Here is a 459051-nt window from a genome sequence, read left to right as displayed (position 1 = left end):
CATGCCCGTACCGGCAGCGCCCCGGAACATCCCTGCCCGGGAACGCCCCACCACCATCCGGGTGGCCTGGACCGAGCGTGCATAGTCGAGCAGGCCGGTGGCAACGTCATCGCCCTGCAGGGTCCGGAAGGTGCCGCCGGCTGCCACGACGGCGCGGCGCTGCGCCTCGAGTGCCTGCGGTGATCCGCTCCGGCTCCCCTTGGGGGTCCGGACGTGGACGCCCAGGAGTTCACTGCCCCCGCCGGGCGGCAGAAGGCGCGCGGCGCGCTCCGTGAGCACGCCACCGTCGTCGTCCCCCTTGAGGCCGATCACTATACGTTCCGCTGGCATGGGGCACATTCTGCCACCTCCGGAGCGGCACCTTTGACCGCCGGTGTGCCCTTCCCCACACCGGCGTTAAGGATGCGTCAAGATCCCCGGATTTCGGGGTTCGGGGCCTTGTCCCGGTGCTACGTTCGGCTGTGCCGCGGCGCTGTGCCGTGGCCTGGACACTGACGCAGAGGGAACCCGATGACCACCATGAGCAGACCGCCGGCTGATCCGTCAGCCCTTCCTCCCGGCCGCAGGGCTGCGGTACGGGACTGGCTGCTTTTTGGCCTGCAGGACGCCAAAGGCACGCACCAGGGCCCGGGCGGGCAATCATCCGGGCAGGACCACAAACACCCCTGGTGGCAGGTGATGTGCCTGACGGGCGTGGACTACTTCTCCACCCTTGGCTACCAGCCCGCCATCGCGGCGCTGGCGGCGGGGGCCATCTCACCGCTGGCCACGCTGGTGCTGGTGGCCGTGACCCTCCTGGGGGCCCTGCCGGTCTACCGCCGCGTGGCCGGCGAAAGCCCCCGCGGCGAGGGTTCCATCGCCATGCTGGAACGGCTTCTGCCGCGCTGGGGCGGGAAACTCCTGGTCCTGGGCCTGCTGGGGTTCGCCGCCACGGATTTTATGATCACCATGACCCTCTCCGCCGCCGACGCCACGGCGCACCTGATCGAGAACCCGTATGCGCCCGGCTGGCTGCACGGCCAGGAGGTGGCCATCACCCTGGTCCTCCTGGCGCTGCTGGCCGCCGTTTTCCTGCGGGGCTTCAAGGAAGCCATCGGTGTGGCGGTTGTCCTTGTGGTGGTGTACCTGTCACTTAACGTGGTGGTCATTGGCCGTTCCCTGGTGGAAGCGGCCAACCATCCGGTGGCGGTGGACAACTGGTGGCAGACGCTGACCACCTCCCACGGGAACCCGCTGATGGCCGTGGCCATTGCCTTGCTGGTGTTTCCCAAACTCGCGCTGGGCCTCTCCGGTTTTGAGACCGGCGTGGCAGTGATGCCCCAGATCAAGGGCAGCCCCTCGGACACCGACGCGAACCCAGCCGGAAGGATCCAGGGCACCCGGCGGATGCTCACCACAGCGGCCCTGATCATGAGCACGTTCCTGGTGACCAGCAGCTTCGCCACTGTAGTACTTATCCCCGCGGCGCAATTTGAGCCGGGCGGGGAAGCCAATGGCCGTGCGCTGGCCTTCCTGGCGCACTCCTACCTGGGGCCGGGGTTCGGCACGGTGTACGACCTCAGCACCATCGCCATCCTGTGGTTCGCCGGTGCCTCCGCCATGGCGGGGCTGCTGAACCTGGTGCCGCGGTACCTGCCCAGGTACGGCATGGCCCCGGCCTGGGCCAAAGCGGTGCGGCCGCTGGTGCTCGTGTTCACCATCCTGGGGTTCGTGGTCACCTGGCTTTTTGAGGCCGACGTCGACGCCCAGGGCGGCGCTTACGCCACGGGCGTGCTGGTGCTGATGACGTCCGCGGCAGTGGCCGTCACGCTTTCGGCCCGGCGCCAGCAGCAACGCAAACGCACCGTGGGCTTCGGCATCATCGCCGTCCTCTTTACCTACACCACGGTGACCAACATCTTCGAACGGCCCGAAGGCATCCGGATTGCCGCGTTCTTCATCCTGGGCATCATTGCCGTCTCCCTGCTGTCCAGGTTGATGCGCTCCTTCGAACTGCACGCCACCCACGTGCGGCTGGACACCGCAGCCCTGGAGTTCATGGCCCCCGCACTGGCCGGGCCCATCGGCATCATTGCCCACGAACCGGTCCGCGTGGCCGCTGCCGACTACCGGCAAAAACTGGCGTCCGCCACCGAGGCAAGCCACTTCCCGCGAAACGCCCGGCCGCTGTTCCTGGAAGTCATTGTGGACGACTCCTCCGACTTCGAAACCGCCCTGGAGGTGCGCGGCGTACTCCGGCATGGGTACCAGGTCCTGGAAGTCCACGGGCCGGGCGTCCCCAACACCATCGCCTCCGTGCTCCTGCACATCCGTGACGTGACAGGGCTGATGCCGCACATCTACTTCCGCTGGACGGAAGGCAACCCGGTCCGCAACCTCCTCCGGTTCCTGTTCCTCGGCGAAGGCGAAATTGCGCCGGTGACCCGGGAGATCCTCCGTGAAGCCGAGCCGGACATCCGGCAGCGGCCCTGGGTGCACGTGGGCTGACCGGCCGGGCGCCGCCGTCGTGCTTTCCCCGCCCCGACCGGGAAGGTGGTGCGGTGGCGGTCCCGGGAACGTAGGCTCTCCCACATGGCCAGATACTTTGACGTTCATCCACAGGACCCCCAGCCCCGCGCCATCTCGCAGGCAATCAGCATGGTGCGCGACGGCGGCCTGATCGCCTACCCCACGGATTCCTGCTACGCGCTGGGCGCACAGCTGGGCAACAAGGACGCCCTGGACCGGATCCGGAGCATCCGCAAACTGGACAGCAAGCACCACTTCACCCTGGTGTGCCGGGACTTTGCGCAACTGGGCCAGTTTGTGAACATCGGCAATGACGTGTTCCGCAGCATCAAGTCCGTCACCCCTGGCGCGTACACGTTTATCCTGCCCGCCACCAAGGAAGTCCCGCGGCGCCTGCTGCACCCCAAGAAGAAGACCGTGGGGGTGCGGATCCCGGACAGCCGGGTGGTGCAGGCCCTGCTGGCGGAACTGGGCGAACCGCTTCTCTCCAGCACCCTGCTGCTGCCGGACGAGGAGGATCCGTTGACTCAGGGCTGGGACATCAAGGAACGCCTGGACCACCAGGTGGACGCCGTGGTGGACGCCGGCGACTGCGGCTCCGAGCCCACCACGGTGGTGGACTTCTCCAGCGGGGTGGCCGAGGTGGTCCGGCGCGGAGCCGGCGACCCGTCCCGCTTCGAATAAAAACGGCTACTCCGGCTTCTTTGCCCGGCTGGGCTGGACGCGCGGCGGCTCGCCCGGCATCTTTGGATAGTCGGGTGGGAATGCCAGCTCGCCCAGCCCGGCCTCGAGGTCACGTTCCCACCACTGCATCAACGTGTCGATGGTGCCGGGCTTCGCGCCGAAATCCGCCCACGGGTCGCCGATGGTGCGGAGCCGCTCCGGGACCGTCAGGATGGTGAAGTTCCGCGGGTCAGCGGTGTCCAGTTCGTCCCAGGTGATGGGGCAGGAGACCGGAGCGTGCGCCAGGGCCCGCGGGCTGTAGGCGCCGGCAATGGTCCGATCCCGGTTGGCCTGGTTGTAGTCGAGGAAGATGCGCTGGCCCCGTTCCTCTTTCCACCATGCCGTGGTGACCTGGTCCGGCATCCGCCGCTCCACCTCGCGGGCTGCGGCGATCACGGCATGCCGGACGTCCAGGAACTCCCGCGTGGCCTCGATGGGGGCATAAACGTGCAGCCCCCGGTTGCCAGACGTTTTGATGAACGCGTCCAGTCCGGCCTCGGCCAGGACGTCCCTCAGCACCCGCGCTGCGGGGACGGCGTCCTTGAAGTCCGTGCCGGGCTGCGGGTCCAGGTCGATCCGCAACTGGTCCGGGTTGTCCGTGTTATCCGCCCTGGACGGCCACGGATGGAACACCACGGTGTTCATCTGCGCGGCCCAGACGGCCGCGGCCGGTTCATCCAGCACCAGCTGGGGGTGGGACCGGGCGCTGGGGTAGACCACCTTGACGGAGCGGACGAAGTCCGGGGTGCCGCGGGGCGGGTTCTTGGAAAAGAACTGCTCGCCGTCAATGTTGTCGGAGAACCTTTGCAGCGAAACGGGACGGTCGCCGTTGGCGGCGATGAAGGCGTCCCCCACATCGGCGAGATAGTTGGCCAGGTCCAGCTTGGTGAGGCCAAGCTCCGGCCAGAGCACCCTTGAGGGACTGGAAATGCGCATTTCGCGTTCGCCGTGGGGGCCCTGGACTGTGATGGTGGTCTGTTCGCTCGCCATGGGGACAACGTACACCCTGCCCGCGTCGCAGGGCCGTTGCTTCCGGCATGATGGATCCATGCCCATCGCAGAACAACCCCGCACCATCACCGTGGCGGACGGGGCGGTTTCGGCCGCCTATACCCGCCCCGACCACCCCGCCGCGACCCTGGTGGTGGCGCACGGGGCAGGCGCGGGCATGGACCATCCGTTCCTGGCCGGATTCTCCGCCGGACTGTCCGACACCGGCGTTGCCAGCCTGCGCTTCAATTTCCCGTACCGGGAGGCCGGCCGGAAATTCCCGGACCGGCCACCCGTAGCCATTGCCGCCTGGCGTTCCGCCATGGACCATGCCGCTGCACTGGCCGGGGACCACGGGGACAACGGCAACCTCTGGGCCGGCGGCAAGTCCTTCGGCGGGCGGATGGCGTCCATGGCCGTGGCCGAAGGAATGCCCGCCGCCGGGCTGGTGTACCTGGGCTACCCGCTGCACCCGCCCGGAAAGCCCGAAAAACTCCGGGACGAACACCTGTACGGGCTGACGCTGCCCATGCTTTTCCTGCAGGGCAGCCGGGACACGTTTGCCACCCCGGACCTCCTGACGCGCGTGGTGTCCGGGATAGGGACCAATGCGGTCCTGGAATGGGTGGCCGGCGGGGACCACTCCTTCACCGTCGCGGGCAAAAAGCGGGCCGCGTTCGACGTCGGTGCCGCCGCTGCCATCCCCGTCGCGGCCTTCATCCTGTCCCGGGTGGTTCCGCAGCCGTAGTGTGTCGGGCTCAGGCCTGCTCTTCGTGCCACCAGCCTTCCCAGGCGGCTGAGGTGAGCCGGCCTGCCGGGAAACTGCTGTTGGCACTGCTGCCGAAGGCGTGCCCATCGTCGTTGCCGCGTCCGTCAAGCAGAAGACTGAGGCTGTTCAAAAGAAACATTCGGTGCATCCTTCCAGGTCCATTCGGGCTTCCTTGCCCCTGTGGATCCGAGACTAACGGGACCATGTTTCAACGGGTCGACGCGGCGTTTCCGCTGTGTATCGGACATCTCACCCTGCGCTTGCGGCAGGCCTGCTCGCCCGCCGGAAGACCGCCTTACCGGGGTTTCGTCCGTGCGGTGGCCGGCGCCGACCAGGGGTCTTCCGGCCAGGGGTGCCGTGGATAGCGGCCCCGCATCTCCGCCCGGACCTGCGCATAGGGCCCCGACCAGAATGACGCCAGGTCATCGGTAACCGCCAGCGGACGCCGGGCCGGTGAGAGCAGATGGAACAGGACCGGAACCCGGCCGTCCGCCAGCCGGGGTGTGGTGGCCAGCCCGAAACACTCCTGTAGCTTGACCGCCACCACCGGCCGGCCTGTACCGTCAGCGTCGGCCGGGTATTCAATCCGGATCCGGGAACCGCTGGGAACTTCAAGCCGTTCCGGTGCCAGGCTGTCCAGCCGCCCTGCTTCGGGCCAGGGCAGGAGCCGGCGCACGGCCGGGGAAAGATCCAGGTTGCCCGCGGCGGCGCCGCCGGCCAGTGCCGCCAGCTCAGGCCCCAGCCAGTCATCCAGCCGCTGCAGGAGGGCCGTATCCGACATGTCCGGCCAGGGCGCCCCCATCTCGCGGTGCAGGAAGGCGAGCCGGCGGCGGATGTCCAGTGCCGCCGTCGGCCAGGCCAACACATCAAGCCCCTCAGCCATTAGCGCCGCCGCCACGGCGGTCCGGCCCTCCGCCGGGGACGGCCGGACCGGGGTGCTCGCCAGGACGATGGCGCCGAGCCTGCGGACCCGCCGGGCGCTGACCCGTCCCTGCACAAACTGTGCCACCACGGAGTCGCTGAGCAGGTGGGCTGCCGCGGATTCCGCCAAGGCAGCCGTCAGCGGCGCGGCGGCGCGGATCACGGCTCCCGTGCCGGCAGCGTCCCTGCCTTCCGCACGGGACACTTCCGCCACGGCCAGCCACTCGTGGCCGGCCAGGGAACTCCCGGCCGGCAGCCCGGCCCGGGTGCCGGAGGCCAGCAGGTAGCATTCGGGCCCGTCGCCGGCGACGCGTTGCGCCACCCTGCCAGGGAAAGCCAGTGCCACCACGGCGCCCACCGCCTCTGCGCCGCTGCCGGCTTCAGGGCGGGAAGAACCGGGCGCCTTCGCCTTTCCGCTGTTCCCGGCCCGGGCGGCGAGGTCCTGCAGCCGCCGGGACTCCTCAGCCCACCTCCGGCCTTCCGGGCCCCTCTCGGCACGGAGCTGCGACAGGAGGCCGGGGAGGTCGGCGCCGCGCGCGCGGTGGTCCCCGGCCACGGCTGCCACCACCTGTGCTGCCAGGACGGGACCCGCGGCGGTGCCGCCGGCCAGCAGGGCCCTGGCCAGGCGGGGGTCCGCCGGAATGCCGGCCAGCGTGCGGCCGGTGGCGGTGGGGTGCCCGTCCGCACCCACCGCACCGAGTTCGAGCAGCACCGCCGTGGCGTCCGCCAGTGCCTGCTGCGGCAGCTGGTCCGGGAAGGCAAGGCCCGCGCCGCCCGGAGAGCCCCAGCAGGCAAGGGTAAGGGCGGCGCCGGTGAGGTCCGCGACCGCAATTTCCGGGGTCACGTGGGCGGGGGCCGCTCCGAACGCCTGCTGGCTGTAGCACCGCACCACTGTTCCCGGCCCCTGCCGGGCGGCCCGGCCTGCCCGCTGCTCCGCCGACGCCCGCGAGCAGGACACGGTGACCAGCCCCGTCATGCCGCGGCCCGCGTCGCGCCGGGGTTCGCGGGACAGGCCGGAATCGATCACCAGCCGCACCCCCGGCACCGTCAGCGACGATTCGGCCAGGTCCGTGGAGACGATGATCCGTGGTTTCCCGCCTTGCCGCCGGCCGGACACGGCGCTGTCCTGGTCGGCCGCGGGGGCTTGGCCGTGCAGCTCCAGGACGTCAACGCCGCTGCCCAGCCGGCCCCGCAGCGCAGCCGCAACCTGGGCCACCTCCCGGGCACCCGGGACAAACACCAAAGTGTCAGCGCCGGGCTCGGCGGCAAGGGCGCGGGCATGGAACTGCGCGGCCGTCGCGGCCACGTGGTCCAGGAAATCCCGTGCCACACCCCGGCCATCCACTCGCGGCCCTGCGGCCGGCTGCCAGTCCACTGTCAACGGATGCAGCGCCGACGGGCAGTCGATCACGGGAGCCGGCCGGCCGCCGTCGGAATCCACCAGCAGCGCGGCGAACCGGGGCGCGTCAAGCGTGGCGGACATGGCCACCAGGGTCAGGTCGCCGCGCAGCTCGCGGACTTCGGCGAGCATCCCCACCAGCAGGTCCGTCTCCAGGCCACGCTCGTGGACTTCATCGAGGACGACGGCGGCCACCCCCGCCAGGCCGGGATCGGCCAGCAGGCGGCGCAACAGGATTCCCGGGGTGACAAATTCGACGACGGTGGACCGGCTGGTCTTGTTTTCGCCGCGGACGGTGTAGCCCACCGGTCCACCCAGTGGGGTGCCGGCCAGGGCCGATAGCCGCCGCGCAGCAGCACGGGCAGCCACCCGGCGGGGCTGCGTAACAACGATCTTCAGGTTGCCGGTACCTGGTTTTCCTGCGCCCAGCAGGTTTGCCAGCAGCGGCGGGACAAGGGTGGTTTTGCCGGTTCCGGGTGGTGCCTGCACCACAGCGGCCATCCCGGCGCCCAGCGCCTCCCGGAGAGCTGGCAGGGATGCGGCGAACGCGAGGCCGGCGCCGATGGCGGCCAGGTCGAAGGCGGGGCCAGGACGCGTCGGGGCGGGTCCCTCAGGAGAAGTCACCCGTCCATTCTGCCCGGTTTTGTACGGGCACCGGTTCCCGGCCAGGCAAGCCGCGCGTCCGTCAGGTCAGGCCGGGGGCAGGCCAGCGCGGCGGCCCGGCACGTCAGGCGGCGTGCCGGGCCGCCCCCGAAGCGGTGCGGCGGACCGGCAGGGGCAGGACGCTCGCAAGCCGGACGGGAGCCTGTACGGGTTCCTGGCTGGTGTCCACCCGCGGCGGGGCAGCCTTCCGCACCAGCTGCAGGGCCAGCGCCTTCAGGCCCAACGTCAGCAACTGCCCGAGTCCGAGGCCCAGGAACACGTGGCCAACCAGCTGTAGGCCATTGAGGCCCTGCGCCCCGTTACCGCTGGCTGCCAGGCCCACCAGGGTGCCGCTCGCGGCAAGGCCCAGCCAGCAAACGGCGCTGACGATTACGCCCATGGTTCCTGCTCCCGTCCTCCGGTTCATCAGTACGCTTACTGATATTGTTCAGCAAGCTTACTACCGGGCGGATGGTGCTTGCGGCACTGGGCCGGCGACGGCCCGGGATCAACTTGTCCTTTCCTGGCGGGACACCGTACAGACCGGTCTGTCTGGGTAGTGTAATGTCTGCCCTGATGGAACATTCACGTAGCTCTTCAGCTGGCCCGCTTGCCGCTCCCGTCCCTTCCGGGAGCTCGCCTTCCGGCGCGCGGGAGCGCATCATGGCGGCCGCTTATGAATTATTTACGCAGCGTGGCATCCGGGATGTCGGCATCGCTGAACTTATTTCCCGTGCCGGGGTTGCCAAGGCCACGTTCTATGGGCACTTCCCCGCCAAGGATGAGTTGGTCCTCGCCTTCCTGGAACGCTGTCATCAGGACCTGACCGTTGAACAGATCATTGCTGAATGCAGAAAGCGGTCCGAGGACCCGACAGCCCAGTTGCTGACTATTTTCGACGTCCTGGATGGATGGTTCCGCCGGGACGACTTCCAGGCCTGTGCGCTGATAAGCACCATGCTGGAGATGGGTCCCACCCACCCCCTGGGGGAAGCATCGATGAGCTACCTGGCGCAGGTCAGAGCCTTTATGCGGAACCTTGCCGAGGAGGCCGGACTGGACCATCCGGATGTTTTCGCGCGGTCATGCCACATCCTCACCAAGGGCTCAATCATCTCGGCGGTTGAAGGCGACAGGGATGCAGCCGTCCTGGCCAAGAGCATGGCCGTGGCCCTCATCGCCAGCCATGGGGGCACCACCGGCGCCGACCATTGGGCGGTCCAGGACAACATGGCGGATCTCTCCTGAGTCTGGACCCGGCTGCTCCACTGCCGGGACGATTCCAGGCAGCCACACCCCAAAGACGGCCCACCGCATCTCCTCCAAGGACCCACCATGGCGTACTCACAGTTTGACCGGTTCCTTCAGGAAGCCACCCACCGGGACCAGGAGTCAGACTCGACTCTTGCCCCGGACTCCCTCTACGGCCTGTACACCAGCTGGTGCACCCTATCGCAGCACCCCCAACAGGCCGAGCACATCTTCTGGGCTGCAATGAGGGACCGCATCGGCCCTGGACAGGGCCTGCGCATGAAGGGACCGGCGGGCGCGGACTACATTCTTGCCAGCTATCCGGCATTGGTTTAAGACGGCCATGACAACATCGTTAAGCAGCTATGTTCCACGGGACAAGGACCAGCCCCGGGGAAAACGCCCCTGGTGCCCCACGTGTGACACCGACCTGCACCTGCAGATTGCATCGCCCAGCGTTTCCGGGCGGCAGGAGGGCACCCTCGCGGTGGCCGTCTGCTGTTCCAAGTGCCACGGGTCCCGCGTGCTGGACACAACGGCAGTCCACTTGGAAACCCTGTCGGGGCAGTTGATGGGCGCTTGTCCGTTGCCGGTGAAGGCCTTATGAACGGCCCCGTCGAGCAGGGCGCCTGTCCCGCCACCGACCAGGCCGGCGACAGTCTTGCCGGGTTGCTGCTGCGTACAGCCGAAGGTGACCACCACGCGTTCAGCGAGTTCTACCGGCAGACATCCACCCGGGTCACCGGGCTGGTCCAGCGCGTTGTTGTTGACCGGGCGCTCAGCGAAGAAGTCGTGCAGGAAGTATTCATCACTGCCTGGCAGGACGCCGGGAAATACCGGCCGGCCCTGGGCACTCCGATGGCCTGGCTGATGACCATCGCCCACCGAAGGGCCGTGGACAAAGTCAGGTCAACCCAAAGCAGCCGCACCCGCGATCATCGATGGGCAGGGTCCGCGCCGGCAGCCTGCGACGGTTTCGTCGACGACCTGGCCGACAAAATGGACGCCCAAATCATCATTGCCTCGTTGGCATGCCTGTCAGCCCTGCAGCGCGAATCAATTCTCCTTGCCTACTTCGGCTCGTTGACCTACCAGGACATCGCCGCGAAGCTCTCCGTGCCGCTGCCCACGGTCAAGTCCAGGATCAGGGACGGCCTCCAACGGCTCCGCTCCCACGTCACCATGGAACATCCGGGCGTTTCGGAGATCGGGTAACAGCCGCAGATCAGCTGGCAACCTCAAGCAGCCGGTCAGCAGCGGAAATCCCGGCGTAGCGGCCCTTGAAGAACAGCAGCGGCTCGGCATCCTGGCGTGCGCTCAGGTGCCGGACGGCTGCCACCACGATGGTGTGATCGCCGCCGTCATACTCCGCGTGGAGTTCGCAGTCGATCCAGGCCAGCGCATCATCCAGGACCGGGTTGCCCAGCGGCGAGGCAGCGTGGCTGACGCCGGCAAATTTATCCGCCCCGGAACGGGCAAACTGGCCTGCCAGGTGCTGGTGTTCTGCCGGCAGGATGTTGACGGTGAACGAGCCTGCCTCGCGGAGCAGCGGCCAGGTGCTGGACGTCCGGGCCGGGCTGAAGGTGACCAGCGCCGGCTCCAGGGAGAGCGAGGCAAACGACTGGCAGGTGAACCCGGCCGGGCCATTGTCCGTTGCGCTGGTGATGACCGTCAGGCCGGTGGCGAAGGTTCCAAAGATGTCCCGAAGCCTGCGGGGCGCAAGATCTGATGTAGCTGTCATGTGAAGGGCCTCTCGTTCGGATCGTTACCTCACCAAACCATCCCCAAATCGTTCAGTTCAAGCGCCGCCGCAATGCCCGGACGCGGGCCGCAACGAAAATTCACAGCACTACTTCTGCCGTCACGGGACAGTTCGCTGCGACGTAAAAAGACGCTGTTTGACGTGCCGCGAACCACCGTGAACTGCGGTTGCGAACTGTTGATGCGCGTGTCGGGAGAACTGGCGGCCCCCGCGGCGCCGGGGCTAACTTCGCAGTGGCTGCCGGGCTGAAACCCCGCCGGCCGGCCCCCGAACCCCCGGCCCGGTCCTCCCCTGCGTTGCACTGGCCCCGACGAGAGATCCCGGCATGACAACAGTTGAAACCGAAGCGTCCCCCCGCGTCCTCGACGCTTTCGCCAGCGCACTCGGCGAGCGCCACCCCGCCATTGAGCTCCTGGCACCCGCCGACGGGACGGACCGGTACCGCTACGACGCCGCGACCGCCAGGGCAGGCGCGGCGGGCGCCGGACAGCCAGGGCCCGCCGTGGTTTTTCCCCGGACGGCAGCCCAGGTGCAGGACGTGGTGCGACTCGCCGTCGAACTGGGCCTGAGTGTTGTGCCGCGCGGAGCGGGGACCGGCCTGTCCGGCGGCGCCACCGCGACTGGGGAGCAGGTGGTGGTGTCCACCGAACGGATGGCGGCGATTGTGGAGATTTCGCCGCTGGATGAGGTGGCAGTGGTGGAGCCGGGGCTCATCAATGCCGACCTGAACGCCGCGCTGGCTCCATACGGGCTGTTCTACGCACCGGACCCCGCCAGCTACGACATCTCCTCGATCGGCGGCAACATCGCCACCAATGCCGGCGGGCTGCGCTGCGCCAAATACGGGGTGACCCGGGAATCCGTCCTGGCCCTCGACGTCGTCCTGGCTGACGGCAGCCTGGTCACGGTGGGGCACCGATCCATCAAAGGCGTCACGGGCCTGGATCTGACCTCCCTGTTTGTGGGCTCCGAGGGAATCCTGGGCATCGTGGTCCGGGCCACGGTCCGCCTGCGGCCCATCCCCGTGGCCCGCAACACCGTCACCGCGTTTTTCGACAGCACGGCCCTGGGCGCCGCAGCGCTCGGCGCCATCACGCTCTCCCCCGTCCGGCCCGCAGCCATCGAGTTCTTCGACACCCCCACCCTGGACTCCATCGACAGCCACTCCGGCTCGGACCTGCGGGCCCGCGGGGCAGCGCTGATCCTCATTGAAATCGATGGTTACGGCATCGCCGGGCAGGCGTCGGACCTGACCGACGCCCTGACCGCCAAGGGCGGCCGGGTCACCGTGGAGCCTGCTGCGGATGCCGTCCAACTCTGGGAGCTGCGCCGCAGCGGGCGCGGGCTGCCGGCCGGCCACTGGTACATCGGCGAGGACATCGCTGTGCCTAAATCCCGGCTGCCGGAGGTCTATGCGGCGTTTCCCGCGCTGGAGGCACGCTTCGGCGTGAAGATCTCCGCCGTGTCCCACGCCGGAGACGGGAACCTGCACCCGCTCATCACCCTGCCGATCGGCCCGGGTGAGGACCAGCCCCCGGCAGCCCTCCAGGATGCTGCCACGGAACTGGTCAGGGTGGCCCTCGCCCTGGGCGGCACCGTCACCGGCGAACACGGGATCGGCAGCCTCAAACAGGACTGGGCCGCGCTGGAACTCTCTGAACGCGTCCGGGAATCCCAGCACGCCATCAAGGCCGCCCTGGACCCCTTCCACCGGCTCAACCCCGGCAAAGCCATCTAGCCCACTTCACATCCCCACACTTTTCCAGGAGACCACCCCCATGCATGCAACAGAATTCAAACGCCGCGCGTTCCTTGCCGGCTTCAGCGCCATCAGCGCCACCGCCCTCCTCACCGCCTGCGGCGGTCCCGCGGCCACCGGCACCCCGGCCGACGGCGGCACTCCCGTGGACGGCGGAAACATCACCTTCCTGATCCAGGGCTATGACACCGGCTGGGTGTCCAGCAAAACCTCCATCTCCAGCTACGAGGGAAACCTCTGGGGCCAGCTCACGGACAAGCTGGTCTACGTTGACGCGAACGGTGCGCTCAGCCCCTGGGTTGCCGAAAGCTGGGAGGAGCTGAACGGGGCGAAGGACTTCGTCATCCACCTCAAGGACGGCGTCACCTTCTCCGACGGCACCCCGCTGGACGCGGCCGCCGTGGTGGCAAACCTCCAGGCCTGGGCCAAGGGGGACCCCGAGCGGGGCATCAGCAAGGTGGGCCTTTTCCCTGCCAGCAACTACGTGGGCGCCGAAGCTGCGGACGCGAAGACCGTCAAAGTCTTCTTCTCCTCCCCCGCCCTGGGCTTCATCGCCACCCTGGCCTACCACGGCTGCATCCTGCTCAGCCCGGAAACCCTTGCCCTCCCTGCCGAGGCGCAGGCAGACCTCAGCCAGGAAATCGGCAGCGGCCCGTTTGTGCTGAAGTCCTGGAAGCAGGGCGACAGCTATGTGCTGGCGAAGCGGCCGGACTACAACTGGGGCCCGGCAGCGCTGGGCCACACCGGCCCGGCCCGGCTGGACACCATCACCTATAAAGTCATCAAGGACACCTCCGTGCGGACCTCCACGGTGGCCTCCGGCCAGGCGGATGTTGCCTTCAACGTGGAACCGCAGGAAATCGAAGCACTCAAGGCCGCCGGTTTCACCGTGGGAACCCCCAAGTACCTGGGCTTTGTGGATGGGTTCCAGGTCAACACGCAGGCCTTCCCCACCAACGACGTCAGCGTCCGGCAGGCCATCCAGCACGGCATTGACCGCGAGGAAATCCGCAGCACCGTCTACACTCCCGACTGGGACGCGGCCACCACCTTCATCCAGGGCAACGTCCCGGAAGCAGGCGACTACAGCAGTTCCTTCGCCTTCGACCCGGACAAGGCCGGCAAGCTGCTGGACGACGCCGGCTGGAAAACCGGCTCCGACGGTTACCGCACCAAGGACGGTAAGACCCTCGAGTTCCCGCTGACGCCGAACCCCTACGTCCCGTCCACCAAGGCCGAGGACGAACTCATCGCCCAGCAGCTCAAGCGGATCGGCATCAAGGTCACCCTCAAGGTGGTGGACGTCGCCGGATACGCCGCGATCCAGGCCAGCCGTCCGCCGCTGTTCCAGACGTCCCGCAGCTTTGTGGACGTGGGTACCGTGGCAGGCGTCCTGACCAGCCAGAACAAAGGCGAGGACTGGTTCAACGTGGGCACCTCGGACACCCGGCTCAACGAGTTGTCCGCCGCCGTAGCCAGCGCGTCCGACAGGGCATCCCGTGAAAAGGTCACCGGCGAACTGCAGCAGTACGTCCTGGAACAGGGCTACTTCATCCCGTTGAACCAGCTGGTCCAGCGCCTGTACCTGATCTCCCCGAAGGTCCGGGACGTCCAGTACAACGGCCTGGCCTACGCAAACTTCTATACCGCCTGGATCGCCAAATGACCGGCCCGGCCACATCGTCCCGGCCCCCGGCAACAGTTGGGTGGTGGCGGAGATGACCAACACCTATGGCCGCTTTGCCCTGGTTCGGACCGGCCAGGCCGTGGTGGTGGTCCTGCTGGCGTACATCCTCACGTTCCTGGTGATCAGCGTCCTTCCGGGCGATGCCATCACCAACAGCCTCCGGGACCCGCAGCACGGGCTCAGCGAGGCAGACATCCAGCGGATCGTTGCCTACTACGGACTGGACCGGCCGGTCCTGGTGCAGCTGATCCTGTCCCTGGGCCGGTTCCTCACCGGGCAGCTGGGTTTCTCGCTGCAGTCCAACCTGCCGGTGGCCCAGCTGGTTGGCGACGCGCTCCCCTCCACCCTGACCCTGGCGTGCACGGCTTTTGTCATCGCCCTGGTCTTCGCCGTGGCCATCGCCTACGGCGCCCACTACGCGCCCGGGCGGTGGGCGGGGGTGCTGCGCTCCATCCCGTCATTTTTCCTGTCCGTCCCCAACTTCGTGATCGGGCTGGTCCTGATTGAACTGTTCGCGTTCCGCCTGCATTCGTTCACCACCACCGATCCCAACAGTGCCGCGGCCACACTGTTCGCCGCCATCACCCTGGCGATTCCCGTCTCGGCGCCGCTGGCAGAGGTCCTTCTCGCCAGCCTGGACCACGAAAGCCGCCAGGACTACGCCCAGGTGGCGCGGTCCCGGGGACTTACCGAGGCCGCGCTGTTCGCCCGGCACCTGGTCAAACCTTCCGCACTGCCCTCGGTTGCCATGATCGCCCTGATCGTCGGCGAACTCCTGGGCGGCTCGGTCATCACCGAAACCATCTTCGGCCGCGACGGCATCGGCACCGTGGTGCAGAAAGCCGTCACCGGCGAGGACCAACCGGTCCTGCAGGCGGTGGTGGCCATCTCGGCAGTGGTGTTTGTGGCCGTCAACCTCGCCGCCGACCTCCTCACGCCGCTGCTGGATCCGCGGGTCAAGATCAACGAAACGGTGGACGCATGAGTGCCGACCTGACCTTCGCGCGGCTCCGCAGCGCCGGCGCCGCGTCCCTCCGCACCAGGACCGCCCTGCCGCCAACGGTGGCGCTCTCCTTCCTGGTCCTCCTCATTGTGGTGCTCTGGTCCCTGGTCCCCGGGGTCTTCACCTCCTTCAGCCCGGTCACTGGCGAAACCGCCGCGAAGCTCGCTGCCCCCAGCGCCCAGCACTGGTTCGGCACGGACTACCTGGGCCGGGACCAATATGCCCGGGTGGTCCACGGGACCGCTTCCTCGGTGACCAGCGCCCTGGTGGCAGTGATCATCGGGCTGGTGGTGGGAAGCGCCATCGGACTTGCCAGCGGATTCCGCGGCGGCTGGGTGGACACCACCCTGGGCCGGTTCGTGGACGTGCTGCTGGCCATCCCCGGCTTCCTTCTGGCCGTGGTGATTGTCAGCTCGCTGGGCTTCCAGACCATCAACGCCGCCATCGCCACCGGCGTTTCGGCCGTGGCCGTGTTTGCCCGGTTGATGCGGGCGGAAGTGATCCGGGTCCGCCGGGCCGCTTTTGTGGAAGCGTCCTACCTGCAGGGCGGAAACCGGCTGCAGGCGCTGCTGGGCCATGTGCTGCCCAACGCCTACCGCCCGGTGCTGGTGCTGGCGGTGCTGCAGTTCGGCACGTCCATCCTGGTCATCGCGTCGCTGGCGTTCCTGGGCTACGGCGATCCGCCCCCGGCTTCCGACTGGGGCCTGCTGGTGGCATCCGGAAAGACCTACCCCACGGCACCGTGGCTGGTCTACGCGCCCGCCCTGGTGATCGTGGCCACCGTCCTGGCCGTCAACAGGATCAGCCGCTGGCTGCGGAGCACCCGGTGAACGCCGTCCGTCCCCTCGAAACCGTCCACCCCGCAGGAAAGGAAAATCCAGTGCCGACACCCCGGAACGAAGCGTTGCTGACTGTGGCAGGGCTCAATGTCGCCTACGGGCGCAACAACGTGGTCCACAACGTGGGCTTCAGCCTGGACCGCGGTGGCAGCCTGGCCCTGATCGGCGAGTCCGGATCCGGAAAGTCCACCATCGCCAAAGCCATCCTCCGGCTGCTGCCTTCGGGGTCGTCCGCCGGCGGCAGTGTCCGGTTCGACGGCACGGAGGTCCTGGCCGTTCCGGAGCGGCAGTTCCGTCCCCTCCGCGGCCGGAAGCTGGGCTTCATCCCCCAGGACCCGGGCTCCGCCCTGAACCCGGTCCGGACCATCGGCGCCCAGGCCCAGGAAGCCGCGGCGCTGCTGGGACCGGCAGGCGCCGACGAACGCCGGGAGGCCGTCCTGCGCGTGTTCGGGCAGTTGGGCCTGCCGGACCCGCGGCGGGTTTATGACTCCTACCCGCACCAGCTCTCCGGCGGCATGCTGCAGCGTGTCCTGATCGCCCTCACCGTGCTGCCGCGGCCCGCCCTGGTTGTGGCGGATGAACCGACGTCGGCCCTGGATGTCACCGTCCAGAAACTCATCCTGGACATGCTGGCGGACCTTCGCCAGGAGCTGGACATCAGCCTCCTCCTGATCACCCATGACCTGGCCATCGCGGCGGAGCGCACGGACTCACTGGTGGTGCTCAAGGACGGCGCCGTGCAGGAATCGGGCTCCTCGCGGGAGGTGTTTGCCGCCCCGGCCACGGAGTATTCACGCAGCCTGCAGGCCGACGTCCCGGCCCTGAATCCGGACCGGTACCGCAGCCAGCGGACTGCCTCATCCGCCCTCACTGAGCCGGCGGCGCCCCAGATCGAGGTGGCCGGGGTGACCAAGCGGTTCCGGACCGGCAAAAAAGACTTCCTGGCCCTGGATAAGGTGTCGTTCACGGTGGAGCGCGGCCGGACGCACGCCCTGGTGGGCGAGTCCGGCTCCGGCAAGACCACGGCCGTCCGGCTCCTGCTGGGTCTCGACCAACCCGACGACGGCGGCATCCTGGTGGGCGGCCAACCCACCGCCGGGCTGTCCCGGGCTGCCCTGCGGGACGTCCGCCGCCACCTCCAGCTGGTCTACCAGAACCCGTTCACGTCCCTGGATCCCAGCTGGCGGGTGGGCAGGATCATCCGCGAACCGCTGGACCGGTTCCAGGTGGGCCACAAGGCCGGCCGGGCCGCGCTGGTGGTCGAGGCGCTGGAAGCCGTGGGCCTGCCCGCGGAGACCCTGCGCCGCCGGCCCGCGGAACTGTCCGGCGGCCAACGCCAGCGGGTGGCCATAGCCCGCGCGCTGGTGGTGCGCCCCGATGTTGTGGTCCTGGACGAACCCACCTCCGCCCTGGACGTCAGCGTGCAGGCCGGAATCCTCGAACTGCTGGCCCGGCTGCAGCGGGGGCTCGGCCTGACGTACCTCTTCGTCTCGCACGACCTGGCACTGGTGCGCCAGGTGGCGGACACCGTGTCCGTCCTGCGCCGGGGACAGGTGGTGGAGCAAGGCACCGTCGATCAGGTCTTCTCCCGGCCGGAACATCCCTATACCCAGGCGCTCCTGGCGGCCATTCCCGGCGCCGGCCCCGTCCAACAACCCGTAAAGGCTGCATCATGACTTCCACCCCCACCCGGCCCGCACCGGCGCGCAAAACAGCACTGATCGCAGGGTTCACCGCCCCGAAAGGCTTCGGCGACGCCACCCTCCGTGACCGGCGGGAGGATGCCATCGAACTGCTCGGCGGTATCCCGGACCCCGGAGTCCTCCCTGCCGCGGAGCTGGCTGCGGCCACCACCCGGGTCCTGTCCCGCCCGGGGCTGCCGTCACTCCAGTACTCCCGCACCGAAGGCATTTCGCCGCTCCGGGACTGGATTGCCGCCAGGGAAGGCGTCCCGGTGGAGCGGATCATTATCACCAACGGCGGTTTCCACGGCCTGTCGCTGGGCATCCAGGCGGTGGTGGAACGCGGCGACACGGTGGCCGTGGACAACCCCATCTTCCCGCTCTTCCTCCGCGGCCTCCAGCTCTCCGGTGCAAACACCCTGCCCATCCGGGTGGGCGCGCACGGACTGGACGTGGACGAACTCGCGGACCGGCTCCGCGCGGGTGGCCGCCCGTCAGCGCTGTACACGGTCCCCGACTTCCATAACCCCTCGCAGGGCACACTTCCGGCCGGGGCCCGGACCGAGCTGGTCCGGCTGGCGGAGCATTACGGCTTTGTGGTCCTGGCCGACAACCCGTACCGGGAACTCTGGTACAGCGGCGGACCGGAAAGCGTTGACGCCTTCAACACCTCCGACCACGTCATCCACATCAACACCTTCACCAAGACGCTGGGCCCCGGGCTGCGCTTGGGCTGGCTGGTGGCACCCGAACACCTCGCCGCGGACCTCGTGGCTCTGCGCAGCCGGCAGGATTCGCACAGCTCCACGCTGGTCCAGGCCATTGTGGGCGAACTTTTGACGTCCCAGCCGGACCTGTTTGACGCCACCCTGGCGCGGGCCCGGGAGCTGTACCTGACCAGAGCAAGGACGCTGGTGGCCGCCTTGGAACGCGAAGCCCCCGGAGCGTTCCAGACCACCCTTCCCGGCGGCGGCCTTTTCCTGTGGCCCCGCCTTCAGGACGCCGGAATCGACGCGGACGCACTGGCGGCAGCCGCCAGCACCGAAGGCGTGGAGTACCAGCGGGGTTCCTTCTTCGCCTCCGGGCCCGGCACGGACGCTGACCGGCACATCCGGCTGGCCTTCGGGGACGTCCCCGCACAGCGGCTGGAAGAAGCAGCCGTGCGCCTGGGCCGTGCCGTGCGGCAGCAGTAACCGGCTGCGGGTGGCCACCAGGAAAATCGCCTGACGGCGGGCGCCGCGGCGTCGGGAGCAGTAGATTCAGGAGAGGCGGACCACCCGCCGCGGAGTTGTTAACGGAGGATCACATGGCTGAAAAAACCACAGGGCTGTCCAAGGACGAGCGGGATGCTGTCAAACAGCGCGCCGCGGAACTCCGGACCGAGGAAAAAGCCGGTAAAACCCGGGCCGCAGGGGAACAGGCAGTCCGCGACGCGATCGCGGCAATGCCTGACGACGACCGTGTCCTCGCGGAGGGGATCGACCGGATTGTCACCGAGGTTGCCCCGCAGCTGGTGCCCAAGACCTGGTACGGCTTTCCGGCGTACACGGACGCGGACGGCAAGGTGGTGGTGTTTTTCAAGGCAGCGGCCAAGTTCACCTCCCGCTACGCCACAGTCGGGTTCGAGGAGTCAGCGAACCTTGACGACGGCGACCTCTGGGTCACGTCCTTCGCGCTGCTCGCCCTCACCCCGGAGACCGAGAAGCGGATCGCTGACCACATCAGGAAAGCTGCCGGCTGACCTGCCTCGAACCTTCAGGCGCGCTGGTCCAGGGCTGCCAGGAGCCGCTGGACCGAGCCGCCCAAATTCCATTCGGTGGCCAGGCGCTCCAGTTCCTTCCGCGGACCGCCGGTCACCGGACGAAGGTGCGCGCCTGCCTCCTCGAGGGTGGGCAGGTCCAGGTCCCGCACCAGGTTGACGACGGCGGGGGCTGCTTCAAGGTAGTCCCCGGCCGCCGCCAGTTTGGACCGCACGGCCGGGGAGATCTTGCTGGCGGGGTTGGCGGCTGCTTCGAGGAGTCCTGCCAGGGTCCCGTAGTCGAGGAGCAGCGTAGCTGCGGTCTTTTCGCCGATCCCCGCAACACCGGGGAGACCGTCCGAGGCGTCGCCGCGGAGGGTGGCGTAGTCGGCGTACTGCTGCGGGAGCACCCGGTATTTGGCAACCACGGTTTCCTCGGTCATCACGTCCAGGTTCTTCATGCCCCGGGCGGTGTAGATCACCCGGACCTGGCGGCGGTCATCGCAGACCTGGAACAGGTCCCGGTCGCCGGTGACAACATCCACGGGGAAGGCCGCATGGCTGGCGTAGGTGCCGATAACGTCGTCGGCTTCGTGGTTGGCGGCGCCCACCACGGCGATGCCGGCAAGATCCAGCACCTCGCGGATCATGGGCAGTTGCGCCTCCAGCGCGTCCGGGACCACCTCGACGTCGGTGGCGTCCGGAAACGCCTGGGCCACCCGGTGGGCTTTGTAGGTGGGAATCAGGTCCACCCGCCACTGCGGCCGCCAGTCGTTGTCCCAGCACGCCACAAGGTGCGTGGCGCGGTAGTCGGTGGTGAGCCGGGAGATCATGTCCAGCAGCCCGCGGACCGCGTTCACGGGGGTCCCGTCCGCCCGCCGGATGGAATCCGGCAACCCGTAGAAGGCACGGAAGTACAGCGACGCGGTGTCCAGCAACATCAGGCGGTGGGGCATACCTGATCCTTCCACGGCGCCTGCCGATCCGGCTACCGCCGGACGCCGGTACCGGCCCGCTGGCCAGCCACGATACCGGCGGCCGGGTGATACTGAAGGGAAGACAGCCCGAACCCTCGCAGTGATTGGAGTACTCCGTGCGCCACCTCGTCTACTTCGTCGCCACCTCGATCGACGGCTTCATCGCCGATCCGGCAGGCGATTTCTCCCGCTTCCCCGCGCAGCCTGAAACCCTGGCCAGCCTGTTCGCCCGGTACCCGGAGACATGCCCGGCGCACTTGCGTGCAGCGCTGGGAGTCACCGGTGCGCCCCGCCGCTTCGACACCGTCCTGCTGGGCCGGCGCACGCACGAGCCGGCGGTCGCGGCGGGCCTGTCAGACGGCGCCTATCCACACCTGCGGCAGATCGTTGCCACCCATCAGCTGCTGCCGGCGTCGCCCCACGTGGAGATCATGGCAGGCGACATCGCCGCGCGGGTTGCGAAGCTCAAGGACGGGCCCGGCCGGGACATCTGGCTGTGCGGGGGCGGGCAGCTCGCCGGCCAGCTGGTGGACCTCATCGACGAGATCCAGTTGAAGATCAATCCCATCCTCCTGGGCAGCGGAATCCCGCTCTTCAGCAACGGAACGGAACCCCGTGACCTGCAGGCCATTGCGGCGGAAGCGCTGCCGGGTGGGATCACGCTGGCGACGTACCGGACCGGAAACGGCCAGCGGCACTGACCAGCAGGTCGCGGCCGGCCCGCTCCAGGATGGGGTCCAGGCTCAAGGTGGGGTGGTTGACCAGGACGCCGATGTCGCGCTGGATCCGCTGCAGGGGATGTGCCAGCCGGTGCACGCCGGCTCCGGAACCGGCCATAACCAGGCGCACCGCGTCCTGGGCGGCATCGGCGCTGAGGCCCAGCAGCAGCCGGACCTCGGCTCGCCCGGCTTCGGTGGGGTCCGGGCCCTTCCCGGGTCCCGCCGTCGTGATGGCGCCAAGGGCGTCCGTCCACAGCAGGCGGGCCGAGGCGAGCTGTCCGAAGGCCCGGGCAAAGCGTGCCTGCGCCAGCGGCGAGTCTGCCTGCCGGCCCACGGGGTTTTTGCCGCCGCCGGTCTGCAGCCGGTCCCGGAACAGGTCCACGGCGCTTTCTGCAGCGCCGAGGGCCACCGAGGGCGCCACCAGGTTCAGCAGCGTCCCCATGGGTGCGTGGATCAGGGGTTCCGGGTGGATCCTGCTGCCTGGGTTGTCCGGCGCCGCCAACTTCTCCCACGCCAGGGTGCGGTAGCCCGGAACGAACAGGTCCGTGGCCAGCAGGTCATTGCTGCCTGTTCCGCGCAGGCCGTCGGTGTGCCAGGCATCCTGCAGTTCCAGCTCCGGCACCGGGACCAGGCACTGCAGGCGAACGCCGTCGAGGTCCACGGCCAGCAGGGCCCACTCCGAGTGCAGGATGCCGGAGGCAAAGCGCCAGTGCCCGGTGATGGCCAGCCCGCCGGGCACGGTGCGGGCCGTTCCCGCCGGTGCGCTGGTCGCAGCGGCCAGGGGCATGGTTCCGTGGCTGAAGACCTCGTCCTGGACCTGACGCGGCCAGCGCGCCAGCATCCAGGCGTGTTCCATCAGGTGCCCTGCCGTCCAGGCCGTCGAGGCGCAGCCCCTGGCCAGCAGCCGGATGACCTCTGCATAGGTGTCCGCGCCCATGCCTAAGCCGCCCAGGGCCTTCGGGACCAGGACCCGGAAGACTCCGGCACCATGCAGGTCTGCCACGGTGTCCGCCGGCAGGCGCCGCTGCGCCTCGGTGTCGGCAGCGCGGGCCTGCAGGGCCGGGACCAGGGCCTCCACCCGGGCCAGGAGGTCTGCGGGATCGGGGATGCCGGCAGGCGCCGGCACAGCGGAAGCATTTCCTGCAGAACGCTCGACGGCGGAGGGCTCGACGGCGGCCGGCAGGACCAGCGTATGGGCGGTCCGGTCGCGCTTGGCGGCGAGGTACCGGCCGTTGGCCGCCGAAAGGTGCACGCCCGTGGCGACGGACTCGGTGATGCCGATGCCGAACCCCGCCAGCTGGGCGGCCTTGTCCGGGTTGTTGCTCAGCAGCCGCACGGAGGTGGCGCCCAGGGCGTGCAGCATCTGGGCCGCGGCGGTGTAGTCCCGTTCGTCAGCCGCGTGGCCCAGCGCCAGGTTGGCATCGTAAGTGTCCAGCCCCGTGTCCTGCAGGGCATAGGCGTCCAGCTTTGAATACAGTCCGATGCCCCGTCCTTCCTGCCGCAGGTACAGCAGGAAGCCGCCCGTGCCGGCAATCTGCTCCACGGCTTCGCGGAGTTGGGGTCCGCAGTCGCAGCGCTCGCTGCCGAAGACGTCCCCTGTCATGCACTCGCTGTGCATCCGGACCAGCGGGGCGGCTCCGGCCGGGGATCCGGTCGCGGGGTCGGCACCGAGGAGGGCCTGCTCCCACGGTCCGAGGGCCAGCAGCAGGTGTTCCTTGCCGTCGGCCAGGCCGTGGAAGGTCAGGACGTCAGCGGTGGTGCTGTATCCGTCGGAAAAACGCAGGGGAACGGTGACCTGGGTGCGCACGGTGGCCGCGGGCGGGACCGGGAAGTGGCGGGAGGTGTGGGCAACAGCGGTCATGGCGGTCCTCTGCGGTCGAGTTACTTGAAGCTTAAAGTTTATCTTAGATGTGTTTACTCAAAGCTTCAAGTGTTTCGCCGTGGGAGCTGCCGCCCGCGCCTCCCGGTTAGAGCGCCGTCGGCGCGTCCCCGAAGTCGGGGATGGGCAGCCGTGCGCCGTTCTGGAGGGCGGATTCGTGCGCAATGATGCCGGGAAGCGTAAAGCGAGCGGCGGTCCAGGCGTTGACCGGGGGCAGCGTTCCGGAGTTGACCGCCGTCACAAAGTCGTCCACCAGGAAATGGTGACTGCCCTCGTGGCCATTGGGCGCGCCCTGGAATTCGGCGGGCAGCCGGGAACTGTCGTGGACAGGGGCCAGCCCGGACACAAAGGCGTCACGGAGTTCCGGCGCCACGTTCTCCAGCGACGGATCGTCCAGGGACATGCTGGCCTGCGTCGCCATGAGGTGCGAGATGTCCTCCACGGCCGCCTTGTTCTGCCACACCGTCACGTTGGCCAGCTGCTCGAAGCTGGCCTCCGTGCCGAAGAACCGGAACCGCGATTCACGGATGTGGGAGGGGTAGCCCACCCGGCGCATCTCATTGGTACGCATGGCCCCGCCGTCGCTCATTTCAAACAGGGCGGTGGCGTTGGAGAAATCGTTGCCGAACATGCTGATCTCACGGTCGAAGACGCCATCGCCGCGGTCATCCCTGACCCCGACGCAGCTGACGCTGACGGCATGGGAGGCCGTGGCGCCCAGCACGCCGCCGATGGCGTGGGTGGGGTAGAGCATGGGCGGGTAGCTTGCCGTTTCCTTCCACTGCTCGCCGCCACTGTAGGCGTAGGCATCGTAGAAGCCCAGGTCCATGTCGTGGACGTAGTCGCCTTCGGTGTAGAACAGCCGGCCGAAGTCGCCCGCGGCCTGCCGGTTCCGGGCATAGACGGTGGCGGGGTTGTAATAGCTGGTCTCCCCCATCATGTACACCTTCCCGGTCTCCCGTACCGCCTCGATGATCCGCGCGATCTCGGCTTCGGTGATGGCCATGGGCACCGCCGAGTAGACATGCTTGCCGGCCCGTAGCGCACGCTCCACCAACGGCCCGTGGGTCCAGCGCTGGGTGAAGATGGCCACAGCGTCCACGTCGGAGGCAAGCAGGTCATCGAAGGACGCCATGGTGCCGGTCAGGTGGTGTTGCCGGACAGCCTCTTCGGCACGCTCCGGGCGCTCGTCCACGGCGTAGACGGCACTGACGCCGGGGTGCAGCATAAACAGGTGGGCAAACTGGCCGCCGAACTGGCCGGCGCCGACCACGCCGAGAGAAAACGTCATTGTTATGGGTCCTTTTGTTGAGTACGGATGCGGTCCCACTATTCTTGGCCGTATTTCTACTCGAGTCAACTGTTTTTCAAGTAGCCGTTCTCAACCTTTAGCAGCATGCTTTCTGATTTGGCATTGATTTATCTACTCGTGTAGATGGAAGATTCGGGTTAAGCGGGCAACCCGGCCTGACCGGACCGGTGGCGGCCACCGCGCCGCCGGTGTGCAATTCTGGGGGAATGGACCTGGAGGTGCTACCCACGCTTGTTATCCCGGCGGCCGAGCTGGGCTGGCGGTTTTCGCGCGCCTCAGGTCCCGGCGGGCAGCACGTCAACACCACCGACAGCCGGGCGGAGCTGTCCTGGAATCCAGGCGCTTCTGCTGTTCTTTCGGAAGGCCAGCGCGGAATGCTGCTGGCCCGGCTGGGCCCCCGGCTCGTTGCCGGCGTGATCACCGTGACGGCGTCCGAGCAGCGCTCTCAGCTTCGGAACCGCGAACTGGCGCTGGCGAAACTGGCGGCGCTGGTTGCTGATGCCTTGGCGCCGGGTCCGGCCGTTCGCCGGGCCACCAAGCCCACCCGCGGGTCGCACCGCCGCCGCCTCGCCGCCAAGGTGCAGCGGTCCGCCACCAAGCAGCAACGACGGCGGCCACCGGCGGAGTAGCGGCTTTTAGGGGCGCGTTCAGGCGCCGCTGTTCAGGCCCGGTTGTTCAGGCGCGGTTGTTCAGGCCCGGTTGTTCAGGGCCAGCCGGGCGAAGAAATCCTCAACCACCAGCCGGGAATCCAGCTGCTTATAGAGCCGGCGGGACGGCGCGGTGCCGGTTGTTTCATAGCTGCTGGTGACATCGTCGAGGCCGGTGACCAGCAGCGGCGCGCTGTCCCCCAGGCACCAGGTGGGGCCGAACTTTACGACGTCCGGAACCTGCAGGGTGTCAAAGCGCTCCCAAAGCCAGGCGCCGGCGTCGCCCGCTTGTTTCAGGCGGTGCTCAAGCTCCGCCAGGGAAACCACCAACTGACGGTAGGTCTCGAGCGGAAACTGCCACACCGCCAGGTCCGGGTTGCGGAGGACGAAGCCGGCTGCTTCGGGGTCGGTGAAGTAGTTGTATTCATCGGCGTCCGCCGCCGCGCCGCCTACCCAGGCCAGGGTGAGCCGGCCAGCGATGCCGGGATCCGCCAGCAGGGCGTCCGCTACGTTGGTCAGCGGCCCTGCGCAGACCAGGACCGCGGGAAGGTCGCCGTCGGCGTTGGCCGCCGCCACGATGGCGCGGGCAGCGGCGGAATCCCGCGGCCTTCCCGTGAAAGGACTGTCCGGACCGGCGTGGACCGGGGCCGGGACAGCCAGGACCTGCAGGAGTTCCGCCGCAAGGGCTGACCCCGCCAGGGCCTGGCCGGCCGGCGGGCCGAACATGGGATTGGTCAGCGACCCCGTCACGGCGATGATCCGGTTGGCCGGAGACAACGCATGGTGGGCCAGTCCGATCAGTCCATCCGGATCGCCCGCCCAGTCGTTGTCGATAATGACGCGGCATCGTGGTTCAACCCGGATCATGCTGTCCCCTTCCACCGCCGGGCGCTTGCCGCGGTGACGTGCGGCCCCTTGGTCCTGCCGGGATGGCAGCCGGTAACCGTCAGCCAACCATGAACCGGCAGGGCCTGCCGGTGCCGGCGGATTTCATTCAATGGAAGGGTTTCACTCCTGCGTAGGGGCAGGCGCGGTGGTGAGCAGGGCCCGGAGTGCCTGGCCCAGCGGTTCAGTGAAGTCGGCGGAGGTGGCAGAGGTGACCGGCTGGACACCGGTGGAGGTCCGCAGCATCACCAGGCCCAGCATGGTGGCGATCGCTATCTGCGCCCGCAGGAGGAGCGGCTCCGTGGTGGGGTCCTCCGCACGCCAGCCGGCAACCCCGGCAAGCCGTTCCGTGAAGGACTCCAGCGTCCTGCGGCGGATGGCATCCGCCCGCTCATCGCCGGAGGACCGGAGCAGAAGCAGCAGCTGGAGCGGATCATCCGGGTTGGGCAGTTCGATGATGTGCCCGATCAGCCTGTCCACCAGTTCGTCCACCGTGCCGGGGCGGGTAATCCGCCGCGGATCCAGTTCGTCAACGGTCCGGCTCATGCAGGCTTCAAACAGGCCCTCCTTCGACCCGAAGTAGCGGCTGATCAGGGCTACATTGACGCCCACGTCCGCGGCGATATGCCGGACCGTGGTAGCCCGGAAGCCTTCGGTGGCAAACCTGCGGCGGGCAGCCTGGACCAGGCGGCGGCGCGTGCCAGCTGCGTCCCTGCCCGTCGTCGTCTGTTGGTTGTCCATGTCCTGCCTTTCCTTCCCCAACCCTATCCGGAATACCGGCATGTAAACGCATGTTGACTTAACTTGTTCCGTGATCAATCATGAGTCATCAACTGTTTACATCTTGGAGGAGCATCATGTCCGTCACTACGCAGCAACCGGCCGGGAGTCCCGCGCCCGGAGCGGACGTCCAGCGGCCACGGGGCACCGCAATCATCATGTACCTGGCCTTGGCCGGGCTGTCCTTTGCCGTCCTGCAGTCACTCGTGGCTCCCGCGCTGGGCACCATCGGCAAGGACCTGGGCGTCGCCACCAGCGATGCAAGCTGGGTCCTCACCGCCTACCTGCTGGCCGCCGCCGTCCTGACGCCCGTGCTGGGCCGCCTGGGAGACATGGTGGGCAAGCGCAAAGTCCTCATTGTGGTGCTCGCGCTGCTCCTGGCCGGTACCGTCCTGGCAGCCCTGGCCACCAACCTCACCGTGCTGATCATTGCCCGGGTACTCCAGGGCGCGGCCGGTGCCGTGATGCCGCTGTCCATCGGCATTGTCCGCGATGAGCTGCCCAAGGAGCGCGTCAGCGTCACCATCGGCCTGCTGTCCGCGATTTTCGGAATCGGCGCCGGCATTGGCATCGTAGCTGCCGGGCCCATCGTTGAGGCCCTGTCCTGGCACTGGCTGTTCTGGCTGCCCGCCGCGCTGGTGCTCATCGCCCTCCTGGGTGCCATCTTCGGGATGCCCGAGTCCCCCGTCCGCAAACCCGGCCGCCTGGACATGCTGGGAACCGGCGTCCTCACCGTGGCCCTGGTGGCCATCCTGCTGGCCGTCACGGAAGGACAGGCCTGGGGCTGGGGCGATGCCAAAACTGTTGGCCTCCTGATCGGCGGCGCCGCCGCACTGGCAGCCTTTGTCATCATTGAACTGCGCGTTGCCGAGCCCCTGGTGGATGTCCGGCTGTTCAAAAACCGTGGCGTGTGGACCGCCCACATCGTTGCCCTGGCCTTCGGGTTCGCCATGTTCGGCACGTTCATCCTGATCCCCACGCTGCTGCAGTTGCCGTCCGTGCTGGGCTACGGCTTCGGCAAGTCCGTCAGCGAGGCGGGCCTGTACCTGCTGCCCACCATCGTGGCCATGGTCATCTCCGGTGTGGTGGCCGGTGCCCTCATCCGCCGGATCGGACCAAAGGTTCCCATGATTGTGGGTGCCGTGTCGGTCATCGCCGCATTTATCCTGCCCGCCCTGGGCCATGCGGAGGCGTGGCAGATCCTGGTCTCCGGCGTCCTCACCGGCATTGGCATCGGTATGGCACTGGCTGCCACGTCCAATGCCATTGTCGAAAGCGTTCCCGCCACCCAGACCGGCGAAGCCATCAGCGCCAACACCGTGCTGCGGACCATTGGCAGCAGCGTGGGCACCGCAGTCATCGCGGCGCTCATCTCTTCCAACGTCACCCCGCAGGGGGCGCCGTCCGACGACGCCTTCACCCTGGGCTTCTGGGCCTCGGCTGCCGTGGGCGTGCTCGCCCTCCTGGCTGCACTCCTGGCCCCGTCGCACCGGCAGCGGAAGCAGGACGCGGCAGCCGCCGGAATCGACGACTTTCCTGAAGCAGGCAGCTAGGTCCGGACCGCGGGGCAACGCCGGCGCCGGCCTCAGCGGAGCCTGCGGTCCAGCCGCTGCTCCATGCGGTCCAGTGCCTGGGCAGCGGCGGCGGCTTCACGCAGGCTGCCGAATTCCCCTGCCAGCAGTGGGCCGGCGGCGTCCGCCTCGCAGGTGTCGCCGATGGCTTTGGCCGCGGCTATCCGGACCCGCTCCGTTCCGTCGGCCATCAGTTTGACCAGTTCGTCCGCCGCCTCCGGCAGGTCCCGGAGGCGGCAGACTTTTGCGCACATCTCCCGCACCCGCCAGTGGTCATCGGAAAGTCCGGACACCACGGCCGGCGCGGCCGTGGTGTCCCAGACGTAAAGCAAGGCCCGGGCGCCCCAGACCCGGAACCAGTACGCGTCCCAGCCAGGGGAGCCGCCCAGCAGTCGGATATCCCTCACCCCGTCCTTGCCGGCCCCGTCCAGACCAGCCCCGTCCAAACCAGCGTCGTCCGGACCAGCGTCGTCCGGGTCGGCGCCGGCCAGCAGGCCCGCCGCCCAGTCCACCACCTCATCCGCGCCGTAGCGCCGGACTGCCGATTCGATCAGGGCCTGCGGACGTTCCCTCATGCCCCGATCCTAGGGACCGGGGCCGGGAACGCAACTACTTTCCGTGCGGAACGATCACGGCCCGGGCGCTCAACTGCCCGTCCGCCAGCCTGCGGTAGGCGGCCAGCCCGTCCTCGAGGCTGAACGTCTCGATGTCCGGCACAATCTGGCCTGCCCGGTACATGTCCACCACCTCGTGAAGTTCCTCGATGGTGCCCCAGTAGGTGTTGGTGATGGTGGACTCGTACGGCGTGTTGAAGAAGGTCCACTCGTGGACTCCCCCGGCAATGCCCACCACGGTCAAGCGGCCGCCCTGCGCCATGGATCCGGTGGCAGTGGCGATGGTGGGCGTAACGCCAACAAAGTCGAAGGCCGCGTCAACGCCGCGCCCTCCGGTAATGGCGCGGATCCGCTCCACCTGTCCGGGACCGCCCGGGACGGTGATGGCGCCGGCAGCTTCCGCCTTGGCCATGGCCTCGGGTTTCATGTCCGTGGCGATCACCGTGGCGCCGGTCAGTGCCTTGAGGATCTGGACGGCGATCTGGCCCAGGCCGCCAAGTCCGACGACGAGCGCGAACCGGCCGCCACCCGCCAGGTTGGGCATGGCCTGCTTGATGGCGTGGTAGGGCGTCAGTGCGGCATCGGACAACGGGGCTGCAGCCACGGGATCCGCGTCGCCCAACGGAATCAGGTTCCGGACCGGCACGGTGACGTACTCCGCCATGCCGCCGTCGCGGCCCAGTCCGATGGCGAGGTAGGGGTTGGTGGCGGCGTTGGCACAATAGGTGTCCTGCCCCCGGGAGCAGGCCTTGCAGTGGCCGCAGCCAACGGGCCCGTACACCAGGTATGCGTCGCCGATCCCGATGCCGGAGACGCCGGGACCCACTTCCTCGACCCAGCCGGAGCTTTCGTGGCCCAGGACAAAGCCCTTTTTGATGTTGCCGGGGACCTCTGCGGTGAAGTCCTGGAAAATGCTGACGTCCGAGTGGCAGGCACCGGCGCCGGCCACCTTCAGCAGGACCTCGCCCGGGCCGGGCGTTGGCTTGGCCACGTCCGCCAGCACGGGAAACTGCTGCCATTCCTCAAAAACGATTGCGCGCATGTCGATGGTCTTTCTGTGTGGTTCAGGTCAGGGGGCGGTGCGGACTGCCCGGCTGCCGGAGCGTGCCGGGCCATCCGCAGGGGCTTTGGCGATCAGCGGGCGGTATAGCCGCCGTCGACCACAAGTTCGGAGCCGGTCATAAACGCAGCGTCGTCGCTGGCGGCGAACAGGATGACCGCTGCGACGTCCTCGGGCCGGCCCAGCCGCGCCATCGGGGTGGTTTCCGTGAGCAACTGGCGGTCGGTGTCCCCCAGGATGGGCGTGTCAATGAATCCGGGGTGCACCGAGTTCACGCGGACGCCTTCCGTGGCCCAGCCGAGCGCCGTGTTTTTGGTCAGGGTGCGCACGGCGCCCTTGGCTGCGGCGTAGGCCGGGGACGTTCCGAAGCCGCCCACAATCCCGAACATGGAGGAGACGTTCACCACCGCGCCGTTGCCGGACTCCTTCAGGGCGGCCGATGCGGCCTTGACACCGAGGAACACGCTGGTCTGGGTCACGGCAACCACTTTGTTGTAGGTTTCCAGGCTGGTGACTTCAATGGCCTGGTTGTCGCCGATGCCGGCGTTATTAACCAGGACGTCCAGCCGGCCGAATTCCCGCAGGGTGAAGGCCACGGCGTCGGCCCAGCCGGCCTCGCTGGTGACGTCCAGGTGGATGGCCCGGGCATTGCCGCCGGCGGCCTCGATCCCGGCGACAACCTGCGCTGCGGGACCGTCCTGGACATCGGCGATGACCACCGAGCCACCTTCCGCCGCGAAACGTACCGCGGAAGCCCGGCCAATGCCGCTGGCCCCTCCGGTGATGATGCCGACGCGACCGTCAAAACGGGCCATGGTGCTTCCTTCCAGCCGATGGGCCGGACAACCGCCGGCCTCAGATATCTATCCAACACTTGTTGGATACTTGACACGCTACGCTCGGACTGGCGGTAAATCCACCGCTGGAGTCCGACATCACCCGGGAGTGTGACCTGCATGACATCGCCGCAGAAGGAGGGCGCCGCCTTGGCACCCGCGCTGGACCCCCGGGCTCAGCGCAGCAGGGAGCGCCTCGCCGCGGCCATCCTGGACCTTGCGGCGGACCACGACGCCGGATCGCTCACCGCTTCCCAGGTGGCCGCTGCTGCCGGGGTGAACAGGTCAACGTTCTACCAGCACGCCGCCTCACCGGTGGCGCTCCTCCATCAGGTGCTCTCGACGGAGCTGGACGCCCTGCGCTCCGGGAACCTTACAGCGACGGATAACGAACTGGGCGATGCGATCCGCGCAGTCACCGCAGGAGTGGTCCAGCACGTGGACCAGCACCGCAGGATCTACCGGCGCGGCCTGAACACCGACGCCGGTCCTGCCGGGCTGCACGCCATGCTGGGCGGGCACTTCGAGGCATCCGTGCGGCTGGTCCTCGAAAGCAGGGGCATCACCGTCAGCGCCCGGGACGGCCGCCGGGTTCCGGCGGCGATGGTGGCCCGCTTCATCGCTTACGGCGTGGTGGGTGCGTTCGAGTCGCGGTTGCTGGAGGATACGCCCCGGGCCGCCGGGGATTTCCTGGCGGACCTCAGCGAACTGCTGCCCGCGTGGTGGCCGATCGGCTGACAGGCCGGTGCCACCGCAGGCAGGGCGCTAAGCCAGCCGGGCCGCCAGGTAGGGTGCGGTCCGGGATGCTGCCGAACGGGCCACGTGGGCGGGGGTTCCGGCCGCAACAACCTGGCCGCCCGCGTCACCGCCGGCAGGTCCCATGTCGATCACCCAGTCGGCGGCGGCCGCCACGTCCATGTCGTGTTCCACCACAACAACGGTGTTCCCGGCATCCACCAGCTTGTGCAGCTGGGCCATCAGCAGCTGCACGTCAGCCGGGTGCAGCCCGGTGGTGGGCTCATCCAGGAGGTACAGGGTATTGCCCCGCTGGGCCCGCTGCAGTTCGGTGGCCAGCTTGATGCGCTGCGCCTCGCCGCCGGACAGCTCCGTGGCGGGCTGGCCCAGGCGAAGGTAGCCCAGCCCCACATCGCGCAGTGCCTGCAGGCTCCGCGCCGCAGCAGGGATGTCGGTGAGGAAACCGGCAGCGGCGTCCACCGTCATGCCCAGGACACCGGCCACCGTCTCGCCGCGGTACGTCACCTCAAGCGTCCCGGGGTTGAACCGCGTGCCGTGGCATTCCGGGCAAGGCCCATAGCTGCCGGGCAGGAACAAAAGCTCGACGGCCACAAAACCCTCACCCTCGCAGGTTTCGCACCGGCCACCGGCCACGTTGAAGGAAAACCGGCCGGCACCGTAACCGCGGGCACGGGCATCCTCCGTGGCGGCGAATTCACGGCGGACCGCGTCAAAGAGCCCCGTGTACGTGGCCAGGTTGGAGCGCGGGGTCCGCCCGATGGGCTTCTGGTCCACCGACACCAGACGGTCAATGCGGTCCAGTCCGGCCGCTGACAGCAGACCCTCGGCGGGCCCGTCATCAGCGTGCAGCCGGTGGCCCACAACGTCGGCCAGGACCTGGCTGACCAGCGTGGACTTGCCGGAGCCGGACAGGCCGGTGACGGCGGTCAGCACACCCAGCGGCACCTCGACGTCCAGCCCGCGGAGGTTGTTGCGGGTGACGCCGCGCAACTCAAGCCATTCCGAGGCATCCCGGCCGGCACCCGCGGCGCGCTGCTCCGCGGCGGTACCCGTTCCGGCGTCGGCCGTTGCTCCTGCTTCCGCCGGAAACAGGAAAGGCCGCGTCACGGATGACGCTACGCCGGCCAGGCCGGCCACCGGCCCGCTGTACAGCACCTCGCCGCCGCCTTCCCCGGCCCGGGGTCCCACGTCCACCAGCCAGTCGGCCCTGCGGACCACATCCATGTTGTGCTCCACCACAAACACGGAATTGCCGGCCGCCTTGAGCTGCTCCAGGACCGCCTGAAGCGCTTCGGCGTCCGCCGGGTGCAGCCCTGCCGACGGTTCGTCCAGCACGTAGATCACGCCGAACAGGCCGGACCGGAGCTGGGTGGCGATCCGCAGCCGCTGCACCTCCCCCGGCGACAACGTGGGGGTTGCCCGGCCCAGGCCCAGGTAGCCGAGGCCCAGGTCCAGCAGGACCGTGACCCGCTGGAGCAGGTCACGGGTGATGGTCACCGCCACCTCGTTGGTTTCGCCTGTGCCCTGCCGGCGCGAGGCGGTCCCGGCGTCGTTCACGCGTGTGGTGGGGCGGATGATGTCCGCCAGTTCGGTCAGCGGCGCCGCGTTCAGTTCGGCGATGGTCCGGCCGGCGAAGGTGACGGCCATGGCTTCCGGGGTGAGGCCGCTGGCGCCGCAGACAGCGCACGGACCGGTCTGCATAAACCGCAGCGCCCGCTCACGCATGGTGTTGCTCTTTGAATCCGCCAGTGTATGCAGGACGTAGCTTTTGGCGCTCCAGAACCGGCCCTTGTACGGCTTGGCCACCCGGTCCCGCTGCGGCGTGATCTCCACAACGGGCTGCTCGGCGGTGAAGAGAATCCAGTCCCGGTCTTTTTTGGCCAGCTGCCGCCACGGGGTATCCACGTCGTAGCCCAAATGGATCAGGATGTCGCGGAGGTTTTTGCCCTGCCAGGCACCAGGCCAGGCAGCGATGGCGCCGTCGCGGATGCTCAGGGACCGGTCCGGGACCAGCGAGTCCTCGGTGACCGTGTGTGTGGTGCCCAGGCCATGGCATTCGGGGCACGCCCCGGCCGCGGTATTCGGGGAGAAGGCGTCCGAATCCAGCGGACGGGCGCCGGCGGGGTACGTGCCTGCACGGGAAAAAAGCATGCGCAGCGAGTTGGACAACGTGGTGACGGTACCCACCGTGGACCGGGCCGTGGCCGTCCCGCGGCGCTGCTGGAGCGCGACGGCGGGCGGCAGGCCCGTGATCATTTCCACCTTGGGATTGTGGCCCTGCTGGATCAGGCGCCGCGCGTAGGGCGCAACAGATTCAAAGTAGCGGCGCTGCGCCTCGGCGTAGATGGTACCGAAAGCCAACGAGGACTTGCCGGAACCCGAAACACCTGTGAAGGCAACAATCGCGTCCCGCGGAACGCCGACATCCACGTTGCGGAGGTTGTTTTCCCGGGCTCCCCGGACAGTGACGAAGCCGGCAGTGGCCTGGTTGTCAGCCGGCAACTGTCCGGCGTCGCGGGAAAGGTCAGCTGCTTGAACGGTCTGCATCTATGCGGGTTCCTCCGGCATCCGCCGGCGGTGCGGCGGCTGCTGTTGATTGGTCCTGGCTGTCCACTGTATCGCCGGTCAGGAGCCCCCAGCGACGCAAGTCCCCCTGACGGCCCGCCCCATTGCATGCCGGCTGTCCAACCACGTGAGGGATACCTTGCCGGTACACGTTCCAGCAGGGCCTCCCACACATTCCCGGAGGGGTGTTGACTGGGGAGCAGGCTAGCCGGCCTGCAACGTTCGACGAAGGAGAGACGATGCACACAAGGACACTGGGCCAGGGCCTCGAGGTTTCTGCACTGGGGCTGGGCTGCATGGGCATGTCGCAAAGCTACGGCCCCAACCCCGGGGACCGCGCCGGGATGATCGCAGTACTGCGCGGCGCCGTGGACCTTGGGGTCACTTTTTTCGACACCGCCGAGGTCTACGGGCCTTTTGTCAACGAGGAACTGGTGGGTGAGGCGCTGGAACCGGTCCGGGACCAGGTTGTCATTGCCACAAAGTTCGGCTGGCGGATCGAAGCCGGCAGATCCGTGGGGCTGGACAGCACGCCTGGGCGAATCAGGCAGGTGGCGGAGGAGTCCCTGCGCCGGCTGAGGGTGGACTGCCTCGATCTGTTCTACCAGCACCGGGTGGACCCCGATGTACCCATCGAGGACGTTGCCGGTACCGTGGCCGAACTCGTCCAGGCGGGCAAAGTCCGTCATTTTGGCCTTTCCGAAGCCTCGGCTGCCACCATCCGCGCCGCCCACGCAGTCTTCCCCGTCACCGCAGTGCAAAGCGAGTATTCGCTGTGGACCCGCGACCCGGAGCCGGAAGTCCTGCCCACGCTGGCGGAACTGGGCATCGGGTTTGTTCCCTTCAGCCCCCTGGGCAAGGGATTCCTCACGGGTACCGTTGACGCCGCCACCGAGTTTTCCACCGATGACGTCCGGAACACCATCCCACGGTTCACCAGCGGCAACCGGACCGCCAACCACACACTGGTGGACCACGTAACTGCGCTCGCCGCCGTCAGGGGCGCCACCCCCGGGCAGGTTGCGTTGGCCTGGCTGCTGGCGCAGCAGCCGTGGATCGTGCCCATCCCGGGAACCCGCCGTCGTGGGCGCCTGGTGGAAAATGCTGCCGCCACCGCCCTGGCGCTGTCCGCTGATGAGGTGGCAGACCTTAACGGCGTGGCCCGCCGGATCGGGGTGCAGGGCAACCGGTACAACGACACCCACCTGGGCCTGGTGGGCCGCTAGCCACTCCCCGGACCTGCCTCAAGCCGCTGAGCAGGGGCGATCTTGATCAAAGACTTGGTAAAACGCTGGCTGATTCCTGATGGTTGTGCGGCACCATCGAGGCAACGAGACCGCCAGGAGGGCTGCCATGCCAAGCGACCAGCACCCGCCGGGAGCCGGCCACACCGGCGACCGGAATCCTGCAACACCGCTGCCCGGCACCCTGGTGATCAGCACGTGGCAGGAGCCGCAGGGATTCCGCGCACGGCTGACATTCAGCACGGATCCCGGCGGGGAAACCAAAACCCTCTACAGCGCCGACGCCGCTGAGGTGCTGCGTACGGTGGGACAGTGGCTTGCGGGCCAGGCCACGGCCCGCGGGGATACCTGAGCTGCACGGCCGGCAGGCAGCACTTATGAGATGTCGGCAATAAGGCGCCCCAGGGCAGCCGATGGCGCCAGGCCCAGATCGGCCTTTAACTTTGCCCGGTACACCCTGAATGCCTGCAGGGCGGCGGCGTTGTTGCCCTGCAGCTTCTCCGCGCGGATGAGCAAACCCACGGCGCTCTCGTACAGGGGTTCCAGTTCGAGGGCGGCCTCGGAGGCTTCCAGCGCCGACTCGAAATCCCCGTGGGCCAGCGTCTCGCGGGCGATGATCTGGAAGGCGTGCAGCCGGTCGTGCCGCAGCCTGCTTTGTTCAAAAAGCACCCAGTCGTCGTACCAGCCGGGGAGCAGGTCCGCCCCGCGCAGCTGGTGCAGACTGGCGGCTGCGTTGCCGTTGACTCCCGAACGGCCCAGCTCCAGAATCTGCGCACGCACCCGGTGCAGGTCGACGTCGACCCCTTTGCTCAGCGACAGCACCCGGCCGCCGTTGACCAGCAGGCCTGGCGCCTGCCGCGAAACCAGGTGCACACTCACCCGGAGGCTCTCCAGGGCCCGCGACTCGCGGCATTCCGGCCAGAGCAGGCCCACCAGATACGGGCGGGGACGCGGCCCGCAGATGGCCAGGGCGGTAACGAGCCGCTGCTGGCGGACTGCGAGGTGCACCTCCGTGGTGTCGCAGCGCAGCTGCCAGGCCTGCAGAAGGTCCAGACAATAGCCAGGGATGTCGTCGCCGTTGCCCATGGGTACCCCCAAACAATCCGGCGTGGTTGGAAGGGCCGGATCCGTTGTAGCAACGACTTTTCTCCGCCGGGGGGCGCCCTGTCAATGGTCTCTATTAACTCTCCGCGTGTCGCGGTAAGGCCCGCCCTTGGCTACCAATACATTACGGCCGTGGTGCCGCTGCCGCCGGACCAGTAAAGGCGGACCCGCACCACATATTTCCGGTTCTGGAACAGCTTGACTGACACCTGGGCATTGCGTTCTTCGCCGCTGTCGTCGTCTCCGGCCAGGAAACGGAGTTGCCCATCCACCTCCTCAAAAAGAACCAGTACGGCATCGGCGTTGCCGAAAGTGCCGATTGTGTACGTCCTGGACTCGGACGGCTCGATGCGGAAATTTGCCTGGTCGCCCGGGCCAAGCGTCAGCGGGACGGACGCGAATGGTTCGAGGCGGGCGAAGCCGTTCTCAATGGTGGGATAGAACTTCAGGATCCACTCCTTGTCCGCCGGGGACAGCCCGCCCGGCGGCCGCAGCCCCTCGTGGTACTTCGCCGGCTGGACAATCAGGCCGGCCGGAAACCAGTATTCCATGACGGAGTCAGGGTCCCAGTTGGAGCCTTCAACCTCTGCGGCGTCGATTTTCCGCAGCACGTTGTTGAAGGTCTGGTCCCTGGACCAGAAGTTGGGGCTGCCGCCGAAGTACTGGTAAACCTTCGGTTCGTCCCAAACGATGCCGGTGAAGGGGTTCTGGTGCTCGTGGGGCATGCCCAGGGTGTGGCCGATCTCGTGCAACGCCGTGGTGCGGCCATAGTCGGTGGTCAAATCCCAGCCAAAGTTCATGGTGGCCTGTGCCATCCCGATCGACAGGACGTCGGTACCCACGTAGGACCACGACCCGTCGTTTTGGGCGAACCCGATCCTGACCTCCGACTCGCTCCGGTCCTGCACCTCCCGGAACTCGAGGCCGATCCCGAGGTTCTTCCACTCGGTGAACGCCTTGCGGACTGCCTCCTGCTGCGCTTCGGGTCCGCCCTGGAAGCAGTAGTGCAGGATGGTCCCGTTGACCCATTTGGTGGCGAATGTCCGGATGAGCTCCATCCGGTCCCCGGGCAAGCCGGGCGGCATCGGCCGGGGAATCCGTGCTTTGACGCTGCAAACCGGGGGCACATCCTGTTTAGCCATGGTCTTCTCCTTGAATCCTGGGTGGCGCGGGACCCCGCCACCCGCTTCCGAGCGGGCTCAGAAGCAGCTGCTGAAGATCGGGCGGTGGACCGGCAACCCCGCGGCCGCCGGTCCACCGCCCGTTACGGAACAGGCCATCAGCGCCGGAGCCGGCCGCTCATCACGTGACGTAAACCCACGGCACGCCCAGGTAGTTGGCGTTCCCGTCGCTGAAGTTCAGCTGGGCGTGGGAGCCGCCGCCGCGTGCATAAACGTACAGGGACGCGCTGGCACGCAGGTAGGCCTGGTCCGCGCCGAGCAGGTCCGAGTAGTACATGGTCCGCCAGCCGTCGAACCGGTCGTTGACGTTGATGTTGTCATCGGAGATATCCAGCACGTTGGTGGAGCCGGTAGCCTTGTAGTTGTATTGGTAGCCGACGGCGGACAGGTCGATCCTGACTTTTGCCTCCTTGGAGTCCCAGAAGCCGTCGTCAGAGCGGACAATGTGGAAGCCGTTGAACGGGATGTAGATGGTGTGGGCGTAGTTGCGGTTTTCCGGTGCACGGAACGTGAACCACCAGTCAATGTAGACAGTGAACGATCCCGCCCCCGTTCCAAACAGGCCGGAACCGGACCCACTGGCCGACAGCCAGGTGTCGAGCTGCCCCGGGTTGTAGCCCTGCCAGTACACGGTTCCGTCTGATCCGTGGAGGGTGGCGTAGTACGGCGTCAGCCATCCCACGGCCGCAGCCCCTGCACCCAGGCTCCCCTGCCCGGCGCCCGGATGCAGTCCCGTGCCGGTGGCCAGCGGTTCGGCCTCCGCCATCTCCCGGCGCATGTCGCCGGCCAGCTTTTCCGTCTGGGCCGTTTGGTCCTCGTTGTAAGTGTCCTGGTTCTGCAGGACGGCCGCGATGTCCTTGGGCAGGCTTTCGCGCAGATCCGACAGCCGCTGCTGCCCGGTCCGCTCAATCTGCTGCAGCCGGTCGGCCTGGGTCTTCTGCAGGCCCACAACCTCCTCGCGCCGCGCAGCGACAAGCTGCTCCAGGACCCTGTCGGTCTCGGTTGTTATCTTTTCCATGGTGCATCCTTCGTTGATTGCCATGGGGAGCAGTCCGCAAGCAGCGCCCCCCGGACCAGAGACCGGTGCCGCCACCATATGAAGGCGGGTGTTACTGCGCCGTTATCAGGGATCGCGCCGGCGGCGGCCTGAAACCCGGTAACGCTGCGATAACGCCGCCCCACTACCGTGCGAAGTGCATCGTGCATCGTGCGGCGGAAAGCCTGCAGTTTGGCGCACGGCGCGATGCTCAACCGCGCTGGGACGGTCAGGGTAAACCGGGTCGAAGGATCCGGCCGTCCATAGCGGAGTTGTTGAGAGAGGTTTGGACATGCCAAGTCCATTTGTGGGTGAAGTCTTCACTTTCGGGAATCCTGATGGCTCGGAAGTGACCCTGCGGGGGTGGGGAAACCAGTTTGAGGCCGTCTTCGAGACACTCGACGGCTACACCGTGGTCCAGGCCGCTGACGGCTACTTTGAATATGCAACACCGGAAGGTGGCGGCGAATCCCTGGTTGCCGGTGGCAGCCGGGTGGGAACCGTGGATCCGGAAACCCTCGCCATCCCCAAACACCTGCGGGTCACCCGCGTGGCAAGCCGCATCCGGGCCGGCCAGGCCCGCAGCGCCATGGGGCCCGTCCCCCGGTGGATGCAGCGGCGGCAGGAAGAACAGGCACGCCGCAACGCGCAGCAGCCGCCGGGACTGCAGCAGGAAGCCGGGCCGGACGGGCCCGGCGCTGCGCCGCCGTCGGGCAGCACCACAGGCGACTACCTGGGCCTGGTCCTGCTCATTGATTTCTCCGACTTCCCCCAGTCCATCAGCCGGCAGGAAGTGGATGACTTCTGCAACAAGGCCGGCTACTCCGGCTTCGGGAACAACGGGTCGGCCTTTGACTACTTCCGGGACGTATCTGATGGAAAGCTCCGGTACCGGAACCACGTGGCCGCCTACTACCGGGCAGCCCACGCACGCACCTACTACACGGATCCTGCCGTCGCCTACGGCACCCGCGCGCAGGAACTGATCCGGGAAGCCCTGGACAGCCTGGTGGCCAGCGGTTTCGACTTCTCGCACCTCACCGTTGACTCCGGAAACTTCATCCAGGCGCTGAGCGTCTTCTACGCCGGGAGCAGGTCCAACGCCTGGTCGCAGGGCCTGTGGCCCCACTCATGGGCGCTCGCCAGCACGTACTCCGTGGGCGGCGGCCGCCGGTTCTCCGACTACCAGATCACCGATCTCGGCAGCCAGCTGACCCTGCGGACCTTCTGCCACGAGAACGGGCACATGGTGTGCGATTTCCCGGATCTCTACGATTACGACGCCGTTAATGTGGGAAACGGCATCGGGCACTACTCGCTGATGTGCTTCGGTGGCCAGGACAAAAACCCCACCCAGGTGGAGGCCTACCTCAAGCACGCCGCCGGATGGTCCTCCAACGTCACCACCCTTGCCGCCGGTACCACTACCACCGTCGAGGCCGGCAGGAACGACTTCCTGATCCACGCCAGGAACGCCGCCGAGTACTTCATTATCGAAAACCGGCAGCAGTCCGGCCGGGACGCGGCGCTTCCCGACGCCGGCCTGGCCATCTGGCATGTCGACGTGAACGGCAACAACAGCAACGAACAAATGACGGCGGCCAAGCACTACGAGTGTTCGCTGGAACAGGCCGACAACCGGTTCGACCTTGAGCGCAGGGTCAACGGCGGCGACGTTGAGGACCTGTACGGCGGGGCGGCGGCCACGTTCGGCCCTGCAACAACCCCGGCCAGCAACTGGTGGGACGGCACCGCCTCCGGCCTGGACATCGAGCAGGTCTCCGCCGTGGGCGCCGCCATGACCGTCAAAACCAGGGCTACGGGGGCGCAGTGGTACTCCGCCCTGGCGGTTGACAGCGTGTTCACCACCCACCATGGCCAGAACGGCTGGGCAAGCCTCTCCGGCCTCGGCTGGCGCAAGATCCAGACCGGAGCCCCGGACGGCGTCACCAACATGCTGGCCGTCTTCACCGTGGCACGCAGCAAAAACCTGAGAGTCACTGTCAACGCCGACACCACCACCGTCTTCCAGACCTATCTCTGACCCGCCCACCTACGCAGAGGAACCAACCGACCATGTGGACCCTGATCAACCAGATTTTCACCACCCACCATGCCCAGAACGCCTGGGCCCTTCTCGCCGTGGACGGCGCCTGGCACAAGATCCTGCCCAACGCCGCCGACGGCGTGACCAACGTGCATCTGCTGCTCATCACTGCGAGGGCAAACGGCAAGCAGGCCTACGTTGTGCTGGACGCAGCCAAAAACATCACCCAGGTTTACTTGTAGCCGACGGGGGAACTCCGATGCCCAACGACATCACGATCAATATCTCCCTGGACCCGGCGGCCAGCGTCAAGGGCGCCGGCGACGCGGGGGCCGCACCGGCACCCGCCTCGATCGGGGGCCCAGGCACCTCCGGCGCGGCGGCGGCCGACGCGCAGGATCCGGGCGGGGCACCCGCTCCGCTCCCCCTGGACCAGCTGCCTGCCGGCTCGTCCGGCTCGTCCGGCGACGCGGAGGCGCCCGCGCCGGCACCGCCAGGGTCCTTCGGACCGGCAGCCGACGAAGCGCCGGGGCCGTCGCCGCTTGTGGACCTGCCACCGGAAAGCGGCAGCCGCAGCCGGGCAAAGGCCAAGTAGCTCACGCCTGTCATTGCGAGGAGGGAACGTCCGTGCCCCTGCCACCCCGGCCTGGCCTGGTTTCGGTTTCAGGCCACACATTCCTTACCGATGTGGTGCCTGATGTCTTCGATCAGCGCGACCTCGAGTACCGCCCGCGACTGCAACCGCTGCCCCATGCAATGGACGCCCGGCCCGGGCAGCACTTTGTCCTGACCCAAGTGGGAAGCTCCTGCACGGGACACGCGGTTGCTGCCATGATCAACACGGTCCTCGCCGCAGGACCGGACCCCATCCGGGTCAGCCCCTACATGATCTACAGCCTGGCACGCCGCTACGACGAGTTTGCCGGCGACGGCGACGAGGGCTCCTCCCTGCGCGGCGCGCTCAAAGGCTGGTTTTACCACGGGGTGCTCCCGGAACAGGACTGGCCATCCCTGGCCGCGGATCCACAGATCGACCTGCACCCGGACCTGGCCGCAAAGGCCCTGCAACATCCGCTGGGTGCGTTTTACCGGGTCAACGCCTTCCGGCTGGACGACATGCAGTCGGCCATCACGGAGCTCAACGCGGTGGCGGCGTCCGCCAGGGTCCACTCCGGCTGGCTTAACCCAACGCTGGAACACCGCGACGACGGAACCAGCTATTACCGCATCAGCCGGCCCGACAAAGTGGACCAGCTGGGCGGCCACGCCTTCTCGATCGTCGGATACAACGACGTTGGCTTCCTGGTGCAGAACAGCTGGGGAAAGAACTGGGGCGGCCACGGCTTTGCCACCCTGCCCTATGAGGACTGGCTCACCTCCGCTTACGACGCCTGGGTTGCCCGGCCGGGCGTTCCGTCGGTGCTCAACCTGCATGGCGTAACCAAGGTGGTCACAGCGACCACAGGCGGCCTCGCGCAGGGGCCCGGACCTGACCTGGAACGGCTCAAGGACCATGTGGTTAACCTGAGCAACGAAGGGCGGCTCTCCACCAGCGGGCGTTTCATCAGCACCGGCGGGCAGATTGACCGGATCTTCCAGGCAATGGCCGCCAGCCATTCAGCCTGGCAGCAGGCCGCTGCCGGCGGCGCCGACGCGGTGCCACGGCGGATCGTTTTCTACGCGCACGGCGGACTCGTGGACGAGGAAGGCGGACTGCGGGTGGCGCAGGCCCAGCTCAACTGGTGGCTGAACAACAGGGTCTACCCAGTGAGCTTCGCCTGGCAAAGCGGCCCGATCGAAACCCTCACTAACCACCTCCGGGACGTCACCGGCGGCCTGATTCCCTTCGGCGGGCTTGGCTTCGACCTGGTGGAACAGGTGGACCGGCTGGTCGAAAAAATCGCGCACTCCCGGCTCGCCTGGATGTGGGCCGAAATGAAGGAAAACGCCACCAGGTCATCCGGGAACCTGCCTGGTCCCGTCTCCTGGAATCCGGTGGACAGTGCCGCCATGGAGAACCTGCCGGGGGCTTCGCTGGTGGTCAGCAGGCTCCGGGCCTACCTTGACGAAGTGGCCCCGGTGCCCGTGGAGGTGCATCTGGTGGCCCACAGTGCCGGCGCCATCTTCACGGCCCATATGCTGGCCCGGCTCCAGGCGGAGCAGATACCGGTGGCATCCCTGTGCTGGCTGGGACCTGCCATCCGGATCGATGACTTCGAAAGGCTGGTGATGCCGGCGCTGCAGACCCATCAGGTGGAAAAGTTCACCTCTTTTGGGCTGAGCGAGGCTTCCGAACTGGACGATGTGGTGGGCGCCGGTCCCCTGAACATCTACCAGAAGTCCCTGCTTTACCTGGTTTCCCGAGGACTGGAAAGCGGCGGTGAAACGCCGTTGGTGGGGCTGCAGCGCCACGTCAGCGAATCGGCATCCCTCACCGCACTGGCCAGGGACCGCCTTGCGAAGTTCTTCTGGTCACCCAGCCAGAACCCGGTGAGCGGACGGACCAGCGCCACCACCCACGGCGGACTGGACGAGGACATGTTCACCATGACCTCGGTGCTGCTGCAGATCCTGGGAACATCTGCCGTCACCACCAGGACAACGTTCCGGCCCTTTACAGCACTCGACAGTCCCGGCGCTTCGGGAGCAGCCGCCTCCGACGTCCAAACCGTTAATGTCCAGCAGGCGGGTGCCGTCCCCGTCACCCGAACGGGCCACCAGCAAACTGCGGATGACCCGCCCGAATAAACGGCGAGGTTCTCTCCGCCTAAGGAAAAGCATTCGGGAAAGCGAGTAGCGCACCCGAAAATTGCCGCCAATTCGAACAAAGCGTCCACATCGCGTTATTCAACAGCCGGGCGTTGCGCCTCACCATGGGGTTTTCCACTGACATTATTCAGGACGCTGTGCGCCTGCCGGTCAACAATTCCTGTGACCAACTGCTGGCCGGCACCAAAAATCACAGCCCACGCAAGGATCTGCGGTGAATTGTCCAGGGCCGTCAGGCCGGGAACAAAACCACCCCGCATCAGCATCAGCCCCAGGACAGCGGTCAAGGCACCCGTGGGCAGTTTGATCAGCGCCAGCCACAGCGGCAGGTGGTAAGGGGTCGAGGTGCCGGAAACCTTCCGCAGCGAGGCTGAGCCCGAGACGGCAGCGGCCAGGAGGCCCACAAACTCCACCAGGAAGATATCGCCTGCACCGGCCTGGGCACTGACCACCTCGTCCACGTCCGTGCCCGGCGGGACCGGATTGGCCGCTTCGAACCGGGTTTCGTTGGTGGGGCAGACGATTTTCTGGTCCGGGCTGAAACACAGCGCAAGGTCCGTGGGAGACCTGACACCCCAGAGCCCCAGCAGCAGCGCCAACAGCGTCAAGGCTGCAGCAGAGGCCAGGATCAGGGACTGGAAGCTCCTGGCCTGGGCGTAGACCTGCCGTGAGTGGGAATGAGCGGCAGCCACGGCCACGATCACCAGTTCACGGTGCTCTTCCGTCAGGGGCGGATCCCCGGACGCCCGGAACCGGACCAGGGTTTCCACCCGGATCCGGCGCGGATCGTGCTCGTCAAGGTACTTGCATACGTCCGAGTGGATGTCCGGCAGGCGGCCTTTGACGTAGTCGATCGGGGCCCTCCGGAGGAGCAGTTCATCGGCAGCCTGCAGGTTTGCCAGCGCGGACTCCACCTGCGCTGCCCGCCGCGCACCACCTCGCCGGCCGGCCTGGGCAATGCGCCTGGCTGCGTTCAGGTGCCGGCTGATGCCTTCGTCCAGGGCAGCTGCGCCGGGTGGCGCCGGTGCCTCCTGCCCGGCAACACCGCCGGCGGACTTCACCCATTCCGCCAGGGCGGCCATGGACGTGATCCTGGTGAGAATCTGGCTTTGCCAGCCATTGGCAACACGTATTTGCTTTTCCTGGGCTTCAGACATTCCAGCCGCCCTTCCGGGGCATTTGGCCGAACTTTATCCAGCCAGCGTTACTGGGCCGTTACCGGAACTCCGAAACCAGAATCGATGAAACTGCCGCAATAACGCCGCGCTCCCGTGGGCTGCAAATTCATTGACAGCAAAGTGGCCCCCGGATAATATTTATTGCATTTACATTGATATACCTGCGCAGCCCCATGTCCGGGAATTATCCCGCTCCTTGCTCCGGCCATTATCGCCGGCCCCTGCATTTACGGCCCCACTCAACGGGCGCCATTTGGCCGCTGCCGGAAGCCGCGGCAAAAGGAGATTACGATGCCAGAATCACTGTCCCGGAAAATCATTATCCTGCGGGCGCCCGCCCTGCGTGCCACCCGCGACCCTTTCGACGGACCAGGGGCGCGGGGGCTGGAATCCGCGGCCCAGAACGTGGCCGAACGGGCCGCCGGCATGAGCGTGGAAACGGCCGGGTATCCTTCCGGCGCCACCATCAGTGCGCTGCAAAAGGACCCTACCGTCCTGGGGTTTGCTCCGGCGATGCCCATGAAGCTCATCGAACCTCTCGCCGCCGATGCTGCAACGGCCGCCGCCGCGACGTGGGGCGTCAAGGCCGTCGGCGCAGACACCTCGCCCTTCACCGGAGCCGGCGTGGTGGTCTCCGTCATTGATACAGGCATCGATGCCGACCATCCCGCGTTTACGGGAGTGGACCTGGTCACCAAGGACTTCACCGGCGCCGGCAGCGCGGAAGACGACAACGGCCACGGCACGCACTGCGCCGGAACCATCTTCGGCCGTGACCTCGGCGGCCAGCGGATCGGAGTGGCCCCTGGCGTCCAGAAGGCATTGATCGGCAAGGTCCTGGGCGGCCCCAACGGTGGCACCAGCGACATCCTGGCCTCAGCCATGCTGTGGGCTGCGGACAACGGCGCCAATGTGATCTCCATGTCGCTGGGCATGGACTTCCCCGGATGGGTGGACGAACTCGTCAACAACAACGGCCTCTCAATCCCGGCAGCCACCTCGATCGCCCTCGAAGGCTACCGCGCCAACGTGCGGCTCTTTGAACAGATCGCCAACCTCCTCAACGCCCGCGCGTCGGTGGCACAAACCACCATCGTGGTGGCAGCGGCCGGCAACGAAAGTGAACGGCTGGGCCAGCCGGCTTATGAAATCAACGTTGCCCCGCCCGCAGCGGCCTACGGGATCACGTCCGTGGCAGCCCTGGCGGACGGCGCCGGCGGGCTCACCGTCGCACCGTTCTCCAACACCATGGCAACGGTTGCCGGCCCCGGCGTGGGGGTCTTCAGTTCCTGGCTGAACGGGGGAACCAACACCATCAGCGGCACCAGCATGGCCACCCCGCATGTGGCCGGCGTGGCGGCGCTTTGGGCCGAACGGCTCCTCGCCCAGGGACCGCTGAGCCCGGTCCTGCTGCAGGCCAAACTCATTGCCTCGGGAACGTTCAAGCCACTCAAGGCCGGCACGGATCCGGTGGACGTGGGCTCGGGCCTGGTGCAGGCCCCCACGGCCGCCAGCTAGCAGTACCGGGCTAGCCCCGGCCCGCCAACTCCTGCCGGGCCGGCCGAAGGGGCGCAAAGAAGGCGGCAAGCCGGGCCGTCGCCTCGAGTGGCAGGACATCCGCCACGTACTGGTCGGGCCGGACCACCACCACGGCGCCACTGCGGCTGATGCCGCGCAGGTCGAAAATATCAGCCTGGGGGTCCACAGCGAAGACCTTCTCCAGGTAGGTCAGCCGGAATGGCCCCACCGTGGGTTTGAACACGGCGGGGACCGCGGAGATGTTGATGTCAGGGTGCGCCAGTTGGTAGATCACCTTCACGTCGAACCAGGCGTCGGCGTCAGCGCCCGACGGCGTCGCGGCCAGCGGCGAGTCGGTTGCGGATTCCAGCCACGCGGCAAAGTCCGCCAACGGTGAGTCGGCACCCGGCGTCGCGGCATCCGCGAAGACATAGATCCGCCAGCGGCCGTCCGCCCTGGCGTGATGCCCGAGGTGCAGGGGGTTGGTGTCGCAGACGCGGACCACGGGCGCGGACTTGAAGCGCTTGCCGATGGGGAAACCGGTGGCGAGGTCCTGGTGTTCCGGCGCGGCCACCAGCATGGACGGTGCGTACTGGGTCATGAACCCTGCCGGAAACTCCGCGGTGCTGACGTAGAAATCTTCCAGTTCCGTCGGGTCCTCGAAGTCTTCGGGCTTTTTGGCCATCAGGGTGGACCATTTCCTGTCGAAGTCGATGAGGTCCCTGGCCACCACCTGGCGTTCGGCCGAATAGGTGGACAGGAGGCTTTCCGGGCTGCGACCCTCCAGGACGTGGCCCAGTTTCCAGGCGATGTTAAAACCGTCCTGCATGGACACGTTCATGCCCTGGCCGGCCTTGGCACTGTGGGTATGGCACGCGTCCCCGGTGATAAATACGCGGGGGGTGCGGCTGCCGAGGTCTTCAGGCCGGACGTCGTCGAACCTGTCCGTGAGCCGGTGCCCCACCTCGTAGACGCTGTGCCACGCAACGTTGCGGACGTCGAGAGTATACGGGTGGAGGATCCCGTTGGCCTTGGCAATGATCTGCTCGATGGTGGTGCTCCGGACGCTGCCGTGCGTGGCCGGGTCCACCTCGCCCAGGTCAACGTACATCCGGAACAGGTGGCCACCCTCGCGTGGGATCAACAGGATGCTGCCGCCTGAGCCGGACTGGATGGCGCACTTGGTGCGGATATCGGGGAAATCGGTGACGGCCAGGACGTCCATCACGCCCCAGGCATGGTTCGCCTGGTCGCCGGCCAGGCTGCAGCCGATCGCTTCACGGACCTTGCTCCTTGCACCGTCCGCGCCCACCACGTATTTGGCGTGGACCGTGCGCTCCTTCCCCTCCTCCGGGCCGGCCGTACAGAGCAGGGTCACGCTCACCGGGTACTCGCCGTCGTCCGCCACGTCCAGCGAACGGAATTCGTAGCCGTAGTCGGGGCTCATCCGGGCCGGCGAAAAGGCCATGACCTCGGCGAAGTAGTCCAGCACCCTGGCCTGGTTGACGATCAGGTGCGGGAATTCGCTGATGCCCATCCCGTCGTCCACCGCCCTGGCGGCGCGGACAATCCGGGAGTGGTCCGCAGGGTCCGGCTTCCAGAACGCCATCTCCGTGATCCGGTAGGCCTCGGCGATGATGCGCTCCGCGAAGCCGAACGCCTGGAAGGTTTCCACGCTCCGCGCCTGGATGCCGTCCGCCTGGCCGATTGCCAGTCGGCCGGTCCTGCGCTCAACGATGCGGGTGGTGATGCCCGGGAACTGCGAAAGTTGTGCGGCGGCGAGCATTCCCGCCGGGCCGGTGCCGACAATCAGGACATCCACGTGGTCAGGAAGCCCCGCAGGCCGGTCGAGGCCCACGCCCGCCGCTGGTTGGATCCGCGGGTCACCGGAAACGTAGCCGTGGTGGTGGAACTGCATGTACTTTCCTCACTCCGTTGTGTGGCCGGCGGTTAACCGGGGCTGTTCGATAATCGAACAAGAAATTCCATAATCGAAAATCCTATGTTGCTCCAGAACTGTACGCCACGCGCCGAGGCCGTTTCAAGCACTGCAAAATAGGCCTTGACGGCGACCCCTCCCGGCGCAATACTCTTTCGTATACGATTTCGTACTCGATGAGGAGCAGCTTTTGGAACAGGTCACGGACCACACGCTGGCCGGCGCCCGCAAGGTCATCGCGGTGCACATCAACTACCCCAGCCGCGCGGCCCAGCGGGGCCGGACCCCCGCCCAGCCCTCATATTTCCTCAAACCAGCCAGCTCGCTGGCGCTGTCCGGCAGCAGCGTGGAACGACCCGCCGGCTGCGAACTCCTCGGCTTCGAAGGCGAAATCGCGCTTATCATCGGCACGCCCGCACGCCGCGTCGGCCTCGAGGACGCCTGGAGCCACGTCAAATGGGTCACGGCAGGCAACGACCTCGGTGTCTACGACCTCCGGTACGCCGACAAAGGCTCGAACCTCCGTTCCAAAGGCGGGGACGGCTTCACCCCCGTGGGCCCGGCACTGCTCCCAGCGGCCGCCGTCGACCCCGCCGGACTCCGCGTCCGCACCTGGCATAACGGCAACCCCGTCCAGGACGACACCACGGAGGATCTGCTCTTCCCTTTCGCCCGGCTTGTGGCGGACCTGTCCCAGCTGCTGACCCTTGAGGCGGGCGACATCATCCTCACCGGCACGCCTGCCGGCGCCTCCGTCGCCGTACCGGGGGACGTCCTCGAGGTTGAGGTCAGTACGACGGCGGCGGGTGCTGCCGGCGTCGCCCTCACCACCGGCCGGCTGGCCACCCGCGTTGTGGAAGGCACTGAGCCGTTCGCCGACTTTGGTGCGGGGCCAAAAACCGACGACCGGCAGCGCGAGGAAGCGTATGGTTCCCGCGAAGCGGCCGGAATCCCGGCTCCGGCAACCGTATTGACCCCGGGATTGAAGGCGAAGCTGGAACAGGTGGCCACCGCCACCCTGTCCTCGCAGCTGCGCAAACGCGGGCTCAACAACGTGAGCATTGACGGGCTCCAGGCCACCCGCCCGGACCGCAAGGTGGTGGGCCTGGCCCGGACCCTCCGTTTTGTGCCCAACCGCGAGGACCTCTTCAAGGCCCACGGCGGCGGGTTCAACGCCCAGAAGCAGGCCATCGACTCCGTGAACGAAGGCGAGATCCTCGTGATGGAAGCCCGCGGCGAAAAGGGCACCGGCACCGTCGGCGATATCCTGGCCCTCCGCGCCCAGGTGCGGGGCGCGGCCGCGATCATTACCGACGGCGGCGTCCGCGACTTTACAGCCGTGGCCGGCCTGGAGATGCCCACCTACTTCGCCAACCCGCACCCGGCAGTCCTGGGCAGGCGGCACGTCCCCTGGGATACGGACATCACGATCGCCTGCGGCGGCGCCACCGTCCAGCCCGGCGACATCATTGTGGCGGACGCGGACGGCATCCTGGTGATCCCGCCTGCCATCGCCGCGGAGCTCGCGGACGACTGCATCCGGCAGGAACGGGAGGAAGCCTTTATTTTCGAGATGGTGGGGCAGGGACACAGCGTTGACGGGCTCTACCCGATGAACGCCGCCTGGCAGTCCCGCTTCGAGGAACGGGAAGCGGGCGCGCCCCATGCCTGACGGCGTGGCCACGGCCAGCAAATCCGAACAGGCCTACCAGGCCGTCAAAGCCCGGATCGTGGACGGCACCTATTCCCCCGGCTACCGCCTGGTGCTGGCCAAGATCGCCGAAGACCTGGGCGTCAGTGTGGTTCCTGTCCGCGAGGCCATCCGCAGGCTTGAAGCAGAGGGCCTGGTGACATTTGTTCGGAACGTCGGGGCAACGGTTGCCGGCATCGACCCCACCGAATACCTCTACACCATGCAGACGCTGAGCATCGTTGAAGGCGCGGCCACGGCGCTGTCAGCCCCGCTGATCGGACCGGCCGCCATTGACCGGGCCCGGGCCGTCAACGCGGAGATGCGCGACTGCCTGGACCATTTTGATCCCCTACGGTTCACCGCCCTCAACCAGACGTTCCACAGCATCCTGTTCGAATCCTGCCCCAACCCGCACCTGTTGGACCTGGTGCACCGCGGCTGGAACCGGCTGGCCTCCCTCCGGTCCTCCACGTTCCGCTTCGTCCCCGGCCGCGCCCACGACTCCGTGGCTGAACACGAGGCCCTCCTGCAGCTGATTGCATCCGGCGCCGGTGCTGACACCATCGAGAGGGCCGCGCGCCTGCACCGCTCCACCACCCTTGATGCCTACCTGGCCCAAACAAACCACTGACCAACGGACAAGGACCTCAACGATGACGACTCCTGCACAAACCACAGCCACGCATTACGTCCCCCAGGACCTGCCCGGCCACATCCAGCACTACATCAATGGCCGGTTTGTTGATTCCGTAGGTGGGGCATCCTTCGATGTCCTGGACCCGGTGTCCAACACCAACTACGCCACCGCAGCGGCCGGGCAGAAGGAAGACATCGACCTGGCCGTGGCCGCCGCCCGTGACGCCTTTGTGAACGGCCCGTGGCCCAGGATGAAGCCACGCGAACGCGCCCGCATCCTCAACAGGATCGCCGACGCCGTCGAGGCCCAGGAGTCCCGCCTGGCGGAACTTGAGACGTTTGACACCGGCCTGCCCATCACCCAGGCAAAAGGCCAGGCCCTGCGCGCGGCGGAGAACTTCCGGTTCTTCGCTGACCTGATTGTGGCCCAGTTCGATGACGCCATGAAGGTCCCGGGTGCCCAGATCAACTATGTGAACCGCAAGCCCATTGGTGTGGCCGGCCTGATCACGCCGTGGAACACCCCTTTTATGCTGGAGTCCTGGAAGCTCGCGCCCGCCCTGGCCACCGGCAACACCGTGGTCCTTAAACCGGCTGAGTTCACCCCGCTCTCGGCGTCGCTGTGGGCGCAGATCTTCAAGGATGCTGGACTCCCGGACGGCGTCTTCAACCTGGTCAACGGCCTCGGCGAGGAAGCAGGCGACGCGCTGGTGAAACATCCGGACGTCCCGCTGATCTCCTTCACCGGTGAAACCACCACCGGCCAGACCATTTTCCGCAACGCCGCCACCCACCTCAAGGGCCTGTCCATGGAGCTCGGCGGCAAGTCACCCTGCGTGGTGTTCGCCGACGCGGACCTGGACGCCGCGATCGACTCCGCCCTGTTCGGGGTGTTTTCCCTCAACGGCGAGCGCTGTACCGCCGGTTCCCGCATCCTCGTGGAACGACCCATCTACGACGAATTCTGCGAAAAGTACGCCGCCCGGGCCAGGAACATCGTGGTGGGCGATCCCCACGATCCCCGGACCCAGGTGGGCGCACTGGTCCACCCGGAGCATTACGCAAAAGTGGCTTCCTACGTGGAGATCGGCAAATCCGAGGGCCGGCTCCTGGCCGGCGGCGGCCGCCCCGACCACCTCCCCGAAGGCAACTACATCGCACCCACGGTGTTTGCCGACGTCGGGCCCGGCGCCCGGATCTTCCAGGAGGAAATCTTCGGCCCCGTTGTTGCCATTACGCCGTTTGAGGACGACTACGAAGCACTCGCCCTGGCCAACAACACCAAGTACGGGTTGGCCGCGTACATCTGGACCCAGAACCTGACCCGGGCGCACACGTTCTCCCAGAACGTTGAAGCCGGCATGGTGTGGCTCAACAGCCACAACGTCCGGGACCTCCGCACCCCGTTCGGTGGCGTCAAGTCCTCCGGGCTGGGCCATGAAGGCGGCTACCGCTCCATCGACTTCTACACCGACCAGCAGGCGGTCCACATCAGCCTCGGCGCGGTACACACCCCCAAGTTCGGCGCATAAGCACCACCCCGCCCAACTGACTCGCAGTTGTTGTCGTTATGGGCCCCCAAAACGACAACAACTGCGACCTAGTTGGGCCTCGAGACCCTTTCAACGAAGAGAGCGCACCATGACGAATTTTGTTCCCACCCCCACCGCCCCGGCTCCGGACATTGTCCGCTGCGCCTACATGGAAATTGTGGTCACCGACCTCGCCAAGTCCCGCGAGTTCTATGTGGATGTCCTGGGCCTGCACGTCACCGAGGAAGACGGCAGCACCATCTATCTGCGGTCCCTGGAGGAGTTCATCCACCACAATCTGGTGCTCCGCCAGGGCCCCGTCGCCGCGGTGGCCGCCTTCGCCTACCGGGTCAAGTCCGCCGCCGAAGTGGACGCCGCCGAAGCCTACTACCGCGAACTGGGCTGCCGGGTTGAGCGCCGCAAGGAAGGCTTCACCAAAGGCGTTGGGGACTCCGTCCGCGTAGAGGACCCGCTGGGCTTCCCCTACGAGTTCTTCTACGACGTGGAACACGTCGAACGCCTCACCCAGCGCTATGACCTCTACTCCGCCGGCGAACTGGTCCGGCTGGACCACTTCAACCAGGTCACCCCGGACGTTCCCCGCGGCCGCGCCTACCTCGAAGACCTCGGCTTCCGCGTCTCCGAAGACATCAAGGATTCCGACGGCGTCACGTACGCCGCGTGGATGCACCGCAAGCAAACAGTCCACGACACCGCCCTGACCGGCGGCAACGGGCCCCGGATGCACCACGTCGCGTTCGCCACCCACGAAAAGCACAACATCATCCAGATCTGCGACAAGATGGGCGCCCTGCGCATCAGCGACAGGATCGAACGCGGCCCCGGCCGGCACGGCGTCTCCAACGCCTTCTACCTCTACATCCTGGACCCGGACAACCACCGGATCGAGATCTACACCCAGGATTACTACACCGGCGACCCCGACAACCCCACCATCACCTGGGACGTGCACGACAACCAGCGCCGCGACTGGTGGGGCAACCCGGTGGTCCCCTCCTGGTACACGGAAGCTTCCTTGGTCCTGGACCTGGACGGGAACCCGCAACCGGTGATCGTCCGGGAGGAAAAAAGCGAAATGGCTGTCACCGTCGGGGCTGACGGCTTCTCCTACACCCGGCCCACCGGCGACGGCGCCGCCGAAGGGTTCAAGCTCGGGGCCCAGCTGTGACCCTGGACCAATCCACAATTGAGGCCATCGCGGATGAGTTGGTGGCGGCCGGCCGCTCCCGGACGCCGGTCCCCCGGCTCACTGCCCGCTACCCGGGCATGACGGTGGCCGATTCCTACGCCGTGCAGCAGCTGTGGCGGCGGCGGAACGAGGAAGCCGGCCGCACCCTGGTGGGCCGGAAGATCGGCCTCACGTCCAGGGCCATGCAGGCCGCCACGGGCATCACCGAGCCGGATTACGGCGCCATCTTCGATGACATGGTCCTCGACACCGGCTGCTCCGTGGCCTGGGACAAGTACACGCACCCGCGGGTGGAGGTGGAGCTCGCGTTTGTGTTGAAGTCAGCGCTCAAGGGCCCGAACTGCACCATTTTCGATGTCCTGAACGCTACCGACTACGTGGTTCCGGCCCTGGAGATCCTGGACTCCCGGATCGAAATGGAGGGCCGGACCATCGTGGACACCATCGCGGACAACGCCGCGATGGGAGCCATGGTGGTGGGCGGGCGCCCGGTGAAACCGGACGCCGTGGACCTCCGCTGGGTCTCCGCCATCGTCTACAAAAACCAGACCGTCGAAGAAACGGGAGTCGCGGCAGGAGTCCTGGACCACCCGGCCAACGGAGTGCACTGGCTCGCCAACAAAATCGCCGCCCACGGGGACACGCTCAAAGCCGGCGACATCATCCTGGCAGGCTCCTTCACCCGTCCCCTCTGGGTAGCCAAAGGCGATACGGTGCACGCAGACTACGGACCCCTCGGGAGTGTCACATGCCGGTTCGACTAGAAGACACCTTCCGGGACACCCTGCGCCATCAAAAAGAAAACGCCGGCAGGCCATTGGCCGGGATGTGGGTGTGCTCCGGCAGCCCGCTCATCGCGGAGCTCTGCGCCGGCTCCGGCCTGGACTGGCTGCTGGTGGACGCCGAGCACAGCCCCAACGGACTCGAATCCATCCTCGCCCAGCTCCAGGCCATCCACGGCTACCCCGTCCACACGCTGGTCCGGCCGCCGGTCAACGACACCGTACTCATCAAGCAGTACCTCGACCTCGGCGTGCAGAACCTGCTGATCCCCATGGTCCATTCGGTCCAGGACGCCGAAGCGGCGGTCGCGGCCACCCGCTACCCGCCCCACGGCGTCCGGGGCGTCGGATCCGCCCTGGCCCGGGCCGCCCGCTGGAACCGCGTCCCGGACTACCTGTCCCGGGCCAACGACACCATCAGCCTCACCGTGCAGATCGAATCAGCCGCCGCAGTCGACGCCGTCGCGGAAATCCTCGCGGTGGACGGCGTGGACGCCATCTTCCTTGGCCCCTCCGACCTCGCCGCGTCCATGGGACTTCTCGGACAGCAGGAACACCCCACGGTGATGGCCGCCGTCGAACACTGTCTCGCCGCCGCGAAGGCTGCCGGCAAACCCGCCGGCGTCAACGCCTTCAACCCCGCCACCGCCCGGCACTACCTCGACGTTGGGGCCGCCTTCATCCTGGTGGGCGCCGACGTCGCCCTCCTGGCCCGGGGCAGCGAGACGCTGGCGGCGGAATTTGCCCGGACTGACGACGGCGGGACCCCCGGCAGCTACTGACCCCCGGTCCGGGAGGCTTCGGCGTCGTCGCCGAACGACGCCTGCAGGGTCCGCTTCAGGATTTTCCCGCTGGGGCCCAGGGGCAGCTCGGTCCGCAGCTCGATGAGGCGGGGGTACTTGTGGGCCGCTAGCCGGGCCTGCGCAAATTCCGCCAGTTCCCCCGCCGTCACGGTGCTGCCGGGCACGGCGATCACAGCCGCGGCGATCTCCTGGCCATGGACCTCATGCGGTACCCCGAAAACCGCCACCGAGGCCACGTCCGGATGCTGGCTGAGGACCTCCTCGACCTCCCGCGGGTAGACGTTGTAGCCGTTCCGGATGATCATGTCGCCCTTGCGGTCCATGATGCGCAGGTAGCCGTCCCCGTCCTTGGTACCGAGGTCCCCCGTCCGGAACCAGCCGTCCACCAGGGCTTCGGCGGTGGCATCGGGCCGGTTCAGGTACCCCTTGAACAGGTTGTGGCCCCGGACCACCAGTTCGCCCAGCTCACCTGCCGGAAGCAGTTCGATGGCATCGGCCACCTCCGGCCGGGCAATGGCCACCTCCACTCCCCAGATTGCAGTACCGATGGTTCCGGGACGCGGTGTGGTGCCCACATGGTTGAAACTCGCCACCGGGGACGTCTCCGTCAGCCCGTAGCCCTCGTAGATCTCCACGCCGAAAAGTTCGCGGAAGCGATCGATCACGGCCACGGGAAGGGAGGAGCCACCCGAGATGCCATACCTCAGTCCCTCGGGGCGGCCCGGACTGGCCCTGATCGCTTCCAGGAGGGCCATGTACATCGTGGGGACGCCGAAGAAGATGTCAATGTTGTGGCGGCGCACCAGGTCCAACGCTGCCGCGCCGGTGAACCTCGGCAGCATCACCACGGTGGCCCCGGCGCGCAGGCCGGCGTTGAGCACACACGTCTGGCCGAACGTGTGGAACAGCGGAAGCCCGCCGAATATTTTGTCTCCGGCGCGGAGGTCGAATGTACTGGTGAGCAGCACGTTCACCTGCTCCACAAGCGCAAAATGCGTTCCCAGCGCCCCCTTTGGCTTCCCGGTGGTGCCCGAGGTGTACAGGATGGTTGCCGTGTCCTCCGGCCGGCGCGGCACGTACGTCCGGATAGGTTCGGTATCCGCCGCCGCGTCTTCGAGGCGTGGCAGTCCGTCCGTTGCCTCGGCCGCCAGGACGGTCAGGACCGGGGTTCCCGCGGCCCGGGCGCCCGGTTCGCCTTCCGGCAGCAGCGGCGCCGCGCAGACCAGCAGCTCCGCGCCGCTGTCCCGGATCACGTACTCGATTTCCCGTGCCTTCAGCAGCGCATGGACAGGCACCACGATGCCGCCCAGGGCCAGGACCGCGAAGTAAACGCGGGCAAAGTCGGCCACGTTGGGGACCAGGATGGCCACGGGCACGCCCGGGCCCACGCCGCGGTCCCGCAGTGCCCCGGCGTAGGCCTTGGCCTGGTCCCAGAGAGCGGCATAGGTAACACTTTCGTCACCCACGATCAATGCGACTGCGTCGGCCCTGCGGGCAGCTGACTCGGCAAGGATGGCGGCGACGGAGATGGTACCGAAGCCGTCGTTGGCTTGTTCTGTTCCCATGGCAACTTCCTTCGTGCAGCTGGTGCTGGAGTTCGGGTGTCCGTGCAGGCCGGACCCGGGGAGCCGGTCAGGACGCTGTTGTGCACAGCATAGTGCCCGCGCCAGCCCTGGGCACGGCATCCCCCACCGCGGCCGCCGGATGGGAGAGAATCGGACGGGCGCCCCACAAAGCGCCCACCGCCGGCGCCAGGTCCCACCAAAGACCGGACCGGCGCAACCCAACGACAGCCAGGAACCCCAATGACTACTCCGGACACCCGCCCAACGGACACGCCCACCCGGACAGCACTGGTGGTGGGGGCCAGCGGAATCGCCGGCTCGGCCATCATTGAGCAGTTGGAGCGGGAGGGCGGCTGGACGGTCCTGGCACTCTCACGGACCCCGGTCGCCGGCTCAACCGCGAGGCACATCGCCGCGGACCTGATGTCACCGGCCAGCCTTGCCGGGGCACTGGCCGGGGCCGAACCCACGCACGTCTTCTTTACGGCATGGGCCAGGCAGGATTCGGAAGAGGAGAACATCCGCGTCAACGCCGCGATGCTCCGCAACCTGCTCCGGGCCCTGGCCCATGCCCCGGTGGAGCACGTAGCCCTGATGACCGGGCTGAAGCACTACCTTGGGCCTTTCGAGTCCTACGGTGCGGGACCGGTTCCGGATACACCGTTCCGCGAGGAGGAACCCCGGCTGCCGGTTCCGAATTTCTACTACGCCCAGGAAGATGAGTTGTGGGCGGCAGCAGCGCGGCAGGGGTTCCGCTGGTCCGTGCACCGTTCGCACACGGTGATCGGCCACGCCGTGGGTAACGCCATGAACATGGGCCTCACGTTGGCGGCGCAGGCAACCCTGTGCAAGGAACTGGGCCAACCGTTCATCTTCCCCGGCTCGGAAACCCAGTGGAACAGCCTCACCGACATGACCGACGGGGACCTGCTGGCGGAACATATGGTCTGGGCAGCCACGACGGAGCAGGCAGGCAACGAGGCCTACAACGTGGTGAACGGGGACGTGTTCCGGTGGCGCTGGATGTGGCCAAAGCTGGCGGCCTGCTTCGGCGTCACAGCCGAAGGCTTCAAGGACGCCCCACGGCCGCTCGAAGAGCAGATGCGGGGCATGGAAAAAGAGTGGTCGAGGATCGCAGCCAACCACGGACTGGTCGAATCCGACCTGGGCAGGGTCGCTTCGTGGTGGCATACGGACGCTGACCTGGGACGCACCATGGAAGTCCTCGCGGACATGGGCAAGAGCCGGCAGGCAGGCTTCAAGGGCTACCGCCGGACTGATGATTCCTTCCGGAGGCTGTTTGACCGATACCGCGGCGACGGCATCATTCCCTGATCCGGCGTCCACACCAGTAGCGCCGCCGGACCAGGCGGCGGTAGCTTTGGACTACTTTCTTCCGCTGGGCAGCCAAGGTGCCGGAGGTGCCGCTGATGCAGGGCCTTTCCACGTCATTGGTGCTGATCGCCTTGCTGGCCATCCTGGCACCCCTGGCCGCCCGGTTCCTTGAGCGGGTAGTCAAGGTGCCCATTGTGGTCTTCGAAATTGTCCTCGGCATCCTGCTGGGTCCCAGCCTGCTGGGGTGGATCCAATCCACGGCGTTCACCGACACGCTGGCGGACTTCGGGTTGGCCATGCTCTTCTTTGTTGCGGGCAACGAGATCGATTTCGCGCTGATCCGCGGCAGGCCGGCCAACCGCGCGGCCACCGGGTGGATCATCTCGCTGGCCCTTGGAATCGCCGCCGGTTTCATCCTTGTCCCGGCAGCGGGCGCGGCAGTGATCATCGGCGTGGCGTTGTCCTCCACGGCCCTGGGCGCCCTGCTGCCCATCCTCCGCGACGAGGGCCGGTCCCGGTCGCCACTCGGCGTAGCAGTGACCGCACTCGGCGCGGCGGGTGAGTTCGGCCCGCTGATCGCCATCTCCGTGTTCTTCAGCGGCCGGCAGCTGGGCCCGGCAACCGCCGTGCTGCTGGGCTTTGTCCTCCTGACGGGCCTGGCCATTGTCCTGGCGTCCCGGTCCAGGCACACGCTGCTCCATTCCCAGGTCACCAGGACCCTTCACACCAGCGGCCAGTTCGCCGTCCGCGCCATCATGTTCATCCTCACCGTCCTGGTGGTGCTGAGCATGGTGCTGGGCCTGGACATGCTGCTGGGAGCCTTCGCGGCCGGTGTCCTGTGGAAGGTTGCCATGGCGCGGGCGCCGGAAAAGGACAGGACAGTCATCGAGGCCAAAACCGACGCGATTGCGTTCGGCTTCCTGGTGCCGGTATTTTTCATCGATACGGGCATCGATTTTGACCTGGGTGCACTCACCGGGAGCCCCGCTGCCCTGGCACTGGTCCCCCTGTTTCTGCTCCTGCTGCTGGTGATCCGCGGGTTTCCGGCGCTGCTGGCCGCTCCCGCCCATTCCACTTTCGCGGACAAGCGGGCCATCATGCTGTTCGGCGCAACGGGACTGCCGATCATTGTCGCCGTCACCGCGATCGGGAAAGACCAGGGCCTGATAACCAGTGGAATGGCTTCGGCGCTGGTTGGTGCCGGCATGCTCTCGATCCTTGCATTCCCGCTGCTGGCCCTCCGCCAGCAGCAACGGGCGACCCCGGAACGCCGGTCCCGCAAAAGTAATTAGGGGCCTGAGCATTGACACGCCGCGCTGTCAGCACGTTAGAGTCATCCACCAAGGGGGACTCCGCGACGCCGCAAGACGAAGGGCCAGGTCCGCTGGACAATGAGCACCGAAGCGCAGGAACCCTTACATCACCGGCATCTTGGCGAGCGGCACCGGGCCCGTGCGCACATCAGGCGGATCCCGCCCCGCACGTGGCTCATCCTCGCAGCGGCCGCGTTGCTCATCCTGGTCCTGGCCGCCTGGATCCGGGTGGCAGACCTGGCGTCGTCCATCGAAACCGATCTGAAGGCCGTCGCGCGGCTGATGCCTGAAATGCGGCAACAGGTGGCCGGAACGGACATTGCGGGCGCCCGGGGAACGGCGGAAAGCATCCGGCTGCATACTGCAGCGGCCAGCAGGGCCGCCCATGACCCGCTCTGGGAGGCCGCGTCCGGCCTCCCCTGGGCTGGACCGAACTTCAGCACCGTCACGGAAGTGGCGCGGTCCGCCGACGAAATCACCAGGCTGGGGCTCCTGCCCCTGATTAACGTCCTGGCGTCCCTGGATTGGGACACCCTGGTCCCGCGTGAATCCGGCACCGACCTGGAACCCATGAAAGCCGCTGCACCCAGTGTGGCTGCGGCCGCCGACGCCGTGCGGGCTTCCTCGGACCGGCTCGCAGCCATTGATGACCGAAGGGTATGGCCGCAGGTGGCCGATCAGCTGAACCTGGCGCGCGGGCAACTCCGGGAGGTCACCGGAGCCCTCAGTGCAGCCGCCGACGCAGCCAGGGTGGCCCCGGCGATGCTGGGCGCGGACGCACCGCGCAACTATCTCCTGATGATCCAAAACAACGCTGAATCCCGCGCATCAGGCGGAATCCCCGGCGCTTTGGCCGTCATTACCCTGGACCGGGGAAAACTGACCCTGTCCGCCCAACGGAGCGCCGCGGACCTCGGCACCATGACCCCGGCCCTCGGGAGCGACCCGGAGCAGCTGGCCCTGTACACGGCCCGGCTGGGCACCGCCATGCAGGATGTAAACCTGACGCCTGATTTCCCCTCCGCCGCCGCAACGGCCAGGGCCATGTGGGAACGGAAAACCGGGCAGGGGGTGGACGGTGTCATCTCCATCGATCCCGTGGCCCTGAGCTACATCCTCGCAGCGACCGGCCCGGTCAAATTCACGGGCCTGGAACTGGTGGCGGCGGCCGCCGTTGGCCTGCCAACCGAGCTGACCGAACAAAACGTGGTCCCCACCCTGCTCTCGGACGTTTACGCCAAAATAGCGCAGCCCAAAAGCCAGGACGAGTACTTCGCGGGAGCCGCCCGGCAGATCTTCGGCGCGCTGTCCAGCGGCAAGCCGGAAGCCGCCGGGCTCATGACCGCGCTGACCCAGGGTACAGCCGAAGGCCGGGTCCGGGTGTGGTCCGCGGCAACGGGCGAACAGGATGTCCTGGGCAGGTACGACCTCGGCGGATCGATCTCCGGCCCCAGCCTTGCGCCCGCGCAGTTCGGCATCTACCTCAACGATGACACCGGCGCCAAAATGGACTACTACGTGCGGCGCACCGTCCAGCTGGTCAAAGCCTGTCCCAGGGGGGGCTTCGAACAAACCACCGTGCGGGTCAAAAGCACCAACACCGCTCCCGTGGACGCAGCAACCTCACTGCCTGCCTACGTCACCGGAGGCGGGCGCACTGTGGAACCGGGTTCAGTCCGGACGAATGTTGTGGCCTACGGTCCGCTGCAGGCGAACGTGGAGGCGGTCACCGAGGACGGCCGGGCGGTGGACCTGTCGCCACACCTGCACCAGGGCCGTCCCGTGGCGGTCCATACGATCGTCCTCAAGCCAGGGGAAAGCAAAACCATCGATTTCAGCTTCGGAAAAATTCTTCAGGACACCGAACCCGAACTCGCTGTTACCCCCACCATCCAGCGCGCCGATGACGTGCTGCTCCCCCCGCTCGATTCGCCGTGCGGCTGAGCTGACGCAGCCGGCGCGGCCTTGGGTGTCGCCCGGGAACCCTCAGCGGCCGGCCGGCCCGTAGTGCGCGGCCAGTTTCGCCAATCCGTCGTCCAGCGACACAGCGGGCGTCCAGTCGAGGAGTTCGCGGGTGCGCCGCTGGTCGAACCAGTGGGCGGTGGACAGCTGCTCGGCCAGGAACCGGGTCATGGGCGGCTCCTCGTTCCGGCCGGCCCAGGTCCAGAGCCGCTCCACCACTGCTCCGCCGGCCCGTGCCAGCACACCCGGCACCGCCCAGGAGGGCGCCTTGACGCCGCCGGCGGCGCAGATGCCCGCGAGCAGCTCGCCCACTGGCCTGGGCTCACCGTTGCTGACCACCAAAGCCTGGCCGCTGACGTGGTCCATGCGGTGCAGTGCTGCCACGATGGCCGCGGCGGCGTTGTCCACGTACGTGGTGTCGATCAAGGCGGCGCCGGCGTCGAGCAGGGGCAGCCGACCGTGCCTGGCGCGGGCCAGGACCCGTTCCACCAGCTGGGTGTCGCCGGGGCCCCAGACGATGTGGGGGCGCACCGCCGCCACCCGCAGCTCCGGGCTGTTCGCCGCCAGCGCCAGCAGTTCTGCTTCCGCCTTGGTGCGGGAGTAATCGCCGTGAGCCCGCACGGGATCGGCAGGCTCCGCGGCCAGGCCGGTGATGGCGGCGCCGGAATTGGCCACCGACGGTGAGGAAACAAACACCACGTCCCGTACGCCGGCCCCGCGGGCTGCGTCCAATACCCGGCGGGTGCCCGCAACGTTCACCTCGTCAAATTCCGCGGCACGGCCGGTGAAGGAAACCTTCGCCGCGAGGTGGATGATCCCTTCCGCGCCGCGGACCGCTGCGTCAAGTTCGCCCGCGTTGGTGACGGAACCGCGGAAGTCCGTGGCGCCGTCGACTCCTGAGGGGCGGCGCTGGAAGGTGGCGACCGTGTGGCCCTGGTGGACCAAAAGGCGCGCCACCGCTCCGCCGAGCAGTCCGCTGGCACCCGTTACCAGGACCCTCACGGCTTCCCCGGCCGGCCGCCGGCCAGCACGCGTTCTGCCCACCGCGCCAGCCTGGTCCTGTCGATCTTGGCGTTGTGCCTGATGTCGGTGGGCTGCGCAGGCACCGCGAGCACCGCCGCGACGTCAACCCCCGCATCCCGTGCAGCGCCGCGGACGCGGCCGGCCAGTTCAGGCGTGGCTGGACCCGCTTTGCGGACCGGTGGGAGGGTCTCGACGACGGCCACCACGGCCTGGGTGCCGGCCGGGCCGACGCCGGTGATGGCAGCCAACCTGATGCCGGGGAGCCGTTCGATGGCCTGTTCGGCGCCCACCGGCGTCACGGTGGCGTCGGGGGCCGTGACGATGTGGGCGAGGCGGCCTTCCACCCAGAGCCGGCCTGCGGCGTCGAAATGGCCCACGTCACCGGTGCGGTGCCAGCCCGGGACGGAGACGCTTCCGCGCTGGACCAACCACAGCCTGTCGTACGCCTCTTTGACGTGTGGAGCACTGACCAGGATTTCCCCGGTCACGCCAGGCGCGGTGCTGGGTCCGGAGCCGGGCGCGGAACCATCCGCGGCAAGCGGGATGACGGCTACGCGGGCGCCTTGGACGGGCCAGCCCACGCAGACGCCGTTGCCTGCTCCTGCCACGGTGCCGGCGGCTGCGTCAGCGGCGGCCTGCCGGATCTGCCCGAGGCTGATGTCCGTGACGGGCAACGCTTCGGTCATGCCGTAGGGCGTGTGCAGGGAAGCGAGGGGCAGCAGGCGCTGCACCTGTGCCAGCAACGGTTCGGGGACCGGTGCGCCGGCGGAGAGCAGCAAGCCGATCCGTGCCAGGGCCTCCCGGCCGGAGCCGCCCATGCCGGTCTCGGTGTCGATAACGTTCCGCAGGGCCGCCGGCGAGGCGAAGACCACCGTGGCGCCGATGGCCGCGGCGGCGTCCCCCAACGCGCGTGCTGTCAGGGTCCGGGGCGCAGTGACGTCCATGTCCGGGGTGACGGACACCGCACCGAGGGCTGGTCCCAGCAAGGCGAAGGGGGCGAATCCCGCCACCAGCCGTGCGCCGGGTCGGATCCCGAACGTGCCGGCCACAGTGTCGCGCATCGCTGCCAGCTGCCGGTGTGTGTAGAGGACGCCCTTCGCGGGCCCGGTTGACCCTGAAGTGAACAGCACCGCTGCGGGGGCATCCGGATCTGCTGCTCCGATCACGTGGGTCGCGCTGGCGGGGGCACCTGCCCGCGCCAGCGCCTGCAGCGACGTTTCCACCCCGAGGAGCCGCCGGCGTGCGGCCGGAAGGTCCTGGACGCTGATCCGCCGGCCAGGCCAGCCAAGGACCGAGGCGGCGGCCAGCGCCTTGTCGATGCCGATGAGGAAATCGGCGGTGGCTCCCTTGACGGCGCGGCTCATGCCCTTGGTTCCCAGTCCTGCGTCTGCCACTACCACCACGGCTCCCAGCCGGAGGCAGGCATACAGCGTGACGGTCAGGTCCACACCGGGCGGAACCATCAGGCTGACCCGGCTGCCGCGTTCCACGCCGGCGTCGTGCAGTCCCGCAGCGAGGTCCAGGATGTTGCGTTCCAGGTCCTGCCAGCTGAGCGAGCGGTCCACTGTGCCATCCGCGGCCATTTCGGCGACGGCGGTCCCCGTTGCGGCGGGCCCTGCGGCCAGTTTCCCGAGTTGGTCCCACAGCGGCGTGAAAGCTACCGGTTCCGGCGCGGCAGGTTCCGGCAGCGCCGGAGTCCCCTGGTCAGCGAGCCATTGGAACACCGGCGTGGCAATGTCGCGGTCTTCGGCCACCAGGTGGCCGGCGCCTTCGAAGCGGTGGATAGTGGCGTTCGGCAGCCGGCCGGCGAGGTCCTTGAGGTATTTGTCGGAGAAGATCGGATCCCGGGGGCCCCACAGCATCAGGGCCGGTACTTCCAACCCGCGCAGGCGTTCCGCGACGCCGGACAGCGCAGCAAAGCTGGGATGCCCGGCGTCCACGGGGATGTCCGCCACAAAATTTCCGACGCCGGCCCGCCGGTCCGCGCCGCGGTACGGGGCCATGTAGGCGGCCCGGATATCCGGGGAGAGCGGCGGGTGGGCCAGCGCATGGGTCACCCGCAGGAACGCATCAGAGGTTGTGGTGCCCCAGCCATGCACGGCCGGGTGGAGGGCAAGCCGCAGCGCCGCCGGGATGTCCGATTCCGGCGGCTGATGCACGGCCGTGTTGGTGAGCACCACCCCGGCAAGATCGTCCGGATGCGCCAGGGCCCAGCCCAGGCTGATCACACCGCCCCAGTCGTGGCCCACGGTGACCACAGGGCCGGACAGGCCCAGGGCATCAGTCAGGTCGCCCAGATCGTTGATCCGGTCGGCCAGCCGGCGGAACGTTCCCGTCCGTTCCGAGAAGCCCATGTCCAGCTGGTCCACGGCCACCACGCGCCAGGGATGGGCGGGATTGGACCCTGCTGCCAGCAGGGTCCGCCACAGGTAGGACCAAGTGGGGTTGCCGTGGACGCAGAGTAGGGTGCCGGCAGGTTCCAGGCCCAGGCGTTGCAGCTGGGCGCTGTTGTCCAGCAGGTGCCAGCGGCGGACCGTTCCCGGCCCATCGGCTGCGGAGGTGGATGGCACATCAACTTCCCGCGGCCACTCCGGGTGGACCCCGGGCCAGCCGGCGGCTACCAAACGAGTTCCAGCATTGCGGTGTTCAGGCCGGAGCCCACACCCATGCACAGCACCCGGTCCCCGGCTTCCAGGGACTGCGCTTCGGCGGCCAGGGTCATGGGCAGGGACGCCGGACCCACATTGCCCCAGTGCGGGAAGGTGATGGGGACCTTGTCAGGATCCAGGTCGATGGCGTCGATGATGGCCTGCGTATAGGCGTTGCTCACCTGGTGGGTGACGTACCTGTCCATGGAGCCCCAGTCCCACTCGGGGTGCGCCTCGTGCCAGGCGTCCACCACAAGCTGCAGGCCGCCGTCGAGCAGGCCTTTGGTGTCAGTGGACATGCCGTCAATGCCGCCCACACACAATTCGTGATGTTCGGTGCCGGCACGCATCACGCCGCCCACAATCCGATGGGCACCGGGGTGCCGGTCCGCGGGGCCAAGCACTGCTGCCGCTGCACCGGAGCCCAGCGTCAGGGTGGCGAACTCCCGGTTGAAGTCCTCCCGGGTGGTTTCCGGCCGTTGCAGCCGGGCCAGTGTGGCCTCCTGCGTACCCTGGGCATCCTCGGCGTTGACGATCATTGCGTAGTCGATCTGGCCCGAGTCGATCATGTTGGCCGCCAGGGTCATGCCGTTGACGAATCCCAGGCAGGCGTTGGCCAGGTCAAAGTTCATGGCCGACGACGGCAGGCCCAGGCCGTGATGGATCTTCACCGCAACGGATGGCTCAAGGTTGCGCCGGGTCACCGACGTGTTGATCAACAGCCCCACCTGCGAGGCATTGATGCCGGCCTCAGCCAGGGCCTTGGCGCCGGCCTCAATGGCTGCATCATCGAAGGAGGTCCCGGCCGCCCACCAGCGCCGGTGCGTGATGCCTGCCACGCGTTCCAGCAGCCGCGGCGGGAACTTCAGCCGCTGCAGCGTGGACGCCAGCCTGCGGTCGAACTCCGTGGAGCTGACGATCATGGGAGCCTCGACACTGCTTACCGAAAGCAGCGCCGAGTTGTGATGCCGGAAGGTTGCGTTACCTGCCAATTCAAGCCTCTGTTCGTTTCCGTCCTGCGTTCCTGCGGGGACTTTACCCAAAAAGCGCAAGTCCAGAAGCTTAACTATGCTGGTGCGCGCCCGAATCTGCACATTAACCACGCTGTTGGGCCGCCAAGATGGAGCAAGATCACTAAGTTTGCTTCGCACCAGGGCAGCTGGGGCGACGGGGCGGATCGGCTGCCCGACGGCGGCCGCCAAGTGCCGCCGTCGGCCGTCTGTTGGTGCTGCAGGCAAATACCGGTCCGGCTCTGGACTCTCCGGCAAGGCGCACCCACACTGGCTGCATGGGGTGGAATTTTTACCGAGGTGCCTGTTCCATACCCTTTGAAAGGACCTGGTCATGCCGGACCTGTCAGCATTCTTTCCCCTGATCGCCATCATTCTTGGAGTACTTGTTGCGGTCGGATTCATCTGGGGGGCCACCCGGCTGATGTGGAAGGTGGCCGAACCCAACGAGGCCCTCATCATTTCCGGGCTGACCCGGGGAACGCCGGAAACCCGGGCCGGGATGGACTTCAAAATTGTCACCGGTAAGGGTGCGCTGGTGCTTCCGGGGCTTCAGACAGTGCGGGCCTTATCGCTGACGTTGAACGAGACCGAACTGAAAGTCTCCTGCGTCACCTCCCAGGGCATCCAGGTCATCGTGGAGGGCGTGGTCATTTACAAGATCGGGGATGCGCCGCCCTTCATCGCCAACGCGGCCCGGCGGTTCCTGGGCCAACAGCCCAAAATGCAGAGCCAGGTCTACAACGTTTTCGAGGGCCACCTGCGCTCCATCATCGGCAGCATGACGGTGGAGGAGATCATCCGCGAACGGGACAAACTCGGCTCGCAGGTCCGCAGCGCCAGCGGCGTGGAAATGGAAAAGCTGGGTCTTGTGGTTGATTCCCTGCAGATCAAGGACCTGCAGGACCCCACGGGCTACATCCAGAACATCGCCAAGCCACACATCGCGCAGGTGAAAATGGAAGCCCGCATCGCGGAGGCCACCCGGAACCGTGAAGCAGCCGAAAAGGAAGCGGAGGCCGCCGCGCTGATCGCGGATGCGCAGAGCATTTCAGCCATCAGGCAGTCTGTGGCGCAGGCTAACGCCGAGCGGGCCAGGGCCAACGCCGCCCAGGCCGGACCCTTGGCCGACGCCACGGCGCGGCAGCAGGTGGTGGTCCAGGAAACCGAGGTGGCCAAACTGGAGGCGGACCGGGAGGAACAGAAGCTCCAAACCACAGTCCGGAAACCCGCCGATGCCAAGGCCTACGCCAAACGCACCGACGCCGAAGGCCAAAAGGCCGCGGACATCAGCGCGGCCGAGGCCCTGGCGCGGCGCACCGAACTCGAAGCCCAGGCCAATGCCCGCCGAACGGAACTTCAGGCGCAGGCAAATGCCACCGCCGCAGCTGCCGCTGCAGGCGCCACCAAGGTCACCGGCGAGGCAGAAGCCGCAGCCACGCGGGCCAGGGGTGATGCCGCGGCCTCGGCGATCAAGGCCAAGGCACTGGCTGAAGCGGATGGCATCAAAGCGCGGGCCGAAGCGTTGGGAACCAACCAGGACGCGGTGATCTCCCAGCAGCTCGCGGAGAACATGCCCGCCATCATCGCGGCAGCGGCCGAGCCGTTTTCGCACGTGGGCCATATGACGGTCCTGAACGGCGGCGAAGGTGTGAACAAGATGCTGGGCGGCATTCTCGCGCAGGCCGGCGACTACCTGCCGGTCCTTGCGTCGGCGCTGAAAAAGGGCCAGGCGGGCCAGCAGCCGCCGGCAGCTCCCGGCGCCTGAGGAACAGCTGATGCACAGGGAAGCCGACCGGAGCCTGACCGGCCGGATCGGAAGGGTTTCCGGGCGGATCGGGCCGGGCACCATCGGCGAGGTGATGCTTTCCTACCGGGGTGGCACTGCTGCCTTCCACGCCCACCCGTTCGACGGGGTGAGCGGCTTCGCCGTGGGTGATGAGGTGCTGGTGATCTACTTCGACCCGCCGCAAACGGTGTACGTGGATGAACTCCCTGACGTGTTGCGGCATACCGGTTGAGGCCGGCGCTTCACCAGCCGCCGCGCGTTGGTGTGTGTCCGGTCCGCGCGTCGTCCGGCATGGCCATTTCGGCGCGCAGGCCCAGCAGGCGGATAGGTTGCCCCTCCTCGATCGCGGCTGACAGCTCCACCGCCCTGGCCAGGATTTCGTCCCGGTCGAAGGTTTCCGGGATCTTCTTCGCGTGTGTTGTGGTGCGGAACGGGGCGTAACGGACCTTTAATGTCAGCCCCACCACGGGCCTGCCTTCGGCCGCCACATCCGTCAGGACCCGCGCCACCAGCTCCCTGACGGCGTCCGCCACCTGGGCAGGAACGGTGAGGTCCTGCTGGAAGGTGGTTTCGCGGCTGTGCCCGCGGGCCACCCAGGGGGTGTCGTCCACCTCGCTGGCACCGTCTCCGCGTCCCAGGCTGGCATACCAGGGACCCATCTTCGGGCCGAATTCCGGCACCAGGGCCGCAGGATCGCAGGCGGCGAGCCCGGCCACGGTGCGGACGCCAAGTTTCGCCAGCCGGGCCGATACCTTGGACCCCACCCCCCACAGGTCCTTGGTGGGCCGGTTCCCCATAACGTCCAGCCAGTTCGAGGCCGTGAGGCGGAAGACGCCGGCCGGTTTGCCGAACCCGGTGGCCACCTTGGCCCGGACCAGCGTGTCTCCGATGCCAACGCTGCACTGCAGCTGCGTCCGGGCCAGCACAGCCGCCTGCAACTGACGGGCGTACGACTCCGGGTCCGCCGTGGTGATGCCGACAAAGGCCTCGTCCCAGCCCAGGACCTGGACGACGGCGGCCGGCTGCGCCCGCAGCGTGGCCATAACCGCCTCGGACGCCTCAAGGTACGCTTCCTGGTCAACAGGCAGGATCACGGCGTCGGGGACTTTTCGGGCCGCGATCCGAAGTGGCATCCCGGATCCCACTCCGAAGGCCCTGGCCTCGTAGGAAGCCGTGGACACCACGGCCCGCTCCGTAGGGTCGCCCCGGCCGCCGACAATGACCGGCCGGCCCGCAAGCTCCGGCCGCCGCAGGACTTCGACGGCAGCTATGAACTGGTCCAGATCGACGTGCAGCACCCACGGAATTCCGCTCACGCCATCAGTCTGCACCATTTCACCGAGGCGCGCGTTCCCGGCTGCTGCCTGCCCAGTCTTGAACCAGCCTGCTGGCACGTCAGTCGAGCTTGACGCCCCGGAGCAGCACCAGCGTTCCGCCCACCACAACAGCGGAGACGAGGAACACCCCCGCGGCGCCAAGTCCTGCAGCGACGGTGCCGATCGCGGCGGGCAGCACCACCTGTCCCACCCGGTTGCCGGCAAGCCGCAAGGCCAGCGCCCGGCCCCGCTGTCCCGCCGGGGCACGGGATGACAGCCAGGACATGGTGAGCGGCTGGCCGATCCCCAGCCCCAGTCCCAGCGCACCCATCACAACAAACAGCAGCCAGGCCGGCATGGGGATCGCCGCAACAGCCAGCGCCACCGTGGACAGGACAAGGCTGACAACCAGCAGCGGCATGCGCCCCATGGCCCTGGCAGCCCGGCCCAACAGGATGCGGGAAAGCATTGAGAAAACGGCCCGGACGGTCAGCATGGCACCCACGGTGGCCGCCGTCAGCCCCCGTTCGGTTCCCAGTGCGGGAAGATAGACCATCGTCAGGTCCACCACAGCCAGGACGGTGGCACTGGTGGCCAGGGCCCGGGCAACGCCAGGGGTCTTGAGCAGTGCCAGGGAACCACCGCCACTCCCCGGCGCGGCGGTCCCCTTTATGCCGCTGCTGACGCTTCCTGACACCGCAAACGTTGTCAGGAAGAGCACCAGGGCCATGCACACGGCCAGCAGGAAAATGGCCTGCGTGTCCGGGCGGATAACGGCCCCGCCCACCAGTGCAATCGCAAGCGGCCCCAGGGCCTGGCCCAGCGATGCGGCGAAGGTCAGGTATCCGAACGCCGAGTCCAGCCTGGCTGCGACGGCGTTGTTGGCCACCACAGCCTGCTGTCCCACCACACACGCCAGTTGGCCCGCGCCCAGCACGGCAGTGCCGATCACCAGGGTGACAATGGACGAGCCAGCCACCAGAAGGAAGGCGGAACTGGCCAGCACAACGGCGGATCCGATGGCCATCAGCCGGCGCTCGCCCAGGCGGTCCACCAGTGCGCCCGTTGGCACGGCAAGCAGGAGCGGGAAGACGGCGTAGCTGGCGGCCAGGAGTCCGAGGGCGTAGCCGGGCACGTCCAGTTCGAGGGCACGGTAGGTCGCGGCCGGCCGGACCAGGAAGGTGACGGCCTGGATCAGCGCGGAGTGCACCAGCAGGGCCGTGGCCGAGCGGCGGCCGAGTTCACCGATCACGGGGTGACCGGGCCGTTGCGCGTGATGGCCCGCAGGGACGCGTCCCGGGCGGCGATCACATGCTCGAACGCGATGGCAGCGGCCTCGTCCGGATTCCCGGCCGCCACGGCCGCCACCAGGATCCGATGCTGGGCCAGGGCAGCATCGCGCCGGTCCTGGGTGCTGTTGGTGAAGTGCCGGTACCGCTCCATCTGGCTGGAAACCTGGCTATGGACGCGATGGGCCCACGAGTTTCCGGCAATGCCGGCGATTTGGGCGTGCAGGGCCATCCCCTGCTGCATTGCGTCATCGGCAAACTCCACCAGGGCAGCGTTACGCGCCAGGATCCGCTCCAAGGCTTCGATGTCTGCAGCCGTCGCTTTGAGGCAGGCGTTGCGCGCCATCAGGGATTCCAGGGCCGCGCGCACCTCGTACAGCTCCGAAATCACCACTTCGTCCAGGTCCGGCACCAGCACGCCGCCCGTTGGTTGCTGCTCCAGGAGGCTTTCGGAAATGAGCCGCCGGATCGCCTCCCGCAGGGGCGTCCGGCTGATCTGGAGTTCGGCGGCCATCGCCGGTTCGTAGATCCGCTCCCCCGGCTTCAGCTCGAGCGTCAGGATCCGGCGCTTCAGCTCTGCGTAAACGACGTGGGCACCGGTGTTCCGGGCAGTTTGTTCTGGCATTGGCCACCTCCGCATACAAGTCTACTTGTATACAAGAGGCAGGAAGACCCCGCGCTAGGCTCGGGTGATGGAAGTCGAGCACAGCCTTGCCGGCGGTAATGCCAGCGGCGCCGTGGTGCGCGTGGGAGGATCCGTCCTCACACGCCGCCGGCCGCAGCTGCCAGCGTCGCATCGATGACTGCCGGCGACAAAACATGCTGGGCCACCATTTGGCTGGCGCCCAGGATGGCGGCACTCGCGCCGGCCAGGGCCACACCGATGTGCAGCCGTGACGTGGCAAGGGGCAGCGACCGCTGGTAGACGACCTCCCGGATGCCCGCCACCAAGTGGTCGCCGGCTTCGCCCAGGCTGCCGCCGATCACAATGACGGACGGATTGAGCAGGTTCACAACCGTGGCCAGCACGTCACCCACGTCCCGTCCGGCCTGGCGGAGAGCCTGGACTGCACGGACCTCCCCCTCAGCGGCGAGCCGGAGCACATCCGCCCCCGTTGCAACGTCCAGTCCCTGACCTCGCAATTCCGCGGCCAGCGCGGGACCCGAAGCGAGCGCTTCGAGGCAGCCATGGTTGCCGCAACGGCACAGCACCCCGCTTCCCCGCGGCACCCGGACATGGCCAAGGTCTCCGGCGGTGCCATCCGCCCCGCGCTGGAGCGCACCGCTGCTGATGATGCCCGCGCCAATCCCGGTAGCCACCTTCACAAAAAAGAAGTTGTTGTGCCCGGCCCAGTGGGCCGCACGTTCCCCCAGCGCCATGATGTTGACGTCGTTATCCACCAGGACCGGGACGGGCAGTGACTTCCGGATGTACTGGACCACGTCAAAACCGTCCCATCCGGGCATGATGGGCGGCTTAACGGGAGTACCGGTGCTGTGCTCCACGGGTCCCGGCAGGCCCATGCCGACTCCGGCGAGTTCCTGCAGGCTGCGGCCGGCACCTGCCAGCACCTCCCTGCCCAACGTGACAACGCGGTCCAGCACCACTTTGGGGCCGTCGGCAATATCCAGGACGGCGCGGCGCTGGCCCAGGACCTTTCCGCCCAGGTCGGTCACAGCAACGATCACGTGCGTCGCGCCGACGTCGACCGCCAGCACCACCCGCGCGGCCGGGTTGAAGGCAAAGCGCGACGGCGGCCTGCCGCCGCTGGAGACCGCCTCCCCGGCCGGTCCCACCAGTCCGGACAGCATGAGCGCATCAACCCGTGCAGCGACCGTGGACCGGGCAAGTCCTGTGCTGAGGGCAAGTTCGGCCCGGGTCCTGGCCTTCCCGTCGCGCAACAGCTGGAACAGGTCCCCCGCACGGCTGTGGCTGCCCGCGGCTTCAGCGGGCGGGGGCAGCAGGTCTCCGGATGTGGGCATACGACATGGATAGCACGCCCACTTATATATGTCACGCCAGCAACTTTTGCTTGACCTTCGACAGAAGTGGCCTTAGGTTTGCAGGAGACCCGAAATGTACTGCACAACACATCCCCCATGCCAAGGAAGCCAGGAAAACATGCCGTATTCAATCCAGCTCTACACCCTGCGTGATGCCATGTCCGCGGACCTGCCCGGAACCATCCGCAAGGTAGCGGAAATCGGCTTTACCCAGGTGGAGCCGTACAACTTTGTGGCCACAGCCCAGGAGCTCGGTGCGGCGTTGAAGGAAAACGGCCTGACGGCCCCGTCCGGCCACGCTCCGCTGCTCAGCCAGGACCAGGACCAGATTTTCGCGGCAGCCAGGGAACTTGGCATCACCACGGTGATTGATCCGTTCATCGGCGCAGAGCACTGGCAGGAAGCCGCCGACATCGAGGCGACGGCAGCGAAGTTGAACGACGCCGCCAAAAAGGGTGCGGACTACGGCATCCGGGTGGGCTACCACAACCACCAGTGGGAGCTGGAGTCCACCATCGGGGACCAGACGGCGCTGGAATACTTTGCCGGCCTGCTGGATCCGGAGGTTGTCCTGGAAGTGGACACGTACTGGGTTGGGGTGGGCGGCCAGGATCCGGTGGCGGTGCTTGAAAGGCTTGGCGACCGGGTGAAGCTGATCCACATCAAGGACGGTCCGCTCACCACCGACACCAAAGCCCAGCAGCCGGCCGGCCAGGGCCTGGTCCCGGTCCTTGACGTCATTGCCGCCGTGAAGTCCCTGGAGGTAGGCGTGGTGGAATTCGACGACTATGACGGCGACATTTTTGCGGGCATCGCCGCTTCCCTGGCCTTCCTCACCGCCAACACCCCCGCAGGAGCCAGCGCATGAGCACCCCTTCAGCAACAACCCGCCGCGGACCCGTGGGCGTCGCCGTCATCGGCGCCGGCAACATCTCCAAGGCCTACCTGGACAACCTCACTACCTTCCCCGACCTGAAAGTCCTGGTCATCGCAGACCTCTTCGTTGAGGCAGCCGAGGCCCGCGCCAAGGAATACGGCGTCCCCGAATGGGGCGGCCCGGACGCCGCCCTGAACCATCCCGACGTCGAAATCATCGTTAACCTGACCATCCCCGCCGCCCACGTGGAGGTTGCCACCGCGGCGGTCAAAGCCGGAAAACATGTCTGGACCGAAAAGCCGTTCAGCCTGGATCGGGAATCGGGCCTGGGTCTGCTGAAGGTTGCGGACGCCGCCGGCATCCGGCTCGGTTGTGCTCCGGACACGTTCCTGGGCGCAGGCCTGCAGACCGCCCTGCGGCTGATCCAGCGCGGGGATATCGGCACGCCGCTGACCGCAATGACCACGTTCCAGACTCCTGGCCCGGAATCGTGGCACCCCAACCCGGCCTTCCTTTTCCAGTACGGCGCCGGTCCCCTGTTCGACATGGGGCCGTACTACCTCACCACACTGGTCCAGGCCTTCGGGTCCATCAACAAGGTGGCCGCCGTCGGCTCGAAGGCCAAGGAGGTGCGCGTGATCGGTTCCGGTCCCAAGGCAGGCGAGGAATTCACCGTCGAGGTCCCCACCCACGTCTCCGCGATGGCGCTCTTCGACTCCGGCGCATCCTCGCACAGCGTCTTCTCCTTCGAATCCCCCCGCGTCCGGATGGGCTTTGTGGAAATCACCGGCACCGAAGCAACCATTTCCCTCCCGGACCCCAATAATTTCGACGGCGACATCCGGCTCTGGCGCGCGGGAGACGACGAGTGGACCGTTATCCCCGCGACCGGTCCGGCCAACGGCCGCGGCATGGGGGTCCTGGACATGGCCAGGTCCCTCCGCGCCGGGGTCCAGCACCGCGCCACCGGCGAACTGGCCTACCACGTGCTGGACAGCATGGTCTCCATCGCGGAATCCGTGGAAACCGGCACGTTCGTGGACGTAGCCAGCACGGCCGGCACCGCACCCGCCCTCCCCGAGGACTGGGCGCCGGAAACCGCAACCCTCTAACCGAAGCGAAGCAGGCACACCTTTATGCGCACTCCCGAAACCCCTACCGCACAGCCACCCGCAGCAGCGGACCGGCCATTGGGCGTGGCCATGATCGGCTACGCCTTTATGGGCAAGGCCCATTCGAACGCGTGGCGGAATGTGGCCAGCTTCTTCGACGTACCCGCCATCGAGCAGAAGGTGCTGGTGGGCCGGGACGCTGGTGCGGTGGCCGAGGCCGCAGCCCGGTACGGGTGGGCGGAGTCAGCCACCGACTGGCGTGAGGTCATCGCGCGGGACGATATCGACATCGTGGACATCTGCGCGCCCGGGTGGATGCATGCCGAAATCGCCATCGCGGCGCTCGCAGCCAACAAGCATGTCCTGCTGGAGAAGCCCCTGGCCAACACCCTCGCCGAGGCGGAAACCATGACCACCGCCGCGGCGGCCGCCCGGGCACGGAACGTGCAGTCGATGGTGGGGTTCAACTACCGCCGGGTGCCTGCCCTGGCACTGGCCCGGGAGCTCATTGCGGAAGGAAGGGTAGGGAGCGTGCGGCAGGTCCGGGCAGCCTACCTGCAGGACTGGCTGGCTGATGTCCAGGCGCCCATGACCTGGCGGCTGCGCAAGGAAACCGCCGGATCAGGGGCACTGGGGGACATCGCCTCGCACGCCATCGACCAGGTGCTGTTCCTGCTGGGCGATTCGGTCACCGGGGTTTCGGGCCGCCTCCACACGTTCGTGGACCAGAGGCCCGGCCCGGACGGACTGGAACCCGTCACTGTCGACGACGCCGCGTGGGCCACCCTCACCCTCGCCTCCGGCGCCATCGCGTCGGTGGAGGTCTCCCGGGTTGCCACCGGAAGGAAGAACGCCCTGACGGTGGAAATCTATGGAGACAAGGGCGCGCTCCGCTTTGACCTTGAGAACCTGAACGAACTCGAATTCCTCGATGCCACAGCCCCTGCCCGGGAGCAGGGTTTCCGCCGGATCCTGGTCAACGAACCGGAACACCCCTACCTGGCCGCGTGGTGGCCGCAGGGCCACATCATCGGCTGGGAGCACACCTTCACCCACCAGATCCGCGATTTCCTCCTGGCGGTCCAGGGCGGGCACGCACCGTCCCCGTCGTTCCAGGACGGGCTCAACGTCCAGTACATCCTTGACGCAGTGGCGGAATCCGCCGCGGCAAACAGCACCAGCATCCACATCGACGGCCGCAGCACCAGCGTCGCCGATACCGTCCCCGAAGGAGCCTGACCATGCCCCGCCCCTATACCCTGTTCACCGGCCAGTGGGCCGACCTGCCCTTCGAGGAAGTGGCCCGCCTGGCATCAGGCTGGGGCTACGACGGCCTGGAAATCGCCGTCTCCGGAGACCACCTGGACGCCTGGCGCTGGGACGAACCGGGCTACGTCGAGTCAAAACTTGCCATCCTGGCGAAGTACAACCTGAAGGTCTGGGCCATCTCCAACCACCTCAAGGGCCAGGCCGTGTGTGATGACCCCATCGACTTCCGCCACGAGGCGATCGTTGGGTCAAAGGTCTGGGGCGACGGCGACCCCGAAGGCGTCCGCCAGCGCGCCGCCGAGGAAATGAAGCACACCGCCCGGCTCGCCAAGGCACTGGGCGTGGACACCGTCGTCGGCTTCACCGGATCCTCCATCTGGCAGTACGTCGCAATGTTCCCGCCCGTCCCGGAAAAGGTCATCGACGCCGGTTACCAGGACTTCGCCGACCGGTGGAACCCCATCCTGGACGTGTTTGATGAGTGCGGTGTCCGCTTCGCCCACGAAGTCCACCCGTCCGAGATCGCCTACGACTACTGGACCACCGTGCGCACCCTCGAGGCGATCGGACACCGTGAAGCCTTCGGCCTGAACTGGGACCCGTCCCACTTCATGTGGCAGGGCATCGACCCCGTCTCCTTCATCTGGGACTTCAAAGACCGGATCTACCACGTGGACTGCAAGGACACCAAGCTCCGCCCCACCGGCCGGAACACCGTCATGGGCTCCCACCTCCCCTGGGGCGACCCCCGCCGAGGCTGGGACTTCGTCTCCGCCGGACGCGGCGACGTGCCCTGGGAATCCTCCTTCCGCGCCCTCACCGCCATCGGCTACACCGGCCCCATCAGCGTTGAATGGGAAGACGCCGGCATGGACCGCCTCCACGGCGCCCCCGAAGCCCTCGCCGCGCTCAAGAAGTTCGACTTCCCCGCCTCACAGACCTCCTTCGACGCCGCGTTCAGCAGCGGCGACTAGAACGGACTAGCCCGGAACTGCCTGGACATACGGAAAGCCCACGCTCAGCGAGAGTGGGCTTTCCGTATGTCCCACCGGCGATGCTCTGCTGGTCCTGCCGCTGTTGCTCGTCGCCAGTGTTGAGGCGCCCGCCCGGATCCCGGAGCAGTCCGAAGGATCGTCCCCGTCGCCCGGGCTGTTTCTGCCACCGGCGGCGTCAGTCCTGGGGGAATGGGGGTGGCCCAAGAATTTCGATGCCGCCGTTCAGGCGCCCGGATTCGCGGATGCGGTCAAAGTCAACCACGCCAGACCCGCTCGCGGAGTCGAGAGGTTCGCTGGCACCGTCGTAGAACGCCTGGGCGCTGCCGGGGGTGTGGAGACACAAAACACGGGTCCCGTCCTGGAGGACTTTGAAGGCATGCGGGACGCCGCGGGGCGCGATTGTCACCCCACCGGCGGCAACCCGGTGTTCTGCCCCGTCCACGTTCATCAGAATCTCGCCGGCCAGGATGTACATGGTCTCGTCTGACTCCGGGTGCGTGTGCAGGGGCGTGGCCTTGCCTGCCGTCATTTCGTCTTCAAACAGGAGGAACGCTCCCGCTGTTTCTTCCGCCGTCGCCTTCCATATGTGCACCCCGCCACCGAAGAACCATCGCCGGGGCCCTTCTCCCGGCTGCCGGATGATCGCTGGTGCAGCTTTTGTCGTCTCCATGGTGGTCGCCTCGATACGTGGTTGGAAGACTTATGGGACTGATATCCCATAACAAGACTCGTGTACCATAAAGGCTATGTCAAGACCTTATGCCGAGGCCGGCAGGACGGGCCAGAAGCGCCGTACCAGGGAAGCCCTGGTCGCGGCCGCACGCGAACTGGTTGCGGCCGGCACATCGCCGACCGTCGACGATGCCGCGTCCGCTGCCGGGATCTCAAGGAGCACCGCCTATCGGTATTTCACCGGCCAGCGGGAGTTGCTTGCGGCAGCTCATCCGGAAACCGGACGGACAACGCTGTTGCCTGCGTCTCCACCCGAGTCCGTCGCAGAACGGCTGGACGCGGTGATAGCTGAGTTCACCAGGCTGATTGTTGAAACTGAATCCCAGCAACGCACCATGCTTCGGCTTTCGCTTGAGCCGGCGGATGCTGCACCACGTGACCTGCCGCTGAGGAAGGGCCGGGCGATTGCCTGGATCACCGAGGCGCTTGCACCGCTCCAAGGGACAATGCCGGACCAGGACATCCATCGACTGGTCATGGCAATTCGAAGCGCCACCGGCATCGAGTCACTGGTCTGGCTTACTGACGTCGCGGGTTTGAGCCGGGAACAGGCCATCGCCTCGATGCGGTGGACCGCCGCGGCGCTGTTGTCCCAGGCCGTGGCACACGGGCTTCCATCACCGGCCTGAACCGGCACTGCCGCCTCCGTTGCATCCGTACCGACGGAAATTTATCCCGTGACGGTTGGCCACACCAAACGTGCGGAGACTGACCATCCCTACTGCAACTGCCCCACCCAGGCCGTGGCGATGGCGGTGAACGCTGGAAGCGCAGCCAGGAGCGCCGGCTCATCGGAAAAAGTTACCACAAACCGGTTCCGGTCCGCGCGCCGGAGCAATCCTGATGGATCTTCGATCATGATCTCCGGATGCCCCGGTTTGGGCTTCGCGCCGGTATGGAAAATGACCTGGACAACGGCGGCCCGGCGGAGGTTCATCGTCGCAAAATCATCCTTGAGGGCGAAGTTCGGGGCCTTCCACTTCACGGATTCCTGAACTTCCGGCGACAGCGAGGCGAGGACCCGCCGCAGCTGCTGAGCCCCGGCCTTCATCGGATGGTCCAAGGCCTCGAACCACGCATCCACATCGGTTAAGGTCATGCTTTATCATCCCCCGAATCAAGCAGCCGCAGCCGGCGACACCTGCAGGTTTGTTCACCACATGGTCCTCCCTGCCGGCGGGAAAGGCCTTGCCGTAAGGTGGCGGACAACCCACTGCACAGCGGCACGGACCGCCGCGTACCCACCCAGCATCAGCCGTTAGGGAATCTTCTTATGCAACGCATCACTTGGGGCATTATTGGCCCGGGAAACATTGCAGCGCGGTTCGCGGAGCAACTGGCAGCCAGCGCCACGGGGACCCTGTCCGCCGTCGCAAGCCGTAGCCTTGAGCGCGCCCGGTCGTTTGCCGACCGGTTCAGCACCGGCCAGGCGCCGGTTCGGACGTTCGGCTCCTACACCGAACTTTTCGCGGACCCGGGCATTGACGCTGTCTACATCGCAGTCCCCCACACCGAGCACGTAAGGCTCGTTGTCGAGGCCGCTGAGGCGGGCAAGCACATCGTTTGCGAGAAGCCCCTGTCCGTCGACAAAGCCGGAGCCCTCACTGCCATCGACGCCGCACAACGCGGCGGCGTTTACCTGGCGGAGGCGTACATGTACCGGTTCCACCCGCAGACCGAGCGGCTGGTCGATCTTGTCCGCACTGGCGCAATCGGCCAGGTCCAGCACATCGAGGCTTCCTTCGCCTTTGCCGCCGACGCCCCGCCCGAACACCGGCTCATGAACCCCGATCTCGCCGGCGGCGGCATTCTGGACGTTGGCGGCTACACCGTCTCCATGGCCCGGCTCATCGCCGGCGCCGCCAACGGCGAGCCCTTCGCCGAGCCCACCCACATCACGGCAGCGGGAACCATCGGGCCCACCGGCGTCGACGAATGGGCCACCGCGTCGCTCACCTTCGCCTCCGGCATCACCGCTCACCTGACCGCCGGCATCCGAGTCCAGGACGACAACCGCGTGGTGGTCTCTGGTTCAGCCGGCCGGATCGTCCTGGCCCAGCCGTGGCTCCCCAATCCGGACGCCGACACCATCATCGAGGTGCACCGGACAGACTCCGCAACAAACCACATCGCCATTCCCGCTGCCAAGCAGTACGCCCTGCAGGCCGACGCCGTCGCTGCCTTCCACGGCACCGGCCAGGCACCCCAGATGAACTGGGCGGACTCCCTCGGAACAGTCGAGGCCATGGACTGCTGGCGCGCTGCGATTGGTCTCCGCTACCCTTTCGAGCAAGCAACGACGGCGGCCGCAGCAAACCAGGCCTGACAGGCCGTGCGGGCTCCGCCTGCTTTTCCACTTAGGCGATGCAGGCCTGCGTGGATTCTGCCGCCGCACGGTGATTTACTTCGACAATGGCTGAGATGGTGGAACAGCACCCCAACGAACCGCACGAGCAGACCTTTGCCGCCCGGCTGAACTGGCTCAGGGCAGGTGTCCTGGGCGCCAATGACGGCATCGTGTCCGTTGCGGCAACGGTGGTGGGCGTGGCCGGGGTGACCAACGAGGCAACCCCCATCCTTGTGGCCGGCGCGGCTGCCGTGGTGGGCGGCGCCGTTTCCATGGCACTCGGAGAGTACGTCTCCGTCAGCAGCCAGAGCGACAGCCAACGCTCACTTATTGAAAAAGAACGCAAGGAACTCCGCGACGACCCGCAAGGGGAACTGGCTGAGCTCGCCGCGATGTACAGGGCCAAAGGCCTGTCCGATGCCACCGCGCAGACCGTGGCGCGGGAACTGACCGACCATGACGCTTTGCGTGCCCACCTGGAGGTGGAGCTTCGGATTGAGGAAGGTGAGGTTGCCAGTGCCTGGAACGCGGCCCTCGCCTCTGCAGTCGCCTTTACGGCCGGGGCCATTCTTCCATTGTTGGCGATCCTCCTTACCCCGGCAGGGGTGCGCGTACCCCTGACGTTCTTCGCCGTCGTTGTCGCCCTGGCGATCACCGGATCCGTCAGCGCCCGGATCGGTGGCAGCTCAAAACGCCGCGCAACCCTGCGGCTTGTGGTGGGAGGCGCCGTCGCCATGGCCTTCACGTACTGCGTCGGGCTGTTGCTGGGCACCACCGGAATCGCCTGACTGATCCCGCGCACCATGCCGGGACCGCAGAGTGGACTACGCGCGGACTACTCCTGACCGGCACCCATCTCCTGCATTCGTGCCCGCAGGCGCCGCCGTTGGTACACCAACCAAACCGTAGTGACGATGGGCAAAACCGGAACCACCGGCCTGCCCATCAACACCAGGACGACGAAACCTGCCCAAAGAACAGCGGTGACGACGGCGGCCGAGATCAGTGATTTGGGTAGTTGGCAGCGTCCAAAGCGATTCCCAGCAGCGCGGACCTCCTGTCCCCGTAATCAGGGAACCCGGAGACGCGCCTTCAGGCTTTCTGAAAATTCCGCAACTCCGGCCACAATGTCGACTGTCCCGTTGGACAGCACCCACTGGATCTGCAGGCCGTCGCTGACAGCTATGCATTCGCGGGCAACCAATTCCAGGTCAACATCCGGCCGGATTTCCCCTTTGTCCACGGCCGCCTGCCAGCGGGCAACCAGCGACTCCACCACGCCGTTGTATTGCCCGGCAAGGCGCGCGTGTGCGGGGCTGCTCGCGTCCGCCGCCTCAGAGATGGACAGCACAAAAAGCTCGATCAGGCCCGGCTGGTCGGTGAAACGCCGCGTTGCCTCCACCATCTGGTCCAGCACGGCCAGTCCTGATTCCGAGCCCGGTTGCGCCTCCCACCAGGACGCCGTTTCGATGAGGCGCCGCTCAGCGACGGCCTGGAGCAGCACCTTCTTACTGGGAAAGTGGTGCGCCAGGCCGCCCTCGCTGATGCCCACGGCCTCGGCGACCGCTGACATCGGCGTGGCGTGATAGCCGCCCGCACCGAACAGCCGCATTGCGGTGTCGATGATCTTCTCGCGGCGCCGGAGTCCGGTTGGATAGCTGCCGCCACTGGCCTTCAGTCCCATGCTCTTTACGCTAACCCACGGGCCAAAGAGAAAAAACAGTGGTTCCACTTTTTTATGCCATAATGTCGGTACAACACCCGCTCATCACTCCCACAGGCCTTGTGTGCGAAGCATCCGGGCGGGCAGCACACAGACAAAGGAGTTCCTGTGACTAACCTGATGGGGGCGGAAGTGCCCTTCGCCGCGGTGCTGGAAGGCGCGGGGTGGATCCGCCCCAACGACCCCGCCGACCCCGGCCCGGGCGCCCGCCCCGCCTACGTCCTCCGGCTCGATGTTGAGCTGCCCGACGACGTGGACACGGCAACCCTCGCCGCAACGGCCCACGGCATCATCGAGGTTTTCCTGAACGGTCACAGGATTGGGGACGAAGAGCTGGTCCCTGGCTTCACGGCCTACCGCAAGCGGCTGCAGGTTTTTGAGTGGGACGTTGCCGGCTACCTTCACGGCGGAACCAACAGCATAGAGGTGCTCCTGAGCGACGGCTGGTTCCGTGGCCGGCACGGCTTTGAACGCCGCGCCAACGGATTTGGCGCCGAAACGGCCCTCCTGCTCGGACTGCATGGAATGTCCCGGACAGGAACGCCGATCCGAGTCGTCTCAGACGCCGCTTGGCGTTCGGCCCCGAGCCACATTGTTCGTGCCGACCTCATGGACGGCCAAAGCGTTGACTTCCGCCGGCTCGACGACGGGGGCTGCTTCGCCGGACCCTGGTCACCGGCGCTTCCGGCAACCGGCGGCCTCTACGACGACCGGTCGCGGTTAATTCCGGCGGCTGCGCAACCGGTACGCCGGATCGAGACGCTTGCCGCTGTGGCGGTTACCTCGCCGAAGCCGGGTACCGCCGTCGTCGACTTCGGCCAGAACCTCAACGGCTGGGTGCGGCTGTCCGCCCTTGGCCCCAAGGACACCCGCCTGGTTCTGACGCATGGGGAAGCCCTCGACGGCGAGGGCATGGTCAGCACCGAAAACCTCCGGGCCTTCAATTTCGCCACCGGCGACCTCCTGCCGGCAGGCCAGGTTGACGAGGTCATTTCCGCCGGCCGGCCCGGTGACGTCTTCGAGCCGCGGCACACCACCCACGGATTCCGCTACGTCCAGGTCGAAGGCCTGCCGGGCCTCCTCTCCCCCGGTGACATCTGCGCCGTTGTTGTCCATTCTGATCTGGCTCCCGCTGGCTCCTTCTCCTGCAGCGACAGGTCCCTTAACGCACTGCACACGGCCGGGGTGTGGAGCTTCAGGGGAAACGCCTGCGAAATACCCACTGACTGCCCACAACGGGAACGCTCCGGTTTCACCGGCGACTGGCAGGTATTCGTCAGCACTGCAGCCCTCCTCTACGACGTCCGGGCCTTCTCGGACAAATGGCTCGCAGACCTCGCCGCCGATCAGTGGGCGGACGGACGGGTTCCCACCATCACACCCAACCCGGCCGGCGACCAGCCTTCCGGCGTGGTCTTTGAGGATCTGTCAGCCGGGTCAGCCGGCTGGGGTGACGCCGCAGTCCTGGTCCCTTGGGAACTCTGGCGGGCCTACGGCGACAAGGGCATCCTGCGCCGCCAATTGCCATCGATGCAGGCCTGGGTGGACTACGCGTCCCGCGCCGCAGCGGCCTCCCGGCATCCCGCCCGGGCTGAGCTCCGGCCTACCCCTGAGTCCTGGGAGGCCTTCCTCTGGGACACCGGATTCCACTTCGGCGAATGGTTGGAACCTGGCATCCGCCCCGCGCCGGACCCCAGCGCGGACCACAGCATCGTCGCCACGGCCTTTCTGCACCGCTCTGCCTTCCTCCTTGCCGCCTCGGCAAAAGTACTGGGCGAACCGGAGATCGAAGCCAAATACGCGGCCATTGCAGCAGGGGCCCTGACGGCCTGGCGGCGCGAGTTCCTCACGGACATCGGCCTGCTCTCGCTGGAATCACAGGCAAACTATGCCCGGGGCCTGGCATTCGGGCTTTTTCCCGTTCCTCTCCGTGACAACGCTGCGGCGCGCCTCGGTGAGCTGGTCTCGCAGAACAACGGCCGCTTGGGCACCGGGTTCCTCAGCACCGGGCAACTGCTGCCCGCCCTTGCCGACCATGGCAGGGCGGAGCAGGCATACTCCCTCCTGCAGTCCACGGGATTCCCCTCCTGGCTGGGCATGCTGGAAAATGGCGCAACCACTGTGTGGGAGTGGTGGAACGGCGTCAGCGACGGCGACGTCCGTGGCTCCCTTAACCACTACAGCAAGGCCGCCGTCCTGTCCTTCCTCTACACCCATGTGGCCGGAATCCGGCTTGGGGAGCAGCCCACCGAGGCCGAGGCAGCGTACCGCCACGTCACCATCGCGCCGGTACCAGGCGGCGGGCTCGGCTGGGCCCGGGCCTCCCTGGCCACAACGCGTGGCCCGTTGTCATCTGCCTGGCGCATCGTTGACAGCACCTTCATCCTCGACATCGAGATACCTCCCGGCACCCGTGCGCGCATTGAACTGCCGGACGGCGCCGTCCTGGACATCGGAGCCGGCCAGCGCACCTTCAGCGTTCCGCTGCACCAGTCCGTCCCGGCGTAGGCGCGCGCAGGAACGGGTGTACCGGCCGGCACTGCACCGAGGCCGCGTATCCAGGCGCCAGCGGAGAAGTCACAATTGAATATGCGTCCCGCTGCGTTGCTTTGATCCGCAGATGAGGTACTACTGTGGCCTTGTGACCAGAATACGCATCGCTGAAGCAGCACGGTTCCTGGGTGTCAGCGACGACACCGTGCGGCGTTGGACGGACAACGGAACCCTTTCGCCCCACAAGGACGATTCCGGCCGCCTGGCCGTGGACGGACTCGAACTCGCCCAGCTGGCCCGGGAGCAGGCCCAGCTTCCGGATGACCCCACCAACATCGGCCGTTCCGCCCGCAACCGGTTCGTTGGGCTGGTCACCGGAATCACGGCCGACAAGGTCATGGCGCAGGTGGAACTGCAGTGCGGGCCCTTCCGGGTTGTATCCCTGATGAGCAGCGAAGCCGTCCGTGAACTCGGGCTGGAACTTGGTTCAGTGGCAACGGCCGTGGTCAAGGCCACCACAGTCATCGTCGAAACACCCCAAGGAAAGAGCATCATATGAGGATCACCCGCGGGACCATCCCGGCCCTCCTGGCTGCCGGGACCCTCACCGCCGGCCTGGCGGCCTGCGGTGGCGGCAACGCCCCACCGTCAACCACCAGCACTCCCGGCACCACCGAAACGGCCAAGCTTTCGGGCACCGTCACCGTGTTCGCAGCAGCGTCTCTGAAGGCAACCTTCACCAAAATCGCCGCCGGATTCGAAGCAGCGAACCCCGGCACCAAAGTCACCCTGAACTTCGCGGGCTCCTCCGACCTGGTCACCCAGATCACCCAGGGCGCCCCGGCTGACGTCTTCGCTTCGGCGGACACCAAAAACATGTCCAAGTTGTCCGACGCGAAGCTCATCGACGGCGCAGCGGCCAACTTCGCCACCAACGTCCTCGAAATTGCCGTCCCGCCATCAAACCCAGCCAACATCACCTCCTTCGCAGACCTGGCCAAGCCAGACATCAGGGTTGTTGTCTGCGCCCCGCAGGTACCCTGTGGCTCCGCCACCGAAACCATCGAAAAGGCGACCGGCACCAGCCTGGCCCCGGTCAGCGAGGAATCCTCCGTCACCGATGTCCTCGGGAAGGTCACTTCCCAGGAAGCCGACGCCGGACTGGTCTACGTCACGGACGTCAAAACCGCGGGCGACAAGGTCAAGGGCATCCCGTTCACAGAATCGGACAAGGCCGTCAACACCTACCCGATCGCCACCGTCGGGGAGAGCAAAAACAAGCAACTGGCCCAGGCGTTCATCGACGCAGTGATCGGCGCTGAAGGCAAAAAGGTCCTCACCGACGCCGGTTTCGGAACGCCGTAACCCAGCGGATGCCATCACGCAGCCGGAACGGCTACACAGGGGTCCCGCCGTGGATTTACGCCATCGCGGCAGCAGGGGCGCTCTTTGTCCTGCTGCCGCTGGCAGCCATGGTGGCAAAGGTCAACTGGAACCAGTTCATCCCACTCATTACGTCCGAGTCCTCGCTCACGGCCTTGGGCCTGAGCCTGCGCACCTCGGCAACCAGCACCGCGCTGTGCGTTGTCCTCGGCGTTCCACTCGCGCTTGTGCTGGCCCGCGGAAGCTTCCCCGGGCAACGCCTGCTGCGTGCTTTTGTGCTGCTGCCGCTGGTGCTGCCACCTGTGGTGGGCGGCATCGCCCTGCTCTACACCTTCGGCCGCCAAGGGCTCCTGGGGAAATCCCTCGAAGTGGCCGGCATCCAGATTGCCTTCTCCACCACGGCCGTTGTCCTGGCCCAGACCTTTGTGGCCCTCCCCTTCTTGGTGGTCAGCCTCGAAGGAGCCCTTCGTACTGCCGGGACCAAATACGAAGCGGTCGCCGCCACCCTCGGCGCCCGGCCCACCACGGTCCTGCGCCGGGTCAGTATCCCCCTCGTTCTGCCAGGACTCGCGTCAGGTGCCGTACTGTCCTTCGCCCGCTGCCTCGGCGAATTCGGCGCAACCCTGACCTTCGCGGGAAGCCTGCAGGGGGTCACCAGGACCCTCCCGCTCGAAATTTACCTGCAACGCGAAACCGACGCCGACGCCGCCGTTGCGCTCTCCCTTGTCCTGGTCGCCGTGGCGGTGGCCGTCGTCGGGCTTTCCTATCGGCGTTCCCGTCCGCTACCGGCCAAGGAGGCAACCAGCCCATGACCTTCGAGCTGAACGCGACGCTGCCTGCCCGCAATTTCGATGTCTCCCTCGCCCTTGGAGCGACTGAGACCGTCGCGATCCTTGGGCCCAACGGCGCCGGGAAGTCAACGCTCCTGGGGATCATCGCCGGGCTGCTCCGCCCCGACACGGGCAGATCCGCACTCGGCGACACAACACTGTTCGACACCGATGCCGGCGTGTTCACCCCTCCGCACCAGCGCGGCACCGCCCTCCTGGCCCAGGAGCCGCTGCTCTTCCCGCATCTGAGCGTCCTGGAGAATGTGGCCTTTGGCCCGCGGGCAACAGGCGCGTCCCGCAGGGAAGCCCACCACACCGCAGACCACTGGCTGGCCGAAGTCGACGCCACGGAGTTCGGTCAGCGGCGACCCGGGCAACTCTCCGGCGGCCAGGCACAGCGGATCGCCGTGGCCCGCGCCCTGGCCACCAACCCGGACCTGCTGCTCCTCGACGAGCCCATGTCCGCACTCGACATCCACGCCGCCCCGCTGCTGCGCCGACTCCTCAAACGCGTACTTGCCGGCCGGAAAGCCATCATCATCACCCACGATGTACTGGACGCCCTAATGCTCGCCGACCGCGTCATTGTCATCGAAAACGGCCACATCACCGAACAGGGGCCCACCCGGGACGTCCTGGCAAAACCCCGCAGCCGGTTCGCCGCGGGCCTGGCCGGCCTGAACCTCCTGACGGGGACCATCACCGATGACGGCCTCGCCAGCGACGACGGCCGCCACATCGCCGGGCACCTGGACGGCAACACCACCCCCGGCAGCCCGGGGGTTGCGGCTTTCCCGCCCGCTGCGGTCTCCATCTATCCGACGGCGGAACACGGCAGCCCCCGGAACGCCTTCCAAGTGACCATTACGGACCTCGAACCCCACGGCGACCTGATCCGGGCCCGGGCCGGGAACCTCTCCGCCGACGTCACCCCCGCTGCTTCGGCCGACCTTGGCCTCACGCCGGGAAGCACCGTCTACTTCGTCATCAAAGCCGCCGCCGTGACCGTCTACCCTGCCTGAGACAGCACGGCGCCAAAAATAGCGGTCTCCCGGAACGCCCTGCTGTGGTCCAATAGGAAGGTTAGACCGGCTGCCCGAGTCCGACCTTGGCCTCGGCCATATGGAAGGAAGCACATGACGGATCATCAGGACCAGCCCCAGGCCCCCACCCCGGAAAGCGCCCCGGGCATGGACCCCAAGGCCGAGGGTGGGTGCCCCGTTATCCATGGCAACGCAACGTCGTCCGGCAGCGAGAGCGAGAACCCTGCGATCGATGCGCCGCAGCCCAAAGCGCACCGGCCGCGGACGGTTGCAGACTGGTGGCCCAACCAGCTGGACCTCACAGTGCTCCACGCCCACTCCCCTGTCAGCAACCCGCTCGGCCCGTCTTTCAGCTACCGGGAGGAGTTCCAAAAACTCGACGTCGAAGCCCTCAAAACAGACATCATCCAGGTTCTGACCACTTCCCAGGAGTGGTGGCCTGCCGACTTCGGCCACTACGGTGGCCTGATGATCCGGCTGAGCTGGCACGCCGCGGGCACATACCGCATCCAGGACGGCCGCGGCGGCGCAGGCGATGGCAGTCAACGGTTCGCGCCCCTCAACAGCTGGCCTGACAACGCGAATCTCGACAAAGCCCGGCGGCTTCTGTGGCCGGTGAAGCAGAAGTACGGCCAAAAGATCTCGTGGGCCGACCTGCTGGTCCTGGCAGGCAACGTTGCCCTTGAGTCGATGGGCTTCAAGACGTTCGGTTTCGCGTTCGGGCGGCATGACGTCTGGGAACCGGAGGAGATTTTCTGGGGACCGGAAGACGCCTGGCTGGGCGACGAACGCTACATCGACGAAAGCCGGATGGCCGACGATGTGGGAGCCACGGAAATGGGCCTGATCTACGTCAACCCTGAAGGGCCCAAGGGTAACCCGGACCCGGCTGCGGCCGCGGCGTTTATCCGCGAGACATTCAAGCGGATGGCGATGAACGACGAGGAGACTGTCGCCTTGATCGCTGGCGGCCACACGTTCGGAAAGACCCATGGGGCCGGGGACGCGGACGCCAACGTTGGCGCCGAACCCGAGGCTGCCAACCTCGAAGCCCAGGGCCTGGGCTGGCTCAGCACCTACGGGTCAGGCAAGGGCTCCGACACGATCACCTCGGGCCTGGAAGTTACCTGGACGGACAAACCCACCCAGTGGAGCAACCGGTTTTTCGAGATCCTGTTCGGCCACGAGTGGGAACTCGTCAAGAGTCCCGCCGGAGCCAACCAATGGGTGGCCAAAGATGCGGAACAAATCATCCCGGATGCCCACGACCCGCAGAAGAAGCACCTGCCAACAATGCTCACCACCGACCTGTCCCTGCGCGTCGACCCGACCTACGAGAAGATCTCCCGCCGGTTCCTCGCGAACCCTGACGAGTTCGCACTCGCATTCGCCAAGGCCTGGTACAAGCTGCTGCACCGTGACATGGGGCCCGTCAGCCCGCGGCTGCTCGGGCCCTGGGTTCCGGAAGCGCAGCTCTGGCAGGACCCGGTGCCGGCGGTTGACCATGAGCTGATCGGCGAACCGGAGATCGGCGCCCTTAAGGCCCAGCTTCTGGACGCCGGGCTGTCCGTTGCGCAGCTCGCCGGCACGGCCTGGTCAGCGGCTGCCACCTTCCGCAAAACCGACAAACGCGGCGGCGCCAACGGCGCACGGATCCGGCTGGAACCCCAGCGCGGCTGGGAGGCTAACGAACCCGGCGAGCTGGCAGCGGCGCTGCAGGCCCTCGAAGCTGTAAAAGAAAAGTTCGACTCGGGGCAGACCGGGGGCAGGAAGGTCTCCCTCGCAGACCTGATCATCCTTGGCGGCTGTGCGGCCGTGGAGAAAGCTGCCCAGGATGCCGGCTTCCCTGTCACCGTGCCGTTCCGGCCGGGGCGCACCGACGCAGCCCAGGACCAGACCGACGTCGAGTCATTCCAGTACCTGCAGCCGCGGGCGGACGGGTTCCGCAACTATGTACGCCCCGGAGTGAAGCTCCAGCCAGAGACTCTCCTGCTGGACAAAGCGTACCTGCTGGGCCTCTCCGCACCGGAGATGACCGCACTGCTCGGAGGCATGCGTGCTTTAGGCACAAACGTGGGCGGCACGCCCCACGGCGTCCTCACTGACAGGCCGCAGGTGCTGACCAACGACTTCTTCGTTAACCTGCTCGCAGCGGGGACACGGTGGAAGGCTTCCGAGGCCGGGGAGAACATTTACGAGATCAGCGACGTCGCCACCGGCGAGGTGAAATGGACTGCCACGCCGGTGGATCTGGTCTTCGGCTCGAATTCACAGCTTCGGGCGCTGGCCGAGGTCTACGCGAGCGACGATGCCAAGGAGAAGTTCGTTCACGACTTCGTGGCAGCGTGGGTAAAGGTTATGGAGCTGGACCGGTTCGACCTGGACTGACCCGGCCCGGGACTCAAAAAACCGGGTACCGGCCCCCGTTTGGGGGCCAGTACCCGGATGTCCCTGCCTCCCCTAGCCGATTGGCGTGGGCGGCTCCGCGCCCTGGAGCACGGCGAGTGCGTTATTGGCGGCGAGTACGGCCATTGCGGTCCGTGTCTCAACAGTGGCGGAGCCGAGGTGCGGCACGAGTGCCACGTTTTCGAGCCCAAGCAACTCGGGATGGACCTTGGGCTCCTCTTCGAAGACGTCCAGGCCGGCACCGGCGATCTGCCCCTCGCGAAGCGCAAGTGCAAGTGCTGCCTCGTCGACGATCGGTCCGCGGGCGGTGTTGATCAGGAACGCGGAGCTCTTCATCGTGGCGAGTTGCCGGGGACCGATCAGATGATGCGTTGCAGGCCCATAGGGGCAGTGCACGGAAACGATATCTGAAACGGCCAGCAACTCCTCAAGGTCCATGCGGCGGGCGCCCAACTCGGCGGCGATCGTGGAATCGATTTCGCTGCGCGACTGGTAAACGATCTCCATGCCGAAGGCCTTGGCCCGGCGGGCTGTAGCTTGGCCGATGCCGCCCATACCAACAATGCCGAGGGTCTTGCCCTGCAGGCTGCTGCCGAGGAGGAAGAACATTCCCCATTTCCAGGGCTGGCCGGAACGGATGAGCCGTTCCCCTTCGCCGAGCCGGCGGGTCGCCATGAGGATCAGTCCAAACGCGATGTCGGCAGTGGCGTCAGTGAGCACGCCGGGGGTATTGGTGGCGACGATACCGCGCGCCGCGCAGGCCGGGACATCGATGTTGTCATAGCCAACGGCAACGTTGGCGACCACCTTGAGCTGCGGTCCGGCGGCGTCGAGCAGTTCGCCGTCGATGCGCTCGGTGAGCAGGCTGACGATGGCTTCGGCCCCTGCGACACGGCGGAGGAGCTCCTCGCGACCGATCGATTCCGGACCCGCCCAGGCGTCGACGTCGTGTTCGGCGCGCAGTTTCTCAAGCGCAGGTTCGGGGATACGCCCCGTGACGACGACCCGGCTCATGCTGTCTCGATCCACTGGTGCAGGCGGCCAAGGCCGTCTCGAATGTCTGCGACGTCAATGCCCGAGTAGGCAAGCCGGATGTACTGGCGCTCCTCGCCGGGCAGGCGCCGGCCGAAGTGTTCACGTGTACAGAAGGACACGCCGGTCTTGTACAGGGCGTCGGCGGCGAAGTCGCCCACAGCCGTGTACCCCATGCGCTGCATGGCCTCGGTGACGTCGGGGAACAGGTAGAACGTCGACTGCGGCACGGCAACGTGCATGCCGGGGATGGCGTTGACGATCCCGCACGCGGCGTCCCGCCGGTCCCGCAGGATGTCCAGCATTTCCTGGACCGAGTCCTGGGGGCCACGAAGGGCTTCGATGCCGGCCCACTGCACGTAATGCGTGGTGCACGATTCGTCGTTGGTGTTCAGGGTGCTCAATACCTTGGCGATCTCGAGCGGGGCGACGGCGCAACCCAGGCGTGAGCCGGTCATCGCGAACTTCTTGCTGAACGTGTAGAGGATGACCGTACGCTCCGCCATGCCGGGCAGCGATGCGATGGAGCCGGAGACGCCCTCGTAGCGCGTCTCGAAGTAGGCCTCATCGGAGAGGACCCACAGATCGTGCTCCTGGGCGATCTGCGCGATGGCCTCGCGTTCGGCTACGGTCGACTCGGCTGAGATGGGGTTCTGAAGGTCGTTGTAGATGATCGCGGCAGTGTTGGGCGTGATCGAAGCGCGGACCTGGTCGAGGTCAATCGCAAACCCGTCGCTGGTGGGCACATAGCGGTAGGGCACGGCCGTGCCACCGAGGTATTCGATCTGCGATTCGTAGATCGGGAAACCGGGGTTCGGGTACAGCACTTCCTGGCCGGGGTTCATGACCGCCTGCAGGAACTTGGTGATGACAGGCTTGCCGCCGGTCATCACCACCACATTTTCGGGGGAGAACTCCATCCCGCGCCGCGCTCCGAGGTCCTCGGCGAGGGCCTGGCGGAGCTGCGGGATGCCCGGACCGGGGCAGTATCCCGTGTACCCGTCGGCGATCGCCCGGTTCATGGCTTCGACAATGTTCGGGGCGGTCGGGATGTTGATGTCGCCGAGGTGGAAGGGGTACACCAGGTTTCCCTTCGCCTTCCAGGCGGCGGCCGCCTGCGCGACGCTGAAGGCGGTTTCGGTGCCAAGGCGTTCAAGCCGTTGGGCGAGTTTCTGCATGTGCTGTTTCACTCCTCTTCGAGCTGGACACGGGTCCACGTAAGATCCCGGACTAGTATATTACTGATGTATCAGTCTGTCGATAGAGAGTGTTGCAGCTATTGTCGCTGCCGGCACCAACACCCTCCCCCGGATCCCGGCTGCGTCCAAAGACATCAACCCCGGCATCCGCCAGTTGCACAGTTCGCAGTACCACCGCCCAACCCATCTGTCGGAAGGCGACGGCCTGGTCGTGGGTACCGGAACTTCGGGAGCTGAAATTGCCTTGGAGTTGGCGGCCACCCGCCGGACTTTCCTCGCCGGCCGGCCCACCCCGCATATGCCTGACCCCGTGTTGCGATACGCCGGAGACGCATACTGGCGGTTCATCCATTCGGCACTCACCACCGGGTCTCCCGCCGCCCGCAGGGTGGCCGCCAACTTCCACAAGCGCGGGGCACCCCTCATCCGGATTTCCGTTAAGGACCAGGACCAGGCTGGCGTAGTGCGGCTGCCGCGCCTCTCGGGCACCATGGACGGGCAGCCCACGTTCGCCTCGGGACTCATCGGCGGACTTAATCGCGATGCTGCCTTTGTCGTGGGGCACCTTGCCCGCGCGGCCGGGCTGCCGGGCAGCCGGGCTGCCGGGACAGAAGCTTCCGGTCGGATAGGAAGAGCGAGTTCCCTTACAAACTGTTGCGCCAGGCCGGTTATGTGCGCCTGTCCTGATGCTCAAACGTATGTTCGTCCTGGTTGTCGGAAGGAGAGCCGGCCAGCCGGCAGGTCCAGATGCGACGTGCTGCCCGAAATGTCAGCCGGATATCCGGTTCAACCTCAGACCAGCCAGCGCCACCAGCGCGACTGCTCCGGTTCCGGCGGCGTTTCCGGCTCTGGCACTTCGCCCAACGCCACCGCGGCGCCCACGATGTCGTCCGCGGTCAGCGTCATGACGGCCTCACGATCGAGCGCGTCGAGACTTCGTTCCTCGTCGAGCGAGAGCCGGAGCGCCTGGCGGTTAAGCGCCTGCTCGAACAGCGTGCGGGCAAACCGTGCGTTACCGGAGTCTTCGCCCGCGTGAAGCCCGGTGAGGATGCGGCGCAGCATCTGCTCGGCACCGGGCTCCAGCATGTACTCGTGCTGGGCCAGCATCTGGTGGAAGATCGTCTGGAGTGCTTCCACCGAGTAGTCGGGGAATGTGATCTCGCGGGCGAACCGGGAGCGTAGTCCGGGGTTCGAGAGCAGGAAAGACTCCATGAGCCGCGGGTACCCGGCCACGATGACCACCAGTCGGTGCCGGTGGTCCTCCATCCGCTTGAGCAGGACCTCGATCGCTTCGGGGCCGAAGTCCATCCTGCCGTCCTCCGGGGCCAGCGCATAGGCCTCGTCAATGAACAGCACCCCATCTAACGCACGCCGGATCACCCGATCGGTCTTCACAGCGGTTTCGCCAACGTATTGCCCCACCAGGCCCGAACGGTCGACTTCGACCAGGTGGCCTTTCTGCAGCAGACCGACCGCGCGGTACATCTCGGCAAGGAGCCGCGCCACGGTGGTTTTGCCCGTGCCCGGATTTCCCAGAAAAACCAGATGCTGTGATGTTGCCACCTCCGGGAGGCCATGTGCTTTGCGGCGGGCCTGGACCCGGAGCAGCGCGACGAGGGCGCGAACTTGTTCCTTGACGGTCTCCAGGCCCACGAGTAAATCGAGCTCGGCCTGCACCTCGGCCAGTGGCCGGGCCGGGCCAGGCCTCGAACCCATTAAGTCGCCGACCAGGTCGTCGACGCGCTCTGAACCGGACAGCCTGAGCTGATCGGCCAGGTGGCCGATGGTCCCACGCAGGTCTTCAAGCGGATTGCGGCTGGTAGCCATGCACTAACTGTAGTACTCCGACACCTCTGGGTAAGCGTGGCAATTGAAGGGGCCAAAAGAGCTACTTCACCCGGTCAGTCGCGGCGGTACCCGGCGGACCGTGCGGCGGCCAACTTATGCTCCAGATGCCTGTTCATGGCCTCGAGTTCAAGGACCAGCCGGATGCCGGCCAGGTTGAGCCCCTCTTCGAGTAGTACGCCGATCCGGCGCAGGGTCTCAAGGTCATTCTCGCTGTAACGGCGCGTACCACCGCCCGTGCGGCCCGGCTCCAGCAGGCCCTTGCGCTCATACAACCGAAGGTTCTGCTGCCCCGTTCCCACCAGCTCAGCCGCAACTGAGATCGCATAGACCGGGGCGCTTTTCGCTGGACCCACTGCCACCAAAAACCTCCAAAAAATCCCGAAATGACCTTGATCCAGTTTCTCACCCAGTGGTATAAAAAATCTATACCAGCCACGACAGATAGTTGGACTGGTAGCTGAGATCAATAAACGATTGCAAGGAGTGAGAAAACAATGCTGATGCGTACCGACCCGTTCCGCGAGCTCGACCGGCTTGCCCAGCAGGTTCTAGGTACCACTGCCCGGCCCACACCGATGCCGATGGACGCCTGGCAGGACGGGGAAGAATTCGTCGTCGCCTTCGACCTTCCTGGAGTAGCCGTCGATTCGGTGGACATCGACATCGAACGCAACGTCCTGACAGTCCGGGCGGAGCGGACAGACCCTGCCGATGCGAAAACCGAGCTGATCGCGGCCGAACGTCCCCGCGGCGTGTTCAGCCGCCAACTGATCCTTGGTGAGGCGCTGGACACGGATGCCGTAAAAGCAGCCTATGACGCCGGAGTGCTGACGTTGCGGATCCCCGTGGCCGAGAAAGCCAAGCCCCGCCGCATCGAAATCGCCTCCGAGTCCAATCAGCGCCAGGAAATCAGCGCTTAACCCCACCGTGAGGGGACCACGGAATGCGCTGCACGCGCGGTCCCGAGGCCAACTCCCCGTGATGATCCCCGGCGCCAAACGCCGGGGATCATCACTCCTCTTACTGAACCGGGTGGCGCGATGCTGGATTAATGCCGGCCTGGTCTGCAACAAGGCGAAAGGGCACCAATGAGCGCCTGGCATCCCTATAACGAGAACCTGCTCCCAGCCTTCTACGAACGCTTTGAACAACGCTGGGGTAAGGGAACAGCCCCGTTCCTGGACCCGGAAGTCCACGAAGAACCACTCCCCCGCGCCCAGTGGATTAACCCCGACACCGGCGCGGCAGTCGCGGTCGTCCCTGTCTGGACCGAGAACCCCCAGCACCGATCCTTCGGTGTCTTCTACCTGCCTCCCACCGGCGACATCTGGGTCTTGCGCCCCGGACACACTGCCTACACCGAGGCCGGCGCAACAAACTCCGAAGAACAGATCACTCTCCGCAACGACGCATTCCGCAAAGCAGTCGACCACGCAAAGAGATTCATCTACGGCACCCAAACGTGAATCTCCACAACTGATCCACAACCTCGCAGGACGTGCCGCCCCGCCGTGGAGACGGGATACCCGCAGTCCTGACACGAGCGTCCCCCTGCTTTAGGGAATCAGGTCCGGAAATACATCAGACGCAGGACGGCATGGGTGAGGGCCTACAGCGCGGCCACCCGCCCAGGAGATCAGCGAACGCGGATCAGGGCGGCCGGGTAGGTGCGGCAGGCAGCACATTCTGCGCTTCCAGCGCCGCCGCTCCGAACCTCTCCACCCCACGACGTCCCTAAAGAAAAGTCTTGCGGACTTGATAGCAAGTGTGCTTAGTATCTGATTAGTAATCATGCTTACTAAACGCGGTGGGCAGTGTGTTCTGCACCCGCTGCAACTTCCGAAAGAGAGCGATCATGACTGAGAACCAGTGGACCGATGTTGCGGCTCCCGCACCCATTGACCCGTCCGGCAGCCCAACACCCAACGAACGGGCAGGTGCTGCTTTCGCTGGCAGAAAGGATGCCGCGAAGGATGAGGCGACTGATGTGGCCCGGACCGCGGCGGATTCGGCGCAGAATGTCGCGCAGACGGCCAAGGAGGAAGTCGCCCATGTGGCGTCCGAGGCCAAGTCCAGTGCGATGGACCTGATGAACCAGGCAAAATCCGGGCTCACCAGCCAGGCCGGGACCCAGCAGCAGAAGGCTGCCGAGGGAATCCGGAACATCTCCAGCCAACTGCACAGCATGGCCGAGGCTCCCGGAGAGCAGGGCATGGCCACTGACCTCATCCGTGAAGCGGCGGAACGCACTTCCTCCATCGCCGGCTGGCTTGAGAACCGGGATCCGGGTTCGCTCCTTAGCGAGGTGCAGACCTTCGCCCGGAACAAGCCGGGCACCTTCCTGCTGCTGGCAGCGGGCGCCGGTATCCTTGCCGGCCGCCTTACCCGTGGACTCACCGCCGGACCCACAGAAAGCCACAGCGCAACCATCACGCCAGCGCAGCAGGTCGCCGGTCGAACACAGCAGCCTGCACTGCGGCACCAGGAAACTGTAGTTGCCGCGGGTAGCGACGCTGACCTTCACGCCGAGCCCGTAGTAGGCGCCGGGACCCCGGTGTCCACGGCCTCCCTCCCGGCCGGCACGTCGGCGGACACACCGTTGCGGTTCGAGGATGACCCGTACGATCCGGGCGAAGGACGTCAGCTGTGAGCAGCCAAATCCCCGAACCGGCCCCGAGTGAGGCCCATCGGAAAGCGGATACTACCTCGTTGGGTGAGCTTCTGGGTGATGTCACCAAGGACCTGTCCACCCTGATGCGCCAGGAAGTGGAACTCGCCAAAGCCGAACTGAAGCAGTCAGCCACCCGGGCCGGAAAGGGCTCCGGAATGCTGGCCGGGGCAGGGGTTGCAGGGCATTTCGTCCTGATCTTCCTCTCCCTGGGCCTGATGTTCGCCCTCGGCGCGCTGATGCCGCTGGGCTGGGCCGCCGTGATCGTGGCAGTCCTCTGGGGCATCATCGCCGCCGTCCTGGCCAGCATGGGCCGCAAGGAACTCAAACAGATCAAGGGCCTGCCGCAAACCACCGAAACACTCTCCGAAATTCCCCCAACCCTAAAGCCAGGTGAGGTAAACCGATGAGCGAAAACCCCGACGCTATCCGCGCCGACATAGAAGCCACCCGGGCCCGGCTGGGCACCAACGTGGACGCCGTGGCCGATAAGGTCACCCCGGCCAACATCGTCCACCGCCAAACCGACAAGGTCAAAGACGCCGTCTTCGGAATGAAGGAGAAAGTCATGGGCGCAGCAGACACAGCCACCACCCAGGTCCACAACAAGGCCGGCACCGGCGCAGGACACACCAGCGATGCCCTGCACCAGGCCGGCGACAACGTCGCCCACACCCTCAGCGACGCCGGCGCCGCCATCTCCGACGCCCCGCACCAGGTCAAGTCCAAAACCCGGGGCAACCCGCTCGCCGCGGGCCTGATCGCTTTCGGCGCCGGACTCCTGGTCTCGTCCCTGATCCCGGCCAGCGAGAAGGAACGCGAAGCCGCGGACCAACTCAAAACAGCCGCCGAACCCCTCACCAGCCAACTCACCGACGCCGCCAAGGACATGGCCGAGGACCTCAAGCAGCCCGCCCAGGACGCCATGGAAAGCCTCAAATCCACGGCCACCGACGCCGCCGAACACGTCAAAGACGAAGGCCAAGGCGCCGTCGCCGACGTCAAGGACCGCAGCACCGAAGCCAAAGACAACGTCCAGAACACCTGACCCACACCATGAAGCGCCGCGACAACGCGCCAGCCCCGACGCTGGCGTCGGTGCGCGCCAAAAACACCTCGACCGCCCCGGAAACGGACCTCCGATGGTCCGTTTTCTATCCGAAGTACAACAAGGAGAACAACATGATCAGCAGTGAGAACCTTGCTTCCCTCAGCTCCGCCGGAGGTAACGTCATCGGATCCGACGGCGGGAAAATCGGCTCCATCGGTCAGATCTACGCCGACGATGAAACCAACGAACCCACCTGGGTGACTGTTAAGACCGGTTTTTTGGAAGCAATGAATCCTTTGTCCCCCTCCAGTCCGCCTCCCAGGAGGGACACGACCTTGTTGTCCCGTACACCAAGGACAAGGTCAAGGAAGCCCCGAACGTTGCACCTGACGGGCATCTGACACCCCAGGAAGAAGACGAGCTCTACAGCTATTACGAGCTCCCCTCGGGCGCAGGGTACACCGGCACCAATACCGATGCCCGCACCAGCACCGGCACCGGCACCGACACCGACACCGACGCCGGTACCGCTGACCGCGGCACCGTGGGGCATGACACCTCCGGCCCTACCACCGACGATGCCATGACCCGCTCCGAAGAGCAGCTGCACGTTGGCACCCGCACGGAAGAAACCGGCCGGGCACGACTGCGCAAATATGTTGTCACGGAGAATGTGACCACTACAGTTCCCGTGCAGCGCGAAGAGGTTCGCCTCGAACGCGAGCCCATCACCGATGCCAACGTTGGAGATGCCAAGGCCGGCCCGGCCATCAGCGAGGAAGAACACGAAGTCATACTCCACGAAGAGCGCCCCGTCGTGGAAAAGGAAACCGTGCCCGTCGAACGCGTGCGGCTCGAAAAGGACACCGTGACCGAACAGCACAACGTCACCGAGGAAGTACGCAAAGAAGAAATCGAACTCGACGACGACAGCTCCACCGAACGGCGCAACGACCGCTAACTCTGCGCTCCTTGGCCAGCGCCGGTCAGCCCGGCACCACACCGGAGGTCCGTCTCCCCATGGGGAGGCGGACCTCCGTTCGTACTGAACGGCGCGAAAGCCGGGAGGCCGAGGGGGTGGGTGTTGCTATGGGGTGAGCCTGACGTCGTCACCCCGGAGAGTTGCGCGGAAGCCGTCGCTCTGGACAACAACGTCTTGGAGCCCGAGCCCATCCGGCAGGCCCTCGATGTTGTGTTCGATTGTGACGAGCCTTCGCACGACGGCAGCCGTAGCGGCGGAGAGAAAGTCCGGCCCGCCAACGTCGATGGAGCGTGGCTCAACAACGATCCTTCCGGCCTTCACCTCGACAGTGCCCGTTGCAACGACCCGCACTTCCCGGCCGAGGACCTCAACGTCGCGGACCACCGTGGCCTGCCCGTCGTCGGCGGCGCGAACCACTGTGCCATCCCCGAGTTCCCCGGCGACGACCTCGAACGGGACGGTCGCGTCGACATCGAGCCGGTCAGCAACCAGCCCATCCGGGCCGGTAACAACGCCCTGCCCCACGGCTTCGACATCCCTGAGCGTCGAACCGGCGGTCACTACGGTCCCCGCGTCAAGCGCAAGATCGGAGAACCACACGTCATCCTCCCGCAGGCCTGCGGGCGCCTCCCTGCCTGGCTGATGTGCCGAGCCCTTGGACGGCGACGTTTCGGGCCCGGACTGGCTCCCGCCGGCCGGGGAACTCACCACCCACCAGAGGATTACGGCTGCGACGCCGAGCATCAAAACCATACACACAGCACCGATGAACCAGTCTTTCGCGCGTTTCCACTCCATGGAAACATTCTGACGGCTGACCACCTCCACATGCGACGGCTTGTGAGGGCACTCGGCGCTGACTCCCCCGAACATGTACTAAGTTTGCTTAGTATGCGAGGTTTCGGCCTAGACTGGCACGATGGATTCGATATCGGCCATTGGCCTCGTGTTCCTTGCAGCCATCGTGTGGACGGGCATCACGGCAGTGCTCTTATGGGGCGGGGATCATCAAAAGCAACGCCTACAGGGGCTCACAGAAGGAGCCAAAGCCGGAATGCGTGCCACCCCGTGATCAGCGCTTAGCCGCCGTCCGCCGGCGTCGATCTGCTCAATCTCGTTGTTCGGTCCTTGCTGCGCCCACGCGAGTGCCGACGATCTGCGCCAGCAGGGATCGGCGATTGTGCGTGCGTGATTTCGCGAAAATGGTTTTGAGGTGGTCTTGCACGGTCAACTCTGAAAGCGTCATCGCCGCGGCAATCGTTTTCGTGTCGCTTCCCGCTACAAGCATTCCCAGGAGCTCCGCCTCGCGTGGGGTCATACCGTAGGCCAGGGCGTAGACCTCAAGCCGCTCGTCGGGAGCGGCAGCCTCCAGAGTCACAGCTATCTGCGAACCCATTCTTGCGGCGCGAACGGTGATCCACGTGCCCTCCATGAGATGCACACGCGCGCTGGCCTCGTGCGAGTCGACATCCTGTTCAACCGCAAGTAACTGCGCTGCAGCATTGTAGACACTCGCGGGCACCGGCGGCAGGGTGCCGGCAGTTGGCAGGAGTGTTCGAAGCCACTCTCCGGCCGCCCCGGTCTGGCTGACCACTTCGAGGTTCTCGCTGAGAATAAGGACTACGGGCCCTCTTCCGAGGCGCAGCGCCGGCGGAATCGTCGAAAATGTACCCGCCTGCCGCATCCGAAGCGCTCGTGTCAGCGACGGCGCGAGATCACTCAGAAACGCGAGTTCATGGCTGCCGAATGCCTTTGGACTCGTTCGCCATAGGTCAAGAAAACCCCAGCAACCATGGCTGTCTGCCATCACGATCGAGGCCACATCCTTGACCCGGTAATTTTGCAGCATTTCCGTCCAGAGAAGGCTTTCCGCTAGCTCTGCACCCGTCGCCTCGAGCAGCGACGCCGCCGCCACCCGGCGGGTGATCAAATCAGTCCATCGATTGACCTTGGTTAGGTACTTAAACTTGATAAGGGACGGCAGCTGACCGAATGCCGGGACATCCGCGTGCGGGTCAGAACCGACTGTGGTCACCGGATCCGTGAGCAGCCAAACGTGGGCATCGAAGTCGAGAGCACGATGCAATTCGCGAAGCGCGTCAGTTCGGAACGTTCTGGCATCTGAAGGCACTGCGCTGATGGACTCTATTCGCTCCCGAACGTTGGCCAGTGTCAGTTGCGTGACCATATCTCGACAGTACGCCCAAAAAGCCCCGTTCCTCCGCCTTGAGATTGCAGCTGCCCGCTGGAAGAAAGATCCCAGAAAGTTGGGATGGTTACCGAGAGCGACGAACCCTACGCTCAGGGCACACCCCAACGAGAAAGTACGGGACATGCCTATTCTCAGGATTGAACACCGCACTCACGACTTCGCGACATGGAAGGCCGCGTTCGACCGGGACCCGGCCGGGCGAGGCAAAGCAGGCGTGCAGAGGTACTCCATTTACCAGCCCGTCGATAACCCCCGGTATGTTCTGATCGACCTTGAGTTCCCGACGGTCTCCCAAGCCGAACGCCTCCTGGCGTCGATGAGACAGATCTGGAGTTCCGGGGCCGCAGGGCCCGCCTTCGGGGGCGAGCCACGGACGCAGATCCTCGACACCAAGGAAGTCGTTCAACTCGAAGCCTGACGGCGGGTATTTACGTGCGGCAATGCCCGGACAGTCATACAGCGGGCCAGCCGGGATTGGCGCTTACCCGCTGGCGGCCTAACCATCAGCTCAGAGATAATCACTGCCACGTTCACGGGCGATCTCCAGAAGGGTTGAATGGAAAGCTACCTCGGCGGGTGCGTATACCTTGTCTTGGCGTTGGGCCAGAAGAACCCGGCGCAGGGGGGCGTCAGCGCCGAGGCTTAGGACCCTGACATCGGGATGCTGCAAGGCCACTGCTGTTTTGGGGACCATCGCCACACCCATGCCCACGCTGACCATGGCTTGAGCCTCTTGGTAATCGTTGGCCAGGAACCCGATATTCGGCTCAAAGCCGGCGTCGTGGGCGGATCGTTGAAGTACCTCAACCACAGGGTGCGCCTCTGCACGGACTATCCACGACTCCTTTCGGAGGTCTTTCATGGACACTTCATCACGATCCGCCAAGGGGTGCCCCTTGGCCACAAGGACCACCGTGCTCTCCTGGAACACCTCCGTGATCCGAATGGATTCGTCGTTGAAGCGGTTCCAAGGGTAATCCCAGAGCAGGCACAGTCCAGTCACTCCGGACTCCAGGTCCGAAACCAGTTCATCGAAGCGGGCGCTGCGCACAGACAGGCCAATTGCCGGGTAGCGCTTCTTGAATGCGCGGATCACCAGCGGCAAAAATGAACCGGCCAACGTGGGAAACGTACCCACGGTCAACGAGCCCCGGCCCAACCCGGCAATCTGACCCAAGTCGGACCGGGCCGCACGCATCTGTCCTACGATCCTCCGTGCGTGTCCAGCCAGCACCTGACCGGCCTCCGTGGGAACCACCCCGCGGGATCGGCGATTGAGGAGGGGCTGCCCTACTTCCTGCTCCAACTTCCGCAACTGCTGGGAGACGGCAGACGGTGAGTACATCATGATGTCAGCCGCCGCCGTGATGGATCCTTGCTCAACCACCTCCACCAGGAGGGCGAGCCGCCGAATATCAAATAAATCCATGTTCTCATCGTTAAGCATTGCTTCAGCCTTCCCCGTATTTTGTTCATTCTACGCAGGACTGCGATTCCCGGTGCCTGCCGGAGGGTGATAATCCGGGACCAGGCAATTCTTCAGCTCCGCCTCGTCCTGCCGCAGCAATGAGTGAAGCATCCCTACACTCCCCTTCATATATCCAACATTGTCTTCATATGTGATTCGCATCATCCTCGTAACAGGCCGCAAAATTTGCAGGATGCCACGAGAGGCAGGGAAGCACAATGAAGATCGAAGCCGAATGGATGCGCGGAGGCACCAGCAAGTGCTGGGTCTTTGAAACCGAAGACCTGGACAGGGCCAACGCCAATCTGGACGATCTCCTGCCCCGACTCTTCGGAAGCCCGGATTCCCGGCAGATCGACGGCGTAGGCGGGGCCACTTCAACCACCAGCAAGGCAATGCTCCTAAGCCGCCCGGCGGACAAGGAAGTGGATGTCGAATTCACTTTCGCCCAGGTGGGCATCGAAGAAGCATCTGTTGACTGGGGCAGCAACTGCGGAAACTGCTCGGCGGTTGTGGGTCTTTATGCCATCGAGAAAGGGTGGGTAGTTCCTTCCGGCGACTCCACGCGGATCGTCACGCGGAACACCAACACGGGACAGATCATCATTCAGCGGGTTTCAACACCCGCCGGCGCCCTGCCGATCGTCCCGGACGCACAGATGCCCGGCGTTGTGTTTCCCGGCTACAGAGTGGGGCTCGGCTTCCAGAATCCGGCCGGCAAGACCACCGGACAACTGCTGCCCACGGGCTCGGCATCTGACACGATCGTTGCCGGCGGAACCCGCTGGACGGTTTCCATGGTGGACGCCGGCGCACCCGTAGTCATGGTGCGGGCTGAGGAACTTGGCCTGGATACTGCCCGCTACGACACATGGAAAGCCGAAGTTGAACTTCAACTCGACACACTGGACGTAATACGCCGCCAGGCTGCGGTCCGGATGGGAATGGCAGCAACTCCCGCCCAGGCCGCGCGGGCTGTTCCCAAACTTGCAATCGTCGGCCCGCCCGAAGGGCCTGACGCCGCAGGTGACGTAAACGTCATGATGCTCTCCATGGGGAAACCGCATCCCGCACTGGCGATCACCGGCAGCATCGCGTTGACGCTCGCTGCCCGTACGCCGGGCACCGTGCTGAACACCATCACCGGCAACACATCCATAGCAGTTCTGAAGCTCAGGACGCCCGCGGGCGTCATCGAAACCTGGAGCGAGGAACAAGACGGATCCCTGCTGGTCGGCGTCGACCGGACGGCGCGCACCATCGCCTCCAGCATCATCCACCTTCCGGAGACTCTCGGCAACGCCGTCGAAGCCTCACTAGCAACAGCCACTCGATGAGGAGAAAACACCATGGCTAAGACTATTTTCAAACCAGCTCCCGAGGCTGAGAGCGACATCCGGGAAGAACGTTCCCAGCAGCCCAACAACCGCCGCCGTATCCTGCTGGTAACGGTTGCCGCTTCTGCCATTCTGGGCCTGGTCGCCATCCTGTTCGGGGGTGCCCTCTTCAACCCGGCGGCCACCCCGGAATCGGAGCCGACCATGACCGCCACCCAGATCATCCCGCTGGTAATCCTCGTGGTGATGTTCGTTGTCGCCACCAAGTGGCCCTTGAACATCGGCGTCATGGGACTCGTGGCCTCCTTCGGCGTCGGCTACTTCATGCTCGGCATGACCGACAAGGAAATCCTTGCCGACTTCCCCGCCAATATCGTGATCACGATCATCGGAGTCACGTACTTCTTCAGCATGGCCCAGAGGAACGGGACCATCGACATCATCGTCCAGAACTGTGTGCGGCTGGTGCGGGGCAAGACAATGCTTCTGCCGTGGGTATTCTTCCTTCTGGCAGCATCGCTCACCGCGCTTGGAACCTTCTCCCCTGCCGCCGTCGCACTCCTGGCCCCCGCCGCCATCGGACTGGCCTACGAATCGCGCATCCACCCCGTGCTCATGGGCGCTTTCATCATCAACGGAGCTCACGCCGGCGGCTTCTCGCCGCTGTCCGTGGCAGGCGTCCTGGTCCATGACATCGCGGTGAAGAACGGCTTTCCGATCTCCCAAGGCGCGCTTTTCGGAGCGAGCTTTGCCCTGAATCTGATCCTGTCCGTGCTGACGGTAGTGGTGTTCGCCCTCCTGGGTAAGCTTCGCGACGGCGCTGCCGGCCAGCACGCCGACCTTGAGACCCGCACCACCCGGCCACGCTGCCAGCAAATCCTCACGTTGGGACTCATCGTGGCCATGCTCGTCTGCGCTTTGGGCTTCCACATGCCGATCGGCTTTGTCGCCCTCTCAGCAGGACTCCTGCTGGCACTGGTCAACATCAAGGAACACCAGACCTTCATCGGCGGAGTCTCCTGGTCAACTGTGCTGCTCGTCGCAGGGATGATCACCTACGTCTCCCTGCTCCAGCACGTCGGGGTCATCGATACCCTCGCCGAGCAGGCCCTGGCCCTTGGAGCACCGCTCCTCATCGCCCTCGTGCTCTGCTACGTCATCGGTGTCGGCTCAGCCTTCGCATCATCCACCGCACTGCTGACGGCCTTCATCCCCTTGGCTGGTCCCCTCCTGGCAACCAGCTCACTGAGCGCCTCGGGGACAGTGGCTGCCCTCGCCATCGCCGCGACTGTCGTGGATGTATCGCCCTTCTCCACCGACGGTGCCCTGGTGGTCGCCAACGCCCGCGAAGACGACCGCCAGCGCGTTTACAAGCAGCTGATGATGTACGCCGGCGGAGTAGTCCTGGTAGCACCCGCACTTGCCTGGGCCTTGCTGGTACCAACCGGCATCATGTAGGCCGCAAGGCCATGAAGACTGCCGGCATCAACGATCGGCCGGCGTGGGGATTGCGCCTTGCACACCATCGCAACAGGTAGCCCGAGAGACGGGCGCAAAAGCGCAAACCCCGTGCACCTGAGGCAGGGCCGCCACACCGGCGGGCCCTGCCTTAGGTTTTACAGTCCGGCCTTGTGCACTCCAGGCAGGAGCGGGCTACGGTGAGACCGCGATCTCACGGATGGTCAGGTCGCGGAACAAGGCCGCTCCTTCATGGGCGTACAGCCGGATACCGTCATCGCCTTCAAGGGGGAAGACCCGGTGCGAGTGCACCACGCGTCCATCTCCGACGAACATCTCCACGCTGGTGCGATCCACGAGGATACGAAGAGCGAGGCGGCCTGCGGAGGGGTCCACCGCGGTTTGGGTTTCGCCGGCAGTGGGGTTGATCGTGGGGCCACGGTTGACGTACGTGAACGGGCCACGCAGGTAGGCGCCTGCGGCGACATGCCGGCCGCCACCCGGGGCGCGGCACACCTCAAGACCGAGATTGGCCGGTGGTGCGGCTGGGTCCCACACCACCTCGCACGACAGGTCATATGCCAGCGACCGGACCTTCAGATCCTTTGTACCCGTAACCGCCAGATCGCCCAGACGATGCGTGCGCTTCACGTGGTTACCCAGCGCAGACGTGGGCGCGGAGGTGAGGTAATAGGCACCGGTCCCACGCTTGAGCCGGACATCGCGCACGATCATGTCATCGCCGTTGTAACCGTCAGTTGCCAGGGTTGGCGTGTTGTGAGGGTAGTCCCAGAAGTTCGCCCATCCGATGGCCCGTCGGAGGCCAGGGTCTACAGCTCCCGATGCATCGTGATGTGGGTAGGTCACCGCGCCGTAGAAGTCGAAGCCGTAATCGAGCCATTCCGGTTCGGGATGGTCGGGCGTGAAGGAACTGCCGTCAAAAACCCCCGTCCAGTAGGCATACGTCGCGGGCAGTCCGCGGCCTTTGCCGTTCGCACTGGTGCCCAGGACCCAATGCGGGGTGCCGTCGTCGGCGGTCATCAGAAAGAGGTCAGGGCATTCCAGAAGCCCCAGGTCGCTCCGGACAAATTCGCCAACACGCTGCCAGGACCGCAGGTCAGGTGAGGCGTAGAAACCCAGCTTCTGCCCCTCCGCGTTGGCCATGAACCACCGCTGCCGGTCCTCATCCCAGATCACCTTGGGATCGCGGAAATCGTGCAAACCAGGGTTGGGCAGCACCGGCTCCGTGCCGCCCGGCTGAAATGAGCGTCCCCGGTCCGTTGAGTACCAAAGATACTGGGCCTGGCGCCCTTCCGGCGCTTGGGTAACCAAGGCGATGACCGCACCCGCTCCGTATCCGGAGGTGTTTCGCTCATCCACCACCAGGCATCCGGACCAGCAGTCGCCGTTGTTGTTGCTGAATTTCGGTATCGAGACACCGCGGTCCCGGAAGGCAACGTGATCGGTGGTGGTGGCACGGCGCCATGACGTGCCGCCGCCGCCAGTGATGTAGTCGGCGTTGTACAAGTAGTAGTAGTGGTACTCGCCATCCAGGTAGATGGGCCGTTGGGGATCGTTCTTCCAGTTGTCGGCCACGCTGAAGTGATAGACGGGGCGCATTCTGGATGGTCCTTTCGACGGGCTGCCTGCCGCGGACGCAGGATTGGACAGCGCGATGGACCCACCCAACGCAACCGCACCGGCGCCCGTCAGAAGTCCGCGGCGAGAGACTGAAGAGTTTTCCATGGGTTTCACTTCCGTTCCGGCAGGAGCCTACGGGTCTCCGTAAACACCTCAGCCATGGTCCAGGCGTCCAGGGAAAGGAGCCGCACCGAGCCTTCACTGGCGGCCAGTCTCACGCGCTCGCCGCCCAGGGTGGGATAGACACGGGCCGTGAGCGGCTTGCCGTTGGCGAAAATTTCGACGGCGGACCGGTCCACCAGGACGCGCAGGCGGACCCGACCGTCGGTCATCGGAATGGCGCCGGACTTTTCCACCAGATCGACGGCGGGGTCGAGGCTGCTGCGGGTACGGTCGAGATGCAGCAGGCCGGTGGGGGTGCCGTCAGCGGACCGGCTAAGAACGATCACCGTCTCCTCAGCACCCTCCGCGGTTCCAAGCAGTCCGAGCCGCAGCTCTGCACCGGCAGCAAGCTGCACGTCCAGCTCAAGGTCCAGCTGGTTGCCCGACACACCGGTATCCATTGATGTCCCGGCCACCAGCACCTGGGCAGGCACACCGGCATGCTTCCGGCGCAGCTTCTCAATTTCGCGAACGGGTTCGAACTCGAGGGTTCCGTCGTTCGCCAACGTGGTGACCCGCGGCAGGCTCATGACCCCGGACCAGCCGGCTTCCACCATCGCTGCGTCACTGCGGCCTTCCTGCATCCAGCCAAACATGACACGCCGGCCGGACTCATCCTGGAAGGACTGCGGTGCATAGAAGAAGCGGCCTCCGTAGTCCAAACGGTGCAGCGAATCCGGTTCAAAGGCGTCGCCGGCATACCGTCCGGTCCAATACAGCGGGTGCCGGGTTTCGCCGTCATTCCACGCGGAGAAGACCAGCACATCTGGTGAGTCGTCGGCAGGTGCAGACCCCAGCGAGCCCTGCCCTGCACGGAACAGGTCAACGCATTCCCACATGGTTCCGGTCCAGTCAGAGTCCGCGGGATCTCCCTGGGAGGCATCCCCGATGAACAGGGGTCCGAGGTAGTCCCAGGACCGCAGGTCCGAAGATTCATACAGGAAGGCCGTGCCGCCGGCGTGCCGGATTCCTGAACCCACCAGCTGCCGCCATTTGCTTCCCTCTTGCCAGACGCAATGATCCCGAAACGCGGTGGTGTTTACGCCGGCGGGCGGGGCGCCAATGACCGGATTCCCGGGATCTTTGGTCCAGTCCAGCAGGTCAGGGGTTCCAACGGCGACGCAGGGCAACTCCTTGTCCGCGAACCGGCCGGAGTACACCAAGGTGGGAGTGCCGCCGTCGTTAACCAGCACCCCGGACCAACAGCCCTCGGCGTCCGGTCCTGCGGAAGGTTCCAAGGCGACGGGCTGGTCACTCCAGGTGACCAGGTCGGTGCTGGTGGCGTGACCCCATTGGATGCGGTGGTGGAAAGCGCCCTCGGGGTTGTACTGATAGAAGAGGTGGTAGGTGCCGTTCCATTGGCTGACCCCGTTGGGATCGTTGAGCCAACCGGCCGGTGAGACAAAGTGGAAGCGCGGCCGCAGCGGATCGGCTTCCGCGCGGGCCACCAACTCATCCTGCGGAGTGGTGGCGAGCGGGTGGGTCAGTTCAGTCATGCGGAGGCCTCTTCTTGAGCGTTCGACGCCGGGTGGCCGGGTTGGATCGGTTCACTCGCCAGGGCATGGCCGCCGGCAGCAGCCCACGGGCGATAGAGGTGGCAGCGCACCCAGTGGCGGTTTTCGGGGTTGCCCACCCGGTGGCGGACTGGTTCTTCGGCCGAGCAGGCCTGGTTCGGGTCACCGTCGAACGCGCAGTGCGTCGAGGCCATAACAGCCTGCCGCAGTTCAGCCCGGCGGACGGGATCGTACGAGCCTGCCCGGGAGGGATCCGGCACGGCCGAAACAAGGAGCTGCGTGTACGGGTGCGCCGGGGTGGCCAGGAGGTCCAAAGACTCGCCTTCCTCAACCAGTTCACCGGCAAACATCACCGCTGTACGGTCCGCCAGGTACCGTGCGGATGCGAGGTCGTGGGTGATGTAGAGCATGGAGATACCTTGCTCATCGCGGAGCTTGCGCATCAGGTTCAGCACGCCGATCCGAACGGAAACGTCCAGCATGGACGTCGGCTCATCGGCCAGGATGACCTGCGGTTCAACGGCTAGTGCCCGGGCAATCGCAATGCGTTGGCGCTGGCCGCCGGAGAGCTCGTGCGGGTACGAGTTCAGCATGTCGGCATCCAGGCCAACAGTGGTCATAAGCTTTTCGAGCCGCTGCCGAGTCTCCTTCTCCGTGCCGCCGGTCTTGCCGTGGATCGCCAAGGAACGCCGGAGGAAGTGCTCGACCCTGTGCGCCGGGTTCAATGAACCGAAGGGGTCCTGGAAAACCATCTGCAGCTGGGACCGGAAGGCCCGGGATGCTTGGAAACGATCCCGCCTAAGCACATCGACGCCGTCAATGAGGATCTCCCCGGAGCTCGGCTTTTCGAGTCTGGCGACACAGCGGGCCAGGGTGCTTTTGCCGGAACCGGACTCCCCCACGAGGGCTACGATTTCGCCCCGGCCAATGGACAGATCGACGCCGTGCAAGGCGCGGACAGAATCGCGGGAGAAGAGCCCCCCAACGGCGAACGACTTGCCCAGGCCCCGGATTTCCAAGGCCGGACCGCCGGAAGTGGTTCCCGGCTGCCGGGTCGTGACGGAGTGGCTCATGGCGTGGCTCCTTCCAGGTTTGCGGACTCAATAACCGGAGCATCGGCACCGAACGGTGCCACGAAGTGGCCGGGTGACACCTCGCTGAGGTCCGGGATGTTGCGGAATTTCACGCCGTCGGGCAGGCCCGTCAGCGGAACCCGGGGACCGGTGAGGGGCGGAAAAGCGCCCATCAGCGCCTGGGTGTAGGGGTGTCGGGGGGTGGCGTAAACGTCCTGGGCCTTCGCGGTTTCCACGATCCGCCCGCCGTACATCACTGCCATGCGGTGCGAGAGTTCCACCATGAGGGACATGTCGTGCGTGATGAAGAGGACGGAGAAGCCGAGCTCGCGCTGGAGCTCCTTGATTTGCGCCATGATCTCCTGCTGCACCACCACGTCCAGCGCGGTGGTGGGTTCATCCAGGATCAACAGTGAGGGCTTGAGTGCCACTGCCATGGCAATCACGGCACGTTGACGCATACCGCCCGAGAGTTGGTGCGGATACGACCTGAGGCGTGCGGGGTCGATCCTGACGAGTTCCAGCAGTTCACCGGCACGCCGCAGCGATTCCTTGCGGGAGTAGCCGGCGTGGGTGGTGAAGATGTCCACGATCTGCTCGCCGATGGTCAGCACCGGATTGAGCGAGTTCATGGCTGACTGGAAGACCATCGCCACGTCCTGCCAGCGGAAGCGCCGCAACTCCTCAGGGCTCATGGCCAGGACATCCTTGCCGCCGAAGGAAATGCTGCCGCCTGCGATCTTCGCTGGATCATTCAGGAGCCTCATGATCGAGTTGGCGATAGTGGACTTCCCACAGCCGGACTCTCCCGCGAGCCCGAACACCTCGCCGGTGCCGATGCTGAAGGAAACGCGGTCGACGGCGGTGGTGGAGCGGGTGTCGCCGATGTATTTGACGGTGAGGTCCTTGACGTCCAGGACGGGTTCGTGGGAGCCGAAGGAAACTTGGGAGATTGTCACTTGGCAGCGCTCCTTTCGGTGTCTTTCGGAATTTTGATCTTCCGGAGCCGCGGGTTGGTGACCTCGTCCACGGCGTAGTTGATGAGGGCAAGGGCGAAGGCAACCAGCGCGATGCACAGGCCTGAGGGGACGAAGACCCACCAACTGCCCGTCAGCAGTGCACCTTCGTTGCCGGCCCAGAACAGGTTGTTGCCCCAGGAGACGGTGCTGACATCGCCCAGGCCCAGGAACTCAAGGCCCGCTTGGGCGCCGATACCGTAAATCACGCAGGCCAGCAGGGTGCCCATGACGATTGAGGCCATGTTGGGCAGGATCTCGCGGAACATGATCCGGCCGGCCCGTTCGCCGGAGACCACGGCAGCGGCGACAAAGTCCTTGGAGCGGATGGACAAGGCTTGTGAGCGTAGGACGCGTGCTGAGCCGGCCCACCCTGTGACCACCAGGACCAGGATCACGGTGCCCAGGCCAGGCGGAAGGAAGGCAGCCAGGATGACCAGCAGCGGCAATCCGGGCAGTAGCAGGAACACGTTGGTGACCAGGGACAGCGCTTCGTCAATGAACTTGCCGAAGTAAGCCGAGGCAAGTCCCACCAGGATTCCGATGAAGGTGGACAGCAAGCCCACGGTCAGTCCCACGAACAACGAACTGCGTGAGCCGTGGACAGTCAGCGCGAGGACGTCCTGTCCTTTGGCCGTGGTGCCAAGCCAGTGCTCAGCCGATGGTTCCAGGGACGCCAATGCGGTGATCCTGGACGGGTCGCCCGGAAACAGCACCGGCGCCAGCAAGGCCAGGGCAACGAAGATGACCATCACGGCCATCCCCGTCAGCGCTTTTTTGTTGCTGGTGAGGCCGTGGATGAAGCTACGGTTTGGTTTGCGGGCAGCTGGTGTTGGCGTGGGCTGCTTCAGGAGTGCGGTTGTCATGATCGGTCCTCTAGTTGCTGCGCACGCGCGGGTCGAGGCGGACGTACAGGATGTCCACCAGGAAGTTGGCCAGCAGAACAGCGGCAGTGATGGTCAGGAACAGGCCCTGCATCAGTGGATAGTCGAGCCCTTGGACGGCGTTAAGGAGCTGGTAACCGACTCCGGGGTAGGCGAACACCACTTCAGTGAGCAGCGCACCACCCACAACGAATCCAAGGCCCATGCCGAAGCTCGTTACGGAGGGAAGCATGGCGTTGCGGGCGGCGTAGCGGAGCATGATGCGGCCCGGGCGGAGGCCCTTGGCTTCAGCCATGGTGATGTAATCCTCGGAGTTGGTGGCGATCATGGTGTTGCGCATACCGAGCATCCAGCCGCCGATCGAGACCAAGACAATCGTCAGCGCCGGCAGCACCAGGTGCGCACCGACGTCGCCGATGAATTCCCAGGTGAAGGCAGGCTCCAGACCGTCCGTGAATGCATGCCGGATCGGGAACCAGTCCAACACCACGCCGAACAGGTACAGCGCACCCATCGCAAGCCAGAAGTACGGAAATGAGCCAATAAAAACCAGCAGCGGCGGGAGCGCGGAGTCGATCGTTCCGCCGCGCCGCCAGGCGGCCAGAATTCCCAGCAGGTTACCCACGACGGCGGCAATCACCAGCGCGGTTCCCCCCAGCAGGAGTGTCCAGCCAATTTGGGATGAGATGACCTCGGTGACCGGGGTGGGGAAACGGGAGATGGAAACACCCATCTGCCCGGTGAAGACGTTGTGCAGGTAGTCGATGTATTGCTCCCAGATGGGCCGATCGTCAACACCCAGCAACTTGCGCAGGGCCTCGATCTGTTCGGGCTGCATCCGGTCCTGGGAACGGGCGAACATGCGGGACACGGGGTCCCCCGGCATGAACCGCGGGAGCATAAAATTCAAGGTGATGGATGCCATGAAGGCGATCAGGTAGAAACCCAGGCGGCGCAGGATGAAGCGCACGGTTTCCCTCCATTCGGGAATTGCGTAAAGGTGGGGCACGCCCGGCAGTATGGGCCAGGATCAACGGGTGTTCTGCCGGGCGTGCGGTAAGGGGGCGGCGGTGGTTGGGCCCACGCCGCCCGGGTTCCCTGGCCGAAGCGCAGCGAGGTTAGGGCGGCGGTGGTTGGGCCCACGCCGCCCGGGTTCCCTGGCCGAAGCGCAGCGAGGTTAGGGCGGCGGTGGGGACTACTTGCGCGGTTCCAGGGTGGTCAGGACGAGCACCGTTGTAGGTGACCGGACGGAGAGGGTGGCGTACGGGTTGTCCTCGGTGGGCCATCCGGTGAATCGGGTGTCGTTGAAGGCGCCCCATTCCGGGCCTGAGAACAGCGGCACGAGCGGTGCGGCGTCGTTGTACTCTTCCTGGAGCTTGTTGGCGATGTCCTTTTGTTTGGCTTCGTCAGCTTCAGCTGCGAAGTCGGCCAACAGCGCATCGGCTTTCGTGTCGCCGAAGCGGTGGTAGTTATCAAACGTTTTGGTGCCTACCGGCTTGACCGTGGCGCTGCCCATGGAGGTGTTGAAGTACTTGTAGGGGCTGGGATCGTTGGCGCTCCAGACGATGCCGGAGTCGAAGTCGCCGGTCTCGTACCCGGCCACCACTGCAGCCCAGTCAGGGGACTCCACCTTGGCAGTGACGCCCACCTCGGCCAGGTTCTGCGCGATCACGTTGGCCACGGACAGCCAATCAGAGGACGTCGCACCCACTGAGATCTTGAATTCGAAGGGTTTGCCGTCCTTGAGCGTGCGCTTCCCGTCGGCACCCTTGGGGTAGCCTGCCTTGTCCAGCAGGTCGTTGGCTTTTTGCACCTCGTGGTTGGTCCACGTGCAGTTGTCCTTGACCTGGCTGTTCTTCCAGGTTTCATAGTTGCCGGAGAGGCCGGTGCAGTCCGCCGGCTTGGCGTAGCCGCTCATGCCGATTTTGGTGACCTGGTCGCGGTCCACGGCCATGCTCAGTGCCTTGCGGACGTCAAGATCATTGAACGGCGCTTTGGTGGTATTGAGCTGCCAGTTGATCATGGCGCCGGTGGCAGGGAACCAGTACTGGCGGTGCTCCTTGTCCTTGGAAACAAACGTCTTCTCAATGTTGGGGATGTACTGCGGAGCCCAGTCAACGTCCCCGTTTGCTGCGGCAAGGTTGGCGCCGTCGTTCCCTGCGAAAGCGAGCATCTTGATGCCGGCAATCTTCTGCTTCCCAGGCTGCCAGTAGTTGGGGTTCTTCTTCAGGACGAAGGATTGGGCCTGGAACGTATCCACCTCGGTGTAGGGTCCGGTACCCACCGGCTTGGCGTTTGCGTCCTTTTCCGGGTCCGGCAAAGCAGACCAGATGTGCTTTGGCAGAATGATCAGTTGGCCCACGTCATGGAGAGCCGGCGACCAGGGCTTGTTGAAGTTGAACGTGACGTTATTCCCCTCGGCGGTCACGGTGTCCAGGTACTCAAAGCCGCCCTTGATCTTCTTCTGAAGTTCGAAAGTGAACGCAACGTCGTCAGCCACGAGAGGCTGCCCGTCGGACCACTTGACCCCGTCACGAAGCGTGAACGTTACTGATTTGCCGTCCTCTGCTGCCTTCCACTCGGTGGCCAGCCACGGCACTGTTTCTCCCTTTGCCGGGTTGAAGATCAGGAGCGATTCGTAGATGGACTGCTGAACCATCGGGTTGACCGTGGGGGCGAACGGGTTGAAGTTCTGCACGAACGTACCCATGTCCTCGCGTGGAATGGTGAGGAACGCGCTGGCGTTCGCTTCGGCGTCGGAGGTGCCTGTTTTGCCAACGTTGGCGGTGCAGCCGGTGAGAAGCATCGCGCCCATAGCAAGGCTTGCTGCCGTCATCCGGGCAGCCCGGAAGTATCGGGGTTGTGTCATGATGGTTGTCTCTTTCCTATCTTCATCAGCAAAGTGAAGGGGTGGGTAAGGGTTTGCTCTTCGACGTTGATTTCGCGGTCAGACCGAAGAGCGTTCTAGCAGCGGACAGCCGACCAATTGCTGGTTGGCAAGAATCGGCTGTCCGGCTGTAAGGGCAGCGAGCGTTTGGACGCCCAGGGCCCCCATTTTTTCGAAGGGCAACGCAACCGTGGTCAGTTTTGGCCGCAGGTAGGCCGCAATGAGTTCCTGGTTGTCGAAGCCGATCACGGCGATGTCGCCGGGGATGGTCAAGCCCCGTTCCTTGATGGCGTCGTAAGCACCCATCGCCATTCGGTCATTGAGACAGAACAGTGCGGTGGGCCGGTCAGCCGGTGGGTACCGGTCCAGGATCCGGCACGCGGCTTCGTAGCCACCATCGGCCGTTGCGTATCCGGACACCACCAGTTCCGGGTCCAACTCCAGTCCGGCAAGTGCGAGTGCTTCGCGGGCACCCTCCAATCGCCCCACTGCGGCGGGAATGTCCGGGTCGAGGTTGATCACTCCAATCCGGGTGTGGCCGGCCTGGAGCAGGCGTTCGACGGCGACGCGGCCACCGGCACGCTCGTCGGGGACGATCGACGGCAACTTTCCGTCCGCGTCAAAGCAATTGATCAGGACGGTGGGTACTTCCTTGGCGCTTTCCGGGACGTGGACACCCCGGTGAAAGGTGGCTGCGTAGAGAAGTCCCTCCACTCGTTGTTCCAGCAGCTTTTCAGTTGCAGCATCTTCCAGTCCGTCGTTGGGTCCTACGGCATCGGCCTGGTCGGAGGGCGCGATGAGCAGGAACCTGCGGTCAAGCCAGGCCTGGTCCTGGGCGCCTTTAATGATGTCGACGGCGAAGGGTGCCGTGACGATCTCCGTCACGATTCCGTACCAGTCGCTGCGCCGTGCTGCCAGCGCACGGGCGCCGGCATTAGGGCGGTAGCCCAGTTCCTGCACGGCGTCGCTAATGCGGGCGCGGGTTTCTTCGGAAATACTGGCGTTTTCGCGGTTACTCAGGACAAATGAGACTGCAGTCCGGGAAACGCCGGCGTGGTTGGCGACGTCCTTCATGGTGACTCCCCGCTGCCGCACAGGAACGGACTCGTCGGGGGTGGTTTTCGCCATTGAATACTCCGGGTGCTCTTGGTTGATGCAGGGATGTTGCCAGCGCCTCATTGTCTGGCAGCCCGGAGGCAACGCTGTTGGTAACGCGCGTTACCTGCCGGGCATGTGACTTAGGTTACCCGCGTTACTTCCCGTCTGTCAACAGCTCGGAACGGGCCGCCCGCCACCTTGCGGGGACGCGCGGCAGCGGGCTGCCTCGCCGGGCCCCGGGGGACGCAACGGTGCCAGGACTCCCCCGCCGTTGGAAGCCGGCGTTGTGGTTCGAATGACCGTGGACGGTATCGGGAGCATTTGAAATGCCCGGGTCCACGCCACGAGGCTGTAACCCGGGTCCCCGCCCGGAACAGGCCACGCAAGCATTCCGTCCCTAGGGAGATCCAGGCCTCGGGCTGATCCAGGAGCCTGCCGGTAGGTTCTGCAGGCAAACGCTTCCGGCCGGAGCCTGCCAGCACGTAGACTTCACCAATCGCGAGCGTCCCAATCTGTGGAGTGCTGCTGTAGAAAGGCCTGCCATGAAAGAAAACCTGCGGATCACTCCTGCCGACGTTTTTCCTGAGGACCTGGGAAAAATGAAAGACAAAAATTTGCAGGTTCTCGATAGCCAGGTTCAACGGCAACTGGACCATGAAATCGTCACTGATGGCGAAACAAACCCGGAAACCGACTCTCGCCACGAAGAGCTTGACCTGGAATTCGAACAGCGCGGCAACTAAGCCTGGCAGTGCCCAGGGCCTGCACTCACCGTGCAGGCCCTGGGCAGGCGGTTGAACTCCGCGGGCACTAGAGCAAAGGCCCCGCTCAGTCCTTAAACGCTCGGTAGGTGAAGTTCCGGAACCGCACTTCCCCTGTTCCGGCTGCAAACAGTGCCGGGCGCAGGCTGAGGAGTTCGTCAGCCGTATTTGTGTTGTAGCCCGCCACGTTGAAACGCAATCCATGCCTGGTCCAGTCGGTCCCGTTCAGGCTGTAGTACTGGGTGACTATGTGGTTGTCGTTGACAATGCGCAAATGCATTGTCCGGGCCGCAGGCGCAGCTTCACGCCAGTACGGGATGGCCCTGCCGGCGCGGTAGCTGGTCATGCGGTCACCGTCGTGGCCCATGCCGCAGAACAAGCGGTCGCTGTAGTACAGCAGCAGCCCGCCTTGGGCACCGTCGCGGACCTCCATCTCCACGGTGATCTCATATCGCCGGTCGCCAACGATGCACGTCAACGGTGAGCTGTCCGACGGGCCCGATCCCCGGGCCTGCAGGACCAGCCCGGCGTCAAAGGACGCCCGAAGATACTCGTTTCGGGACGGGGCGTGGAACGACCATTGGGTTCCAAAGCGCTCAGTTGAAAAATTGTCTGACAACGGCAAGCCATGGAACTGATTGGCTGCCTGGGACGCAGCGGGCAGGGGTGCCGGCAGCGGCGCCGAAAGGTCCTGCCCGACTGCCCTTGGCCAGCCGTCCCCGTCCCATTCGATGGGTTCCAGGAGCGTTTGCCGGCCCAGCGTGGCGAACCCGTTTTCGTAGCCGTGATAGATGCTCCACCATTGGCCGTTGGGGCCCTCAAACAAGGTGGCATGGCCCTTGCTCCACCATGGTTCGTCCGCGTTCCATGTCCTGATGATGGGATTGCGGGGACAGTCCTCCCACGGTCCGTCAATGGAGCGGGACCGGGCGACAACGACCATGTGCCCGGTGGGCGGACCGGAGGTGCCGCCAACCGCCGTCGTGAGATAAAACCATTCGCCGCGGCGGGTGAGCTTGGGCCCCTCCAGTGCGTAGGCCTCAACCACCCAGTCATCGGGGTAGCGCCAGCCGTCGTAGACGTGCTCCACTGGTCCGTCCGTAGCCAGTCCGTCGTCGGTGAGCCGGACGCGGCTGACTCCGCTGAGGAACAGATAGCGGCTGCCGTCCTCTCCCACCGCGTGCCCTGGATCGATATGCCCTTCGATGCCCAGATTGATGGGCTCACTCCAAGGTCCCGCCATGTTCTCGGCATGGATGACATAGGTCAGCACAGGCGCAGTTGGGTCCGGTGAGATGGCGGTGGGGATGATCGGTATGTAAATAAAGTACCGGCCGTCCACTTTGCACATGTCGACGGCAAACACGCAGCCGATGGGCGTGGAGAGGGCGGGCCCGAGCGGTTGCCAGTTCAAAAGATCCCGTGAGTGCCAGATGATGAGTCCGGGCGTGGACTCAAACGACGAGAAGGTCAAGTAGTAATCATCCCCGTCACGCAGGATGGCCGGGTCCGGGTGGTCCCCCGCAAACACCGGGTTCAGGTATGTTCCATCGCCGAGGTCGGACCGTCGCTGCCCCTCCTGGCTCACAGCGGCGGTCGTCGATTGGTGGTTCATACATCCAGTCCTTTCAATGGTGGAGTAGACGGGCGGCGGTGATGGACCAGGCTCAGTGGCCCCAACAATCCTGCCGGCAGGATTGCGGCTGCGTCGGTGAAGACGCCCGTCATGGGTGGGTAGAGCGTGCCGGTGGTGCTGCGGCCTTCACCAATCAGCCGGTTGCGCCACGGATTGGTGACACTGACTTCGATCCGGTTCCGTCCTGGCCTCAGTGCGCTGGTGGACACCCGGTATGGCGCAGTCCAGAGGATTCCCGCCTCCACACCGTTGACGCTGATCCTTGCGACATCAGCAATATCGGCGAATTGTATTGCGTGCGGCAGCTCGGGGCCGTCGAGCTGGATCTCAGCCACGTAGGTCGCCGTTCCGGAGAAGTGCTCGGCCCCGATTTCCGGGTCGGTCCAATGGGTGGCGTGGGTTAGCTGCAGCGGATCGGAGCCCGGGATGGTGAGTGTCCATTCACCGGCAACTTCGGTCAACCACTCCTTGTCGGGAAGTCGATCCGCCTCGCCCCTGAGAATAAAGAGCGAACCGTAAGGGGGAAGTCGCACGTCCAAGCCATCGCCACCCTCCGCGGGTACCAGGGCATGCCGTTGCAGTGTCACCGGGTCCCAGGCAACGAATCCGCCGTGCATGGTCGGCAGCGTCACGGTGGTGCGCAGCGTTTCGTTGACAGGGTTGGCGATAAAAAGCAGGGGCTGATCGCCGTCCACCCACCGGGCGATCCGCCGGACCCGTGAGTCCCCCACGATGATTCGTGGTGGGAAATGCCCCCGAAGCACGGCTGCCAGATCGGAGGTGGCGAAAACGGTGCCCGTTGGTCGATTGCCCCAGATCAAGTCGCAGAGACGTTGATGTTGCTGGTTGTCGTCAGCCTGTGAACGCCGTGCCGTTGGACGTTCGCCCACGACGGTTGCGCCCTGCTCCACCAATCGCAGAATGGCTTCGAGGGCTGCCGTGCTCATCCTCTGGCTGGCACCGCCCAGATAGAGCAGCCTGTATCGGGATGTGCCGGCCTGCAGCTCGCCCGCCTGAACGTTCAAGACGGTACCAAGCGCATCCGGGCCGATGTAGTCGTAGTCGTAGTCAGCGGGAACGTCGTCGTTGCATGCGTTGCCGAAAAGCGCGGTGACCGGCGCTTCCTCGCCGATGAAGTAGGCGATATCCACTGCTGGACGGCCAAGGGAAAGAAGATGAGAGCACCGGGCCAGATAGTCCACCCATGGCTTGGCAGTGGACGCCCAGGTCTCATTGCGGCTGAAGGATTGGCCGAGCGAGGGTGCCAGGGCCATTCCGGGCAGCGGAACCTGCGTGGGTTGGTGCGGGGAAGTATGGATGCAGAAACGCGTCACACCGAGTGCCAGCTGGAGGTCCGCGACGTGTTTCAGGGACTTCGGCGAATCAGACCAAGGGTTGCGCCCCGAAGTAAAGGCTTCAGAGCCGGTGTGGCTGCGCCCGTAGGCATGTGCCACGGACGAGGCACCTTTGAGGTCAGCGACGTAGGTGGGTGCGGGCCCCGCCCCAGGGCTGAACGTCCACATGGCCCCCATGGGGACGTCTGCATGCGAGCGCATGGCCAGATCGTCGCCAAGCTGCGGCCTGCGGTCCTCCAAGGCCTCCGCGTAGTAGGTCGCGCCGCGCTTACGTGCTTCTTCGGACAAGGTGCCGTAGTAGGACTCTGCGAAGACTTCGGCGAGTGTGCGCCGGAAATCGGCGAGGAAGAGGTCGCTGGTGGAAGCGTCCTCCACCAGGAAACCGGCTGTGGTGAGCATCCACGGGATCATGTCGTAACCCCGAAGACGGAAGAAGGCGTCGCTGAGGCGATCTGTGATGTTCTGCAGTCCGGCCTCAATGCTGTCGCTGAGCAGGCCGTCGATCGGTGCGTCACCGAACTGGGCCAGGTGGGTTGCAATGTAGCGGCGGACTCTTTCGCTGTCGAGTTTGTCCACCTCGAGTCCTGTTGCTTCGGGGAGGGCCGGGCCGTTGGTCTGCCCGGTAAGTGAGGCCCCAAAGCGAACGACTCGCCATTTGCCCTCAGGAAGCGGACTGATCAGCCTTCCTTTCGACAGCTGACTGCTGATGTCAAGGATGCTGGTCAGCGGCACAGCCGCGAATGCTGCGCATGGGTCTGTATCAAGCTGGTCGTAGTCGAGTGCGGTGGCGAAGCCGCTCTTGGCCTCCCTGTGCGCGGGCATACCGGCTTCATAGAGGGCGAATCCACTGACGGCATATTCGCTGAGCGGCCGAAATACCGGCGGGGGCACCACCCCTTTCTCGAACGCCGCCAGGATGGACGATATCCCGTCAGCCTCCAGCCGCAACCTGAAGTGCGTGCCGCTGACCGGGGCAAAAGACATGCTCCGCGAAGGGCATTGTGTCGCCGGCAGGGAGCAGACGGTGACGTAATCGCCGTCGTCGCCTTGGACCTGCAGCGTAGCCGCAGCTGGCGGCGCCGCGCCGAAACCATGCGGGCCGGGCAGCTCGATGACGCAGGAACGCACGGTCACAGGACTGGCAAAGGACTGTTCAATCCAGGCCACCGAGTGGTTGTCCGGGTCACGGGTCAACCGGAAGTGTTCGACGGCGGTCACACGGTTAACGGCCACCGCTTCAGTGGGCGAGTCGGAGGTGCGGACAAACGCCGGCTCCACAGCATCGTGGGTGTCGTGGAACGGGATGGCAAGGACGAAGAGGTCTTTGGCATCACCTGAACCTTCACGCGTCCCGGCTCCCCACGTGGGGATGTCCTGATACGGTCCCGCGACGTCGGGAAGCCTGTCGAGTCTTGCCAGTACACCGCCTTCGACCACAGTCTGCGACCACACCAACTTGCGCATGGCATCAGCCTTTTGCACCCACGGAGCTCCCGATGCGCTCCACCCCGCAGAAGTGGCAACAGTGAAGTCCAGGCCGAGGCCGTGGGCTGTCTCCACGGCAACGGCAATCGCTTCCCGCCACGGCTCGGTGCCGGGGATCACAGCCTCTTCCACAACAAGCGGATTACCCAGCGCACCGTCGAAGGCCTGAACGCCCCGGACGCCCACTGAATGGAGCCAGCGAAGGTCCGCGCGGATGCCTTCGAGGTCCACATTTCCGTCCATCCAGTGCCACCAGGCACGTGGCCGCGCCGAATCCGGAGGACTAACGAACTCGTTCCAGAGAACTTCGCTCGAATCCTTCATTCCGGCTGCTTCATTCACGTCGGCGCCTGGGGTGTCCATGTGGCTACTCACGTCAGGCTGAGCCCCGCACCATAGGGGTAGAGCGGATCTTCAGTGTTGTTGGGTACGTCTGGATGGGAGGCTTCGACGGCGGACATGGAGCGAGGGAGCTCGATTGGCAGCCGGCCCCGCGGAGGGATGGCACCAGTCAACGCATCGAACAGGGCAGCGTCAGATGCACCGAAATTCGCGGTGATGGCCGATGCGATGTCATCGAACGGGGTAAGGATTGCGGCCCGCTCAAGATAGATGTCCAGGATCACGGGAAGTTCTGCAGCGATTGCCTGCACCCGTTCGATCTCCTCGTCCGGGAAGTCGAGGCTTCCCTGGTGCGTCATGGCATCGAGGAAATACTCGTTGCGCGGCTCGTAAGGCGCCGTGATGCGGATAAGAGCCACGTCGGCGTCCTTTTTGTCATCGACGATGACCACCCTGTCGCCGACGACCGTTGCGTCGACTCCTTCCACGTAGACGCGGGTATCCGCTCGCAGAGGCAGCACTCCGTGGTTCTTAAGGACCGTAACGGATTCCGCCTGGGCGCGGTGTCCAGCCGTCCGGAAGGACTCAGAGCCCACAATGACCGCAACTTCGTTCTCGTCGACGTACGGATTATCGAACAGGCCAAGTTCGAATTTGACGTGCAACACTCTCAGGGCGGAGGCGTCCAGGCGCTCCTCGGATAGCCGTCCGCTGGTCAGCAGTTCGAGGACCAGGTCTGTGCAGGACTCGCCACCAAGCTGATCTGAACCGGCATCAAAGAGCTTCTCCACGCGCTCGATACGACTGAGATGCTCAACACCCCAAGCTTTTGCAGGAAACGGCAAGCCAAAGACTTCGAGGTCGGTGACCAGCTGCCAGTCCGTGAGTACCACACCATCGAAACCAAGCTCTTCGCGGAGAAGTGTCGTGATCAGGTACTTGTTGTACGCGAAACCCACCTCGTCCACCGCGACGCCGTCGATGACAAGGTCTTTCGCGAGCGAGTAGTAGGGCATGATGGCGCTTGTGCCGGCGGCGATGGCCGCGCGGAACGGCGCGAGGTGTTCATGAAAATTCCCCCCCGGGTAAATCTGGGCTTTCCCTTGAGGGAAGTGAGGGTCTTCCCCGTTTTCCTGGGCGCCGCCTCCGGGGAAGTGTTTCGCCGTACAGGCGACGCTTGTCGATGACAGCGTCTCGCCCTGCAGCCCGGATATGAGAAGTGAACCGTACAGCGACGTCACGTCGGGGTCGGAGCTGAAGCTCTGAAGCTGACGGGCCCAGCGTGGATCCGAGGCCAGATCGATCTGCGGGTGGATAGCTGCGCGGAGCCCCACAGCGACGTACTCGCTACGGGCCGTCTCGGCGAAGTCACTGACCACGGAAGTATCACCGATAGCCGCAAGACCCAGCGGTTCGGGCCACTGTGAGAACGAACCCGTCGAGAACACCATGCCATCGTTCTGCGCGAAACCGTGCCGTGGATCGGTAGCGAAAGTGATCGGGATCCCGTGGGGAGCTTGCTCGGCCAGTTCCTGCATAGCGTTCTGCCACCGGGCCATGTGTTCCGCCGAAGGAAAGCGCCCGATGTTGAAATGGTTGATGAATTGCCCAACCACGAAATCCCGGGGGGACTGCGGCCCAAACGGGCCGGCCGTATCGTGGTCACCGGGATCGCTTACATGCATCACAGTGTTGAAGAGCAGCCCGACCTTTTCCTCGATCGACAGGCGTCCGAGAAGGTCTTTGGCGCGCGTTTCAGCGTCTATACGCGGATCCTCGTACGGATCGAGTACTCCGTTTCCGTTGAGATCGCGGTACTGCACGCCATCTTCGGTCGTACTGATTGATCGTCGCATGACGCCTCCTTGTGTGATGAGTTTCATAGAGTTTATCCGATAGTCGGTAAAAGTACCTAGACTTCGGTGTGTGAAGTCTTTTTTGACAGATGATGGTTTGTGAAGACCCACCATCCACTGAGGTGGATTCATGCAGATCGTTGCTGTGGCATGGTCGCCGCAGAATGGCAGGGAGGAAATATCAATGGCCGCAGAGCGATACACGGGACTGGCATCGGTGCTGGAGACAATCCGCTGGCAGGATGGCATCACGCAGGCCGCCCTTACCGATCAGGTAGGACTGGGTCGAAGTGTCGTCGCGGAACGAGTAGCGGAACTCGAACAGATCGGGCTTGTCCACTCCCCAGGGCGCGCTCCCTCCACAGGGGGGCGGACGGCCCGGCTGCTTTCTCTCAATGCCGGGGCTGGCTTCGTTGTGGGCGTGGACATCGCCTCGAATGAACTGGTAGTTAGTGCTTCCGATCTCGCCGGCACCCTGCTCGGCACGAGGCACAGGGAGCTGTGTGACGTTGGCGAGGGGCCCGAGCGTGTACTCGCCCGCGCCAGCGCGATCATCGCGGAAGTCACCAAGGAGCAAGGCAACAACGCCATGCTGGGTATAGGAGTGGGCCTGCCCGCCCCTGTAAATTTCGACACCGGCGTGCCCGTCGGAGTACCGGTCCTGCCCGGGTGGGGTGACTATCCAGTACGGGAAGAGTTCACTGCGCGCTGGCCGGTCCCGGCCTGGGTGGACAACCGTATTAACCTACTGGCGCTGGCTGAAATTGTAGGGAATCCGCGGGCTGCACAAGCGAAACATCTTCTGTACTTCGGCGCGGGAGCAGGAGTTGGAGCGGCGCTCATTGCCGACGGCAGGCTCTACCGTGGCTCCCATGGCCTGGCCGGCTCAATCGGCCATGTAGCTGTACCCGAGGCCGGAGTGGTTGCCTGCAGGTGCGGGCGCACAGGCTGCCTTGAGGCAGTCACCAGCGGTTGGGCGATTGAGCGGGACGGCTTGATGCTGGCCGAAACGGGACGCAGCCCCTACCTCGCGCAAGTCCTCAAGGAGACCGGACGTGTTCGCGCCTATGACGTGACGCTGGCCGCTGAGCACGAAGATGCGGCCGCGAAGGAGCTACTCAGCCGAACAGCGGCACTCCTCGGAAGCAGCCTCGCAACACTGGTGAGTTTCTTCGCCCCTCACATGCTGGTTGTTGGCGGTGGCATTGCCCGGGCAAAAGACATCGTCCTGAAGCCCATCCAGCAGGCCGTCCTGGACCGGCTGCCATCCGCGGCCGCCCCTGACCTGATCGTCGAACTGTCGGCAATCGATGAGCAAGTGGGCGGAGTCGTTGGTGCCGCCCAGCTGGCGATAGGGGAGCTGCTTTCCAAACAGCATCTTTCTGTCCTCCTTTCGCGCCTCAACTCGCCTCGGATAGCGGCACAGGAAGTTAGGCCCGAATAAACCGGAAACCGGATTAAGTCTTGACTTCGTCCGGTGCCCGGATTATCGTTTTCCCAAGGGGTGTCGGCGCTCACACGCGGACACAGCCTCAACGACGAGGGGAGCACCAGATGAAAACACCCACAGCAGCGGTTATCCCCGTCCTTCTTCCGGGGCCGGTTACACTGCCGGCCCTGAAGCGAGGCGTACCCCGCACCCCGTCCGGCGTTCACCCCGCCACAACGCACCACTGATCCACCTCCGTTGCGTCGTCGCGCGGAGAATCATTCGAACGACTCAAAGCTGAGCGTTCGCCGCCATGTCTAGGAGAAACATGCGCAAAATAATCGGCACCGCCGCCGTTACGGCCGTATTGGCGCTCACCGCCTGTACCGGCGCTTCCCAAAATGATCCTGCCGCTACCGCCGAGCTGGACATCGCAGCCATCGGAACCCCCGAATCTTTTTCACCGGGAAACTTTGGTACCGGGCCAACGACAATGTTCCTCCAGCCGGTGTATGACACTTTGTTCCGCAACGACAATGAGGGCGAGCCCACCGAGAATATCGTGACGAAGTGGAGCTATGACGAAGCCCGGACGGCCTTGTCCCTGACCATTCGGGAGGGGGTCAAATTCACCGACGGCGCTTCCCTGGATGCAGAGGCTGTGAAGGCGAATCTGGACTCCGCTCGCAAGGGAACAGGCGAAGCTGGCGGGCAACTCCGCTTTATTCAAGATGTCGTGGTGAAGGACGCCACTAACCTCGTAGTTACCCTCTCAGCCCCGGATCCCTCGCTCGTACCCAATTTGGGCGGCACCGCAGGTGTACTTGCGAGCCCCAAGGCGCTGGGAACACCCGAGCTGGACAACACCCCTGTCGGTTCTGGTCCGTACGTCCTTGATGCCGCTAAGTCCCAGGCCGGCATCAAATACGCCTACACAAGAAACGCTGACTACTGGAACGCCGGAGATTTCCCCTTCGACACCATCGAAGTCACGGTCTTCAACGACAACAATGCAATCCTTAATGCGCTGCGTGCGGGCGAAACGGACTTCGCTGTGGTCACCGATAAAGACTCGGCCAGCCTCGAGTCTGCAGGCCTGAAGATCCAGTCAAACCCTGCCTACACCACCAGCGGACTTTACTTGTTTGACCGCGACGGAACGCTCGTCCCGGCGCTCAAAGAACCCAAGGTACGCCAGGCCATCAACATGGCACTGGATCGCGAGGCAATTTTTACCCAAGTTTTTGGGGGCAAGGGAAAAGCGACCAGCCAGGTATTCAGCGGTTCCAGCGACGCGTATGTACCTGACCTGGACAAGAAGTACCCCTTCGATGTCGCCGCCGCCAAGCGACTCCTCGCAGAGGCCGGCTACCCCAACGGGTTCGACCTCCCCATGCCTGATGTATCACCTGTCTACCCCGACCAGCAGGCGGCGGTGACCGAGGCATTGACAGCTATCGGAGTTAAGCCCCAGTATCAGCCTGTCAACGGCCAGTCGTTTATCTCGGACCTGCTGGCTGGCAAATACCCTGCAGCGATCTTCGGGCTCAACAGTCCCCGACCGTGGGACTTCGCCCAGCTCGCACTCACGCCCCAGTCACTGTGGAACCCGTTCCACGTTGCTGACCAGACCATTGTTGATCTTGTCAACAAGGCACAGGGCGAAACCGGCGAGGCGCAGGCAGCAACGTTCAAGGAACTCAATACCTACCTCGTCGACCAGGCATGGTTTGCGCCGTATATCCAGGCGGACAACGTCTTTGCAGGCAACGCCGATATCACTGTCACACCGCAGCGCTATGCGACGGTCCCCCCGATCTGGGGCTTCACACCGTCCAAGTGACCTGGTTGGGCTGGCCCATTTGCGGCCAGCCCAACTAGTCCTCGTTCCTTCATCACCGAAGCCAAAGGAGCTGCCGTGTTGATGTTTATCCTTCGCCGCCTGGCCGCAGGACTGGTGCTCATGTTTGTCATCTCGACAGCTACTTTCTTTCTCCTGAACCTCACCGGTCAGGATCCTGTTCGCCAGGTCCTTGGTCCGGTGGCTTCAGCCGAGCAGGTTGAGGCAAAGCGTCAGCAGCTCGGGCTGGATCAGCCGCTTTTCGCCCAGTACTTTGAGTGGCTTGGGTCTGCAGTCCAAGGAGACCTTGGCCGGTCCTGGTTCACTAACCAGCCAGTCGGAGAACTACTCGGCGCGGCGCTCCCCCCGACTCTCTCAATGGTGGTCGGTTCGCTGCTCCTGGCTTGTTTCTTTGGGACTGTCATCGGAATCATTGCGGCTGTGCGACGCGGCGCTCTTGACCGTGGCCTTCAAGCAATCTCGACCTTTGTCCAGGCTGTACCCGGGTTCCTGGTTGCACTCGTTCTGGCACTGGTCTTCGCAGTGCAGCTCCGCATGTTGCCCGCCACGGGGTTCACGTCGTTCAACGACTCCCCTGTCCGCTGGCTCGCCTCCATCACCCTCCCGGTTATCGCTCTGGCGGTAGGATCACTTGCCTCAATTGCGTTGCAGGTGCGCGGTTCGGTGATCGACGTGCTTCAGCAGGATTTTGTCCGCACACTCCGCAGTCGTGGTCTTCCTGACCAGAGCATCGTGGTCAAGCATGTTTTGCGGAACGCAGCGGGACCGACGCTGACAACCGTATCGCTGATGTTCATTGTGGCCATCTCAAGTTCAGTGATCGTTGAGAAAGTTTTTAATATCCCAGGGATCGGGACACAGGCAAACAACGCCGCCAGCCGAGGTGACCTGCCCGTTGTGCTCGGAATCGTCCTGGTCACCGTGGTGCTCGTCGTCGTCGTCAATCTTCTCGTCGATCTGGCACAAGGCTGGATCAATCCGAAAGTTCGTGTCTCATGACCGATAACCTTGTCACCGGCACCCGCAAGTCACTGGAGGTGGTCAGCTCCGCACCCCAGGGCGACAGGCTGATCAAGAAGTTCCTTCGTGAACCGGCCGCAGTGATGTCGCTCGTGTTCCTTGGCTTGCTCGTTGTGGTGGCGGTCCTCGCGCCCTTCATCTCCTCCTACGACCCCACTGCCACCCGCCTCGCTGATGTCCTGGCACCCCCCTTCACAGCTGAGCATCCGCTGGGCGCAGACGGAGTGGGCCGCGACGTGCTGGCAAACCTCGTATACGGCGCCCAAACCAGCCTTTCCAGCGCCGCGATCGTCATCGCAGTGAGCCTGCTTATTGGTGTTCCTACCGGGCTCCTGGCAGGTTACCGCCAGGGCTGGATCGACGGCGTCAGCATGTGGATCAGTGGCGCCCTGCTGTCGCTGCCGGCAATAGTTGTGCTCCTTGTAGTGCTGGCCCGGGTAGGACGCAGTACCTCCCTTGCGCTGGTGGTGTTCGGCATCCTGATCGCCCCGTCGGTTTTTCTTCTCATCCGCGGCTCGGTCCGGGCAGTGCGGGAGGAGCTGTACGTGGACGCAGCCCGGGTCTCCGGCTTGAACGATATCCGCATCATGGCTCGCCATATCCTTCCGGTGGTCATCACCCCCACCATCATCCAGGCGGCACTGCTGGCAGGTGCCGGCATCGGAATCGAAGCAGGCATCGCCTTCCTTGGTCTTGGCTCGTCCGACAAAGCCAGCTGGGGCCTGATGCTCAACGACGCATCGCAAAACATCTTCAACGCACCCGGACTGCTCATCTGGCCAAGCGCTGCACTGGTCTTGACGGTCATGGCCTGCACCTTGGTTGGTAACGGCGTCCGGGACGCGCTGGCGAACTACGGATCCTCTGCCGGCCCCGCCCGGAAAGTAAAAGCTGCAAAGCACGCCAGTACAACTCCTGAACCTGCACGGCCAATGCAGAAAGTGCTTGTGGATCCCAGCGACGCACTCCTGGTCATCGACGACCTCAGGGTTTCCTACCCCCGCCCCAACGGTGAGAAGTCCGACGTCGTCAAAGGCATTTCCCTGAAAGTGGAACGGGGCCAGATCCTTGGCCTGGTAGGGGAATCCGGTTCGGGCAAATCGCAAACCGCGTTCTCGGTGCTGGGCCTCCTGCCGGGGCAAGCCGAAATGACTGCCGGCACCCTCAGTTTCGCGGGCGTGGATCTGCTCGGCATGAGTCCAAAGGAGCGCAATCGACTGCGTGGCGCCCGGATCGGCTACATCCCCCAGGAGCCCATGAGCAACCTCGATCCCGCGTTCCGCATCGGGTCCCAGCTCACCGAACCCATGCGGCACCATCTGGGAATCCCGGCGAAGGCTGCAAGGGATGAAGCCCTCAAGCTCCTCGCCCGTGTGGGCATCCCTGATCCTGAGAGGGTGTTCAATTCCTACCCGCACCAGGTCTCAGGCGGCATGGCGCAGCGCGTGCTGATTGCCGGGGCAGTCTCCTGCAACCCGGAACTTCTTATCGCCGACGAACCCACCACCGCCCTGGACGTCACCGTTCAGGCCGACGTGCTGGACCTCATCCGCAGCCTCCAGGCCGAACGCGGCATGGGTGTCGTCCTGGTGACCCACAACTTCGGCGTCGTTGCGGATCTTTGCGACCAAGTGGCCGTGATGCGCGACGGAGAAATTGTGGAGGTAGCTGCCGTGAATGACCTGTTCACGAACCCCCGGGACGAATACACACGGCTCCTCCTGGACTCTGCGCTGGATTCAACCGCGAAAACACCGGCCAACCGCGTCGGCTCTGACATGGACACTGAGACAGAAGGTGCACAATGACTTCCGTCAACCAGACCCCCTCGCCCGAATCAGAGCCCCTCCTGCGGATCTCTGACCTGACGGTCGACTACAGGATTGGCGGCGGCTTGGGCCGAAAACGGTCGTTTCGGGCCTTGCAGGGTGTCAGCCTTGAGATCAAGGCTGGCGAAACCCTGGGACTCGTGGGCGAGTCCGGTTCTGGAAAATCAACCATCGGCCGTGCCGTGCTTGGTCTCGCCCCGGTGACCGGCGGCGATATCCGGTTCGATGGCAGGTCAATCACCAAGCTCAGCAAGAAGGAGCGAAGGGCGCTGAGCAGCGACCTTCAGGTGGTTTTTCAGGACCCTTACACCTCCCTGAATCCGTCCATGACCATCAGCGACATTCTGTCTGAGCCGATGCAGGTATCGGGCACATCCCGGTCTGATGCCCAACGCCGGGTCCGGGAGCTCCTCGATGTAGTCAACCTGCCCGCCAACGCCAGCACCCGCTACCCTCGCGAGTTCTCCGGAGGCCAGCGGCAACGCATCGCCATTGCCCGTTCCCTCTGCAGGAATCCCAAGCTCATTGTGTGTGACGAGCCGGTCAGTGCCTTGGACTTGTCCACCCAGGCGCGGGTCCTCCAACTGTTCTCCGACATACAGGAGCAAACCGGCGTTTCGCTCCTGTTCGTCACCCACGATCTGGATGTGGTGCGGCACATCAGCCAGCGCGTGGCAGTCATGCGACGCGGAGAAATCGTGGAAACAGGCATCACGGAACAGGTTATTGCCAAGCCGCACCATGCCTACACCAAGGCGCTTCTCCTGGCCTCCCCTATCGCCAACCCGGCGCTGCAGGCCGAACGGCGCCGGGAACGACGACTTTTTCTTGACGCTCAACCCGCACTGTCCACAGCCGCCAGCTGAGCAAACCACCAGGGCATTAGGCCCTCCCTTCCACAGACTCCCGGAGACCAGCATGACCACCACAGCAGTACCTTCAGCGCGCCCTTATCCGGCCGCCGTTGACGTCGCCATCATCGGCAGCGGCCCCGCCGGCGCCACCTATGCACGGATACTTTCCGAACTCAGCCCCCAGGCGAACATTGCCATCTTCGAGGCCGGACCGACCATCAGTGATCCGCCCGGTTCCCACGTGAAAAACATCGCTGGTGTGCAGGACCGCGAAGTTGCCCAGCGCCGTTCGGAGGGAAAAGTGAGCGCTCTGCCAACCGGCGGGAACCTCGCAGAGTACGCACGCGACGTCGCCCGCCCGGTCCGGCCCGGCACCTTCCTGCTCGATGACGGTTGGCAGCAGCCCGGCGAGGCTGGACTGCCGGGTCTTGCCTTCTCCAGCAATGTTGGCGGGATGGCGGCCCACTGGACCGGAGCCTGCCCGCGTCCAGGTGGCAGCGAGCGCATCGCGTTCCTTCCGGACATGGATGAGCTTCTGAGCGAGGCCGAACGCCTACTCTCCGTCAGCGCGGAGGCCCTGGCTGACGCTCCCCTGGCCGACCTGGTCCGCTCACGCCTGGCGACGGCGCTCGACGGCGGCCGGGCACCTGACCGCCGTGTCCAGCCCATGCCGCTGGCGGTCCGCCGCACTGGCGACGGCCGCTTCATTTGGTCCGGAGCTGACGTGGTGTTCGGTGACGAGACGCGGAACAACCCCCGGGCCCGCCTGTTCGACGAAAGCGTGGTGGTTCGGGTGCTGACCGACGGAGATCGGGTCAGCGGTGTGCGGGTGCGGGACGACAGGACGGGTGACGAGCACAAAATTGCGGCCCGGTACGTCGTCGTTGCCGCCGACGCCCTCCGCGGTCCGCAGCTGCTCTTCGCGTCCGGTATCCGCCCCGAAGCACTCGGCCGGTACCTGAACGACCAGCCTCAGATCGTCCACGCCGTCCGGTTGACCGGCGTCGCGGATGATGTTCCCGCTGCCTCGTCACACGACACCACCATCACCGCCCAAAGCGGTGTGAGCTGGGTGCCCTTCACCGACGAGCAGCCCTTTCATGGACAGGTCATGCAACTCGATGCGTCGCCGGTACCCATTTCAGGGGACGTCATCCCTGGTTCGATCGTGGGGCTGGGGTGGTTCTGCGCCAAGGACCTCCAAGCGTCGGACCGCGTTGTCTTCTCCGAAGACACCACGGATGCCTATGGGCTGCCGGCAATGAACATCCACTACACCTTCACCGAACGTGACGAGCAGACACTGTCCGCAGCGCGCCAATCAGTGGTTGCCGCTGCCCGGTCCTTGGGCGAGCCACTGGGCGATGAACCGCTCACCTTCCCTGCTGGCGCCTCACTGCACTACCAAGGCACCCTGCGGATGGGGACATCCAACGACGGCACCGCTGTGTGCGATCCCACCGGACAGGTGTGGGACGTCAGCGGGTTGTTCGTTGCCGGAAACGGTGTTATTCCCACCCCTACAGCCTGCAACCCCACGTTGACCGGGGTGGCCCTGGCCGTCGCCGGTGCACGCCACATCGCAGAATCAATCAACTCCACGTCCACAGAGAAGTGAGGAAAAAATGGTCCTCGAACGAGAACTGATCCAAAGCCGGGGCTTTCGCAACGTCCAGGAAGGAGCCGACACTGTCGGTTTCGAGATAGCCCTGCGCATGCCCAACTACCGAGGCGTCTGGGGAAGCCTCATCGATGGGGTGGCTGTCACCGTGGACGGTCAGGAATGGACCCGGGAAGTACCCCGCTGGACACTCCAGGGACGCACTTTCAGCATCCAGGAACTGCGCCAATCCACCAATGTCCGCTGGCAGCTCGATGAACTGGCCACCGTCATGGTGCCGCTTGCAGGTGGCCTGGCCGTAGGTGTCCATGATGTCCGCGTTGATATTGCGCTGCACGCACCCTACATTCCGGCTGAATTCCAACCGTCCATTTTCACGTCCCAGCGAAAGGTCACGGTCCTCGCATGAGCAACCTCAAGTACGGCGTCTCCCTCTACAGCTACACCGGTGATATCAACACCGTCCTCACCCTCGAAGACGCCATGGCACAAATAGCTGACATCGGCGCCACCGGGATTGAGATCCTGGGTGAAGGTCATGTGCCCAACTATCCGGAACCGTCCACGGCATGGATCGACCAATGGTACGGGCTGCTCGAAAAATACCAGCTGGAGCCCACCAACTACGGGTCGTGGATCGACTCGAGCATGTGGCGTGACCGCGACCTCACCGCCGATGAGGGCACCGGGATGCTGGCCCGTGACCTTCGCCTGGCCCATCGCCTTGGATTCACCTCAATCCGCCCCAAGATCGGTGTGGTGTCCATGGACCTGCGCCCCCACCCGATCTGGGAGGAAGTGATCGAGCGCAACCTCGATCTCGCAGCCGAGCTGGATCTCATCATTTGCCCGGAAATCCATGCGCCCACTCCCATCAAGCACCCGGTGGTGGACGAGTACATCGCTTTCATCGAGCGAACCGGATCAAAGAACTTCCGCCTGCTCATCGACACCGGTATCTTCCAAAAGGCAATCACCACCGCCAAGCACGACGGCCTCAGCGAAGAAGCCCAGGAAGAAGGCTGGCGTAAACCCCTCGCCGTTCCCATGTCGGACCTGGTGGATGTCCTCCCCTACGTGTCCTTCATTCAGGCCAAGTTCTTCGACATCGACGATGACCTTGTTGACGGCCAGATACCCTGGCGCGAGATCCTTCAAACCCTGAAGAAGAACGAATGGTCGGGTTACCTTTCCAGCGAATACGAGGGCGATCGACTGCCTTACCGATCCATCGAACAGGTGCGCCGGCAGCATGCTCTCCTGCATCGCCTGGAGGCCGAGATCGCCGGGACGCTGTGACCCAAGCCCTCCACAGCGGAACGGTCCCGGTTTCTCCCGCCCGCCTCCGGCTCCTCATGGCAGCACTCCTGGCGGTCTCGTTCCTTGGCGCCCTCGACCACACCATCGTTTCGACATCACTGGCAACTGTCGCCGGCGAACTGGGAGCCCTCCAGCACATGAGCTGGGTGGTGGTGGGTTACACACTCGCCAGTACCGTCCTGCTCCCGGTCCTCGGAGGGCTGGGCGACCGGGTCGGTCCGCGGATGGTCTTTCTTATTGCGCTCGTCGGATTTGTTGCAGCCTCGTTCGGGTGTGGCCTCGCGCAGGACATGACCCAGCTCGTTGTTGCGCGGGTCGTCCAGGGGATGAGCGCGGCGGGTCTGCAACTGATGTCGCAGACGATCGTTGCCGAGGTCACCACGCCGCGGCAGCGTCCGCAGTACCTGTCACTCATCGGGGCCGCCTTTCCGGTCGCGATTCTGATCGGGCCGCTCCTGGGGGGCCTGATCACAGACCACTGGGGGTGGCCCTGGGTCTTTTGGATCAACGTCCCGGTGGGGCTGGCCGCGCTTCTCCTGGCGGTCATCGCCGTTCCGCACATCGAACCAGCGGGCAGAAAACGGTTCGACGTCGTTGGAGCACTGCTGCTCACCGCTGTCCTTGTGGCGGTGGTGCTGGCAGTTGCGTGGTTCAGTTCAGCAAGCTCAACAGCGTGGATAGCCGTGGGAGCCGGCGCAGCGGCGCTGGGCGGACTTGTCGCCGTCGAGCGGGGGCAACAGAACCCCATCATCCCGGTTCAGCTGTTCCGCAACCGGACCTTCAGTGCAGGCGTGGGACTTTCAGCAGTCATGGGTGCAGGGCTCATCTCAGCTACGGCGTACCTGCCAACGTATTTCCAAATGGCATTTGGCGTCAGTGCCACCATCTCAGGACTGGTACCCATCGCAACCGTGCTGGGAATGTTGGTGGGCAACCTCGTGACGGGCTGGCTCGCTTCGCGGACAGGCCGCTACCGCGTGTTTCCGATCGTCGGCACGGTGATGGGAGCACTCGGGCTCGGAGCCATGTCTTTGCTCCCGGAGGGTGTGCCGCTGTGGCTCCCGGCGCTGATCATGGCGGTCGTCGGCCTCGGCACGGGAGCGTTCATGAGCCTCGCCATTGCCATCGTGCAAAGCGCTGCACCCCGCAGTGAACTCGGCACCGCCACCGCAACCGCCGGGCTGAGCGGCCAGGTCGGATCCACCATCGGCTCAGCCGTAGTGGGCGGCGTGGTGGGGTTCGGCGTCGCGTCCCTGTTGCCAGCCGGACTCGATTCCCGCACCCTCACACCTGCTGTGGTCCACGCCGCCGGCCCGGCCTTGCAGGCAGAAATCGCCGCGATCTACCACAACGTGTTTTCCCCCGTTTTCCTGGCACTGGCCGGGGTCTACCTTCTGGGATTCATTGCGGCGTTAATGCTGCCCGACGGACGCCTTTCGGATGAAGCCAGCGCCCCCGCAGAGGACACTGCCGATCCCGATACCCAGGCCAACCCTGCCAATCTTGTACTGCAAGCAGAGGATTAATTATGCCCAACGAAATTACCGCCGATTTCCTCCCAGCGTTCCTTCCACCGGAGGCACTGGTGGACCCGCCGCGCAACGCGGTCGCCCACAGAGGGCTGATCTATGCCTCTATCGACGGCTACCGGGCCCTGGAACTCGACCTCTACCTGCCAGCGGACGCCTCCGCCCCTGCGCCGCTGGTCGTCTGGATCCACGGCGGCGCATGGATTTTCGGTGCGCGGAGCCAACCCCCCGGCGACTGGGACCCCAACCTCGTCTTCCAATCGGCAATCGACGCTGGCATGGCCGTAGCAACCATCGACTACCGGCATTCGCGCGAAGCGCCCTTCCCAGCGCAACTGCACGACTCGAAAGCCGCCGTCCGCTACCTGCGGACGTTCGCACCCCAACTCGGCATCGATCCCGACCGCATCGCGGTCTGGGGCGAATCCTCCGGCGGGCACCTCGCGGCGCTCGTGGCCCTCGTCAACGACCCTGAACTTGAGGGGAATGTCGGAGCCACCGATGTGCCGAGCCATGTCAGCGCCGCTGTGTGCTTCTATCCCATAACGGATGCTGTCGCGATGCCGTCGTTCTCTGAGTCCCTGGCCGAAGGTGTCCGGCTTCCATCTCCGATCGAAATGATTCTCGAAGGATCACCCTGGCCGTATGAGGAAGGGCTCCGGCAGATGTCCCCGGTGTCCTATGTCCGTTCCGACGCACCCCCGATGCTCCTCATCCACGGGGAGGCGGACCGGCTGGTACCAGTCAGCCAAAGTCAGCAGCTGGCTCGGGCCCTCGAACAAGTGAACGCAGACGTACACCTGATTACTGTTCCTGGACTTCACCATGTCTTCTACGCGGGCGATCCTGAAGTCCACGTTGGCACGGCAATCGAGTTCCTGGCCCGGATACTCAAGGCGCCGTCTCCGGCTTTGGGGACGAAGTGACTGCACCAGCCGTCAGGTGGGGGCTTGCAGGCACGGGAACAATTGCCAGGGAATTCGTACGGGCAATAGGTGAAGTACCCGGTGCCTCGATCGCCGCTGCCGCGTCCCGTACCGTCGCAGCCTCGGGCAAGTTCTGTTCCGACTTCGACATACCCAAACAACTCCTGTCGTTCCAGGACCTTGCCAGTGACGACGGGATAGACGCCGTCTACCTTTCCACGCCGGCAGGACTGCATCACGAGCACGCAAAGCTCTTCCTGGAGGCGGGCAAACACGTCCTGGTCGAAAAACCCTTTACTTCCAACCACGCCGAGGCCCTCGACCTGGCTCGAACCGCCCAAAGCAAGGGCGCGGTCCTGATGGAGGCCATGTGGTCCAGGTTCCTTCCCGCCTACGTTGAGCTGAAGCGTCTGGTGGATGACGGTGCCATCGGCGAGGTGCGGAAAGTCGAAGCGTCCTTCGGTTTCCCGATACCGGAGTCAGGTCCGGGCGCACGGCCAGCACTCTATGACCCCGCGCTGGGCGGAGGAAGCGTCCTGGAGCTTGGCGTGTATCCCGTTCAGCTCTCGCACTGGCTCCTCGGCAGCGAGCCAACCGTCGCCGCGTTCGGCAGCATCAGTTCCAGCGGTGTGGACCTGGACACAACGGCGCTCCTGCTTTTCGGTGACGGGGGCACCGGAACCATCAGCTCCTCCATACGAACAGTTCTGCCCAACGACGCACGGATACTGGGAACGGAAGGCTACATCCAGTTGCAGGCCCCGCACCATTGTCCAAACGGGCTGGCCGTTTCACGCTACAACCCGTCGGGGCCCGGAACGATGGAGCCCCACATCATCCGGGCGCCCATAATCGGCGGCGGGCTCAAATACGAAATTCTCGAGTTTCACCGCCTTATTGAAACCGGCAGGTTGCAGAGCTCCGTGATGCCACTGAGCGACACCCTCGCCATCATGCGAACGCTTGACCTGATACGAGGCGAAGTCCGCGTCAACCAGGCCCGGACAGCAACCCTGGAAGGAACACTCAGTTGAAACCACTGTCAACTCCGGAGCAGATCCTGGCAGCCATGACCTATGCAGAGAAGCTGGCTCAGCTCCAGATCGTCTGGCGGCCGGACTCCACCGAAGCGGGCGCCCTTGCCCGTAACGGTGCCGGTGCCCTTTTCTGGCCTGCAACGGCGAAGGCCACCAATGCACTTCAGCGGACCGCAGTTGAGGAAAGCCCACACGGCATCCCCCTCCTGATCGGCCTCGACGTAGTCCACGGCCAATTCACCATCTTCCCCACTCCCCTGGCACAAGCCGCCAGCTTCGACACGGAGGTGGCGGCGGCCGATGCCCGCCTCTCAGCCAGGGAAGCCCGGTCCACCGGAGTCAACTGGACCTTCTCGCCCATGATCGATGTGTCCCGGGACCCGCGCTGGGGACGCGTGGTGGAAGGGTTCGGTGAGGACCCATACCTCAACGCCGTCTTCGGGGAGGCCAAGATCCGCGGCTACCAAGGCGATGACCTCTCCTCGCGCACGTCTATCGCCGCCTGCGCCAAGCACTTTGTTGGCTACAGTGCCGCTGAGGGAGGCCGCGATTACAACAGCACAGACATTTCCATCCAACGGCTTCGCAACATCTACCTGGAGCCCTTCAAGGTGGCGGTCACAGCAGGGGTCGCCAGCGTGATGGCAAGCTTCAACGCAGTCTCCGGCGTGCCCATGCACGCCAACCGGGAGATGCTCACCGATGTCCTCAAGAATGAGTGGGGACATAACGGCATCGTCGTCGCAGATGCCGGTGGGGTGGGAGAACTTGTGGAGCATGGCGTCGCCGCCAACGCGTCCGACGCCGGGCGGTTGGCTCTGTCAGCAGGGCTCGACGTCGAAATGGGCGGCTCTTTGCTCAGCGGAAATGAACCCATCATCCGTGAGGGCGTGCTGGACCCTGCACGCCTGGACGACGCCGTACTTCGTGTGCTCCGTCTTAAGCAGGCACTGGGCCTGTTCGAAAACCCTTATGTGGACGAGTCGGCAGCCGCTACCGGCCCTGATGAAGCCTCGCTGTCAGCGGCAAGGGCCACTGCCGCACGCTGCGCTGTCCTGCTGAAGAACGAGGCAGCCGTCCTGCCGCTGAAGCCACGGGGACAACGCGTTCTGGTGGTGGGTCCCTATGCTGAAAGCAAGGACCACCTCGGCGCCTGGGTACAGTATTTCGCCTCGCCCACCACCACCTCAATTGTCGAATCCCTCACCGCGGCCCTGCCTGGCTCTGTGGTGACGGCACTTCCCGGCGCCACCTTTTTTGACTCCGATCCTGGCCTCCAGGCTGAAGCCGCTGCCGCCGCGGCGGAAGCGGATCTTGTGATTGTGGCCGTAGGGGAACCCAGTACCCTCTCCGGGGAGGCAAGCTCACGAAGTTCATTGAACCTCCCCGGAGACCAGGAAGAACTGATCAGGGCCATTGCTGGTTCAGGCACCCCTTTTGCCGTAGTGCTCATGACAGGCCGGCCGCTGGTGGTCAGCGAATGGATTGATCAGTGTCCTGCCCTCCTGGTGGCATGGCACCTGGGCACTGAGGCGGGAAAAGCGATCTCTGACGTCCTCACCGGCATTGTCAACCCCGGCGGCAAGCTGCCCATGTCCTTTCCGCGTTCGGTGGGTCAGGTACCCATCTACTACAACCACGAGTCAACCGGGAGGCCCGCCCGCACAGGAGGATCCCTTGCCCACCAGCGGCCGGACGTTGGACTGACCGGCCCCAACAACACCGATGATTACTTCAAGTCGAAGTATCTGGACTTGGAGCTGGGGCCGCAGTTCGGTTTCGGCTACGGGCTCAGCTACACCTCCTTTGAGCTGGAATCATCGCAGGACCAGGCACTGTCGGTCGCCTTGGACGGGCTCAGAGCTGGAACAAGGCTTTCTTTCACCACGATCGTTCGCAACACCGGAACGAGGGACGGGGATGAAGTTGTCCAGTTGTATGTCTCTGACCTTCTGGCAAGTGTGACCCGGCCTGTCAGGCAGTTGCGGGGCTTCCACCGCGTGTTCGTGCCGGCTGGCGAAGAGCGGCGGGTAACACTGACCGTCGGCTTCGATGACCTGGGATTCTGGACCAACGATGCCCAGGCCGGTTACATCGTGGAGCCAGGCGAATTCCGGATCCGGGTCGGCGACGGTCTGTCCTTCCAGGAATTCAGGCTGAAGGTCACTCCCCCTTCCTCCTAAGACACCGAAACCACGCCCAACAAGCAATGAGGACCATTACCATGCCACACCAGAACTTCCCGCGGCTCGAGCGGACAGGCAACCACACCCGGCTCATCGTTGAAGACAGGCCATTCCTCTGCGTTGGAGGCGAGCTGCACAATTCGAGTGCTTCGAACCGGAATTACATGTCGCCCATCTGGGACAAGCTGGTAAAGGCGGGGATCAATACTGTCATCGCTCCTGTGTCATGGGAACAAGTGGAACCGGTCGAGGGGCACCTCGACTTTTCGATCGTGGACGGATTGTTGGAAGACGCCCGGTCCGCGGGAGTCCGCCTGGTGATGATCTGGTTTGGCGCATTCAAGAACGCTTCCTCCACCTATGCCCCCAGCTGGGTCCGCGCCGATCGCCAACGGTTTCCACGCGCGGACAGGGGCACCAAACCTCTGAAGACCCCCTTCTCCTATCCCGGATCAATGCCGCGGCCAAGCCTGTCCGTCTTCTCGGACAATCTTTTCGAAGCGGACCGGACTGCCTACGCTGCCTTGTTGAAGCACGTCGCCCTGATCGATCCAGACCATACGGTCATCATGGTCCAGGTTGAGAATGAAGTGGGACTGCTGGGCGCAGGAAGGGACCACAGCGCAGTGGCGGAAGCCGCTTGGAATGCACCCCTCCCACAGCAGTTGATTACTGCGGTTTCCGAGGAACCGGATTCCTTCGCCCTTGGGTTTGTGCAGGCTCTCGGCACGAATCCGGACCGCACCATGAGTTGGGGGGACCACTTCGGCGATGACAACCCCCTTGCTGAGGAAACTTTTATGGCGTGGGGGTTCGCATCCTTTGTGGGCGGTTTGGCGGCTGCGGGAAAAGAGGTACTGCCGCTCCCCGCTTACGCCAACGCCTGGATCGGGCCACAACGTGGGCAGGACCTCCCCGGCCAATACCCAAGTGGTGGGCCGACGGCCGGCATGATCCCGGTATGGAGGGCCGCGGCGCCGGCCATCGACTTCCTGGCGCCGGATATCTATGTTCCCAACACGGCAGAAGTCATGCGCCAGTACGCCTCGGATTCGAACCCCTTGTTCATTCCTGAAGCACGTTTCCGCGCCGGGGATGCGTTTTTGGCAATTGGCGGCTTTGGAGGTTTCGGCTACAGCGTCTTCGGGGTGGAGGAGGGCAGGGAAGGCAACCAATTCAGCACAGCGTGCAACATCATTAACTGCCTTACTCCCGAGATAGTGGACGCGCAGCGAGACGGTCGAATTTTTGGGTTCGCCCTTGAACAGGACGAGGAATCCTTCAGCAACGACCTGGTGGGTACGACAATTACTGTTCGGAATTCCAGGAAGCTCCTCGAGGGTATGCTCCTGGACGCAGGCGTGCGGGTTCCGCCGGCCCCGGAACTCGCGGAAGAAACGGTTGCCGCCACCCACGGCCCTACACCAGGAGACGTCCGTCCTTTCGGGATGGTGCTGGCGATCAACCCCGCGGAGTTCATCGTTGTGGGCCAGGGGGCGCAAGTGGACTTCCACAAGCCCGGCTGTGACGTTGAGCTGGATTCGGTGAGGGAGTTGGTGGTGACCGATGCGGGGTTGCGGGAGGGACGATTCATCAATGGGGACGAGCGACTTGAGATCCTTTCAGATAAGCACATCACTGCCGTGAGGGTCCGGCTCCTCATCACCGCCAGCTGAAGGCCGTTAACCTCGAAAGGAACCCAGTGCCGTTTCACCCCGACATCGCCGTCCGGCTGCCCTTGCTGGCGGGCATTCCGTCCCTGGAAGCAGGCCTTAGCGAGCCGCTCATGAGGGCACAGATGGAAGCATTTGATGCCTACCCGGACGCTCCTCCCCCGCCGGCTGCCGCCACCCGTATGGTGTCAGTGCCCGGCCCGCATGGCCCGGTACCGCTGCGCATTTACACCCCTGTAGAACCGAACAAGGAAGCCGATTCCCCGCACGCTTTGGTGTGGATGCACGGCGGAGCCTTCCAGTTCGGAGATCTGGACACGAAAGAGGCCGACTGGACTGCCCGGCAGTTGGTTCAGCGGGCGTCGGCAACAATCGTGAGTGTGGACTACCGGCTGGCCGTCAACGGTGTGCAGTACCCGGTACCCCTTGACGACGTCGTTGCCGCTATCCGGTGGGTGCAGGCAAACATGCTGGAGTTGGGCATCACATCGGTTTCTGCGGGTGGCGTCAGCGCTGGTGCAAATCTGGCCGCTGCCGCCGCGCTGCGGCTCCGGGACGAGGACGGATGGGTGCCGGACCAGCTGGTGCTGGTCTATCCGATGATGCACGCCGAACCTCCTCATCCTTCGGAGTCACTCCGGCGCGCATTGACGGAACTGCCGGATGCCATGAGGCTGACACCGCAGATGATCCGGTCGGCAACAGAGAACTACGTGGGATCTTCAAGCGGCGTTCCCATTTCGGGATACGCGATGCCCGCCAACGCAGAACTGGCCGGCCTCGGGCCAACACTGGTACTGAATGCCGAATACGACGAGTTGCGAGCCTCAGGCGAAGCATTCAGCGCCTTGCTCGCAGCCCGCGGTGTTGATGTCAAGCAGGTCACTGTTCAGGGAATGCTTCATGGTTTCCTGAACCTGCCCGCAACCTTGGCTCCCGTCAACGACGCACTGGAGCGCATCGCAGTGAGGCTACGGCCGAAGATTTCCTGACCACCAAAGGCTGCGCTAATGATGCCCGTCAGGGCCGGCACCTGGGGTACTTCTGCCAGCACCCCACACCAGTCTCCCCCGGCTGATAGTCTGTAATTAATAAGTAGCCTTCCTTCTTGGCGGGTGCTGCCGGAATTGAGATGATCCCCGAAGCAGGCGCCAGTACCAACTGCTGCCACCGCCTAAGGCCAGTCCTCAGGCTTCTCCGGGAACCCAGACCATCGAACGCGACAACGCCCGGGCCTGCGCACGCCGGCATTGTTATACGGAGATCCCTTGACAGGTGTGATGCCACCAACCGACAGCAGGCAGTTGCTGGGCGGCCGGTTCCGGTTGCGCGAGCTGGTGGGCCGGGGGGCTGCCGCCGCGGTGTACAGGGGCGTGGACGAGTCGCTGGGGCGGGAGGTGGCCCTGAAAGTCTTCACCCGCGACGGCGGGGATCCTGAACTGCTCGCCCGTCAGGACGCTGAGATACGGATCCTCGCTTCCCTGGCCCACCCAGGGCTGGTGACGTTGTTCGACGCCGGCAGCGACGCCGTCGCGAACCGCAGCTACGTGGTGATGGAGTATGTCTCCGGTCCCGACCTTCGCCGGCAGCTGCGCGAGGGCGCCTTGGAACCGGAGGATATTGCCCGCGTGGGAGCAGACCTGGCCTCGGCGTTGTCATATGTCCACCACCGCGGCGTGATCCATCGGGACATCAAACCCGGCAACATCCTGCTTTACCAGCCCGGCAATGGAGCGTTGGGCAAGTGCTGGCGGGCCAAGCTCGCGGATTTCGGCATTGCCCGCGTGATGGAGGAAAACCGGCTGACCGGCACCGGCCGGACCGTCGGGACCGCAGCGTATCTCAGCCCCGAGCAGGCCCTCGGCGGAGAACTGACGGGCGCTAGCGACGTCTACTCATTGGGCCTGGTCCTTCTTGAGTGCCTCACCGGCTATGTGGAGTTTCCCGGCACCCCGATCGAGTCCGGTGTTGCCCGCCTCAACCGCGACCCGGCCATCCCCACGGGCATCAGTCCGGATTGGGCGGCACTGCTGGCTGCGATGACCTCCCGGCATCCCCGGGACCGGCCGGACGCCGCCCAGGCCACCATTTCCCTGCGGCGCCTGGCTCTGGCGGGCGGAACCCCTACAGCTCCGCAAACCCCGCTACTGCCACCACGACCGGATCGTGCCCCCACGGGCTCACCGGAACCATTACCGGCACCGCGGACGAGGCGCCGCAGGGCCATCGCTGCCGTATGCCTGGCAGCAGTTCTTGTTGCCGGAGCCACCGCAGCCACGCCGCAGGGCGGCAGCGGTACCGAGCAACAAACCACATCAGCAACACCCGCAATGCAACCACAAAACAATCCCCTGGACTTCCATCTCGACCAACTCCAATCCGCCATCGAATCATCCGATAGGCTCCTGACAATCCTCGGGCACGTCCGGCAAGCGGTAGCCGCCAATGATCAGCAGGCGGCCCTGGCCTACGTGGAAGAACTCGAAAAGACCGCAGTTGACGAAGCACTTCGCAGCGGGATGACGCTTGAAAACTACCGGGCAATCACCGAAGCCATCCGGCTGGTCCGGACCGACCTGCAATCCCTGACACCCGCCGCGGCTGATTCAACGGCCGAAGCGCTCCCGGAAGGCAGCCCCGACCCGGCACCGTTGCCCGCCGTCGAACCTTTAACACCCGCGCCGGCTGCCGTTCCGCTCACCGTACCTGCAGCCGCGGAACTCGAGTCCAACGGCGCTGCACCGCAGCAACGGGACCGCATCCCGGCCACGTCGGGACGTGGCGCCGGAAATGATGCCGCCGGTAACAACGGCAAATCAGGTAGTGCGCCGGGGCATAACAAGCCCTGAAAGCACGACGGCGGCACTTGAGTCAGCCATGTCCCCGGGTGTTCACCGGCTTGGCATTCAGCGGCGGTTCGCCAACCTCTTCGATGGTGTGGCCGGTGCATGCGGTGGTGGTGACGCTGGCCCGCTCGATGCGCGAAACGGTGAACCACCGTATCGCGTCGCGAAGCCGGCACCACCCGACGAGGTACCACTGGCCGTTGGTGGAGGCGAACAATACCGGTTCCACGTCGCGGGTGGTTGTGCTGTGTTCCGCCGATGTGTAGCGGATGCGGATCACCCGCTGCTCGGCCATCCCTTGCTCCAGAGCCGACCTGGTTGCCCGCGAGGATGAGGGGACCGCGTTGACCCAGATGCGCCGGGCCAGCCTGTCCGCCCGCATCCGGGTGGCGGGATCAAGAACGTCCAGGATTTTTTGGTTACCTGCTGCTGCCAGGTCTGCGTACGGGGCATCGCGTGCGGCGGAAACGGCCGCCATGAGCGCCACGGCCTGGGACGGGGAAAGAGTGACGGGCGGCAGGGTGACGCCTGCCGCCAATCCGTAGCCACCGCCCGGACCGGGGCGCGCCCAAATCGGCACACCGCTGGTTTCCAGCGAGTCGAGGTCCCTTTTAATGGTGCGCACGGACACCTCGAGCTCCCTCGCCAGCCGTTCGCCCGAAATGCCGCGCTTGCCGCTGCGGCGCAGCATCTCGGACAAAGCAAGAAGGCGCTCCACACGCTTCACGGTTCAAACCTGGTCCAATTCATGACACAAATAGTGACATACCCTTGTCCGTACCGCCTGCGAGGGTTGTGCCATGACACCGACTGCAAACAGCACGAACATTGTTCTTATCGCCGGCCACTGGCTTGGTGCATGGGCGTGGGATGAAGTACTGAGGGAGCTCGAGGCTGACCAGTCCCGCGCGACGGCCGTGACACTGCCGGGCCTTGACGGCAACGATCCTGAACGCAAAACGAAGACCCTCGAGGATCAGGCGACGGCGATCCTGCAAGCCATCACCAATCTCGGCGCCACCGCGGCTCAACCGGTTACGCTCGTTGCGCACAGCGGAGCGAATGCCCCCGTCAGCATGGTCCTTGACCGGCGCCCGGAGGTAATCCACGCAGTGGTGTGGGTTGACTCCGGCCCCGTGGCGGCGGGAAGTGCCTTTGCCTCGGATTTCCCGGAGAGCGTGGAGGAGTTTCCGCTGCCGCCCTTCGATGTGCTCGCGCAGCAGGCGAGCCTCGAAGGTCTGAGCTCGGAAGTCCTGGCGCGATTCCGGTCACGGGCTGTCCCTGAACCCGGGCCAGTGCTCCGCCAGCCAGTCGAGCTCACGAACGAGGCCCGCCGCAAGGTCCACACCACCCTGGTGTGCTGCTCGATTCCGGGTGCGAAGGTGCTCGATCTGGCACGGACCGGCCACCCCATGTTTGCAGAAGTCAAGAACATCGAACACTTGGACGTCATCGACCTTCCAACGGGGCATTGGCCCATGTGGAGCCGCCCGAAAGAGCTTGCCCGCATTATCCGCTCAGTGGCTTCCCGAACCAGGGCGCCGGAATTCCCACCGGCGATTCCGCCACTCGGATCCCGGCAGGTGGATCCACCTGCCGATCAGGCAGCGCCTGCTGAATGACCCATTCTTTGCTTGGCTGTGTGCGTTCCCTTACCGATCGGGACCTGTGCGGTGGCTTTCGCCAGCCCGAAGAGCGGCATTCCGCTGTAGATCGTCTCAATCCCGCTCGCCGGGGCCTGGTACGTTTCGTGCCAGATTCCGATGTCCCCGCTTCCGGACAGTTCCTTCATAAAGTGCCGCCAGGGCTCCAGGTGCGGGGCGTCCCGGTCTGCGGCGAACTTCCGCAGGTGGTCGGGGCTCCGCCAATAGGTGACCATCATCGTGGTCCGCCCAAACCATTGTTCAACCCCGAGCATGCCGGCGTCAGGATTCCGGGCAAGGTGGCGCAGCATGCGTGGCATTGCCGCGGCAACGTGGGCAACCTTGCCGATTTTCCACCAGCGGTTGGCACGCATCCCAATCAGGAAAACCGTCACCGAGTCTTGCCCGGGGTCAGCCGTGTACCGGCCGGGATAGATGTGTTGCCCCATGATGCGCCTTCCAAAGTGACCATTTTTCGTTTTGTAACGTTGTTACGAAACAAGGTTATGGCAGAGTTGTGGGCATGGCAAGACCTGTGGTGCATACCAGTTCCCTTCGTAATGAGCTGCTGCTGGCCACTGCCGAGTTGGTGGACCGGAGTGGCCCGGCAAAAGTCACGTTGCGGGATGTGGCAGCGGCAGCAGGAACGTCAACGACGGCCGTCTACTCGCTGTTTGGCGGGAAATCCGAGTTGCTCACCGCGGTTGTGGACGAGGCGTTTCGCTCCTTCGGCAGTTCCCAGGCGGCGGCGCTTGAGGGCGGGCTGCGTGGGCTGGGTACCGCATACAGGCACTGGGCACTGAGTCATCCGGCAATGTACCGACTGATGTTCGGCGGCGCATTGGCCTCCTTCGCCGAGTGCCTGCCCAGCCCGGACACCACCACCGATGCCATGGGACCCCTCAAGGAAGCTGTGACTGCCGCACAACAGGCTGGCGGATGGCGCCAGGAACCTGCCGACATCGTTGCTGCGGCAATATGGGGCCAGGTTCATGGCCTGGTCAGCCTGGAACTTGCCCAGGTTGGACCGCCCGGCATGGACTGGGCCGCAGCCTACAACGCTGCCCTCGAAGCGATTGCCCGCAGTTGGGCCGTACCGGCGACGTCCGGGCCAGCGTCAAGCTGACCGGAAAGCTGGTGCAGGCGCGTGGACGCCATTAGGAACGTTCCCCACCGGCAAGCCCGCATTCGGCAGTCGTCCGCCCTGTCAGCTGGCCAGATGCCACCATGACGCCTTGAAACTATAATTGTCTCGCAAATGAGAAATAGTTCTTGACTCTGGATCAGCCCCGCCGTAGGCTCGAGGGGTGCGCTGAAGCACCGCAAGATCCGCAGTGAACGTCGAGAAGAGGCACTTCCATGGACCATCCGTCACCCTTTGACCTGACCGGGCGAACTGCCCTGATTACGGGATCAAGCCGGGGTATCGGAAAGGCCTTGGCGAGCGGCCTGGCCCTGGCAGGAGCGGCCGTGGTGCTCCACGGCCTGGACCCGGCCCGGCTGGAAGCCACCAGGAAAGAGCTGGCTGGAAACTTCGGTGCGGACAAGGTGGGTGCGGTCTCCTTCGACATCACCGACGAGGCTGCCGTGGCCGCGGGAGTAGCGGATGCCGAAGCCACCTACGGTCCGTTGGACATCCTGGTGAACAACGCCGGTGTCCAGCACCGCGTAGCCTTGCTGGAACTTGACGCCGCCGACTGGAACAGGGTGCTCGCCACCGACCTGACCAGCGCTTTCCTGGTGGGCCGCGAAGCCGCCCGCCGGATGCTGGAGCGCCGGAGCGGCAAGATCATCAACATCGGCTCCGTCCAGTCAGACCTCGCCCGGCCCACGATCGGCGCGTACACCGCGGCGAAGGGCGGACTGCGCAACCTCACCCGGGCCATGACCGCCGAGTGGGCGGGCCAGGGCCTGCAGATCAACGGCATCGCCCCCGGCTACATCCACACCGAAATGACCCAGCCACTCGTCGACGACCCCGCTTTCAACTCGTGGATCCTGGGCCGGACCCCGGCGGGCCGCTGGGGAACCGTGGATGACCTGTCCGGGCCGGTCACCTGGCTCGCCTCGGACGCATCCAACTACGTGAACGGGCAAACAATCTTCATCGACGGCGGAATGACAGTGGTGGTTTGACATGGCAACTACAACAACGAATCTGTTAACGGGCCCGGCCGTCGTCGTCCACGGCGTCGGGGACCTCCGGATCGAAGCCCTCGCGCATGCCGCACCCGAACCCCACGAGGCCGTAGTGGACATCGCCTATGGCGGCATCTGCGGCTCCGACCTGCACTACTGGCTCCACGGCGCGGCCGGCGAATCCATCCTGCGTGCTCCACTGGTGCTGGGCCACGAAGTGGTGGGCACTGTAGTCCAGGCGGCTGCCGGCGGCTCGGGCCCGGCAGCAGGCACCGACGTTGCCGTCCACCCCGCCACGCCGGGCGGAGCCGGCGTCCGCTATCCCGCCGACAGGCCCAACCTCTCCCCCGGCTGCACCTACCTGGGCAGCGCCGCCCGCGTCCCGCATACCCAGGGCGCCTTCAGCCGGTATGCCGTCCTGCCCGCCCGGATGCTCCGGCCGCTTCCTGCCGGGCTGCAGCTGCGCGCGGCCGCCCTCGCCGAACCCGCAAGCGTAGCCTGGCACGCTGTTTCCCAGGCAGGCGACCTCACCGGCAAGCGGGTCCTCGTCATCGGCAGCGGCCCGATCGGCAGCCTCATCGTGGCAGTGGCCAAGCGCGCCGGAGCAGCCGAAATCGTCGCCGTCGACGTGCACGAAGCTCCCCTCCAGATCGCCAAGGCGGTCGGCGCGACGGGAACCATTCTGGCCACTGATGCCGACGCGATCGAGGCGGTTCAGGCCGACGTCGTACTGGAATCCTCCGGCAACCACCGCGGCCTGGCCTCCGCCCTCCGCGGCGCCATGCGCGGCGGCAAAGTGGTCATGGTGGGGCTCCTGCCCAGCGGCGATCAGCCCGTCCCGATCTCGCTGGCCATCACCCGTGAACTGGAACTCCTCGGTTCGTTCCGCTTCAACAACGAGATCGACGACGTGCTTACTGCCCTCGCGGACGGCTCACTGTATGTGGACCCGGTGGTCACCCACGAATTCCCCTCTACGGAGGCGCTGGCGGCCTTCGACCTTGCCAAGGACCCCACCCGGTCCGGCAAGGTGCTCATCTCGTTCCGCGACCAATAACGACGCACCCCAGGCATCAGGAGCAAAGAAAATGATCCAGTCTGTCAAAGCACCCACCCTGCGCTGCCGGCCCCTCCGGGCTATGACGGCGGTCACCGGCACGCACTGCCCGGCCAGCGGCCGGTGGAGCCCCAATGGCGAAGCACAGAAAGGCCAGGTGTTCTTCGAGGGCAGCCTTATGCCTTCCTTTGGCGGCGCGGCGGTGGTTTGGGTGCTGGCCCCGGAAGCGGACACGCACTAGCGTGGCCGTCCAGCCGCTGCGGGCAGGCCGGCGCCGCCGGTTCGAACCCATCGACCAGGAGACGCTCCGCCACGAACTGGCACTGAACCGCCAGCAGGTGGCGCAGGCGGACAGCAGCGTACGCGGCGCCCTTAGGCTGCGGAACGACACCGTCGCCCAGGCCCTGGCCGACGGCGTATCGGTGGCCAAAATCGCCGACGCCGCGGGCGTCGGCAAAGTGGACGTTCGACGGCGGATCGGCGCCGGCTACACGGAGCTGCAACCGGCGGGCTGGCCGGCCGGGACTCACCTCGAAGCGATCCGCGGCTGTACGAAGGCCCTGGCTGCCGCCGTCGAGCGTAAGAGCGCGCTGGAAGTACGACGCCGGTCCCTTACCGTGATGGCGCTGAAGACAGGCCAGCTGGACCTCTTCGAAGTCGCATCCCTGGCCGCCGTTCCGCCCGAGAGGATCCGCCGCGAAATGCGCGGGATAACCCTCCGGAGCGTGCGGCTGGCGAACTAGGCCCAGGGTTCAGTTCAGTCCGTGGCCGCGGACTTGTTCCCGTCCCAGCCAACCAGGGCGCCCCGAAGCGCGGCCACCAGCCGCTCAGTGGCTTGCTTCTTATTCAAGCCAACGGTGTTGATCAGGTCGAGGATTTCGCGGGGATCAAACAGGATGTTCCAGAGGAACATTGCCTCGTCCCCCAGCGGGCTCAGTCCCAGCTCGGCGCAGGCTTCCTCCAGCGGGCGCTGCAGTGCCTCGGCCTGGACGGTGAGGTAGAAAGCCCCGGTCCGGAGCCGGGCGAGGTATCCCTCGCCCGAACGCGTGTAGAGCATGGCCCCGCCGTGTTTGACCACCAGGTCCACCCATTTGCGGCTGACCGCTTCGAGCAGCTCAAGGCCGCTGGTGGTCTGCTTCAAGCTGTAGTCCCGCAGCTTGTGGCCCACGTTGAAGCGGTACTCGGCCAGGACATCCTCAACGGACGCAAAATGCCGGTATGCCGTGGCCGTGGAGATCTCGGCGTGCTTGGCGATGTCCGTCATGTTGATGGTCCCCCGCCGGGCGGCAAACAGTGCACCGGCCGCGTTGACCAGTTCCCTGCGGTTACGTTGGGTATCGCTTCGCATTCCCGGGCCCCTTTCTGTTGCGTACCAAGCTTATTGCCTCGGCCCGCCGATCGGGCCGCACCAGCCCTTCAAGGCCCCCACCAGCGTGGCTGCCAGCCGCCGGGCGGTCTCCTCGGGGCCCAATCCCAGCGTCTCGATCAGGTCGAAGATTTCGCGCGGATCGAACAGAACGTTCCACAGGAACATGGCCTCATCGCCTGGGTCATCCACGCCGAGTTCAAGGCAGGTGTCCCGAAGCGCCGCGCCCAGGGCGTCAGCCTGGACGGTCAGGTGCGTGGCACCTGTACGCAGCCGCGCCAGGTAGCCTTCGCCGGACCGGGTGTGGACCATCGCGCGGCCGTGGGTCACCACCAGGGTGACCCACTTGGTGCTGACAAGGCGCAGCAGCTCCAGCCCCGTCGCCTGCTGCTGCTGGCTGAACTCCAGCAGTTCGCTGCCCACCTCGAACCGGAAGCGGGCCAGGACCTCATCGACGGAGGCAAAATGCCGGTACGCGGTGGCGGTCGAGACCTCGGCGGCCCGGGCAATGTCCGCCATGGTGGCCTGGTGGCCTTCGGCGAACAGTTTTCCGGCAGAACGGATGATGAGCTTCCGGTTGCGGAGCGTGTCGCTGCGCAGTCCGGGAACTGCGGCAGTGGTGGCCAAGTGCGCTACTTCAAGTCGGCGAGGCCGGCCGCAAGCCGTTCGACGCCGGCGTTGATGGCTTCGGCACTGGCGGCGTAGGAGAGCCGCAGGTGGAATTCGCCGTTGCGGCCGAACTCGCTGCCGGGACGGACTGCCACGCCGTGGTTGCGCAGGTGCGCCACCATTTCCGAGGCCGGCAGGTCGGCGTCGTACTTCGGGAAGAGGTAGAACGCGCCCTCCGGTGAGCTGACCGTGAGCCCCTGGATGTCCTTCAGGCCGTTGTACATCAGCTCGCGGCGGGCCGCGTAAGAGGCGTGCATCCGCTCGATGTCCGGCCCGCAGGTCTGCAGGGCGGTGAGCGCGGCCAGCTGGACCGCTGTGTTCATGGAGCCATTGAACGTGTTGTGGACCCTCGCTGCGGAGGCGATGACGTCCGCGGGACCCCACAGGTAGCCCACCCGCCAGCCGGTCATGGCGTAGCTCTTCGAGAAGGTCTGGCAGTAGATGGTGCGGCCCGCGAGGCCCTCGATTTCCAGGGCGGACGTGAACGGCTCAGGCGTGTAGACCAGGTCGCTGTAGGCCTCATCGGAGAGGATCAGGATGTCGGTGCCGGCGACCATCAGGGCCAGTGCCTCGAGCTCCGCGCGGGAGTGGACAATTCCGGTGGGGTTGGACGGGTTGCAGAAGACAAACATCTTCGCCCCGTCGAGGGCGCCCGCCAGCGCGTCCAGGTCCCAGTGCAGGTTCCCGGCGAGGGGCACCGGAACGATCGTGCCGCCGGCCATGCTGACCAGGTCTGCGTAGAGGGAGTAGGTGGGATCCGGGATGACTACCTTGTCGCCCGGGTTGACGGTGCCAAGGATCGCGGCGGCCAGCCCTGCCGTGCCGCCCTGGGTGATCAGCACATCGTTGGTGCTGACAGCGGATCCCAGCAGGGCGCCGATCCGCACGGCCAGTTCGTCGCGGAGGACCGGTTCGCCGAGCAGCGGCGAGTAGTGGGTGTAGCCGTCCTGCAGGGCCTTCGCCGCGGCGTCGCGGACCTGCTGCGGGGTATCAAAGTCGGGTTCGCCCATGGCCAGGGACACCAGGTCTCCGCTGGACTGCGGCTGCTGGACGCGCAGCGACGTCCGGAGCACGCGCTGGACGGCGTCGGAAGGAGGGAAGCTGAGGATACTGGGTGCTGCTGGTGTGGTCACGACGGTGTCCTTTCAGACAGGGAGGCAGAGAGTAGTCAGGGGCGGCGGAAGGGTCCCGGCCGCGTTTTGTTTAGGGATTGCGCTATTTACTGCCCTGTGGGAGATCGGTTGCGGGGGCGCCGGTCCAGCGGCTGATCTCGATGTCGCCAGAGGTGTCCCGCTGCACGGTGGGGGCGATGACCAGTTCCTGGACCACCGTGCGCTGCGGCAGTGTTGCCACCAGGTGGATGGCCCGGGCCACATCCTCCGGCTGGACCATGGCGTCCCGTTCCTCCTGGCGCGGCGGGCGGGCCCGGTTGTCCAGGATGGGCGTCGCGGTCTCACCCGGCAGGATGGTCACGGCACGCAGCCCCTCGTTGCGGAATGTGGTGTGCAGGTACGTCATGAAGTTCCGGACCGCCGCCTTGGCAGCGCCGTACGCTGCACCGCCCAACAGGTTCGGGGTCACAGCCGCCAGTGAGGAGACGGTGATGATGGAGCCGGTGTTGCGGCCGAGCATGTCCGGCAGCACCGCCTGGGTGAGCAGGAAGACGGCGTTCAGGTTCACGTCCAGGACCTGGTTCCATTCCTCTTCTGCGATCCACCGCACGTTCAGGACCTTGCTGGCGCTGCCGGCATTGTTGATGAGAATGTCCACCAGGCCGACGTTTTGGTGGATCCAGTCCACCAGGGCATCCACCTCGGCCTTGCTGGCGATGTCGGCGGTGCGGACGCAGGACTTGCCGCCGCTTGCTGAAATCTCGTTGGAGAGTTTGTCCAGCACGTCCTGCCGCCGCCCTACCAGCACCACGGTGGCACCTTCGGCGGCCAGCAGCTTGGCCGTTTCGCGGCCCATGCCGGTGCCGGCGCCGGTGATGATGGCAACCTTGCCATTCAGAAGCTCCATGATGCATCTCTTTCGTCCGGCACGCTGCGGGAGGCAGCGCGGCAGTGGCAACCGGGTAAACCGGATAAAACAAGAACCAAATTGGATATGAGAATAGTTTCTCATTTGAAACTGGGGGCGTCAACCCTTTTCAGGCGGCGCGGGTGCTGGACGGCGTGCCGGGATCCGCGGCCTCCGCGACGGGAAGCCCGACGGCGGCGAACAGGTTGTGCACCCGCTCCGCCAGCGCGCCGAGCAGCCGCTGCTGCTCCCGCCAGCGTTCGACGGCGGCCTCCTGGCTGACCCAGCGGAAGGTCATCTTCCGGCCCGGGCTGGCTTGGCCCAGGAGCGGCAGCGAAGCCTTCGTCGCCACCGCCACAATGGGGTAGCCCGCGGTCAGCGTACGTGAGCGGCCCAGGATGATCAGTTCGTCGCCGTGCGGGATCTCGAAAGCGCCGATCGGGACGCCGTGCGACACGATCTCACCCAGCCCTTCGGGATGGATGACCGGGCCGTCCAGGCGGAGGCCCACATGGTCGGATTTGCCGCCCACGGTGTAAATGCTGCTGCTCAGGAGCTCCCGGATGCCCGGGGTCCTGTCCGTTTCCGGCCCTTCCACCACCTCAACCGTCCAGACGTCGGGGCTGAAGTCGGGCACCGGTACCGGCAGCCTGAACAGCGGCTGGCCAAGGTAGGGCTGGCTGAAGCCCCGGTACCGGCTGGCAAGTGCTATCTGCTGGCCCGCGACGATCCGCTGCGCAAACCCCATCCGGGATTCCGGCGCAGCGCTGCCCATAAACCGCGGAGTGTCCAGGTCGCCGCTGAAGGCCAGGTAGTTGCGCATGCCTCCAGTGGCCTTGGAGATGACCACCTTGGTCCGGGCCGGCACGCAGACCGGCTGCCAAATGGGCACCGGAACCCCGCCGACGGTTACTTCTGCCGGCGTGCCGGTGATGGTGATGAAAATGTCATGCGACGGGGTGAACGCGAAGCGTCCGCCCATGATTTCCAGCAGCGCGGCGCCGCGCCGGTTGCCCACAAGGATGTTGGCTGCAGCCGCGGAATGCTGGTCGGCGGCGCCCCCGCAGGGCACGCCCATGAACTCGGAGTCCACGCGTCCCAGGTCCTGGAACGTGGACAGCCAGCCGGCCTCGCTGATCGAAAGGGTGACCGCCTGCTCAGGCTTCGCTGCCACGCCTGCCGCCTTCCTGCTGGTCTGCGGGCGCTACGGGCCGGAGGAACCGGCCTTCGAGCTCCGCCCAGCCGCTTTCCGGTATGACCTTGAAGGTGACCCTGTCCCCCGGCCGGTAGGACGTTGCCGGATCCTCGCGGATATCGCAGACGGTCAGGGGCGTGCGGCCGATCACCTTCCAGCCCGTGGGTCCCGGGAACGGCTGGATGATGGCGCTGGTGCCGGCCACCATCACCGAACCCGGAGCAACGTCCGTCCGGGGTTCGGCGCAGCGGCTTACCTGGCCCGGGAACTGAACCCCGGCCATCATGGGGGCCATCGCGGCCGCCAACAGGTTAATCGTGAGCACCGACGTGGTGAGCGCTTCAAGTGTGGCTTCCTGGCTGAGTCCCAGCTCCTCGGCCACCCCGGGAAGGTCGGGCGCAAACTCGTCGCTGACCACCATGGGGACCACAAAGTCCCTCGCGCCCAGGGCCGGCCCGGCGTCCTGCAGCCCCAGCCCGGCCACTGCGAGCCTGACCGTCTGGGCGAGCTGTCCGTGGCTGACCGCCAGGCAATCGAACTCCACCAGCAGCGATTCCGCGCCCGCCACCAGGTTCAGCACCCCGTACGGCCGGACCTCGAGCAGGACGTCCCGCAACCGCCTGGCACCGGTCCGCCTGACCTCGGGGTCGTCGTCGGCGATGCCCAGCATCAGGGCTGAGTCTCCAAACGGGTGCGCCTCAAGGCCGGGCGACCGGCTGGGGTTCGCGGCTGGCGGTGGTTGCGGGGTCATATGTCCTGCTCGGTGGTGTGACGGCGGTCTGGGGCGGGGGCAATGGAGGCCGCGGTCAGGCCGCGGCCGCCGCTTTGGCTTTCTCGGCAAGGACTTCCTGCAGCCCGGCCGCCTTGACCCCGGCCTTCTCCAGAGCCGCGCGGAGGGCGGTGCCGCTCTCAAGGACCTGCGGGTGGTCGCCGTGGAGGAGGACGACGTCGGCATCGTGGCCCAGGGGAACCACCTTGCCGGTGACGGCGCGGACCGTTCCCTCGGTCACCACCTGGACAACCCGGCGGCCGATCTCGTCGGGGTCGTGCAGCAGGGCGCCTTCGGTGTTGCGGGAGACGGGCATGCCGTCCTCGCCGTAGCCGCGGTCCGCCAGGAAAACGTAGCCCACTTCGAGGCCGCGCTTCCGGGATTCGTCGGCCAGCAGGCCGTTCTGGCAGATCACGATGTAAGACGGGTCGTAGGCCTTGATGGCGTCGGTGATGGCCCGGGCGTGCTTGGCGTCCGTCTGGGCAATGCTGCCCATCCGGCCGTGCGGGGCCACGTGGCTGATCTTGCCGCCGTGGATCCGGGCGAACGCGTCCAGGGCACCGATCTGGTAGAGGACGTCCGTGCGGATTTCCTCTTCGCTGGCCTCGATCAGGCGCCGGCCGAAGCCCACCAGGTCGGGGTAGCCGGGGTGGGCGCCGAGCTCGATGCCTCGCTCCACGCACGACTTCACCGTGGCGTCCATAACGCGCGGGTCCCCGGCGTGGAAGCCGCAGGCGATGTTCGACGCCGTGACCAGGCCCAGAAGGGCCTCATCGTCACCGATGCTGTAATTTCCGTAGCTCTCGCCGAGGTCTGCAACGACGGCGACTGAATTGATGCCCAAGGTGACTCCCAATGGTTCTGGTTGAGGTGGTTCCGGTCCGGCCACGGCGACCTGCCGGCAATGGCGGCAGGCCGCCGTCGTACGTGTTTTGTTAATGGGTGGCCAGCGGCTGGCCCTTCGTTTCCTTCAGGAAGTAGACCGACGTGAGCGTGATGACGGCGGTGCCCATCGCGGCGTAGGCCGGGACCATGCTGTTGCCGGTTGCCTTGATGATTTCGGTCATCACCAGCGGGGCGCTGCCGCCGAAGATGATGGTGCTGATGCTGAAGCCGATGCTGTAGGCGCTGTAGCGGACCGTGGTGGGGAACATTTCCGTCAGGACGGTGTGCACAACGGCGGCATGGCCGGAAAACGCGATCGCCATCACCACGGTGGCGATGCAGGCCAGGGCCATGTTGCCAGTGGTGATCATCGAGAACATCGGGTAGGACACCAGGGCCATCAGCACGGCGGAGGCGGCGAGGACGGGCTTGCGGCCAATCCGGTCGGAGAGCCGGGCCATCAGCGGGATGCTGATGATGATGGCCACGAGGCTGACGGCCGTCACCATCAGCGCCTGCACCATGGTGAAGTTGTTGCCGGTGCCCAGCTGGGTCTTCAGGTAGGTGGGCATGTAGGCGAACAGGAGATAGTAGCCGGGGCCGTTCAGTGCGGGCAGGAAGATGGTCAGCACAATGGCCTTCAGGTGCCGCTTGGAGGTGAAGACAGCCTTCAGCGGGTTGCGCTCTACTTCGTTGCGTTCACGCAGGGCGGCGAAATGCGGGGTGTCCTCCATCTTGGAGCGGATGTAGTAGCCCACATAGCCGAGCGGAAGGGCGAAGAGGAACGGGATGCGCCAGGCCCAGGATTCCATGGTGGCGTCGCCCAGGGTGGTGATAAGGGTGGCGGAGAGTGCACTGCCGAACAGGAGGGCGCAGAAGGAACCCACGGCGATGAAACTCATGGAGAAGTTGCGGTGCTTGTTGTGCGCGTACTCGCCCACGAACGCCATGGCGCCCGCCACTTCGCCGCCGGCGGAGAAGCCCTGCAGGATGCGGAACAGGATCAGCAGCGCCGGGGCTGCCCAGCCGATCACGGAGGAAGAGGGGATCAGGCCGATACAGGCGGTGGCGCCGGAGATCAGGAGCAGCAGGACGGCCAGGAGGTTCTTGCGGCCCAGCTTGTCGCCCAGGAAGCCGCAGATCACGCTGCCGAAGGGCCGGGCCAGGAAGCTGACCAGGAAGCCGACGTTGGTCAGGAGCAGGGATCCGAGATCCTTGGACCCCATGATGTTGATGGCCAGGTACGTGGTCAGCAGGCCGTAAATGCCATAGTCGTACCATTCCACGAAGGAGCCCATGGTGCCGGCGAGGGTCGCCTTGCGCACCATCTTGCCGTCAGCGGTGACAACCTTGATTTGTGCGGTATTCAGGTCCACTGAGTCCGTCGATGCAGTAGTCATTAGGTCTCTCTTAGTTTAGGGCTGGTCCTTGGCGCGGTGAAGCGCCGGGTCAGCTGTATTCGCGCGTGATTTCGGCCGTCATCTCGGCCTCGTGGGCGGCAACAGCGATAACGCGTTCCAGGATTTCGGCCGCACGGGCCGCAGGGATGATAACGACGCCGTCATCGTCTGCGGCGACGACGTCACCGGCGGCGCAAACGATCCCGCCGATCGCCACCGGTTCGCCGATGACGCCGGGGCCGTTCTTGAAGGGACCGGCGGGGGTGACGCCGCGGGCGAAGACGGGGAATTTGATCTCGCTGATGGTGTGGCGGTCGCGGATGTAGCCGTCGATCACGGCTCCGGTGGCGCCGGCAGCCTCGAAGCGCTGCGACAGCTGCTCACCGACCAGGGCACGGTGTTCGTGGCCGAACCCGTTAATGACCACCACGTCGCCGGGCTGTATGTAGCCGAGGGCCTCGATGACCGCCGCATTGTCGCCGGCCGCACCGAGTACCGGGAGGGCCGAGCCGACGCAGTGGGCGCCTTCCCAGACCGCGCTGATGCCGCCGTCGACTATTCCCAACCGCTCCATGGCGTCCCCGATGTTGGCCACGGGGAAGGCGGCGAAGGCTTCCACGAGTTCCTTGGGAAGCCGGGTCCAGGTGGCCTTGCGGACCGTGAGCTCGAGTGTTGTTGCCATTGTTGTCACCTTTGGTTGGTTCGGTTGGTTGCGCCCTCCCCGCCGGCAAGGGGCTAGTCAGATGAGGCGGCTGTCACATATGAGAAAAGTTTCGCGTTTCAAATCCGATTCGTCAAGAGGGTCCGATGGATTGGCCCAAATAAGTCGGGCGATTGTTGCCAGCAGGTAAATTGCGGCGGCGCCGGGTTACGGCCGTGTGTCAGCTCACAAAAAACCGTTGACTTGGCTGGGCGAATAAGAGAAACTCTTCTCATTCGCGAACTTTCTCGCAGATTCCCGTTGTATCGAGGAGACACACCATGCACGGAAGACTTACCACCCTGGCGGCAGCCGCGGCGGCAGCAGCGTTGCTCCTGACCGGCTGCACCACCGGCGGCGGCAGTACCGGCACAGGGACCGGCGGAAGCGCCGGCCCCGCCACGGACACCATCCGCACCGCCCTGAATTCGGATCCCACCACGTTCAACGCAGCCAAGGCCAACGCCAAGGACGACTACGAAGTAGCCCGTTTCCTCTTCGACACCGTGGTGCGCCGCGACGCTGACGGCAAGTTCATCGGCGGCCTGGCCACCGAGTGGACCGCCACAGCCACGGACGCCGCACTGACCATCCGCAAAGACGCAACCTGCGCCGACGGCACGGTCATTACCCCCACCATCGTGGCCAACTCCCTTACCTACTTCGCTGATCCCGCCACCAAAAACAACTTCGCCAGGCTGGTCTTCGGACCGGGCCAGCCCACCATCACGGCCGACGACGCTGCGGGCACCGTGGCGGTCAAGCTGGCCCAGCCCTGGTCCGAACTCATCGGCGGGCTGACCCTGGCCCAGACCGGAATCATCTGCCCCGCCGGCCTCGCGGACCTTGAAGGCCTTGCCAAGGGATCCGTGCAGGCAGCCTTCTCCGGGCCGTACACCCTGACGAAGGCGAGCCACGGCGTCAGCTACGACATGACTCTCCGCGAGGACTATGAGGCCTGGCCGAAGTGGTCCAAGCCGCTTGAGGGAACGCCGGCCAAGACCGTGCGCTTTTTCCCCGGCGTCAACAAGACCACCGTGGCCAACCAGCTCCTCACCGGTGAGATGGACGTCTCGGACATCGCTCCGGCGGACACTGCCCGCTTCGAAGGGAACAAGGACTACGCCGTCACCACGGTGCCCTTCGCCGGGATCTTCCTGCTCTTCAACCAGCGCGAAGGCAGCCCATTTACGGACCCCGCCCTGCGCAAGGCCGTGGCCCAGCTGATGAACCAGCAGGCGTTCAATGCCGCAGCCTACGCCAACAAGGGAATCCCCTACACCTCAATCGTCGCCCCCACCGTGGCCTGCGCCCTCGAGGACAACTCGCACTTCACGAAGGAAGACGCCGATGCTGCCAAGGCAGTGCTCGCCGGGAAGACCTTCAAGATGGTGGGCACCACCAGCATCGGCCCCAACGGTGCAGGCAGCACCTACGTCCAGGAAGCCCTCAGGGCAGCCGGCGCCACGGTCAACCTAAGCCTGGTGGACAACGGCACCTGGGCCACCATGACCCAGACCAAGCCGGAGACCTGGGACCTGACCATCCAGGGCGACGCGAACTTCGTAGGCACAGTGGCCGCGTCCCTGACCCGGATCGCCGGCGTCCCCACCGAGAAGGGCGGCCGCAACATCGGTGGCGGCGAGAACGCCGATATCCTGGCCGACATCGCCACCGCACAGTCCGCAACGGACCAGGACAAGCGGTGCGAAGCCTACGAGCGCGCGCAGATCAGCATTCTCGAGGACAACGACATTGTCCCCTTCGTGGGCGAACCCCAGATCGTTGCCCAGCGCGCAGGATTCTCCATCCAGGCGCCGTCCGGCATCGTCGACTACGCCACCATGCGCATCACTAAGTAAGGCCAGGGACCATGACCGAACCGACCATGCTGAACAGGGAAAGCGCCCTGTTCAGCAACCCCCCGGGGGCCACAAAGGGCCCCCGGGGCGGGCTCCGCAACCTCTCCCCCTGGGCTGGCTACGGCCTGCGCCGCACCGGCGGAGTGCTGCTGTCCGTAATCCTCCTCGTGGTGGTTACCTTCTTCATGGTCCCGCTCATCCCCGGCGACCCGGCGGTGGCAGTCGCCGGCGCCGACGCCACCACGGAACAGATCGAAGCCATCAGGGAAAGCCTGGGGCTGAACCAGCCCCTGCACCTGCAGTTCCTCCAGTACGTGGGGAACCTGTTCACGGGCAACCTCGGCGAATCATTCGCGTACAGCACATCTGTATCCTCGATCATCGCCACCAAGCTGCCCTTCACGGCAGAACTGGCCCTGCTGGGCATCATCGTGACCCTTTTGCTTTCGATCCCGGCCGGGATGGTGGTGGGCATCCTCACCCGCGGCGGGCGCCGCAAGTGGCTGGATGTCTCCTTCGGCATGCTCACCGGGTTCTTCCAGGCCGTGCCGCAGTATGTCATCGCCACGATGCTGGTCGTGGTTTTCGCCATCGTGCTCAAGGTCCTGCCGGCCGCCGGCGCGGCCACCCTCACGTCCCTGATCCTTCCCGTCGTTGGCCTCTCGATTGCGCCCATCTGCTCGATCGCCCGGGTGGTCCGCCGGGAAACCTCCACCGTCCTCGAGCAGGATTACCTGCGGACCGCTCGCGGCTGGCGCCTGCCGCCGCTGCGGCTCTACGCCCGCCATGCGTTGCCCAACCTGATGACCACCACCCTGACCCTCGCCGGGCTGATCCTCGCCGGCATGCTCGGCGGAGCGATCATCATCGAGAACGTCTTCAACTGGCCCGGACTCGGCAAGGAAATCGTCACGGCCATTGTCAACAAGGACTACCCGGTCATCCAGGGCATCATCCTGGTCCTCGGCTTCCTTGCCATCATCCTCAACCTGCTGGTCGACGTCATCCTCGGAATCATCGATCCGCGCACCCTCGGAGGAGGAAAGTCCCATGGCTGAAACGACCCGCACCAAGCGCCATTTCCGCTGGACTACCGGCCTGATAATTGGCATCGCCCTGATGAGCGTCATGATCCTGATCGGCCTCCTCGCACCCCTGTTCCTCAGCGAAGCGGCCGAAAAGCTCACCGCCAACGCCTCCCAGGGGCCCAGCTCCGCGCACTGGCTGGGAACTGACGACTTCGGCCGTGACGTGCTGGCCCGGTCGCTTGTGGCCACCAGGCTCACCCTGGTGATGACGGCAGCCACAACGGCAATCTCGGTGGTGGGCGGCGTTTTGATCGGCACTTTCATCTGGCTTGCCCCGCCGCGGATCCGCAACGCTGTCCTCCGCGTCATCGATGCCGCCGTCGCCTATCCCAGCCTGATTTTTGCGCTGCTCATCGCCGCAATCCTCGGCCAGGGAGCCTGGTCCGCCGTCCTCGCCATCGCCATCGCCAGCATTCCGGCGTTCGCCCGCCTTACCGCCAACATGGCTGCCTCGATCTCTCAGCGCAATTACGTGTCAACGGCACGCCTGCTCGGCGTTCCGGGCCCACGCATCATCACCCGGCACCTGCTGCCGAACATGGCAGAGCCGCTGCTGGTGCTGACCGCCACGGTGTTTGCAACCACCCTGATCGAGCTGTCCAGCCTGTCGTTCATCGGACTGGGCGTCCAGAACCCCGAGTACGACTTCGGGCGCCTGCTCAACGAGGCGCTCGTGAACATCTACTCCCAGCCGCTGCAGGCCGTGATGCCCTCGATCATGATCACCATCGCGGGGTTGAGCGCCATGCTCATTGGCGACGGCCTTGCTGCCGCCACGGACCCACGCGGCGGACGGAAGTTCGGCAGCGTCAAGGCCGCCTCTGAGCTGCCGGCCTCGATGCGGGCCGACCGGGAGGCGCTGGTGGAGGTGGACAACCTCACCGTCCTCACCCCCAACGGCGTGCCCCTGGTCAAGGGTGTGTCCCTGAGTATCCATGCCGGCGAAGTGGTGGGGCTCGTGGGGGAATCCGGATCAGGAAAGTCCCTGACGGCCATGTCCATCGCCGGCCTGCTGCCGGAGGAACTCACCGTCAGGGCGCACTCCATGCGCCTCGGCGAACTGGACCTGCTCAAGAAGAACGATCCGCGCACGCTGGCCACGTCCATCGGGCTGGTCTACCAGGACCCGGGAACCAGCTTCAACCCGGCCCTGCGGATCGGGTCCCAGCTGACTGAGGTCAGCAGGATCCACCTGAAGCAGTCGGGGAAGACCTCGTTCACCAGGATGGTCAAAGCACTGGCGGACATCCGGATCACTCAGCCGGAACTGCGGATGAAGCAGCACCCGCACGAGCTCTCCGGCGGCATGCTCCAGCGCGCCATGATTGCCTCAACCCTGGTCACGGACCCGCGGCTGATCATCGCCGACGAGCCCACCACGGCGTTGGACGTCACCGTCCAGGCGGACGTCCTGCGCCAGTTCCGCACCATCAACCGGGAAATGGGGACCGCCATGCTGTTCATCTCCCATGACATCGGTGTGGTCCAGGCCCTGTGCGACAAGGTGATCGTGATGAACGGCGGGAAAATCCTCGAACGGCTTACCGGTGCCCAGCTTGCTGCCGGCGACGTCAAGCACCCTTACACCAAAGCGCTGCTGGCAGCGACGCCGAGCATCGCCGAACGCAAGACGGAACTCGTCGCCGTCCGGGCCGAGGACTTCACCTTCGACGAAATCAACGACGACGCCCCCGGCCCCGTTCAGGCCGGGACGGTTCAGCCGGAAACAGAGAGGCTCCAGCCATGACAAGCACCGCAATGTCCGCCGCCCCGGTCCTGGAAGTCCGCGACCTGGAAGTCACGTTCGGTTCCGGACAGGCAGCAGCCAAGGTCCTCAAGGGCGTCTCGGCCACCATCGAACGCGGCAAGACCCTGGGGATCGTCGGGGAATCAGGCTCGGGCAAGTCAACCCTGGCCAAAGCCATCGTTGGCCTGAGCCCTGTCAGTTCCGGCAGTATCTGGGTCAACGGGGCGGACGTGTCCCGCATGACGTCGGGTCAGCGCCGTGCCATGCGCCGGGAAGTCCAGATGATTCCGCAGGACCCGTACTCGTCGCTGAATCCCCGCCGTACCATCGGGCAGACGCTGGCCGAGGCGATCGATCCGGTGAAGTCGAATCCGCGCGCACACCGGGAGAAGATCTCGTACTGGCTTTCCACCATCCGCCTGGACGCCGACGTGGCCGAGCGGTACCCGCATGAATTCTCGGGCGGGCAGCGTCAGCGCATTGCCATCGCGCGCGCACTGGCCGTGGGGCCCAAACTGATCATCGCGGACGAGATCACCTCGGCGCTGGACCTGTCCGTCCAGGCGGAGATCCTGAACCTCATCAGCAGGCTGCGCACCGAACTGGACCTGACCATGGCATTCATCTCCCACGACCTGGACGTGGTGCACCACGTCAGCGACGGGATCATGGTGCTTTTCCACGGCGAGGTGGTGGAGCTCGGTGACGTGGACAGCGTCTACGGCAACCCCAAGCATCCCTACACGCGGAAACTGATCGACTCCGTTCCAGGTGGTCCCGGCTTCGACATCGGAGAGCGCCGGGCGGCCGTCGCCTAACCAAACACCGAACCCAACTAGGTCGCAGTTGTTGTCGTTATGAGTCCTCATAACGACAACAACTGCGACCTAGTTGGGTTTAATGCGCGCGGGTGACAGGCCTCGACTAGTCTCCCGCCGCCGTCGTCCAATCCACCGCCAAACCATCCAGCGCCGCGGCGGCCCGGTCCGCCAGCTCGGATGGGGACTTGCGGACATCGAGCAGCACCTGGCGCTCATCCGCAGCCAGCGGTTCCAGAGCCTCCAGCTGTGAGGCCAGCAGCGTTGCAGGCATAAACTCATGGTTCCGTGCCGCCATCCGGGCGGCGAGGGTGTCCGATGAACCTTGGAGATGAAGGAACACAACCTCCGGGGCATGCTCCCTCAGGAGGTCGCGGTAGCGGCGCTTGAGGGCGGAGCAGGCGACGATGACGCCTTCTCCGGCCTGCTGGCGTAGCTGCAGCGTACGCCCGATCTCCATCAGCCACGGGCGGCGGTCCACGTCGTCCAGCGGAATCCCGGTTCGCATTTTCTCCTTGTTGGCCTCGGGATGCAGGTCATCGCCGTCAATGAACGGGACCCCCAGCCGGCGCCCCAGGAGGTCTCCCACTGTCGATTTTCCGGAACCTGACACGCCCATGATGATCATGGGCGGAAACCTTGTTTTCTTCACTCGAATTGCCTCCGCGGAACTCTTGCCTGACGCTTTCTGAAGTGCGATGATTGTCACACATGAGAAAAGTTTCTCAGATTGGTGTTGGGGCGTCAACGGTTTTCCCGGAGAGGTCTGCACCGCTGGGAGCCACTCCTACCGAACAGGGCCACCGATGCAGACAGTCTGGACAGTCACCTTCCCCGACCGGGACCTCCTCGCCAGGGTGCAGCCCCTGCCCGCCGGAATTGAGGCCTCGGTCTGGGACCTCCGCTCCGGGCCGGAGGGCATCGCACTGGATGCCATCGACGCCGTCATCCTGCCCTACATTGATGCGTCCGCCGTCCTCGGCTCGCTGTCGAAGACCCCGAACCTGAAGTTTGTGCAGACGCAGTCCACGGGGTTTGACGGAGTTCCGGAGGCGGCGGGCCCCGAGACCGCGGTGGCGAGCGCCTCGGGCGTCCACGCGGCAGCCACGGCCGAGCTGGCCATCGGCCTGATGATCGCTAAACTCCGCGGCATCGACCAGGCCGTCCGCGACCAGCAGACCGGCAACTGGCAGCCGCAGCGACGTTCCTCGCTGGCGGACCGGAAGGTTCTGCTGGTGGGCGTTGGCGGCATCGGAAACGAAATCGCGAAGCGCCTTGAGCCCTTCGAGGTGGAGATCACCCGCGTGGGCAGCAGCGCACGCGGGGACAGCACCGGACGGATCCACGCCTCCTACGAGCTCGCCGCCCTGGCCCAGAGCCATGACATCCTGGTTGCGGTGACCCCGTTGAACGAACACACCCACCGGCTGGTGGACGCCTCCGTCCTTGCTGCACTGCCGAACGGTGCGCTGGTGGTCAACGTCGGCCGGGGGCCAGTGGTGGATACCGCAGCCCTGACCGCTGAGGTCCTGTCCGGCCGGCTCCACTGCGCGCTCGACGTCGTCGATCCCGAACCCCTCCCGGCCAACCACCCCCTTTGGTCATCCCCCAACGCACTGATTACCCCGCACATCGGCGGCAACGCCTCGGCCTTCGAGCCGCGGATCGTCAAGCTCCTCGCCAGCCAGCTCAAGGCGCTGGCCAGCGGCGACCGGCCGGCGAACCTGGTCCAGTCCGGACCTTTCTGACACGGCCTTAAACCCACACGCACCGTCTCCTTTGCATCCACTCACCAGGAACCGCATATTCATGAAAAGCAGAGCACTCGTCCACAGCAACTATGAATCCCGTCTCCTCGCCACCCAGCCCCGGGGCGGTCAGCTGCCCTCGGCCGCAGCGGCTGCACGGACACCCGGCCGGCTTGCAGCGGAACAGTCATCCATAAAGCCGGCACCGACGGCGTACCAACCTCAGCTGGCTCGCTCGCCCAGAACGTGAGGGTGCGTCGAGGCGGGAAGTGTGCGCACTGCCCGCACTTTCCGCCTCGCCACGCGTTTTCCCAACCGCTACCACATGCAGCACGGCAAATTGCCGGGCCGGGCAGACGTCACCTACGAACCGGGGTGATATGAAACGGCCGTAGCCACCTGCGGGAGACACTTCAGCCTTGAGGGCGGGGCTGGAGAAGTGCGTGGGTCTCGTGGGTCGTCAAGGCAGCAACGGGAAGCTTTGAGGGCGCTGATGCCGATGCCCGCAGTCCGTCCAGTACGATCCAGAGGTAGCGGCGGTACAGTCGGTCGGCATCATCGCGACCCTCGGGAGCTGACCCGCTCTGGACCGTGCCTGAGATGTCGGTAAGGGCGATCTGGAGGAAAATCAGGTCCGTGCCGGTGACGTCCTCGCGGAGCGCTCCGGCCCCGCGCGCGCGGTCGGCCACCTGGTCAACCAAGGGTGCGAGCCGGTCTCGTTGCTGGTCGTAGTGGTCGGGCCACGTTCGCCCTGCAAGCATCTGCGCCATGCCTCGGTCTTTGGCTTGCGCGGCAAGGGACTTTTCAAGGTATTGCACCAAGCCCTCCCAGGGATCCGGAGCGGCCACTGCCTCGCGCAGGATCGCCTCCAGCTCGTCGACCTGCTGCTGCCAGATCGCCTCGATTAGTTCCTCCTTGTTGGCGAAGCGACGGTAGGCAGTGCCCACGCCAACCCCGGCGTGGTGGGCCACGTCGTTGAGCGTGGCAGCCAGTCCACGCCGGGCAAACAAGTCCCGGCCAGCAGAGATAAGAAGATCGCGATTACGGGCGGCGTCCTTGCGCAATGCCTGAGTATCCATCCTCCGAGTCTAGTACAAGTGGATGCACGGTATCCGAATAACTGCTACCGTGTTTCAAGCGGATATAGATGATCCGCTTCTTCGGGTTCGATGTTCGCCGGCGTCGCCCCACCCCTTTGGCCTTTACTTCCTGAAAGGACGCATCGTTATGTCCACCACACAGACCCTGTCCGAAACCGCCGCAGGAGCGGCCATCATCAGCCCGCCAGGCCGGCAGCGGCTTCCTCTGATCGTGTGGATGCTCGGCGTCGTGACGTTCGTTATGGGCACCACAGAAATGATCGTCGCCGGTCTTCTGCCCCAGGTCGCCTCCTCGCTTGAGGTGACCATCGCCCAGGCGGGACTCCTCATCACCGTGTTCGCACTGGGAATGGTGATCGGAACGCCTGTCATGGCCATCGCCACACTGCGCCTTCCCCGGAGGGCAACGCTCATCATGGCGCTGCTTTTGTTCGCAGTGGCACATGTCGCCGCCGCCTCCACTGACGTATTCGCTGTCGTGCTCGTTGCCCGGTTCGCGGCGGCCGTGGCCACCGGCACATTTTGGGCCATCGGCGCTGTTGTCGCGGCAGCGGCCGCAGGTCCCGGGGCCGGAGCGAAGGCGATGGGCATCATGGTAGGCGGGGTCACCCTCGCAACAGTCCTCGGTGTGCCGATCGGTACCGCGGCCGGCCAGTTCCTGGGTTGGCAGGGACCCTTCTGGGGACTGGCCTTCCTCGCTACTGCCTGCGCAGCCCTCCTGTGGAAGGTGCTCCCTGGAAACAAAACCTCGGAGGGGGAAACAAACCTTCGCGCCGAATTCAGTCGGCTGCGCAACGCCCGCCTGTGGTCCGTTTACGTGGCAACGGCGCTCATCCAGGCTGCCTTCCTTGGCGTCTACAGCTACATCGCTCCGCAGCTGACCGAACGCGCCGAACTGGCAGAAGCAGTGGTACCCCTCATCATGATCGCCTACGGCGTCGGTGCCCTGACTGGCACCACGATTGGTGGCCGATTCGGTGACCGCCGCCCCTACACGGTCATCGGTGCAGCCGTGGCAGGTCTGCTGATCACTATGACCGTGCTCCTGCTCTGGGGCGGCAACGCCCCCGTTGCGATCGTGTTTTTCACCCTTATGGGCATGTTTGGATTCGCTGCGAACCCGACACTTGTCTCCGAGGCACTGCGTGCAGCAGGACCGGACGGCGTACTCCCGATCGCGTTGAGCAATTCGTTCTTCAACATCGGTGTTGCCGTTGGCTCCGGGCTTGGTGGCGTCGCGATCGCGTCTTCCCTGGCCGAACAGGGCGTACCGGCCGTCGGCCTGGCCCTGACAATTGCCGCCGCCGTGCCATGCATCGGCCTCGGCCTCACCGCAAAGAAGACCCAGCGCCCGCGGCGCCACACCATGACGTAGACCACGCACCGACGATCGCGGAGACCTGAACAGACCAACACCCTTAACAACGGTGTGACCATGCCAGCCCTCACCCCAGGCGAACTTCAAAGCTCCCCCAAGGAGAACACAGGCGCCGTACCGGCAGCCACGCAGCCGGCCACCGCGTTATCCACACCGCGTCCGGTTATTTTGCACCTGCCGCAGCGTCATGTGGTCTGCTGGAAGCACGTCCCGTCCCACTCCGAGAGGTCCGCCATGCAACCGTTCCCGACCCCGCCACGGGAGATCCTCATCGGCGACGCCGCGGCATTCGTCGGCGTCACTCCCCGGACGATCCGCCACTACCACCAGGTTGACCTGTTGCCCGAGCGGGAGCGGGGCGGCGACGGCCGCCGGCGGTATGGCTACCCGGAAATCATCCGGCTGCTCTGGATCCGTCGAATGGCCGACGCCGGGATCGCCCTCGATGACATCCGCGACGCCTTCGACGGCGGCAAACCGAGCGGCGCCGACGACGAGGACGGGATCGCAGGCGTCCTCGCGCGGCTGGAGGACACCCTCGCCGCGCAGGAAGCCGAGCTCCAGCGGAAGCGCGCCTCGGTGCAGCGCATGCGGACCCTTGGCAGCAGGCTGGGACTGCTCGATGATCTCGTCTCCGACCGCCTTGAGGGCGCACCCGAGGGCTCGCTGCGCCAGGATGACCTGGACGTCCTGCTGGTCACTGAGCGGATCTTCGGTCCGCTCGGCGCGGCCGTCCAGGCCGGCCGCTTCCTCGCCCTGGCTGCCGATCCGTCGCTGCGTGCGGAGTCCGACCGCGTCGAGGCCGCCGAGGAGGCCCTGGACGATACGGTCGCCGTCGACGACCCCCGCGTTTCGGAGGTGGCGGCCGAGCGGCACGCCTTCGAGACCGCGCTGATGCGCGTTATCGAGGAGTCCGGTCAGCTGGCGGAGGATGACGCTCTCTTCGACGCTTGGGACGAGCTGCACCCGCTCGATGACGCTGATCCGGCGCCCGACCCCGACCCGGCAGAGGGCTCCCGCGTCAAGAGCGCGGCGGAGACTATCTGGAACATGCCCTACGACTTCTCCCCGGCCCGTCTGCGCTGCATGGAGCTGGCGGTGCAACTCGGCGCTTCGGCGACGCCTGCGCCCTAAGCGGGGCCTGCAGCATCGGCATGATCCGCGCGAGACGCATCGTTCTGCTGCATCGTGAACTCTACGCGCGCCTCCCCCACCAACTCGAGGTGTCCGCGGTTCAGTCGCGCCGCTGGCCGGCTCCGGCCGTCGCATCGCGTGGTGTGCCGCTTGGTAGGAGCAGGGCGGCTGTGTTCGCAGCGACGATGAGAGCTATTCCAACCCATTCGATAGTGCCGAGTTCTTCGTGGAGGAGTATCGCTCCGATGAAAGCGGCCAGGACAGGGTTGATGCTCATGAGGATCCCGAACAGGTGTGCGGGGATCTTCCGGAGCGCAATCAGGTCAGCGACGAATGGGACCGTCGAGGCCAGGACGCCGGCACCGACAGCACAGAGCAGAGCGAACATGTCCGGGCGGGTGGTGATGAGTATCCAGACGCCGATGGGTAGGAACAGGACGGCGGAGATTCCGGTTGCCGTGGCTGTGCCCTCCACTCCGGGGATGCGGGAGCCGATGGTCCTGTTGAGCAGAATGTAGGCAGCCCAACTGCAGGCGGCGATCAGGCCGAGCCCGACACCCAGGTAATCAGTGGTTGGTTGGGGCCGGGTGATCGCCATGACGCCGGCTGCTGCGATGGCCGCGCAGATCGCACCGTTCCTGGTCCGGGTACTTAGGAGAGCAACCGCCAGAGGCCCGCAAAACTCCAGTGTCACCGCCAAACCGAGACCGACGCGTTCGACGGCCAGGTACAGGGTGAGGTTCATGATCCCGAACACCAACGCCAGGAGCAGGACCGGCCACCATTGAGCCCTGGTCAGATCCCTGATCCGTGGCCTCACGACCGGTAGCAGGATCATGGCTGCGACGAGCTGGCGGACGGCGACGACACCGAGCGGGCCCATGCCAGGAAATGCCAAGGACCCACTGGCCGCCCCGAGCTGGTTCGAGAGCGCACCACCCAAAGCGGTCGCGATACCAGCGATTCGGCCACTTCCTGCCCGCTGCATGTTGATCATGCTGCAACTCTGCAAGCCGGTCACCCGCTGCTCATAATGCATGAATCTCCCCATTGATGCGTTATGCGCATGAGTACACTGCAGGAATGGAAGTCGAACTGCGTCACCTGCGATCCCTGGTCAGCGTCATCGACACGGGTACTTTCACTGACGCCGGCATCGAGCTCGGCATCTCCCAGACCGCTGTCTCACGAAATATCGCCGCACTGGAATCGGCCCTTGGGGTGAGGCTCCTGCATCGGACGACCCGTAGTGTATCCCCCACCCCAGCTGGTGAACGAGTACTCCGCCACGCCCGCCGTGCCCTCGCCGTGGTGGCCGATCTGCGCCAGGAAGCACTGGATGGGGCGGGTTCGATCCGGGTCGGCTACGCGTGGTCGGCCTTGGGCAAGCAAACCCTGGAATTCCAACGCCAATGGGCCGTAGCCCTTCCACACCATGAATTGCGCCTGACCCGAACAAATACACCCACCGCAGGACTGCTTGAGGGCACCAGTGACTTGGCGATACTGCGCCGCGTACCGGAAACGACACGCCTCGAAATGGTTCTGATCGGCGTCGAGAAACGTTACTGCGCGATATCAGTCGATGACTCCCTGGCCACGAAACGCACGGTGACCCTCGCCCAGGTCGCCACGGCCCCGCTAGCGATCGATGACCGAACCGGAAGCACCCGACTCGACCTGTGGCCCGATGGCAGCCACCCGCACCGCACCATTCCCACCAGCGACGTCGATGACTGGCTCACGCTTATCAGCAGCGGTAAGGCCCGCGGAGTAACTGCAGAATCAACAGCCCACCAGTACCGACGCCAAGGCCTCACCTACCGGGCCGTCCGCGACGCACCCCCCGTACCCGTTTACGCTGCCTGGACGAAAAAGGACCCGCCCGCAAGACTGCAGGACATCATCGCCCTCCTCGCAGGCCTCTACCGCTGACCCCGCCGAAACTCCGTGCGTTGGAGCATCCTTCACGGTGCGATTGGGGACGCGCTGTTAGCGCGGAGCGCGTGGCAGGTCACCGGTGATTCTGGCAATAACCCCCGAGGAGACGGCAAGCATCTTTGCATCAAGCACAGCTGTCGGCGCATAGGCCTCCGCGGCATCAGCCTCGAGATCTTCGGAAAGGGTCGTTCGGCGTTTGGCTGACCCCGAAAATCTGATCGCGGACTTCTCCCGGCCCGGCCAAAACTATTGGCGTGGTGACCGCAAGGACCTCGACGTCGGGAACACGCCTGAGCCGGCCACTACCCGGTTGAGGTCCTGGCGTGCAGGCTCGGGTTCGGCATCGGCCGGCATATTCGCCTGGTCCCGTACCCCGTCAAGCAAGCCGGCCGGGTCCTGATCCAGGTCTGCGAAGACAGGTTCCAGGGTTTCCTGCGCCGGCCCGCGTTCCGCGACGAGTTCGAGAGTCTTGTGGTTGGCCGCGTCGGAGGCGAGGCTGTCGACGAGCACCCGGGCGATTTGGTGGCGGGCGATGACACCGTCGGCAGGGCTGCCTGCATGGCGCGTATCGCCTTGAAGCATCGTGATTTCCAGTTGGCCGTCGTCGTTATAGTCGAACCAACCGGGTCGGACAATCGTGTAGTCGTTGCCGCTGGCGCGGATCAGCCGTTCGCTTCGCCGCTTCCAATCGTGCGTGCTGCCACGCCGGGTGACGCCAATCGCCGTCATAAGGCCGATACGTACACGTCTGCCACCCAACCGCTTGAAGCACGTTCTTGACCGCCCCGTAATCCACGGCCTCCGCTGCGGCGGCGTCGCCGTACGAGGACCCGTGAGTGAAGATAACCGCATCAATATCGGCGACGGCTTCTTTGAGTGTCGAAGCGTCGGTCAACTCCCCCGTTACCCGCCGTGCGGCGGGGTCCAGACCACTAGTCCGTGAAGATTCGCGGACCAGGGCGTGCGTGTCGTAGCCCTGACGGACGGCCTCGGCCACCACATGGCGACCAACACTGCCCGTTGCTCCTACGATCAACAGCGTTCGGGGTGTATTCGGGTTTTGCTCCATGATGCTCTTGATTTCCTATCTGTTGGCTTGTGCCTTGATGCGTTCCAGGGCGGCATTGAACCCTTGCGGTGTCCCGCTGGAGCCGGCGAGTCGGTCAACGTTGATCTCGTCGAGGTCGCGGCCGACGACAACACTAGGTACTGCGGCCGCGAAGCGTTTCTGCAGGTCAAGGGACGTCGGATCAGTTGCATGCGGTGTAACGCTCACATCGGTGACGATGTCCGCGGCGAGGGTTACGGTCACCCCGATTGAGGACGGAAGGCCGCCGTATTGGCCTTCCGCGCTGTACTGTCCGTCAACATAATCAGGTCCGCCCGGTGAGGCAGGGGTGTCCGTGGCTTGATCAGGGACTTCGTTGGCCGTCAGCTGTCCTGCTGGTGAGGCGCAGGATGAAAGAGCAGCACTGGCTGCCATTCCAACAGCAACCGCGGGCATGAGTTGAGGGGTCCGGAAAGACATGCCGACCTAACGATCGTTTAAAGAGTGTTACGGACTGCTGCTTGGGCGGTGTTCGGCTGGGTCGCTGCCCAGCTGGCGAGGACCTTCAGTGCGTCCTCGGAGGGGGACCCCGGCTCTGCCGTGTAGATGTTGATGCGGAGCCCCGGGTCCGCGGCCAGCTCGAGCGCTTCGAAGCTCAGGTCAAGGTCCCCCACAATCGAATGATGCAGGCGTTTGCGGCCGGTGCGGTGGTACTTCACGTCATGCCGGGCCCACCGGGTACGGAATTCCTCGCTCCGGGTTGAGAGTTCACCGATCAGGTCAGTGAGGTCCTTGTCATAAGGGTTTTTCCCAGCCGTGGAACGCAGCACCGCAACCATGTCATCTGCGGCGCGTTCCCAATCGGCGAAAAAATCCCGCGCCTTCGGATTCAGGAAGGTAAACCGCGCACTGTTCGGCGGCGTGGTTTGTTCGGCCATCAATTCCAGATACAGCGCGCGGCCAAGGTCGTTGGCGGCGAGGACGTCACCACGATCGTTGCGGACCCAAGCCGGTGCCCCAGTGATCGCATCGAGGACGCGTTGGACGCTCGGCCGTACCGTCTTGGGACTGCGCTTACGTCGCACGCGCGGAGCTGCAGTGGAGGCACGGGCCAGATCGAAAAGGTGGGCCAATTCGGCGTCGTCGAGCTTCAGCGCTCGTCCGAGCGCTTCGAGGACGCTGTCCGAGGCGCCGGAAAGGTTTCCGCGTTCAAGGCGGATGTAGTAGTCGATACTCATTCCGGCGAGCATCGCCACTTCCTCGCGGCGCAGGCCCTTGACTCGCCGGTTGCCCCCATAGGCGGGCAGTCCGGCTTCATCGGGGGTGATTCTGGCGCGGCGGGAGGTCAGGAACTTCCGCACGTCCTCGCTGTGTGTCATGGCCTCCACGCTACGCCGACGCCTCAGACCGAGGGAGGCACTGGCTTTACCCGGAACACCCGTGACTCCCCACAGAGAAGGGATCACGGTTGCATGGAAAGCATGAAACCTGCACCCCAGCGCGGCGCTCACCACCGGCAGCGTCCTGCTGCCCCTGGCCCTGATTGTCACCATCGTCCTGGTACTCCCCGCCGACCCCATCAATCCGGGCAAGGTCTTCGACCGCACCATCGGCCTGGACGACGTCCCCGCCGGATACCAGGCCATGGCAGACCGCGAAGCACTCAAAGTACTCGTCCGCCCATAACCACCATCAGGAGAACCATGAACATCACATTGAACAACGGAGTCACCATGCCCGCCCTCGGGCTCGGCGTCTTCCAAACCGCTCCTGAAGAGACGACGGCGGCTGTCGAGGCGGCATTGGCCGCTGGCTACCGGCATATCGACACCGCCGCGGCATACGGCAATGAGTGGGAAGTCGGGCACGGCATCCGCAATTCGGGCCTGAACCGTTCCGACGTTTTCATTGAGACCAAGGTATGGGTCAGTGACTACGGATACGACCAGACCCTGCACGCCTGGGACAAAGCAGCCGGCAAGCTCGGTGTGGAGTATCTGGACCTGTTCATCCTGCACCAGCCCGCTCCCGACCGGTTCGAAAAGACCCTCGAGGCGTACAAAGCACTTGAGGCATTGCTCGCCGACGGGCGGGTACGGGCGATCGGTGTCAGCAACTTCATGCCGCACCATCTGAAGCAACTCCTCGACTCCACGGAAATCATCCCGGCCGTGAACCAGGTGGAACTCCACCCGTACTTCACCCAGCAGGAGGTCCAGGTTGCCGACGCCGAGCACGGGATCGTCACGCAGGCATGGTCTCCGATCGGGGGAATCACCTTCTACCCCGGGTGGGGCGAGGAGCGCCGGAACGTCATGGAAGACCCAGCTATCGCCGCTATCGGTCAAGCCCACGGTAAGAGCCCTGCCCAGGTCATGCTTCGCTGGCACCTGCAGCAAGGCCGCTCTGCTATCCCAAAATCGACGAACCCGAGCCGCATCGCCGAGAACTTCAACGTATTCGACTTCGAACTTTCCGAAGCCGAACTAGCCGGCATCAACGCGCTCGACACCGGGGTGCGGAACGGACCCGACCCGGACGAGGCCCGCGAAGAGCGCTTCGCCATGGTCATTCCCGAAGCCTGAACAGAGGAGAAACCCCACGATGGAATACCGTTCGCTTGGCCGCACAGGTGTGCAGGTCAGCCCTTTGTGCCTGGGCGCCATGATGTTTGGCCCCTGGGGCAATAACGACGTCGCCGACTCAACCCGTATCATCCACCATGCACTGGACGCGGGCATCAACTTCATTGACACCGCAGATGTGTACTCGGGCGGAGCATCCGAAGAAATCGTCGGGCAGGCAATCGCCGGGCGCCGCGACGACGTCTTCCTCGCCACGAAATTCTTTATGCCCATGAACGAGGACGATCCCAACCAGCGCGGCGGATCGCGCCGCTGGATCATGCGGGCCGTCGAAGACTCCCTCCGCCGACTCAACACGGACCACATCGATCTTTACCAAGTCCATCGGCCCAGCCCCGACACCGATGTGGAAGAAACCCTCGGTGCCCTTACCGACCTCGTCCGCCAAGGCAAAGTCCGGTACATTGGCTCCTCCTCGTATTCCGGATCCCAAATCGTCGAAGCACAGTGGGCGTCCCGGGAACGGAATGTAGAACGGTTCGTCACCGAACAGCCGCCCTACTCGATCCTGGTCCGAGGCATCGAGGAAGACATCCTTCCCACGGTGCAGCGCCACGGCATGGGCACCCTGACCTACAGCCCACTCAGCGGCGGCTGGCTCTCGGGACGCTGGCGTAAGGACTCGGCCTCAGCACCTACCTCCGCGGCGCGACCGAACGCCCGGTTCGACATGACGAGCCCGGCGAACCAACGCAAACTCGACATCGTCGAAGGACTGGCCCAGCTCGCAGAGCAGACCGGGCTGACGCTCATCGAACTGGCCATCGCCTTCGTCATCAACCACCCGGGCGTCACGTCCGCCATCGTCGGACCCCGCACCATGGAACAGCTCGAGTCCTACCTGCCCGCCGCCGACATCACCTTGACCACCGACGTGCTGGACCGCATTGACCAGCTCGTCGCACCCGGGGTCACGCTGAATCCCCAGGACAACAGCTACGGAGCCCACGAACTCACGCCCCAGGCCCGGCGCCGGACACGACCATGACCTCAGTGAATCGCCGCATCCAAACCAGGCAACTAGGCGGCGGCCGGAAAATGTTCGGAGAGTTCGCACCGAAGCTCGCCGAAGTTACCGACGACGTGCTCTTCGAGGACGTCTGGAACCGCGTCGAACTGAGCGCCCGCGACCGCAGCCTCATCACGGTAGCGGTGTTGACGGCCGGCGGGAACACAGACCAGCTAAGGTTCCACCTCAGCCGCGCCATCGAAAATGGTGTTTCTCAGGAAGAGCTGATCGAAGCGATCACCCACGTCACGTTCTACGCTGGCTGGCCCCGGGGCATGTCCGCGATGGGCGTCGCCAAGGAACTTTTTACTGACAACAAATAGGGAGGCCCGTGAATATCAAACCTAGCGGGGCCATTGCGGTGCCTGGACGAGGAGCTGAGTACTAGATGGTGCCGCAACGAGCGGGCAGCTCGTCCATTTTGTTGCTTTCCCTGCGCATCGTTGCAGCCCATGTGGCGAGGAGGTTAAGTGCGTCGTGTCCGGGGCTGCCCGGTGCCGCGCTGTAGGCGATGAGGGTGAGGCCTTCATCGCCGGGGAGTTGCATGGCTTGGAAAGTGAGCTCAAAGTCGCCGACTACGGTGTGCTGGAAGGACTTGGTGCCGGACCCGTGGAGGCGGACGTTCTGGGCGGCCCACATGCTCCGGAAGTCCTCGCTTTGGGTGGAGAGTTCTCCGATGAGGTCGGTCAGGTCCCGGTTATGGGGGTCCCGTGCAGCCTCCTGCCTCAGGATGGCAACAATGTGCTGGGCCATGGGCTCCCAATCCGCCACCTGGCCGGGCGCCGCAGGATCAAGGAAGACGAAGCGGGCGAAGTTCTGTGGCTGCTCCGGCTCGTCCCCGTTGGGGTGGTAGGGCGCGCGGGCCAGGGATCCCAGGAAGCTGTCGGAAACGCCAGTGAGGTTCCCCCGTTCGAGCCGGTTGTAGTAGTCAACGCTCATTCCTGCGAGCATGGCGGGTTCCTCACGGCTGAGTCCCGGCACGCGGCGCAAACCCACCGTAGACCGTTAACCCCGCCTTATCAGGTGCAACAAACACTTCCAATCACCGAAAGGGTAAAGTCCCGCCCGCTCAAGTGCAGTCAGTCGAGTAGCGCAACGCCAAACTCGGCGACGACGGCCCGCAATTCCCTGAGGTAGCGCTGCGCCTGGTCGGTCAGCGGGATCGCTGCGTGGCCGATCCAGCCGATCTCTATGCGTTCGTCAACGTCGAGCGGGATGGCGACGATCTCCGGGTCGAGCTGCCCGCTGATGATGCCGGTCGAGATCGTGTAGCCGTGGAGCCCGATCATGAGGTTGAAGATCGTGGCCCGGTCAGAGACCCGGATCTCCTGCTTACTGGACATGGTGGAGAGAATCTCCTCGGCGAAGTAAAAGGAGTTGTTCGCACCCTGATCGAAGGTTAGCCGCGGCAAGCCGGCGAGATCGGCGAGAGTCGCACGCTCTTTTGAGGCGAGCGGATTGTTCCGCGAAATGAAGATGTGCGGATCGGCGAGGAAAAGCGGAGTGAACGCGAGCCCGGATTCCCGGAGCAGTTTGTCGATGATCTTCCGGTTGAAATCGTTCCGGTAGAGGATGCCTATTTCGCTGCGGAGCGTCCGGACATCCTCGATGATGTCCCAGGTGCGGGACTCACGGAGCGAGAACTCGTACTCTGCCACATCAGTGGCCTTGACCATCCGGACGAAGGCGTCCACAGCGAACGAGTAGTGCTGCGTCGACACGCCGAGCAGACGTCGCCGCGGTGGCCTGCCAAGGTAGCGCTGCTCGAGGAGAGCAAACTGCTCAACGACCTGCCTCGCGTAGCCGAGGAACTCCACCCCGTCGGCGTTAAGGGTGACTCCGCGGGCGGACCGAACCAGGAGCGCGCGGCCCACCCGGGCCTCAAGGTCCTTCATCGCTGCGGACATTGTGGGCTGCGCTACGTAGAGAAGATCGGCCGCCGCGGAGATCGACCCCTCCGCTGCAACCTCTATGAAATAGCGGAGCTGCTGCAGGGTCAATCCGCTCGAAATCTGGGCCATAGGAAAATTCTATATGAATGCATAGTAACCACTAGTTACTTGATACCCCCGGGAAAATTGCACTATGGATGCATCCCCTTCGGAAAGGCCGTCTCCGGCCCATCATCAACGGATTGGCAGCACATGGCAGACGACTTCACCTTCAGCATCACTACCACGCCCTTCAACGAGGAATACGCCCCGTCGGAAGGCTCCCGGATCACGACGAACTTCGCCAACCTGGCACGGGGCGAGCACCGCCAGGAGAACCTCCGCAACGCGTTGACCATGATTCGGCGACGCTTCAACGATCTCGCAAGCTGGGACAACCCGGACCGGGACCGTTACACTCTCGAGCTTGAGATCGTTTCCGTGCAGATAGAGTTCACGGCGGAGGGTACGGATCAGAAGTTCCCTCTGTTCGAGGTTCTCGACATCCAGATCGTCGACCATCTGAACGGGGTCCGCCACCAAGGGATCGTGGGCAACAATTTCTCCTCCTACGTCCGTGACTTCGACTTCAGCGTCGTACTGCCAGCGGCAGCAACGGAGTCCGGCAAGCCCACCGTCCCCGGGGACTTCGGCGATCTGCACGGCAAACTGTTCCAGCACTTCCTCGATTCCCCGGCATGCCAGGAACGCTTCCCGCAGCCGCCAGTGGTGTGCATCAGCGTATCCACGACCAAGACTTACCGGCGAACGGAGAACCGCCACCCGGTCCTGGGCGTCGAATACCAGCAGGACGAGTTCTCGCTGACGGACGCCTACTTCGCAAAGATGGGGCTTCAGGTCCGCTATTTCATGCCACGCGGCAGCGTTGCACCGCTCGCCTTCTATTTCCGCGGCGACCTGCTCAACGATTACTCCAACCTGCAGCTCATCGGCACGATCAGCACCATGGAGACGTTCCAGAAGATTTACCGCCCGGAGGTCTACAACGCGAACTCCGCCGCCGCCGTCGTCTACCAACCGAGCCTGGGAGAGCAGGATTACTCGCGCACCCAGATCGATTACGACCGCGTCGAGCGCAGTCAGCTCGCGGTAACCCAGGCAAAGTACACCGAGGAACACTTCATCACGCCCCACAAGGATCTATTGGACCAGTGGACCGCCAAACACCCCGCTCTCGTCAACTGACCCACGGAGAAACGTCAATCATGAACACACTTTTGCCCACCACCGTTGTTGGAAGCCTGCCGAAACCATCGTGGCTCGCACAGCCGGAAACTCTGTGGTCTCCGTGGAAGCTGGAGGGAGATGCGCTGCTCGAGGGTAAGCAGGATGCGCTGCGCATCGCCATCCATGAACAGAGCCGACGCGGCATCGACATCGTCAGCGACGGCGAGCAAACCCGCCAGCACTTCGTCACCACCTTCATCGAACATCTCAGCGGGGTCGACTTTGAACAGCGCAAGACTGTGCGCATCCGTGATCGCTACGACGCGAGCGTGCCGACCGTCGTCGGGCCGGTGCGCCGCGAGCGGCCGGTATTCGTTGAAGACGCGAAGTTCCTCCGCGCAACCACCGACCGGCCGATCAAATGGACTCTGCCCGGTCCCATGACCATGGTGGACACGCTCTACGATGACCACTACAAGAGCCGCGAGAAGCTGGCCTGGGAGTTCGCTGCGATCCTGAACCAGGAGGCGAAAGAACTGGAGGCGGCCGGCGTGGACATCATCCAGTTCGACGAGCCCGCGTTCAACGTCTTCCTCGATGAGGTCAAGGACTGGGGTGTGGCTGCGCTTGAGCGAGCGGCAGAGGGGCTGCGTGCGGAGACCGCCGTGCACATCTGCTACGGCTACGGGATCAAGGCGAACAATGACTGGAAGGCGACGCTCGGCTCGCAGTGGCGGCAGTACGAGGAAACGTTCCCGCTGCTTCAGAGCTCCAGCATCGACATCATCTCGCTGGAATCCCAGAACTCCCACGTGCCCATGGACCTCATCGAGCTCCTCCGCGGCAAGAAAGTCATGCTCGGGGCAATCGACGTCGCAAGCGAGACCATCGAGACCCCGGAGGATGTCGCCGACACCCTCCGCAAGGCCTTGCAGTTCGTCGATGCGGACAAGCTCATTGCCAGCTCCAACTGCGGCATGGCACCGTTCCCCCGGGGCATCGCACTGGCCAAGCTGAGTGCTCTCAGCGCAGGGACGAACATCATTCGCGAGGAACTCGAGCGCTCCGCACCCAAGGTGTCCTAACGATGTTCCACGCCTACCCCGCAGACACTTGGCTTGAGGCTCCGAAGCAACGCTTCCCGTCCACCCTCTCGGCCGACGAATTCAAGTCACTTTTCCGTGGCCACCCGGGAGGTGTCGCCGTCGTCACGGCGGATGCCGGCGAGGGACCGGTGGCGCTGACGGTATCGTCGGTCGTGTCAGTGAGTGCGGAACCTCCGTTGCTGATTTTCTCGGTCTCGGCACTGTCCTCGGCGTCCGAAGTGCTTTCGCGCGCCGAAACCGTCGTCGTGCACCTGCTGGACGCGCACGACGTCGACTTGGCGAAGTTTGGAGCGACGCCCGGCGTCGACCGCTTTGACCAGACGCACCGTTGGTCGGCCCTCGCAACCGGCGAAGCGGTGTATGACGATGTCCGTGCCTGGGTGCGTTGCGCCGTCATCAATCGCATGGAGGTGGGGAGCGCCACAATCATCGCTGTTCACGCTCTGGAGTCCCGTGTGATGCGTGACGTCCAGGCGGGCGAACCGGGCGACGCTCTGGTCCACCACAACCGTTCGTGGCACCGTCTGGGCGAGCATTCCAAGCTCGACGGCTAAGCGCCTCACCAACAACGCGGGGCGCCAAGGCGATCGGCGCGCGACGGCGGGAGGTAACTCCCGCCGTCGCCCTCCATAACATCGGGGCGTCCACCGAAGCAAACCGCGCGGCTCACTCCTGCGTGAGGTCTTGGACGGCTCCAACGTAGACATCGACGCGATGGCCACGTATCGACAAGGACCGGAGGCCCACACCCTGCAAATGAGGTCGGGCCTAAGACCTGCCGGACGCACCAAGAAGAACCCGCATGACACGAATCCAGAGCAAGCAGCCGGCCCACTAGCCAAGATCCTGAACCTGCTCCCCCACTACCAAACAGGCAACCCGCGGCGCCAGGCACACCCCGCGGTCAGTGTCAGATGGACGCCACCACAAGCCATGGCAACACGCTAAAGCCAAAACTCCTCCGACGAGGGGTCATGCTGTGCCCGAGGTGGGACTCGAACCGCATTCCAGTCCCTGAAAACACTGGGAACCGGCAAAAACATAAGAAAACCGAGGCAATACGAGGGCGGTACGACACGGACAGAGCGGCAATGTGTTGACATCGTCAACACCGCTTTCTACAGGATCTTGATTGACAAATTCGACTGCCTGGTGCGAACTCCGGGATGGATGATCTCCGGGCATAGCCGGAGCACAAAGGGATCAAACGCTCGCCAGTTCTCACGATGGTGGTCCCGCCATCGAGCAACGTGAGGACGTTCCAACTAGCCAGCGCGCTTGATTCCGCAGTCTGCAAGCGTCGTTGTCCCTGATCGATGCTCTTCAAACCGCTCTTCAGCTTTGGACCTGTAATTCCGACGACCAGCGCGCCGAGGTGTGCCAGAGGGGCTACTAGAAAGTCATAGGAGCTGCGCCGGTGCCTGTAACGGTCTTACAGCGCAGCTTCTGTGATTTCCGGGCAGAACGCGCATGCAGAGGACACCGCGCTGCTATCGATCCACTCCGTGTCTTATCGCTGGGAAGGAAGGTCTACATCCTCCACGTGGCTGCGGGCGTAACTAGAAGTGAATGGGTTGGGTTTTCCATTGTGCATCTGTGGCGGAATCTTGTAAGCGATGCGCTCTACTACAGCCATAGTCCAAACAGAACCGATATCTGAATCTTTGTCGGTTCGACCGCTATAAACCCCTTGCAAGACAGCCTTTTCTTCCACCAGGCCGGCGGGACCCGCTGAATTGATCGTTGATCCGGGCCTGTACGCAATTACTGGAGATCCAGATTGGCCAGGCCGTGTCCTACTGTCAATGAAGAAGCGGTCGTCAGGATCCATTCCAGGCTCGCTGGCTACAGATCCTTTCGTCCATATCGGTGTTGATGAAACGAAATTGCCAACCGACTTTGGGTAGCCCACGACGTATAGGGTGTCTGTGATGGACAAGGGCAGGCCCTCCGCCTGATCCCACTTGTAGACGAAGCGGTCCAAACACCTCGCCCGCTCACGCTCAACGGGAAACACAACAACATCCGTTTGCGGCGGCCTGAGTTCGCCGCGCTCGTGATTGCCATCTTGAAACCAAAGTGGCAAGAGGTCGCCCGGATCACCATCGTATAGCTGTATTTCCCACCTAGCGGGCTCATCCAATGAATCACCTTCTGGTTGTGTGAATTCGCTCGGAAGTTCTACCCGAATTGTTCGGGGTGTTCTCGATTTGAACGCGTCTCCGACATAGTCATTTTCTAGAGTGCGCCATGTGACGACGTGGTAATTCGTAACAAATACGACGTCACCGGAAGAGTTTATCTCTACGAGAAATCCGGTTGCCACCATGTCTTCAGGGCGCTTTTTCTCTTCCTCCTCTGTGCGTTCCCCCACTTCCGGGGGGTATGCATCAAAGACTTTTAGCCTTAGAGACTTGAGGGAGTACTTGGATACAAGTGGCAGCCGACTAGAACTGAACAACCCGCTCAGGCGAGGAGGCGGGGTTGGCGACGAGTCCTCAACTTGAGGAAAGATATTCATGACTGATTACTATCATGCTCGATGCACTGAGGCTATATCCTCCAACACTATGCAGGTCAACCTTGTCCGGGTCCCTACGATCCGGTCCAAAGGTTGTTTGTACCAAGGGCTGACGCGGCCCTTGTTTGGAAGGACCTGCCGTGAACTTGGGCAATTCTAGTACACGGCTGAGGTGACAAATGAAACGTCACTCGGACTTGCCCGCCTGATCTTTTCCCCGTCGCCGGGTCGACATCACGAATCGATTGCCGCAGACCCCTGGGAAGTCAGGTTCATCAACTTACGGTGGCTCTCGCCGGGAGCTTCGGCGTCCGATTCACCCCTAGCGACTCTTGCGGTGCGGACTGCACTCAAGTGCGGCGGCACTGGCTGGCAGGGGCACAAAACCAGCGAGTGTGCTTCGATAGCGTTGAGGAAGGCAACGCGGGTACGTGCACGCGAACTTTCAGCGGTCCGCCGTGACGTCGCCGACTGTAGTAACTGCTCCGCCGACGACCCCTTGACTCAACGGCACCTGGGACACGGCCATGTCCAGTAATTCTGGACATGAGGGTTTAGGCTTGGAAGATGGCGACTGCTACGGAAACCCTTAAAGCAACCCTCAGCGATACCGAGTACCGAACCCTTGTACTGCTGGCGGGAAGCATGAATCCGCGCTCCGGGCGCGAAATTGCATCGGAACTGAAGGTCGCTCCTACAACAGCGAACGGGGCACTGGCGAAGTTGTCGGACGCTGGATTCGCCGACTCGAAGAAGTCGGGGCGAGCAATTCTGTGGCAACTTGCAGTCTCTAACCCTCTGATCAGCGCATGGCTGGAAGAGGTAGCACCTGCCGAACATTCCCCTTCGCAAGCAAACGGGTCAAGTCCATACTCGACGGGAGGTGGAGGTGTTCGCCTGGAGCACTCTTACGCCGCCTGTCTGATCGCGAGCTTCCTCGGCGGCGGCTCCATTTCGGAGCTCGGCGACGCGGTATCGGTAAACTCAATTCGGCTACAGGCCAGCGACCTCAGCGAAGTCGATGATTTTCTACTTGAGGGCAGCGACGCTCACGGACGAACACACCGAGCGTCTATTGCGGTACGCAGAAATCCAGCACTGACCGACAGCGACACCGCATCGGTCCCATTGATCCGCGATTTCCTGACTGTGGTGACGGACCACTGGCCGGAGGCATCGTCGGGGCTGTGGCACCTCGTCCTCGCAGTATCGACTAGCGCCAACGCGATCACCCAACTCGCCGAACTCGCAGAGCTTGCCCGGTCCCTTCCAAATGGCGAAGAGCTGGCCCAGCGTTTGACGCAGTCCGGCAGAACTAATGCCGGAGTTCGTGGCCGGTACGCCCACATTCAGGGACTCGTAAGGCAAGCGGCAACCGGCCTTCCCACTGCTCGCGGGCTAAGTAGTGAAGAGCTGACTTGGCGGCTTCTCTCAACTCTCAGGACACGAAGCTTGCGCCTTGAGAGAACGGACCGAGAAGACCGGACTGCAGCGGTGAACGCGCTGCAGCGAATGCTCAGCGGCGGCACCCCAGCGATGGCGGACGCTCTATTTTCGCGCATAGAAGAACTTGTTGGGCAATGGGCGCCGCAAGCAGCAGTGCTCACGCAGTCAGAGATTCGCCGGAGCTTGAGCAACTATCCACTTCTGGGCTCTGCCCGTTATGCCAGCACCTGGGCAGCATTCGACAGGTTCGGCGTGCAGCTGCGTGAATCGATTCGCCCGGCACTGCGGTCTGGAACCCAAGAACTTGAGTTGAATCGTACCGAGGAACGAACTCGACTCCTAGACCAGATGCGGACGGCAGGGGCTTCCGCAGGGTCCCTCGTGGTTACAGGGGACCCTGATGTCGGGAAATCCGCATTGTCGTTGAGGGCAGCTGAAGCCATCCAGCGAGAAGGTGGGGCAGTCACCTCCCTCAGTCTGCGCGACCTCCCTCTGAGCGTGTCTGAGCTCGAAAGTCAGCTGGGTGGGCACTCGTTGGACGAGGTGATGGGAGCCGGACCGGTGCGACCGATAAGGCTTCTTCTCATCGATGGCGCAGAATCTGTTCTTGAAGGCAAGGCCCAGGTGTTCCGCACGGTCGCCGGATCAGCTTTGCGGGCGGGCGTCGGGGTGGTGGCGGTGACGCGCACGGACGGGTCACGCCAGGTTCGGGATGAGCTGGCTCGCGCTTGTGAGCTTGCGGGACTGCGAAGTGCCCCAGCGGAACATGTTGTGATGCCGTTGACCGCCTCGGAATGTGACGAACTTCCGGCCACTTTCTTGCCCTTGGCGCGACTGGCCAGCGATCCACGTGCGAAGTGGCTCCTTGGGCGCCCCGGCCTCGTCGACGCGCTGCTACGCACAGGTGTTGATCTCGATCCTGGCGAGCTACTCTGCGAGGCGGACGTGTTTTCGACCGTTTGGCGGAACCTCATCCGCCACAATGAGGTGCATGTCGTGGGCTCCGCATCACCCGATGACCGGGAACAGGCTGCTCTGCGCGTCGCCCGGCAAACGCTGGGCGTCCCGGCGGACTCGCCGCACGGTCTTGGCCCTGCTGAACTCCGCTCCGTTGGTGTGCTTCGCATGCCGAATAACCCTGCATTTGCACCGGGAGATGAGTTCACCACGGATCTGTTCCGTGATTTCGCTCTCTGTCGGCTCTTCATAACGAACGGCTGGGATCTGCTTGCTGCAGCGGGGGCGCCTCGCTGGTCAATCCGGTCGGCTCGCCTCGGATGCCAGACCGCGCTCCTAAACGGGAACCGGTTGGCAAGCTGGACTGCTCTTACAGCTCAGTTCCGCGACATTGGAGAAGAGCAAGGCAAACGTTGGCTGGAGATACCCTACGAAGCTCTCCTCACGCTCGGAGACGCGGAGGCTGCCGTGCGCGAACTGTGGGAGATACTCACCGGGGAAAGCTATGCTCCCCTGTTGACTCTTCTCCGTCTGGCCGAGGCCCGCTATGTGAGCGGCACCATTGGGGACCCATTTGCACTCGCTCCTCTCGTGAAGGTCGTTTTCGCTGAACGACCGCAGCTTGGACGTAGGCAAGGACTTGGGAATCGAGACCTACATGAGGTCATCCGTGAACTCGTCCTGGCCTGGCTACGCGGAATGGCAACTTCAAACCAAGGTCAGAATCGACTCCGCCAGGAGGTCCGAGATGTGATCCTGGCGGGCGATCCCCCGCTGTACGACGAGTTCACAATCGAGGCGCTGGCAACGCTGGGGCCGGATCTCGACGACCGGGCGGAGGCTTGGCTCCGCACGGTCGCAAAAGAACGGCCGGGGAGTCTGGACCCTGCTGTGGAGTCGATCGTTGTTGCCGTGAGCATGTCGCAGGCAAAGCCGAACCTGCTATTGGACTTGGCCGAAGCGTACTACATCGAACTACCCGATCCTGACGAACACTGGACTCATAGTCACCTTATGGATGACGGCATTCGAGATTACAGGCACGGGCTTGGCCCTGGTTTCGGATCACCACAGACGGCTTGGTATTACGGTCCCTTCTTCCGCTTGCTCAACGCCATTCCCGCAGAAGCCATTGGGCTTATCAACCGGATGCTGGACCACGCCGCGAAGTTCCGAGTCGGAGAACGACCCACGGATCAGATCGAGGGTAATCCCGAAGGCCTAGAGGGAGTGGAGTTCGATCTTCCGGCAACCGGGCGGCGACTCTTTGTTGGAGACAGCCATGTTTGGGCCTGGTATCGAGGAACCAGCGTCGGGCCCTACGCCTGCATGAGTGCGTTACTCGCGGTGGAACGCTTCGCCGACCACCTGCACGAGGTACTGAAACTGCCGGTCGAGACAATCCTTCGTCTGCTGCTTCGCGACTGCCACAACCTTGCCATTCCCGGACTAGTCGTTGGGTTCCTGACCCGGCACCCAGACGAAGCCAGAACGCTTCTTGACCCATTCCTAGCTTCCCCAGCGGTTTGGCATCTGGAGACTGCTCGCGTCACTAGTGACTACGGTTTCCGAGTCCGAGACGCAGATGCCGACAAGCTAACGGGGTCAGACCGACGAAGGTACACGTTTCACGAAACCGTAGGCTCGATGGTAGTCAACGCCCGACTCGCGGGTGACAACGAGCGACTCGATCAGTTGCGGGCCCTCGGCACCAAACTCCTCGAGAACGCAAGAGCTGAACAAAGCGACGCTTCCCGCGACGGGGACGACATCGCCGTGATCGAGAGCTGGGCGGAAGAGTTCCGTATCGAGAACTATAGCGCCAGCGAGAGCGGCGACCAGATCCTGATTCAGTTCGAACGGCCCGAACGGATCGAGCAGGTCCTTGCTCCCCGCACTGCTGAACTTCAGAAAACGAACACCCTCTACAGTCTCCAGAACCGGTATGCGCATCACAACGACGCCCCTGAGAACTGGCCCGTCGAAAACATCCAGGAGGACCTCAAGACTGCCCGAGAAATTGATGATGGCAGCGAGACGCTGGAGGGCATACTGTGGCCCGAGAACGCTCTTGTCGCTGTCGCCGCGGCGGCCGTGCGCGCCCATGCCTTGGGGCTCGAACCGCTGAAGCCATCTGATCTCGCGTGGGCGGCGGACGCCGTGATGTGGGCTGCGGAGAATCCACGGGTCGACGGTATGAGTTTCAGTGGAACGATGTTCTCGATGGGAGCGGATCGAGCAGCTGCCGCATCCGCTCCTCTTCTCCTGCTTGAACGGTTCGACGAGATGAGCCTTGACCAAGAGCGAGTCCAGAGGTGTCTGCGGTCGCTCGCGACGAGCATGTTCGATGAAGTACGTGCAATCTTCGTCAAGGGATGCGCCCCAGTGTGGGGCGCTCAATGTGATGTCGACCAATCCACGGGGCGATGTCGGCGCCATCAGCCGGTCTGGGAAGCAGCGGTCATGGGGTTAGCAGACTCGTTGCTGGGTCCATGGGACCAGCAGACTCAACGGCGGCGACCCGGTTCGCTCTCGACCCCCTTCCACGAGACATTGCCGGAGCTCCCTGATGAGAGTTTGCTCGTCAACCACCTTCGAATGCCACTTGCATGCATGGTGGACGCCCGAAACGTTGCGTGCATTCACAGCGCGGTCCAAGACCTCTGGGCCCCTCTCTGGGATGCCCATCGAAGAGGGCTCGCTCACTGGTGGAAGGAGGGTTACGACCACCATTCGCATATCACTCATGACCCGGTCGCTCGGCGAATGATCGAAGTCGTGCTGGGCGGCGACCGCGGACCAATCAGATCCCACATTGAGTCGTTCGCAGCTGACTCGAACGCGCTACATCTGCTCTTTGATGGATTCGCTACCGTGTTTACCTACAACGAATCTCTACGACAATCCATGCCACAATTCTGGCCGTGGGCGATGGAGATCGCGTTGGACGCCATCGGCGACGGTAGTCAACTTCGTTCACAACGTCACTGGTTCGATTACTTGACGGCGGCTTTGCTCCCCACCCCGAGCCCGAGGTCATGGGACTCAAACATCGACGGAACCCTGGCTCGTTGCCGGCAGAACTGGCTGCAGCCCGAGGCGCTCGGCCCCCTTGCAGACCGTTGGTTAGTTCTCGCGCGTCATGAGCCTAAAGCCGTGGACGCAATAATCAAATTTGCTAAGGGTGCGCCGCGTACATGGCAGATAACTATTGCCTTGACCTGGATCGAAAAAATAATCGACGGCCGCTTTGACCTCGTCGCAAACCACCTCTGGCTGTTCGAAGAATGGCTGGTTGAGCTTCGCCACGCTGGCCTTATTATCGGCGAGGTAAAAAGTCACTACCACCGGATCGTTGATGGACTGGCGGCCGCCGGCGATCGCGCTGCCGTCAGACTTCAGCAGCTGGACGAGTAGACGGATGAAGGTGCCGTCCGGCATTCTCTTGCCAGCGGGCCGAATCACGAACCGTGAAACGCCGATAGGTGGCGATGTGATTCTGGTCAGGAACGAGGACGTTTGGTGTGCGCAGATGCGGTGAGCGAGAGCGGTCACACAGGTCAAAGCAGAAGATGCCTATCCCGCCGACGCATCGATACCTGTCCCTGATCGGACGGGTGATGGAAAGCCAAGAACCGCTAGACATCCCGGCGTTCGGTCGCCGCCCTGTATCACCCCGCCCCCTGACCAGAGAGCGTTAGCGTGTATAGACCCGAGAGGCTGATGAGGTGACTCGCTCGGCGCAAGCTTCTTCTGGATTCACCGCGCCCAACTCGGGATCTTACGATTGAGGCGCGCGATAGCCCCCAGAACCGCGTGGAATGAAGGGAGCCTACGCGTATTCCTCTACAACAACCAGAGACGTAAGTATTCCTCAAGGGTCAGCACCGGAAATTTCTCGTTCACGAAACCGGCCGGAGCCACCCTACGGGTCACGAAAACCGTGGAGAGGCAATACGCAGATCCGTCCATCAACGGATCCAACCCAAGTTTGACAGCGACTTGGTCTATGAACGGCTTCAGTTCGGCTTCCTTCCGGGCCAGTTGAGTCGAGTAAGACGGCTTGGTTTTGCCTCGTGAGTTCGTGGAATCCCGGAAGAAGGTTCGCAACTGCCGGGCGGTTTCGGCCACGGCGTGTACAGAGGCAGGATCCTTCGCTTCAATGAGCCAGATGGTATTTTGCCCGGGCTTCGCGGCGACGAGGTCAATCTCAGTCGTGAGCATTGGGACTCCGAGCCGTCTGTGGTCGCCGGCTTTTACACGTGCAATGGTTCTGAAGCCGAGACTCTTCAATTCATTCTCGAGCGTTTTTTCAAAGTGTTTGTTGCGTAGGTCCCGGATACGTTCGAGGGCTTTTCCTACCTCCGGTGGGATTCGGTCTGTCCATGGCAAGACGCCTTGGGACAGGTGGTTGTTATAGACGCTGAGACTCGTCATCAAGTATTGCGGGGCTATTAGGAGATTGCCAGCCTCGGATCGAACGATGGGCTGAACCAAGAGTCGGTGGCGCCTAGTTCTGGTCTGCCACGGTTCCCAGTCAGATTTTTGGAGCTGTTCCGAGGTGCTGACTAAGAGCTTTAGCGCCCGACTGTATCGTTCCCATCGGGCACCGGTGGTGTCGTTGGCCTCTGTGCAGATCCAGTCAATAACCGCATTCTCGGAAACTGTTCCGACGCTACTGCCTTGTGAAAATGAATCCCATCGGACGAGGGCGCTTAGAACGTGGAAGATGTCCTCCACGCTTGCGCCTTCTGTTTGGAGCATGGCTTGATCGAGTTCGACCATTGATAGCGGTGATTCTGTTACCGGTGATTTCCGTAGATTGAGACTGGCGCCGGCGGAAGCCTTGTCCATGGCATCGACGTTAAGCACCCAGGAGCCGGGTGTCGGCTGTTCGTCCTGTACGAAGCTGATTTCGTACGCGTGGGTGATTTCGATGGTGAAAGGGGCGACCTTATGGTGAAGGCGCTCACTGATGGTGGTCATGGTCCGATATGCATTCGCTGCCGCAAGAAGTCCGCTCCATCTCCGGCTCGTTATCGGAAGGGGCGGGCCGTCAGCGACGGTGCTGCGCAGCGCTGCTTCGACGATGATTTCGTTGCACTGTCGGAGCATTAGCGTGTTGCCCATGGCTTCTGCCATTTGTTTTTGAGGATCCCATGTGACGTGTAGGTGGGCGGCTACCCTGTTGAGGTCCTCTCGCTGCCGGGTGCCGTCGTCCATGACCCGGTTGAGCTGCTCTAGTCCGGCCTCAAGTATCTCTTGTTTATCGTGGGCGCGAATGCGTTCCGTGAGCGAGGCCAGGGCAAGAGGTGCGAGGTGTTGCTGCACGAGTCTGTTGGCGTCGTGGCCCCGGTATGTCCCAGGTTCGACGTCACTGGCAGCTAATTTTCGGGCTGATGCTGCGATCGTAGCTGATTCGTCTGCGGAGTCGAGGCTCCATGCCGCGGGTAGATGGTGGAGAGTGGTCCTAGATCTAGCCGTTTCCAGGATCAAGAAGGGCTTGTTCGAAAGCCAATCCTCCCGGAGGCTGGCAATTAGGTCACTATGAAGGTTAAGTGACTCGAGCAAACCAACGAAGGCATCTGCTGTTAGTCGGTTTGCCGCTTGCGGATCACCGTCAGCCAATTCGACAAATTTTTCGATATCCATTGTCCATCGGAATATCCGTTCACCGGTTACATGTACCTCACTAACGGCGGCGGACTCCACGATTGGTTGATCAGGATGGATATCTGAATCAGACTTGAGTGGTTCAAGTACGAGTCGATAGCCGGTCGTTTCTGAGTGAGAATGCGCTTGTTCCCAGCTCTCGCGGATGGCGTCAAAAGCAAAGACTAGACCCCCGCAGAAGTCGAAGAGGAATTCATAGTGCTCCGCTGGGCTCCAAGATGGATTTGACCTGGTGATTGCTACTGGTGGATTCGTTAGCGCTAGCGACCAGCCCATCACGGAAGGCGCCTGGTGGAGGCCAGTGAGAGGATCGTAGCGTCCACCTTGCCGTTGGATTGCTATTGTTGCCACGCCCTGCGTAGTCATTTCGGCCACCTGTGTATTACGCAAAGGTGGAAGGCCGGTGGCATGCAGTGCTTCCTCAAGTGAGGAGAGCTCAGCAGCACGTTCCCATTCCGCGTCCCCGGCATGGGCTTCAAAGTAAAAGAAGGAGGGGGTGATGCCCCCGGCGAAGAAAGACTTACCGTTAGCCCGCCATGGTTCCCAGTAGTTGATGGCTTCCCACCCGAAATTCTCTGGAAAGCTTGGGTCGCTAAGGTCGCGTGCAAAGAGATACAGGTCATCTTCGTCTTTTGCAGTTTCAGCGATCCACGTCAGGTCTTCTAACGCCAGTGTCGCCGAGCCTTTTCTCTGGGGTACGGCGAGATGGCCGGCTGCAGCAAAGATAACGAGAGGGACTATTTCAGTGTCTGCCGGAAGCGTGAGCTCTCCCCCGCCGGCGAGGGCGACGACAACGGGCTCGCCACTGCGTGAAACTCTTTTCGCAAGCCTGTCGCTTGCAAATGATTGGCTCTGTGGCAAGAAATCTTCTATCTGCACCATGGAAACAGCAATGGCAGTATTCGTATTCACTGGCAGGATCCATTGGATCTCTTGTCCAGTCAGCGGAGCGGTACCTGCCAGTTTCGGCGCACCTTCGTACAACGATTTCGAGAACCTCCAAAGCGCCTTTCGCGTGGCATCTAGACTTGATATACGCAGAGCACGGCGTGCTTCGGGGTTTCGACCGACGGTAGCAACCAATTCGGACACTGCAGCACCCACAATCTCCGGAACGTAAGTGGGAGGCAACCATTGGTCGGGTAGTCCCGGTGTTCTGTACCTCAAGTACCGACCAAATGGGCTGTTCGGACTTGAAGAATCGAAGTTCGCGTTATCGGATGACGTGGTCATCCACTCAAGAGCTGCGGCATCTCCTTCCTTGAGCTCAGACGTCGTCAACGGTCCTTGAGAAATTAGGGCTTTGGCCGCTTCCACTTCCTCAACAGGAAGGACGATTTTGTCGCGCAACTGAAGGTTCGGAGCGCGTCTAAATGAGGACGAGAGTCCGTTGGTTGCAGTGTGCGCCCAGTTGTAGGCCACTCGGATGACATTCGCGAGACCAAACCCATGCTTGCTGATGAGAAAGGGGTCTAGGGCCTCTGCTAAACGCAGGGCACGAGACAGGTCAGCGATAGGGCGCTCCGTAGCGCCAGGTAGAAAATGCCGCAGATCATCGCCGACTCGGACGAATAGAGATTCAGACGGGTCCTTGGGAATGAAATCCTCTTGTGTACCATCGATTCTTGAAGTCTCTGCTGCCCGATCGACGATTTCTTGGACTGATGGAAGCGGGCTGGACACGGTGGTATGCGCGATAGCGCGGGCTCGGAGGGCGGCCGCGAGGGCGCTACCAACGGAAGCAGAGCGGTGGCGTGCCGATGGCGACGATGCAGTTGCGAATAAAAGCCACCACAATTCGTCTGCATTGCAACTACTCATTGATCGGGCCAAAGGATCTAGCCGATCCAAGTTACTCCGTCGCTGCTTCTTTGGCTTTCTAGCTTTATTTCGCCCCATAGAGAACATTCAAGCCGATAAAGAGCTCTATAGGTGGCCAACAGGTACTGGATGTCCGTGTGTTGCGGTAGATCCCGAGCTTAGACCGTGGGGCCGGAAGCAAAGTATTTGCCTAAAGTTCGCTACTTCGGCCGAGAATCTCCACGTCCTCTTCCTTGAACACATCCCGGCCCGACACATGCCGCCAGATCACGTGGTCCAGTCTTCTGGCTTCGGTGGGGTATAGTTCGGCGATCTGCTTGATCAGGTCTGCAGCCTCAGAAGTGCTTAGTTCCCGCTCCCCCAGCTCCGCATGCTCCTTGATGAACTTGATCACCATGCGATCAGGCTTCACTGATTGGAAGCCGGCCAGGATGAGCAGGTAGTTGTAGGTCACCCCGGACCGCTGACTGGGCAGTTGTATCCAGGCGTCCTTCAGCGCCTTCAGTTCCTTGTCTTCTGCGTATGCCCGGTGCAGGTGATCCCGCGTGGTGTAGCCCAGCTCCTTGAGCTTCTCAGCGGCCTGACGGATGACCTCGGCCTTTAGCGGGGCGTTCTTTCTAGTGTGTGCTGGCCTGCGGTTATTGACTACCTTGTCTGCCCAGACAGCCGCACTGTCTCCGACGTCCGCAAAGGTAGCTAGGAGCTCCGCTGTCCCGTCATAATCCGCGTTGCCGCCCTCGGCGCGTCGATAGGCCCGGTACTCGTTCACGACGTTGATGACGCTGTTGTAGTGAGAACCCGTGGAGAAGATGGAGTCGATGATGCAGAGCGCCAGGCTTTGGGGGTAGCCATCGGCTGCGATCCACTGGGTCTCATCGCCGAAGATTCCCCGGCATACCTCGGTCAGCTTTTCCGCTTCTGCGGTGAAGTCAGTCGTCACCCTCGGACTCCAGCAAGTCTAAGGCGAGATCCACGGGATGCAGGTAGCCGTACCAGCAAAAGTTTGTCTATGAGAGTCGGATTCAGCGAGAAGCCCGCCATGGCAGCGGAATTTGGGAAAATGTCAAGCTTTGTCAACGGTGCAAAGAGAAAAAGCCACTGACCTGCGGAAACACTGTGCCCGAGGTGGGACTCCAACCGTATTCCATGCCCTTGAAAACACTGGCAACTCCGAAAACATACGGAAACCGAGGGAATCCGCGGCTTTACTATCCAGTCCGCAGCCAAAAGTGTTGACATCGTCAACACCCACTTTTTGCCACATTCTTCCTCCATCTATCTCCCAAGTGTTTTCCGAGCCCAAGCCCATGACCGGTTCGGTGAGGAAGACTTTAGCCCGCCCCGCTCCGACTCGTTTGTTCCTTACCCCCACACGGAAACACCACTCTCGGACCTGGACTAGTTCGATGATGTAGACGTAGGCCACTCGATTCCCTGCGCTCACCCACTGCGTGGGTCTACCGGTGGCTAACGCCGTTCTCGACGCGTTCCCTTTTCTGATGATCGTGCTTCTACTCACAAGGCAGTTACTATCGGTAAGTTTGAGAATACGTCATGTAATTCTCGGGGAGGGAAATGCCTGAGATTCTGAGCACTCCGAGGAGCATATGCTGATGAACAGAACACAGGATCCGGGGTGCCCTCTTTACGTCTCCGATCTCGATGGCACCTTAGTTCACTGCGGCAGGCTGGACCCGGAGTCAGTAAGACTCCTCAATTCAGCGATCCACAGAGGCGTGCTCGTTACTTTCGCCACCGCTCGTTCTTGGACTAGTGCCCGACGGCTCCTTACCGGAGTCGAACTTAGCCTTCCGCTCGTCCTCCACAACGGCTCGGTCACGTTAGACCCCTTGATCGATCGGCCAGTCACTATCCGCACGATCGCCCAAGCGTTAGCACACAAGATTGTCCTTAAAGCCGCGCACGCTGGCCTATGCCCGATGGTGCATGTGGTTACCGACCGAGAGCTGACCGCATGGTGCAGCGAGACTGAAGACCGATATGTCCGTGCGTTCTGGGCAGGACGAAGCAGGGATCCTAGGCAGGCACCGGTAGAGAACATCGGCGCGCTGCCCATCGACGATGTAGTTGGCGTTGTAGCCCTCGGCGAGCGTCGCCAAGTCGAGCGGCTGCGAAATGACCTCGAGGAAGATCTCGGAGCTGCAGTATCCACCGCTCTGCGGCGCCCAAGCGCACCCGAAGAAGGCTGGTGGCTTGAGGTGACCGCAGCGGGGGTATCGAAAGGCACAGCGGTGCGCGAGCTTGCCGACCAGCTCGGCATCCACAGGGTGGTGTCGTTCGGTGACGAACTGAACGATCTCTCGCTGTTCGCCTCGTCAGATGAAAGTTATGCGGTCGGCAACGCCCCTCGGGAGGTTCGCCAGGCGGCTAGCGGACAGCTCGGTACCGATCCGATCGAGGTGGCGGCTTGGATCGCCAACCGAGGCGTTGCCAAGGTAAGGCGGTCACCACCGGCCGGCAACGGTGGCGAACCCCGCATCGGCGGCGTTGAGAATCAGCTTGACATCAGCGGCGTCGAGAGCTGACGAGATGAACCAGTTGTGGCTCGGATTCACATACAGCCCGGCGGCAGCCACGGCTGCGGCCCAGGACTTCGCCCTCGTAAACGCGGGATCATTATCAAACGCTAGATAAGGCATCGCCGGCGGACCTGTGAGCCGAACACCGACCCCGTGATGCCGCGCGCGCTCGACGATACCATCGGCGATCGTCTCGCCGAGCGCGGCCATCCGTGCTGCAGCGCCTTCAGACTCGAGGATGCGGAGCGTGGCGAGCGAGGCAGCCAGCGGCACGGCCGAAGTCCAGAATGTCCCACCGAGGAGGTGTGCGCTCGTGGCGGCTCGAAGTGACTCTCGGCCGAGGAGCGCGGACACCGGGTGGCCGTTCCCGATGGCTTTGCTCCAGCATGACAAATCGGGCTCCACGCCAAGGTGCGCCCAACTGCTGCCAAATGCGAGACGAAAACCAGTGCGAACCTCGTCGAGAACCAGCACGGCTCCCGTAACGTCGCAAAGCCGGCGCACCTCACGAGCGAACTCAGGGTCGATCAACTCCTGGTCAGCTGCAGCATCGTGGCGGTGCGGGGTTAGGAGGATCGCAGCGAGATCATCGCCGTGCTCGGCGACGGCAGTACGGAGACTCTCCGCATCGTTGTAGTCGTAGTACGCAATCGAGGCCCGCTCACCCGAGGTCACTCCGGGTCGATGAGAGTGGCACCAAGGTGCGGAACCGTGAAAAGCGCCCCGCGCGACCAGTGCGGTCGAACGCGCTGTCTCGATCCTTGCAACCACAAGTGCTGCGGTGGTGACATCGGTGCCGTTCTTCGCGAACACAGCCCAGTCGGCATGATCGACGACGTCAATTAGACGCTCGGCGAGCTCGACGAATACCGCAGCGGGACCATTCCCAAGGTCTAGGCTTCGGCGCTGGCGATCCGCTGCTGCTTCGACCTCGGGATGCGAATAGCCGAGCACGATCGGCCCCCAGCCGCACATGAGGTCAACGTACTCGTTGCCATCTGCGTCCCAGACACGCGATCCACGTGCCCGCGACCAAAACTGCGGTGCACCCGGCCACAAAAACTTTTCGACGTTATGTCCGTACATGCCGCCTGGGATCGCTTTTGCAGCGCGCCTTCGCAGCTCAACCTCCGAGGCGGGTTTTACCGTCATGCCAATGCTCGCTCTTGAGGTAGCACGCGCACCTCGCGTTCGTAGCGATCGATAAACTCGCGGACCCGCTGCGACGAGTCCTCGGCGAAGCTATAGGTTGCTACGCCGATACCGGCAAGCCCATCGAGGAAGAGGTCGCCGGGAGCGACCGTTCGCCGCGTCCGGTGTCCACGCAATTGCGTGTCGTCGATGCATCGGTCACCGGGCGACTGCGGGTACACCACGGTCCAGCCGCCGTGCTCGGCGACCGGCGGTATTCGACCGGCATCGGGAACCTGGCCGAGATCGAGACGGAGCTTGGCGTGCCGGAGATCAACGCCGCGAGTCAAGGCAAACACCTCGGGCACGCCTGCACCGCCCGGACGGCCGGCTACCTCACATAGCGTCAAACCGTCATTTTCGACAAACAGCTCGCAGTGGAACACGTCGTCTGCAATTCCCCAAGCGGAAAGGATCTCACGGGTGAACGTCTCTGCCTCGGCGCGGAGCTCGGCATCATCGACGGTCAGGGAGGAGAGTGGGACTATGCCACCTGTGGTGTGGCACGGCCGCAGGTAGCGGGAGACTTGCATTTCAACTCGGCCCTTGGCGGCAAAGCCGTCAACGTGCAGCACCTCACCCACGGCGAACCGCTCAATGAGCCATCGTTCTGGGTCGACAAGACTGTCGACTGCGGCAACAACCTCATGCCAAGACGCGAGCACCTGAACCCCGCGTGCCCCGGACTCGGCGCGCGGCTTTAGTACATAGCCCGGTCCTTGGGTAGGAAGGCGCTTGCCTGCCGCAACCTGCTGTGCGAGGAGTCCGTCCACATGTCGGAGCCCAGCCGCCCGCGCCTGCTGCTTCATTGCCCACTTGTCGCGTAACCGAGCCGTGTACTCGACGCCGTGGCCGGGGATATCCTGTTCCTCCCGCAGCTGGGCTACCGGCAGGAGCAGATATTCCGAGATTGTAGCTATGCGATCGACCGGGCCGTACTTCTGCTGTACGAGTGTCAACGCCTCGGTCACCGAGGCGGCCGTAAGGTCGTCGACTTCTACGACGCGCGCTCCCGCCGCCCTGCCGACTTGGTCTCGGCCAACAATCAGCGTGAGATCCCAACCATCCGCTACCGCACGTCGGCCCTCGCGGCCGAGGACAGTGCGACCTGTGCGGTCAACGACCACAGCTCGCCTCTTCATTGCTTCACTCCTCGCAGTACGCTGTAGCGCTCGACCACCGAGACCGAGCGGAGCGAAACCGGGCCACCGTCGCGGTAGTCCCAGGTTTGGTTCAGCACCAGCCCGGCCAGCCTCGTCGCTGCCGCCATTTCACGCGACCCCAGCACGTGCATGCGGAATTCGCCAGCTCCATGTCGTGCCGGACCGACAAGATCGCCGAATTCGTGCGCTTGCCTCCGGACGATAGCGAGCACCTGGCCGACCCGGTGGTAGCTGCGGCCCAGATGTCGGGTGACGATGACCTCGCCGCCAGGCTCGACCACCCGCGCCGCCTCTGCCAATGCCTGGCGACGGCGGGCGGCTGGAAGGATTGACTCGAGCATGTGGTATCCCAGGAGGGCTGCACCGAAGGTCCCATTCGCGAACGGCAGCGCGGCGGCATCCGCTTGCACGACCCGCACATCGGGGTGCCGTTGGGCGAGCAGCTGCAGGGGCGTCTGGGCATAGTCGACGCCTACCCACTTCGAGGGACTAGTTCCTTGTGCCTCGTACATTCGTCCAGCGCCGCAGCCCACTTCGATCACCGTCCCAGGCACCTCACGGAGGATTTCGCAGATCCGATCCTCGCCGAGCGTGACCGGATCGTTTAGATATCCCTGCGCACTTAGCGGCGAGTTGTAAAACTCGATGTTGTTCCGTGGACCGACGCCGATCAAAGCCCCTCCCGAATCTCGCTGACAAACTCGTCGACTAGGTCCTGCCGTCGCCGTCGAAGGCTCGACGGAGCCCCGGAAGGGGGATTATAGAACGGTCGGTCGGGTACCCGGTCGGTAATGAGGACGCGCACCGTGGGGACGGGACCACCTGCACGTGAAACCGAAGAAGCGAGATGTGCGGACTCCATGTCAACGACATCGGCCCCCGCCAGCTCAGCCGCTCCGGCGTCGTAGGCAGCGAGCAGGTGAGTTGTCGTCACGATTGTGGTGTTGCGAGTGCCACCCGTGAGGGGGTGCTGCATTCTGCTGCCAAGGAGGCGTGTAGCTGAGGGCTGCACGATGTCGCCGATCTGGATAGTCGGGCTTAGTGAACCGGCATACCCTAGCAGCTCAATTCTAGTTGTCGCTTCCGTACAGAGCCCGAGGTCGGCCACCCCGCCGCCCTGCGGTATGAGCACGACCTCGACCTCGCCTAACGTCGCCCGCCTCCACCAGGAGGTGCCGTTGTACTCCCGCCACCCAGCGAGCAGCAACGCCTCGAAAATCGCGGGAATGGGTGTCACAACGAGCAGCTGGCCAAACGGGTGAGAACCGACGAGTTGGGCCCGGACCCGTTCCGCACGATCGCTCATACGGCCGCCTCGAGTTGCGCGAGCGGAATAATGCAGCGCTCCGGGTCGGTGGCGCGGAGCCGGTCGAGAGCTTCGCAGTACCCATCAGCGATGGCCCGCAACGACCCGTCGGTGAGGTTTCCGAGCGTAAAGCGAGCCGGATCAATCTTGTATAGCCAGGAGCAAGGGCTCACGTTGCCAAGCGGGTCGATGTGCAGCAGCCGTTCGCGAGCGGGACAGCCTCGAAGGTTTCGCTCACCGTCGAAGCCAAAGCTGTAGTCGAATGCGATCTGGTCGCCGTAGGCCAAGTCGAGACGGCGCACCTCTTGCTCGAGGATTTGTGCTTGCGATGCCGCGAACAGCAGCTCCGGGTGGATGGTCGCGCGGCCGACACTCACTACTGAGTGGATAGAGAGGTCCGACACCCCGAGCCCGGCGAGATGTTCGACGAGTGTCTCAAGCGAGGAGATGTTTCCTGGGGTAACGGTTGCGCTGACTCCGACATGCAAGCCGGCCTCCACTGCGCGGCCGATCCCGCTCATGGTCCGCTCAAACGCGCCCTTTTTGCGCCGGATGAGGTCGTGATGCGCGGCAATTCCGCCGTCGACGCTTACGCTGAGCTTGGCCAGTCCGACACGGACCAGATGATCAAGGATCTGGTCAGTCAGCCGATACCCATTTGATGCCAAGTGCACTCGGACACGGGTGGTATCGATTGCGTCAAGCATGTCAAGGAACCCGTCGCGGAGCAGCGGCTCCCCCCCAGAGAACTGAACTTTCTCAACCCGGGCATCAGCGAGTTCGGCGGCTGCAGCAATTAGCACCTGAGTCGATGGCTCAGCGGATCGATCTACATCCGGCCCCGAGGTGGTGCAACAGTGATCACAGAAAAGGTTACAAAACCGGGTAATCTCCCACGTCACTTGTCGCCCGGTGGAAGGCGGACGGAACCGGCAGGTCGTTTCGGCGCTCATAGCTCCCCATTCCAGAACTTCGCGGCTTGTACGAGGGGCTCAGTGGCAAGGACCGGAACCTCTGGGCTGTGCTGCGCTCCCTCCGGATCCGCTGCCAGCACAGAGCTGAAGTACGCGGCGCAAGACACCCCCCAATATACGCAGCAGGCTGCGAGCTCGCGATCGGTGGGCCCCCGGTCTGCTCCGAGCATCGCGGACAGTTCGCGCATGAGTTCCAGTCGCTGTCCAGTGTCAATCTGAAGCGAGGGGTTAAACGCCATGCGGACGATGTCGAAGCCGGGAAGATCGTCACCGTACGACTCGAAGTCGATGGCGTGGAGGGCGCCGTCGTCGACCAGCACGTTTAAGGGGTGAAAGTCACCGTGTATCCGCCGAGGCTCCTGGGTCGAGAGCAACTCGAGCACCACGTCGGCACTAGGGAGCGCCTTAGCAATGGGATGTGCAGAGACAGCAGCGCGTGCGACGTGGAAGCTCTCGCGATCCTGTTTGAGCTCGGAACCAGCCGGGAGATCCAGTAGCTTTCCGAATAGCGGTGCTACCCCATTGAGGAGGGATGCCTGCGATCTAGAATCTAGATCGCCGAGGCGACCACCACCGCACTCTTCGGTGATGAGCACACGATTGTCGATCTCGACATGTCGGAGAAGCGGCGCACTTCCAGCCGGCGCTGCCCTATACACGTCGAGTTCGCACTCGAAATAGCGATCGTGGCCGGGCGCAAACGCTTTTACGAACCAACGCGAACCATCCATCCCATGCAGGGTCCCGAGCAGGTGATCAGCCTGACGCGGCGTCCTGCGGACCTCCAAGCTGGCACCGTCGCCAGCCCAGGCCAACGCCGCGGCCGACGCGTTCTCTTCCCAAACCGACCGATGCGCGCTGCCGGTGCTCATCAAGTTCTCCCTGGGGTACGCGAGGTAGATATATTCCGCAGCTGACGGGTTTCTTGATCCTATGCCACGTGGCGCTCCTAAATGCCTTTTTGTCCAAAAGGCACGATTTGTGAATCCGCCGATAATTAGCGGCGTGTTCGTAGCGCTAATCGTCACCCTAACTCCGGTAATCGATCGCTCACCGGTAGGACAGATTGCTAAATGCAGCCAACCTACTTGGGCTCTTGACCATTGCGTGAGGTCGCGATGGGCTAACTGGGTTAATGCGCGACGGCACAACTCGTTAAGTGCGAGCGGAACTAACCGGGTTCGGCGATACCTGGGACTGCCCCGGCTTTTGTTGACTCGGGGTCTTAGGCCGCTGTGAGCGCGGTCCGGTTGATTGTTTCATATTCGATGGGCGTGAGTTTGCCCAGCCGTCTTTGCCGTCGCCGGCGGTGGTAGGTTCTCTCGATCCAGGTTGTGATGGCCAGCCGGAGGTCCTGTCTGGTGAGCCATCGCTGACGGTCCAGGACGTTCTTCTGCAGCAGCGAGAAGAAGGACTCCATCGCGGCGTTGTCCGCGCACGCACCGACCCTGCCCATCGATCCGGTGAGCCCGTGGCGACGGAGCGATTCAACGAACCGGCGTGACCGGAACTGCGACCCACGGTCGGAGTGGACCACCGTTCTTTCCGGTCTTCGTGCCTGCACCGCGTTCTCCAGGGCAGCGACGGCAAGAGAGGACTTCATCCGCGAGTCCATCGAGTAGCCGACGATCCTGCCGGAATAGACGTCCTTCACCGCGCAGAGGTAGAGCTTCCCCTCGGCCGTGGGGTGTTCGGTGATGTCCGTCAGCCACAGCTCGTTCAGCGCCGCGGCGGTGAAATCCCGCTCGACCAGGTCGTCGTGAACCGGCGGCCCGGGTCTGCGGTTCAGCCCACGCTTCTTCGAGAACACCGACCAGATGCCGTGGTCCCTGCACAGGCGCTGGACCCTGTTCTCGCCCGCTGTGATGCCTTTCCCGGGTAACTCGTCGGCGATGAACCGGTACCCGAACGCCGGGTCGTCGGAGTGGATGTCAAGGGCGGCGTTGACGAGGTGCGCATCGATCCAGTCCCGTTCCGTGACCGGGTTGGCCTTCCAGCGGTAATAGCCTTGCTTGCTAAATCCCAACACCCTGCAGGTCACCGCCACGGGAACACCGTCGGCGGCAAGATCCGTGACCAGCGGGTAGATCATTTTGGGTTGATGTCCCTGGCCAGATAGGCAGCCGCCCGGCGCAGAATCTCGTTCTCCTGCTCCAGCAGGCGGTTCCGCTTCTTCAACTCCCGCACCTCAGCCGACTCCGCCGCCGCTGGGCTGGTCCCGGAGTCCTTACGCTCAGCGATAGCGATCCAGCGCTTCAACGTCGTGACCGAAAGCCCAAAATCCTTCGCAATCTGCGCCAGCGGCGCCTCGCCCTTGCGGGCCACATCAATAACATCCTGGCGGAACTCCGCCCCATAAGCCGTGGGCATGGTCAACATCCTTCCACGAGCACAAGCTCGCTAGGTCAAGGAGTCAACAAAACCGGGGGCAGTCCCTTCCTTGCGCTGATCGTCGCTGAGCTGCTGTGCGCCCTTCTGCCAGGCGTCGTTGAGAGCGACGATGTGGTCGATCTGGACGTCGGAGCTGGCGTCTTGGCCGCGGGTGAAGTTAATGGTGGTGCCGGTGTACTTATCGGCCAGGGTTCCTGTCATGACCACGCAGTTGTTGGTGCCTGGCTTGAACGTCTCGTTCGTCATGTCGCGGGCGAGGATGTCGTTGCGGGTGTCGCAGCCGTTGCGGTCAACGTCAACCCAGGCCGGTCCAAACTCATCGCGGGTGTAGCCGGTCTTCGGAGCGCGCCCCTTCACCGGAATGCTCTCCAGTTGTACAAGGGCGTTGGCGGCGTCACCGCCAGGGGACGGCGCATCGGCGGCGACGCCTGGAGCAGCCTCGATGATTTCGAAAGCGTTGGCTGCAGCGTCACAACCTCCTAATGACCCAGCCAGCATCATTGCGGTGACAGCGGTCAGGACTTTGGCGGGAGAACAGGTGGTCTTCATGGTCCTTCTGGTTACAGGGCGTTGTTCCACGCTAGCTTTGACCATCACCTGCCGCAGGCAACCGGGTCCGTGGTGCCTGCCACACGTCCGCGCCCTTAGTACTCCGCGGAAGTCCGCTACGGCTGCCACCAGTTGCCTAAACTGTTCGAACCATCGCCCTCACGGGAAACGTCACGCTTACTCAACGCGCAGTAGCCAGTCTGACTTTGGACCGAGTACCGATGAGCCTTTCCTTCGTCACGGGCCCACTGCCAGAGAGCGAGGAACCAGTGCTGCCAGGCAGGATCTCACTCAACTTTGCGATTTCCAAGATGTGTTCCGAGGTGAAAATGATCTTTCCCTTTCCCCAGCAAGCGTGAGGGAAGCGCCCACTAGTTGCGCCATCGCGCAACCAGGACTCTGTGCAGTGCATCAGCGCCGCAGCTTCTGCGGGCTCAAAGAATTCGATGTCCACGGCAACTCCCAAGGAATGGTGCAAGTTTCTCAGATTCATGCACTCCGGAGGATTTACCGACATGACCGAAGGCCTAATGGGGCAATCCCTCGCATTTTGCCTGTGCATCCAGGCCGACGCACTGTAGACGCAGTCAGCGGAGAAAAGCCCTTATCGACCGCTCAGTCGCGTCAGCACCTGCCTGCAGCGCCTCCGGCATCAAGTGCCCGTACACCTGCTCAGTAGTCCGCGTAGAAGCATGCCCCAGCCGGCGCGAGATGGTGAACAAGGGCACCCCGTCCTGGATCAGCCAGGACGCGTGGGTGTGGCGGAGGTCGTGGATGCGGGGGTTCTTGGTCAGGCCAATTGCCTGGGCGGTGCGAACGGCAGGCACCCAGTAGTGGTGCCAGTAGAGCTTGTGGATGATGCGCTCGCCCTTGGGCGTCGTGAACACAAGTTCCTTCCCGGGCTTGCTCGCCACCAACGGGATCAGCAATTCCACAAGCGCGGGGTTCAGCCCGATGGTCCGTTTACCGGCACCTGTCTTCGTCGCCCCAATGTAAAACTGGTTCTGGCCGTCCCGTTTCCAGGCTTTGTTGATCCGGGCCGTAGGCGGTTTCGAGAGCAGGTCGACGTCAGCGACAGTTAGGGCGGTGGCCTCCCCGAAACGGGTACCGGTCATGACCAGGAAGTTCGTGAAGGCCTTGTACCGCTCCCCCATCCCCTCCATGATGAGGCTGAACTCCGCATGGGTGAGGAACATCGCCTCGTCCTCGGCCTTCTCAACGCCCGGTAGCTGCACCCCACGGCAGGGGTTCCGCGTGATGTAGCCGAGCATCTCCGCCGTATTCATGGCTGCCGAGATCAGGCCATGCACGTTGTGGATAGTCTTCGGGGCCTTGCCCTTCGCCATCATCGACTTCACCCAGTGCGCGATCAGCCGGTAATCGAGTTTGTCCACGGGCACGTGGCCGATGACGTTCCGGATATGCAGGTCCAGCATCGACTGGTACGTCTTCGTGGTTCCGCTCGACGGGCGGATCAGCAGGTCGATGTGCTCCTGAATGACTTCAGCAACGGTGGGTGTGCGCTTCTCGTTGGAGAGAATGGCATGCTGCGCGATTTCGAACGACTGGCCGTTGGCGTCGAGAAGCCTCTTCAGGGTTTCAGCTTCGACGATCGTGGCAACTGTCAGGCCCTGCTGCTCGCGGCTCTTCGGGTCCCGCCACAAGACCATGTAGGACGACGAGCCGTCCTTTTTGGTGCGTTTCCGAATGCTTGCCACACCAAAAACGGTACGCCGCTGTCAACACTTTGGGCCCTTTTGTCAACACTCAAAGAGGAAACAGGCCCTTGACCTGCGAAAATACTGTGCCCGAGGTGGGACTCGAACCCACACACCTTTCGATACCGCATTTTGAGTGCGGCGCGTCTGCCAATTCCGCCACTCGGGCGCGGAATACACGGAGGGGAACGGAAACCCCACGAAGGAACTGTGAGCAACGCGATCACTCCATGTACGCGGAATTACTCTACATGCAGATAGGCTGAATCCCAGAATCGCGCCGCTGACGCCGCAATTGACCATGCAGGCCATGTACAGCAGCGGTGGCACCTAAGATAGTGATGTCCCGCCGTACCTTTCCAAGGAGATCCCGTGACTGAACAGACGGAGTCAAAATCCACGTCCCAGCCGGCGCGCCGCGTCATTGTGGCTGAAGACGAAACCCTTATCCGCCTCGACATCATCGAGATTCTGCGCGGCGAAGGTTATGACGTTGTGGGCGAGGCGGACAACGGCGAAAAGGCGGTCCAGCTCGCCGAGGAACTCAAGCCTGACCTGGTCCTGATGGACGTGAAGATGCCCGTCATGGACGGCATCTCCGCCGCCGAGAAGATCGTCAAGGCCCGCATCGCCCCCGTGGTGCTGCTGACGGCCTTCAGCCAGAAGGAACTGGTGGAACGGGCCCGCGACGCCGGCGCCATGGCCTACGTGGTGAAGCCCTTCACCCCGGCGGACCTCATCCCCGCCCTGGAGATCGCCCTGTCCCGCCACGAGGAGATCAAGGCCCTCGAAAGCGAGGTTTCCGACCTTCAGGAGCAGTTCGCCACCCGCAAGCTGGTTGAGCGCGCCAAGAGCCTGCTGACCACCAAGATGGGCCTGACGGAACCGGAAGCATTCCGCTGGATCCAGAAGACCTCCATGGACCGCCGCCTGAGCATGCGCGAAGTGGCCGAGACCATCATCAACCAGGTCAACTAAGGCCGCAAAGAACACCAGACATAAAAAGGGAAGGTCCCCGCCGCGGCGGGGACCTTCCCTTTTGTGTATCGGAAGCCTGCTAGGACTTCTTCTTCTTTTCCGGCCAGGGGCCGAGCTTTTCCTTGTTGCTGGTCGCTTCGCCCGTGTAGGTCGAGTCGGCGAGGTCGCCCACCTTGTGCACCTTCAGCGAGTTCGTGGAACCGGCCTTTCCGGGAGGGGAACCGGCAGCGATAACCACCAGGTCACCGTCTTCCACCAGTCCCATTTCCAGGAGGCTGCGGTCCACCTGGGCGGTCATCTCGTCCGTGTGGTCCACCATGGGCACCAGCACCGGCTGGATTCCCCAGGTCAGTGCCAACTGGTTCCAGACCTGCTCCACCGGGGTGAACGCGAAGACCGGCTTGATGGGGCGCAGGCGGGAAAGCCGGCGTGCCGAGTCACCGGACTGGGTGAACGCACAGATGTACTTGGCGTCCAGCTGGTCGGAGATCTCGACGGCGGCACGGGTGATGGCGCCGCCACGGGTCTTGGGCTTGGTCCCCAGCGGGGGGACGCGCTCCAGGCCGTGGACCTCGGTGGATTCGATGATCCGGGCCATGACCTTGACGGTTTCGATCGGGTACTTGCCCACGCTGGTCTCGCCCGAGAGCATAACGGCGTCAGCACCATCCAGGACGGCGTTGGCGCAGTCGGAGGCCTCCGCGCGGGTGGGGCGCGGGTTGTCGATCATGGATTCCAGTACCTGGGTTGCCACGATGACCGGCTTGGCCCAGCGGCGGGCCAGCTCGATGGCGCGCTTCTGCACGATCGGCACTTCCTCAAGGGGAAGCTCCACGCCCAGGTCGCCACGGGCCACCATGATCGCATCGAACGCGTCGATGATCTCGGAGAGCTGCTCCACGGCCTGCGGCTTTTCGATCTTGGCGATCACCGGCACGCGGCGGCCTTCTTCGTCCATGATCTCGTGCACGCGGACAATGTCCTGCGCGTCGCGGACGAAGGACAGGGCGATCAGGTCAACGCCGCGGCGCATCGCCCAACGCAGGTCGTCCTCGTCCTTTTCACTCAGTGCGGGAACGTTGACGGCAACGCCGGGCAGGTTGATGCCCTTGTTGTTGGACACCATGCCGCCGACGGTCACTTCGGTGACCACCTTGACGTTGTCCACGGCCGTGGCGCGCAGCGCCACCTTGCCGTCGTCGATCAGCAGCGCGTCGCCAACGTTGACGTCCTCGGTGAGGCTCTTCAGCGTGGTGGAGCAGATCTCCTTGGTGCCGGGGACGTCCTCGGTGGTGATCGTGAAGACATCACCGACGGCGAGGGCGTGCGGGCCATCAACAAAGCGGCCCAGGCGGATCTTGGGACCCTGCAGGTCGGCCATGATGGCAACCGGCTTGCCCAGGTCCGAGGCGGCCTTGCGGACGTTCTCGTAGGTGCTGTCGTGCACGGTGTAGTCACCGTGGCTCATGTTCATCCGGGCGACGTCAACGCCGGCTTCCAACACCGCCCGGGTGTTTTCGTAGCTGGCAATTGCCGGGCCGAACGTGGCCACAATTTTTGCGCGTCTCATATACCTACCCTATTGGTAACTTGCATTGGTTAAGTTGTCGTCGAGGTGAACCCTCGGTGCCTATCTACAGGACGGCGATGGCCCGGTCGGTGGGCGCCACGGGTGCCGGCAGGATGGTGCTGCCCATCAGGAACTTGTCCACGGCGGCTGCCGCGGCGCGGCCCTCGGCGATGGCCCACACAATCAGGGACTGTCCCCGGCCGGCGTCGCCGGCCACAAACACACCTTCGGTGCTGGTCATGTAGTAACCGTCGCGGGATACGTTGCCGCGGCCGTCGAACTCGGCATTCACCTGGTCGGTGATGCCTGCCTGCTCCGGGCCTGTGAAGCCGAGGGACAGGAACACCAGGTCAGCGGGGATGACCCTCTCGGTGCCGGCCTTGGGCAGGCGCTTGCCGTCCACAAATTCGGTCTCGGCAACCTTCACGCCGGTGAGTTTGCCGTCCTGCCCCACAAACGAAACGGTGGAAGCGAGGTACGTCCGCTCGCCGCCTTCCTCGTGGGCGCTGGCCACCTCGAAGAGGGTGGGGAACGTGGGCCAGGGCTGGTGCCCGGCGCGTTCCGCCGGCGGCTGCTTACCGATGGCCAGGGTGGTCACCGACGCGGCGCCGTGCCGGTGGGCGGTGCCCAGGCAGTCGGCACCGGTGTCGCCGCCGCCCAGGATGACCACGTGCTTGCCCTGCGCATGGATCTGGTTCTCGACGGACTCCCCCGCCACCACACGGTTCGCGGGCACCAGGTAATCCATGGCGTAGTGCACGCCGTCCAGGTCCCGGCCGGGAATGGGCAAGTCGCGGGGAACGGTGGCGCCGGTGCAAACCACGACGGCGTCGTAGCGCCTGCGCAGCTGCTCCCAGGTCACGTCGGTGCCCACCGCAACGCCGGTCCGGAAGCGGGTGCCTTCGGCCTTCATCTGCTCAACGCGGCGGTCAACCTGCTCTTTTTCCATCTTGAAGTCGGGGATGCCGTACCGCAGCAGGCCGCCGATCTTGTCGTCGCGTTCGTACACGGCGACGGTGTGGCCCACGCGGGTCAGCTGCTGGGCCACGGCCAGGCCGGCCGGGCCGGAGCCCACCACTGCCACGGTCTTGCCGGTCAGGCGTGTGGGCGGCAGCGGGGTGACCCAGCCGTTCTCAAACGCCTCGTCGATGATGGAAACCTCAACCTGCTTGATGGTCACGGCCGGCTGGTTGATGCCCAGGACGCAGGACGCCTCGCAGGGTGCCGGGCACAGCCGGCCCGTGAACTCGGGGAAGTTGTTGGTGGCGTGCAGCCGCTCAATCGCTTCCTCGCCCTTGTCCCGCCAGGTGAGGTCGTTCCATTCCGGAATGAGGTTGCCCAGCGGGCAGCCCTGGTGGCAGAACGGCACACCGCAGTCCATGCAGCGCCCGGCCTGGCTTTTCAGGACGCCCTTTTCCTGGGCCTCGTAAACTTCCTTCCAGTCCATGATGCGGACGGGAACGGGACGGCGTGGCTGGGTTTCACGCTGGCGTACTTTCAGAAATCCGCGTGGATCAGCCACCGGTCACCTCCAGGATTCGAGACCAAACTTCTTCGCCATCGGGGTCAAGGCCCTCTTCGATGGCGTCGAGACGGGTTTGCAGGACGGCCGCGTAGTCACGCGGCAGCACCTTGGTGATGCGGGCGGCGGTGTCATCGAAGTTCTCGAGGAGGCGCGCCGCCAGCAGGGAGTCAGTTTCTTCAACGTGCTTGACCAGCAGGCCATGCACAATGTCGCGGTCCTCGGCATCCAGCTCCTTGAGCTGGAGTTCCCCGGACTGCAGGGCTTCCTTGTTGACCCGGGCAGTGTCCAGGTCCAGGAGGTACGCGGTACCGCCGGACATGCCGGCGCCGAAGTTACGGCCGGTGCGGCCGATGATCAGCGTCTGGCCGCCGGTCATGTACTCGCAGCCGTGGTCGCCGATGCCTTCGACGACGGCCGTGGCACCGGAGTTGCGGACCAGGAAGCGTTCGCCCACCTGGCCGCGCAGGAACATCTCGCCGCTGGTGGCGCCGTAGCCGATCACGTTGCCGGCAATGACGTTGGTCTCGGCCTTGAACACGTTGGTGCGGTCCGGCCGGACAATGATGCGTCCGCCGGAAAGGCCCTTGCCCACGTAGTCGTTCGAGTCGCCGAACAGCCGCAGCGTGATGCCGGCGGGCAGGAACGCACCCAGCGACTGGCCGGCGGTTCCGTTCAGGGTCACGTCGATGGTGTCGGTGGCCAGGACGTCGGTACTGAACGTCTTGGTGACCACGTGCCCCAGCATGGTGCCCACGGACCGGTCGGTGTTGATGACGTCCACGTTGATCTTGACCGGGCTGCGGTCCGTCAGCGCCTCGGTGGCCATGGTGATCAGCCGCTGGTCGAAGTGCTTGTCCAGCTCATGGTTCTGGCCGGTCATGTTCCGCAGCGGGGCGTCGTCGTCAAACTCCAGCCCGTGCAGGATGGGGTCCAGGTCCAGGCCGTCGGCCTTCCAGTGGTCCACCGCTTCGCGGGCGTCGAGGACCTCGGCGTGGCCGATCGCGTCCTCAAGGCTCCGGAAGCCGAGTTCCGCGAGCAGTTCACGGACTTCCTCCGCCAGGAATTCGAAGAAGTTGACCACAAATTCGGGCTTGCCGGTGAAGCGCGCCCGCAGTTCCGGGTTCTGGGTGGCAACACCCACGGGGCAGGTGTCCAGGTGGCAGACGCGCATCATGATGCAGCCTTCCACCACCAGCGGAGCGGTGGCGAAACCAAATTCCTCGCCGCCCAGCAGCGCGGCGATAACCACGTCGCGGCCGGTCTTGAGCTGGCCGTCCACCTGCACCACCACACGGTCGCGCAGGCCGTTGAGCATCAGCGTCTGCTGCGTCTCTGCCAGGCCGAGTTCCCACGGAACACCGGCGTGCTTGAGCGAGTTCAGCGGCGAGGCGCCGGTTCCGCCGTCGTGCCCGGAAACCAGTACGACGTCGGCCTTCGCCTTGGTCACGCCGGACGCCACGGTGCCGATCCCCACTTCGGAGACAAGCTTCACGTGAACCCGCGCCGACGGGTTGGCACGCTTCGCATCGTAGATCAGCTGCGCGAGGTCCTCGATGGAGTAGATGTCGTGGTGCGGGGGCGGGGAGATGAGTCCGACGCCGGGCGTCGAGTGCCGCGTCCGGGCCACCCAGGGGTAGACCTTCTGCGCCATCAGCTGGCCGCCTTCGCCGGGCTTGGCACCCTGCGCCATCTTGATCTGGATGTCGTCGGCGTTGGTCAGGTAGAGGCTGGTCACGCCGAACCGGCCGGATGCGATCTGCTTGACGGCGGAGCGGCGCTTGGGATCAAGCAGCCGGTCCACGTCCTCGCCGCCTTCACCGGTGTTGGACTTGCCGCCCAGCTGGTTCATGGCAATGGCGAGGGTCTCGTGGGCTTCCTGGGAGATGGAGCCGTAGCTCATGGCGCCGGTGGAGAACCGCTTGACGATGCTGGAGACCGGCTCCACCTCGTCCAGCGGAACGGACGGCCGGTTGTCCTTGAACTTCAGCAGCCCGCGGAGCGTCATCAGGTTGGTGGACTGGTCATCCACACCCTTGGTGTACTGCTTGAAGATGTCGTAACGGCGCTCACGCGTGGCGTGCTGCAGCCGGAACACCGTCTCCGGATTGAACAGGTGCGGCTCGCCGTCGCGGCGCCACTGGTACTCGCCGCCGCCCAGGAGCGGGCGGTGGGGCTGCTCGATGCCGCCCTCGGGGTAGGCCATCTGGTGCCGGGCCGAAACCTCGGCGGCAATCACGTCGAGGCCCACGCCGCCCAGCTGGGAGTGCGTGCCGGCGAAGAATTCGTCCACCAGTTCCTGTCCCAGGCCCAACGCCTCGAACGTCTGGGCGCCGGTGTAGGACGCCACGGTGGAGATGCCCATCTTGGACATGATCTTCAGGACGCCCTTGCCGAGGCCCTTGATGAGGTTGTAGACGCCGTCCTGCGCCGTGACCCCGGTGACGTCGCCGGAGCTGATGAGCTGCTCCACGGATTCCATGGCGAGGTAGGGGTTCACGGCGGACGCGCCGTAGCCGATCAAAACGGCGACGTGGTGCGTTTCGCGGACGTCGCCCGCTTCGACCACCAGGGCGGTCTTGGTGCGGTTGGCGCTGCGCAGCAGGTGGTGGTGGACGGCGCTGACCAGCAGCAGGGACGGGATGGGTGCCCACTGTGCGTTGGAGTCCCGGTCGGAGAGCACAATGTACTGCACGCCGCGGTTGATGGCGCCGGAGACCTGCTCGCAGATTTCGGTGAGCCGGGCACGGAGCGCGTTCTCGCCGCCCTCGGGGCGGTACAGGCCACGGACCTTCATGGCCACGCGGTCGCCGTCGGGGCTTTCGATGTTGGCGATTTTGGCGAGCTGGTCGTTGTTGATCACCGGGAACGGAAGCTGGACCTGCGGCTGCCGGACCTGTTTGGTGTCCAGGAGGTTGCCGTTGGGGCCGATGGCGCACGTCAGGGACGTGACCAGTTCCTCGCGGATGGCGTCCAGCGGCGGGTTGGTGACCTGCGCGAACGACTGCACAAAGTAGTCAAAGAGCAGGCGGGGCCGCTTGGACAGCACAGCCACGGGGGTGTCTGAGCCCATGGCGCCCAGGGGCTCGGCGCCGGTGCGGGACATGGGGCCCAGCAGGATCTTCAGTTCCTCGGTGGTGTAGCCGAAGGTGCGCTGGCGGATGTTCACGGAGGCGGCCGTGTGGACCACGTGCTCGCGCTCGGGCAGGTCGTTGAGGTCGATCAGGTTGTCCTTGACCCATTCGGCCCACGGGTTGGCCGCGGCAACTTCTGCCTTGACCTCTTCGTCGTCGATGATCCGGCCGGCGTCCGTGTCCACCAGGAACATCTTGCCGGGCGAGACGCGGCCCTTTTTGACCACCTTGGAGGCTTCGACGTCGATCACGCCCACCTCAGAGGCGAAAATGATCAGCCCGTCTTCGGTGATCCAGAACCGGCCGGGGCGCAGCCCGTTGCGGTCCAGGGTGGCACCCACCAGGTTGCCGTCGGTGAAGGAAACGGCGGCGGGGCCGTCCCACGGTTCCATCAGCAGGGAGTGGTATTCGTAGAACGCGCGCCGGGCCGGGTCCATCGTGGCGTGGTTTTCCCAGGCCTCGGGGATCATCATCATGATCGAGTGCGTGATGGGGCGGCCGGACAGCCACAGGAGCTCGGCCACCTCGTCGAAGGACGCCGAGTCGGAGGCTCCGGGGGTGCAGATGGGGTACAGCTCTTCGGGGGAATCCCCCAGCAGCGGGTTGGCCAGCTGGGACTGCCGGGCGCGCATCCAGTTCCGGTTGCCCTTGACGGTGTTGATTTCACCGTTGTGGGCGATGGTGCGGAAGGGCTGGGCCAGCGGCCAGGACGGGAACGTGTTGGTGGAGAAGCGCGAGTGGACGATGGCCAGCTTGGTTTTGAACCGCTTGTCCGAGAGGTCCGGGTAGAACGGCTCGAGCTGCGCGGTGGTCAGCATGCCCTTGTAGACGATGGTGCGCGAGGACAGCGACGGGAAGTACACCCCGAACTTGTTCTGCGCACGCTTGCGGATCCGCCAGGCGCGGGAGTCCAGCTCGTTGCGGTCCAGTTCCTCGCCCGTGGCCGAGGCAAGGAACGGCTGCGAGAAGTAGGGCATGCAGGCGCGGGCCATGGCACCCACAAGGTCTGCCACGATTGGGACTTCGCGCCAGCCGAGGACGGTGAGGCCCTCATCTGCCGCGAGGCCTTCGATGCCGGCCTTGGCGGCGTCCGCTTCGCGCTGTTCAGCCGGCAGGAAAGCGGTGCCTGCCACGAACTGGCCGGGCGCAGGCAATTCGAATTCGGTGACCGCCCGGAAGAACTCGTCGGGGATCTGCATCAGCAGGCCGGCGCCGTCGCCGGTGCCTTCGTCGGCGCCAACGGCACCCCGGTGCTCAAGGTTGCGCAGGGCCGTGAGGGCGGCGTCAACAATGTCGTACCCGGGTTCGCCGCGGAGCGTGGCGATGATCGCCAGGCCGCAGGCGTCCTTCTCCTGCTCCGGGTTGTACAGCCCGCGTGCCTCCGGCAGGTTGGCGAAGCGCTTGAACGGCGAAACGGCAGCCTGGGACTGATCGGGTTCCGACCAGCTGGGCGTTGGTGTTGGGGTCATGGGAGACGTCCTTCCTCATGAAAGTGCGTATGGAAGGGACGCCATTGGCCCCACTCGTGTCCACGCCAAGTGACGGGCGCAACAAAGTGTTACTTACTGGAAATTGTAGGCCAGCACGGCCTGCTGAACTAACAGTTACGCAGGCCCCTGACCAAGGCCTGCCCCGGCAGCAGCTCTATGCTGTCCGGCTCGGCCCCATCCCACGACGCTGTGGATTCAGGGCGCTTCGAGCGGTGGCTCTGCTGCCCTGCCGGGCCGGACCGGTTACTTGCTGGTACCGGTGTCCGGCACGGATCCGGTGGCTGTGCTGCCGGAGCTTCCGGCAGCCGTGGCATTCGGTTCCGGCGTGGTGCCGGCCGGTGCCGCCTTGGCATCTTCCGTGGGGTCGGAAGCGTGCCTGGACCCGCTGTGGTTATCTGGGAGATTACCACGCGATTCACTATCTGAGACAGCAGAGTCCGGATTCCGGACCCCTGGGGATGCCGTCCCAACTGTTGTTCCGGCGTCGTCCGCTGCCGGTTCCTTGCCCGGCAGGAACACGCTGTCCGGCGTTGGCCTGCCCTTGAGGCCCAGCAGGATAAAGACCACCAGGGCCGCGACGAAGACAAAGATGCTGGTCCAGACGTTGAGTCGGGTGGTGATGCCGAAGAGGTTGATCTGCTCGGCGTCATCGATGCGCATGGCTTCGATCCAGACCCGGCCCAGGGTGTAGTACATGGCGTACAGCCAGAAGAGCCTGCTCCTTCGGAACCTGAACCTGCGGTCCAGGGCCAGCAGGATCACCACACCCACAAGGTTCCACAGTGATTCGTAGAGGAACGTGGGGTGGAACAGGGTGTCGGCGGCGTAACCCGACGGGAAGTTGGCGTTGTCGGCGTCCACCTGCAGTCCCCAGGGCAGCGTGGTGGGTCCACCGAAGAGCTCCTGGTTGAAGTAGTTGCCCCACCGGCCGATGGCCTGGGCCAGGAGGAGTCCAGGCGCCGCGGCATCCAGGAACGCCGTCAGCTTGACGCCGCTGCGCCGGCAGCCGATCCAGGCCCCCACAACACCGAGGACAACAGCACCCCAGATGCCCAGCCCGCCGCGTTGGATCTGCGGGATCAGGGAGAGGTCGCCGGTACCGTCGAAGCCAGGGCCGAAGTAGGCGTCCGGGGAGGAGACCACGTGGTAGAGCCGGCCGCCGATGATGCCGAAGGGGATGGCCCAGATGACGATGTCCCAGAGGCTCCCTTCCGGTGCACCGCGCCGGGCCCAGCGCAGCGAGGTCAGCCAGAGGCCCACCACAATGCCTGCGAGGATGCAGAGCGCGTAGGCGTGGATGCGCAGGGCGCCCCACGGGAGGGGAATGTCGAAGCCGGACCAGTCCGGGCTCGGAATGCTGGCGGGCACCAGGGTGGCCGCAGCCAGGAGGGTCTGCATGGTTTAGGCGTCTTCCCTGGTCAGGCCGGTGCTGAGTTCCTTGGTGAGGGTGGCGACGGCGTCCACGCCGCCGTCGCGGATGGCGGCCACCAGGGCGGTACCGACGATCACGCCTTCTGCGTATTCCGCGATCTCACGGACCTGCGCGGCGGTGGACACACCCAGGCCAACGCAGACGCGTTCGGCGCCCGCGGCGTGGGCTGCTGCCACAACGTCCTTGGCGGCGGTGCTGACGGTGGACCGGGCACCGGTGACGCCCATGATGGACACCGCGTAGACAAAGCCGCGGCTCGCGTCCACTGTCCGCTGCATCCGCTCGGGCGTGGAGGACGGGGCCACCAGGAACACCCTGTCCAGGCCGTACTTGTCCGAGGCTGCCAGCCATTCGGCGGCTTCGTCCGGGATCAGGTCCGGGGTGATGAGCCCGGCGCCGCCGGCCTCGGCCAGTCGGCGGGAGAACTCGTCCACGCCCATCCTGACCACGGGGTTCCAGTACGTCATGACCAGGACGGCGGCATCGGTTTTGCTGGTGATGCCGGCGACGACGTCAAAGACCTGGCGGACCGTGAAGCCCTTGGCCAGCGCTTCGGTGGTGGCAGCCTGGATGACTTGCCCGTCCATCACCGGATCGGAGTAGGGAATCCCGATTTCGATCAGGTCGGCGCCGTTTTCGGCCAGGGCAATGCCGGCCGCAATGGTTGCCTCAACGCTGGGGTACCCCGCGGGAAGGTAGCCGATCAAGGCGGCCCGGCCTTCGGCGCGTGCATTGTCAATGGCTGCCGCCGCTTTGCTGGTGGCTTGTGCGGTGCTCACAGCTGTTCCCCCTCTTTGCCGATTTCCGACTCGGCGGAATCCTTGTCCAACAGGTCAAACCATTCAGCGGCGGTGGCCACGTCCTTGTCGCCGCGGCCGGACAGGTTCACAATCACGATCCTGTCCTGGGCCGTGCCGCTGCCGGTCTCAGCGACTTCGGCGGCCAGCCGCTGGCCCACCTTGATGGCGCCGGCCAGGGCGTGCGCTGACTCGATGGCCGGGATGATGCCCTCGGTCCGGCACAGGATGCGGAACGCTTCCATGGCTTCGCTGTCAGTGATGGGTTCGTAGCTGACCCGGCCGATGTCGGAGAGGTAGGAGTGCTCCGGGCCAACACCCGGATAGTCCAGTCCGGCGGAGATGGAGTGCGATTCGATGGTCTGCCCGTCGTCGTCCTGCATCAGGTAGGACCGGGCGCCGTGCAGCACGCCGGGCTTGCCCAGTGTGATGGTGGCTGCGTGCCGGCCGGTCTCCACACCGTCGCCGCCGGCTTCGAAGCCGTAGATCTTGACGGAGGGGTCATCCAGGAAGCCGTGGAAGATGCCGATGGCGTTGGAGCCGCCACCGATGCAGGCGACGACGGCGTCCGGCAGCCGGCCCACCTGGTCGAGGATCTGCGCGCGGGCTTCCTCGCCGATTACCTCGTGGAAGTAGCGGACCATGGCGGGGAACGGGTGCGCCCCCGCGGCGGTCCCCAGCAGGTAGTGGGTGTTGTCCACGTTGGCCACCCAGTCGCGGAGGGCGTCGTTAATGGCGTCCTTGAGCGTCTGGGATCCGCTGGTGACGGGGATGACGGTGGCGCCCAGCAGTTCCATCCTGGCCACGTTCAGGGCCTGCCGGCGGCAGTCCTCGGCGCCCATGTAGACCACACATTCCAGGCCCATCAGTGCCGCGGCGGTGGCGCTGGCCACGCCGTGCTGGCCGGCGCCGGTTTCGGCGATCACGCGGGTCTTGCCCATGCGCTTGGCGAGCAGCGCCTGGCCCAGGACGTTGTTGATTTTGTGTGAGCCGGTGTGGTTCAGGTCTTCCCGCTTGAGGAACACCCGCACTCCCCCGGCGTGCTCGGCAAAGCGCTTGGCTTCGGTGAGCAGCGAGGGCCGGCCGGAGTAGTTTTTGTTCAGGTCCGCGATCTGGGCCCGGAAGTCAGGATCGTTTTTGGCCTTCTCGAACGTCTCCTCCAGTTCGTCCAGGGCGGCGATGAGGGATTCGGGCATCCAGCGTCCGCCGAAACTGCCGAAGTACGGCCCCGGGGCGTGGCGTAGGGAACCGCCCTGAAGGAAGGCTTCCGTGGCATTGTTATCAGCGTTGCCTGAGGGTGCGTGGGCCATCAGTCCCGTCCTGTTCAAATTGGTGGGTCAAGGGAAGTGTGGTGCGCCGGGCTGACCCGGCGGCGGGGTGCGGCACCCGGGGGCACGGCGGCCTGGGGTTCAGCGGCGCGAAGCAATCGCTGCGGCGCCGGCCGCGGTGAATTCCGCGATCCGTTCCTGGGGCGTGGCGTGGCTGACCAGCGCCTCACCCACCAGGATGGCGTTGGCACCGTTGGCGGCGTAGTGGGTGACGTCGGCGGCATCGCGGACACCGGATTCGGCCACCACCACTGCCCCGGCCGGGATGCGGCCGGCAAGCGACGCAAACACGGAACGATCGACGTCGAGCGTCTTCAGGTTGCGCACGTTCACGCCGATGATGCGTGCGTTTGCCGCGGCGGCCCGCTCGATCTCCGCTTCGGTATGCGTCTCCACGAGCACATTCATGCCCAGTTCGGCGCTGAGGGCGCTGAACTCGGCAAGCTGGGCATCGGACAGGGCTGCGACGATGAGCAGGACCAGGTCCGCGCCGTGGGCGCGGGCTTCCCAGATCTGGTACTCGTCCAGCGTGAAGTCCTTGCGGAGCAGCGGCACGTCCACGGCGGCACGGACAGCATCGAGGTCCGCAAGGGACCCGTTGAAGCGGCGCTGTTCGGTCAGGACGCTGATGACGGCGGCGCCGCCGTCGGCGTACTGCCGGGCCAGCGAGGCGGGATCTGCGATGCTGGCGAGGTCACCCTTTGAGGGGCTGCGGCGTTTGATTTCCGCAATGACCTTGAGCTGTTCCCGGGACGTCGAGGTGCCGCCGAGGGCCTGCCAGGCGTCCCGGACGGGCGGCGCCTGACAGGCCCGGTCCTGCAGTTCGGACAGGGACACCAGGCGTTTGCGGCTGTCCATGTCCTCCCTGACACCGGCGTTGATGTCATCGAGAACAGTTGCCATCAGTGGCCGGAGTTCTTCAGCTTGCTGCCTTCAACGCCGTAGCCGGCCTTGCGCATGGCGTAGCCCAGGATCAGGCCAACCACCATGACTGCTGCGCCGGCGATGAAGATGGGGGTGCTGGCAATAACGAAGGCGATCGAGGCGATGAGCGCGCCAACCAGCATCACGATGACGCAGGTCCAGGCGGCGGGGCTGTTGCCGTGGCCGAGTTCCTGGCTGTGGTCGACGGCGCCGGGGGCCACCACTCGGGTGCCGGACGGGGAAACGGACGCGGGTGCTTTGCTCATGGAAATCTCCTCAGGGTGAATACTGCTTACATTCTGCCATTTTTTGGCGGCCCACCGCGTATCGGCAGGCCGCCGTATGCCGTCCGGCGCATGCCCGCTGGCTTACTGGGCCCCCGCCGGCGTGGTTCAGGTAGGGTCGTCGCCCCGGGACAGCCGGTCCCAGCTGTCGATCTCGTCGACGGGCCCGGCCGGCGCCGCAATTCCGGCTGCAGCGGGCTGGTCATATTTGGTGCGCGCCTTCCAGTGCCGGCTGGCGGGCAGCACCAGGAGCCCGGCCACGGCCAGCAGGCACCCGGCCACCACGGCCAGGATGGGGAAGACTGTCAGGTCCACCTGCGCCTGGCTGCCGGTGACGCCGGTGGCGGCGGCAATGGAACCCTGCGACGCGGCAAGCGGGTCGGCCAGGACGGTGGCCACCGCGGCGACGATGCCGGCCGAGGCCAGGACGATGATGGCGGTGATGATCCACCGGGCGATCCTGCCGGCAATCGACGCTGCCAGTCCTCCGGCCAGGGCCACCAGGGCCAGGGCCGTGACGGTGGTGGCCGCCTTGCTGCCCTGGACCGCCAGCGCTTCCAGGGAGCCGCCGGCCTGGCCCACCGTGCTGGGATCCAGGGTGACGGTCATCCACGTTTGGGTTGTAGTGCCGAAAACGCCAAGGGCAAGGACCGCGATGAGCAGCACCAGCGTGGACTTCCGGGCCCAGGCCGGAGCACGGGTGGCCTTGGTGCTGGTGGCGGGTGCGGCGCCGGCCATCAGGAATCAGCTCCGTCGGCCAGGGTCTCCGCCGAGATGTTCCGCAGCGATCCTGCCGTGTGCACGGCGCGCAACGGGGCCGCCGCCTTGTTCACCGTTTCGAGGGCCTCAGTGGCGTTGACGGAGTCCGCCACGATGCCGCCGCCGGCCTGGACGTAAGCGCGGCCTTCCCGGACCAGGGCCGAGCGGATGGCGATGGCCATGTCCATGTCGCCGGCGAAGTCCAGGTAGCCCACCACGCCGCCGTAGATGCCGCGGCGGTGCGGTTCGAGTTCGTCCAGCAGGCGCAGGGCGCGGGGCTTGGGCGCGCCGGACAGCGTGCCGGCAGGGAATGTGGCCTTGAGGACGTCGTAGGCCTTGGCCTGCGGGGAAAGTTTACCCACCACGGTGGAAACCAGGTGCATGATGTGGCTGAACCTCTCCACCTCCATGAATTGGGTGACGTCCACGGTCCCGGCCACACAGACCTTGGACAGGTCGTTGCGGGACAGGTCCACCAGCATCAGGTGCTCGGCCCGTTCCTTCTGGTCTGCCAGCAGTTCCTCGGCCAGGGCCTTGTCCGCTTCAACGTTTTTGCCCCGGGGCCGGGAACCGGCAATGGGGTGCGTGATGACGTCCTCGCCGGTGACGGTGACCAGCGCCTCGGGTGAGGAACCCACAATCGAGTATTCCCGGCCGTCAGCGTCCTCGAGGCTGAAGATGTACATGTAGGGGCTGGGGTTGGTGTTGCGCAGCACGCGGTACACGTCCAGGGCGGAGGCCTTGCATTCCATTTCAAAACGTCGCGAGATCACCACCTGGAAGACCTCACCATCCACGATGGCTTCCTTGCCGCGGTCCAGGGCGGCAAGGTATTCGGATTCGTCCCAGCGTTCCTGCACGCTGGCGGCGAAATCGAGCGCGGCCGGTTCCAGGACGGTGACGGGCTGTGCCACGGGGGTGCTGACCTTCGCGAGCAGCGCCTTCACCCTGGCAACAGCGTCATGCCAGGCGTCGTCGACGCGCTCGGAGCTGTCGTCGAAGTTGATGGCATTGGCGATCAGCAGCACGGTGCCGTCCACGTTGTCGTGCACGGCCATGTCGGTAACCAGGTTCAACGCCATTTCCGGCAGGTGCAGGTCATCCTCCGGCGGGCTCACCAGGCGTTCCCAGTGCCGCACGGTTTCCCAGCCCAAAAAGCCCACCAGGCCGGAGGTGAAGGGTGGCAGACCATCAAACCGGTCGGTACGCAGCGCCTCGATGGTGTCCCGGACCGCGTCCACGGGGTTGCCGTCCACGGGCACACCGGCCGGGGGCTCACCCAGCCAGTGGGCGCTGCCGTCCTTGGTGGTCAGGGTGGCACGGGACCTGGCGCCGATGAACGAGTAACGGGACCAGGCCCCGCCCACGGCCGCGGACTCCATCAAAAAGGTTCCGGGCTGGCCCTGGGCCAGCTTGCGGTACAGGCCAATGGGCGTTTCGGCGTCGGCAAGGACTTTGAGCCGGACGGGAATGACGCGGCTGTGGCCGGCGAGTTCGCGGAACTCCGCCAGGCTGGGGCTGATGGTTCCAAGATCCTGCATGGCTATGGGTTCCGCCTGTTCTTGTGCGGGCCGGATGCGCCGGCCCTTGGAGGTGGGGTGCAGAGGGGGTGCCGTGGTTCCGGGGAACGGCCCCGGAACGTCAGTTGGCGGTGCCGGTTTCGACGGCGAGGTCCCTGCCGTCGAAGCAGGTGCGGGTGCCCGTGTGGCAGGCCGCACCCACCTGGTCCACGCGGACCAGCAGGGCATCGCCGTCGCAGTCCATCGCCACCGATTTGACCCATTGCACGTGGCCGGACGTATCGCCCTTGCGCCAGTATTCCTGCCGGGACCGGGAGTAGAACGTGACCCGGCCGCTGGTCATGGTGCGGTGCAGGGCTTCATCGTCCATCCAGCCCAGCATCAGCACCTCATTGGTGTCGTACTGCTGGACAACGGCGGCCACCAGGCCCGCGCTGTCGCGCTTCAGGGCGCCGGCGAGGGAAGCGGGCAGCGGGCTGCCGGCAGGGACCGGCGCCGGGGCCGTGGAAGGGGCTTCGGGCGTGGCGGAACCGGGGAACGGGGCGGGGGCGGGCTGCTCAGACATCAGGTCAAGTCTAGTGCCTTGGCCGTTGCCGGATCGGATGTGAACGGCGGCACGCCAGCGGCGGGGCCGGCGGTGCCCAAGTACGCGCGTCTCGTGCTAGTTTTCCAAGTGATGCATTTCGTCGAACCGTCCCGAGAAGTCCTGGCCGAGACCCTGCTTGCGGCCGGCCCTGATGCGCCCACCCTCTGTGCTGGCTGGCGCACCAGGGATCTTGCCGCGCACCTTTACCTGCGCGAACGCAAGGCCGCTGTGGGGCTGGGCCTGATCATCAAGCGCCTGGCCAAGGCGTCAGATGCGGCCACGTCCCGGCTGGCTTCGAAGCTAACGTCCGCCGAGGACTACGCCGGACTGGTCAACACCTTCCGCGCCGGCCCGCCGGCGCTCTCTCCCATGAAGATCCGGGCGCTGGACGAAAGCTCCAACCTGATCGAATACTTTGTCCACACCGAGGACGTCCGCCGCGCCGTGGACCGCTGGGCGCCCCGCGCGCTGGACGAGGCCTACTCGGACGCCCTCTGGGATGACCTGGTGAAGCGTGCCGCCATCCTGTACCGCGGCGTGGACCTCGGGATCGTCCTGGTCCGTCCGTCCGGTCCCCGGCACGTGGCCAAGCGTGCACCCGTGTCGGTGGCCATTGTTGGCGAGCCGGGCGAACTGCTGATGCACGCCCACGGCCGGACGCGCCATGCCCTGGTCACCTTCGAAGGCCAGCCGGACGCCGTCGCGCTCCTGCAGTCAGCCGAAGTAGGCCTCTAGCCTCACGTTGCGCTATCACTCCTGGTGCCCAAAACCGCTTTTTGGGGACCAAAAGTGATAGCGCAACGGGTTAGCGGACCTCGAAGCCTGCCGCGCGGATGGCGTCCTTGACCTGGGACATCATGTTGTCCGGTCCCCAGTGGAAGATCGAGGCGGCCAGGACAGCATCGGCACCGGCAGCAACCGCAGGCGGGAAATGTGCGGGCTCCCCCGCGCCGCCGGAGGCGATGATGGGCACCTTAACGGCGGCCCGGACCAGCCGAATGAGCTCCAGGTCGAAGCCGTCCTTGGTGCCGTCCGCGTCGATGGAGTTGAGCAGGATCTCCCCCACCCCGCGGTGCGCAGCCTCACGCGCCCATTCGATGGCATCGATGCCGGTTCCGGTGCGGCCGCCGTGGGTGGTTACTTCAAAACCCGAGGGCGTGGGCTGCGAGCCGGGACGGGTGCGGCGGGCGTCGACGGACAGGACCAGGACCTGGGAACCGAAGTGCCGGGTGATTTCGTCGATCACTTCCGGGCGGGCCACGGCAGCAGTGTTGATGGCGGCCTTGTCTGCCCCATAGCGCAGGAGCTTGTCCACCTCGGCGACGCCGCGGACGCCGCCGCCGACGCACAGCGGGATGAAGACTTCCTCGGCGGTGCGGCGGACCACGTCAAAGGTGGTTTCGCGGTTGCCGGAGGAGGCCGTGACGTCCAGGAACGTCAGTTCGTCGGCGCCGGCGTTGTCGTAGCGGTGGGCCAGCTCCACGGGGTCGCCGGCGTCGCGGAGGCCCTCGAAGTTGATCCCCTTGACGACGCGCCCGGCGTCCACGTCAAGGCAGGGAATGACACGTACTGCTACCGCCATGGGAGGCTCCTGGGGTTCGCTGGTGGGTGCTGCTGCGCGGAAGGATCAGATGCGGCAGGCGTGGATGCTGCTGACCAGGATGGCGCGGGCGCCGAGGTCGTAGAGCTCATCCATAATCCGGTTGGTGACCTTCTTGGGCACCATGGACCGGACAGCCACCCATTCGGAGTCCCGCAGCGGCGAAACGGTGGGTGACTCCAGGCCGGGGGTCAGCGCTGCGGCCTGCTCCACCAGTTCCTTGCGGATGTCGTAGTCCATCAGCACGTACTGCCGGGCCACCAGGACGCCCTGGAGGCGCCGGATCAGGACCTCGATTTCCTTGGCGGTGCCGTTGGCGGCGCCACCGTCGCCGGTCCGGCGGATCAGGACGGCCTCGGACTTGAGGATGGGCTCGCCGAAGATTTCCATCCCGGCGGCCTTGAGGGTGTTTCCGGTTTCCACAACGTCAGCGATCGCATCGGCCACGCCCAGGCGCACGGAGGATTCCACGGCGCCGTCCAGGCGGACCACCTTGGCGTCGATCCCGCGTTCGGCGAGGTAGTTGCGGAGCAGGCCGTCGTAGCTGGTGGCCAGGCGTTTGCCGGCCAGCTGCTCAGCCGAGGCGAAGTCGCCCACGGGACCGGCAAACCGGAACGTGGAGGCCGCGAAACCCAACGGAAGCAGTTCTTCGGCTTCCACCTCCGCGTCCAGCAGGAGGTCGCGGCCGGTGATGCCGACGTCGAGCGTTCCCTGCCCCACGTACACGGCGATGTCGCGGGGGCGGAGGAAAAAGAACTCGATGTCGTTGTCCGGGTCCATCATGACCAGCTCGCGGCTGTCGCGCCGCTGCCGGTAACCGGCCTCGGCGAGCATGGCGGACGCGGCTTCGGACAGGGAGCCCTTATTGGGGACGGCTACTCGCAGCATGGGAATCTTTCTGGATCAACGGGTCTTGGGGTTCAGGCAATGCAGGCCACAGCAGGCACGGCGGCAGGGTGATGCGCGCCGGGCAGGTGGCTACAGATGCTTGTAGACGTCTTCCAGGGTCAGGCCTTTGGCGAGCATCAGGACCTGCAGGTGGTACAGCAGCTGGGAGATTTCCTCGGCCGCGGCTTCATCGGATTCATATTCGGCAGCCATCCAGACTTCGGCTGCTTCCTCAACGACTTTTTTGCCGATGCCGTGAACACCGGACTCCAATTCAGCGACGGTGCGGGAGCCTTCCGGGCGGGTGGCTGCCTTCTCGCTGAGCTCAGCGAACAGCGTCTCGAAATTCTTCACGCCCACCAGCCTACTTGCTGCGGCCCGCACGGCGCGTCCCGGGCCGTTGCATGACGGGCGCGATGTGAGCGAATACACACCGCGCCCGGAGATCTGCTACGTGTATTGCTTCAGGACCAGGGCGGTGGCCAGGGCAGCGGTGACGGCCTCATGGCCCTTGTCTTCCTTGGAGCCGGCCAGGCCGGCGCGGTCCAGGCCCTGCTGTTCCGTATCGCAGGTCAGCACGCCGAAGCCCACCGGAACCCCCGTGGCGACGCTGACGTCGGTGAGTCCCGACGTGGCGGCCTGGCAGACGTAATCAAAGTGCGGGGTACCGCCGCGGATTACGACGCCGAGCGCCACCACCGCGTCAAAGTGCGGTGCCAGCCGCGCGGCAGCCACAGGCAGCTCGAAGCTGCCGGGTACACGCAGTACCGTGGGCTCTGCGATGCCGGCGTCCTTGGCGGCGCGCAGGGCACCATCCAGGAGGCCGTCCATGATGGTGGTGTGCCAGCTGGCGGCAACAATCGCGAGCCGGAGCTGCGACGTTTCCGCCGGGTTGAGTGTGGTCAGGTCGATTTCGGGGGCGCCGTGTCCGCTCATGGGTAAGTGCTTTTCCGTTCAGTTCGTTGCGTCGGTGGGGTCGTTGAAAGGGGTGCCGGGGCTGGTGACAGGCAGCGGGACAACTGTGGTGTCCAGCAGCAGCCGGTGTTCCATCCGGTCTTTTTTGGTGCGCAGGTAGCGGATGTTCTGCTCCCGTGAAGGTACTTCGGTGGGGACCATCTCCACCACGTTGACGCCTGCGTGGGCCAGCCGGTGCTGCTTGTCCGGGTTGTTGCTCAGGAGCCGGACCTCGTGCAGGCCCATCTCCGCCAGGACCTGCGCGGCGGCGTTATAGGACCGGGCATCCACGGGCAGGCCAAGCTGTTCGTTGGCTTCCACGGTGTCGAAGCCGGCTTCCTGCAGCGCGTAGGCCTTGATTTTGTTGGCCAGGCCAATGCCGCGGCCTTCCTGGCCGCGGAGGTAGAGAAGGGTGCCGCCCTGTTCATGGATCATTTCCAGGGCGTAGGCAAGCTGTTCGCCGCAGTCGCACCGGTAGGAGCCGAAGACGTCGCCCGTGAGGCATTCGGAGTGGAGGCGCACCAGGGGGGCTTTGCCGTCGCTGGGCGGGGCGGGTGAGCTGACGGCGAGGTGCTCCACGCCGGTCACCAGGTCGGTCCAGGCCTGCGCCACAAAGTCACCGTAGGCGGTGGGCAGCTGCACTATGGGCCCGCCGCTCACCGGATGGGCCATGGCTGTTCTGCCGGTCCGTCCGCGGTGGCCGTCACTGCTGGCTGCGGATGCCGTCATCGTTTCTCCTTTGCTCCGCCCGGAACATCCCGGACGTTGTGTGCGGGGGCGTCCCCGGCCCCTGCTTCAAGATATGCCACCAGGTCAGCGATGGAGACCAGGGGGCAGCCGTGCTCTGCCGCGAAAGCACGGAGTCCGTCCAGGCGCATCATTTCGCCGTCGTCGTACACCACTTCCGCGATCACGCCCACCGGAGCGAGCCCGGCCAGGCGGCACAGGTCCACCGCGGCCTCGGTGTGGCCGGGGCGTTCCCGCACACCTCCCTCAACGGCCCGGAGCGGGAAAATATGCCCGGGACGGGTCACCGATTCCGGTGCCGACTGCACATCCGCCAGCACCCGGGCGGTCAGGGCCCGGTCAGTGGCGGAGATTCCTGTGCTGACACCGAGGGCAGCGTCGCAGGACACCGTGTACGCGGTACCTTTGGCGTCCTCGTTGACGGCCACCATCGGCGGCAGCGCCAGGGCGTCGGCCCGTTCGCCGCTCAGCGGGACGCAGATGACGCCGGAGCTGTACCGGATGGTCCAGCCCATCAGAGCGGGAGTGGCGAACTCGGCCGCGAAAATGATGTCTCCCTCGTTTTCGCGGTCCTCGTTATCCACCACCAGGACGGGTTTCCCCGCGGCCATGGCCGCCACGGCGTCCACAATGGCGGACAGGCCCTGCGGCGGAACCGGTGCCAACCCGGGGCCAGCCAGTGCCGACGGGGCAGCGGCCGGGGTGCCGGCCGGATCTTCGTGGACGACGGCGCTCATCGGGTTTCCCCGGTGGCGTCGCCGTCAGTGGTGGTCCGGAAAGCCAGGAGGCGTTCGGTGTACTTGGCCAGCACGTCCACCTCCAGGTTCACCGGGCTGCCGGTGGACTTGGCGCCGAGGCCGGTTTCGGCCAGCGTGGTGGGAATCAGTCCCACCTCGAACCACGGGTCCGGGTGGTTTGCTTCGCTGACGGCCGTAACGGTGAGCGAGACGCCGTCAATCGCGATGGATCCTTTTTCCGCGATGTAGCGGGCCAGGTTGCCCGGCACGCCGAAGCGGAGCCGTTCCCAGTTGCCCAGGGCCTCGCGTTCGCGCAGGCTGCCGACGCCGTCAACGTGGCCCTGGACCACATGGCCGTCCAGCCGCCCGCCGGCCGGGACGCAGCGTTCGAGGTTCACGGCGTCGCCGGCGGCCAGGCCGCCGATGGTGCTGCGGATGAGGGTCTCCCCCATCACGTCGACGCTGAAGTCCTTGCCGTCGATGGCCGTGGCGGTGAGGCACACCCCGTTGACGGCGATGGACCCGCCGAGGGCCAGTCCTTCGGTGGTGCCGGGGGCATGCAGCCGCACGGTGGCGCTAATGTCGCCGTTGCGGTCGACTGAGAGCACATGTCCCTGCTCGGCGATAATTCCGGTAAACATCAGTTGCCTCCCTGGGCTTGCTCCGCGGAAGTGCGGGCGTTCTCTGGTGCAGCGGTGCGCTGCGGTCGTAAATGCAAACGGAGGTCCCGGCCCAGCGTCCGGACGGATCCGCCGTCGGCCTGGTCCCATTCCCAGTGCTGGGCGTCTGCCAGCGTGCCAATGCCCAGTCCGGCCAGGGCGGGGGTGCCCGATCCGAGCAGGGTGGGGGCCAGGTAGACGATCAGCTCGTCCACCAGGCCAGCGGTGAGGAAAGCACTCAGGATCCGCGAGCCGCCTTCCACCATCACGTGGCGGGCGCCACCTCCGTACAGCAGCCCAAGGGCCTCGGCCGGATCGCGGGTGGGCAGATGGACTGCCAACCCGTCGGCGCCGTGGATCGCAGCGCCGGCCGGGACGCCGCGGAGGCCCATCACGGCGCGGACCGGTTGCCTGGCCGCAGGTTCCCCCTGGCTGTCCCTCGCGGTGAGGCGGGGATTGTCCACCAGGACCGTCTGGGTGCCCACCAGGATGGCGTCGATGCGGCTGCGGAGGGCGTGGTTGTCCGCCAGGGAGGCCGGGCTGGAGATCCACTGGCTGGTGCCGTCGTCGGCCGCGATCCGGCTGTCCAGCGTCTGCGCAATATGCAGCGTCACGAAGGGCCGCTGGGCAGCCACCGCTTCGAACCACTGCCGGTTCAACTCAAACGCTTCCACGCCAGCCAGTCCGCTGCGGACGCTGATGCCGGCGGCGCGGAGGGTTGCGGCGCCACCGGCGGCCGGATCATGGGGATCGTCCACGGCGTACACCACGTCCGTGATGCCGGCCGCAATGATGGCCTCGGTGCAGGGGCCGGTGCGGCCCACATGGTTGCACGGTTCCAGCGTGACCACCATGGTGCAGCCGGCCAGGTCCACGCCCGCCGCCGTCGCCTGTGCAATGGCGTCCGCTTCGGCGTGCGCAGTTCCGGCGCCCCGGTGGTACCCGGTTGCCAGCGTGGTTCCGTCCGGACCGACGACGACGGCCCCCACCAGGGGGTTGGCGCCCCTCGGGCCCAGCAGCGCGGCGTCCAGGGCCTGCGCCATGGCCTGGGCCTCCGTAGCCCGGAAGGGCACGGCGACGGCGTTTTCGGCGGCCATCAGAGCTTCACCCTGGGGTCCGGGAAGCCTGTTTCAACCGAGGCCGCGGGCGTATCCCCTGCGCTGGCGGAGGACGTGGCGTTCCGGGATGCCTTCCACCAGACAAAAAATCCGGTCAGCGTGAAGAACCCGTAGAACAGGTACATAAACGCGCTGGCGTAATAGCCGGCGCTGAACAGGAGGGGCACGCCCACGATGTCCACGGCCACCCAGACCAGCCAGAATTCGGTCCAGCCGCGGGCCATCCCGTAGGTGGCCAGCAGGGAACCGGCGAAGGTCCACGCGTCTGCCCACACCGGCGGGTAGGAGCCCAGCCGGTCAAACAGCGGCGTCAGGGCCAGGGTCCCGGCCACCATCGCGGCGCCCAGAATCCACCGGGTGCGGGTGCTGGCCCACTGGGGCACGACGGCGGTGTTCCCGCCGCCGGCGTCGCGGCGTTGCTTCCAGCGGTGCCAGCCGTACGCTGCCACCACGATGAACATCACCTGCCGGCCGGCCTGGCCCCACAGCGTGGCGGGTGTCGCGGAGCCAAAGACGTTGCCCAGGAAAACCGTGAGCAGCAGGAGGTTGCCGGCGATGCCCACCGGCCAGGCCCAGACCTTTCGGCGCATGCCGCCAAAGGCGCTTGCCAGGCCAAAAATGTTGCCCAGCACTTCTCTCAGAATCAGGACAGATCCCCCGACGGGGATCTGAGCGTCAAAGAGCCATCGCAGGAGGTCCATGTGTGTGTCGTTCCTTCCCGTTCGAACCGCGATGGCTCCGGGGGTATACGACAGCAGAGGGCTGCGGCGCCCCAAAAAAGGACACCGCAGTACAGCTGTACGTGCTTCTCTCATCCAGACTTTAACTGTCGGTACCGGAATTTCACCAGTTCAACCGTCCGCCGGGATTTTCCGAAGAAAAGCACCGGCTCGCGGGTCGCGGACTATCACCGCCGGTTCGGACTTACACCGACCCCGGAGCACGTATGTGTGTTGCTATTGTGCCATAACAGCAGGGCGCCGCCGGCTATTCCGTCGCTCCGCGTAACGAACGGCTGCCCCGCTCCCGCAGCCGCGTAATGGCTGCCTCCGGGTCCGCTGCACCGTACACGGCGGAGCCTGCCACAAAGACGTTGGCGCCGGCTTCCGCGGCGCGGATGATGGTTTCTTCGGTGATGCCGCCGTCCACCTGGATGGCCACGCCGATCCCCGAACCATCGATCGCGGCCCGGGCACGCCGGATCTTGGGCAGGGTCAGGTCAAGGAAGGCCTGGCCGCCGAATCCGGGCTCAACGGTCATGATCAGGAGCATGTCCAGCTCTTCGAGCATGTCCAGGTAGGGCTCCACCGGGGTGGCAGGACGGAGGGCCATGCCGGCCTTCGCACCCCGGCTGCGCAGCTCGCGGGCCAGCTTGACCGGCGCAATGGATGCCTCCGCGTGGAAGGTGACCGAGGCCAGGCCGGCATCGGCGAACCCCGGCGCCCAGCGGTCGGCGTCGGCGATCATCAGGTGGGCATCCAGCGGAACCGGGCTGACGGCCTGGATCCGCTGCACCACCGGCAGGCCCAGCGTCAGATTGGGAACAAAATGGTTGTCCATCACGTCCACGTGCACAGCGTCAGCCGTGCTGATGCGCTGCAGTTCCGCCTCGAGGTTCACGAAATCTGCGGAGAGGATGCTCGGGTTGATGCAGCATTGCGTCACGGGGGCGCCTTTCAGTGGCTGGCTGGGAGGAGGGGGTGCCGTAAAGCCGGCGGTCAGGCTTTTTTGCGGATCAGCGCCAGGAACATGGCGTCCGTGCCGTGCACGTGCGGCCAGAGTTGGGCGGTGGATTCGTGGCCTGCACCGAGGTTGCCGGTGAGGCTGACGGCATCCAGCGCAGACCCTGCGTCGAGCAGTTCCAGGTCGTCCCGCTTACGCATGGCGTCGGCCACCACGGCTTTGGTCTCTGCCGGGTGCGGCGAGCAGGTGACATAGGCAACCACTCCCCCGGGACGGACCGCGGCCAGTGCCGAGGCCAGCAGTTCCCGCTGCAGCGAACCGAGGTCCGCCAGGTCCTTGGGTGTGCGCCGCCAGCGGGACTCGGGCCGGCGGCGCAGGGCGCCAAGGCCGCTGCACGGCACGTCCACCAGAACACGGTCAAAAGTTTCGGGCTGTTCGGTGCCCACGTCGCGGCCATCACCGGTGCGGACCTGCCAGGTCTCCCGGGGTACGGCGGAAAGTGCCTGGCTGACCAGTTTGGCCCGGTGCGGTGCGGGTTCGTTGGCCAGCAGGGTGGCCCCACGCTGGCCGGCAAGGGCGGCCAGAAGGGCGGCTTTCCCACCGGGTCCGGCGCAAAGGTCCAGCCATCGCTCGCCGTCGGCGCCCGTCCCTTCCTTGTGTTGAGCGTCAGGCAGGTCCAGATCCACGGCGGCCATGGCGCGGGCCACCAGCTGGGACCCCACGTCCTGGACGCGGGTGGTGCCTTCCCGCACAGAGGTCAGCCGGCCAAGGTCACCGCCGCTGGAGAGGGCAGAGCCTTCCACCAGTTCGCCGGGTGTGGCGCCGCCTTCAAGCGCTTCGGCCAGGCTTCCCAGGCCGGGCAGCGCCACCAGGTTGACCACCGGTGCTGCGTTGTCGGCTTCGAGCAGGCCGGTGATTTCAGACGCCGGCCTGCCGTGGATCACCAGGGACTGCCGCATGGCGCGCACGATCCATTCCGGGTGGGCGTGCCGGAGCGAGGCGATTTTGGTCTCGTCGGTTTCGCCGGCCACGAGGAGGTCCAGCCAGCCGTCAAGGGTGTGCGCCGTGACCTTCCGGAGCACGGCGTTGATAAGCGCTGATGGTCCGGCGCCGATCACTGCGCGGGCCAGGCCCACTGTCTGGTCAAGTGCCGCGTGCGCCGGAACACGCATGGCCAGGAGTTGGTGGACGCCGATGCGCAGGGCATCGAGGATGGCGGGATCCAGCTGGTCGAGGGGCCGGTCCACGCACCGTGCCAGGATGGCGTCGTAGGTGCCCTGGCTGCGGAGCGCGCCGTAGCTCAGCTCGGTGGCGAACCCGGCGTCGCGCTTCTCCAGCTTGTGCTGGCGGATCCTGGCCGGCAGCACCAGGTTGGCGTACGCGTCCTCGGCTGCCACCGCCCGCAGGACTTCGAAGGCCACCAGCCGGGCGGGATCGGCCCGGCGGGTGCGCTGGGCCGGTGCGTTTTCGGTAAAGCTGCGCTGCGGTCCGCGGTTCCGTTCGCGGCCCTGGGCGTTGCGCCTGCTGGCGTCGCGCGGACCGCCGTTGCCGCGGCCGCCGCGCGGGACACCCTGCCCGGCGTTGCCGCCGCTTCCTGGATTGCCGCCGGAGCCGCTCATTCAAACACCACGCTTTCAAGGGAAGCCATACCGCGTGCCCAGTCGGCAGCGGCCATCATCTTTTTGCCCGCAGGCTGGATCCGGGTCAGTTCAACGGCGTGCGAGCCGGTTCCCACCAGCACCGACTTGCCGTGGAGCGCCACGGCACCCGGGGCCAAGGCCGTCACGTCGGGGCGGAGCAGGACCGGCTCGAGCTTGATGCGCTGCCCGTCCAGGAGGGTCCAGGCCCCGGGTTCCGGCGTGACGCCGCGCGCCTGCCGGTTCAGCGCCAAGGCAGGGTGGCGCCAGTCCAGGTGCCCATCCTCGAGCGTCAGCTTGGGTGCCAGGGTGACCTCACCGGCCTGCGGCCGGGGCGACGCAGTGCCGGCGTCGATGGCGGAGAGCGTCTGGGCCAGCAGGACTGAGCCGCTGTGGGACAGCCGTGCCAGCAGTTCGCCGGCCGTGTCTGCGGGAGCTACGGCCTCGGTGAGGGTGCCGAACACCGGTCCCGTGTCCAGGCCCTGTTCCAGCTGGAACGTGACCGCCCCGGTGATGTCGTCCCCTGCCATCACGGACCGCTGCACGGGCGCGGCTCCCCGCCACGCGGGCAGCAGGGAGAAGTGCAGGTTGACCCAGCCGTGCCGGGGAATGGTGAGGGCTGCGGGCGGCACCAGGCCGCCGTAGGCCACGATGGCCGCCACATCGGGGGCCACGGCAGTGATGGCGGCAACGGCGTGTGCGTCCACCCGGGCTGCGCGGATGACGTCGATGCCCAGCTCAGCGGCGCGCGCCGCAACGGGGGAAGGGGTGAGGACGCGCTTACGGCCGATCGGGGCGTCAGGACGCGTCAGGACCGCCACAACGTCGAAGCCCGCGCCCACCAGGGCATCGAGGGACGGGACGGCAACGGCAGGGGTTCCCGCAAAAAGGACCCTCACCCTTTGGTGCCTGCAGCGCCGGCGCCAAAGGCTGCCCCGCCGAAACTGGATCCTACGGTTTTGGCGCGCTTGGCTGTGGTCCGTTCCGTCACGGCGTCGTAGTTGGCGTTGCGGATGGACCGGAGGGCCGCCTTGCGGTCCTCGCCCTCCAGGCGGTCCGTAAAGAGGACGCCGTCCAGGTGGTCGTTTTCATGCTGGAAGCAGCGCGCCAGCAGGTCCTCGGCGGCCACCTCCACTGGGTTGTTGTCCTTGTCCACTCCCGTGATGCGGGTGGTCCGGAACCGCTTGACCGGGAATCCCAGGCCGGGGATGGACAGGCAGCCTTCCACATGGTCCGCCTGGAAGTCTTCGCTGTTTTCGAGGACGGGGTTGACGATGTGCCCCTCCACGCCATTGATCCGGTACGTGAAGACCCTTTTACTGACGCCGACCTGGGGTGCGGCCAGCCCTGCGCCGTCCACATCCTCCATGGTCTCGGTCATGTCCGCCACGAGTTTGGCCAGCTCCGGCCCGAAATCCGTCACGGGATCGGCAACTGTGCGCAGCACAGGATCCCCGATGATGCGGATATTCAGAATAGCCATGCGCTGTTTTTCCTCACGTAGAGCGGCATAGGGAACCCATCCAGTTTAGGTGCTCGCGGCCGGGCTAGGCGGTGCGGGCGTGGGCCAGCGCCGGCGGGGCGATGGGGAGCAGTGCCGTGCCGGCGCTGACGGTGTCCGCGTTCAGCTCCCAGACGCGGCGCAGCGCGCAGAATTTCCACCAGTGATGCTTCAGGACCTCGGGGTTGGCCCGGACGGGCCGGACCTCGGTTTCGCCAATAGCCACTGCCAGCAGGATGGGGTCGTTGCCGTGCTGCCACGGCTCCCAGGTGCCGGCCTGGGCGTCCAGCAGGCTTTCCTCGGCCTTCATGCCGGCCACCAGCTGCATCACCACTTTGTCGTCAAGGGGTTTGACCTGCCCGTCCCGGGTGGTGCCTTTGGTCTTGTAGTCGATCAGGCAGACCCGGCCATTGATGCGGGCCACGAGGTCCAGCGTCCCGGCGTAGCCCACGGTGCTGTTCCACACCGTGATCTCCGGGGCGATGGGTTCCACCTTGAACAGCTCCCACCATTCATCAAACCTGACGGCGAAGGATTCCTCGCCGTTGGCTGCCAGCGCCTCCCGGGTTTCCTTCATGGTGTGCGGCCGGCCCAGTGCCCGCAGGGCAACCTGCTCACAGTAGTTGTGCACCCGGTCCCCGCGGCGGGCGGCGTCGTCACGGTACGTTTCGGCTGCCTTGGCTGCACGGTTCACGGCCTGCCGGATCTTTGCCGGACTGCCCAGGCTGTCTGCCAGCAGCGGGTCCTTGGCCAGGCTGCTTGCCCCCATGTAGCCGAACCAGCCATCGAGGCCGTGCGGCTGCTGCCCGATGACATTGGTGATGGACGGCACGGCAAACTGCTCCGACGTGGACCGCGCATACATCCGGCCGTATTCGGTGGCGTGGGCGAGGAGTGGATCTGTCATACAGGAAACTCTTTCACAGGGGGCCGACAATATCTCCGGGGTCTGGCACCGGGCACAAAAAAGGTCCGTCCCCGCTCTCAACGAGCGGAAACGGACCTTCTGCGGTGGGCGATACTGGGTTCGAACCAGTGACCTCTTCGGTGTGAACGAAGCGCGCTACCACTGCGCCAATCGCCCTGATGCACTTGAATGCTAGCCGACGCCGGGGCCATTTGAAAAATCGGCCGACGGCGGCTGGTTCCGCACTCCCCTCACGGTACCCATGAGAGGTGGCGCGTCAGGCCAAAGCAGTCCCGACTGGTCGTCGCCACCCTCTTTGCGCTGGGAACGGCGTCGGGAATTACATGGCTGTAATTTTCAAGTTCCGCGCCATTACGTGGGAAGGAAGGCTGCCACCGCCGGAAGCTGACCCGCGATTTGGAGAATCCCGGAACCTCCTATATTGTTTTTACTCGTTGGAACGCGAGGAAATGCCGGGTACGGCAGCGAATCATGCCTCCAAAATGCGGACGTAGCTCAGCTGGTAGAGCACCACCTTGCCAAGGTGGATGTCGCGAGTTCGAATCTCGTCGTCCGCTCGCAGGACACTGTCATGGCAATCATTCTTTGGAATGGGCGCTTACACGGTGGGTTGGCCGAGAGGCGAGGCAGCGGCCTGCAAAGCCGTTCACACGGGTTCGAATCCCGTACCCACCTCGGTTAAAACCATGGCTTTCCAGGTAGCACTGGAAGCAATGGGCGATTGGCGCAGCGGTAGCGCGCTTCCCTGACACGGAAGAGGTCACTGGTTCGATCCCAGTATCGCCCACTCGGCAAGGTAACTTGCCTGCTTGCAGTTTGGAACGGTTCCGGCCGGAAAACTGCAGACGCGGACGTAGCTCAGCTGGTAGAGCACCACCTTGCCAAGGTGGATGTCGCGAGTTCGAATCTCGTCGTCCGCTCTGAAATCCCATTGACCGGTTTTCCCGGTTCCGGGCGATTGGCGCAGCGGTAGCGCGCTTCCCTGACACGGAAGAGGTCACTGGTTCGATCCCAGTATCGCCCACACTTGCAGCAGCTCTTCCGGAGCTGCTTTTTTGTGCCCTTTCGACACCCGCCAGCCACTGGCATCCGCTGCGGGCGAACAGCTAAACCCACTGTTTTCCTTGGCACCTGCTGGTTCCGGGGCTAGGATCGAAGGCGGAGGAGCGACCTGGCTCCGCGATTGAAGGGAGGTGCTCGTGGGACTGATTGACGATCTAAAGGGCAAGGCTCAGGGTCTTATCCATGGAAACGAGCAGGCCATCAAGAACGGCATCACCAAGGCCGGCGATTTTGTTGATACCAAGACGGGCGGAAAGTACGCCGGTCATGTGGACAAAATCCAGGATGGCGCTTCCAAACTCGTGGACAAAAACGGTACCCCCGGTCAGGCACCTGCCAATGAGCAGGTTCCGCCGGCCCCTGTGAACCCGGTTCCGCCGGTTGACAGGGCTCCGTAAAGGATTCGGCCAGGGTTTTGCCCTAGCACGTCAAGGGGGCGCGGGTCCCGCCGGGAGGCGGCGCCCGCGCCTTTGGCGTTTAATCAGGCAGCTACCGCCCAGCGGGACCGATTCACCGTCCGCCCGGCCGCGCCGGTAACCTGCCCTCATGGCGAAATTACCCGCACCACCGCGGCAGCAACCGGCACGCAGGCTTTCCGGAATGGATTCCCGTCCGATCGTGGCCGGAACCGTTACCGCGCTGGTGGGCTTCACCTCATCGTTCGCCGTGGTCCTGGCGGGCCTTCGTGCGGTGGGCGCGGATGCCGGCCAGGCCGCATCCGGCCTGCTGGCCGTAACGCTGGCCGTTGGCTTGGGCGTCCTGGTCCTGTCCTTCCGCGCCAAAGTGCCGGTGACCCTCGCCTGGTCCACCCCCGGGGCGGCCTTGCTGGCAACGTCGGGAGCGGTCGACGGCGGGTGGCCGGCCGCCGTCGGCGCCTTCCTGGCGACGGGGGTACTGATCGCCATGACGGGCCTGGTGCCCGCCCTCGGCCGGCTGATGGCCAGGATTCCCACGTCGCTGGCGCAGGCCATGCTGGCCGGTGTGCTCCTGCAGCTGTGCCTGGCACCATTCAAGGCACTGGGCAGTGTTCCCCTGTTTGTGGCCCCGGTGATCATCTGCTGGCTGGCCATGATGAAGTTTGCGCCGCGCTGGTCTGTTCCGGCGGCCCTGGTGGTGGCGCTCGGGGTCATCGGGATCTCGCTGGCCGCCACGGGTACAGGCCTGGGCGACGGCGCCCTCCTGCCTGCCCTGGTGTGGACGGCGCCCGCTTTCAGCCTCCAGGCCATGGCCGGGATCGCCCTGCCGCTGTTTGTGGTGACCATGGCATCCCAGAACATCCCGGGCGTGGCGGTGCTCCGGTCCTTTGGCTACGAAACCCCGTGGCGGCCCTCGATGCTGGTCACCGGTGCAGGGACGGTGCTCGGGGCGCCCTTCGGCGGCCACGCGATCAACCTCGCAGCCTTGAGCGCCGCCCTCGCAGCGGGGGAAGAAGCGGGCGCTGACCGGAGCCGGCGCTGGCTGGCCGGCTTCACCTCCGGGCTGGCCTACCTGGTGCTGGCAGCCTTCTCGGCCGCCCTGGTCACCCTGGTCAGCGCGGCACCAGCCGGAATGCTCGAAGCCGTAGCGGGGCTTGCGCTGCTGGGCACCCTGGCAGGCTCCATCTCATCGGCCCTGGCGGACCCGGAAGACCGGATCGCTCCGGCCGTTACGTTCCTGATGGCAGCGTCCGGGCTGGCCTTTGCCGGCATCGGCTCTGCCTTCTGGGCCCTGGTGGCAGGGCTGGTGGTGCGCGCAGCACTCCGCCCGGACAGGCAGGCAGCGGACTGAAACCGGCGGCCGCCTGCAGCAGACGGGTCAGGACGGTTCGTGGTTCTGGCCTTCCCGGGCCAGTGCCGTGAGCCGGGAAACCGCACGGAAGTACTTCTTCATGTACCCGCCGGTCATCATTTCCTCGGTGAACAGCTTGTCGAACGGCACGCCGCTGGCGAGGATGGGCACGTCCTTGTCGTATAGCCTGTCGGCCAGGACCACAAACCGGAGGGCCACGGACTGCTCGGTGATGGTTTCCACGTTGCGCCACACGATCCCGTCGATGCCGCTGATCAACTGCCGGTACCGGCTGGGGTGCACCCCGGCCAGGTGCGCAAGCAGGGTGCTGAACTCATCGTCGGCCACCGTCTTGCCGGCAAACTCTGCTTTTACGTGGGCCGAGAGGTCGCTGTTTTTCAGCGGGGCGGGGGCGGCGGGCAGGCCGCGGTGCCGGAAATCCTCGCCGTCGATCCGCAGCACGTCGAACTGGTCCGCCAGGACCTGGATCTCGCGCTGGAAATCCACGGCGGCGAACCGGCCGTCGCCCAGGGAACCAGGCAGGGTGTTGGACGTCGCAGCGAGCTTCACGCCGGCGTCGGCCAGTTCCCGCATCAGGCGGGACATCAGGACGGTGTCGCCCGGGTCGTCAAGTTCGAACTCGTCAATGCAGACCAGTTTGTAGCTGCTCAGGGCCTCCACGGTCTTGCGGAAGGACAGCGCCCCCACCAGGTTGGTGTACTCCACAAAGGTGCCGAACGCCTTGGGGCCCGGGGCCAGGTGCCAGAGTGAGGCGAGGAGGTGGGTTTTGCCCACACCGAATCCGCCGTCAAGGTAGATGCCCGCACGGGATTCGTCCTTTTTGCCGAACAGCTTCTTGAACAGGCCACCCCCGCCGCCGGTACCGACGCCTTCGGCGAAGCCCTGCAGGGCGTGGACAGCAGCGGCCTGGCTGGGCTGGTTGGGATCCGGCCGGTAGCTTTCAAAGGACACCTGGCCGAACCGCGGCGACGGGAAGAACCCTTTGAGGAGTTCATCCACCGACACCGCCGGTGTGCGGGCGGCGAGCTGTTCGATCTGTACCAAGGTGGTCCGTTCTGCTGGTGGGTGGTCCCGGGAAATGATACCGGCAATGCCCGGCGCGGACGGGTGCTGCCGCCGGGGGACCACGGCGGCGTGACCAAGGCAACATTTCGCCCTGTTAACGGAATACGGACATCGTTCCGGGCGCTGGCTAGGGTGGGAGCAGGTCCCAATGCCGGTCCCGCGGTGCTCCCGTGTTCTCAATGAAAGGCCAAAACATGCCCTACGCGGTTGAACAGAACGACAAGTTCGCAGCCTACGCCCACCCCGAACGCCTGGTTTCCACCGAGTGGCTCGCCGCCGCCCTGGCCGACGGCGCCGTGGAGAACGGCGGCCTGGTGGTGGTGGAATCCGACGAGGACGTCCTGCTGTACGAGACCGGCCACATCCCCGGCGCCGTAAAGATCGACTGGCACACCGACCTCAACGACGACGTCACCCGTGACTACGTTGACGGCGCCGCGTTCGCGGCCCTGGCCGCAGCCAAGGGCATCTCGCGCGACAGCACCGTGGTCATCTATGGCGACAAGTCCAACTGGTGGGCAGCCTACGCCCTCTGGGTATTCACCCTCTTTGGGCACCAGGACGTCCGCCTGCTCGACGGCGGCCGGGACAAGTGGGTGGCGGAGGAGCGGGAACTGACCCGGGACAGGCCGTCCCCGACAGCCGGCACGTACCCCGAGGTTGAGCGCAACGACGCCCCCATCCGTGCGTTCAAGGACGATGTCCTGGCACACCTGGGCAAGCCCCTGATCGATGTCCGCTCCCCCGAGGAGTACACCGGGCAGCGGACCCACATGCCCGCTTACCCGGAAGAGGGCGCCCTGCGCGGCGGCCACATTCCCACCGCAGCGTCCATCCCGTGGGCTCGGGCCGCCGCACCTGACGGCACGTTCCGGGACCGCGCCGAGCTTGAGGCCCTGTACCTCGGCGAGGCCGGGCTCACCGAAGGCGACGATGTTGTGGCGTACTGCCGGATCGGCGAGCGTTCCAGCCACACCTGGTTCGCCCTCAAGTACCTCCTGGGCTTCGAGTCGGTCCGCAACTACGACGGTTCCTGGACTGAATGGGGCAACGCCGTGCGCGTCCCCATCGTCAAGGGCGCCGAGCGCGGCTCCGTGGCCGTCACAACGGGAGTCTGACCCGCCGTCGACGTAGACTTGGGCTGATGACTACTCAAGCCCTGCCTTCCGCCCTGGCGGCAATCGTTGACGACTTCCAGGCCCTCACCGAGCCTGAACGGCTGCAGCTGCTGCTGGAATTCTCGGAGGGACTCCCCCAGCTTCCGGACCGGCTCAAGGACCACCCCGAGCTGCTGGAGCAGGTGGTGGAGTGCCAGTCGCCGCTGTTCCTGACCATTGAAACGGAAAAGAACGCCGGTCCGGCCAGCCCCGTCCACTTGTACTTCAAGGCACCGGTCGAAGCCCCCACCACGCGGGGCTTCGCCGGGGTCCTGCACGAGGGCCTGGACGGGCTCTCCGCGGAGCAGATCCTGGCGGTGCCGGATGACATGCCGGAGCTGCTGGGCCTCACGCGGGCCATCACGCCGCTGCGGATGCGCGGCATGACGGCCATGCTGGGCCGGATCAAGCGCAAGGTCTCCGCAGCGTCGGGCATCGGCCGCTGACGCAGTCTTATGGCACGGAAGAACACCTCACAGGGAACTCCTGCAACAGCGGCACTTGCCGCGGCAGGGGTTCCCTTTGTGCTGCACCCGTATACGCATGATCCGGCAGCGCCCAGTTACGGGACCGAGGCCGCGCAGGCCCTGGGCGTGGACCCGGCCCGGGTTTTCAAAACACTCATGGTGGATGTTGAAGGCAGGCTGGCCGTGGGCATCGTCCCCGTCAGCGGGACCCTGGACCTGAAGGCCATCGCAGCTGCCCTGGGAGCCAAAAAAGCCGCCATGGCTGACCCGGCTGCGGCCCAGCGCCGCACGGGCTACGTGCTGGGCGGCATCTCGCCCCTGGGCCAGCGGCTGCCCTCCCCCACCGTCCTGGACAGCAGTGCCCTGGCTTTGGCCACCGTGCTGGTCTCCGGCGGCAGGCGGGGCCTGGACATCGAACTGGCGCCGGCTGACCTGGTCCGGCTTACGTCTGCCGTCACGGCGGCCATCGGCTCGCGTGCCTGAGCACCAGGCGGCACGTCCACCGGAGGGCGGGCCGGACGGCGGGCCCTCCGGTGGACGTGAGCGCAGGCCGGGCGGCAGGACGCCGGTGGTCCTGGGTCCGTTCGCTTTTATCAAAGGCTGGCTGATTGCCGTGGTGCTGTGGGTGGCGGGCCTGTGCATTGTCCAGGTGACGCAGGAAATTATCTCGTCCCGGCAGGCTGATGGCGGCGCGAACTTTGTGCCTGGCATGATCATGATGCTGGTGGTCTACGGTTTCGGGACCGCGTTGTTGGTGGCCACGCCGCTGGCGGCCCTGCTGGCGTTCCTGCTGCGGCCCGTGCAGAACCAGTGGCTGCATGTGGCGGCTTTTTTCGCCGTGCCAACCCTCACCTATTGGGTCCTGGGCGGCCTGCTGGGGCTGGGCTGGACGCTGGCTGCGCTGGGTTTCTGGGCCACGGTGGGTGCGTCCGCCGCGGTGGGACGCCTTGCCGTGTGGCGAAACGTGACGGCGTGGCAGGACGATGCCCTGCAACCCGGCGGAAGTTAGCCCGCTGCCCGCAGGACGGGCCCGTCAGTTGGCCCCGGGGTTACGGCGGGGTGCCAGCTGCTGCCGCAGCCACGCCTTCACCAGCCGCTCCCAGCGTTCCGGATCCACGTTCCATTCCTTGGTGTGCCGGGCCCGGCTGAACGGCTCGAACGTCACCATCTCCGGGTTCCGCTCGGCCAGCAGGGTGGATGGCGGGTAGGGGACGTACTCGTCGTCCACACTGTGCAGGATCAGGGTGGGCGTCCGCAGTTCCACGGCCCGGGACACCCAGTCCATGGCTTTGAGGTCCACGGGGGCAGACAGGCCGGTGAGCCGGCGGCCCAGTGGGTGGCCGAGCATCAGCTGCCCGTAGCGTCCCACCAGGGAAGGAATGCGGTTCAGCTGGGCGTGGTGGGCCAGGACGTTGACCCAGTCGATCACCGGTGCATCCAGCACCATGGCGCGGATGAGGTGGCGGTAGCGGGAGAGGTCCGCGGTCTGCAGGCAGATGGCGCCGCCCATCGACCAGCCGAAGAGCACAATTTCTTGTGCACCGTTCGCCAGCGCGTACCCGATGGCTGCCTCGATGTCCTGCCATTCGGTGGAGCCGAGCCCGTACCGGCCGTCGTCCGCCGACGGTGCCAGCCCGTCGTTGCGGTAGGACACCAGCAGGCTGGTCAGCCCCAGTTCCAGCGCCGGGCCCACGGCCCGCAGCGCCTCCTGCCTGCTGGCGCCCCTGCCGTGCACCATGATGGCCCACGTCCGGGGGTTGCCCCCGGCCCGGACCAGCCACGCTGGGGCCTGGCCCCGGTCAACGTCAATCAGGACGTCCTCCGCGGGATACCCCGCGGCGGCCGGGTCAGGGTGGAGCGCACCGCTCCACCAGCCCCAGCGGGCCTTTTCCAGGTCGCCGCTGTACACCGCTTCAACCTCCCGCAGCACCGTCCGTTCGGCCGGCGAGTAGGAAATGATCCGGCCGATGCGCGCGTGCCCTTTGCCGCCGTCGAAATAAAACCCGTACGTACCCTCCACGGTGGTGTCGTCGCTGGCGGCGAAGATCACCTGCCGGGCCTGCCCGTCCCGGATGACGGCCAGCACTTCCTGGTCCGCCGTACGCTGCCGGGCGGGGGTGATGACCCGACGGGCAAAGTACACGGCGAGCGCCGAAGAACCGGTGGCCAGCAACCCTGCCAGGGCTCCGCCGCCGATCGTGCCGCCAATGGCCCATTTGGTCCGCAGCGACATCCTGGCGGGCTCCGGGGAGGCGGCGGTGCGGGAACGGCGGGTGCGCTGCGAAGAAGCCATGCTCCTATTCTTACCGCCCCCTGCGGTGTTGCCCGCATTTTGCCGGGGGTGCGTGCCGCGGCCCGGGCGTGCGGCCCCAGGTGCGCAGGACTAGGCTAAGGCCATGAGTGATCCCATCGTCATCCTGACCGAAGAACCCCTGGGGGCGGACGACCGCCTGAACATCGAGCGCCTGGTGGACGGAGCTGATTCGACGCTGCTGCTGCTTGTTCCTGCCAATACGGAACGGCATCTGCTGGTGGACTTCCTGGAGAACCTCTCCATGCTGGACATTGCCAAAGCCTTCAGGGACCTCACCTCCTCGACCCCGGACCCCGGTACGGAACGCGCCCAGGCCGCCGAAACCCTTGCCGTCTCCCTTGAGGCGTTGTCGGGCCTCGGCTCCGGCGTCACCGGCGAGGTGGTGGACGTCCGCGCGGTTGACGCCCTGGTGGCAAAGGTCCGCGATTCCGGCGCCACCCAGGCCGTGGTGATCACCCGCCCGCACGCCGTGGCGGACACCTTCCACACCGATTGGGCCAACAAGGCACAGGACCAGCTGGGTGTTCCCGTCCTGCACCTGTACGCGGGTTCGGGATTTATCGGCGACTCCTGAGCGTTGCAACGACTATGAGCATCTTCGGCAACAGCATTTTCAAAAAACAGGCAACCACCGCGGTCCCCGCCCCGGCAGGAACCGGTGACGACGCAACCCCCGCAGGTCCCAGCGTTGAAAAGAGCGATGCCCAGTGGCGGCAGGAACTGACTCCCGAGGAGTACCAGGTCCTGCGCAAGGCCGGCACCGAGCGCCCCTACACGGGTGAGTACTGGGACACCCACACCTCGGGCGTCTACCAGTGCAGGGCCTGCGGCACCGAGCTTTTCACCAGCAACGAGAAGTTCGACTCACACTGTGGCTGGCCTTCCTTCTGGGCCCCGCTGGCGGACGGCACCGTCCGCTACATCCACGACCGGACCCTGGGTATGGAGCGCATCGAGGTGCGCTGCGCCACGTGCGACTCGCACCTGGGCCACGTGTTTGAGGGTGAGGGCTACAACAACCCCACTGACCAGCGGTTCTGCATCAACTCGGTATCGCTCAAGCTGGTGGAAAAGGAAACCGGCCTGCCGGCCAGTCCCGGGTCAACGGGCGCCTGATCCCTTAGCGCCGGGCCGGTCTCACCAGACCGGCCCGGCCATTGAGCAATAGTATTTCTTAGGCTAAGCCGTATTTTAGATTAGTTCTTCTGGTTGCTTGCTACGCTTTTTGCAGACCTAAAGCAATCAGGAAGGCAGCCTCCGATGACTGAAACCATCACCACCGCCATCGCCGGGATCTCCGCCGACAACCCGGACTGGACCGCACTCAAGGCGGCGGCCGGCACCCTGCAGGCCCTGCAGGCACAGGACGGTTCAGTCCCGGATCCGGCGGACCATCCCGCAGCGGCAGCACACGTCGAGGACATCATTGCCGCGATCGGCGCCCTGGCCCCGGCCTTCCCGCACGATGCCCGGTATCTGGCCGCCGTGTGCACCGATTTCGACGGCTGGGCTGCGGCCGGCTTCGCCGTGCCTGACTTCCTGGCATCCCTGCTGGCCTTCCAGCCACAGGAGCAGCGCGTGAACGGCCTGCAGCACCTGGTCATCTTCCCGATGTACACCCAGAACGGCAGCAGCAGCCGCTTGGTCGAAGCAGTCCTCCTTGAAGTGATCTGGCCCGTATTCATCGCCGCGCTGGAAGCCGGGGACTACTCCAACAAGCTGTTTGTCCCCATCCGTTTTGTGGACTTCACCGCAGGCTACGACACCAACTCCGCGGTCCTGTTCCCCGAAACGGTTGCCGTCAGCACCACTCCCACGTTCACGTGGGGCGCCATTTTCGCCGACCGCGAGGCAGTGCGGTTCCGCCGGGTCCTTAAAGCCGCCGCAGGCATCACGGGCCTGGAACTTCCGGCGGGTGCCGCGGAACTGCTCGCGGACCAGGACCTCACGGAGGCCACCTTCGTGATGTGGGACCTTATCCACGACCGCACCCACATGCGCGGCGACCTGCCCTTCGACCCGTTCATGATCAAACAGCGGATGCCGTTTTTCCTGTACTCGCTGGAGGAACTCCGCTGCGACCTCACGGCGTTCCGCGAGTCGGTCCGCATCGACAAGGACGAAAATGCCGATCCGGAAGCCCGCCGGCACGCCAGGCTGGTGCAGTACGCCATCATCTTCGACAGGATCTTCCGGTTCGCCATCACCGGCAGCCGGGTCCGCAACTACGACGGCCTGGGCGGCCAGCTCCTCTTCGCCTGGCTGCACCAGCGGCACGTGCTGCATTGGACGGACACCCGCCTCAGCATCGACTGGGACAACGTCGCGGACGCCGTGATCGCCCTTGGGACCACCATCGACGACCTGTACTGGCGCTCCATCGACCGGCCCAAAACCGCGCACTGGCTTGCCGCCTACCAGTTGGTGGCCGGCACCCTCACGCCCCACCCGGCATCGGCCTGGGCCAAGGGCCCGGACGCCCTGCCGCTGGACGGTCCGCCGCGGGGCCTGACCGACCAGGTCCTTGACGATGAATTCCCGCTGTCCATGTTCTACGAAGCATTGGAGAAGAAGATGCGTCCCGTCATTGAATCCACCGCGGGGCTCACGGGCGGGTCGCCGCTGTGAGCCTTGGGTCCACGCCGGCAACCGTCCTGGTCACCGGCGGCAGCGGCCCCTCCGGCGTAGCAGTCGCCCGGGCCCTGCACGCCGCCGGGCACCGGGTGTGCACCGTTGGTTCCGATCCGGACCGGATCGCCGACGCCGCCCGGCAGGCGGGTACCGGCGTCACCGCCTTCACCTGCGACCTTTCAGTGCCCGACGACGTCCGGCAGCTCCGCGCGGACGTCACGGCGGCCGCCGGGCCGGTGGACGCCGTGATCCACCTGGTGGGCGGCTGGCGGGGTGCCAAAGGCATCGCGGACCAGACGGACGAGGACTGGGACTTCCTGGCGCGCGGCGCCATCACCACGCTCCGCAACGTCTCCCGGGTGTTTTACGACGACCTCGCTAAGTCTTCGGCCGGCAGGTTCGCCATGGTGTCCTCTACCGCGGTGACCCGCCCCACGGCGGCAACCGCCAGCTACGTGGCAGCGAAGGCGGCGGCCGAGGCCTGGACCATGGCCATGGCAGACGGGTTCCGGCGGGATGCCGGCCCGGGGGACGAACTGCACGCGGCCGCCGTCGTCCTGGTGGTCAAGGCCCTGGTGGACGACCAACTGCGCAGCAGCCATCCCGACCGGACCTTTCCCGGCGCCACCGACGTCGCGGACCTGGGTGCCGCCGTCGTTAATCTCTTTACCACCCCGGCGGACCAGCTTAATGGCACCCGGCTGGTCCTGGCCCCCTGACCTCCGGCAGCCGCGCAACCCGCAGCCGCGGACCCGCACCGCGGCGCCTGCGGCTGTCCCTAAACTGAAAGTGTGAGCAAACCTTTGACAACCACAGCCGAATCCGCCACCGCCGCGCGCCTCCACAACCCGGACATCCGCGGCTTCGCATCCGATAACTATTCCGGCGTCCACCCGGAAGTCCTGGCTGCGCTGGCGGCCGCCAACGAAGGCCACCAGGTCTCCTACGGCGAGGACGACTACACCGCCCGGCTGCAGGACCTGCTGGCCGAACACTTCGGCGCAGGCATCGAATCTTTCCCGGTCTTCAACGGAACCGGCGCCAACGTGCTGGCGCTGCAGTCGCTGCTGCCGCGCTGGGGCGCCGTCGTCTGCGCGTCCACCGCCCACATCAACATGGACGAGAACGGCGCGCCGGAACGCATCGGCGGGATCAAGCTCCTGCACGTCCCCACGCCTGACGGCAAGCTGACACCGGAACTGATCGACCGCGAGGCTTGGGGCTGGGGCGATGAACACCGGGCCCAGCCGCTGGCCGTCTCCATCACGCAGACCACCGAGCTGGGGACCTGCTACACCCCGGAGGAAGTGGCGGCCATCGCCGAACACGCCCACGCCAAGGGCATGAAGCTGCACATGGACGGCGCCCGGCTGGCCAACGCCGCAGCCCACCTCCAGGTTCCGCTGCGGGCCTTCACCAGGGACGCGGGCGTGGACATCCTCTCCTTCGGCGGCACCAAAAACGGCCTGTTGTTCGGCGAGGTGGTGGTGGCCCTGAACCCGGAGGCGGCCTCAGGCCTGGTGTACCTGCGGAAAATGAACATGCAGCTGGCTTCGAAAATGCGGTTTATGTCCGCCCAGTTCATCGCGCTGCTCGAGGACGGCCTGTGGCTGCGCAGCGCGTCGCACGCCAATGCCATGGCCACCAGGCTGCGCGCCGCAGTCGACAGCATCGACGGGGTGCTGCCCACGCAGAAAACCGAATCCAACGGTGTCTTCGCCGTCCTCCCGGAGGGCGTGGCTGACCGCCTGCGTGCCTCGTTCCGCTTTTACGACTGGAATGAGGCTGCACGGGAAGTGCGGTGGATGTGTTCATTCGACACCACCGAGGAGGACATCGATGCGTTTGCCGCCGCGATCCGTCATGAACTTCGGGACTACCGCCAGGGCAGCTAAGCGCTGCCAACGGCGAGCCTTCCGGCGCTCACCTGCACCGTTGCGTACTCTGCGAAGGTGAACGCACTTGACCAGGTTCCCCCGGACTTCCTCCGGGCGTTGGGAACCCTCAGGAAAGCCCAGTGCCGCAAGGAACTGCGCCTGGCCGAGATTCCGGCCCCGGCCCGCCTGGCGCCCTTTGCCGTGGCGCTGGGCGCGGAGGTCATGGCCCACGGCGCCGGCACAGCCGCCACCGCCCTGCACGGACCCGCCGCAATGGCCCTCGCGGCCGCGGCGGGTTCCGCTGGCGATGACGATACGGAACTTGCCACCGGCCGCTTCATCCTCCTGCACGACCCCGACGGCTCGGCCGTGTGGGACGGCGAATTCCGCATCGTGACCTACATCAGGGCAGAGCTGGAAGCCGAGATGGGCAACGACGAGATGCTGGGCACGGTTGCCTGGACCTGGCTGGTGGAAGCGCTGGAAAACCACAAGGCCGACTACCGGGCAGCCGGCGGCACCGCCACCCGCGTCCTGTCCGAAAGTTTCGGCACCCTCTCCGAACGGCCCGGCACCATCGACATCGAACTCCGCGCATCCTGGACGCCTGCCACCGCCGATGTGACAGCGCACCTTGAGGCCTGGTCTGACATGGTCTGCACGTTCGCTGGCCTGCCGCCACTGCCGGACGGCGTCACCGCCCTGCCCCACCGGCGCCGGAACTAGGATGCCGAACCGTCCCCCGACAGTCCCCAACCGGGCCGCCCGGTAAACTGGAAGCATCATGACCCCAAACATTCCGGAAAACACCACGGCCGGCGACCCGGCTGCTGAGACCGCACCCCACATCACGGTGGAGGGCTTCGAAAGCCCCATCCCCGAAGTCATCGAGCTCGACACCCCCCGCGAGGGGGTCCCGCTGGTCATCGAAACGGCCGCCGGACTGGAACGGTGCGCCGCGGCCATCGCCGCCGGCACGGGGCCTGCAGGGGTCGACGCCGAACGGGCGTCAGGGTTCCGCTACGGCCAGCGCGCCTTCCTGGTCCAGATCCGGCGCGAAGGCACCGGCACCTGGCTGATCGACCCCGAGCCGTTCGACAACCTGGACATCATCAACGACGCCCTCTCCGGCGTCGAATGGATCCTGCACGCCGCCAGCCAGGACCTGCCCTGCCTGTCAGAGCTGGGCATGTGGCCGGACCGGCTCTTCGACACCGAACTCGCCGCCCGCATCGCCGGGCTCCCCCGCGTTGGCCTGGCCGCCGTGATTGAGCAGCTGCTGGGCTTCGGCCTCGCCAAGGAGCACTCCGCAGCGGACTGGTCCACCCGCCCCCTCCCCGAGCCCTGGCTGCGGTACGCGGCCCTGGACGTGGAGGTCCTCGCCGAGCTCCGCGAGGAACTGATCGAACTGCTGGCAGCCGACGGCAAACTGGACTACGCCGAGCAGGAGTTTGCCGCAATCCTGGCAGGGGGTGTGGCGCCGCCCCGGGTTGACCCTTGGCGGAAAACCTCCGGCCTGCACCAGATCCGGGACCGGCGCCAGCTGGCCGCTGTCCGCGAACTTTGGCTGGAACGCGACTCGCTGGCCCAAAAGCGCGACGTCGCCCCGGGCCGGCTTATCCCCGATTCGTCCCTGGTGGCGGCAGCCAAGGCCATGCCCACCACCGTCCCGCAGCTCCTGGGCACCAAGGGCTTCCACGGCCGCGCTGCCCAGCGTGAAGCACCGCGGTGGCTGCGCTGCATCGCCACCGCCCGCGCCATGGAGGACCTGCCGCCGCTGCACCTGCCCACCAACGCCCCGCCGCCGCCGCGCGTCTGGGCCGACAGGGATCCCGAGGCCGCAGCCCGGCTGGCCACGGCCCGCCCGGCCCTGCAGGAGCTGGCGGAGAAGCTGAACCTGCCGCTGGAAAACCTTTTGACCCCGGACACCCTCCGCCGGGTGTCCTGGCGGCCGCCGGCCGAGATCACGGCGGAGGGCGTCGCAGCCGGTCTGCTGGCCCTGGGTGCCCGCCAGTGGCAGGTTGACCTGACGGCGCCGTTGATCACCGAGGCGTTCCTCCACCCGCAGCCGCTTCCCCCCAAGGAACCGCGGCAGGCCGTGGCTGCGGGACAGTAGCCGCCTGCCTCAGGGCCCTTGCGGCCTAAGTTACTCACGAGTAACATCGAGTGTACCGACGCCTGGCACTGCCGCACTCCGGCACGCGGCCGGCGCACCGTCTCGATGAGGAGTAATACGTGAGCCACCACGGAAGCGGCGCAGCCCAGCGCACCGTCCGCGACGTCGTTTTTGTCGACGGCGTCCGCACCCCCTTTGGCCGGGCGGGAGAGAAGGGGATCTACGCCGGAACCCGCGCCGATGACCTGATCGTCAAATGCATCCGCGAACTGATGCGCCGGAACCCGTCACTGCCGGCAGAGCGGATCGACGAGGTGGCCATTGCCGCCACCACCCAGACCGGCGACCAGGGACTCACCCTGGGCCGCACCGCCGCACTCCTGGCGGGGCTCCCGCGTACCGTTCCCGGTTTCGCCATCGACAGGATGTGCGCCGGGGCCATGACCGCCGTCACGGCCACCGCCGGCGGCATCGGGTTCGGCGCTTACGACGTTGTCATCGCCGGCGGCGTGGAGCACATGGGCAACCATCCCATGGGTGCCGGGGCGGACCCCAACCCGCGTTTTATGTCCGAACGGCTGGTGGACCCGGCAGCCCTGAACATGGGTAACACCGCAGAAAACCTGTACGACCGTTTTCCCGCCATCACCAAGCAGCGGACCGATGCTTACGCCGTCGCTTCACAGGAGAAACTGGCCGCCGCCTACGGTGCAGGCAACATCCAGCCGGACCTGGTTCCGGTGGCCACCAAGAAGCCGGGCCAGGGCTGGACGGTCAACAGCGTGGACGAGCCGCCCCGCCCCGGCACCACCCTGGCCGACCTTGCAGCGCTTCGCACCCCGTTCCGCGCCCACGGCCGGGTCACGGCCGGCAACGCAGCGGGCCTGAACGACGGTGCCACGGCCGCACTGCTGGCGTCGTCGGAAGCCGCCGCCGAACTTGGCCTGCCCGTGAAGATGCGGATGGTCAGCTTCGCGTATGCCGGCGTCGAGCCTGAGGTTATGGGCATCGGGCCCGTCCCCGCCACCAAAAAGGCCCTCCGCAACGCCGGGCTGGACATCTCCGACATTGGTCTGTTCGAGATCAACGAGGCTTTCGCGGTCCAGGTCCTGAGCTTCCTGGACCACTTCGGCATTGCCGACGACGACCCCCGGGTCAACCGCTACGGCGGTGCCATTGCCGTAGGGCACCCGCTGGCATCCTCCGGGGTGCGGCTGATGACCCAGCTGGCACACCAGTTCGAGGCCGACCCTTCAGTCCGGTACGGCATCACCACCATGTGCGTGGGCCTGGGCATGGGCGCCACCGTGATCTGGGAAAACCCGCACCACCCCGACTACAGCGGCGCCGCACCCACCGCCGCCGCAACCGCAACCGCCGCCGAAGGAGCCACCGCATGAGCGCCACCGATTACCGGGAACTGGCAGCCCTCTTCCCCGACGAGACCATTACCCACTCCTACGTCCAGGACATCGAGCTCCCAGCTGCGGGCGGTAAGCCGGGCGGCGGAACGTTCGCCCTGATCACGCTGGACAACGGTCTGGACCATACAAAGCCCACCACGCTGGGGCCCAATACCCTCATTGAACTGGGACAGGCCCTGGAGGCCCTCCGGGACCGGGCGGCCCGCGGTGAGATCGTCGGCGTCGGCGTGACCGGAAAGCCCCACTACCTGGTGGCAGGCGCCGATCTTTCCGCCGTGAAGTCGCTGGAGCAGCGCGAACATGGCCTGTGGATGGCCCAGCTGGGGCACGATGTCTACTCCACCCTAGCCAACCTGGGGGTGCCCAGTTTTGCGTTCATCAACGGCGCTGCCCTGGGCGGCGGGCTGGAGGTGGCGCTGCAGTCCACTTACCGCACCGTTTCCACTGGCGCCGGCGCCCTGGCCTTGCCGGAGGCCTTTATCGGCCTGGTGCCCGGCTGGGGCGGCGTCTACATCCTGCCCCGCCTGATCGGCCCCGAAAACGCCGTCAAGGTCATGATCGAAAACCCGCTCAGCAACAACCGGACCCTGACCGGCCAGCAGGCCTTCGGGCTGGGCATCGCTGACGCCCTGTTCGAACCCGCCGATTTTGTGGAGCAGTCCCTGGCGTGGGCAGCGCGCGTGATCTCCGGTGACGTGGTGCCGGAGCGTCCCGACGCCGTCGACCCCGCCGATCCTGCCACCGCCGGACGCTGGGACGCCGCGGTGGCGGCGGGCCGGCAGCTGGTGGAAGCCAAAACATCCAACGCCGCGCCCGCGCCGGGCAAGGTCCTGGACGTGATGGCGGCCAACCGCACCATGACGCAGGCCGAGTCCGCGGCACTGGAATGCGAAACCCTGGCCGACCTGATGCAGACCGACGAATTCCGCTCCACCGTCTACGCCTTCCTGGACCTGGTCCAGAAGCGGTCCAAGCGTCCAGCAGGCGCCCCCGACCGCAAGCTGGCCCGGCCCGTCACGAAAGTGGGGGTGGTGGGCGCGGGCCTGATGGCCGGCCAACTGGCCCTGCTCTTTGCCCGGCAGCTCAAGGTTCCGGTGGTCCTGACGGACATTGACCAGGCCCGGGTGGACAAGGGCGTGGGCTATGTACACGCCGAAGTGGACAAGCTGCTGGCGAAGAAGCGAATCAGCCAGGACGCCGCCAACCGGACCAAAGCGCTCGTGACAGGATCCGTGTCCAAGGCCGCGTTTGCCGACGCCGACTTTGTCATCGAAGCGGTCTTCGAAGAACTGAACGTCAAAAAGCAGGTCTTTGCCGAGCTCGAAGGCATCGTGTCGGACGAGTGCATCCTGGCCACCAACACCTCGTCGCTGTCCGTCACAGCCATGGCGGCGGACCTGCAGCATCCCGAGCGCCTGGTGGGGTTCCACTTCTTCAATCCGGTGGCTGTCATGCCGCTGCTTGAAATTGTCCGGGCCCCGCGGACCGACGACGCGGTCCTGGCCACGGCCTTCGAACTCGCCAAGGGCCTGCGGAAGACGGGTGTGCTGGTCAAGGATGCGGCGGCGTTTGTGGTCAACCGCATCCTGCTGCGCCTGATGGGCGAGGTCACCGCCGCGTTGGACGAAGGCACGCCGGCTGAAACCGCCGACACCGCGCTGCGGCCCATGGGCCTGCCCATGTCGCCCTTCACCCTGCTGGCCATGGTGGGCCTGCCGGTGGCGCAGCACGTCCAGGAATCCCTGAACGCGGCATTTGGCAGCCGCTTCCCGGTCTCTTCCAACCTGCAGAAACTTATCGACAGCGGCGTCAAGGGCCTCTGGGAAGACGTGGACGGCACCCGGCAGATCCCCGCGTCGACGCTCGCCCTCATGTCCTTCGGGACCCAGCCGTCCACGGCGGACCAGGTGCTGCGCCGCACCCAGGACGCCCTGGCGGAGGAGATCGGCCTGATGCTCGCCGAAGGCGTGGTGGCCGGGCCGGAGGACATCGACCTCTGCATGATCCTTGGCGCGGGCTGGCCCATGTTCCTGGGCGGCATCACGCCGTACCTCGACCGGGTGGGGGCTTCCGAGCGGGTCAACGGCAAGCGGTTCCTGCCGGCCGGTGTGGCGTCCAGCGTCGCGGTGGGCGCGGACGCCTGATCCGGGCCGGGTTTCCGGTGCTGGCTGGGTTTCCGGTGCCGGCCGGGTTTCCGGTGCCGGCCGGGATTCGGTGCCGGCCGGGTTTCCGGTGCCGGGCCGCGTTTCCGGTGCCGGCTTAGCCCGGAACCAGGCTGCCGCCCGTCAACCGGAGAATGCGGTGCGCCGCCGTCCGGGCGTACTCCACATCGTGGGTGACCAGCACGACGGCGGCGCCCGCCTCCGCGGCCGACCTCACCGCGGCGTCCAGGACCGCCAGCCCGTTGCCGTCCAGCCCGACGGTGGGCTCGTCCAGCGCCAGGACGGCTGGCCTGCGCGCCAGGACTGTGGCCAGGGCCAGGAGCCGCTGGTGGGAGCCGGGCAGTTCGGCGGGGTGCTCCCCTGTTGAATCCGCCAGGCCCACCTGGGCCAGGGCAGCCAGTGCCCGGTCGCCGCCTGGAGCCTGGCCGTCCCGGGCGGCGTCGATGCGGCCCAGGGGGCTCAGGCGGTCCAGGCGGTCCAGGTGGTCCAGGCCGAACTGCACCTCGCGCAGCAATGACCGTTCAAACAGCTGGTCGCGCGGGTGCTGGAAGAGCAGCCCCACGTGAGCGGCCGTGCGGCCCACCGGGACGCCGGCAATATCTGCGCCGTTCACCAGCACCTTGCCGGTCACAGGTCGCTGGAGTCCGTTAAACATCCGCAGCAGGGTCGATTTCCCGACGCCGTTGGGCCCCGTGATGGCAACAATCTCGCCCGGGTGCACCTCAAGGAAAAGGTCCCGCAGGATGGACCCCCAGGCTGGTTGCACGCCAGCGTCAACGGCTGCGTTCCGGGTTGTTTCCAGAGCTGGGTCTGTTGTTGCCGGTTCTGCTGGTGTCTGTTTTGTTGTTGTGGGGTCTTCCAGTGTCGGTTCCGCCGGCGCCCGGCGCCAACGGCTGCGCCAACGCCGTCCTGCCGTTGCCCGCGCTGCGGTTGCGGGCGCGTCGGTTGCGGGTGCGTCGAACCCAAAGGTGACGCCCGTCAGCTGCAGTGCCGGTGCGCACTTGCCCTGCAGACGTGGTGCTTGCAGGTTCCGGACGCCCGGGGCGGCCGGCACCGGAGTTGCGGCGAAGGATCCGCCGGCCGCTGGGTGACCTGCCCGCGCAACCGACGTTCCGGCGGCGACCCCGCCGGTGCCCTGACGACCTGCCGCGCGGCGGATGCCCGCCGGCAGCAGGGCGGGCGCGGACATCAGCCCTTCAGGTGTCCCGCTGGTTACCACGGTGCCTCGGTCGAGGATCAGCCAGGAGTCCGCGTCAAGGAGCGGCGGGTCGATGGCCTGGCCCAGGATCACCACGGCAGTTCCGGCCTTGTTCAGGTTGCGCACAAAGTCAGCCAGACCCGCCGAGCCAGCAGCATCCAGCGAAGCGTACGGCTCATCCATCAGCACCAATGGCGGGCCGGTGATGACGGCGCAGCCGATCGCCAGGCGCCGGAGCTGACCCCCGGAAAGCCGGTCAGGGCGGCGGTCCAGGAGTGCGGAGAGTCCCAGCAGGCCAGCAGTCCGGGTCACGGCTTCGCGCATGGCCGCTGGCGCCGTGCCCTGGTTTTCGAGCCCGAACGCCAGCTCCTCGGCCACGGTGGCCCGGACAGTGGACAGGATGGCTGCCGCGTCCTGGGGAACGAAGCCCACCTGGCGTCCCCAGGCGGCGGGATCGATGCGGGGGTCCGCGGCGGTCCCGCCAAACGCGATCCGCGTCCCGGAAACCTCGAGGTGGCCCTGCAGTGTTCCCCCGCTTCCGGGCAGCAGCCAGCCGGCCAGGAGCCTGCCCAGGGTCGATTTTCCGCTGCCCGAGGCGCCCAGTATCGCTGTCAGCGAGCCAGGCTCTACTGCTAGATCAATGTCCTGCAGGGCAGCTGCCGTATGGTCGGGGTAGGTGAAGTTGCGGATGCTGGCTGCCAGGACATGCCCGGCACCTGCAGCTGCAGGTGCACCTGCTGTGGCGGGCGTCCTGGCCTCCGGTTCCTGCCCGGCACCTGCAGCACCTGCTGTGGCGGGCGTCCCGTCCCGGGGTTTTTGCCCGGCGGCACCGAGCCGTTGTGGTTCAGCCATGGCTACGCTCCCCCGCTTCCGGGCCACAGCCGCCATGCCACAGCAGCGGCGGCCGCAAGGACCAGGGCGGGACGCAGCAGCCGCTGAGCGGCAGAGTCGGGCACTTCCCGGTAGCTGGTGCGTGGTCCCGGCGCACCAAAGCCCCGGGCCTCAAGCGCTGCGGCACGGGTGCCGGCATCTTCCACCAGGGACAGCACCAGGGGCACTACCTGCTGCCGGAAGGCTGCCAGCCGGGCCACCGGCCCGCGCCGGATCACCAGGCCGCGCGCTTCCTGGGCCTGCCGGATGTGGTCCACGCGTGCGGCGATGGCAGGCAACAGCGTAAGAGTGGAAGCCAGGACAAAGGCGAACCGGCCCCGCACACCGCGGGCGGACAGCGCGGCCACCAGGTCCGGCACGCTGACGCTGAACGAAAACAGCAGGAGGACCAGCACCACTGCCGAAAGCTGCACTCCCCGCCCGCCAGCAAACGCCAGCCCTTCAGCGGTCACGCGGACAGGACCCCACTGCGCCAGCACGGTCAGCCCGCCGGGAAAGGAAAGCCCATGGACCAGCAGCAGCGAAAACCCCAACGGCACCAGGATGGCCACGGCGGTGGGCAGCAGCCGGCGGGCCGAACCGCTGACGGCCGAAATGCCAACCGCCACGACAGCAACGGTGAGGGACAGCGGCAGGCTGGCTGCCGCCGTCGTCATAACTGCTGTGCTGCCGGCAGCGGCAAGCAAGGTCAACGGGTGTAGGCGCACTGGCCTCAGCTACCGGTGTTCGGGGGTTCGGTGGATCACGGGCCTGCTGCTCAGGCAGCCCGATCCGTGGTGTCGCCGGCCAGGACGCGGTGCTTGCGCAGGAAAGGGAATTGCATCCGGGCCCGGCGGGGCAATGCGTAGACCAGAACCGCCACCACGGTGAAAACGATGGCCTTGTCCATGGGGTCCGAGATCAGGGCCTGCTTGGTGATGGCCGCCAGAAGTGTGTCGCCCATCGCGCGGAACGCACCCACAATCGCACCGGTGGCGACGCCGGAGGTACCGCCGAAGACAAATGCGGCCACCGGCGCCGAGACCACGCCGCCGATGATGCCCGTCACAAAACCCGCCACGGGGGCGAGGTAGAAGCGGCGGAAGAAGCCGTGCCGGGCGGCCAGGCCTGCCAGGGCGCCGATCAGGGCGGCGCCGGCAGCAAACGGAAGCACCGTGGGATTAAAGAGGGACCAGATGATGCTGCTGAGGGCGCCCGTGGCGGCACCGGCGGCCGGGCCTGCCAGGACGGCGATCAGCACGGTTCCCACCGCGTCAAGGTAGAACGGGACCAGGGTGCTGCCCACAAACTGGCCCAGCACGATGTTCAGCACCAGCGCCACCGGGATCAGGGCCACGGTGGATGCCGGCAGGGTGGGCAGGACTGCGGCGATCAGCAGGACCGCGCCCACCAGGAACCCGGAGAGGGCGATGAGGGCCGGGGCACTGCCGGGGCCGCCGGTGATGTCAGCGGGCTGGTTCAGCACCAGGTAGATGTAGGTTCCGGCGATGGCCAGGGCACCGGCGGCCTCCAGCAGCCTGCGCTTCCGGGCTGCGCCGGGGCCGGCTGCGGGCAATGTCAGGGAGGGCGATGACATGGGGTTTCCTTCAGGGGTGCGGGCACGGGGACCGGAATTGCCGGGCCGCGCGGAACGCCGCCTATGTCACCTCGGCAGCGGCCTGCGGACAATGCGTCCGGCGGGCCGCCCACCATTCTACGGGCCGGGCGCGGCATGCTGCGCCGTCCTGCCATAAACTGCCGGAGGAAGGCCGGGCGGACCCGGACCCCATTTTTACCCCCGGAAAGACGGATACATGCCCCACTATGACCTGGCCATCATCGGCTCCGGATCCGGCAACTCGCTGATTACGCCGTTTTGGGACACCAAGCGGGTGGCCCTGATTGACGGCGGCGTGTTCGGCGGAACCTGCCTGAACGTGGGCTGCATCCCCACCAAGATGTACGTCTATCCGGCGGGCCTGGCGGCGACGCCTGCCGAGGCTGCGCGGCTCGGGGTGGATATGAGCCTGGACAAGGTGCACTGGAACGGCATCCGCGACCGGATCTTCGGCCGGATCGACGCCATCGCCGAGTCCGGGCGGAAGTACCGGGCAGATGAACTGGACAACGTGGACCTGTACCAGGAGTACGTGCGGTTCACGGGGCCGCGCACCCTCGTGGGCACGTCCGGCGTCGAAATCACCGCCGACCAGGTGGTGGTGGCGGCAGGGTCCCGGGCGGTTCTGCCTGACGTACCGGGAATCGACCTGCCCCAGGTGCACACCTCCGACACCGTGATGCGCATCGACGGGCTGCCCGCCAGGGTTGTGGTGGTGGGTGGTGGCTACATCGCCGCCGAGTTCGCGTCCGTCTTCGCCGGATTCGGCTCCGAGGTCACCCAGGTGAACCGGTCAGGCCGGCTGCTGCGCGGCATCGACGCCGACGTTTCAACGCGCTTCGCCGCCGCGGCCGCCGCCCGCTGGAACCTGGTGCTGGACCACTCCCTGGAAGCCATCAACGATAACGGCGACGGCACCGTGACTGCCGTGTTCAAGGCCGCGGACGGCAGCCCGCTGCGCCTCGAGGCGGACGTGGTGCTGATGGCCACCGGCCGGGTCCCCAACTCCGACCGGCTGGACTTGGCTGCGGCCGGCTTCGACCTCACCAGCAACGGCACCCTTGCCGTGGACGGCAACCTGCGGATCCTGTCGGAGGGCAAGCCAGTAGCGGGCCTCTATGCGCTCGGGGACATCGCCAACGAATACCAGCTCAAGCACGTTGCCAACCGGGAAACCCGGGTGGTGGCCAACAACCTGGAAAACCCGGACCGGATGCGCAGCATCGACTACACCGCCGTCCCGTTTGCCGTGTTCTCGAACCCGCAGGTGGCATCCGTTGGCTTGTCCGAGGAGGACGCGCGGGCAGCAGCGGAACCGGGCACCGACATTGTGGCGGCAGTCCAGGACTACGGCAGCACGGCCTATGGCTGGGCCATGGAGGACGAAGAGGGCGTGGTCAAGCTGGTGGCGGAGAAGGCCACCGGCCGGCTGCTGGGAGCGCACATCATGGGCCATGAGGCCTCCATCCTGATCCAACCCCTGGTCCAGGCCATGGTGGCCGGCACAACAGTCCACCAGTTGGCGCGCGGCCCGTACTGGATCCACCCCGCGCTGACCGAAGTGGTGGAGAACGCGCTCCTCGCCTTGGACGTGGACGTCCCCGCAGACGCGCCCCTGTAGGCCGGTCCGTTGCCGTCGTCGGAAAGCCTTCAGCCCAGCCGGGTGGCGAGGCGTCCGACGGCGGCCACCAGCTCCGTGAAGGCCTGCTCCGGGTTGTTTGCCGAAACGATCCAGGCGTTGGGCGGTGCATTCCATAGCGCGCGGTAGTCCGCAACGGTGGTGCCGATCAGCAGTGGCGATTCCGTTTCGACGTCCACCGTGGCCAGCCGGGTGGCGTGTTCCAGGGTTCCGGCTGCCACCCCTGCAGCGAAGAAGTCGTGGACGTGGGCCAGGTAGCCCTGGTCGTAGCGCCGGTGGAATTCGAAGTAGAACCGCAGTGCGTCGGACAGGTGCCGGATCAGCGCGTTGCTGCTGGTGCTGGCCTGCCCCTCGGGCTGGTCCGGCAGGACCAGTTCGGGAACCGCTGCGCCGGCCGCTGCCGCAAGCTCCTGCACGTGGCGGGGATGCAGCTCCATCCGCTCGGTGGTGTCCAGTGAGCAGATGACGGGCAACCGGTCCAGGGGTTTGCCCCGGTATGCGGCAAACACCTCCTTGGCCGCGTGCGGATCAACGTGGGTGTTCCATTCCGCGGTGGGTGTGGTGTTTCCCTGGTGGTAGAAACTGCCGCCCATGATCACCACCCTGGCCAGCAGGTCCGGCAGGTCCGGTGCCCGGCGCAAAGCCAGCGCAAAGTTGGTCAGCGGCGCCGTGATGAGAGCCGTCAGCTCCCCCGGCCTGGCCCGCGCGTGTTCAATCCACAGGTCAACGGCGTCGCGGTCCGAAACGGCACCGTCGGGTTCCGGCAGGACGGCGTAGCCGATTCCCTGGGGGCCGTGGGTTTCCGGCGTTGTGACCAGTGGAATGGACAGCGGCACCCGCGCGCCAACCGCCACCTCGACGCCGGGCCGCCCGCACAGTTCCAGCAGCGCCAGGGTTGTGCGGGCCACCTGGTCCGCGTCCACGTTCCCCGGCGAGGCCGTCACGGCCACAAACTCCGTGTCAGGGAGTGCCGCGAGGTAGGTGATGGCCAGGGCGTCGTCGATCCCGGTGTCGACGTCGAGGAGGTAGGACGTCATGGTTGCCTAGAAGAGTGCCACCTTGGGGACAGCCGGAAAGATGCTGTCCAGTTCGGCCAGGTCAGCCGTGCCGGGCTGCCAGTCTGCCGCGGCGGCGTTCTGGTGCACCTGTTCGGGCTTGGTGGCGCCGGCGATCACGCTGGCAACCGACGGCTGGGCGGCGAGCCAGGAGAAGGCCACCTCGATTTCCGTCAGGCCGCGTTCCTTGGCGAACCGGCTGTAGGCGCCCAGCTGGTCCCAGTCGGCGTCGTTCACCAGGTTGGTGCGGGTGTGGCTGAGCCTGGAACCGTCCGGGGCGTGGCCGGGCGAGTACTTGCCGGTCAGCAGGCCGTTGGCCAGGGGGAAGTAGGGCAGGACACCCAGGCCAAACTCCTCCGCTGCGGGAGTCACCTCCAGTTCGGCGCGCCGGTCCAGGAGGTTGTAGTGGTTCTGGGTGGAGATGAACCGGGTGCTGCCCAGTTCGCGGGCCACGTACTCGGCCTGGGCGATCTGCCAGCCGGAGCGGTTGGAGTGCCCGATGTAGCGGACCTTCCCACTGCTGACCAATGCGTCGAGTGCTGCAAGCGTCTCATCAATGGGCGTGAGCGGGTCCGGTGTGTGGAACTGGTAAAGGTCGATCCAGTCCGTTCCGAGCCGGCGCAGGGACGCGTCCACGGCCTGGATGATGTAGCGGCGGGATCCCCGGGCGCCGAAGTCCGGTCCGCTGGCGCCCTTCATGTCCATGCCGAACTTGGTGGCCACCACGGCGGCGTCGCGCCGGCCGGCCAGGGCCTTGCCCAGCATGGTCTCGCTCAGGCCGGGTTCGCGGCCGTAGGCATCAGCGACGTCGAAAAAGGTGATGCCGGCGTCGAGTGCTGCGTGCACGACGGCGTCAGTGCCGGCCTGGGACTCGGTGGCGGTGCTGGCCCGGCCAAGGTTGTTGCAGCCCAGCCCCACGGTGGAGACTGTCAGTCCGGATTTTCCGACGCGGCGGTACGAGGTCACAGGCGGGCTCCTAAAGGGTGAAACTGTTGGCGGGCTTGGCGGAATGCTTGAGCTTGAAGGTGCCCGGTTCGTTGAACGCGGCGGCACCGATGCTGAGCTTGGTGAAGTCGAGGTCTTCACCGCGGGCGCAGACCTTGATGGCGTTGACGGCCTTGTTGACGTCCGGGACCAGGCAGAAGATGTTCAGCTTGAAGGCGGTGAATTCCGAGCGTTCAACAGTGCCCAGGCCGCGCCACGCCAGATGGCTGATGAAGGCGTCCGTGGCTTTCTCCTCAAGATAGCGGTCCCGTTCGGTGCCTTCACGGGTTTTGAGGGCAAACTGGGCCACCACCCAGGACAGCTCGGATTCGGGAATTTCGGCATAGCCGTCTTCGGCGCACTGTGCCGCGAACGCGTCCAGGAGGCCGTCGGCTTCGGCACTGCCGGGCACGTCGGTTTCCTCTGTTTTGCTCTGGTGGCCCACTACGCCGTAGTTCATCACAAACTGGTTGTAGTCCTCATCGAACCAGGCTTCCCGGAACTGCAGGACACCTTCGTCGTCGCGTTTGTAGACCCTGACAATTTCGCTCATGTGCGTCCCTTGGTAAACCATGCGGCATCGGTGCCGTCGAACGGCGCCTGCTGCGCCGTGACGGCCTGGTAAAGCTCCTGGGTGGACTGCTGCAGCGATGCTGCCAGCCCGTCCGGATAATCCATCTGTTCGCGGTGTTCGGCGAACTCGTCTTCGTCGTCGATGAACACCCCGCGGCTGTCCATCCGGATCACGTCAAGGTCCATGTCGATCACATGGAATTCCATCACTCCGCGGCGGATGGGCTGCCATTCGTGGGCCACGGCGAGGTCGATGTAGACGCGCATCCCGTGGGGGTGGGCGTCGTCGTAGAACGTGGCCACCCAGTCCCCCTGGCGCGGAACCAGCAGGACGGCGTCGGACTCGGTGTAAAACGCGAGGCCGGGGCGGGAGCAGAATTCGTTGGTGCCCTGGAAGATCCACCAGCCGTGCTCATCCTCGCCCAGATAGCGTCCGGGCACCACCCAGTGGGCGGTGCCGTCCCATTTGCGGTTGCGGGCCACCACCAGCTGTCCCGGTTCCAGGCCCACCGGAACGCGGGTGGCGCCCGGCTCCCCGTGTCCGGCGGGTGCCCCCAGGACTCCGGGGTACTGCAGGATCTCCCCGCCCCTCACAGGATCGGCAGGCTGCCGGTGGTGGGGTGCTCCTGGCCCGGCAGCGGGCGTGCGAACGGCACCTTGGTGCCCAGCACCTGGGCAACAACGTCATGCGTGATCTGCTGGGCTGTCAGGCCAACGCGTTCCATCACCTGGCCGCGGGTGCCGTGGTCCAGGAATTCAACGGGCAGGCCCACTTCGTTCAGGGCCGTGTCAACACCGGCGGCCCGCATCTCCTGGCGGATCCTGGAGCCAACGCCACCGGCCCGGACGCCGTCCTCGATGCAGACCACCAGGCGGTGGTGCGATGCCAGCGCGATGATCGAACGCCGCACGGGCAGAACCCAGCGGGGGTCAACCACCGTGGTGCTGATGCCCTGCGCGCCGAGCCGGTTGGCAACATCGAGGGCGAGTTCCGACATGGCGCCGACGCTGACGATCAGGACGTCGTTTTCGGTGGCGCCGGACGGGCGGCGGGACAGGACATCCACGCCGTCGCTGAGCCGCTCAAGGGCCTCGACCTCGGCACCGACGGAGCCTTTTGAGTAGCGAACCACGCTGGGCGCGTCGCTGATGGCCACGGCTTCGCGGAGTTCCTCGCGCAGCCGGGTGGCGTCACGGGGCGCTGCCAGGTGCAGGCCGGGGACGATCTGCACCATTGACATGTCCCACATACCGTGATGGCTGGCGCCGTCCGGTCCGGTCACGCCGGCCCGGTCAAGGACGATGGTCACGCCCGCTTTGTGCAGGGCGACATCCATCAGCAGTTGGTCGAAGGCCCGGTTGAGGAATGTGGCGTAGACAGCGACCACCGGGTGCAGGCCGCCGAAGGCCATGCCGGCGGCGGACGTCAGGGCGTGCTGTTCGGCGATGCCGACGTCGATCACGCGGTCCGGGTGCCTGGCCGCGAACTTGTGCAGGCCCACGGGGATGAGCATGGCGCCTGTGATGCCCACAACGTCTTTGCGTTCATCGGCGATCGCCGCGATTTCGTCGGCGAAGACGGACGTCCAGGACTGGGCGCCGGCGCTGCCCGTAGGTTCGCCGGTTTCCGGGTCGATGATGCCCACGGCGTGGAACTGGTCCGCTTCGTGGGCCCGGGCCGGGGCGTAGCCGTGGCCTTTTTCGGTCATGGCGTGGACAATCACGGGGCCGGCGTAGTTCCTGGCCGTGGACAGGGCGTGTTCCATGGCCTGCAGGTTGTGGCCGTCCACCGGGCCGATGTACTTCATGCCGAGGTCCTCGAACATGCCCTGGGGTGCCCACCAGTCCTTGATGCCCTTTTTCATGGCATGCAGGCTCTTATAGGTGAACTGGCCGGCAGGGCCGCCGTTCTGCAGCTTCCGCTTCCACCAGTCCAGGGCGCCTTCGTACGCTGGCGCAGCGCGGAACGAGTCGATGGTGGGCCGCAGGGACGCCAGGTAGTCTGCGAAACCGCCTACGGTGGGCGCGTAGGACCGGCCGTTGTCGTTGACCACGATGACTACGCGGCGGCGTTTGTCGGCGGCGATGTTGTTGATGGCCTCCCAGGCCATGCCGCCGGTCAGGGCACCGTCGCCCACCACGGCGACGACGTGCCGGTCACCTTCGCCCGTCAGCTGCCGGGCGCGGGAGATGCCGTCCGCCCAGGACAGGGAGGACGAGGCGTGGGAACTTTCCACGATGTCGTGGACGGATTCAGCACGTGACGGGTAGCCGGACATGCCGCCTTCCTGGCGGAGGGTGCTGAAGTCCTGGCGTCCCGTGAGCAGCTTATGGACGTACGACTGGTGGCCGGTGTCAAACACAATGCTGTCGCGGGGTGAATCGAAGATGCGGTGCACCGCAAGCGTCAGTTCCACCACGCCGAGGTTCGGTCCGAGGTGGCCGCCCGTCTGTGAGACGTTTGTGATCAGGAAGTCCCTGATCTCGGAGGACAGCGTTTCCAGCTGCTCCCCGCTCAACTCGTTCAGGTCCTGCGGTGTCCGGATGGTGTCCAGGATTCCCAAATGGCCCCTCCTTCGGGTGGTAGACGTGCCGCTTAACTCTAACGCCTCGGCCCACCCGAACAGCCGAAGCCCCGGCTGGTCGGTGACCGGCCGGGGCTTCGGGGTGGTGCCTGCTGGCAGGACCTGCGCTAGTTCGCGGAGATCTGGCGCAGCACGTACTGCAGGATGCCGCCGTTGCGGTAGTAATCCGCTTCGCCCGGCGTATCGATGCGCAGGACGGCGTCGAACGACTTCGAGGAGCCGTCTTCAGCCGTCGCCGTGACCTTGAGGGTCTTCGGCGTGGTGCCCTCGTTCAGGGCGGTGACGCCCTCAACGGAGAACGTCTCCGTGCCGGTCAGGCCCAGCGTGGCTGCGGACTCGCCGGCCGGGTACTGCAGCGGCAGGACGCCCATGCCGATGAGGTTGGAGCGGTGGATCCGCTCGTAGCTCTCGGCGACGACAGCCTTGACGCCCAGCAGCGCGGTGCCCTTGGCGGCCCAGTCACGCGAGGACCCCGAACCGTATTCCTTGCCGGCCAGGACCACCAGCGGGGTGCCGGCAGCCTGGTAGTTCTGCGCGGCGTCGTAGACGTAGGCCTGGGGGCCATCGGCCTGGGTGAAGTCGCGGGTGAAGCCACCCTCAACGCCGTCCAGGATCTGGTTCCGGATGCGGATGTTCGCGAACGTGCCGCGGATCATCACTTCGTGGTTGCCACGGCGTGAACCGTAGGAGTTGAAGTCCTTGCGCTCCACACCGTTGGCCAGGAGGTACTGGCCTGCGGGGGTGTCGGACTTGAACGAACCGGCCGGGGAGATGTGGTCGGTGGTGACCGAATCGCCCAGCTTGAGCAGCACCCGGGCACCGGCGATGTCCGTCACCGGCGCGGGTTCTGCCTTCATGCCCTCGAAGTACGGGGGCTTCCGGACGTACGTGGAGTTCGGATCCCAGGCGAACGTGTCGCCGGCGGGGGTGTCCAGGGCCTTCCAGCGGTCGTCGCCGTCGAAGACGCCCTCGTAGCCGCGGGCGAACATGTCGGAGTCGATCGAGGAATCGATAACCTGCTGGACCTCGACCGGGTTGGGCCAGATGTCCTTCAGGAAGATCTCGTTGCCGGCTTCGTCCTTGCCCAGCGCGTCGGTGTCGAAGTCGAAGTCCATGGAACCGGCCAGGGCGTAGGCGATGACCAGCGGCGGGGAGGCCAGGTAGTTCATCTTGACGTCCGGGTTGATCCGGCCTTCGAAGTTGCGGTTACCGGAGAGCACTGCGGTGACGGAGAGGTCGTTGGCCTGGATGGCCTCGGAGATCTCGGCGTCCAGCGGGCCGGAGTTGCCGATGCAGGTGGCGCAGCCGTAGCCCACGATGTAGAAGCCGAGCTTCTCCAGGTACGGGGTGAGGCCTGACTTCTCGTAGTAGTCGGTGACTACCTTGGAGCCCGGCGCCACGGAGGTCTTGACCCACGGCTTGGAGGTCAGGCCCTTGTCCACGGCGTTGCGTGCCAGCAGTGCTGCGGCAAGCATGACCGAGGGGTTGGACGTGTTGGTGCAGGACGTGATGGAGGCGATGGAGACCGCTCCGTGGTCCAGCTCGAATTCGCGTCCGTCAGCCGTGGTGACGTGCACCGGGTTGGACGGGCGGCCCACCGCACCGTTGGCAGCGGATTCCACGCGGCTGGTTTCGGTGGTGTGCGAATCAGCGTGCGTGAACGACGGGGCGTCCGAGGCCGGGAACGACTCGTCCAGGGACTCGTCGACGCTGCCGTCCTCGATGGCCACGTAGTTGTGGATGTCCTTGCGGAACTGCTCCTTGGCGTCCGTGAGCTCGATGCGGTCCTGCGGACGCTTCGGGCCGGAAATGGACGGCACAACGGTGGACAGGTCCAGCTCAAGGTACTCGGAGAACTTGATCTCACGGGAAGGATCGTGCCAGAGGCCCTGTTCCTTCGCGTAGGACTCCACCAGGGCGACGTTCTCTTCCGCGCGGCCGGTGAGGCGCAGGTAGTCGAGGGTGACGTCGTCGATCGGGAACATGGCGGCCGTGGAGCCGAACTCCGGGCTCATGTTGCCGATCGTGGCACGGTTTGCCAGCGGCACCGCGGCAACGCCTTCGCCGTAGAACTCCACGAACTTGCCCACGACACCGTGCTTGCGAAGCTGCTCGGTGATGGTCAGCACCACATCAGTGGCGGTGGCGCCGGCCGGGATGGACCCGGTCAGCTTGAAGCCCACAACGCGCGGGATCAGCATGGAGACGGGCTGGCCCAGCATGGCAGCCTCGGCTTCGATGCCGCCAACGCCCCAGCCGAGCACGCCCAGGCCGTTGACCATGGTGGTGTGCGAGTCGGTGCCAACGCAGGTGTCGGGGTAGGCACGCAGGGCGCCATCCACCTCGCGGGTCATGACGGTGCGGGCCAGGTATTCGATGTTGACCTGGTGCACAATGCCGGTTCCCGGCGGAACGACCTTGAAGTCATCAAATGCCGTCTGGCCCCAGCGCAGGAACTGGTAACGCTCCCCGTTGCGCTGGTATTCGATCTCCATGTTGCGCTCCAGCGCGCCGGAGTTACCGAATGCATCGATCTGGACCGAGTGGTCAATGACCATCTCGGCAGGAGCCAGGGGGTTCACCCGCTTGGGGTCTCCGCCCAGTTCCTTGACCGCTTCACGCATTGTCGCCAGGTCCACCACACAGGGGACGCCGGTGAAGTCCTGCATGATCACGCGTGCCGGCGTGAACTGGATTTCTGTATCGGGCTGGGCATTTGGATCCCAGCCTGCCAAGGCGCGGACGTGATCGGCAGTGATGTTCGCGCCGTCCTCGGTCCTCAACAGGTTTTCAAGCAATACCTTGAGGCTGAACGGAAGGTTTTCTGCACCTTCAACGGAGTTCAACCGGAAAATTTCGTATTCGGTTCCGGCTACATTAAGTTTGCCTTTTGAACCGAAGCTGTCCACAGTGCTCATCGCAGGACTCCTCTCGCAACAGTTTCATCTTTGTCGCGCGGTTGACCGCTTGCTAGTTAGGAAGCCCTAATTAGTCCGGGCTCGAAAGTTGCACACGGCCGGCCGTGGAAACGGAGCGCGACGTGGGACTACTTAGCCCCATAGTAGTGGTATCAGCCGCGCGGAGTCAGCAGTGCCACCGTCTCCAGGTGGTGGGTGTGCGGATAAAGATCGAACCCGCGCAGCCCGGCAAGCTCCCAGCCCTCCTGCTGGAAGTAGCCCACGTCACGGGCGAACGACGCCGGATCGCAGGATACGTAGGCAATGGCCCGGGGTGCCGCGGCAACGAGTTGGCGCACCACGTCCTTGCCGGCGCCGGCGCGGGGCGGGTCAAGGACCAGGGCGTCGAAATTCCGCGGCTTCTGGCGCAGGACGCGTTCCACACGCCCCTGTTCGATCTCCACCTGCGGTGCTGCGTGCAGGTTTTTGCGGGCGTCGCGGCTGGAGCCGGTGGCGCCTTCGACGGACAGGACCGAGCCTGTCTCACCCACCGCGTCAGCCAGGACTGCGGTGAACAGCCCGGCCCCGGCGTACAGGTCAGCCACCACTGAGCCAGGCGCCAGGAAGCCCCCGCCGTGCAGGAATTCTGTGACAGCGCCCACAAGCGCTCCGGGCGCGTCGCGGTGGATCTGCCAGAAGCCTGCACCGGTGACCCGGTACTCGTGGCCGACGGCGGTTTCCTGGACCCAGGTGCGGCCCCGCAGCTGCTGGACTTCTTCGGTCTCCGGATCAAGCGCGGCGACGGACACGTCATCGGGAAGCTGGGCGGCGATCCGGCTCAGCCGTTTGGGTGTGGTTCCAGCACCCGGCGCCAGGAGCACCAGCGGGCGGGAGCCGTTGGCGGGTGCCGCGACTTCGACGCGTTCGATGCCCTGCAGGTCGATGTCCCAAAGGTTCAAGGCGTTGACGGCGTCCGTGGCCAGGGGCATCCCGCGGACGGGGACGATATGCGTGGAGCGGTGCGCGTGCATACCCAGCTTGCCGCCGGTGGTGACCGAGAAGCTGGCCCGAGTGCGCCACCCAAGGCCTGTCCCGCCGTCGGCCGCTTCACCTGCCGCTTCCACGGCTTCACCGGACCAGCCGGCCACGGGCCCGTTGATGCCAGCGAGCCGCTGCAGCTGTTCGTTGAGCACTTCCGCCTTGAGCCGGCGCTGCCGGGCCAGGGTGATGTGCCCGAACTCGGCTCCGCCCACGGGCGGGTGGCCGGCAGCCCAGGCCCGGCCGGAGTCGGCTGCGCGCCAGAAATGCTCCACCCGGTCCGGGGACGCCTCCAGCACCTCCACAACGTCGGCCCGCCAGAACTTGGCCTTCTCCCCCGCGTCCGTCAGCCGGACCCGGACTTTCTCGCCGGGGATGCCGTGCCGGACAAAAATGACCCGGCCCTGGTGCCGCGCGACACAGTGGCCGCCGTGCGCCACGGGGCCCACCTCGAGGATGAACTCCTCTCCGGCGTGCGCGCCGGAATCAGCGGGGGCGGGATGGGTGGAGGTCTTGCCGGTCATTACACGTCCTGGAGGTTCTTTGCTTCTTCGGATGATTTGAGCTGCCACGGCACGCTGGCCACCATGACCCCGGGCTCGAAGTGAAGGCGGGTCTTGATGCGCAGCGCTGTCTGGTTGTGCACCAGCTGCTCCCACCACTTTCCCACCACGTATTCGGGGATATAGACCACAATCAGGTCGCGCGGGGAATCCAGGCGCATCTGCTTGACATAGTCCATGATCGGGGTGACGGTTTCGCGGTAGGGGCTGGCGAGGACCGTGAGGGGAACTGGGATTTCGAGCTTTTCCCAGTCCGCCACGGTGTGTGCCGTTTCGCCGGGTTCAATGTCCACCGTAATCGCATCGAGCCGCGAGGGCCGCGAGGCGCGGGCGTAGGCCAGTGCGCGCAGGACGGGTTTGCGGACGTGGGAGACCAGCAGGACGGCGTGCACGCGGGTGGGCAGGGCGCGGGGCGAGGAGTCCTCGTCCACGGCCAGTTCCTTGGCCACGTTGTCGTAGTGGGCGCGGATGCTCCACATGATCAGGAACAGGACAAACATGGCCAGCAGGGCGATCCAGGCGCCCTGCTCGAACTTGGTGATCAGGACAATGACCAGCACCAGCGCCGTCATGCCGAAACCGATGCTGTTGATGGTGCGGGACTTCGCCATCCTGCGCCGGACGGCTTTGTCCTTGGCCAGTTTCAGTTCCCGGCCCCAGTGCCGGATCATGCCCAGCTGGCTGGCCGTGAAGGAAATGAACACCCCCACGATGTAGAGCTGGATCAGCTTGGTGACGTCGGCATTGAAGGCGATGATCAGCACCAGGGCGCCCGCGGCGAGGGCCAGGACGCCGTTGCTGAAGGCAAGCCGGTCGCCACGGGTCCGCAACTGGCGGGGCAGGTAGCCGTCCTGGGCCAGGATGGAACCCAGCACCGGGAAGCCGTTGAACGCGGTGTTGGAGGCGAAGACCAGGATAATGCCGGTGGCGGCCACCACGATGTAGAACGGGATCGAGCCGGGGCCGAAGATGGTCTGGGCGATCTGGCTGATGGCGGGGTTCTGGATGTAATTGTCCGGCAGTGGCAGGCCGTTGAGCAGGAATTCCGTGGCCGGGTCCAGCACGATGTGGACCTTGGTGGCCTGGGCCAGGTACATGATGCCGGCCAGCATGGACGCGCCGATCACGCCCAGCAAGAGAAGCGTGGTGGCCGCGTTTTTGCTTTTGGGCTTTTTGAAGTTGGGCACGCCGTTGCTGATGGCCTCCACGCCGGTCAGGGCGGCGGCACCCGAGGAGAAGGCCCGCAGGAGCAGGAAGGCGCCGGCGAGGCCCACCAGGCCTTCATCGAAGCCGGGGGCGGGCACGATCGTGAACGCCGCGGACGGCGCCTCGCCGAGCTGGCCGGTGGCCGCCTGGTAGACGCCGACGCCGGTCATGCCCAGGATCGAGGCCATAAAGATGTAGGTGGGCACGGCAAAGACGCTGCCCGCCTCCTTGATGCCGCGGAGGTTCACCAACGCAAGGATTACGACGCCGATGGTGGCGATGAGGGCTTGTTGCCCGTGCAGGGCGGGCACGGCCGTGGTCAGGTATGCGGCGGCCGAGGACATGGACACGGCCACGGTAAGCACGTAGTCCACCAGGAGTGCGGACGCGACGGTGAGCCCGGCGTACTTGCCCAGGTTTTCGTTGGCGATCTCGTAGTCGCCGCCGCCCGAGGGGTAGGCGTGCACGTTCTGCCGGTAGGAAGCCACCACCGTCAGCAGCACCACCATCACGGCCAGGCCCACCCACGGAGAGAAGGCCACCGCGCTGACCCCGGCCAGGGCCAGGGTGAGCAGGATTTCATCCGGCGCATAAGCCACGGAGGAGAGGGCGTCGGAGGCGAAGACCGGCAGTGCAATCCTTTTGGGAAGCAAGGTGTGGGCCAGGCGGTCGTTCCTGAAGGGCCGGCCCACCAGCACGCGTTTGACGGCGTTCAATATTGTCAGCACTCCACAAAGCTAGTCTGAATCAAGGGCTGTGTCATGGCGGCCCGGGGAAGGCGATTAACGGCGGCATGCCGGTAGAGTTCTAGCTGCACGGCCCGGGCTTGAATACAGAGGAGAATCGGTGGCGCATTTCGTGATCATGGGATGTGGCAGGGTGGGGGCGACGCTGGCGCACACGCTGGAGGACGCCGGCCATTCCGTCGCCATCATCGACCAGGACGACAGGGCCTTCCGCCGGCTCCGCCCGGGATTTACGGGCCGCAAGGTGACCGGCGTCGGATTCGACCGGGACACCATGAAGCAGGCCGGTGTTGACGACGCCTACGCCTTCGCTGCTGTCTCCAGCGGCGATAATTCGAACATCCTGGCCACGCGGGTGGCCCGGGAGACGTTCCATGTGCCGCATGTTGTGGCCCGGATCTACGATCCCGGCCGCGCGGAAATCTACCAGCGGCTGGGCATCCCCACCGTAGCTGCGGTCCGCTGGAGCGCGGACCAGGTCCTGCGCCGCATCCTCCCCGAACAGCACCTGGCCGGTGATTACCGTGAGCCGTCAGGGCGCCTGGTGCTCGCGGAGGTGGACCTCGACCCCGGGTGGATCGGGCACCGGATCAGCAGCATTGAACAGGCTACGTCCGTCCGGGTTGCGTACCTGACCCGCTTCGGGGAAGGCCTGCTGCCCGACGCCGGGACCGCCTACCAGGACGGCGATACCGTGCACGCCATGCTGCAGGTTGACCGCAGCGCCCAGGTCGCCCAGATCCTGGCCAAAGCCCCCGCCAAGGAGTTGCAGTGAAAGTGGTCATCGTCGGCGCTGGCAGCGTCGGATCCTCGATCGCCCGGGAGCTTTTGTCCCACAAGCATGAGATCCTGCTGATCGACCTGAAGCCCGAAGTGATTGGCCGCAGCGGCCTGCGGGGAGCGCGGTGGCTGGTGGGCGACGCCTGTGAGCTGAGCACACTGCAGAACGCCAAAATGGAGGACGCCGACGTGGTGGTGTCCGCCACCGGTGACGACAAGGTCAACCTGGTGGTCTCCCTGCTGGCCAAGACCGAGTTCGGCGTGGGCCGCACGGTGGGCCGGGTGAACAACCCCAAAAACGACTGGATGTTCAACGATTCCTGGGGTGTGGACGTGGCCGTCAACACCCCGCAGTTGATGACGGCGCTGGTCGAGGAAGCCGTGGAAATTGGCGACCTGGTGAGGCTGCTGACGCTCCAGACGGGGGTGTCCTCGATTGTTGAGTTCACCGTGCCGCACGACTCGCACGTGATCGGCCGGACGGTGGGCACCATTGAATGGCCGGAGGATTCCACCCTGGTGGCGATCCTGCGGGACCACGCCCCCATCACGCCCAGCCGCGACGATGTGATCGATGGCGGGGACGAGCTCTTTTTTGTCACCACCATCGCCGCCGAAGACGAACTGCGGGCCTTGCTGTCCGCAGAGTCGGCCGGCACGGAGCCAGCCGATGCTGATCCGGACGGAGCTGACCGGACCGGCACTGATCGGACCGGCACTGATCGGACCGGCGCTGATCGGACCGGCGCCACGGGTCAGCATGCGCCGGAGGACGGGTTCGACGGGTAGCCCAGCGGGTTATTGCGGTGGGGTTGGGATGCCTGCTGTTTGCCTGCTAGGGCTGCAGCCCTTCAGCCTGCCCGTCCTTCGTGTTTCCGGCAGTTGCCTCGCTTGACCCTGCGGGCCGGGTGACCAGCCAGGCGATCCACACGCCCAGGATGTAGAGTGGCGCACCCATAATGAGGCGGGTAGTGGCCAGGGCGGCAAGGCCGTCCGGGCCCATCAGGTACAGCGGGACCTGGACCAGGAGCCGGAGGGCCAGGACAGCCACGATGATCCAGGTCCCCAGCCGGTAGGCCTTGAGCCGGACCGGGTCTTTGCGCCAGTCCAGTCCTTCATTACGGATAAACCCGAAAAGAAGTCCGGCCACGGGCCATTTGATGATGATGGAGAGGACCATCGCCAGGACGTACGCGGCGTTGGTGATGAGCCCGGGCAGGTAGAAGTCTTCGGCTTTGCCGGTGCTGTTGGCGAGCCAGGCGGAGATGCCTACGCCCACCACACCGGCCAGGGCCTGGGTGAGCGGCTTGCGCTGGACCAGGCGAACCAAGGTGAACACCGCTGCCGTGCCCAGTGCTGCCACGAGCGACGGGGTGAGGTCCCGGGTGATGGTGAACGCGATCAGGAACACAAGTCCCGGCGCGATGCTTTCGGCGATGCCCTGGATGCCGCCAGCGCTGCGCAGCACGTCCACCTGGCCAGTGTGGGTCCGGTGCAGACCTGCCTTGGCCGCGTATTCGGCGGCAAGTGCGGAGGTTGGCGTTGTGGTGTCCCGTGCGTTTGAGGCCGGGCCGTTGTCCCGGCCCGACGCTTCGGCTTCGGCGATGCCGGACTCGCTGGCGGCGCCGGGTTCGCCCAAGGCGCCGGGTTCGCCCAAGGCGCCGGGGCCTTCCGGGGTGGAGGACGGTTCGTGCTGGGGCGCGGTCATTCGTTCTCCTGGTGGGAAAGTATCTCGTAACGAGGATTGAAGATCGTTGGCAGGCCTTCGCTCCGGGAGAGCATTCCTTCGAGGCGAAGTTCAGTGCCTGCTTCGATGCCTGGGACACGCCGCCGGCCCAGCCAGACCACGCGGAGCCGGGCCCGGCGGCCGGCTGTGGCGGTACTGCCGGGGCGGGGCGGTTCGGCGTCCGACATGATGGCGGTGAACGCCGCGGTCCGGTCGGCCGGGAAATAAGTGACGGACTCTATCCGGCCCCGGCAGAGGACCCGGCCCTTCGCCGGTAGTTGGCTGAGCGGGACGGGAACGCCGGCGGCCGGGACTCCGCCCTGCTCCGGATCAGCCAATCTGAGTGGTTTCGGGACCGCGTTCGGGCTCTTCGAGGACAGGTCCACCGGCGGGTGTGGGGCTGGCGGCAGCATCCTTGGGCAGGCGCAGCTGCAGCAGGTCGCGGGGAGGCATAGGAACGTCGCCGCGGATCACTACCACTTGGCGGAACAATGACTCGAGGGCTTCGGCAGCCGGACGTTCCAACGCTGCCGGGCCGCCCAGCACGCCACGCAGGAACCAGCGGGGACCGTCGACGCCGATGAAGCGCGCCACCCGGTAGCCCTGGCTGCCATCGGGGAGTCCGGCGGGGAGCTTGGCAACCAATTCGGTGCCGAATGATCCTTCAACTTCCTCAACCTGGCCGCCCTGCGAACCGACCGACTGGCCGATCTGGCCGCGGATCTCGTCCCAGAGTTCCTCGGTCTTGGGTGCAGCGAACGCCTGCAACTGAAGGCTTGAACCGTTGAGGTCAAGGGTCACGGCCACAACGCGCTGTGTGGCTTCCTCCACCTCGAGCCGCAACTGGAGGCCCTCGCTCGGGGCGACCAGGAGAGCGCCGAGGTCGATGTAACCGTCCTGGCTGCTGATCTCCGATTCGTCGAACGGTCCTGTGGCGCTCCGCTCCGTACTCTCCGCCTTGGCTTCCGCAGCTTCTGCGGTGTCCAGCGAATCGTCCGGTTCGGCTGCCTTTTCCTTATTGGCTTTCCTGCCGAGCCCAAAGACCATGGGGTTCTCCTTTGTAGTAGCTGTTCCGGTCCGGCCCGAGGGGGTCCCGCCGTCGTTCTGTGCTGCTCCAGCAGCAGCGCGGTGCAGGAGCCGGAAACTAGGCGCTGGGGAGGCCGAAGCCTCCTGTGGATCCGAACCCGCCGGTGCCCCGGGCGGATCCGGTCAATTCGTTGACCGGGACGAACTGCGCGTATTCAACGCGCTGAATGACCATCTGGGCAATTCTATCGCCGCGTTTGAGTTCGATCGCGTTACTGGTGTCGGTATTGAGGAGGGTCACGGAAATTTCGCCGCGGTACCCGGCGTCCACTGTCCCCGGGGCGTTGACGATTGTCAGGCCGTGCTTGGTGGCCAGCCCGGAACGGGGGTGGATCAGGGCGACGAAACCGGCCGGGAGGGCAATGGCCACACCGGTTGGCACAAGCCTTCGCTCACCCGGCTGCAGGGTTACGTCCTCGCGGGCCCGAAGGTCTGCTCCGGCATCGCCCGGGTGTGCGTACGACGGCGGTTCAAGTCCGGAATCAAGCATTTTCAGTTGCACCTGGAGAGTGGGAGCCGTTGCGGCTGCGTCCGTCTCTGCGGTGGCTTGTTCGGGCAGGGCATCAGTTGTGGCGGGTTGATCAGTCACAGTCACACACTCTAACCCCCGTCGCCAGCACCGGCCTAGGCGGCGGGGACGCCTGCCGACACGGATCTGCTGAGTCTTGGCCCGCCGTCGGACGCCTTGCTTCCTGTTGCCGGTCTGCCAAGGTGAAATAGGCAGGCAAAGGTGGAAAGCTGGGCACATGCCCGAATCAAGCACGCCCACTCCTGTTCCCAGTACTCCGACTCCCGGGACTTCCATCATCTACCGGGAGAAGCTCTGGCCGAACGTGTGGATCTGGATCATCTCGGCGGGCATTGCCGGCGCGGGAATCCTGGTGTTTGCACCCATCAGCGCTGGTGCCGGCTACACGGCGGCGGCAGTGCTGTTTGTGATCATCGCGGCACTGCTTATCTTGTCCACCCCCACCATTGTGGTGACTGGGGATTCGGTGACGGTGGGACGTGCCACCATCGAACGCCGCTTCGTTGGTTCCGTGGAGGCCTTCCGGGCCCGCGAGGCGACGGCGGAGCGCGGCACCCGGCTCAACGGCCTGACGTACCTGTGCATCCGCGGCTGGATTGATCCCGTGGTGAAGATCGAGATCACCGATCCCGCCGACCGGACACCGTTTTGGCTGACCTCCAGCCGCCGGCCGGACGAACTGGTTGCGGCACTGACCCGGAACTGAAGTTCCCACGCCGCCTGAATTACTGCAGAAAACGCCGGAAATTTGCGGCGCGCCCTGCCACTTGAACCGATTCCGCCCTGCCGGATGGCAGAGTTTCGTTTGATAGTAATGCCAGGGTGGAGGATTTGTATGCAGGATCTACGGCTTGTAGGCGTACACGACGACGGGACTCACCTCCTGTTGAGCGGGGCCGGCGGCGAGATGTTCCAGCTGCCGATCGATGAAGCGCTGAGGACAGCAAGCAGGGCCACGGCAAAGCCGAAGGCTGACGTGCCGGCCATTCCCATGTCCCCGCGGGACATCCAGGCGCGGATCCGCGCCGGTGCCACGGCGGCGGACGTGGCGGAGCTTTCAGGGCTGCCGTTGGCCAAGGTTGAGCGCTACGAGGGCCCGGTCCTCGCGGAACGTGACTACGTTGCCCAGCAGGCCCGCAAGGTGGAAGTTGCCACCCCCTCCCCCGGCCACGACATTTACCGCTCTGCTTTTGGGGACAACCCGGCAACGCTCGCCGACATGGTGGCCCACCGGCTCTCAGCCCACGGCATTAGTGCCTCCACCGTTGAATGGGACTCCTGGCGCCGCCAGGACGGCCTGTGGACGGTTTCGGCCGCGTTCGAAACCGAAAACGGCGCCACCGCCGGGATCGGTGAGGAACCGCCCGCCCTGTGGACGTTCAACCCGGGCCGCAAAACCCTGCTGAACGCCAACCGGTGGGCCCAGCAACTCAGTGAGCTTGAGCCCTTGGACGGGCCCGTTCCGGCACGTCGCCTTTCCGCCGTCTCGGACCGGCCCTTTGATTTCGAAACCGATGCAGACGCCGCAGCCGCCGGCGCTGCCTCTGTCGCTGCCGGCACCGATCCTGACGGAATCCTCGATATGCTCCGCTCCCGTCGCGGGCAGCGGCTGGGTGTGGACGAGCAGTCCGATGACGCCCTGGCCCTGCTCCTCACACACGGAGTCCCGGCCGCCCACCCGCGGCCTTCAGAGGACATCCCGGAGCCGGAACCAGCCGAAGACGAATCCACGGATGACGCAGTCGAAACGCCGGCCGCTCAGGATGGCCAGCCCGGCCAGGGCGATTCGTTCGTCAAGCGCCGGGAACCCCGGCCGTCCATGCTGTCACGGCTCAGCCTCATCCCGCCGCACCGGGACTCCCAAGACGACGACGCTCTCCGGCTCCATGATGGGGTGAGCACGGCGACACGTGAAGTCACCATTGTTGCTTCGCCGCAGAAATCCGGCAACGAGCAGGCGCCCGCAGTTGGATCGTCAGGCACGGCAGGACTCAACGAACTCCTGGGTGGCAACCCGCGTCGGTCTGCACCCCGGAACGAGGACGCTTCCGGCTCTGGCCAGGGACCGGACTCCGAGACTCCAGAACGGCAGCCAGCGCGGCCCAAGCGTTCCAGCGTCCCTTCGTGGGATGAAATCGTCTTCGGTACGCGGGGCGACTAGCTTCACCTGACGCCACGGGCAACTGCCCGTGGCGTTGTTGGTTCGGGCATGCGAAGCGTTGGCGCGCAGCGGTTCTCGGCTGCTGGCTACTGATTACTGACCCGGGATATGGCGAAACTGGCCAGCGGTCATCACCTTGCGGTCAGACTTCACCTGACGGGCGACGCTGAGGCCAGCAGATACGTCACCCATTCCTTGGGCGGATCGCCAACGGATGGTTCAGGACATGCCGGGAGTTGGTCCCAACGCGGATCGTCCGGGCGGAGTTCTTGGACGGTGACAAAGTCCTCATCGTCGGGTTCCCTCCCCAGCGACTCATAGCCTGGCGGAGTTGGATACGGCGGCAAGGTCAAGTGCACGTCGTCTGTGGATTCATCGAAGGCATCCGCCGGTACATTTCCAAGTTCGGGATTCTCGTCGCGGCAGTTCAGGCTGCCCAACCAAGCTTCGTAAGCATTTAGTTCCGCGTGCACCAACTGCACCTGACGTCCGGGCTCATCAGCACCCAACGGGTCTTCACGAATGAGTTCCTGGTCCTGGAGATCCCAATCATCGGCGCCCCGTTCACTTGACTCCTGGTCGTCACGCTTCGCGCCCATGGGTGGTGTGGGGTGTTGTTGGGTCCAGGTGGTGGGCCAGGTGGGTGGTTCGTGGTCGGGGTGTTCGGCGGGGTAGTAGCGGCCGGTGGGTGAGAGCCAGCCGGGTGGGTGGTTTTTGGTGGCGGTGGTGGGGGTCCAGGTGGTGTTGTGTTTGAGGTGGTGGTGTTTGGGGCAGAGTTGGTTGAGGTTGTTGATGCCGGTGGTGCCGCCGTGGTGCCAGGGGTGGATGTGGTCGGCGTCGTTGTCGAGGGTGTTGTTGTTGCATCCGGGGAAGGTGCATTTGGCGTCGCGGAGTCGGAGCCAGTGGCGCATGGCGGGGGTGAGGCGGTAGTTTTTGCGGCCGATTTCCAGCGGTGCGCCGTCGCGGGGGTCGATCAGGACGCGGTGGAAGGAATCTGCGCCGTTGGCGATGAGGTCCCTGGCCATGGAGGGTGGGATGGGGCCGTAGCCGTCGAGGATCGCGGGTTCCTCGGTGGCTCCGAGGAGGGCCATGACCGGGACGGTGATCAGGACCTGCGCCCTGGGTACCGGAACATCACCCCACGCCCTTGCCGAGGTAAACGGCGCACCCGAACCCGAACCCGAACCGGAATCCGGGCCTGATCCTGAATCCGAACCTGAATCCGGGCCTGATCCTGAATTCGAGCCGGAGTCCGGGCTGGTGGTGGAACCGGCGGCTCCTGAACCAGTGGCAGCATCGGAACCGGTGCTGGAGCCGGCGGCTCCCACGGTGGTGGCTGCGGGACCGGTGACTGCATCTGAACCGGCGTTGACTTCGGCGGCTACCACATTGGTGGGTGCGGGACCGGTGACTGCATCTGAACCGGTGTTGGAGCCGGCGGCTCCCACGTTGGTGGCTGCGGGACTGGTGACTGCGGTGCTGGTGGTGGGTTTGTGTTGTGTGGGGGTGAGTCCGGCGGTGAGGAGGGCTTCGACGAGGTTATCGGCGCGGCGTTGGGGCAGGGTGCGGGTCTCGTGGGGGCCTTGCTGTCCGCGGGAGATCGCGGTGAGCCGGTTGTGGATCGCTTCGGCGGAGGCGGCGGGGAGGCAGGCGCTGAGCCAGGCCATTCCGTCCCGGGCCGGGGTGAACTCGACCCTGCGGTCCGCGGCCGACCGGACGTGGCGTTCCTCAATGGATTCGGGGTGGTGGCGTTCGCGCCAGGAACGCACCTTGGCCCGTAACCGTCCCGGGACCAGGCCCGCCGCCACACACCGCCCGGCCAGGACACTGCCGACGGCCGGATCGGGGGCAGGCGTCAGGAGCGGGTCTGCCGGGTCAGCGCCTGCAGGATCAGCCACATCGATCGGGTCCGGGAGTGCAGGATCGGGGAGGGTGGGATCCGGGAGTGTGGGGGTGAGGAAGTGGGTTTCGAGGGCGGTGGTCCCGGCGTGGGGCAGGCCGGTGCATTCGTCGGTGAGGACCCGGGCGTGCTGGTAGGTGATTTCCCCGGCGGCCAGTGCCGCGAGCGTCAGCGGCTGGGTGGCGGCAAGCTGGTAGCTGGTGCTGACCAGGTCCGCCGCGGCGCCGGCCCCGAGACCAAGGATCCCGCCGACCTCAGCGATCAGGGAGATTTCCCGGGCCCGTTGATGCTGGTTCGAGATCCCCGGCGGGGTCAGGGCCTCTTCAATCCCCACATACTCAGCAACAGTCAACGCCTTGACCGCCGCGAGCCCGGCCTCAACGCGTCGCACCACGCCCAGGCGCTGTAACCGGTTTTCCTTGGCCCGCTCCAGCAGGTCCTCCCCGGACCAATCATCCTCCAACGCAACATCCGCGACCCCGGCCAAAGCCTTCAAGTCCGTCAACGCGCTCAACGCCGCATCGATCACAACGCCCACCGCGTCAGAAGCACCCACCCCACCAGAACCGGAAACAGCAGGCGGATTCGGGTCCCTGCCGTCCGTTTCTGGAGCTTCGTTGCCGTCCATAACCCCAGCATAGGAAGGGGGTACGACAATCGATCCGGCCACGAAAACATCCCCAGAAAGAACCCCGGGAGCAGCCGGACCAGAGTCCCTGCCGTCCGTGCCTGGAGCTTCGTCGCCGTCCATAAAACCAGCATATGCAGGGGGTACGACAATTTGGCCGGAGGCAGGAACGGCCCGCGAATCAAGCCTGTCACCAGCGCCAACATCAGCCCCAGGAGCAGCCGGATCCGGGTCCCTGGTGTCCGTGCCTGGCGTCTTTTTGCCGTCCAGAAACCCCAGTATAGGGACGGGGTACAACAACGGAGTCTGACATTAAAAGCAGGCCAGTCCACGCCGGCCACGCCCACTCCGTCGGGTTTCAGGCCCGGACGGCTGGAAATCCCGGAGCCAACGCCCACGGACACGGCGGCTGCACCGTACACCGGCCACATCGGCGCAAGGATCGATTTGCCTCAGCCCATGCTGCCGGAGGACAAACCGGGCTCAGCCCCGCCGGCTGCCCTTCCCGGCGGCAGTGAAACAAAGCAGCGGGACCTCCCGCTCGGCCTTGGTCAACGACCCGTGCTGGCCCACCACTTCCATGGCGGCGGGCCGGACCCGCCGCAGGTCGTACAGAGCCAGGGCGTCCCGGGCAGCGATCATCACGTCCCCGATCCGGCCTTCGACGGCGGGCCGGGTGGCCCCGAACAGCCCGGCTGCAAGTGCTTCCTCGCGCGTGAAGGCCCAGATCCGGTCGCCGAAGCGCGCCCGCCATGCCGCCAATAGACGTTCACGGACAGCCATATAGTCCGAAGCCGCCCCATCCAGGTACAGGTGCACCATCCGCGGCTCCCCCGCCGTGTGCCGGACGCCCTCAACCAGGCCGGGCTCGGCGGAAAAGTCGAGCCGCTGGCTTTCGGGAACATCCAGCATGCCGTGGTCAGCGGTCAGCAGGATGGTGGTCCCCGCCGGCAGCGACGCGTTGAGCCGCTTTATGGTCGCATCCAGCTCCTCGAGCTGGTGCTCCCACTGCGCCGACTGGCAGCCGTGCCGGTGCCCCGCCTTGTCGAGTTCGTTCAGGTAGTAGTACATCAGCGACGGGCCCGGCACTGCCATGGCCTCAGCGGCCGCCGAGGTACGCGCATGCGGCGTGGTGGCCGAGACGAAGCGTCCGCCGCGAAGGGCAGCCCTGGTCATCGGGGAATCGGAAAACTGCGGCAGGCTGACGGTGGTGACGTTTACTGAAGCGGCAGCCCGTTCCAGGACCGTGGGGAACGGCTGCCAGGCGTTCGGGTCCACACCGGGATCCCAGTTACCCAGGAGGTTGACCACCTTGTCCTGGTCCGGGTCGAGCACGTCATAGCCCACCATGCCGTGCTGCCCCGGCGGCAGGCCGGTGCCGAAACTAGCCAGCGCGGCCGCCGTCGTGGACGGAAAAGTGGAGTCGAGCCAGACCGGAACGTTGCCCTGCCCCGCCTGCATAACGGAACGCAGGAACGGGGTGTGCGCGGCCTTCTGCTTGAGCAGGTTGCGGCCCAGCCCGTCCGCCAGGACCACGCAGACGCGGGACGCGGCAGGCAGGTTCAGCGTATTCGTAAAGCCGCCGACGCCGATACTCGCCGCGGCGCTGGTCAGGACCTCGGCGAGGGAACGGCTGCCGTAGGCGGGCGCCGGGGGAACGTCCGGGTTTCCGGCAGCCGGAATGACGTCGGTTTGGGTATCCGGCATCTCAGCGCTGCTGGTGCCCGCGGCTCAGGCGGTTTCCGAAGACGCCGGCGCGGGGCCGGGGCGGCAGTGACTGGATGTGTGCCACCGGCGCCGTGGAACCGGTGTTCACGGCCCGCAGGGCACGAGCAAAGAGTTTGGCGTCCTGGACAGCCTGCAGGCCGTCCGCCTCCGCGCTGATCCGGAGCACAATGTCCTCCTGGGCAATGGTGCCGGTGTAGCCGTGGTCGGCCTCGCATTGCGGATCCCCGCAGCTGGCGGGACCCATGTCCAAACGCTGGCCGCCGGACCAGGCGATGGAGAGGGTCAGTTCCCGGACCGGGTCCGAGGGCTTGTAATCCTGCGGCTGCGCGTACATGTAGCTGAGGACCACGGAGCGGATCTGGGCCACGGGAACGGATTCGGTGGAAATCTGGGCCACGATCTGCTCACCGGCCTCGTCAAGCTGCTGGTCGTCCACGTGGGTGATGACCAGCATGTCGGCCGTCAGGACCAGGACGGTGATGTGGCGCCGGACCTCGGCCCGGTCGAAGTGCGTCTCGAGGTGCACCAGGTGCGCCACGCAGTCCCGCCCGTCCAGGGCATCATCCACCACGTCGGCCACCAGCAGCGGGTAGAAGCCGGCCTTCTGGAGGGCTGCTTCGAGGCTTTGGCCCTCTGGACCGTGGCTGTGTGAGCTGTGATGGCGGACTGCCTGGTTTTCGTTGCCGGGCGTTTCAGGCGCCGAAGCGGGAGGCTGGAAGCTCATTGGTCCATTTTCACAGATCGGCCGGTCACTTGCTAACCGCCTCAGCCCAGCATGGCCCGCCGGGCGCTGTCCGTGCGGCGTGCGGCGTTGCCGATCCGGACGTCGGCAGCCAGGATGGTGGCCCCCGCAGTTCCGCACAGCACCGGGTTGAACTCCACCAGGGCAACGCCGGGATGGTTGTCCTTCAGCCAGGCCAGCCGGGCCGCCAGATCCTCCAAAGCCGCAACGTCCACCGCCGGCAGTCCCTGGTAACCGAACAGCTTCCGGGCCGCCCTTGGCGCACGGATGAACTCTGTTACGTCGGCCGCGGAAAGCGGCGGGACCCGATGCGCCCAGTCGTCGAGCAGGTTCACCGCGTCTCCGGCCAGCCCAAAGGAAATCACCGGCCCCAGCAGCGGGTCCTCAATGGCCCGGAAGGTGCAGGCCTGGCCCACCGGCGCCATGCTCTGCACTTCCAGGGCAGGATCGCCATACGCGGAAAGAGCCCTGCGCATCTGCACCAGGTTTTGCCGCAGCGACTCCGCGTCCTCAATCCCCAGCCGCACCCCGCCCAGGTCAAGCCGTTGGCGCAGCGAGGGTTCGGTGGTTTTCAGTGCCACCGGCCAGCCGAGGGCATCTGCCGCTTCGATGGCTTCGGCCGCCGAATCAAAACCGAAGGACGGCAGGACCGTGATCCCGTAATGCCCCAGCAGCGATGCAGCTGCGGCAGGGTCCAGCGTCTTGAGCTGCTCCCCCGGAACATCCCGGAGCAGGACCTCCAGTTCAGCGGCTGCCCGGCGGGGATCGCAGCCCTCGGGTTCAACAAAGTGCCCGTGGTCCTTGGACACCCACTCCGAATACCGGGCCACGGCCGCGAGCGCGGCCACAGCGGCGCCTGGATTGGAGAAACACGGGACGGCCAGCCCGTCAGCCCCCACCATGCCCTCCACCTGGACGGAGGCGTCCAGGATTCCGGTGAAGGCAGCCACCACGGGTTTACCGGCTGCGGCTGAGCACTCACCCAGGACCCCGGCGATGGCGTCCACCGTCAGCCCGCGGGCAGGCAGGAGCGCGGCAACAACGCCGTGGACCCCGTCGGAAGCGAGAGCAGCCAACAACGCAGCCCGGAGCGCGGGCAGCGCAACCGACTGGCCTGCGTCGAGGTCCACGTCCGTTACCAGCGCTGCCACGTCCAGCCCGTGGGCTTCGGCACTGTCTGCAACCACCTTGCCCAGCGCCATGGAGTTGCTGAAGATGGCCAGTCCCGGACCGGCGGGCATCGGCTGCCCTGACACCACCTGCGCCACGTCCACAAGTTCCTCGATGGTCTCCACCCGGATCACCCCGGACTGCCGGAGCATGGCATCGAGCGCACCGGCGGGCGCCTGGGTGGTGCGGACGGTGTGCCCGGGCGGCAGCCTGAGCCCCATGGCGTCCGACTTGGCCACGATGACGGGTTTATTGCGCGCCAGCCGCCGGGCGATGCGCGAGAATTTGCGCGGGTTGCCGATCGACTCCAGGTACAGGCCCACGGCGGAGGTGTCGGCGTCGTCCTCCCAGTACTGCATCATGTCGTTACCGGAGACGTCCGCCCTGTTCCCTGCGGAAAGGAAGGTGGACAGGCCCAGCCGGCGCCGGCTGGACGCGGCGTAGAGGCCGACGCCGATCGCCGCGGACTGGCTGAACAGTCCCAGGCCGCCGCGGAGCGCCAGGGCCGGGGCCATGGAGGCGTTCAACGAGACCGTGGGGTGCGTGTTCACAATGCCCAGCGACGCCGGACCGATCACCCGCATGCCGCTGGCCCGTGCCTGGCGCACCAGGTTCCGTTGCCGCAGGAGGCCGCGTTCGCCGTCGTCCGCGAATCCTGCCGACGCGACCACCAGGCCCTTCACTCCGGCCGCGGCGCATTCGGCAACCACCGCCGGTACTTCCTCGTACGGGACGGCGATCACCGCCAGCTGCACCGGTCCGGGGATTTCGGACAGCTTCCCGAAGGACAGCATGCCCGCCAGTTCCAGGGCTTCCGGGTTGATGGCGTAGACCGGCCCCGCAAACCCGCCTTCAACGATGTGCTCGAGGAGCTGGTAGCCCACCGTTCCCCATTTGCGGCTGGCCCCGATCACGGCAATGGACGACGGCGTCAGCAGGTCCTGGACGCTCCTGGCCTCGGCGCGGTGCTCGCGTGCCTCCATAACGCCCCGGGACCGTTCCGTGGGGTCGATGTCGAACCCGAGGCTGACGACGCCGTCGTCGAAATGCCGTTTGACGTCGTACCCGGCGTCGGAGAACACCATCAGCATCTTGCGGTTCTCCGGGAGGACTTCCGCGCTGAAGCGCCTGATCCCGTTCTCGTTGGCCGCAGCCGCCAGGTGTTCGAGCAGGATGGAACCGATTCCCCGGCCCTGGTGCGCATCGGAGATATTGAACGCCACCTCCGCATCGGAAGGATCATCCAGCCGGTCGTAGCGGCCGATCCCGACGATTTCGTTGCTGATGGTGATGACAAAAGCCACCCGGTCCCGGTAATCCACTTCGGTGAAGCGTTTGAGTTCCTTGCTGGACAGCCTGGCCTTGAACGCGAAGAACCGCATGTAAATTGAGTCGCGGGACTGGCCGGTGTGGAAGGTCTGGACGGCGTCGGCGTCGGACGGGTGGATGGGCCGCAGGTGCGCCGTCCCGCCGTCCCGCAGGACGACATCGGCTTCCCAATGTTCCGGATATTCGCCGTCCCCGGGCTGATCCACCATAGGCTTAGCCTAGCCAAAATCTTCCGCAGCACACCCGATTGCCGCAAGTAACCCCAAAGGATGCACCAACCCCATGGCCCGCCGCCAAAGTTCCACCCCTGCAGTGGAGGACAACTCCCCCTATACGGAAAACATCGTTGACATCGATGTCACCTCCGAAATGGAGGGATCGTTCCTCGAGTACGCCTACTCGGTGATCTACTCGCGGGCCCTCCCGGATGCCCGGGACGGGCTCAAGCCGGTGCAGCGGCGCATCCTCTACATGATGAGCGACATGGGCCTGCGCCCGGACCGCGGCCACGTCAAGAGCGCCCGCGTGGTGGGCGAGGTGATGGGCAAGCTGCACCCGCACGGCGACACTGCCATCTACGACGCCATGGTCCGGATGGCGCAGGACTTCTCGCTCCGGCTGCCGCTGATTGACGGGCACGGCAACTTCGGCTCGCTCGACGACGGCCCGGCAGCTCCGCGGTACACCGAGGCGAGGCTCGCGGCGGCGGCCCTCACCCTCACCAACCACCTCGACGAAGACGTGGTGGACTTTGTCCCCAACTACGACAACCAGCTCACCCAGCCGGAAGTGCTCCCCGCGGCGTTCCCCAACCTCCTGGTCAACGGGGCCACCGGCATTGCCGTGGGCATGGCCACCAACATGGCCCCGCACAACCTGGTGGAGGTCATCGCGGCAGCCCGGCACCTGATCGCGAACCCGGACGCCACGCTGGATGAGATCATGCGGTTTGTGCCCGGCCCGGACCTGCCCAGCGGCGGCCGGATCGTGGGCCTGGACGGCATCCGGGACGCCTACGCCACCGGCCGCGGCTCCTTCAAGACCCGGGCCAAAGTGGAAGTGGAGCAGCTTTCCGCCCGCCGCACCGGCCTGGTGGTCACGGAGCTGCCGTACATGGTGGGCCCGGAAAAAGTCATCGAAAAGATTAAGGACGCCGTCAACGCCAAGAAGCTGACGGGCATCAGCGACATCGTTGACCTGACGGACCGCAAGCACGGCCTGCGCCTGGTCATCGAGCTGAAGAACGGCTTCAACCCCAGCGCCGTCCTGCAGCAGCTGTACCGCTACTCGCCGATGGAGGATTCCTTCGGCATCAACAACGTCACCCTGGTGGACGGCCAGCCGCAGACGCTGGGCCTGGTCCCGCTGCTCACTGTCTACGTGAACCACCGGATCGACGTGGTACGCCGCCGGACGGTGTTCCGGCTGGGCAAAAAGAAGGACCGCCTGCACCTGGTGGAGGGCCTCCTCATCGCCATTGTGGATATTGACGAGGTCATCCAGATCATCCGCTCCTCGGATGAGGCCGCGGCCGCCCGGACCCGGCTGATGTCCATCTACGACCTTTCCGAGATCCAGGCCAACTACATCCTGGAACTGCGCCTGCGCCAGCTCACCAAGTACTCCCGCATCGAGCTGGAAAAGGAACAGGACGAGCTGCGCCGCGAAATCGCCGGACTCGAAGCCATCCTCGCCTCCGAGGAGCGGCTCCGGACCCTGGTTTCCGATGAGCTGGCAGAGATCGCCGAGCAGCACGGAACGCCCCGCCGCACGGTGCTGCTCGAATCCGAGGCCGTGTCCCCCACCGTCGCCAAGGAACTGGCCGCCGTCGCCGGCAAGGGCAAGGCCGCTCCCTTGGCCCTCGAAATCGCGGACGATCCCTGCTGGGCCATTCTCACCGCGTCCGGCCAGATCGCCCGGACCAGCAACCAGGAACCCCTGGCCGAGGCCGGTCCCCGCGCCAAGCACGACGTGTTCGCCTCCGTGGTGAAGACCTCGGCCCGCGGCGAAATCGCCGCCATCACCTCCCAGGGCCGCATGCTGCGCCTCCAGGTGATGGACATGCCGGTGCTGCCGCCGATGTCCGGCCTGCCCAACCTGGCCGGCGGTGTGCCCGCCAAGGACTTCATCACGCTCCTGAAGGGTGAGGCGCTGGTGGCTTTCGCGCCCCTAGACGAGGTGCTGGCCATCGGCACGGTCCAGGGTGTGGTCAAGCGCGTCCAGCCGGACTACCCGCTGAACCGGGAGGACTGGGAAATCATCGCGCTCAAGGACAAGGACACCGTGGTGGGCGTGGCGCCTGCCGGAACGGACGACGTCGACCTGGTCTTCCTGACGCAGCAGGCCCAGTTGCTGCGGTTCGCCTCAGCCGTGGTCCGGCCGCAGGGCCGCACCGCCGGCGGCATGGCGGGCATCAAACTGGCCGCCGGCGACAAGGTGCTGTTCTTCGGTGCGGTACAGCCCGGCGATGCGGCTGCCGTGGTGGTGACGATCGCGGGCACCACCGGCGCGCTGCCCGGCACAGCGCCGGGCAGCGCCAAGGTCACGGCGTTTGCCGAATACCCGGCGAAGGGCCGCGCCACCGCGGGTGTGCGGGCACACCGGTTCCTGAAGGGTGAGGACACCATGCTGATGGCGTGGGCGGGCCATGGTCCGGCCAAGGCGTCGTCCCTGGCCGGCGTGGCCAGGTCGCTGCCGCAGGAACATGGCCGGCGGGACGGCTCCGGCATCCCGCTGTCCCAGGCCGTGGACGCGATCGGACCTGCCATGGCCTGGGAAGCTCCAGGCGATGAAGCGAAAGCCGGAGCGGACAGCTGATGTGCTGCGGCTGTTGGGCCCCGGGAGCCCGGCGGCCCGGTGGCCACTGCCCAGCCGGCTCAGGCTTCGCGCGTCCAGTTGTAGGGCGTGGTGGTGGAGACCTTGAGCAGCCCGTAGCGTTCCAGGATGGGGCGTGAGTACCCGGTTGAATCGCTGTGGATCAAGGTCTTGCCCAGCCGCAGCGCGGACCGGGCCCGTTCCGCCGTGAGCGCCCGGTAAATGCCCCGGCCCCGCCAGGCGGCCAGGGTGGCTCCGCCCCAGATCCCGGCGAAGTCGGTTCCCGCCACGGGTTCCAGCCGGCCGGCGCTGACAAAGCTGCCCTGGTGTTCGGCAGCCCACAGTTCCGTCCCGTCGCGGCATTCCAGCCTGCGCAGCAGGTCCTCTGCCCGCACGGCGGAGACTTCACCGTCGAAGGCGATGTCCTGCAAGGCGCTGACGGCCCGGACGTCTGCCGGCGCCGTGATCCTGCGCAGCTGGACGCCGGGAGGCAGGGTGACGTCGGCCACCAGGTCTGTGGCCGCACCAATCATGATGGATTCGGGGTCGTCCGGCACAAACCCCTGCTCCAGCAGGGCGCTGTGCAGGCCGGGTGCGGCGTCGTGGGCTCGGGTCTTCCATTCCACCGCGTCCACGCGGGGGTCCGCCCGGAAATGGGCCAAGGCCAGGTCCACCCAATCGGCGATGCGGGCTGCCCCTGCCCCACCCAGGTCCGCGTACGTGACGAACCCGCGGCCGCCGTCGAACGTTGCCAGGCAGAGAGGCCCGAGCGGCGTGACGGACAGGGCGCCGGCCACTTCCGCGTCCGTGCGCAATTGCGAATCATAGGCAGCCAGGAAGGCCGCGGCAGTTGAAGCGTGCGATGCGGCCATCACTGCAGCCTCCGGCCGGACGCCAGCAGCCAGCTTCCCATGTATATTCCCATCATCCCCCGGATCTGCGTCCCGGCAGCCAGCGCTGTTATACCGCCCAGCCAGCCGAAAACCCCAGCCTACCCGGGCTGTCCCCGCCGTGCCCGGACCGGTTCCGGGCGTTCCGTGACGCGTTGGTGGACACGGGCGGCAGCAGGACAGCTCTCCGCTTAGACTGCTCCCATGCCTATCGTTCCTGATGAAAAGGACTGGACCTGGGTCCTGTCCCGGCCGTGTCCCGAGTGCACCTTCGATTTCGCATCCACCACCCCCGCCACCGTCCCCGGCAGCATCGAAAGCATGCTGCCCCGCTGGCGGGCGGTGCTGCGCCGTCCCGACGCCACAGAACGTCCCAACGAAACGACCTGGTCCGCCCTGGAGTACGCCTGCCACGTGCGCGACGTCTTCTCCGTCTTTGAGCAGCGGCTTGGCCTGATGATGGGCTCTGATGACCCCCTGTTCGCGAATTGGGACCAGGACCAGAGCGCCATCGACAGCGACTACGCCAACGCTGATCCCGCAGTGGTCAGCGCCGAACTCACCGCTGAAGGCCGGCAGGTGGCGGATGCCTTCGCTGCTGTCCGCGAATCCGACTGGGACCGCACCGGAACCCGAAGCAACGGCTCCAAGTTCACGGTACTGACCCTCTCGCAGTACTTCCTGCACGACGTGGTCCACCACCTCCACGACGTGGACGGCTAGCCCCCCGGCTTAATCCGCCCAGCGCCTGCCGGCACCAGCGCCGCCTCGTCACGTTGCCGGGATAGCTCCAGCCGGGCATCGTCCGGGGAAATGTCGGCGGGGTCGTGCGTCACCAGCACCACCGTGCGCCCGGCCAGTCCCGCCCGGAGGTCTGCCAGCATGGCAGCGCCCGATTCGGCGTCCAGGTGCGCGGTGGGTTCGTCCAGCAGGATGACCTCAGCCCCGGTCATCAGCGTCCTGGCCACGGCCAGCCGCTGGCGTTCGCCACCGCTGAGGAAGGCTCCCCCGGGCCCGATCCGGGTGTCCAGCCCGGCAGGAAGCCGTTCCAGGAGCCGGGCGAGGCCAACCGAGTGGATCACGGCCTCCAGGTCTTGGTCGACGGCCCGGTCCCGTTGTTCCGGAGCCTGCGAGCCGGTGCGGCCCAGGAGCAGGTTGCCGCGGATGGTGGAGTCGAACAGGTGGGCCTCCTGCGGGCACCAGGCCACCCGGCCGGTGACCCGGACACTGCCTGCCACTGCGGGCAGGAAGCCGAGCAATACGGACAGCAGCGTGGACTTTCCCGAGCCCGACGGTCCTGTCACGGCCAGCCAGCGGCCGGGGCCTGCGGTGACGGAGAGGCCGGCAAACACCGGTGCGCCGCCGGGCCAGGCTGCTGCCAGGTTGGCCAGCTCCACTCCGGGGACACCACCCTCGCGGGCAGGGACTCTGAGGAGGCCGTCCGCATCGTCGGGGGCACTGCCCGGCGCCCCGGCAGCCAGCGCACCGGACTCCCCCACGCGCCGCAGCACGGAACGCAGGGCCGGGTACTGGCGGACCGCCGTCGTCATGGCCGCATACGGTTCCACCAGCGCCAGCAGGAGCAGGATCACGACGGCGGCAACTTCCGGCGCGAGGCTTCCCGCCAGGACCGCCGGCGCCGCCAGCCACGCCGTGGCCAGCGCGGCGGCGCAGCAGCCGGCCGTGGTGATGGCGTGGCCCAGGCCCTCCGCCCAAGCCGAGCGCTGGGCGGCCGCCGTGGCATCCCGGTCCTGCCCGCGCAGCGCGGCCAGGACGCGGGGTGCCACGCCATTGGCGTGCAGTTCCGCCCGGGCATCCAATGCCGCCGAAATACGGCGCAGCACCCCGGAGCGCAGGAGCTGCTCGGTGGTGGCGGATTTCCGGTCACCCCACAGTGCAACCGCCGGCGCCAGCACCAGGCCGACCACAGCCACCGCCGCAACCGCCGGCAGCGCGGCAGGAACCGTCAGGCCGGTGGTAACCAGCGCCAGCACGCACACCGCAACTGCTGTGACTGGAGGCAGGACCACGCGGGGCAGGAGGTCCCGGATGGTGTCGACGTCGTCAATCACCGTGCCCAGGACGTTCCCGCCCTGCAGCAGGCGCCGCAGGGACAGGGCACGGCGGCTCAGTGATTCCCAGAGCCGGCCGCGCAGGCGGGTGAGTGCGGCAAAGACGGCGTCGTGCAGCAGCAGCCGCTCCCAGTACCTGAGCACCGCCCGGCCGATCCCAAAGAACCGCACACCCACGATGGCCGTGAGCAGATAAAGGATGGGGGGCTGTTCGCTGGCCCGGATGATCAGCCAGCCGGACAGACCGGAGAGGGCCACGGCGAAGACGGCCGCCAGGGTGCCCACCACTGCTGCGGCGGCGGATTTGCCCTGCACGGGGCGGAGCAGGCCTGCCAGGAGCCGGGACGCGCCCTGCGATTCTGGATCGTGTGTGGCTGACGACGCCGGTGGAGCATTAGGTGAATCGGCCGTGGACCCTGCAGCAGATGTCCCGGACTGTGCCGCGGCAGGCAGGGCGGTGGCGGTGTGGTTCCGGGCAGCGGGCAGTCCTACTGCCGCGCCGCCCGCCCTGCCGGCAGCAATCATGCCCGCAGCAGTCACGCCTCCCGCAGCTGTAACTCCCTCAGGTCCAACAGGTACCAGCTGGTCCGCGAGCGCCCTGGTGCGTTCTTCGTGGGCAACCAGGATCACTGTGACGCGGCCGCGGAGCCCGGCGATGGCGTCCTCGACCGCAAGGGCAGAGGTTTCGTCGAGGTGTGCGGTGGGTTCGTCCAGGAGGAGCAAGGTGGCGCCGGCCTCGATGCGGGCCAGCCCGCGGGCCAGGGCCACCCGGCGGAGTTCGCCCGGGCTCAGCTCGGCCGGGTGCTTATCGGCCAGGTGGCCTGCGGCGGCCCGGTCCAGGCAGTCCCGGGCTATCCGGACCATGGGCGCCGTTTCCCGGCCGGTCTGCGCCTGGTGGGCCTGGTCGGGCCCTGCCTGATCGGGCCCTGCCTGATCGGGCCCTGCCTGATCGGGTCGGGTCTGCTCCCCGGCGCCCTGATCGGGCCGTGTGTGCTGGATCTGATCGGCCCCGAGGTAGAGCAGCACCTCGTCGAGGACGGTCTCTGCCACCATCACGGGGTGCTGCGGCACCCAGGCCACCGCACTGCGGTCCAGGCCGGTGAGGCTGCCGGTGATGGTGGTTCCGGCACCGGCTCCCACCGTTCCTGCCAGGACGCCGAGCACAGTGCTCTTGCCGCTACCGCTGGCGCCGTCCAGGGCCGTGATCCGGCCTTGCGGGACTGCGAACGTCAGGGGCCCCACCGCGGGCCGGTTCCGGCCGCTGTACGTGACGGCCAGCGCGTCAACGATCAGTGGAGGGGTCCGTGCAGGGGTCCGTGCAGCTGCCGCCAGCGCGTCAGCGGTGCGCCCCCCAGCGGAGGCGGCGTCGCCGTTGAGGCTTGTGCCAGGCTGACCGGCGGGTGCGGGCGTCGGGGCCAGCGGCGCGGGCTCGGGGGCGTCCATGACTTTGGTTGTTTCCGCCAGTGCCACGCGGCCGTCGTCGCTGGCGTGGTGGGCGGTGCCCAGTTCCCGCAGGGGAAGGTAGCAGTCCGGGGCCAGGATCAGGGCCAGGAGGCCTGCTTCCAGCGGCATGCCACCATGGACCAGCCGGACACCGATAAAGACTGCCACCACGGCCACCGAAATGGTGGCGATCAGTTCCAGGGCCAGCGCCGACAGGAACGCGGTGCGCAAGGTCCCCATGGTTTTGAAACGGTACTCCTCCGAGATGTCCTCGAGGGCCTGGCGCTGGGCTGTGGCGCGGCCCAGCCCCACCAGTACCGGCAGCCCCTTGGCCAGTTCCAGCATGTGTGCGGACAGCCGCGTCAGGGACGACTGCGCCTCCCGGACGTTGTCCTCGGTGTACCGGCCAATCAGGACCATAAAGAGCGGCACCAGCGGCACGGTCAGGACAATCACCACGGCGCTGACCCAGTCCGCGAAGAGGATGCGGGCACCCAACAGCAGCGGAAGGGCAGCGCAGTTCACCAGGGCCGGCAGGAACTGCGTGTAGTAGCTGTCCAGGGCATCCAGGCCCCGGGTGGCCAGGACGGCGAGGCCACCGTCCGCCGGTCCGCTGGTGCGCGTGCCGTTGCGGAGTGCATGCGCCAGGAGCCCGGCCCGGAGTTCCTCCTTGATGCCCAGTGCGGCCCGTCGGGCAGCCACCGCCTGTGCCCAGACTGTCAGGGAGCGGAGGACCACCCCGGCCAGGCCGGGCAGCAGTTGGCTGGCCCAGTCCGGGTTTCCAATCGCAAGGCCGGCAAGCATGGATGCCACCGCCTGGCCCATGAAGACCAGTGCGAGGGCTTTCAGGGCAGCAAGGACGCCCAGGACGTAAATGGCGCTGCGGGTGGCGGGACCCGACGGGAAACTGGGCCGCATCTCAGCCCTTGGTGGTGAAGGCACGGGCAGCGATTGCCGGCAGGAAGCTATGGGCTGTAGGGATGTGGTCGGCACTCACCCGGCGGCGGAACACCCAGTAGGTCCAGGCCTGGTAGGCGATCACCAAGGGCAGTCCCACGGCGGCCACAATACTCATCAGGCCCAGGGTGTAGTCCGAGGAGGACGCGTTGGAAATGGTCAGGTCGAAGGCGCTGTCCAGGGTGGACGGCAGCACCACGGGGAACACGGCACCGAAAATGGATGTGGTGCCCAGGACCAGGAACAGCCCCATGGCAGCAAACGACTTGCCTTCGGCGCCGCGCCGGGCAAACAGCCAGGCGGCGCAGGCGGCGGCAACTGCCAGCAGCACGGCGGCCCAGGTCCAGGCCTTGCCGTCCAGGACCTGGACGCTCACGGCCCAGGCGGCGATGGGCAGCAGCAGGACCGGGAGCAGCCGGACGAACCACTGCCGCGCGCGGTGCCGGATGTCGCCGTCGGTCTTCAGGGCAAGGAAGGCAAGGGCGTGCAGCAGGGCGAACCCCACTACGGCCAGGCCGCCCAGAATGGCGTAGCCGCTGAACCAGGCCATCGGCCCGCCCACCCGGTCGCCGTTGGCATTCAGCGGGAGCCCCGTGGTGGTCAGTGCCAGGGCTGCCCCCACTCCGAAGGCGGCGAAGAACGAGCCCAGCGCGATGGCCCAGTCCCAGCGCCACCGCCAGGAGTCCGTGTCCACCTTGCCCCGGTATTCGAAGGCCACGGCCCGGAAGATGAGCGCCAGCAGCACCACGAGGAGGGGAAGGTACAGGGCGGAGAACAGCGAGGCGTACCAGAGCGGGAACGCCGCGAACGTGGCACCGGCGGCGGTCAGCAGCCACACCTCGTTGCCGTCCCAGACGGGGCCAACGGTGTTCAGGAGTACACGGCGTTCGGTGTTGTTGCGGGCGAACAGCTTCATCAGCATGCCAACCCCGAGGTCGAAGCCTTCGAGGAAGAGGTAGCCGGTCCAGAGGACGGCGATGGCGATGAACCAGATGGTGGGGAGCAGTTCCATGTCTTCTTTCCCGTTCCTAGTAGGCGAAGGCCAGGACGTCGTGGTCGGGTTTGTTGCCCGGGCCGCCGGCGCCGGAGGTGCCGTCCGCGTCGTCGTCCGACGGCGTGTGGCCCAGTTCCGGCATCGCGGAGACCACCCCGCCGCGGATGTACTTCACCAGCAGCTTCACTTCCACCACCAGGAGGACGGCGTAGACGGCGCTCAGGGCGATCAGGGATGCCAGCAGTTCCCCGGCGGACACCCCTGGTGAGACGGCGGCGGCGGTGAACATAAACACCTGGTCGATGCCGTTGGGGTCCGGGTTGGGTGCCACGACGAAGGGCTGGCGGCCCATTTCGGTGAAGATCCAGCCGGCGGCGTTGGCGCCGAACGGGGCGAGGATGCCGAAGACGGCAAGCCGCATCAGCCATTTTGATTCGGGAACGGTGCCCTTGCGGGTGATCCAGAGGGCGGCAAACGCTGCCATGGCGGCCAGGCTGCCGAAGCCGATCATCATCCGGAAGCCCCAGTAGGTGACCTCCATGACGGGAAGGTAGTCGATTTCCTGGCCGGCGCGCTCGCCGTAGATGGGGTTGTCCGGAAGGTTGGTGCCGTACTTGGCCTGGTATTCCGGGAGCAGGGTGTTGACGCCCTTGACCTCGGTGGTGAAGTCGCCCTTGGCCAGGAAGGACAGGATGCCGGGGACCTCGATGACGGCCACGATGTCCTCGCAGTTCTGGGCGCCAAGGTTACCGATGCTCAGGACCGAGAACCCGGTGCCGTCGTGGCAGGCGGCCTCAGCGGCTGCCATCTTCATGGGCTGCTGTTCGAACATCAGCTTGCCCTGCAGGTCGCCCGTGATCGCGGTGCCGGCGAACGAGATCATGGCCACCACCGCACCGATGCGCAGGCTGCGGGTCCACACGGCGTGGTCGGCACGGTCCCGGCCCGGAATGCTGGGAGCTTCGCCGGGAATGACTTTGCCGTCAGCCCCGATGGTGTCGATGCCGTCGCGGCGCCGGCGCCACAGGTGGTACCAGGCGATCCCTAGCAGGAAGCCGCCGGCCACGGCCAGGGCACCAAAAATGGTGTGGGGTACGGCAACCATGGCGGTGTTGTTGGTGAACACGGCCCAGGCATCGGTCATCACCGGCCGGCCATCCACCATTTCCACGCCCACGGGGTGCTGCATCCAGCTGTTGGCCACAATGATGAAGTAGGCGGAGAACACCGAGCCCACCACAGCAATCCACAGGCAGGCGAGGTGCACTGCCGGCTTAAGCTGCTTCCAGCCGAAGATCCAGAGTCCCAGGAACGTTGATTCGACGAAGAAGGCGAGGAGGGCTTCGAGGGCCAGCGGGGCGCCGAAGACATCCCCCACAAAGCGGCTGTATTCGCTCCAGGCCATCCCGAACTGAAATTCCTGGACGATGCCGGTGGCCACGCCCATGATGAAGTTGATCAGGAAGAGCTTTCCCCAGAACTTGGTCATCCGGAGGTACTCGGGCTTTCCGGTTCGGTGCCAGGCGGTCTGGATGACGGCCACCACCAGGCCCAGGCCGATGGTCAGCGGCACCATCATGAAGTGGTAGACGGTGGTGATACCAAATTGCCAGCGTGCGATTTCCAAGGCGTCCAAGGCAGTCCCTAAGGTCAGGAGCGAGTTTTCTACATCTCGTAGAACTCTTACTTCTACAGAGTGTAGAACAATGCCGGAGGTGCTGTAAAACGATCCGTCCCCCTAAGGATGGCCCGCCACCCCGCGGCGCGCCACATGTTCTACTCCACGTAGAAAATACTGGCGATTCGGGGTAAATTTGGAGCAGCAACAAATTCAGCAGCACAGTCACCGCCTGCACTAAGCGGACGGTGCGGGGAAACTAAAGGAATAAAGAGCGATGGCAAGTCTTGGTGAACTTGAACGGGCAGTGATGGACCTGCTCTGGGCGGGCCAGGAAGCAGCCACTGCCAATACCCTCCGGGACCGGCTGGCACGTATGTCCGCCGCGCAGGTGGGACCCGGCCACGAGGCCAAGGAACTCGCCGTTACCACGGTGTTGACCGTCCTGTCCCGGCTGGAGAAAAAGGGCCTGGTGGAACGCGAACGCGGCACCCGCCCGCACCGCTACCAGGCCGTATCCAGCCGTGCGGACCACACCGCCGAACTGATGCACGAGGTCCTAGGCTCGGCCCCGGACCGCGAGGCAGTCCTGGCCCGTTTCATCGGTTCCGTCACCGAAGGCGAAGCCGAAACGCTGCGCAAACTGCTCGGCCACCTCTAACAGACCATGTTCTGGGCCTCGTACCTGCTGGCTGTCCTGGCGCTGGTGCTGGCCTGGCCCGTGCCCATCCTGCTGTCGCGGGCGCACTGGCCTGCGCGTTCGCCGTTCACGGCCATGCTCCTGTGGCAGGCGATCGCACTGGCAGGTGGCCTTTCGATGATCGGCGCCATGCTGGTGTACGGGCTCGAGCCCATCGGCGAGAACCTGATTGCGGGCATCCGGTCGCTGGCCGGGATGGTCCTCTACAACGCCCCCACCACAGCCTTGGGCTTCTGGCATATCTTCGCGCTTTCCGCGGCCGCCCTGCTTAGCGCCCACCTGGTCTTTACCCTGCTCCTGACGTACTACCGGATCCAGCGCCAGCGGCGGCGGCACCGGGAACTGCTGGCCCTGCTGGCCTCACCGTCCGGGCAGGACGCCGCAACCCTGGTCATCAGCCACGACTCACCGGTGGCCTACTGCCTGCCCGGCGGGGCGCGCTCCGTGACCGTCCTCTCCGACGGCCTGATGGCAGCCCTGGAACCGGCCGAGCTCCGCGCCGTACTCAGCCACGAGAACGCGCACCTCAGCCAGCGGCACCACCTCCTGCTGTGGGCTTTCGCGGCCTGGCGCCAAGCACTGCCGTGGCTTCCCACCACCCGGCTGGCCCAGGAGGCAGTGAACTCGCTGATCGAGATGCTGGCCGACGACGTGGCCCTGAAATCCGAAAGCAAGGCCACGCTGATCAAGGCCATCGCCATCGTGGCCAGCGGGTCAGCCAAGGCGCCCGGCGCCTCCGACGTGCAGCCGGGCAACCCGGGACTGGCGCTTGGCGGGGCTGATCCGGCGGGCGGCTCGGACTCCGCCCGCACCACCGCGTCCCGGGTCAGCCGCCTGCTGTCACCGCAGCCGCAGCTGCCCGGCCCTGTCCGCGCCGTGGTGCTTGCCGGCTGCGTTTTGCTGCTCGCCTTGCCCACGGCGCTACTGGTGGTGCCCGGCCTGCTGGGCTGACCGGCGTCGAGAGTACGGCCTCGACTGGACGGCCTCGATTGGACGGCCTCGATTGGACGGCGGGAGACGCTCCTGCCGCCCTTCGACGCGCTTCAGGCGTCGATGCGTTCCCGGTCCAGGCTGGCCGCACCCGCGATGATGAAATCCTTGCGTGGCGACACGTCCGAGCCCATCAGCAGGTCGAAGATCTCCTCGGCCTGCTGGGCGTTCTCGATCCCCACCTTGCGGAGGGTGCGGTGCCGCGGGTCCATGGTGGTCTCCGCCAACTGCTCGGCATCCATCTCCCCCAGGCCCTTGTACCGCTGGATGGGCTCCTTGTAGCGCTTGCCTTCCTTGGCCAGCCTGGCCAACAGGACGTGCAGTTCCGCCTCGGAGTAGGTGTAGATCATCTCGTTGGCTTTCTGCCCGGCGTTGATGACCTCGACCCGGTGCAGCGGCGGGACGGCGGCGAAGACCCGGCCCTCCAGGATCATGGGGCGCATGTACCGGAAGAACAGGGTGAGCAGGAGCGTGCGGATGTGCGCGCCGTCCACGTCGGCATCGGTCATCAGGATGACTTTGCCGTAGCGGGCAGCTGTGATGTCGAAGCTGCGGCCGGACCCGGCGCCCACCACCTGGATCAGGGCTGCGCACTCCGCGTTGGAGAGCATGTCGCCCACGGAAGCCTTCTGGACGTTCAGGATTTTGCCGCGGATGGGCAGCAGCGCCTGGAAGTCGGAGGACCTCGCCAGTTTGGCGGTGCCCAGGGCCGAGTCGCCTTCCACAATGAACAGTTCGGAGCGTTCGACGTCGTCCGTCCTGCAGTCGGCAAGCTTGGTGGGCATCGAGGAAGTTTCCAGGGCGTTCTTGCGCCGCTGGGTTTCCTTGTGCACGCGCGCGGAAATCCGCGACTTCATTTCGCTGACGATCTTCTCCAGCAGCAGCGCCGACTGGGCTTTGTCGTTGCGGTTGGCTGAGGTCAGTTTCGCGGCGATCTCCCGTTCCACCACGCGGGCCACGATGGCGCGGACAGCAGAGGTGCCCAGGATTTCCTTGGTCTGGCCTTCGAACTGCGGCTCGGCCAGCCTGACGGTGAGGACAGCCGTGAGGCCGGCGAAGATGTCGTCCTTTTCGATCTTGTCGTTGCCCGCCTTGAGCTTTCGGGCGTTGGTTTCCACCGCTTTGCGGAAGGTCTTAACAAGCGCCTGCTCGAAACCGGACTGGTGGGTTCCGCCCTTGGGCGTGGAAATGATGTTGACGAAGCTGCGCACCGTGCTGTCGTAGCCGATCCCCCAGCGGAGGGCCACGTCCACTTCGCAGTCGCGTTCCACTTCGGCGAGCTGGCTGTGGCCGCGCTCGTCCAGGACCGGAACGGTTTCCTTGAACTTGCCGGAGCCGTGCAGCCGCCACACGTCAGTCACCGCGGGGTCGGCGGCCAGGAATTCCACAAACTCCGAGATGCCACCGTCGTGGTGGAATACTTCCTCGTGGGGTCCGGACTCGCCGGGCGTGCCTGGGACTTTGCGCTCGTCACGCACCGTGAGTTTGAGGCCGGGTACCAGGAATGAGGTCTGCCGGGCCCGGGCTGCCAGTTCGTCGTAGGAGAACTTGGCGTCCGGGGTAAAGATCTGCCGGTCCGCCCAGTAACGGATCCTGGTTCCGGTGACGCCGCGCTTGGCCTTGCCCACCACGTCCAGGACGGAGCCATCCACAAACGGGCCGAAGGTTGCCTCGGGGTCGATCCGCGATCCCGTGTCTTTGAAGCGTCCGGGCTCGCCGCGGCGGAACGACATTTTGTAGGTCTTCCCGCCCCGGTCCACTTCCACGTCCAGGCGTGAGGACAGCGCGTTAACCACCGAAGCGCCCACACCGTGCAGGCCGCCGGACGCCGTGTAGGATCCGCCGCCGAATTTGCCGCCCGCGTGCAGTTTGGTGAAAACGACCTCGACGCCGGTGAGGCCCGTCTTCGGTTCCTTGTCCACGGGGATGCCGCGGCCGTCGTCGTGGATTTCCACGGAGTTATCGGCGTGCAGGATGATCCTGATGTCGTGGCCGAACCCGGCGAGGGCCTCGTCCACTGAGTTGTCGATGATCTCCCAAAGGCAGTGCATAAGGCCGCGTGAGTCCGTCGAACCGATGTACATGCCGGGGCGCTTGCGGACGGCCTCCAGGCCTTCCAGCACAGACAGGTGCCGGGCGGTGTAATCAGAACTGGGTGCCACGGGAAATGAGCTCCTTCGGGGAGAAAAGGCCGGCGCGGGGATCGCTTCCTCCAGCCTAGCCGGGCCCGGCCGGGACGGTCGGCTGCCACACTGGACGCCGCCTGTGCGCCCTGCCACGGGCCTGTCGCGGGGTTGCCGCACGGAGGTCTTGAGGGAACCTTGTGGATACGCGGACAGCGAACTTGCCCCATCCTTGCGATGGTTTTGTTACGAATACTGGTTATATAGACGTACTGAACTACTAAGGAGGCCGACATGACAACAGCAGTGGCAGACCGCACACTCAATGCACTGGACCGGTGCGATCGTTGCGGAGCACAGGCATATGTCCGGGTTGTTCTTGAAACCTCCGGCGGTGAGCTGCTCTTCTGCGGCCACCATGCCCGCGCGGTCGAAGCAACGCTCAAGCCGCTCAGCTCCGACTGGCATGACGAGACGTCCAGGCTCCACCAGAAGGCAGTGGTGGAAGTCGACTAAGTCGCTCTCCAACCCAGCAAGCCAACACTGTGGCCCCTCACCTGAGGGGCCACAGTGCTTTAACGTCCAGGTCCATAAACGTCCAGGTGTTGCAGCATCCCGCGGAACCCTGCACCAACAAAACAGCGGGGCCGTCCCCCGGCCGGCAGCCGTTGGCTGACCGACCGGGGGACGGCCCCGCTGTTTTTGCTGCTTAGTCCAGGTAGTCCCGGAGCACCTGCGACCGTGACGGGTGGCGGAGCTTGGACATGGTCTTTGATTCGATCTGCCGGATACGCTCACGCGTGACGCCGTAGACCTTGCCGATTTCGTCTAAAGTCTTCGGCTGTCCGTCGGTGAGGCCGAACCGCATGGCCACCACGCCGGCTTCGCGCTCGGAAAGCGTGTCCAGGACCGAGTGCAGCTGCTCCTGGAGAAGCGTGAAGCTCACCGCGTCAGCGGGAACAACTGCTTCGGAGTCTTCGATCAGGTCACCGAACTCCGAATCGCCGTCCTCGCCCAGGGGCGTATGCAGCGAAATGGGCTCGCGGCCGTACTTCTGGACTTCGACGACCTTTTCCGGCGTCATGTCCAGTTCCAGGGCCAGTTCCTCGGGCGTGGGCTCGCGGCCCAGGTCCTGCAGCATCTGGCGCTGGACACGGGCCAGCTTGTTGATGACTTCCACCATGTGCACCGGGATACGGATGGTGCGGGCCTGGTCGGCCATGGCGCGGGTGATCGCCTGGCGGATCCACCAGGTGGCGTACGTGGAGAACTTGAAGCCCTTGGTGTAGTCGAACTTCTCCACCGCACGGATCAGGCCCAGGTTGCCTTCCTGGATGAGGTCAAGGAAGAGCATGCCGCGGCCGGTGTAACGCTTGGCCAGGGAGACCACCAGGCGGAGGTTTGCCTCCAGGAGGTGGTTTTTGGCGCGCTTGCCGTCGTGGATGATGAAGTCGAGCTCACGCTTGAACTTCGGGTCCATGGCGCCGTCGTCAGCGTTGATCTTCTCTTCGGCGAACAGGCCTGCCTCGATGCGGAGGGCAAGGTCAACTTCCTGCTCCGCGTTGAGCAGCGCCACCTTACCGATCTGCTTCAGGTAGTCCTTGACGGGGTCGGCCGTGGCGCCGGCGGACATAACCTGCTGGACAGGTGCGTCGTCGTCGTCGGCGTCCGAGTAGACAAATCCCTTGCCCGTGGGTGCGGCAGCCTTGGCAGTGTCGTCCTCGGCTGCGTCGGCACCTTCCAGTGCGGAATCGTCCGGATCCTGGTCAGCGTCGTCGGCGTCATCGGCGTCGTCATCTGCAGCTTTTCCGGCAGCGGCCTTGGCTCCGGGCTTCGGGCCGCGCTTCTTGGGCTCGCGCTTGCCGTCAGGACCGGCTTCGCCGGCGGCAGCCTTGTTGGCCGCACGAGTGGCTGCCCGCTTGGCGTTGGTAGCCGCCTGCTTCTCCTCAGCGGACAGTTCGTCCTGGGCGGCGGGGTCCTTCTTCGTGGAAGACGGGGTCACAGAAAACCTTTCTAGCGGTGGTCTGTGGAATCGCCATACGGGCAACACCACTATGACCCTGTCAAGTCCGTGATGGAAATCAAGCGCCACCACGGCCGGCAGAGTCTGTTAACTCAACTGCCGGAGTGGCTGAATTGTTCCCCGAGGGGCCCAACACAAGCTCTTGACACACGGACCCAACCGGGTCTCGGCGTCCATTGTCTCACGGTTTCGCCGGATCGGACCTACCTGCCGACACTCCTCTCCCGCGATGCCACCCGTGACTGCCTGCTGGACGCCCGCACTCCAGCCGCTGCCAGCCGAAACTTCCGGCCGCCGTCCCGCACTCCACTCGCTACCGGCGGCGACTTCCGCCACTGGTTGCCCGCGCCCCTGCGGCCGCTACGCCCATCCCGCCCGTCCGCCCTCCGCCAGCCGGTCCCCCGCCGTGCAGCCGCGCACGCTGTTCAGGCACACACACCATTCAGGACCACACACCGTTCAGGCACACACACCGCTCGGGACCACACACCTTGTCGCCCCTCCGGCCCGCACGCCCCTCAGCCAAGCTGTCCGGTTCCCCGCTCAGGATCAGTGCTGAACTTCTGCCACGCAGCCTCCTTCCTTGCCGCCCAGCCGCAGATGGTGCCCCGCTGGTCCAGCTCCAGCAGCAGCCCGGCCAGGCGGTACTGCGGTTGCGCGCGGAGCGCCCGGCAGTAGTAGGCAGCAGCGACGGAGCCCCTCCCCCGGCACCACGCAACCCAGCCCTGCAGAGTCAGCGGCGCAGCAGCGGACTTCCCGCCCGCCAGCGCAAGGTGCGCCAGCATCCGGTCGAGCGCCTCGAGCTGGGGCCAATCCGGCACTTCCGGTCCCAGCCCCAGGAGGACATCACCGTAACCGAACACCTGGCCGGCACTGGTACCAACGCCTGTGCCACTGCCACTGCCACTGCCACTGCCAGCATCACCGCCAGGTTGACGGCCGGGCAGGTCGCCAGCCGGCAACGGCGACAGCGGTCTGGGGAACGGCCCGTCGCGGAGAAGGCCGAACTGTGCTGCCCCCGCGACTGCCGTGGTCCGCCCCGCCGCGGCCTGCACCAGGACGGCGTCGCGCAGGCAGGGAACCATCAGGGTGGCCAAGAGGAAACCGTCCCGGTCCGCCGCAGGCAGCAGCGGTTCCCCCGCAGGCCGGCCCAGGACCGCTGCCCAGTACGACAGGACCAGGTGGAACTGCTCCCGGCTGCCGCGTCGCCGCTCCAGCTTGCGGCGCCACGCGGTGCGGGCCGCGCGCACGGCTGCCAAATAGTCGGCTGCCCACTGGTCACCGATAGGAGACCCATCCGGTGGAGGTCCCACGGTGCTGCCCTGGAACACCATTTCCGCGTACAGCCGGCTGTCCAGGATCTGCTGGACCGGCCTGCCCGGTGCCGGACAGCACGATGAATCAACACAGAAGGCGCCGCGCCAGTACCTGTCCCCCACGTACCACGCATCGCGGACAGGCATCCCTGCCCGCTGCAGGGCATCGTAAAGTTCCAGCATCAACAGCTGGTGCAGCTGCGGGGCGGGGGCAGCTGCCGTCCCACCGAAAACAGCGACCAGTGTGCCGTCCGCGTCACCGTCCGCCTGCAGGTAGCCGCGGACGGCCCTGGCAAAGGCTTCCGGGCGCCGAAGCCCCGCCGGCCCGGGCAGGTCCAGCCTCAGGGTGGCCCCAAGCCGCTTCCCGTGCAGGGTCATGGCCACCACACTGGACGAGGGCCAATAGCCCAGCGAATGCGGGATGAAGGCGAGGATGTCTTCGGGTCCATGGACACTCAGCGGTTGCGGTGCAGTCATGGACCCACTGTCCGCCGGCACCGTCGCTGCGGTAAGCGGACCTGTCCCCTATGTGCACAACCCCGCCGGCGGAGGCGCCGGTGGAGGAGAAGTCACGCGCCGGCGCCCGACGCGCAGGCCGCGGCCCGGGCGGTGTGCGCCCCGGTTGTCAGTGGTAATTACACCTGGTCCGTGTTGCCGTCGGACCCGGCGGTACCCCTGCGGCGGGCCAGCGCCTCCCGGCGCTGCCTGGCCAGGGCGCTGCGCAGTGGCGGCACCACAACCCCCTGCGCGGCCATCTGCCGCCGCACCTTGCGCCGGGACACGAGCACAGCACCAACACCAACCCCCAGCAACAGGAACTGGACGCCCAAGGCAAGCCGGAACGGCTCCAGTCCATACAGTTCCCCGTTGGAGAAACCGCTGGCGTAGAGGAGGTCCAGGACCAGCCCGATCAGGAAAATCGCCACCAGCGCCGCGATGAAGCCGCCCACGTTGACGATTCCGGTGGCCGTGCCGATCCGGTGGGCCGGGTTGAAGGTCCTGGCGAAGTCGAAACCGATCATCGAACCCGGTCCGCCGATGGCCAGCACCACCACCAGCCCTGCCAGCAGCCACAGCGGCGCCCTGCCGGGGGTGAAGAGGACGGCAGCCCAGCCGGCGGCGGTGGCAGCTGCGATGAGCAGCACCATGGTGGAACGCCGGAGCGGATGCCGGGATACAAAACGGCCGATGAACGGGCCCACGGCCATTGCGGCGGCCACATAAAGTGCCATCAGCGCGGCCACCGTGCCGGCGTCAAGGCCCTGGCCGGAGATCAGGAACGGATACCCCCAGGTCATGGCGAACACCGTGCCGCTGAACTGGATGGTGAAGTGGCTCCACATGCCCAGCCGCGTCCCCGGCTGCCGCCAGGCGCGGGCCAGCGAGGCGCCGGTGGCCCGGAAACCCTGCTGGGGAGCGGGCCTGGCCGTTCCGGGAGGGGCGTCCTGCAGGAACAGCGCCACGAGGAGGACGGCGAGGGCGGACGTCCCGGCCAGCATCAGGAACGCCGGGGTCCAGCCGGACGTGTGCAGGACAAACGCAAAGGGGAGAACACTGAAAAGCTGGCCCAATTGCCCGGACATGCCCGTCAGTTGGGTCACCAAGGGCACCCTGGCCGGGGCAAACCACAGCGGGATCAGGCGGATCACCGAGATGAAGGTCATGGCGTCGCCGGCGCCCACAAGGACCCGGCCGGCCACCCCGGCGGGGATGCTGTCGGCGAAAGCCAGCTGCAGCTGGCCCAGCCCCATCAGAACGGCACCGCCCACAATCATGGCCCGGGACCCGAACCGGTCCACCAGAAGGCCCACCGGGATCTGCAGCCCTGCGTAAACAAGGAGCTGCAGGACGGTGAAGAAGGAGATGGCTGAAGCGCTGGCGTGGAACCGCTCGGTCGCTTCGAGCCCCACCACGCCGAACGATGTCCGCTGCGACACCGCCACCAGGTACCCGAAAATTCCAACGGTCCAGATAAGCCAGGCGCGGGGAGCAGTCACCCCCTCATTATGCCCACACCCCCGCCGGCAGCCGTGCCGCCGGGGAACCACCTACTGGCCGGGGTTCTCCCTGGCCAGGTACGCCTCCACGGCGGCGCCAAGCTCATCGCCGTCGGGCAGCTGGTCATTTTCGTTGGCCAGCAGGGACCGGCGCACGGTCCCTTCGGCCTTCTCGTCGTAGCGGCTTTCCAGCCGCGCCACCACCTGCTGGACATCCTCGGACGCGTCGATCTGCTCGGCGATCTGCCGGCTGACGTCCCGCCCGGATTCGCGGAGCCTGTCCGTAGGCATCATCAGCGAGGTTGCGGCGCCAAGGTATTCCAGACCGGCGACGGCGGCCGGCGGGTATTCGGCGTCGGCCAGGTAGTGCGGGACGTGGATGACGTAGCCCGCCACGTTCCGGCCGGCCTCCATGAGGCGCAGTTCCAGGATGTGTCCGATGGCGGCCGGGACCTCCACCGTGGGCTTCCACACCGAGATGCCCTCGATGAGGTCGGGGCGGTTGCCGTGCACCGTCACACCCACGGGCCGGGTGTGCGGCACAGGCATGGGAATGGAGTGCAGCCAGGTGACCAGGTTGACGTCGAGTTTCTCCACGATGCCCACCACGGCGCGGGCAAACCGCTCCCATTGCAGGTCCGGTTCGAAGCCTGCCAGCAGGAGGAACGGGCTCCCCAGCCCGTCCACCAGCCGGTAGAGGGCAAGCTTGGGTTCCTGGTAATCCTGCAGGTGGTCCTCAACGAAGGTCAGGTGCGGCCTGCGGGAGCGGTAGTCGATCAGCTGGTCGGCATCGAAGACCGCAACGGGCTTGACGTCCAGGGAGTCCAGGAGCTCGGTGTTGACCTGCTTAACCACATGGCCTGCGTCAGCGAAGCCAGTGAATCCCATCACGAGGTTCAAGCCACGCAGCTCCGGGCTGTGGAACAGCTCGATGTTGCTGGCATAGAGCGCATCGGGGTCCAGCAGATAGCCGGAAATCCGTTCAAGCACGGCATGTTCCTTTCACGGGAACGGTTGGTTTCCCAGTACAACACGGCGGGCGGTCCGTGCATTCCGACTGCCGGTGTGGCGCAGCTCTCAATGGATTCCATCCCGGCGCAAAGGAAGGACTACGATCGGAACTGGCCTGCCGGACGGGCCCGCAGACACCCGGACCGCGTCCAGAACGGCAGCATCCGGGCAACCATGGCAGGACGCCGAACATGCATCCTGCTGCGAATCATCTTTCGAGAATTGAGGACTGATCCCTGTGGTCAAGAACGCTGAAATCAACCTAAGTACCCTCTCCCGGGACCTGGTCAAGAGCCCCAGTGACGCAGTGGTCATAGGAGTGGGACAGGGCACCGACGGGCCGTTCCTGCTGGCGAACCCGCTGACGGCCAAGTCCGCCGAAACCCTCACCGATTCCCTGAAGGCCCTGGGCGTCACCGGCTCGGCCGACCAGGCAGTCCGGCTTCCGGGCCTTCCGGAAACAGGCGCGCCCGTGCTTGTCCTGGCCGGCGTCGGAAAGGTATCCGCCACCCGGCCGCTGACCGAAGAGGCACTCCGCCGGGCAGCCGGTTCCGCCGTCCGCCAGCTTGCCGGTCTCACCACGGTGACCCTGGCCCTCCCGACGGCATCCGTGGCCGACGTCGCGGCCGTCGCCGAAGGTGCCGCGCTGGGTGCCTACTCCTTCACGGAGTTCCGGTCCTCGCAGGACGGCCTGAAGGCACCTGTCAGCAACGCCGTGATCCTGACCGCCCTTGCCGGGGACAAGGACGTTCCCGCGGCCCTCAAGCGCGCCACCCTGCTGGGCCGGGCCGTGAACGCCACCCGGTCACTGGTCAACCAGCCGCCCAGCCACCTCTACCCGGAATCATTCGCCGAGTCCGCGAAGGAACTGGCCAAGGGCCTGCCCGTCAAGGTGACCGTCTGGGACGAGAAGCGGCTTGAGAAGGAAGGCTTCGGCGGCATCATGGGCGTGGGCAAGGGCTCGGCCCGACAGCCCCGGCTGGTCAAGGTGGAGTACTCCCCCGCCAAGGCGACCACGAAAATCGCCCTGGTGGGCAAGGGCATCACCTTTGACACCGGTGGAATCTCCATCAAACCGGCCCTCGGCATGGGTGACATGAAGTCGGACATGGCGGGTGCCGCCGTCGTGCTTAACACCGTCCTGGCCCTCGCGGGCCTGGGCCTGCCCGTCAAGGCCACCGCATGGCTGTGCATCGCCGAAAACATGCCGTCCGGCGCCGCATCCCGCCCGGCCGATGTCCTGACCATGTTCGGCGGCAAGACCGTGGAGGTCCTCAATACGGACGCCGAAGGCCGCCTGGTCATGGCGGACGGCATCGTGGCCGCCAGCCGCGAATACCCGGACGCGATCATCGACGTGGCAACCCTGACCGGCGCGCAGCTGATCGCCCTGGGCAACCGGACAGCCGGCATCATGGGCTCCGAAAGCGTCACCGGTGCCCTGAAAGCGGCAGCGGACCGCGCCGGCGAGCTGGTCTGGCCCATGCCGCTGCCGGAGGAACTGCGTCCCAGCCTGGACTCGCAGGTGGCCGACCTGGCCAACATCGGCGAACGCCACGGCGGCATGATGACCGCTGCGGTGTTCCTGCAGGAGTTTGTGGGCGAGGGCAAGGACGGCGAGCAGATCCCGTGGGCCCACGTGGACATCGCAGGCCCGTCGTTCAACAACGGCAGCCCATACGGCTATACCCACAAGCAGGGCACCGGCTGCACCGTCCGGACCCTGGTGGCATACGTCGAGGACATCCTGGCCGCAGCGGCCTGAGTTCCAGCCGTCGCACGGCCCTGCGGCGGGCGGGCTGATCCGTCCGCCACAGGGCCGCGTGACACTCGCCACAAGCACGCCACAAACACTGTGCCAAGGTGGAGCATGGATAAGTGGTTCGCTAAGGTGAACCACGGTAGTCACAAATGCAAGGGAATGGCGCTGCTGGCATAATCACGGCAGTGCTAGTTCCAAGACCAGATGATGCGCGGATCGCGTCATCGTTCACGCGAGGGAGCGTTTAAGTGGCCGATCAGGCAACTGCGCAAGAATTCGACATCCTGGTACTCGGTGGCGGCAGCGGCGGATACGCTGCAGCGCTCCGGGCCGTACAGCTTGGCCTCACCGTGGGCCTCGTGGAGAAGGCAAAGCTGGGTGGTACCTGCCTGCACAACGGCTGTATCCCCACCAAGGCCCTGCTCCACTCCGCCGAACTGGCCGACCACGCCCGTGACTCCGCCAAGTACGGCGTGAACGTCACCCTCGACAGCATCGACATCACTGCCGTCAATGCGTACAAGGACGGCATCATCGCCGGCAAGTACAAGGGCCTGCAGGGACTCATCAAGTCCAAGGGCATCACCGTCATCGAAGGCGAAGGCAAGCTCCAGGGCACCGACACCGTTGTTGTGGACGGCACCGCCTACAAGGGCAAAAACATCATCCTGGCCACCGGCTCCTACTCCCGCACCCTTCCGGGCCTGGAAATCGGCGGCAAGGTCATCACCTCCGATGAGGCCCTGAAGATGGATTCCATCCCCAAGAGCGTCATCATCCTGGGCGGCGGCGTCATCGGCGTCGAGTTCGCCTCGGTCTGGAAGTCCTTCGGCGTGGACGTCACCATTGTGGAAGGCCTGCCGTCGCTGGTCCCCAACGAAGACGCCACGATCATCAAGAACTTCGAGCGTGCCTTCAAAAAGCGCGGCATCAAGTTCTCCACCGGCGTGTTTTTCCAGGGCGTCGAGCAGAACAACGACGGCGTCAAGGTCACCCTGGTGGACGGCAAGACATTTGAAGCCGACCTGCTCCTCGTGGCCGTGGGCCGTGGCCCCGTCACCGCCAACCTTGGCTACGAGGAAGCCGGCGTCACCATCGACCGCGGCTTCGTCATCACCAACGAGCGCCTGCACACCGGCGTGGGCAACATCTACGCCGTGGGCGACATTGTCCCCGGCGTGCAGCTGGCCCACCGCGGCTACCAGCAGGGCATCTTCGTGGCCGAGGAAATCGCCGGCCTGAAACCCGTAGTGGTCGAAGACATCAACATCCCCAAGGTCACCTACTCCGAGCCCGAGATCGCCACCGTGGGCTACACCGAGAAGGCCGCCAAGGAGAAGTTCGGCGAGGACCAGGTCCAGACCCAGGAATACAACCTGGCCGGCAACGGCAAGAGCTCGATTCTGGGCACCAGCGGCCTGGTCAAGCTGGTCCGCCAGAAGGACGGCCCCGTGGTGGGTGTCCACATGATCGGTGCCCGCATGGGCGAGCAGGTGGGCGAGGCCCAGCTGATCGTGAACTGGGAAGCGTACCCGGAGGATGTGGCCCAGCTGCTGCACGCCCACCCCACCCAGAACGAGTCCCTCGGCGAAGCCCACCTGGCCCTCGCCGGCAAGGCCCTGCACGGCTAATTTTCCCCGTAGTTCCTGGGGCCTGGTGCACCTGGACCCGACTTCCGGGTGCACTAGGCTTCAAACAAGGCAGCATTCATCCGCATCAAAGATCAATAAGGAGAACGGGGACGACATGTCTGAATCCGTTAACTTGCCCGCCCTCGGTGAGAGCGTCACCGAAGGAACCGTCACCCGCTGGCTTAAGCAGGTAGGTGACCGGGTAGAGGTGGACGAGCCGCTGCTCGAAGTCTCCACCGACAAAGTAGACACTGAAATCCCCTCTCCCGTAGCTGGCGTGATTGAAGAAATCCTGGTCGCTGAAGACGAGACCGCCGAAGTAGGCGCACCGCTGGTGCGGATCGGCGACGGCTCCGGCGGCGGCGCGCCCGCAGAGGAAGCACCCGCTGCAGAAGCACCGGCCGAAGAGGCCCCCGCAGCAGCTGAGGAAGCCCCCGCGGCAGCCCCGGCCGAAGAGGCACCGGCGCAGGAAGCTCCGGCAGCCGGCGGCGGCGAAGGCCACGAGGTTACCCTCCCGGCGCTCGGCGAAAGCGTCACCGAAGGCACCGTCACCCGCTGGCTCAAGGCCGTGGGCGATTCCGTCGAGGTCGACGAGCCGCTGCTCGAAGTGTCCACCGACAAGGTGGACACGGAAATCCCGTCCCCCGTTGCCGGCACCCTCCAGGAAATCCGCGTCAACGAGGACGAAACGGCAGAGGTTGGCTCTGTCCTGGCCGTCATCGGCTCCGGCGCAGCAGCAGCACCGGCTGAAGCACCCAAGGCCGCTCCCGCACCGGAGGCACCGAAGGCTGAAGCCCCCAAGGCAGAGGCACCGAAGGCAGAGGCACTGAAGGCTGCCCCGGCACCGGAAGCGCCCAAGCAGGCCCCCAAGTCAGCTCCGGCACCCGAAGCCCCCAAGGCTGAGGCCCCGGCAGCAGCAGCCTCCGAGTCGGGCTACGTCACTCCCCTGGTCCGCAAGCTGGCCAACCAGCACGGCGTGGATATCACCTCGCTCGCCGGAACCGGCGTGGGTGGCCGCATCCGCAAGCAGGACGTCATCGCCGCCGCCGAAGCCAAGGCAGCCCCTGCCGCTCCGGCCGCAGCACCGGCAGCATCCGCACCGGCGCCGGTCGCGGAATCGTCCCTGCGCGGGACCAGCCAGAAGGCTCCCCGCATCCGCCAGGTCATCGCCCGCCGGATGCGCGAATCCCTGGAGATCTCCACCCAGCTGACGCAGGTCCACGAAGTTGATATGACCAAGGTGGCCAAGCTCCGCACCAAGGCCAAGAACTCCTTCCAGGCCCAGAACGGCGTCAAGCTGACCTTCCTGCCGTTCATCGCCAAGGCAGTGGCTGAAGCCCTCAAGCAGCACCCCAAGCTCAACGCTGCGTACGACGAGGACAAGCAGGAAATCACGTACCACAACGCCGAGCACCTGGCGATCGCCGTCGACACCGACAAGGGCCTGCTGGTCCCGGTCATCTCCGACGCCGGCAACCTGAACCTCGCCGGGCTGGCCGCCAAGATCGCCGACGTTGCAGGCCGCACCCGCGGTGGCAAGATCGGCCCGGACGAACTGTCCGGCGGTACGTTCTCGATCACGAACATCGGTTCCGTGGGTGCCCTGTTCGACACACCGATCATCAACCAGCCCCAGGTGGGCATCCTGGGCACCGGTGCGATCGTCAAGCGCGCCGTGGTGGTTGCTGACGAAAACGGCGACGACTCGATCGCCATCCGGTCCATGATGTACCTGTCGCTCACGTACGACCACCGCCTGGTGGACGGCGCGGACGCCGGCCGCTTCCTGCAGACCCTGAAGGCACGCCTCGAAGAAGGCGCCTTCGAAGCGGACCTCGGGCTCTAACCCGCTCAACCGCTTGACGACGGCGGTGCAAGGCCAGGGAGGGAAACCTCCGGAAGCCCTGCGCCGCCGTCGTGCTTTAACCGCCTTCTGCTACAGGGCGTAGAACAAACTGGCTAAGCTGGGATTATGACTATTCTCTTCAGCATCCTGGTGTTCCTGCACATCGTCGGGGCGGCCATGATCGTGGGCTACTGGATTGCCACGATCAAGGAACCCACGGTCCACCCCCGCCAGCGCGACGGCGCTTTCCTGCAGCTCCTGACCGGCATCGCCATGATGGGCCTGCTGCCTTTTATGCCGGACGCCGACCCCAATTACGCGAAGCTCGGGATCAAGCTGGTCATCGCCGTTGTGGTTGCAGTCCTCGCCATCGTTGGCGTCCGCAAGGCCAGGAGCGGCCAGCCCGTCTCCACCGGCCTGGCGCACGGCGTGGGCGGCCTTGCGCTGATCAATATCGCGATCGCCACCATCTGGAACTGACCCGCTGCGCTGCCGGGCAGCTCCGTCAAAGTCACAATCCACTGACAGCGGACATCCGTCGCGCGCCGTAAGCGAAGTCCCTAGGATGGAACAAGGCGGGGCCCAGGCAGTAGCCTGCCCCGGTAACAATCAACCTGAGGAGTGAACATGGCAGCAACGCGTTCAGCAAACGCCGTATGGAACGGGAACCTGACGGAGGGTTCCGGAACCACCAGCCTGGCTACCTCCGGCCTGGGCACGTTTGATGTCACCTGGAAGGCCCGCACCGAAGCGGCCAACGGCAAGACCAGCCCGGAAGAGCTCATCGCCGCGGCCCACGCAGCCTGCTTCTCCATGGCATTCAGCAACGAACTGGCCACCGCCGGCCACAACCCGGAGGAAGTCCGCACCAAGGCTGACGTCACCTTTGTCCCCGGCACCGGCATCACCGGTAGCCACCTGACCATGTCAGCCAAGGTTCCCGGCATCTCCGAGGAGGAGTTCCAGAAGATCGCCGCTGCTGCGAAGGTGGGCTGCCCCGTTTCCGGCGCCCTCGCCAGCATCGACATCACCCTGGACGCCACGCTCGACGCCTGAGCCGACAGCGGCGCAGATGCGCCGGATGGTTTGAACAGGGCCGGTGACCGGCCCGCAGGAGTGGCCCCGTCCCAGCTGGGACGGGGCCATTCCTGTGCCATATCCGGCCGGACCCGGACGGACCGGACTTGCGCCGGGGTTGGAGATTGGCTTTGCTGCCGGGCGGATCCGGAACATGCCCGGCACAAAAAAGCTCCCCGGGCGCCGGAGCTGGCATTGCCGGTCCGGCCCCCGGGGAGCCTGGTGCCCGGTCAGGCAGCGCCTGTCCGCGCTGCTGCGCCTACTTTCCCTGCCGGCGGGCCGGCAACGGGGCCGGGCGCAACCGGCGGTATCCCTCGCGGGCCGGGGGCCGGTCGGTGGGCAGTTCCTGGACCATTTCCTTGAGCGCACCAATGCCGTATTCAAGCTGGGGATCACGGCCGGCGGCGTAGGCGTGGGGCGGGAAGGCCACCTCGATGTCCGGATCAACACCATAGTTTTCCACGCCCCAGCCAACACCGCCACCGAACCAGTTGGCGTAGCGCGGCTGGGTGACCCCGGTGCCGTCGGCCAGGCTGAAGCGGTTGTCGATGCCCACCACGCCACCCCAGGTGCGGGTGCCGATGACGGGTCCGATCCCCCGCAGCTTGGAGACCTGGGTGATGATGTCGCCGTCGGAGCCGGCGAACTCGTCCGCCAGGAGGATGACCGGGCCGCGCGGCGCGTGGTCCGGATAGGTCCTGGGCTTTTCGCCGCGTGGCATGCTCCAGCCGGTGACCTTTCGGCCAATCAGCTCTGCCACCAGCTGCGAGGTGTGCCCGCCGCGGTTGCGGCGGACATCCACGATCAGGCCATCGAGCGCCGTCTCGGTGTCCATGTCCCGGTGCAGCTGCGCCCAGCCATTGGCCATCATGTCCGGGATATGCAGGTAGCCGAACGTGCCGCCGGATGCCTCCCGGACGGTGCGCCGGTTCGCAGCCACCCATTCCTGGTAGCGCAGCCGTTCCTCGTCCTTGACGGGGACCACAGCGACACGGCGCTGGGATCCTGCGGCTTCGCCATGGGCGGCACCGTTCAGGAGGGTCAACTCGACGGCCCGGCCTGCAGCTCCCACCAGTTGCATGGCGGGGGTGACGACGTCGGAGAGCGGGACGCCGTCCACGGCGAGGAGGATGTCCCCTGCCTTGGCGCCGACCCCGGGCCTGGTGAGGGGCGAGGTGGCCAGCGGATCAGATGATTCGCCTGCCAGGATGCGGGTGATTTCCCACCCCGCCGGGGTGTGGCTGAGGTCGGCGCCGAGCCTGCCCTGGCCGTGGCTGCCGGGTTCGGTCACCGCGGCGGGCTTGACGTAGGCGTGCGAGGTTCCGAGTTCGCCGTGCAGCTCCCAGAGCAGGTCCACCAGGTCATCGTGCGAGCCCAGGCGGTCCACCAGGGGACGGTAGCGCTTGTGGATGGATTCCCAGTCCTGGCCGGCCATGTCCTCGGTCCAGAAGAAATCGCGCTGCAGGCGCCAGGCTTCATCAAAGGCCTGGCCCCAGACGCTCAGCGGGTCCATCATCACGCGGATCCGGCCCAGGTCCACCTTGACCAGCTTGCCGGACTCCTCATCCGCCTTCGCATCGGCCGGGACCTCGCTCACCTGCTTGTCGGCGATCAGCACCACCTTGGCGCGGTCACCGGAAAGCCGGTAACTGTCCACCGCATCCACCAGTGTGGTCTGCTTGCGGCGTTCCAGGTCGAACCGGACCAGGCTGGGGCGGGCATCCTTGTCGTCCTTGTTGGCCTTGCCGTCACCCGTAACCCCGGCAAGGGCCCAGTCGAGCCACAGCAGGGCCCCGTCCGTGGCTTTCAGGGCGGTGTAGTTGCCCTGCGGGACGGGGACGCCGATGACGCGGTGGGACAAGCCTTCCGCATCCACCACCACGGCGGACTGTTCCGTCCCGTCAGTGCCGGCGGTTTCCCCGGCTGCCGTCCCGGCGTCGTTATCAACGGCGGGACCAAACGGCGACGGCGTCCGGGCACCCAGTGCCACCAGGTACGGCTTGATGGGGCTGGGGAAGGAAAGGTCGAAGGAATGCCCGTCGTAGACAGGGTCGAAGCTGCGGTTGGACAGGAAGGCCAGGAACTTGCCGTCCGGGGTGAAGGCCGGCGACCGGTCGCAGAAACGCCCGTCCGTCACCTCCACGGGCCCGGTCCTGGGCTCCGTCACGTTGGCCAGGCGCAGCTTGGTCCGGGTGCCAAACGACGTGACGGGCTCAGCCCACGCCAGCCACTGCGAGTCCGCGGACCAGGCCAGGTCGTAGATGGAACCCTCACCGATGCTGGCCACCAGGGTCAGGGCACCGGTGGCGGTGTCCGCGAGGTGCAGGTCGCCGAAGGATGTGCCCACCGCAAGCCAGCGGCCGTCCGGGCTCGCTTCCAGGGAACTGGTGCGCGACGGCGACGGAAGGTTGATGCGCACGGCGTTTCCGTCGGCGTCAGCCGGCCGGGCCGCGGCGGCGTCCGCGGCCGCTTCGGCAGCGCCGGTTTCGGGGGCGACGTCAGCCTGCTGGTCGTCGCCGGCCGGAGCGGTGGCGTTGTCCCGGGCCAACACGGCGGAGCCGGCGGCGGGGACGGGTTGCGGCAACGCCGGGGCTGCTGCGACGGCGGGTGCCGCTGCCGTGGCGGGCACGGATTTCGCCGGCACAGCAGGTGTGGTCACCACGCCGCTGTGCTGGACCGGAGCGGCGATGTCCTTAATGTAAAGCGCCTCGACGCCGTCGTGGTCCGCGACGTAGGCGATCCGGCCGCCGGCCACAGGCCGGGGAAGGCGTGCCCGGACCCCGGGCGTGGCCTCGATGATGCGCGAGGGGCCGTCCTTGTGCCGGAGCCAGTGGATGGTGCCGTGCGCCTCGATGGCGCTGGCGTTGCCGGCTTCGTCGGGGATCACGGCGCCCAGGTGCCTGGTGGTCTTCAGGAGCGCCGGCCGGCGTGACTGGGAAGCAGAGCCGAGGCTGATGTCCAGCCGGACGGCGTCGGACTGCAGGTCATGCAGTACCCACAGTTCGCCGGCAGACTCGAAAATGACCCGGGTACCGTCCGAAGCCGCATGGCGGACGTAAAAGTCCTCGTGGTCCGTGTGCCGGCGCAGGTCCTTGCCGCCGGGGAGCACCGAGTAGAGGTTGCCGTAGCCTTCGTGGTCCGACAGGAACGCGATCCGGCCATCCACCCACATGGGGTCGGCGATGTTGCCGTCCAGGTCGGGGAGCAGCCGGTCGAACTCGCCGTTGCCGTCCGAGTCGATCCACAGCTTGCCGGCGGTACCGCCCCGGTAGCGCTTCCACCAGGCCGGTTCACGGGACAATACGGAGGCCACAACAACGGGCCGCTCATCGCCCAGCTCCGGACCGAAAGCCACTGACTCCACAGGCCCGAACGGGAGCTCTTCGGCCGCGCCGCCTTCCAACGGAACGCTGTAAGCGTAAGTGTGGCGGCTTTCGGCCTGCCGGAAGGCGCTGGTGACCACCACGGAGCCGCCGGCAGTGAAACCCTTGACCCGGGTGGTGGCGTGGCCGAAGTAGGTGAGCTGCCGGTACCCGCCGCCATCAACTTCCGCTGTGACCACCTCCGGCGCCGTTCCCTGCACCACCGACCAGACCAGCCGCTTGCCGTCCGGCGTAAAGCGGGGGTTGCGGGCGGGCAGCTGCAACGCGGAAACACGCCAGGCCCGGCCGCCTCCCAGCGGTGCAATCCATACGTCGTCCTCAGCCACAAAGGTGACCAGATCGCCGTGCAGGTGCGGGAATCGGAGGTAGCTCGAAGAGGTCATCGTTCGATCATAGTCAAACCATCCACGCCACCGTGGCACGTGCCGGGAGAACCGCGGCCATGGTGAGATGGAGCATGCGCATCGTCATCGCCGGAGCTTCGGGACTGATCGGCACCCACATGTCCGCCACTTTCCGCACTGCCGGGCACGAGGTGATCTCCCTGGTGCGGCGGGAGCCTTCAGCCGCCACGGAAGCCCGGTGGGACCCCGCCCGCGGTGAGCTGGACCCCGGCGTCCTGGCCGGCGCGGACGCCGTCGTTAACCTTTCCGGCGCCGGAATCGGTGACCGGCCCTGGACCCGGACCCGGGTGGCGGAGCTATACAGTTCCCGGGTGGACTCCACCAGGACCTTGGCCAAGGCCATGCACAAGCTGGACGTCCCACCGGCCACGTTCCTCAGCCAGTCCGGTTCGAACTATTACGGCGACACCGGGAACACGGTGCTGCGCGAGAACTCGCCGGCAGGATCGGCGATCCTTTCGCGGCTGTGCCTTGAATGGGAGGAAGCTGCGGCCAGGGCCCCGCACGGGGTCCGGGTGGTAAACCCCCGCACCGGAGTGGTCTTCAGCCGGTCCGGTGGGGCGCTGGGAAAGCTGTTGCCGCTGATGCGGCTCGGGGTAGGCGGGCCGTTGGGCGACGGCAGGCAGTACTGGCCCTGGGTCACCCTGCCGGATGTGTCGGCAGCTTTCCTCTTCCTCTTGGAGTCGGAAATCTCCGGGCCGGTCAACCTGTGCGCGCCGGAGCAGGCAGACGTTGACACCATCGTGGCGGCCCTGGCCCGTGCACTGCACCGGCCGGCCGTGTTCCGCGTCCCGGCGCCGGTCCTGAGGCTGCTCATGCGGGACCTCGCGGAGGAGCTCCTGCTCTCCAGCGTGCGGATGGAGCCGGGAGTGCTTTCCGCCGCCGGTTTCCACTGGCAGCACCCCACCTTGGCGGCGGCTGCCGGGTGGGTGGCCGGCAAAGACTGATCCGGCCGCAGCTGAATCCGGAACGGCAGCTGGATCCGGGCCGGGTGCTGGATCCGGGCCCGGGTGCTTCTAAGCCGGCCGCTACTGCCGGTCACCCGCCGGCCAGGATCTCGCTGACACGCCACGAGCCAGCGAACTCCACCAGGACCACGCGGAGCCGCTGCTCTTCCCCGGCAGGAACTGCGGCCAGCACGGAACCCTGTGCGTCCACTTCGCTGTAGGCCGACGTAGCCACCGTGGCGCCCACGACGGCCCGGCCGCCTGGCGGCGGGGGCGCGCCGGCCGGTCCCTCCGGGGCTGCCGGTGCGGCCGGACCGGGTTCGGCCGCCACGTTTGTCAGGGTGCTGGTGAACCCTGACAACCGCCGGCCGGCCGCCAGCAGGCCGTCCATGATGAGAGTGTCCGTCGCCGCAGCCGCTGAGCCGGGTGCATTCACGCCCGCCAACAACTCTGGTTGTTGCGTCCTGAAGGCCTGGTCCCGGAGCGCAGCCAGGCCCATGATTGCCCGGGCAGGGTCGGCTTCCGTTGCCAGGCCCCTGGCAGCTCCGAAAGCCTCGTCGTTCGCTGCCGGGTTAGGGCCGTCTGAGGCGCCCGGTGGGCCGGCTGCCGCGTTGGAGGCGTTGGAATCCGCTGCGGCGTTGGGCTCGGGTGCGGCGCTGGAATCCGCTGCGGCGCCGGAACCCTGATCCGCGGGACTGGCCGCCCCTCCGGGCGAAGCGGTTGGCGCAAGGATCCACGCCGGTCCGGTGCTGCCTGGCCACCGCGCTCCGGCGATCCCCAGCGGTCCCGTCGCTCCCAGCCCCAGCGCTGCCAGCCCCAGCCCTGCTACGACCGCGGCGCAGGTTGCGGCTGCAATGACGGCGGTGCGGAGGGTTGCCCCAGCTCGGCGCCGAGTCCCTGTCCCTGTTGCTGCCCGGGGTTGGTGCCACAGCCGTGGACCCCGGCCCTGACGCTGCCCCGCCATGACCAGCCGCCGCCCGCCCCTGGCCCTGTCGGTGTGCCTGCCGCGGACAGCTGGGTGCTTTGGCACCGCGGGGAGGTCAGGCGCCACGGGCGCGGGGAAATCCCGAACCGGTTGCCCGTCCCCTGGCTGTCGGGTGACGGCGGGGAACGGGATCCGGGCGCCGGTTCCGTCCCGCCCCAAGGTAGCCAGCCGCCGTCGGACGTTCCCCAGCCTGGCAGCGGCGGCGGCCTTCCGGGATGGTTCCGGGGCCGGCCGTCGCGTCAGCAGGTGCGGAATCACCGAGGGGTGGACGGACGAAGACAGGTCGAGCGGCGCCGCCGCCGCGCTGCGGTAGACGGCCGTTGCCAGGGCAGCAGCTGTGGGCCGGAGCCGGCGGTCCTCACTGAGGCCGGCTTCCAGGATGGCGGCGAGGTCCGCCGGAACCTCCGGCACCAGCAGGGAGAGCGGCATGCGGTCGAGGGTGCGCGCCGGGGCGCGGCCCGTCAGGCAGAACCAGCCCAAGGCAGCCACCGAGTAGACGTCACGCTCCGGCTGGAGGCCCGCCCTGACGGCGTCCACCGGGGCCGGGTCCTGGAAGCCCGGCGTGCCGGCCGGACCCGCAGCGGCAGGGTCACCCAGCATCCGGGCCAGGCCAACATCGGAAAGGAGCGGCTTGCCGTGCACAGTGAACAGGACATTGCCGGGCGACACGTCCGAGTGGGTGAACCCCTTTCCGTGCAGGTAGGCCAGCGCCTGGGCGATAGGCGTCAGGACCGTAACCGTTTCCCCCACGCCGATCCGGCCGCGTGCCGCCACAAGCCCGGCCAGCGAGCCTCCCGGTGCGTAGTCCATGATCAGCGCAGCCGTTCCGGCGCCTGCTCCGGCCGACGGGATAACAGCGCTGTGGGCCCGCACCAGGTGCTGATGGTCAAGGACGGACAGGATACGGATTTCCCGCCGGATGGCATCAGCGTTCATGGCGCGGCCGGAAGCCGTGCCACCCGGCTCCCGGAAGCATTTCAAGGCCACCTCGCGGCCCGTGCGCTGTTCCGTGGCAAGCCACACTGACGCACTCCCGCCGCTGCCCAGCAGCCGCCCCGTGGAGTAACCGGCCACCATCGGCTCCTGCAGATCATCCATCCCTCAGGTGTAGCGGAATCCGGCCGTCGCTGCAGAAGTTATCCACAGGCACGCCTGAACGCCCGGATTCTGGCCGCGGTGAGCTTGGACACTAAACCGGGCAGCGCCGGCGGCGGGGTCTAAGCTGGATGCCATGACTCTTGAGTTTTCCCAACTGGGTCTGGCTCCGGATTTCATCGACTACAACCGTGGTTGGGAAGTCCAGACTGAACTCCATGACAGTGTTGTCGGCGGAACGGCGCCGAGTACCGTCCTGTTCCTCGAGCACTCCCCCGTCTACACGGCGGGCAAGCGCACCGAGGACCATGAACGGCCGTTTGATGGAACGCCGGTGATTCCGGTGGACCGCGGCGGCAAGCTGACCTGGCACGGCCCAGGCCAGCTGGTGGGCTACCCGGTCATCCGGCTGAAGAACCGCGCTGGGATCCGCGACTACGTGGAACGCCTCGAAGCAGTCATCATCGCTGTCCTTGCCGACTACGGCATCACAGCAGTCCGGATCCGCGGTCGCGCCGGCGTCTGGATCGAAGCGGACGCCAAGGGACCGGACCGGAAGATCGCGGCCATCGGCATCCGGGTGCACGAAGGCGTCACTATGCACGGCTTCGCCATCAACTGCAACAACGATCTTGCACCGTACGCACAGATCATCGCCTGCGGCATCACCGATGCAGGCGTAACCACCATCGCCGCGGAAACGGGCAGTAATATTGCCCCCGCAGACCTGGTTTCCCGGATTACCGAGGAACTGCGCAAGAATGAAGACGCCCTAGTCGCCACCCCAGAAGGAGCATTACTTTGACACTGGCACCCGAAGGCCGGAAGATGCTCCGGATCGAACAGCGCAACGCGGCGGTGCCGGTGGAGCGCAAACCGGACTGGATCAAGGCCAAGGTCCAGATGGGCCCGGAGTTCGTCCAGCTCAAGAACCTGGTCAAGAAGGAAGGCCTGCACACTGTGTGCGAGGAGGCCGGCTGCCCCAACATCTTCGAGTGCTGGGAAGACAAGGAAGCCACCTTCCTCATTGGCGGTTCCGAATGCACCCGCCGCTGCGACTTCTGCCAGATCGACACGGGCAAGCCGTCCCCTGTGGACATGTTTGAGCCCACCAAGGTGGCGCGCTCCGTCCAGGCCATGCAGCTGCGGTACGCCACGGTGACGGGCGTGGCCCGCGATGACCTCGCGGACGAGGGCGTCTGGCTCTATGCCGAGACGGTCCGCAAGATCCACGAACTTAACCCGGGTACCGGCGTCGAACTTCTGATTCCCGACTTCTCCGGCCGGCCCGAGCACATCGCGGCCATCTGCGACTCCAAGCCCGAGGTTTTTGCCCACAACGTTGAGACGGTTCCCCGGATCTTCAAGCGCATCCGCCCCGCGTTCCGCTATGAGCGTTCGCTGGATGTCATTACCCAGGGCCGCGACCTGGGAATGGTCACCAAGTCCAACCTGATCCTGGGCATGGGCGAGACCCGCGAGGAAATCTCGGAGGCCCTGCGCGACCTGCATGCGGCTGGCTGCGACCTGATCACCATCACCCAGTACCTGCGCCCGTCGGAACGGCACCTTCCGGTGGACCGCTGGGTCAAGCCGCAGGAATTCGTTGACCTGCAGGAGGAAGCTGACGAGATCGGCTTCCTGGGCGTGATGTCCGGTCCCCTGGTCCGGTCTTCCTACCGTGCGGGGCGCCTGTGGGCCACCGCCATGCGCAAGAAGGGCTGGGAGATCCCCGCCGAACTGGCGCACATCGAGAGTTCCGGCAGCACCCGGCAGGAAGCCAGCTCGCTGTTGGCGGCGCGTTCCTGACCACTTCGACTGACGTCCCCAAAGGCAGGGCCCCGGATCACTCCGGCGTCCTGCCTTTGGCGTCCGGTCACGTAGAATTAAGGCACTATGGCGAAATCCACTGAATCCAGCACCCCCAACCCGGCGGACGCACCAAAACGCGGCCTCTTTTCGCGAAAGCCGAAAGAAGCGAAGGCCAAAAAGCCCAGCCGGCTAAAGCAGATCCGCGAAGTCTTCAACATGACCCGCCGGCACGACCCCATGGTCCCGTGGCTGATGTTGCTGGTCTTCCTGGGCGTGACGGCAGTCGGCTTCCTGGTGGGTTACTGGCTGGAAAACTGGGTTACCGGCCTGATCATCGGCATCATGCTGGGCCTGCTCGGCGCCACCCTGATTTTGTCCCGGCGCGCTGAGCGGGCCGCGTTTGCGCAGATCGAGAACCAGCCCGGCGCGTCCGGCGCAGCCCTCGGCACCCTCCGCCGCGGCTGGATCACCGAAGAGCAGCCGGTGGCGGTTAACCCCCGCACCCAGGATGCCGTGTTCCGGGCCGTCGGCCGGCCCGGCGTTGTGCTGATCAGTGAAGGCCCCACCCAACGGGTGAAGCCGCTGGTGGACGCGGAACGCAAACGGCTGTCCCGGATCCTGCCCAACGTTCCCGTGCACGTGATCGAAAGCGGCCGCGGCGAAGGCCAGGTACCCATCAGCCAGGTGGCCAAGAAGATGGGCAAGATGAAGAAGGAGCTCACCAAGCTCGAAGTCAACACCGTCTCCAAGCGGATCGCCTCGATGGGCACCCGGCTCCCCATCCCCAAGGGCATCGACCCCTACAAAGCGCGTCCCAACCGCGGACGCTAGACCCCAGACCGCCCCGGTCCCGGCTCCTGCCGGCTGCCGGGGCGTTCTTTTTTACCGCCGCAGCTCCCACGACAGGACCCCGACATGCCCGCCAAGACCATCGTGATCCGTATCTTCAAGATCCTCGCCATCGCCGAGGCCTGCAGCTGGGCTGCGCTCCTGATCGGGATGTACTTCAAGTGGATCGCCGGGACCACGGAAATCGGCGTGCAGGTTGCCGGGCCCATCCATGGTGCGTTGTTTGTGGGTTACGGCATCGCGGCGCTGGCCCTGTGGCGGCTGCAGCGCTGGCCTTTTGTGGTGGCGCTGTTCGCCGGGCTGTCCGCGGTGTTCCCCTTCGCCACCCTGGCTTTTGAACGCTGGGCCGGCAACCGCGGCTACCTGACCGCTGCACCGGCGCAGCAGGAAAAGCCGGCCAGGGAATCCAGCCGCGCCTGACAGGACCCGGTCAGCGCCGGATCAGCAAGGTGTTCATGGCGCGGTCGTGCAGGCCGCGCTGGTCCGGATCGAAGATCACGGCGGGAATCACCAGGCACAGCAGCAGCGCGCGCACCAGGGCGGCCAGCGGCCCGGGGGTGCCACCGCCGGGCCGGATGACCGAGATGCCCAGGAGTCGGTGTCCGATGCTGTAGCCGAGCGTGCCCACCAGGAGGGTCTGCTCGACGGCGAAGATCGCCAGGGTTGCCCATGCGTCGCCACCGAAGGCGTAGTTGCTGATGAGCAGCGCGAGGCCCCAGTCTACGATAATCGCGGCGAACCTGCGCCCCGCCCTGGCGATGGAGCCCGGTCCGCTTTCTGGAAGGCCAAGGCGGGCGCCGGGGTACCGGGAAATTCCAGACGTGTCAGGTCCGCTGAGCCAGGAACCAATGTCTTTGCGATCTACCACCACCCCAGTTTACCGGCGGTGCCGCCGGCAATTTTCCCGACATTCACCCGCCCACAGTGTGGATGGGGTTAGACCACAGTGTGGACACGGGATAGCGTTGTCCCTATAAGGGCATTCTGTAACCTGCCCGAAACAATGCGGACACGGACGGGAAATGCCGCGTCCATAGGCTGGTGGCAGTTTCAAGCAATTCCTTCCGGCAGGACGATCATTGCGGTCGCCCCGCCTTCGGATTGCGCTGGATCAGCTGGCTTTCAGCCAGATATTCACATATGCGTTAGGAGCATAGATGTTCAAGACTGCGGACGAAGTCCTCAAGTTCATCAAGGACGAAGATATTAAGTTCGTCGATATCCGCTTCACCGATCTCCCGGGCGTCCAGCAGCACTTCAACGTCCCCGCGAAGAGTGTTGACGCGGACTTCTTCATCAACGGGCAGCTCTTCGACGGCTCCTCCATCCGTGGCTTCCAGGGCATCGCCGAGTCGGACATGCAGCTGATCCCGGACGTGACCACCGCGTTCCTGGACACCTTCCGCATGGAGAAGACCCTGGCGCTGAACTTCTCGATCGTGAACCCCCGCACGGGTGACCCGTACCACCGCGATCCCCGCGGCGTGGCCGAGAAGGCCGAGGCCTACTTGGCTTCCACCGGCATCGCCGACACCGCGTTCTTCGCTCCGGAAGCCGAGTTCTTCGTCTTCGACAACGTCCAGTACGAGTCCTCACCGCAGGGCAGCTTCTACAAGATCGACTCTGAAGAAGCACACTGGAACACCGGCCGCAAGGAAGAAGGCGGAAACCTCGGCTACAAGACCCCCATCAAGGGCGGTTACTTCCCGGTCTCCCCCACCGACAAGCAGGCCGACCTTCGCGACGCCATGTGTGTTGCCCTGGACGAGGCCGGCCTTGAGGTCGAGCGCAGCCACCACGAAGTCGGCTCCGCCGGCCAGGCTGAGATCAACTACAAGTTCACCACGCTGACCCACGCTGCCGATGACCTGCAGAAGTTCAAGTACGTCATCAAGAACACGGCAGATGCCTGGGGCAAGTCCGTGACCTTTATGCCGAAGCCCGTCTTCGGTGACAACGGCTCGGGCATGCACTGCCACCAGTCGCTGTGGACCGGCGGCGAGCCGCTGTTCTACGACGAGAAGGGCTACGCCGGCCTGTCCGACACCGCCCGCTGGTACATCGGCGGCCTGTTGAAGCACTCCTCGGCTGTCCTGGCCTTCACCAACCCGACGGTTAACTCCTACCGCCGCCTGGTCAAGGGCTTCGAAGCCCCGGTCAACATGGTTTACTCGCAGGGCAACCGCTCCGCCGGTATCCGCATCCCGATCACGGGTTCGAACCCGAAGGCCAAGCGCATCGAGTTCCGCGCTCCGGACCCCTCCTCCAACCCGTACCTGGCGTTCGCAGCCCAGCTGATGGCCGGCATCGACGGCATCCGCAACCGCATCGAACCCCCGGCTCCGATCGACAAGGACCTCTACGAGCTCCCCGCCGAGGAAGCCAAGGACATCCCCAAGGCTCCGGGCACGCTCGAGGAAGCCCTGGAGGCCCTGCGCGAGGACAACGAGTTCCTGCAGGCCGGTGGTGTCTTCACCCAGGACCTGATCGACACCTGGATCGACTACAAGTACGAGAACGAAATCAAGCCGCTCTCACTGCGCCCGAACCCGTACGAGTTCGAGCTGTACTACGGCGTCTAGTCCGTCAACACCAAAGCGGCCACCGGAAAACCGGTGGCCGCTTTTTTGTGCCCGCGGCTATCCGCGTGAGCGCTGGGCCAAGCGGAGGGTGGGAGCCCCGTTCCAGACGTGCTGAGACCGGGAACAGGGCCCCCTGACGAATGCCCCCCGAGACGAAGACCTGCTCAGCCTTCCCCCCAACAAGGTTGAAGGACACCGCCAATCCACATGATCGGCCAATCGGGAACCAAGCGCAATGCCCGGCCCGGCACGGCGTCATGCAGCCGACGCAAAACCGCTGAACATGATCCGCTGCGGGCCCGCGCTGCCGCCGGCGTATTGGCCGCGGTCCTCGAACCCGGCCGCCCGGTAGGCCGTCAGGCCCGCCGGGTTTTCCTCGTTGACGGAAAGGACGACGCCGGTCTCCGGACCTTGCAGCCGCAGCGTCAGTTTGTGCGCGGCCACCACCGCGGCGGCGGCGGCGGCCGCGGTGCCGTGGCCACGGCCCTGGTACCGGCTGTCGATCAGGAAGCCCCGCAGCAGCCAGGCAGTACGGTCCGCCGGCCAGCCGGCAAGGCTGGCAGCCCCTGCCTGTAGGGTGAGCACACCCACAGCCCGGCCATCGGATTCGATCACGTACGGCAACCGTTCCTCCTCGGCCAGCCCGGCCAGGGCCATCCGGAGCGGGTCCCCCACGAAGCGTTCCTGGCCCGGACTGAGCCGCAGCGCGGCGACGGCGCCCAGCTGGATGGCCCGGGCGTCGTCGTCGAGGTCCCGGAGCGGGATGAGCCAGGCGCCGCCCTGCACGCGGTTCAGGACCCTGCGGGTCCGCTGCCGCTGTCTTCCGCGTCGGTGGCAGGCCCGGCCGGGTCCATCCAGAGCACCTCCCACAGGTGGCCGTCCGGGTCCTGGAAGCTGTGGTTGTACATAAAGCCGTGGTCGATGGCATCCTCCGACAGTGAGCCGCCGTTCGCCAGGGCCGTCCGGACGGCCTCGTCCACGGCTTCCCGGCTGTCCACCGAATAGGCCACGATAGCTTCGGCGGCACCGCTGGTGCTGGCCACCTCCTTCGCGGTGAAGGTTTTGAAGTAGTTCTCCACCAGCAGCATCACATAGGCGTTGTCGTTGACGATCATGCAGGTGGCGTTCTCGTCGGTGAAGTCCGGGTTGAAGGTGAACCCCAGGGCGGTGAAGAACTTCACGGACCGGGGCAGGTCCTTGACGGGCAGGTTCAGGAAGATTTGGGTAGCCATGCGCCCAAAGTTAGCACCGGCGCCCGGCGGCTGTCAGCCATTGCCCGTCCCGCAGGCCCCGCGGGGCGTCAGTGCCCATAGAAGACCCGTTCGAAGACCGCCCTGGCGCGCCGGCTCAGCCGCAGGTAGTCCTCTTCCAGGGCGGCAGCGTTTCCGGGTTCGTAGCCGCACCAGCGGGCCACTGCCTCCAGGTCGCGGCGGGACGAGGGCAGCAGGTCCGAGGCCTTGCCGGTCCAGATCACGTTGGCGGACCTGATCCGGCTGGCCAGCCGCCACGCGGAGGCCAGCAGGTCCGCATCCTCCCGGGCCAGCAGCCCCAGGTCAGCGGCTGCATCCAGCGCGCCCACCGTGGACGTGGTCCGCAGCTCCTGGTGCTGCCCGGCATGCTGCAGCTGGAGCAGCTGCACCAGCCACTCGACGTCGCTCAAGCCGCCGCGGCCCAGCTTCAGGTGGCGGGCCGGATCCGCACCGCGCGGCAGCCGCTCGGCCTCAACCCGCGCCTTGACCCGCCGGACCTCGCGCACGTCCTGCTCGGAGATTTCCTCCGGATACCGGATGGGTTCAATGAGCTGCAGGAAGTCCGCCGCCAGGGCGTCGTCCCCTGCCATGGGCCTGGCCCGCAGCAAAGCCTGTGCCTCCCAGACCAGCGACCAGCGCCGGTAATACTCCGCGTAGGAATCCAGCGAACGGACCATGGCACCGTTTTTTCCTTCGGGCCGGAGGTCGGCGTCCATCTGGAGGACCCGTTCGGCCATGATGGCAGGCTTCAACGGCTGGGTCAGCAGGCTGGAGACCTTGGCCACCATCCGCAGGCCCTGCTCCTGCGCCTCGGCGTCGGTGAACCCCGGCAGCGCCCGGTGGACGTACATAACATCCGCGTCGGAGCCATACCCGATCTCCCGGCCGCCCTGCCGGCCCATGGCAACCACCAGCATGGCGGTCTTGAGCGGGCCCGACATCTGGACCACACTTTCAGCGACGCGGAGCGCGCCCAGCACGGCAGCCCGGTCCGTGTCCGCCAGCGCAGCCCCCACCTGGTCCTGGTCCAGCAGTCCCACGGAATCGGCGATCGCAATCCGCAGGATCTCGCGGCGCCGGATGAGCCGGATCAGGCGCATGGCGCTTTCCGGATCCGAGTGCCGCGACATCTTGGCCGTGATCTCCTGCCATTGGGCCTGGAACGGGACGGGCGCCAGGTCCTTGTCCTGCCCCAGCCACGCCACGGACTCCGGCGAGACTTCGAGCAGGTCGGCGATGAGCCGCGAGTTGGACAGCATGTGGCACAGCCGTTCAGCGGCGGCGGTGGAGTCCCGGAGCATACCCAGATACCAGTGGGTGGTGCCCAGCGCCTCGCTGACGCGCCGGAAGGCCAGCAGCCCGGCATCCGGGTCCACACCCTCCGCCAGCCAGTCCAGGAGCACGGGGAGCAACTGGCGCTGCAACGCTGCCCGCCTGCTCACCCCTGCCGTCAGCGCCTCGATGTGCCGCATGGCACCGGGCGGGTCAAGGTAGCCCAGCGCCGCAAGCCGGCCCTGCGCGGCTTCGGGAGTGAGCCGGGCGTCTTCGGAGCTGAGCTTTGCGGCGGTGTTCAGCAGCGGCCGGTAGAAGATCCGTTCGTGCAGTTCGCGGACCGAGCGTTTGGTCTTCTGCCAGGCGGCCAGCAAAGCGTCCGGGTGGGGCCGTTCGGTGGCAAAGGGGCCAAGGACTGCCTTGGCCAGGGACCGGAGGGCCGGGTCCGCTACGGGCATCAGGTGGGTGCGCCGCAGCTGGAACAGCTGGATCCGGTGTTCGAGCAGCCGCAGGTAGCGGTAGGCATTGTCGAACGCGGCAGCGTCGGACCGGCCGATGTACCCGCCGGCGGACAGCGCAGCAATGGCCGAGGTGGTGTCACGGCGGCGCAGCGACTCGTCAGCCTTGCCGTGGACCAGCTGCAGGAGCTGGACGGTGAATTCGACGTCGCGCAGGCCGCCACGGCCCAGCTTGATCTGGCGCTGCTCTTCGGCCGGCGGGATGTGGTCGGTGACCCGGCGCCGCATGGCCTGCACGGACTCCACAAATCCGTCCCGGCTGGCCGACGTCCAGATCAGCGGCGCCACCGCTTCCTCGTAACGGCGGCCCAGGGCGGCGTCGCCGGCAATGGTACGGGCCTTCAGCAGCGCCTGGAACTCCCAGCTTTCGGCCCAGCGCGCGTAATACGATTCGTGCGAGGCAAGGGTCCGCACCAGTGGACCGGATTTGCCCTCCGGGCGCAGGTTGGCGTCCACCTCCCAGAGGCCCGGCTCCCGGGCGAGACCCATGATGGCGCGCGAAATGCCCGTGGCGAGTGCCGTGCCGATGGTATTGGCGTGGGCGTCATCCAACTGCCCCGCGTCCACCACGTAGATCACGTCGACGTCGGAAATGTAGTTCAGTTCCCGGGCGCCGCATTTGCCCATGCCAATGACGGCGAGGCCAATCCCGGCAACGTCCGAGGCACTGTGCTGCTCCGCTGCCTCGGCCCGCGCCACGGCGAGGGCCGCCTCGATGGCGGCACCTGCCAGGTCAGCCAGTTCGGCCCCCACTGCGGGCAGGAAATCCAGCGGGTCGGCGGCGCAGAGGTCCTTGACCGCAAGGTCCACCACTCCCCTGCGGTAGGCGGTGCGCAGCGCCACGTAGGCTTCCACTCCGGTCCGGGTGGCCACCGGCCTGGCAGCCCGCGGGTCGGCGCCCACGGACTGCAGAAGCACCGCGCGGAGCACGGCCGGGTCCGCCTGGACTGGCTCGGGGCTTGCCCGGACGTTGAAGGCCTCGAGGTGTTCCGGGTGCCGGATCAGGAACTCACCCAGCGCCTCGGAGGCGCCCAGCACCCGGTACAGCGGTTCGCTGGTTTCAGGGTCGGCTTCGGCGAGTTCCCGCAGCGCGGGGTGCTTCTCCACCAGGCGCACCAGGGACTGCAGCGCCGTATCCGGACTGGCAGCCATCTGCAGCCCGGCGAAGAGCCGGTCCTGGTCCAGGCCCTCCAGTTCCCGGGCAGCCAGAAACCGCCCTGCCTTCTCCAGGTCACTGAAGCCGGCCGAGATCAGGCGACGCGCCAGGCTCACGCCGACAGCCTAGAGGATGCCGAGATTGCGCTGCAGCTCGTAAGGGGTGACCTGCAGCCGGTAGTCCTGCCATTCGGCCCGCTTATTGCGCAGGAAGTGCTCAAAGACCTGTTCGCCCAGGATCTGGGGCATCAGTTCAGAGTCCTCCATGGAGCGGATCGCATCGTGGAGGCTGGCGGGCAGCGGATCGTGGCCCATGGCGCGGCGCTCCGCGGAACTCAGCGACCAGACATCGTCCTCAGCGGCTGCCGGCAGGTCGTAGCCCTCTTCGATGCCCTTGAGCCCGGCACCGAGCAGGACGGCGTACGCCAAGTAGGGGTTGGCGGCGGAATCGATGCCGCGGTACTCGATCCGGGCGGACTGGCCCTTGCCCGGCTTGTACAGCGGAACCCGGACCAGGGCCGAGCGGTTGTTGTGGCCCCAGCTCAGGTAGCTGGGCGCCTCGCCGCCGCCCCAGAGGCGCTTGTACGAGTTCACGAACTGGTTGGTGACGGCCGTGAACTCAGGTGCGTGCTTGAGGATGCCGGCGATGAACTGCCGTGCGGTCTTGGACAGCTGGAACTCGGCGCCGGCCTCGTAGAAGGCGTTGGCGTCGCCTTCGAACAGCGAGAAGTGGGTGTGCATGCCGGAGCCGGGGTGGTCCGTGAACGGCTTGGGCATAAACGTGGCGTACGTGCCCTGCTGCAGCGCCACTTCCTTGATGACGGTGCGGAACGTCATGATGTTGTCCGCGGTCTGCAGGGCGTCAGCGTAGCGCAGGTCAATTTCGTTCTGGCCGGGGCCGGCCTCGTGGTGGCTGAACTCCACGGAGATGCCCACCGATTCGAGCATGGTCACGGCGGTGCGGCGGAAGTCCTGGGCGACGCCGCCGGGGACGTGGTCAAAGTAGCCGCCCTCGTCCACGGGGATCGGCGCGCCGTCCGGGCCCGGGGCCTGCGACTTGAGCAGGTAGAACTCGATTTCCGGGTGGGTGTAACAGGTGAAACCCATGTCGGCGGCTTTGGCCAGCGTGCGCTTGAGGACGTTGCGCGGATCGGCGGCGGAAGGTTCGCCGTCGGGTGTAAGGATGTCGCAGAACATCCGCGATGTCTGCTCCGTTTCGCCCCGCCACGGCAGGATCTGGAAGGTTGAGGGGTCCGGCTGGGCAAGCATGTCGGATTCGAAGACGCGGGCCAGGCCTTCGATGGCGGAGCCGTCAAACCCGAGGCCTTCCTCGAACGCCCCCTCCACTTCGGCCGGCGCCAGGGCCACTGACTTGAGCGATCCCACAACGTCGGTGAACCACAGGCGCACGAAGCGTACGTCGCGCTCTTCGATTGTGCGCAGGACAAACTCTTGCTGGCGGTCCATGAAGGCCTCTTCTCCGGTCAACGTCCATGCTCCGGGTCCACAAGAAAGGGAAGCCGGCAGCAGTTCACCAACACTGTACTAAGCATTCGACGGCGATGCTGAAGCCCGCACCGCGTGTAACACAGCGTTTACAACCGATCCAGGGTCCGCGCCAGCCGCCGCACGCGGCGGGCACCTGCAAATGGCCGGTGGATTATGACCCTTATCACCCGTGCGCCAGGACCCGGCCGGTAGCAGGGACCGCGCACCGCCCACTACGCTCGTGCCATGGACTCCAGCAACAGTGCAGCCTCAGCCACGCCCGCAGAACAGCCCGCCCCTTACGGCAACGGGCCGGGCCACGGTGCTGCGGGATCGGAACGGCGGCCCGCGAAGGTGCGGATCCACCACCTGCTGCAGGCCAAGCAGGACGGCACGAGGTTTGCCATGCTCACCGCGTATGAGCAGTACACGGCCGAAATTTTTGATGCCGCCGGGATCGAGGTGCTCCTGGTGGGCGACTCCGCCTCCAACAACGTCTACGGCAACGAAACCAGCCTGCCCGTAACGGTGGACGAGCTGCTGCCCCTCTGCCGGGCCGTGGCCCGCTCCGCGAAGCGCGCCCTGGTGGTGGCCGACCTGCCCTTCGGCAGCTACGAGGTCTCAGCGGAACAGGCGGTGGCGACGGGGGTCCGGTTCCTCAAGGAAGGCCTGGCCCACGCCGTCAAGATCGAGGGCGGCAAGTACTACGCGGATACCGTGAAGGCAATGGTCCAGGCCGGCATCCCGGTCATGGCGCACATCGGTTTCACGCCGCAAAGCGAACACTCGCTGGGCGGCTACCGGGTCCAGGGCCGGGGAGAGGACGCCCAGCGCTTGATTGACGACGCCGTGGCGCTTGCTGACGCCGGCGCGTTCAGCGTGCTGATGGAAATGGTTCCGGCCGCCACAGCGGCAGCCATCGATGCCGCCGTCGCAGTTCCCACGGTGGGGATCGGCGCCGGCAAGGAAACCACCGGCCAGGTGCTCGTCTGGCAGGACATGGCCGGGCTGCGCGGCGGAAAAATGGCCAAGTTCGTCAAGCAGTACGCGGACCTCCGCACCACGCTCCTGGACGCCGCCACGGCTTACGGCGAGGATGTCAGGTCCGGGCAGTTCCCCGGACCCGAGCACTCCTTCTAGCTCAGTCCTCGTCCTGCTTGTCCCACTGCTCGTTCCGGGCCCGCACCTTCTCCATCGCGTGCTCGGCTTCCTCACGGGTCTTGTAGGGGCCGATCAACTGGCTCCAGTCGGACTGCCGGTCCTCCTCGACCTCGTGGGTGTTGACGTTATACCAGTACTCACTCATGGCTGCTCCTGTCCCCGTCCGGCAGGCTGCCGGGCCTGACCTGCGTAACGTTCCTGCTGACGCGGTCCTGCCACGGCTTCCTGTTGCCAGGCGTTCTGTGGTCCCTTATATGATCAATCTATGCCTTCCCTTGCCTCCACTGCACCCATCGGCACCCTCACCCCGGGAACCGTGGGCCCGCAGCGCCCCGTTCCGGCAACCATCCCCCGCCCGGAGTACGTGGGCAGGCCCGCGCCGGCCAAATTCACCGGCTCCGAGGTGAAATCCGCCGAGACGGTGGAAAAGATCCGGGTGGCGGGCAGGATCGCGGCCCAGGCCATCGTGGAGGTGGGCAAGCACATCAAGCCCGGCGTGACCACTGACCAGCTGGACCAGGTGGGCCACGAGTTCCTCCTCGACCACCATGCCTACCCCTCCACCCTCGGCTACCGGGGTTTCCCCAAGTCGCTGTGCTCCTCCCTGAACGAGGTCATCTGCCACGGCATCCCGGACAGTACGGTGGTCCGTGACGGCGACATCATCAACATCGACATCACCGCATACATCAACGGTGTGCACGGCGACACCAACTTCACCTTCCCGGTGGGTGAGGTGGACGAGGATTCGCGGCTGCTGGTGGAGCGGACGCAGGAATCCCTGAACCGCGCCATCAAGGCCGTGGCCCCGGGCCGGGAGATCAACGTGATCGGCCGGGCCATCCAGTCCTACGCCAAGCGCTTCAACTACGGCGTGGTCCGCGATTTCACCGGCCATGGCGTGGGAGAGGCCTTCCACACGGGGCTGATCATCCCGCACTATGACGCTGCGCCCGCCTACAACACGGTCATCGAGACCGGCATGGTGTTCACCATTGAACCGATGCTCACCCTGGGCACCGTGGAATGGGACATGTGGGCCGACGACTGGACAGTGGTCACCAAGGACCGCAAGCGCACCGCGCAGTTCGAACACACCCTGCTTGTTACGGAATCCGGCGCGGAAATCCTCACGCTGCCGTAACCTGTTCCTTCAACCTTCGACGCCCGGTGCCTGCACCGGATGTCCGGGCCGGCAGTTCGCCGGTTCTCCCCTGCCCGCCACCGCACGAACGGATACCCCTTGGCCAAGAAGGACGAAAAGTCGCACAAGAACGCCCCACTGATCGGCATCGACATCGGAGGGACGGGCATTAAGGGCGGCATTGTCGACCTTAAGAAGGGCAAGCTGCTCGGTGAGCGGTTCCGCGTGCCCACCCCGCAGCCGGCCACCCCCGAAGCGGTTGCTGAAGCAGTGGCACAGGTGGTCGCCGAACTCTCCGCCCGGCCCGAAGCCCCCGCCGCCGGTTCGCCGGTCGGTGTGACGTTCCCCGGCATCATCCAGCACGGCGTGGTGCATTCGGCCGCGAACGTGGACAAATCCTGGCTGGACACGGACATCGACGCCCTCCTGACCGAACGCCTGGGCCGCCCCGTGGAGGTCATCAACGATGCCGACGCCGCAGGCCTTGCCGAAGCGCGCTACGGCGCAGGCGAGGGCGTCGCCGGCACGGTCCTGGTGATCACGCTGGGCACCGGCATCGGTTCGGCGTTCATCTTTGACGGCAAGCTGGTACCCAACGCCGAACTGGGCCACCTGGAAGTGGACGGCTTCGACGCGGAGAGCAAGGCCTCCGCGGTGGCCCGCGAACGCGACGGCCTGTCCTGGGACGAATACAGTGTCCTCCTGCAGCGCTACTTCTCCCACGTCGAGTTCCTCTTCTCCCCCGAACTCTTTATTGTGGGCGGCGGGATCTCCAAGCGGGCGGACGAGTACCTGCCCAACCTCAAGCTGCGCACCAAAATCGTTCCGGCCGAGCTGCGCAACGAGGCAGGCATTGTGGGCGCCGCCATCGAAATCGCCCTGAAGCACAAACTGGCCAAGTAGCCGGTGGCTGCAACGGAACCGGCCGCCGGCGGCACCGACCGCGGGGTCCTGCTGGTTACCGGTGCCAGCCGCGGCATCGGGGCCGCCATTGCCCGGCGCGCCGCCCGTGCGGGTTACGCCGTGGTGGTGAACTACTCGGAGGACTCCGCCGGTGCGGAGCGGGTGGTCCAGGACATTCACGACGACGGCGGCACGGCACTGGCTGCACGCGCGGACATCAGCGTGCCCGCCGCCGTCGGCTCCCTTTTTGATGCCGCGGCGCGCCTGGGCGAGGTCACCGCCGTGGTCAACAACGCCGGGATTACCGGGAACCTGATCGGTAACCTGGTGGACATGCCGGCGGAAAACGTCAGCCGGGTGATGGACGTCAACGTCGGCGGCACCATCTTTATGTGCCAGGAGGCGGTGCGGCGGATGGGCACGCAGGCGGGTGGCCGCGGCGGGGCCATCATCAACATCTCCTCCACCGCCACCAAGGCCGGTTCACCCGGGACCTGGGCCCACTACGCTGCGTCCAAGGGCGCCGTGGATGTCCTGACCACAGGACTGGCCGCCGAGGTGGCACAGCATGGGATCCGGGTCAACGCCGTGGCCCCCGGCAGCACCAACACCGGGCTGCATGCCGCGGCAGGAATGCCGGACCGGGTGGCACGGCTGAACCCCACCATCCCGATGGGCAGGGGCGCCGAACCCGAAGAGGTGGCAGCCGCCGTCCTGTGGCTGCTTTCGGACGAGGCCGCCTACATCACCGGCGCCATCCTGCCCGTTTCCGGCGGCAGGTAACCGGCCGGGCCGGGGGGCCCAGGCAGCAGATGGACCGGTCCGGGGGTGCCGGCGGCGGCTGCGGCTTCCCCTCCGCGCCGCCACCGGCAAGCTAAAGGGCGCTTTTCTCCGGGCCCACGGGTGCCGTGGCCGGACCGGCCGCAGCGTCCTGGTCCGCTTCATGGCGGAGCAGGGAGATGGCTGTTTCGAAGTCCGCCAGGGACTCGAAGGCCTGGTAGACGCTGGCGAACCGGAGGTAGGCCACCTTGTCCAGCTTCTGCAGCGGGCCAAGAATCACCAGCCCCACCTCATGGGCGTCGATTTCCGCGGCTCCGGAGGCGCGGATCTGCTCCTCCACCTCCTGGGCCAGCAGCGCGAGGTCATCCTCGCTGACAGGCCTGCCCTGGCACGCCTTGCGGACGCCGTTAATGACCTTGCTGCGGCTGAACGGCTCACCGACGCCGGAGCGCTTGATCACGGACAGGCTGGTGGTTTCCACTGTGGTGAACCGGCGGCCGCAGCCAGGGCACTGGCGACGGCGGCGGATGGCCGAGCCGTCATCAGCCATGCGGCTGTCAACAACGCGGGAATCGGGATTGCGGCAGAACGGACAGTACAAGGTGTCCCCTTTCGCACGGTCCCGGTGACCGGGACGTCCCAACCGGCCCCCGGCGGAGGCGGCAGTACAGCACTGTTCAGTTTACGGCCACATCTGGGGTAATCACAATCCTGTAATTACTACATGTGGTGCCTAGCGCGCTGCGGGGAAGCGGGCGGTCACCGCGTCGCCGTGTGCCGGCAGGTCCTCTGCCCGGGAAAGGCTGACGATGTGGCCGCTGACCTCGGAGAGCGCCGCACGGCTGTAGTTGATCACCTGGATGGCCCGCAGGAAAGTGGTGACGTTCAAGCCGGAAGAGAAGGCTGCGGTGCCGCTGGTGGGCAGGACGTGGTTGGAGCCTGCGCAGTAGTCGCCCAGGCTGACCGGGCTGTAGTCCCCCACAAATATGGCTCCGGCGTTCCTGATCCGGGCTGCCACGGCTGCGGCGTCCCGGGTCATGATCTCCAGGTGCTCGGCGGCGTAGGCGTCGCAGGCGGCGATGCCCTGTTCCAGGCCGTCCACCAGCACCACCCCTGACTGCGGCCCGGACAGGGCTTCAGCCACCCTGGCGGCGTGCCGGGTGGCGGCAGCCTGCCGGTCCAGTTCAACACGCACCGCTGCGGCGAGTTCCCCGGAGTCCGTCACCAGAACTGACGCTGCCTGCGGATCGTGCTCGGCTTGGCTGATGAGGTCTGCGGCCACGAGGTGCGGCTGGGCGCTGGAGTCGGCGAGGATAGCGATCTCCGTGGTGCCGGCCTCCGAATCGATCCCCACCACTCCCTTGACCAGGCGCTTGGCCGTCGCCACAAAGATGTTGCCGGGGCCAGTCACCACATCCACGGGCTCCAGGGCGGGTCCGGCCGGGGCCGCCGGGATGCCGTAGGCGAAAGCGGCGATGGCCTGCGCGCCGCCGATGGCGTAAACCTCGGTAATCCCCAGCAGCGCGGCGGCGGCAAGGATGGTGGGGTGCGGCAGCCCGCCGAATTCCTTCTGCGGCGGCGACGCCAGGGCGATCGAGGCCACGCCCGCGGCTTGGGCGGGGACCACGTTCATGATCACGGAGGACGGGTAGACGGCCAGGCCACCGGGGACGTACAGGCCCACGCGTCCCACCGGGACCCAGTTCTGGCTGACCACGGCGCCGTCGCCCAGTTCAACGTCGATGTTCCGTGGACGCTGCCCGTCGGCAAAAATCCGGGCACGGCTGATCGATTCCTCCAGCGCGCTGCGCACCTCGGGATCCAGCCCGGCCAGGGCGGCGTCCAGCGCGTCCTGCGGGACCAGCGGGTGCTGCTGCTCCACGCCGTCGAACTTTGCCGCGAGGCTAGCCAGGGCGGCGAACCCGTCCGCCCTGACGGCGGCGATGATGCCGTGCACTTTTTCCTCGGCGTCGGCAACTGTCCGGCCCTTGGCCCGCGGCACGGCGGCGCGCAGTCCGGCCAGCGTCAGGTCCTGGCCGCGGAGGTCAACGGTGCGGAAGGCGACGGCGGAAGTGGCGGGGGCAGAAGGCTGGGAAGAAAGGCTCACCCGGCTATTTTACGGGGCCGGGGGCGTCCTGCCCGGACATCATCCCGGAGGCTGGCCTGCGGCCTGGAAACTGGATGATTTCGAGGACAAATACTGCGATGGCGGTGGCGGCCGGCCAGATCAGGATCACGGGCCAGGCGCGCAGCGAAAACGCCACACTGGCATTCAATGCCGGGTCGGCGGCAGGTCCCCACAGCGAGGCGGCGAGGAGGCCCGTCTGCCAGGCAAGGACTGCACCGCAGAACGACCCTGCCAGGCCCAGCACCAGGGCAGTCTGCGGGTCCGGCCGCTTGCTGCCGGCCAGGAAGGCCGCCACAAGGCAGCCGGCGAGGAGGAACAGGCCGGCGAGCGTCAGGTCCCGGGGCAGCCACGCCAGCGGGTTGGTGCCTGTGCCGAGGGCGGGGTCCCGGGTGATCAGGTTCAGCCCGGCCGGGGCCAGCAGCCACCAGAGGACGCCGGCAGGGATGCCTGCGGCAGCCGTCACCACGAGGGTGGCCCAGGATGGCCGTGCGCGCTGCCGGCGGGGAATAGTGCTCATGCAACAAACCTTAACAAATTACGGGGTGGTCCAGCGCCGGTCTTCCGGCTTCACAGGCGTTCGGCGCCCCGGCCACAGGGCCATACCCTTGAAGCCAAGCAACCTTTTATTTGTCAGGAGTTCCGGTGGATGAGACCAGTGCGTCGTTCGAGGCGACGTTCAAGCAGATGTTCCGCCGGCATGCAGCCGGCGTCGCCATCATCACAGTCAACTACCAGGACCGGCCCTACGGCTTCACTGCCACGTCAGTGGCGTCACTGTCTGCGCAGCCGCCGCGGTTTACGTTCAACATGGCCCGCAGCTCCAGCTCCTGGCCCGCCGTGGCCAACACCACCCACGTGGGCGTCCATATGCTGGGCCTGGAGAACCAGGACCTGGCTGACCGGTTCGCCAGGACCAGGAACCGTTTCGAAGGGGACCACTGGGAGGTGGGCCCGCACGGAGTGCCGGTCCTCAAGGACGTCGCCGGCTGGCTGATCGGGGAAGTCCAGATGCGGCTCTCGTTCGAGAACAACGCCGTGGTGGTGGTCCAGGTGGTGGACGGCCAGGTGGGCGGCGATGGCCTGCCCCTGCTGTACCACGACGGCGCCTACAGCCAGCCGGCACCCCTCGACTACGAGATCTGAGGGGCGGCCGGGGCGTAGCGGCGGGTCAGGCGTCCAGGCAGGCTGGCCCCAGGAGGACCTTCAGGTCACCGAACAGTGACGGGCTGGGGTTCACCCGGAGGTGGACCGGCAGGCCCATGATCTCGGTGCGGGTATCGCCCTGCAGGTGCAGCCGGACTTCCGAGTTGCCCCGGTGGGTCCGGAGCACGTCGCCGAGCTCGGTGACCACGGCTTCGGTGGCCTTGTGCGTGGCCATGGTGATCACCAGCGGCCCGTTGAGCCCCTCGCTGAGGTCCGGCACGGACAGCTCCATGCAGTTCAGGGCGATGGCGCCGTCGTCGCGCTTCTGCAGGCGGCCCTTGACCACCACAATCAGGTCCTCCGCCAGTACGGAGGCGATGGGCCCGTAGACCTGGCCGAAGAACATTACTTCCAGTGAACCGCCCAGGTCCTCCACTTCGGCCCGGGCGTACGCGTTGCCGCTGGCTTTGGCGATCCGGCGGCTCAGGGAGGTGATCATGCCGGCGATGGTGATGATGGCGCCGTCCTGGGGTCCGTCCTCGCCGAGGACGGTAGTGATGCTCATTTCGGCGTGCTGGCTCAGGAGCCCTTCGAGCCCCTGCAGGGGGTGGTCGGAGACGTAGAGGCCCAGCATGTCCCGCTCGAAAGACAGTTTGTCCTTCTTTTCCCATTCGGGCAGGTCCGGGATTTCGATGCTGAGCGACGCTTCCGAGTCGGAATCCTCGAAGCCGGCAAAGAGGTCGAACTGGCCGATCGCCTCATTGCGCTTGAGGGTGATCACCGAGTCGATGGCTTCCTCGTGGATCATGGCCAGCGCACGCCGGTGGTGCCCCAGGGAGTCGAAGGCCCCGGACTTGATCAGTGACTCGATGGTGCGCTTGTTGCAGACCACCGCGGGGACCTTCATCAGGTAGTCCTTGAAGGAGATGTATGCTCCCTCGCTTTCGCGGGCGGCCACCATGGCTTCGACCGCGTTGACGCCCACGTTCCGGATGGCGCCCATGCCGAAGCGGATGTCGGTGCCCACCGGAGTGAAGTTCAGGGCGGACTCGTTCACATCCGGCGGCAGCACGGTGATGCCCATACGGCGGCATTCGTTGAGGTAGATGGCGGACTTGTCCTTGTCGTCCCCCACGGAGGTCAGCAGCGCAGCCATGTACTCCGGCGCGTAGTGCGCCTTGAGGTACGCAGTCCAGTAGGAAATGACGCCGTAGGCCGCCGAGTGCGCCTTGTTGAAGGCGTAGTCGGAGAAGGGCAGCAGGATGTCCCAGAGGGTTTTCACGGCAGCCATGGAGTAGCCGTTGTCCTGCATGCCCTGGGAGAACCCGGCGAACTGCTTGTCCAGCTCGGATTTCTTCTTTTTGCCCATGGCGCGGCGAAGGATGTCGGCCTGGCCCAGGGAGTAGCCGGCCAGCTTCTGGGCCACGGCCATGACCTGCTCCTGGTACACAATCAGGCCGTACGTACCGCCCAGGATTTCCGCGAGCGGTTCCTTGAGCTCGGGGTGGATGGGGATGACTTCCTGGATGCCGTTCTTGCGCAGGGCATAGTCGGTGTGGGCGTTGGCGCCCATGGGGCCGGGACGGTACAGGGCAAGCACTGCCGAGATGTCTTCGAAGTTGTCAGGCTTCATGAGCTTCAGGAGGGAGCGCATGGGGCCGCCGTCGAGCTGGAACACCCCGAGGGTGTCGCCGCGGGCCAGGAGTTCGTAGGATTCGACGTCGTCCAGTTCCAGGGTCTCCAGGTCCAGGTCGATGTTCCGGTTCATCTTGATGTTTTCCAGGGCATCGGAAATGATCGTCAGGTTCCTCAGGCCGAGGAAGTCCATCTTGATCAGGCCCAGGCCCTCGGACGTCGGATAGTCGAACTGCGTGATGACCTGGCCGTCCTGGAAGCGGCGCATGACGGGGATCACGTCGATGATGGGGTCCGAGGACATGATCACGCCGGCGGCGTGCACGCCCCACTGGCGTTTCAGGCCTTCGATGCCCAGGGCCGTTTCGAAGACCTTGGCGGCTTCGGGGTCAGTGGCGATCAGCTGCCGGAAGTCGCCGGCCTCGCTGTAGCGCTTTGAGTCCTTGTTCTGGATATCGGCCAGGGGGATGTCCTTGGCCATCACGGCGGGCGGCAGCGCCTTGGTCAGCGTTTCGCCCATGCTGAACGGGTAGCCCAGCACGCGGGAGGAGTCCTTGAGCGCCTGCTTGGTTTTGATGGTGCCGTAGGTGACGATCATGGCCACGCGCTCATCGCCGTATTTGCGGGTGACGTAGTCGATGACTTCGGAGCGGCGCCGGTCATCGAAGTCGACGTCGAAGTCGGGCATGGAGACGCGGTCGGGGTTCAGGAACCGTTCGAAGATCAGGCCGTGGTGCAGCGGATCGAGGTCGGTGATGCGCATGGCGTAGGCAACCATGGAACCAGCGCCGGAACCACGGCCGGGACCCACGCGGATACCGTTGTTTTTGGCCCAGTTGATGAAGTCGGCCACCACCAGGAAGTAGCCCGGGAAGCCCATGGACGTGATGACTTCGAGTTCGTAGTCTGCCTGCTTGCGGACCTTGTCCGGGATGCCCTGCGGGTAGCGGTAGCGCAGTCCGGTATCCACTTCCTTGACCAGCCAGGAGGTTTCGTCCTCACCCTCCGGGCAGGGGAACCGGGGCATGTAGTTGGCGCCGGTGTTGAACGAAACTTCGCAGCGTTCGGCGATCAGGAGGGTGTTGTCGCAGGCTTCCGGGTGGTCGCGGAACAGTTCCCGCATTTCCCGCGGCGACTTGAGGTAATAGCCGCTGCCGGAGAACGCGAAGCGGGAGCCGCCGTTGTCGTACGTGGGTTCCAGGAGCGTGGAGCCGGACTGGATGGCGAGCAGCGCCTCGTGCGCCTTCGCGTCGTGCTCGTGGGTGTAGTGCAGGTCGTTGGTAGCCACCAGGGGCAGGTTAAGGTCCTTGGCCAGGCGCAGCAGGTCGCCGGTGACCCGCCGCTCGATATCCAGGCCGTGGTCCATCAGTTCGCAGAAGTAGTTTTCCGCACCGAAGATATCCCGGAATTCGGCGGCCGCCTCCAGGGCCTCGCGGTACTGGCCGAGCCGAAGGCGGGTCTGGACTTCTCCGGAGGGGCAGCCTGTGGTGGCGATGAGGCCTTCGGAGTAGGTGTTCAGCAGTTCGCGGTCCAGCCGGGGCCACTTGCCGAATACCGAGTCGAGGGAGGCGATGGAGGAGGCTCGGAACAGGTTGCGCATGCCGACGTTGTTGTAGCTCAGCAGCGTCATGTGGGTGTAGGAGCCACCGCCGGAGACGTCGTCCTTGCGCTGGTTTTCCTCGCCCCAGCGGACGCGGCTCTTGTCGCCGCGGGCCGTGCCGGGGGTGACGTAGGCTTCCACCCCGATGATGGGTTTGATGCCCTTATCCGTGGCTTTCCGCCAGAAATCAAAGGCCCCGAAGAGGTACCCGTGGTCCGTGGTGGCCAGCGCCGGCATGCCCAGCCGGTCGGTTTCATCGAACAGTTCACCCAGCCGGGCCGCCCCATCCAGCATGGAGTATTCGGTGTGGGTGTGCAGGTGGACGAACGAATCATTGCTGGAAGTCACCGCACCATTCTACGCACTGGCGCGCGTGGGGATGGCTAGGCCTGGCCCGAGCCGAGCACTTCCAGTGCGTGGGAAAGGTCCTGCGGGTACTCGCTGGACACCAGCACAGGTTCACCGGTGACGGGATGCTCGAAGCCCAGCTGACGGGCGTGCAGCCACTGCCGCGTGAGCCCCAGGGTGGCCGCGAGCCGCGGGTCCGCTCCGTAGGTCAGGTCGCCGACGCAGGGGTGGCGGAGGGCGGAGAAATGCACTCGGATCTGGTGGGTGCGTCCCGTTTCGAGGTGCACCTCCACCAGCGATGCTTTTCCGAAGGCCTCCAGGACTTCATAGTGCGTGACGGAGGGGCGGCCGTCCTCGATGACGGCGAAGCGCCAGTCGTGGCCGGGATGCCGGCCGATGGGCGCGTCGATGGTGCCTTCGAGCGGGTCAGGCAGTCCCTGGACCACCGCGTGGTAGACCTTCTCCACGGTGCGCTCCTTGAAAGCCCGCTTCAGGGCCGTGTAGGCGCGCTCGGACTTGGCCACCACCATCACGCCCGACGTGCCGACGTCGAGCCGGTGGACGATGCCGGCGCGTTCCGGTGCCCCGGACGTGGAAATGCGGTAACCAGCCCCGGCGAGGCCGCCCACCACCGTGGGGCCCACCCAGCCCGGTGACGGGTGCGCGGCAACCCCCACGGGCTTGTCGACGACGACGAAATCTTCGTCGTCGAGCAGGATCAACAGGTCTTCCACAACTTCCTCCACGACTTCCAGCGGGTCGCGCCGGTCCGGAATGGTGACCAGGAGTTCGTCTCCGGCCACGAGTTTTGCCGACTTGCCCAGCACCTTGCCGCCGGCAACAACGTTGCCTTCGGCCAGGAGGGTGGCCGCCATCGAACGGGAGATGCCCAGCAGGGCGGCCAGGCCGGCGTCGGCCCGTGTTCCGCCGAATTCTCCGGCAACAATGATGCGCTCAGGCATCACCGGACTCCTTCGCCGTGTCGGGGCTGGTTTTGGCCGCAGCGTGCAGTCGGGCACCGTCCATGCCAATGCCGCGGAGCGTCAGGATGCAGATGATCGCCACCGCGGAGACCACTGCGGAGTCGGCGATGTTGAAGATGGCGAAGTTGGGTAGCTGGATGAAGTCCACCACATGGCCCATTCCGAAGGAAGGTTCCCGGAACAGCCGGTCTGTCAGGTTTCCCAGTGCGCCGCCGAGCAGCAGCCCCAGGGCAAGCGCCCACCAGCGGGAGCCGATTTTGCGGATCTGGAACAGGATGGCGACCACCACGGCCGCCATGATGATGGAAAAGATCCAGGTTACGTTCTCGCCGATCGAGAAAGCGGCGCCGGAGTTCCTGATGAAGTACCAGTGCAGGACCGGCGGCAGGACGGGGATCCGTTCGCCCTCCACCATGGTGGATACCACCCAGATCTTCGTCAGTTGGTCAAAGACGTAGGCGAAGACTGCGAACCCGGCAAACAGGGACAGCAGCACGGCGCGGCGGGGGCGCTGCGAAGGCGGGACAGGGCGTGCAGCGGCAGCGGCAGGTTCGTCAGTCATGGTGCTTTCATTCGTGATACCGGTATTAATGCCAAAAGCCGGTGGCCGAGGAATCCTCAGCCACCGGCTTTCAGAATACGTGCTGGGTGGATCAGTTGGCTTCGCTGACTTCCGGTGCAGCGACGGAGCCGCGTGCGTCGAGGTCGCGGAGCTGGCCCTCGATGTAAGCCTTGAGGCGTGAACGGTAGTCGCGTTCGAAGCCGCGCAGCTGCTCGACCTTGCGCTCCAGGACGGACCGCTGCTGTTCCAGGGCGCCGAGGATCTTGCGTGACTTTTCCTGGGCGTCGTTGACGAGGCTGGAGGCTTCGATCTGCGCTTCGGCGATGATCTTGTCCTTCTGGGCCTGGCCGTCGGAGACGTGGCGGTCGTGCATCTGCTGGGCCATGGCCAACAGGCCGGCAGCGGATTCCGCTGACGGGGTGTTGGCCGGGGCTGCTGCTGCCGGTGCCGGTGCGGCCTGTACTGCCGGGGCGGGAGCGGCCGGAGCGGCTTCCTTCTTCTTGGCAGCTTCGGCGGCCTTGGCTGCCTCGGCCTTCTCGTTGGCGTCGTCCTTGTCGGCCTTGACCGGTGCGGGGACCTTCTCCACCACAGGTGCTGCGGCGGTGGCGGCCGGGACGCTGGTGCCGGAATCGGCGAGCTTCTTGCGGAGCTCGTCGTTTTCCTGGTTCAGGCGTCGGAGTTCGACGACGATTTCGTCCAGGAAGTCATCAACTTCGTCCTGGTCGTAGCCCTCGCGGAACTTGGTGGGCTGAAAGCGTTTGTTGACAACGTCTTCTGGCGTCAAAGCCATCTGGTCACCTCACTGGTCTGGTTAGTCAGTAGGCCTTCCGGCCGTCAAAACTACGGTACCTAAATTTGGTCTGCTACCTGTAATTCAACACTGAAGTGTCAAATACGGGTTTTCTTCACTTCACCCTAGCCGTTCCCGGGGCGGGCCCAGCGTATTTGACAGGGTTTCGCGGGTATTCAGGCGAGGCTGCGGGTGATTCCCATCGCAATGCTCACGGCGATGAACAGAATCAGGAACCCCAGGTCCAGCGAAATGCCGCCGAGCCGCAGGGGCGGGATCAGCCGGCGGAGCACCTTCAGGGGCGGGTCGGTGATCGAGTAGACAGTGTGCGCCGCCACCAGGGCGGCCCCGCGGGGCCGCCATTCCCGGGCAAACATCTGCACCCAGTCAAAGACCAGGCGGATGATCAGGGCGACAAAAAAGAGCAGGAGGGCGAGATAGACAAGTCCGAAAACAATTCCCATGACTTAACTCATATCTCCATGTCAGTTGTGATTACCGCGGCGTTGTGCCGGTTCTTCTGGTCTATTTCAGCACAGATGCCAGGCAGGTGTCCCTGCCTGGCATCCGGTGCGGCCTTGCCGGTCAGCTCTGGTTGAAGAAACTGGCCTGGGTGTCGCTGGCTTTTTTGTCATCGCCGATGACTTCAACGTACGACGGCGAGAGCAGGAAGACCTTGTTGGTGACCCGTTCGATGCTGCCGCGGAGTCCGAAGACCAAGCCGGCGGAGAAATCGACCAGGCGCTTGGCGTCTGCCTCGCCCATGTCGGTGACGTTCATGATCACCGGAATGCCGTCCCGGAAGCTCTCACCGATGAGTTTGGCATCGTTGTAGGAGCGCGGGTGGATGGTGGTGATCTGCCGGAGCCCGGTAATTTCCTCGCGGCTGGACGCCGCACGCTTGATGGGTGTCACAGGGGCGCGGTATTCCTCTTCGGGGCTGTAGGACGCTTCCCGGCTGACTTCGCGGACCGGTGCGGGCGCACGGCGTTCCTCGCGGTCTGCTTCCATGGGTTCGTCCTCATCCTTACGTGTGGTCTGGTGCTCGGACTCGTAATGCTCATCGCCATCGGCGAGCCCAAGATAGATCATTGTCTTGCGCAGAGCGCCGGCCATGGTCGACTCCTATTTCGTATGTCCCGGATGCGGGCCGCCCAATGGTTTGACAGCACTGGAGTCCCCGCCGATCACTTCCAACAGGATCGACGCTACCCCACCGCGGGACGTGTTCCGAGAATATCGGAGCCGATCCGCAGGTGTGTCGCCCCGAAGCGGATGGCCGCCTCGAGGTCCTGGCTCATGCCCGCTGAAATGCCCGTGGCGCCGGGGTGCTGCGCCACCAGCCGGGCGGACACGCCGGCAAGTTTTTCGAAGGCCGATTCCGGCTGGCCACCCAGCGGGGCAACCGCCATCACGCCTGCCAACCGGAGGCCTTCCGCTGCCGCTATCCGGTGGGCCAGTTCCGGAACGTCGGCCGGGTCCGCTCCGCCGCGGTGCGCGCCGGCGTCCTCCTCCAGGCTGACCTGGATGAAACAGTCCAGGTCCGGGCGGGGCGCACCATCCTGCGCGGCCGTATTCTGAGCAGTGGCCATGGCCTTTGCCAGGGCATCCACCAGCTGGACCCGGTCCACGGAGTGCACGGCGGCTGCGTAACGGGCCACGGATTTGGCTTTTTTGCTCTGGACCTGTCCCACAAAGTGCCAGGTGAGGCCACAGTCCGCCAGTTCGGCGGCTTTGGCGGCCGCCTCCTGGTCCCTGTTTTCGCCAACGTCCCGGACCCCAAGGGCTGCCAGCCGGCGGACGTCCGCGGCCGGGTGGAATTTGGTCACCACAATCAGGCGGGGCGGCCGGTCCTGCCGGCCTGCGTCGGCGGCAGCACGCGTTATCCGGGCCTGGACGGCTGCCAGCCGGTCCGCCAGTTCAAGGGAACGGGGGTCGGCCCCGTGGGGTGCGGATTCAGTCATGGCTCCACACCACCCCGGCGAACCGTCCGGTCTTTTGGTTGCGCCGGTATGAGTAGAGGGATTCCGTCTCCAGGGTGCAGGGGCCGGTGTAATCCACCGGAACGCCGGCAGCTTCAAGCTGGCTGCGCGCTCCGGCCGGAAGGTCAAGGGCCGGGGTTCCCCAGGAGGTGGTGCCCGCGGTGGCGGGGACTGCGGCGGCCACCTCATCGCGGAGCCCGGCCGGCACCTCGTAGCAGTGTCCGCAGATTGAAGGGCCCAGCCAGGCACGGATGCCGGTGGCGCCCAGGGACCGCATGCTGTCCACGGCTTTTGGCAGGACACCGTTGGCGATTCCAGGCCGGCCGGCGTGGACGGCGGCAAGGACCGGACCGGCCGGCGAGGTTCCGGCCAGGAGCACGGGAATGCAGTCCGCCACCATCACGGCCAGCGGCACCCCGAGCGAGACCATGGCATCGGCGTCGGGGGCCGGGCCGCCGGCGGCCATCACGGCCACGGTGGAACCGTGGACCTGGTTCATGAACAACAGGTCCTGCGGCGCCACGCCCATGGATTGCTCCAGGTGGGCGCGGCGGCCGCGGACTTCGTCGGGGTGGTCCCCCACATGCAAAGCCAGGTTCCCGGCGCGGACATCCGTGAATGCGGCGGAAACACCGGGCAGGATGTCTGCACGCCAGAGGAACAAGCCGGACCCTACTTCAGGAAGTCGGGGACATCCAGGTCATCCGAGCGGCTGCCGGTCATGTCCGGCTCCACCACGGACGGCAGGTCCACGTCGAAACCGGAGTCGGCCGGGACGGCGCTGGGACGCTGCTGGCCCCAGTTGCCCAGGCCGGCAGCGCCGACGCCCGCGTGCACGGGCTGGACGTTGGTGTGGTGGTTGCCGGCGGTGGGCGCCTGGGCGGGTGCGGCAGCGGGGGCTGCCGGGCGCTGCGGGGCGACCTGGGCCTGCGACTGGTCCATGGACGGCGAGGTGGCCTTGACGTCGTCGAAGCCGGCCGCGATGACCGTAACGCGGGCTTCGTCACCGAGGGCGTCGTCGATGACGGCGCCGAAGATGATGTTGGCTTCGGGGTGTGCCACTTCCTGCACCAGGCGGGCTGCCTCGTTGATTTCGAACAGGCCGAGGTCGGAGCCGCCCTGGATGGAGAGCAGCACGCCGTGGGCGCCGTCGATGGATGCTTCCAGCAGCGGCGATGCGATGGCCAGTTCCGCGGCCTTCACGGCGCGGTCCTCGCCACGGGCGGAGCCGATGCCCATCAGCGCCGAGCCTGCACCCTGCATCACCGACTTGACGTCGGCGAAGTCGAGGTTGATCAGGCCGGGGGTGGTGATGAGGTCGGTGATGCCCTGGACGCCGGACAGCAGCACCTGGTCAGCGGAGCGGAAGGCGTCAAGCACCGAGACGTTGCGGTCGCTGATGGACAGCAGGCGGTCGTTGGGGATCACGATGAGGGTGTCGACTTCGTCGCGGAGGGCGTCGATGCCGGCCTCGGCGGAGCCCGCACGGCGGCGGCCTTCGAAGGTGAACGGACGGGTCACAACGCCGATGGTCAGGGCGCCCAGGGACCGCGCGATGCGGGCCACTACGGGCGCGCCGCCGGTTCCGGTGCCGCCACCTTCGCCGGCGGTCACAAAGACCATGTCCGCGCCGCGGAGGACTTCTTCAATCTCGTCGGCGTGGTCCTCGGCGGCCTGCTTGCCCACCTCGGGGTTGGCGCCGGCGCCAAGGCCGCGGGTGAGTTCGCGGCCGACGTCGAGCTTGACGTCGGCGTCACTCATCAACAGCGCCTGGGCGTCCGTGTTGATGGCGATGAATTCGACACCACGGAGGCCCACATCGATCATGCGGTTGACTGCGTTTACGCCACCGCCGCCGATGCCGACGACTTTGATGACGGCCAAGTAGTTCTGCGGAGCTGCCACGTTACGTGTCCCTTGTTCGTGTCTTTTTTGTTCGTGTGTACTGCGAAGTTTGCTGCGAAAGCTGATGGAGGACTTGAATCCTGAAACCTTAACCTTCGTGTTGAAGGTTATAGTTATGTCAAGTAACTCATGTCTGGAACGGTATTTCCTCTGGTTCCCACATTCAATAACCGGGTCCGCGTGTCGGATTAATACCCGAAAGAAAGCGCCTCATCGCGTCACGGGGTGGCGCGGGACACTGACGTCATAGACCTTGACCGGGTTTTTGGGATCCACGGGGGCCTTCAGCAGGGCAGCCAGGACCTTGGCTTTGAGCTCCTTCTCCGACGCGTTGCCCCACACAATGGTCTGGCCGTCCACCAGCTTCAGTTCCACCGCGTCCACCGACTGGGCGGACGCGTTGGAGAGCTTGGCCAGGACGTCGGCGGGCAGCGCCGCCAGCACGTTGGCGGTGGCCAGGAAGAGGTCCTGGCCGATGGTGCCCGCTCCCCCGTCGATCACGGGCAGGGCGACGGACGCGGGGTCGGCTGTGGTGGCCAGCCGGACGCCGTCGACGTCCACCAGCTGGTACTGCTCGCCCTGCTTCACCAGCGCCACGGGAACCCGCTCACGGACTGTTACGGCAAGGCCCGACGGCGGCCGGGCCAGGATGGCGACGGATTCCACCTGCACCAGTGGTTCCAGCAGCCGGGAAACTTCTTCCTTGCTGATCTGGGGCAGCGGTTTGCCCTGCAGCGGTGACAGGGCGGCCTGCACCTGGTCCGGCGCCAGCAGCTTGGTCCCGGACACGCTGACCTCGCGGAGCGCCAGGATCGGGGAGTAGATGGCTGCGGCCAGCACCACGGCCACCAGCACAGCGATGGTGGACACTGCCACCAGCAGGTTACGGCGGCGCCGCTTGCTTTTGGGCTCCGGGAACGCCACCACGTTGGCAGCGGTTCCTGCACCGTTGGACTGGTGCCGCGCACGCCGCCAGCCAGGCAGCGCCAGGCGTGCCGCCCGGGCCGGCTTTCCGGAACCGGGTGCGGCGGGCACGGGCGCGCCGGGCACGGAAGCGCCCGGAGCGGGGAGGCTCCGGGAGGCCGAGATGATGTCTGCAGCGGGCTTGGCCGCTGCAGGCCGAACTGCCTCCTGCTGGCCGGTATCCTCCTGGCTGCCGGGGTCGGGGCGTCCGGCAGGGCGCCCCGGGTTGCCTGGGCCGCCGGCCCGGTTCGCAGAGGTGTAGGTGGGCCGGCGGGAGCTAGGCACGCAGGGCCTCGACAATCCGGGCACCGTACGCCGTGACGTCGCCCGCACCGGCGGTGAGCACAATGTCACCGGGAGCCGCGGCGGCCGCCAGGGCAGCGGCGGCATCGGCTGCTTCAACCAGCCGGCCGCCCGGGCCCAGGTGGTCCGCGATCAGCTGGCTGGTGACACCCGGGATGGGGTCCTCGCGGGCCGGGTAGATGTCCAGGACAAGCGCCGTGTCGGCGAGGTTGAGCGCCCCGGCGAACTCGGCAGCGAACTCGCGGGTGCGGGAAAACAGGTGCGGCTGGAACAGGACGTGCACCTTGTGGGCGCCCGCCACGCTCCTGGCCGCCGTCAGCGCCGCCCGGACTTCGGTGGGATGGTGGGCATAGTCGTCAAACACACGCACTCCCCCGGCTTCGCCCTTGAGCTCGAAGCGCCGGGAAGCGCCGGCGAAGTGGCCCAGGGCCGAGGCCGCGGCTGCGGGGTCCACGCCCAGCTCCAGGGCCACCGCGAAGGCTGCCGCCGCGTTCAGGGCGTTGTGCCTGCCGGGTACCTGCAGGGCCAGGTCGAACCGGCCGGCCGGGGCAGACACGGACACCTGGCCGGGACCGCCGTCGTGCAGCTGCAGGTCCGCCTCCGCGCCGGTGCCGTAGAGGAAAACCCGGGTGTTGCCCCGCTGCCGGGTCCGGTCCGCCAGCGCCAGCGCACCGGCGTCGTCCGCGCAGGCGATCAGGACGCCGTCCGCCGGCAGCAGTGCGGTGAAGCTGTCGAAGGAGGCGTAAACGGCCTCGGGCGTGCCGTAGTGGTCCAGGTGATCGGGCTCGACGTTGGTGACTACGGCGATCTGCGGCCGGTAGTTCAGGAAGGACCCGTCGGACTCGTCAGCCTCGGCCACAAAGATCCCGGACGAGCCGTGCGCGGCGTTGACGCCGAGTGCCGGGACGTTGGCGCCGATTGCGAACGTGGGGTCCAGGCCCGCGCCTTTCAGCAGCACCGCGACCATGGAGGTCGTGGTGGACTTCCCGTGTGTCCCGGCCACTGTCACCACGGTGTCCGCGCCCATGATGGCGGCCAGGGCCTGGGAGCGGTGCAGGACGGGCAGGCCGGCCTCCCGGGCGGCGGCGAGTTCGGGGTTATCGGCCCGGATGGCGGAGCCGGCCACAACCGTCTGGGCGTCACCCAGGTTGCCGGCCGCGTAGCCCACTCCGATCCGGGCGCCGGCGGCGGCAAGGTCCGCCATCACGGGCAGGTCCTTGGCATCGGAGCCGCTGACGGGTATCCCGCGGGCCACCATGATCCGTGCCACGGCGGACATGCCCACGCCGCCGATGCCGATGAAGTGGGTCCGGCCCAGGGTGGCAGGGCCGGTGGGGACGTCGATGCTCATGCGGAGACCGCTTCCAGGACGAGGCCGGCCATGCGCTGGTCGGCGTTGCGGATGCCAAGCTGGTGGGAACTGGCGGCCATGGCGGCCAGCCGTGCGGGATCGGTGGCCAGCGGGATCAGTTCCCGCTCCACCCAGCCGGGCGTGAAGTCCCGGTCAGGGACCAGGACCGCGCCGCCGGCCTTGACGAGCCCGGCAGCGTTGAGGGCCTGCTCGCCGTTGCCGATGGGCAGCGGCACCAGGACGGCCGGGACGCCAACGGCGGCTGCCTCACAGACGGTTGCGGCTCCCGAGCGGGCCAGCAGGAGGTCAGCGGCGGCGTACACCAGTTCCATGCCGGCCACGTATTCCACCTGCCGGTACCCGGCTGCAGCGAGGGGCTGCCCGGAGCTGCCTGCCACGGTCTTGCCGCGGCCGGTGATGTGCAGGGTCTGGATGCCGGCCGCAGCCAGTGTGCCGACTGCTGCCGCGATGGTCCGGTTGATGCTTTGCGCGCCGGAGGATCCCCCGGTGACGATGAGCGTGGGCAGGTGCGGGTCCAGTCCCAGCGCCGTCCGCGCATCGTGCCGGGCGGCGGCGCGGTCCAGGCCGGAAATTTCGGTGCGCATGGGCATCCCCACGTGCACGGCGTGGCGCAGCGGGGTGCCCTCGAACGCCACCGCGACCCGTTTGGTCAGCTGCGCACCCAGCCGGTTGGCCAGGCCGGGCCGGGCGTTGGCTTCATGGATCACAATCGGTACGCCCCGGCGTCGGGCTGCCAGGTACAGCGGCGTGCAGACATAACCGCCCACCCCCACCAGGACATCCGCCCCGGACTTGTCCAGGATCTCCCCTGCCTGCCGCACTGCGCCGGCCAGGCGGGCTGGAAGGCGCAGCAGGTCCAGGGAGGGCCGCCGCGGAAACGGCACCCGGTCAATGGTGGCAAGTTCCACGCCGGCGGCGGGTACCAGCCGGGTTTCCATCCCGGCGGGGGTACCGACGGCGAGGATGGCCGCGCCGGGCGAGGCGGCCCGGAGGGCAGCGGCGATGGCCAGGAGCGGGCTGATGTGGCCGGCAGTACCGCCACCCGCCAGGACGATGGATGGGTTTGTCGGAGTCATCGGTGGTTAGGCACGCTTCCTTGCAGTCTTCTTTTTGGCGGCGGTGTCTTTCGCCGTTTTGGCCTTCAGCTTCAGCATCCGGCGGGGCCGGATGGCGGGCGCCATCTGTTCCCTCGCCAGGGAGAGCACCACGCCGATGGCGCAGAGTGACATCAGCAGGGCCGAGCCGCCGTAGGAGATGAACGGCAGCGGCACGCCGATGACGGGCATCAGCCCGGTCACCACCGACATGTTGACGGTGGCCTGGCCCAGCAGCCACACCATGATGGTGCCGGCCAGGACGCGGTGGAACATGTCCTCCTGCGCCACGACCACCCGGTAGATGGCGGCGCCGAGGATGGCGAAGAGGATGAGGACGACGACGGTGCCCACCAGGCCGAGTTCCTCGCCGATGATGGCGAAGATGAAGTCGTTGTGGGCTTCGGGGATCCAGCTGTACTTTTGCCGGCTCTGGCCCAGCCCCACACCGAACCAGCCACCGGAGGCCAGGCCGTACAGGCCGTTCGTGGCCTGGTAGTTGGCGTCGGTGCCGTTGGCGCAGGTCTCGCCGGTCCACCAGGACGTGATGCGGCACATCCGGTTGGAGCTCGTCACGGCCATCAGCGCGGTTCCGGCAGCTGCGGCCAGACCGGCGATCCCAAAGAGGTACAGGGGTACGCCGGCAAAGAACAGCGCCGCTGCCGCAATCATCATGATGATCATGGCGGTGCCAAGGTCGTTGCCGATCAGGACCAGCCCGATCACGATCGCGGCCATGGGGACGGCCGGGATGGCCACGTGCTGCCAGCGGCTGAGCAGCCTGCCCTTCATGGCCAGCACGGTGGCCATCCACAGCGCCAGTGCCAGTTTCGAGGCCTCTGAGGGCTGGAACGTGATGCCGCCCAGGTCGATCCAGTTTTTGTTGCCGTTGATTTCGCTGCCCACTACCTGGACCAGGGCCAGCAGGACCACCGCGGCGCCTACCCCTGGCCACGCCAGGCGTTTCAGCCACACCACGTTGATCCGGGAAAGTACAAACATGGTGAACATGCCGATGGCCGCGAACACCCCCTGCTTCAGGGCGTCGCCGTACGGCGATTTCCCGGCGGCAATGGATTCGACGCTGGACGCGGACAGGACCATCATGATCCCGATGGCTGTCAGGGCCAGGGTGGATCCGAGGATCAGGTAATACGTGGACCCGTTCCGGGACGTACCGGTACCTTCAAGGGCGGACCAGAACCTGCGGTAGGCGGACCGCAGCCGGCCGGGAAGGGATACCGCCGGACGGGCCGTGGCACCGGTTTTTGCCGCTTTGGGCGCTGCGCCCTGCCGGGTTCCGGCCGGAGACTGCCGGGCCTGGGGGTTCCGGGCATGGCTTTTTTTGGCCTGCGGCCGGGTGGGCGTGCTGACCATTGTTACTCCTCGCCGGTCCGGGCCTGCCCCTCCACCAGCCCGCGGACAGCTTCAATGAAGGCGCCGCCACGGTGAGCATAGGAAGAGAACTGATCCATGGAAGCAGCTGCCGGGGCCATCAGCACAGTGTCGCCGGAGACGGCCACCTGCGCTGCTGACGCGACGGCCAGGGACATCACCTCTTCCCCGGACACGGGGCCGGCCGGACCAGGGGTCCGCTCCGCCGCAGCAGTCTGCACCCCTTCAGTGTGACCCGGCAGCGCGGGGATCATGGGGACATCCGGCGCGTGTCGCCGGAGGGCCTCAACGAGGGCCGAGGTGTCGGTTCCAATGAGCACCACGGCCTTGAGCCGCTTCGCGTTCTCACGGACCAGGTGGTCATAGCTGACGCCTTTGGAGAGGCCACCGGCGATCCACACCACGTTGGTGAAGGCTGCAAGGGAGGCGGCAGCGGCGTGCGGGTTGGTGGCCTTGGAATCGTTGATCCAGAGGATTCCGTTCTGCCGGGCCACGGGCTGGATGCGGTGGTCACCGGGGACGTAGTCGCGGATGCCCTGGCGGACCGCCTGCTGATCCACGCCGTAGGCCCGGACCAGGCCGGCTGCGGCCAGGACGTTGGCCACCATGTGCCGGGGTGCAAGTTCGCCGAGGTCGCTCATGGAAGCCAGTTCCGCGGCGCTGTCCCTGCGCCCTTCGATGAATGCACGGTCCACCAGCAGCCCTTCCACCACACCGAGCATGCTGACGGCCGGGGTGACGGTGGTGAATCCCACGGCGCGGCAGCCTTCAACCACGTCGGCGTTTTCCACCATCCGTTCGGTTTCGATCTGTTCCGCGTTGTAGATGCAGGCTTTGACGGTGCGTTCGTAGACTTTGGCTTTGTCGGCCAGGTAGGAGCCGTAGGAGCCGTGCCAGTCCACGTGGTCCTCGGCGACGTTGAGGCAGACGCTGGCGATGGGCGACAGGGATTCGGACCAGTGCAGCTGGAAGCTGGACAGTTCAACGGCAAGGACGTCATATTCCACCGGGTCCCGGAGCGCGTCCAGGATGGGGGTGCCCACGTTTCCTACAGCGAGGGCCTTGAGGCCGGCGGCGCGCAGCATGGATTCAGTCAGGCCCACCGTGGTGGTTTTGCCGTTGGTGCCGGTGATGGCAAGCCAGTCAGCGGTCGTCCGGCCCTCGCGGACCCGCACCCGCCAGGCAAGTTCAACGTCGCCCCATACCGGAATGTGGGCGCGCGCTGCGGCGGCGAGCAGGGCCTGGTCGGGACGCCAGCCCGGCGAGGTGACAATCAGTTCCGGCAGTTCGCCGTCGATCCTTGGAATGCTGGTGACGGCGTCCTCACCCAGCAGGACATCCACCGCGCCCACGATCCGGAGCGTGTCGGCCTGGGCCAGGGCGGTTTCGCTGGTGGCGGCATCAACCACCACCACGCGGGCCCCGAGCTCGATCAGGGTGTCGGCCGCGGCGAAGCCGGAGACGCCGATTCCGGTGACGGCAACACGCAGTCCGGACCAGTCGGAGTCCCAGGAGACCAGGGAGTTGAGCCGGGGGGAAACGGTCACAGCAGCACGACCCATTCAGCGTAGAAGATGCCCAGGCCTACGGCGACGAACAGGCCGCAGAGGATCCAGAAGCGGACCACCACTGTGACTTCCGCCCAGCCCTTGAGCTCGAAGTGGTGCTGCAGCGGTGCCATCTTGAAGACACGTTTGCCGCCAGTGGCTTTGAAGTAGCCCACCTGGATGATGACAGAGAGGGTGATGATGACGAAGAGGCCACCGATGATGCCCAGCAGCAGTTCGGTGCGGGACAGGATGGCGAAGCCGGCAACGGCACCGCCGATGGCCAGGGAGCCGGTGTCCCCCATGAAGATTTTGGCCGGTGAGGTGTTCCACCACAGGAAGCCCACCAGGGCGGCGCTGAGGATGGCAGCCAGCAGCGCCAGGTCCAGGGGGTCACGGACGGAGTAGCAGCCGCTGCCGGCCTCGCGGGGCGAGCCGCAGGCCTGGTTGCTCTGCCAGATGCCCATGAGGGTGTACGCCCCGAAGACCATCACGGAGGCGCCCGCGGCCAGTCCGTCGAGGCCGTCAGTGAGGTTCACGCCGTTGGTGGCGGCGGTGACAATCAGGTTGGACCAGACCACAAAGAGGATGGCGCCAAGGACGGTGCCGCCGAACGCAAGGTCCAGCCAGGGCAGGTCGCGCACCAGGGAGATTTTGGTCGACGCCGGCGTCAGCCCGTTCTCGTCCGGGAAGTTCAGTGCCAGGACGGCGAAGATGATGCCCACCGCGGCCTGGAGGATGAGTTTGGCTTTGGCGTCCAGGCCCAGGCTGCGTTGGCGCGAGATCTTGATGAAGTCGTCCAGGAAGCCCACCAGTCCCATGCCCACCATCAGGAAGAGCAGGATCAGGGCGGACGCTGACGGTCCGGGCGAGTCGGGGTTCATCATCAGCATGATGAGATGCGTGAGCCCGTAGCTCAGGAGCACCGCCGCGACCACCACGGTGCCGCCCATGGTGGGCGTGCCGCGCTTGGTGTGGTGCGAGGTGGGTCCGTCATCACGGATGAACTGGCCGTAGCCGCGGCGCACCAGGAGCCGGATGAAAAGTGGGGTCCCTACGAGGGCGAACAGCAGGGCAAGGCCCGCACCGATCAAAAGTGCAATCACGGCAGAGTGCTCCTTTCATCGGCGTTTTGCTGGGTTTGTGGGGGTAATGCTATCCGATCGCCCAGATGGCGAAGCCCCACGCTGTTGGAGGACTTGAACAGGACCAGGTCGCCGGGTTTGAGTTCGTGGTTGAGCAGTTCGTAGGCCTCTTCGGCGTTTTCAGTGAAGATGCATTCGTCCCCCCAGGATCCTTCCTGGACGGCGGAAACGTAGAGGGCGCGGGCCTCCCGGCCCACCACCACCAGTCGGGAGATGTTGAGCCGGACCACCTGCGTGCCCACGGCCGTGTGCTCGCGGATGGAGTCCGGTCCCAGCTCCAGCATGGCGCCCAGGACAGCCCAGGTCCGGCGGCCCCGGCCCAGGTCGGCCAGGGTGCGCAGTGCGGCCCGCATGGACTCCGGGTTGGCGTTGTAGGCGTCGTTGATGATGGTGACGCCGTCGGCGCGTTCGGTCCGCTCCATGCGCCAGCGGCTGGCGGCTGACTGGCTGCCCAGGGACGCGGCAATGGCTGCTGCGGGGATTCCGGCGGCATGCGCGGCCGCGGCGGCGGCGAGCAGGTTCGTTACGTGGTGGGCGCCGATGAGCTGGCTGCTGACGTGCAGCGGGGCGTCTTCGCCGGGGAGCTGCAGCTCGAATTCCGGGTTGCCGGCGGCGTTGGTGTCGGCGTCGAGGGCCTGCACTGCGGCATCCGGCCGGCCTTCGGCGGAGAACCCCAGCACCGTGGCGCCGGTGCGGTCCTGCATGGCGGCGACCCGGCCGTCGTCGAGGTTGATGATGGCTGTTCCTGCGGCGGACAGGCCTTCGACCAGTTCGCCCTTGGCGCGGGCGATGTTTTCCACGCCGCCGAATTCGCCGGCGTGGGCTGTTCCCACGCCCAGGACAACGCCGATATCAGGCTTGACCATTTCGGCGAGGTAGCGGATGTGGCCAACGCCGGTGGCGCCCATTTCGATCACCAGGTAACGGGTGCCGGCGTCGGCGCGGAAGACCGTCAGGGGCACTCCGACCTCGCCGTTGAAGGAACCCTGCGGCGCCACGGTATTTCCGGCAGCGGAGAAGATTCCTGCCAGCAGGTCCTTCGTGGTGGTTTTGCCGGCCGAGCCGGTGATGCCAACCACCGTCAGTTCCTCGCCGGCGGCTGCGCGGGCAGCCCGGATCCGGCGGACAGCCTCGGCGGCCAGCGCACCCATCGCCAGGACGGCGTCCGCCACCTGGACCGAGGGGTACACCGTGCCGTCGGGGGCGACGGCGGGGCGTTCGACAAGGGCGAGGGTGGCTCCGGCAACAAAGGCCGCGCCAATGAAGTCGTGCCCATCAGCGTGTTCGCCGGGTTTGGCGACGTAGAGCGAACCCGGTGTGGCGTCGCGTGAATCCGTCACCACCGACAGCGGCGTGGTTCCGGGATCGGCGGCCAGGCGCCCGTTAGTGATGTCGGCGATTTCCGCCGCAGTAAGTGCAATCATGTCGGTCTAGGACTCTATCCGGTCGTCTTGGAGAACGTTGAATCCCCTGGCTGTCAAGGCGTTGCGCAGTTCCACCCTGTCGTCGAGGGCGATGTTGACGCCCTGGACCTCCTGCCACACCTCGTGGCCGCGGCCCGCGACAAGGATGGTGTCCTGCGGTCCGGCGAGTTCCACGGCGCGCCGGATGGCTTCGTCGCGGGGGTGGATCTCGAGGATTTCGCAGGGCAGCGAGCCGCCGTCGCGGGCGGCCACGGCGCCGGCCAGGACATCAGCCCGGATGGCTGCGGCGTCCTCGTCGTGCGGGTCGTCGTCGGTGATGATCACGGTGTCGGCGAGCCGGGCTGCGATGGCGCCCATGGCGGGGCGTTTCCCTTGGTCGCGTTGCCCGGTGGCGCCGAAGACCACAATCAGTTTTGCGCCTTCCTCCCCCGGGCGCACGGCCTCGCAGGCACGGGCCAACGCGTCGGTGTTGTGGGCAAAATCAACCACAGCCGCCGGACGTTCGGAGATGAGCTGCATCCGGCCCGGGACGGCAACGGTGAACGGGTCCCGGGAATCAAGGGCAGCCTGGACCGTGGCGGCGTCGACTCCTGAGGCCAGGACCATCACCACGGCGAGGGCGGCGTTGGCCACGTTGAATCCGCCCGGCAGGCCGGTGTGGACCTGGAGGGTGGCGTTGCCGGGGCCGGTGAGGGTGAAGTCGGTGCCCAGGCCGCGGGCTGTGGTGGCAGTGATGGTCCAGTCCGCTGCGGCTCCGGGGCGGGTCGCGAGGGTGGTTGTGGGGATGGCTGCCGTGGCGGCGAGCCGGCGGCCCCACTCGTCGTCCACCGTCACCACGGCCCTGCCGGCCCTGGCCGGGGTGAAGAGGTCGGCTTTGGTGGCGAAGTAGTCGTCCATGGTGTGGTGCAGGTCCAGGTGGTCCTGGGTGAGGTTGGTGAATCCGGCCACGTCGAAGCGGACCCCATCCACGCGCTGGAAGGAGATGGCGTGGGAGGACACCTCCATGGCCGCGGCTTCAAGGCCCCGCTCGCGCATGAGTGCCAGCAGGGCGTGCACGTCGGTGGATTCCGGGGTGGTGAGCAGGCTGGGGATGGGCTCCCCGCCGGCAACGATCTCGATGGTGCCGATCAGCCCCGTGGTGCGGCCCAGGGCGCGCAGCAGCGAGGTGATGAAGTAGGTGGTGGTGGTTTTGCCGTTGGTGCCGGTGACGGCGAACAGCTCGGGCGCGGTCCCGTCGGTGGGCTGGCTGCCGTAAACCATTGCGGACAGGGGTCCCACCACGTTCCGGGGATGGTGGACCACCAGGACGGGGACCGGAGTGTCGGCGGCGAGGGCCAGGAGCCTGGCGCCGGCGTCGTCGGTGAGGACGGCGGCAGCGCCGGCGTCGATGGCCTGGGACACAAAGTCCGCACCGTGCCGGGTGGCCCCGGGGAGGGCGACGTACAGGTCGCCGGCTTCCACGGCGCGGGAGTTCAACGAGACTCCGGTGACAGCCACGTCAGCGGAGGCGCCGGGTACGGCCACGCCCAGCGCGTCGCCGATGGTTGCCAGGCTGACCGGGACAACGGTGGAGGGGCGGAACGGCGACCGGCCGGCCTGCGGGTCCGGGGCCGGGCCGCCGGACGGGGTGAACTCTGACAAGGGATCTCCGATGGTGCTAGGGGTGCCCGCCGCGTTCAGGCCGGCCGGCCGGGCCGGCTGTTGGTGCCGGGGAATTACTTGGCGAACTGGGGCAGCCTTGCCGGCTCACCCGTGGACGGCTGGACGTTGTAGGTGCGCAGCGCCTGGCTCATGACGGACCGGAAAACCGGGCCGTTGGTGATGCCGTAGATGCTGCCCTTGGGCCGCTGCAGGACCACCTCAACAATAAACCGGGGATCGTCCATCGGCGCCATCCCCACCATCGAGGCGGTGTAGCCGCAGTAGCCGGACTTGCCGTCGTCGCACGGCGATTCCGAGGTGCCGGTCTTGGCGCCGACGCGGTAGCCGTCAATGCCGGCGTCCTTGATCTGGCCTTCGGTAACCGCGCTTTCCAGGATGTCCTGGACCTGCTGTGCCGTGTTGTTGGATACCACCTGGCGGGAGGGTTCGGCCGGAACCTTTTCCTCGGTCCCATCAGGGGAAACATAGGAATCGATGAGCCGTGGCTGAAGCATGACGCCGTTGTTGGCGATGGTCTGGAAGGCCCGGACGGTCTGCAGTGTTGACTGCGAAACTCCCTGCCCGAAAAGGACTGTGTATTCCTGCCGACCGTCCCATTGGTCGGCTGGAGTCAGGATGCCTGAGGCGGTGGCGGGCAGGCCGATATCGGGGGCTTCGCCGATCCCGAATTTCTTCAGCCAGTCGTACCGCTGGTCTTTGGACAGCTGCTGGCCGGCCATCACGGTTCCCGTGTTCATGGAGTAGCCAAGGATCCCGGCGAGCGTCCGCTCCTCGGTGCCGTGGGAGAAGGAGTCTGTGAATGTCTGCCCGTCCACGGTGTAGGAGGGCGGGAGCGTATATTCGCTCAAGGGGTTGGCTTTGCCCTCGTCAATGAGGGCTGCTGCGGTAATCATCTTCTGGACCGAACCCGGTTCGTAGGCGGCTGTGACGGAGCGGACGCCGCGGTCCTTCGCAGCCACCAACCCGGGGTTGTTGGGGTCGGGTGCGTTGGTGTCGGCCATGGCCACGAGGTTGCCGGTCTTGGCGTCCATCACAATGATGACGCCCCACTCGGCGCCCAGCTTGTCCGACTGGCTTTGGATGGCCTGCTGGGCGAAGTACTGCAGGTCCGAGTTCAGGGTGAGCTTGACGTCCTTGCCGTCCTCCGGCGGGGTCAGTTCGTCAAAGCCCACGGGAATCCGGAGCCCGTCTGCGCCTTCCTCGTACAGTCGTTTGCCGTCGGTGCCCTTCAGCAACCCGTCCTGGGTCTGTTCGATACCGGCCTGGCCGGTGGTTCCGTCCTGGAGGAAACCCACGATCCCGCCGGCCACGGAGCCGTTGGGATAAACACGCTTGCTGACACCCTGGCTGACAAGCCCGGGAATCTGAAGCTGGGAGATGCGGTCCTCGTCCTCGGGTTTGACCTCTTTGGCGACAACGTAGTACTTCTTGTCCCCCGTCAGTGCTTCCCTGACGGCAGCGGGTTCCATGCCAAGGGCGGTGGCGAGTTCGTTGATGCCTTGGTCCCGGCTGACGGTAACCAGCTTGGGTTCGCCGTCGACAGTATCCAGGCGCCGGAAGTTTTCCGTGGCGGTGTTCAGCACCTGGTCCACCACGATGTCATAGCGGATCACGCTGTTGGCAAGGACGGTCCCGTTGGAGTCCAGGATGCTGCCGCGTTCTGCGGGCAGGGTGGTCTGGGTCATGCGCTTGTCCAGGGCGGCCTCGGCGATACCGCCAACGTCCAGGCCCTGGACCAGGAAGAGCTTGCCGCCCACCACCAGGAGCAGGGCGAGCATGATGCTCAGGCCCAGCCGCAACCGTTTGGTGGCGTTGGGGGCTTTGCCTGCCAGTGCTTTTCCGGTCTTCTGCGCCACCTGCGATATTCCTTGCTGCTCGACCGTCGTGCCTGTCTGTCCTACGTTACTGCCCGGGGGCCTTCTGCTGGGGAGCCGGCACGGACCCGCCGTTCAACTCCACTTTCGGGGCGGCCGGCGCTGCCGCGGCGGGCTTCTCCACCGGCGCAACCGCGGCCGGTGCGGCTTCGGCAGGTTTCCGGCTCTCCAGCGGCTCACCCTTAGTGGCCGGCGGCACCACAATCAGCTGTCCGGCAACGGCCGGCGCCGGTATCACGGCACCTTCCGTGGTGCCCTTCACGGCCGGGGTGGCCTTACCCGTAACGGTGAGCGTGGACAGGTCGATCTGGCCCTGGACAGTGGAAGCCACCATGCCGAGGTCCTTCGCTTTGGCCGCAAGGTTCTGCGGCGCCTCGAAGTTCTGCACCTGCTGGGTCAGGTCCTGGTTTTCCTTGGTGAGTTTGCTCTGCGTGGCGCGCAGTTCCACCAGCTGGTACTGCGAGGTGGACACCGAAATGTTCAGGACCAGCACAGCCACCAGGGCAACGGCCAACAGTGCGAAGCAGAGGACCACAAACGGGGCCCGGCGTTTACGGGGCACCGTCCTGACCACTGAGAGCGGTGTGCGCTCCCGCCGCTTTTCGCCGGGCTTTGCAGCGGGCACGCCGGCGCCGGCTGACCTGCCGCTGACGGCGGGAAAGTTCTTGACGGCGGCGGTGCTCATGCAGCTCTCCTGGCTCGGATACGTTCCGCTGCCCGCAGTCTTGCTGAAGCGGCGCGGGGGTTTTCAGCGATTTCGACGGCGGTGGGCACCTCGGTGCCTTTGGTCAGGGTCTTCAGTTCAGGCTTGTGTTCCTCAAGTTCCACGGGGAAGCCGAGGGGCGCCGAGGATTTGGAACGGGACTGCAGGACGCCCTTGACGATTTTGTCCTCCAGCGAGTGGTAGGACATCACCACCAGGCGGCCGCCCATGGCCAGTGCATCGGCGGCAGCCGGGACGGCCCGTTCAAGCACTTCGAGTTCCTCGTTCACTTCGATCCGCAGAGCCTGGAACGTCCGCTTGGCGGGGTGCCCGCCCGACTTGGCCGCAGCGGCGGGGACCACGGAGCGGATCTGTTCCACCAGTTCGCCGGTGGTGCTGAACGCCTTGACGGCACGTGCGGCCACAATCCGGTTGGCAATGCGGCCGGCAAACTTTTCCTCACCCCATTTGCGGATGATCCGGACCAGTTCGTCTTCGCTGTAGTTGTTAACGACGTCGGCAGCGGTCTGCCCGCGGCTGGTGTCCATGCGCATGTCGAGGGGCGCGTCAAAGGAGTAAGCGAAACCCCGTTCGCGTTCGTCCAGCTGCAGGGACGAGACGCCGAGGTCCATCAGGATTCCGGAAACGTTTGCGACGCCGAGATCCGCCAGGACGTCCGCGATCTCGTCGTAGACGGCGTGGACCAGGTCGGTCCGGGCCGAGAAGGGAGCCAGCCGCTCCCCCGCCAGCGCCAGGGCCTCTTCGTCGCGGTCGATGCCGATGAGGTGAAGGTCCGGGAACCGCTGCAGCATGGCTTCCGAGTGCCCGCCCATGCCAAGCGTGGCATCGATGGCCACGGGCGTTTCGCCGCGGAGCCGGGCAGCTTCGAATCCGGGTGCCAACAAATTAATGCACCGGTCCTTGAGGACCGGCACATGGCGTTCGGACGTGGGCTTGGGGTGTTCGTTCATGCCTCGTCCTTTCTCGCCGTTGGTACTGCTGATTGCTTCTTGGTCTGGATCCCCATCCGCGCCTACCGTCCTGCCCGCCTGGCTCCGGGGAAGTGAGCCAGGTTGGCCGGTCGACGGGCCGGCTGGAGATCCCGATCAAGAAGCGTTCCTGCTGTCCGCCCGGGATCCTAAAGAATGCCCGGGATCGGATCATCAGTTTCGGAGAACGCTGTTTCCTTCTCCGCGAGGTACTCGTTCCATGCCTGGGCGTCCCAGATCTCCGCGCGGGATCCTGCACCTATGACGGCCAGTTCCCTGCCAAGACCTGCGTACTCCCGAAGCGCCGGGGGGATGGTGACCCGCCCCTGCTTGTCCGGTACCTCATCCGAGGCTCCAGAGAGAAAAACACGGATGTAGTCACGGGCCTGCTTGGAGGAAATTGGTGCCTCCCGCATCTGCTCGTGAACCCGCGCAAACTCCTTCTCGCTGAAAACGTAGATGCAACGTTCCTGGCCCCTTGTCAGCACCAGTCCGCTGGCAAGCTCCTCACGGAACTTAGCGGGAAGAATAACCCGGCCCTTTTCATCCAGACGCGGCGAATGTGTGCCAAGAAACATTGGCCCACCGCCTGTCTGCTGTCAGGAACTGCACATCCCCTATGTTGCAACTACCCTCTTATGTCCTCCACATTACTCCACTTTCCACCACAGTCAACGCAAAACGCTCCACCTGAGGGGTGGAACCGGGTCCCGTTGGCTCCACCTGCCGCGTTTTTGCGCCGGTGGTGCGAAGTGGAGGCTTCAGGGCACGGAGCCGGGCTGCGAACCGCTGGGAAGAGGCGTGGCGCGAACCGCTGGGAAGAGGCGTGGCGCGAACCGGCTCCGGAGGATCGCTGATCCGGCGCTTAAACGCCAAAAGGCCCGCCGAAGCGGGCCTTTTGCTGCACCCGCCGGATGGCGGGGGCAAAGTGGAGGGGACAGGGTGGCGGTGGCCAAACGTGGAGTGCCGGTCCTGGGACCGGCATACCGGCCTAGGGTTCGCCGCGGCGCCGTTCGTCCCAGCGCTCTTCGAGGCTGTTCATAAACGAGCTTCGCTGCTTCCCGGGCTTGGGGCTGCCTGCCTTGTTGCCGGCTTTGGCCGCGGCCGAGCTGCGCATCGTCGCGAAGTAGACACCGCCGCCCATAACGATGAAGCCCAGCACACCCAGAATGATGTTTTGCAGGGTCACGCCCACCAACAGCAGGAAGATCCCTGCCAACGTGCACAGGACGCCGATAACGACGTGCCTGGTTGACCAGGAGCGTCCTGGATCCGACCCCATGGAGTTTGCAAACTTGGGGTCATCCTCGTGAAGCTGCTTTTCCAGCTGCTCAAGCAGCTTTTGTTCGTGCTCCGACAGCGGCATCACGACCTCCTTTACTAGGCCAACGTCCGGTCTGGTCCCAGCCAGTACTCTGTATCCATCAACGACTGGGGTGCCTGGAATGTTCCCGCCGTGCCGTCGATGGCAGTAGCGGGGACCAGGCACGCAGCCCACGGAGCGGGAGCATGTCCAAGAGGGTCCGGCAGTAAGTCCATTCACTCAAAAACTATGTAGTAATAAGGATAGTTTGTTGGGGCCCGATCTGAAAGACGGCAATGACTTTCCAACCGGCTGCATCCCGGACAGTTAGCTTGCGGGTTCCCCACCGGCGTCCGGTTCCATCAATCGGGCCGGCAGGACGGACTTGTTGCCGAATTTCCGGGTGACCTGGTCCAGGACCTGTTCGGCCGCCCGCCAGTTGTCATCCCGGCGGTCAAAGCTCAATTGCAGCGACGTCCGTGCGGCATCCTCAAGCTGTTCCGCCCTGACCCCCACCAGCCTGACGGTCATGGGCCGCTCCCCCACCGATTCCAGCAGCTGCAGGGCCACCGCGTAGATGAGTTGCGCACTGTCGACCGGCGTTTGGACGGTGCGGCTTCGGGTGATGGTGGAGAAGTCGGCGAACCGCAGCTTCAGGGCGACAGTGCGGGCCACCATCCCCGCACTGCGCAGCCGGCCTGCCGTGCGGTGTGCCAAGCGCAGGATCTCCCGGTGGAGGAGGGCGTCGTCCGCGGTGTCCACGGCGAAGGTCTCCTCCGCGCCGATGCTCTTCTCCAGCCGCGTGGGGGTGACCGGGCGGGCGTCAATGCCCCACGACAGGTTGTGGACGTGTTCGCCGGTGGCCCCGAGGGTCCGCTTGAGGGTGGCCACTGGCGTGGCGGCCACATCCGCCACGGTCCTGATCCCCATGTTGGCCAGGACGTCGGCGGTCTTGGCGCCTACGCCCCACAGGGCGCCCACCGGAAGGCTGTGCAGGTAGGCCACGGTCTGGTCCGGGCCGATCATCAGCAAACCGTCGGGTTTGCATCGGGTGGAGGCAATTTTGGCAACGAACTTTGTTTCGGCGATCCCCACGGAGGCGGTGATCCCGAGCTCGGCGGCCACGCGGCGGCGGATCAGTTCGCCGATGCCCCGGGGCGGGCCGAGGCGGCGCAGGGCCCCAGTGACGTCCAGGAACGCCTCGTCCACGCTGAGCGGCTCAACCAGGTCCGTGACGGATTCGAAGATGGCCATCAGCTGGGCCGAGACCTCGTAGTACAGCTTGTGTCGGGGTTCAATCACCACGGCCTGCGGACACATCCTCATGGCCACGGCCATGGGCATTGCTGATTTGACGCCGAAGGCCCTGGCCTCGTAGGAGCCTGAGAGGACCACCGAACGTTCGCCGGGGAATCCCACGATCACCGGCCTGCCCACAAGTTCGGGCCGTGTCCGCAGCTCGACGGAAACAAAAAAGGCATCCATGTCCACGTGCATGATGCACTGGCGCCGGCGGCCCGTGGCGGCTGGCTGCACCGGCTGGTCCCTACCCTGTTGCTGCACGGCTGTAATCCTATCCGCTGGTACTGACTAAACTGGAGGCTGCATCCGGTATCAACACCAGGAGGAACGCCCCTGTGACGGTCTTTGGAAGACTTCGAACCACTGGCCTGGCCGCCGCTGCGGCCGGCGCCGCGCTGGCCCTGGCGGCCTGCAGCCCAACACCGTCGGGGTCCCCCGCTCCCAGCCCTTCCGATTCCTCGCCGGCTGCCGCCGAAACCGCTGCAACTGCGCCGCCCAGCCCGTCGGCGTCGCCCAATACCTCCGCCACCGTGGGCGCCCTGGTGGCGGGGTTCCCGCAGCAGCTGCTGCCCCTTATGCCGCAGGCCACTGTCCAGTCAAGCAGCTTCGACAAGGCCTCCACCCTGGCCACCGTTGGCCTGGTGGCCACCGTGAACGCGCCGGCTGCCGCCGTCGTGGATTTCTACACCAAGGCGCTGGAGCCGCAGGGCTTCAAAGCCGTCCCGGGCGATGCCGTCGCCGGCCAGCCGTCCAAGGACTTCGTGCGCGGCGACAACGAGACCGTTAACCTCTCCGTGGTGGAGAAGGCCGGCGTGAGCACCTTCACCATCGGCGCCAACGTCGCAGCCGGGTCCGCCAAGTGACGGCGGCCGAGCAGCTTCGCAATGAGCAGGCCGACTTCGTGGCGGCTGTGGCCGGGGAGCTGACAGCGTTCCTCACGTCGCGGCAGTCAGTGATGTCCGCCATCTCCCCGGACATCGACCCCATTATGGGGGCCATCTCCAACCTCGTCACCGGCGGAAAGCGCCTGCGGGCCCTCATGTGTTACTGGGGCTGGCGCGGCGCCGGCGGCGATCCCGCCGCCGCTGAGGTGGTCACGGCGGGAGCTGCGCTGGAGCTTTTCCAGGCCGCCGCCCTGATCCATGACGACATCATCGACCGGTCCGATACGAGGCGCGGCGGACCCAGCGTGCACCGCAGCTTCAGCCAGCTGCACGGTGCCCAGGGTTGGGCACTGGACAGCGAACGCTTCGGACAGGCCGCCGGTATCCTCGCCGGGGACCTGTGCCTTTCGTTCAGCGAGGAAGCCTTCACGGACATCGGCGAGCGGGCGGCTGCCGGCAGCCGGGCCAGGCTCATCTTCAACCTGATGCGCGCCGAGGTCATGGCCGGGCAGTACCTGGATATCCTCGAGGAGGTGGCCGGCCCGGTCCGGGACCGGGCCGGGGCAGTCAGCCGGGCGCACTCCATCATCAGGTTCAAGAGCGCCAAATATTCCACCGAACATCCGCTGGCCCTGGGCGGCGCCCTGGCCGGTGCGTCGAACGAGCTGCTGCGGGGCTATTCGGCCTTCGCGCTGCCGCTGGGTGAGGCCTTCCAGCTCCGCGATGACGTCCTGGGCGTCTTCGGCGATCCGCTGACCACCGGCAAACCTGCCGGCGACGACCTTCGCGAAGGCAAGCGGACGGTCCTGGTGGCCCTCGCCCTGGACCAGGCCTCAGAAGCCGAATCCGCGTTCATCGACTCCCGCCTGGGCAGCCAGGACCTTTCCGACGAAGACATCCTGGAGATCCGCAGGATCATTGAGGAGTCCGGTGCGCTGCAGGCAACCGAGGTGCTGATCAACGAATTCGGGGCGGCGGCTTTTGACGCCCTCGAGGCCCTGGACCTGGACGAGCTGCCCAAGACGGCGCTGCGGCGGCTGGCCGAGGCCACCGTCAGCCGCGCGTCCTGAGGGAATGTGCCGTTACCAGGCCAGGGTCTGGGCCCGGCGCCGGATTTCGGTCTTCCGGCCCTCGCGGAGGGCGTCGATGGGACGCCCGCGCAGTGATTCGTCCGGGGTAAACAGCCAGATGATCAGGTCCTCATCGGAGTACCCTGCGTCGGCCAGGACCACGATGGTCCCCTTGAGGCTGTCCACCACCAGGCCGTCCTGGATAAAAGCCGCGGGGACCGAGCGGATGCGCCGCGCACCGACCCTGAGCGCGGCCAGGGACCGTTCATCGAGCAGGCTGTGGACCCTGGTGATGGAAATATCCAGCAACTGGGCGACGTCGGGCAGGGGCAACCATTCGCCCACAAGGTTTTCTACATTACTCACTGACCAAGATTGCCATGCCGCGTACCGTGCCGCCTAGTCGGAACCGCCGCCGCTGCCCCGGCCCGCGGACACACCAGGAATTTCCGCGTTACGGCAATTACCGGAATTCTTGTGCTAATCCCGGATTCATGAGAGATTCACACTGATCACACTGGTAACAGCAATAACTTGACTAACATTAGTATCAAATATGACAACGGCCTCCCCACCGTTGAAAGCCGTTATGACCCCCCGCAGTGAGAAGAGGATCCATTCCATGACGACGTTCCGTCCGCGCAAGCACTCCACCAGGCCGAGTCTGCCGATGATTGCCGCCACCACCGCGGCACTGCCCGCGGTTGTTTTGTCGTCCCTTGCACTCGCGCAGCCGGCGGCCGCCGAGCAGCCTGCCCGCGCCATCCCCGCCACCCTCGCAGCGGCGCTGAAGGCCCAGGCCGCACAGGTGGCAACAATCATCCCCGCCGCCGCCGTGCCTGCCGCTATTCCTGCCCTGCGCCCCGCCGCGCCGGCAGTACCCGCCGAGTACACCATTGCGCGTGGCGACACCATCAGCGCCGTGGCCGGCCGGTACGGCCTGGGCACCAACGAGGTGCTGGCCCTGAACAACCTGCAGGCCAACACGATCATCTACCCCGGCCAGAAGATCAAGCTCCCCGGCTCCGCGAAACCGGCCACCCCGGCCGCAGCCCCGGCTGCGCCGGCAGCCGCGCCGTCCACCGGAGCCACGTACACGGTCAAGCCCGGCGATACGCTCGGCGCCATCGCTGCCCGGCACAACGTGAGCCTGTCCAACGTGTTCAGCTGGAACAACCTGGGCATGAATTCGATCATCTACCCGGGCCAGAAGATCAAGGTGGGGGCAGGCGGCGCGCCCGCAGCCGCCCCGGCCCCGGCAGCCCCGCTGGCCAACACGTCCGCCACGTCGCCTGCTTCGGGCCAGTACACCATCAAGGCCGGCGACACGCTCTGGGCCATCGCTTCCCGGAACGGCGTCAGCCTGGCCAGCCTGCTGACCGCAAACCGGTTGAACGCCAGTGCCATCATCTACCCCGGCAGCAAACTGGTCATCCCGAACGGTTCAGCCCCCGCTGCCGCCGCCCCTGCTGCACCTGCGGCTCCGGCTGCGCCCGCCGCGCCGCTGGTCCCCAGCTCGTTCCTGGGCTTCAGCTACCCGGCCGCTGTGGTGAGCTCAGCCAACGAGAACAAGGCACTCCTGAACGCCTCCCCGGTTCCGTCCCGGGCCGAAATGAAGACCATTGTTGCCGACACGGCCCGGAAGATGGGCGTTGAGCCCTCGCTCGCCCTGGCCTTCGCGTTCCAGGAGTCCAGCTTCGACCACCGTTCGGTTTCGCCCGCCAACGCCATCGGCACCATGCAGGTTATTCCGAGTTCCGGCCAGTGGGCGTCCGACCTGGTGGGACGGAAGCTGAACCTGCTTGACCCGTATGACAACGCCACCGCTGGTGTTGCCATCATCAGGCAACTGCTCGCCACCAGCAGGGACCGCGACTCGGCCATCGCCGGCTACTACCAGGGCCAGTATTCCGTCAGCAAGTACGGCATGTACGACGACACCAAGCGTTACGTCGCCAGCATCAAGGCACACCAGCAGAGCTTCGGCTAGGACTGCGGGCCCGGCTGCCGGGCCCGCATCATGCAGTGCGGACAGGGTCCGGACCGGAATGAGCCGGTTCGGGCCCTTTCCGTTGCGGGATTAGGATCGAGGGATGCAGGAACACGTGTCAGACCCCCTCGTCGGAACGCTGGTGGACAACCGCTACGCGGTGCTGTCCAAGCTGGCGCGCGGCGGCATGTCCACTGTTTACCTGGCCATGGACCAGCGCCTGGAGCGCGAAGTGGCCCTGAAGGTGCTGCACCCCTACCTCTCAGCCGACGAAACGTTCCTTGACCGCCTGGGCCGCGAAGCCAAGGCGGCCGCCAGGCTTTCCCACCCCCACGTGGTGGGCGTTTACGACCAGGGCACCGATAACTCCACGGCGTACCTGGTGATGGAATACATCAAGGGCCACACCCTGCGTGACCTCCTCAACAACAAGGGCCCGCTGCCGCCCCGGCTGGCGCTGGCGCTTATTGATCCCGTGGTGGCCGGCCTCGCCGCCGCCCACGCCGCCGGCTTCATCCACCGGGACGTCAAACCGGAAAATGTGCTGATCGCCGACGACGGCAGGATCAAGATCGGCGACTTCGGCCTGGCCAGGGCGGTAACCACCGCCACCAGCACCGGAGCCCTCATCGGAACCGTGGCGTACCTGTCACCCGAACTGGTCCTCACCAAACCCGCCGATGCCCGGAGCGATGTCTACTCGGTGGGCATCATGCTCTACGAGATGCTGACCGGACGGCAGCCGTTCAGCGGCGAGAGCACCATCCAGGTGGCCTACCAGCACGTTCACGCCACGGTGGGACCGCCGTCGGCGGTTGTTCCGGGCCTTGCCGCCGAAGTGGACGAACTGGTGCAATGGTGCACCGCCAACGACCCCGAGAACCGGCCCGTGGACGCCGCCGCCCTCCTCCAGGAGCTGCGCCACATCCGCACCAACCTCACGGACCCGGAGTTGGACCTGCAGCCCCCGGCCCGCGCCGGACACACCGGCATGCCTCCCGTCCCGGTCCAGCACCCCACGGAGCACATCGCGGCGGCCCACAACCCCACAGAGTTCATTCCCGCGGTACAAAACCCCACCGAATTCATTTCCCAAGGCAGCAATCCAACCACCATCATGCCGCCGTCCCGCCCGCCGGGCGGTCCGGGCGGGCAGGATGCGCAGCGGCCCGGATACGCCGCGCAGCCGGCCTCCCAGCCGGCGGCGTGGGCGGCGCCCGGCTCCGGGCATGCCCTGACGCCGCCCGGCGACCGGGACGACAACCGGCAGGCCGGTCCCTGGGAACCGGTCGCACCGCTGCCCGGCAAACGTGAACAGCGCAGGCTGGATAAGGAGTCGGAGAAGGCCCGGGCACGTGCGGCTGCCACCCCCGTGCGGACCCTCCGCGAGGGCAGCCCCCGCCGCCGCGGCGTCCTGTGGGTGGTCATCCTGGTCATCGCGGCGCTGCTGGCCACCGGGGCAGGCTGGTTCTTCGGTATGGGCCCCGGGGCTGCAGCCAGCATTCCTGCGGTGGCCAACAAGACCGTTGCGCAGGCCCAGCAGATCCTGGACCAGGCTGGCTTCCGCGCCACCACCAGCGATGTTTTTGACGACGACGTCCCCAGCGGGCTGGTGGTGGGCAGCGAGCCGGGTGCCGGCGTCGAAATCCGGAAGTTCCAGCCGGTGTCCCTGTTCGTCTCCAAGGGCCCGCAACTGTTTCCGCTGCCGGATTTCGCCGGCGGCACCCTGGACGAGGCCAAATCCGGACTGAACACGGCGGAAATGGCGCTGGGCGCCGTAACCGAGGCTTTTGACGAAAAAGTGCCGGCCGGCGTGGTGATGAGCCAGGACCCTGCGGGGGGAACAGCGGTGCGGCACGGAACGCCAGTGGCATTGACGGTCTCCAAGGGCCCGCAGCCCCTTCCGGTCCCGTCCGTGGTGGGCCAGAAGGAAGACGCTGCCAAGAAGGCCATCGAAGCGGCCGGGCTGAAGGCAGAGGTGGCCGCCGAGGAGGTCTTCGACGCGAAGGTCCCCGAAGGATCAGTGGCGAGCCAGTCCCCCGCGAACGGCACCCTCACCAGGGGCGGCACGGTCACGCTCACGATCTCCAAGGGGCCGCGCATGGTGGACGTGCCAAGCTTCATCGGCAAACAGGCCTCGGACGCACGGGCAGCGCTGGAGAAGCTCGGTTTCGTTGTTAATGAGGACAAAATCCTTGGCGGCTTCTTTGGTACCGTCCGAGCCCAGGATCCGGTGAACACCAAAGCTCCCTTCGGCTCCGTCATTACACTAACCGTGGTCTAGCCGGACCGGACCGTTAACGGAAAATGCCCGCCAGCCAGGGGTTTCCTGGCCGGCGGGCATTTCTTCTGTCAGCCTCTAGTTCTTGGCCAGCGCCCCTGCCACCAGGAACGCCATCTCCAGCGACTGCATGTGGTTCAGGCGCGGGTCGCAGACGGATTCGTAACGGTCCAGGAACGCTTCCTGGTCCACGGGATCGGCGCCGCCCAGGCACTCGGCAACGTCGTCGCCGGTCATTTCGACGTGCAGGCCACCCGGGACGGTGCCCAGGGCCTGGTGCACCTCGAAGAAACCGCGCACCTCGTCGATGACGTCGTCGAAGTTGCGGGTTTTGTAGCCGTTGGGCGAGGTGACGGTGTTGCCGTGCATGGGGTCGGTGACCCACAGGACCTGCGCACCGGAGGCCGTGACCTTCTCCACGACGGCGGGAAGCTTCTCCCGGATGTTGCCGGCGCCCATGCGGGTGATGAAGGTGAGCCGGCCCGGCTCGCGCTCGGGGTCCAGCTTGTCGATGAGGCGCAACGCGTCGTCGCCCGTGGTGGACGGGCCGAGCTTGACGCCGATCGGGTTGCGGACCCGCGAGAGGAAGTCGACGTGCGCGTGGTCCAGTTCCCGGGTCCGCTCACCGATCCACAGGAAGTGGGCGGACGTGTCGTACGGCAGGCCGGTCCGGGAGTCGATGCGGGTCAGCGCCCGCTCGTAGTCCAGCAGGAGGGCTTCGTGGCTGGCGAAGAATTCAACGCGCTTCAGCGCCTCGAAGTCGGCGCCGCAGGAATCCATGAACTTGATGGCCCGGTCAATATCGCGGGCCAGGGACTCGTAGCGGGCGTGGGCCGGGTTTTCGGTGAAGCCCTTGTTCCACTGGTGCACGGAACGGAGGTCGGCGAATCCGCCCTGCGTGAAGGCACGGATCAGGTTCAGGGTCGACGCCGAGGTGTGGTAGGCGCGCAGCATCCGGGCGGCGTCGTGGCCGCGGGATTCGGGGGTGAACTCGTAGCCGTTGACGATGTCGCCGCGGTAGGCCGGGAGCGTCACGCCGTCGCGCGTTTCATCGTTGGAGGAACGCGGCTTCGCGAACTGGCCTGCCATGCGTCCCATCTTGATGACGGGCATGGCGGCACCGTACGTCAGGACCACTGCCATCTGCAGGATCGTTTTGACGCGCGCGCTGATCTTGTCCGCCGTGGCGGCCTCAAAGGTCTCGGCGCAGTCCCCGCCCTGGAGCAGGAAGGCCTTGCCCTGGGCCGCGGCGGCCAGGCGTTCGCGCAGGACATCCACTTCGCCGGCGAAGACCAGCGGCGGAACAACGGAAAGCTCCTGCACAGAGGCTTCGAAAACGTTGCGGTCCTGCCAGCTGGGCTGCTGGGCGATGGGGAGGTCCCGCCAGTGGTCCAGTCCGGGATAGTTGGCTGCACCGCTCTGGGCGGTGCCGGACAGGGAAAAGGCAGGTTTTGCAGATAGCTCAGTCACCCCCTAAGACTAGCGCCAGCCCGGACCGCCGCGACACAGCCGCTGTCACGCGCCCACGCTGCGGCGTCACAACTGCGCTTGGGCCGCTCCGGCAGGGCCGGGCGCGGCGCTATCCGGTGGCGGCAGCCCCGTCGTCGGACTCTTTTTGCCCGTCCACGGTGCCACCTTGAGGCACGGCGTCCGGGGAGCGGTCGACGGCGGCCGGGGCGCCGGCGAGCCGGAGCTTCACCACGGCGGCATATTCGTCCACGTATTCCTGGCCGGACAGGCGCATCAGTTCGAACATGATGGCGTCGGCAACTTTCCGCTGGACGGCGCGGTCCTCGGCCTGGTCCCGGTATTCGCTGAAGTCCAGTGGCTCACCAAAGATCATGCCGATCCGGCGGATGTTGGGCAGCCGCTTTCCGATGGGCTGGACTTTGTCGGTGCCGATCATGGCCACCGGGACCACCGGGACCCCGGCCTCCAGGGCCAGCCTGGCCACCCCCACCTTGCCGCGGTAGAGACGGGAATCGGGGCTGCGGGTCCCTTCCGGGTAGATGCCCAGCAAGCCGCCATGGCCCAACACGTCCATGCCGGCGCCGAGCGATGCAGCAGATGCGGCCCCGCCGGAGCGGTCCATGGGCAACTGGTTGGTCAGCCGGAAAAACAGTGCCGTCAGCCTGCCCTTGACGCCGGTCCCGGTGAAGTACTCCGATTTGGCCAGGAACACCACCGGCCGCCGCACCATCAGGGGCATAAAAATGGAGTCCGAGAATGAAAGGTGGTTGGAGGCGATGATTGCCGCGCCCTCGGCCGGAATGTTGTCCAGTCCCTTGACCCACGGGCGGAAAAGGAGCTTTAGCACCGGACCCAGGAAGATCCTTTTCATGACCCAATAGAACACGTGGTGACCTCTCCGAAGGCGGCCGTCAGGCCCCGCGTCGGGCCTGGTCAGCAATTGACTGCAACCCTACTCTAGTGAGAATTCCCCGGAACAGTGACACGATGGAGCCATGCCCGAAAGCAGCCTTCCAGCCCCTCCTGCGGCCTACAGTTCACCGGGCCATGGGCCCAATGCGCGGATCGGCGTGGCGATCTGCCATGGCTTCACCGGCAGCCCGCTCAGCGTCCTGCCCTGGGCCGAGTACCTGGCGGCGCAGGGTTATGCGGTGACAGTTCCCCTGCTTCCCGGCCACGGCACCTCCTGGCGGGACCTGGCCGGGCGCGGCTGGCGCGAATGGTTCACCAGCTACGAGGCGGCATTCCTGGAACTGCGGGCACGCACGGACACCTGCTACGTGGCGGGGCTGTCGATGGGCGGCGCCATTGCCCTGCTGGCAGCGTCCCGGCACGCGGTGGCCGGCGTGTCCGTGGTCAATCCCGGCCTGACGTTTTACGACCGGCGGGTGCGCGTGATCGGCGTCCTTAAGTACTTCCAGCGGACCACTATTCCCATCCAGGAGGAAATGACCACCGCGCCCCGCACCGAGGACGGCGACTACTCGCGCACCCCGCTGGCAGCCGTCCACGAACTGCGTAAGCTCTTCGCTGCCGCCACCCGGGGCCTGCCCCGGATCACGGCCCCCGTGCAGGTCTTCAAATCCCGGACGGACGTGGTGGTGCCGCCCACCTCGCTGGAACTGCTGAAAAAATGGCTTGGCCCGCGCCTGGTGGCGGTGGTGGACCTTGATAGCAGCGGCCATGTGGCTACGCTTGACGTGGACGCGCCACGAATCTTCTCGGACTCGAGCGCGTTCTTTGACGCCAACGCCCGCGCAAGCACCCTGGAGAGCCCATGACCGGCGGCCCTGACCACAGCCCCTTCAGCAGCACGTTTGGCGAGGGCGGCGCACGCACCGGGGTGGTGCTCTCCCATGGCTTCACCGGCAGTCCGCATGGTCTTCGGGCCTGGGCGGAAGCCTTCGCTGCGGCGGGGTTTGCCGTGCGGATGCCGCTGCTCCCGGGCCACGGCACAAGCTGGCAGGACCTCGCCCGGACCCGGTGGCAGCAGTGGCATAACGCCCTTGATGAGGCCTACCTGGACCTGGACGCCCAGTGCGACCAGGTGTTTGCTGCCGGCCTGAGCATGGGCGGCGCCCTGGCGCTGCGGATCGCGGCCACCCGCCCCGTAGCCGGGGTGGTCCTGGTGAATCCCGGACTGGTGCTGGACGATCCCCGCGCGCCCCTGGCCGGAATCCTGAAGCTGGTGCTCAAGTCGACCCCACCGATTTCCAACGACATCCTCAAGCCCGGCATGGATGAGGGCGCCTACCTCCGCACGCCAGTTGCCGCGGCCCACGAACTGAACAAGATGTTCAAGGACACCGTCCGGTTGCTGCCCCGCGTCACCGCCCCGGTCCAGGTATACCGCTCCACCGTTGACCATGTGGTCTCCGATTCCAGCATCGCTGCGCTCCGCCGCGGCCTGACCCATGCGCCGCTGGAGCTGGTGCGGCTGGAGAACAGCTACCACGTGGCCACCATGGACAACGATGCGGACCGGATCTTCCAGGGCTCCGTGGACTTCATCAACGGCCTGGTTCCGCCGGCTTCCGGCTCCGGCTCCAACTCCGACAACCAGGAGGCCCGGCATGGCCAGGCATGACCCGGGCGCTCCTGACCAGGGCGCCAACCAGGATGATGCCGTGTGGCTGGACCTGGTGGCCCGCCTGCAGGAGGACTCCCCCGCCGCCGGCGCCGCCCCCATGGACGGCGCCACAGACGCCGGCCGGCGCGCTGCCCCGACCTTCCGGGACTTCGATCCGCTGGGCCTCGCCGGTTCCCTCCCTGCCGAACCTGCAGTTGCGGGTGCCAACGACGCCGGCGGCGGATCCTCCGCGCTCCCGGGCCCGCGGGACTACGGGGTGGAGGACGACGACGAGGACGGGTTTGTCCCTGCCGAACCGCCCAGCCTGGCCGGGACGGATCCGCTGACCGTCCTCGCCTGGCTCGGAGCGGTGGGCGGCCCGGTGGCATTGCTTCTCTCCGTGATGTTCTGGCGTTCAGCTCCTGTGCTGGCCATTGTGGGGATTGTTGCCGCGTTTGTCCTGGGCACGGTGTACCTGATCATGAAGCTGCCCTCGGAGAAGGCAGACGGCGACGACGGCGCCCGCGTCTGAGCCGGCCGGCTGCTGATGTGAAGGGCGCCCTCAACACTACTTTTCGGTTCACCTAAATTAAGCTATTCTCGTCGTAGCACCGCCCCCAACGACGAGGACACATCATGGCCGTCACCACCTTGAATAAAAAGCCGGCGACGCCCCGCGCCTGGTCCCGGCTGCTGTTGCTGGGGCCCGCCTTCGTAGCCGCCATTGCCTACGTGGATCCGGGCAACGTTGCCGCCAACCTCACGGCCGGGGCCAACTTCGGTTACCTGCTGGTATGGGTGTTGGTGGCCGCCAATGCCATGGCGGTGCTGATCCAGTACCAGTCAGCCAAGCTGGGGCTTGCGACGGGGCTGAGCCTGCCGGAAATCCTCGGCCGGCGCCTTGGGACGAAGCGGCGCCGCGCCTACTGGGTCCAGGCCGAAATTGTGGCCGGCGCCACCGACATGGCCGAGGTGATTGGCGGTGCCGTGGCCCTGAACCTGCTGTTCGGCCTTCCGCTGCCGGTCGGTGGGGTCATCATCGGTATCGCCTCCATGCTGCTGCTCACCCTGCAGTCCAACCGCAGCCAGCGGTCATTTGAGCTTGCCATCCTGGTTTTGCTTGGTGTCATTGCCGTGGGTTTTGTCTCCGGCCTGTTTGTGAACCCGCCGGACGCGGGGAGCGCCCTGGCCGGCCTGGTCCCCCGGTTTGAAGGAACGGACACCGTATTGCTGGCGGCGAGCATGCTCGGTGCCACCGTGATGCCGCACGCCATTTACCTGCATTCCGCCCTGGCCCGGGACCGGCACGGCTTCTCCCCCGACCCGGCCGTACGCACCCGGCTCATCCGCGCGACACGCTTCGATGTGGCCGGCGCATTGCTGCTGGCCGGCGTGGTCAACATCGCGATGCTGCTGCTGGCGGCGTCCAGCCTGCGCGGGGTGGAGGGCACCGACACCATTGCCGGGGCCCACGCAGCCGTTACGTCGGCGCTGGGCCCGGCCATCGGCGTTGTGTTTGCCATCGGCCTGCTGGCCTCCGGACTGGCCTCAACCTCCGTGGGCTGCTACGCCGGCGCCACCATCATGGGCGGGCTCCTGAAGGTGCGGATCCCGCTGCTGACCCGCCGGGTCATCACGCTCATCCCGGCCCTCATCATCCTGGCGGCGGGCATCGAACCCACCCTTGCCCTGGTGCTCAGCCAGGTGCTGCTCAGCTTCGGCATCCCCTTCGCCCTGATTCCGCTCATCCGGCTGACCGGCAAGCGGGAGATCATGGGCATCCACACCGACTCCATGCCCCTGAAGATCGCAGGCTGGACCAGCGCCACCCTGATTGTGGTCCTGAACTGCGTGCTGATCGTCCTGACGTTCCTCGACCAGGCCTGACCGGAGCCTCACGCCCCGCCGGGGCGCTCCTGGGGTGCGCAGCAGGCGCACCCGGCTGTGGCTGCATCTTCGTTGTCCGCACCGTCGGCATTCTCCGCGACGGCTGCGGGGTCCGCGGCGGTGAAGGAGGGCGCGCAGCACGCATCGCCCTGCCATGCGGCCAAACCTTCCTTGACGGCAATGCCGGCGATCACCAAAGCGGCGATGGGGTCAGCCCAGGACCAGCCCAGCGTTGAATTGAGGACCAAGCCCACCAGCAGGACAGCCGACAGGTAGGTACAAAGCAGGGTCTGCTTTGAATCGGCGACGGCGGACCGGGAACCCAACTCCCGGCCGGCGTGCCGTTGCGCCCAGGACAGGAATGGCATTACGGCCAGGCTGACCGTTGCGAGCACAATGCCCACCGTCGAGTGGTCCGCTTCCCCGGCCCCGGCCAACGCCCTGACGGCATCGATCGAAACAAACAGGGCCAGGCCAAAGAAGGAAAACGCGATCAGGCGCAGCGCAGTCTTCTCCCTGGCCTCCGGGTCACGGCCCGCGAACTGCCAGGCCACGGCAGCGGCGGAGAGCACCTCGACAATGGAGTCCAGGCCAAATCCGATCAGCGCGCTGGAGGATGCCAGGGAACCAGCCGTCAGTGCCACCGCCGCCTCCACCACGTTGTAGCCGATGGTGGCGGCCACAAGGAACCGGATCCGGCGGGACAGGACGGCACGGCGGTCCCGGGTGGGGGCCTGGACTGCGGACGCGGCGGCCATCAGCAGCAGCCGTCCACAGCACCGCTGCCGCAGGCACACCCGGCCTTGGCGACGGCCACCACGCCGAGCAGGGCGGTCAAGGCATCACCCAGCCGGGGGTCGGCAAGTTCGTAACGCATCCGGCGGCCTTCAGGGACCGCGACCACCAGCCCGCAGCCGCGCAGGCAGGCCAGGTGGTTCGACAGGCTCTGCTTACTGACGCCTGCGGCCAACGCCAGGTCGCCCGGGTATGCCGGGGCTTCGCGCAGCGCCAGCAGCACCTGGGCCCTGGTGGCGTCCGAGAGGGCATAGCCAAATCGGGCCAGGACGGACGTGGCAGCTAAAGTCTCCATGCGGCAATGGTACATCCATCGATGTACCGAACTGAGCCAGCGCCTGGTCCGGCTAGCTGCGGACGCGGCTGCTTACCCTGGACAGGTCAGCGGCACCGATCAGACCGGCCTTGGGCCCCAGCGCCGCCAGCTCGATGCCTGCCACGGGCCGGAAACCCCGGCCCGTCAGGTTGCGGGCAAAAGCCTTACGGGCCGGTTCCACCAGGAGGTCCCCGGCCGAACACAGCCCGCCACCAATCACAAAGAGGCCTGGATCCAGGGCTGCGGCGAGGTTGGCCAGGCCCAGGCCCAGCCACTCCCCCACTTCCTCCAGCAGTTCGCGGGAGGCGGAGTCGCCGGCGAGCGCCAGCTCCGTCACCACCGCCCCGGTGATGGCGTCCGCATGTCCGCCCACCGCCGTCAGCAGGTCCTGCGCCATGGGCGAGTTGGCGCTGGCCAGCAGCCGGGCTTCCCGGCCCAGGGCGTTGCCGGAGGCGTACTGCTCCCAGCAGCCCCGGTTGCCGCATTCACAGCGGTGCCCGCCGGGCATAATGACCTGGTGGCCGAATTCGCCGGCCACCCCGAAGCGTCCCCGCTCCACCCTGCCGTCCATCACCATGGCCCCGCCGATTCCGGTGCCCAGCGTGATGCAGACCAGCCGGTCCTCGCCCTGGCCGGCGCCAAAGCGCCATTCGGCCCAGGCAGCGGCATCGGCGTCGTTCGCCAGCAGCACGGGGCGGCGGAGCAGGCGCTGGAGGTTGGCGCGCAGGGGCTCGTTGCGCCAGGCGAGGTGCGGACTGAACAGCACCGTGCCGCCGTCAAGGTCCATCCAGCCGGCAGCGCCGATGCCCACGGACCAGATCCGGTGGCCCTGCCCAAGTTCCGCCACGAGTTCCACAATGACGCGTTCCACGGCCCGCGGATCGTTGCCGGGCGTTGACCGCCGGGCTTCCCGAAGGATCCTGCCTTCGGCGTCCACCACGCCTGCGGCGACCTTGGTGCCGCCGATGTCGATCCCGATGGCCAGGCCCTTCCGGCCCAGCCTCAGGTGCTCGCGGAAGCCTTCACCGTGCCGGGCCCTGGCGCGGTAGGCGGCGGGCCTGCGCCGCCACGGGGCGGACCTTCTCGGGGAGCCGGCCTGTTCGCCGGGGGGTGGTGCGTACATAGTCCACCATTCTAGGTCTGCACCGGGACCGGGCAGCGAATCCGGCACACGCCGGGCGCCGGACCGATTGACGACTAAGTTACTCACCAGTAGCTTTGGTTACTGCATGGGCCTGCGCGGGCATACTAGTCTTGGGGCATACCCCAGCGCGGGACCTCGGATATCAAAGGAGCTATAGTGCGCGAATTCAGTGTTCCGCCTCTTGTTGTTGTCGCACCGGAGACCAACATCACCGACCTGGTACTGCGGCAGGCCACCAAAGCCAGCAACCCCGCACTGTTTTCCCGGCTTGATGCGGCAGGCGCCTGGCAGGACATTTCCGCCACGGACTTCCTGGCCGACGTCCAGGTCCTGGCCAAGGGCCTGATCGCCAGCGGCGTGGGTGCCGGTGACCGCGTGGGCATCATGTCCCGGACGCGCTACGAGTGGTCCCTGGTGGACTTTGCCATCTGGTTCGCCGGCGCGGTTTCGGTCCCGATCTACGAAACGTCGTCGCCGTCGCAGGTGGCCTGGAACCTTGGCGACTCCGGCGCCGTGGCCGCGTTTGCAGAGTCCGCGCACCACGAGAACATCATCCGGCAGGCCGTCACGTCCGAGGCCCTGACGGGGCTCCAGCACGTCTGGCAGCTGGAAGGCGCCGGCCTGGATGCCCTCCGCGGGGCCGGCGGGGACGTCAGCGATGCGGACCTGGAGCAGCGCCGCTCCACGGCCGGCCTGGCCGACGTCGCCACCATCATCTACACCTCCGGAACCACCGGCAGGCCCAAGGGTTGTGAACTGACCCACGGCAATTTTGTGGAACTCTCGGACAACGCACTGTCGATCATCGGCGAGATCGTCCACGAAAACGCCAAGACCATCATGTTCCTTCCCCTGGCGCACGTATTCGCCCGGTTCATTTCCGTCCTGGCCATGGCCGGTGGCACCACCGTGGCCCACACGCCGGACATCAAGAACCTCCTGGCGGACCTGCAGAGCTACGAGCCCACGTTCATCCTGGCAGTACCCCGCGTCTTTGAGAAGGTCTACAACTCGGCACTGACCAAGGCCGAGGACGGTGGCAAGGGCGCCATCTTCCACCGGGCAGCCGATACCGCGATCGCCTACTCCAAAGCCCGGCAGGACGGCCGTGTGGGCCTGGGCCTCAAATTGCGCCACGCGCTTTTCGACAAACTGGTCTACGGCAAGCTCCGCGCCGCCATGGGCGGGCAGGTTGCCCACGCCGTGTCCGGCGGCGGCCCCCTGGGCGAACGCCTGGGCCACTTCTTCCAGGGCATCGGAATGCAGGTCCTAGAAGGCTACGGCCTGACCGAAACCACGGCGCCGATTTCGGTCAACACCCCGTCCAGGATCAAGATCGGCTCGGTCGGCAAGCCGCTGCCGGGCAACGCGGTCAGGATTGCCGACGACGGCGAAATCCTCGCCAAGGGCGTTTGCGTGATGCACGGCTACTACCACCGCGAAGAGCTGATGGCCGAAACCTTCGTGGACGGCTGGTTCCGGACGGGTGACATCGGCCGCCTCGATGAGGACGGCTTCGTCTGGATCACCGGCCGGAAGAAGGAAATCATCGTCACCGCCGGCGGCAAGAACGTGATCCCGGCTCTCCTCGAAGACCAGATCCGGGCTGACGCCCTGGTGTCGCAGGTGCTGGTGGTGGGCGATAACCGGCCCTTCATCGGAGCACTGGTCACGCTGGACACCGAGGCGCTGCCGGGCTGGCTCCAGCGCCACGGCCTGCCGGGCGATACGTCCCTGGCGGACGCTGCGGGCCATCCCGTGGTGAAGGCCGCCGTCCAGGACCTCATCACCGCGGCCAACGCCTCGGTCTCCCAGGCGGAGGCCATCAAGTCGTTCCGGATCGTCCCGGCTGACTTCACCGAAGCGTCAGGGCACCTGACCCCATCCATGAAGGTCAAGCGCGCCCAGGTCATGAAGGACTTCGAGACGGTCATCGACGAGATGTACGCGGCCCCGCGGGGCTGACGGGGAACACAAAAGCGCGGGGCCACCTCACGTGGCCCCGCGCTTTTTTGCTGCCTAGGCGATGACGAGCAACAGGTCCCCGCCCTGGACCTGCTCCACCGCGGAGATGGCGAGCCGTGAAACAGTGCCGCCCACCGGCGTCGTGATGGACGCCTCCATCTTCATGGCTTCGATGGTGGCGATTGTATCCCCGGCGCTGACGGTGTCACCGGCCTTCACGGTCACCGTTACGGCGCCGGCGAACGGCGCTGCGACGTGGCCCTGCTGGGCCGGGTCTGCCCTCTCGGCAGCCTTGACGTTGCTCACCACTGACCGGTCCCTTACCACCACGGGCCGGGACTGGCCGTTGAGGGTGCACATCACGGTGCGCATGCCCTTCTCATCCGGCTCCGAGACTGCTTCGAGGGAAGCGATCAGCCGGACGCCGCGCTCCAGCGTGATCTCGTGTTCGGTGCCCTGCTGCAGCCCGTACAGGTAGTCGCGGGTATCCAGGACCGAGATGTTGCCGAAGGTTTCGACGCTCTTGAGGTAGTCCTTGGTGGGGCCTGCGAACAGGAGCCGGTTCAGCGTGTGCTGGCGGGTTTTGGAATCCGCCTTCAGCGCCGCGCTGTCCTCGGCGCTGAGCTCCACGTCCCGGACCTTCACGGCCCGGCCCTGGAGTGCCTTGGTGCGGAACGGCTCCGGCCAGCCACCGGGAGGATCCCCCAGTTCGCCGGACAGGAAGCCGATGACGGAATCGGGGATGTCGTAGTTCTGCGGGTTTTCGTTGAAGTCCGCCGGGTCGGCGTTCAGGCCCACCAGGTGCAGGGCCAGGTCACCGACCACCTTGGACGACGGCGTGACCTTCACCAGGCGGCCCAGGATGCGGTCCGCAGCGGTGTACATGTCCTCGATGGCTTCGAAACGCTCCCCCAGGCCCAGGGCCATTGCCTGCTGGCGGAGGTTGGAGAGCTGGCCGCCGGGGATCTCGTGCTGGTACACGCGCCCTGTGGGGCCCGGCAGGCCGGATTCGAACGGGGCGTAGACGCGGCGGACCGCCTCCCAGTACGGCTCCAGCGAGCTGACGGCGGCCAGGCTGAGCCCCGTGTCGCGGGGCGTGTGGGCCAGACCCGCGACCAGGGCCGAAGCGGAAGGCTGGCTGGTGGTGCCTGCCAGGGATGCGGAGGCCACATCCACGGCGTCCACACCGGCGTCCACGGCCGCCAGGAGCGTGGCCAGCTGGCCGCCTGCGGTGTCGTGGGTGTGCAGGTGCACCGGCAGGTCGAACCGCTCGCGAAGGGCGGTGACGAGTTTGGCTGCGGCGGCAGGGCGCAGCAGGCCGGCCATGTCCTTGATGGCGAGGATGTGAGCGCCGGCGTCGACGATCTTCTGCGCCAGGGCCAGGTAATAGTCAAGCGTGTAGAGCGTCTCCGCCGGGTCGAGCATGTCCGAGGTGTAGCAGAGTGCCACCTCGGCCACGGCGGTTCCGGTGGCCCGGACGGCGCGGATGGCCGGGGCCATCTGGTTGACGTCATTGAGCGCATCGAAGATCCGGAAGATGTCGATGCCGGTGGCAGCCGCTTCGTTAACGAAGGCTTCGGTCACCTCTTCCGGGTACGGGGTGTAACCCACGGTGTTCCGGCCGCGGAGCAGCATCTGCAGGCAGACGTTGGGCAGCGCCTTGCGCAGGGCCGCCAGCCGGTCCCAGGGGTCCTCGCCGAGGAAGCGCAGGGCAACGTCGTAGGTTGCACCGCCCCAGGCCTCAACGGAGAGCAGTTCCGGCAGGAGCGCCGTGACGGCGGGTCCGGCTGCCACCAGGTCGCGGGTGCGGACACGGGTGGCCAGCAACGACTGGTGCGCGTCGCGGAACGTGGTGTCCGTGACGGCGACGGCGTTTTGCGCCCGCAGCGCCGCGGCGAACCCCTCGGGTCCGAGCTCCTGGAGTTTCTGGCGGGAACCGGGTGCCGCCGGCAGGCCCTTGACGGCGGGAAGCTTGTCTGCCGGGTTCGAGTGGACCTTCAGTTCGCCGTTGGGCTTGTTGACTGTCACATCTGCCAGCCACGTCAGGAGCTTGGTGCCGCGGTCAGCGGAGACGCGGGCCTTAAGGAGCTCCGGGCGTTCGTCGATGAAGCTGGTGGCCACGTTGCCGGCGATGAAGTCGGGATCGTCCAGCACCGCCTGCAGGAACGAAATGTTGGTGGAGACGCCACGGATCCGGAACTCCGCGAGGGCGCGGCGGGCCCGGGCCACGGCAGCAGGGTAGTCCCGGCCGCGGCAGGTGAGCTTGACCAGCATGGAGTCGAAGTGGGGGCTGATTTCGGCACCCGAGTAGACGGTGCCGCCGTCGAGCCTTACGCCTGCGCCACCGGCGGAACGGTAACCGGTGATCTTTCCGACGTCGGGCCGGAACCCGTTGGCCGGGTCCTCGGTGGTGATGCGGCTCTGCAGGGCGGCGCCCTTGAGCTGGACGGTTTCCTGGGACAGGCCGAGGTCCGCGAGGGTTTCGCCGGCGGCGATCCGCAGCTGGGCCTGGACCAGGTCCACATCCGTGACTTCCTCCGTCACGGTGTGCTCCACCTGGATGCGGGGGTTCATCTCGATGAACACGTGCTGTCCGGCGCGTTCGCCCACGGTGTCCACCAGGAACTCGACGGTTCCGGCGTTGACGTAGTTCAGGGCGCGGGCAAATTTTACGGCGTCCCGGTAGAGGGCCTGGCGGATGCCTTCGTCCAGGTTGGGGGCCGGGGCGATCTCGATGACCTTCTGGTGCCGGCGCTGGATGGAACAGTCACGCTCGAAGAGGTGCATCACGTTGCCCTCAGCGTCCGCGAGGATCTGCACTTCAATGTGGCGGGGCCGCAGGACTGCCTGTTCGAGGAACATGGTGGGGTCCCCGAATGCGGCGTCCGCCTCGCGCATGGCTGCCTGGAGGGCTTCCGGAAGCGCTTCACGGGTGTCGACGCGCCGCATGCCGCGGCCGCCGCCGCCGGCCACGGCCTTGGCGAAGATGGGGAAGCCGATTTCGTCGGCGGCGGCGATCAGTTCATCGAGGTCCTTGGACGGCTCGCTGGACTTAAGGACGGGCACGCCGGCTTCCTTGGCAGCCTTCAGGGCTGCGACCTTGTTGCCGGCGAGCTCCAGGACCTCGGCGGGCGGCCCAACAAAGGTGATGCCCGCTTCTTTGGCCGCGCGGGCCAGGTCCGGGTTCTCGGAAAGGAAGCCGTAGCCGGGGTAGATGGCGTCCGCACCGGACTCCTTGGCCACCCGTACAACTTCGGCAACGTCCAGGTAGGCCCGGACGGGGTGTCCCTGCTCGCCAATGAGGTAGGCCTCATCGGCCTTCTGGCGGTGGATCGAGTTGCGGTCCTCGTTGGGAAACACAGCAACGGTCTTGGCGCCCAGCTCGTAGCTGGCGCGGAAGGCCCTGATCGCGATTTCGCCGCGGTTGGCCACCAGAATCTTGGAAAACATACTTCTCCTGCATCATCGCGGGTGGATCGGTGAGTGGTCACAGTGTCTAGGACCGTTGCCGCCAAACACAAATCTTTGTGGCAACCGTCACAGATTTCGCCGTCATCTCCTCGCCGCTTCCACCGGGCCCGAAAGAACCGCCTCCCGGCCTTGGGCGCCGGTGCCATGCCCGGGGCCTGCTGAACGCAGGATTAGCCCGGCCGTCAACATATGATGGTTGGGGCAGCAGGGCTGCCCTGCTTCGGCTCCGCCGGAGCATCTCTGCTCCCAACACGGCATCCGGCGTTAGGTTTTGGTCTTCCAGTGCAAGTAGTCAGCATCAGCAGCCTTAAGGGTGGAGTCGGTAAGACTTCCGTCACCACAGGATTGGCGTCTGCGGCGCTGGCCGCGGGCATCCGCACGCTGGTTGTGGACCTTGATCCGCACGCGGACGCCACCACCGCCCTCGGCGTCCAGCAGGACGGCCAGCTGGACATCGGCCGGATGCTGAAAAGCCCCCGCCGCGCCAGGCTTGCGGAGAACGTGGTGGGCAGCGGCTGGACCGCCCGGGCCAAGAGCAACGGTGCGGGCCCCGCCGTGCTCGATGTTGCGGTGGGCTCCGCTTATACGGGCATCTACGACCGGCCTGATCTTGGCCGGCGCGACCTGCGCAGGCTGTCAACGGTGCTGGCCGGCGCCGGGACCTACGAGCTGGTGCTGATCGATTGCCCGCCGTCGCTTAACGGCCTGACCAGGATGGCCTGGTCAGCCAGCGACAAAGTGGCCCTGGTGGCCGAGCCGGGCCTGTTCTCGGTGGCCGGAACGGAACGCACCATGCGCGCCATCCAGCTCTTCCGCCGCGAGTTCGCCCCCAACCTCTCCCCCGCCGGGATCGTGGCCAACCGGGTCCGGTCCGGGTCGTCCGAACACACCTACCGCCTCGCGGAAATGGAATCAATGTTCGGCGACCTCCTGCTGAGCCCCCGGATTCCGGAGCAGGCCAACTGGCAGCAGATCCAGGGCGCCGCCCATCCGGTGCACCACTGGCCCGGTGATTCCGCCAAGTCCGCCGCCCTGCTTTTTGACGACCTGCTGGCGAATCTGATGGCAGCAGGAGCCGGCCTGCGGAGCCGCGCGCGCTGACAACCCCGCACTGCACCCAGGCAACGAGAAAGGGCCGCTCCAATGAGCGGCCCTTTCTCGTTGTTCCAGCCTGGTATCAGCTGATCTTCCGTGCCGCCCGGCGTTTACTCAGTTCGTCGTCGGGAAAGGAATGTTCGGCGGCGTGTTCGCTGGGAAGGGAAGCGAGACTGCCTTCCACCTCACGCCAGACGCGGCCCACGGCGATGCCGAACACCCCCTGGCCGCCCTGTACAAGATCAATGACTTCGTCCGCGGAGGTGCACTCGTAGACGCTGGCGCCGTCGCTCATGAGCGTGATCTGGGCCAGGTCCTCCACTCCGCGCTCCCGCAGGTGTTCCACCGCTGTGCGGATCTGCTGCAGCGAAACCCCAGTGTCCAGGAGCCGCTTGACCACTTTCAGGACCAGGATGTCCCGGAAGCCATAAAGGCGCTGGGAACCGGAGCCGGCGGCGCCGCGGACAGCGGGTTCCACCAACCCGGTGCGGGCCCAATAGTCCAGCTGGCGGTAGGTGATGCCAGCGGCCTTGCACGCCGTAGGGCCGCGGTAGCCCGCGTCCTCGTCCAGGACCGGGAGATCCTCCGTGAACAGGAGTCCCTGGGCTCCGCTGACGGGCAGAGCAACGCCGGCAGTGGGCTGTTTCAGCCCGCCTGATTCGCCTTTGGGACTCACCTGGATCCTCCTTGTTGTGCGCTCCCGGGAACAACTGCAGCGTCATCAGGCACAAAGGCCATGAATGTAATTTCCGCAGGGCGCACTTTCCAGTGTGACTTGCCCGGCTGCCGTAAGCAATGGGAACTTGATACTTCGACGTTAGGCCCGGCGGGGCACAAGGTCAAAGACGTTGACGGCTTTGCGCAGGCGTGTCGAAACTTTCAGCCTCAACTTTAACCTTAACGTGACCTTCAGCTGTCGAAATCCTCGGGTTCCACGTCGTCAAGGAACTCCCGGAACCGGCGTAGCTCGCGCTCCTCGTCGGCGGTGGGTCCCGGCTGGGTGTCCTCACCCTCATCGTGTTCGGTGATCCGCACGCCCGCCTCATCCATCACGGAGTCGGCACACCAGATGCGGCATTTCGCCCGGAGCGCCACGGCCAGGGCGTCCGATGCCCGGGAACTGACGGTGGTCCCATTGTCGAACTGGAGCTGGCCGTAGAAGATGTTGTCCTCAACGGCAACGATGTTGACGCTGACCACGGCGTGGCCCAGGGATTCCACCACGTCCACCAGGAGGTCATGGGTCATGGGCCGGGGCGGGACCACTCCCTGCTGCGCCAGCGCAATGGCACTCGCCTCAGGGGTGCCGATCCAGATGGGTACGTGACGTTCCCCGTGGATTTCCCGGAGCAGTACCAGGGGCTGGTTGGAGGGCAGTTCGATCCGCACGCCCACGATTTCCACTTCAATCATCAGATGTCCATGCGGGAGATGTGGTCCTGCACCAGGGCGCGGTGGAGGGTGAGGCAGAGGTCGCTGATTTCGCGGGCGGCCTCGGCCGCCCGGGCCTGCGACGCGGCGTCCTTCCGGGATGCCAGCGGGGCGACAACGCGCTCCACGAGCCCGAACTCGCGTTCGGCCGCGGCCTGGAACGGCCGCAGGTGGCGGGGTTCGAGCCCGTGGCTTTCCAGCTGCACACAGGCGCGGGCCACCTGGAGGGCATGTTCCTCGAACCGGCCACCGGTGTGGGTGATCAGGCCAAAGCTCAGGAGCGACTGCAGGAGGGGAACGCTGGCACCGGATTCGGTGCGGAGCTGTTCCTCAGTCAGGGTCCGGCCTCGGTTCTGCAGCTCGGCAGCGAGTTCATCGGAGACGATCCGGGGTGAGACCACAACACCGGGCGGCAGGTTTTCCGGCCGCTCTCCCCTGTCAATGGCGTCAAGGTAGTCCTTGATCACTTTCAGGGGGAGGTACTGGTCGCGCTGCAGGGCCAGGACAAACCGGAGCCGCTCAACGTCGCCATCGGAATACTGCCGGTAACCTGCGGGGGTGCGCCGCGGGTTGATAAGTCCCTTTTCTTCAAGGAACCGGATTTTGGACGCGGTCATGCCGGGGAAGTCCCCGCTGAGCTGCGCGAGGACTTCGCCGATGTTCAGGACCTGGGGTCCCCGGCGTTCGGGTTGTGCCATTGCCACAGGCAGTGGTCCCCGGGTCAGCTGCGGCCTGCAGCGCTGGCAGGGCTCAGGTAGAAGGTGAGGCGGAATTTGCCGATCTGGACTTCGCTGCCGGACTTGAGCTCCACGCTGTCCACCCGGTCGTGGTTGACGTACGTGCCGTTCAGGCTGTTGCGGTCCACCACTTCGAAGCTTTTGTCGGTGCGGCGGAACTCGACGTGCCGCCGGGAGACCGTAACGTCGTCAAGGAAAATATCAGCGTCCGGGTGGCGTCCGGCGGTGGTGACGTCCGAATCCAGCAGGAAACGGGCACCGGCGTTGGGGCCGCTGTGCGCCACGAGCAATGCCGAGAACGCGGGCAGCGCTTCCACGGAGGAGCGTTCCTCGGTGGAGAGTTTCGGGGCTATGGTGGGCTCGTCCGCCACCGGTGTGAGATGGATCGAGGTGGTCTCCGACGCTCCAGCCGCACCCGTGCCGTATTCCCCGTCGGCAGGGTTCTGTGTGTGGCCAGCCATGGATTCCTCCTCATTTCCGCAGCGGGCGCGCGCCCGCTTCCAACGATTACCCACCGGCCCTGCCCAGCAGGTCCGGCTCCGGCACCCCATCCTGTAGCTGACGTGCGGAGACGCCGTGCCTGGAACGCTGGGGCCGGACCGGATTTACCGGTTGGCTTTAGCCTACCTGCTGTTCGTACTCGGATGCACTGAGCAACGACTCAACGGCGTCCGCTTCGGCAAGTTTGACCTCGATGAGCCAGCCGTCACCATAGGGATCGGTGTTGATCAGGGCCGAATCACTGTCCAGCGACTCGTTGCGGGCCACCACTTCGCCGCTGACGGGAGCGTAGATGTCGCTGACGCTTTTGGTGGATTCAACCTCGCCCACCACTTCGTTCGCCGTAACTTTGGTGCCGGCTTCGGGCAGTTGGGCATACACCACGTCACCCAGCGCGTCCTGCGCGAAGTCGGTGATGCCTACCCGGACCACGCCCTCGGCGTTGGGAGCGGTGACCCACTCGTGTTCGGCGGTGTAGGACAGCTCTTCGGGAATGTTGCTCATCAGGGGCCTTTCAATCGGCTCGGACACCAAGGTCAACGCCGGCCCTGAAACGGACCGCCGGTGAAAGTATAGGCATATCCGGTGGCTGCATTCGCGGGGCTTTTGCGACAAGATGGGACCCATGAGTGGACGCGCCCGCACCCGCTGCCCGGAACCGGGCCGGTAGGACATGCCGGAGATGCCGGAAGTGGCCGGCCTGGCCGGATTCCTGGACGAGCACCTTCGGGGCGCCGTGGTGTCCTCGGTGCAGATTGTGTCGTTCGCGGTCCTCAAGACGGCCGACCCGCCGTATTCGGCGCTGGAAGGCCGGACGGTGGACGGTGTGCGCCGGTTCGGGAAGTTCGTCAGCATCGATGCCGGTGGCCTGTCCCTGGTGTTCCACCTGGCCCGTGCAGGATGGGTCCGTTTCACCGACTCCCCCGCAGCCGGCCGGCTGAAGCAGGGCAAGGGCTACATTGCCGCACGGCTGGCGTTCGAGGGTCCGGACGGTCCCCACGGCTTTGACCTGACCGAGGCCGGTACGCGCAAGAGCCTTGCCGTCTACGTGGTGCGTGACCCCCAGGAGGTGCCGGGGATCGCTTCCTTGGGGCCGGATCCGCTCAGTACAGGGTTCGACGCCGGCACCTTCGCGGAGATCCTGCGGGCAAGTCCGCAGCAGATCAAGGGGGTCCTTCGAAGCCAGGGCATTATTGCCGGGATCGGTAACGCCTACAGCGACGAGATCCTGCACGCCGCGCGCATTTCACCGTTCGCGATCGCCAAGTCCCTGGCTGCCGACGAGGTGGCTGCCCTGTTCGCTGCCATCCACACCATCCTCGGTGCGGCGCTGGCCGAGGCCCGGGGCAAGCCGCCGCAGGACCTCAAGGACGTCAAAAGAAGCCACCTGCGGGTCCATGCCAGGACCGGGCTGCCCTGCCCGGTATGCGGGGACACCGTCCGCGAGGTCTCCTTCGCGGACACTGCCCTGCAGTACTGCCCCACGTGCCAGACCAAGGGCAGGATCCTGGCAGACCGCCGGACGTCGAAGTTCCTGAAGTAAACCCCGGAGGTACTAGGCGGCCCGGACTTCCACGGTTCCGTCCGCTGCCCCGCCAAACACAATCAGCTGGTTGGCGATCTTGTCCGTGAAGAACCTGTCGTGGCTTACCACCACCACGGCGCCCGGGAAGTGCAGCAGGGCGCGTTCCATCACCTGGGTGCTGGGCAGGTCCAAATGGTTGGTGGGCTCGTCGAGGAGCAGCACGGCCGCCCCGGACAGCAGGCATTGGGCCATGGCGACGCGGGCCCGCTGCCCGCCGGACAGTTCACGGATGCGCTTCTTCTTGTCCGCCTCGGAGAACTGGAACATGGTCAGGAAGCGTCCCACCGACTTGCGCGTGGCGGTGAGGGCCAGGCTGTCGGGCATGGCGTTGACCGCGTGGGTGAGGGTGTCGTCGTCGTCCAGGTCTTCGAGGACCTGGTTGTAGGAGATGACTTTGGCGCCGGCAGCCCAGGCTACGGTGCCCGTGTCAGCTGTTTCCTCGCCGGTGAGGACGCGCAGCAGGGTGCTTTTGCCGCTGCCGTTGGCGCCCCGCACCACGATCCGGTTCCGGCGGCGGACCTCGAAGTCGAGGCCGGCGAACAGCGTGCGGTCCCCGTACCCTTTGCCCAGCCCGTTGACCCGGCACAGCACGTCCTTGACGTGCAGGCCGCGGTAGATTTCGGTGATGATTTCGTCCACGGGACGAGGCGCCCGGGATTTCCTGATGCCGGCCAGCTGTTTGTTCAGTCCCTTGCTGGCGGCTTTGGCGGCCTCGCGCCTGTCGGCGATGCCCTCCGCTTCAAAGGCCAGCAGCTCGGATTCGTGCACAAACTGGGCCTCGAGGCTCTTGAGCCGGAACTGTTTTGTGACGACGTACTCGGCGAAGTTTCCGGGGTATTCGTGGAGGTGGAAGTTCTCCACTTCCACGATGCGGGTGGCGACGGAGTCAAGGAACTTCCGGTCGTGGGAAACGATGATGGCTGCGCCCTTGAAATCGCGGAACCACGCTTCCAGCCATTCCACCCCCTGGATGTCCAGGAAGTTGGTGGGTTCATCCAGGAGCAGGACGTCCGGTTCCTCCAGGATGATCCTGGCGAGGGCCGCGCGGTTACGCCAGCCGCCGGAGAGGTCGTCGATGGCGCAGCTCCGGTGCGCTTCCACAAAACCGAGCTTGGTCAGGGCCTGGTCGATCTTCCGGTGGTAGTCCCACCCGTCGAGCCGGTCCATGGCTTCGAACAGTTCGGCCTGCCGGACAATCAGCCGGTCCTGCTCAGGGCCGCCTGCGGGATCGGCGGCGATCGCGGCGTCGATGGCTGCCAGTTCGGCCTCGACTTCGTGGACCTCGACGAACAGGGCGTCAAGGACCTCGGTGATGGTGGCGGTGCCATCCAGTTCGGAGAACTGGGAAAAGTACCCGATCCGGATGCCCTCATCCACGGATACGGTGCCGGACTCGGGTTCCACCTGGTCCAGGACGAGTTTGAGCAGCGTGGTTTTGCCGGAGCCGTTCCGGCCGATCAGGCCAACCCGGTCTTTGGCGTCGAGGCGGAAGAACGCCTCGCGCAGGATCTGCGTGTTCTCGAAACGGACGTGGACATCGTTCAATCGAACCAGGCTCACTGCGGTCCTTCCTGCTTAAACGGAAAAAGCACCCGATGTTCGGGTGCTTTTTCCTTATTTGGTCGGGCTGACAGGATTTGAACCTGCGACCCCTTGACCCCCAGTCAAGTGCGCTACCAAGCTGCGCTACAGCCCGCTGGTTCCGCCGTTCTCCGCTGTATGTCCACCCCGAATTCCTTCAGGATTTCCATCAGCAGTCCGGCCGAACCACCTAGAAGAGCTTACACGATTCCGGAGGGTGCCTGTGACACTTTCCGGCTGTTGCCTTCCAGGTGTGTCGGAATTAACGCTTCTTGCCGCGTTTTTCCCGGACACGCATGTTGACCTCGATAGGTGTTCCTTCGAAACCAAACGTTTCCCGGAGCCGGCGGGTGATGAACCGGCGGTAGCCCGGATCCAGGAATCCGGTGGTGAACAGCACAAACTTCGGCGGCCTGCTGGAGGCCTGGGTGCCGAAGAGGATGCGGGGCTGCTTGCCGCCGCGGACGGGGTGCGGGTGGGCCGCCACGAGTTCGCCGAGGAAGGCGTTGAGGCGGCCTGTGGGGATGCGCTTGTCCCAGCTTTCCAGGGCCAGGTCCAGGGCAGGCACCAGGCGGTCCTTGTGCCAGCCGGTCAGCGCGGAGATGTTGACGCGCGGAGCCCAGGCCACGTGGGCCAGGTCCCGTTCGATTTCCTTCTCCAGGTAGCTGCGGCGTTCGTCGTCAAGCAGGTCCCATTTGTTGAAGGCCAGGACCATGGCCCGGCCGGATTCGATGGCGAGCTGCAGGATGCGGACGTCCTGTTCGCTGAGGACCTCGTCCACGGCCAGGAGCACCACGGCGACCTCGGCTTTTTCGAGGGCAGCCTGGGTCCGGAGCGAGGCGTAGTAATCCGCGCCCTGGGCCATGTGCTGGCGGCGGCGGATGCCTGCGGTGTCAACAAACCGCCAGGTCCGGTCGCCGAGTTCGATGAATTCGTCAACCGGGTCCCGGGTGGTGCCGGCGGTGTTGTCCACCACCACGCGCTCGGAGCCGGCCAGCTTGTTCAGCAGCGAGGACTTGCCCACGTTGGGACGGCCGATCAGGGCGATCCGGCGCGGACCGCCGGAGCGTTCCACCCCCTCGATGGTGGAGAACTCGGGCAGGGTCTCGATCACGTGGTCGAGGAGGTCCGCGACGCCGCGGCCGTGCAGGGCCGAGACGGGGTACGGCTCGCCGAAGCCGAGGCCCCAGAGTGCTGCCGAGTCGGCTTCCTGGGCGAAGTCGTCCACCTTGTTCGCCACCATGATGACGGGCTTCTTGCTGCGGCGCAGCATTTTCATCACGCCTTCGTCCGTGGCAGTGGCGCCGACGGCGGAGTCCACCACAAAGAGCACGGCGTCGGCCAGCTCCACGGCCATTTCGGCCTGCTCGGCAACGCGGGCGTGGATGCCGCGGGCGTCGTGCTCCCAGCCGCCGGTGTCCACCAGGGTGAAGTTCTGGCCGTTCCAGTTGGCGGCGTACATCACGCGGTCGCGGGTGACACCGGGGGTGTCTTCCACCACCGCTTCACGGCGGCCCAGGATGCGGTTGACCAGCGTGGACTTGCCCACGTTGGGCCGGCCGATGATGGCCAGGACCGGGTCCAGCTGGACGGGACCGTCAAAGTCCGCGTCGTCGTAGTCCCCGCTGAGCAGGGCGGCGTCGTCCTCGTCGAGGTCGTAGTCAGCCAGGCCGGCCCGGAGGGACGCAGCGCGGAGCTCCGCCTCGTCGTCGCCGATCGCTGCCATCCGCTCTGCCACCTGGTCGGAGCCGGTGGGGGTGTATTCGTCTTCGCCGGCGCCGGAGTGGCCGGATGTTTGAGTCGTATCGCTCATTGCATTGTCCTTAAGGTCTGATCTGCCGGCGTCCCGGCTACTGCTGTCAAGTCTGTGTGATCCCCGGTGCCGGGCAACCGCTGTCCGCTGAGGCGGACTGCGTCCTGGACGTGCCCCGCCAGGGCTGCGCGGATCTCCTGCGCCGCCCTGTCCATTGAAGCACGCCCGCTTTCCCCGGCCCTGCGGCCCAAGGTGAGGGCCCCGCCGAAGCTGACGTGCAACCGCCGGCCCGGCCGGGGCACTGAGTCGAGGTGTTCGCCCCCGGTCCTGGTGCCCAGGATGGCGACCGGCACCACCGGGGCGCCGGTCTGCAGGGCCAGCCAGGCCACGCCGCTGCTGATGCCCGCGGCTTCACCGCTGCCCCGCGTTCCTTCCGGCAGGATGCCAACGCACCGGCCGGCGTCGAGCAGTTTGGTGCACCGCTGCAGCGCAGCCCGGTCCCCCGACCGGTCCACGGGAAGCTGCCCGGACGCGGTGAGGACCCGGCCCAGGAATCCCTTGAACATTTCCTGTTTGACCAGGATGTGCATGGGCCGCGGTGCTGCCCCGAACATCACGGGTCCGTCCAGGAAGCTGATGTGGTTGCCGGCGAAGATCACCGGGCCGCCGGTGGGGACGTTGTCCCTGCCGGTGATGGTGGTCCGGTAGATGAGGTGGTCCAGGACCCAGCCCACAGGCCGGCTCCAGGACATGGTCCAGCCGGCGGGTACAGCGGCTGTGCCCTTAGTCACGGTTCAGCACTTTCGTGACGATCACCAGGGCGGCATCCACCGTCTCCTCGAAGTCCAGGTCGGACGAGTCGAGGGTCACCACGCCGTCGGCTGCCTGGGTGAAGTTGACCACCGTGGAATCCCTGGCGTCGCGGTGGGTTACCTGCGCTGCCAGCTGCTCCGCGCTTTGGGTGCCGCCCAGCTGGATGCCGCGCCGGCGCAGGCGGGCCTCTTCGCTGGCGGTGAGCAGCATCCGGACTTCGGCGCCGGGTGCGACGACGGTGGTGATGTCCCTGCCCTCGACGACGATGCGGCGGTGGTGCTTTTCAATAAGCGCCCGCTGGCGGCGGATCAGTTCGGTCCGGGCGCCGAGAGTGGTGGCCACGGCGCTGACGGCAGCGGAGATTTCCGGCTCCCGGATGGCATCCGTGACGTCCGTTCCGCGCACCCGGACAAAGTCCTCCTGTGGGCTGGAGCTGAGCTCAAGCACCAGGTCCCGGGAGGCCTGCTCCACGGCCGCCGCATCCTCCAGGTCCAGGCCCTGGTCAACGCAGTGCCAGGTCAGGGCGCGGTACATCGCGCCGGTGTCAAGGTAGGCAAGGCGGAGCCGGCGCGCCACTTCCTTGCTGACGCTGGACTTGCCGGAGCCAGAAGGCCCGTCGATGGCAACTACCAGCGGCCGGCCCACGCGGAGCGCGGGCATGGTGTCGAGAAGTTCCTGTGTCATTACGAAAGTACCCGCCATCCGCGGTCGTTAAGGGCTTCGATCAGGTGGTCGTGCTTGTTCGGCAACACAGACAATTCCACCATGCCGACGTTTTGTCCGGACGAGTGGTCCAGGCGCAGGTCCTCAAGGTTTACCCCGATTTCACCGATTTCGGTCAGCAGCTGAGCGATCTGGCCCGGTTTGTCGTCCACCAGGACCGTGAGCCAGGAGTAGGCCTGCGGGGGTCCGCCGTGCTTGCCCGGGATACGGGCCTGCCCGGCGTTGCCTTCGCTGATGAGCTGGGCAAGGTCAAGCCGTGCGCCGGGAGCGGTGGGCTGCTCAAGGGTGCCGATAAGCCGGTTCAGGTCGTCACGGACGCCATAGAGGATCTCCACCACCTTGGCGGCGTTGCCGCCAAGGATCTGAACCCACAGGGTGGGGTCGCTGGCGGCGATGCGTGTGACGTCGCGGAGCCCGTTGCCGGCCAGGGACAGCGCGTGCAGCGGCGTCCCCTGGAGCCGGCTGGCCAGCAGTGATGACATCACCTGGGGCAGGTGGGAAACCAGCGCCACGGCAGCGTCGTGCTCGTCCGCCGTGAACTGGGACACCACGGCACCCAGGTCGGCGCCAATGGCCCTGGCCGCCTGCAGTGCAGTTCCGGAGGTTTCCGGGGTGGGGCAAACCACCCACGGCATGGAGGTGAAAAGTTCACCGCGCGCCGCCACCGGGCCGGACTTCTCCCGGCCGGCCATGGGATGGGTCCCCACGTACCGGGACAGGTCCGCACCGGTGGCGCGCAGCCGGGCCAGGATGTCCGCCTTCACGCTGGCGATGTCAACAACCGTTGCCTGCGGGTAGTCGGCGAGGGCGCCGGCCACCACCTCGGCAGTGACGTCCGGCGGTGCAGCCACCACCACCAGCTGCGGGCTGCCGTTGCCCAGTTCAGGCAACGGCCGGCCCGCACCGATGTCCACGGCCACGGCCTGGTTGGTGGGCGAAGGGTCCGCGAGGAACACGGGAACCCCGCGGCCCCGCAGTCCCAGCCCGATGCTGGCACCGAGCAGTCCCGTGCCAAGGACCACCACGGGCCCGTCCAGGTGCCCGCGGCCCTGGCTTTGGAAAGCGGACATGCCTCAGAGTCCTACGGATGCCAGCAGGTGGCCGACTTCCTGCTTGCCGAGGTTCCGGATGCTGCCCTGGCGCTGGTCGCCGAGGCCGATGGGGCCCACCTTGACGCGCACCAGGCGCAGCACGGGGAAGCCTACGGCGTCGAACAGGCGCCGGACAATCCGGTTCCTGCCCGAGTGGAGCACCACTTCGATGAGCACGTGGCCGGGGGTGGAGTCCACCAGCCGGAAGGAGTCCACTGACGCGATGCCGTCCTCGAGTTCAACGCCGGCCTTCAGCTCAGCGCCGATGCCCTGGGGGAACGGCCCGCGGACCTGCACCAGGTAGGTCTTGGGGACTTCGTAGGAGGGGTGCGTCAGCCGGTTGGCGAGTTCCCCATCGTTGGTCAGCAGCAGCAGGCCCTCGGTGGCCACGTCGAGGCGGCCTACATGGAAGAGGCGTTCGCCGTGGTTGTGGCGGATGAAGTCGCTGATGCAGGGCCGGCCGTCAGGATCCTCCATGGTGGACACAACGCCCTTGGGCTTGTTGAACACCAGGTAGGAGAGGGTTTCGTCCAGCTGGATCCGCAGGCCATCCACGTGGATGACTGCGGTCTTGGGGTCGATCCGGACGCCGAGTTCGGTGACCACCTGGCCATCAACCTCCACGCGGCCTTCGGCGATCATCTCTTCGCAGACTCGGCGTGACGCCACGCCGGCCTGGGCCATGACTTTCTGCAGGCGGATGCCGTCGGAGTCGTGCAGGTCCGACTGGGGCACGTCGCCGCGGGGGCCTTTCTTCCGGGCGGGCCGGCGGACCGGGCCCAGGTTCTGGCCGAAGCGTTCGCTGCCGAAGGCCCGTGACGCGGCTGCGCCGGGCTTGCCGGTGCGCGGTTTGGCTTTCGGGGCGCCAGGGGTGCCGGGCAGTTTCTTGGCGCCGGGCTTGCGTGCTGCAGGCTTGCGCGACGCCGGCCTGGCCGGGTTCGCGTCCGGGCCGCGGCCGCTGTCCGTGGCCTCGAGGTCCGGATCGACGAAGCGTTCCTCGCGCGGTTTCGGGGCGCGGTGCGGCCGGTCGCCGCCGGCAAACCCGCCGCCGCCGTTGAATCCGGCGCCGCGCTTTGGCGCGCCGCCGCGGGAGCCGCCGTTGAAGCCGCCCCCCTGGGGGGTGTTGCGTCCGGAAGTGTTGCGTCCCGAACCGTTACGTGGTGAACCCTGGCGTCCCGCCTGTGTCATGACCCGTCCTTCAATGTTTTTGGCTCTTAAAGGTGTCCAAGGACAACCCTAACCAGCCGTGCAGACTTCGTCTGCCCTGATGAGTAATCTTGCGCAGGCGGGGACGTGCCCCGCCTACATTCGTTCGGCGTCGTAGAACTCCGCGATGCCGTCCAGCCCCGGTAGGTGGGGAGACAGCTGCGGAAGCTCGGCGACGGAACCGATGCCCATCCGCTCCAGGAAATACGAGGTTGTCCGGTAGAGGATGGCGCCGGACTCGGGATCTGTTCCCGAGTCCTCAATCAGCCCGCGCTGGGCGAGTGTCCGTACGACAGAGTCAACGTTGACCCCGCGAATTGCAGACACCCTGGCCCGTGAAACGGGCTGGCGGTACGCGATGACCGCAAGGGTTTCCAATGCCGCCTGCGTGAGCCTGGCCGTCTGTCCATCCAGCACGTACTTGCCCACGATGCCGGCGAAGTCCGTGCGGGAGTAGATCCGCCAGCCACCGGCGATGTTCCGCAATTCAAAACCCCGGGGGCTGGAGCCGAAACCAGCGATGCTGGCCTTTTCCATATCCGGGGCTTTAACAGTATAACCGTTATACTCGCGCTGCAGTTCTTCGAGCAGGCCGCGGACGGCGGGGACGTCCAGCTCGAGCCCTGCGGCGAGCTCCTCCTCCGTGGCGGGCTGGTCCAGGACCATCAGGACGGCCTCGAGGGCGGACTTCGCACCGCCGGGAAGTTCGTGGACCTGCGCACCGGCTCCGGCGTTCGGTACTTCGTGGTTCACAGTTGTTCCTCGTATTCTTCGCTCAGATTCTCAGCGGACCAGTCGCCGTGACCGGCGGTCCAGTGCACGGCGAGTTCGGCCAGCGCCACCGGTTGGTCGAAGGACACCGCTTTGTCCCGGAACAGTTCCAGCAGGGCCAGGAAGCGGGCCACCACCACCAGGGACGAATCCGCATCGGCGATCAGCTCCCGGAAGGTCAGGGGTGATTGCTGCCGCAGGCGCAGGCCCAGGCGCTCGGCCTCCTCCTTCACGCTGACGTTGCTGCCGTGTCCGTGCAGGTGGGCCAGGCCCACCTCCGGGGGCGGGGCCGTTTTGGGGTTAAGCGCGCCTGCGGCAAGGGCGGCGAACTGTTCGGGACTGTGTTTCCACACCAGTTCGGGCAGCATGGCCGCGAAGTGCCCCTCCAGCGCCACCTGCCGGGGGAACCGCTGGCCCTCCTCATGCAGGGTGTCCCCCAGCAGCGACGCGACCTGCTTGAACGCCTTGTATTGCAGCAGCCGGGCGAACAGCAGGTCGCGGGCCTCGAGGAGCGCAACGTCTTCCTCGTTTTCCACCTCGCCCGCAGGCAGGAGCCGGGCCGCCTTGAGGTCCAGCAGCGTCGCGGCGATCACCAGGAACTCGCTGGCCTCGTCCAGGGCCCACTCGCCGCCCTGCTGCTGCAGGTTGCGGATGTACTTGATGAATTCGTCGGTCACCGTGGCGATGGCAACCTCGGTGATGTCCAGTTGGTGTTTGGCGATCAGGGCCAGGAGCAGGTCGAAGGGGCCCGTGAAGTTGGCAAGCCGTACTTCGAAGCCGGGTTTGGTTTCGGCCACGGCGTGGCTAGGGTGCGCCGCCGCGGGAAATCAGCTCTTTCGCGAGCCGGCGGTAGGCGTCAGCCCCCACGTGGTTGCCGGCGTAGCTGGTGATGGGCTCAGCTGCCACCGTGGCGTCCGCGAACTTGATGGAGCGCTTGATGACGGTTTCGAAGACCTTCTCGCCGAACGCTTCCACCAGCCGGGTGATGACTTCGCGGCTGTGCAGGGTGCGGGCGTCGTACATGGTGGCCAGCACGCCGTCCACCTGCAGGCGCGGGTTGAGCCGGTCCTGGACTTTGTCGATGGTTTCCACCAGCAGCGCCACGGCGCGAAGGGCGAAGAACTCACAAATCAGCGGGATGATGACGCCGTGCGCGGCGGTGAGGGCGTTGACGGTCAGCAGGCCCAGGGACGGCTGGCAGTCGATCAGGACAACGTCGTAGTCGTCCTGGACCTTCTTCAGGGCACGGTCAAGGACCTGCTCGCGGGCAACTTCGTTGACCAACTGGACTTCCGCGGCGGACAGGTCGATGTTGGCCGGCAGCAGGTCGACGTTTTCCACACCGGTCTGGTGGATGGCATCGCGGATGTCCACTTTGCGGTCCATCAGGACGTTGTAGACGGTGAGGTCCAGTTCGTGCGGGTTGATCCCGAATCCTGCCGACAGGGCGCCCTGCGGGTCGAAGTCCACCAGGAGGACGCGGCGGCCGTATTCGGCCAGGGCCGCAGCCAGGTTGATGGTGGAGGTGGTTTTACCCACTCCGCCTTTCTGGTTGACCATGGCGATGACCCGCGCCGGACCGTGGGAGGACAGTGGCGCGGGCTCGGGGAACTCGCGGTACGGACGCCCGGTGGGGCCCATGACCGTGTTGTCCAGGTCGAATTCCGTGCCCTCCAGAGTTGCCGAACCCTGTTCGCTGCTCACGTATCTATCCACACTTTCACTGACGGTGATGTCCTGCCGCCGGACGGGCCGGCAGCGTTCCTTCTTCTTCCCAAGGTTACAGCCGCGGGCAGGGCTTTCCGGGCAACTTGACTTTTCCCGGATGTTGAGCCTTGACCTTCTGGTTGAGGTCGAAGGTTGGGGTTTTCCCGGTAAACACCACCGCCCCCGCAGCTCAGGCTGCGGAGGCGGTGGGTGCTTGGGGGGTTGCTGGTCAGGCGTTGACCGGGACCTGCTTCGTTTCGGTGCCCGGGTCGGCGGCAGGGACCGTTTCGCCGTGGCCGGCGATCATGGTCTGCTCGTCGAAGGGCACTTCGCCGGAGAGGACGCGGCCCACCTGGTCGCCGTCGATTTCCTTGACCCAGGTGCCCACCAGGATGGTGGCCACCGCGTTGCCGGTGAAGTTGGTCAGGGCGCGGGCCTCGGACATAAAGCGGTCGATGCCAACAATCATGCCGACACCGCCCAGCAGTTCGGGCTTGTGGGCCTGCAGCCCGGCGGCGAGGGTGGCCAGGCCGGCGCCGGTGACGCCGGCTGCACCCTTGGAGGCGATGATCATAAAGACCAGGAGGGAGATCTGGGCGCCCAGGTCAAGGGGCGTGCCCATGGCGTTGGCCACGAACAAGGATGCCATGGTCAGGTAGATCGCGGTGCCGTCGAGGTTGAAGGAGTAGCCGGTGGGAACCGTGACGCCGACAACAGGCTTGGAGACACCCAGGTGTTCCATCTTGGCGATCAGGCGGGGCAGCGCTGCTTCGGAGGACGAGGTGGAGAAGATCAGGAGGTACTCGCGGCCCAGGTACTTCATCAGCTTGAAGATGTTCACGCCGGTGACCACCTTGAGGAGCCCGCCCAGGATGATGACGATGAACAGGGCGCAGGTGATGTAGAAGGCGAGCATCAGGGTGAACATGCTCACGATGGCCTGGAAGCCGGTGGCGCCGACAACGGCGGCGATGGCACCGAAGGCGCCGATCGGGGCGAGCCACATGATCATGATGAGGATCCGGAAGACCAGGGTCTGGGCGTGGCCGATGGCCTTGAGGATCGGGGCGCCCTGCGGGCCCATCTTCTGGAGTGCGAAGCCCACCAGGATGGCGGCCAGCAGGGTGGGCAGCACCGGAATGTCGCCGGGGATGATGCCGAGCAGGAACGCGACGGTGGGGTCGGTGGCGGCCGGCTTGGTGGGGTCGTAGGGGGTGAGCTTCAGGCCCTCACCGGGGTGGATCAGGTTGCCCACCACCAGGCCGATGGCCAGGGCGAACGTGGACATCAGGACGAAGTAGCCAAGGGCCAGGCCGCCCACCTTGCCCACCGTGGCTGCTTTGGCGATGGAACCGATGCCAAGGACGATGGTGCAGAAGATGACCGGGCCGATCATCATCTTGATGAGCTTGATGAAGCCGTCGCCGAGGGGCTTGAGTGACTTGCCCACCTCGGGGAACATCAGGCCCACCACGGCGCCGAGGATTACGGCGGCGATGACGGCGATGTAAAGGTAGTGCGACTTGTCGATGCCCTTGCGCTTGGCCTTGGGGGTGCCGAGCGACTCTCCTCGTTGAGAGGCCATGATGTGTCTCCTTATGGATAATCTTGAAGACGCTGCGGCACAGATTCTGGGCTCAAGGCGTCCTTGCGGTGTGATATCCATCATTGGGCACACCGTGACGCAGCTCACCGTTGCGTTCATATTGGTCGTGGGAGGTACTGATGATCCACAGCTGGAGTATCGCCCGCAGGCTGTTTGTGGCGAACCTGCTGATTGTGGTGGCGTTCATCGCTGTGGTGGGGACGGCCACCTACCTGGACGCGAGGGACCGCACGTACGACGAGGCAGGCCTGCGCATGGCCGGCATCGCCTCCGCCATCGCCGCCAGTCCCCTGGTGCTGGCGGCAGCGGCGACGCCGGACCCCTCAGCCCTGCTGCAGCCTTACGCCCGGGAGGTGATGGCAGGGGCCGACGTCGACTTCATCACCATCATGGCCCCGGACCGGACCCGGTGGACCCACCCCCGGGACGAGGAGCTGGGCCGGCCGTACATCGGTTCCATTGACGCCGCCCTGCAGGGGCAGGAGTTCACCGAGGTCACCGCGGGGACCCTGGGCCCGTCCGTGCGGACCATCGTTCCGGTGAAGGACGCCGGCGGCACCGTCCGCGCCCTGGTGGCCGCGGGCGTCACGGTCCGCACCGTGGACGTGGCGTTTGCCGCCCGGCTGCCTGCCCTGCTGGCCATCGGCCTGGCCCTGCTGCTGGGCGGTTCCCTGGCATCGTGGCTGCTGGGCCGCTACCTCCGCCGGGTCACCCGCGGCTGGGGGCCGGAGCAGCTCTCGCAGCTCTTCGCCTACTACGAATCCGTGCTGCACTCGGTCCGGGAAGGACTCATCCTCATCGACACCCGCGGCAGCGTGGTGATGTACAACGACCAGGCCGCCGAGCTCCTGGGCCTTGCGGCCAGCAGCCTGGACCCCACCAGGCCACCGCAGCTGGCGGACCTGCCGCTGGACGATGGCCTACGGCGGCTGTTCGAGTCGGGACGGACCGTCAAGGACGAGATCATCCTGGCCGGTTCGCGCATCCTGGTGGTGAACCAGGCGCCGGCGAAGGGGCCGGCAGGGGCTGGCTCCCGGGGCAGGGCTGATGTTTACGGCACCGTGGCCACGCTGCGGGACAGGACCGAGATCGAGGCGCTGGGCAACGAGCTGGAAACCATGCGCACCCTCTCCGGGGCGCTGCGGGCCCAGACGCACGAACATGCCAACCGGCTGCACACCATGGTCTCGCTCCTGGAGCTGGGCCGGACCCAGGAGGCGCTGGACTTCGCCACCCAGGACCTGGCCCTGAGCCAGCGGCTGACCGATGACATGGTCAGTTCGGTGGACGAGCCGGTCCTGGGGGCCCTGGTGATGGGCAAAGTGGCCGAAGCCCACGAGCGTGGCGTCCAGTTGGACGTGGCAGCCCTTGGCTCCGGCACAGTGGCCGGCGTCGCAGTCCAGGACCTGGTGACCATCATGGGCAACCTGCTGGACAACGCGATCGATGCAGCCGCAGACGGCCCCCCGCCGCGCCGGGTGCAGCTGACGGTGGAGTCGGATGAGGAAGGCCTGGACGTGACGGTCCACGATTCCGGCGCCGGCATCAGCGCGGCCGCCGCGGAGAACATCTTCCGGCACGGCTACAGCACCAAGCAGTCAGGGCAGGGCAGCCGGGGCATCGGCCTGGCGCTGGTGCGGCAGGCAGTGCAGCGGCTGGGCGGTACGCTGGCCATCAACGGCCGGCGCGGTGCCAAGTTCGAGGTTTTCCTGCCGGCAACCCTGCCCGCCGAACCGGCCGAACCCGCCGAAAAGGAGCACTGACCGTGAGAGAGATCCGCGTCCTCGTTGTTGAGGACGAGGCCATCGCCGCCGCTGCGCATGCGGCCTACGTGGGCAGGCTGGAAGGGTTTGTGCTCGCCGGCACCGCACCGGACGGCCAGTCGGCGCTGCGCCTCCTCACCGAGTTTTCAGCGGCGGGCGATCCGGTGGAGCTGGTGCTCCTGGACATGAACCTGCCGGACCTGCACGGCCTGGACATCGCCCGGCGGATGAGGTCCGCCGGGATCCTGGCGGACATCATCGCGATCACCGCCGTCCGGGAGCTGGCGATCGTGCGCAGCGCCGTGGCCATCGGCGTGGTCCAGTACCTGATCAAACCGTTCACTTTTGCCACGTTCGCGGACAAACTCGAGAGCTACCGGCAGTTCCGCCGGCAGCTGGCCGGGGCGGGCGCAGGCCGGGCCGGGGCGTCCCAAAGCGAGGTTGACCAGGCATTCGCCAGCCTCCGGGCCCCGTCGGAACTGCCGCTGCCCAAGGGCCTGTCCAGCTCCACCCTGGGCTCAGTCCAGGAGTTCCTGCAGGAGCAGCAGTACGCGGTCTCGGCGACGGAAGTCATGGACGCCCTGGGCATGTCCCGGGTGACGGCCCGGCGCTACCTCGAGTACCTGGCCGACGCCGGAACGGTCTCCCGGACGGCGCGTTACGGTACGCCGGGACGGCCGGAGAACGAATACCGGTGGGGCGGCCACTGAGGCACCCGGCGGGTGCCGCCGTCGTGCACGTATTCCAGGGTCACGGCCTGGCCGGGCCTGCGGGCCAGTCCGCGTAGCTGACGGCAGCGACGCTGTCATTGTCGGCGGCCAGTTCCACCCTGACGTCGGTGCGCCGCCCTGAGATCATGGCCGGGAGCCAGTGTTCGGCATCCGCCCACATCTGCCGGACGGGCAGCTGATCCACTGGATACCACTGTGGCGTGATCTCATCACTTTCAGACGGCTCGCCTTCCCAGCGGTGAGCCAGGAACACGGTGGTGAACATGTCCCATTCCGGCCGGTAAGGGAAAACAAAGTCGACGGTTCCGGCCGGCACCAGGTCCGCGGCGGCAACCACAACGTCCACCTCTTCGCGTACCTCGCGGCAGATTGCGGCCCGCACGGTCTCCCCCGGTTCGACATGGCCGCCTACGCCCACCACCTTGCCGCGGCCGAAGCCGGTGCGCTTGAGCCCCAGGAGGACCTCCTGGCCGCCGGCTGCGTCGCGGAGGAGGAAACAGAGGGTCACCTGTGCTGCAGTCATGCGCCAAGCCTAGTTGCGCCGCCCGGACACACGGCGCCGGCGGCACCGGCATGTGGGAAGCTCTACCTGTGACTCCAGAATCAGCCCACGCGCTCCGGCCTGCCCGCAGCTCAACGATCGACGCGCGGTTGCCCGCCTGGCTGGTCCGCAACCCGCTGCACTGGGGCTGGGCCTGGGCCGGGTTCTGGACTGCGCTGATCGCCGTCGACGAATTTGTGGACCTGGCCGGCTGGACCTGGTACCTGCTGGTGGGCATGGCTGCCCTGCCCACGCTGGTGTGCACGCTGACGGTCCTGCATGTCACGCCGCGGACCGAAGTGAAACCGGTCCGGGAGTCGGTGCTGGGGCTCTTTTTTGTGAGGTTCCTGGCACTGGTGGCGGCGTTTATGGTCTGGGCGGTCTCGGTGGTGCTCAGCGCTTCGATCTCCACCACCATCCAGGCGCTGGCGGGAGATTCAGAACGGGAGGTGACGGCGCTGGGGCTGAACCTGATGGCCGCCATGGTCCCTTTGGTGGTCTCGCTCCTGTGGCTGGCCTTTGTGGCGCGCTGCGCCTGGTTCCTGCGCCGGCTTCGCGGCTGGCGGCAGTTCCCCGTCCTGTCGAGGGTGCCAAAGTCGTTCCTGCGGGGCCGGCCGCGGCTGCGCCGCGTGGTGATCGGGCTGGCGCATCCGGGCCTGATGCTGGTGGCTGCCATGGGATCCTCCGTGCTCGCGTTCCTGCTTGGCGCCGTGGAGTTGACCATCGAAGCGGTGCTTTAGGCCGGCGCCGGGGTCCTAGCCCAGGGCCCGGGGGTGCGCTGCAGCGTAGATTTCCCGCAGGGTGTCCGCCGTGACCAGGGTGTACACCTGGGTGGTGGTCACCGAGGCGTGCCCCAGCAGTTCCTGGACCACACGGACATCTGCGCCGCCCTCGAGCAGGTGGGTGGCGAACGAGTGCCGGAGCGTGTGCGGCGAGACGTCACGGGTGATGTTGGCTTTTTCGGCGGCGGCCTTCAGGATGGTCCAGGCGCTCTGCCGGCTGATCCGGCCGCCCCGGGCGTTCAGGAAAAGCGCGGGTGTGCCTTTGCCCTTGGCGGCCAGCAGCGGGCGGCCACGCACCAAGTACGCGTCAACGGCCCGGGCGCCATAGGATCCCAGCGGCACGAGCCGTTCCTTGGATCCCTTGCCGAACAGCCGAACCACCGCCGGGCCTTCGTCCGGGCCAGCCAGGGAAATGTCATCAACGTCCAGGCCCACGGCCTCGCTGATCCGGGCACCGGTGGAGTACAGGAATTCCAGCAGCGCCCGGTCCCGGAGCCCCGCCGCCGTGTCGGTTCCGGCAGCCTCGAGGATCCGGGTCACCTCGTCAACACTGATGGCTTTGGGCAGGCGCTTGCCCGGCATGGGCGGGTGGACTTCGCTGGCGGGGTCGGCGGTGGTGTAGCCCTCCAGGGCCCAGAACTTGTGCAGCCCGCGGACGGCCACGACTGTCCGGGCGGCGGAGCGCACCCCCAGCGCTGAGCCGCCGTCGGATCCTTCCGAGAGGGCACGGACGAATCCTGTGACATCGTGCCGGGTGATGTCCGCCGGCTGGTTGCGGCCAGCGGCCATCAGGTACCGGGCATACCGGGACAGGTCGCGGCGGTATGCGGCGAGGGTATTGGCGGCCAGGCCGCGTTCGACGCCCATGTGCTGGAGGTAGTCAGTGATCCCCCGGTCAACGGCCGACGGCGGCGGCGCAGGGGGTGCCGGTGCCTGCGGTGCCGGTGCTTCCGCCGGGATCGCCTCTGCCGAGGGGCCGGGGACCATCAGCGCTGGCTGGGGTGCGCCGGCCAGGGAGCGTCCGCCGGCCGCAGGTCAGCGTATCCGTTGGCCCGGGCAGCGGCGGCGGCCAGGATGCCGACGACGGCGGACGGGTTGTGCAGCCGGCCGGCCAGGACGGACGCCACGGCCTCATCAAGGCTGATCCAGTGGAATTCGATTTCCGCTTCCTCGTCCGTGCGCTCATGCCGTTCGTGGTGCGGGATCTCCGTCAGGTCCCGGGCAAGGTAGATCCTGATGGCTTCGCTGGAGGAGCCCGGGGAGTTGAAGAAGTCGGTCAGGACGTTCCAGGTACCGGCGGCAATGTCGGCCTCTTCGGCCAGTTCCCGGGCAGCGCCCACCACGAAGTCCTCGCCCTCAATGTCGAGGAGGCCGGCCGGGATTTCCCAAAGGTCCATGCCTACGGGGTGCCGGTATTGCCGGAGCAGGAGGATCTGGCCGTCCGCGTTCATGGGCAGGACGGCCACGGCGCCGGGGTGGTCGATGTAGTCGCGGGTCAGGGGCGCTCCGGCGTCCTGGAGCGTGAACGTGTCACTGACCACGTCCCAGATCCGGCCTTTGTAGACCTGCTCCGTGGACAAAAGACGGCGCGGGCTCGGTGCATCCGAAACCTGCCTGCTGGCAGGGGTGGTTTCAGGTGTACCGGGCATCGCGCCGTCTCTTTTCCGTTGTGGACTACTTAGCGGCTACCGTACCGGACTGCTTGGCCTTCGAGGCGCCGGCGGTTACCGTGTCGGTGCCGTTCTGGTGGGCCAGGGCGGCCTTGACCAGGCCGGCGAACAGCGGGTGCGGCCGGGTGGGGCGCGAGCTCAGCTCGGGGTGCGCCTGCGTGGCCACGTAGTAGGGGTGGACATCCGCGGGCAGCTCCACGTACTCCACCAGCTTGCCGTCCGGGGACGTGCCGGAGAAGACCAGTCCTTCGGCGGCGATCTGGTCGCGGTACTTGTTGTTGACCTCGTAGCGGTGGCGGTGCCGTTCGCTGACGGTGGTCTTGCCGTAGGTTTCGGCGATGACCGAACCGGCGTCGAGCTTGGCTTCGTAGAGGCCCAGGCGCATGGTGCCGCCGAGGTCGCCGCCGCCTTCAACGAATTCCAGCTGCTCTGCCATGGTGGCAATGACCGGGTACTTGGAGTCCGGCTCGAACTCGGACGAGGACGCGCCTTCCAGGCCCACCACGTTCCGGGCATACTCGATGACCATGCACTGCAGGCCCAGGCACAGGCCCAGGACGGGCAGGCGGGTTTCGCGGGCGAACTTCAGGGCGCCCAGCTTGCCTTCCAGCCCGCGGATGCCGAAGCCGCCGGGAACGCAGATGGCGTCAACACCCTTGAGTGCTGCGACGGCACCTTCGTGCGTTTCGCATTCGTCGGAGGGAACCCAGCGGATCTGGACCTTGGTGTCGTTGGCGAAGCCGCCGGCCCGCAGTGCCTCGGTCACGGACAGGTAGGCGTCCGGGAGGTCGATGTACTTGCCCACCAGGGCAATTTCGACGTGGTGCTTGGGGTTGTGGACTGCTTCGAGGAGCTTGTCCCAGCTGGTCCAGTCGACGTCCTTGAACGGGAGGTCCAGGGCACGCACGATGTAGGAGTCCAGGCCCTGGGTGTGCAGGGTCTTGGGGATGTCGTAGATGCTGGGCGCATCGGCGGCGTTGACCACGGCGTCGATGTCCACATCGCACATGCGGCCGATCTTCTCGCGCATGGCGTCCGGAACTTCGCGGTCCGAGCGGATGACGATCGCTTCGGGCTGGATGCCGATGGAGCGCAGGGCGGCCACGGAGTGCTGCGTTGGCTTGGTCTTCAGTTCCTGGGAGGGGCCGATGTACGGGACCAGGGACACGTGCAGGAAAAAGACGTTGCCGCGGCCGATGTCCTGGCGGACCTGGCGTGCGGATTCGAGGAACGGCTGGGATTCGATGTCCCCCACCGTGCCGCCGATTTCGGTGATGATGACGTCCGGGGCGTTTTTGCCTTCCGCGGGCAGGCGCATCCGGCGCTTGATCTCATCGGTGATGTGCGGGATGACCTGGACGGTGTCGCCGAGGTATTCGCCGCGGCGCTCCTTGGCGATCACCGTGGAGTACACCTGGCCGGTGGTCACGTTCGCGGAGCCTTCGAGGTTCTCGTCGAGGAAACGCTCGTAGTGCCCGATATCCAGGTCCGTCTCGGCGCCGTCGTCGGTCACGAAGACTTCGCCGTGCTGGAAGGGATTCATGGTGCCCGGATCCACATTCAGATAGGGATCGAGCTTCTGCATAGTTACAGACAGGCCGCGGGCCCGCAGGAGGTGACCAAGGCTGGAAGCCGTGAGTCCCTTACCGAGCGAGGACGCCACACCACCGGTTACGAAGATGTGTTTGGTCGTCTTGGATGAACCCGGGAACCGGGAATTTACACGGGAATTTGATCGCTGCACCACGGAATTCGAGCCTATCATCAATTGAGCCTTCCACGGGTCGGGCACCGGCTGTCCCAAACGTTCAAGTGTGCGTCCCACCGTGGCGGATGTTCAAGGCGTGGACCTCTGCAATTATTTCCGGACTGCAGCCATCAGGCCCGCTGCGGCAGGAGTTTTGCGTCATCCAGCAGTTCCTGGGCATGCGCGCGGGCGGACTCGGAATCCTCTTGCCCGGCCAGCATGCGGGCAAGTTCGCGGACCCGTTCGGGGCCGTCGAGGAGTCGCACATCACTGGACGTGAAGCCGGTGGCCGTGCCGCCGTCGGCTCCCCTGACGGAGGTTTTGGTGACCGTGATGTGCTGGTCGGCGAAAGCTGCCACCTGCGGCAGGTGGGTGACCACCAGGACCTGGACGTGCCGGGCCAGCATGGCCAGCCGGCGGCCGATCTCCACAGCCGCCCGGCCGCCGACGCCGGCATCAACCTCATCAAACACAAACGTGGGGACGGGGTCCACTGCGGCGAGCACCACTTCGATGGCGAGCATCACACGAGACAGTTCACCGCCGGACGCACCCTTGCCCAAGGGCCTGGCGGGGGCGCCGGAATGCGGCTGCAGCAGGAAGGCGATCTCGTCCGCGCCATGGGGGCCGTGCATGGCGGCCGGCTCCAGCGTGATCACCAGGGTGGCATCAGCCATGGCCAGGGCCTTGAGCTCCGCGCTGACCCGGGACGATAGGTCCTTGGCCGCCTTGGTGCGGATCTTAGTGATGCCTGTTGCCAGTTTCTTCAGTTCCGCCTCGGCGCGGGCAACATCGGCCTCGAGTGTTTCGATGCGGGTGGAGTCGTCCTGGAGTTCGTCGAAGCGCACCCGTGAGCGGTCGGCCCACCCGAGCACCTCATCGATGGTGGGCGCGTATTTGCGGACGAGTTTCGCCAGCGCCGCCCGCCGTTCCTCGATTTCGGCGAGCCGCTCCGGGCCTTCAGTGTCCAGACCGGCCTGGTAACTGGCCAGGTCGGTGGCGATGTCGTTGAGCAGGAAACCCACCTCGGCCAGCCGGGCCGCGGCCTGGCCGAGCTCGGCGTCGTGCTCCGCCACATGTTCCAGGGTCCGTTTGGCAGCGTCCACCAGGGTAGTGGCGTCACCGGCGTCGCCGAAATCTTCGGCGATAAGCGCCTGGTGGGCGGTGCTCGCGGCAATCCGGAGTTCCTCCACGTTGGCAAGCTTTACAGCCTCGGCCTTAAGCGACTCGTCCTCCCCCGGCTGCGGATCAACTTCGTCGATCTCGGCCAGGGCCACCTGCAGGGACTCCGCCTCGCGGAGCCGGTCGCGGGCGGCATTGCGCAGGGCGTCCAGTTCCGCCTGGCTGGACTTCCAGTGCGCGAAGAGGTCCTGGTAGGCGGCCAGCGGCGCGGCAAGGGTGTCCCCCGCGAACTTGTCCAGCGCCCCGCGTTGCGCGGTGGCGCCCTTGAGCCTGATCTGGTCCGATTGGCCGTGGACCACCACCAGCGTTTCGCCGATCTCGGCGAGGACGCCCACCGGGGCCGCCCGGCCGCCCAGGAACGCACGGCTGCGGCCGTCCGCACCCAGCCTGCGGGCCAGGATCAGTTCAGCGCCGCCGTCGAACTCCTCAACGTCCGCACCGGCTTCCACGGCGCGGGCGACGGCGGGGTGGCCGGCGTCGAGCTTCAGGACGGCTTCGGCGGTGGCACTTTTGGCACCGCTGCGGACTGCGCCGGCGTCGGCGCGGGCGCCCAGCAGGAGCCCGACGGCGGTCACCACCATGGTTTTACCGGCACCGGTTTCGCCGGTGACAACGCTCAGTCCCGGCCCCAGCGGCAGCGTTGCGTCGGTGATGACGCCCAGATCGCGGATTCTCAGTTCTTCAAGCATGGTGTCACTTTGCAGTCGGTGGATCGGTGGGGGCGGCCTCGTGGTCCGGCGGCACGGGCAGCGGGGGCATGACCCTCGGCGTCCGGACGATCGGGATGGGGCCGGTGTGGACCGACTCGGCCTTGGGCACGGGGCCGCGCCAGCCGTGGATGGGCAGTTCGAACTTGCGGACCAGCCGGGCGGAGAACGGGGTCTGGTGGGTGCGGGCCAGCCGCACGGGGGTGGTGGATTTGGTGACTTCCACGCGTGCTCCGGGAGGCAGGTCCACGGACCGCCGGCCGTCGCACCACAGCACGCCCTGGGCGTCCGTCCGGCTGAGGATTTCCACGGCGAGCCGGGACCGCGGCGAGACCACCAGGGGTTTGGCGAACAGGGCGTGGGCGCTGATGGGGACAATAACCAGGGCCTCCACCTCCGGCCACACCACGGGTCCGCCGGCGGAGAAGGCATAGGCGGTGGATCCCGTGGGTGTGGCCACAACGATGCCGTCGCAACCAAAGGACGTGAGCGGGCGTTCGTCCACTTCTGTGACCACTTCGAGCATCCGTTCCCGGTTCGCTTTTTCGATGGCGGCCTCGTTCAGGGCCCAGGTGTGCCAGATCTTCTGGCCCTTGACCCACACCTGCACGTCGATGGTCATCCGCTCTTCCACCGTGTATTCACGGCTGGCAATCCACTGCACGGTCTGGGCGAGGTCCGCCCGCTCGCTCTCGGCGAGGAATCCGACGTGCCCCAGGTTGACACCGAGCAGGGGGACATCAACTTCGCGGACCAGTTCAGCAGCGCGCAGGATGGTGCCGTCCCCACCCAGGACCATCACCAGTTCAACGTCCGGGAGTTGCACTTGGTTGTGCAGCACCTCCACAGGCTGGGCCAGGTGGCCGAAGAACCGCTCCATGTCAGCCAGTTCGGAGTCCTGCATCACCGGAACCATCCCGGAGGCGTGCAGGAGGGCACAGGCCTCCCAGGCAGCCTTCAGTGATTCCTCGCGGCCGGTGTGGGCAAGGACAAGGACACGCCTGCTCATCAGGTTCCGCTCTCTAGTGGTTCGGCCAGATACGTCCGAGCAAGGCAGCGATGGCTGCCTCCCGCTCTTCGATCTTAGGCAGGTCTTGGGTCATCCTGCGTTTTATCCACAGGAAGTATTCGACGTTTCCGTCCTGGCCGGGCAACGGACTGGCTGCCAGGCCCCGAAGGTCGGTGCCGGCGTCGAGCGCTGCGTTGGCAACCTTTTCCACCGCCATCCGGCGTTCCCGCTCGGAGGTCACCACCCCGTTGCGGCCCAGGCGGTCCTTGCCGATCTCGAACTGCGGCTTAACCATCAGCACCAGGTCCCCGCCCGGTTCCGTGGCCAGCGCCAGCGGCAGCGCCACCAGGGTCAGGGAGATGAAGGACAGGTCCGCCACTGTCAGGGCCACGGCGCCGCCGATCGCGTCCGCTGCCATGTACCTGACGTTGAGGCCTTCATGGACTTCCACGCGCGGATCGTTCCGGATCCGGGGCACCAGCTGGCCGTGTCCGACGTCGACAGCCACCACGTGCGCGGCGCCGCGCCGCAGCAGGACATCAGTGAAGCCGCCCGTGGAGGCGCCGGCGTCGAGGCACCTTTTGCCCGCCACGGCAATGTCCGGGAAGGCGTCCAGCGCGCCGGCGAGCTTATGCCCGGCCCGGCTGGCATAGGTGTCCTGGGCGTCGTGTTCGACGGCGAGTTCGCGCTCATCGTCCACCTGGAGGGACGCCTTGGCGAGGACCTGGCCGGCGGAGCTGACTTTACCTTCGGCGATCAGGGCTGCGGCGTGCGTACGGGACCGTGCCAGGCCCCTGGCAACGAGGGCCTGGTCAAGACGGACCGGCATCAGGCGTTGCCGTCCGCGGATCCGGCGCCGGCCGGCTCTTCATTAAGCGCGGCCAGAAGCCCGTCATGCAGCCCGGCGTACGCCTCTTCGTGCGTATCAACGGGCTGCCCGGGGAGCTCTGCCAGCCTGGCCAGCACCGCAGCCACCCGCGGATCGGAGATTGCGGGGCCCGCCGCCTCCGGCCAGTCCGGTGACGGCTGGACTGGATCGGAATGCTCGGATGCGCTCAGCTCAGTCATTCCACCAGTCTAGTGATTGAGCCAGGCCAGCTGCGGCGCCTGGGCCGAGGCCGCGTCGGGCGTTGCAGCCCACCAGGCGGCGCACGCAGCGCGCCAGGCGTCCAGGCTGTCGGGGCTGCCGATGACCCCGACTGCGCCGTTGGCCACCCGGGCCGAGGCTGCGCCGCAGGTGTAGGTGCCGTCGTCGTGCGTCACGTCCGGGTAGGGCTGGAACAATTCCGGCAGGCTGCCGATGATGTAGGTGGGGCGCTCCGCGGCCCTGGCGGCGAGTATGGTTTCGCGGGTATCCACGCCGGTAAGGACCGCCACGGTGGCGAAGCCGGCGTTGTTGCCGCCCAGGATGTCGGTGTCGAGCCGGTCGCCCACCACCAGGGGACGCTCGGCGCCCAGCCGTTTGGCGGCGGAGTGGAAGAGCGGCGCTTCGGGTTTGCCGGCAACCCGCGGTTTCTGGCCGGTGGCCGCCGCGACAGCTGCCACCAGGGTGCCGTTGCCCGGGGCGATGCCTCGGGCCTGCGGGATGGACATGTCAGTGTTGGTGGCCACCCACAGCGCACCGGCGTTGACAACGAAGGTAGCCTCCGCAAGGTCCTTCCAGCCGAGCCCGGGGTCGAAGCCCTGCACCACCGCCACCGGATCCTCGTCCTGCGAGGAGACGGGAACCAGGTTCACGAGTTCCAGTTCGTGGGCCAGCGCGGCGCTGCCGGTCACCAGGACCTTGGCGCCGGCGGGCAGCAGCGACGCCAAGAGGTCCGCTGCCGCCTGGGACGAGCTGACCACCTGCTCATCAGCGGCGGGTGCGCCGAGATCGCGCAAGTGGGCTGCCACCTGCGCCGGGGACCGGGATGCGTTGTTGGTCACATAACCCAGTCCCACCCCCACACCCGCAAGCTGTTGCAGCGACTCGATGGCGCCGGGGATGGCGGCCGGGCCGGCGTAGACAACGCCGTCCAGGTCCGCCAGGAGCGCATCAAACCGGGAAATCAGGGTTACGTCAGCCATCCGCGTCAGTCTTCCCGGCGGTCCTGGTCCGCCAGCGAACCGGCGTCTGCAGGCTGGTCGCCGCTGTCGGCGTCGTCCGGGTCCTCGACGCCCTGCTCCTGATCGTCCTGCTCAACGGAGTCCAGATCCGATTCGGCGTCGTCGGAGGCGAAATAGTCGGCCTCTTGGTCCTCAATCGCGGCGTCCTGCGCGTCCTCGTGGGCCGCTTCGGTGGAGCCGGACACCCCAGCTCCGGACAGGGCCTCTGCCGATACGGCGCCAGCCGAAGGTGCCGAGCCTGCCTGCGGCGCTTCCGCGGAGGTACGTTCCAGCAGGCGGCGGCGTTCGGCTTCCTCGCGGGCTTCCTCTTCCTCGTCCCAGCCAAGGTCGATGATGTCGGGTTCTTCGTCAACACCCTGGCCCAGCGCGTTTTCCGCGACCACGGCCTGCTTGTTCCACTTTGCGGCCTCATCTGTCCGGCCCACGGCTGCCAAGGCGTCGGCGTAGGCGCGGAAGAGGCGCGGGCTGTAAGAGAAGGCGCGGTTGATATCGAGCTGGACGATTTCCAGCTCGGAAACGGCGGCGTCGAGTTGCTTCAGGTCGGTGCGTGCGCCGGAGGCCACGATGGCCAGCTCCACCTTGCCGGGCGCATCCAGGTCCTGTGCTTCTTCGGAACGGACCACGTCGAGTGCCCGGTCCGGACGGCCCAGGCCACGTTCACAGTCGGCCATAACGGGCAGGTGCACGTTGGAACCGCTGATGCGCCGGTACGTACGGAACTCGCGGAGGGCTTCGCCGTAATGGCCGGCGGCGTAGGCGGTGAGGCCCACGGCTTCGCGGACTGCTGCCAGGCGGCCGCCGCGGCGGCTCGCTGCCAGGGCGTGCTGGAAGGACAGCTCGGGTTCGTCGTCAATCAGCCGGCCGGCCATCACCAGGTGGCGGGCCACCCATTCGGCACTCTTGGGTTCCAGGGTCTTGATCTGGTGCTGCGTGGCGCGGTCGAGTTCCTTGCCGGTTACGTCGTCGTCGATCTGCGGTGAACGTTCGCGGTCGGGACGGTTGGCGCTGCGGAGGTCGCGTGCGTTCGGAACACGAACGGGCCGGTCTTCTTCACGGTCGCGGCCGAAGTTGCGCGGGCCGGAATCGCCACCGCGGTCAAAGCTGCGGGGGGCGCGTTCCTGGCGGTCGCCGTAGGGCCTGCGGTTGTCGCCGCCGCCGAAGCTGCGGCGTTCGCCGTCGCCTTCGCGCCGGGGACGGTCACCAAAACCACGGTTGTCGCGGTCGCCCGAGGGACGGTCGCCGTAGGGCTTACGGTCACGGTCGCCACCACCGAAACCACGGTTTTCGCGGTCGCCCGAAGGACGGTCACCATACGGCTTGCGATCACGGTCGCCACCACCGAAACCACGGCCCGCACCACCACCAGCAGCAGCAGGCCGGTCACCATAAGGCTTACGCTCACGGTCCCCGCCACCGCCAAACCCACGGTCGCCTGCGGGACGATCACCATAAGGCTTACGCTCACGGTCGCCACCACCGAAACCACGGCCCGCACCACCAGCAGCAGGCCGGTCACCATAAGGCTTACGCTCACGGTCCCCGCCACCGCCAAACCCACGGTCGCCTGCGGGACGATCACCATAAGGCTTACGCTCACGGTCGCCACCACCGAAACCACGGCCCGCACCACCACCAGCAGCAGGCCGGTCACCATAAGGCTTACGCTCACGGTCGCCACCACCGAAGCCGCGCCCGGCTCCACCACCGGCAGCAGAACGGTCACCATAAGGCTTCCGCTCCCCGCCACCAAAGCCACGGTCTTCACCGTCACGGCGGGGACGGTCACCAAAAGGCTTACGGTCGCGGTCACCGAAGGGCTTACGCTCACCGTTGCCGGCTGGGCGCTTTGCAGGATCGTTGTTGTCCCGGTTTTCCCGTCCCCTGAAGCCGCGGGGATCCCCGCCGGAGTTGTTGTTTCCCCGGAATGAGCCCCGGTCGTTCCCGCGGTTGCCGCCGTTGTTCTCGGCCATGTGGATTCCTCCTGTTGAGAGCCGACCGCTGGCGCAACTGCAGTGGCTCATATGCGTGTTTCGTTTACTACGCAACCCGAAATCAAGCGCTTCCAAGTCCGTACATCTTCATCAATTCTAGGCGAGCCGTCCTAATCGCAGGCACGCGGCAGCATAATCCGGCGGGGATCGTGGCCATGTTCACATCAACCCCCAATACACCGGCGTACCCTGATCATGGCATCAGACCGCTCCCACCAGCGTGTACCGGCTGAGCCGCCGCCCGGATTGACGTGCACTGGCGATGACTTCGCGGCTGGTCAGCACCTTCCTTGGGCTCATCCAGCCTTGCGAGGGCTTATGCAGCGCATATCCGCCGCCCACAGTGATGGCAACATGCTGGGCCAGGCCTGTAGGTGAACGCAGACGAGGACCGTACCCGCATTGCTGTCATTTCCGCCGGGTACAGCCACCATAGCGAGCCACTTCTCAAACGGTTCCTGGACCATCCACGTGTCGGCCGCGTCCACAACACCGGCTGCTGCTATGACAGTGCCAAAACAATTCGGACCACTGGCCGATGGAAAGGTACCGGCCAAGGACCTTGCGCCAGGCAACAGGGCGGCAGCTGTTCTCCACACGCTCCCAGGGACCTCAAGATGCCGGCTTCTTCGCCGACCGAAACGAAGGTAGTCCGTGAGAACAGTTTCCCGGTGTTCCTGGAGGAGGGAGGGCCACCAGACAAAACGATGCCCTGCAGCGTCGCCGGCCATTAGTGCCGGGTAGTTCACCGATTTACGCTATCGGTTGTGGTTGTTATTCGGGGGGTTTGGGGACCGTATCTGATAGAACAACCCGGGGGGGGCGGTGGGTGGGGTGCCTGGTGGCGGCGGCACCGGGGTGGGGGTGTTTGGTTGTTAAATGTGGGAGGCCCCAACCAGGTGCTGGTTGGGGCCTCGACCGGAATGTTTGTTCCGGCGGCGTCCTACTCTCCCACACCCTCCCGGGTGCAGTACCATCGGCGCTGTGGGTCTTAGCTTCCGGGTTCGGGATGGGACCGGGCGTTTCCCCCACGCTATGACCGCCGTAACCCTTCTACCCGTCCCCTGGGGTGTTGCCCGGGGGTGGGAAATCTGTGGTTACAACATTGTTCGTCCTGCCCGTGGTGGGGCAGGTGTGGTGTTGTTATGTAGTTGTTGATTCCCGACAACAGGTTTTGTTGTTTGGGAACCACATAGTGGACGCAAGCAGTCTTGTTTCTTTTTACCACCCCACGGGTGCAACCCCTTTTGAAGGGAAGGTTGCGGGGGTGGTGTGTGGTGTAAGTTATCGGCCTATTAGTACCGGTCAGCTTCACGAGTCGTTAGTCCTCGCTTCCACATCCGGCCTATCAACCCAGTGGTCTGGCTGGGGGCCTCTCACACACAAGGTGTATGGAAATCTCATCTCGAAGCGAGCTTCCCGCTTAGATGCTTTCAGCGGTTATCCCATCCGAACGTAGCTAATCAGCGGTGCACTTGGCAGTACAACTGACACACCAGAGGTTCGTCCGTCCCGGTCCTCTCGTACTAAGGACAGCCCTTCTCAAATTTCCTGCGCGCGCAGCGGATAGGGACCGAACTGTCTCACGACGTTCTAAACCCAGCTCGCGTACCGCTTTAATGGGCGAACAGCCCAACCCTTGGGACCTACTCCAGCCCCAGGATGCGACGAGCCGACATCGAGGTGCCAAACCATGCCGTCGATATGGACTCTTGGGCAAGATCAGCCTGTTATCCCCGAGGTACCTTTTATCCGTTGAGCGACGGCCATTCCACAATGTACCGCCGGATCACTAGTCCCGACTTTCGTCCCTGCTCGAGATGTCTCTCTCACAGTCAAGCTCCCTTGTGCACTTACACTCGACACCTGATTGCCAACCAGGCTGAGGGAACCTTTGGGCGCCTCCGTTACTTTTTAGGAGGCAACCGCCCCAGTTAAACTACCCATCAGGCACTGTCCCTGACCCGGATTACGGGCCGAAGTTAGATGTCCAAAGTGACCAGAGTGGTATTTCAACGATGACTCCACCCGAACTGGCGTCCGGGTTTCAACGTCTCCCACCTATCCTACACAAGCCACTCCGAACACCAATACCAAACTATAGTAAAGGTCTCGGGGTCTTTCCGTCCTGCTGCGCGTAACGAGCATCTTTACTCGTACTGCAATTTCGCCGAGTTTATGGTTGAGACAGCGGGGAAGTCGTTACTCCATTCGTGCAGGTCGGAACTTACCCGACAAGGAATTTCGCTACCTTAGGATGGTTATAGTTACCACCGCCGTTTACTGGGGCTTAAATTCTCAGCTTCGCCTTGCGGCTAACCGGTCCTCTTAACCTTCCAGCACCGGGCAGGAGTCAGTCCGTATACATCGTCTTGCGACTTCGCACGGACCTGTGTTTTTAGTAAACAGTCGCTTCCCCCTGGTCTCTGCGGCCCCGATCCCCTCCCACCAGCGTGTGGTGTTCAAGGTTGGGGCCCCCCTTCTCCCGAAGTTACGGGGGCATTTTGCCGAGTTCCTTAACCATAATTCTCTCGATCGCCTTAGTATTCTCTACCTGATCACCTGTGTCGGTTTGGGGTACGGGCGGCTAAAACCTCGCGTCGATGCTTTTCTCGGCAGCATAGGATCACCAAATCCCCCCACTAAAGGGGGTCCCATCAGATCTCAGGCATCATGAACAGCGGATTTGCCTACCATTCGCCCTACATCCTTAGACCGGGACAACCATCGCCCGGCTTGGCTACCTTCCTGCGTCACACCTGTTAATACGCTTGCCTCCCAGGATCAGGTCCCGCGCTCCACCAAAAACCACGTCACCACAAGGGCGGGCGGTCAGGTCTCGGGCGGTTAGTATCCCCTGTTCAACATGGACGGTTTTTCGCCGGTACGGGAATATCAACCCGTTGTCCATCGACTACGCCTGTCGGCCTCGCCTTAGGTCCCGACTTACCCAGGGCAGATTAGCTTGACCCTGGAACCCTTGATCATTCGGCGGACGGGTTTCTCACCCGTCTTTCGCTACTCATGCCTGCATTCTCACTCGTGTAGGCTCCACCGCTGGTTTACACCGCGACTTCACTGCCCACACGACGCTCCCCTACCCATCCAAACGCCTGAACCACAAGGGCTTAGCTAATATTTGAATGCCACAACTTCGGCGGTGTACTTGAGCCCCGCTACATTGTCGGCGCGGAATCACTTGACCAGTGAGCTATTACGCACTCTTTTAAGGATGGCTGCTTCTAAGCCAACCTCCTGGTTGTCTTCGCAACTCCACATCCTTTCCCACTTAGCACACGCTTAGGGGCCTTAGTTGGTGGTCTGGGCTGTTTCCCTCTCGACTATGAAGCTTATCCCCCACAGTCTCACTGCTGCGCTCTCACTTACCGGCATTCGGAGTTTGGCTGACGTCAGTAACCTTGTAGGGCCCATTAGCCATCCAGTAGCTCTACCTCCAGCAAGAAACACGCAACGCTGCACCTAAATGCATTTCGGGGAGAACCAGCTATCACGAAGTTTGATTGGCCTTTCACCCCTACCCACAGCTCATCCCCTCCATTTTCAACTGAAGTGGGTTCGGTCCTCCACGACGTCTTACCGTCGCTTCAACCTGGCCATGGGTAGATCACTTCGCTTCGGGTCTAGATCACGCCACTGCAACGCCCTATTCAGACTCGCTTTCGCTACGGCTTCCCCACACGGGTTAACCTCGCGACGTAACACTAACTCGCAGGCTCATTCTTCAAAAGGCACGCCGTCACAACTACTATGCACACAAGGTGCGGTTGCTCCGACGGATTGTAAGCACACGGTTTCAGGTACTGTTTCACTCCCCTCCCGGGGTACTTTTCACCTTTCCCTCACGGTACTGGTCCGCTATCGGTCATTAGGGAGTATTTAGGCTTATCAGGTGGTCCTGACAGATTCACACGGGATTTCTCGGGCCCCGTGCTACTTGGGATACTCTCACAGGCGGCACAAAACATTACGGTTACGGGGCTCACACCCTCTCTGGCCGGCCTTTCAAGACCGTTCACCTATGCCTGCACATCACACCCCACCGGTCCGGCAGAACCAGTATGGAAAGTCCCACAACCCCGCCCATGCAACGCCCGCCGGCTATCACACATGGAACGGTTTAGCCTGATCCGCGTTCGCTCGCCACTACTAACGGAATCACTATTGTTTTCTCTTCCTGCGGGTACTGAGATGTTTCACTTCCCCGCGTTCCCCCCACACACCCTATGTGTTCAGATGCGGGTCACCAGGTCACTCGCGCGCCTGGCGGGGTTTCCCCATTCGGACACCCTGGGATCACAGTCCGGTTATCGACTCCCCCAGGCTTATCGCAGATTCCTACGTCCTTCTTCGGCTCCTAATGCCAAGGCATCCACCGTGTGCTCTTAAAAACTTGACCACAAAAGATCAAAAACGCTAATTTTCGAGAGAACCACAGAAACCAACCACACGATCAACACCACCCCGAAAGGTGACACCATCACGCGCAGCCAGATTCAGGTTCATATTCTTGGAAATTGCTTCTTATAAAAGATGCTCGCGTCCACTATGTAGTTCTCAAACAACAACCCCAAACCACACACCCCACACAACCCTCCCAAAAGGAAAAGCAACCGTGTGTTCGGTGCAGCCAGGAAACCAGAAACAAACAAACCCGAACCAGCCCCGCACCAGCCAAAAAGACCAGCCACGGAACCACCCCGGTCCTGTTGCCTCAGGACCCAACAGTGTGCCATACACTACCCAGCAACCACAGACCATCATCGTTCCTGAACCACCCCCGAAGGAGTAACCCGTACTAAACCATGGTTCGTGCCACCAGGCACCTATTTGCTGATATTCCACCCTTGAGCACCCGCCGCAGAACAATCGTCTGCGCAACGGGCCTTTACTCCTGACAACCCCCACCCACCACATACATGAGGAATGAAGGACTGTAGGTGCTCCTTAGAAAGGAGGTGATCCAGCCGCACCTTCCGGTACGGCTACCTTGTTACGACTTAGTCCCAATCGCCAGTCCCACCTTCGACAGCTCCCTCCCACAAGGGGTTAGGCCACCGGCTTCGGGTGTTACCAACTTTCGTGACTTGACGGGCGGTGTGTACAAGGCCCGGGAACGTATTCACCGCAGCGTTGCTGATCTGCGATTACTAGCGACTCCGACTTCATGGGGTCGAGTTGCAGACCCCAATCCGAACTGAGACCGGCTTTTTGGGATTAGCTCCACCTCACAGTATCGCAACCCTTTGTACCGGCCATTGTAGCATGCGTGAAGCCCAAGACATAAGGGGCATGATGATTTGACGTCGTCCCCACCTTCCTCCGAGTTGACCCCGGCAGTCTCCTATGAGTCCCCACCATCACGTGCTGGCAACATAGAACGAGGGTTGCGCTCGTTGCGGGACTTAACCCAACATCTCACGACACGAGCTGACGACAACCATGCACCACCTGTGAACCAACCCCAAAGGGGAAGAACTGTCTCCAGTCCGGTCTGGTCCATGTCAAGCCTTGGTAAGGTTCTTCGCGTTGCATCGAATTAATCCGCATGCTCCGCCGCTTGTGCGGGCCCCCGTCAATTCCTTTGAGTTTTAGCCTTGCGGCCGTACTCCCCAGGCGGGGCACTTAATGCGTTAGCTACGGCGCGGAAAACGTGGAATGTCCCCCACACCTAGTGCCCAACGTTTACGGCATGGACTACCAGGGTATCTAATCCTGTTCGCTCCCCATGCTTTCGCTCCTCAGCGTCAGTTAATGCCCAGAGACCTGCCTTCGCCATCGGTGTTCCTCCTGATATCTGCGCATTTCACCGCTACACCAGGAATTCCAGTCTCCCCTACATCACTCTAGTCTGCCCGTACCCACCGCAGATCCGGAGTTGAGCCCCGGACTTTCACGGCAGACGCGACAAACCGCCTACGAGCTCTTTACGCCCAATAATTCCGGATAACGCTTGCGCCCTACGTATTACCGCGGCTGCTGGCACGTAGTTAGCCGGCGCTTCTTCTGCAGGTACCGTCACTTTCGCTTCTTCCCTACTGAAAGAGGTTTACAACCCGAAGGCCGTCATCCCTCACGCGGCGTCGCTGCATCAGGCTTGCGCCCATTGTGCAATATTCCCCACTGCTGCCTCCCGTAGGAGTCTGGGCCGTGTCTCAGTCCCAGTGTGGCCGGTCACCCTCTCAGGCCGGCTACCCGTCGTCGCCTTGGTAAGCCATTACCTCACCAACAAGCTGATAGGCCGCGAGTCCATCCAAAACCACAAAAAGCTTTCCACCCCCCACCATGCGATGAGGAGTCATATCCGGTATTAGACCCAGTTTCCCAGGCTTATCCCAGAGTCAAGGGCAGGTTACTCACGTGTTACTCACCCGTTCGCCACTAATCACCCCAGCAAGCTGGAGGTCATCGTTCGACTTGCATGTGTTAAGCACGCCGCCAGCGTTCATCCTGAGCCAGGATCAAACTCTCCGTTGAAGTAAAAACAAAAACAGACACAACCACCAACCCCGGAAACACGGGACAAAATGGCTGCACAAAATTCGAAACCAGCTGTAAAAACCAGACAACACCACAGGGGCGGCATCATCCAGCCAATTCAACCAATTCAATACAAAAAATTGGTATCAACAAACATGGCACACTATTGAGTTCTCAAACAACAGACACGTTCGAATATTCCCGAAACAATTCATTTGAATGAATTCTTATTCCGTATTTCTTCGCCGTGATGTTTCAAGCTTATTTCATTCATATTCGCTTTGCAAATCCGGTTGTTTTCCCGGAATTCACTCTGTTTCCATGAATCCGCCCAGCAGAAAATCGAAGCAACTTTTCGGTCCAGGCACTGCCTGGCTAAGAATTGCTTCTTATCAATGTTGGGGGTTTGTCACCACTCAGCGGCGGCGACTCAGAAAACAATACACGCCCCCCAACAGCCGTGCAAGTCGGCTGGTGAAGGGCGTGCTGTGGTGTTTTCGGGGGCGTGGAACCCTAGGCGGGATCCACCTGGACGGTGGCGAGGTTCTTTTTTCCCCGCCGAAGGAGCAGGTACTTGCCGTGCAGCAGCTGCGAGCCGGCGACAACAGCATCCGGGTCTGTCATTTTCTGGTTGTTCACATAAGCGCCGCCCTCCCCCACCGTGCGGCGGGCGGCCGATTTGCTCTCGGAAAGACCCGACGCCACCAAAAGATCCACAATGCCCAAAGCGTCTGCCGGCACCGTGGCGGAAGGAAGTTCGGCGGTGGCGGCAGAAAGGGTCACCTCATCGAGGACAGTAAGGTCGCCGTTGCCGAACAAAGCGGCGGACGCTGCGATGACCTTTTCGGTCGCATCCACACCGTGAACCAGCGACGTTACTTCGAAGGCAAGCCGGCGCTGGCCTTCCCGGGCAAACGGACGCTCGGCAACAGCGGTGGCCACGTCGTCGATCTCTGCCCGGGTCAGGAAGGTGAACACCTTGAGCCGGTCAACGACGTCAGCATCTGCGGTATTAAGCCAGAACTGGTAGAAGGCGTACGGGCTGCACATCGCGGCATCGAGCCAGATGGCGTTGCCCTCGCTCTTGCCGAACTTGGTGCCATCGGAATTGGTGATCAACGGCGTACCCAGGGCGTGGACGCTCTTGCCCTCCACCTTGCGGATCAGCTCCGTGCCGCTGGTCAGGTTGCCCCATTGGTCCGAGCCTCCGGTCTGCAGGACGCAGCCGTGGTCGCGGTACAGCTGGAGGTAGTCCATACCCTGCAGGATCTGGTAGCTGAACTCGGTGTAGCTGATGCCCTCATCGGAACTCAGCCGGGAGGCCACCGCGTCCTTGCGCAGCATGGTGCCTACACGGAAGTGCTTGCCCACCTCACGCAGGAAGTCGATGGCGCTCAGCGGAGCCGTCCAGTCAAGGTTGTTGACCATCCGGGCGGCGTTGTCCCCCTCGAAGCTTAGGAAACGGCGGACCTGGCCCTGCAGGTAGCCCACCCATTCCACCACGGTGTCCTTGGTATTCAGGGTCCGTTCAGCCGTGGGACGGGGATCACCGATCAGGCCCGTGGACCCGCCAACCAGGCCCAGCGGCCGGTGGCCGGCCAGCTGGAGCCGCCGCATCACCAGCAGCTGCACCAGGTTGCCCAGGTGAAGCGAGGGAGCCGTGGGATCAAAGCCGCAATAGTACGTGACCGGCCCACCGGCGAGGAGCTTCTCCAGCTCTGCTTCATCGGTGGAGACGTGGACCAGGCCACGCCATTTCAGCTCCTGCCATACGTTGGCAAAAGTGGGATCGTTCTGTTGCAGTTCGAGGCTGTTGATTTCTGGCACGCCTTCTAAGTTAGCAGGAGTGCGGCGCCGCCAGGCGGCGGCACCGCCGGGAGCAGGCCCTCAGCCTGCGATGCCTGCCGGTACGGGCTGGGCCGCTATCAGGCGCAGCCGCTGGGTGGCCCGGGTCATGGCCACGTACAGGTCGCCCACCTTGCCGTGCTCGTGGTTGAGCATCATGGCCGGTTCCAGCACCACCACGCCGTCGAATTCCAGGCCCTTGGCCTCGCGGGGGCTGATGACCACAATGTCCTGCTCGTAGCTCCCAGCACCGTTGCCCACCCGCCGGCCGTACGCAGTGCGGAGGGCGCGGATGGCTGCGGGCAGGAGGTCGCCGTCGGCAATCACGGCGATCAGGCCGCCGTCGAGCGCTTCCAGCTCTGCCGGCAGGACCTCCACCAGGCGGTCCACCACTGAGCCCGCCGGGACCTCGTCAATGACAGGTGACCAGCGGCCCTCACGGACAGCCTTGGGCGCCGAAACCACCAGCCCGGCAGCGTTGGCCATCCGGACTGCTGCCTCGGCAATCTGGGACGGCGTCCGGTAGTTGACCGTCAGCTCCTCAAGCTGCCAGCGGTCACCGAACATGGGAGCCAGGGCACCCTGCCAGGAATTGGCGCCGGCCACGGAACTGGTCTGGGCAATGTCGCCCACGATCGTGAACGACTTCAGCGGGCAGCGCCGCACCAGCAGCCGCCACTGCATGGGCGAAAGCTCCTGGGCCTCGTCCACCACAATGTGCCCGAAGGCCCAGCTGCGGTCGCTGGTGGCGCGCTCGGCCGCCGTGAGCCGGTCCTCGCGCTCCTGGTTCTGGTCCGCGAGCTCCTCTGCAGTCATCAGCACATCAACACCCATGTGCTCCATGTTTTCCAGCGTTTGCTTGGCGTTGGCCAGGTCGCGGGCCCTGTCGTGCTCCTGCTGCGCAAGGCCGCGGCCGTCGGTAGCGTCCAGATCCCCCAGCAGTTCCGCGGCTTCATCAAGCAGCGGGACGTCGGGTTCCGTCCAGGGCGCGTCCGCCGGGCGCAGCAGGGAAGCCCGCTCAGCCTTGGTGAGGTGCGGGGTGCAGAATTCGAGGATGGCCGGCTTGCTGAACAGCTCGGAAACCAGCTTCTCCGGCGTTATGGGCATCCAGCACAGGTTGAGGGCGATCCGCACGTCGCGGGCGCTGCGGACGTCCTCGGCAAGGTAGCCCCGGTCAGCGTTGTTGCCGATGTTCCCGGCTTCAACAAGGTCGGTCAGCTGTTCGGTCAGCTCACGGAGCAGGATCTTGACGAAGCTGGCGCGTGCCTCGTTGTGCGGTTTCCCGGTGGCGCGGGCACGCTCCCGCGCACGCCGGACCTGGCGGACCGTCAGCGTCAGCTTGCGGCCGTCCACTTCCAGGATCCGGTCCCCGGCCGGGACCCGCTGGCGGTTGGCGACGGCGTTGGCCACAATGGCGGCCATGTCCAGGCGGCCCTTGATGGCGGCGACGCCGGCGTCCTGTTCGGGTACGGCATGGATGCCGGGCATCAGCCGGCCCAGGCTTGCCATCACCACACCAGTCTCGCCGAGGGAGGGCAGCACACGTTCGATGTACTTCATGAACGACGACGACGGCCCCACCAGCAGGACGCCTGCAGTCTTGAGCCGGTCCCGGTGGGTGTAGAGGAGATAGGCGGCACGGTGCAGCGCCACGGCGGTTTTGCCGGTGCCGGGGCCGCCCTGCACCACCAGGGCACCTGAGATCGAGGACCGGATGATGCGGTCCTGCTCCGACTGGATGGTGCTGACGATGTCCGACATCCGGCCGGTGCGCTTGGAGTTCAACGCCGCCAAAAGGGCGCCTTCGCCCTGCAGCGATTCGTCGTCCGCCAGCATGCCGGCGTCCAGGACGTCGTCTTCAATGGCCTTGACTTCGCGGCCCTGCAGGATCAGGTGGCGGCGGCGGCGTACACCCTGCCGGTCGAAAGCGGTGGCCTGGTAGAAGTGCCCGGCTTCTGGCGCGCGCCAGTCCACCATCAGCCGCTGCAGGTCCTCGGTGGTGAGGCCGATCCGGCCGATGTACTGTTCCTCGCCGGAGTCCAGATCCAGCCGGCCAAAGACCAACCGGTCGTCCACTGCATCCAGCTGCGCGAGCCGGTCCTCATACAGGGCGGCAAAAGCGTCCCGTTCCGAAACGTTCTGCATGGTGCCTACGGCTCCGGCGCGCCGGACCTGGGCAAGCTGCCGGCGCTTCTCGTCGCGCAGCTCCTCCAGCCGGGCGTAGAGGCCGGCAACATAATCCCGTTCGTGGGCCAAATCGGCGTCGAGCATTAACGTTCCCCTATCGCGGAATACAGACCGTCCATTCTACAACCATTTCCGTTAACGCTTGTGAAACATGGTGGTCTCAGGTTGCGGCGTCCGGGGCCGGGCCGGCTTGTACGTGGACACGGTCCGGTCCCCGGTCAGCCAGAACCGCCACGGGTACTCCCCCGACCCGCCGGGACCGGCAACCCCCACCCGCGGCCCGGAACTGACGGGCCCGGCAGGGTGCGGCGGCAGTTCCAGCGTGAACGGCTCCGCCAGGGCGTCCCGGCCGCTGTCCGCAGTGCTCAGTCCCATGGCTTTGGCCAGCCGGGCCGGTCCCCGCGCCAGGTCCGCCGGTGACTTGGACGTGGGCCGCCGCTGCCGGGCAAGGTCCCCGCCCGCCACCACCTCCCCGGCACGCAGCAGCAGCGCGGACGCCGTGCCAACCGGTCCGCAGACGATGTTGGCGCAGTGGTGCATCCCGTAGGTGAAGTAGACGTAAAGGTGCCCGGGCGGCCCGAACATCGGCGCGTTGCGCTGCGTGGACCCGCGGTAGGTGTGGGACCCGGGGTCGGGATGAAGTGAATCCCCCGGCCCCAGGTAGGCCTCCACCTCGGTGAGCCGGACAGCCACCAGGCCGTCCCGCGTCCGGTGCGTCAGCACGGCACCCAGGAGCATCGGGGCCAGGTCCAGGGCGTTGCCGGCCAGCAATTCCCGCAGGGGCGGCCCGGACGGGGGCTGTGGCGTGGTCATTTTTCGACTCTACCCACTCCGGGAAGTGGCCAGGGGTACGCACGGCCGTGTCCGATTTCCGCTAGAAGCAGTCCCGCCGGGCTGGCAGGATGGAGGCATGGACTTCTGGCAGCGCTACCGGGCGATCGACGCCCGGGACACCCGGTTCGACGGGCAGTTCTATACTGCCGTCCGCACCACGGGCATCTACTGCCGCCCCTCCTGCCCGGCCCGGACCCCCAAGGCCGCCAATGTCACCTTCTATGAGACCTCGGCCGCGGCGCACGACGCCGGTTACCGGGCCTGCAAGCGCTGCCTCCCGGAGGCGGTCCCCGGGACCCCCGCCTGGAACATCCGACAGGACGTTGCCGGCCGCGCGATGCGGCTGATTAATGACGGGGTCATCAACCGCGACGGCGTCCAGGGCCTTGCTGCCCGGCTGGGCTACTCCTCCCGGCAGCTGAACAGGATCCTCAGCCAGGAGCTGGGCGCCGGTCCCCTCTCGCTGGCCCGCGCCGGCAGGGCGCAGACGGCCCGGACGCTGCTGGTGTCCACGGCCATGAAGCTCGCGGACATCGCTTTCGCTGCCGGTTTCAGCAGTGTCCGCCAGTTCAACGAAACCATGGTGGAAGTCTTCGACATGACCCCCACTGCGCTGCGGCTCAAGGGCCGTCCGGCGAAGGCCGGGGGCGGCACCACGGCCCTCAGCCTGGCTTTGCCGTACCGCCAGCCGTTCGATCCGGGCATCTTCACGTTCCTTGCCGTGCGTGCCGTCCCCGGCATCGAAGCGGGCACCGCCACGTCCTACGCACGGACGCTGCGGCTGCCGCACGGCGACGCGCGCTTCGCGGTGGAGTACGACGGCGGCACGCCCGGCCGGCCCCTGACCCTCACCATCGGCGCGGTGGACCTGCGGGACCTGCCGGCGCTCCTGAGCCGGGTCCGCAGGCTCTTTGACCTGGACGCCGACCCGCAGGCCATCGATGCTGCCCTGGCGGCGGATCCCCGGCTCGCCGCCGCCGTCGCCGGGACACCCGGGATGCGGATGCCCGGGGCGCTGGACCCGCAGGAGCTGCTGGTCCGGGCCATGATCGGCCAGCAGATCACCGTGGCCGCTGCCCGGACGGCACTTTCGCAACTGGCTGCGGCAGGCAGCCACAGCAGCGCTCCGGCGGACGGCCTGGACCGGCTGTTCCCCACCCCAGCGCAGATCGCGGCTTCCGGGCACCTGCTCCGCGGCCCGAAGCGGCGCACGGAATCCCTCCTGAACGCCGCAGCGACCATGGCGGACGGCCGGCTGGAGATCGGCTACGGCCATAACGTCCCCGGCCTCACGGCCGCGTTGCTGCCACTGCCGGGCGTGGGACCCTGGACGGTGGGCTACGTGGCGATGCGGGTGCTCGGTGCCCCGGACGTTTTCCTCGCCAATGACGCCGCCGTCCGGAACGGCATCAAGGCCCTGGCCGCGGGCACAGACGCCGGTTCGCCGGACTTCCGCGAAGTCAGTCCCTGGCGTTCCTACGCCACCATGCACCTCTGGGCCGCTGCCGCCCGTCCCCCCGGCATCGGACGTACTCCACGCACCCGCCGTTCCCCGGCCCCAACCTCCGCGAAAGTGACGCCATGAAAGCCCAACTGCTGACCATGACCACCCCCGATGGCCCCTTCACCATCATCGCCCGGGACGGGGCGGTGCTCTCGTCCGGCTGGACAGCGGACCCGGCTGACTTGACCGGCCAAATCCACGCGTCCCTGCGGCCGGACGGCCTGGAAACAGTCAGCAGCCTGGCCGGCATCTCCCCGGCCGTTGACGCGTTCTACAGCGGAGACCCGGAACCTGCAATGGCCGTGCCGGTGCTGCAGCAGTCCGGCCCGTTCCGGGCGCATGCCTGGGACGTCCTGCGCCTTGTGGCACCGGGGCAGCCCGTGACGTATACCGAATACGCGGCGCTGGCCGGAAACCCCAGGGCTGTCCGGGCCGCGGCCAGCGCCTGCGCCTTCAACGCCGCGGCATTGTTTGTTCCCTGCCACCGGGTGATCCGGACGGACGGCACCCTGGGCGGGTTCCGCTGGGGCCTGCCGGTGAAGGAACGGCTGCTGGCGCGCGAAGCGGCATAGGCGAACCGCCGGCGCAGGTCCCGTGGCGCGACGGCTTAATCGAGCGGGATACCGTCCGGCCCGAACCGGTGCCGCAGGTGCCGGCGGTTGTGCCGGGCCTGCCAGAATTCGATCTCAACGGGCCGGAGGGCGTAGAGCTGCCATTCCGGGTTACTGCTGCCATCAGCCTGCGGCCGGGCGTCCCAGTCCGCTGCCGACGCGGCGGCGGAGAGCTCCACCACGGGACCGGCCACCCGCACCTGCCGGCCCTGCGAATGCCAGTAGAAGTTCATGGCCGCCACCGGCGAGCCCGTGAGTTCCCGGCCCTTGCGGGAGGTGCGGGACGTGGCGAACTGCCAGCCGGCGTCGTCAATGTCCTTCAGGATCAGCATCCGTGCCGACGGCTGCCCGCTGCCGGCCACCGTCGCCAGGCTGAAGGCGTGCGGCTGCGGTTCACCGGCGGCGAGGGCCTGGTCCAGCCAGAACCGGAACAGCGCGGCGGGGTCCGCCGGCGCGGTGTCCGGGTCGAAATCGGGCAGCTCCGCGGGGAAGTCGGGCAGTGCGCGGAGGAACTGCCGGAAGGTTTGGGTCATGGCGCCATGCTAGCGGGGCTGCCCCGCAAGTTAACGCAGAACACCCCTCCCGCCTGTCGGATCAACAGGCGGGAGGGGCGTGCGGGAGCTAGCCGGCGTAGGCGCGGACGGCTTCCAGTTCGGCTTCCAGCGCGGTGAGCTGGCGTTCGACGGCGGCCGGTGCCGTGCCGCCCTGGGAGTTGCGGCTGTTAAGCGAGCCCTCCGTGGACAGTACCGTGCGGACCTCCGGCGTGAGGTGCGCGGAGATGTCCGCGTATTCCTCGTCTGTCAGGTCCCACAGTTCAACGCCGCGGGATTCGGCCTGCTTGACGGCGGCGCCGGAAAGCTCGTGCGCTTCCCGGAACGGCACGCCCTGCCGGACCAGCCATTCGGCGATGTCGGTGGCCAGGGCAAAGCCCTGCGGTGCCAGCGACGCCATCCGCTCGGTGTTGAACGTCAGGGTGGCGATCATGCCGGAAACGGCCGGAAGCAGCAGCTCCAGGGTGTCGGCGGCATCGAAGACCGGCTCCTTGTCCTCCTGCAGGTCGCGGTTGTACGCCAGCGGCAGTCCCTTGAGGGTAGCCAGGAGCCCGGTCAGGTTGCCGATCAGGCGCCCTGCCTTGCCGCGTGCCAGCTCGGCCACGTCCGGGTTCTTCTTCTGCGGCATGATGGAGGACCCCGTGGAATAGGAATCGTGCAGTGTGACGAAGGAGAATTCCTTGGTGGCCCAGAAGATGACTTCCTCGGAGATCCGGGACAGGTCAACACCGATCATGGCCGTGACCCACGCGAACTCGGCGAAAACGTCGCGGGACGCGGTGCCGTCGATCGAGTTGTGCGTGGCGGAGAAGAAGCCCAGGTCCGCGGCCACCGCTTCCGGGTCCAGGCCCAGCGAGGACCCCGCCAGGGCGCCGGAACCGTACGGCGAAACGCCGGCCCGCTTATCCCAGTCCTGGAGCCGCTGCACATCACGCAGCAGCGCCCAAGCGTGGGCCAGCAGGTGATGGCTCAGCAGCACCGGCTGGGCGTGCTGCAGGTGGGTGCGGCCCGGCATGGCCACACCGTGGTGCGCCTTGGCCTGCCCGACGAGGGAGTCCACGGTGGCCAGCACGCCGCGGGCGATGATCCGGGCGTGGTCGCGCAGGAACATCCGGCCCAGGGTTGCCACCTGGTCGTTGCGGGACCGGCCGGCGCGGAGCTTGCCGCCCAGCTGGGTGCCGGCGCGTTCGATCAGGCCGCGTTCCAGCGATCCATGCACGTCCTCGTCGGAGTCGGCGGGCAGGTAGCCGCCGGACGCCACGTCCTCATCCAGGCGGGTGAGGGCGGCCAGCATGCCGTCGAGTTCGGCGTCGTCCAGCAGTCCGGCCTTGTGCAGCACGCGGGCGTGCGCCTTGGACCCGGCAATGTCGTAGCGGGCCAGCCGCCAGTCAAAATGCGTGGACTTGCTCAGCGCCGCGAGGGCGTCCGCGGGGCCGCCGGCGAACCGGCCGCCCCACAGCGCACCTGTATTGGTCCCCGAGCGCACCCCGGATTTGTGCTCAGCCACGGGGGCTACTTTCCTGCGACGCGGATGTCGCGGCCCGAGGCCACCTTGGCGGACATGCCCCACAACTCGATGAAGCCCTTGGCCTGCGACTGGTCGAAGGTGTCGCCGGTGTCGTAGGTGGCCAGGTCGAAGTCGTACAGGGACGTGTCGGAGCGGCGGCCGTTGACGATTGCCTGGCCGCCGTGCAGGGTCATGCGGATGTCGCCGGTGACGTACTTCTGGGTGTCTTCGATGAAGGCGTCGAGGGAACGCTTCAGCGGGGAGAACCACTGTCCGTCGTAGACCAGCTCGGCCCAGCGCTGGCCAACGGTGGCCTTGAAGCGGGCCTGCTCGCGCTCGACGGTGATGTCCTCGAGGTGCTTGTGCGCGGTGATCAGCGCCATGGCGCCGGGGGCCTCGTAGATTTCGCGGGACTTGATGCCCACGAGGCGGTCCTCGACAACGTCGATCCGGCCCACGCCCTGGGCGCCGGCCCGGCGGTTCAGTTCCTTGATGGCCTGCAGCGGGGTGACCCGGACGCCGTCGATCGCCACCGGCACGCCGGCTTCGAAGGAGATGGTGACTTCATCCGGGGCCGGCGGGAACTCCGGGGTGGCGGTGTAGTCGTAGATGTCCTTGGTGGGGGCGTTCCAGATGTCCTCAAGGTAGCCGGTTTCGACGGCACGGCCCCAGACGTTCTGGTCGATCGAGTACGGGTTCTTTTTGGTGGTCTCGATGGGCAGGCCCTTTTCCTCGGCGAAGGCGATGGCCTTGTCGCGGGTGAGGGCGAGGTCGCGGACGGGGGCGATGCACTTCAGGTCCGGCCCAAGGGTCTGGATGCCGACTTCGAAGCGGACCTGGTCGTTGCCCTTGCCGGTGCAGCCGTGGGCCACGGTGGTGGCGCCGAATTCGCGGGCGGCCTTGACCAGGTGCTTCACGATCACCGGGCGGGAGATGGCCGAGACCAGCGGGTAGTGGCCCTGGTAGAGGGCGTTGGCCTTCAGCGTGGGCATGCAGTACTCGTTGGCGAACTCGTCCGACGCGTCGGCCACGTAGGCTTCGACGGCGCCGCAGCCCAGGGCGCGCTGCCGGATGGTCTCCAGCGACTCGCCGCCCTGTCCAACGTCAACGGCCACGGCGATGACCTCGGCGCCGGTGGCTTCACCGATCCAGCCGATGGCTACTGAGGTGTCCAGGCCGCCGGAGTAGGCCAGCACAATGCGTTCAGTCACTTAAATGCTCCTTGAATTGAGGGTTTGGTTCGTGTTGTTGCCATCAAGCTTATTGCCCGGCTTCCTCGGCCAGCTGAAGGAAGCGCGCGGCGAGGTCGGGTCCGCCCAGGGGGTCCCGGGAGACCAGCAGGACGGTGTCGTCACCGGCGATGGTGCCCAGGATGGACGGCATCACCGAATGGTCGATTGCGAGGGCCAGGAAGTTCGCCGCGCCGGGCGGGGTACGCAGGACGGCGATGTTGGCCGAGGCTTCCGCCGTGACCAGCAGTTCGCTGCAGAGCCGGGCCAGCCGGGCGTCCAGGATTTCCTGGCTCACCCCGCTTTTGGCGGCCCGTTCCCCGCCTTCACCCGGGACGGCGTAAACCAGCACGCCTTCCTGGCCGCGGACCCGGACGGCACCGAGTTCCACCAGGTCCCGGGACAGGGTGGCCTGGGTGACCTGGACGCCGTCGTCCGCCAGCAGCGCCGCAAGCTCCGCCTGGGAGCGCACGGACTGGCCCGTGAGCAGGGCCGTGATCCGGGCCTGGCGGGCCGTTTTGGTGGCCGGGCTGGAGGCGGGCCCGGCTGACGGGACGGTCACTGGCTGCCAGCCGCCACGGGCTCAAGGCCAGCCACCACTGCCAGGCCGGACCGGTGCAGCAGCCAGGCCATCAGGGCCTTCTGGGCGTGCAGCCGGTTCTCGGCCTCGTCCCAGACGATGGACTGCGGACCGTCGATGACGCCGGCGGAGATCTCGTAGCCGCGATAAGCGGGAAGGCAATGCAGCACCACGGCGTCGTCCGCGGCGAGGGACATGGCCGCCTCGTCCACGGAGTACTTCCGGAACAGCTGCATCCTGGCTTCCTTTTCCGCTTCCTGGCCCATGGAGACCCAGGTGTCGGTGGCCACCACGTCCGCGCCGGTGAGGGCTTCGGTGGCATCGGTGGTGACCAGGACGGAGCCGCCTGTCAGGGCAGCCCGCTCCTCTGCGGCGGCCACGATCTCCGCGGTGGGAAGGTAGCCTTCGGGACCGGCGATCCGGACGTGCATGCCGGCGGTGACCCCGGCCAGCAGGTAGGAGTTGGCCATGTTGTTGGCGGAATCGCCGAGGTAGGCCATGGTGAGGCCCTGCAGCGGGCCCTTGTGCTCCTTGACGGTCAGCAGGTCCGCCAGGAGCTGGCACGGGTGGTAGTCATCGCACAGGGCGTTGATAACGGGCACCTTCGAGTTTTCCGCCATGGCCACGAGTCCGGCGTGCGCCCCGGTCCGCCACACGATGGTGGAGACCATACGCTCCAGGACCTTGGCGGTGTCCGCCACGGATTCCTTGTGCCCGATCTGTGCCTCGCCGGGGTTGATGATCAGGGCGTTGCCGCCCATGTCGGCGATGCCGGTGGCGAACGAGACCCGGGTGCGGGTGGAGGTCTTGTCGAAGATCACCGCTACCGTTTTGCGGCCGTTGCCTTCCGCGGCGAACGGCTGGACGCTGTACGGCGCGGCTTTCATGCGGACTGCAAGGTCCAGGACCTCCGCCTGCTCAGCCGGGCTGAGGTCGGTGTCCTTGAGGAAGTGCCGGGTTGGGGTTGCTGTCACTGGGCGTCCTTAGCAGTCTGGAGGATGGCCGGGAAGGCGGCGAGGAAGGTCTCTGCCTGGGCGGTGGTCAGGACCAGCGGGGGTGCCAGGCGGATGGTGTGCGGGCCGGGGGCGTTAACGATGAACCCCGCGTCCAGGCCGGCCTGGACCACTGCCGGTGCCACGTCGGCGTCGAGGTCGACGCCGATCAGCAGTCCCCTGCCGCGTACGCCGGTCACGCCGGGAACGGCGGCCAGGCCGGCGCGCAGGTGTTCCCCCACGGTGTTGACGTTGGCCAGGACGTGCTGGTTTTCGATGGCGTGCAGTGTTGCCAGGGCAGCGGCCGTTGCCACCGGGTTGCCGCCGAAGGTGGTGCCGTGCTGGCCGGCGGACAGCAGGGCGGACGGCTTCTCCCCCATGGTCAGCAGCGCGCCGATGGGGAACCCACCGCCCAGGCCCTTGGCCAGGGTGATGGCGTCCGGAACGATTCCGGCGTCCTCGCTGGCCAGCCATGTGCCGGTCCGGCCTACACCGGTCTGGACCTCGTCGAGGATCAGCAGCGCGCCGGCGTCAGTGGTGAGCCGGCGGGCGGCCTGCAGGTATTCGGCGCTGAGCGGCCGGACTCCGGCTTCACCCTGGATGGGTTCCAGGAACACGGCCGCAGTGGAATGGTCGACGGCGGCACGCAGGGCTTCGAGGTCGCCGAAGGGGATGTGCACCACGCCGCCGGGCAGCGGTTCGAAGGGTGCCCGGTACGCTTCCTTGGCTGTGAGGGCCAGGGCGCCCATGGTGCGGCCGTGGAAGGCGCCGTCCAGCGCAACGACCTTGGTCCGTGGTGCGTCCGCTGTGCCGGTGTTGCGGCGGGCCAGCTTGAAGGCGGCCTCCACGGCTTCGGTGCCGGAATTGGCGAAAAAGACCTTGGAGCCGGCCGGTGCCTTGGCCAGGGCCAGCAGCTTCTCGGCCAGCGCGATCTGGGTGGGGCTGGTGAAGAAGTTGGAGACGTGGCCCAGGGTGGCCAGCTGGCTGGCGATCACGGAGGTCACGAACGGGTGGGCGTGGCCCAGCGCGTTGACGGCGATGCCGCCCAGGAGGTCAAGGTATTCCTTGCCGTCGGCGTCCCAGACCAGGCAGCCGGCGCCACGCACCAGGACCCGTTGCGGGGTGCCGAAGACACCCATCAGGGAACTTGAGTAGCGGGACAGCCACTCGGCGCCGCTGCCCATTCCGGTCATCACGGATGCTTTGGCGTCAGGCCCGGCGGGACCCACGTCAACAGTGTCGTTCATGCGCTCACTTCCTGGTCGGGAACCACCTGGGTGCCGATGCCGGCGGTGGTGAAGGTTTCAAGGAGCATGGAGTGCGGCAGGCGGCCATCAACGATATGCGCCCGTTCCACCCCGCCGTCCACTGCCTTGAGGCAGGCTTCCATTTTGGGGATCATCCCCGACTCCAGCGTGGGCAGGAGGTCCCGGAGGTCCGAGGCCTTCAGCGAGGAGATGAGCGAGGACTTGTCCGGCCAGTTGGCGTACAGGCCCTCGACGTCGGTGAGGATGACCAGCTTGGAGGCGCCCAGGGCTTCGGCGAGGGCAGCCGCGGCGGTGTCGGCGTTGACGTTGAGCACCTGGCCGGTGGTCTGGACCCGGCTGTCGGCAGGATCGGCGCCGGCTTCGATTTCGGGGGCAACGGTGGAGATCACCGGGATGCGGCCGGCGGCGAGGATGTCGAGGATGCCTTCCGGGTTCACCCCCACTACTTCGCCCACCAGGCCCAGGTCCACGTCTTCGCCGTCAACCACGGTGCCGGTCCGGACGGCGCGGAGCAGGCCGCCGTCTTCCCCGGACATGCCCACCGCGTACGGGCCGTGGGAGTTGATGAGTCCCACCAGCTCCCGGCCCACCTGGCCGGTCAGGACCATGCGGACCACGTCCATGGCCTCCGGGGTGGTGACGCGGAGTCCGCCCTTGAACTCGGATTCGATGCCCAGGCGCGCCAGCATGGAGTTGATTTGCGGGCCGCCGCCGTGGACCACCACGGGGTGGATGCCCACGTGGTGCAGGAACACCACGTCCTCGGCGAAGGCACGCCGGAGCTCGTCGTTGACCATGGCGTTGCCGCCGTACTTGATCACCATGGTGGTCCCGGCGAAACGCTGGATCCAGGGCAGGGCTTCAATCAGCGTGCCGGCTTTGCTTTGCGCGTCCAGCATCGAGGTGTTTTCGCGGGTTTCGGTGTTCATGCGTGCCTCCGGGCGTGGGTCAGCTTGAGTAGGCGCTGTTTTCGTGCACGTAGTCGTGGGTGAGGTCGTTGGTCCAGACCGTGGCTTCGGCCGTGCCGGCCTGCAGGTCGATCTCCACCAGGACCTCGCGGGGCTCCAGGTCCACCAGCGCGCGGTCATCGCCAATGCTGCCGTTGCGGCAGATCCGGATGCCGTTCATGCTGACGTTCAGGGCGTCCGGGTCGAAGACGGCGTCGGTGGTTCCCACAGCGGAGAGCACCCGGCCCCAGTTGGGGTCCTTGCCGAAGATGGCGGCTTTGAACAGGTTGGACCGTGCCACGGAGCGGCTGACGGTTTCGGCGTCCGCTTCGCTGGCGGCGTTGTAGGTGCGGATGGCGATATCGTGGCTGGCGCCCTCGGCGTCACCGATCAGCTTGCGGGCCAGCTCGGCGCAGACCTGGGTGAGTCCGGCTGCGAAGGCCTCCGCGTCCGGCACCGCACCGGAGGCGCCGGAAGCCAGCAGGACCACGGTGTCATTGGTGGACATGCAGCCGTCAGAGTCTGCCCGGTCAAAGGTGACACGGGTGGCGTCGCGGAGGACGGTGTCCAGCATGTCCGCGTCCACAGCGGCGTCGGTGGTGAGCACCACCAGCATCGTGGCCAGGCCGGGCGCCAGCATGCCGGCGCCCTTGGCGATGCCGCCGATGCTGAACTCCTGCCCGTCCGCGTCGCTGCCGATGAAGAGGGCGGACTTCGGGACCGAGTCCGTGGTCATGATGGCGGTCCCGGCGTCCGGGCCGCCGTCGGGGCTCAGCGCAGCGGCTGCGGCCTCGACACCGGGCAGGATCTTGTCCATGGGGAGTTGCTCGCCGATCAGGCCGGTGGAGCAGACAAACACGTCGGTGGCGGAAATGCCCAGCACGTCCGCAACCTTTTCGGCGGTGCTGTGGGTGTTCTGGAAGCCGGTGGGCCCGGTGCAGGCATTGGCTCCGCCGGAGTTCAGGACCACGGCGTCCACCCGGCCGTCGGAGACAACCTGCCGGGACCAGTGCACGGGAGCGGCCGCAACGCGGTTGCTGGTGAACACGGCGGCAGCGGCCTTGGAAGGGCCGTCGTTGACCACCAGGGCGAGGTCCGGGTTTCCTGATGCCTTGAGTCCGGCGGTGACGCCGGCGGCGCGGAATCCCTGGGGTGCGGTGATGGTCACGGTGCTACTCCCTGCAGGTTGAGGCCGGCCGTTTCCGGCAGGCCAAGTGCGATGTTCATGGATTGGACGGCACCGCCGGCGGTGCCTTTGGTGAGGTTGTCGATCACGCACGTGATGATCACCCGGTTGGCGTGGGCATCAAAAGCGAGCTGCATGGCCACGTGGTTGGAGCCAACCACCGATTTAGTGGCCGGCCATTGGCCCTCGGGAAGCAGGTGGACGAAGGGCTCATCGTCATAGGCATCCGCCCAGGCCTGGCGCAGCTGGTCGGCGCTGACACCGGGCTTGACCTTAGCCGTGGCGGTGGTGAGGATCCCCCGGCTCATGGGTGCCAGGGTGGGCGTGAAGGAAACGGTCACGGGGCTGCCCGCAGCGAGGCCCAGGCCCTGTTCGATTTCGGGGGTGTGCCGGTGCCCGCCGCCCACGCCGTAGGGGCTCATGGAGCCCATCACTTCGGAGCCGATCAGGTTGACCTTGGCGGCTTTCCCGGCACCCGAGGTTCCGGAGGCGGAAACGATCACAACGTCATCGTGCTCCAGCAGGTGCGCCGCGAAGCCCGGCGTCAACGCCAGGAGCGCGGAGGTGGGGTAGCAGCCGGGCACGGCAATCCGTTTGGCCCCCTTGAGGGCCTCGCGCTGGCCCGGCAGTTCGGGGAGCCCGTAAGGCCAGGTTCCGGCGTGCGGTGAGCCGTAGAACTTTTCCCACACGGCAGGATCGGCGAGGCGGTGGTCGGCGCCGGCGTCGATCACCACCGTGCCCTCCGGCAGCTGCGCGGCAATCTCCGCGGAGGCGCCATGTGGCAGGGCGAGGAACACCACGTCGTGGCCGGAGAGGTTAGCGACGGTGGTGTCCTCGAGGATGCGGCTGGCCAGCCCGTGCAGGTGCGGCTGCAGCTCACCGAGGCGGGAGCCGGCGTTGCTGTGGGCGGTGATGGCGCCGATGGTGACGCCGGGGTGGCCGGCGAGCAGGCGCAGGACCTCTCCCCCGGCATAACCGCTGGCTCCGGACACTGCAACAGAAATAGTCATGGCATCGACTATACAGCAATAGTTATGCAATACACCCGATATTTATGCACCGCCGCCGGAGGGCGGCCCCTTGCCCCGCCGATGGGGGCAGAACCTAGGATGGAAGCGGCAGCCGGGCCGGAAACGCCGGTCCCGGGGAAAGAGAGCTATGACGCACGCAATCGTCGCACGGCAGGCCGGCGGACCGGAAGTACTCCAGTACCAGGACATTGAGCGGCCCACGCCGGGTCCCGGGCAGCTGCTCATCAAAGTGGGGGCTGCAGGGGTCAACTTCATCGACACCTACAAGCGCAGCGGCGCCTACCAGGTTCCCTATCCCTTCACGCCCGGTTCCGAAGCAGCAGGCACCGTGGAATCTGTGGGCGCCGGAGTCAAGGACTTTACCGCCGGAGACCGGATCGCCACCGCGGAGGGCATCGCGTGCTACGCCGGTTACGCCCTGGTTCCCGAAGAAGCGGCACTGCCCGTTCCCGACGGTGTGGATGACCTGACGGCCGCCGCCCTGCCGCTGCAGGGCATCACCGCCCACTACCTGATGAACTCGACGTTCAAGGTGGCCGCCGGCCACACGGTCCTGCTCCATGCCGGCGCGGGCGGGGTTGGCCTGCTGCTGATCCAGCTGCTCAAGGCCCGCGGCGCCAGGGTCATCACCACTGTCTCCAGCGACGCGAAGGCGGAACTGGCAGCCGGCGCCGGGGCTGACCAGGTGCTCCGGTACGACGGATTCGCGGACAAAGTCCGGGACATCACCGGGGGCACCGGCGCGGACGTGGTGTACGACGGCGTGGGCAAGGATACGTTCGATGGCTCACTGGCGGCGCTGCGCATCCGCGGCACCCTGGTCCTTTTTGGGGCCGCATCAGGGCCGGTGCCCGCGGTTGACCCGCAGCGCCTTAACGCCGGCGGCTCCCTGTTCCTGACCCGGCCCACCATGGCGCACTACCTGCAGGACGCCGCCGAGCGGCGCTGGCGTTCGGGCGAGGTCTTCGCGGCAGCCGCCGACGGCAGCCTGAAAGTCCGGATCGGCGCACAGTACAGCCTCGCCGACGCGGCACAGGCACACCGCGACCTCGAGGGCCGCCGGACCACCGGCAAGGTCCTCCTGGTGCCCTAGGCACGTCCCGGGATGGAACAGCGGACACACAGACGTTCCGGGAGCGGGACCTAAACCGCCGTCACGGACACCTTCCGTTCATCTGGCGCAGGCACAATGCCCGGGTGACTTCGCAGCATGCCCCTTCGGGGAACATCCTTTCCGGCCCGGCAACCTCCGCCGCGGCGCCTTTGGCGCCACCGGAGGGGCCGGCTCCGGGGGTGCCCGGCCAGCCCGGACCCGCGGATGCTGCGCCCGGAACTTTGCCCGGCGGGGACCTGGTCCACGCCCCGCAGCTGCCCGGCCTCCCGGCAGCCCCGCCGGTCCGCACCCTGATCGACATCCTCCAGGACACGGCGGCCCGCTACCCCGACGCTTCCGCGCTAGACGACGGCCGGCAGTCCCTCAGTTACGCCCAGCTTCTGGTGGAAGTCCGGGCTGCGGCGCTGCAGCTGCACCAGGCGGGGGTGGGCGCCGGGGACCGGATCGGGGTGCGGATCCCCTCCGGCACCAACGAGCTTTACATCGCCATCCTCGCGGTGCTGCTGGTGGGCGCCGCCTACGTGCCCGTGGACGCTGACGATCCCGACGAACGGGCCCGCCTGGTGTTCGGTGAAGCCAAGGTGGCGGGGGTGCTGGGTACGGGCGGAGTCCTGTCCGGCACCGGACGCACCGGGCCTTTTGCCGGTGCGCGGCCGCCGGGCCCGGACGACGACGCCTGGATCATTTTTACGTCCGGCTCAACCGGTACGCCCAAGGGGGTGGCCGTCCAACACCGGTCGGCCGCCGCGTTTGTGGACGCCGAAGCCCGGATTTTCCTGACCGGGGAGCCGTTGGGGCCACAGGACCGGGTCCTGGCCGGGCTGTCGGTGGCCTTTGACGCTTCCTGCGAGGAGATGTGGCTGGCCTGGCGCCACGGTGCAGCCCTGGTGCCCGCCCCGCGGGCCCTGGTGCGCACCGGAATGGACCTTGGCCCGTGGCTGATCAGCCACGGCATCACGGCAGTCTCCACAGTCCCCACGCTGGCGGCGCTGTGGCCCGCGGAATCGCTGGAGAGCGTCCGGTTGCTGATTTTCGGCGGCGAAGCCTGCCCGCCGGAACTCGCCGAACGCCTGGCCGTGGATGGCCGCGAAGTCTGGAACACCTACGGCCCCACGGAAGCGACAGTGGTTGCCTGCGCTGCCCCGCTGGGCGGCCCCGGGCCGGTCCGGATCGGGCTGCCGCTGGACGGCTGGGACCTGGCAGTGGTGGACGCCGATGGGGTGCCCGTTGCCGAAGGGGAAGTCGGTGAGCTGATCATCGGCGGCGTAGGCCTGGCCCGCTACCTCGACCCCGCCAAGGACGCCGAGAAGTACGCCCCCATGCCCAGCCTCGGCTGGAAACGCGCCTACCGCTCCGGCGACCTGGTCAAGTACGAGCAGGCCGGCCTGATCTTCCAGGGCCGCGCGGACGAACAGGTCAAGCTGGGCGGCCGCAGGATCGAACTCGGCGAGATCGATGCCGCCCTCCAGTCGTTGCCGCACGTGGGCGGCGCCGCGGCGGCCGTCCGCACCACGGCGGCAGGGAACCAGATCCTGGTGGGATACCTGGCCCCCGCTTCCGGACAGGACATCGACCTGGCTGCAGCCCGTGCGCTGCTCGGCACCAGCCTGCCGGCGGCCCTGGTTCCCCTGCTGACCGTGGTCCCCTCGCTGCCCACCAAAACCAGCGGAAAGGTGGACCGCCACGCGCTGCCCTGGCCGCTGGCCGGCGCCGGTGCCGCGGCAGCCGATGCCGCCCCATTGAACCTGCCGGACGACGCCGCCTGGATCGTGGAGCAGTGGAGCGCCGTGCTGGGCAGCCCGGTCACGTCCCTCGACGCTGACTTCTTTGCTTACGGCGGCGGCTCGCTGTCCGCCGCGCAACTGGTCTCGGCCCTGCGCCGGCGCTACCCCACCATCACCGTTGCGGACATCTACGCCACGCCCCGCATCGGAGCACTGGTGGAAGTGGCCCGGCAGTCCAACCCGGGCGGTACGGCCGGGCCGGCCAGGGAACGGCCCGTCCGGCCCACGGCCCGGAAATCGCAGATCTTCCAGACCTTGATGGGCGTCCCGCTGCACATCCTGGTGGGCATGCGGTGGCTGACCTACGTGATGGCCGCCAACAACGTGCTCGCGGCGGTGGCAGGTTTCTCGGCAGCGCCCACCGTTTCCTGGTGGTGGGTGGCCGCCGCCTGGCTGCTCTTCGTCAGCCCGGCCGGCCGGATGCTGATGTCGGTGGCCGCAGCCCGGTTCCTGTTGCGCGGTGTCGGGCCGGGGACGTATCCACGCTCGGGCCGGGTTCATCTCCGGCTGTGGCTGGCCGAGCAGATCCAGGACCTTTCCGGCGCCATCAGCCTGGCCAGCGCGCCGTGGGTGCCCTACTACGCCAGGGCCCTTGGCGCGAAGATCGGCCGGGACGTCCAGCTCCATTCGCTGCCGCCGGTTACAGGTTTGCTGACGCTGGGACCGGGGGCCAACGTGGAACCGGAAGTGGACCTGTCCGGCTGGTGGATCGACGGCGACAGCGTCCATATCGGCGCCGTCCGGATCGGTGCAGGCGCCACGGTGGGAGCCCGGAGCACGCTGATGCCCGGCGCCTCGATCGGTGCCGGGGCGCAGGTGGAGGCCGGGTCCGCGGTGCTGGGGAAGGTCAAGGCCGGCCAGCTGGTGGCCGGCTCCCCCGCAGTGCGCCGCGGCAAAGCCCGGCACTCCTTCCCGGACGCCCCGGCGCAGGGCAGGTTCCTGGCCAGGCTGTGGTTTGCCGGGTTTGCCTCGGCCTCGGCGGCCCTGGCCCTGCTGCCCATCGTGGCGGCCGGTGCCGCACTCGCGGTGGCGTACCCGTTCATCCAGGGCAGCTCCTCGCTTTCTGCCGCGATTCCCGGCTTGGCCCTGGCGCTGGCACCGGCAGCGCTGGCCTGGTTCCTCACCAACGCCCTGCTGATCCTGGCCGCCACGAGGCTGCTGGGCATCGGGCTGGTCGAAGGCCACCACCGGGTGCGCAGCCGGGTTGGCTGGCAGGTGTGGGCCACCGAACGAGTCCTGGACCTGGCCCGGGACCTGCTGTTCCCCATCTACGCCAGCCTGTTCACCCCGGTGTGGCTGCGCCTCCTGGGCGCCAAAATCGGCAAAAACGTCGAAGCCTCCACTGTCCTGCTGATCCCCAAGATGACCACCGTGGGCGAAGGCGCGTTCCTGGCCGACGACACCATGGTGGCGTCCTACGAACTGGACGGCGGCTGGCTCCGTGTGGCCCCGGCCAAGATCGGCAAGCGCTCGTTCCTGGGCAACTCCGGCATGACGGCCGCGGGCCGGAACGTGCCCAAGAACTCGCTGGTGGCCGTCCTGTCCGCCACGCCGGCCAAGGCGAAGTCCGGCACCTCATGGCTGGGCAGCCCGCCCGTCCGGCTGCGGCGTACCGCGATTGCCTCCGACGACGCCCGCACCTTCCAGCCGCCGTTCCGGCTCAAAGTGGCCAGGACCCTCTGGGAACTGGGCCGGTTTGTTCCCGTGATGCTCACCGTAGGCATCGCCGTGGCAGTGATGCTCGCCTTCGATTGGCTGGCCGGTACCTTCAACTACGCCGTGGCCGCCCTGCTCAGCGGCGTGGTGATGATCCTGGCCGGGGCCGCGGCCGCCGCGGCTTCCGTGCTGGCCAAATGGATCCTGGTGGGCAGGATCCGGGCCGGCGAACATCCGCTGTGGAGTTCCTTCATCTGGCGGAACGAAGTGGTGGACACGTTCATCGAGATGGTCAGCGCCCCCTGGTTCGCCCGCGCAGCCACCGGCACCCCGGCCCTGGTCTGGTGGCTCCGGAGCCTCGGCGCCAGCATCGGCACCGGCACCTGGTGCGAGAGCTACTGGCTGCCGGAAGCGGACCTGGTAACCCTGGGCCGCAACGCAACAGTCAACCGCGGCTGCGTGGTCCAGACCCACCTTTTCCACGACCGGGTGATGAGCCTGGACGCTGTTACGCTCGAAGACGGTGCCACCATGGGACCGCACGGGGTCATCCTGCCACAGGCCAGCATCGGCGCCGGCGGTACCGTAGGCCCGGCATCCCTGGTGATGCGCGGCGAATCGGTGCCTGCCGCCACGTACTGGATGGGCAACCCGGTCAGTCCGTGGACCGGCCCCGCCGCCCCGCCTGCCTGACACAAACCTAAGGTCGTTCATGAGTCCCACAGCACCACCCGCCGGCAGCCCGATCGGCCTGCCGGGCGGCGGCGCGCCCGACCCCTACCTGCCCGGTGCAGGTACCAGCGCATACCGGGTGGAGCACTACGACCTGTTCCTCGACTACAAAGTGGCCAGCAACCGCCTCAGCGGCAGGGCGGTGCTGCGCGGCGTGGCCCAGGAACCGGCGTCGGCCATTGTCCTTGACCTGACCGGGCTGCGCGCCACCAAAGTCCAGCTGGACGGCCGGAAGGCAGCCCGCTTCAGCCAGCGCGCCGAGCAGCTGGTGGTCTCAACACCGGTACCCCTGGAACCCGGGCAGCCGTTCACGCTTGAAGTCCGGTACGAAGGCAATCCGGCGCCGCGCCGGGGCTTCTGGGGCGAGGTGGGCTGGGAGGAGCTTTCCGACGGGGTCCTGGTGGCCGGCCAGCCCAACGGCGCGCCGTCCTGGTTCCCCTGCAACGACCACCCGCGCGACAAGGCCAGCTACCGGTTCACTGTCACCACGGACGCGAACTACCGGGCCGTATGCAACGGCACCCTGCAGGGCCACACCACCCGATCCAGCCGCGAGACCTGGACCTATGACCAGGCCGAACCCATGGCCACGTATCTCGCCACCGTGCAGATCGGCCGGTACCAGCTGCTGGAGCTCGACGCCGGCCGCCACCCCGGCCAGGTCACCCAGCTGGTGGCCGTTCCCCCGGCCCTCGCCGGCCAGGCCCGCCTTGGCCTGGCCCACCAGCCGGCCATGATGCGCACGTTCATCAACTGCTTTGGGCCCTATCCCTTCCCTGCCTACACGGTGGTGGTCGCGGAGGACGTGTTGGAGATCCCGCTGGAGGCGCAGGGCATGTCCATCCTGGGCCCCAACCACCTTGAGCTGGACTGGGAGGCGCAGCGACTGGTCGCCCATGAGCTCTCCCACCAATGGTTCGGCAATTCGCTGACCGCCGCTTCCTGGCAGGACATCTGGCTGCATGAGGGCTTTGCCTGCTACGCCGAATGGATCTGGTCCGAGGAGGCCGGCGTGATGGGTGTGGCGGACCGGGCGGCTGCTGCCTGGCGCCGGCTCAACGCCGATGCCCAGGACCTGCTGGTGGGCGATCCCGGCCCGGAACACATGTTTGATGACCGGGTGTATAAGCGCGGCGCCCTGGCCCTGCACGCGGTCCGGGTGGCCTGCGGCGACCTGGCCTTTTTTGCGCTGCTGCAGGAATGGGCCACGGCGCACCGCCACGGATCGGTGGCCACCGCCGACTTCATCCTGGCCGTGGACCGGGCCACGGGGCTTGATTCGGAGGCGTTGCTCCACCCGTGGCTCTACGAGGAAGCCCTGCCGCCACTGCCCGGGAGCTGAGGGCTCAGGCCTGCTGTTCCAGTGCCGGGTCTCCAGCCAGCTCCGGCAGCGTCCCGTCGGAACGGGCGACGGCGGCCGCCAGGTGGGCGGGCAGCCCGCTCCGGGCGGGGGCCAAGTCAGCCAGGCCCGGCAGGGCGGTGACGTCCAGTCCGGCCGGGGACGTCCGCAGCCCCTCGCCGGTCATTTTCAACCAGGCTTCCTTGCGCGCCCAGAGCCGGGCCTGGGCGGCCAGCAACATGTCCCCGTGGAGCGGCGCCACCGCCCGCTGCTCGGCTGCCGTCAGGGCCACGCCGGCAAAGCCCGCAAAACCGGTCCGGGCCGGGTCCTCCACATCAACGCCGAGCAAAAAACCCGGCGGCGGATCCGTCACGGCGGCCAGCAGGGTCCAGCCCGCCGCCCGGGAAAGGCTGAGGACCAGGGGCGCCGGAACACCGGCCAGGGTGTAGCCGGGCCTGCCGTGGCCGGCGTCCGGGCCGCAGCGCGGGCAGCGATAGCTGGCGGTGAGGTCGCCGGCCGGCACTCCCAGGAGCTCCGCCGCGAACCGGCGCTGGGCCAGCCGGCCGGCCACGAACACAGCCCGCACCGCCGGTGCCATGGCCGCGGCGCGGGCCAGCTCTGACGTGTCCAGCTCCGCGCCGGCTGTTGGGGCCTGCGGCGGCAGCAAAAAGGGCGGGATGGCACGCACCACAAACCTCGAGGCCATGCATCCCGCCCTTCCAGGACTTCCCGCCGCAGCGGCTCCTAGCGCTGGACGGCGCCGAACCGCTCGCCGGCCAGCGCCACGGCACTTTCGCGGGCTGCCGAGGCCTCATCCGCCGTCAGTGTCCTGTCGGCGGCCCGGAACCGGAGCCCGAAGGCCAGCGACTTCCGGCCGTCCTCGATGCCCTTGCCGGCGTAGACGTCAAAGAGTGCCACGTCCTCCAGGAGTTCGCCGGCGCCTTCGCGGAGCGCAGCGAGGACACTGTCAGCCGGCACGTCGGCAGGCACCACGAGTGCCACGTCCTGGGTGGCCACGGGGAACGCGGAGATGTGGCGGGCCACAATCACGTCCGGCGCGGCTTGGAACAGGGCGTCCGCGTTCAGTTCCAGCGCCACGGAGCGGGCCGGCATGTCCGCTGCGGCCAGGAGCTTGGGGTGCAGTTCGCCGGCGTAGCCCACCGGTTGCCCGGAACGCAGCGACAGCAGCGCCGCCCGGCCCGGGTGGAAGGCCTGGTGGCTGCCCTGGCTCGCCACCAGGTCAACGCCCAGGACGTCGCCGGCCAGCCGGGCGATGTCCAGTGCGTCGGCCCAGTCCCAGGCGCGCGGCGTGTGGGCCGCGGCTGCCGGTGAGTCGTGTCCGGTGAATACGGCGGCGACGTGGAACGGCTGGTCCGGGACGCCGTCGTACAGTCCATCAAGCACCTCGTCCGAAGGCTTGGCGCCCAACGGCGGGATCTCCGCGGTGCCCACGGTACCGGACGGCAGGAACACCAGGCCGCTTTCGAAGACGGCGAGGTCGCGGAAGCCGCGGGAGTGGTTGCGCTTGGCCACCTCGATCAGGCCCGGCAGGATGGAGGTCCGCAGGAAGCCCTGCTCCTCGCTGATGGGGTTGGCCAGCTTGACGGCGCTGCGGACAGCGCCGGCCTCGGCGACGCCGAACGTGTCGTTCGCTGCCTTGGTGACAAACGGGTAGGACAGGACCTCGGTGAGGCCGGCGTCCGCCAGGGCCTGGATGAGGCGCCGGCGCTGCTGCTGCAGCCGGGTCAGGCCGCGGCCGGGTGGCGCCACGGGCAAGGTGGCAGGGATCTTGTCGTACCCCACCAGCCGGGCGATTTCCTCGGTCAGGTCTTCCTTGGTTTCCAGGTCGCTCCGCCAGCTGGGCGCCGTGACGGTCCAGCCGGCGTCGGACGCTTCAACGGTGGCGCCGAGGTCCACCAGGGAGGTGGTGATCTGCTCCGCGGTGAAGTCGATGCCGATCCGCTGCGCGGCGAAGCCTGCCGGCAGGGTGATGGTGACGGCGCCGGGCGCGGTCCCAACATCCGTCCCGGTTGCGTCGGCGGTGCCGCCGGCGAGGTCAACCAGCAGGTCAACCACACGCTGGGCTGCAACATCCGCCACGTGCCAGTCCACGCCACGCTCGAAGCGCTTGGACGCCTCGGACGGCAGCTTGTGGCGGCGCCGGGAGCGGCCGATTGACACCTCGTCGAAGTGGGCGGCCTCCACCAGGATGGTCGACGTCGAATCGCCCACCTCGGTCGCGGCGCCGCCCATCACACCGGCAATGCCGATCGGGCCGGAACCGTCGGTGATCAGGAGGTCCCCGGCGTCGAGCGCCCGGTCCTTCCCGTCAAGGGTGGTGAGCCTCTCGCCCGCGGCGGCGCGGCGCACCACAATGCCGCCGGACAATTTGTCCTTGTCGTAGCAGTGCGTGGGCTGGCCCAGTTCAAGCATCACGTAGTTGGAGATGTCCACGGGAAGGGAAATGGAACGGATGCCGGCCAGCCGCAGCCGGGACGTCATCCACGGCGGCGTGGGCCTGGTGGCGTCAACGCCTGAGACGGTGCGGGCCACAAACCTGTCGCAGCCCGGCTTGCCGTAGATGGGGGCGGCGTCGTCAAGTGTCACGGCGTAGCCGCCGGTGAGGCCCTGGGGCGCCTGCACGTTGGCGGCGGGGTCCGTGAATGGTGTGCCGGTGGCGTGGGCATACTCGCGGGCCACACCGCGGATGGAGAACGCGTAGCCGCGGTCAGGGGTGACGTTGATTTCGGCTGCCTGGTCGTAGAGGCCCAGCAGTTCCATGGCGTCGGTGCCGATTTCCGGGTCCAGGCCGATCCGGGACAGCACCAGGATGCCGTCGTGGTCATCGCCGATCCCCAGTTCACGGACGGAGGCGATCATGCCGGCGGAAAGGTGGCCGTAGGTTTTCCGCGCCGAGATGCGGAAGTCGCCGGGCAGGACGGCGCCGGGCAGTGTGACCACCACTTTGTCCCCTGCCACGAAGTTGTGCGCGCCGCAGATGATGCCCTGCACACCGGAGGGGTCGATGCCGTCGCCGGTGAGGGTCTGCTCCTGGCCTTCGGGGACAACGCGGACCTGGCACCAGTTGATGGTTTTGCCGTTGGTCTGGGGTTCCTTGACGATGCTCAGGACCTGGCCCACCACAATGGGACCCTGCAGGGTGTCGGTGGGACGGTGCACGTCCTCCTCTTCGAAACCGACCTTGACCAGTTCCGCCATCACATCTTCGGCCGTTGCTCCGGCCGGTACTGCCGCGAATTCACGCAGCCAGGAAATTGGGATACGCATGCTTAGATCTCCATCCCGAAGTGCTCGCTGAAACGTACATCGCCTTCGATCATGTCGCGCATGTCGCCCACCTCGTTGCGGAACATCAGGGCGCGTTCGATCCCCATGCCGAAGGCAAAACCTGAGTACACGTCCGGGTCGATGCCGGCGGCGCGCAGGACGTTGGGGTTGATCATGCCGCAGCCACCCCACTCGATCCAGCGCGGACCACCCTTGGCGCCGGGGTGCCAGATGTCCAGTTCGGCGGACGGCTCGGTGAACGGGAAATAGTTGGGCCGCAGCCGGACGGAGGCCTCATCGCCGAACATCTGCCGGGTGAAGTGCTCCAGGGTGCCCAGGAGGTCGGCCATGCTCAGGTTTTTGTCGATGGCCAGGCCCTCGAACTGGTGGAACACCGGGGTGTGGGTGGCATCGAGTTCATCGGTGCGGAACACCTTGCCGGGGCACAGCACATAGATGGGGACTTCGCGTTCCAGCATGGAGCGCACCTGCACCGGGGAGGTGTGGGTGCGCATCACCAGGTGCGCCTCGGGCGGCTCCACAAAGAAGGTGTCCTGCATTTCGCGGGCCGGGTGGTCCGGCTTGAAGTTCAGGGCGTCGAAGTTGAACCATTCCGATTCAACCTCGGGGCCTTCGGCGATTTCCCAGCCCATGCCCACAAAGATGTCCGCAACGCGGTCCTGCAGCGTTGAGAGGGGGTGCCGGGCGCCGGCACGACGACGGCGGGGCGCGGCGGTGACGTCAACGGTTTCTTCCAGCAGGATCCGGGCGTCGTTTTCGGCTTCCAGCTCGGCTGTCCGGTCCGCGAGCGCTTTGTTGACCTTGCCGCGGGAAGACCCCATCAGCTTGCCGGCGATGGCTTTCTGGTCTTTGGGAAGGGCTCCGATTTCGCGGTTGGCGAGGCTCAGGGGCGACTTTTCGCCCGTGTGCGCCAGCCGCACCGCCTTCAGCCCATCGAGGGTGCCAGCACCGGCAATGGCGGTGATGGCCTGGTCTACAGCGGCGTTGATGGCGGCTTCATCCGTGGGGTTCGGGATGGCGGCGCCCGGCAAAGTTTCAGTCATCTACTGTTCTTAGCTACGAGTTGCGGCTGCCGGCGGCGGGGCAGCCGGCGCGGTTTCCCGGCGGCGCGTCCCGTCACTGGCAGGTCATGGACGGACGCCCCCGGTTTCAGGGCTTCCAATGACCAGGTTCAGGGCACACCGGAAAAAACCGGTGGGCCTTTTTCTCCAGTCTAATTGAACGCTCCGGCTACCATGGCCTCATGACATTACGGCAGGGTCCGGGACCCCGCCCGCCCCTCACGGCAGGACAGCGGCTGCGGCAGGCCGCCAATGTGGTCAACGGCAGCACCCTGGCCGGCGTTGTGGTGGCACTGGCCGCCAGGACCCGGCTCAGCGCCGGCCCGCGGGGCCTGATCCTGGCCGAAGGGTATGCGTGGCGGCTACCGGTTGCCGGTGCTTTCACGCTGGGCAACGTGGTCCTGTGCCGCGGGAGCACAGCAGGAATGCTGGCCCGGCCAGCGCTGCTGGGCCATGAGGAGCGCCACTGCACGCAGTATGCCTGGTGCCTGGGCCTGCCCTTCATCCCGTTGTACCTGTTGGCTGCCGGCTGGTCCGTGGCGCGCACCGGAAACCCCGGAACGGGCAACGTCTTTGAGCGCAACGCCGGGCTGGCCGCCGGCGGCTACCCCGTGCACACGCCACCCCGGAAGGCCGTTGCTGGTGCGGTCCGACGGCTTTTTGGCTTCTTCCCACCCCCGCCACCACGTGTTCAAAGGAGAACCGTATGAGTAGCAACCAGCTGTTCGAAACATCCGGACCCATGCCAGGGACCGTGACCGTCACGGGCACGGGCTGGGCCGATGCCGCGCCGGACCTGATGGTGGTCGCCATTGGCGTGGAGAGCCGCGCTCCGTCCGTGGACGAGGCCTATACCGCCGCCGGCCGGGCCCTGTCCGCTGTGGCCGCCACCTTCAAAGGCAACGGCGTGGCCCCAGCCGATATCCGGACCACGGGGCTCGGCGTCCGTGCTGACCTGGTCTGGCGCGATGGCGAGGGCCAGCGGGTGGCAGGCTACATTGCCACCAGCTCGCTGTCAGTCCAGCTCCGGGACATGGAGTCCGCGTCGGCAACGGTCTCGGCCGCAGCAGCAGCCGGCGGCAACGACGTGCGCCTGCACAACCTCCAGTTGGCCATCCTGGACGACGCAGCGGTGCGTGCCGGTGCCCGCGACGCTGCCTGGCGCAACGCCCAGGCCGCAGCATCCCAGTTCGCAGCCCTCGCTTCCGCCCGGCTGGGCAGGGTGGTGTCCGTGGCGGAGCGGGGCCCTGAAGCGGGGCCGGTGCCCGTGGCGGGCCTGCAGCGGGCGGCTGCGGTGGAGAGCGTCGCCATTGAGGCGGGCGAGGACAGGGTGGAGGCCGCCGTCACCGTGGTCTGGGAACTCGTCCCGGAATCCTAGGGCTCCACCGCGGCGCCTCCTTGACAATCATTCGAACATACCTTCGAATGGAAGCCATGAGATGGGATGCGCAAGCACTGGTACCGGCACCGGACCCCGGCACGGCGGGAGCAGCTCCGGCGCTCCTGCCCCTGGCGGGCCTGGTCCGCTCCGTCACCACTCCGGAGTTCGCCGGCATCACGTTCCATGAGGTCACCGCCAAATCGGTGCTCAACAAGGTGCCGGCGGGATCCCGGATGCCGTTCGAGTGGACGGTCAATCCCTACCGCGGCTGCAGCCACGCCTGTGTGTACTGCTTCGCCCGGAAAAGCCACACCTACCTGGATTTCGACGCGGGCCTGGACTTCGACAGCCAGGTGGTGGTCAAAGTCAACGCCGCCGAGGTGCTCCGCAGCGAACTGTCCAAGCCGTCGTGGAAGGGCCACCAGGTGGCCCTGGGAACCAATACCGACCCCTACCAGCGCGCCGAAGGCCGGTACAAGCTGATGCCGGGGATCATCGCCGCCCTGGCAGAGACCGGCACGCCGTTCTCCATCCTGACCAAAGGCACCCTGCTGGGCCGGGACATTCCGTTGCTTAAAAGCGCTGCCTCGCAGGTTCCGGTGGGCCTGGGCATCTCGCTGGCGATGACGGACGAAGAGCTGTCCGAAGCCATTGAACCCGGCACCCCGGGGCCGCGCGCCAGGCTGAAACTGGTCTCCCGGCTGCGGGAAGCCGGCCTGCCCTGCGGCGTGATGGCCATGCCCATCCTGCCCTGGCTCTCCGACAGCGACGAGGCCCTGGATTCACTGTTCTCGGCGCTGGCAGCTGCGGGCGCCACGGGGGTCTCCGCCGGCGCCCTGTACCTGAAGCCCGGCACCCGCGAATGGTTTATGCAATGGCTCGCCGCCAGGCACCCGGAGCTTGCCGGCAAGTACCGGCGGCTGTACGGCACGGGGTCCTACGCTTCCAAGGAATACCGCACCTGGCTGGCGGCCAAGGTCCGGTACTTCAAGGCGCGGCACGGCTTCACGGGCACGTCCGGCTTCAGCCATGATGACGTGGACGATCCCCGCGGCGAGGAGGCACAGTACCCGGCCGGCAGCATCCCGGAACCCGGGGCGGCCAACCACCGCCGTGCTGGGCAGCATGCCCTGGCCTCGGGTCCGAGCGCCGGGCCGGCGGGGCAGGACGCCCTCTTCTAGGCCTGCCGCATCCTATCTGCCGGGTCCAGTCCTGCCGGATCCAGTCCTGCCGGGTCCAGTCCTGCCGGGTCCAAGCCTGCCGGGTCTAAGCCTGCCGCGCAGCTTCGCCGGCAACACCCAGCTCTGCGAGCAGGGCCCTGACGATCGGAAAGTCCGCCGGAATCCACGGCAGGGCCAGGATCGCTTCCGGATCCGCCAGCGGCAGCCAGCGCAGCTCGTTGTGGTCCTCCAGAGGCTCCGGCTCACCCGTGACGATCTCCGCCAGCCACACCCGCATGCTGGCCTTTGCGTTCAGGGGCCAGCCCGTGGCCTCCGGTGCCGGCAGCTCAGCGCCCAACCGGGCTGCTATTCCAAGTTCCTCGGCAAGCTCCCGCACCAGTGCATCGTCGGGGCTTTCGCCGGGCTCAACCTTGCCGCCGGGGAACTCCCACAACCCTGCAAGCTGCTCCGGTGCGCTTCGGCGCGCCACGAGCAAACGGGCCGGTTCGGCCAGGCTGTCCACCAGGGCTCCGCCCACTACCTGTATCAGTCCAGTCACCGCCCCATTCTATGAGGGACAATGGAAGGACCGGGCAGCGCGCCGCACGGGCGGGAATACCGCAGCCGGCACCGCGGTTTCCGCAAAAGGCCCACCCCCGTACCACCGCCCCACTGCCGTGGCATGTCCCACCATCAAGCACCACGTTCGAGAAGCAGGCACATGAGCAGCGACCTCCGCACGTCCACGGCGTCCCCGGCCACCTCCTCCTTCCTTGCCATGGCCATCATCGCCCTGGCCATGGGCGGGGTGGGGATCGGGGTCACGGAATTCACCATGATGGGGCTGCTCAAGGAGGTGGAGCAAGGCCTGGGGATTTCCACCCCGGAGGCCGGCCACCTGATTTCCGCCTATGCCCTGGGCGTGGTGGTGGGCGCGCCGCTGCTGGCGGCGGTGGGAGCCAAGCTGCCGCGCAAGCAGCTGGCACTGGGCCTGATGCTCTTCTTCACGCTGGCCAACCTCACGTCCTACCTGGCCCCCGACTACGGCACCATGCTGCTGTCCCGGTTTGCCGCCGGCCTTCCGCACGGCGCGTTCTTCGGTGTCGCCGCCGTCATCGCCGCATCCCTGGTGCCCGCGTCCCGGCGCGGCTGGGCCATTTCCATGGTGATGGCCGGCCTCAGCATCTCCAACGTGGTGGGTGTCCCCTTCGCCACCTGGCTGGGCCAAACCTACGGCTGGCGGTTGCTGTTCATCCTGGTGGGCGCCATCGGCCTGGTCACCATGGCCCTGATCTGGAAGTTCGTGCCATTCCAGGCGGCCCACCCGGACGCGAGCATCAGGCGTGAACTCGGCGCACTGAAACGAATCCAGGTGTGGCTGGCCATTGCCATCGGCATCGTGGGCTTCGGCGGGTTCTTCGCCACCTACACCTACATCGCCCACACCATGACAATGGTGGCCGGGATCCCGTCGTCGCTGATCCCGCTGGTGGTAGCCCTCTATGGGCTGGGCATGGTGGCCGGCAACGTGGTGGGCGGCCGGCTGGCCGACAAATCCGTGATGGGGACCATCTACAAGGTGCTGCCCGGCGTTGCCGTGGCACTGGTGGTCTACGCGGTGGCCGTGCACTGGCCCTGGTCCGCCTACGTCATGGTGTTTGTGGTGGGAGCCGCCGGGTCCATGCTGATCCCGGCCCTGCAGACCCGGCTGCTGGACGCGTCCCCGGACGCCCCCTCGCTGGCCTCGTCCCTGAACCACGCGGCCCTGAACGTGGCCAACGCCCTGGGTGCATTCCTGGGCGGCGTGGTCATCGCCCTCGGCTGGGGCTACGTCGCCCCGGCCCTGGTCGGTGCGGTGCTGGCCCTCCTGGGCTTCGGCGTCGCCATCCTCAGCGGCCTCCTGGAACGCAAAAAGCCGCTGACCGCCTGAGCCCGGGTTGGGCTCCCGGGATTATTCGCCGGTATCCGACCGGTTGAGGTCCGGTTCCAGGTAGATGACCCTGGCGATGGGCACTGCTGCCCGGATCCGCGCCTCGGTCCTGTCGATTTCCCGGGCGATCTGCCGGCCCGTCTCCGTGCTGTCCACGGCGATCTTGGCTGCCACCAGCAGTTCATCGGGTCCAAGGTGCAGGGTCTTGAGGTGGATGATGCGGCCGCCGTCGGCCTCGATGGCGGCCCTGATGCGCTCCAGGTCCTCTTTACCGGCGGACTCCCCCACCAGCAGGGACTTGGTCTCCATGGCCAGGACCACGGCGATGGCCACCAGCAGGAGACCAATCATGCCCGTGCCGGCGGCGTCCCACACCCCGTTCCCTGTCAGCAGGGTCAGGCCCACCCCCATCAGGGCGAAGGCCAGGCCTATAAGGGCGCCAAAGTCCTCGAGCAGGATGACGGGCAGTTCCGGCTGTTTTGCGCTCCGGATGAACTTCACCCAGGTCTGCTTGCCGCGGACGGTGTTGGATTCGCGGATCGCCGTCCGAAACGAAAGGGATTCCGCCACGATCGCGCCCACCAGCACGGCCAGTGGCACCCACCAGAAGCTGCCCTCGATGGGATGCGGTTCCAGGAATTTTTCGTAGGCCTCGTAGAGGGCAAACAGGCCACCGACGCTGAACAGCACAATGGCAACGATAAATGCGTAGATGTAGCGCTCCCGGCCGTAGCCGAACGGGTGCTCCGGGCTGGCAGCACGCCGGGACTTCTTTCCGCCCACCAGCAGCAGGAGCTGGTTGCCGGAGTCCGCCAGCGAGTGGATGGCTTCGGCCAGCATCGACGAGGACAGCGTCAGCAGGTACGCCACGAACTTGAGGACGGCGATGCCCAGGTTCGCGGCCAGGGCCGCCACGATCGCTTTGGTACCGCCATTGGCAGCCACGGTGGCTTCCACCTCTCCAGGATCAGGGATCCAGCACTTATTGCGGACCCAGCCTGGCTCCGCCCATGCATTACCGTACCCGGCCGGAACCTGGAGCGCACGGCAGTGCGGCCCGGCGGCGCCTTACCGGTCAGCTGGCTGTGCGGCTGGCTCCTGCTGGGAGCGGGCGCTGGCGTAGAGGCACACGGTGGCCGCCGTGCCAAGGTTCAGGCTTTCGGCAGCACCGTAAATGGGGACCGCCACCCGATGGTCGGCCAGCGCCAGTTCGTCTTCCGAGAGGCCCTGCGCCTCGTTGCCGAACAACCAGGCCGTGGGGGCCGCCAGGTCGTAGCCGGTCTCCGGCCCGTCACCGGTCAGCCTGCGCCGGGCACTGCCGTCCTGGAGCGTGTCCAGGTTCAGGGTGCCATAGCCGTCGGCGGCGAGGACCCCGATCCCCCTCTCCTTGCAGGCCGCCACCAGTTGCGCCACGTCTGCACCGAGGACCACCGGAAGGTGGAAAAGCGAGCCTGCCGTGGAGCGGACGGCTTTGGGATTGTAGATGTCCACGCTGGAACCGGTCAGCACCACGGCGTCCGCCCCGGCGGAGTCGGCGGCCCGCAGGACCGTCCCGGCGTTCCCCGGGTCCCGGACCTGGCACAGCACGGCAATCAGGCGGGGGCCGGCGTCGAGCACGTCAGTGAGGGACACATCCACAAAGCGGCAGACGGCCACAATTCCCTGTGGGTTGACGGTGTCCGCCATGGCTGCCAGGACGTCCTCGGTTGCCAGCCGCGCATCGGTGCCCTCCGCGAGCCCGTCAAACTCCGGGTAGCGGTCCAGGCAGGCCTCACTGGCAAACACTTCAGTCACGATGCCCGGCGCGTCTGCGGCCAGCCGCTGCTGGTGCAGCTTCAGGGCTTCCCGCACCGCCTGGGGGCCTTCCACCAGGAATTCGCCGCGCCTTAAACGGGCCGGGCGCCCTGCAAGTTTCGCCACGTCCCGGACCCGATCTGCTCGGGGGTTGGAAAGTGGAAAATCTTGCGGGCGCCCGGTTTCGTTCATATAAGAACTGTAATGGCTGCTGCCACCCGTTCCTGAACTGCCGTTTCCCGAAGGAACGCTTTGCTGCTACTCGGCTGCTGCAGCCTTCTTGGCGGCAGGCTTCTTCGCAGCGGGCTTCTTGGCAGCGGGCTTCTTGGCGGCCTTCGGCGCTGCGGCTTCAACCTGGACGGCCGGAGCGGACGTGTCGGCGGGCAGCGAGCCCTTGGCAACCTGGACCAGCGCGGCGAAAGCGTTGGCGTCAGAGACGGCCAGCTCGGCCAGCATGCGGCGGTCAACCTCAACCTCAGCGGCCTTCAGGCCCTGGATCAGTCGGTTGTAGGTGAGGCCGTTGGCGCGGGATGCAGCGTTGATGCGCTGGATCCACAGGCGGCGGAAGTCGCCCTTCTTCTTCTTTCGGTCGCCGTAGCTGTACACAAACGAGTGCAGCAGCTGCTCTTTGGCCTTGCGGTACAGGCGTGAACGCTGACCACGGTAACCCTTTGCGCGCTCAAGAATAACCCGACGCTTCTTGTGGGCGTTTACCGCCCTCTTCACACGTGCCACGTGCGTACTCCTTCGAAAATCTGATCCCAAGCATCTACTGCCGGTTTCCCGGCGGCCTGAGAAGGCTTTTTGGTAGCTGACCGGCTGCCGGTTGGCGGCCCGTCAAAGAACTTGGAAATTAGATGCCGAGCATCTTCCGGATGACCTTGGCGTCGCCCTTGAAGACGATCTTGTCGCCGGCGAGGCGGCGGGTCAGCCTGGAGGACTTGTGCTCGAGGTAGTGGCGGCGGTTGGCCTGCTGGCGGCGCAGCTTGCCGCTGCCGGTCAGCTTGAAGCGCTTCTTAGCACCACTGTGGGTCTTCATCTTCGGCATGGGAACCGATCTCCTTACGTGTCCGCAGGCTGGGCCTGCAGTTCTATCGAGCAGCCACCCTTACGGGCGGCGTGCTGGTTGCTGGCTGCCGGCGGGACTTACCGCCGGCAGTTGTGGACTAAGTGGTTTTCTTCGCAGCCGGCTTCGGCGCTGCCTTGGGGGCAGGGCGTGCAGCAGGCTTGGGGGCAGCAGGCCGGGCCATCGGCTTCGGCACAGCAGCCGGCTTGGGAGCGGCAGCCGGGGTGGCGGCTTCCGTCTTTTCAGCAGCAGCAGGCTTGGCAGCCGGGGCGGCGGCCTTCGGGGCTGCAGCCTTGGGGGCAGCGGCCCTGGGAGCAGCGGCCTTAGGAGCGCCAGCCTTCGGCGCGGCGGCCTTGGTGGCCTCCTGCTTGGGGGCTTCCTGCTTCGAAGCCTCCTGCTTGGGGGCTTCAGCCGGTGCCGCGGCGGCTTCGGAAGGTTCGACGGCGGCTGCCGGCTTTTCCTCCGGAGCCTCGACTGCTGCGGCGGGTTCGGTGGTGATGGCGAAGCCCTCGGGCAGCAGGTCCGCGAGGGACTGCGTGAAGGGTGCCTGGTCATCGCCGGAAACGTCGATGTGGCCGCCCGTTGCCCGGGCTTCGTTCTGTGCCTTGGACTCGGCGCGCTGGGTGGCACGGCGGGCTTCGGCCTTGGCCTCAGCCTTGTTCTTGAGCGGGCCAACCACCATCACCATGTTGCGGCCGTCGATGCGGGGGCTGGACTCCACCACACCGACTTCAGCGACGTCGTCGGCGAAGCGCTGGAGCAGGCGGATGCCCATCTCGGGACGCTGCTGCTCACGGCCACGGAACTGGATCATGGCCTTGACCTTGTCCCCGGCGCCGAGGAAGCGGAGGGCGTGGCCGCGCTTGGTCTCGTAGTCGTGGGTGTCGATCTTCAGGCGGAAGCGGATTTCCTTCAGAACGGTGTTCGTCTGGTTCTTCCGGGCTTCACGGGCTTTGACAGCGGCTTCGTACTTGTACTTGCCGAAGTCCATCAGCTTGCACACCGGAGGCTTGGCCTGCGGCGCAACTTCAACGAGATCAAGATCGGACTCGGCAGCCAGGCGCAGTGCATCATCAATACGGACGATTCCTACCTGTTCACCTGCAGGGCCGACCAGCCGCACCTCGGGGACGCGGATACGCTCATTGATTCTTGGCTCGCTAATGTTAAAGCTCCTGTGTTTGTTGTGGATTCCGGCAAATAGAGAAGGCCCCCAATTGCCGGAGCAATCGAAGGCCTCTGAAAGGTTGGCTGGACTGCCCCACTAAGGGACTGCCCGCACACACCGGCTACTGCCGGCGCCATGCCCAACCAGGTACCCGGCAACCTTGCGTCCCTCAGATGTTCAGGAACATCGAAGGACAACGGCTGACGCGGGTGGGAGAGAACTCCGCTTGCAAACTGCATGCCATTCTACAGAAAAAGATTCCTGTCAACGCCGCGGGGCGCCGCAGGAATCCGATCGTAAGGACAATCTCTGAAATAACAGCATCCAGTCGGTCTGTGTCAAGCTTACCAGTATGAGCACCCCAGACAGTAATTCACATGTTTTCGAGCCTGCAGCTGACGCCGGCGGCGTCTCGCAGCAGATCCGGGACATTTCCGAAGTTCCGGCCATTGAGGTCATCACCACCGCCGCCGTGCACCTGATGAGCGCGGCCGCCGTCAAGCTGGGCCTCGCCGCCGAGGAAAACGCCGAAGAGCTCAAGGACCTCGACGAGGCCCGGAAGCTGATCCACGCCCTGGCCGGTCTGGTAACCGCCGCGGCACCCGAGATCGGCTCCCAGCACGCGGGCCCGTTGCGTGATGGCCTGCGGTCGCTGCAGCTGGCCTTCCGCGAGGAATCCCTGATCCAGGATCCGCCGGGCAAGGGTCCGGGCGAGAAGTTCACCGGCGCCGTCAACTGACGGACGCCTTCCGGGGCGCCGGCTCCGGAGACTGATGACCACCACGGCGGCGGCCGGCCCACACGGGCCTGCCGCCGCCGTCGTTTGTTAACCAACCGGCTCTACGGGCCTGGCGGCTGCGCCCGCGGTCCGGCTCAGGGAGCAAGTCCAGCCCGGGCAGCTGCGCCGGCCACTGAAACGAGTGCAGCCGTGCAGCTCAGGCGGTTGCGCGTCGCCGGCGAACCTGCTGAAGCACCAGTCCCACCAGGCACAGCAGGACTCCGGCGGTGCCGACGGCGAAGAAGCCGCCGGACGGACCGACACCGTCGATGAACACCCCGGCAAGCGGCGCGCCCAGGGCAACGCCGCCGGTCAGTGCAGAGCCGTACCAGCCCATGGCTTCGCCGCGGCGTTCCTCCGAGACCAGATCCGCGACCTTCTCCGACGCGGAGGACAGCACCGGCGCGCAGAGCAGGCCGGGGAGCAGGGAGACCAGCGCCAGGGTCCAGGTATCGTGCGCGAAGCCCATGGGGATGGTGAAGGCGGCCATTCCGAGCAGCAGCAGGATGGGTGACACGGGCCGGTGCATGGCACCGTAAATCAGTCCACCGACCACGGACGCGGCGCACCAGAACAGGAAAACAATCCCGATTTCGCCCTGGTGTCCGCCACCTTCCAGGGCAGCGACGATGCCCACGTCGGTGCCGCTGAGGACCATCCCGGTTCCGGCTGCCACGGCGAACAATGCCGCTACGGTCGCCGTGAACCAGGCGAAGTTGTGCGCCACCCGTCCCCGGATCCCCGGGGCTGGGGCACCTGCCGGCACCAGTTCCGCCGCCGCCTCCTGAAGGTGGGCCGGGGCCGCGGCCACCACTGCCGCTTCGGCGGCGTGGCGCTCGTCCCGGCTGCGCTCCCCCTCGGCGTCTGCGGTCTGGGCCGGGCTGCGGGTGGGTGGGTTGAACCACATGAGGAACAGGCCGGCGAAGGATGTGGCCAGGCCTACAACGGTGAGGCCGGCGACGGTGTGGCCGCTGGTGGCAATGATGGCGCCGGCCGCCGGGCCGATCATAAACACCAGTTCGGTGGTGATCGCGTCGAGGGCGAAGGCCGTGCGGCGCTGGTCCCCCTCAGCGAGGATGCCCAGCGATTGGCGGACCACGCTGAAGATGGGGAGGGTGAGCAGGCCGCCCACAAACACCAGGGGCAGCAGCCACTGGTACGGGACGTGGGGCACCACGGTCCAGATGACCGCTTCGGAAACCACGGATGGTATGAGGGCCTTCCGCAGGCCCACGGTGTCCACCCTGCGGCCCCGCCACGGCGCGCCAACGGCGATGCCGATGGTCATCACGGCGGCGGCGGCTCCGGCGGCGGCATAGCCCTGGTCCAGGGTGAGGACGATGTGCAGGGTCAGCAGCACGCCGGCTGCGGAGTGGGGAATACGGGCGATCATGCCCACCAGCAGCAGGCGCCGGATGGGTTGGACGGCGAGCAACTCCCGGTAGAGAGCGAAATTCACGAAAATGATCCTTAGGTCTGCCGCAGCCTCCCGGGGTTTCCCGCCTGGCTGCCGGCTACTGTATGGCGCGCCTCAACTTGACCTCGATCGAGTCGACCCGCTCCCCAAACAATACATTCCGCGACCACTCGCCCTGGAGCCCCGCCACCAGCTGCTGTACCCCGGCAGCGTCCAGCCCGTCCGCCAGGTAGAGCACCACCTGCAGCTCGGGACCGGCGCCGCCACCGGCAAGGGTTGAGCCGTCCGCTGCGGCGGTGGACACTCCCCTGCCGGGTTTCAGCTGAAGGTCCCGGACGGCGGGGAAGGCCGCTGCAGCCTGCCGCATTTCGGTGGCCAGTTCCGCGTCCGCGTAGGACGGCGACCAGGAGTGCTGCTGGGCCAGCGCCCACAGGCCCGGTCTGCGGACCACAAAGGTGACCCCGGACCCTGGGTCAAGCACCATAAGCTCGGCGCCCTCTGCCACCGCGGACAGCGCGGCCCTGGCGGCGTAGACGGCCACCGGCCGGGCGTCCGGGTGCCAGGCCGAAAGGGCCCCGGCTGATGTGAAGGCCGGCATGGCCGTCCGTCCGTCCGCGGCCTTGAGGGTGACCAATGCCATGTCGGCCTGCTTGTCGGCGTGCAGCCCCGAGTCCGTTTCGGCTTCCTCGGCCAGCTGCGCAACGATCGGGATAAACACCCTGGCCGTGGCCAGCGAAGCCACGACCCCGGCTTCGTCGCCGGTGCCGGACCGGAGTGCCGCGACGGCGGCGAGGTAACCGGCGTCGGCAGCGCCGTCGTCGTCGTCGAAATTGTGGATCCGGGCGTCATCGCCGGCCAGGCTGCGGCCTGCCCAGGGCTGTCCGGCAGAGTCTGAGGCGCCGCCGGCCCCGGCCAACGCGGCGGCGATATGCCCGGGCAGGTGCCGGGGCGCGGGGCTGTCCGGACCGGACTCTCGGCTTGTCATGCGGTTTCCCTGTTGCGCCTCAGCGGCGGCCGGCAACGTCGAGGGCTTCGGGCAGGGTGAAGGCGCCGGCGTACAGGGCCTTGCCCACAATGGCACCTTCGACGCCCAGCGGAACCAGCGAACGGAGGACCTTGAGGTCCTCGAGGCTGGAGATGCCTCCCGAGGCGACCACGGGCTTGCCGGTCTTCTCCACCATCCGGCGGAGGAGCTCCACGTTGGGGCCCTGCAGGGTGCCGTCCTTGGTGACGTCCGTGACCACGTAGCGTGCGCAGCCGGCGTCCTCAAGGCGTGCCAGGACGTCCCAGAGGTCCCCGCCTTCCTTGGTCCAGCCGCGGCCTGCCAGTGTAGTGCCGCGGACGTCGAGGCCCACGGCGATCCGGTCGCCGAAGCGGTCGATTGCCCGGCGGGTCCAGTCCGGGTTCTCCAGCGCGGCGGTGCCCAGGTTCACGCGCGCGACGCCCAAGTCAAGGGCAGCTTCGAGGCTTTCGTCGTCGCGCAGCCCGCCGGACAGTTCCACTTTGATGTCCAGCCGGCCCACCACTTCGCGGAGCAGTTCCGCGTTGGACCCCCGGCCGAAGGCTGCGTCGAGGTCCACCAGGTGCACCCACTCGGCACCCTGGTCCTGCCAGTTCAGCGCAGCTTCCAGCGGGGTGCCGTAGCTGGTTTCGCTGCCGGCCTCGCCCTGGACCAGCCGGACGGCCTGTCCATTAACAACGTCGACGGCGGGCAGAAGTTCCAGGACCGGCAGGTCGTTTGCGGTGGTCATCAGTTTCCTCAGGGTTGGGTGACGGAGTACGCGGGCCCGGTCACGAGCCAGGCAGGGTCAGGAGATACGCGGCCACCAGCGACATCGCGGCCAGGACGTAGAACGAGACCTGGGTCCAGAGCGGTTTGGCCTGCTGGCGGAAGGACAGTGCGCCGCCCACCAGGAGACCGGCCAGGCCCATCAGGACAATGGACCACATTCAGGAATCGCCGCCGGCCGCGGGCTGGGCAGCGGTTTCGGCTGGGGTGGCATCGCTGGTTGCGGGGCGGCGCAGGGCGTCCACCCAGTTGCGCAGCAGCCGGGCTCCGGCGTCCCCGGACTTTTCCGGGTGGAACTGGGTGGCGCACAGCGGCCCGTTCTCCACCGCGGCAATGAACGGAGCGCCGTGCTCGGACCAGGTCACCAGGGGCGCCGCCATACGCGGCTGGATGATGTCGAAGTTCCATTCCTGCACCCCGTAGGAGTGCACAAAGTAGAAGCGTTCGTTTTCGACGCCGGCAAACAGTTTGGAGCCGGCCGGGGACTTCACGGTGTTCCACCCCATGTGGGGCACCACCTCGGCGGGCAGCAGTTCCACCTTGCCGGGCCATTCGCCGATGCCTTCAGCTTCGGTGCCGTGCTCCACACCGGCTTCAAAAAGCACCTGGAGTCCTACGCAGATGCCCAGGACCGGGCGTCCGCCGGCCACCCTGCGGCCGATCAGGCGGATCCCGTCCACGGCTTTGAGCTCGCGCATCACCGTTTCAAAGGCGCCGACGCCGGGCACCACCAGGCCGTCCGCGTTCAGCACGTCCCCGGGCTTGGCGCTCAGGATGACTTCGGCTCCGGCACGCTCAAGGGCGCGGACGGCGGAGCGTACGTTCCCGGAGCCGTAGTCAAGCACGGTGACGGTGGGTTTGCCCTGGGGCGACTCGAGCCGCTGGGCTGCCGAGGGGTCGATGATCGCGCCGTCCTTGAGGATCCGGCCCGTCACAGGGCGCCCTTGGTGGACGGGATGCCTTCAACGCGCGGGTCGGGTTCCACGGCCGTGCGCAGGGCCCGGGCGAACGCCTTGAACTGTGCCTCCACGATGTGGTGCGGATCGCGGCCGGCCATGACGTTCATGTGCAGGCAGATGCCGGCGTGCAAGGTGATGGCTTCGAAAACGTGGCGGGTCAGGGACCCGGTGAAGTGCCCGCCGATCAGGTGGTACTCCTGGCCTGCGGGCTCGCCGCCGTGCACCAGGTAGGGCCGGCCCGAGACATCAACAACGGCGTGGGCAAGGGCCTCGTCCAGCGGGACGGTGGCTTCGCCGAAGCGCCGGATCCCGGCCTTGGTGCCCAGGGCGGTGCGGAGGACTTCCCCGAAGGTGATGGCGACGTCTTCGACGGTGTGGTGGACGTCGATGTGGGTGTCACCGGTGGCCTTGACGGTCATGTCGATCAGCGAGTGCTTGCACAGGGCTGTGAGCATGTGGTCGTAGAACGGCACCGAGGTGTCGATGTCCGATACACCGGTGCCGTCAAGGTTGATCTCCACGAGCACTGACGATTCACTGGTGGCACGCTCCATGCGTGCGGTCCGGGACTCGGCTGCGTTCGATCCGGTGGAACTCATGGTCAAGGGTCCTTTGAGGGAAGTGGGGTGGTGGGACGGCGTGCGCCCCGTTGGTCAAGTCTAGGCGCGAAGCCCGGGCGTCCCGGCAAGGATGCTTTCCAGGGCGGACAGGAACGCCGTTGTCTCCTTCTCCGTGCCTGCAGTGACGCGCAGGTGTCCGGGGATCCCGACGTCCCTGATCAGCACGCCGGCGTCCAGGAGTTCCTGCCAGACCTGGTGCGGGTCCGTGAGGCCGCCGAAAAACACGTAGTTCGAGTCGGACGCCGCGGGCTTGAGGCCCAGCAGCTCCAGCCCGGCCACGATGCGGTCGCGCTGGACCATGATGTCCTGCACGTCCGCCATCAGGGCCTCGCGGTGCTCAAGTGCGGCAAGGGCAGAGGCTTGCGTGATGGCTGACAGGTGGTACGGCAGCCTGACCAGGCGGAGGGCGTCGGTGACTTCCGGGGCCGCCGCCATGTAGCCGAGCCGGGCGCCGGCCAGGGCGAAGGCCTTGCTCATGGTGCGGGTGACGATCAGGCGTTCCCGGCCGGGCAGGAGGGTGAGGGCGCTGGGTGTGCCCTCGTGGGCAAACTCGTGATACGCCTCGTCGACGATGACGATGGTCTGGCTGTCGGCGCCGGCTTCGTAGACAGCCTCAACCACGTCCAGGCCCAGCCCGGTTCCCGTGGGGTTGTTCGGTGAGCAGAGGAAAACGATGTTGGGCTGCAGCTCGCGCACCTGGCGGGCAGCCGATTCGGCACTGAGGCCGTACCCTTCGGCGCGTACCCCTGCGATGTATTCGGTATCCGTGCCACTGGCCAGGAGCGGGTACATGGAATACGTGGGAGGAAACCCCAGGGCGGTCCGGCCGGGGCCGCCAAACGCCTGCAGGATCTGCTGGAGGACCTCGTTGGAGCCATTGGCGGCCCAGAGGTTGGCCTCGTCCAGGCCGTGCCCCAGGTATTCCGCCAGGGCCTTCCGCAGATCGGTGAATTCGCGGTCCGGGTAGCGGTTGAGCCCGGCAGCGGCCTCGGTGACTGCTGCGCTGATGGCGGCACGGACGTCCGCCGGGACGCCATGGGTGTTCTCGTTGACGTTGAGCAGGATGGGAACATCCAGCTGGGGGGCCCCGTAGGGGGTCAGCCCACGGAGGTTGCTGCGGAGGGGAAGCCGGTTCAAACGCTCTAGCTGGTCATTCACCTGAACAGTTTAGTGGCCCTGCCCGGCCCCGGAAAATGTGACGGTCCGGGACTGCCATCCTGCGGGTGGGGTGTCCTTGTTTCCAGGCGTTGGTGCTGGTCCGAACGTGGGGACGAACAGCCCGCACACGCGTTCGAACAGGCTAGTACGTAGGGACGAAGAGCTGCTGGCCGGGGAGGACTGCTCCGCCGGTGAGGTTGTTGAGCTGCACGATGTCCGCAATGACGTCCCGCGCGTCCCGGTCCGGAGCCACATAGCCGGCAATGGCCCACAGTGAGTCGCCCGGCTGGACTGTCACCGACACCGAGGGTGTGGGGGCG

At 66.1% G+C, this 459051-nt stretch carries 393 protein-coding genes, 8 tRNA genes, 3 rRNA genes, 1 pseudogene and 1 riboswitch (2 of these 406 only partly in view); of the genes and pseudogenes, 167 read left to right on the top strand and 238 right to left on the bottom strand.

All coding sequences use genetic code 11. From position 1 onward, the window contains the following. Positions 1-330: the beginning of a DUF4118 domain-containing protein gene (locus ACRB8A_RS08985; RefSeq protein ID WP_235504745.1), read on the bottom strand. 1539 nt of this gene lie to the left of the window's left edge; 330 of the gene's 1869 nt are visible here — the first part of the coding sequence; its start codon is at positions 328-330; its stop codon lies beyond the left edge, outside the window. 180 nt (positions 331-510) lie between these two features. On the opposite strand from ACRB8A_RS08985, the gene ACRB8A_RS08980 reads away from it, so the two are divergent. Together ACRB8A_RS08980 and ACRB8A_RS08975 are read left to right on the top strand one after the other, a co-directional pair. Further along, entirely contained in the window at positions 511-2487 is a 1977-nt protein-coding gene (locus ACRB8A_RS08980) for a hypothetical protein (RefSeq protein WP_056600440.1), read from the top strand. 84 nt (positions 2488-2571) lie between these two features. Next, positions 2572-3192: an L-threonylcarbamoyladenylate synthase gene (locus tag ACRB8A_RS08975; protein WP_050687795.1), complete on the top strand. Its 621-nt coding sequence runs from the start codon at positions 2572-2574 to the stop codon at positions 3190-3192. Between the two features lie 6 nt (positions 3193-3198). Here ACRB8A_RS08975 and ligD read toward each other — a convergent pair whose 3' ends face one another. Next, positions 3199-4221 carry a non-homologous end-joining DNA ligase gene (gene ligD, locus ACRB8A_RS08970; protein WP_197273621.1) on the bottom strand — a complete coding sequence of 341 codons (1023 nt, stop codon included), beginning with the start codon at positions 4219-4221 and terminating at the stop codon, positions 3199-3201. Positions 4222-4279: 58 nt separating this feature from the next. Between ligD and ACRB8A_RS08965 the strand changes: the two genes are divergently transcribed. Continuing rightward, a complete protein-coding gene (locus tag ACRB8A_RS08965) occupies positions 4280-4969 on the top strand; it encodes an alpha/beta hydrolase family protein (RefSeq protein WP_432245988.1) in 690 nt (229 codons plus the stop codon). A gap of 10 nt (positions 4970-4979) precedes the next feature. On the opposite strand, the gene ACRB8A_RS08960 is transcribed toward ACRB8A_RS08965, so the two are convergent. The 3 genes from ACRB8A_RS08960 to ACRB8A_RS08950 all read right to left on the bottom strand — a co-directional run bounded on the left by ACRB8A_RS08960 (position 4980) and on the right by ACRB8A_RS08950 (position 8352). Next, on the bottom strand, positions 4980-5129 hold the full coding sequence (locus ACRB8A_RS08960; RefSeq protein ID WP_432245987.1) for a hypothetical protein: 150 nt from the start codon (positions 5127-5129) through the stop codon (positions 4980-4982). A 156-nt stretch (positions 5130-5285) separates the two neighbouring features. Beyond that, positions 5286-7934 carry an ATP-dependent helicase HrpB gene (gene hrpB / locus ACRB8A_RS08955; RefSeq protein WP_432245986.1) on the bottom strand — a complete coding sequence of 883 codons (2649 nt, stop codon included), beginning with the start codon at positions 7932-7934 and terminating at the stop codon, positions 5286-5288. 103 nt (positions 7935-8037) lie between these two features. Further along, the gene (locus ACRB8A_RS08950) at positions 8038-8352 is read right to left on the bottom strand and encodes a hypothetical protein (protein ID WP_056600447.1); all 315 of its coding nucleotides are present in this window, start codon (positions 8350-8352) and stop codon (positions 8038-8040) included. Positions 8353-8615: 263 nt separating this feature from the next. On the opposite strand from ACRB8A_RS08950, the gene ACRB8A_RS08945 reads away from it, so the two are divergent. From ACRB8A_RS08945 to ACRB8A_RS08935, 3 genes are all read left to right on the top strand, one after another. Next, on the top strand, positions 8616-9200 hold the full coding sequence (locus tag ACRB8A_RS08945) for a TetR/AcrR family transcriptional regulator (RefSeq protein ID WP_056600449.1): 585 nt from the start codon (positions 8616-8618) through the stop codon (positions 9198-9200). An 87-nt stretch (positions 9201-9287) separates the two neighbouring features. Then, a complete protein-coding gene (locus tag ACRB8A_RS08940; RefSeq protein WP_050687788.1) occupies positions 9288-9539 on the top strand; it encodes a hypothetical protein in 252 nt (83 codons plus the stop codon). A gap of 267 nt (positions 9540-9806) precedes the next feature. Continuing rightward, positions 9807-10418: a sigma-70 family RNA polymerase sigma factor gene (locus tag ACRB8A_RS08935; protein WP_050687786.1), complete on the top strand. Its 612-nt coding sequence runs from the start codon at positions 9807-9809 to the stop codon at positions 10416-10418. Between the two features lie 10 nt (positions 10419-10428). Here the strand turns inward: ACRB8A_RS08935 and ACRB8A_RS08930 are convergent, their stop codons facing one another. Next, entirely contained in the window at positions 10429-10944 is a 516-nt protein-coding gene (locus ACRB8A_RS08930; RefSeq protein ID WP_050687784.1) for a flavin reductase family protein, read from the bottom strand. A gap of 346 nt (positions 10945-11290) precedes the next feature. Here ACRB8A_RS08930 and ACRB8A_RS08925 point away from each other — a divergent pair, with 346 nt between their 5' ends. The 7 genes from ACRB8A_RS08925 to ACRB8A_RS08895 all read left to right on the top strand — a co-directional run bounded on the left by ACRB8A_RS08925 (position 11291) and on the right by ACRB8A_RS08895 (position 19676). After that, complete coding sequence (locus ACRB8A_RS08925; RefSeq protein ID WP_285240277.1) at positions 11291-12703, top strand: FAD-binding oxidoreductase; 1413 nt, start codon at positions 11291-11293, stop codon at positions 12701-12703. A gap of 40 nt (positions 12704-12743) precedes the next feature. Then, positions 12744-14390 carry an ABC transporter substrate-binding protein gene (locus ACRB8A_RS08920; RefSeq protein WP_432245985.1) on the top strand — a complete coding sequence of 549 codons (1647 nt, stop codon included), beginning with the start codon at positions 12744-12746 and terminating at the stop codon, positions 14388-14390. Positions 14391-14442: 52 nt separating this feature from the next. Continuing rightward, positions 14443-15396, top strand: a complete 954-nt coding sequence (locus ACRB8A_RS08915) for an ABC transporter permease (RefSeq protein WP_432246027.1) — start codon at positions 14443-14445, stop codon at positions 15394-15396. Continuing rightward, positions 15393-16244 carry an ABC transporter permease gene (locus ACRB8A_RS08910; RefSeq protein WP_432245984.1) on the top strand — a complete coding sequence of 284 codons (852 nt, stop codon included), beginning with the start codon at positions 15393-15395 and terminating at the stop codon, positions 16242-16244. The genes ACRB8A_RS08915 and ACRB8A_RS08910 overlap by 4 nt, the downstream gene beginning before the upstream one ends. Before the next feature lie 50 nt (positions 16245-16294). After that, positions 16295-17929: a dipeptide ABC transporter ATP-binding protein gene (locus tag ACRB8A_RS08905; RefSeq protein WP_432245983.1), complete on the top strand. Its 1635-nt coding sequence runs from the start codon at positions 16295-16297 to the stop codon at positions 17927-17929. After that, positions 17926-19128 (top strand): PLP-dependent aminotransferase family protein, encoded by a 1203-nt coding sequence (locus tag ACRB8A_RS08900; protein ID WP_432245982.1) that lies wholly within the window; start codon positions 17926-17928, stop codon positions 19126-19128. Before ACRB8A_RS08905 ends, ACRB8A_RS08900 begins: the two co-directional genes overlap by 4 nt. A 113-nt stretch (positions 19129-19241) precedes the next feature. Then, entirely contained in the window at positions 19242-19676 is a 435-nt protein-coding gene (locus ACRB8A_RS08895) for an iron chaperone (protein WP_432245981.1), read from the top strand. Positions 19677-19690: 14 nt separating this feature from the next. On the opposite strand, the gene ACRB8A_RS08890 is transcribed toward ACRB8A_RS08895, so the two are convergent. Further along, complete coding sequence (locus tag ACRB8A_RS08890) at positions 19691-20629, bottom strand: 5'-3' exonuclease (protein WP_197273546.1); 939 nt, start codon at positions 20627-20629, stop codon at positions 19691-19693. 137 nt (positions 20630-20766) lie between these two features. Between ACRB8A_RS08890 and ACRB8A_RS08885 the strand changes: the two genes are divergently transcribed. After that, a complete protein-coding gene (locus tag ACRB8A_RS08885; RefSeq protein WP_432245980.1) occupies positions 20767-21351 on the top strand; it encodes a dihydrofolate reductase family protein in 585 nt (194 codons plus the stop codon). On the opposite strand, the gene ribA (ACRB8A_RS08880) is transcribed toward ACRB8A_RS08885, so the two are convergent. Next, the gene (gene ribA, locus ACRB8A_RS08880) at positions 21308-23230 is read right to left on the bottom strand and encodes a GTP cyclohydrolase II RibA (RefSeq protein WP_432245979.1); all 1923 of its coding nucleotides are present in this window, start codon (positions 23228-23230) and stop codon (positions 21308-21310) included. The genes ACRB8A_RS08885 and ribA (ACRB8A_RS08880) overlap by 44 nt on opposite strands. Before the next feature lie 106 nt (positions 23231-23336). After that, on the bottom strand, positions 23337-24539 hold the full coding sequence (locus tag ACRB8A_RS08875) for a Gfo/Idh/MocA family protein (protein WP_432245978.1): 1203 nt from the start codon (positions 24537-24539) through the stop codon (positions 23337-23339). A 227-nt stretch (positions 24540-24766) separates the two neighbouring features. Here ACRB8A_RS08875 and arfB point away from each other — a divergent pair, with 227 nt between their 5' ends. Beyond that, positions 24767-25189: an alternative ribosome rescue aminoacyl-tRNA hydrolase ArfB gene (arfB, locus tag ACRB8A_RS08870; protein WP_050685167.1), complete on the top strand. Its 423-nt coding sequence runs from the start codon at positions 24767-24769 to the stop codon at positions 25187-25189. Positions 25190-25249: 60 nt separating this feature from the next. Here the strand turns inward: arfB and ACRB8A_RS08865 are convergent, their stop codons facing one another. Both ACRB8A_RS08865 and ACRB8A_RS08860 read right to left on the bottom strand, forming a co-directional pair. Then, positions 25250-26074, bottom strand: coding sequence for a nucleoside hydrolase (locus tag ACRB8A_RS08865; RefSeq protein ID WP_056600459.1), 825 nt, complete (start codon positions 26072-26074; stop codon positions 25250-25252). A 141-nt stretch (positions 26075-26215) separates the two neighbouring features. Next, positions 26216-26833, bottom strand: a complete 618-nt coding sequence (locus ACRB8A_RS08860; protein ID WP_082484338.1) for a TetR/AcrR family transcriptional regulator — start codon at positions 26831-26833, stop codon at positions 26216-26218. Positions 26834-26949: 116 nt separating this feature from the next. Between ACRB8A_RS08860 and ACRB8A_RS08855 the strand changes: the two genes are divergently transcribed. Continuing rightward, entirely contained in the window at positions 26950-28425 is a 1476-nt protein-coding gene (locus ACRB8A_RS08855; RefSeq protein WP_050685169.1) for an MFS transporter, read from the top strand. A 32-nt stretch (positions 28426-28457) separates the two neighbouring features. Here ACRB8A_RS08855 and ACRB8A_RS08850 read toward each other — a convergent pair whose 3' ends face one another. The 3 genes from ACRB8A_RS08850 to ACRB8A_RS08840 all read right to left on the bottom strand — a co-directional run bounded on the left by ACRB8A_RS08850 (position 28458) and on the right by ACRB8A_RS08840 (position 30932). After that, a complete protein-coding gene (locus ACRB8A_RS08850) occupies positions 28458-29018 on the bottom strand; it encodes a HEAT repeat domain-containing protein (RefSeq protein WP_432245977.1) in 561 nt (186 codons plus the stop codon). Between the two features lie 34 nt (positions 29019-29052). Beyond that, the gene (locus tag ACRB8A_RS08845) at positions 29053-30099 is read right to left on the bottom strand and encodes an NAD(P)-dependent alcohol dehydrogenase (RefSeq protein ID WP_050685171.1); all 1047 of its coding nucleotides are present in this window, start codon (positions 30097-30099) and stop codon (positions 29053-29055) included. Positions 30100-30191: 92 nt separating this feature from the next. After that, positions 30192-30932: an SDR family NAD(P)-dependent oxidoreductase gene (locus ACRB8A_RS08840; RefSeq protein WP_056599885.1), complete on the bottom strand. Its 741-nt coding sequence runs from the start codon at positions 30930-30932 to the stop codon at positions 30192-30194. 141 nt (positions 30933-31073) lie between these two features. Here ACRB8A_RS08840 and ACRB8A_RS08835 point away from each other — a divergent pair, with 141 nt between their 5' ends. Beyond that, positions 31074-31691: a TetR/AcrR family transcriptional regulator gene (locus ACRB8A_RS08835; RefSeq protein WP_050685173.1), complete on the top strand. Its 618-nt coding sequence runs from the start codon at positions 31074-31076 to the stop codon at positions 31689-31691. 27 nt (positions 31692-31718) lie between these two features. Here the strand turns inward: ACRB8A_RS08835 and ACRB8A_RS08830 are convergent, their stop codons facing one another. Next, positions 31719-34256, bottom strand: a complete 2538-nt coding sequence (locus ACRB8A_RS08830) for an ABC transporter (RefSeq protein WP_432245976.1) — start codon at positions 34254-34256, stop codon at positions 31719-31721. A gap of 257 nt (positions 34257-34513) precedes the next feature. On the opposite strand from ACRB8A_RS08830, the gene ACRB8A_RS08825 reads away from it, so the two are divergent. Together ACRB8A_RS08825 and ACRB8A_RS08820 are read left to right on the top strand one after the other, a co-directional pair. Further along, a complete protein-coding gene (locus ACRB8A_RS08825) occupies positions 34514-35500 on the top strand; it encodes an aldo/keto reductase (protein WP_050685175.1) in 987 nt (328 codons plus the stop codon). Positions 35501-35627: 127 nt separating this feature from the next. Beyond that, complete coding sequence (locus ACRB8A_RS08820; protein ID WP_050685176.1) at positions 35628-35870, top strand: hypothetical protein; 243 nt, start codon at positions 35628-35630, stop codon at positions 35868-35870. Positions 35871-35893: 23 nt separating this feature from the next. Here the strand turns inward: ACRB8A_RS08820 and ACRB8A_RS08815 are convergent, their stop codons facing one another. The 3 genes from ACRB8A_RS08815 to ACRB8A_RS08805 all read right to left on the bottom strand — a co-directional run bounded on the left by ACRB8A_RS08815 (position 35894) and on the right by ACRB8A_RS08805 (position 38821). Continuing rightward, the gene (locus tag ACRB8A_RS08815; protein ID WP_050685177.1) at positions 35894-36604 is read right to left on the bottom strand and encodes an AfsR/SARP family transcriptional regulator; all 711 of its coding nucleotides are present in this window, start codon (positions 36602-36604) and stop codon (positions 35894-35896) included. A 131-nt stretch (positions 36605-36735) separates the two neighbouring features. Continuing rightward, the gene (locus ACRB8A_RS08810; RefSeq protein ID WP_285240271.1) at positions 36736-37764 is read right to left on the bottom strand and encodes a M12 family metallopeptidase; all 1029 of its coding nucleotides are present in this window, start codon (positions 37762-37764) and stop codon (positions 36736-36738) included. A 160-nt stretch (positions 37765-37924) separates the two neighbouring features. After that, positions 37925-38821, bottom strand: coding sequence for a hypothetical protein (locus ACRB8A_RS08805; protein WP_050685179.1), 897 nt, complete (start codon positions 38819-38821; stop codon positions 37925-37927). Between the two features lie 310 nt (positions 38822-39131). On the opposite strand from ACRB8A_RS08805, the gene ACRB8A_RS08800 reads away from it, so the two are divergent. Genes ACRB8A_RS08800 through ACRB8A_RS08785 form a run of 4 tightly spaced genes read left to right on the top strand, consistent with a single transcriptional unit; the run spans position 39132 to position 43634 of the window. After that, on the top strand, positions 39132-40883 hold the full coding sequence (locus ACRB8A_RS08800) for a M6 family metalloprotease domain-containing protein (protein ID WP_050685180.1): 1752 nt from the start codon (positions 39132-39134) through the stop codon (positions 40881-40883). Between the two features lie 32 nt (positions 40884-40915). Then, positions 40916-41128 carry a hypothetical protein gene (locus tag ACRB8A_RS08795; protein WP_056599878.1) on the top strand — a complete coding sequence of 71 codons (213 nt, stop codon included), beginning with the start codon at positions 40916-40918 and terminating at the stop codon, positions 41126-41128. A 17-nt stretch (positions 41129-41145) separates the two neighbouring features. Then, positions 41146-41481 carry a hypothetical protein gene (locus tag ACRB8A_RS08790; protein WP_056599875.1) on the top strand — a complete coding sequence of 112 codons (336 nt, stop codon included), beginning with the start codon at positions 41146-41148 and terminating at the stop codon, positions 41479-41481. Between the two features lie 32 nt (positions 41482-41513). Continuing rightward, positions 41514-43634: a C1 family peptidase gene (locus ACRB8A_RS08785; protein ID WP_432245975.1), complete on the top strand. Its 2121-nt coding sequence runs from the start codon at positions 41514-41516 to the stop codon at positions 43632-43634. Positions 43635-43729: 95 nt separating this feature from the next. Here ACRB8A_RS08785 and ACRB8A_RS08780 read toward each other — a convergent pair whose 3' ends face one another. Further along, entirely contained in the window at positions 43730-44812 is a 1083-nt protein-coding gene (locus tag ACRB8A_RS08780) for a hypothetical protein (RefSeq protein ID WP_056599871.1), read from the bottom strand. Between the two features lie 312 nt (positions 44813-45124). On the opposite strand from ACRB8A_RS08780, the gene ACRB8A_RS08775 reads away from it, so the two are divergent. After that, a complete protein-coding gene (locus ACRB8A_RS08775) occupies positions 45125-46351 on the top strand; it encodes a S8 family peptidase (RefSeq protein ID WP_050685185.1) in 1227 nt (408 codons plus the stop codon). 10 nt (positions 46352-46361) lie between these two features. Here ACRB8A_RS08775 and ACRB8A_RS08770 read toward each other — a convergent pair whose 3' ends face one another. Then, positions 46362-48269 carry an FAD-binding monooxygenase gene (locus tag ACRB8A_RS08770; RefSeq protein WP_285240267.1) on the bottom strand — a complete coding sequence of 636 codons (1908 nt, stop codon included), beginning with the start codon at positions 48267-48269 and terminating at the stop codon, positions 46362-46364. A 211-nt stretch (positions 48270-48480) separates the two neighbouring features. Between ACRB8A_RS08770 and ACRB8A_RS08765 the strand changes: the two genes are divergently transcribed. The 6 genes from ACRB8A_RS08765 to ACRB8A_RS08740 all read left to right on the top strand — a co-directional run bounded on the left by ACRB8A_RS08765 (position 48481) and on the right by ACRB8A_RS08740 (position 54925). Further along, on the top strand, positions 48481-49962 hold the full coding sequence (locus ACRB8A_RS08765) for a fumarylacetoacetate hydrolase family protein (protein ID WP_056599865.1): 1482 nt from the start codon (positions 48481-48483) through the stop codon (positions 49960-49962). Then, positions 49955-50614, top strand: a complete 660-nt coding sequence (locus ACRB8A_RS08760; RefSeq protein WP_050685188.1) for a GntR family transcriptional regulator — start codon at positions 49955-49957, stop codon at positions 50612-50614. Before ACRB8A_RS08765 ends, ACRB8A_RS08760 begins: the two co-directional genes overlap by 8 nt. A 22-nt stretch (positions 50615-50636) precedes the next feature. Continuing rightward, positions 50637-52151: a 5-carboxymethyl-2-hydroxymuconate semialdehyde dehydrogenase gene (gene hpaE / locus ACRB8A_RS08755; protein WP_056599862.1), complete on the top strand. Its 1515-nt coding sequence runs from the start codon at positions 50637-50639 to the stop codon at positions 52149-52151. A gap of 109 nt (positions 52152-52260) precedes the next feature. Continuing rightward, a complete protein-coding gene (hpaD, locus tag ACRB8A_RS08750; protein ID WP_056599859.1) occupies positions 52261-53340 on the top strand; it encodes a 3,4-dihydroxyphenylacetate 2,3-dioxygenase in 1080 nt (359 codons plus the stop codon). A gap of 2 nt (positions 53341-53342) precedes the next feature. Next, positions 53343-54125, top strand: coding sequence for a 2-oxo-hept-4-ene-1,7-dioate hydratase (gene hpaH / locus ACRB8A_RS08745; RefSeq protein WP_056599905.1), 783 nt, complete (start codon positions 53343-53345; stop codon positions 54123-54125). After that, complete coding sequence (locus tag ACRB8A_RS08740; protein ID WP_200933659.1) at positions 54110-54925, top strand: HpcH/HpaI aldolase family protein; 816 nt, start codon at positions 54110-54112, stop codon at positions 54923-54925. Before hpaH ends, ACRB8A_RS08740 begins: the two co-directional genes overlap by 16 nt. Here the strand turns inward: ACRB8A_RS08740 and ACRB8A_RS08735 are convergent. Continuing rightward, on the bottom strand, positions 54919-56511 hold the full coding sequence (locus tag ACRB8A_RS08735) for a long-chain-fatty-acid--CoA ligase (RefSeq protein ID WP_056599853.1): 1593 nt from the start codon (positions 56509-56511) through the stop codon (positions 54919-54921). The two genes, ACRB8A_RS08740 and ACRB8A_RS08735, sit on opposite strands and share 7 nt — an antisense overlap. A gap of 240 nt (positions 56512-56751) precedes the next feature. On the opposite strand from ACRB8A_RS08735, the gene ACRB8A_RS08730 reads away from it, so the two are divergent. From ACRB8A_RS08730 to ACRB8A_RS08720, 3 genes are all read left to right on the top strand, one after another. Next, positions 56752-57846 (top strand): SDR family oxidoreductase, encoded by a 1095-nt coding sequence (locus tag ACRB8A_RS08730; RefSeq protein WP_056599851.1) that lies wholly within the window; start codon positions 56752-56754, stop codon positions 57844-57846. Between the two features lie 95 nt (positions 57847-57941). Continuing rightward, positions 57942-59138, top strand: a complete 1197-nt coding sequence (locus ACRB8A_RS08725) for a cation:proton antiporter (protein WP_056599848.1) — start codon at positions 57942-57944, stop codon at positions 59136-59138. 99 nt (positions 59139-59237) lie between these two features. Beyond that, a complete protein-coding gene (locus ACRB8A_RS08720; protein WP_082484283.1) occupies positions 59238-61103 on the top strand; it encodes a DUF4012 domain-containing protein in 1866 nt (621 codons plus the stop codon). 42 nt (positions 61104-61145) lie between these two features. Here the strand turns inward: ACRB8A_RS08720 and ACRB8A_RS08715 are convergent, their stop codons facing one another. Genes ACRB8A_RS08715 through ACRB8A_RS08705 form a run of 3 tightly spaced genes read right to left on the bottom strand, consistent with a single transcriptional unit; the run spans position 61146 to position 65784 of the window. Beyond that, positions 61146-62123 carry an NAD-dependent epimerase/dehydratase family protein gene (locus ACRB8A_RS08715; protein WP_050685224.1) on the bottom strand — a complete coding sequence of 326 codons (978 nt, stop codon included), beginning with the start codon at positions 62121-62123 and terminating at the stop codon, positions 61146-61148. Beyond that, positions 62120-64768: an alpha/beta fold hydrolase gene (locus ACRB8A_RS08710; protein ID WP_056599847.1), complete on the bottom strand. Its 2649-nt coding sequence runs from the start codon at positions 64766-64768 to the stop codon at positions 62120-62122. Before ACRB8A_RS08710 ends, ACRB8A_RS08715 begins: the two co-directional genes overlap by 4 nt. Continuing rightward, a complete protein-coding gene (locus tag ACRB8A_RS08705; RefSeq protein WP_050685225.1) occupies positions 64762-65784 on the bottom strand; it encodes a 3-oxoacyl-ACP synthase III in 1023 nt (340 codons plus the stop codon). The genes ACRB8A_RS08710 and ACRB8A_RS08705 overlap by 7 nt, the downstream gene beginning before the upstream one ends. 352 nt (positions 65785-66136) lie before the next feature. Here ACRB8A_RS08705 and ACRB8A_RS08700 point away from each other — a divergent pair, with 352 nt between their 5' ends. After that, positions 66137-67570, top strand: coding sequence for an SPFH domain-containing protein (locus ACRB8A_RS08700; protein ID WP_050685196.1), 1434 nt, complete (start codon positions 66137-66139; stop codon positions 67568-67570). 10 nt (positions 67571-67580) lie between these two features. After that, positions 67581-67823, top strand: a complete 243-nt coding sequence (locus ACRB8A_RS08695; RefSeq protein WP_157370990.1) for a hypothetical protein — start codon at positions 67581-67583, stop codon at positions 67821-67823. 10 nt (positions 67824-67833) lie between these two features. On the opposite strand, the gene ACRB8A_RS08690 is transcribed toward ACRB8A_RS08695, so the two are convergent. The 4 genes from ACRB8A_RS08690 to ACRB8A_RS08675 form a co-directional block, all read right to left on the bottom strand. Then, positions 67834-68925, bottom strand: a complete 1092-nt coding sequence (locus tag ACRB8A_RS08690) for a DNA polymerase IV (protein WP_285240256.1) — start codon at positions 68923-68925, stop codon at positions 67834-67836. Between the two features lie 61 nt (positions 68926-68986). Further along, positions 68987-70159 (bottom strand): MFS transporter, encoded by a 1173-nt coding sequence (locus tag ACRB8A_RS08685; RefSeq protein ID WP_056599844.1) that lies wholly within the window; start codon positions 70157-70159, stop codon positions 68987-68989. Then, positions 70156-70821 carry a GntR family transcriptional regulator gene (locus ACRB8A_RS08680; protein ID WP_050685198.1) on the bottom strand — a complete coding sequence of 222 codons (666 nt, stop codon included), beginning with the start codon at positions 70819-70821 and terminating at the stop codon, positions 70156-70158. The genes ACRB8A_RS08685 and ACRB8A_RS08680 overlap by 4 nt, the downstream gene beginning before the upstream one ends. 137 nt (positions 70822-70958) lie before the next feature. Beyond that, positions 70959-72179: an ROK family transcriptional regulator gene (locus ACRB8A_RS08675; RefSeq protein WP_056599838.1), complete on the bottom strand. Its 1221-nt coding sequence runs from the start codon at positions 72177-72179 to the stop codon at positions 70959-70961. 139 nt (positions 72180-72318) lie between these two features. On the opposite strand from ACRB8A_RS08675, the gene ACRB8A_RS08670 reads away from it, so the two are divergent. Genes ACRB8A_RS08670 through ACRB8A_RS08655 form a run of 4 tightly spaced genes read left to right on the top strand, consistent with a single transcriptional unit; the run spans position 72319 to position 76432 of the window. Beyond that, on the top strand, positions 72319-73068 hold the full coding sequence (locus ACRB8A_RS08670) for a sugar phosphate isomerase/epimerase family protein (protein WP_056599835.1): 750 nt from the start codon (positions 72319-72321) through the stop codon (positions 73066-73068). Next, positions 73065-74189: a Gfo/Idh/MocA family protein gene (locus ACRB8A_RS08665; RefSeq protein ID WP_050685201.1), complete on the top strand. Its 1125-nt coding sequence runs from the start codon at positions 73065-73067 to the stop codon at positions 74187-74189. The genes ACRB8A_RS08670 and ACRB8A_RS08665 overlap by 4 nt, the downstream gene beginning before the upstream one ends. 24 nt (positions 74190-74213) lie before the next feature. Beyond that, positions 74214-75428: a Gfo/Idh/MocA family protein gene (locus ACRB8A_RS08660; RefSeq protein ID WP_050685202.1), complete on the top strand. Its 1215-nt coding sequence runs from the start codon at positions 74214-74216 to the stop codon at positions 75426-75428. Between the two features lie 2 nt (positions 75429-75430). After that, positions 75431-76432 carry a sugar phosphate isomerase/epimerase family protein gene (locus ACRB8A_RS08655; protein ID WP_056599833.1) on the top strand — a complete coding sequence of 334 codons (1002 nt, stop codon included), beginning with the start codon at positions 75431-75433 and terminating at the stop codon, positions 76430-76432. Positions 76433-76628: 196 nt separating this feature from the next. On the opposite strand, the gene ACRB8A_RS08650 is transcribed toward ACRB8A_RS08655, so the two are convergent. Next, positions 76629-77123 (bottom strand): cupin domain-containing protein, encoded by a 495-nt coding sequence (locus ACRB8A_RS08650; RefSeq protein WP_432245974.1) that lies wholly within the window; start codon positions 77121-77123, stop codon positions 76629-76631. A gap of 76 nt (positions 77124-77199) precedes the next feature. Between ACRB8A_RS08650 and ACRB8A_RS08645 the strand changes: the two genes are divergently transcribed. After that, positions 77200-77814, top strand: a complete 615-nt coding sequence (locus ACRB8A_RS08645; protein ID WP_050685205.1) for a TetR/AcrR family transcriptional regulator — start codon at positions 77200-77202, stop codon at positions 77812-77814. 89 nt (positions 77815-77903) lie between these two features. On the opposite strand, the gene ACRB8A_RS08640 is transcribed toward ACRB8A_RS08645, so the two are convergent. Then, entirely contained in the window at positions 77904-78284 is a 381-nt protein-coding gene (locus ACRB8A_RS08640; RefSeq protein ID WP_050685206.1) for a DUF1801 domain-containing protein, read from the bottom strand. A gap of 174 nt (positions 78285-78458) precedes the next feature. Between ACRB8A_RS08640 and ACRB8A_RS08635 the strand changes: the two genes are divergently transcribed. Then, a complete protein-coding gene (locus ACRB8A_RS08635) occupies positions 78459-79511 on the top strand; it encodes a Gfo/Idh/MocA family protein (RefSeq protein WP_056599830.1) in 1053 nt (350 codons plus the stop codon). A gap of 86 nt (positions 79512-79597) precedes the next feature. After that, a complete protein-coding gene (locus ACRB8A_RS08630) occupies positions 79598-80320 on the top strand; it encodes a VIT1/CCC1 transporter family protein (RefSeq protein ID WP_050685208.1) in 723 nt (240 codons plus the stop codon). 281 nt (positions 80321-80601) lie between these two features. Here ACRB8A_RS08630 and ACRB8A_RS08625 read toward each other — a convergent pair whose 3' ends face one another. Next, positions 80602-81216, bottom strand: coding sequence for a TetR/AcrR family transcriptional regulator (locus ACRB8A_RS08625; protein ID WP_056599827.1), 615 nt, complete (start codon positions 81214-81216; stop codon positions 80602-80604). A 147-nt stretch (positions 81217-81363) separates the two neighbouring features. On the opposite strand from ACRB8A_RS08625, the gene ACRB8A_RS08620 reads away from it, so the two are divergent. The 6 genes from ACRB8A_RS08620 to katG all read left to right on the top strand — a co-directional run bounded on the left by ACRB8A_RS08620 (position 81364) and on the right by katG (position 89392). Then, a complete protein-coding gene (locus tag ACRB8A_RS08620; RefSeq protein WP_235504736.1) occupies positions 81364-83763 on the top strand; it encodes an alpha-L-rhamnosidase in 2400 nt (799 codons plus the stop codon). A 133-nt stretch (positions 83764-83896) separates the two neighbouring features. Continuing rightward, entirely contained in the window at positions 83897-84307 is a 411-nt protein-coding gene (locus ACRB8A_RS08615) for a TOBE domain-containing protein (protein ID WP_050685229.1), read from the top strand. Continuing rightward, positions 84304-85113, top strand: coding sequence for a molybdate ABC transporter substrate-binding protein (modA, locus tag ACRB8A_RS08610; RefSeq protein ID WP_432245973.1), 810 nt, complete (start codon positions 84304-84306; stop codon positions 85111-85113). Before ACRB8A_RS08615 ends, modA begins: the two co-directional genes overlap by 4 nt. A gap of 8 nt (positions 85114-85121) precedes the next feature. Continuing rightward, the gene (locus ACRB8A_RS08605) at positions 85122-85943 is read left to right on the top strand and encodes an ABC transporter permease (RefSeq protein WP_285240247.1); all 822 of its coding nucleotides are present in this window, start codon (positions 85122-85124) and stop codon (positions 85941-85943) included. Then, the gene (locus ACRB8A_RS08600) at positions 85940-86983 is read left to right on the top strand and encodes a sulfate/molybdate ABC transporter ATP-binding protein (RefSeq protein WP_432245972.1); all 1044 of its coding nucleotides are present in this window, start codon (positions 85940-85942) and stop codon (positions 86981-86983) included. Before ACRB8A_RS08605 ends, ACRB8A_RS08600 begins: the two co-directional genes overlap by 4 nt. A gap of 114 nt (positions 86984-87097) precedes the next feature. Then, entirely contained in the window at positions 87098-89392 is a 2295-nt protein-coding gene (gene katG / locus ACRB8A_RS08595) for a catalase/peroxidase HPI (protein WP_432245971.1), read from the top strand. Between the two features lie 72 nt (positions 89393-89464). Here the strand turns inward: katG and ACRB8A_RS08590 are convergent, their stop codons facing one another. The 4 genes from ACRB8A_RS08590 to ACRB8A_RS08575 all read right to left on the bottom strand — a co-directional run bounded on the left by ACRB8A_RS08590 (position 89465) and on the right by ACRB8A_RS08575 (position 93848). After that, positions 89465-90424, bottom strand: a complete 960-nt coding sequence (locus tag ACRB8A_RS08590) for a 2-hydroxyacid dehydrogenase (protein WP_056599812.1) — start codon at positions 90422-90424, stop codon at positions 89465-89467. Then, on the bottom strand, positions 90421-91620 hold the full coding sequence (locus ACRB8A_RS08585) for a pyridoxal phosphate-dependent aminotransferase (RefSeq protein WP_050685214.1): 1200 nt from the start codon (positions 91618-91620) through the stop codon (positions 90421-90423). The genes ACRB8A_RS08590 and ACRB8A_RS08585 overlap by 4 nt, the downstream gene beginning before the upstream one ends. An 813-nt stretch (positions 91621-92433) precedes the next feature. Beyond that, on the bottom strand, positions 92434-93468 hold the full coding sequence (locus ACRB8A_RS08580; protein ID WP_432245970.1) for an AAA family ATPase: 1035 nt from the start codon (positions 93466-93468) through the stop codon (positions 92434-92436). 74 nt (positions 93469-93542) lie between these two features. Beyond that, positions 93543-93848 (bottom strand): MerR family transcriptional regulator, encoded by a 306-nt coding sequence (locus tag ACRB8A_RS08575; protein WP_082178258.1) that lies wholly within the window; start codon positions 93846-93848, stop codon positions 93543-93545. Positions 93849-93983: 135 nt separating this feature from the next. Between ACRB8A_RS08575 and ACRB8A_RS08570 the strand changes: the two genes are divergently transcribed. From ACRB8A_RS08570 to ACRB8A_RS08545, 6 genes and pseudogenes are all read left to right on the top strand, one after another. Continuing rightward, positions 93984-94409, top strand: a complete 426-nt coding sequence (locus ACRB8A_RS08570) for an Hsp20/alpha crystallin family protein (RefSeq protein WP_050685217.1) — start codon at positions 93984-93986, stop codon at positions 94407-94409. 168 nt (positions 94410-94577) lie between these two features. Beyond that, the gene (locus tag ACRB8A_RS08565) at positions 94578-94955 is read left to right on the top strand and encodes a hypothetical protein (RefSeq protein ID WP_050685218.1); all 378 of its coding nucleotides are present in this window, start codon (positions 94578-94580) and stop codon (positions 94953-94955) included. A 389-nt stretch (positions 94956-95344) separates the two neighbouring features. Continuing rightward, a complete protein-coding gene (locus ACRB8A_RS08560) occupies positions 95345-96139 on the top strand; it encodes a hypothetical protein (RefSeq protein ID WP_432245969.1) in 795 nt (264 codons plus the stop codon). Continuing rightward, complete coding sequence (locus ACRB8A_RS08555; protein ID WP_432245968.1) at positions 96136-96567, top strand: phage holin family protein; 432 nt, start codon at positions 96136-96138, stop codon at positions 96565-96567. The genes ACRB8A_RS08560 and ACRB8A_RS08555 overlap by 4 nt, the downstream gene beginning before the upstream one ends. Then, positions 96564-97205: a DUF3618 domain-containing protein gene (locus ACRB8A_RS08550; RefSeq protein WP_432245967.1), complete on the top strand. Its 642-nt coding sequence runs from the start codon at positions 96564-96566 to the stop codon at positions 97203-97205. The genes ACRB8A_RS08555 and ACRB8A_RS08550 overlap by 4 nt, the downstream gene beginning before the upstream one ends. 134 nt (positions 97206-97339) lie before the next feature. Beyond that, positions 97340-98169 (top strand): annotated as a pseudogene (locus tag ACRB8A_RS08545) (DUF2382 domain-containing protein). Between the two features lie 126 nt (positions 98170-98295). Here the strand turns inward: ACRB8A_RS08545 and ACRB8A_RS08540 are convergent. Then, a complete protein-coding gene (locus tag ACRB8A_RS08540) occupies positions 98296-98988 on the bottom strand; it encodes an LmeA family phospholipid-binding protein (protein WP_056601164.1) in 693 nt (230 codons plus the stop codon). 310 nt (positions 98989-99298) lie between these two features. After that, positions 99299-100378, bottom strand: coding sequence for a helix-turn-helix transcriptional regulator (locus tag ACRB8A_RS08535; RefSeq protein WP_056601094.1), 1080 nt, complete (start codon positions 100376-100378; stop codon positions 99299-99301). A 145-nt stretch (positions 100379-100523) separates the two neighbouring features. Between ACRB8A_RS08535 and ACRB8A_RS08530 the strand changes: the two genes are divergently transcribed. Further along, a complete protein-coding gene (locus ACRB8A_RS08530) occupies positions 100524-100820 on the top strand; it encodes a hypothetical protein (protein ID WP_050684325.1) in 297 nt (98 codons plus the stop codon). Positions 100821-100910: 90 nt separating this feature from the next. On the opposite strand, the gene ACRB8A_RS08525 is transcribed toward ACRB8A_RS08530, so the two are convergent. After that, entirely contained in the window at positions 100911-101849 is a 939-nt protein-coding gene (locus tag ACRB8A_RS08525; protein WP_050684324.1) for a LysR family transcriptional regulator, read from the bottom strand. A 239-nt stretch (positions 101850-102088) separates the two neighbouring features. Between ACRB8A_RS08525 and ACRB8A_RS08520 the strand changes: the two genes are divergently transcribed. Both ACRB8A_RS08520 and ACRB8A_RS08515 read left to right on the top strand, forming a co-directional pair. Continuing rightward, positions 102089-103207 carry a PrpF domain-containing protein gene (locus ACRB8A_RS08520; protein ID WP_050684323.1) on the top strand — a complete coding sequence of 373 codons (1119 nt, stop codon included), beginning with the start codon at positions 102089-102091 and terminating at the stop codon, positions 103205-103207. Positions 103208-103219: 12 nt separating this feature from the next. Further along, complete coding sequence (locus tag ACRB8A_RS08515) at positions 103220-104665, top strand: SLC13 family permease (protein ID WP_432245966.1); 1446 nt, start codon at positions 103220-103222, stop codon at positions 104663-104665. Between the two features lie 195 nt (positions 104666-104860). Here ACRB8A_RS08515 and ACRB8A_RS08510 read toward each other — a convergent pair whose 3' ends face one another. The 8 genes from ACRB8A_RS08510 to ACRB8A_RS08475 form a co-directional block, all read right to left on the bottom strand. Further along, the gene (locus ACRB8A_RS08510; RefSeq protein ID WP_432245965.1) at positions 104861-106285 is read right to left on the bottom strand and encodes a glycoside hydrolase family 32 protein; all 1425 of its coding nucleotides are present in this window, start codon (positions 106283-106285) and stop codon (positions 104861-104863) included. A 131-nt stretch (positions 106286-106416) separates the two neighbouring features. Continuing rightward, complete coding sequence (locus ACRB8A_RS08505; protein ID WP_432245964.1) at positions 106417-107964, bottom strand: glycoside hydrolase family 32 protein; 1548 nt, start codon at positions 107962-107964, stop codon at positions 106417-106419. Beyond that, positions 107961-109055 (bottom strand): ATP-binding cassette domain-containing protein, encoded by a 1095-nt coding sequence (locus ACRB8A_RS08500; protein WP_432245963.1) that lies wholly within the window; start codon positions 109053-109055, stop codon positions 107961-107963. Before ACRB8A_RS08500 ends, ACRB8A_RS08505 begins: the two co-directional genes overlap by 4 nt. After that, positions 109052-110014: an ABC transporter ATP-binding protein gene (locus ACRB8A_RS08495; RefSeq protein WP_432245962.1), complete on the bottom strand. Its 963-nt coding sequence runs from the start codon at positions 110012-110014 to the stop codon at positions 109052-109054. Before ACRB8A_RS08495 ends, ACRB8A_RS08500 begins: the two co-directional genes overlap by 4 nt. Continuing rightward, positions 110011-110937 carry an ABC transporter permease gene (locus tag ACRB8A_RS08490; RefSeq protein WP_432245961.1) on the bottom strand — a complete coding sequence of 309 codons (927 nt, stop codon included), beginning with the start codon at positions 110935-110937 and terminating at the stop codon, positions 110011-110013. The genes ACRB8A_RS08495 and ACRB8A_RS08490 overlap by 4 nt, the downstream gene beginning before the upstream one ends. A 10-nt stretch (positions 110938-110947) precedes the next feature. Continuing rightward, entirely contained in the window at positions 110948-111925 is a 978-nt protein-coding gene (locus tag ACRB8A_RS08485) for an ABC transporter permease (RefSeq protein ID WP_050684316.1), read from the bottom strand. A gap of 225 nt (positions 111926-112150) precedes the next feature. Then, positions 112151-113824, bottom strand: coding sequence for an ABC transporter substrate-binding protein (locus ACRB8A_RS08480; RefSeq protein WP_285241646.1), 1674 nt, complete (start codon positions 113822-113824; stop codon positions 112151-112153). A 78-nt stretch (positions 113825-113902) separates the two neighbouring features. Then, a complete protein-coding gene (locus ACRB8A_RS08475) occupies positions 113903-114970 on the bottom strand; it encodes a LacI family DNA-binding transcriptional regulator (RefSeq protein WP_056601106.1) in 1068 nt (355 codons plus the stop codon). Positions 114971-115482: 512 nt separating this feature from the next. On the opposite strand from ACRB8A_RS08475, the gene ACRB8A_RS08470 reads away from it, so the two are divergent. Further along, complete coding sequence (locus tag ACRB8A_RS08470) at positions 115483-115683, top strand: hypothetical protein (protein ID WP_050684313.1); 201 nt, start codon at positions 115483-115485, stop codon at positions 115681-115683. Between the two features lie 85 nt (positions 115684-115768). On the opposite strand, the gene ACRB8A_RS08465 is transcribed toward ACRB8A_RS08470, so the two are convergent. From ACRB8A_RS08465 to ACRB8A_RS08455, 3 genes are read right to left on the bottom strand one after another with little or no spacing between them, the layout of a single operon-like run. Then, the gene (locus tag ACRB8A_RS08465) at positions 115769-117316 is read right to left on the bottom strand and encodes a family 43 glycosylhydrolase (RefSeq protein ID WP_056601107.1); all 1548 of its coding nucleotides are present in this window, start codon (positions 117314-117316) and stop codon (positions 115769-115771) included. Next, a complete protein-coding gene (locus ACRB8A_RS08460) occupies positions 117313-120540 on the bottom strand; it encodes a glycosyl hydrolase (protein ID WP_432245960.1) in 3228 nt (1075 codons plus the stop codon). Before ACRB8A_RS08460 ends, ACRB8A_RS08465 begins: the two co-directional genes overlap by 4 nt. A gap of 8 nt (positions 120541-120548) precedes the next feature. After that, entirely contained in the window at positions 120549-122375 is a 1827-nt protein-coding gene (locus ACRB8A_RS08455) for a glycoside hydrolase family 3 protein (RefSeq protein ID WP_056601108.1), read from the bottom strand. 130 nt (positions 122376-122505) lie between these two features. Between ACRB8A_RS08455 and ACRB8A_RS08450 the strand changes: the two genes are divergently transcribed. From ACRB8A_RS08450 to ACRB8A_RS08380, 15 genes are all read left to right on the top strand, one after another. Further along, positions 122506-123819 (top strand): ROK family transcriptional regulator, encoded by a 1314-nt coding sequence (locus ACRB8A_RS08450; protein ID WP_082484508.1) that lies wholly within the window; start codon positions 122506-122508, stop codon positions 123817-123819. A gap of 313 nt (positions 123820-124132) precedes the next feature. Then, positions 124133-125647, top strand: coding sequence for an ABC transporter substrate-binding protein (locus ACRB8A_RS08445; RefSeq protein WP_432245959.1), 1515 nt, complete (start codon positions 124133-124135; stop codon positions 125645-125647). An 81-nt stretch (positions 125648-125728) separates the two neighbouring features. Then, entirely contained in the window at positions 125729-126664 is a 936-nt protein-coding gene (locus ACRB8A_RS08440; protein ID WP_235504785.1) for an ABC transporter permease, read from the top strand. Then, positions 126661-128493, top strand: coding sequence for an ATP-binding cassette domain-containing protein (locus ACRB8A_RS08435; protein ID WP_056601116.1), 1833 nt, complete (start codon positions 126661-126663; stop codon positions 128491-128493). The genes ACRB8A_RS08440 and ACRB8A_RS08435 overlap by 4 nt, the downstream gene beginning before the upstream one ends. Further along, complete coding sequence (locus ACRB8A_RS08430) at positions 128490-129380, top strand: ATP-binding cassette domain-containing protein (RefSeq protein WP_056601117.1); 891 nt, start codon at positions 128490-128492, stop codon at positions 129378-129380. The genes ACRB8A_RS08435 and ACRB8A_RS08430 overlap by 4 nt, the downstream gene beginning before the upstream one ends. 52 nt (positions 129381-129432) lie before the next feature. Then, a complete protein-coding gene (locus tag ACRB8A_RS08425; RefSeq protein ID WP_056601118.1) occupies positions 129433-130986 on the top strand; it encodes a GMC oxidoreductase in 1554 nt (517 codons plus the stop codon). 7 nt (positions 130987-130993) lie between these two features. Further along, entirely contained in the window at positions 130994-131398 is a 405-nt protein-coding gene (locus ACRB8A_RS08420) for a C-glycoside deglycosidase beta subunit domain-containing protein (protein WP_432245958.1), read from the top strand. Beyond that, complete coding sequence (locus tag ACRB8A_RS08415; protein WP_056601120.1) at positions 131395-132288, top strand: sugar phosphate isomerase/epimerase family protein; 894 nt, start codon at positions 131395-131397, stop codon at positions 132286-132288. Before ACRB8A_RS08420 ends, ACRB8A_RS08415 begins: the two co-directional genes overlap by 4 nt. Beyond that, positions 132285-133835 (top strand): MDR family MFS transporter, encoded by a 1551-nt coding sequence (locus ACRB8A_RS08410; RefSeq protein ID WP_235504781.1) that lies wholly within the window; start codon positions 132285-132287, stop codon positions 133833-133835. The genes ACRB8A_RS08415 and ACRB8A_RS08410 overlap by 4 nt, the downstream gene beginning before the upstream one ends. Positions 133836-133837: 2 nt before the next feature. Next, complete coding sequence (locus ACRB8A_RS08405) at positions 133838-134764, top strand: alpha/beta hydrolase (protein WP_056601121.1); 927 nt, start codon at positions 133838-133840, stop codon at positions 134762-134764. Continuing rightward, complete coding sequence (locus tag ACRB8A_RS08400; RefSeq protein ID WP_056601122.1) at positions 134761-135798, top strand: Gfo/Idh/MocA family protein; 1038 nt, start codon at positions 134761-134763, stop codon at positions 135796-135798. Before ACRB8A_RS08405 ends, ACRB8A_RS08400 begins: the two co-directional genes overlap by 4 nt. Beyond that, the gene (locus ACRB8A_RS08395) at positions 135795-137984 is read left to right on the top strand and encodes a glycoside hydrolase family 3 N-terminal domain-containing protein (protein WP_235504782.1); all 2190 of its coding nucleotides are present in this window, start codon (positions 135795-135797) and stop codon (positions 137982-137984) included. Before ACRB8A_RS08400 ends, ACRB8A_RS08395 begins: the two co-directional genes overlap by 4 nt. A 41-nt stretch (positions 137985-138025) precedes the next feature. Continuing rightward, on the top strand, positions 138026-139663 hold the full coding sequence (locus ACRB8A_RS08390) for a DUF5597 domain-containing protein (RefSeq protein ID WP_162242822.1): 1638 nt from the start codon (positions 138026-138028) through the stop codon (positions 139661-139663). 188 nt (positions 139664-139851) lie between these two features. Continuing rightward, positions 139852-140652 (top strand): alpha/beta hydrolase, encoded by an 801-nt coding sequence (locus ACRB8A_RS08385; protein WP_200933676.1) that lies wholly within the window; start codon positions 139852-139854, stop codon positions 140650-140652. A gap of 288 nt (positions 140653-140940) precedes the next feature. Next, positions 140941-142509 (top strand): serine/threonine-protein kinase, encoded by a 1569-nt coding sequence (locus tag ACRB8A_RS08380; protein WP_056601126.1) that lies wholly within the window; start codon positions 140941-140943, stop codon positions 142507-142509. 22 nt (positions 142510-142531) lie between these two features. On the opposite strand, the gene ACRB8A_RS08375 is transcribed toward ACRB8A_RS08380, so the two are convergent. Next, the gene (locus ACRB8A_RS08375; RefSeq protein WP_082484513.1) at positions 142532-143233 is read right to left on the bottom strand and encodes a helix-turn-helix transcriptional regulator; all 702 of its coding nucleotides are present in this window, start codon (positions 143231-143233) and stop codon (positions 142532-142534) included. Positions 143234-143306: 73 nt separating this feature from the next. On the opposite strand from ACRB8A_RS08375, the gene ACRB8A_RS08370 reads away from it, so the two are divergent. Further along, on the top strand, positions 143307-144128 hold the full coding sequence (locus ACRB8A_RS08370; RefSeq protein ID WP_082484516.1) for an alpha/beta fold hydrolase: 822 nt from the start codon (positions 143307-143309) through the stop codon (positions 144126-144128). Here ACRB8A_RS08370 and ACRB8A_RS08365 read toward each other — a convergent pair. Continuing rightward, positions 144107-144598, bottom strand: a complete 492-nt coding sequence (locus ACRB8A_RS08365; protein WP_056601130.1) for a DUF4188 domain-containing protein — start codon at positions 144596-144598, stop codon at positions 144107-144109. The two genes, ACRB8A_RS08370 and ACRB8A_RS08365, sit on opposite strands and share 22 nt — an antisense overlap. A gap of 74 nt (positions 144599-144672) precedes the next feature. On the opposite strand from ACRB8A_RS08365, the gene ACRB8A_RS08360 reads away from it, so the two are divergent. The 5 genes from ACRB8A_RS08360 (at position 144673) to ACRB8A_RS08340 (ending at position 148088) form a co-directional block, all read left to right on the top strand. Further along, positions 144673-145275, top strand: a complete 603-nt coding sequence (locus ACRB8A_RS08360) for a TetR-like C-terminal domain-containing protein (protein WP_056601169.1) — start codon at positions 144673-144675, stop codon at positions 145273-145275. Positions 145276-145508: 233 nt separating this feature from the next. After that, a complete protein-coding gene (locus ACRB8A_RS08355) occupies positions 145509-146285 on the top strand; it encodes an SDR family oxidoreductase (protein WP_432245957.1) in 777 nt (258 codons plus the stop codon). 1 nt (position 146286) lies between these two features. Next, positions 146287-147345, top strand: a complete 1059-nt coding sequence (locus ACRB8A_RS08350; RefSeq protein ID WP_056601135.1) for an L-idonate 5-dehydrogenase — start codon at positions 146287-146289, stop codon at positions 147343-147345. A 31-nt stretch (positions 147346-147376) separates the two neighbouring features. Beyond that, the gene (locus ACRB8A_RS08345) at positions 147377-147586 is read left to right on the top strand and encodes a hypothetical protein (RefSeq protein ID WP_056601137.1); all 210 of its coding nucleotides are present in this window, start codon (positions 147377-147379) and stop codon (positions 147584-147586) included. A 1-nt stretch (position 147587) separates the two neighbouring features. Beyond that, on the top strand, positions 147588-148088 hold the full coding sequence (locus tag ACRB8A_RS08340) for a hypothetical protein (protein ID WP_056601138.1): 501 nt from the start codon (positions 147588-147590) through the stop codon (positions 148086-148088). A 14-nt stretch (positions 148089-148102) separates the two neighbouring features. Here ACRB8A_RS08340 and ACRB8A_RS08335 read toward each other — a convergent pair whose 3' ends face one another. The 9 genes from ACRB8A_RS08335 to ACRB8A_RS08295 all read right to left on the bottom strand — a co-directional run bounded on the left by ACRB8A_RS08335 (position 148103) and on the right by ACRB8A_RS08295 (position 156330). After that, the gene (locus ACRB8A_RS08335; RefSeq protein WP_056601140.1) at positions 148103-148693 is read right to left on the bottom strand and encodes a TetR/AcrR family transcriptional regulator; all 591 of its coding nucleotides are present in this window, start codon (positions 148691-148693) and stop codon (positions 148103-148105) included. A 30-nt stretch (positions 148694-148723) separates the two neighbouring features. After that, on the bottom strand, positions 148724-149338 hold the full coding sequence (locus ACRB8A_RS08330) for a TetR/AcrR family transcriptional regulator (protein WP_235504783.1): 615 nt from the start codon (positions 149336-149338) through the stop codon (positions 148724-148726). A gap of 5 nt (positions 149339-149343) precedes the next feature. Further along, on the bottom strand, positions 149344-150513 hold the full coding sequence (locus ACRB8A_RS08325) for a pyridoxal phosphate-dependent aminotransferase (RefSeq protein WP_432245956.1): 1170 nt from the start codon (positions 150511-150513) through the stop codon (positions 149344-149346). Between the two features lie 82 nt (positions 150514-150595). Then, the gene (locus ACRB8A_RS08320) at positions 150596-151399 is read right to left on the bottom strand and encodes an SDR family oxidoreductase (protein ID WP_056601142.1); all 804 of its coding nucleotides are present in this window, start codon (positions 151397-151399) and stop codon (positions 150596-150598) included. Positions 151400-151529: 130 nt separating this feature from the next. After that, the gene (locus tag ACRB8A_RS08315) at positions 151530-152573 is read right to left on the bottom strand and encodes a biotin-dependent carboxyltransferase family protein (RefSeq protein WP_432245955.1); all 1044 of its coding nucleotides are present in this window, start codon (positions 152571-152573) and stop codon (positions 151530-151532) included. Next, positions 152557-153345 carry a carboxyltransferase domain-containing protein gene (locus ACRB8A_RS08310; RefSeq protein WP_082484520.1) on the bottom strand — a complete coding sequence of 263 codons (789 nt, stop codon included), beginning with the start codon at positions 153343-153345 and terminating at the stop codon, positions 152557-152559. Before ACRB8A_RS08310 ends, ACRB8A_RS08315 begins: the two co-directional genes overlap by 17 nt. Before the next feature lie 55 nt (positions 153346-153400). Further along, a complete protein-coding gene (locus tag ACRB8A_RS08305; RefSeq protein ID WP_056601146.1) occupies positions 153401-154207 on the bottom strand; it encodes a LamB/YcsF family protein in 807 nt (268 codons plus the stop codon). A gap of 91 nt (positions 154208-154298) precedes the next feature. After that, positions 154299-155648: an MFS transporter gene (locus ACRB8A_RS08300; protein ID WP_056601148.1), complete on the bottom strand. Its 1350-nt coding sequence runs from the start codon at positions 155646-155648 to the stop codon at positions 154299-154301. A gap of 49 nt (positions 155649-155697) precedes the next feature. Further along, on the bottom strand, positions 155698-156330 hold the full coding sequence (locus ACRB8A_RS08295; protein ID WP_285241616.1) for an RraA family protein: 633 nt from the start codon (positions 156328-156330) through the stop codon (positions 155698-155700). 299 nt (positions 156331-156629) lie between these two features. Here ACRB8A_RS08295 and ACRB8A_RS08290 point away from each other — a divergent pair, with 299 nt between their 5' ends. Genes ACRB8A_RS08290 through ACRB8A_RS08275 form a run of 4 tightly spaced genes read left to right on the top strand, consistent with a single transcriptional unit; the run spans position 156630 to position 161863 of the window. After that, positions 156630-158210, top strand: coding sequence for an ABC transporter substrate-binding protein (locus tag ACRB8A_RS08290; protein ID WP_432245954.1), 1581 nt, complete (start codon positions 156630-156632; stop codon positions 158208-158210). Positions 158211-158221: 11 nt separating this feature from the next. Continuing rightward, a complete protein-coding gene (locus ACRB8A_RS08285) occupies positions 158222-159268 on the top strand; it encodes an ABC transporter permease (RefSeq protein WP_235504784.1) in 1047 nt (348 codons plus the stop codon). After that, positions 159261-161045 (top strand): dipeptide/oligopeptide/nickel ABC transporter permease/ATP-binding protein, encoded by a 1785-nt coding sequence (locus ACRB8A_RS08280; RefSeq protein WP_432245953.1) that lies wholly within the window; start codon positions 159261-159263, stop codon positions 161043-161045. The genes ACRB8A_RS08285 and ACRB8A_RS08280 overlap by 8 nt, the downstream gene beginning before the upstream one ends. Continuing rightward, complete coding sequence (locus ACRB8A_RS08275; protein WP_432245952.1) at positions 161042-161863, top strand: ATP-binding cassette domain-containing protein; 822 nt, start codon at positions 161042-161044, stop codon at positions 161861-161863. The genes ACRB8A_RS08280 and ACRB8A_RS08275 overlap by 4 nt, the downstream gene beginning before the upstream one ends. Before the next feature lie 106 nt (positions 161864-161969). Here ACRB8A_RS08275 and ACRB8A_RS08270 read toward each other — a convergent pair whose 3' ends face one another. Further along, on the bottom strand, positions 161970-162491 hold the full coding sequence (locus ACRB8A_RS08270; protein ID WP_432245951.1) for a gluconokinase: 522 nt from the start codon (positions 162489-162491) through the stop codon (positions 161970-161972). Positions 162492-162669: 178 nt separating this feature from the next. Between ACRB8A_RS08270 and ACRB8A_RS08265 the strand changes: the two genes are divergently transcribed. Next, positions 162670-163611 carry a 2-hydroxyacid dehydrogenase gene (locus ACRB8A_RS08265; RefSeq protein ID WP_056601155.1) on the top strand — a complete coding sequence of 314 codons (942 nt, stop codon included), beginning with the start codon at positions 162670-162672 and terminating at the stop codon, positions 163609-163611. Between the two features lie 413 nt (positions 163612-164024). Here the strand turns inward: ACRB8A_RS08265 and ACRB8A_RS08260 are convergent, their stop codons facing one another. After that, positions 164025-164690 carry a TetR/AcrR family transcriptional regulator gene (locus ACRB8A_RS08260; protein WP_056601175.1) on the bottom strand — a complete coding sequence of 222 codons (666 nt, stop codon included), beginning with the start codon at positions 164688-164690 and terminating at the stop codon, positions 164025-164027. Positions 164691-164838: 148 nt separating this feature from the next. Here ACRB8A_RS08260 and ACRB8A_RS08255 point away from each other — a divergent pair, with 148 nt between their 5' ends. Beyond that, positions 164839-166086, top strand: coding sequence for an MFS transporter (locus ACRB8A_RS08255; RefSeq protein ID WP_432245950.1), 1248 nt, complete (start codon positions 164839-164841; stop codon positions 166084-166086). Positions 166087-166323: 237 nt separating this feature from the next. Next, positions 166324-167223: a MerR family transcriptional regulator gene (locus ACRB8A_RS08250; RefSeq protein WP_432245949.1), complete on the top strand. Its 900-nt coding sequence runs from the start codon at positions 166324-166326 to the stop codon at positions 167221-167223. 100 nt (positions 167224-167323) lie between these two features. Here the strand turns inward: ACRB8A_RS08250 and ACRB8A_RS08245 are convergent, their stop codons facing one another. Further along, positions 167324-168220, bottom strand: coding sequence for an EamA family transporter (locus ACRB8A_RS08245; RefSeq protein ID WP_432245948.1), 897 nt, complete (start codon positions 168218-168220; stop codon positions 167324-167326). A gap of 86 nt (positions 168221-168306) precedes the next feature. On the opposite strand from ACRB8A_RS08245, the gene ACRB8A_RS08240 reads away from it, so the two are divergent. Continuing rightward, positions 168307-169158 (top strand): LysR family transcriptional regulator, encoded by an 852-nt coding sequence (locus ACRB8A_RS08240; RefSeq protein ID WP_432245947.1) that lies wholly within the window; start codon positions 168307-168309, stop codon positions 169156-169158. A 252-nt stretch (positions 169159-169410) separates the two neighbouring features. Here ACRB8A_RS08240 and ACRB8A_RS08235 read toward each other — a convergent pair whose 3' ends face one another. The 4 genes from ACRB8A_RS08235 to ACRB8A_RS08220 form a co-directional block, all read right to left on the bottom strand. Continuing rightward, a complete protein-coding gene (locus tag ACRB8A_RS08235; RefSeq protein WP_432246026.1) occupies positions 169411-169884 on the bottom strand; it encodes an NAD(P)H-binding protein in 474 nt (157 codons plus the stop codon). Next, the gene (locus ACRB8A_RS08230) at positions 169772-170233 is read right to left on the bottom strand and encodes an NAD(P)H-binding protein (protein WP_432245946.1); all 462 of its coding nucleotides are present in this window, start codon (positions 170231-170233) and stop codon (positions 169772-169774) included. Before ACRB8A_RS08230 ends, ACRB8A_RS08235 begins: the two co-directional genes overlap by 113 nt. A gap of 15 nt (positions 170234-170248) precedes the next feature. Then, positions 170249-170647, bottom strand: a complete 399-nt coding sequence (locus ACRB8A_RS08225; protein WP_432245945.1) for a hypothetical protein — start codon at positions 170645-170647, stop codon at positions 170249-170251. Positions 170648-170709: 62 nt separating this feature from the next. Continuing rightward, positions 170710-171591 (bottom strand): helix-turn-helix transcriptional regulator, encoded by an 882-nt coding sequence (locus tag ACRB8A_RS08220; protein WP_432245944.1) that lies wholly within the window; start codon positions 171589-171591, stop codon positions 170710-170712. Between the two features lie 324 nt (positions 171592-171915). On the opposite strand from ACRB8A_RS08220, the gene ACRB8A_RS08215 reads away from it, so the two are divergent. The 3 genes from ACRB8A_RS08215 to ACRB8A_RS08205 are packed head-to-tail and all read left to right on the top strand — an operon-like array spanning position 171916 to position 174189. Continuing rightward, complete coding sequence (locus ACRB8A_RS08215) at positions 171916-172797, top strand: aldo/keto reductase (protein WP_432245943.1); 882 nt, start codon at positions 171916-171918, stop codon at positions 172795-172797. Between the two features lie 19 nt (positions 172798-172816). Continuing rightward, positions 172817-173845 carry an aldo/keto reductase gene (locus tag ACRB8A_RS08210; RefSeq protein ID WP_432245942.1) on the top strand — a complete coding sequence of 343 codons (1029 nt, stop codon included), beginning with the start codon at positions 172817-172819 and terminating at the stop codon, positions 173843-173845. Then, complete coding sequence (locus tag ACRB8A_RS08205; RefSeq protein WP_432245941.1) at positions 173842-174189, top strand: carboxymuconolactone decarboxylase family protein; 348 nt, start codon at positions 173842-173844, stop codon at positions 174187-174189. Before ACRB8A_RS08210 ends, ACRB8A_RS08205 begins: the two co-directional genes overlap by 4 nt. Positions 174190-174250: 61 nt before the next feature. Here ACRB8A_RS08205 and ACRB8A_RS08200 read toward each other — a convergent pair whose 3' ends face one another. Further along, positions 174251-174817, bottom strand: coding sequence for a hypothetical protein (locus tag ACRB8A_RS08200; RefSeq protein ID WP_432245940.1), 567 nt, complete (start codon positions 174815-174817; stop codon positions 174251-174253). Positions 174818-174945: 128 nt separating this feature from the next. Further along, positions 174946-175887 carry a LysR family transcriptional regulator gene (locus tag ACRB8A_RS08195; RefSeq protein WP_432245939.1) on the bottom strand — a complete coding sequence of 314 codons (942 nt, stop codon included), beginning with the start codon at positions 175885-175887 and terminating at the stop codon, positions 174946-174948. Positions 175888-176010: 123 nt separating this feature from the next. Here ACRB8A_RS08195 and ACRB8A_RS08190 point away from each other — a divergent pair, with 123 nt between their 5' ends. The 3 genes from ACRB8A_RS08190 to ACRB8A_RS08180 are packed head-to-tail and all read left to right on the top strand — an operon-like array spanning position 176011 to position 178645. Beyond that, positions 176011-177003, top strand: coding sequence for a DUF1852 domain-containing protein (locus ACRB8A_RS08190; protein WP_432245938.1), 993 nt, complete (start codon positions 176011-176013; stop codon positions 177001-177003). A gap of 20 nt (positions 177004-177023) precedes the next feature. Further along, the gene (locus ACRB8A_RS08185) at positions 177024-178070 is read left to right on the top strand and encodes a methionine synthase (RefSeq protein ID WP_432245937.1); all 1047 of its coding nucleotides are present in this window, start codon (positions 177024-177026) and stop codon (positions 178068-178070) included. A gap of 2 nt (positions 178071-178072) precedes the next feature. Continuing rightward, positions 178073-178645 carry a flavin reductase family protein gene (locus ACRB8A_RS08180; RefSeq protein WP_432245936.1) on the top strand — a complete coding sequence of 191 codons (573 nt, stop codon included), beginning with the start codon at positions 178073-178075 and terminating at the stop codon, positions 178643-178645. 956 nt (positions 178646-179601) lie between these two features. Here ACRB8A_RS08180 and ACRB8A_RS08175 read toward each other — a convergent pair. Continuing rightward, positions 179602-180612, bottom strand: a complete 1011-nt coding sequence (locus ACRB8A_RS08175) for a trypsin-like peptidase domain-containing protein (RefSeq protein ID WP_082484470.1) — start codon at positions 180610-180612, stop codon at positions 179602-179604. 567 nt (positions 180613-181179) lie between these two features. Between ACRB8A_RS08175 and ACRB8A_RS08170 the strand changes: the two genes are divergently transcribed. Next, the gene (locus ACRB8A_RS08170) at positions 181180-186432 is read left to right on the top strand and encodes a hypothetical protein (protein ID WP_432245935.1); all 5253 of its coding nucleotides are present in this window, start codon (positions 181180-181182) and stop codon (positions 186430-186432) included. 429 nt (positions 186433-186861) lie between these two features. On the opposite strand, the gene ACRB8A_RS08165 is transcribed toward ACRB8A_RS08170, so the two are convergent. Further along, entirely contained in the window at positions 186862-190371 is a 3510-nt protein-coding gene (locus ACRB8A_RS08165; RefSeq protein ID WP_157371060.1) for a hypothetical protein, read from the bottom strand. Between the two features lie 328 nt (positions 190372-190699). After that, on the bottom strand, positions 190700-191449 hold the full coding sequence (locus ACRB8A_RS08160) for a hypothetical protein (RefSeq protein ID WP_432245934.1): 750 nt from the start codon (positions 191447-191449) through the stop codon (positions 190700-190702). Between the two features lie 667 nt (positions 191450-192116). On the opposite strand from ACRB8A_RS08160, the gene ACRB8A_RS08155 reads away from it, so the two are divergent. Continuing rightward, on the top strand, positions 192117-193055 hold the full coding sequence (locus tag ACRB8A_RS08155; RefSeq protein WP_056600941.1) for an HAD family hydrolase: 939 nt from the start codon (positions 192117-192119) through the stop codon (positions 193053-193055). On the opposite strand, the gene ACRB8A_RS08150 is transcribed toward ACRB8A_RS08155, so the two are convergent. The 10 genes from ACRB8A_RS08150 to ACRB8A_RS08105 all read right to left on the bottom strand — a co-directional run bounded on the left by ACRB8A_RS08150 (position 192975) and on the right by ACRB8A_RS08105 (position 202510). Next, a complete protein-coding gene (locus ACRB8A_RS08150) occupies positions 192975-194201 on the bottom strand; it encodes an aminotransferase class III-fold pyridoxal phosphate-dependent enzyme (RefSeq protein ID WP_056600943.1) in 1227 nt (408 codons plus the stop codon). The genes ACRB8A_RS08155 and ACRB8A_RS08150 overlap by 81 nt on opposite strands. Then, on the bottom strand, positions 194198-195367 hold the full coding sequence (locus tag ACRB8A_RS08145; RefSeq protein ID WP_432245933.1) for a hypothetical protein: 1170 nt from the start codon (positions 195365-195367) through the stop codon (positions 194198-194200). The genes ACRB8A_RS08150 and ACRB8A_RS08145 overlap by 4 nt, the downstream gene beginning before the upstream one ends. 11 nt (positions 195368-195378) lie before the next feature. Next, the gene (locus ACRB8A_RS08140) at positions 195379-196077 is read right to left on the bottom strand and encodes a class I SAM-dependent methyltransferase (RefSeq protein ID WP_157371062.1); all 699 of its coding nucleotides are present in this window, start codon (positions 196075-196077) and stop codon (positions 195379-195381) included. Next, positions 196074-196709 (bottom strand): hypothetical protein, encoded by a 636-nt coding sequence (locus ACRB8A_RS08135; protein WP_432245932.1) that lies wholly within the window; start codon positions 196707-196709, stop codon positions 196074-196076. Before ACRB8A_RS08135 ends, ACRB8A_RS08140 begins: the two co-directional genes overlap by 4 nt. Next, positions 196706-197662: a radical SAM protein gene (locus ACRB8A_RS08130; protein ID WP_082484472.1), complete on the bottom strand. Its 957-nt coding sequence runs from the start codon at positions 197660-197662 to the stop codon at positions 196706-196708. Before ACRB8A_RS08130 ends, ACRB8A_RS08135 begins: the two co-directional genes overlap by 4 nt. Further along, complete coding sequence (locus ACRB8A_RS08125; RefSeq protein WP_056600954.1) at positions 197659-198555, bottom strand: phosphotransferase; 897 nt, start codon at positions 198553-198555, stop codon at positions 197659-197661. The genes ACRB8A_RS08130 and ACRB8A_RS08125 overlap by 4 nt, the downstream gene beginning before the upstream one ends. A 353-nt stretch (positions 198556-198908) precedes the next feature. Continuing rightward, positions 198909-200053, bottom strand: a protein-coding gene (locus tag ACRB8A_RS08120; RefSeq protein ID WP_432244588.1) for an IS3-like element ISAcl2 family transposase whose coding sequence is annotated in 2 segments (ribosomal slippage) — positions 198909-199777 and positions 199777-200053 — 1146 coding nt in all. Because the reading frame shifts where the segments join, the coding sequence is not laid out codon by codon here. Between the two features lie 30 nt (positions 200054-200083). Then, positions 200084-200623, bottom strand: a complete 540-nt coding sequence (locus ACRB8A_RS08115) for an HNH endonuclease family protein (protein ID WP_432245931.1) — start codon at positions 200621-200623, stop codon at positions 200084-200086. A 587-nt stretch (positions 200624-201210) separates the two neighbouring features. Further along, positions 201211-202341, bottom strand: coding sequence for a tyrosine-type recombinase/integrase (locus ACRB8A_RS08110; RefSeq protein ID WP_432245930.1), 1131 nt, complete (start codon positions 202339-202341; stop codon positions 201211-201213). An 87-nt stretch (positions 202342-202428) separates the two neighbouring features. Next, positions 202429-202510, bottom strand: a tRNA-Leu gene (locus ACRB8A_RS08105). Positions 202511-202713: 203 nt separating this feature from the next. Here ACRB8A_RS08105 and ACRB8A_RS08100 point away from each other — a divergent pair. After that, positions 202714-203319 (top strand): ANTAR domain-containing response regulator, encoded by a 606-nt coding sequence (locus ACRB8A_RS08100; protein ID WP_050684085.1) that lies wholly within the window; start codon positions 202714-202716, stop codon positions 203317-203319. Positions 203320-203398: 79 nt separating this feature from the next. Here ACRB8A_RS08100 and pyk read toward each other — a convergent pair whose 3' ends face one another. The 11 genes from pyk to hisI all read right to left on the bottom strand — a co-directional run bounded on the left by pyk (position 203399) and on the right by hisI (position 218644). Then, positions 203399-204889 (bottom strand): pyruvate kinase, encoded by a 1491-nt coding sequence (pyk, locus tag ACRB8A_RS08095; RefSeq protein WP_050684084.1) that lies wholly within the window; start codon positions 204887-204889, stop codon positions 203399-203401. A gap of 64 nt (positions 204890-204953) precedes the next feature. Beyond that, positions 204954-206411: a glutamate synthase subunit beta gene (locus tag ACRB8A_RS08090; RefSeq protein WP_432245929.1), complete on the bottom strand. Its 1458-nt coding sequence runs from the start codon at positions 206409-206411 to the stop codon at positions 204954-204956. Next, a complete protein-coding gene (gltB, locus tag ACRB8A_RS08085; protein WP_432245928.1) occupies positions 206404-211014 on the bottom strand; it encodes a glutamate synthase large subunit in 4611 nt (1536 codons plus the stop codon). Before gltB ends, ACRB8A_RS08090 begins: the two co-directional genes overlap by 8 nt. 264 nt (positions 211015-211278) lie before the next feature. Next, on the bottom strand, positions 211279-212433 hold the full coding sequence (gene lgt / locus ACRB8A_RS08080; RefSeq protein ID WP_432245927.1) for a prolipoprotein diacylglyceryl transferase: 1155 nt from the start codon (positions 212431-212433) through the stop codon (positions 211279-211281). A gap of 3 nt (positions 212434-212436) precedes the next feature. Continuing rightward, the gene (gene trpA, locus ACRB8A_RS08075) at positions 212437-213246 is read right to left on the bottom strand and encodes a tryptophan synthase subunit alpha (RefSeq protein WP_056599718.1); all 810 of its coding nucleotides are present in this window, start codon (positions 213244-213246) and stop codon (positions 212437-212439) included. After that, positions 213243-214574, bottom strand: a complete 1332-nt coding sequence (trpB, locus tag ACRB8A_RS08070; RefSeq protein WP_056599720.1) for a tryptophan synthase subunit beta — start codon at positions 214572-214574, stop codon at positions 213243-213245. The genes trpA and trpB overlap by 4 nt, the downstream gene beginning before the upstream one ends. 99 nt (positions 214575-214673) lie before the next feature. Continuing rightward, complete coding sequence (trpC, locus tag ACRB8A_RS08065) at positions 214674-215495, bottom strand: indole-3-glycerol phosphate synthase TrpC (protein WP_056599723.1); 822 nt, start codon at positions 215493-215495, stop codon at positions 214674-214676. Further along, a complete protein-coding gene (locus ACRB8A_RS08060; protein ID WP_050684077.1) occupies positions 215495-215782 on the bottom strand; it encodes an HGxxPAAW family protein in 288 nt (95 codons plus the stop codon). The genes trpC and ACRB8A_RS08060 overlap by 1 nt, the downstream gene beginning before the upstream one ends. Positions 215783-215908: 126 nt before the next feature. After that, positions 215909-216538 (bottom strand): Trp biosynthesis-associated membrane protein, encoded by a 630-nt coding sequence (locus ACRB8A_RS08055; protein ID WP_056599724.1) that lies wholly within the window; start codon positions 216536-216538, stop codon positions 215909-215911. Beyond that, positions 216538-218100, bottom strand: a complete 1563-nt coding sequence (locus ACRB8A_RS08050) for an anthranilate synthase component I (protein ID WP_056599725.1) — start codon at positions 218098-218100, stop codon at positions 216538-216540. Before ACRB8A_RS08050 ends, ACRB8A_RS08055 begins: the two co-directional genes overlap by 1 nt. A 100-nt stretch (positions 218101-218200) precedes the next feature. Continuing rightward, entirely contained in the window at positions 218201-218644 is a 444-nt protein-coding gene (gene hisI, locus ACRB8A_RS08045) for a phosphoribosyl-AMP cyclohydrolase (RefSeq protein ID WP_056599727.1), read from the bottom strand. A gap of 111 nt (positions 218645-218755) precedes the next feature. Between hisI and ACRB8A_RS08040 the strand changes: the two genes are divergently transcribed. Then, entirely contained in the window at positions 218756-219400 is a 645-nt protein-coding gene (locus ACRB8A_RS08040) for a TIGR03085 family metal-binding protein (protein ID WP_050684120.1), read from the top strand. A gap of 70 nt (positions 219401-219470) precedes the next feature. Here ACRB8A_RS08040 and hisF read toward each other — a convergent pair whose 3' ends face one another. The 15 genes from hisF to ACRB8A_RS07965 all read right to left on the bottom strand — a co-directional run bounded on the left by hisF (position 219471) and on the right by ACRB8A_RS07965 (position 231273). Continuing rightward, entirely contained in the window at positions 219471-220247 is a 777-nt protein-coding gene (gene hisF / locus ACRB8A_RS08035) for an imidazole glycerol phosphate synthase subunit HisF (protein WP_050684073.1), read from the bottom strand. A 45-nt stretch (positions 220248-220292) separates the two neighbouring features. Next, a complete protein-coding gene (hisG, locus tag ACRB8A_RS08030) occupies positions 220293-221153 on the bottom strand; it encodes an ATP phosphoribosyltransferase (protein WP_050684072.1) in 861 nt (286 codons plus the stop codon). A gap of 90 nt (positions 221154-221243) precedes the next feature. Next, complete coding sequence (locus tag ACRB8A_RS08025) at positions 221244-221507, bottom strand: phosphoribosyl-ATP diphosphatase (RefSeq protein ID WP_009358176.1); 264 nt, start codon at positions 221505-221507, stop codon at positions 221244-221246. A gap of 96 nt (positions 221508-221603) precedes the next feature. Further along, on the bottom strand, positions 221604-222089 hold the full coding sequence (ribH, locus tag ACRB8A_RS08020; RefSeq protein ID WP_050684071.1) for a 6,7-dimethyl-8-ribityllumazine synthase: 486 nt from the start codon (positions 222087-222089) through the stop codon (positions 221604-221606). A gap of 18 nt (positions 222090-222107) precedes the next feature. Next, positions 222108-222836 (bottom strand): GTP cyclohydrolase II, encoded by a 729-nt coding sequence (ribA, locus tag ACRB8A_RS08015; RefSeq protein WP_056599732.1) that lies wholly within the window; start codon positions 222834-222836, stop codon positions 222108-222110. Beyond that, a complete protein-coding gene (ribB, locus tag ACRB8A_RS08010) occupies positions 222833-223591 on the bottom strand; it encodes a 3,4-dihydroxy-2-butanone-4-phosphate synthase (protein ID WP_082484271.1) in 759 nt (252 codons plus the stop codon). Before ribB ends, ribA (ACRB8A_RS08015) begins: the two co-directional genes overlap by 4 nt. Continuing rightward, a complete protein-coding gene (locus ACRB8A_RS08005) occupies positions 223588-224232 on the bottom strand; it encodes a riboflavin synthase (RefSeq protein ID WP_050684069.1) in 645 nt (214 codons plus the stop codon). Before ACRB8A_RS08005 ends, ribB begins: the two co-directional genes overlap by 4 nt. Continuing rightward, positions 224232-225347 (bottom strand): bifunctional diaminohydroxyphosphoribosylaminopyrimidine deaminase/5-amino-6-(5-phosphoribosylamino)uracil reductase RibD, encoded by a 1116-nt coding sequence (gene ribD, locus ACRB8A_RS08000; protein ID WP_056599734.1) that lies wholly within the window; start codon positions 225345-225347, stop codon positions 224232-224234. Before ribD ends, ACRB8A_RS08005 begins: the two co-directional genes overlap by 1 nt. Beyond that, on the bottom strand, positions 225347-226069 hold the full coding sequence (gene pnuC / locus ACRB8A_RS07995; protein ID WP_056599735.1) for a nicotinamide riboside transporter PnuC: 723 nt from the start codon (positions 226067-226069) through the stop codon (positions 225347-225349). The genes ribD and pnuC overlap by 1 nt, the downstream gene beginning before the upstream one ends. A 97-nt stretch (positions 226070-226166) precedes the next feature. Beyond that, positions 226167-226316: riboswitch (FMN riboswitch) on the bottom strand. Positions 226317-226355: 39 nt separating this feature from the next. Beyond that, entirely contained in the window at positions 226356-227033 is a 678-nt protein-coding gene (rpe, locus tag ACRB8A_RS07990; RefSeq protein WP_050684066.1) for a ribulose-phosphate 3-epimerase, read from the bottom strand. A 53-nt stretch (positions 227034-227086) separates the two neighbouring features. Continuing rightward, the gene (locus tag ACRB8A_RS07985; RefSeq protein ID WP_056599737.1) at positions 227087-228670 is read right to left on the bottom strand and encodes an RsmB/NOP family class I SAM-dependent RNA methyltransferase; all 1584 of its coding nucleotides are present in this window, start codon (positions 228668-228670) and stop codon (positions 227087-227089) included. Next, positions 228667-229587 carry a methionyl-tRNA formyltransferase gene (gene fmt / locus ACRB8A_RS07980; RefSeq protein WP_056599739.1) on the bottom strand — a complete coding sequence of 307 codons (921 nt, stop codon included), beginning with the start codon at positions 229585-229587 and terminating at the stop codon, positions 228667-228669. The genes ACRB8A_RS07985 and fmt overlap by 4 nt, the downstream gene beginning before the upstream one ends. Then, the gene (def, locus tag ACRB8A_RS07975) at positions 229584-230171 is read right to left on the bottom strand and encodes a peptide deformylase (RefSeq protein WP_050684063.1); all 588 of its coding nucleotides are present in this window, start codon (positions 230169-230171) and stop codon (positions 229584-229586) included. Before def ends, fmt begins: the two co-directional genes overlap by 4 nt. 64 nt (positions 230172-230235) lie before the next feature. Next, positions 230236-231096: a cytochrome gene (locus ACRB8A_RS07970; RefSeq protein ID WP_056599742.1), complete on the bottom strand. Its 861-nt coding sequence runs from the start codon at positions 231094-231096 to the stop codon at positions 230236-230238. Positions 231097-231201: 105 nt separating this feature from the next. Further along, a tRNA-Val gene (locus ACRB8A_RS07965) sits at positions 231202-231273 on the bottom strand. A gap of 328 nt (positions 231274-231601) precedes the next feature. On the opposite strand from ACRB8A_RS07965, the gene ACRB8A_RS07960 reads away from it, so the two are divergent. The 7 genes from ACRB8A_RS07960 to ACRB8A_RS07930 all read left to right on the top strand — a co-directional run bounded on the left by ACRB8A_RS07960 (position 231602) and on the right by ACRB8A_RS07930 (position 233946). Continuing rightward, a tRNA-Gly gene (locus tag ACRB8A_RS07960) sits at positions 231602-231674 on the top strand. A 47-nt stretch (positions 231675-231721) separates the two neighbouring features. Further along, positions 231722-231792, top strand: a tRNA-Cys gene (locus tag ACRB8A_RS07955). A gap of 40 nt (positions 231793-231832) precedes the next feature. Beyond that, positions 231833-231904 (top strand) — tRNA-Val (locus tag ACRB8A_RS07950). Positions 231905-231964: 60 nt separating this feature from the next. Continuing rightward, positions 231965-232037: transfer RNA gene (locus ACRB8A_RS07945), tRNA-Gly, on the top strand. 32 nt (positions 232038-232069) lie between these two features. Then, positions 232070-232141: transfer RNA gene (locus ACRB8A_RS07940), tRNA-Val, on the top strand. A 175-nt stretch (positions 232142-232316) separates the two neighbouring features. Beyond that, positions 232317-232577 (top strand): antitoxin, encoded by a 261-nt coding sequence (locus ACRB8A_RS07935; protein WP_050684119.1) that lies wholly within the window; start codon positions 232317-232319, stop codon positions 232575-232577. 202 nt (positions 232578-232779) lie between these two features. Beyond that, on the top strand, positions 232780-233946 hold the full coding sequence (locus ACRB8A_RS07930) for a benzoate/H(+) symporter BenE family transporter (protein ID WP_050684061.1): 1167 nt from the start codon (positions 232780-232782) through the stop codon (positions 233944-233946). Between the two features lie 27 nt (positions 233947-233973). Here the strand turns inward: ACRB8A_RS07930 and zapE are convergent, their stop codons facing one another. Continuing rightward, positions 233974-235011, bottom strand: a complete 1038-nt coding sequence (zapE, locus tag ACRB8A_RS07925) for a cell division protein ZapE (RefSeq protein WP_050684118.1) — start codon at positions 235009-235011, stop codon at positions 233974-233976. Between the two features lie 215 nt (positions 235012-235226). Here zapE and ACRB8A_RS07920 point away from each other — a divergent pair, with 215 nt between their 5' ends. The 4 genes from ACRB8A_RS07920 to ACRB8A_RS07905 are packed head-to-tail and all read left to right on the top strand — an operon-like array spanning position 235227 to position 237665. Then, positions 235227-236150: a sulfurtransferase gene (locus ACRB8A_RS07920; protein WP_056599744.1), complete on the top strand. Its 924-nt coding sequence runs from the start codon at positions 235227-235229 to the stop codon at positions 236148-236150. 26 nt (positions 236151-236176) lie between these two features. Then, positions 236177-236635, top strand: a complete 459-nt coding sequence (locus tag ACRB8A_RS07915; protein ID WP_050684059.1) for a SufE family protein — start codon at positions 236177-236179, stop codon at positions 236633-236635. A gap of 9 nt (positions 236636-236644) precedes the next feature. Continuing rightward, a complete protein-coding gene (gene ybaK / locus ACRB8A_RS07910; protein ID WP_050684058.1) occupies positions 236645-237139 on the top strand; it encodes a Cys-tRNA(Pro) deacylase in 495 nt (164 codons plus the stop codon). After that, on the top strand, positions 237132-237665 hold the full coding sequence (locus tag ACRB8A_RS07905; protein WP_157370989.1) for a hypothetical protein: 534 nt from the start codon (positions 237132-237134) through the stop codon (positions 237663-237665). The genes ybaK and ACRB8A_RS07905 overlap by 8 nt, the downstream gene beginning before the upstream one ends. Before the next feature lie 24 nt (positions 237666-237689). Here the strand turns inward: ACRB8A_RS07905 and ACRB8A_RS07900 are convergent, their stop codons facing one another. Then, entirely contained in the window at positions 237690-238949 is a 1260-nt protein-coding gene (locus ACRB8A_RS07900; RefSeq protein ID WP_050684056.1) for an alpha/beta hydrolase family protein, read from the bottom strand. 103 nt (positions 238950-239052) lie between these two features. Between ACRB8A_RS07900 and ACRB8A_RS07895 the strand changes: the two genes are divergently transcribed. From ACRB8A_RS07895 to ACRB8A_RS07855, 9 genes are all read left to right on the top strand, one after another. Then, positions 239053-239544, top strand: a complete 492-nt coding sequence (locus ACRB8A_RS07895; protein WP_056599747.1) for a hypothetical protein — start codon at positions 239053-239055, stop codon at positions 239542-239544. Positions 239545-239558: 14 nt separating this feature from the next. Further along, the gene (gene msrB, locus ACRB8A_RS07890; RefSeq protein WP_082178153.1) at positions 239559-240086 is read left to right on the top strand and encodes a peptide-methionine (R)-S-oxide reductase MsrB; all 528 of its coding nucleotides are present in this window, start codon (positions 239559-239561) and stop codon (positions 240084-240086) included. A gap of 144 nt (positions 240087-240230) precedes the next feature. Next, entirely contained in the window at positions 240231-241598 is a 1368-nt protein-coding gene (locus tag ACRB8A_RS07885) for a DUF6421 family protein (protein WP_432245926.1), read from the top strand. Beyond that, on the top strand, positions 241595-242320 hold the full coding sequence (locus tag ACRB8A_RS07880; RefSeq protein WP_056599749.1) for an SDR family oxidoreductase: 726 nt from the start codon (positions 241595-241597) through the stop codon (positions 242318-242320). Before ACRB8A_RS07885 ends, ACRB8A_RS07880 begins: the two co-directional genes overlap by 4 nt. Positions 242321-242404: 84 nt before the next feature. After that, positions 242405-243496, top strand: coding sequence for a threonine aldolase family protein (locus ACRB8A_RS07875; protein ID WP_056599751.1), 1092 nt, complete (start codon positions 242405-242407; stop codon positions 243494-243496). 57 nt (positions 243497-243553) lie between these two features. Next, the gene (locus tag ACRB8A_RS07870; protein ID WP_056599754.1) at positions 243554-244204 is read left to right on the top strand and encodes a DUF3000 domain-containing protein; all 651 of its coding nucleotides are present in this window, start codon (positions 243554-243556) and stop codon (positions 244202-244204) included. A gap of 58 nt (positions 244205-244262) precedes the next feature. After that, positions 244263-245594, top strand: coding sequence for an HRDC domain-containing protein (locus tag ACRB8A_RS07865; protein WP_056599757.1), 1332 nt, complete (start codon positions 244263-244265; stop codon positions 245592-245594). A gap of 119 nt (positions 245595-245713) precedes the next feature. After that, a complete protein-coding gene (locus ACRB8A_RS07860; protein WP_432245925.1) occupies positions 245714-246994 on the top strand; it encodes a thiolase family protein in 1281 nt (426 codons plus the stop codon). After that, positions 246991-249162, top strand: a complete 2172-nt coding sequence (locus ACRB8A_RS07855) for a 3-hydroxyacyl-CoA dehydrogenase NAD-binding domain-containing protein (protein ID WP_432245924.1) — start codon at positions 246991-246993, stop codon at positions 249160-249162. Before ACRB8A_RS07860 ends, ACRB8A_RS07855 begins: the two co-directional genes overlap by 4 nt. A 115-nt stretch (positions 249163-249277) precedes the next feature. On the opposite strand, the gene ACRB8A_RS07850 is transcribed toward ACRB8A_RS07855, so the two are convergent. Genes ACRB8A_RS07850 through ACRB8A_RS07840 form a run of 3 tightly spaced genes read right to left on the bottom strand, consistent with a single transcriptional unit; the run spans position 249278 to position 252845 of the window. After that, complete coding sequence (locus ACRB8A_RS07850) at positions 249278-251230, bottom strand: ABC transporter ATP-binding protein (RefSeq protein ID WP_432245923.1); 1953 nt, start codon at positions 251228-251230, stop codon at positions 249278-249280. 2 nt (positions 251231-251232) lie between these two features. Continuing rightward, positions 251233-251976, bottom strand: coding sequence for an energy-coupling factor transporter transmembrane component T (locus tag ACRB8A_RS07845; protein WP_050684047.1), 744 nt, complete (start codon positions 251974-251976; stop codon positions 251233-251235). A gap of 50 nt (positions 251977-252026) precedes the next feature. Continuing rightward, the gene (locus ACRB8A_RS07840) at positions 252027-252845 is read right to left on the bottom strand and encodes a hypothetical protein (RefSeq protein ID WP_056599763.1); all 819 of its coding nucleotides are present in this window, start codon (positions 252843-252845) and stop codon (positions 252027-252029) included. 217 nt (positions 252846-253062) lie between these two features. Here ACRB8A_RS07840 and ACRB8A_RS07835 point away from each other — a divergent pair, with 217 nt between their 5' ends. Next, complete coding sequence (locus tag ACRB8A_RS07835; protein ID WP_432245922.1) at positions 253063-254487, top strand: mycothione reductase; 1425 nt, start codon at positions 253063-253065, stop codon at positions 254485-254487. 29 nt (positions 254488-254516) lie between these two features. On the opposite strand, the gene ACRB8A_RS07830 is transcribed toward ACRB8A_RS07835, so the two are convergent. From ACRB8A_RS07830 to ACRB8A_RS07795, 8 genes are all read right to left on the bottom strand, one after another. After that, the gene (locus tag ACRB8A_RS07830) at positions 254517-255542 is read right to left on the bottom strand and encodes a nucleoside hydrolase (RefSeq protein WP_432245921.1); all 1026 of its coding nucleotides are present in this window, start codon (positions 255540-255542) and stop codon (positions 254517-254519) included. A 6-nt stretch (positions 255543-255548) separates the two neighbouring features. Beyond that, positions 255549-256526: an aldo/keto reductase gene (locus ACRB8A_RS07825; protein ID WP_056599765.1), complete on the bottom strand. Its 978-nt coding sequence runs from the start codon at positions 256524-256526 to the stop codon at positions 255549-255551. A gap of 10 nt (positions 256527-256536) precedes the next feature. Then, positions 256537-257097, bottom strand: coding sequence for a hypothetical protein (locus ACRB8A_RS07820; RefSeq protein ID WP_056599766.1), 561 nt, complete (start codon positions 257095-257097; stop codon positions 256537-256539). Continuing rightward, on the bottom strand, positions 257094-257675 hold the full coding sequence (locus ACRB8A_RS07815) for a DUF402 domain-containing protein (RefSeq protein ID WP_056599793.1): 582 nt from the start codon (positions 257673-257675) through the stop codon (positions 257094-257096). The genes ACRB8A_RS07820 and ACRB8A_RS07815 overlap by 4 nt, the downstream gene beginning before the upstream one ends. A 32-nt stretch (positions 257676-257707) precedes the next feature. After that, positions 257708-259681: a 1-deoxy-D-xylulose-5-phosphate synthase gene (gene dxs / locus ACRB8A_RS07810; RefSeq protein ID WP_432245920.1), complete on the bottom strand. Its 1974-nt coding sequence runs from the start codon at positions 259679-259681 to the stop codon at positions 257708-257710. Between the two features lie 128 nt (positions 259682-259809). Beyond that, on the bottom strand, positions 259810-262620 hold the full coding sequence (gene acnA, locus ACRB8A_RS07805) for an aconitate hydratase AcnA (RefSeq protein WP_432245919.1): 2811 nt from the start codon (positions 262618-262620) through the stop codon (positions 259810-259812). 152 nt (positions 262621-262772) lie between these two features. Next, the gene (locus tag ACRB8A_RS07800) at positions 262773-264161 is read right to left on the bottom strand and encodes a class I SAM-dependent RNA methyltransferase (protein ID WP_056599776.1); all 1389 of its coding nucleotides are present in this window, start codon (positions 264159-264161) and stop codon (positions 262773-262775) included. After that, on the bottom strand, positions 264161-266134 hold the full coding sequence (locus ACRB8A_RS07795; RefSeq protein ID WP_056599778.1) for an APC family permease: 1974 nt from the start codon (positions 266132-266134) through the stop codon (positions 264161-264163). The genes ACRB8A_RS07800 and ACRB8A_RS07795 overlap by 1 nt, the downstream gene beginning before the upstream one ends. A 118-nt stretch (positions 266135-266252) precedes the next feature. Between ACRB8A_RS07795 and ACRB8A_RS07790 the strand changes: the two genes are divergently transcribed. Both ACRB8A_RS07790 and ACRB8A_RS07785 read left to right on the top strand, forming a co-directional pair. Beyond that, positions 266253-266927, top strand: coding sequence for a potassium channel family protein (locus ACRB8A_RS07790; protein ID WP_056599779.1), 675 nt, complete (start codon positions 266253-266255; stop codon positions 266925-266927). Beyond that, positions 266924-267721 (top strand): potassium channel family protein, encoded by a 798-nt coding sequence (locus ACRB8A_RS07785; protein ID WP_235504732.1) that lies wholly within the window; start codon positions 266924-266926, stop codon positions 267719-267721. The genes ACRB8A_RS07790 and ACRB8A_RS07785 overlap by 4 nt, the downstream gene beginning before the upstream one ends. A 46-nt stretch (positions 267722-267767) precedes the next feature. Here ACRB8A_RS07785 and ACRB8A_RS07780 read toward each other — a convergent pair whose 3' ends face one another. From ACRB8A_RS07780 to dut, 4 genes are all read right to left on the bottom strand, one after another. Further along, on the bottom strand, positions 267768-268640 hold the full coding sequence (locus tag ACRB8A_RS07780) for a DUF3159 domain-containing protein (RefSeq protein WP_432245918.1): 873 nt from the start codon (positions 268638-268640) through the stop codon (positions 267768-267770). Beyond that, positions 268637-268996 (bottom strand): OB-fold nucleic acid binding domain-containing protein, encoded by a 360-nt coding sequence (locus ACRB8A_RS07775; protein WP_050687989.1) that lies wholly within the window; start codon positions 268994-268996, stop codon positions 268637-268639. The genes ACRB8A_RS07780 and ACRB8A_RS07775 overlap by 4 nt, the downstream gene beginning before the upstream one ends. After that, the gene (locus tag ACRB8A_RS07770) at positions 268989-269705 is read right to left on the bottom strand and encodes a DUF3710 domain-containing protein (RefSeq protein WP_050687990.1); all 717 of its coding nucleotides are present in this window, start codon (positions 269703-269705) and stop codon (positions 268989-268991) included. Before ACRB8A_RS07770 ends, ACRB8A_RS07775 begins: the two co-directional genes overlap by 8 nt. A gap of 97 nt (positions 269706-269802) precedes the next feature. Next, positions 269803-270333, bottom strand: a complete 531-nt coding sequence (gene dut, locus ACRB8A_RS07765) for a dUTP diphosphatase (protein WP_050687991.1) — start codon at positions 270331-270333, stop codon at positions 269803-269805. 157 nt (positions 270334-270490) lie between these two features. On the opposite strand from dut, the gene ACRB8A_RS07760 reads away from it, so the two are divergent. Together ACRB8A_RS07760 and sepH are read left to right on the top strand one after the other, a co-directional pair. Beyond that, positions 270491-270979 carry a DUF3093 domain-containing protein gene (locus tag ACRB8A_RS07760; RefSeq protein ID WP_050687992.1) on the top strand — a complete coding sequence of 163 codons (489 nt, stop codon included), beginning with the start codon at positions 270491-270493 and terminating at the stop codon, positions 270977-270979. Between the two features lie 129 nt (positions 270980-271108). Beyond that, complete coding sequence (gene sepH / locus ACRB8A_RS07755) at positions 271109-272434, top strand: septation protein SepH (protein ID WP_432245917.1); 1326 nt, start codon at positions 271109-271111, stop codon at positions 272432-272434. A gap of 149 nt (positions 272435-272583) precedes the next feature. Here sepH and ACRB8A_RS07750 read toward each other — a convergent pair whose 3' ends face one another. The 4 genes from ACRB8A_RS07750 to ACRB8A_RS07735 form a co-directional block, all read right to left on the bottom strand. After that, positions 272584-274962 carry a DUF222 domain-containing protein gene (locus ACRB8A_RS07750; RefSeq protein ID WP_432245916.1) on the bottom strand — a complete coding sequence of 793 codons (2379 nt, stop codon included), beginning with the start codon at positions 274960-274962 and terminating at the stop codon, positions 272584-272586. A gap of 483 nt (positions 274963-275445) precedes the next feature. Then, a complete protein-coding gene (locus tag ACRB8A_RS07745) occupies positions 275446-276669 on the bottom strand; it encodes an alkaline phosphatase family protein (RefSeq protein ID WP_432245915.1) in 1224 nt (407 codons plus the stop codon). 1 nt (position 276670) lies between these two features. Further along, positions 276671-277414 carry a DUF5998 family protein gene (locus ACRB8A_RS07740; protein ID WP_050685738.1) on the bottom strand — a complete coding sequence of 248 codons (744 nt, stop codon included), beginning with the start codon at positions 277412-277414 and terminating at the stop codon, positions 276671-276673. 41 nt (positions 277415-277455) lie between these two features. Beyond that, positions 277456-280140 (bottom strand): bifunctional GNAT family N-acetyltransferase/acetate--CoA ligase family protein, encoded by a 2685-nt coding sequence (locus ACRB8A_RS07735; RefSeq protein ID WP_285241834.1) that lies wholly within the window; start codon positions 280138-280140, stop codon positions 277456-277458. Between the two features lie 73 nt (positions 280141-280213). On the opposite strand from ACRB8A_RS07735, the gene ACRB8A_RS07730 reads away from it, so the two are divergent. Further along, the gene (locus tag ACRB8A_RS07730; RefSeq protein ID WP_432245914.1) at positions 280214-282748 is read left to right on the top strand and encodes a DNA gyrase/topoisomerase IV subunit A; all 2535 of its coding nucleotides are present in this window, start codon (positions 280214-280216) and stop codon (positions 282746-282748) included. 59 nt (positions 282749-282807) lie between these two features. Here the strand turns inward: ACRB8A_RS07730 and ACRB8A_RS07725 are convergent, their stop codons facing one another. After that, positions 282808-283617 carry a GNAT family N-acetyltransferase gene (locus ACRB8A_RS07725; RefSeq protein WP_432245913.1) on the bottom strand — a complete coding sequence of 270 codons (810 nt, stop codon included), beginning with the start codon at positions 283615-283617 and terminating at the stop codon, positions 282808-282810. A gap of 222 nt (positions 283618-283839) precedes the next feature. On the opposite strand from ACRB8A_RS07725, the gene ACRB8A_RS07720 reads away from it, so the two are divergent. Beyond that, positions 283840-284358 (top strand): DinB family protein, encoded by a 519-nt coding sequence (locus ACRB8A_RS07720; protein WP_050685734.1) that lies wholly within the window; start codon positions 283840-283842, stop codon positions 284356-284358. Here ACRB8A_RS07720 and cydC read toward each other — a convergent pair. Genes cydC through ACRB8A_RS07705 form a run of 3 tightly spaced genes read right to left on the bottom strand, consistent with a single transcriptional unit; the run spans position 284355 to position 290737 of the window. Continuing rightward, positions 284355-288068 carry a thiol reductant ABC exporter subunit CydC gene (gene cydC, locus ACRB8A_RS07715; protein ID WP_432245912.1) on the bottom strand — a complete coding sequence of 1238 codons (3714 nt, stop codon included), beginning with the start codon at positions 288066-288068 and terminating at the stop codon, positions 284355-284357. The genes ACRB8A_RS07720 and cydC overlap by 4 nt on opposite strands. Before the next feature lies 1 nt (position 288069). Then, positions 288070-289119 carry a cytochrome d ubiquinol oxidase subunit II gene (gene cydB, locus ACRB8A_RS07710; protein ID WP_285241831.1) on the bottom strand — a complete coding sequence of 350 codons (1050 nt, stop codon included), beginning with the start codon at positions 289117-289119 and terminating at the stop codon, positions 288070-288072. A gap of 16 nt (positions 289120-289135) precedes the next feature. Next, complete coding sequence (locus tag ACRB8A_RS07705) at positions 289136-290737, bottom strand: cytochrome ubiquinol oxidase subunit I (RefSeq protein ID WP_432245911.1); 1602 nt, start codon at positions 290735-290737, stop codon at positions 289136-289138. Between the two features lie 259 nt (positions 290738-290996). On the opposite strand from ACRB8A_RS07705, the gene ACRB8A_RS07700 reads away from it, so the two are divergent. Both ACRB8A_RS07700 and ACRB8A_RS07695 read left to right on the top strand, forming a co-directional pair. Next, positions 290997-291380, top strand: a complete 384-nt coding sequence (locus tag ACRB8A_RS07700) for a BlaI/MecI/CopY family transcriptional regulator (protein WP_050685730.1) — start codon at positions 290997-290999, stop codon at positions 291378-291380. 6 nt (positions 291381-291386) lie between these two features. Next, positions 291387-292370 (top strand): M56 family metallopeptidase, encoded by a 984-nt coding sequence (locus tag ACRB8A_RS07695; RefSeq protein ID WP_432245910.1) that lies wholly within the window; start codon positions 291387-291389, stop codon positions 292368-292370. Positions 292371-292462: 92 nt separating this feature from the next. Here the strand turns inward: ACRB8A_RS07695 and ACRB8A_RS07690 are convergent, their stop codons facing one another. Then, a complete protein-coding gene (locus ACRB8A_RS07690; RefSeq protein ID WP_432245909.1) occupies positions 292463-294571 on the bottom strand; it encodes a DNA gyrase/topoisomerase IV subunit B in 2109 nt (702 codons plus the stop codon). Between the two features lie 255 nt (positions 294572-294826). Here ACRB8A_RS07690 and ACRB8A_RS07685 point away from each other — a divergent pair, with 255 nt between their 5' ends. Further along, entirely contained in the window at positions 294827-295048 is a 222-nt protein-coding gene (locus ACRB8A_RS07685) for a DUF7455 domain-containing protein (RefSeq protein WP_050685727.1), read from the top strand. Between the two features lie 193 nt (positions 295049-295241). Here ACRB8A_RS07685 and ACRB8A_RS07680 read toward each other — a convergent pair whose 3' ends face one another. From ACRB8A_RS07680 to ACRB8A_RS07665, 4 genes are all read right to left on the bottom strand, one after another. Next, a complete protein-coding gene (locus tag ACRB8A_RS07680) occupies positions 295242-296534 on the bottom strand; it encodes an RNA polymerase sigma factor (protein WP_050685726.1) in 1293 nt (430 codons plus the stop codon). Positions 296535-297073: 539 nt separating this feature from the next. Further along, on the bottom strand, positions 297074-298348 hold the full coding sequence (locus tag ACRB8A_RS07675; RefSeq protein ID WP_285241829.1) for a DUF4192 domain-containing protein: 1275 nt from the start codon (positions 298346-298348) through the stop codon (positions 297074-297076). Between the two features lie 158 nt (positions 298349-298506). Beyond that, entirely contained in the window at positions 298507-299868 is a 1362-nt protein-coding gene (locus ACRB8A_RS07670; protein WP_432245908.1) for an MFS transporter, read from the bottom strand. A 51-nt stretch (positions 299869-299919) separates the two neighbouring features. Further along, positions 299920-300858 (bottom strand): proteasome assembly chaperone family protein, encoded by a 939-nt coding sequence (locus tag ACRB8A_RS07665; protein ID WP_050685723.1) that lies wholly within the window; start codon positions 300856-300858, stop codon positions 299920-299922. A gap of 259 nt (positions 300859-301117) precedes the next feature. Here ACRB8A_RS07665 and ACRB8A_RS07660 point away from each other — a divergent pair, with 259 nt between their 5' ends. From ACRB8A_RS07660 to ACRB8A_RS07640, 5 genes are all read left to right on the top strand, one after another. Further along, the gene (locus ACRB8A_RS07660; RefSeq protein WP_285241827.1) at positions 301118-302644 is read left to right on the top strand and encodes a leucyl aminopeptidase; all 1527 of its coding nucleotides are present in this window, start codon (positions 301118-301120) and stop codon (positions 302642-302644) included. Between the two features lie 245 nt (positions 302645-302889). Then, entirely contained in the window at positions 302890-304272 is a 1383-nt protein-coding gene (gene lpdA / locus ACRB8A_RS07655; protein ID WP_050685721.1) for a dihydrolipoyl dehydrogenase, read from the top strand. 115 nt (positions 304273-304387) lie between these two features. After that, positions 304388-306118: a 2-oxoglutarate dehydrogenase, E2 component, dihydrolipoamide succinyltransferase gene (gene sucB / locus ACRB8A_RS07650; RefSeq protein ID WP_056598824.1), complete on the top strand. Its 1731-nt coding sequence runs from the start codon at positions 304388-304390 to the stop codon at positions 306116-306118. 126 nt (positions 306119-306244) lie between these two features. Then, the gene (locus tag ACRB8A_RS07645) at positions 306245-306598 is read left to right on the top strand and encodes a hypothetical protein (RefSeq protein WP_050685719.1); all 354 of its coding nucleotides are present in this window, start codon (positions 306245-306247) and stop codon (positions 306596-306598) included. 147 nt (positions 306599-306745) lie between these two features. Continuing rightward, on the top strand, positions 306746-307174 hold the full coding sequence (locus tag ACRB8A_RS07640; protein ID WP_050685718.1) for an OsmC family protein: 429 nt from the start codon (positions 306746-306748) through the stop codon (positions 307172-307174). A 280-nt stretch (positions 307175-307454) separates the two neighbouring features. On the opposite strand, the gene ACRB8A_RS07635 is transcribed toward ACRB8A_RS07640, so the two are convergent. After that, on the bottom strand, positions 307455-310961 hold the full coding sequence (locus ACRB8A_RS07635) for a S41 family peptidase (RefSeq protein WP_285241826.1): 3507 nt from the start codon (positions 310959-310961) through the stop codon (positions 307455-307457). Positions 310962-311035: 74 nt separating this feature from the next. Between ACRB8A_RS07635 and ACRB8A_RS07630 the strand changes: the two genes are divergently transcribed. After that, positions 311036-311929 carry a TIGR01777 family oxidoreductase gene (locus tag ACRB8A_RS07630; RefSeq protein ID WP_056598818.1) on the top strand — a complete coding sequence of 298 codons (894 nt, stop codon included), beginning with the start codon at positions 311036-311038 and terminating at the stop codon, positions 311927-311929. Positions 311930-312020: 91 nt separating this feature from the next. Here ACRB8A_RS07630 and ACRB8A_RS07625 read toward each other — a convergent pair whose 3' ends face one another. Then, a complete protein-coding gene (locus ACRB8A_RS07625) occupies positions 312021-314012 on the bottom strand; it encodes a serine/threonine-protein kinase (protein WP_056598815.1) in 1992 nt (663 codons plus the stop codon). 133 nt (positions 314013-314145) lie between these two features. On the opposite strand from ACRB8A_RS07625, the gene lipB reads away from it, so the two are divergent. The 4 genes from lipB (at position 314146) to ACRB8A_RS07605 (ending at position 317090) form a co-directional block, all read left to right on the top strand. After that, on the top strand, positions 314146-314814 hold the full coding sequence (gene lipB, locus ACRB8A_RS07620) for a lipoyl(octanoyl) transferase LipB (protein WP_056598811.1): 669 nt from the start codon (positions 314146-314148) through the stop codon (positions 314812-314814). Next, entirely contained in the window at positions 314811-315818 is a 1008-nt protein-coding gene (gene lipA, locus ACRB8A_RS07615) for a lipoyl synthase (RefSeq protein ID WP_056598808.1), read from the top strand. Before lipB ends, lipA begins: the two co-directional genes overlap by 4 nt. Positions 315819-315905: 87 nt before the next feature. Beyond that, entirely contained in the window at positions 315906-316652 is a 747-nt protein-coding gene (locus tag ACRB8A_RS07610) for a DUF4191 domain-containing protein (RefSeq protein ID WP_050684175.1), read from the top strand. Between the two features lie 84 nt (positions 316653-316736). Continuing rightward, positions 316737-317090 (top strand): DUF3817 domain-containing protein, encoded by a 354-nt coding sequence (locus ACRB8A_RS07605; protein WP_050684174.1) that lies wholly within the window; start codon positions 316737-316739, stop codon positions 317088-317090. A 10-nt stretch (positions 317091-317100) separates the two neighbouring features. Here ACRB8A_RS07605 and ACRB8A_RS07600 read toward each other — a convergent pair whose 3' ends face one another. Further along, positions 317101-317538: an RDD family protein gene (locus ACRB8A_RS07600; protein WP_050684178.1), complete on the bottom strand. Its 438-nt coding sequence runs from the start codon at positions 317536-317538 to the stop codon at positions 317101-317103. A 289-nt stretch (positions 317539-317827) separates the two neighbouring features. On the opposite strand from ACRB8A_RS07600, the gene glnA (ACRB8A_RS07595) reads away from it, so the two are divergent. Beyond that, a complete protein-coding gene (glnA, locus tag ACRB8A_RS07595; protein ID WP_050684173.1) occupies positions 317828-319252 on the top strand; it encodes a type I glutamate--ammonia ligase in 1425 nt (474 codons plus the stop codon). Between the two features lie 255 nt (positions 319253-319507). Here the strand turns inward: glnA (ACRB8A_RS07595) and ACRB8A_RS07590 are convergent, their stop codons facing one another. The 4 genes from ACRB8A_RS07590 to glnA (ACRB8A_RS07575) all read right to left on the bottom strand — a co-directional run bounded on the left by ACRB8A_RS07590 (position 319508) and on the right by glnA (ACRB8A_RS07575) (position 324914). Next, a complete protein-coding gene (locus ACRB8A_RS07590) occupies positions 319508-320038 on the bottom strand; it encodes a GNAT family N-acetyltransferase (RefSeq protein WP_432245907.1) in 531 nt (176 codons plus the stop codon). A gap of 5 nt (positions 320039-320043) precedes the next feature. Then, positions 320044-320484, bottom strand: coding sequence for a VOC family protein (locus ACRB8A_RS07585; RefSeq protein ID WP_050684171.1), 441 nt, complete (start codon positions 320482-320484; stop codon positions 320044-320046). A 68-nt stretch (positions 320485-320552) separates the two neighbouring features. Continuing rightward, on the bottom strand, positions 320553-323564 hold the full coding sequence (locus tag ACRB8A_RS07580; RefSeq protein WP_056598803.1) for a bifunctional [glutamine synthetase] adenylyltransferase/[glutamine synthetase]-adenylyl-L-tyrosine phosphorylase: 3012 nt from the start codon (positions 323562-323564) through the stop codon (positions 320553-320555). 9 nt (positions 323565-323573) lie between these two features. Beyond that, on the bottom strand, positions 323574-324914 hold the full coding sequence (glnA, locus tag ACRB8A_RS07575) for a type I glutamate--ammonia ligase (protein ID WP_050684169.1): 1341 nt from the start codon (positions 324912-324914) through the stop codon (positions 323574-323576). A 267-nt stretch (positions 324915-325181) separates the two neighbouring features. Between glnA (ACRB8A_RS07575) and panB the strand changes: the two genes are divergently transcribed. Continuing rightward, entirely contained in the window at positions 325182-326075 is an 894-nt protein-coding gene (gene panB / locus ACRB8A_RS07570; protein WP_050684168.1) for a 3-methyl-2-oxobutanoate hydroxymethyltransferase, read from the top strand. Position 326076: 1 nt separating this feature from the next. On the opposite strand, the gene ACRB8A_RS07565 is transcribed toward panB, so the two are convergent. Then, on the bottom strand, positions 326077-326241 hold the full coding sequence (locus tag ACRB8A_RS07565; protein ID WP_157370968.1) for an SPOR domain-containing protein: 165 nt from the start codon (positions 326239-326241) through the stop codon (positions 326077-326079). A gap of 120 nt (positions 326242-326361) precedes the next feature. Between ACRB8A_RS07565 and map the strand changes: the two genes are divergently transcribed. The 3 genes from map (at position 326362) to ACRB8A_RS07550 (ending at position 328926) form a co-directional block, all read left to right on the top strand. Then, positions 326362-327240, top strand: coding sequence for a type I methionyl aminopeptidase (gene map / locus ACRB8A_RS07560; RefSeq protein ID WP_050684167.1), 879 nt, complete (start codon positions 326362-326364; stop codon positions 327238-327240). Between the two features lie 99 nt (positions 327241-327339). Further along, positions 327340-328143 carry a polyphosphate--glucose phosphotransferase gene (gene ppgK, locus ACRB8A_RS07555; protein WP_056598800.1) on the top strand — a complete coding sequence of 268 codons (804 nt, stop codon included), beginning with the start codon at positions 327340-327342 and terminating at the stop codon, positions 328141-328143. A 3-nt stretch (positions 328144-328146) separates the two neighbouring features. Further along, on the top strand, positions 328147-328926 hold the full coding sequence (locus tag ACRB8A_RS07550) for an SDR family oxidoreductase (RefSeq protein ID WP_157370967.1): 780 nt from the start codon (positions 328147-328149) through the stop codon (positions 328924-328926). 91 nt (positions 328927-329017) lie between these two features. Here ACRB8A_RS07550 and nrdR read toward each other — a convergent pair whose 3' ends face one another. The 3 genes from nrdR to ACRB8A_RS07535 all read right to left on the bottom strand — a co-directional run bounded on the left by nrdR (position 329018) and on the right by ACRB8A_RS07535 (position 331568). Then, on the bottom strand, positions 329018-329524 hold the full coding sequence (gene nrdR, locus ACRB8A_RS07545) for a transcriptional regulator NrdR (protein WP_050684164.1): 507 nt from the start codon (positions 329522-329524) through the stop codon (positions 329018-329020). Positions 329525-329656: 132 nt separating this feature from the next. Continuing rightward, positions 329657-331030: a histidinol dehydrogenase gene (hisD, locus tag ACRB8A_RS07540; RefSeq protein WP_056598797.1), complete on the bottom strand. Its 1374-nt coding sequence runs from the start codon at positions 331028-331030 to the stop codon at positions 329657-329659. Positions 331031-331034: 4 nt separating this feature from the next. Continuing rightward, entirely contained in the window at positions 331035-331568 is a 534-nt protein-coding gene (locus ACRB8A_RS07535; RefSeq protein WP_050684162.1) for a hypothetical protein, read from the bottom strand. Positions 331569-331735: 167 nt separating this feature from the next. Between ACRB8A_RS07535 and ACRB8A_RS07530 the strand changes: the two genes are divergently transcribed. After that, entirely contained in the window at positions 331736-332194 is a 459-nt protein-coding gene (locus tag ACRB8A_RS07530; RefSeq protein ID WP_197273508.1) for a flavin reductase family protein, read from the top strand. 25 nt (positions 332195-332219) lie between these two features. Here ACRB8A_RS07530 and dnaE read toward each other — a convergent pair whose 3' ends face one another. The 23 genes from dnaE to dinB form a co-directional block, all read right to left on the bottom strand. Further along, a complete protein-coding gene (dnaE, locus tag ACRB8A_RS07525) occupies positions 332220-335777 on the bottom strand; it encodes a DNA polymerase III subunit alpha (RefSeq protein WP_050684160.1) in 3558 nt (1185 codons plus the stop codon). A gap of 35 nt (positions 335778-335812) precedes the next feature. Next, a complete protein-coding gene (locus ACRB8A_RS07520) occupies positions 335813-336739 on the bottom strand; it encodes an RluA family pseudouridine synthase (protein WP_056598794.1) in 927 nt (308 codons plus the stop codon). Further along, a complete protein-coding gene (gene lspA / locus ACRB8A_RS07515) occupies positions 336732-337322 on the bottom strand; it encodes a signal peptidase II (protein ID WP_050684158.1) in 591 nt (196 codons plus the stop codon). Before lspA ends, ACRB8A_RS07520 begins: the two co-directional genes overlap by 8 nt. A gap of 91 nt (positions 337323-337413) precedes the next feature. After that, a complete protein-coding gene (locus ACRB8A_RS07510; protein ID WP_056598790.1) occupies positions 337414-338112 on the bottom strand; it encodes a DivIVA domain-containing protein in 699 nt (232 codons plus the stop codon). Between the two features lie 176 nt (positions 338113-338288). Next, positions 338289-338576 (bottom strand): YggT family protein, encoded by a 288-nt coding sequence (locus tag ACRB8A_RS07505; RefSeq protein ID WP_056598786.1) that lies wholly within the window; start codon positions 338574-338576, stop codon positions 338289-338291. 121 nt (positions 338577-338697) lie between these two features. Beyond that, positions 338698-339228, bottom strand: coding sequence for a cell division protein SepF (locus ACRB8A_RS07500; protein ID WP_050684155.1), 531 nt, complete (start codon positions 339226-339228; stop codon positions 338698-338700). A 92-nt stretch (positions 339229-339320) separates the two neighbouring features. Further along, positions 339321-340076, bottom strand: a complete 756-nt coding sequence (locus tag ACRB8A_RS07495; RefSeq protein WP_056598783.1) for a YggS family pyridoxal phosphate-dependent enzyme — start codon at positions 340074-340076, stop codon at positions 339321-339323. Next, a complete protein-coding gene (locus ACRB8A_RS07490; RefSeq protein WP_056598780.1) occupies positions 340069-340758 on the bottom strand; it encodes a polyphenol oxidase family protein in 690 nt (229 codons plus the stop codon). Before ACRB8A_RS07490 ends, ACRB8A_RS07495 begins: the two co-directional genes overlap by 8 nt. Before the next feature lie 8 nt (positions 340759-340766). Beyond that, entirely contained in the window at positions 340767-341999 is a 1233-nt protein-coding gene (ftsZ, locus tag ACRB8A_RS07485; RefSeq protein WP_050684152.1) for a cell division protein FtsZ, read from the bottom strand. Between the two features lie 210 nt (positions 342000-342209). Further along, the gene (locus ACRB8A_RS07480) at positions 342210-343247 is read right to left on the bottom strand and encodes a cell division protein FtsQ/DivIB (RefSeq protein WP_432245906.1); all 1038 of its coding nucleotides are present in this window, start codon (positions 343245-343247) and stop codon (positions 342210-342212) included. Continuing rightward, entirely contained in the window at positions 343240-344616 is a 1377-nt protein-coding gene (gene murC, locus ACRB8A_RS07475; RefSeq protein ID WP_285241822.1) for a UDP-N-acetylmuramate--L-alanine ligase, read from the bottom strand. The genes ACRB8A_RS07480 and murC overlap by 8 nt, the downstream gene beginning before the upstream one ends. Then, on the bottom strand, positions 344613-345713 hold the full coding sequence (gene murG / locus ACRB8A_RS07470) for an undecaprenyldiphospho-muramoylpentapeptide beta-N-acetylglucosaminyltransferase (RefSeq protein ID WP_050684149.1): 1101 nt from the start codon (positions 345711-345713) through the stop codon (positions 344613-344615). Before murG ends, murC begins: the two co-directional genes overlap by 4 nt. Before the next feature lie 6 nt (positions 345714-345719). Continuing rightward, positions 345720-347108 carry a putative lipid II flippase FtsW gene (gene ftsW, locus ACRB8A_RS07465; RefSeq protein WP_285241821.1) on the bottom strand — a complete coding sequence of 463 codons (1389 nt, stop codon included), beginning with the start codon at positions 347106-347108 and terminating at the stop codon, positions 345720-345722. A 2-nt stretch (positions 347109-347110) separates the two neighbouring features. After that, a complete protein-coding gene (gene murD / locus ACRB8A_RS07460; protein WP_285241820.1) occupies positions 347111-348688 on the bottom strand; it encodes a UDP-N-acetylmuramoyl-L-alanine--D-glutamate ligase in 1578 nt (525 codons plus the stop codon). Next, complete coding sequence (mraY, locus tag ACRB8A_RS07455) at positions 348670-349779, bottom strand: phospho-N-acetylmuramoyl-pentapeptide-transferase (RefSeq protein WP_050684146.1); 1110 nt, start codon at positions 349777-349779, stop codon at positions 348670-348672. The genes murD and mraY overlap by 19 nt, the downstream gene beginning before the upstream one ends. Continuing rightward, complete coding sequence (locus ACRB8A_RS07450) at positions 349776-351242, bottom strand: UDP-N-acetylmuramoyl-tripeptide--D-alanyl-D-alanine ligase (RefSeq protein ID WP_285241819.1); 1467 nt, start codon at positions 351240-351242, stop codon at positions 349776-349778. Before ACRB8A_RS07450 ends, mraY begins: the two co-directional genes overlap by 4 nt. A 6-nt stretch (positions 351243-351248) precedes the next feature. Next, positions 351249-352883, bottom strand: coding sequence for a UDP-N-acetylmuramoyl-L-alanyl-D-glutamate--2,6-diaminopimelate ligase (locus ACRB8A_RS07445; protein WP_285241818.1), 1635 nt, complete (start codon positions 352881-352883; stop codon positions 351249-351251). A 74-nt stretch (positions 352884-352957) separates the two neighbouring features. Then, positions 352958-354760 carry a peptidoglycan D,D-transpeptidase FtsI family protein gene (locus tag ACRB8A_RS07440; RefSeq protein WP_050684143.1) on the bottom strand — a complete coding sequence of 601 codons (1803 nt, stop codon included), beginning with the start codon at positions 354758-354760 and terminating at the stop codon, positions 352958-352960. Positions 354761-354806: 46 nt separating this feature from the next. Then, the gene (locus ACRB8A_RS07435) at positions 354807-355463 is read right to left on the bottom strand and encodes a hypothetical protein (protein ID WP_050684142.1); all 657 of its coding nucleotides are present in this window, start codon (positions 355461-355463) and stop codon (positions 354807-354809) included. Next, positions 355460-356452 carry a 16S rRNA (cytosine(1402)-N(4))-methyltransferase RsmH gene (gene rsmH, locus ACRB8A_RS07430; protein WP_285241817.1) on the bottom strand — a complete coding sequence of 331 codons (993 nt, stop codon included), beginning with the start codon at positions 356450-356452 and terminating at the stop codon, positions 355460-355462. The genes ACRB8A_RS07435 and rsmH overlap by 4 nt, the downstream gene beginning before the upstream one ends. A gap of 167 nt (positions 356453-356619) precedes the next feature. Further along, the gene (gene mraZ / locus ACRB8A_RS07425; protein ID WP_285241816.1) at positions 356620-357048 is read right to left on the bottom strand and encodes a division/cell wall cluster transcriptional repressor MraZ; all 429 of its coding nucleotides are present in this window, start codon (positions 357046-357048) and stop codon (positions 356620-356622) included. Positions 357049-357461: 413 nt separating this feature from the next. Continuing rightward, positions 357462-357836 carry a DUF3040 domain-containing protein gene (locus ACRB8A_RS07420; RefSeq protein ID WP_050684140.1) on the bottom strand — a complete coding sequence of 125 codons (375 nt, stop codon included), beginning with the start codon at positions 357834-357836 and terminating at the stop codon, positions 357462-357464. 264 nt (positions 357837-358100) lie between these two features. Next, positions 358101-359270, bottom strand: a complete 1170-nt coding sequence (gene dinB, locus ACRB8A_RS07415; protein WP_056598858.1) for a DNA polymerase IV — start codon at positions 359268-359270, stop codon at positions 358101-358103. 140 nt (positions 359271-359410) lie between these two features. Between dinB and ACRB8A_RS07410 the strand changes: the two genes are divergently transcribed. Further along, a complete protein-coding gene (locus tag ACRB8A_RS07410; protein ID WP_050684139.1) occupies positions 359411-359938 on the top strand; it encodes a hypothetical protein in 528 nt (175 codons plus the stop codon). Further along, the gene (locus ACRB8A_RS07405; protein WP_050684138.1) at positions 359935-361029 is read left to right on the top strand and encodes a polyprenyl synthetase family protein; all 1095 of its coding nucleotides are present in this window, start codon (positions 359935-359937) and stop codon (positions 361027-361029) included. The genes ACRB8A_RS07410 and ACRB8A_RS07405 overlap by 4 nt, the downstream gene beginning before the upstream one ends. 12 nt (positions 361030-361041) lie before the next feature. Here ACRB8A_RS07405 and ACRB8A_RS07400 read toward each other — a convergent pair whose 3' ends face one another. Next, positions 361042-361395, bottom strand: a complete 354-nt coding sequence (locus tag ACRB8A_RS07400; protein WP_050684137.1) for an Rv2175c family DNA-binding protein — start codon at positions 361393-361395, stop codon at positions 361042-361044. A 256-nt stretch (positions 361396-361651) separates the two neighbouring features. Here ACRB8A_RS07400 and ACRB8A_RS07395 point away from each other — a divergent pair, with 256 nt between their 5' ends. After that, positions 361652-363019, top strand: coding sequence for a lytic transglycosylase domain-containing protein (locus ACRB8A_RS07395; RefSeq protein ID WP_050684136.1), 1368 nt, complete (start codon positions 361652-361654; stop codon positions 363017-363019). 103 nt (positions 363020-363122) lie between these two features. Continuing rightward, positions 363123-365303 carry a Stk1 family PASTA domain-containing Ser/Thr kinase gene (locus ACRB8A_RS07390; RefSeq protein ID WP_285241815.1) on the top strand — a complete coding sequence of 727 codons (2181 nt, stop codon included), beginning with the start codon at positions 363123-363125 and terminating at the stop codon, positions 365301-365303. 75 nt (positions 365304-365378) lie between these two features. On the opposite strand, the gene ACRB8A_RS07385 is transcribed toward ACRB8A_RS07390, so the two are convergent. Continuing rightward, positions 365379-366770: a class II 3-deoxy-7-phosphoheptulonate synthase gene (locus ACRB8A_RS07385; protein ID WP_056598746.1), complete on the bottom strand. Its 1392-nt coding sequence runs from the start codon at positions 366768-366770 to the stop codon at positions 365379-365381. Positions 366771-366879: 109 nt separating this feature from the next. Next, on the bottom strand, positions 366880-367656 hold the full coding sequence (locus tag ACRB8A_RS07380) for a lysophospholipid acyltransferase family protein (RefSeq protein WP_056598743.1): 777 nt from the start codon (positions 367654-367656) through the stop codon (positions 366880-366882). Positions 367657-367765: 109 nt separating this feature from the next. Between ACRB8A_RS07380 and ACRB8A_RS07375 the strand changes: the two genes are divergently transcribed. The 4 genes from ACRB8A_RS07375 to ACRB8A_RS07360 all read left to right on the top strand — a co-directional run bounded on the left by ACRB8A_RS07375 (position 367766) and on the right by ACRB8A_RS07360 (position 371226). Then, entirely contained in the window at positions 367766-368551 is a 786-nt protein-coding gene (locus tag ACRB8A_RS07375; protein WP_285241814.1) for an alpha/beta hydrolase, read from the top strand. Beyond that, positions 368548-369357 carry an alpha/beta hydrolase gene (locus ACRB8A_RS07370; RefSeq protein ID WP_285241813.1) on the top strand — a complete coding sequence of 270 codons (810 nt, stop codon included), beginning with the start codon at positions 368548-368550 and terminating at the stop codon, positions 369355-369357. Before ACRB8A_RS07375 ends, ACRB8A_RS07370 begins: the two co-directional genes overlap by 4 nt. Beyond that, positions 369344-369871, top strand: a complete 528-nt coding sequence (locus tag ACRB8A_RS07365; protein WP_056598734.1) for a hypothetical protein — start codon at positions 369344-369346, stop codon at positions 369869-369871. The genes ACRB8A_RS07370 and ACRB8A_RS07365 overlap by 14 nt, the downstream gene beginning before the upstream one ends. Positions 369872-369975: 104 nt before the next feature. Next, positions 369976-371226 carry an Nramp family divalent metal transporter gene (locus ACRB8A_RS07360; RefSeq protein WP_050684129.1) on the top strand — a complete coding sequence of 417 codons (1251 nt, stop codon included), beginning with the start codon at positions 369976-369978 and terminating at the stop codon, positions 371224-371226. A gap of 8 nt (positions 371227-371234) precedes the next feature. Here the strand turns inward: ACRB8A_RS07360 and ACRB8A_RS07355 are convergent, their stop codons facing one another. Genes ACRB8A_RS07355 through ACRB8A_RS07345 form a run of 3 tightly spaced genes read right to left on the bottom strand, consistent with a single transcriptional unit; the run spans position 371235 to position 373460 of the window. Further along, positions 371235-371984: a cation diffusion facilitator family transporter gene (locus ACRB8A_RS07355; RefSeq protein ID WP_285241812.1), complete on the bottom strand. Its 750-nt coding sequence runs from the start codon at positions 371982-371984 to the stop codon at positions 371235-371237. Beyond that, the gene (locus ACRB8A_RS07350; RefSeq protein ID WP_050684127.1) at positions 371984-372316 is read right to left on the bottom strand and encodes an ArsR/SmtB family transcription factor; all 333 of its coding nucleotides are present in this window, start codon (positions 372314-372316) and stop codon (positions 371984-371986) included. Before ACRB8A_RS07350 ends, ACRB8A_RS07355 begins: the two co-directional genes overlap by 1 nt. A gap of 52 nt (positions 372317-372368) precedes the next feature. After that, positions 372369-373460 (bottom strand): ROK family glucokinase, encoded by a 1092-nt coding sequence (locus tag ACRB8A_RS07345; protein WP_285241811.1) that lies wholly within the window; start codon positions 373458-373460, stop codon positions 372369-372371. A gap of 177 nt (positions 373461-373637) precedes the next feature. Between ACRB8A_RS07345 and ACRB8A_RS07340 the strand changes: the two genes are divergently transcribed. After that, entirely contained in the window at positions 373638-375446 is a 1809-nt protein-coding gene (locus tag ACRB8A_RS07340; RefSeq protein WP_050684125.1) for an AMP-dependent synthetase/ligase, read from the top strand. A 54-nt stretch (positions 375447-375500) separates the two neighbouring features. Here ACRB8A_RS07340 and ACRB8A_RS07335 read toward each other — a convergent pair whose 3' ends face one another. After that, on the bottom strand, positions 375501-378896 hold the full coding sequence (locus tag ACRB8A_RS07335) for a pyruvate carboxylase (protein WP_285241810.1): 3396 nt from the start codon (positions 378894-378896) through the stop codon (positions 375501-375503). 303 nt (positions 378897-379199) lie between these two features. Between ACRB8A_RS07335 and ACRB8A_RS07330 the strand changes: the two genes are divergently transcribed. Further along, entirely contained in the window at positions 379200-380018 is an 819-nt protein-coding gene (locus ACRB8A_RS07330; RefSeq protein ID WP_285241809.1) for a ParA family protein, read from the top strand. Positions 380019-380094: 76 nt separating this feature from the next. Here ACRB8A_RS07330 and ACRB8A_RS07325 read toward each other — a convergent pair whose 3' ends face one another. The 5 genes from ACRB8A_RS07325 to gcvH form a co-directional block, all read right to left on the bottom strand. After that, the gene (locus ACRB8A_RS07325; protein WP_285241808.1) at positions 380095-380688 is read right to left on the bottom strand and encodes a MerR family transcriptional regulator; all 594 of its coding nucleotides are present in this window, start codon (positions 380686-380688) and stop codon (positions 380095-380097) included. A 233-nt stretch (positions 380689-380921) separates the two neighbouring features. Beyond that, the gene (locus ACRB8A_RS07320) at positions 380922-381425 is read right to left on the bottom strand and encodes a bifunctional nuclease family protein (protein ID WP_050686081.1); all 504 of its coding nucleotides are present in this window, start codon (positions 381423-381425) and stop codon (positions 380922-380924) included. After that, positions 381425-382141: a transcriptional regulator FtsR gene (gene ftsR, locus ACRB8A_RS07315; protein WP_050686080.1), complete on the bottom strand. Its 717-nt coding sequence runs from the start codon at positions 382139-382141 to the stop codon at positions 381425-381427. Before ftsR ends, ACRB8A_RS07320 begins: the two co-directional genes overlap by 1 nt. A 23-nt stretch (positions 382142-382164) precedes the next feature. Beyond that, positions 382165-382641: an FHA domain-containing protein gene (locus tag ACRB8A_RS07310; RefSeq protein WP_285241807.1), complete on the bottom strand. Its 477-nt coding sequence runs from the start codon at positions 382639-382641 to the stop codon at positions 382165-382167. Positions 382642-382798: 157 nt separating this feature from the next. After that, positions 382799-383185 (bottom strand): glycine cleavage system protein GcvH, encoded by a 387-nt coding sequence (gene gcvH, locus ACRB8A_RS07305; RefSeq protein ID WP_050686078.1) that lies wholly within the window; start codon positions 383183-383185, stop codon positions 382799-382801. Between the two features lie 169 nt (positions 383186-383354). On the opposite strand from gcvH, the gene ACRB8A_RS07300 reads away from it, so the two are divergent. Further along, positions 383355-384224 carry an Fpg/Nei family DNA glycosylase gene (locus ACRB8A_RS07300; RefSeq protein ID WP_285241806.1) on the top strand — a complete coding sequence of 290 codons (870 nt, stop codon included), beginning with the start codon at positions 383355-383357 and terminating at the stop codon, positions 384222-384224. 12 nt (positions 384225-384236) lie between these two features. On the opposite strand, the gene ACRB8A_RS07295 is transcribed toward ACRB8A_RS07300, so the two are convergent. The 11 genes from ACRB8A_RS07295 to ACRB8A_RS07245 all read right to left on the bottom strand — a co-directional run bounded on the left by ACRB8A_RS07295 (position 384237) and on the right by ACRB8A_RS07245 (position 395496). After that, on the bottom strand, positions 384237-385826 hold the full coding sequence (locus ACRB8A_RS07295; protein ID WP_056598719.1) for an ABC-F family ATP-binding cassette domain-containing protein: 1590 nt from the start codon (positions 385824-385826) through the stop codon (positions 384237-384239). A 59-nt stretch (positions 385827-385885) separates the two neighbouring features. After that, positions 385886-385962: transfer RNA gene (locus ACRB8A_RS07290), tRNA-Pro, on the bottom strand. Positions 385963-386109: 147 nt separating this feature from the next. After that, positions 386110-387660, bottom strand: a complete 1551-nt coding sequence (der, locus tag ACRB8A_RS07285) for a ribosome biogenesis GTPase Der (protein WP_056598716.1) — start codon at positions 387658-387660, stop codon at positions 386110-386112. After that, positions 387657-388352: a lysophospholipid acyltransferase family protein gene (locus tag ACRB8A_RS07280; RefSeq protein ID WP_050686073.1), complete on the bottom strand. Its 696-nt coding sequence runs from the start codon at positions 388350-388352 to the stop codon at positions 387657-387659. The genes der and ACRB8A_RS07280 overlap by 4 nt, the downstream gene beginning before the upstream one ends. 31 nt (positions 388353-388383) lie before the next feature. Further along, positions 388384-389097 carry a (d)CMP kinase gene (gene cmk, locus ACRB8A_RS07275; protein ID WP_050686071.1) on the bottom strand — a complete coding sequence of 238 codons (714 nt, stop codon included), beginning with the start codon at positions 389095-389097 and terminating at the stop codon, positions 388384-388386. Beyond that, the gene (locus tag ACRB8A_RS07270) at positions 389097-390206 is read right to left on the bottom strand and encodes a prephenate dehydrogenase (protein ID WP_432245905.1); all 1110 of its coding nucleotides are present in this window, start codon (positions 390204-390206) and stop codon (positions 389097-389099) included. The genes cmk and ACRB8A_RS07270 overlap by 1 nt, the downstream gene beginning before the upstream one ends. Positions 390207-390209: 3 nt before the next feature. After that, entirely contained in the window at positions 390210-391415 is a 1206-nt protein-coding gene (locus ACRB8A_RS07265; protein WP_050686067.1) for a pseudouridine synthase, read from the bottom strand. A 114-nt stretch (positions 391416-391529) separates the two neighbouring features. Beyond that, positions 391530-392186 carry an SMC-Scp complex subunit ScpB gene (gene scpB / locus ACRB8A_RS07260; protein WP_056598710.1) on the bottom strand — a complete coding sequence of 219 codons (657 nt, stop codon included), beginning with the start codon at positions 392184-392186 and terminating at the stop codon, positions 391530-391532. After that, on the bottom strand, positions 392183-393001 hold the full coding sequence (locus tag ACRB8A_RS07255) for a segregation and condensation protein A (RefSeq protein ID WP_050686063.1): 819 nt from the start codon (positions 392999-393001) through the stop codon (positions 392183-392185). The genes scpB and ACRB8A_RS07255 overlap by 4 nt, the downstream gene beginning before the upstream one ends. Before the next feature lie 7 nt (positions 393002-393008). After that, positions 393009-393908: a ParA family protein gene (locus ACRB8A_RS07250; protein WP_050686062.1), complete on the bottom strand. Its 900-nt coding sequence runs from the start codon at positions 393906-393908 to the stop codon at positions 393009-393011. A 232-nt stretch (positions 393909-394140) separates the two neighbouring features. Next, positions 394141-395496, bottom strand: coding sequence for a cation:dicarboxylate symporter family transporter (locus ACRB8A_RS07245; RefSeq protein ID WP_050686061.1), 1356 nt, complete (start codon positions 395494-395496; stop codon positions 394141-394143). A 140-nt stretch (positions 395497-395636) separates the two neighbouring features. On the opposite strand from ACRB8A_RS07245, the gene ACRB8A_RS07240 reads away from it, so the two are divergent. Together ACRB8A_RS07240 and ACRB8A_RS07235 are read left to right on the top strand one after the other, a co-directional pair. Then, positions 395637-397280 carry a sensor histidine kinase gene (locus tag ACRB8A_RS07240; RefSeq protein WP_056598707.1) on the top strand — a complete coding sequence of 548 codons (1644 nt, stop codon included), beginning with the start codon at positions 395637-395639 and terminating at the stop codon, positions 397278-397280. A gap of 2 nt (positions 397281-397282) precedes the next feature. After that, positions 397283-397990 (top strand): response regulator, encoded by a 708-nt coding sequence (locus tag ACRB8A_RS07235; protein WP_432245904.1) that lies wholly within the window; start codon positions 397283-397285, stop codon positions 397988-397990. Positions 397991-398030: 40 nt separating this feature from the next. On the opposite strand, the gene ACRB8A_RS07230 is transcribed toward ACRB8A_RS07235, so the two are convergent. Then, the gene (locus ACRB8A_RS07230) at positions 398031-398534 is read right to left on the bottom strand and encodes an NUDIX domain-containing protein (protein ID WP_056598701.1); all 504 of its coding nucleotides are present in this window, start codon (positions 398532-398534) and stop codon (positions 398031-398033) included. A 68-nt stretch (positions 398535-398602) separates the two neighbouring features. Between ACRB8A_RS07230 and ACRB8A_RS07225 the strand changes: the two genes are divergently transcribed. Further along, complete coding sequence (locus ACRB8A_RS07225; protein ID WP_231686072.1) at positions 398603-399292, top strand: hypothetical protein; 690 nt, start codon at positions 398603-398605, stop codon at positions 399290-399292. A gap of 15 nt (positions 399293-399307) precedes the next feature. Here the strand turns inward: ACRB8A_RS07225 and xerD are convergent, their stop codons facing one another. The 16 genes from xerD to ACRB8A_RS07145 all read right to left on the bottom strand — a co-directional run bounded on the left by xerD (position 399308) and on the right by ACRB8A_RS07145 (position 421089). After that, positions 399308-400321 carry a site-specific tyrosine recombinase XerD gene (gene xerD / locus ACRB8A_RS07220; RefSeq protein ID WP_432245903.1) on the bottom strand — a complete coding sequence of 338 codons (1014 nt, stop codon included), beginning with the start codon at positions 400319-400321 and terminating at the stop codon, positions 399308-399310. Continuing rightward, on the bottom strand, positions 400321-400983 hold the full coding sequence (locus tag ACRB8A_RS07215; protein WP_050686055.1) for an NUDIX domain-containing protein: 663 nt from the start codon (positions 400981-400983) through the stop codon (positions 400321-400323). The genes xerD and ACRB8A_RS07215 overlap by 1 nt, the downstream gene beginning before the upstream one ends. Positions 400984-401008: 25 nt before the next feature. Then, positions 401009-402769, bottom strand: a complete 1761-nt coding sequence (locus tag ACRB8A_RS07210) for a CTP synthase (RefSeq protein WP_050686053.1) — start codon at positions 402767-402769, stop codon at positions 401009-401011. 113 nt (positions 402770-402882) lie between these two features. After that, entirely contained in the window at positions 402883-404622 is a 1740-nt protein-coding gene (gene recN, locus ACRB8A_RS07205) for a DNA repair protein RecN (RefSeq protein WP_432245902.1), read from the bottom strand. A gap of 4 nt (positions 404623-404626) precedes the next feature. Then, on the bottom strand, positions 404627-405649 hold the full coding sequence (locus ACRB8A_RS07200) for an NAD kinase (protein ID WP_050686050.1): 1023 nt from the start codon (positions 405647-405649) through the stop codon (positions 404627-404629). Positions 405650-405662: 13 nt separating this feature from the next. Beyond that, positions 405663-406478, bottom strand: coding sequence for a TlyA family RNA methyltransferase (locus tag ACRB8A_RS07195; RefSeq protein ID WP_050686049.1), 816 nt, complete (start codon positions 406476-406478; stop codon positions 405663-405665). Continuing rightward, positions 406478-406717 (bottom strand): hypothetical protein, encoded by a 240-nt coding sequence (locus ACRB8A_RS07190; protein ID WP_056598692.1) that lies wholly within the window; start codon positions 406715-406717, stop codon positions 406478-406480. Before ACRB8A_RS07190 ends, ACRB8A_RS07195 begins: the two co-directional genes overlap by 1 nt. A gap of 9 nt (positions 406718-406726) precedes the next feature. After that, positions 406727-407716 (bottom strand): HAD-IIA family hydrolase, encoded by a 990-nt coding sequence (locus tag ACRB8A_RS07185; protein ID WP_056598689.1) that lies wholly within the window; start codon positions 407714-407716, stop codon positions 406727-406729. A 5-nt stretch (positions 407717-407721) separates the two neighbouring features. Next, the gene (locus tag ACRB8A_RS07180) at positions 407722-408642 is read right to left on the bottom strand and encodes a hypothetical protein (protein ID WP_285241803.1); all 921 of its coding nucleotides are present in this window, start codon (positions 408640-408642) and stop codon (positions 407722-407724) included. Between the two features lie 68 nt (positions 408643-408710). Beyond that, complete coding sequence (locus ACRB8A_RS07175) at positions 408711-409565, bottom strand: hypothetical protein (protein ID WP_432245901.1); 855 nt, start codon at positions 409563-409565, stop codon at positions 408711-408713. A 1111-nt stretch (positions 409566-410676) separates the two neighbouring features. Next, positions 410677-410793 (bottom strand): 5S ribosomal RNA (gene rrf, locus ACRB8A_RS07170). A 227-nt stretch (positions 410794-411020) separates the two neighbouring features. Next, positions 411021-414163 (bottom strand): 23S ribosomal RNA (locus ACRB8A_RS07165). A gap of 552 nt (positions 414164-414715) precedes the next feature. Further along, positions 414716-416241 (bottom strand): 16S ribosomal RNA (locus ACRB8A_RS07160). The 16S, 23S and 5S rRNA genes sit together here, the layout of an rRNA operon. Before the next feature lie 516 nt (positions 416242-416757). Further along, positions 416758-418071, bottom strand: coding sequence for a tyrosine--tRNA ligase (tyrS, locus tag ACRB8A_RS07155; RefSeq protein ID WP_050685667.1), 1314 nt, complete (start codon positions 418069-418071; stop codon positions 416758-416760). Between the two features lie 60 nt (positions 418072-418131). Beyond that, the gene (locus tag ACRB8A_RS07150) at positions 418132-420360 is read right to left on the bottom strand and encodes a HelD family protein (protein WP_050685668.1); all 2229 of its coding nucleotides are present in this window, start codon (positions 420358-420360) and stop codon (positions 418132-418134) included. 51 nt (positions 420361-420411) lie between these two features. Next, complete coding sequence (locus ACRB8A_RS07145; protein WP_050685669.1) at positions 420412-421089, bottom strand: DNA-3-methyladenine glycosylase; 678 nt, start codon at positions 421087-421089, stop codon at positions 420412-420414. A gap of 97 nt (positions 421090-421186) precedes the next feature. Between ACRB8A_RS07145 and ACRB8A_RS07140 the strand changes: the two genes are divergently transcribed. Continuing rightward, positions 421187-422695, top strand: a complete 1509-nt coding sequence (locus tag ACRB8A_RS07140) for a DNA-3-methyladenine glycosylase 2 family protein (protein ID WP_285240794.1) — start codon at positions 421187-421189, stop codon at positions 422693-422695. Then, a complete protein-coding gene (locus ACRB8A_RS07135) occupies positions 422692-423186 on the top strand; it encodes a methylated-DNA--[protein]-cysteine S-methyltransferase (RefSeq protein WP_285240795.1) in 495 nt (164 codons plus the stop codon). Before ACRB8A_RS07140 ends, ACRB8A_RS07135 begins: the two co-directional genes overlap by 4 nt. A 35-nt stretch (positions 423187-423221) precedes the next feature. Here ACRB8A_RS07135 and ACRB8A_RS07130 read toward each other — a convergent pair whose 3' ends face one another. The 9 genes from ACRB8A_RS07130 to argC all read right to left on the bottom strand — a co-directional run bounded on the left by ACRB8A_RS07130 (position 423222) and on the right by argC (position 432495). Then, a complete protein-coding gene (locus tag ACRB8A_RS07130) occupies positions 423222-423758 on the bottom strand; it encodes a pyridoxamine 5'-phosphate oxidase family protein (protein WP_285240796.1) in 537 nt (178 codons plus the stop codon). Between the two features lie 88 nt (positions 423759-423846). Beyond that, positions 423847-425283 (bottom strand): argininosuccinate lyase, encoded by a 1437-nt coding sequence (gene argH / locus ACRB8A_RS07125; RefSeq protein WP_285240797.1) that lies wholly within the window; start codon positions 425281-425283, stop codon positions 423847-423849. Between the two features lie 5 nt (positions 425284-425288). After that, complete coding sequence (locus tag ACRB8A_RS07120) at positions 425289-426494, bottom strand: argininosuccinate synthase (protein WP_050685674.1); 1206 nt, start codon at positions 426492-426494, stop codon at positions 425289-425291. 49 nt (positions 426495-426543) lie between these two features. Continuing rightward, positions 426544-427074 (bottom strand): arginine repressor, encoded by a 531-nt coding sequence (locus ACRB8A_RS07115; RefSeq protein WP_050685675.1) that lies wholly within the window; start codon positions 427072-427074, stop codon positions 426544-426546. Continuing rightward, complete coding sequence (gene argF, locus ACRB8A_RS07110; protein ID WP_050685676.1) at positions 427071-428066, bottom strand: ornithine carbamoyltransferase; 996 nt, start codon at positions 428064-428066, stop codon at positions 427071-427073. Before argF ends, ACRB8A_RS07115 begins: the two co-directional genes overlap by 4 nt. Next, positions 428063-429277, bottom strand: a complete 1215-nt coding sequence (locus ACRB8A_RS07105) for an acetylornithine transaminase (protein WP_432246025.1) — start codon at positions 429275-429277, stop codon at positions 428063-428065. Before ACRB8A_RS07105 ends, argF begins: the two co-directional genes overlap by 4 nt. A gap of 50 nt (positions 429278-429327) precedes the next feature. Beyond that, positions 429328-430281 carry an acetylglutamate kinase gene (gene argB, locus ACRB8A_RS07100; protein ID WP_050685678.1) on the bottom strand — a complete coding sequence of 318 codons (954 nt, stop codon included), beginning with the start codon at positions 430279-430281 and terminating at the stop codon, positions 429328-429330. Between the two features lie 19 nt (positions 430282-430300). After that, entirely contained in the window at positions 430301-431467 is a 1167-nt protein-coding gene (gene argJ / locus ACRB8A_RS07095) for a bifunctional glutamate N-acetyltransferase/amino-acid acetyltransferase ArgJ (protein WP_050685679.1), read from the bottom strand. Then, positions 431464-432495: an N-acetyl-gamma-glutamyl-phosphate reductase gene (gene argC / locus ACRB8A_RS07090; RefSeq protein ID WP_285240798.1), complete on the bottom strand. Its 1032-nt coding sequence runs from the start codon at positions 432493-432495 to the stop codon at positions 431464-431466. Before argC ends, argJ begins: the two co-directional genes overlap by 4 nt. 148 nt (positions 432496-432643) lie before the next feature. Here argC and ACRB8A_RS07085 point away from each other — a divergent pair, with 148 nt between their 5' ends. The 3 genes from ACRB8A_RS07085 (at position 432644) to ACRB8A_RS07075 (ending at position 439144) form a co-directional block, all read left to right on the top strand. Next, entirely contained in the window at positions 432644-433609 is a 966-nt protein-coding gene (locus ACRB8A_RS07085; protein WP_285240799.1) for a quinone oxidoreductase family protein, read from the top strand. Positions 433610-433866: 257 nt separating this feature from the next. After that, the gene (locus ACRB8A_RS07080; RefSeq protein WP_285240822.1) at positions 433867-437763 is read left to right on the top strand and encodes a Pls/PosA family non-ribosomal peptide synthetase; all 3897 of its coding nucleotides are present in this window, start codon (positions 433867-433869) and stop codon (positions 437761-437763) included. Between the two features lie 19 nt (positions 437764-437782). After that, positions 437783-439144: a M1 family metallopeptidase gene (locus tag ACRB8A_RS07075; protein ID WP_432245900.1), complete on the top strand. Its 1362-nt coding sequence runs from the start codon at positions 437783-437785 to the stop codon at positions 439142-439144. Between the two features lie 4 nt (positions 439145-439148). Here the strand turns inward: ACRB8A_RS07075 and ACRB8A_RS07070 are convergent, their stop codons facing one another. The 3 genes from ACRB8A_RS07070 to pheS are packed head-to-tail and all read right to left on the bottom strand — an operon-like array spanning position 439149 to position 443493. Continuing rightward, positions 439149-439847 (bottom strand): 4'-phosphopantetheinyl transferase family protein, encoded by a 699-nt coding sequence (locus ACRB8A_RS07070; RefSeq protein WP_432245899.1) that lies wholly within the window; start codon positions 439845-439847, stop codon positions 439149-439151. Between the two features lie 38 nt (positions 439848-439885). Continuing rightward, positions 439886-442429 carry a phenylalanine--tRNA ligase subunit beta gene (pheT, locus tag ACRB8A_RS07065; protein ID WP_432245898.1) on the bottom strand — a complete coding sequence of 848 codons (2544 nt, stop codon included), beginning with the start codon at positions 442427-442429 and terminating at the stop codon, positions 439886-439888. Positions 442430-442431: 2 nt separating this feature from the next. Then, a complete protein-coding gene (gene pheS, locus ACRB8A_RS07060) occupies positions 442432-443493 on the bottom strand; it encodes a phenylalanine--tRNA ligase subunit alpha (RefSeq protein WP_056595932.1) in 1062 nt (353 codons plus the stop codon). Between the two features lie 200 nt (positions 443494-443693). Between pheS and ACRB8A_RS07055 the strand changes: the two genes are divergently transcribed. The 3 genes from ACRB8A_RS07055 to ACRB8A_RS07045 are packed head-to-tail and all read left to right on the top strand — an operon-like array spanning position 443694 to position 446073. Next, the gene (locus ACRB8A_RS07055; protein WP_285240800.1) at positions 443694-444221 is read left to right on the top strand and encodes a hypothetical protein; all 528 of its coding nucleotides are present in this window, start codon (positions 443694-443696) and stop codon (positions 444219-444221) included. After that, positions 444218-444889, top strand: a complete 672-nt coding sequence (locus ACRB8A_RS07050; protein ID WP_231686065.1) for an SIMPL domain-containing protein — start codon at positions 444218-444220, stop codon at positions 444887-444889. Before ACRB8A_RS07055 ends, ACRB8A_RS07050 begins: the two co-directional genes overlap by 4 nt. A gap of 56 nt (positions 444890-444945) precedes the next feature. Then, positions 444946-446073 (top strand): Rv2578c family radical SAM protein, encoded by a 1128-nt coding sequence (locus ACRB8A_RS07045; protein ID WP_432246024.1) that lies wholly within the window; start codon positions 444946-444948, stop codon positions 446071-446073. An 85-nt stretch (positions 446074-446158) separates the two neighbouring features. On the opposite strand, the gene ACRB8A_RS07040 is transcribed toward ACRB8A_RS07045, so the two are convergent. Then, positions 446159-446611: a (deoxy)nucleoside triphosphate pyrophosphohydrolase gene (locus tag ACRB8A_RS07040; RefSeq protein WP_050685687.1), complete on the bottom strand. Its 453-nt coding sequence runs from the start codon at positions 446609-446611 to the stop codon at positions 446159-446161. A 162-nt stretch (positions 446612-446773) separates the two neighbouring features. Here ACRB8A_RS07040 and ACRB8A_RS07035 point away from each other — a divergent pair, with 162 nt between their 5' ends. Next, entirely contained in the window at positions 446774-447982 is a 1209-nt protein-coding gene (locus ACRB8A_RS07035; protein ID WP_285240803.1) for an MFS transporter, read from the top strand. Positions 447983-448003: 21 nt separating this feature from the next. Here ACRB8A_RS07035 and ACRB8A_RS07030 read toward each other — a convergent pair whose 3' ends face one another. The 5 genes from ACRB8A_RS07030 to infC all read right to left on the bottom strand — a co-directional run bounded on the left by ACRB8A_RS07030 (position 448004) and on the right by infC (position 451965). Further along, the gene (locus ACRB8A_RS07030) at positions 448004-448927 is read right to left on the bottom strand and encodes a cation diffusion facilitator family transporter (RefSeq protein WP_050685709.1); all 924 of its coding nucleotides are present in this window, start codon (positions 448925-448927) and stop codon (positions 448004-448006) included. Positions 448928-449050: 123 nt separating this feature from the next. Beyond that, the gene (locus tag ACRB8A_RS07025; RefSeq protein ID WP_432245897.1) at positions 449051-449968 is read right to left on the bottom strand and encodes a TrmH family RNA methyltransferase; all 918 of its coding nucleotides are present in this window, start codon (positions 449966-449968) and stop codon (positions 449051-449053) included. A gap of 66 nt (positions 449969-450034) precedes the next feature. After that, a complete protein-coding gene (gene rplT, locus ACRB8A_RS07020) occupies positions 450035-450511 on the bottom strand; it encodes a 50S ribosomal protein L20 (RefSeq protein WP_432245896.1) in 477 nt (158 codons plus the stop codon). Positions 450512-450629: 118 nt separating this feature from the next. Further along, positions 450630-450824 carry a 50S ribosomal protein L35 gene (gene rpmI / locus ACRB8A_RS07015; RefSeq protein ID WP_009358635.1) on the bottom strand — a complete coding sequence of 65 codons (195 nt, stop codon included), beginning with the start codon at positions 450822-450824 and terminating at the stop codon, positions 450630-450632. Positions 450825-450942: 118 nt separating this feature from the next. Then, positions 450943-451965 carry a translation initiation factor IF-3 gene (gene infC, locus ACRB8A_RS07010; protein WP_432245895.1) on the bottom strand — a complete coding sequence of 341 codons (1023 nt, stop codon included), beginning with the start codon at positions 451963-451965 and terminating at the stop codon, positions 450943-450945. Positions 451966-452362: 397 nt separating this feature from the next. Here infC and ACRB8A_RS07005 point away from each other — a divergent pair, with 397 nt between their 5' ends. Further along, entirely contained in the window at positions 452363-452749 is a 387-nt protein-coding gene (locus tag ACRB8A_RS07005) for a DUF1844 domain-containing protein (protein ID WP_050685692.1), read from the top strand. 196 nt (positions 452750-452945) lie between these two features. Here ACRB8A_RS07005 and ACRB8A_RS07000 read toward each other — a convergent pair whose 3' ends face one another. The 8 genes from ACRB8A_RS07000 to ACRB8A_RS06965 all read right to left on the bottom strand — a co-directional run. Continuing rightward, the gene (locus ACRB8A_RS07000) at positions 452946-454247 is read right to left on the bottom strand and encodes an MFS transporter (protein WP_050685693.1); all 1302 of its coding nucleotides are present in this window, start codon (positions 454245-454247) and stop codon (positions 452946-452948) included. A 55-nt stretch (positions 454248-454302) separates the two neighbouring features. Next, positions 454303-455190: an SseB family protein gene (locus ACRB8A_RS06995; protein ID WP_432245894.1), complete on the bottom strand. Its 888-nt coding sequence runs from the start codon at positions 455188-455190 to the stop codon at positions 454303-454305. Positions 455191-455209: 19 nt separating this feature from the next. Continuing rightward, positions 455210-455956, bottom strand: a complete 747-nt coding sequence (gene priA / locus ACRB8A_RS06990; RefSeq protein WP_050685694.1) for a bifunctional 1-(5-phosphoribosyl)-5-((5-phosphoribosylamino)methylideneamino)imidazole-4-carboxamide isomerase/phosphoribosylanthranilate isomerase PriA — start codon at positions 455954-455956, stop codon at positions 455210-455212. A gap of 40 nt (positions 455957-455996) precedes the next feature. Beyond that, complete coding sequence (locus ACRB8A_RS06985; RefSeq protein WP_164468838.1) at positions 455997-456155, bottom strand: hypothetical protein; 159 nt, start codon at positions 456153-456155, stop codon at positions 455997-455999. Next, the gene (hisH, locus tag ACRB8A_RS06980) at positions 456156-456929 is read right to left on the bottom strand and encodes an imidazole glycerol phosphate synthase subunit HisH (protein WP_050685695.1); all 774 of its coding nucleotides are present in this window, start codon (positions 456927-456929) and stop codon (positions 456156-456158) included. Then, positions 456926-457552: an imidazoleglycerol-phosphate dehydratase HisB gene (hisB, locus tag ACRB8A_RS06975; protein WP_432245893.1), complete on the bottom strand. Its 627-nt coding sequence runs from the start codon at positions 457550-457552 to the stop codon at positions 456926-456928. Before hisB ends, hisH begins: the two co-directional genes overlap by 4 nt. A 60-nt stretch (positions 457553-457612) precedes the next feature. Then, positions 457613-458731 (bottom strand): histidinol-phosphate transaminase, encoded by a 1119-nt coding sequence (locus tag ACRB8A_RS06970; RefSeq protein ID WP_432245892.1) that lies wholly within the window; start codon positions 458729-458731, stop codon positions 457613-457615. Positions 458732-458873: 142 nt separating this feature from the next. Further along, positions 458874-459051 carry the 3' portion of a LysM peptidoglycan-binding domain-containing protein gene (locus tag ACRB8A_RS06965; RefSeq protein WP_432245891.1) on the bottom strand. It continues 248 nt past the right edge of the window, so the window shows 178 of its 426 coding nt (coding positions 249-426); the start codon falls outside the window, past its right edge — the gene reads right to left on this strand; its stop codon occupies positions 458874-458876.

This window comes from Arthrobacter sp. G.S.26, from assembly GCF_050847375.1.
Lineage (GTDB): Bacteria > Actinomycetota > Actinomycetes > Actinomycetales > Micrococcaceae > Arthrobacter.
This window is presented reverse-complemented; position numbering and strand designations above follow the sequence as displayed.

Bases quoted from the DNA above. Each gene is read 5' to 3' on its own strand.
- ftsW (WP_285241821.1), bottom strand. From the start codon at position 347,108: ATGGTCAGCACGCCCACCCGGCCGCAGGCCAAAAAAAGCCATGCCCGG.
- ACRB8A_RS08195 (WP_432245939.1), bottom strand. From the start codon at position 175,887: ATGGCCCAGATTTCGAGCGGATTGACCCTGCAGCAGCTCCGCTATTTC.
- ACRB8A_RS07835 (WP_432245922.1), top strand. From the start codon at position 253,063: ATGCCCCACTATGACCTGGCCATCATCGGCTCCGGATCCGGCAACTCG.
- ACRB8A_RS08675 (WP_056599838.1), bottom strand. From the start codon at position 72,179: ATGCCCACATCCGGAGACCTGCTGCCCCCGCCCGCTGAAGCCGCGGGC.
- ACRB8A_RS07355 (WP_285241812.1), bottom strand. From the start codon at position 371,984: ATGGCCGCCGCGTCCGCAGTCCAGGCCCCCACCCGGGACCGCCGTGCC.
- sucB (WP_056598824.1), top strand. From the start codon at position 304,388: ATGTCTGAATCCGTTAACTTGCCCGCCCTCGGTGAGAGCGTCACCGAA.
- ACRB8A_RS08515 (WP_432245966.1), top strand. From the start codon at position 103,220: ATGGCTAAGACTATTTTCAAACCAGCTCCCGAGGCTGAGAGCGACATC.
- hpaD (WP_056599859.1), top strand. From the start codon at position 52,261: ATGACGAATTTTGTTCCCACCCCCACCGCCCCGGCTCCGGACATTGTC.
- ACRB8A_RS07245 (WP_050686061.1), bottom strand. From the start codon at position 395,496: ATGGCCTCTCAACGAGGAGAGTCGCTCGGCACCCCCAAGGCCAAGCGC.
- ACRB8A_RS07745 (WP_432245915.1), bottom strand. From the start codon at position 276,669: ATGCCGGATACCCAAACCGACGTCATTCCGGCTGCCGGAAACCCGGAC.
- ACRB8A_RS08525 (WP_050684324.1), bottom strand. From the start codon at position 101,849: ATGCTTAACGATGAGAACATGGATTTATTTGATATTCGGCGGCTCGCC.
- ACRB8A_RS08130 (WP_082484472.1), bottom strand. From the start codon at position 197,662: ATGAGCGCCGAAACGACCTGCCGGTTCCGTCCGCCTTCCACCGGGCGA.
- ACRB8A_RS07350 (WP_050684127.1), bottom strand. From the start codon at position 372,316: ATGGAGACTTTAGCTGCCACGTCCGTCCTGGCCCGATTTGGCTATGCC.
- ACRB8A_RS08645 (WP_050685205.1), top strand. From the start codon at position 77,200: ATGTCAAGACCTTATGCCGAGGCCGGCAGGACGGGCCAGAAGCGCCGT.
- ACRB8A_RS08265 (WP_056601155.1), top strand. From the start codon at position 162,670: ATGCAGACAGTCTGGACAGTCACCTTCCCCGACCGGGACCTCCTCGCC.
- ACRB8A_RS08660 (WP_050685202.1), top strand. From the start codon at position 74,214: ATGCGCACTCCCGAAACCCCTACCGCACAGCCACCCGCAGCAGCGGAC.
- ACRB8A_RS08965 (WP_432245988.1), top strand. From the start codon at position 4,280: ATGCCCATCGCAGAACAACCCCGCACCATCACCGTGGCGGACGGGGCG.
- ACRB8A_RS07310 (WP_285241807.1), bottom strand. From the start codon at position 382,641: ATGGCTGGCCACACACAGAACCCTGCCGACGGGGAATACGGCACGGGT.
- ACRB8A_RS07375 (WP_285241814.1), top strand. From the start codon at position 367,766: ATGCCCGAAAGCAGCCTTCCAGCCCCTCCTGCGGCCTACAGTTCACCG.
- ACRB8A_RS08790 (WP_056599875.1), top strand. From the start codon at position 41,146: ATGCCCAACGACATCACGATCAATATCTCCCTGGACCCGGCGGCCAGC.
- ACRB8A_RS08425 (WP_056601118.1), top strand. From the start codon at position 129,433: ATGACCACCACAGCAGTACCTTCAGCGCGCCCTTATCCGGCCGCCGTT.
- ACRB8A_RS08695 (WP_157370990.1), top strand. From the start codon at position 67,581: ATGCACAGGGAAGCCGACCGGAGCCTGACCGGCCGGATCGGAAGGGTT.
- ACRB8A_RS08800 (WP_050685180.1), top strand. From the start codon at position 39,132: ATGCCAAGTCCATTTGTGGGTGAAGTCTTCACTTTCGGGAATCCTGAT.
- ACRB8A_RS08720 (WP_082484283.1), top strand. From the start codon at position 59,238: ATGAGCACCGAAGCGCAGGAACCCTTACATCACCGGCATCTTGGCGAG.
- pnuC (WP_056599735.1), bottom strand. From the start codon at position 226,069: ATGGACCTCCTGCGATGGCTCTTTGACGCTCAGATCCCCGTCGGGGGA.
- ACRB8A_RS07045 (WP_432246024.1), top strand. From the start codon at position 444,946: ATGAGATGGGATGCGCAAGCACTGGTACCGGCACCGGACCCCGGCACG.
- ACRB8A_RS07420 (WP_050684140.1), bottom strand. From the start codon at position 357,836: ATGCCGCTGTCGGAGCACGAACAAAAGCTGCTTGAGCAGCTGGAAAAG.
- ligD (WP_197273621.1), bottom strand. From the start codon at position 4,221: ATGGCGAGCGAACAGACCACCATCACAGTCCAGGGCCCCCACGGCGAA.
- ACRB8A_RS07070 (WP_432245899.1), bottom strand. From the start codon at position 439,847: ATGGCCTCGAGGTTTGTGGTGCGTGCCATCCCGCCCTTTTTGCTGCCG.
- ybaK (WP_050684058.1), top strand. From the start codon at position 236,645: ATGGCACGGAAGAACACCTCACAGGGAACTCCTGCAACAGCGGCACTT.
- ACRB8A_RS08270 (WP_432245951.1), bottom strand. From the start codon at position 162,491: ATGATCATCATGGGCGTGTCAGGTTCCGGAAAATCGACAGTGGGAGAC.
- ACRB8A_RS07735 (WP_285241834.1), bottom strand. From the start codon at position 280,140: ATGGTGGATCAGCCCGGGGACGGCGAATATCCGGAACATTGGGAAGCC.
- ACRB8A_RS08775 (WP_050685185.1), top strand. From the start codon at position 45,125: ATGCCAGAATCACTGTCCCGGAAAATCATTATCCTGCGGGCGCCCGCC.
- ACRB8A_RS08560 (WP_432245969.1), top strand. From the start codon at position 95,345: ATGACTGAGAACCAGTGGACCGATGTTGCGGCTCCCGCACCCATTGAC.
- ACRB8A_RS08180 (WP_432245936.1), top strand. From the start codon at position 178,073: ATGTTCCACGCCTACCCCGCAGACACTTGGCTTGAGGCTCCGAAGCAA.
- ACRB8A_RS07240 (WP_056598707.1), top strand. From the start codon at position 395,637: ATGATCCACAGCTGGAGTATCGCCCGCAGGCTGTTTGTGGCGAACCTG.
- cydB (WP_285241831.1), bottom strand. From the start codon at position 289,119: ATGGAACTGCTCCCCACCATCTGGTTCATCGCCATCGCCGTCCTCTGG.
- ACRB8A_RS08700 (WP_050685196.1), top strand. From the start codon at position 66,137: ATGCCGGACCTGTCAGCATTCTTTCCCCTGATCGCCATCATTCTTGGA.
- ACRB8A_RS08040 (WP_050684120.1), top strand. From the start codon at position 218,756: ATGCATTTCGTCGAACCGTCCCGAGAAGTCCTGGCCGAGACCCTGCTT.
- ACRB8A_RS07055 (WP_285240800.1), top strand. From the start codon at position 443,694: ATGACATTACGGCAGGGTCCGGGACCCCGCCCGCCCCTCACGGCAGGA.
- ACRB8A_RS08780 (WP_056599871.1), bottom strand. From the start codon at position 44,812: ATGTCTGAAGCCCAGGAAAAGCAAATACGTGTTGCCAATGGCTGGCAA.
- hisI (WP_056599727.1), bottom strand. From the start codon at position 218,644: ATGTCTGAGCAGCCCGCCCCCGCCCCGTTCCCCGGTTCCGCCACGCCC.
- ACRB8A_RS07780 (WP_432245918.1), bottom strand. From the start codon at position 268,640: ATGACCGCGCCCCAGCACGAACCGTCCTCCACCCCGGAAGGCCCCGGC.
- ACRB8A_RS07640 (WP_050685718.1), top strand. From the start codon at position 306,746: ATGGCAGCAACGCGTTCAGCAAACGCCGTATGGAACGGGAACCTGACG.
- ACRB8A_RS07370 (WP_285241813.1), top strand. From the start codon at position 368,548: ATGACCGGCGGCCCTGACCACAGCCCCTTCAGCAGCACGTTTGGCGAG.
- ACRB8A_RS08865 (WP_056600459.1), bottom strand. From the start codon at position 26,074: ATGATCCGGGTTGAACCACGATGCCGCGTCATTATCGACAACGACTGG.
- der (WP_056598716.1), bottom strand. From the start codon at position 387,660: ATGAGCGATACGACTCAAACATCCGGCCACTCCGGCGCCGGCGAAGAC.
- ACRB8A_RS08845 (WP_050685171.1), bottom strand. From the start codon at position 30,099: ATGCGCGCAATCGTTTTTGAGGAATGGCAGCAGTTTCCCGTGCTGGCG.
- ACRB8A_RS07725 (WP_432245913.1), bottom strand. From the start codon at position 283,617: ATGGCCGCATCGCACGCTTCAACTGCCGCGGCCTTCCTGGCTGCCTAT.
- ACRB8A_RS08860 (WP_082484338.1), bottom strand. From the start codon at position 26,833: ATGGACAACCAACAGACGACGACGGGCAGGGACGCAGCTGGCACGCGC.
- ACRB8A_RS08650 (WP_432245974.1), bottom strand. From the start codon at position 77,123: ATGGAGACGACAAAAGCTGCACCAGCGATCATCCGGCAGCCGGGAGAA.
- ACRB8A_RS08240 (WP_432245947.1), top strand. From the start codon at position 168,307: ATGGAAGTCGAACTGCGTCACCTGCGATCCCTGGTCAGCGTCATCGAC.
- ACRB8A_RS07920 (WP_056599744.1), top strand. From the start codon at position 235,227: ATGCCCTACGCGGTTGAACAGAACGACAAGTTCGCAGCCTACGCCCAC.
- ACRB8A_RS08550 (WP_432245967.1), top strand. From the start codon at position 96,564: ATGAGCGAAAACCCCGACGCTATCCGCGCCGACATAGAAGCCACCCGG.
- ACRB8A_RS08605 (WP_285240247.1), top strand. From the start codon at position 85,122: ATGCCATCACGCAGCCGGAACGGCTACACAGGGGTCCCGCCGTGGATT.
- ACRB8A_RS08150 (WP_056600943.1), bottom strand. From the start codon at position 194,201: ATGACGGTAAAACCCGCCTCGGAGGTTGAGCTGCGAAGGCGCGCTGCA.
- ACRB8A_RS07820 (WP_056599766.1), bottom strand. From the start codon at position 257,097: ATGAGCGAAATTGTCAGGGTCTACAAACGCGACGACGAAGGTGTCCTG.
- acnA (WP_432245919.1), bottom strand. From the start codon at position 262,620: ATGAGCACTGTGGACAGCTTCGGTTCAAAAGGCAAACTTAATGTAGCC.
- ACRB8A_RS07520 (WP_056598794.1), bottom strand. From the start codon at position 336,739: ATGCCTGAGCGCATCATTGTTGCCGGAGAATTCGGCGGAACACGGGCC.
- trpC (WP_056599723.1), bottom strand. From the start codon at position 215,495: ATGGCAACTGTTCTCGATGACATCAACGCCGGTGTCAGGGAGGACATG.
- lgt (WP_432245927.1), bottom strand. From the start codon at position 212,433: ATGCAGACCCTCCTGGCTGCGGCCACCCTGGTGCCCGCCAGCATTCCG.
- ACRB8A_RS08510 (WP_432245965.1), bottom strand. From the start codon at position 106,285: ATGCGCCCCGTCTATCACTTCAGCGTGGCCGACAACTGGAAGAACGAT.
- ACRB8A_RS08300 (WP_056601148.1), bottom strand. From the start codon at position 155,648: ATGACTACTGCATCGACGGACTCAGTGGACCTGAATACCGCACAAATC.
- ACRB8A_RS07390 (WP_285241815.1), top strand. From the start codon at position 363,123: ATGCAGGAACACGTGTCAGACCCCCTCGTCGGAACGCTGGTGGACAAC.
- ACRB8A_RS07320 (WP_050686081.1), bottom strand. From the start codon at position 381,425: ATGATTGAAGTGGAAATCGTGGGCGTGCGGATCGAACTGCCCTCCAAC.
- ACRB8A_RS08210 (WP_432245942.1), top strand. From the start codon at position 172,817: ATGGAATACCGTTCGCTTGGCCGCACAGGTGTGCAGGTCAGCCCTTTG.
- ACRB8A_RS07565 (WP_157370968.1), bottom strand. From the start codon at position 326,241: ATGAGTGAGTACTGGTATAACGTCAACACCCACGAGGTCGAGGAGGAC.
- hisF (WP_050684073.1), bottom strand. From the start codon at position 220,247: ATGGCGGTAGCAGTACGTGTCATTCCCTGCCTTGACGTGGACGCCGGG.
- ACRB8A_RS08820 (WP_050685176.1), top strand. From the start codon at position 35,628: ATGCCAAGCGACCAGCACCCGCCGGGAGCCGGCCACACCGGCGACCGG.
- ACRB8A_RS07630 (WP_056598818.1), top strand. From the start codon at position 311,036: ATGCGCATCGTCATCGCCGGAGCTTCGGGACTGATCGGCACCCACATG.
- ACRB8A_RS07450 (WP_285241819.1), bottom strand. From the start codon at position 351,242: ATGATTGCACTTACTGCGGCGGAAATCGCCGACATCACTAACGGGCGC.
- ACRB8A_RS08170 (WP_432245935.1), top strand. From the start codon at position 181,180: ATGGCGACTGCTACGGAAACCCTTAAAGCAACCCTCAGCGATACCGAG.
- ACRB8A_RS07685 (WP_050685727.1), top strand. From the start codon at position 294,827: ATGACAACAGCAGTGGCAGACCGCACACTCAATGCACTGGACCGGTGC.
- ACRB8A_RS08940 (WP_050687788.1), top strand. From the start codon at position 9,288: ATGGCGTACTCACAGTTTGACCGGTTCCTTCAGGAAGCCACCCACCGG.
- ribA (WP_056599732.1), bottom strand. From the start codon at position 222,836: ATGACGGCATCCGCAGCCAGCAGTGACGGCCACCGCGGACGGACCGGC.
- def (WP_050684063.1), bottom strand. From the start codon at position 230,171: ATGGCTATTCTGAATATCCGCATCATCGGGGATCCTGTGCTGCGCACA.
- ribA (WP_432245979.1), bottom strand. From the start codon at position 23,230: ATGACCGCTGTTGCCCACACCTCCCGCCACTTCCCGGTCCCGCCCGCG.
- ACRB8A_RS07900 (WP_050684056.1), bottom strand. From the start codon at position 238,949: ATGGCTTCTTCGCAGCGCACCCGCCGTTCCCGCACCGCCGCCTCCCCG.
- ACRB8A_RS08470 (WP_050684313.1), top strand. From the start codon at position 115,483: ATGAAAGAAAACCTGCGGATCACTCCTGCCGACGTTTTTCCTGAGGAC.
- ACRB8A_RS07280 (WP_050686073.1), bottom strand. From the start codon at position 388,352: ATGTCCTGGAGCCGGCCTGTGGGCTGGGTCCTGGACCACCTCATCTAC.
- ACRB8A_RS07915 (WP_050684059.1), top strand. From the start codon at position 236,177: ATGACTACTCAAGCCCTGCCTTCCGCCCTGGCGGCAATCGTTGACGAC.
- ribB (WP_082484271.1), bottom strand. From the start codon at position 223,591: ATGAGCGCCGTCGTCCACGAAGATCCGGCCGGCACCCCGGCCGCTGCC.
- ACRB8A_RS08920 (WP_432245985.1), top strand. From the start codon at position 12,744: ATGCATGCAACAGAATTCAAACGCCGCGCGTTCCTTGCCGGCTTCAGC.
- ACRB8A_RS08855 (WP_050685169.1), top strand. From the start codon at position 26,950: ATGTCCGTCACTACGCAGCAACCGGCCGGGAGTCCCGCGCCCGGAGCG.
- ACRB8A_RS08205 (WP_432245941.1), top strand. From the start codon at position 173,842: ATGACCTCAGTGAATCGCCGCATCCAAACCAGGCAACTAGGCGGCGGC.
- ACRB8A_RS07535 (WP_050684162.1), bottom strand. From the start codon at position 331,568: ATGAGCACTATTCCCCGCCGGCAGCGCGCACGGCCATCCTGGGCCACC.
- ACRB8A_RS08220 (WP_432245944.1), bottom strand. From the start codon at position 171,591: ATGACACACAGCGAGGACGTGCGGAAGTTCCTGACCTCCCGCCGCGCC.
- ACRB8A_RS08730 (WP_056599851.1), top strand. From the start codon at position 56,752: ATGACTACTCCGGACACCCGCCCAACGGACACGCCCACCCGGACAGCA.
- ACRB8A_RS08230 (WP_432245946.1), bottom strand. From the start codon at position 170,233: ATGGAGCAAAACCCGAATACACCCCGAACGCTGTTGATCGTAGGAGCA.
- ACRB8A_RS08370 (WP_082484516.1), top strand. From the start codon at position 143,307: ATGACACCGACTGCAAACAGCACGAACATTGTTCTTATCGCCGGCCAC.
- ACRB8A_RS08405 (WP_056601121.1), top strand. From the start codon at position 133,838: ATGCCCAACGAAATTACCGCCGATTTCCTCCCAGCGTTCCTTCCACCG.
- cmk (WP_050686071.1), bottom strand. From the start codon at position 389,097: ATGACACAGGAACTTCTCGACACCATGCCCGCGCTCCGCGTGGGCCGG.
- ACRB8A_RS08980 (WP_056600440.1), top strand. From the start codon at position 511: ATGACCACCATGAGCAGACCGCCGGCTGATCCGTCAGCCCTTCCTCCC.
- ACRB8A_RS08480 (WP_285241646.1), bottom strand. From the start codon at position 113,824: ATGACACAACCCCGATACTTCCGGGCTGCCCGGATGACGGCAGCAAGC.
- ACRB8A_RS07215 (WP_050686055.1), bottom strand. From the start codon at position 400,983: ATGCCCGGTACACCTGAAACCACCCCTGCCAGCAGGCAGGTTTCGGAT.
- ACRB8A_RS08420 (WP_432245958.1), top strand. From the start codon at position 130,994: ATGGTCCTCGAACGAGAACTGATCCAAAGCCGGGGCTTTCGCAACGTC.
- ACRB8A_RS08590 (WP_056599812.1), bottom strand. From the start codon at position 90,424: ATGAGCCGGGTCGTCGTCACGGGGCGTATCCCCGAACCTGCGCTTGAG.
- ACRB8A_RS07105 (WP_432246025.1), bottom strand. From the start codon at position 429,277: ATGACCGGAATGGGCAGCGGCGCCGAGTGGCTGTCCCGCTACTCAAGT.
- ACRB8A_RS08665 (WP_050685201.1), top strand. From the start codon at position 73,065: ATGAGCACCCCTTCAGCAACAACCCGCCGCGGACCCGTGGGCGTCGCC.
- ACRB8A_RS07760 (WP_050687992.1), top strand. From the start codon at position 270,491: ATGCCCGAATCAAGCACGCCCACTCCTGTTCCCAGTACTCCGACTCCC.
- ACRB8A_RS08835 (WP_050685173.1), top strand. From the start codon at position 31,074: ATGACATCGCCGCAGAAGGAGGGCGCCGCCTTGGCACCCGCGCTGGAC.
- ACRB8A_RS08735 (WP_056599853.1), bottom strand. From the start codon at position 56,511: ATGGGAACAGAACAAGCCAACGACGGCTTCGGTACCATCTCCGTCGCC.
- rsmH (WP_285241817.1), bottom strand. From the start codon at position 356,452: ATGAACGAACACCCCAAGCCCACGTCCGAACGCCATGTGCCGGTCCTC.
- ACRB8A_RS08280 (WP_432245953.1), top strand. From the start codon at position 159,261: ATGGCTGAAACGACCCGCACCAAGCGCCATTTCCGCTGGACTACCGGC.
- ACRB8A_RS08125 (WP_056600954.1), bottom strand. From the start codon at position 198,555: ATGAGCACCGGCAGCGCGCATCGGTCGGTTTGGGAAGAGAACGCGTCG.
- ACRB8A_RS08135 (WP_432245932.1), bottom strand. From the start codon at position 196,709: ATGAGCGATCGTGCGGAACGGGTCCGGGCCCAACTCGTCGGTTCTCAC.
- ACRB8A_RS07150 (WP_050685668.1), bottom strand. From the start codon at position 420,360: ATGCTCGACGCCGATTTGGCCCACGAACGGGATTATGTTGCCGGCCTC.
- ACRB8A_RS08335 (WP_056601140.1), bottom strand. From the start codon at position 148,693: ATGCGAAGCGATACCCAACGTAACCGCAGGGAACTGGTCAACGCGGCC.
- recN (WP_432245902.1), bottom strand. From the start codon at position 404,622: ATGCTTGAAGAACTGAGAATCCGCGATCTGGGCGTCATCACCGACGCA.
- ACRB8A_RS07585 (WP_050684171.1), bottom strand. From the start codon at position 320,484: ATGGCTACCCAAATCTTCCTGAACCTGCCCGTCAAGGACCTGCCCCGG.
- ACRB8A_RS08635 (WP_056599830.1), top strand. From the start codon at position 78,459: ATGCAACGCATCACTTGGGGCATTATTGGCCCGGGAAACATTGCAGCG.
- ACRB8A_RS08580 (WP_432245970.1), bottom strand. From the start codon at position 93,468: ATGGCTACCAGCCGCAATCCGCTTGAAGACCTGCGTGGGACCATCGGC.
- ACRB8A_RS08050 (WP_056599725.1), bottom strand. From the start codon at position 218,100: ATGCAGGATCTTGGAACCATCAGCCCCAGCCTGGCGGAGTTCCGCGAA.
- ACRB8A_RS07895 (WP_056599747.1), top strand. From the start codon at position 239,053: ATGAGTGATCCCATCGTCATCCTGACCGAAGAACCCCTGGGGGCGGAC.
- sepH (WP_432245917.1), top strand. From the start codon at position 271,109: ATGCAGGATCTACGGCTTGTAGGCGTACACGACGACGGGACTCACCTC.
- ACRB8A_RS07265 (WP_050686067.1), bottom strand. From the start codon at position 391,415: ATGACACAGGCGGGACGCCAGGGTTCACCACGTAACGGTTCGGGACGC.
- ACRB8A_RS07230 (WP_056598701.1), bottom strand. From the start codon at position 398,534: ATGACTGCAGCACAGGTGACCCTCTGTTTCCTCCTCCGCGACGCAGCC.
- ACRB8A_RS08935 (WP_050687786.1), top strand. From the start codon at position 9,807: ATGAACGGCCCCGTCGAGCAGGGCGCCTGTCCCGCCACCGACCAGGCC.
- ACRB8A_RS08600 (WP_432245972.1), top strand. From the start codon at position 85,940: ATGACCTTCGAGCTGAACGCGACGCTGCCTGCCCGCAATTTCGATGTC.
- ACRB8A_RS07770 (WP_050687990.1), bottom strand. From the start codon at position 269,705: ATGGTCTTTGGGCTCGGCAGGAAAGCCAATAAGGAAAAGGCAGCCGAA.
- ACRB8A_RS06985 (WP_164468838.1), bottom strand. From the start codon at position 456,155: ATGTGGTCCATTGTCCTGATGGGCCTGGCCGGTCTCCTGGTGGGCGGC.
- ACRB8A_RS08795 (WP_056599878.1), top strand. From the start codon at position 40,916: ATGTGGACCCTGATCAACCAGATTTTCACCACCCACCATGCCCAGAAC.
- ACRB8A_RS08760 (WP_050685188.1), top strand. From the start codon at position 49,955: ATGCCTGACGGCGTGGCCACGGCCAGCAAATCCGAACAGGCCTACCAG.
- ACRB8A_RS07850 (WP_432245923.1), bottom strand. From the start codon at position 251,230: ATGGCTGAACCACAACGGCTCGGTGCCGCCGGGCAAAAACCCCGGGAC.
- ACRB8A_RS08155 (WP_056600941.1), top strand. From the start codon at position 192,117: ATGCTGATGAACAGAACACAGGATCCGGGGTGCCCTCTTTACGTCTCC.
- ACRB8A_RS07300 (WP_285241806.1), top strand. From the start codon at position 383,355: ATGCCGGAGATGCCGGAAGTGGCCGGCCTGGCCGGATTCCTGGACGAG.
- murC (WP_285241822.1), bottom strand. From the start codon at position 344,616: ATGAGCATCGACGTCCCCACCGGCCCTGCCACCCTGGGCCGGACCCAC.
- gcvH (WP_050686078.1), bottom strand. From the start codon at position 383,185: ATGAGCAACATTCCCGAAGAGCTGTCCTACACCGCCGAACACGAGTGG.
- ACRB8A_RS07510 (WP_056598790.1), bottom strand. From the start codon at position 338,112: ATGGCTTTGACGCCAGAAGACGTTGTCAACAAACGCTTTCAGCCCACC.
- ACRB8A_RS08680 (WP_050685198.1), bottom strand. From the start codon at position 70,821: ATGCCAGAACAAACTGCCCGGAACACCGGTGCCCACGTCGTTTACGCA.
- ACRB8A_RS08460 (WP_432245960.1), bottom strand. From the start codon at position 120,540: ATGGACACCCCAGGCGCCGACGTGAATGAAGCAGCCGGAATGAAGGAT.
- katG (WP_432245971.1), top strand. From the start codon at position 87,098: ATGACGGATCATCAGGACCAGCCCCAGGCCCCCACCCCGGAAAGCGCC.
- ACRB8A_RS08875 (WP_432245978.1), bottom strand. From the start codon at position 24,539: ATGACGTTTTCTCTCGGCGTGGTCGGCGCCGGCCAGTTCGGCGGCCAG.
- mraZ (WP_285241816.1), bottom strand. From the start codon at position 357,048: ATGTTTCTTGGCACACATTCGCCGCGTCTGGATGAAAAGGGCCGGGTT.
- gltB (WP_432245928.1), bottom strand. From the start codon at position 211,014: ATGACCCCAACACCAACGCCCAGCTGGTCGGAACCCGATCAGTCCCAG.
- ACRB8A_RS08275 (WP_432245952.1), top strand. From the start codon at position 161,042: ATGACAAGCACCGCAATGTCCGCCGCCCCGGTCCTGGAAGTCCGCGAC.
- ftsR (WP_050686080.1), bottom strand. From the start codon at position 382,141: ATGGCACAACCCGAACGCCGGGGACCCCAGGTCCTGAACATCGGCGAA.
- ACRB8A_RS08225 (WP_432245945.1), bottom strand. From the start codon at position 170,647: ATGGCAGCCAGTGCTGCTCTTTCATCCTGCGCCTCACCAGCAGGACAG.
- ACRB8A_RS08390 (WP_162242822.1), top strand. From the start codon at position 138,026: ATGCCACACCAGAACTTCCCGCGGCTCGAGCGGACAGGCAACCACACC.
- ACRB8A_RS08740 (WP_200933659.1), top strand. From the start codon at position 54,110: ATGCCGGTTCGACTAGAAGACACCTTCCGGGACACCCTGCGCCATCAA.
- ACRB8A_RS08355 (WP_432245957.1), top strand. From the start codon at position 145,509: ATGGACCATCCGTCACCCTTTGACCTGACCGGGCGAACTGCCCTGATT.
- ACRB8A_RS07985 (WP_056599737.1), bottom strand. From the start codon at position 228,670: ATGAGCGGCTCCGGCGGCAATCCAGGAAGCGGCGGCAACGCCGGGCAG.
- ACRB8A_RS08245 (WP_432245948.1), bottom strand. From the start codon at position 168,220: ATGATCAACATGCAGCGGGCAGGAAGTGGCCGAATCGCTGGTATCGCG.
- ACRB8A_RS08505 (WP_432245964.1), bottom strand. From the start codon at position 107,964: ATGACTGAACTGACCCACCCGCTCGCCACCACTCCGCAGGATGAGTTG.
- lipB (WP_056598811.1), top strand. From the start codon at position 314,146: ATGACTCTTGAGTTTTCCCAACTGGGTCTGGCTCCGGATTTCATCGAC.
- ACRB8A_RS08345 (WP_056601137.1), top strand. From the start codon at position 147,377: ATGATCCAGTCTGTCAAAGCACCCACCCTGCGCTGCCGGCCCCTCCGG.
- ACRB8A_RS07865 (WP_056599757.1), top strand. From the start codon at position 244,263: ATGACCCCAAACATTCCGGAAAACACCACGGCCGGCGACCCGGCTGCT.
- ACRB8A_RS08840 (WP_056599885.1), bottom strand. From the start codon at position 30,932: ATGGCCCGTTTTGACGGTCGCGTCGGCATCATCACCGGAGGGGCCAGC.
- priA (WP_050685694.1), bottom strand. From the start codon at position 455,956: ATGACCACCGCAAACGACCTGCCGGTCCTGGAACTTCTGCCCGCCGTC.
- ACRB8A_RS08490 (WP_432245961.1), bottom strand. From the start codon at position 110,937: ATGACAACCGCACTCCTGAAGCAGCCCACGCCAACACCAGCTGCCCGC.
- ACRB8A_RS08900 (WP_432245982.1), top strand. From the start codon at position 17,926: ATGACTTCCACCCCCACCCGGCCCGCACCGGCGCGCAAAACAGCACTG.
- ACRB8A_RS07145 (WP_050685669.1), bottom strand. From the start codon at position 421,089: ATGACCACGCCACAGCCCCCGTCCGGGCCGCCCCTGCGGGAATTGCTG.
- ACRB8A_RS07050 (WP_231686065.1), top strand. From the start codon at position 444,218: ATGAGTAGCAACCAGCTGTTCGAAACATCCGGACCCATGCCAGGGACC.
- ACRB8A_RS08570 (WP_050685217.1), top strand. From the start codon at position 93,984: ATGCTGATGCGTACCGACCCGTTCCGCGAGCTCGACCGGCTTGCCCAG.
- ACRB8A_RS08320 (WP_056601142.1), bottom strand. From the start codon at position 151,399: ATGGAGCTTCTGAATGGCAAGGTTGCCATCATCACCGGCGCCGGCACC.
- ACRB8A_RS07085 (WP_285240799.1), top strand. From the start codon at position 432,644: ATGACGCACGCAATCGTCGCACGGCAGGCCGGCGGACCGGAAGTACTC.
- ACRB8A_RS08925 (WP_285240277.1), top strand. From the start codon at position 11,291: ATGACAACAGTTGAAACCGAAGCGTCCCCCCGCGTCCTCGACGCTTTC.
- hisG (WP_050684072.1), bottom strand. From the start codon at position 221,153: ATGCTGCGAGTAGCCGTCCCCAATAAGGGCTCCCTGTCCGAAGCCGCG.
- ACRB8A_RS07135 (WP_285240795.1), top strand. From the start codon at position 422,692: ATGAAAGCCCAACTGCTGACCATGACCACCCCCGATGGCCCCTTCACC.
- ACRB8A_RS07360 (WP_050684129.1), top strand. From the start codon at position 369,976: ATGGCCGTCACCACCTTGAATAAAAAGCCGGCGACGCCCCGCGCCTGG.
- ACRB8A_RS08365 (WP_056601130.1), bottom strand. From the start codon at position 144,598: ATGGGGCAACACATCTATCCCGGCCGGTACACGGCTGACCCCGGGCAA.
- ACRB8A_RS07195 (WP_050686049.1), bottom strand. From the start codon at position 406,478: ATGCCGGTCCGTCTTGACCAGGCCCTCGTTGCCAGGGGCCTGGCACGG.
- ACRB8A_RS08825 (WP_050685175.1), top strand. From the start codon at position 34,514: ATGCACACAAGGACACTGGGCCAGGGCCTCGAGGTTTCTGCACTGGGG.
- ACRB8A_RS07345 (WP_285241811.1), bottom strand. From the start codon at position 373,460: ATGTACGCACCACCCCCCGGCGAACAGGCCGGCTCCCCGAGAAGGTCC.
- glnA (WP_050684169.1), bottom strand. From the start codon at position 324,914: ATGGACCGCCAGCAAGAGTTTGTCCTGCGCACAATCGAAGAGCGCGAC.
- ACRB8A_RS08830 (WP_432245976.1), bottom strand. From the start codon at position 34,256: ATGCAGACCGTTCAAGCAGCTGACCTTTCCCGCGACGCCGGACAGTTG.
- ACRB8A_RS08585 (WP_050685214.1), bottom strand. From the start codon at position 91,620: ATGCAGAAACTCGCCCAACGGCTTGAACGCCTTGGCACCGAAACCGCC.
- ACRB8A_RS08450 (WP_082484508.1), top strand. From the start codon at position 122,506: ATGCAGATCGTTGCTGTGGCATGGTCGCCGCAGAATGGCAGGGAGGAA.
- panB (WP_050684168.1), top strand. From the start codon at position 325,182: ATGGACTCCAGCAACAGTGCAGCCTCAGCCACGCCCGCAGAACAGCCC.
- ACRB8A_RS07335 (WP_285241810.1), bottom strand. From the start codon at position 378,896: ATGTTTTCCAAGATTCTGGTGGCCAACCGCGGCGAAATCGCGATCAGG.
- ACRB8A_RS07970 (WP_056599742.1), bottom strand. From the start codon at position 231,096: ATGACAGATCCACTCCTCGCCCACGCCACCGAATACGGCCGGATGTAT.
- ACRB8A_RS08350 (WP_056601135.1), top strand. From the start codon at position 146,287: ATGGCAACTACAACAACGAATCTGTTAACGGGCCCGGCCGTCGTCGTC.
- pheT (WP_432245898.1), bottom strand. From the start codon at position 442,429: ATGCGTATCCCAATTTCCTGGCTGCGTGAATTCGCGGCAGTACCGGCC.
- ACRB8A_RS08215 (WP_432245943.1), top strand. From the start codon at position 171,916: ATGAACATCACATTGAACAACGGAGTCACCATGCCCGCCCTCGGGCTC.
- ACRB8A_RS08435 (WP_056601116.1), top strand. From the start codon at position 126,661: ATGACCGATAACCTTGTCACCGGCACCCGCAAGTCACTGGAGGTGGTC.
- ACRB8A_RS07740 (WP_050685738.1), bottom strand. From the start codon at position 277,414: ATGAGCTTCCAGCCTCCCGCTTCGGCGCCTGAAACGCCCGGCAACGAA.
- ACRB8A_RS08185 (WP_432245937.1), top strand. From the start codon at position 177,024: ATGAACACACTTTTGCCCACCACCGTTGTTGGAAGCCTGCCGAAACCA.
- ACRB8A_RS07185 (WP_056598689.1), bottom strand. From the start codon at position 407,716: ATGGCTGACGTAACCCTGATTTCCCGGTTTGATGCGCTCCTGGCGGAC.
- map (WP_050684167.1), top strand. From the start codon at position 326,362: ATGCCTTCCCTTGCCTCCACTGCACCCATCGGCACCCTCACCCCGGGA.
- ACRB8A_RS08415 (WP_056601120.1), top strand. From the start codon at position 131,395: ATGAGCAACCTCAAGTACGGCGTCTCCCTCTACAGCTACACCGGTGAT.
- ACRB8A_RS08060 (WP_050684077.1), bottom strand. From the start codon at position 215,782: ATGAGCAAAGCACCCGCGTCCGTTTCCCCGTCCGGCACCCGAGTGGTG.
- ACRB8A_RS07530 (WP_197273508.1), top strand. From the start codon at position 331,736: ATGTTCCGCCGGCATGCAGCCGGCGTCGCCATCATCACAGTCAACTAC.
- ACRB8A_RS08815 (WP_050685177.1), bottom strand. From the start codon at position 36,604: ATGGGCAACGGCGACGACATCCCTGGCTATTGTCTGGACCTTCTGCAG.
- ACRB8A_RS07830 (WP_432245921.1), bottom strand. From the start codon at position 255,542: ATGACGTCCTACCTCCTCGACGTCGACACCGGGATCGACGACGCCCTG.
- rpmI (WP_009358635.1), bottom strand. From the start codon at position 450,824: ATGCCGAAGATGAAGACCCACAGTGGTGCTAAGAAGCGCTTCAAGCTG.
- ACRB8A_RS07605 (WP_050684174.1), top strand. From the start codon at position 316,737: ATGCCCGCCAAGACCATCGTGATCCGTATCTTCAAGATCCTCGCCATC.
- pheS (WP_056595932.1), bottom strand. From the start codon at position 443,493: ATGACTGAAACTTTGCCGGGCGCCGCCATCCCGAACCCCACGGATGAA.
- hisB (WP_432245893.1), bottom strand. From the start codon at position 457,552: ATGAGTTCCACCGGATCGAACGCAGCCGAGTCCCGGACCGCACGCATG.
- ACRB8A_RS08430 (WP_056601117.1), top strand. From the start codon at position 128,490: ATGACTTCCGTCAACCAGACCCCCTCGCCCGAATCAGAGCCCCTCCTG.
- ACRB8A_RS07190 (WP_056598692.1), bottom strand. From the start codon at position 406,717: ATGACTGAGCTGAGCGCATCCGAGCATTCCGATCCAGTCCAGCCGTCA.
- ACRB8A_RS08255 (WP_432245950.1), top strand. From the start codon at position 164,839: ATGTCCACCACACAGACCCTGTCCGAAACCGCCGCAGGAGCGGCCATC.
- ACRB8A_RS08895 (WP_432245981.1), top strand. From the start codon at position 19,242: ATGGCTGAAAAAACCACAGGGCTGTCCAAGGACGAGCGGGATGCTGTC.
- ACRB8A_RS08005 (WP_050684069.1), bottom strand. From the start codon at position 224,232: ATGTTTACCGGAATTATCGCCGAGCAGGGACATGTGCTCTCAGTCGAC.
- ACRB8A_RS08175 (WP_082484470.1), bottom strand. From the start codon at position 180,612: ATGAATATCTTTCCTCAAGTTGAGGACTCGTCGCCAACCCCGCCTCCT.
- ACRB8A_RS08805 (WP_050685179.1), bottom strand. From the start codon at position 38,821: ATGGAAAAGATAACAACCGAGACCGACAGGGTCCTGGAGCAGCTTGTC.
- ribD (WP_056599734.1), bottom strand. From the start codon at position 225,347: ATGGCCGCCGAAAACGCCGTCGCCGTGCCCTTCCGGGCTACGGAGGCC.
- ACRB8A_RS07200 (WP_050686050.1), bottom strand. From the start codon at position 405,649: ATGAGCAGGCGTGTCCTTGTCCTTGCCCACACCGGCCGCGAGGAATCA.
- ACRB8A_RS07645 (WP_050685719.1), top strand. From the start codon at position 306,245: ATGACTATTCTCTTCAGCATCCTGGTGTTCCTGCACATCGTCGGGGCG.
- ACRB8A_RS08360 (WP_056601169.1), top strand. From the start codon at position 144,673: ATGGCAAGACCTGTGGTGCATACCAGTTCCCTTCGTAATGAGCTGCTG.
- ACRB8A_RS07625 (WP_056598815.1), bottom strand. From the start codon at position 314,012: ATGGATGATCTGCAGGAGCCGATGGTGGCCGGTTACTCCACGGGGCGG.
- ACRB8A_RS08565 (WP_050685218.1), top strand. From the start codon at position 94,578: ATGAGCGCCTGGCATCCCTATAACGAGAACCTGCTCCCAGCCTTCTAC.
- ACRB8A_RS07695 (WP_432245910.1), top strand. From the start codon at position 291,387: ATGTTCTGGGCCTCGTACCTGCTGGCTGTCCTGGCGCTGGTGCTGGCC.
- ACRB8A_RS07730 (WP_432245914.1), top strand. From the start codon at position 280,214: ATGGCCCGCCGCCAAAGTTCCACCCCTGCAGTGGAGGACAACTCCCCC.
- ACRB8A_RS08930 (WP_050687784.1), bottom strand. From the start codon at position 10,944: ATGACAGCTACATCAGATCTTGCGCCCCGCAGGCTTCGGGACATCTTT.
- ACRB8A_RS08890 (WP_197273546.1), bottom strand. From the start codon at position 20,629: ATGCCCCACCGCCTGATGTTGCTGGACACCGCGTCGCTGTACTTCCGT.
- ACRB8A_RS08630 (WP_050685208.1), top strand. From the start codon at position 79,598: ATGGCTGAGATGGTGGAACAGCACCCCAACGAACCGCACGAGCAGACC.
- ACRB8A_RS07505 (WP_056598786.1), bottom strand. From the start codon at position 338,576: ATGGGAATTGTTTTCGGACTTGTCTATCTCGCCCTCCTGCTCTTTTTT.
- ACRB8A_RS08310 (WP_082484520.1), bottom strand. From the start codon at position 153,345: ATGACCCCGCAACCACCGCCAGCCGCGAACCCCAGCCGGTCGCCCGGC.
- ACRB8A_RS07500 (WP_050684155.1), bottom strand. From the start codon at position 339,228: ATGGCCGGCGCTCTGCGCAAGACAATGATCTATCTTGGGCTCGCCGAT.
- ACRB8A_RS07675 (WP_285241829.1), bottom strand. From the start codon at position 298,348: ATGACTGCACCGCAACCGCTGAGTGTCCATGGACCCGAAGACATCCTC.
- ACRB8A_RS08465 (WP_056601107.1), bottom strand. From the start codon at position 117,316: ATGAACCACCAATCGACGACCGCCGCTGTGAGCCAGGAGGGGCAGCGA.
- ACRB8A_RS08500 (WP_432245963.1), bottom strand. From the start codon at position 109,055: ATGAGCCACTCCGTCACGACCCGGCAGCCGGGAACCACTTCCGGCGGT.
- ACRB8A_RS07855 (WP_432245924.1), top strand. From the start codon at position 246,991: ATGAGCGCCACCGATTACCGGGAACTGGCAGCCCTCTTCCCCGACGAG.
- ACRB8A_RS08975 (WP_050687795.1), top strand. From the start codon at position 2,572: ATGGCCAGATACTTTGACGTTCATCCACAGGACCCCCAGCCCCGCGCC.
- ACRB8A_RS08670 (WP_056599835.1), top strand. From the start codon at position 72,319: ATGCCGTATTCAATCCAGCTCTACACCCTGCGTGATGCCATGTCCGCG.
- arfB (WP_050685167.1), top strand. From the start codon at position 24,767: ATGGACCTGGAGGTGCTACCCACGCTTGTTATCCCGGCGGCCGAGCTG.
- ACRB8A_RS07395 (WP_050684136.1), top strand. From the start codon at position 361,652: ATGACGACGTTCCGTCCGCGCAAGCACTCCACCAGGCCGAGTCTGCCG.
- glnA (WP_050684173.1), top strand. From the start codon at position 317,828: ATGTTCAAGACTGCGGACGAAGTCCTCAAGTTCATCAAGGACGAAGAT.
- ACRB8A_RS07700 (WP_050685730.1), top strand. From the start codon at position 290,997: ATGGCAAGTCTTGGTGAACTTGAACGGGCAGTGATGGACCTGCTCTGG.
- ACRB8A_RS07025 (WP_432245897.1), bottom strand. From the start codon at position 449,968: ATGAACGAAACCGGGCGCCCGCAAGATTTTCCACTTTCCAACCCCCGA.
- argB (WP_050685678.1), bottom strand. From the start codon at position 430,281: ATGAACACCGAAACCCGCGAAAACACCTCGATGCTGGACGCGCAAAGC.
- ACRB8A_RS08455 (WP_056601108.1), bottom strand. From the start codon at position 122,375: ATGCGACGATCAATCAGTACGACCGAAGATGGCGTGCAGTACCGCGAT.
- ACRB8A_RS08625 (WP_056599827.1), bottom strand. From the start codon at position 81,216: ATGGGACTGAAGGCCAGTGGCGGCAGCTATCCAACCGGACTCCGGCGC.
- ACRB8A_RS08850 (WP_432245977.1), bottom strand. From the start codon at position 29,018: ATGAGGGAACGTCCGCAGGCCCTGATCGAATCGGCAGTCCGGCGCTAC.
- ACRB8A_RS07140 (WP_285240794.1), top strand. From the start codon at position 421,187: ATGGACTTCTGGCAGCGCTACCGGGCGATCGACGCCCGGGACACCCGG.
- ACRB8A_RS07270 (WP_432245905.1), bottom strand. From the start codon at position 390,206: ATGTCCGCTTTCCAAAGCCAGGGCCGCGGGCACCTGGACGGGCCCGTG.
- ACRB8A_RS08260 (WP_056601175.1), bottom strand. From the start codon at position 164,690: ATGGATACTCAGGCATTGCGCAAGGACGCCGCCCGTAATCGCGATCTT.
- ACRB8A_RS06995 (WP_432245894.1), bottom strand. From the start codon at position 455,190: ATGACAAGCCGAGAGTCCGGTCCGGACAGCCCCGCGCCCCGGCACCTG.
- ACRB8A_RS08690 (WP_285240256.1), bottom strand. From the start codon at position 68,925: ATGGTGCAGACTGATGGCGTGAGCGGAATTCCGTGGGTGCTGCACGTC.
- ACRB8A_RS08190 (WP_432245938.1), top strand. From the start codon at position 176,011: ATGGCAGACGACTTCACCTTCAGCATCACTACCACGCCCTTCAACGAG.
- ACRB8A_RS07720 (WP_050685734.1), top strand. From the start codon at position 283,840: ATGCCTATCGTTCCTGATGAAAAGGACTGGACCTGGGTCCTGTCCCGG.
- murG (WP_050684149.1), bottom strand. From the start codon at position 345,713: ATGACTCCGACAAACCCATCCATCGTCCTGGCGGGTGGCGGTACTGCC.
- ACRB8A_RS07210 (WP_050686053.1), bottom strand. From the start codon at position 402,769: ATGATAGGCTCGAATTCCGTGGTGCAGCGATCAAATTCCCGTGTAAAT.
- ACRB8A_RS08445 (WP_432245959.1), top strand. From the start codon at position 124,133: ATGCGCAAAATAATCGGCACCGCCGCCGTTACGGCCGTATTGGCGCTC.
- ACRB8A_RS07495 (WP_056598783.1), bottom strand. From the start codon at position 340,076: ATGACTGAATCCGCACCCCACGGGGCCGACCCCCGTTCCCTTGAACTG.
- cydC (WP_432245912.1), bottom strand. From the start codon at position 288,068: ATGCGGCCCAGTTTCCCGTCGGGTCCCGCCACCCGCAGCGCCATTTAC.
- ACRB8A_RS07075 (WP_432245900.1), top strand. From the start codon at position 437,783: ATGAGTCCCACAGCACCACCCGCCGGCAGCCCGATCGGCCTGCCGGGC.
- ACRB8A_RS08540 (WP_056601164.1), bottom strand. From the start codon at position 98,988: ATGGAGTGGAAACGCGCGAAAGACTGGTTCATCGGTGCTGTGTGTATG.
- ACRB8A_RS07840 (WP_056599763.1), bottom strand. From the start codon at position 252,845: ATGTCATCGCCCTCCCTGACATTGCCCGCAGCCGGCCCCGGCGCAGCC.
- ACRB8A_RS08530 (WP_050684325.1), top strand. From the start codon at position 100,524: ATGCCTATTCTCAGGATTGAACACCGCACTCACGACTTCGCGACATGG.
- ACRB8A_RS08535 (WP_056601094.1), bottom strand. From the start codon at position 100,378: ATGGTCACGCAACTGACACTGGCCAACGTTCGGGAGCGAATAGAGTCC.
- ACRB8A_RS08960 (WP_432245987.1), bottom strand. From the start codon at position 5,129: ATGTTTCTTTTGAACAGCCTCAGTCTTCTGCTTGACGGACGCGGCAAC.
- ACRB8A_RS08910 (WP_432245984.1), top strand. From the start codon at position 15,393: ATGAGTGCCGACCTGACCTTCGCGCGGCTCCGCAGCGCCGGCGCCGCG.
- ACRB8A_RS08055 (WP_056599724.1), bottom strand. From the start codon at position 216,538: ATGGCCGGCGCCGCACCCGCCACCAGCACCAAGGCCACCCGTGCTCCG.
- ACRB8A_RS08250 (WP_432245949.1), top strand. From the start codon at position 166,324: ATGCAACCGTTCCCGACCCCGCCACGGGAGATCCTCATCGGCGACGCC.
- dinB (WP_056598858.1), bottom strand. From the start codon at position 359,270: ATGCACGTGGACATGGATGCCTTTTTTGTTTCCGTCGAGCTGCGGACA.
- ACRB8A_RS08915 (WP_432246027.1), top strand. From the start codon at position 14,443: ATGACCAACACCTATGGCCGCTTTGCCCTGGTTCGGACCGGCCAGGCC.
- ACRB8A_RS08285 (WP_235504784.1), top strand. From the start codon at position 158,222: ATGACCGAACCGACCATGCTGAACAGGGAAAGCGCCCTGTTCAGCAAC.
- ACRB8A_RS08475 (WP_056601106.1), bottom strand. From the start codon at position 114,970: ATGGCGAAAACCACCCCCGACGAGTCCGTTCCTGTGCGGCAGCGGGGA.
- ACRB8A_RS08950 (WP_056600447.1), bottom strand. From the start codon at position 8,352: ATGGGCGTAATCGTCAGCGCCGTTTGCTGGCTGGGCCTTGCCGCGAGC.
- ACRB8A_RS07005 (WP_050685692.1), top strand. From the start codon at position 452,363: ATGAGCACCCCAGACAGTAATTCACATGTTTTCGAGCCTGCAGCTGAC.
- ACRB8A_RS07035 (WP_285240803.1), top strand. From the start codon at position 446,774: ATGAGCAGCGACCTCCGCACGTCCACGGCGTCCCCGGCCACCTCCTCC.
- ACRB8A_RS07435 (WP_050684142.1), bottom strand. From the start codon at position 355,463: ATGAGCACCGCCGCCGTCAAGAACTTTCCCGCCGTCAGCGGCAGGTCA.
- modA (WP_432245973.1), top strand. From the start codon at position 84,304: ATGAGGATCACCCGCGGGACCATCCCGGCCCTCCTGGCTGCCGGGACC.
- ACRB8A_RS07635 (WP_285241826.1), bottom strand. From the start codon at position 310,961: ATGACCTCTTCGAGCTACCTCCGATTCCCGCACCTGCACGGCGATCTG.
- ACRB8A_RS07800 (WP_056599776.1), bottom strand. From the start codon at position 264,161: ATGACCGGCAAGACCTCCACCCATCCCGCCCCCGCTGATTCCGGCGCG.
- trpB (WP_056599720.1), bottom strand. From the start codon at position 214,574: ATGGCCCACGCACCCTCAGGCAACGCTGATAACAATGCCACGGAAGCC.
- hpaE (WP_056599862.1), top strand. From the start codon at position 50,637: ATGACGACTCCTGCACAAACCACAGCCACGCATTACGTCCCCCAGGAC.
- ACRB8A_RS07365 (WP_056598734.1), top strand. From the start codon at position 369,344: ATGGCCAGGCATGACCCGGGCGCTCCTGACCAGGGCGCCAACCAGGAT.
- ACRB8A_RS08640 (WP_050685206.1), bottom strand. From the start codon at position 78,284: ATGACCTTAACCGATGTGGATGCGTGGTTCGAGGCCTTGGACCATCCG.
- ACRB8A_RS08770 (WP_285240267.1), bottom strand. From the start codon at position 48,269: ATGCAGTTCCACCACCACGGCTACGTTTCCGGTGACCCGCGGATCCAA.
- ACRB8A_RS08295 (WP_285241616.1), bottom strand. From the start codon at position 156,330: ATGGCAACAACACTCGAGCTCACGGTCCGCAAGGCCACCTGGACCCGG.
- ACRB8A_RS07750 (WP_432245916.1), bottom strand. From the start codon at position 274,962: ATGGACGGCAACGAAGCTCCAGAAACGGACGGCAGGGACCCGAATCCG.
- xerD (WP_432245903.1), bottom strand. From the start codon at position 400,321: ATGGTCCCCGGCCCCTCGGCAGAGGCGATCCCGGCGGAAGCACCGGCA.
- ACRB8A_RS08520 (WP_050684323.1), top strand. From the start codon at position 102,089: ATGAAGATCGAAGCCGAATGGATGCGCGGAGGCACCAGCAAGTGCTGG.
- ribH (WP_050684071.1), bottom strand. From the start codon at position 222,089: ATGAGCGGACACGGCGCCCCCGAAATCGACCTGACCACACTCAACCCG.
- ACRB8A_RS08945 (WP_056600449.1), top strand. From the start codon at position 8,616: ATGGCGGCCGCTTATGAATTATTTACGCAGCGTGGCATCCGGGATGTC.
- ACRB8A_RS07130 (WP_285240796.1), bottom strand. From the start codon at position 423,758: ATGACCCAAACCTTCCGGCAGTTCCTCCGCGCACTGCCCGACTTCCCC.
- ACRB8A_RS08380 (WP_056601126.1), top strand. From the start codon at position 140,941: ATGCCACCAACCGACAGCAGGCAGTTGCTGGGCGGCCGGTTCCGGTTG.
- ACRB8A_RS07610 (WP_050684175.1), top strand. From the start codon at position 315,906: ATGGCGAAATCCACTGAATCCAGCACCCCCAACCCGGCGGACGCACCA.
- ACRB8A_RS08200 (WP_432245940.1), bottom strand. From the start codon at position 174,817: ATGCTCGCAGGAATGAGCGTTGACTACTACAACCGGCTCGAACGGGGG.
- msrB (WP_082178153.1), top strand. From the start codon at position 239,559: ATGAGCATCTTCGGCAACAGCATTTTCAAAAAACAGGCAACCACCGCG.
- argC (WP_285240798.1), bottom strand. From the start codon at position 432,495: ATGACTATTTCTGTTGCAGTGTCCGGAGCCAGCGGTTATGCCGGGGGA.
- ACRB8A_RS08655 (WP_056599833.1), top strand. From the start codon at position 75,431: ATGCCCCGCCCCTATACCCTGTTCACCGGCCAGTGGGCCGACCTGCCC.
- ACRB8A_RS08290 (WP_432245954.1), top strand. From the start codon at position 156,630: ATGCACGGAAGACTTACCACCCTGGCGGCAGCCGCGGCGGCAGCAGCG.
- ACRB8A_RS08440 (WP_235504785.1), top strand. From the start codon at position 125,729: ATGTTTATCCTTCGCCGCCTGGCCGCAGGACTGGTGCTCATGTTTGTC.
- ACRB8A_RS08810 (WP_285240271.1), bottom strand. From the start codon at position 37,764: ATGGCTAAACAGGATGTGCCCCCGGTTTGCAGCGTCAAAGCACGGATT.
- murD (WP_285241820.1), bottom strand. From the start codon at position 348,688: ATGGGTCGTGCTGCTGTGACCGTTTCCCCCCGGCTCAACTCCCTGGTC.
- ACRB8A_RS07885 (WP_432245926.1), top strand. From the start codon at position 240,231: ATGACTGAAACCATCACCACCGCCATCGCCGGGATCTCCGCCGACAAC.
- ACRB8A_RS07930 (WP_050684061.1), top strand. From the start codon at position 232,780: ATGGATTCCCGTCCGATCGTGGCCGGAACCGTTACCGCGCTGGTGGGC.
- ACRB8A_RS08725 (WP_056599848.1), top strand. From the start codon at position 57,942: ATGCAGGGCCTTTCCACGTCATTGGTGCTGATCGCCTTGCTGGCCATC.
- pyk (WP_050684084.1), bottom strand. From the start codon at position 204,889: ATGAGACGCGCAAAAATTGTGGCCACGTTCGGCCCGGCAATTGCCAGC.
- lspA (WP_050684158.1), bottom strand. From the start codon at position 337,322: ATGACTGACGAACCTGCCGCTGCCGCTGCACGCCCTGTCCCGCCTTCG.
- ACRB8A_RS08115 (WP_432245931.1), bottom strand. From the start codon at position 200,623: ATGAAGACCACCTGTTCTCCCGCCAAAGTCCTGACCGCTGTCACCGCA.